The organism is Marinovum sp. 2_MG-2023, from assembly GCF_030548265.1.
In the GTDB taxonomy this organism is placed as follows: domain Bacteria; phylum Pseudomonadota; class Alphaproteobacteria; order Rhodobacterales; family Rhodobacteraceae; genus Marinovum.
This window is the reverse complement of the sequence record NZ_JAUOSD010000003.1, coordinates 1-343,081: the sequence shown is the minus strand read 5'-3', so window position 1 is coordinate 343,081 and position 343,081 is coordinate 1. Positions and strand designations below refer to the sequence as shown.

General features: G+C 59.7%; 312 protein-coding genes, 4 tRNA genes, 1 other RNA gene and 4 pseudogenes. 174 read left to right on the top strand and 147 right to left on the bottom strand.

What is annotated here, in order from left to right; translation table 11 throughout:
- The first annotated feature begins 103 nt into the window (after positions 1-103).
- The gene (locus tag Q4577_RS06240) at positions 104-997 is read left to right on the top strand and encodes a LysR family transcriptional regulator (RefSeq protein ID WP_303469705.1); all 894 of its coding nucleotides are present in this window, start codon (positions 104-106) and stop codon (positions 995-997) included.
- Positions 998-1,143: 146 nt separating this feature from the next.
- On the opposite strand, the gene Q4577_RS06235 is transcribed toward Q4577_RS06240, so the two are convergent.
- The 7 genes from Q4577_RS06235 to Q4577_RS06205 all read right to left on the bottom strand — a co-directional run bounded on the left by Q4577_RS06235 (position 1,144) and on the right by Q4577_RS06205 (position 8,240).
- Positions 1,144-1,689, bottom strand: coding sequence for a YaeQ family protein (locus Q4577_RS06235; protein WP_303469707.1), 546 nt, complete (start codon positions 1,687-1,689; stop codon positions 1,144-1,146).
- A gap of 146 nt (positions 1,690-1,835) precedes the next feature.
- Positions 1,836-3,065, bottom strand: a complete 1,230-nt coding sequence (locus tag Q4577_RS06230) for a PotD/PotF family extracellular solute-binding protein (protein WP_303469709.1) — start codon at positions 3,063-3,065, stop codon at positions 1,836-1,838.
- Between the two features lie 15 nt (positions 3,066-3,080).
- The gene (locus tag Q4577_RS06225) at positions 3,081-4,046 is read right to left on the bottom strand and encodes a GTP-binding protein (RefSeq protein ID WP_303469711.1); all 966 of its coding nucleotides are present in this window, start codon (positions 4,044-4,046) and stop codon (positions 3,081-3,083) included.
- The gene (locus tag Q4577_RS06220; protein WP_303469713.1) at positions 4,043-4,360 is read right to left on the bottom strand and encodes a hypothetical protein; all 318 of its coding nucleotides are present in this window, start codon (positions 4,358-4,360) and stop codon (positions 4,043-4,045) included. Before Q4577_RS06220 ends, Q4577_RS06225 begins: the two co-directional genes overlap by 4 nt.
- A gap of 61 nt (positions 4,361-4,421) precedes the next feature.
- The gene (locus Q4577_RS06215) at positions 4,422-5,303 is read right to left on the bottom strand and encodes a polysaccharide deacetylase (RefSeq protein WP_303469715.1); all 882 of its coding nucleotides are present in this window, start codon (positions 5,301-5,303) and stop codon (positions 4,422-4,424) included.
- Entirely contained in the window at positions 5,296-6,678 is a 1,383-nt protein-coding gene (locus Q4577_RS06210) for an amidase family protein (RefSeq protein ID WP_303469716.1), read from the bottom strand. Before Q4577_RS06210 ends, Q4577_RS06215 begins: the two co-directional genes overlap by 8 nt.
- 53 nt (positions 6,679-6,731) lie before the next feature.
- Positions 6,732-8,240, bottom strand: coding sequence for an NCS1 family transporter (locus Q4577_RS06205; RefSeq protein WP_303469717.1), 1,509 nt, complete (start codon positions 8,238-8,240; stop codon positions 6,732-6,734).
- A 185-nt stretch (positions 8,241-8,425) separates the two neighbouring features.
- On the opposite strand from Q4577_RS06205, the gene Q4577_RS06200 reads away from it, so the two are divergent.
- Positions 8,426-9,436 (top strand): GntR family transcriptional regulator, encoded by a 1,011-nt coding sequence (locus tag Q4577_RS06200; protein ID WP_303469718.1) that lies wholly within the window; start codon positions 8,426-8,428, stop codon positions 9,434-9,436.
- A gap of 93 nt (positions 9,437-9,529) precedes the next feature.
- Here Q4577_RS06200 and Q4577_RS06195 read toward each other — a convergent pair whose 3' ends face one another.
- The 3 genes from Q4577_RS06195 to Q4577_RS06185 form a co-directional block, all read right to left on the bottom strand.
- Positions 9,530-10,087 carry a GNAT family N-acetyltransferase gene (locus Q4577_RS06195; RefSeq protein WP_303469719.1) on the bottom strand — a complete coding sequence of 186 codons (558 nt, stop codon included), beginning with the start codon at positions 10,085-10,087 and terminating at the stop codon, positions 9,530-9,532.
- 148 nt (positions 10,088-10,235) lie between these two features.
- The gene (locus Q4577_RS06190; protein ID WP_303469720.1) at positions 10,236-10,877 is read right to left on the bottom strand and encodes a hypothetical protein; all 642 of its coding nucleotides are present in this window, start codon (positions 10,875-10,877) and stop codon (positions 10,236-10,238) included.
- A gap of 243 nt (positions 10,878-11,120) precedes the next feature.
- Complete coding sequence (locus Q4577_RS06185) at positions 11,121-11,780, bottom strand: GntR family transcriptional regulator (RefSeq protein WP_303469721.1); 660 nt, start codon at positions 11,778-11,780, stop codon at positions 11,121-11,123.
- A gap of 230 nt (positions 11,781-12,010) precedes the next feature.
- On the opposite strand from Q4577_RS06185, the gene speB reads away from it, so the two are divergent.
- From speB to Q4577_RS06135, 10 genes and pseudogenes are all read left to right on the top strand, one after another.
- A complete protein-coding gene (gene speB, locus Q4577_RS06180; protein ID WP_303469722.1) occupies positions 12,011-12,991 on the top strand; it encodes an agmatinase in 981 nt (326 codons plus the stop codon).
- A 4-nt stretch (positions 12,992-12,995) separates the two neighbouring features.
- Positions 12,996-14,315: an aspartate aminotransferase family protein gene (locus Q4577_RS06175; RefSeq protein WP_303469724.1), complete on the top strand. Its 1,320-nt coding sequence runs from the start codon at positions 12,996-12,998 to the stop codon at positions 14,313-14,315.
- A 34-nt stretch (positions 14,316-14,349) separates the two neighbouring features.
- Positions 14,350-15,111, top strand: coding sequence for a transporter substrate-binding domain-containing protein (locus Q4577_RS06170; protein ID WP_303469725.1), 762 nt, complete (start codon positions 14,350-14,352; stop codon positions 15,109-15,111).
- A 40-nt stretch (positions 15,112-15,151) separates the two neighbouring features.
- Complete coding sequence (locus tag Q4577_RS06165) at positions 15,152-15,832, top strand: ABC transporter permease (RefSeq protein WP_303469726.1); 681 nt, start codon at positions 15,152-15,154, stop codon at positions 15,830-15,832.
- On the top strand, positions 15,832-16,497 hold the full coding sequence (locus tag Q4577_RS06160) for an ABC transporter permease (RefSeq protein ID WP_303469727.1): 666 nt from the start codon (positions 15,832-15,834) through the stop codon (positions 16,495-16,497). Before Q4577_RS06165 ends, Q4577_RS06160 begins: the two co-directional genes overlap by 1 nt.
- A gap of 10 nt (positions 16,498-16,507) precedes the next feature.
- Positions 16,508-17,323, top strand: a complete 816-nt coding sequence (proC, locus tag Q4577_RS06155) for a pyrroline-5-carboxylate reductase (RefSeq protein ID WP_303469728.1) — start codon at positions 16,508-16,510, stop codon at positions 17,321-17,323.
- A 64-nt stretch (positions 17,324-17,387) separates the two neighbouring features.
- Complete coding sequence (locus tag Q4577_RS06150; RefSeq protein WP_303469729.1) at positions 17,388-18,119, top strand: amino acid ABC transporter ATP-binding protein; 732 nt, start codon at positions 17,388-17,390, stop codon at positions 18,117-18,119.
- Between the two features lie 434 nt (positions 18,120-18,553).
- Positions 18,554-19,588, top strand: coding sequence for an IS110 family transposase (locus tag Q4577_RS06145; RefSeq protein ID WP_303469869.1), 1,035 nt, complete (start codon positions 18,554-18,556; stop codon positions 19,586-19,588).
- 494 nt (positions 19,589-20,082) lie between these two features.
- A complete protein-coding gene (locus Q4577_RS06140) occupies positions 20,083-20,814 on the top strand; it encodes a GntR family transcriptional regulator (protein ID WP_303469730.1) in 732 nt (243 codons plus the stop codon).
- Positions 20,807-21,571 (top strand): annotated as a pseudogene (locus Q4577_RS06135) (sulfatase-like hydrolase/transferase); the annotation flags it as partial. The gene Q4577_RS06140 and the pseudogene Q4577_RS06135, both read left to right, overlap by 8 nt.
- Positions 21,572-21,655: 84 nt before the next feature.
- Here Q4577_RS06135 and Q4577_RS06130 read toward each other — a convergent pair.
- A pseudogene (locus tag Q4577_RS06130) lies at positions 21,656-21,730 on the bottom strand (hypothetical protein); the annotation flags it as partial.
- A gap of 126 nt (positions 21,731-21,856) precedes the next feature.
- On the opposite strand from Q4577_RS06130, the gene Q4577_RS06125 reads away from it, so the two are divergent.
- The gene (locus tag Q4577_RS06125; protein WP_303469732.1) at positions 21,857-22,222 is read left to right on the top strand and encodes an integrase core domain-containing protein; all 366 of its coding nucleotides are present in this window, start codon (positions 21,857-21,859) and stop codon (positions 22,220-22,222) included.
- 143 nt (positions 22,223-22,365) lie between these two features.
- Here the strand turns inward: Q4577_RS06125 and Q4577_RS06120 are convergent, their stop codons facing one another.
- The 3 genes from Q4577_RS06120 to Q4577_RS06110 all read right to left on the bottom strand — a co-directional run bounded on the left by Q4577_RS06120 (position 22,366) and on the right by Q4577_RS06110 (position 27,675).
- Positions 22,366-26,112 (bottom strand): MAC/perforin domain-containing protein, encoded by a 3,747-nt coding sequence (locus Q4577_RS06120; RefSeq protein WP_303469733.1) that lies wholly within the window; start codon positions 26,110-26,112, stop codon positions 22,366-22,368.
- A gap of 24 nt (positions 26,113-26,136) precedes the next feature.
- The gene (locus tag Q4577_RS06115) at positions 26,137-26,889 is read right to left on the bottom strand and encodes a hypothetical protein (RefSeq protein ID WP_303469734.1); all 753 of its coding nucleotides are present in this window, start codon (positions 26,887-26,889) and stop codon (positions 26,137-26,139) included.
- A gap of 87 nt (positions 26,890-26,976) precedes the next feature.
- Positions 26,977-27,675, bottom strand: coding sequence for an IS630 family transposase (locus tag Q4577_RS06110; protein WP_303469871.1), 699 nt, complete (start codon positions 27,673-27,675; stop codon positions 26,977-26,979).
- Between the two features lie 637 nt (positions 27,676-28,312).
- On the opposite strand from Q4577_RS06110, the gene Q4577_RS06105 reads away from it, so the two are divergent.
- Positions 28,313-29,497 (top strand): integrase arm-type DNA-binding domain-containing protein, encoded by a 1,185-nt coding sequence (locus Q4577_RS06105; RefSeq protein ID WP_303469735.1) that lies wholly within the window; start codon positions 28,313-28,315, stop codon positions 29,495-29,497.
- 11 nt (positions 29,498-29,508) lie between these two features.
- Here Q4577_RS06105 and Q4577_RS06100 read toward each other — a convergent pair whose 3' ends face one another.
- The 4 genes from Q4577_RS06100 to Q4577_RS06085 all read right to left on the bottom strand — a co-directional run bounded on the left by Q4577_RS06100 (position 29,509) and on the right by Q4577_RS06085 (position 36,685).
- Entirely contained in the window at positions 29,509-32,655 is a 3,147-nt protein-coding gene (locus Q4577_RS06100; RefSeq protein WP_303469736.1) for a type I restriction endonuclease subunit R, read from the bottom strand.
- A 79-nt stretch (positions 32,656-32,734) separates the two neighbouring features.
- Positions 32,735-33,799, bottom strand: a complete 1,065-nt coding sequence (locus Q4577_RS06095; protein WP_303469738.1) for a pentapeptide repeat-containing protein — start codon at positions 33,797-33,799, stop codon at positions 32,735-32,737.
- Complete coding sequence (locus Q4577_RS06090; RefSeq protein WP_303469740.1) at positions 33,796-35,130, bottom strand: restriction endonuclease subunit S; 1,335 nt, start codon at positions 35,128-35,130, stop codon at positions 33,796-33,798. The genes Q4577_RS06095 and Q4577_RS06090 overlap by 4 nt, the downstream gene beginning before the upstream one ends.
- Positions 35,123-36,685, bottom strand: coding sequence for a class I SAM-dependent DNA methyltransferase (locus tag Q4577_RS06085; RefSeq protein ID WP_303469742.1), 1,563 nt, complete (start codon positions 36,683-36,685; stop codon positions 35,123-35,125). Before Q4577_RS06085 ends, Q4577_RS06090 begins: the two co-directional genes overlap by 8 nt.
- 168 nt (positions 36,686-36,853) lie before the next feature.
- Between Q4577_RS06085 and Q4577_RS06080 the strand changes: the two genes are divergently transcribed.
- The 5 genes from Q4577_RS06080 (at position 36,854) to Q4577_RS06060 (ending at position 40,752) form a co-directional block, all read left to right on the top strand.
- Positions 36,854-38,074, top strand: a complete 1,221-nt coding sequence (locus tag Q4577_RS06080) for a hypothetical protein (protein ID WP_303469744.1) — start codon at positions 36,854-36,856, stop codon at positions 38,072-38,074.
- A complete protein-coding gene (locus Q4577_RS06075; RefSeq protein ID WP_303469745.1) occupies positions 38,071-38,889 on the top strand; it encodes a hypothetical protein in 819 nt (272 codons plus the stop codon). The genes Q4577_RS06080 and Q4577_RS06075 overlap by 4 nt, the downstream gene beginning before the upstream one ends.
- An 81-nt stretch (positions 38,890-38,970) precedes the next feature.
- The gene (locus Q4577_RS06070) at positions 38,971-39,186 is read left to right on the top strand and encodes a helix-turn-helix domain-containing protein (protein ID WP_303469746.1); all 216 of its coding nucleotides are present in this window, start codon (positions 38,971-38,973) and stop codon (positions 39,184-39,186) included.
- Positions 39,187-39,193: 7 nt separating this feature from the next.
- Complete coding sequence (locus tag Q4577_RS06065; protein WP_303469748.1) at positions 39,194-39,607, top strand: helix-turn-helix domain-containing protein; 414 nt, start codon at positions 39,194-39,196, stop codon at positions 39,605-39,607.
- 104 nt (positions 39,608-39,711) lie between these two features.
- Positions 39,712-40,752: a tyrosine-type recombinase/integrase gene (locus Q4577_RS06060; RefSeq protein ID WP_303469750.1), complete on the top strand. Its 1,041-nt coding sequence runs from the start codon at positions 39,712-39,714 to the stop codon at positions 40,750-40,752.
- Between the two features lie 109 nt (positions 40,753-40,861).
- Here the strand turns inward: Q4577_RS06060 and Q4577_RS06055 are convergent.
- The 8 genes from Q4577_RS06055 to Q4577_RS06020 all read right to left on the bottom strand — a co-directional run bounded on the left by Q4577_RS06055 (position 40,862) and on the right by Q4577_RS06020 (position 50,282).
- A tRNA-Ser gene (locus Q4577_RS06055) sits at positions 40,862-40,951 on the bottom strand.
- A 79-nt stretch (positions 40,952-41,030) separates the two neighbouring features.
- Positions 41,031-41,753 carry an alanyl-tRNA editing protein gene (locus tag Q4577_RS06050; protein WP_244686900.1) on the bottom strand — a complete coding sequence of 241 codons (723 nt, stop codon included), beginning with the start codon at positions 41,751-41,753 and terminating at the stop codon, positions 41,031-41,033.
- Entirely contained in the window at positions 41,750-44,272 is a 2,523-nt protein-coding gene (locus Q4577_RS06045; RefSeq protein ID WP_303469753.1) for a DUF3772 domain-containing protein, read from the bottom strand. Before Q4577_RS06045 ends, Q4577_RS06050 begins: the two co-directional genes overlap by 4 nt.
- Positions 44,272-45,306 (bottom strand): cysteine synthase A, encoded by a 1,035-nt coding sequence (locus Q4577_RS06040; protein WP_303469754.1) that lies wholly within the window; start codon positions 45,304-45,306, stop codon positions 44,272-44,274. The genes Q4577_RS06045 and Q4577_RS06040 overlap by 1 nt, the downstream gene beginning before the upstream one ends.
- Positions 45,307-45,362: 56 nt before the next feature.
- Positions 45,363-46,508 (bottom strand): gamma-glutamylcyclotransferase, encoded by a 1,146-nt coding sequence (locus tag Q4577_RS06035; RefSeq protein WP_303469755.1) that lies wholly within the window; start codon positions 46,506-46,508, stop codon positions 45,363-45,365.
- Between the two features lie 3 nt (positions 46,509-46,511).
- The gene (locus tag Q4577_RS06030) at positions 46,512-46,952 is read right to left on the bottom strand and encodes a TrgA family protein (protein WP_303469756.1); all 441 of its coding nucleotides are present in this window, start codon (positions 46,950-46,952) and stop codon (positions 46,512-46,514) included.
- A gap of 134 nt (positions 46,953-47,086) precedes the next feature.
- A complete protein-coding gene (locus Q4577_RS06025; RefSeq protein WP_303469758.1) occupies positions 47,087-48,493 on the bottom strand; it encodes a deoxyribodipyrimidine photo-lyase in 1,407 nt (468 codons plus the stop codon).
- Positions 48,494-48,641: 148 nt separating this feature from the next.
- Positions 48,642-50,282: a BCCT family transporter gene (locus tag Q4577_RS06020; RefSeq protein ID WP_303469760.1), complete on the bottom strand. Its 1,641-nt coding sequence runs from the start codon at positions 50,280-50,282 to the stop codon at positions 48,642-48,644.
- A gap of 449 nt (positions 50,283-50,731) precedes the next feature.
- Between Q4577_RS06020 and Q4577_RS06015 the strand changes: the two genes are divergently transcribed.
- Positions 50,732-51,343, top strand: coding sequence for a nucleotidyltransferase family protein (locus tag Q4577_RS06015; RefSeq protein WP_303469761.1), 612 nt, complete (start codon positions 50,732-50,734; stop codon positions 51,341-51,343).
- Positions 51,344-51,395: 52 nt separating this feature from the next.
- Here the strand turns inward: Q4577_RS06015 and Q4577_RS06010 are convergent, their stop codons facing one another.
- The 3 genes from Q4577_RS06010 to Q4577_RS06000 form a co-directional block, all read right to left on the bottom strand.
- Complete coding sequence (locus tag Q4577_RS06010) at positions 51,396-55,124, bottom strand: Hint domain-containing protein (protein WP_303469762.1); 3,729 nt, start codon at positions 55,122-55,124, stop codon at positions 51,396-51,398.
- A 448-nt stretch (positions 55,125-55,572) separates the two neighbouring features.
- Positions 55,573-57,552, bottom strand: a complete 1,980-nt coding sequence (locus Q4577_RS06005; RefSeq protein ID WP_303469763.1) for a Hint domain-containing protein — start codon at positions 57,550-57,552, stop codon at positions 55,573-55,575.
- A 1,172-nt stretch (positions 57,553-58,724) separates the two neighbouring features.
- Positions 58,725-58,810: transfer RNA gene (locus tag Q4577_RS06000), tRNA-Leu, on the bottom strand.
- A gap of 214 nt (positions 58,811-59,024) precedes the next feature.
- On the opposite strand from Q4577_RS06000, the gene lipB reads away from it, so the two are divergent.
- Positions 59,025-59,681: a lipoyl(octanoyl) transferase LipB gene (gene lipB, locus Q4577_RS05995; RefSeq protein ID WP_303469764.1), complete on the top strand. Its 657-nt coding sequence runs from the start codon at positions 59,025-59,027 to the stop codon at positions 59,679-59,681.
- Between the two features lie 122 nt (positions 59,682-59,803).
- On the opposite strand, the gene Q4577_RS05990 is transcribed toward lipB, so the two are convergent.
- Positions 59,804-60,373, bottom strand: a complete 570-nt coding sequence (locus Q4577_RS05990; protein WP_303469765.1) for a carboxymuconolactone decarboxylase family protein — start codon at positions 60,371-60,373, stop codon at positions 59,804-59,806.
- Positions 60,374-60,471: 98 nt separating this feature from the next.
- Here Q4577_RS05990 and Q4577_RS05985 point away from each other — a divergent pair, with 98 nt between their 5' ends.
- From Q4577_RS05985 to Q4577_RS05965, 5 genes are all read left to right on the top strand, one after another.
- The gene (locus Q4577_RS05985) at positions 60,472-61,044 is read left to right on the top strand and encodes a TetR/AcrR family transcriptional regulator (RefSeq protein WP_303469766.1); all 573 of its coding nucleotides are present in this window, start codon (positions 60,472-60,474) and stop codon (positions 61,042-61,044) included.
- 260 nt (positions 61,045-61,304) lie between these two features.
- Positions 61,305-62,975: a cytochrome c oxidase subunit 1 gene (locus Q4577_RS05980; protein WP_244686928.1), complete on the top strand. Its 1,671-nt coding sequence runs from the start codon at positions 61,305-61,307 to the stop codon at positions 62,973-62,975.
- A 195-nt stretch (positions 62,976-63,170) separates the two neighbouring features.
- On the top strand, positions 63,171-63,338 hold the full coding sequence (locus tag Q4577_RS05975; protein WP_303469768.1) for a hypothetical protein: 168 nt from the start codon (positions 63,171-63,173) through the stop codon (positions 63,336-63,338).
- A 72-nt stretch (positions 63,339-63,410) separates the two neighbouring features.
- Complete coding sequence (locus Q4577_RS05970; protein WP_244687675.1) at positions 63,411-63,902, top strand: DUF2244 domain-containing protein; 492 nt, start codon at positions 63,411-63,413, stop codon at positions 63,900-63,902.
- A 101-nt stretch (positions 63,903-64,003) separates the two neighbouring features.
- Positions 64,004-64,807: a hypothetical protein gene (locus tag Q4577_RS05965; RefSeq protein WP_303469770.1), complete on the top strand. Its 804-nt coding sequence runs from the start codon at positions 64,004-64,006 to the stop codon at positions 64,805-64,807.
- Positions 64,808-64,921: 114 nt separating this feature from the next.
- Here the strand turns inward: Q4577_RS05965 and Q4577_RS05960 are convergent, their stop codons facing one another.
- Positions 64,922-65,386 (bottom strand): GatB/YqeY domain-containing protein, encoded by a 465-nt coding sequence (locus Q4577_RS05960; RefSeq protein WP_244686934.1) that lies wholly within the window; start codon positions 65,384-65,386, stop codon positions 64,922-64,924.
- Between the two features lie 202 nt (positions 65,387-65,588).
- On the opposite strand from Q4577_RS05960, the gene carA reads away from it, so the two are divergent.
- A complete protein-coding gene (gene carA, locus Q4577_RS05955) occupies positions 65,589-66,752 on the top strand; it encodes a glutamine-hydrolyzing carbamoyl-phosphate synthase small subunit (protein ID WP_303469872.1) in 1,164 nt (387 codons plus the stop codon).
- A 108-nt stretch (positions 66,753-66,860) separates the two neighbouring features.
- On the top strand, positions 66,861-68,780 hold the full coding sequence (locus Q4577_RS05950; protein WP_303469772.1) for a glycosyltransferase: 1,920 nt from the start codon (positions 66,861-66,863) through the stop codon (positions 68,778-68,780).
- Here the strand turns inward: Q4577_RS05950 and Q4577_RS05945 are convergent.
- The gene (locus tag Q4577_RS05945; RefSeq protein WP_303469773.1) at positions 68,777-69,421 is read right to left on the bottom strand and encodes a GntR family transcriptional regulator; all 645 of its coding nucleotides are present in this window, start codon (positions 69,419-69,421) and stop codon (positions 68,777-68,779) included. The genes Q4577_RS05950 and Q4577_RS05945 overlap by 4 nt on opposite strands.
- Before the next feature lie 102 nt (positions 69,422-69,523).
- Between Q4577_RS05945 and Q4577_RS05940 the strand changes: the two genes are divergently transcribed.
- On the top strand, positions 69,524-70,168 hold the full coding sequence (locus Q4577_RS05940; RefSeq protein WP_303469774.1) for a pyrimidine 5'-nucleotidase: 645 nt from the start codon (positions 69,524-69,526) through the stop codon (positions 70,166-70,168).
- A 73-nt stretch (positions 70,169-70,241) separates the two neighbouring features.
- The gene (locus Q4577_RS05935) at positions 70,242-71,474 is read left to right on the top strand and encodes a UbiH/UbiF family hydroxylase (protein ID WP_303469776.1); all 1,233 of its coding nucleotides are present in this window, start codon (positions 70,242-70,244) and stop codon (positions 71,472-71,474) included.
- Between the two features lie 64 nt (positions 71,475-71,538).
- Here the strand turns inward: Q4577_RS05935 and ilvC are convergent, their stop codons facing one another.
- Complete coding sequence (gene ilvC, locus Q4577_RS05930; protein ID WP_244686946.1) at positions 71,539-72,561, bottom strand: ketol-acid reductoisomerase; 1,023 nt, start codon at positions 72,559-72,561, stop codon at positions 71,539-71,541.
- Positions 72,562-72,708: 147 nt separating this feature from the next.
- Between ilvC and Q4577_RS05925 the strand changes: the two genes are divergently transcribed.
- The 3 genes from Q4577_RS05925 to Q4577_RS05915 all read left to right on the top strand — a co-directional run bounded on the left by Q4577_RS05925 (position 72,709) and on the right by Q4577_RS05915 (position 74,839).
- Entirely contained in the window at positions 72,709-73,164 is a 456-nt protein-coding gene (locus Q4577_RS05925; protein WP_303469778.1) for an Lrp/AsnC family transcriptional regulator, read from the top strand.
- Positions 73,161-73,619: an Lrp/AsnC family transcriptional regulator gene (locus tag Q4577_RS05920; RefSeq protein ID WP_303469780.1), complete on the top strand. Its 459-nt coding sequence runs from the start codon at positions 73,161-73,163 to the stop codon at positions 73,617-73,619. Before Q4577_RS05925 ends, Q4577_RS05920 begins: the two co-directional genes overlap by 4 nt.
- 95 nt (positions 73,620-73,714) lie before the next feature.
- Positions 73,715-74,839: an aminotransferase class V-fold PLP-dependent enzyme gene (locus Q4577_RS05915; RefSeq protein ID WP_303469781.1), complete on the top strand. Its 1,125-nt coding sequence runs from the start codon at positions 73,715-73,717 to the stop codon at positions 74,837-74,839.
- A 406-nt stretch (positions 74,840-75,245) separates the two neighbouring features.
- Here the strand turns inward: Q4577_RS05915 and folP are convergent, their stop codons facing one another.
- The 7 genes from folP to Q4577_RS05880 form a co-directional block, all read right to left on the bottom strand.
- Positions 75,246-76,274: a dihydropteroate synthase gene (gene folP / locus Q4577_RS05910; RefSeq protein ID WP_303469782.1), complete on the bottom strand. Its 1,029-nt coding sequence runs from the start codon at positions 76,272-76,274 to the stop codon at positions 75,246-75,248.
- Positions 76,275-76,302: 28 nt separating this feature from the next.
- Complete coding sequence (locus Q4577_RS05905) at positions 76,303-77,235, bottom strand: dihydroneopterin aldolase (protein ID WP_303469783.1); 933 nt, start codon at positions 77,233-77,235, stop codon at positions 76,303-76,305.
- Positions 77,236-77,382: 147 nt separating this feature from the next.
- Positions 77,383-78,024, bottom strand: a complete 642-nt coding sequence (locus Q4577_RS05900) for a cell wall hydrolase (protein WP_303469784.1) — start codon at positions 78,022-78,024, stop codon at positions 77,383-77,385.
- Between the two features lie 175 nt (positions 78,025-78,199).
- Positions 78,200-80,704, bottom strand: a complete 2,505-nt coding sequence (locus Q4577_RS05895) for a putative PEP-binding protein (protein ID WP_303469873.1) — start codon at positions 80,702-80,704, stop codon at positions 78,200-78,202.
- A gap of 167 nt (positions 80,705-80,871) precedes the next feature.
- The gene (glyS, locus tag Q4577_RS05890; RefSeq protein ID WP_303469785.1) at positions 80,872-82,971 is read right to left on the bottom strand and encodes a glycine--tRNA ligase subunit beta; all 2,100 of its coding nucleotides are present in this window, start codon (positions 82,969-82,971) and stop codon (positions 80,872-80,874) included.
- Positions 82,971-83,498: a DUF6446 family protein gene (locus Q4577_RS05885; protein ID WP_303469786.1), complete on the bottom strand. Its 528-nt coding sequence runs from the start codon at positions 83,496-83,498 to the stop codon at positions 82,971-82,973. Before Q4577_RS05885 ends, glyS begins: the two co-directional genes overlap by 1 nt.
- Positions 83,495-84,439: a glycine--tRNA ligase subunit alpha gene (locus Q4577_RS05880; protein ID WP_303469787.1), complete on the bottom strand. Its 945-nt coding sequence runs from the start codon at positions 84,437-84,439 to the stop codon at positions 83,495-83,497. The genes Q4577_RS05885 and Q4577_RS05880 overlap by 4 nt, the downstream gene beginning before the upstream one ends.
- Positions 84,440-84,721: 282 nt before the next feature.
- On the opposite strand from Q4577_RS05880, the gene Q4577_RS05875 reads away from it, so the two are divergent.
- Complete coding sequence (locus Q4577_RS05875) at positions 84,722-86,473, top strand: trypsin-like peptidase domain-containing protein (RefSeq protein WP_303469788.1); 1,752 nt, start codon at positions 84,722-84,724, stop codon at positions 86,471-86,473.
- Positions 86,474-86,590: 117 nt separating this feature from the next.
- On the opposite strand, the gene Q4577_RS05870 is transcribed toward Q4577_RS05875, so the two are convergent.
- Both Q4577_RS05870 and Q4577_RS05865 read right to left on the bottom strand, forming a co-directional pair.
- Entirely contained in the window at positions 86,591-87,433 is an 843-nt protein-coding gene (locus Q4577_RS05870; RefSeq protein ID WP_303469789.1) for a VCBS repeat-containing protein, read from the bottom strand.
- 9 nt (positions 87,434-87,442) lie between these two features.
- Positions 87,443-87,766 (bottom strand): 2Fe-2S iron-sulfur cluster-binding protein, encoded by a 324-nt coding sequence (locus Q4577_RS05865; RefSeq protein ID WP_244686967.1) that lies wholly within the window; start codon positions 87,764-87,766, stop codon positions 87,443-87,445.
- A gap of 134 nt (positions 87,767-87,900) precedes the next feature.
- Here Q4577_RS05865 and Q4577_RS05860 point away from each other — a divergent pair, with 134 nt between their 5' ends.
- Both Q4577_RS05860 and Q4577_RS05855 read left to right on the top strand, forming a co-directional pair.
- Positions 87,901-88,323 carry an OB-fold nucleic acid binding domain-containing protein gene (locus Q4577_RS05860; RefSeq protein WP_303469790.1) on the top strand — a complete coding sequence of 141 codons (423 nt, stop codon included), beginning with the start codon at positions 87,901-87,903 and terminating at the stop codon, positions 88,321-88,323.
- 55 nt (positions 88,324-88,378) lie between these two features.
- Complete coding sequence (locus tag Q4577_RS05855; RefSeq protein WP_303469791.1) at positions 88,379-88,951, top strand: peptidoglycan-binding protein; 573 nt, start codon at positions 88,379-88,381, stop codon at positions 88,949-88,951.
- A 153-nt stretch (positions 88,952-89,104) separates the two neighbouring features.
- Here Q4577_RS05855 and Q4577_RS05850 read toward each other — a convergent pair whose 3' ends face one another.
- The 6 genes from Q4577_RS05850 to rpiA all read right to left on the bottom strand — a co-directional run bounded on the left by Q4577_RS05850 (position 89,105) and on the right by rpiA (position 95,262).
- Complete coding sequence (locus Q4577_RS05850) at positions 89,105-90,529, bottom strand: Do family serine endopeptidase (RefSeq protein WP_303469874.1); 1,425 nt, start codon at positions 90,527-90,529, stop codon at positions 89,105-89,107.
- Between the two features lie 217 nt (positions 90,530-90,746).
- Positions 90,747-90,944 (bottom strand): DUF2065 domain-containing protein, encoded by a 198-nt coding sequence (locus tag Q4577_RS05845; protein ID WP_244686974.1) that lies wholly within the window; start codon positions 90,942-90,944, stop codon positions 90,747-90,749.
- Positions 90,941-91,849, bottom strand: a complete 909-nt coding sequence (hflC, locus tag Q4577_RS05840) for a protease modulator HflC (RefSeq protein WP_244686976.1) — start codon at positions 91,847-91,849, stop codon at positions 90,941-90,943. The genes Q4577_RS05845 and hflC overlap by 4 nt, the downstream gene beginning before the upstream one ends.
- Positions 91,849-93,021 (bottom strand): FtsH protease activity modulator HflK, encoded by a 1,173-nt coding sequence (hflK, locus tag Q4577_RS05835; protein ID WP_303469793.1) that lies wholly within the window; start codon positions 93,019-93,021, stop codon positions 91,849-91,851. Before hflK ends, hflC begins: the two co-directional genes overlap by 1 nt.
- 71 nt (positions 93,022-93,092) lie before the next feature.
- The gene (gor, locus tag Q4577_RS05830; RefSeq protein ID WP_303469794.1) at positions 93,093-94,451 is read right to left on the bottom strand and encodes a glutathione-disulfide reductase; all 1,359 of its coding nucleotides are present in this window, start codon (positions 94,449-94,451) and stop codon (positions 93,093-93,095) included.
- Positions 94,452-94,461: 10 nt separating this feature from the next.
- A complete protein-coding gene (gene rpiA, locus Q4577_RS05825) occupies positions 94,462-95,262 on the bottom strand; it encodes a ribose-5-phosphate isomerase RpiA (RefSeq protein ID WP_303469796.1) in 801 nt (266 codons plus the stop codon).
- Between the two features lie 287 nt (positions 95,263-95,549).
- Here rpiA and Q4577_RS05820 point away from each other — a divergent pair, with 287 nt between their 5' ends.
- The gene (locus tag Q4577_RS05820) at positions 95,550-96,923 is read left to right on the top strand and encodes an L-serine ammonia-lyase (protein ID WP_303469798.1); all 1,374 of its coding nucleotides are present in this window, start codon (positions 95,550-95,552) and stop codon (positions 96,921-96,923) included.
- A 70-nt stretch (positions 96,924-96,993) separates the two neighbouring features.
- On the opposite strand, the gene Q4577_RS05815 is transcribed toward Q4577_RS05820, so the two are convergent.
- A complete protein-coding gene (locus tag Q4577_RS05815; protein ID WP_303469800.1) occupies positions 96,994-99,198 on the bottom strand; it encodes a hypothetical protein in 2,205 nt (734 codons plus the stop codon).
- A 138-nt stretch (positions 99,199-99,336) separates the two neighbouring features.
- Here Q4577_RS05815 and Q4577_RS05810 point away from each other — a divergent pair, with 138 nt between their 5' ends.
- A complete protein-coding gene (locus Q4577_RS05810; protein WP_303469802.1) occupies positions 99,337-100,029 on the top strand; it encodes a thiamine diphosphokinase in 693 nt (230 codons plus the stop codon).
- On the opposite strand, the gene Q4577_RS05805 is transcribed toward Q4577_RS05810, so the two are convergent.
- The 3 genes from Q4577_RS05805 to Q4577_RS05795 all read right to left on the bottom strand — a co-directional run bounded on the left by Q4577_RS05805 (position 99,980) and on the right by Q4577_RS05795 (position 102,565).
- The gene (locus Q4577_RS05805) at positions 99,980-100,912 is read right to left on the bottom strand and encodes a DMT family transporter (protein ID WP_303469803.1); all 933 of its coding nucleotides are present in this window, start codon (positions 100,910-100,912) and stop codon (positions 99,980-99,982) included. The genes Q4577_RS05810 and Q4577_RS05805 overlap by 50 nt on opposite strands.
- Before the next feature lie 95 nt (positions 100,913-101,007).
- Positions 101,008-101,265, bottom strand: coding sequence for a DUF2842 domain-containing protein (locus tag Q4577_RS05800; RefSeq protein WP_303469804.1), 258 nt, complete (start codon positions 101,263-101,265; stop codon positions 101,008-101,010).
- Positions 101,266-101,269: 4 nt separating this feature from the next.
- Positions 101,270-102,565 carry an adenylosuccinate synthase gene (locus tag Q4577_RS05795; protein ID WP_244686992.1) on the bottom strand — a complete coding sequence of 432 codons (1,296 nt, stop codon included), beginning with the start codon at positions 102,563-102,565 and terminating at the stop codon, positions 101,270-101,272.
- A gap of 289 nt (positions 102,566-102,854) precedes the next feature.
- On the opposite strand from Q4577_RS05795, the gene Q4577_RS05790 reads away from it, so the two are divergent.
- The 3 genes from Q4577_RS05790 (at position 102,855) to Q4577_RS05780 (ending at position 105,746) form a co-directional block, all read left to right on the top strand.
- Positions 102,855-103,250 (top strand): DUF6524 family protein, encoded by a 396-nt coding sequence (locus Q4577_RS05790; RefSeq protein ID WP_244686994.1) that lies wholly within the window; start codon positions 102,855-102,857, stop codon positions 103,248-103,250.
- A 254-nt stretch (positions 103,251-103,504) separates the two neighbouring features.
- On the top strand, positions 103,505-103,873 hold the full coding sequence (gene secG / locus Q4577_RS05785) for a preprotein translocase subunit SecG (RefSeq protein WP_244686996.1): 369 nt from the start codon (positions 103,505-103,507) through the stop codon (positions 103,871-103,873).
- A gap of 229 nt (positions 103,874-104,102) precedes the next feature.
- On the top strand, positions 104,103-105,746 hold the full coding sequence (locus Q4577_RS05780; RefSeq protein WP_244686998.1) for a CTP synthase: 1,644 nt from the start codon (positions 104,103-104,105) through the stop codon (positions 105,744-105,746).
- Here the strand turns inward: Q4577_RS05780 and Q4577_RS05775 are convergent, their stop codons facing one another.
- The 3 genes from Q4577_RS05775 to Q4577_RS05765 all read right to left on the bottom strand — a co-directional run bounded on the left by Q4577_RS05775 (position 105,747) and on the right by Q4577_RS05765 (position 109,182).
- Positions 105,747-106,346: a hypothetical protein gene (locus Q4577_RS05775; RefSeq protein WP_303469808.1), complete on the bottom strand. Its 600-nt coding sequence runs from the start codon at positions 106,344-106,346 to the stop codon at positions 105,747-105,749. It abuts the gene before it with no gap.
- A 288-nt stretch (positions 106,347-106,634) separates the two neighbouring features.
- Entirely contained in the window at positions 106,635-107,087 is a 453-nt protein-coding gene (locus Q4577_RS05770) for a hypothetical protein (RefSeq protein WP_244687003.1), read from the bottom strand.
- Positions 107,088-107,223: 136 nt separating this feature from the next.
- Positions 107,224-109,182: a bifunctional 2',3'-cyclic-nucleotide 2'-phosphodiesterase/3'-nucleotidase gene (locus Q4577_RS05765; RefSeq protein WP_303469810.1), complete on the bottom strand. Its 1,959-nt coding sequence runs from the start codon at positions 109,180-109,182 to the stop codon at positions 107,224-107,226.
- A 137-nt stretch (positions 109,183-109,319) separates the two neighbouring features.
- On the opposite strand from Q4577_RS05765, the gene Q4577_RS05760 reads away from it, so the two are divergent.
- From Q4577_RS05760 to Q4577_RS05715, 10 genes are all read left to right on the top strand, one after another.
- On the top strand, positions 109,320-109,895 hold the full coding sequence (locus tag Q4577_RS05760) for a DUF6151 family protein (RefSeq protein ID WP_303469812.1): 576 nt from the start codon (positions 109,320-109,322) through the stop codon (positions 109,893-109,895).
- A gap of 61 nt (positions 109,896-109,956) precedes the next feature.
- Positions 109,957-110,412, top strand: coding sequence for a TerB family tellurite resistance protein (locus Q4577_RS05755; protein WP_303469813.1), 456 nt, complete (start codon positions 109,957-109,959; stop codon positions 110,410-110,412).
- A 244-nt stretch (positions 110,413-110,656) separates the two neighbouring features.
- Positions 110,657-111,514: a DMT family transporter gene (locus tag Q4577_RS05750; protein WP_244687011.1), complete on the top strand. Its 858-nt coding sequence runs from the start codon at positions 110,657-110,659 to the stop codon at positions 111,512-111,514.
- A 145-nt stretch (positions 111,515-111,659) separates the two neighbouring features.
- Complete coding sequence (locus Q4577_RS05745; protein WP_303469815.1) at positions 111,660-112,829, top strand: OmpP1/FadL family transporter; 1,170 nt, start codon at positions 111,660-111,662, stop codon at positions 112,827-112,829.
- A gap of 120 nt (positions 112,830-112,949) precedes the next feature.
- Positions 112,950-113,813 (top strand): ATPase, encoded by an 864-nt coding sequence (locus tag Q4577_RS05740; protein WP_303469875.1) that lies wholly within the window; start codon positions 112,950-112,952, stop codon positions 113,811-113,813.
- Positions 113,814-113,860: 47 nt separating this feature from the next.
- Positions 113,861-114,799, top strand: a complete 939-nt coding sequence (gene metA, locus Q4577_RS05735) for a homoserine O-succinyltransferase (protein WP_303469816.1) — start codon at positions 113,861-113,863, stop codon at positions 114,797-114,799.
- Positions 114,753-115,769, top strand: coding sequence for an alpha/beta fold hydrolase (locus Q4577_RS05730; protein ID WP_303469817.1), 1,017 nt, complete (start codon positions 114,753-114,755; stop codon positions 115,767-115,769). The genes metA and Q4577_RS05730 overlap by 47 nt, the downstream gene beginning before the upstream one ends.
- 68 nt (positions 115,770-115,837) lie before the next feature.
- Positions 115,838-116,722, top strand: coding sequence for a polyphosphate kinase 2 (gene ppk2, locus Q4577_RS05725; protein ID WP_303469818.1), 885 nt, complete (start codon positions 115,838-115,840; stop codon positions 116,720-116,722).
- Complete coding sequence (locus tag Q4577_RS05720) at positions 116,715-117,332, top strand: TetR/AcrR family transcriptional regulator (protein WP_244687023.1); 618 nt, start codon at positions 116,715-116,717, stop codon at positions 117,330-117,332. The genes ppk2 and Q4577_RS05720 overlap by 8 nt, the downstream gene beginning before the upstream one ends.
- Before the next feature lie 9 nt (positions 117,333-117,341).
- Positions 117,342-118,196 carry a hypothetical protein gene (locus Q4577_RS05715; protein WP_303469819.1) on the top strand — a complete coding sequence of 285 codons (855 nt, stop codon included), beginning with the start codon at positions 117,342-117,344 and terminating at the stop codon, positions 118,194-118,196.
- Here Q4577_RS05715 and Q4577_RS05710 read toward each other — a convergent pair.
- The 4 genes from Q4577_RS05710 to Q4577_RS05695 form a co-directional block, all read right to left on the bottom strand.
- Positions 118,181-119,227 (bottom strand): glycosyltransferase family 2 protein, encoded by a 1,047-nt coding sequence (locus Q4577_RS05710; protein ID WP_303567602.1) that lies wholly within the window; start codon positions 119,225-119,227, stop codon positions 118,181-118,183. The two genes, Q4577_RS05715 and Q4577_RS05710, sit on opposite strands and share 16 nt — an antisense overlap.
- A 144-nt stretch (positions 119,228-119,371) precedes the next feature.
- A complete protein-coding gene (gene rpsI / locus Q4577_RS05705) occupies positions 119,372-119,857 on the bottom strand; it encodes a 30S ribosomal protein S9 (RefSeq protein ID WP_303469822.1) in 486 nt (161 codons plus the stop codon).
- A complete protein-coding gene (rplM, locus tag Q4577_RS05700) occupies positions 119,857-120,321 on the bottom strand; it encodes a 50S ribosomal protein L13 (protein ID WP_244687679.1) in 465 nt (154 codons plus the stop codon). The genes rpsI and rplM overlap by 1 nt, the downstream gene beginning before the upstream one ends.
- Before the next feature lie 160 nt (positions 120,322-120,481).
- Positions 120,482-121,879: a PLP-dependent aminotransferase family protein gene (locus tag Q4577_RS05695; protein WP_303469824.1), complete on the bottom strand. Its 1,398-nt coding sequence runs from the start codon at positions 121,877-121,879 to the stop codon at positions 120,482-120,484.
- Positions 121,880-121,974: 95 nt separating this feature from the next.
- Here Q4577_RS05695 and Q4577_RS05690 point away from each other — a divergent pair, with 95 nt between their 5' ends.
- Complete coding sequence (locus tag Q4577_RS05690; protein ID WP_244687029.1) at positions 121,975-122,205, top strand: DUF1127 domain-containing protein; 231 nt, start codon at positions 121,975-121,977, stop codon at positions 122,203-122,205.
- A gap of 163 nt (positions 122,206-122,368) precedes the next feature.
- Here Q4577_RS05690 and Q4577_RS05685 read toward each other — a convergent pair whose 3' ends face one another.
- A complete protein-coding gene (locus Q4577_RS05685; protein WP_303469826.1) occupies positions 122,369-122,791 on the bottom strand; it encodes a PaaI family thioesterase in 423 nt (140 codons plus the stop codon).
- Positions 122,792-122,847: 56 nt separating this feature from the next.
- On the opposite strand from Q4577_RS05685, the gene Q4577_RS05680 reads away from it, so the two are divergent.
- Genes Q4577_RS05680 through gluQRS form a run of 3 tightly spaced genes read left to right on the top strand, consistent with a single transcriptional unit; the run spans position 122,848 to position 125,899 of the window.
- Positions 122,848-123,633 (top strand): enoyl-CoA hydratase, encoded by a 786-nt coding sequence (locus Q4577_RS05680; protein WP_244687033.1) that lies wholly within the window; start codon positions 122,848-122,850, stop codon positions 123,631-123,633.
- Between the two features lie 41 nt (positions 123,634-123,674).
- A complete protein-coding gene (gene trmFO / locus Q4577_RS05675) occupies positions 123,675-125,030 on the top strand; it encodes a methylenetetrahydrofolate--tRNA-(uracil(54)-C(5))-methyltransferase (FADH(2)-oxidizing) TrmFO (protein ID WP_303469828.1) in 1,356 nt (451 codons plus the stop codon).
- A 26-nt stretch (positions 125,031-125,056) separates the two neighbouring features.
- Positions 125,057-125,899 (top strand): tRNA glutamyl-Q(34) synthetase GluQRS, encoded by an 843-nt coding sequence (gluQRS, locus tag Q4577_RS05670; protein WP_303469829.1) that lies wholly within the window; start codon positions 125,057-125,059, stop codon positions 125,897-125,899.
- Positions 125,900-126,016: 117 nt separating this feature from the next.
- Here gluQRS and Q4577_RS05665 read toward each other — a convergent pair.
- Positions 126,017-126,102, bottom strand: a tRNA-Leu gene (locus Q4577_RS05665).
- A gap of 101 nt (positions 126,103-126,203) precedes the next feature.
- On the opposite strand from Q4577_RS05665, the gene Q4577_RS05660 reads away from it, so the two are divergent.
- Entirely contained in the window at positions 126,204-126,782 is a 579-nt protein-coding gene (locus tag Q4577_RS05660; protein ID WP_303469831.1) for a YqaA family protein, read from the top strand.
- Positions 126,779-127,246: a disulfide bond formation protein B gene (locus Q4577_RS05655; protein WP_303469833.1), complete on the top strand. Its 468-nt coding sequence runs from the start codon at positions 126,779-126,781 to the stop codon at positions 127,244-127,246. The genes Q4577_RS05660 and Q4577_RS05655 overlap by 4 nt, the downstream gene beginning before the upstream one ends.
- Positions 127,247-127,271: 25 nt before the next feature.
- On the opposite strand, the gene Q4577_RS05650 is transcribed toward Q4577_RS05655, so the two are convergent.
- On the bottom strand, positions 127,272-127,697 hold the full coding sequence (locus Q4577_RS05650; RefSeq protein ID WP_244687045.1) for an Lrp/AsnC family transcriptional regulator: 426 nt from the start codon (positions 127,695-127,697) through the stop codon (positions 127,272-127,274).
- A 142-nt stretch (positions 127,698-127,839) separates the two neighbouring features.
- Here Q4577_RS05650 and rocF point away from each other — a divergent pair, with 142 nt between their 5' ends.
- Both rocF and Q4577_RS05640 read left to right on the top strand, forming a co-directional pair.
- Positions 127,840-128,763: an arginase gene (gene rocF, locus Q4577_RS05645; RefSeq protein WP_303469834.1), complete on the top strand. Its 924-nt coding sequence runs from the start codon at positions 127,840-127,842 to the stop codon at positions 128,761-128,763.
- A 14-nt stretch (positions 128,764-128,777) separates the two neighbouring features.
- Complete coding sequence (locus Q4577_RS05640; protein ID WP_303469876.1) at positions 128,778-129,833, top strand: ornithine cyclodeaminase; 1,056 nt, start codon at positions 128,778-128,780, stop codon at positions 129,831-129,833.
- A gap of 85 nt (positions 129,834-129,918) precedes the next feature.
- Here Q4577_RS05640 and Q4577_RS05635 read toward each other — a convergent pair whose 3' ends face one another.
- From Q4577_RS05635 to purC, 7 genes are all read right to left on the bottom strand, one after another.
- Positions 129,919-130,569 (bottom strand): aminotransferase class IV, encoded by a 651-nt coding sequence (locus Q4577_RS05635; RefSeq protein ID WP_303469835.1) that lies wholly within the window; start codon positions 130,567-130,569, stop codon positions 129,919-129,921.
- Positions 130,527-131,663 (bottom strand): aminodeoxychorismate synthase component I, encoded by a 1,137-nt coding sequence (locus Q4577_RS05630; RefSeq protein ID WP_303469837.1) that lies wholly within the window; start codon positions 131,661-131,663, stop codon positions 130,527-130,529. Before Q4577_RS05630 ends, Q4577_RS05635 begins: the two co-directional genes overlap by 43 nt.
- Before the next feature lie 66 nt (positions 131,664-131,729).
- A complete protein-coding gene (locus Q4577_RS05625; RefSeq protein WP_303469839.1) occupies positions 131,730-133,067 on the bottom strand; it encodes a sigma-54 dependent transcriptional regulator in 1,338 nt (445 codons plus the stop codon).
- Between the two features lie 25 nt (positions 133,068-133,092).
- Positions 133,093-134,877 carry an ATP-binding protein gene (locus tag Q4577_RS05620; protein WP_303469841.1) on the bottom strand — a complete coding sequence of 595 codons (1,785 nt, stop codon included), beginning with the start codon at positions 134,875-134,877 and terminating at the stop codon, positions 133,093-133,095.
- A gap of 53 nt (positions 134,878-134,930) precedes the next feature.
- The gene (gene purQ, locus Q4577_RS05615) at positions 134,931-135,605 is read right to left on the bottom strand and encodes a phosphoribosylformylglycinamidine synthase subunit PurQ (protein ID WP_303469842.1); all 675 of its coding nucleotides are present in this window, start codon (positions 135,603-135,605) and stop codon (positions 134,931-134,933) included.
- Between the two features lie 37 nt (positions 135,606-135,642).
- The gene (gene purS / locus Q4577_RS05610) at positions 135,643-135,873 is read right to left on the bottom strand and encodes a phosphoribosylformylglycinamidine synthase subunit PurS (protein WP_244687057.1); all 231 of its coding nucleotides are present in this window, start codon (positions 135,871-135,873) and stop codon (positions 135,643-135,645) included.
- 90 nt (positions 135,874-135,963) lie between these two features.
- Complete coding sequence (purC, locus tag Q4577_RS05605) at positions 135,964-136,725, bottom strand: phosphoribosylaminoimidazolesuccinocarboxamide synthase (RefSeq protein ID WP_244687060.1); 762 nt, start codon at positions 136,723-136,725, stop codon at positions 135,964-135,966.
- 231 nt (positions 136,726-136,956) lie between these two features.
- Here purC and Q4577_RS05600 point away from each other — a divergent pair, with 231 nt between their 5' ends.
- Positions 136,957-137,271, top strand: a complete 315-nt coding sequence (locus tag Q4577_RS05600) for a DUF1476 domain-containing protein (protein WP_244687062.1) — start codon at positions 136,957-136,959, stop codon at positions 137,269-137,271.
- A gap of 156 nt (positions 137,272-137,427) precedes the next feature.
- Complete coding sequence (gene bmt, locus Q4577_RS05595; RefSeq protein WP_244687065.1) at positions 137,428-138,438, top strand: betaine--homocysteine S-methyltransferase; 1,011 nt, start codon at positions 137,428-137,430, stop codon at positions 138,436-138,438.
- Positions 138,439-138,601: 163 nt separating this feature from the next.
- Here the strand turns inward: bmt and Q4577_RS05590 are convergent, their stop codons facing one another.
- A complete protein-coding gene (locus tag Q4577_RS05590; protein ID WP_303469843.1) occupies positions 138,602-139,687 on the bottom strand; it encodes a PA0069 family radical SAM protein in 1,086 nt (361 codons plus the stop codon).
- Between the two features lie 178 nt (positions 139,688-139,865).
- Between Q4577_RS05590 and Q4577_RS05585 the strand changes: the two genes are divergently transcribed.
- Together Q4577_RS05585 and Q4577_RS05580 are read left to right on the top strand one after the other, a co-directional pair.
- Positions 139,866-140,567 carry a B12-binding domain-containing protein gene (locus tag Q4577_RS05585; protein ID WP_303469844.1) on the top strand — a complete coding sequence of 234 codons (702 nt, stop codon included), beginning with the start codon at positions 139,866-139,868 and terminating at the stop codon, positions 140,565-140,567.
- 35 nt (positions 140,568-140,602) lie between these two features.
- Positions 140,603-141,280 (top strand): DUF1638 domain-containing protein, encoded by a 678-nt coding sequence (locus Q4577_RS05580; RefSeq protein WP_303469877.1) that lies wholly within the window; start codon positions 140,603-140,605, stop codon positions 141,278-141,280.
- Between the two features lie 156 nt (positions 141,281-141,436).
- Here the strand turns inward: Q4577_RS05580 and aroB are convergent, their stop codons facing one another.
- A complete protein-coding gene (gene aroB, locus Q4577_RS05575; RefSeq protein ID WP_303469845.1) occupies positions 141,437-142,558 on the bottom strand; it encodes a 3-dehydroquinate synthase in 1,122 nt (373 codons plus the stop codon).
- A complete protein-coding gene (locus Q4577_RS05570; RefSeq protein WP_303469846.1) occupies positions 142,555-143,145 on the bottom strand; it encodes a shikimate kinase in 591 nt (196 codons plus the stop codon). Before Q4577_RS05570 ends, aroB begins: the two co-directional genes overlap by 4 nt.
- 305 nt (positions 143,146-143,450) lie before the next feature.
- Between Q4577_RS05570 and Q4577_RS05565 the strand changes: the two genes are divergently transcribed.
- The 3 genes from Q4577_RS05565 to Q4577_RS05555 all read left to right on the top strand — a co-directional run bounded on the left by Q4577_RS05565 (position 143,451) and on the right by Q4577_RS05555 (position 147,490).
- On the top strand, positions 143,451-145,046 hold the full coding sequence (locus Q4577_RS05565) for a hypothetical protein (RefSeq protein WP_303469847.1): 1,596 nt from the start codon (positions 143,451-143,453) through the stop codon (positions 145,044-145,046).
- Between the two features lie 3 nt (positions 145,047-145,049).
- Complete coding sequence (locus tag Q4577_RS05560) at positions 145,050-145,973, top strand: site-specific tyrosine recombinase XerD (protein WP_244687080.1); 924 nt, start codon at positions 145,050-145,052, stop codon at positions 145,971-145,973.
- Positions 145,974-146,179: 206 nt separating this feature from the next.
- Positions 146,180-147,490, top strand: a complete 1,311-nt coding sequence (locus Q4577_RS05555) for an HlyC/CorC family transporter (protein WP_244687083.1) — start codon at positions 146,180-146,182, stop codon at positions 147,488-147,490.
- On the opposite strand, the gene Q4577_RS05550 is transcribed toward Q4577_RS05555, so the two are convergent.
- From Q4577_RS05550 to Q4577_RS05535, 4 genes are all read right to left on the bottom strand, one after another.
- Positions 147,459-147,647 carry a hypothetical protein gene (locus Q4577_RS05550; protein WP_303469848.1) on the bottom strand — a complete coding sequence of 63 codons (189 nt, stop codon included), beginning with the start codon at positions 147,645-147,647 and terminating at the stop codon, positions 147,459-147,461. The two genes, Q4577_RS05555 and Q4577_RS05550, sit on opposite strands and share 32 nt — an antisense overlap.
- A gap of 40 nt (positions 147,648-147,687) precedes the next feature.
- Positions 147,688-147,990 carry a hypothetical protein gene (locus Q4577_RS05545; RefSeq protein WP_303469850.1) on the bottom strand — a complete coding sequence of 101 codons (303 nt, stop codon included), beginning with the start codon at positions 147,988-147,990 and terminating at the stop codon, positions 147,688-147,690.
- Positions 147,991-148,208: 218 nt separating this feature from the next.
- A complete protein-coding gene (locus tag Q4577_RS05540) occupies positions 148,209-149,252 on the bottom strand; it encodes a fatty acid desaturase (RefSeq protein WP_244687087.1) in 1,044 nt (347 codons plus the stop codon).
- A 129-nt stretch (positions 149,253-149,381) separates the two neighbouring features.
- Positions 149,382-150,380, bottom strand: coding sequence for a hypothetical protein (locus tag Q4577_RS05535; protein ID WP_303469852.1), 999 nt, complete (start codon positions 150,378-150,380; stop codon positions 149,382-149,384).
- A gap of 186 nt (positions 150,381-150,566) precedes the next feature.
- Between Q4577_RS05535 and Q4577_RS05530 the strand changes: the two genes are divergently transcribed.
- From Q4577_RS05530 to Q4577_RS05490, 9 genes are all read left to right on the top strand, one after another.
- Positions 150,567-151,427 (top strand): DMT family transporter, encoded by an 861-nt coding sequence (locus Q4577_RS05530; protein ID WP_303469853.1) that lies wholly within the window; start codon positions 150,567-150,569, stop codon positions 151,425-151,427.
- A 20-nt stretch (positions 151,428-151,447) separates the two neighbouring features.
- Positions 151,448-151,797, top strand: a transfer-messenger RNA (tmRNA) gene (ssrA, locus tag Q4577_RS05525).
- A gap of 231 nt (positions 151,798-152,028) precedes the next feature.
- Positions 152,029-152,859 (top strand): chromate resistance protein ChrB domain-containing protein, encoded by an 831-nt coding sequence (locus Q4577_RS05520; protein ID WP_303469855.1) that lies wholly within the window; start codon positions 152,029-152,031, stop codon positions 152,857-152,859.
- Entirely contained in the window at positions 152,856-154,112 is a 1,257-nt protein-coding gene (gene chrA, locus Q4577_RS05515; protein WP_303469857.1) for a chromate efflux transporter, read from the top strand. The genes Q4577_RS05520 and chrA overlap by 4 nt, the downstream gene beginning before the upstream one ends.
- Before the next feature lie 74 nt (positions 154,113-154,186).
- Positions 154,187-154,663 (top strand): SspB family protein, encoded by a 477-nt coding sequence (locus Q4577_RS05510; RefSeq protein ID WP_303469859.1) that lies wholly within the window; start codon positions 154,187-154,189, stop codon positions 154,661-154,663.
- A 233-nt stretch (positions 154,664-154,896) separates the two neighbouring features.
- On the top strand, positions 154,897-155,469 hold the full coding sequence (locus Q4577_RS05505; RefSeq protein WP_303469861.1) for a class I SAM-dependent methyltransferase: 573 nt from the start codon (positions 154,897-154,899) through the stop codon (positions 155,467-155,469).
- Between the two features lie 52 nt (positions 155,470-155,521).
- A complete protein-coding gene (fumC, locus tag Q4577_RS05500) occupies positions 155,522-156,913 on the top strand; it encodes a class II fumarate hydratase (protein WP_244687097.1) in 1,392 nt (463 codons plus the stop codon).
- 6 nt (positions 156,914-156,919) lie between these two features.
- A complete protein-coding gene (locus Q4577_RS05495) occupies positions 156,920-157,228 on the top strand; it encodes a DUF4169 family protein (RefSeq protein ID WP_303567600.1) in 309 nt (102 codons plus the stop codon).
- 180 nt (positions 157,229-157,408) lie between these two features.
- A complete protein-coding gene (locus Q4577_RS05490; RefSeq protein WP_244687101.1) occupies positions 157,409-157,636 on the top strand; it encodes a ribbon-helix-helix domain-containing protein in 228 nt (75 codons plus the stop codon).
- A 60-nt stretch (positions 157,637-157,696) separates the two neighbouring features.
- On the opposite strand, the gene Q4577_RS05485 is transcribed toward Q4577_RS05490, so the two are convergent.
- The 3 genes from Q4577_RS05485 to Q4577_RS05475 all read right to left on the bottom strand — a co-directional run bounded on the left by Q4577_RS05485 (position 157,697) and on the right by Q4577_RS05475 (position 162,511).
- Positions 157,697-158,260: a class I SAM-dependent methyltransferase gene (locus Q4577_RS05485; RefSeq protein ID WP_303469864.1), complete on the bottom strand. Its 564-nt coding sequence runs from the start codon at positions 158,258-158,260 to the stop codon at positions 157,697-157,699.
- 172 nt (positions 158,261-158,432) lie between these two features.
- Positions 158,433-161,942: a transcription-repair coupling factor gene (mfd, locus tag Q4577_RS05480; RefSeq protein WP_303469866.1), complete on the bottom strand. Its 3,510-nt coding sequence runs from the start codon at positions 161,940-161,942 to the stop codon at positions 158,433-158,435.
- Between the two features lie 80 nt (positions 161,943-162,022).
- The gene (locus Q4577_RS05475; protein WP_303469878.1) at positions 162,023-162,511 is read right to left on the bottom strand and encodes a component of SufBCD complex; all 489 of its coding nucleotides are present in this window, start codon (positions 162,509-162,511) and stop codon (positions 162,023-162,025) included.
- Positions 162,512-162,699: 188 nt separating this feature from the next.
- Here Q4577_RS05475 and hemB point away from each other — a divergent pair, with 188 nt between their 5' ends.
- A complete protein-coding gene (gene hemB / locus Q4577_RS05470) occupies positions 162,700-163,695 on the top strand; it encodes a porphobilinogen synthase (protein ID WP_303469868.1) in 996 nt (331 codons plus the stop codon).
- Between the two features lie 106 nt (positions 163,696-163,801).
- Complete coding sequence (locus Q4577_RS05465) at positions 163,802-164,383, top strand: YSC84-related protein (RefSeq protein WP_244687109.1); 582 nt, start codon at positions 163,802-163,804, stop codon at positions 164,381-164,383.
- Between the two features lie 288 nt (positions 164,384-164,671).
- Here the strand turns inward: Q4577_RS05465 and Q4577_RS05460 are convergent, their stop codons facing one another.
- A complete protein-coding gene (locus Q4577_RS05460; RefSeq protein ID WP_244687110.1) occupies positions 164,672-164,941 on the bottom strand; it encodes an usg protein in 270 nt (89 codons plus the stop codon).
- A gap of 194 nt (positions 164,942-165,135) precedes the next feature.
- Between Q4577_RS05460 and gyrA the strand changes: the two genes are divergently transcribed.
- Together gyrA and Q4577_RS05450 are read left to right on the top strand one after the other, a co-directional pair.
- The gene (gene gyrA, locus Q4577_RS05455; protein ID WP_303471540.1) at positions 165,136-167,874 is read left to right on the top strand and encodes a DNA gyrase subunit A; all 2,739 of its coding nucleotides are present in this window, start codon (positions 165,136-165,138) and stop codon (positions 167,872-167,874) included.
- 102 nt (positions 167,875-167,976) lie between these two features.
- The gene (locus tag Q4577_RS05450; protein ID WP_303471542.1) at positions 167,977-168,387 is read left to right on the top strand and encodes a DoxX family protein; all 411 of its coding nucleotides are present in this window, start codon (positions 167,977-167,979) and stop codon (positions 168,385-168,387) included.
- A 57-nt stretch (positions 168,388-168,444) separates the two neighbouring features.
- Here Q4577_RS05450 and Q4577_RS05445 read toward each other — a convergent pair whose 3' ends face one another.
- On the bottom strand, positions 168,445-169,920 hold the full coding sequence (locus Q4577_RS05445; RefSeq protein WP_303471544.1) for a carboxypeptidase M32: 1,476 nt from the start codon (positions 169,918-169,920) through the stop codon (positions 168,445-168,447).
- Positions 169,917-171,065: a heme A synthase gene (ctaA, locus tag Q4577_RS05440; RefSeq protein WP_303471546.1), complete on the bottom strand. Its 1,149-nt coding sequence runs from the start codon at positions 171,063-171,065 to the stop codon at positions 169,917-169,919. Before ctaA ends, Q4577_RS05445 begins: the two co-directional genes overlap by 4 nt.
- Positions 171,066-171,293: 228 nt before the next feature.
- Between ctaA and Q4577_RS05435 the strand changes: the two genes are divergently transcribed.
- Positions 171,294-171,608, top strand: a complete 315-nt coding sequence (locus Q4577_RS05435; RefSeq protein ID WP_244687118.1) for an SH3 domain-containing protein — start codon at positions 171,294-171,296, stop codon at positions 171,606-171,608.
- 71 nt (positions 171,609-171,679) lie between these two features.
- Here the strand turns inward: Q4577_RS05435 and Q4577_RS05430 are convergent, their stop codons facing one another.
- On the bottom strand, positions 171,680-172,480 hold the full coding sequence (locus tag Q4577_RS05430) for an RNA methyltransferase (RefSeq protein WP_244687120.1): 801 nt from the start codon (positions 172,478-172,480) through the stop codon (positions 171,680-171,682).
- Positions 172,481-172,584: 104 nt separating this feature from the next.
- On the opposite strand from Q4577_RS05430, the gene Q4577_RS05425 reads away from it, so the two are divergent.
- Together Q4577_RS05425 and Q4577_RS05420 are read left to right on the top strand one after the other, a co-directional pair.
- Positions 172,585-172,929 carry a TfoX/Sxy family protein gene (locus Q4577_RS05425; RefSeq protein ID WP_303471550.1) on the top strand — a complete coding sequence of 115 codons (345 nt, stop codon included), beginning with the start codon at positions 172,585-172,587 and terminating at the stop codon, positions 172,927-172,929.
- A gap of 53 nt (positions 172,930-172,982) precedes the next feature.
- The gene (locus Q4577_RS05420) at positions 172,983-173,603 is read left to right on the top strand and encodes a thiamine phosphate synthase (RefSeq protein WP_303471552.1); all 621 of its coding nucleotides are present in this window, start codon (positions 172,983-172,985) and stop codon (positions 173,601-173,603) included.
- Here the strand turns inward: Q4577_RS05420 and Q4577_RS05415 are convergent.
- The 3 genes from Q4577_RS05415 to Q4577_RS05405 form a co-directional block, all read right to left on the bottom strand.
- The gene (locus Q4577_RS05415; RefSeq protein ID WP_303471554.1) at positions 173,600-174,445 is read right to left on the bottom strand and encodes a 1-acyl-sn-glycerol-3-phosphate acyltransferase; all 846 of its coding nucleotides are present in this window, start codon (positions 174,443-174,445) and stop codon (positions 173,600-173,602) included. The genes Q4577_RS05420 and Q4577_RS05415 overlap by 4 nt on opposite strands.
- Positions 174,442-175,257 (bottom strand): GNAT family N-acetyltransferase, encoded by an 816-nt coding sequence (locus Q4577_RS05410; RefSeq protein ID WP_303471660.1) that lies wholly within the window; start codon positions 175,255-175,257, stop codon positions 174,442-174,444. Before Q4577_RS05410 ends, Q4577_RS05415 begins: the two co-directional genes overlap by 4 nt.
- Positions 175,258-175,382: 125 nt before the next feature.
- Complete coding sequence (locus tag Q4577_RS05405) at positions 175,383-175,565, bottom strand: DUF3553 domain-containing protein (protein WP_303471558.1); 183 nt, start codon at positions 175,563-175,565, stop codon at positions 175,383-175,385.
- Between the two features lie 24 nt (positions 175,566-175,589).
- On the opposite strand from Q4577_RS05405, the gene Q4577_RS05400 reads away from it, so the two are divergent.
- Complete coding sequence (locus tag Q4577_RS05400) at positions 175,590-176,213, top strand: histidine phosphotransferase family protein (protein WP_244687130.1); 624 nt, start codon at positions 175,590-175,592, stop codon at positions 176,211-176,213.
- A gap of 80 nt (positions 176,214-176,293) precedes the next feature.
- Here Q4577_RS05400 and Q4577_RS05395 read toward each other — a convergent pair whose 3' ends face one another.
- The 3 genes from Q4577_RS05395 to obgE all read right to left on the bottom strand — a co-directional run bounded on the left by Q4577_RS05395 (position 176,294) and on the right by obgE (position 179,829).
- Complete coding sequence (locus Q4577_RS05395) at positions 176,294-177,559, bottom strand: glutamate-5-semialdehyde dehydrogenase (RefSeq protein WP_303471562.1); 1,266 nt, start codon at positions 177,557-177,559, stop codon at positions 176,294-176,296.
- A gap of 141 nt (positions 177,560-177,700) precedes the next feature.
- Positions 177,701-178,804, bottom strand: a complete 1,104-nt coding sequence (gene proB, locus Q4577_RS05390) for a glutamate 5-kinase (RefSeq protein WP_303471565.1) — start codon at positions 178,802-178,804, stop codon at positions 177,701-177,703.
- Complete coding sequence (obgE, locus tag Q4577_RS05385; RefSeq protein ID WP_244687134.1) at positions 178,792-179,829, bottom strand: GTPase ObgE; 1,038 nt, start codon at positions 179,827-179,829, stop codon at positions 178,792-178,794. Before obgE ends, proB begins: the two co-directional genes overlap by 13 nt.
- A gap of 209 nt (positions 179,830-180,038) precedes the next feature.
- Here obgE and Q4577_RS05380 point away from each other — a divergent pair, with 209 nt between their 5' ends.
- Both Q4577_RS05380 and Q4577_RS05375 read left to right on the top strand, forming a co-directional pair.
- On the top strand, positions 180,039-180,614 hold the full coding sequence (locus tag Q4577_RS05380; protein WP_303471567.1) for a TetR/AcrR family transcriptional regulator: 576 nt from the start codon (positions 180,039-180,041) through the stop codon (positions 180,612-180,614).
- 16 nt (positions 180,615-180,630) lie between these two features.
- Complete coding sequence (locus Q4577_RS05375; RefSeq protein WP_303471569.1) at positions 180,631-181,488, top strand: SDR family oxidoreductase; 858 nt, start codon at positions 180,631-180,633, stop codon at positions 181,486-181,488.
- A gap of 71 nt (positions 181,489-181,559) precedes the next feature.
- Here the strand turns inward: Q4577_RS05375 and Q4577_RS05370 are convergent, their stop codons facing one another.
- The 4 genes from Q4577_RS05370 to Q4577_RS05355 form a co-directional block, all read right to left on the bottom strand.
- The gene (locus Q4577_RS05370) at positions 181,560-182,102 is read right to left on the bottom strand and encodes a GNAT family N-acetyltransferase (protein WP_244687142.1); all 543 of its coding nucleotides are present in this window, start codon (positions 182,100-182,102) and stop codon (positions 181,560-181,562) included.
- Between the two features lie 323 nt (positions 182,103-182,425).
- The gene (gene rpmA / locus Q4577_RS05365; protein WP_303471572.1) at positions 182,426-182,695 is read right to left on the bottom strand and encodes a 50S ribosomal protein L27; all 270 of its coding nucleotides are present in this window, start codon (positions 182,693-182,695) and stop codon (positions 182,426-182,428) included.
- A gap of 13 nt (positions 182,696-182,708) precedes the next feature.
- Entirely contained in the window at positions 182,709-183,365 is a 657-nt protein-coding gene (locus Q4577_RS05360) for a 50S ribosomal protein L21 (protein WP_303471575.1), read from the bottom strand.
- Positions 183,366-183,562: 197 nt separating this feature from the next.
- Positions 183,563-184,396, bottom strand: a complete 834-nt coding sequence (locus tag Q4577_RS05355) for a hypothetical protein (protein ID WP_303471577.1) — start codon at positions 184,394-184,396, stop codon at positions 183,563-183,565.
- Between the two features lie 211 nt (positions 184,397-184,607).
- Here Q4577_RS05355 and Q4577_RS05350 point away from each other — a divergent pair.
- The 3 genes from Q4577_RS05350 (at position 184,608) to Q4577_RS05340 (ending at position 186,980) form a co-directional block, all read left to right on the top strand.
- Positions 184,608-184,697, top strand: a tRNA-Ser gene (locus Q4577_RS05350).
- Positions 184,698-185,178: 481 nt separating this feature from the next.
- Positions 185,179-186,360 (top strand): amidohydrolase, encoded by a 1,182-nt coding sequence (locus Q4577_RS05345; RefSeq protein WP_303471579.1) that lies wholly within the window; start codon positions 185,179-185,181, stop codon positions 186,358-186,360.
- Positions 186,361-186,743: 383 nt separating this feature from the next.
- On the top strand, positions 186,744-186,980 hold the full coding sequence (locus Q4577_RS05340) for a hypothetical protein (RefSeq protein ID WP_303471581.1): 237 nt from the start codon (positions 186,744-186,746) through the stop codon (positions 186,978-186,980).
- A 198-nt stretch (positions 186,981-187,178) separates the two neighbouring features.
- On the opposite strand, the gene lon is transcribed toward Q4577_RS05340, so the two are convergent.
- A complete protein-coding gene (gene lon / locus Q4577_RS05335; RefSeq protein ID WP_303471582.1) occupies positions 187,179-189,599 on the bottom strand; it encodes an endopeptidase La in 2,421 nt (806 codons plus the stop codon).
- Positions 189,600-189,874: 275 nt separating this feature from the next.
- Entirely contained in the window at positions 189,875-191,002 is a 1,128-nt protein-coding gene (gene tgt / locus Q4577_RS05330; protein WP_303471584.1) for a tRNA guanosine(34) transglycosylase Tgt, read from the bottom strand.
- 119 nt (positions 191,003-191,121) lie between these two features.
- Here tgt and rimK point away from each other — a divergent pair, with 119 nt between their 5' ends.
- From rimK to Q4577_RS05300, 6 genes are all read left to right on the top strand, one after another.
- Positions 191,122-192,507 (top strand): 30S ribosomal protein S6--L-glutamate ligase, encoded by a 1,386-nt coding sequence (rimK, locus tag Q4577_RS05325; protein WP_303471585.1) that lies wholly within the window; start codon positions 191,122-191,124, stop codon positions 192,505-192,507.
- 128 nt (positions 192,508-192,635) lie between these two features.
- Positions 192,636-193,496 carry an SPFH domain-containing protein gene (locus tag Q4577_RS05320; RefSeq protein WP_303471663.1) on the top strand — a complete coding sequence of 287 codons (861 nt, stop codon included), beginning with the start codon at positions 192,636-192,638 and terminating at the stop codon, positions 193,494-193,496.
- Between the two features lie 2 nt (positions 193,497-193,498).
- On the top strand, positions 193,499-193,774 hold the full coding sequence (locus Q4577_RS05315; RefSeq protein WP_303471586.1) for an NfeD family protein: 276 nt from the start codon (positions 193,499-193,501) through the stop codon (positions 193,772-193,774).
- On the top strand, positions 193,771-194,124 hold the full coding sequence (locus Q4577_RS05310) for a DUF6404 family protein (protein ID WP_303471588.1): 354 nt from the start codon (positions 193,771-193,773) through the stop codon (positions 194,122-194,124). Before Q4577_RS05315 ends, Q4577_RS05310 begins: the two co-directional genes overlap by 4 nt.
- 124 nt (positions 194,125-194,248) lie before the next feature.
- Complete coding sequence (locus Q4577_RS05305) at positions 194,249-194,611, top strand: SUF system Fe-S cluster assembly protein (protein WP_303471592.1); 363 nt, start codon at positions 194,249-194,251, stop codon at positions 194,609-194,611.
- 20 nt (positions 194,612-194,631) lie between these two features.
- Entirely contained in the window at positions 194,632-195,027 is a 396-nt protein-coding gene (locus Q4577_RS05300; protein WP_244687183.1) for an iron-sulfur cluster assembly accessory protein, read from the top strand.
- A gap of 159 nt (positions 195,028-195,186) precedes the next feature.
- Here the strand turns inward: Q4577_RS05300 and Q4577_RS05295 are convergent, their stop codons facing one another.
- From Q4577_RS05295 to Q4577_RS05280, 4 genes are all read right to left on the bottom strand, one after another.
- Positions 195,187-195,699: a GNAT family N-acetyltransferase gene (locus Q4577_RS05295; protein WP_303471596.1), complete on the bottom strand. Its 513-nt coding sequence runs from the start codon at positions 195,697-195,699 to the stop codon at positions 195,187-195,189.
- 131 nt (positions 195,700-195,830) lie between these two features.
- Entirely contained in the window at positions 195,831-197,207 is a 1,377-nt protein-coding gene (locus Q4577_RS05290) for a TRAP transporter large permease (RefSeq protein WP_303471598.1), read from the bottom strand.
- 4 nt (positions 197,208-197,211) lie between these two features.
- The gene (locus Q4577_RS05285; RefSeq protein WP_244687190.1) at positions 197,212-197,901 is read right to left on the bottom strand and encodes a TRAP transporter small permease; all 690 of its coding nucleotides are present in this window, start codon (positions 197,899-197,901) and stop codon (positions 197,212-197,214) included.
- A gap of 163 nt (positions 197,902-198,064) precedes the next feature.
- Positions 198,065-199,072, bottom strand: a complete 1,008-nt coding sequence (locus Q4577_RS05280) for a DctP family TRAP transporter solute-binding subunit (protein WP_244687192.1) — start codon at positions 199,070-199,072, stop codon at positions 198,065-198,067.
- Between the two features lie 266 nt (positions 199,073-199,338).
- Here Q4577_RS05280 and Q4577_RS05275 point away from each other — a divergent pair, with 266 nt between their 5' ends.
- A complete protein-coding gene (locus Q4577_RS05275; RefSeq protein WP_303471602.1) occupies positions 199,339-199,962 on the top strand; it encodes an HD family hydrolase in 624 nt (207 codons plus the stop codon).
- Here the strand turns inward: Q4577_RS05275 and Q4577_RS05270 are convergent.
- Together Q4577_RS05270 and Q4577_RS05265 are read right to left on the bottom strand one after the other, a co-directional pair.
- Positions 199,937-201,163, bottom strand: coding sequence for a sigma-54 dependent transcriptional regulator (locus Q4577_RS05270; protein WP_303471605.1), 1,227 nt, complete (start codon positions 201,161-201,163; stop codon positions 199,937-199,939). The two genes, Q4577_RS05275 and Q4577_RS05270, sit on opposite strands and share 26 nt — an antisense overlap.
- Positions 201,160-202,923, bottom strand: coding sequence for an ATP-binding protein (locus Q4577_RS05265; protein WP_303471607.1), 1,764 nt, complete (start codon positions 202,921-202,923; stop codon positions 201,160-201,162). Before Q4577_RS05265 ends, Q4577_RS05270 begins: the two co-directional genes overlap by 4 nt.
- A 403-nt stretch (positions 202,924-203,326) precedes the next feature.
- Between Q4577_RS05265 and Q4577_RS05260 the strand changes: the two genes are divergently transcribed.
- From Q4577_RS05260 to Q4577_RS05230, 7 genes are read left to right on the top strand one after another with little or no spacing between them, the layout of a single operon-like run.
- On the top strand, positions 203,327-205,705 hold the full coding sequence (locus Q4577_RS05260) for a glycogen/starch/alpha-glucan phosphorylase (RefSeq protein ID WP_303471610.1): 2,379 nt from the start codon (positions 203,327-203,329) through the stop codon (positions 205,703-205,705).
- Positions 205,702-207,912 (top strand): 1,4-alpha-glucan branching protein GlgB, encoded by a 2,211-nt coding sequence (glgB, locus tag Q4577_RS05255; RefSeq protein ID WP_303471612.1) that lies wholly within the window; start codon positions 205,702-205,704, stop codon positions 207,910-207,912. The genes Q4577_RS05260 and glgB overlap by 4 nt, the downstream gene beginning before the upstream one ends.
- A gap of 32 nt (positions 207,913-207,944) precedes the next feature.
- On the top strand, positions 207,945-209,204 hold the full coding sequence (gene glgC, locus Q4577_RS05250; RefSeq protein ID WP_303471615.1) for a glucose-1-phosphate adenylyltransferase: 1,260 nt from the start codon (positions 207,945-207,947) through the stop codon (positions 209,202-209,204).
- Position 209,205: 1 nt separating this feature from the next.
- Positions 209,206-210,645, top strand: a complete 1,440-nt coding sequence (gene glgA, locus Q4577_RS05245; RefSeq protein ID WP_303471617.1) for a glycogen synthase GlgA — start codon at positions 209,206-209,208, stop codon at positions 210,643-210,645.
- Entirely contained in the window at positions 210,642-212,750 is a 2,109-nt protein-coding gene (gene glgX, locus Q4577_RS05240; protein ID WP_303471620.1) for a glycogen debranching protein GlgX, read from the top strand. The genes glgA and glgX overlap by 4 nt, the downstream gene beginning before the upstream one ends.
- Entirely contained in the window at positions 212,747-214,789 is a 2,043-nt protein-coding gene (locus tag Q4577_RS05235) for a 4-alpha-glucanotransferase (RefSeq protein WP_303471623.1), read from the top strand. Before glgX ends, Q4577_RS05235 begins: the two co-directional genes overlap by 4 nt.
- Entirely contained in the window at positions 214,755-216,386 is a 1,632-nt protein-coding gene (locus Q4577_RS05230; RefSeq protein WP_303471626.1) for an alpha-D-glucose phosphate-specific phosphoglucomutase, read from the top strand. The genes Q4577_RS05235 and Q4577_RS05230 overlap by 35 nt, the downstream gene beginning before the upstream one ends.
- A 5-nt stretch (positions 216,387-216,391) precedes the next feature.
- Here the strand turns inward: Q4577_RS05230 and Q4577_RS05225 are convergent, their stop codons facing one another.
- Entirely contained in the window at positions 216,392-217,417 is a 1,026-nt protein-coding gene (locus Q4577_RS05225) for a LacI family DNA-binding transcriptional regulator (protein ID WP_303471628.1), read from the bottom strand.
- A 218-nt stretch (positions 217,418-217,635) separates the two neighbouring features.
- Between Q4577_RS05225 and Q4577_RS05220 the strand changes: the two genes are divergently transcribed.
- The 4 genes and pseudogenes from Q4577_RS05220 to Q4577_RS05205 all read left to right on the top strand — a co-directional run.
- Positions 217,636-218,871: an ABC transporter substrate-binding protein gene (locus Q4577_RS05220; protein ID WP_303471630.1), complete on the top strand. Its 1,236-nt coding sequence runs from the start codon at positions 217,636-217,638 to the stop codon at positions 218,869-218,871.
- A gap of 81 nt (positions 218,872-218,952) precedes the next feature.
- Positions 218,953-219,843, top strand: coding sequence for a carbohydrate ABC transporter permease (locus Q4577_RS05215; RefSeq protein WP_244687218.1), 891 nt, complete (start codon positions 218,953-218,955; stop codon positions 219,841-219,843).
- Positions 219,836-220,768, top strand: a complete 933-nt coding sequence (locus Q4577_RS05210) for a carbohydrate ABC transporter permease (RefSeq protein ID WP_303471633.1) — start codon at positions 219,836-219,838, stop codon at positions 220,766-220,768. Before Q4577_RS05215 ends, Q4577_RS05210 begins: the two co-directional genes overlap by 8 nt.
- 12 nt (positions 220,769-220,780) lie before the next feature.
- Positions 220,781-221,830, top strand: a pseudogene (locus tag Q4577_RS05205) (ABC transporter ATP-binding protein); the annotation flags it as partial.
- On the opposite strand, the pseudogene Q4577_RS23725 reads toward Q4577_RS05205, so the two are convergent.
- Positions 221,817-221,861: pseudogene (locus Q4577_RS23725) on the bottom strand (hypothetical protein); the annotation flags it as partial. The pseudogenes Q4577_RS05205 and Q4577_RS23725 sit on opposite strands and share 14 nt — an antisense overlap.
- 49 nt (positions 221,862-221,910) lie before the next feature.
- Here Q4577_RS23725 and Q4577_RS05200 point away from each other — a divergent pair.
- The 7 genes from Q4577_RS05200 to Q4577_RS05170 are packed head-to-tail and all read left to right on the top strand — an operon-like array spanning position 221,911 to position 229,472.
- A complete protein-coding gene (locus Q4577_RS05200; RefSeq protein WP_303471637.1) occupies positions 221,911-222,660 on the top strand; it encodes a sugar phosphate isomerase/epimerase in 750 nt (249 codons plus the stop codon).
- A gap of 9 nt (positions 222,661-222,669) precedes the next feature.
- A complete protein-coding gene (locus Q4577_RS05195; protein ID WP_303471640.1) occupies positions 222,670-223,791 on the top strand; it encodes a Gfo/Idh/MocA family protein in 1,122 nt (373 codons plus the stop codon).
- Between the two features lie 10 nt (positions 223,792-223,801).
- The gene (mgrA, locus tag Q4577_RS05190) at positions 223,802-224,848 is read left to right on the top strand and encodes an L-glyceraldehyde 3-phosphate reductase (RefSeq protein WP_244687230.1); all 1,047 of its coding nucleotides are present in this window, start codon (positions 223,802-223,804) and stop codon (positions 224,846-224,848) included.
- Positions 224,845-226,440: a glycoside hydrolase family 43 protein gene (locus Q4577_RS05185; protein ID WP_303471643.1), complete on the top strand. Its 1,596-nt coding sequence runs from the start codon at positions 224,845-224,847 to the stop codon at positions 226,438-226,440. Before mgrA ends, Q4577_RS05185 begins: the two co-directional genes overlap by 4 nt.
- Complete coding sequence (locus Q4577_RS05180) at positions 226,440-227,270, top strand: hypothetical protein (RefSeq protein WP_303471645.1); 831 nt, start codon at positions 226,440-226,442, stop codon at positions 227,268-227,270. The genes Q4577_RS05185 and Q4577_RS05180 overlap by 1 nt, the downstream gene beginning before the upstream one ends.
- 13 nt (positions 227,271-227,283) lie before the next feature.
- Entirely contained in the window at positions 227,284-228,345 is a 1,062-nt protein-coding gene (locus Q4577_RS05175) for a sugar phosphate isomerase/epimerase (protein ID WP_303471647.1), read from the top strand.
- On the top strand, positions 228,342-229,472 hold the full coding sequence (locus Q4577_RS05170; RefSeq protein WP_303471649.1) for a Gfo/Idh/MocA family protein: 1,131 nt from the start codon (positions 228,342-228,344) through the stop codon (positions 229,470-229,472). Before Q4577_RS05175 ends, Q4577_RS05170 begins: the two co-directional genes overlap by 4 nt.
- Positions 229,473-229,597: 125 nt before the next feature.
- Here Q4577_RS05170 and Q4577_RS05165 read toward each other — a convergent pair whose 3' ends face one another.
- Positions 229,598-229,981: a nuclear transport factor 2 family protein gene (locus Q4577_RS05165; protein WP_303471651.1), complete on the bottom strand. Its 384-nt coding sequence runs from the start codon at positions 229,979-229,981 to the stop codon at positions 229,598-229,600.
- Positions 229,982-230,262: 281 nt separating this feature from the next.
- Between Q4577_RS05165 and Q4577_RS05160 the strand changes: the two genes are divergently transcribed.
- From Q4577_RS05160 to Q4577_RS05130, 7 genes are all read left to right on the top strand, one after another.
- Positions 230,263-231,168: a 2-dehydro-3-deoxygalactonokinase gene (locus Q4577_RS05160; protein WP_303471653.1), complete on the top strand. Its 906-nt coding sequence runs from the start codon at positions 230,263-230,265 to the stop codon at positions 231,166-231,168.
- A complete protein-coding gene (locus Q4577_RS05155) occupies positions 231,165-231,770 on the top strand; it encodes a 2-dehydro-3-deoxy-6-phosphogalactonate aldolase (RefSeq protein WP_244687246.1) in 606 nt (201 codons plus the stop codon). The genes Q4577_RS05160 and Q4577_RS05155 overlap by 4 nt, the downstream gene beginning before the upstream one ends.
- Positions 231,767-232,780, top strand: a complete 1,014-nt coding sequence (locus tag Q4577_RS05150; protein ID WP_303471656.1) for an aldose epimerase family protein — start codon at positions 231,767-231,769, stop codon at positions 232,778-232,780. Before Q4577_RS05155 ends, Q4577_RS05150 begins: the two co-directional genes overlap by 4 nt.
- A gap of 444 nt (positions 232,781-233,224) precedes the next feature.
- Positions 233,225-234,130: a sugar kinase gene (locus Q4577_RS05145; protein WP_303469879.1), complete on the top strand. Its 906-nt coding sequence runs from the start codon at positions 233,225-233,227 to the stop codon at positions 234,128-234,130.
- Between the two features lie 187 nt (positions 234,131-234,317).
- Positions 234,318-234,761 carry a type II 3-dehydroquinate dehydratase gene (aroQ, locus tag Q4577_RS05140; RefSeq protein ID WP_303469881.1) on the top strand — a complete coding sequence of 148 codons (444 nt, stop codon included), beginning with the start codon at positions 234,318-234,320 and terminating at the stop codon, positions 234,759-234,761.
- Between the two features lie 59 nt (positions 234,762-234,820).
- On the top strand, positions 234,821-235,585 hold the full coding sequence (locus Q4577_RS05135; protein ID WP_303469882.1) for an HpcH/HpaI aldolase/citrate lyase family protein: 765 nt from the start codon (positions 234,821-234,823) through the stop codon (positions 235,583-235,585).
- Between the two features lie 135 nt (positions 235,586-235,720).
- On the top strand, positions 235,721-236,650 hold the full coding sequence (locus tag Q4577_RS05130; protein ID WP_303469883.1) for a ketopantoate reductase family protein: 930 nt from the start codon (positions 235,721-235,723) through the stop codon (positions 236,648-236,650).
- 12 nt (positions 236,651-236,662) lie between these two features.
- Here the strand turns inward: Q4577_RS05130 and iolB are convergent, their stop codons facing one another.
- Genes iolB through iolG form a run of 6 tightly spaced genes read right to left on the bottom strand, consistent with a single transcriptional unit; the run spans position 236,663 to position 244,433 of the window.
- On the bottom strand, positions 236,663-237,469 hold the full coding sequence (gene iolB / locus Q4577_RS05125) for a 5-deoxy-glucuronate isomerase (protein WP_244687255.1): 807 nt from the start codon (positions 237,467-237,469) through the stop codon (positions 236,663-236,665).
- A 19-nt stretch (positions 237,470-237,488) separates the two neighbouring features.
- Positions 237,489-238,655, bottom strand: coding sequence for a phytanoyl-CoA dioxygenase family protein (locus tag Q4577_RS05120; RefSeq protein WP_303469884.1), 1,167 nt, complete (start codon positions 238,653-238,655; stop codon positions 237,489-237,491).
- Positions 238,656-238,682: 27 nt separating this feature from the next.
- Positions 238,683-239,594: a myo-inosose-2 dehydratase gene (gene iolE / locus Q4577_RS05115; protein ID WP_303469886.1), complete on the bottom strand. Its 912-nt coding sequence runs from the start codon at positions 239,592-239,594 to the stop codon at positions 238,683-238,685.
- A gap of 3 nt (positions 239,595-239,597) precedes the next feature.
- Positions 239,598-241,499 carry a 3D-(3,5/4)-trihydroxycyclohexane-1,2-dione acylhydrolase (decyclizing) gene (iolD, locus tag Q4577_RS05110; RefSeq protein WP_303469887.1) on the bottom strand — a complete coding sequence of 634 codons (1,902 nt, stop codon included), beginning with the start codon at positions 241,497-241,499 and terminating at the stop codon, positions 239,598-239,600.
- 22 nt (positions 241,500-241,521) lie between these two features.
- Entirely contained in the window at positions 241,522-243,426 is a 1,905-nt protein-coding gene (iolC, locus tag Q4577_RS05105) for a 5-dehydro-2-deoxygluconokinase (protein WP_303469889.1), read from the bottom strand.
- Positions 243,423-244,433: an inositol 2-dehydrogenase gene (gene iolG / locus Q4577_RS05100; protein WP_303469891.1), complete on the bottom strand. Its 1,011-nt coding sequence runs from the start codon at positions 244,431-244,433 to the stop codon at positions 243,423-243,425. Before iolG ends, iolC begins: the two co-directional genes overlap by 4 nt.
- 125 nt (positions 244,434-244,558) lie before the next feature.
- Between iolG and Q4577_RS05095 the strand changes: the two genes are divergently transcribed.
- A complete protein-coding gene (locus Q4577_RS05095) occupies positions 244,559-245,623 on the top strand; it encodes a LacI family DNA-binding transcriptional regulator (RefSeq protein ID WP_244687268.1) in 1,065 nt (354 codons plus the stop codon).
- A gap of 6 nt (positions 245,624-245,629) precedes the next feature.
- Here the strand turns inward: Q4577_RS05095 and Q4577_RS05090 are convergent, their stop codons facing one another.
- Positions 245,630-246,601 carry an NAD(P)-dependent alcohol dehydrogenase gene (locus tag Q4577_RS05090; RefSeq protein ID WP_303469894.1) on the bottom strand — a complete coding sequence of 324 codons (972 nt, stop codon included), beginning with the start codon at positions 246,599-246,601 and terminating at the stop codon, positions 245,630-245,632.
- Positions 246,602-246,689: 88 nt separating this feature from the next.
- Between Q4577_RS05090 and Q4577_RS05085 the strand changes: the two genes are divergently transcribed.
- The 3 genes from Q4577_RS05085 (at position 246,690) to Q4577_RS05075 (ending at position 249,734) form a co-directional block, all read left to right on the top strand.
- Positions 246,690-247,622 carry a LysR family transcriptional regulator gene (locus Q4577_RS05085; protein WP_244687274.1) on the top strand — a complete coding sequence of 311 codons (933 nt, stop codon included), beginning with the start codon at positions 246,690-246,692 and terminating at the stop codon, positions 247,620-247,622.
- Positions 247,623-247,634: 12 nt separating this feature from the next.
- Entirely contained in the window at positions 247,635-248,327 is a 693-nt protein-coding gene (locus Q4577_RS05080; RefSeq protein WP_303469896.1) for a DUF1045 domain-containing protein, read from the top strand.
- A 144-nt stretch (positions 248,328-248,471) separates the two neighbouring features.
- Entirely contained in the window at positions 248,472-249,734 is a 1,263-nt protein-coding gene (locus tag Q4577_RS05075) for an amidohydrolase family protein (RefSeq protein ID WP_303469898.1), read from the top strand.
- On the opposite strand, the gene Q4577_RS05070 is transcribed toward Q4577_RS05075, so the two are convergent.
- Entirely contained in the window at positions 249,724-250,242 is a 519-nt protein-coding gene (locus tag Q4577_RS05070) for a hypothetical protein (protein WP_303469900.1), read from the bottom strand. The genes Q4577_RS05075 and Q4577_RS05070 overlap by 11 nt on opposite strands.
- Positions 250,243-250,421: 179 nt before the next feature.
- Between Q4577_RS05070 and Q4577_RS05065 the strand changes: the two genes are divergently transcribed.
- The 3 genes from Q4577_RS05065 to Q4577_RS05055 all read left to right on the top strand — a co-directional run bounded on the left by Q4577_RS05065 (position 250,422) and on the right by Q4577_RS05055 (position 253,573).
- Entirely contained in the window at positions 250,422-251,420 is a 999-nt protein-coding gene (locus Q4577_RS05065) for a hypothetical protein (protein WP_244687282.1), read from the top strand.
- 73 nt (positions 251,421-251,493) lie between these two features.
- Positions 251,494-252,129: a ParA family protein gene (locus Q4577_RS05060; RefSeq protein ID WP_303469903.1), complete on the top strand. Its 636-nt coding sequence runs from the start codon at positions 251,494-251,496 to the stop codon at positions 252,127-252,129.
- A gap of 151 nt (positions 252,130-252,280) precedes the next feature.
- Positions 252,281-253,573, top strand: coding sequence for an O-acetylhomoserine aminocarboxypropyltransferase/cysteine synthase family protein (locus Q4577_RS05055; protein WP_303469904.1), 1,293 nt, complete (start codon positions 252,281-252,283; stop codon positions 253,571-253,573).
- A gap of 74 nt (positions 253,574-253,647) precedes the next feature.
- On the opposite strand, the gene Q4577_RS05050 is transcribed toward Q4577_RS05055, so the two are convergent.
- Positions 253,648-254,370, bottom strand: a complete 723-nt coding sequence (locus tag Q4577_RS05050; protein ID WP_303469905.1) for an SIMPL domain-containing protein — start codon at positions 254,368-254,370, stop codon at positions 253,648-253,650.
- 184 nt (positions 254,371-254,554) lie between these two features.
- Between Q4577_RS05050 and Q4577_RS05045 the strand changes: the two genes are divergently transcribed.
- A complete protein-coding gene (locus Q4577_RS05045; protein ID WP_303469906.1) occupies positions 254,555-257,731 on the top strand; it encodes a hypothetical protein in 3,177 nt (1,058 codons plus the stop codon).
- Positions 257,732-257,875: 144 nt separating this feature from the next.
- Complete coding sequence (locus tag Q4577_RS05040; RefSeq protein WP_303469908.1) at positions 257,876-259,903, top strand: protein-disulfide reductase DsbD; 2,028 nt, start codon at positions 257,876-257,878, stop codon at positions 259,901-259,903.
- A gap of 130 nt (positions 259,904-260,033) precedes the next feature.
- Here the strand turns inward: Q4577_RS05040 and ccmI are convergent, their stop codons facing one another.
- The 5 genes from ccmI to bhcR form a co-directional block, all read right to left on the bottom strand.
- Complete coding sequence (gene ccmI, locus Q4577_RS05035; protein ID WP_303469909.1) at positions 260,034-261,182, bottom strand: c-type cytochrome biogenesis protein CcmI; 1,149 nt, start codon at positions 261,180-261,182, stop codon at positions 260,034-260,036.
- 3 nt (positions 261,183-261,185) lie between these two features.
- Positions 261,186-261,668: a cytochrome c-type biogenesis protein gene (locus tag Q4577_RS05030; RefSeq protein WP_303470048.1), complete on the bottom strand. Its 483-nt coding sequence runs from the start codon at positions 261,666-261,668 to the stop codon at positions 261,186-261,188.
- Positions 261,662-262,222: a DsbE family thiol:disulfide interchange protein gene (locus tag Q4577_RS05025; RefSeq protein ID WP_303469910.1), complete on the bottom strand. Its 561-nt coding sequence runs from the start codon at positions 262,220-262,222 to the stop codon at positions 261,662-261,664. The genes Q4577_RS05030 and Q4577_RS05025 overlap by 7 nt, the downstream gene beginning before the upstream one ends.
- Positions 262,223-262,227: 5 nt before the next feature.
- Entirely contained in the window at positions 262,228-264,219 is a 1,992-nt protein-coding gene (locus Q4577_RS05020; RefSeq protein ID WP_303469911.1) for a heme lyase CcmF/NrfE family subunit, read from the bottom strand.
- Between the two features lie 129 nt (positions 264,220-264,348).
- A complete protein-coding gene (bhcR, locus tag Q4577_RS05015) occupies positions 264,349-265,179 on the bottom strand; it encodes an HTH-type transcriptional regulator BhcR (RefSeq protein ID WP_303469912.1) in 831 nt (276 codons plus the stop codon).
- A 166-nt stretch (positions 265,180-265,345) separates the two neighbouring features.
- On the opposite strand from bhcR, the gene bhcA reads away from it, so the two are divergent.
- From bhcA to Q4577_RS04990, 5 genes are all read left to right on the top strand, one after another.
- Positions 265,346-266,536, top strand: a complete 1,191-nt coding sequence (gene bhcA / locus Q4577_RS05010) for an L-aspartate--glyoxylate aminotransferase BhcA (protein WP_303469913.1) — start codon at positions 265,346-265,348, stop codon at positions 266,534-266,536.
- Positions 266,536-267,504, top strand: coding sequence for a beta-hydroxyaspartate dehydratase BhcB (bhcB, locus tag Q4577_RS05005; protein ID WP_303469914.1), 969 nt, complete (start codon positions 266,536-266,538; stop codon positions 267,502-267,504). The genes bhcA and bhcB overlap by 1 nt, the downstream gene beginning before the upstream one ends.
- Positions 267,505-267,529: 25 nt before the next feature.
- The gene (bhcC, locus tag Q4577_RS05000; protein WP_303469915.1) at positions 267,530-268,693 is read left to right on the top strand and encodes a 3-hydroxy-D-aspartate aldolase BhcC; all 1,164 of its coding nucleotides are present in this window, start codon (positions 267,530-267,532) and stop codon (positions 268,691-268,693) included.
- A gap of 88 nt (positions 268,694-268,781) precedes the next feature.
- Positions 268,782-269,777 (top strand): iminosuccinate reductase BhcD, encoded by a 996-nt coding sequence (gene bhcD / locus Q4577_RS04995; protein WP_303469917.1) that lies wholly within the window; start codon positions 268,782-268,784, stop codon positions 269,775-269,777.
- 81 nt (positions 269,778-269,858) lie between these two features.
- Positions 269,859-270,833, top strand: a complete 975-nt coding sequence (locus Q4577_RS04990; protein WP_303469918.1) for a type I glyceraldehyde-3-phosphate dehydrogenase — start codon at positions 269,859-269,861, stop codon at positions 270,831-270,833.
- A 185-nt stretch (positions 270,834-271,018) separates the two neighbouring features.
- Here Q4577_RS04990 and Q4577_RS04985 read toward each other — a convergent pair whose 3' ends face one another.
- The 3 genes from Q4577_RS04985 to puuE are packed head-to-tail and all read right to left on the bottom strand — an operon-like array spanning position 271,019 to position 274,393.
- Positions 271,019-272,434, bottom strand: coding sequence for a uracil-xanthine permease family protein (locus tag Q4577_RS04985; protein ID WP_303469919.1), 1,416 nt, complete (start codon positions 272,432-272,434; stop codon positions 271,019-271,021).
- 58 nt (positions 272,435-272,492) lie between these two features.
- Positions 272,493-272,981, bottom strand: coding sequence for an ureidoglycolate lyase (locus tag Q4577_RS04980; protein WP_303469920.1), 489 nt, complete (start codon positions 272,979-272,981; stop codon positions 272,493-272,495).
- A complete protein-coding gene (gene puuE, locus Q4577_RS04975) occupies positions 272,978-274,393 on the bottom strand; it encodes an allantoinase PuuE (protein WP_303469922.1) in 1,416 nt (471 codons plus the stop codon). Before puuE ends, Q4577_RS04980 begins: the two co-directional genes overlap by 4 nt.
- Before the next feature lie 177 nt (positions 274,394-274,570).
- Here puuE and uraH point away from each other — a divergent pair, with 177 nt between their 5' ends.
- Positions 274,571-274,927: a hydroxyisourate hydrolase gene (gene uraH, locus Q4577_RS04970; protein ID WP_303469924.1), complete on the top strand. Its 357-nt coding sequence runs from the start codon at positions 274,571-274,573 to the stop codon at positions 274,925-274,927.
- 247 nt (positions 274,928-275,174) lie between these two features.
- On the opposite strand, the gene Q4577_RS04965 is transcribed toward uraH, so the two are convergent.
- Positions 275,175-276,098, bottom strand: a complete 924-nt coding sequence (locus Q4577_RS04965; protein WP_303469926.1) for a LysR family transcriptional regulator — start codon at positions 276,096-276,098, stop codon at positions 275,175-275,177.
- A gap of 112 nt (positions 276,099-276,210) precedes the next feature.
- Here Q4577_RS04965 and Q4577_RS04960 point away from each other — a divergent pair, with 112 nt between their 5' ends.
- The gene (locus Q4577_RS04960) at positions 276,211-277,443 is read left to right on the top strand and encodes a urate hydroxylase PuuD (protein WP_303469928.1); all 1,233 of its coding nucleotides are present in this window, start codon (positions 276,211-276,213) and stop codon (positions 277,441-277,443) included.
- Positions 277,444-277,612: 169 nt separating this feature from the next.
- Here Q4577_RS04960 and Q4577_RS04955 read toward each other — a convergent pair whose 3' ends face one another.
- From Q4577_RS04955 to Q4577_RS04940, 4 genes are read right to left on the bottom strand one after another with little or no spacing between them, the layout of a single operon-like run.
- A complete protein-coding gene (locus tag Q4577_RS04955) occupies positions 277,613-278,398 on the bottom strand; it encodes a xanthine dehydrogenase family protein subunit M (protein ID WP_244687322.1) in 786 nt (261 codons plus the stop codon).
- Between the two features lie 14 nt (positions 278,399-278,412).
- Positions 278,413-280,791: a xanthine dehydrogenase family protein molybdopterin-binding subunit gene (locus tag Q4577_RS04950; protein WP_244687324.1), complete on the bottom strand. Its 2,379-nt coding sequence runs from the start codon at positions 280,789-280,791 to the stop codon at positions 278,413-278,415.
- 54 nt (positions 280,792-280,845) lie between these two features.
- Positions 280,846-281,331: a (2Fe-2S)-binding protein gene (locus Q4577_RS04945; RefSeq protein ID WP_244687326.1), complete on the bottom strand. Its 486-nt coding sequence runs from the start codon at positions 281,329-281,331 to the stop codon at positions 280,846-280,848.
- Positions 281,332-281,375: 44 nt separating this feature from the next.
- Positions 281,376-281,921 (bottom strand): CoxG family protein, encoded by a 546-nt coding sequence (locus tag Q4577_RS04940; protein WP_303469931.1) that lies wholly within the window; start codon positions 281,919-281,921, stop codon positions 281,376-281,378.
- Between the two features lie 323 nt (positions 281,922-282,244).
- Here Q4577_RS04940 and Q4577_RS04935 point away from each other — a divergent pair, with 323 nt between their 5' ends.
- The 5 genes from Q4577_RS04935 (at position 282,245) to Q4577_RS04915 (ending at position 288,599) form a co-directional block, all read left to right on the top strand.
- A complete protein-coding gene (locus Q4577_RS04935) occupies positions 282,245-282,943 on the top strand; it encodes a response regulator transcription factor (protein WP_244687330.1) in 699 nt (232 codons plus the stop codon).
- Positions 282,944-282,990: 47 nt separating this feature from the next.
- The gene (locus Q4577_RS04930) at positions 282,991-284,205 is read left to right on the top strand and encodes an FIST N-terminal domain-containing protein (RefSeq protein WP_303469932.1); all 1,215 of its coding nucleotides are present in this window, start codon (positions 282,991-282,993) and stop codon (positions 284,203-284,205) included.
- On the top strand, positions 284,202-286,451 hold the full coding sequence (locus tag Q4577_RS04925; RefSeq protein WP_303469934.1) for a PAS-domain containing protein: 2,250 nt from the start codon (positions 284,202-284,204) through the stop codon (positions 286,449-286,451). The genes Q4577_RS04930 and Q4577_RS04925 overlap by 4 nt, the downstream gene beginning before the upstream one ends.
- 188 nt (positions 286,452-286,639) lie before the next feature.
- The gene (locus tag Q4577_RS04920) at positions 286,640-287,599 is read left to right on the top strand and encodes an XdhC family protein (protein WP_303469935.1); all 960 of its coding nucleotides are present in this window, start codon (positions 286,640-286,642) and stop codon (positions 287,597-287,599) included.
- A gap of 10 nt (positions 287,600-287,609) precedes the next feature.
- Positions 287,610-288,599, top strand: coding sequence for a molybdopterin-binding protein (locus Q4577_RS04915; protein WP_303469936.1), 990 nt, complete (start codon positions 287,610-287,612; stop codon positions 288,597-288,599).
- Between the two features lie 100 nt (positions 288,600-288,699).
- Here Q4577_RS04915 and Q4577_RS04910 read toward each other — a convergent pair whose 3' ends face one another.
- Positions 288,700-289,782, bottom strand: coding sequence for a hypothetical protein (locus tag Q4577_RS04910; RefSeq protein ID WP_303469937.1), 1,083 nt, complete (start codon positions 289,780-289,782; stop codon positions 288,700-288,702).
- Positions 289,783-289,987: 205 nt separating this feature from the next.
- Between Q4577_RS04910 and infC the strand changes: the two genes are divergently transcribed.
- Together infC and Q4577_RS04900 are read left to right on the top strand one after the other, a co-directional pair.
- Positions 289,988-290,536 carry a translation initiation factor IF-3 gene (infC, locus tag Q4577_RS04905; RefSeq protein WP_368397594.1) on the top strand — a complete coding sequence of 183 codons (549 nt, stop codon included), beginning with the start codon at positions 289,988-289,990 and terminating at the stop codon, positions 290,534-290,536.
- Between the two features lie 269 nt (positions 290,537-290,805).
- Positions 290,806-291,687 carry an AEC family transporter gene (locus Q4577_RS04900; RefSeq protein ID WP_303469940.1) on the top strand — a complete coding sequence of 294 codons (882 nt, stop codon included), beginning with the start codon at positions 290,806-290,808 and terminating at the stop codon, positions 291,685-291,687.
- Between the two features lie 96 nt (positions 291,688-291,783).
- Here Q4577_RS04900 and Q4577_RS04895 read toward each other — a convergent pair whose 3' ends face one another.
- The 6 genes from Q4577_RS04895 to cysG form a co-directional block, all read right to left on the bottom strand.
- A complete protein-coding gene (locus tag Q4577_RS04895) occupies positions 291,784-292,632 on the bottom strand; it encodes a ferredoxin--NADP reductase (protein ID WP_244687346.1) in 849 nt (282 codons plus the stop codon).
- Positions 292,633-292,739: 107 nt separating this feature from the next.
- Positions 292,740-293,138, bottom strand: coding sequence for a DUF934 domain-containing protein (locus tag Q4577_RS04890; RefSeq protein ID WP_244687348.1), 399 nt, complete (start codon positions 293,136-293,138; stop codon positions 292,740-292,742).
- Complete coding sequence (locus tag Q4577_RS04885) at positions 293,135-293,881, bottom strand: phosphoadenylyl-sulfate reductase (RefSeq protein ID WP_303469941.1); 747 nt, start codon at positions 293,879-293,881, stop codon at positions 293,135-293,137. The genes Q4577_RS04890 and Q4577_RS04885 overlap by 4 nt, the downstream gene beginning before the upstream one ends.
- A gap of 47 nt (positions 293,882-293,928) precedes the next feature.
- Positions 293,929-295,593 carry a nitrite/sulfite reductase gene (locus Q4577_RS04880; RefSeq protein ID WP_244687352.1) on the bottom strand — a complete coding sequence of 555 codons (1,665 nt, stop codon included), beginning with the start codon at positions 295,591-295,593 and terminating at the stop codon, positions 293,929-293,931.
- 84 nt (positions 295,594-295,677) lie between these two features.
- Positions 295,678-295,977, bottom strand: coding sequence for a DUF2849 domain-containing protein (locus Q4577_RS04875; RefSeq protein WP_244687354.1), 300 nt, complete (start codon positions 295,975-295,977; stop codon positions 295,678-295,680).
- Positions 295,977-297,407: a siroheme synthase CysG gene (gene cysG, locus Q4577_RS04870; RefSeq protein WP_303470050.1), complete on the bottom strand. Its 1,431-nt coding sequence runs from the start codon at positions 297,405-297,407 to the stop codon at positions 295,977-295,979. Before cysG ends, Q4577_RS04875 begins: the two co-directional genes overlap by 1 nt.
- 140 nt (positions 297,408-297,547) lie before the next feature.
- Between cysG and Q4577_RS04865 the strand changes: the two genes are divergently transcribed.
- A complete protein-coding gene (locus Q4577_RS04865) occupies positions 297,548-298,006 on the top strand; it encodes an Lrp/AsnC family transcriptional regulator (protein WP_244687356.1) in 459 nt (152 codons plus the stop codon).
- 25 nt (positions 298,007-298,031) lie between these two features.
- Here Q4577_RS04865 and Q4577_RS04860 read toward each other — a convergent pair whose 3' ends face one another.
- Positions 298,032-299,288 (bottom strand): VWA domain-containing protein, encoded by a 1,257-nt coding sequence (locus Q4577_RS04860; RefSeq protein ID WP_303469943.1) that lies wholly within the window; start codon positions 299,286-299,288, stop codon positions 298,032-298,034.
- Positions 299,289-299,363: 75 nt separating this feature from the next.
- Entirely contained in the window at positions 299,364-300,275 is a 912-nt protein-coding gene (locus tag Q4577_RS04855; protein WP_303469945.1) for a MoxR family ATPase, read from the bottom strand.
- Positions 300,276-300,519: 244 nt separating this feature from the next.
- On the opposite strand from Q4577_RS04855, the gene Q4577_RS04850 reads away from it, so the two are divergent.
- From Q4577_RS04850 to Q4577_RS04740, 23 genes are all read left to right on the top strand, one after another.
- The gene (locus Q4577_RS04850) at positions 300,520-301,563 is read left to right on the top strand and encodes a glycosyltransferase family 2 protein (protein WP_303469947.1); all 1,044 of its coding nucleotides are present in this window, start codon (positions 300,520-300,522) and stop codon (positions 301,561-301,563) included.
- Positions 301,560-302,207, top strand: a complete 648-nt coding sequence (locus Q4577_RS04845) for a hypothetical protein (protein ID WP_303469948.1) — start codon at positions 301,560-301,562, stop codon at positions 302,205-302,207. Before Q4577_RS04850 ends, Q4577_RS04845 begins: the two co-directional genes overlap by 4 nt.
- A complete protein-coding gene (locus Q4577_RS04840) occupies positions 302,204-304,564 on the top strand; it encodes a glycosyltransferase family 2 protein (RefSeq protein WP_303469949.1) in 2,361 nt (786 codons plus the stop codon). Before Q4577_RS04845 ends, Q4577_RS04840 begins: the two co-directional genes overlap by 4 nt.
- A gap of 14 nt (positions 304,565-304,578) precedes the next feature.
- A complete protein-coding gene (locus tag Q4577_RS04835; RefSeq protein WP_303469950.1) occupies positions 304,579-305,622 on the top strand; it encodes a glycosyltransferase family 2 protein in 1,044 nt (347 codons plus the stop codon).
- Positions 305,623-305,784: 162 nt separating this feature from the next.
- Positions 305,785-306,720, top strand: a complete 936-nt coding sequence (locus Q4577_RS04830; RefSeq protein WP_303469951.1) for a phosphoadenosine phosphosulfate reductase — start codon at positions 305,785-305,787, stop codon at positions 306,718-306,720.
- A 61-nt stretch (positions 306,721-306,781) separates the two neighbouring features.
- Complete coding sequence (gene pyrC, locus Q4577_RS04825) at positions 306,782-307,819, top strand: dihydroorotase (protein ID WP_303469952.1); 1,038 nt, start codon at positions 306,782-306,784, stop codon at positions 307,817-307,819.
- A gap of 75 nt (positions 307,820-307,894) precedes the next feature.
- On the top strand, positions 307,895-308,572 hold the full coding sequence (locus Q4577_RS04820; protein ID WP_303469954.1) for an orotate phosphoribosyltransferase: 678 nt from the start codon (positions 307,895-307,897) through the stop codon (positions 308,570-308,572).
- Between the two features lie 222 nt (positions 308,573-308,794).
- Positions 308,795-310,282 carry a replicative DNA helicase gene (locus Q4577_RS04815; protein ID WP_244687377.1) on the top strand — a complete coding sequence of 496 codons (1,488 nt, stop codon included), beginning with the start codon at positions 308,795-308,797 and terminating at the stop codon, positions 310,280-310,282.
- Between the two features lie 175 nt (positions 310,283-310,457).
- The gene (gene alr / locus Q4577_RS04810; protein WP_303469957.1) at positions 310,458-311,498 is read left to right on the top strand and encodes an alanine racemase; all 1,041 of its coding nucleotides are present in this window, start codon (positions 310,458-310,460) and stop codon (positions 311,496-311,498) included.
- Entirely contained in the window at positions 311,495-312,280 is a 786-nt protein-coding gene (locus Q4577_RS04805) for an ABC transporter permease (RefSeq protein WP_303469958.1), read from the top strand. The genes alr and Q4577_RS04805 overlap by 4 nt, the downstream gene beginning before the upstream one ends.
- Positions 312,277-313,023 carry an ABC transporter ATP-binding protein gene (locus tag Q4577_RS04800; RefSeq protein WP_303469959.1) on the top strand — a complete coding sequence of 249 codons (747 nt, stop codon included), beginning with the start codon at positions 312,277-312,279 and terminating at the stop codon, positions 313,021-313,023. The genes Q4577_RS04805 and Q4577_RS04800 overlap by 4 nt, the downstream gene beginning before the upstream one ends.
- On the top strand, positions 313,020-313,415 hold the full coding sequence (locus Q4577_RS04795; protein ID WP_303469960.1) for a hypothetical protein: 396 nt from the start codon (positions 313,020-313,022) through the stop codon (positions 313,413-313,415). Before Q4577_RS04800 ends, Q4577_RS04795 begins: the two co-directional genes overlap by 4 nt.
- Before the next feature lie 36 nt (positions 313,416-313,451).
- Positions 313,452-313,910, top strand: coding sequence for a paraquat-inducible protein A (locus Q4577_RS04790; RefSeq protein WP_244687386.1), 459 nt, complete (start codon positions 313,452-313,454; stop codon positions 313,908-313,910).
- 84 nt (positions 313,911-313,994) lie between these two features.
- Positions 313,995-314,789, top strand: a complete 795-nt coding sequence (locus Q4577_RS04785) for a DNA repair protein (protein WP_303469961.1) — start codon at positions 313,995-313,997, stop codon at positions 314,787-314,789.
- Positions 314,790-314,861: 72 nt separating this feature from the next.
- Complete coding sequence (gene radA / locus Q4577_RS04780) at positions 314,862-316,226, top strand: DNA repair protein RadA (protein ID WP_303469962.1); 1,365 nt, start codon at positions 314,862-314,864, stop codon at positions 316,224-316,226.
- A gap of 30 nt (positions 316,227-316,256) precedes the next feature.
- Positions 316,257-316,820, top strand: coding sequence for a CvpA family protein (locus Q4577_RS04775; protein WP_244687393.1), 564 nt, complete (start codon positions 316,257-316,259; stop codon positions 316,818-316,820).
- Between the two features lie 466 nt (positions 316,821-317,286).
- Entirely contained in the window at positions 317,287-318,744 is a 1,458-nt protein-coding gene (gene purF / locus Q4577_RS04770; RefSeq protein WP_244687685.1) for an amidophosphoribosyltransferase, read from the top strand.
- Between the two features lie 248 nt (positions 318,745-318,992).
- Positions 318,993-319,256: a hypothetical protein gene (locus tag Q4577_RS04765; protein WP_244687396.1), complete on the top strand. Its 264-nt coding sequence runs from the start codon at positions 318,993-318,995 to the stop codon at positions 319,254-319,256.
- Between the two features lie 147 nt (positions 319,257-319,403).
- Positions 319,404-320,051, top strand: a complete 648-nt coding sequence (locus Q4577_RS04760) for an SDR family oxidoreductase (protein WP_303469963.1) — start codon at positions 319,404-319,406, stop codon at positions 320,049-320,051.
- A 133-nt stretch (positions 320,052-320,184) separates the two neighbouring features.
- A complete protein-coding gene (gene surE, locus Q4577_RS04755; RefSeq protein WP_303469964.1) occupies positions 320,185-320,970 on the top strand; it encodes a 5'/3'-nucleotidase SurE in 786 nt (261 codons plus the stop codon).
- Positions 320,967-321,611 carry a protein-L-isoaspartate(D-aspartate) O-methyltransferase gene (locus Q4577_RS04750; RefSeq protein ID WP_303469965.1) on the top strand — a complete coding sequence of 215 codons (645 nt, stop codon included), beginning with the start codon at positions 320,967-320,969 and terminating at the stop codon, positions 321,609-321,611. Before surE ends, Q4577_RS04750 begins: the two co-directional genes overlap by 4 nt.
- Before the next feature lie 63 nt (positions 321,612-321,674).
- Complete coding sequence (locus Q4577_RS04745) at positions 321,675-322,838, top strand: LysM peptidoglycan-binding domain-containing protein (protein WP_303469967.1); 1,164 nt, start codon at positions 321,675-321,677, stop codon at positions 322,836-322,838.
- Between the two features lie 44 nt (positions 322,839-322,882).
- The gene (locus tag Q4577_RS04740; protein ID WP_303469968.1) at positions 322,883-323,416 is read left to right on the top strand and encodes a redoxin domain-containing protein; all 534 of its coding nucleotides are present in this window, start codon (positions 322,883-322,885) and stop codon (positions 323,414-323,416) included.
- A gap of 40 nt (positions 323,417-323,456) precedes the next feature.
- Here the strand turns inward: Q4577_RS04740 and Q4577_RS04735 are convergent, their stop codons facing one another.
- Genes Q4577_RS04735 through tatA form a run of 4 tightly spaced genes read right to left on the bottom strand, consistent with a single transcriptional unit; the run spans position 323,457 to position 325,974 of the window.
- Positions 323,457-324,299, bottom strand: coding sequence for an ATP-binding protein (locus Q4577_RS04735; RefSeq protein WP_303469969.1), 843 nt, complete (start codon positions 324,297-324,299; stop codon positions 323,457-323,459).
- Entirely contained in the window at positions 324,299-325,222 is a 924-nt protein-coding gene (gene tatC / locus Q4577_RS04730; RefSeq protein ID WP_303469970.1) for a twin-arginine translocase subunit TatC, read from the bottom strand. The genes Q4577_RS04735 and tatC overlap by 1 nt, the downstream gene beginning before the upstream one ends.
- Positions 325,222-325,746, bottom strand: coding sequence for a Sec-independent protein translocase protein TatB (gene tatB / locus Q4577_RS04725; RefSeq protein ID WP_303469972.1), 525 nt, complete (start codon positions 325,744-325,746; stop codon positions 325,222-325,224). Before tatB ends, tatC begins: the two co-directional genes overlap by 1 nt.
- Positions 325,747-325,752: 6 nt before the next feature.
- Positions 325,753-325,974, bottom strand: coding sequence for a twin-arginine translocase TatA/TatE family subunit (gene tatA / locus Q4577_RS04720; RefSeq protein ID WP_244687415.1), 222 nt, complete (start codon positions 325,972-325,974; stop codon positions 325,753-325,755).
- 199 nt (positions 325,975-326,173) lie between these two features.
- On the opposite strand from tatA, the gene Q4577_RS04715 reads away from it, so the two are divergent.
- Entirely contained in the window at positions 326,174-326,833 is a 660-nt protein-coding gene (locus Q4577_RS04715; RefSeq protein WP_244687417.1) for a YafY family protein, read from the top strand.
- A 9-nt stretch (positions 326,834-326,842) separates the two neighbouring features.
- Here the strand turns inward: Q4577_RS04715 and Q4577_RS04710 are convergent, their stop codons facing one another.
- The 4 genes from Q4577_RS04710 to Q4577_RS04695 form a co-directional block, all read right to left on the bottom strand.
- Positions 326,843-327,934 carry an ABC transporter ATP-binding protein gene (locus Q4577_RS04710; protein ID WP_303469974.1) on the bottom strand — a complete coding sequence of 364 codons (1,092 nt, stop codon included), beginning with the start codon at positions 327,932-327,934 and terminating at the stop codon, positions 326,843-326,845.
- Positions 327,935-328,012: 78 nt separating this feature from the next.
- Positions 328,013-329,383: a sodium:proline symporter gene (locus Q4577_RS04705; protein ID WP_303469976.1), complete on the bottom strand. Its 1,371-nt coding sequence runs from the start codon at positions 329,381-329,383 to the stop codon at positions 328,013-328,015.
- A gap of 101 nt (positions 329,384-329,484) precedes the next feature.
- The gene (locus tag Q4577_RS04700; protein WP_303469978.1) at positions 329,485-330,606 is read right to left on the bottom strand and encodes a hypothetical protein; all 1,122 of its coding nucleotides are present in this window, start codon (positions 330,604-330,606) and stop codon (positions 329,485-329,487) included.
- A 10-nt stretch (positions 330,607-330,616) separates the two neighbouring features.
- On the bottom strand, positions 330,617-331,396 hold the full coding sequence (locus Q4577_RS04695; RefSeq protein ID WP_303469979.1) for an SDR family oxidoreductase: 780 nt from the start codon (positions 331,394-331,396) through the stop codon (positions 330,617-330,619).
- 185 nt (positions 331,397-331,581) lie between these two features.
- On the opposite strand from Q4577_RS04695, the gene Q4577_RS04690 reads away from it, so the two are divergent.
- The 6 genes from Q4577_RS04690 (at position 331,582) to Q4577_RS04665 (ending at position 339,158) form a co-directional block, all read left to right on the top strand.
- Positions 331,582-332,586 carry a Hint domain-containing protein gene (locus Q4577_RS04690; RefSeq protein WP_303469980.1) on the top strand — a complete coding sequence of 335 codons (1,005 nt, stop codon included), beginning with the start codon at positions 331,582-331,584 and terminating at the stop codon, positions 332,584-332,586.
- A gap of 84 nt (positions 332,587-332,670) precedes the next feature.
- Positions 332,671-334,278 carry a peptide chain release factor 3 gene (locus Q4577_RS04685; RefSeq protein ID WP_303469982.1) on the top strand — a complete coding sequence of 536 codons (1,608 nt, stop codon included), beginning with the start codon at positions 332,671-332,673 and terminating at the stop codon, positions 334,276-334,278.
- Positions 334,279-334,281: 3 nt separating this feature from the next.
- Positions 334,282-334,713: a hypothetical protein gene (locus Q4577_RS04680; protein ID WP_303469983.1), complete on the top strand. Its 432-nt coding sequence runs from the start codon at positions 334,282-334,284 to the stop codon at positions 334,711-334,713.
- A 44-nt stretch (positions 334,714-334,757) separates the two neighbouring features.
- Complete coding sequence (locus tag Q4577_RS04675; RefSeq protein WP_303469984.1) at positions 334,758-336,545, top strand: glycosyltransferase family 2 protein; 1,788 nt, start codon at positions 334,758-334,760, stop codon at positions 336,543-336,545.
- Positions 336,542-337,495: a glycosyltransferase family 2 protein gene (locus Q4577_RS04670; RefSeq protein ID WP_303469986.1), complete on the top strand. Its 954-nt coding sequence runs from the start codon at positions 336,542-336,544 to the stop codon at positions 337,493-337,495. Before Q4577_RS04675 ends, Q4577_RS04670 begins: the two co-directional genes overlap by 4 nt.
- Before the next feature lie 187 nt (positions 337,496-337,682).
- On the top strand, positions 337,683-339,158 hold the full coding sequence (locus tag Q4577_RS04665; RefSeq protein WP_303469987.1) for a DEAD/DEAH box helicase: 1,476 nt from the start codon (positions 337,683-337,685) through the stop codon (positions 339,156-339,158).
- A 114-nt stretch (positions 339,159-339,272) separates the two neighbouring features.
- Here Q4577_RS04665 and Q4577_RS04660 read toward each other — a convergent pair whose 3' ends face one another.
- The 4 genes from Q4577_RS04660 to Q4577_RS04645 form a co-directional block, all read right to left on the bottom strand.
- Positions 339,273-339,698: an OsmC family protein gene (locus tag Q4577_RS04660; RefSeq protein ID WP_244687437.1), complete on the bottom strand. Its 426-nt coding sequence runs from the start codon at positions 339,696-339,698 to the stop codon at positions 339,273-339,275.
- Positions 339,699-339,814: 116 nt separating this feature from the next.
- Positions 339,815-341,482 (bottom strand): ribonuclease J, encoded by a 1,668-nt coding sequence (locus Q4577_RS04655; protein ID WP_303469988.1) that lies wholly within the window; start codon positions 341,480-341,482, stop codon positions 339,815-339,817.
- Complete coding sequence (locus Q4577_RS04650; protein ID WP_244687442.1) at positions 341,472-342,260, bottom strand: type III pantothenate kinase; 789 nt, start codon at positions 342,258-342,260, stop codon at positions 341,472-341,474. Before Q4577_RS04650 ends, Q4577_RS04655 begins: the two co-directional genes overlap by 11 nt.
- Positions 342,261-342,273: 13 nt before the next feature.
- Complete coding sequence (locus tag Q4577_RS04645) at positions 342,274-343,011, bottom strand: biotin--[acetyl-CoA-carboxylase] ligase (protein ID WP_303469989.1); 738 nt, start codon at positions 343,009-343,011, stop codon at positions 342,274-342,276.
- Between the last annotated feature and the right edge of the window lie 70 nt (positions 343,012-343,081).

The following is a 343,081-nucleotide window of genomic DNA, read 5'->3' as shown; positions in this document are numbered from 1 at the left end:
CCCAAAGGGCAAGTGGCATCGGGTTTCTCCAATAAATTTGATGTCGACGCCGTATATGCCTGCCGTTATCTATTGCGGGAACGGACAAGTTTGGAATGGATCATTGCAGAAACTGCACGAATTGCTGCGCATGGGGGATTTGGCTGCCTTTGTCGGGATCGTCGATGATGGCGGCTTTGCTGAATCCGCGCGGCGGCGTGGCGTGTCGGCCTCGACGCTCAGCCGGTCGGTCACGCGGCTGGAAGAACAGTTGAAAGTCACATTGCTCCGCCGCACCACGCGATCCATCGAAATCACCCCCGAAGGCGCCGCCGTTCTGGCCGAGGCACGCGAAATTCTGGACCGCAGTGAAGCCCTGCAGGAAATCGCAACCAGCGGACAGGCCCCCGCCGGCCCACTGCGGGTGAACGCGCCGGTGCCGTTTGTCCTGCATGTGCTGGCCCCGCGCCTGGCCGAGTTTCGCGCGACATACCCGGGTATTCAGCTGTCGATTGATATGACGGATACGCTGGTCGATCTGATCGGCAGTCATGCGGATGTGGCCATTCGCTTTGGTCGGTTGCCGGACAGCGAAATGCTGCACCGCCCATTGGGGCAGACGGTCTGGAAATTGGTGGCGACCCCGGAATATCTTGATCGCCATGGCTGGCCAGAGCGGCCTGCCGACCTTGGGCGGCTGGAACAAGTCCGCTTTGCCATGCCGGACCATATCAATGCGCTGCGCTTTGCCGGTCACCCCGACCCGGTGGCCGTTCCCACCGCGTTAACCGCGAGCAATGGCGAAGCGGTGCGGCAAATGGTTTTGGGCGGGCTGGGCATCGCACGGTTTTCCGACTTCATGATCGCCGAAGACATGCGCGCCGGCCGTCTGGTGGAACTTCTGCCCGGTCAATTGGAAGCCGAGCCGCTGGAAATCTCTGCGCTCTACCTCACCCGCGTGTCGGGGCTGCGCCGGCTTGGGGTGTTTCTGGATTGGCTGGCAACGTTGATGGATTGACGGGCTGCGCCTTGCGGCACGCGCATTTGGTTCATGTCACGGGCCATGAAATCATCAACGGTAAAGCGCATCGAAAGCGACACCATCAGAGAAAGCGGGCCGGTCGTGACAGACGCAAACCCCTCTATAGCGGCGGGTGGCCGGACCTATGCCGCGCCCTTCCAAACCACCGGATTTACGTACACGATGCCATCGCCGACGCTGACCATCACGTCACCATCCTGAATATTGACCTGAAGCTGCATCGTGCGGCTTGCCAGATTGGCCAATGCGGCGGTGTCGGCCTCGGGGAGGTTGATCACCTGAAGATTGTCAAACCGGGTGGTGCTGTTTTTGATCTTGTCCCACCAGACATCCGCCGTCCGACCGCCATAGGGATAGACAACCACCCTGCCCGCCTTGCCACAGGATTGGCGCATCACCTTTTCGCTGGGCAGCCCCAGTGCCACCCAAACATCAAGCTCGCCGCTCAGGCTTTTTTGCCAGATGTCCGGCTCGTCATCGGTCGACAGCCCCTTGGTCATTTCCAGATGCTCATGAGCATTCAGCGCAAAGGCCACAAGGCGCACCATCAACCGTTCATCGGTTTCCGACGGATGTTTGGCCACGGTAAGCTTGTGGGTTTCGTAATAATGCCGATCCATGTCAGAGACCGAGAGTTCGACTTTGTAAATGGTAGCTTTTTGCGCCATGATTTGTCCCAAATCTCCAAGGATTGGGATGCCTACTCTGTCCGGGGGGCTTTTAAAAGCCGATTGGATGCCGGCATGACCGCGCCGCGCAATTGACCGTTGTGGCACCGACCCGCAACAGCGCGCCAGAAGCATCGAATAACGCCTTAAATCAAGGCCTTTGAGGTGATCACCTCCCAGAGCCGGACAAGGAAATTATGCTCTTCCATCACCGAATTCCAGATCACGATTTGTCTTTGCCGCGTCTCACAGCTTCCGCCTTCGCGCAGGTCGCCGGGATGATATACAACGTTGCCAAAGGCATCGCAAATGTCGGCGGCGGCGGGTTTGCCGTCATACCAGAAATCCCACTCAACCGGTGACAAATGCGCACGCGCCGCACCGGGGGCCGCCATATAGGCGCCGTTCCGGGCCATGATCGCGCCCGCCGGACCGGACAGCCACCAGTTCAGATAGGCATAGGCCAGCTCTTCGGTGCGTGGGTCCAGACTTTGCGACAGGGCCATGCCACCGCACCAGCCACGATAACCTTCGGCCGGGGCGCACATCCGGATGGGCATGCCCCTGGCCTTTTGTGACAGATAGTTCGACCACCACATCGTCGACAGTTTTGCAGACCGGCCGGTGCTGGGGGTCGTGTCGGTCCAGAACCCGGCGAAATGACCGGACAGTTGATATTGCTTCACCAACCGGATGAAACTGCCGATTTCACTCAGGCTCAGATTTCCGGGGTTTTCACATTGAAATTCGCCGCGGGTGCGCAAGGCTAGCAAAAGATCGGGCACGCCGATGGCGGCGTCGGCCTGAATGGCGACCCGCCCGCGCCAGTCTTCGGACAGAAGATCGCCCCAACTGGTGGGGTCAGGGGCAGAGCTCTCGCCGATAATGGCAAAACTGTCGGCGTTATAGACCGTCGGCAGCATGGAAATCCGCCCGGTGTCTTCGCATCCCAGCTCGCCGCTTTCCTGCACAAACAGCCGATCCAGCGGAGAGCCGCTGAGAACGCCCCCGTTCAGATTGTCCCTGTTCAGAGTGTCCCCGTTCGGAACGTCCCTGTCTGCACCGGCGCGCAGAACCGGCCAGTTGCGCACCTGATCCCAGCAATTAATGCGGGACACATCAATCGGGCGCAGCGATCTTGCCGGCCAAATCAGATCAAGATCGTGAAACCATTGGTCGTATATGTCGAAACTGTCCGGCGCCAGCACGCCACGGCGCTGGGCCTCGATCCCGTCCAGCGCGATGAAATCAAGCCGGATTCCCAGATCTGCCTCGGCCGAGGCCAGAATTGTGTCAATCAGCGTCACGCCCGTGCCCAGCACGCGCAGCACCGGCGGGTTGATCTGCAAGGACGGCGATTTCAAGTGGTCCGGCAATGTGCGCTCTGCCCGTCAGACTGTTTTTACGTTCAAGAACGCCTCGAAAGAGGCGCGCAGCCGCGCCATGTCGAGGTCACGCGCAATGAATACGAGATGGGAGCTTTGATCGGAAGCGATTGCACTGTCAAGGTGACGCGGGTGGTGCAGCGTATGCCCGACACCGTCAATCAGGACAAAACCGGTGTCCGTTTTCAACAGGCATTTGACCCGCAGCAGATTGGCCCCATGCCGGTGGATCAGCGCAGACAGCCAGACCACGAACCTGGTCCAGTCCAATGATGTCTGAAACGTCAGGCCAAGGGTCGCGGCCCCGGTGCCATCGCGATGCGCCGACCCGGCGGCCCACGACGCGCCCGGATCAATGGTTCCGCCGCCGACAATATCCGCAAAGGTCGGGTTTTCCCGCGCATCCAGCAGCTGTGCCGCCGGGTTGATCAGCGCCAGCCGCAGCCCCAGATCCTGTAACCGGGTCTCTGGGACCAGATCGGTTTTCGACAGCAAAATCGTGCTGGCCGCCGCCACCTGGGCAACCCATTCCGGCTGTTTGGCATGCAGGGATGCACCGTTCAACGCATCGGCAACGGTCACGACATCCTGCAACACCACCTGGTTGTGCAGGACCGGATCAAACGTCAACGTCGACAGGATCTGCGAAGGATCGGCCAGCCCGGTGGTTTCGATCACGATCCGGTCGAACTGGGGGATCTCGCCGCTGCGCGCCTGTGCAATCAGGGTCAGGATGGCGTCTTTTAATTCGCCCCGGATCTGACAGCAGACACAGCCGGAATTCAGCAACACCGTGTCCGGCGCGATTGTGCCCACCAGCAAATGATCAATGCCGACCGCGCCGAATTCGTTCACCAGAACCGCCACCCGATCGGCGGTTTCATCCTGGAGCGCACGCGACAGCCAGGTTGTCTTGCCCGCGCCCAGAAACCCGGTCAGCAACGTGATTGGAACAGGGGGCCGATAGGTCATGACGCCGCGCTCCAGTCGGGGAAATTCGCCTCATCCAAAGGATCAAATCCGCAGCCGAACTCTTTTTCAAGCGCGGCCCATACCTCGGTCACGTTGCTGACGATGGCCTGCTGGCCGGTCATGCTGCGCAGGACATAGCTTTGCCCCTGCCAATCCGACAGCTGAATGCGCCTGCGGTCCAGCATCCGGTTCACCGCCGCAATTCGGTTGGCGCGATCCCGGCGTCGCTGCACCGGATCCGCCGAAGCCGCTGTGTCCAGACCGGCGGCGCTCCAGTGGTCATCCGTGCCAAAAATTCCGCATAATCCACACATTGTTGTTTTGTCCTTTGTGCGGGCATTGGTGGGGCATGATGGCCCCACCTGCCCGATTTGATTACCCCTTGCGCGGCGCGCGTGCGTTATAATCGTCGGCGATTTCGTCGAATGTGGCCCAGCGCACCCCTTCATGGCTGTTGATGTATTCGATCAACCGCTCATGCATCATCAAGACCTGCGGGCGACCGGACACGTCGGGGTGAATGGTCATGGTGAACACCGCATAATCGTTTTCGCGGTAGACATAGTCGAACTGGTCTTTCCACATCTGCTCGATGTCGCGCGGATTGACGAAACCGTGGCTGTTGGGCGATTTCTTGACGAACATCATCGGTGGCAGATCGTCGAGATACCAATTGGCCGGGATTTCGATCAGATCGGTTTCTTCGCCCCGCACCAGCGGCTTCATCCAGGCATCAGGATGCTGGGTATAGTCGATCTTGGTCCAGCTGTCGCCGACCCGCACCCGGTAGGGATGGAAATCATTATGCATCAGCGAATGGTCATATTTGATCCCACGTTCCAGCAGCAACTCGTTGGTGACATTCGAAAATTCCCACCATGGCGCGACATAGCCGGTCGGGCGCTTGCCGCTCAGGGCGGTGGCCAGTTCGATTGATTTGTCGAGAATGGCCATCTCCTGTTCGCGGGTCATCGCGATGGGATTTTCGTGGGAATAGCCGTGAATGCCGATTTCATGACCGGCCTTGGCCACAGCGGCCATTTCATCGGGGAAGGTTTCCACCGAATGCCCGGGAATGAACCACGTGGTCCGCAGATCATATTTCTCGAACAGTTTCAGAAGCCGAAGCGAGCCGACCTCGCCTGCGAACATGCCGCGCGAAATGTCGTCGGGCGAATCTTCGCCGCCATAAGATCCAAGCCATCCCGCGACGGCATCCACGTCCACGCCATAAGCGACCAGAATTTCCTTAGTCATAACTTTCTCCCTGTGAGATGAAGGTTGCATTGGTAAGTTCGGAAACGATGCGGCCGGTCTGCGCCAGCAGATGATCATCGTTGCCAGAGGCCGCCGAAAGCAGGATGGAACCCTGCACGCGGCCGCCGTTTTCGCGCAGCGGCAGCGCCAGACCGGGCCAGTCCAGAAGGCTGCCGATCATCGTGGCCCCCAGCAATCTGGAATTGAGATCCTGCGCCGCGTCGGGATTGCCCTGATAGTCAGAAAGCGCATGGCGCAGCGACGGGACCGTGGGAAAGGCAACCAGCCTTTCGCCAATCTCGGCCTGTGCGTCCCGGACCAGCTGCGCCCGTGTGCGCAGGTAGCTTGCATATTGCGCATCACTCAGAACCGGCGCCTGTTCGAGCCGCGTTCGGATCATCGGATCAATCGCAGCGGCCTGATCACTGGCCAACAGATCCGCATAATTTCGCCGCGCCTCGATCGCCACCAGTTGGCCTTGGGCAGTGGTCAGTGCGTGCAGGTCGTCAACGGATTTCAGGCGCGCCGATTTGATGACCCAGCCCGCAGCCGACAGATCCACCAGGGCCGCATCATAGGCCCGGGCAACCTCTTCGCCCCAGACAGGGCCAAGGCTGTCCGACAGTTCCCAAATCTCTGCCTTTTCCTTGCGGCCACCCCGAGGGGCAGCTGTGGTCAGAACCCCATCCGCCGCCCGCAGCACATCGAAGGAATGCGACAGCGTCCCCAGGGTATCAAGTGTCCGGGACAACGGATACACGCCGGTTTTGTCATAGCGGGCCGCACTGGGCCGAAAGCCGAAAATGCCATTCAGCGCCGCAGGCAGACGGATGGAACCCGAGGTATCCGTGCCGACCCCCAGATCCGCAAGATTGTGCGCCACCAGCACCGCCGCACCAGAGCTGGAGCCGCCGGGCACCAGAGGCACGTCAGTCGACAAAGCCGACGGCGGTGTGCCGAAATGCGGGTTGAGACCCAATCCAGAAAAGGCAAATTCCGACAGGCCTGTGCGGGCAAGGGACACCGCCCCCGCCGCCTCAATCCGGGCAACGGAGTGCGCGTCATGGCGTGCTGGCGGGGCGGATTTTCGCAAGCCAGATCCGCAGGTTGTCACCTCATCCGCCTGATCGATGATGTCTTTCCACACCACATGCACGCCGTCCAGCGGCCCCAGCGACTGGCCTTTTGTCATCCGGGTATCGACCTGTGCGGCCTGTTTCATTGCACGGTCCGGTGTGATTGCCGTGCAGGCCCCGCACCCGGTCCAGCCTTCAAGCGCCGCCAAACCCGCCGCGGCCCTGTCCGTCGCCGGACGCCAGTCCGCCCCAGCCCCTGCCCCTGCCCCGGAAATTTGCTGTTCACATGTCAATGTCATGATGTCCCCCTGTGGCGGGTGCGATGTGCACCCGCCTGGATGCGTGACCGGGATTACAGGTCTTCGCGCGCGATGGCGTCGTCGGGAATGTCAGCCGTCTTGACCCGCTGCATGCCCTTGCCGTCCGTATAGACCCAGTTCAGGTTCACCGATGTGGCAAGGTATTTTGCATCGTCCGGGTCTGTGACCTCGGCCTGTTGATGCTGCGGCATGACCCAGATTTTCATCAGCACATAGTAGACAGCCATCGCGGCCGGGAACCCCACGACATAGGCATATTGGATGAAATACAGTGCCAGCCCGCCGCCCACGGCCCAGGCGATCAAACCCGCCGGGTTCCATCCGCCAAAGTACCGGAATTGACCGTTTTCCCGATAGAGATCAGGCACATTCAACCGACGCCCCCGGATCAGGAAATAGTCGCAGACCATGATACCACCGACCGCCGACAGGACGGCACCATACATGCCAAGGTAAGTGAACAGATGGTTCAGGATCAGCCAGGGCATGGTCAGCGTTCCGATGATGCCGGCGATCACGATACCCATCGCATAGGTGATGCGCGGCGCACCGGCATTCACAAAGGTCAGCGCCGCCGGGATCAGGTTTGCGCTGGTGTTGGTGGACCATTGCGCCAGGATCACCATCGCCAGCAACACGACCAGCGTCGCACCGGTGCCTTGTTCCTGAATGACATTGACCGGGTTCCAGTCGCCCGTTGCGATAAAGGACACAGCGCCAATCAAGGCAATCCAGCTTTGCGCCACTGGCAGGGCGATGAATTGCGCGACAAAAACATTGCGGTTGCGCCGAAAGAAGCTCTTCTCGCCACCTTTGGTTTTCAGAAACCGGGTGATGTTGGGAATGTCCACCGCCAGTGCCGACCAAAAGGCCATGTTGGCCACAAACAGGGCCACAACGCTCATCTCTGCGTCGCCAGCAAAGGTCCAGATATTGTGCCCGCCCGCCGCAGCGACGTTTTCCAAGGTGAAATACATCCAGATTGAAATCGCCACGATGGCCGGGGCGGCAATGCTGGCCAGAACCTGAACCGCGCGAATGCCCATTGCGGTATTCACGACCTGGATCAGCCCGAAGACCACATACCAGAACACCCAGCTGTCAAAGCCCCCGAGGTAAGACACGATACCGTTCAGTGCCAGCGCACCAAGATAGGTTTGAATCCCAAACCACGCCGCCGCAACGATGCCCCGTGTCACCGATGGCAGATGCGTGCCGATGGTTCCAAACGGCGCCCGAAGATAGACCGCAAAACTGATGCCATGTTCGGTGCCAATGTCGGCCGTCAGGGCCATCACCAGCCCAAGGGACAGGTTGGCCAGAAAGATCGTGCCAATCACAGTCGCCAGCGGAAGCCCCGCCACACCGCCCGCACCCAATTGGAACGTGGCAATGATCACCGCCATGCCGATCCAAATCCACACATAGCCCAAACCGCCAATCGTTCGCTGGTTCAGCCAAACCGGCAAGATCGAGGCCTCTTGCAAACGTGATTTTTCCCCGACGTCCAGACCCTGCGCCGCCATTTCCGAAAGTGCCATCTTACCCCTCCTGTCAATTATTGATCTTTTGCATTCTTAAGATCATTTTTGAAAAAAGAGAAGACTTTTGTTTCCTCGCCCGCCCCCCTGGGGTACACATCACCATGGCGCTGGGCGTGCCACGCGCACCGCGTATTGGCCGCCCGCCGCGATCGAAACCCAAAGGAAGACCCTGAAATTTGTCGATGATTCCCAGATACATATCGATTTCAGAAGCGATCAGAACCGCCGTGGAAAACGGCCGTCTGGAGGTCGGTCAGGTTTTGACCGAAGACCCTTTGGCCCGGCATTTCAACACCAGCAGAACGACCATTCGCAAAGCGCTTGCCGAGCTTCACAATGCCAAGATCATCACCCGTTTCGACGGTCGCGGGTTCCTTGTCGGGACTGATTCTTCGGCGCCGCCGCGCCGTCATTCGATTGAACAGGCCTTGTTTGATTCAATGGCCAGCGGCACGGTGCCGCGCGCGGTGTCCAACCCCGACCAGATCCTGCCGGTCCTGCGCGAGGAGCTGATCCGCGCCCTGCCCTTTGGGCCATTGCAGATCAACGAAGCCAAACTGACCGAACGGTTTTCCGTCAGCCGGTCAGTCGTGCGCGACATGCTCTCGCAGCTTCGCAGTTCGGGGATCGTCGAAAAGAACGAACGGTCCAAATGGGTGTTGCCGGTTTTGACGGTTTCGGACGTGCGCAATCACTATCAATTGCGTATCCTTCTTGAACCCGTTGCCCTTGCGGAATCCGCGCCCCGTATCGCCAGACAGGACATCGAACGGGCCTTGAAGTCGGCGAAAGAGCTCAGCAGTCAAAGCACGGAACCCACCGCGGCGGCGCTGTCGGACATGGAGGGGGTTTTGCACATCTGGGCGCTGTCGGGCTGCACCAATGACCATCTCCTCAAGACGCTACAAAAATCGCGCCTCGTCCTGGCAATCAATGAAATGTTCCGCCTTTTGCTGGGCCGATCCCCGGCTGGTGGCCGGCTGATCCGGGAACATATCGCCGTGCTTGAGGCTTTGTCCCGCAACGACATCGCGGCGGCGGCGTCACTGTTGGAACTGCATCTCGTCGAGGCACGGGAACGCACCTGCAAAAGACTGCAAACGCTGTCGGTTCTGCTGCCACCAAAATTGCCGGATTATCTGGCCCAGGGCACGATCTCGATGAACCAAACCGCGTTGCTGAACGAGAAGTAGGATGTTTTGCCGTCAAAGCCCCCCGCAACGACCGGTCATATGATCGCGTTGACAGGTGGCTTTCAGGCCGCATTCACGCCGCATTCAGGCGCGTTACGCGGCCAGCGGAATTTTGAACAACAGCGTTTCCCGCGCGCCAAGTGACGGGTCCCCAACATAGGTTTTCACCAATGTGCCGCCGGCCTTTTCGATGACCCGCGCCGACGCGTGATTGTCCGAATTGGTGGTGATTTCAACGTATTTCAACCCGACGGCCCGCGCCTCGGGAAGGAAGGCCACAAGCGACGCAGTGGCCAGCCCCTCGCCCCTGCGCCAAGGCACAATTGTATAGCCGATGTGGCCCGAACAGGTGGGCGGCAGCGCCTCGGTGCCCGGTTTCCATCGCAACCCTATGTGGCCACAGAATTCATCATCCCAAATCCATCGCCGGAAACTGGGCAAGCGCGGCACCTTGGACCCATCCGGCAGTGTGATTGGGCCGGCCTTCGCCGTTGGATCATCCAGATTTGCAACAAAGGTCTCGGCGTCTTTTGCAATGCTGGCGATCTGCTCTTGCGCGGCCTCCGGGCGGACATTGTCCGGCAACCAGCCGCGGTGCAACGCCGACAGATAAGCCGGAAGATTATGGATGTCTGGCTTGAGCAGTTTCATTTGATCGGTTCCGTGACATTTGACCTTTCGGAACGGACATTCATACATGGCGCGGCATTTGGCAACAAAGGGATCTGACCGCCCCTGGGGATTGTCCGGTTCCCCAAAGACAGCCAGGCTTTTCAAGTGCCGCATTCTTGCTGGGCGGTTATCCCATGTCGAAATAATCTTCCAATACCAGCGGGATATTGGTGTCGACCATCATGTCCGGCATTTCCGATTTCAGGATCGGCTGTCGATCGGCAAAGATCAGATCATTTGACACCATATCCTGCGTGACGATGAATTCCTCGTCGACAGACCGGTCAATTTCCGACGTTTCATGGAAAATGAAACTGTCTTCGGATTCCTTTTCGTCCGGGGCGCTCAAAAGGATATGTTCCCGGCTATCAAGCTCCATCGGATCATCCGAAACACTGATGGTCGTCGTGCCATCCTTTTTGCTGCTCACAACGTCGAGCTCATAGCCAATGTAATTTTTCAATACGAGATCAACATCGGCCTTTCCATCGCCATTGGTGTCAATTTGAAGTGTAACTTCCTGTTTTGTCTTGCTTTCCACGAGGGTTACGTCACTCGAATTCAGCATAATGCCATCAATCTTGATGTCTTCGCCGTGCTGGTACCCTTTGATTGCGTCGCCAGTGTCGAGCGTGTCATCCTTGGAAATCTTGTTGTCGGTGAATTTGAAATGAAAACTGTCAACGTCCGTGGTGCCGGTCAGAACGTCCTGACCGGTTTTGGCGTCAATCTGGTTGATCAGCTTTGGCGGAATAGTTTTACCGGGCATTTGAAATCTCCTGCTTTTCTAATGTAGACGCCCAAAGCTACGGTCCCCCGCGTGCAAAAGTTTCAGTTGATGCGCATAATTTCGAATTGGGGGCGAAAATTGCCAATTGGCCTGCCACTGAACTTTCCTCCAGCCGCGATTTGAGCCCAGCTGGTGTTTACGCCAATTGGCGCGGGTTGGGCGATCGCCCACCCAAGCCGCGATCACCGCCAGTTTGCCAATCCGCCCAAGGGTCAGCAGCCGTCATTGAACCGGATCAATGACCAGATTTTCCAGAACCCGGGACTTTGTCTGTAACAGATCGGCTTTCAACTCTTCTGACGCCTCCTTGTAGGCGCCTGCTTCGACTTGGTCGACAAGGCGCAGATGGTGCGGACGCCAGTCGTCGCCCAACCCGACACTTGTCCAAAGCGGCAGCATATATCGCACAAGATGCCCGTTGAGTGTCTGCAAGATGGCGGCGGAACGTGGCCGTGCCGCGCGGCTGTAAAGCAGCTCGTGAAAGGTCCAATGCCGCTCTGCTGTTTCCAGTGGCGACCAGTCCGGGTTTTCAATGCCGAGGATGGCGCGCAGCTCCTTGAAGTCCTTTTTCGACAGGCGCGGTCCCGACAGCTCCAGCGCGCGGGGTTCCAGCATCAGGCGCAATTCCATGATTTCAAGGAAGTCCATCGGGGACAGCGGCGACACCACAACCGTCTTGGCGCCCTCCTGGGTGGCAAACCCCTCCTTGAGCAGGATCTTCACCGCATCGCGCGCCGACATGCCGCTCACGTCGTAATATTGTGCAATCTCCCTTTGCCGCAATCGCGATTCAGGGGCGAGCTCGCCCTGAATGATGCGTTGACGCAGGTCATCTGCAAGCTTCGATGATGTCAGTTTCTGTTCTATATCAAGCGGTTGCATTGCGTCCCCTCCTCGGGGTTATTTGGTTTTCTTCATGAGCAGAGGGCATGGTGTCGCTTCATCGTGGTGCTCGTGAATGTCTATGAAATTGACGCCTTGGTCAAAGAAATATTTGCCTAAAACGAAAAATACCCTTCTCAAAACATCATTTTGATATATCAAAACTACGGATAACGTCGATTAAAACTTATTTACGATTCGCCAAAAACCAGAAAACCACGAGGTTACTCATGAACTTTCGCCGTCAGATGCTCTCGCAATTTCCGGAACTTGAAGACCCCAAGTCCCACCCACGCTTCACTGGCATCCCTAGTTTCATGCGCGCGCCGTTCACCGAGAAACTCGCAGATCTCGACATTGCAATGTGCGGCGTTCCCTATGATGGCGGCGTCACCAACCGCACCGGGACACGGCTGGGCCCACGCGACGTGCGCATCCAATCCACCATGATGCGCTGCTACAATCAGGCCACTGGCGCTGCGCCATATGAAAAAGCCCGCATTGGCGATATTGGTGATGCCTGGCCGGTGATGCCGTTCGAGCTTGAGCATGCACACAAGGAAATCGAGAGTTTCTTTGCCGAGATAAAAGAGGCCGGTGCCCTTCCGCTGGCCGTCGGCGGGGATCATTCGATGACCCTTCCGATTCTGCGCGCGATGGCCAAGGATGGCCCCGTTGCACTGGTGCAGATTGACGCCCACTGTGACACGGGCGGTATGTATCAGGGGTCGGAACACCATCATGGATCGTCGTTCAGCGCCGCCGTGAATGAAGGTCTGATCGACCCCAAAAAATCGGTTCAGATCGGCATTCGCGGCGGCACGATTGTACCTGATCTTTGGAAGTTCAGCTATGATCACGGGATGCGGGTCATCACGATTGACGAGCTCTATGACATGGGCATCGTCGCGGCGATGAAAGAGGCCACCGACATTGTTGGTGACACGCCGGTCTACGTGACGTTTGACATCGACAGCCTTGATCCGGCCTTTGCCCCTGGAACGGGCACCCCGGAAATCGGCGGCATCACCAGCTACGAAGCGTTGAAGATGGTGCGGTCTTTGAAGGACCTCAACATCATTGGCGCGGACATCGTCGAAGTGTCGCCGCCTTTTGACCCTTCTGGTGGAACAGCCCTGATCGCCGCCACCGTGATGTTCGAATTGATGTGCCTGATGGCCGATTGCGTCGACCGAAACAAGGCGAGCTGAGATCTTGGGACAACAATCAAAAGCTCTGGCAGACCGTGCCGAAAAGGTGTTGGTGGATGGCGGCAACTCTGCCTCACGCGGACCGCGGGTGTTCAAACCCTATCCACCCTATATTGAGCGGGCCGAAGGCTGCCGTCTCTATGATGTCGATGGTGAAAGCTATATCGATTGGATGAACGCCTTTGGCGCTTTGTCCACGGGTCATGCCCACCCCGCGGTGGTCGATGCCGCATCGCGCGCCGTGGCAACGGGTGCCCATTACGCCGCCGCCATCCCCGAAGAGATCGAATATGCCGAGTTGATCGTCGATATGGTGTCGGTGGCCGAAAAGGTCCGTTTTGCCAATAGCGGCACCGAGGCCTGTATGGCGGCCATTCGTCTTGCGCGCGGGCATACAGGTCGCAAGAAGATCGTGAAGTTCGAGGGCCATTACCACGGCTGGGCGGATTCCCTGCTGGTGACGACAAACCCGCAGCCCGTGACAACCCTGGGGCACGAAAATTCGCCTGTTGGCATCGTTGACAGTTCGGGCATTCCGCAAGGTGCGGTTGAGGACACAATCGTTCTACCCTGGAACAACATCGCGGCCCTGGAACGTCTGTTTCGGGATCGTGGCCGCGAGATCGCCTGTGTCGCCACCGAAGGTGTGATGGCCAATATCGGTGTGATCCTTCCAAAGGACGGTTACCTGAAACGGATGCAAGAGCTGTGCCGCGAATATGGTGCGCTTTTCTACCTGGACGAAACCGTCACGGGTTTCCGTGTGGCACCCGGCGGCTGCGTTGATTTGTATGACCTTGCGCCTGACATCGTCACCTATGGCAAGGCGATCGGGCATGGCTTCCCATTGGCCGCGATTTGCGCCTCGCATGAGCTAATGGATGGGCTTGGCTGGGGCAAAGTCATGCATTTTGGAACTTTCAACGCCCATCGTGTTGGTGTTTCCGCTGGCCTTGCGGGAACACGGGCGCTGGCTGCAAACGACAATGCCGGGTTCAAGCACCTGACGGAAATCGGCCAGGCGACGGTTCAGGGGATCGCAGAGGTGATTTCCAAGCAGAACCGCCACCAGATTCTGTGCCAATCGGTGGGGTCGCTGTTCCAGTTTTACTTCACTGACGCTCCTGAAATCACAGACTTCCGCAGTTATTGCGCCCGGGTAGACAGCTCTAAATTCGCGCGGTTTGCCAATCACTTGCGTGGATTTGGCGTCTATGTCAGCCCATCGAATACTCTGCACAATTGCAGCACATTGGGCCATCAGCCCGAGGATGTCGAAACAACTGTCAGAGCTTTCGCGGAGGCGCTCAAGACCTTCGAATAACCAAACACAACCGACCCCAAACATGGAGATAGACATGAAAAAGAGAACCTTTCTGGCCGCTGTAAGCGCGGCCGCAATCGGCCTTGCAGCGGCTATGCCGGCGACCGCCGAAACCATCGTGCTGGCTGCCGATGCCGAATATCCGCCCTTCAACTACAAAAACGACGCGGGCGAGATCGTTGGCTTTGATGTCGAAATTTCGCTGGCGGCCTGCGAAGCATCCGGGCTGGACTGTGAGTTTACAGCTCAGGCATGGGATGGCCTGATCCCCGGCCTGTTGATCGGTAAATACAACGCAATCTCTGCGTCGATGTTTGCCACCGAAGAGCGTCGCCAGCAGGTCGATTTTACCAACAAACTATACCAAACGCCGTCACAGTTTCTGGTTGCGGCCGACTCGGATCTTGAAATTTCGGTTGAAGGTTTGACCGGCAAGACACTGGCTGCGCAACGCGGCTCGGTTCAGGCGGACCACATTGAAGACGTCTATGGCGATACATCCACGATCCAGCTTTATGATACGCAAGATCAGGCCAATCTCGATCTTGCGGCAGGTCGGGTAGATGCATTGCTGGGCGAAGTCATTGCTTTGACCGAGGGTTTTCTGGCGAGCGAAATGGGCAAAGGCTTTGCGTGGCGCGGCGGCGAATTGAAACTTGGCGATGGGATCGCCATCGCGATCCGCAAGGAAGATACCGATCTGCGCGACCAGCTGAATGCCGGGCTCGCGGCAATTCGTGACAGCGGTCAATACCAGGAGATCAGCGAAAGGTACTTTGGCCTCGATATCTACTAAGTCCCGGCCAGCGCCCTTCGGATAGGAACAGGAGCCTTTCATGCCCGACTATACTCTTCAACTCTTGATTGGCGCTGGCGTCACGCTGTTACTGGGGGTTTTCAGCGCCGTTGTTGCCCTGAGCCTGGCAACGGTGTTTCTGTTGCTCAGCCAGCTGAAAAACCGTGGCATCAACGGATTTATTCGCGTGTATTCGACGGTTGTTCGCGGCATTCCCGAAATCCTGGTGATCTTCCTGACATTTTTCGGGGCTGCCGTGATCCTGACAAAGCTGTTCGGGCGCTATACGGAGCTCAGCCCGTTTTTCGCCGGGGTTCTGGCGCTTGGACTGGTGTTTGCCGCCTATTCCTATGAGGTGCTGAGGGGGGCATTTGAAGCCATCCCCAAAGGCCAGTTCGAGGCGGGGCATTCGCTGGGACTTCGCGGCACTCAATCTTTCCTTCACATCATCTTTCCGCAACTCATGCAAAGGGCTTTGCCGGGACTGGGCAATCTCTGGCTCATTCTTTTGAAAGAAACCTCTCTGGTCTCTGTGATCGGGCTGGAAGAATTGATGCGCAAGTCATCGCTGGCAGCGGGCGTAAAGCACGACCCGCTCTTTTATTATTGCTATGGCGCGCTGTTCTATCTGGCGATCACGGCGTTTTCCGAAATTGCGCTGAAAGGTGTTTCCACCCGGGTGAACCGCCACATGGTTCCCGTGAACTCGGAGAAGGTCTGATGGAAGACTTTATCGCCAGACTTCCAGAGGCAATCTGCTTGACCGTGAAGCTGACAATTGTCGGCTTTGTGGCAGGACAGTTCATTGCCCTTGTACTGGGAAGTTGCCTGCATCTGACAAGGGGGGTGCTGCACAATGCATTGCGGATCTATCCGTTCATTTTTCGCGGTACGCCGCTGCTGATTCAGCTGTTTATCATCTACTACGGCGTGGCCCAGATCACCTTTGTGCGCGAAAGCTTCTTGTGGGTCATCTTCGGCAGCGCCCAAGGGGCGGCCATGCTGGCCCTAACGCTGAATGTCGGCGCCTATTCGACCATTCTGGTGTACGGAGCGCTCAAGAACCTTCCCAAAGGCCAGGTGGAGGCATCGAGCGCCCTGGGCATCAGCAGGCTGCAGACGTTGTTACGCATTGAGGTGCCGCAAGCCTACCGCCATCTGCTGCCGTCCTTGTCGAACGAAATCATCTTCACGCTCAAGGGCAGCGCTCTGGCCAGCACCATCACAATCATGGAACTGACCGGGCTCACCCGGACCTTCATCGCCAAGACCTATTCGCCGTTCGAGTATTTCCCGGTTGCCGGGCTTGTGTACCTCGCGATTGGTTTCGTGGCCTTGCAGGTGTTCCGCATCCTCGAAAAACGGCTGCGACTGCCGGGGAACTAGGAGAATACCGATGAAAACGATCCTGCTTGTCGGCGCCGGTAACATGGGGTTTTCCATGTTGCGGGGCTGGCTGCAATCGCTGGATGACACCTACCGGTTTGTTGTTGCTGATCCGATGGCTGGCCCCCGCCTGGAAAGGCTGGACGCCGGGGTGCGTGCCCGCCTCTTGACGGTGGTTGAGCTGAAGAACCTGCCAGCGGATATGCGGCCCGATGCGGTTGTGTTTGCCACGAAGCCCGATGGGGTCTGTGCCGCCATCGAAACGATCCACAGCCATCTTTTGCCGGAGACCGTTCTTGTCTCTGTCGCCGCAGGACTACAGATCGCCCAAATGCGCAAGAGCGCGCCTGGCAATCAGCCAATTGTCCGCGTGATGCCGAATATCGGCGCCTTGATCGGACAATCCGCAAGCGCGGGGATCGCGTCGGAGCAGACCAATGCGGATCAATCCGCTCTGGTTGAGGTGCTGTTCCGGGCGCTTGGCCATTTCACCTGGTTGAGATCAGAAGACGAGATGCATGTGGTGACAGCAGTTTCTGGCAGCGGACCCGCCTATTTCTTTGCCATGTGCGAGGCCATGATCGCATCAGCGATTGAAAACGGGCTGAGCCGGGACGTGGCGGAAACCCTGGTGCTTGCAACTTGTTCCGCGGCCGGCGGGCTGATCGAACAGACACCGAATGCTGCATTGCTGCGTGAGCAGGTGACCAGCCCGGGTGGGACAACCGCTGCGGGATTGGCGGCATTGGCGCGGGACGCAGCGCTGCAAACTGTGATCGCAAGCGCAATTGATGCCGCGCGAAAACGATCAATCGAGATGGCGTAAACCACCCGTCGGGCGCGTCTGGACAGATACGCGGTATATTTCGGCACAGGAAAGGATCAAAGATATGGACGCTGTAAAGCTTGAAAAAGTCAGCAAATGGTACGGTACGTTTCAAGTGTTGACGGACGTGGATCTGTCCGTGAAACAAGGCGAGAAGATCGTGATCTGCGGGCCGTCCGGGTCTGGAAAATCGACATTGATCCGCTGCATCAATCACCTCGAAAAACATCAGGAAGGCCGGATCATCGTTGATGGTTACGAGCTGACCGACAAGATGAAAGATATCGACAAGGTGCGATCAGAGGTTGGCATGTGCTTTCAGCATTTCAATCTTTTCCCGCACCTTTCCATTCTCGACAATTGCACGATTGCGCCGCGATTGGTCCGCAAAACGCCCCGCAAGGAGGCCGAAGAGATCGCCATGGAATTCCTGGAAAAGGTCAAGATCCCGGATCAGGCGCATAAGTATCCCGGACAATTGTCCGGCGGTCAGCAGCAGCGTGTGGCCATTGCCCGTTCGCTTTGCATGAAGCCCCGGATCATGTTGTTCGACGAACCGACCTCGGCGCTTGATCCGGAAATGATCAAGGAGGTGCTTGATACCATGATCGAACTGGCCAGTGACGGCATGACCATGCTGTGCGTCACCCATGAGATGGGATTTGCACGGCGGGTCGCGGACCGGGTCATCTTTATGGAGGCGGGCCAGATCGTGGAGCAGAACGATCCGAATTCATTCTTTGATGCCCCCCAACACACGCGGACCAGGGATTTTCTCCGGCAACTGCTGCATTGAGACTCTGGGCGAACCTGAGCGTGGCTCAACCTGCGCTCCCGAAATTGTGGTGACATTGGCCCTCTCATAGGAACAGGCCCGGTTTCCTGCGGATCGCAGCCGTCTGAACGCCCCGGAGCATCGGTCAGCATCGGCGCTGAGCGGACATGCGGCGGTGCAAAACGTGAACCTTGGCATTGTGGGCCGTTGTGTTGCCAATGTGTTGTCAATCTGATGACCGCACCGCTGGGCGCAGGGCGTGGCGGAGCGGTTGGGGACATCGCATTTCGCGACCGGCTGATCCACGAGTTGCGCGAAGCTGAGCCGGTATCGCGTGAAATTCCCACAGGCTAAATGCAACCTCGGCCCTGAGCATGCGTAATTGGGCTGCCCTCTGTTCTGAGGTCGAGCTCCCGATAGGATCACAGCATAGCTGTGAACAAGGGAGATAGATGATGGAATACTATGCTGGTTTAGATGTGTCGCTGCGGTCGTGTGCGGTTTGTATCGTCGATACCAAAGGGGCGGTGCTGTTGGAGCGGGAACTGCTTTGTGAGGTCAAAGAAATCGCAGAGTGCCTTGCCGTTTTTCCATATCCGATTGAACGGGTCGGCTTCGAAGCAGGCACCATGAGTCAGCATTTGTACTTCGGCCTCAAGGCAGAAGGTCTTGACGTTGTATGCATGGAAGCGCGTCAAGTGAACGCCGCGCTGTCGGCCATGCGCAACAAGACGGATAAGAACGATGCGCGTGGTATTGCGCAAATCCTGCGCACTGGCTGGTTCAGCCCAGTCCACATGAAGAGCCGTGAAGCCCATGGTGTTCGGGCATTGCTTAGTACTCGCAAAGCGCTGCTGAACAAAACGATTGATCTTGCCAATGAGGTACGGGGGCTGCTGAAGATCTTCGGGATCCGCCTGCCCAAGACTGTGAAGCATGGCAGCTTTGACGGCATCGTCAGACCTATGATCGAAATGGACGATGTTCTGGCACATGCGCTGGTGCCACTCCTTGATGCGCGGCTCGTGTTGTATCAGCACTTTCTGGAACTTGACTGGCGGGTCAAACGCGCGGCAAGCCACGATGACGTATGCATGCGCATGATGACTGTGCCGGGTGTCGGCCCTATTGCCGCTTTGACCTTCAAGGCTGCTGTCGATGATCCCGCTCGCTTCAAGCGCTCCCGCACGGTTGCCGCGCATTTTGGACTGACACCGCGACGATATCAGTCGGGTGAACACGACAATCCTGGCCGCATATCGAAGGCAGGCGACCGAGATGTCCGTGCGACGCTCTACGCAGCGGCCAATGCGCTTCTGATGCGCACGATGGCCGGGTCGCAGATCAAATCCTGGGGCATGAGGCTGATCCGCACCAAAGGCCGCCGTCGTGCTGTCGTTGCTGTCGCCCGCAAACTCGCCGTTTTGCTCCACCGGATGTGGGCAGATGGCACAGAATTCCGTCCGGCACAGGTGGAGGGCACAGCATGATCTGATACGCCAACCACCTAACCTGACGGGGTCGTCCCTCACCGGACGAGGTCTGTGCAAGAAGCCGAAAATGGCTGCTGCGCACCTTGAAGCGCGTCTCCAAGCAAGGCTCTCCACTGCCGATCCGACATATGCGTGCGGCGGTGCTATCGCGGCATCAACAAGACTGCGAAGAGAAGCGTGACCCGGATGAGCGACAATGACCCAAAACAAACAAGGAAAACGAGCTTGACCCAAACACCCAATTAGAGAAGCAGACATTCGACGCAGAGGCCTACCCCACAGTGCGGCTTTGCCGGACCGGCCGTTCGTGCATCGCGCGGCATTTTCCCAATTGCTGTCACAGTGTGACACAAGCACCCGATGTTCAAAATTTGTGCACATACCCTAAGCCCCTCACCTGCAACCCTTTTTTAATGCCCCTTTTATGGAGTGCTTCGGTCCATTGAATCAAAGGATGGACGTCCAACCTTTATTGCGGTATGTAGATTCGCATGAGCAAAATGAACCCCGACAAATCCTATGGAATCCGCAATCTCCTGATTGACCTCGTTGAAGGCGAGGCGATTGGCGAAGGCGATCAACTTCCTTCCGAAGCGACGCTGGCCGCACGGTTCGGCGTCAGCCGGAATACGATACGCGAACTCCTGGTCCAAATGGAGACCGAGGGACTCGTGCTGCGCAACCACGGCATAGGGACATTCCTGCGTCGTTCGCCGAAGCGACACGGCACCTATCAAAGTTTTCCGCAGCTCATCGCCGAGTCTGGTCGCACCCTTTCGGTCGATCTGCAGGGCCCCATGGAATGTGTACCGTCACAGGCGGTGGCCGAAGAGCTTTCCGCCTCACGCAAGGCGGCCATCCAGAAGGTCGAGAGAGTTCTGAGCGCGGATGGCACACCGGTCGTCTACGTCGTCGACTATCTGCCTGCGCGCATCCTTGAGCGCATCACGGATTGGGCCGGCTTTACCGGAGACATGGTGGCCCAGATCGGCCATGCCATTGGTGACACGCGATTTACTCAGAATGTTTCGATCAATGCCTTGAGTGCTGACGATACTCTTGCCGAGAAGCTTGCGGTCAGGGTTGGCGCGCCGATCATTCATGTGCACACACTGATGCAGACGATGACGATGGATCCCGTGGCGGTCACCGACAGCTTTCTGCGCCCCGGTGAATTGCCGCTGGAGTATCTCGGCACCATTCGGGTGACACCGAATGGCTGAAAACCTGAACATACTCGTTCTTTTCAATGACGATCACGGCCAGTGGGCCCTGCCCGCCTATGGCAACAGGGAACTTCGAACGCCGAACATCGACCATCTGGCCACAAAGGGCGTGGTCTTCGAGAATGCGTTCACGCCGATCCCGGTCTGCTCTCCGGCGCGCGCCTGTTTCTTTACCGGGCTGATGCCCTCGCAACATGGCGTGCACGATTACATCGCGGCGGCGGACAAGTATCACCAGAATGAATGGCTGGATGACCTCGAGACACTGCCCAAACTGCTTGCGGGCGCAGGGTATTCTTGCGGCTTTTCCGGAAAATGGCACCTGGGGCGCGATGAGCGGGTCCAGCCCGGTTTTGACGATTGGTTCGCCCTGTCTGGCGACTATCCGATCCAGCACAAGGGGGCCTATCGTTATTCCGACAATGGCGAAATGACCACGCTTGCAGGCTACAAGACCCACCACATTGCGGACCGAACGGTAGAGTTCCTGCGCCGCCACGATGGGGCAAAACCGTTCTTTCACTTCACCAGTTTTTACGCCACCCATTCGCCTTGGGACGGCCAGCCTGAGCGTTTGGTCGACCAGTATCGGCACTGTAGCTTTGCCGACATCCCCAGCGACGAGCGCGTGTTCGGCGGCGACATTCTGAACATCGAGAGTGGTGGCCCTGACGCCGCAACGCAACAAGAGGCGCGGGCTCAATACTATGCATCGGTCTCGGCCATCGACGAGGCTGTGGGTCGCATTCTGGATGAACTGGAAACCGGCTCCGCCCCGGTCGAGCGCGGCCACCAAGCCGGGTGCCTCGACTGTGCCGCGGGGCCCGTATATGTCCTTGAGGATGAGCCGCCGGGCGTGGTCCGGCAGCCGTGCGCGGCGAACCTCCTCAAAATAGAGGCCCGGATCCCACATCAGCGACCCGTAGGCGAATACCAAGAGGTCGCCAGCCATGTTCAGCTAGTGCTTCTGCTCGCATATCTGGTCGCCATCTTGGATTGAGCCACATGCAAAGTCTTGGGCTAGCGGCTCTCGAACACGATGCACGCGGACTTCTGCTTAGACGCCTTAAAAGAGGCCATCGCCAAACACGGTCCACCCGAGATAATAAATACCGATCAGGGCTCGCAATTCACCGGATCGGCCTGGATCACGACGCTGACCGATGCAGGCGTGCGCATCTCAATGGATGGGCGCGATCGATACCTGGACAACATCTTCATTGTACGGCTGTGGCGCAGCCTGAAACAGGAAGCCATATATGAAATCAATGTCGGCCTCCTGGCTCAGTCTGTCATCAAGAACTGGATGGCATTCTACAACACCGAACGGCCCCATTCCGCGCTTGATCGGCAAACGCCCGACGACGCATATTGGACGGGCTTGCAAGAGCGAAAAGCAGCTTGAAACCGAAACACGATACACCTTAGCGAAGCTGCAAAACCGTCCGAAAAGCTGGGACCATTTCACTCCAATAGGTGGAAAATCAATGCATCCTGCCCCCAAACCGCTAAGGCGTCGCAAAATGGGGCAGGCCCTTCTTAATCGACTTATGGCACATAAATGCGAATCTTGTATTCGACAACGCTTTCGGCAGTTACGAAACTGTCGGAAACGATGGTCGGGATGTTGCGCTCGACGGTGGCCAAGCTGAAAAGTTTTGGCGAAAAGTTGCAATCACCGGTCCAACGGCTGGACCTATCATCGTTGTTGGTAAACTCGCCTTCCAGGCAAAGCGAGCCGTCCCACACGTAATTCTCGGTCGTGAGAGGCGTGCAGTATTCTCTTACCCATCCAAAACCGGCGTCACTCTCAAAATCGAAGTTGGTGATTAGATCGGTACCTTGTGCCATAGCAAGGAACCCATCGGGCCGGAACGGGCTATCGGTACGCATGCCAAGCCCGAGCGTACCGGATACGTTGGAAATTTTCTCACCCCGGCTGTTGACAAAGCTCCCGATAAGATTGCCGCTGAAGCTGCCGCCGGTGGTTTTTGAAGTGACTTTGAGCGCTTCCATCCGCGCGCAAATTTGTCTTGGATCACGCTTGTTAAGCCCTTCCAAACCATAAGTCGTCAAATCAACTCCGGCGAATTGGCGATAATATTGTTTTATGGCATTCCGTACTACCCGGTTCTTTCTACCGATATCGGGATCGGTCGGGAAAAATACCGGCGTCAGCAGATCCGTAATTTCACGAAACTGAATTTGGATCGGCGCACGAAGCTGGTCTTTTTCGGTGATCGACTTGGCCCAGTCGTCGTAAATCTTAGATCCATTCCCGCCCACGGAAAACTTTCGATACTCCGAGTTTTCATGGCGGTTGTCACCGTTGCGGCCTTCGGTGTCTTCCTGTTTGTACGATCCGCCAAGCTGAACCTTTTTGATTGTTCCTGATACCTCGACACCAACCCCGTCGGAAACGTCGAAACCGCGCTGGAAGGTTTCTTTGTTCACTTTGGTTTCCGCAAAGAAAGTGCCGCCAAACGCCACGCTTTCAGAGAAGTGGGTGCCGTAAAGCTTGATAAAATTCAAAAGCGCTTTACCGTCGCCGAACTCTGTTGGCAGATTGTTCACCGCTTCCCTGAAGCTCGCTTCCAGCGGTTGTCGCATGTGATCATAGAGCGATTGATCGGTCCAACGCACGCTTACATCAAGCTGATCCATCCGAACGTCACAGCGTTCCATGATGTAAAGGTTTTCGGAACCAGTGGCCGCAGTGTTCTTTTCGGAATGGGATTTGCTAAGCGAGAAGGAGGCGATGCCCGGAACGCCGATGCTGCCGCTCACCGCTTTGCTGCTGAAATCATGCATGTCGGCCATTGTTTTGACCACTTTTTGCACGTTGCTGCATTCGCTGTAGGCGACCCCTGCATTGGGATGCAAAACGCCGAAAATGGACTTGGCCCGACTGTCGCCCACTCGGCCTTGGGTATCCTGGAAAATGAAGTTGAAAAGGGGCCGCTTGCTGTGCGCTCGGGGCTCTTCGGTAGAGGCGTAATTCATCGGGTCCGCATAAAGCAGGTTGAACCCACGCCCCAGCCATTCGAAGCTGGGCGGTGCCCAGGCCGTTTCCATCATCCCGTGTGTCAGACCTTCGGTGTCAGGGTCCATATCGTCGAAATGAAGCGGCAGTGATTGCCAAGAGCTGGTGCGGTTGGGCTGTTCTGTGCAATAGCCATAGCTGAATTCCATTTCGCCGTTGACAACCTGCATGCGGTAGCGCCCATACGCCGCTTGGGAAACGCCATTTGCGTCGATAACGGGCGTGTCACATGTGAAGTTGAAACCCTCTGGATACCAGGTTCCATAGCTTTCCGCGCCATGCAAACATCCTTCAAACCGCATGCCAGAGTCGCTGCCTGGCTCCAACCTATTCATCGAACCGCTGACCTGTTCGCTGTTGCCTGTTTTCACAATGGTAAGGAATTCAGATCCCTTGGCGTTTTCGGATGGGTCGTTTGGCGGTTCTTTGCGAATCCATGCGCCCAAGGCCTCGCGAGACTCGGCCTTAAGTTGCCCAATCTCGACTTCCTGATTAAGCGCCGATGTTACACGATAGCGTCCATACTCGCTGCGATGGGCGCGGGCATTTGGGCGCCGGAACACAAGCCCAAGGCCCTCGGGCGGATAAAGCGTAAAGTCCGTGCCCGCCTCAATGATGATTGGTTGCTTTGCTTCGTCAAACATCTGCCGCATCGCGCCGCTTGTGGTAAGTTGAAAAACCTTGATCGGACGGCTGGTGAAGTTGGTGATGATCAACGTACGCGGCTCTTCGCCTTTTCTTGCAGGCGGGCGGCTTGCCAGGATGGCGTCATGTGCGTTGTCTTCTGACGCGCGCACCGCAAGCACATTGTCGTCTTCGCCACTTAACACGCCCTGCCAGAAATCCTGACCCTCCCCAAGCGCGCCACCCGCAAGGCGGGCGAGCAGACGCGTGCCTTCATAGGCGTCGACGTCAATACGACCGGCATTGGGCGACAGACGGCCAAGTGGTTCGTAATTGCCAAACGCGTTGACCTGAAACAGATCCAGCGGCCGGCACGCTTCGTTAATCACAGCTGCCTTGGCTTTTTCCGGCGGTGTCAGATCAATAATCCTCGGCATCCCCCGGTTGGGGCGGATCGCCAAGTGGAGGTCTTTGGCCGTGACATCCTTCGGTTCGATATCACCCGGCCAAGTGACCGACAACTGGCCCGTCGCCCCAATTACACGCGCCGTACCGTTGGCCCTGACAGGCTTGAAATTGCTGATGGAACCCTCTTTGAAGCCAGACAACCAGATGGGTTTGTCGCTATTGTTCACACCAACCCAACCCGTCAAATCCGGCTTACTGGCTTCCAGGCCTTCAATATTTTTCAAGAAACCAAGCACTGACGTTCGCACGTCGCTGGCCAACCGTTCGACAGGAAAGGTTGGCACGCTGTTGGGATCGCTGAATGCGGCGACATCATAACTGACCAGAATGTCCTGATCGCTCCTGTCTTCGACGCGATGCGATTTGAGCAAGCGCACGCTCTCACCATTGGTTTCGACCCGCAGCTCTGCGCCCACAGCAACATCCACCGTGGCATGATGCCAGGGCTCAACAGCGGCGATACGGACAATCGAAGCGCCAAAGTGCTGTTTGATGCCTAATGTGACACCAGTCATATTGGTTACGGTAATCGGAACGGTTTTCGCGCCATGTTCGGCCAGTTCGCTCATGACGACTTTCTGGTCGCCCTCAAGCCCCACCTGGAATGTCGAGATAAGTGACCCATTTACGGCGCGGGCCATAAAAACCGTGCCGGGATAGACGTTGTAATCATGGCTGGCACCGACATCGAGCGTCGCCAGAGTTTTCACGCCATTCTCGGCGTTTGCGTCATACAGGTGAAGATTGGTTTTTGAAGAAATATCGTTTTCAAAAGTCAGCTTTACTGGGGTCAGAACACGTGGATCCGGGATTTGCATTGTCTGCGCGGCGGGTGCCTCGGCTACAGTAAAAGTCATAAACGGGCGGCGCGCTTCGCCAGCCTCAGCGCCGGGATCCACTTGTCGATAGACCATGATCTTTGTGCCTGGCGGCACATCCACCTCGCCCTCTGTCTCGGCTTCAAAAGGCTCGGCATCGGCAAGAGTTACGGCGTCCTCGCCAGGTGCAATCGCCAGGATATCCACTGTTTGTGGACCGGCATTGTCGATGGTTAAAGCAATTACATCCGCTTCGTTCAACGAGTCATCCTGAGCAAAAGAAGCGACGGCGATCAAAGAAAAAAGAGCCGCAAGCAGAATGGAGAAAATGCGAAATTTCATGACTGAATACTCACAATTTTGGCGTTAGTGTTTTTTAAGAATTTTATTCAAGTTGGCCTTGAATTCGGCCTTTACGGCTTGTTCGTGCGCTGCCTGCGATTCCGCCGCCGCCGTTTCTTCAGCTATTGCAGTTTCTTCCGCAACTGTGGCTTCCAGCTCGGCTCTCGCTTGCAGCTCCTCTTCGGGAGGCAAGTCCACATAAATCAATTCTTGCCTTTGTTCAGGCGGCAGTTTCGTGTAGATCTGCCTACCCGCATCTGGCGACAATTCGCCATATACAATCTCGCCATTTTCATAGCCCATTGGGCCGTGGTGTTCAGCGATTTCTTGGCCACGGATCGGCGCTTCGGCAGCTTCATAATGCCCGGCCCCAGGGTTCGCCGTCGTGCTGAAAGTCCCGTATTGCCCATCCTGATGAAAAGTTCCGGCAGCACCCGTACGAACGCCATCGCCAAGTGTCACGGCGTCCTCTGGTAATGGCAACAATTGATCCTGCGTCACGACATCATACGTGGATTGCTGCAACGGCAATCCAGCGCTCGAATACACAGTTTGAGGCGCGTTTGGTATCGTGCTGTATTGTTCGGTCGGCCCCGTCCCGGCATTGGTGCCGGCAGGAGCCGTCACCGGTACTTTCTTTTTCTTATTTTTTTTCTTGCCGCCAAATAACTTCATCGCGTGGGCAGGCGAGGTGACTGTTGAGATGGTCACATCAGCAGCAATCATTGCCAAAGACACAGCGCAAACTTTGAACACATATTGATGGGAAAATTGCATCGTAGGGCCTATGAATAGAGAAGAATCGCCCAACCTTAGATTGAATCGAACGCTCCCCCTAGAAAAATAATTGCTTGTCGATGTGCGCTAGTCACCCGAAATCGGATTTAGGTTCATTGTCTTTAGGCGGAGGCGTTTGTCGGATGCGAGGATTTCGTCGGCCGACTTGATCCATTTGTAGGGCTTTTGGTTGTCGTTGTGTGCCTCGATGAATGCCATGATATCTGCCTCAAGGTCGGTGACGGATCGGTGCACACCGCGTTGGATTTTCTTTCGGTTCAATTCCGCAAACCTGCGTTCAATCTGGTTCAGCCAACTTGTAGATGTCGGCGTGAAGTGGACGCACCAATGCGGACGGCGGGCAAGCCACGCCTTCACTTTTGGAGTTTTGTGCGTCGCCGTGTTGTCCAACACCAGATGCACGTCTGGACCCTCCGGCAAATTGCGATCCAGTTTCTTGAGGAAGTCCAAAAGCTCCTTTGCGCGATGACGCTTGTAGCATTTTCCGACCGCCGCTCCGGCCGCAACATCGAGCGCGGCAAAGAGCGTTGTGGTCCCGTTGCGCAGGCAGGTGTGAATGCGCCGCTCGGCGGCACCGGGGGTCGCCTGCGGGACGGGTTGCTCGCGATCCAGAGCTCGGATCTGAAATTTCTCGGCCAAACACAATACGATAGTCCGGTTGGGCGGCGGCATGTACAGGCCGACCACGTCCTGTATTTTGTCCACGAACAAAGGGTAGGTCGATAATTTGCCCGATAAGGTGGCCTTTGCGACAAAGCCTGCCATGGCCTGCGAGATGATCACGCAAAGGCCTACGTGCTGGCGGTACGCTCAAATCATGCACTGCGGTTCCTGGAGGAGTGGCCTCTGGTGCAAACCGATCCCCGGACGATGATCGCCGAGTTGCCCGCCGGGGCCTGGCGGGCGCTCAGCACCGGCGAAGGCGCAAAGGGGACACGGCTGTACCATTGGGCTCGCGTACCGCTCAAGCATCAGGCCGGACGAGGGTTCTTGCCGAACGCCTCCGACGTCGAAGTGTTCAGGTCATGGCTCCAGAAAATGCTTTATTGTCAGGGCTCTGAAAGAAATTCACCAAATGGGTGCAGTCATGAGGTTCAGAGAAAAGCCCGCCGAGAGAACGGGTTTTGCGCCGATTGCGGGCAAGGTGGTGTTCAGCCTGTTCGGCAAACCCCTTTGAAAACACGGAAAAATCCGGCCTCGGCCGGATCGGGAGAACAGTTTCTCAAGGGCAAGTGGCGGACAGTGAGTCCGTAGAATCCCGGTTTCTTCGCGTCCAAAGTCGTTCAGCCGTGATCGGTATAACATATTAATTTCAGTGATTTAAATACACGCAAGGCTGTTGATGTTCGTGCAAGTTCGCGCTAAACCATGATTAGGTGTGGGAACAGATGTGGGAACGATCATGGCTCTTAGCGCACGCAAGGCTGAAACTGCAAAGCCGGGGCGGCACGGTGATGGACGCGGGCTTTTCCTTTATGTCAAACCATCTGGCGCGCGCTCTTGGGTGTTGCGTTATCAGGTGCATGGACGACGGCGCGATCTTGGCCTTGGGCCTTACCCAGATGTGAGCCTCGCCATGGCGAGAGAGCGCGCGTCCGAAGCGCGGCGGCTCATTGCATTGGGCGAAGACCCGATTGCCAAGAAACAGCAGGCCAAACCCAAGACGTTCAGAGACGCAGCGCTTGAGTTAATCGAAAGCAAACGCTCCGGTTGGAAAAACGCCAAGCATGCCGCGCAATGGACCTCGACCCTCGAAGCCTATGTCTTCCCGAAAATTGGGCAAATGCAGGTTGCCAAGGTTAAAACCGCCGACGTGATCGGCGCGCTCTCCCCGATCTGGTCGAAAAAGCCGGAAACCGCCAACCGTGTGCGCCAGCGCATCGAAGCCGTGATCGACTATGCCACGGCGCTTGGCATCCGGGCTGGCGACAACCCAGCCCGATGGCGCGGGCATCTAGACCACCTGTTGCCTAAACCAACCAAGGTACGCGCGGTCAAACACCACCCGGCCCTGCCCCATTCTGAAATCGCTGCGTTCATGTGTGAATTGTCCGAGCGTTCTGGTGTCGCCTCTCGCGCACTTGCTTTCACTATCTTGACGGCGGCACGCTCGGGCGAGACGCGCGGTATGACGTGGGGCGAAGTCGATCCTGAAAACAGCATTTGGACTATCCCCGGTAGCAGGATGAAAGCAGGCAAGGAACACCGCGTACCATTGAGCGGAAACGCCATGGCCTTGCTGGGCACCCGAAAAGACGATGCTGCATTGGTATTCGGAAGCGAAGCCAAACCGGGCAAGCCCATCTCGGACATGAGCATGACGGCTGTGTTGCGCCGCATGGGGCGTGATGGAATCACCGTACACGGTTTCCGCTCCACCTTCCGCGATTGGGCGGGCGAAACAACCGGTTTCCCCCGTGAAGTGATTGAAGCAGCGCTGGCGCACGGGATCAAAGATAGGGCCGAGGCCGCTTACGCACGGTCTGACCTCTTTGAGAAGCGGCAGAAATTGATGGAAGCTTGGGCTATGGTTGTGACAAACGGAAACCGGGGTTCCAAAATCGTCTCATTTTCAAAACTGGCATGAAGGTAATAACTTCAACGCGCGCCGTTCCATTGCAGTAGCGTCTCAGCTTGACTCAAAACTGTATTGATTGCCACGGGAGCTAAGTCCGGTGGATAACCATATTTTTTCAATATTCGTCGAACAAGCACACGAAGTTTTGCACGGGCGCTTTCTTTTCGATGCCAATCTACGGTGACGTTTTGCTGCAATTGTTCGACAAGTACATGCGCCAGTTTTCGCAATTCCTCATTGCCCAAAACCTCGACGGCACTTTGATTCTGAGCAAGCGCATCGTAGAAGGCAAGTTCCTCCTCCCCTAAGCCAAGTTTCTCGCCACGCTCGACCGAGGTTTTCAAATCCTTAGCCATTTCGATCAGTGCTTGAATCATCTCAAGGCTCGTTATCGCGTTCGCGTGATACCTTGCGACTGCGGCTTCAAGGCGCTCCGAAAATGCTTTTGCTTCGACCACGTTGCGCTTTTGTCGGGACATAATTTCGCCCGACAGCAGTTTTCGGAGAGCTTCGAGCGCCAGATTTTTTTGTTCCATTGCCTGGACTTCGGACAAAAACTCTTCCGACAGGACCGAAATCTCCGGTGTCTTCATCCCGGCGGCGGCAAGAACATCGATGATGCTGGCGTCGGCTATGGCTTCTGAAATTAGTTGCCCGACGGCAAACTCTTTGTCTCGTTTGCTCAATCCAGACCTTGGAGCGGATTTTGCCTGTGCCGCCCGGACTGCTTGAAAAAACCCAACCTCCTGTTTGACGCCTTGAGCATAGTCGCTGGCGGCTGCCAACGAAAAAGCCTTGGACAGGTTGGCGACCAGATCGGCAAAGAAGTTTCTTTCTTCTTTTTTCGCCTTCTCTTCGCTTGAGTTGTCCGCTCGTTCTTTCTGAACTTTTAGAGTCCATTCAATCGCTGCTGCAAGTGCCTGCAATCTCTCTTGTGGCGCACCATCAATACCCGGTTGATAGTTGAAACCTGCAAAGAAATCCCGACACTTCTCAACAAGCTCTTGAAGCGCGGCAACCGCTTCTTCTTCGTCAATCCCCGTCTTTTCTCGGTCAGTGGCAGTGTAGTTCTGAAGGGCCTTCTTCAGGTTTTGCCCTATCCCAATGTAATCCACCACCAATCCGCCGGGCTTGTCCTTGAAGACCCTGTTGACCCGTGCAATCGCCTGCATAAGGCCATGGCCGCGCATTGGCTTGTCGATATACATCGTGTGCATACTGGGTGCGTCAAACCCGGTCAGCCACATATCGCGAACGATGACCAGTTTGAGCGGATCAACAGGATCGCGCGCTCTCTTTGCCAATTGATCGCGGCGCGTCTTGGTTCCGATGTGCTGCTGCCAGTCGAGCGGGTCTGAAGCAGAGCCGGTCATCACGACCTTGACCGCCCCCTCCGTGTCGTTCTCCGAATGCCAATCAGGACGCAAGGCAACTATCCTCTTGTAGAGGTCCACGCAGATCGCACGGCTCATGCAAACCACCATGCCCTTACCGGCCAAACCCTCCTGCCTGTGTTCGAAGTGTTCAACGATGTCTTGCGCAACCTTGTCGAGCCTCGGTGGCGCGCCGACCAAACGCTCAACTTTGCTCCAGCTTGCCTTGGCCCGCTCCTGTTCAGACAGGCTTTCATCGTCAAACAACGCGTCCACCGCAGCGTCAATTTCGGGCAGTTTTTCTTGCTCAAGTTCGACGCGGGCCAGGCGGCTTTCATAATAGATTGGAACGGTCGCCTTATCTTCGACCGCACGGCTGATGTCGTAGATATCAACATACTGGCCAAACACAGCAGGAGTGTTCACATCGGCGGCTTCAATTGGCGTCCCTGTGAAACCCGCGAAAGAAGCGTTCGGCAATGCCTGCCTAAGATAGTGCGCATAACCGTAGCGCCGCGCACCTGTAGACCGGTTCAACTTGGCGTCAAAGCCGTATTGGCTGCGGTGCGCCTCATCCGCAATGACGATGATGTTCTTGCGATCTGAAAGCATGGGGAAATCCTCTTCCCCGGCCATTGGCGAAAACTTCTGGAGCGTGGAAAAGATCACGCCACCCGATTTCCTGTTCAGCTTGTCGCGCAGATCGTCGCGGTCCGCGATCTGTTCCGGGGTCTGCCGGATCAGGTCTCGACATAGCGAAAACGTGCCGAATAACTGGTCGTCCAGATCGTTCCGGTCCGTCACCACCAGAATCGTCGGGTTTTGCAGTTCTGGCGCGCGAACCAGAAGCCCGGCAAAAAACGCCATCAGATAGCTTTTGCCTGAGCCTTGAGTGTGCCAGATCACCCCAACCTTGCGGTCGCCATCCTCGCCCACCGCATCTACCGCGCTGGCCAACGCTTTGCGCGCCCCGTGGAACTGGTGATACCCGGCGATGATCTTGAAAACTCCGTCGCCCTTGTCACCGAACACTGTGAAATCACGGATCAGTTGCAGGAGGTTTTCCGGCTGCATCATCCCGCGCAGCAACGTCTCCATCTCCTTCGGACCTTCAGGCGTGAAATCGTCCTGCGCACCCGTCACGGTCCGCCAGGGCATGAACCGGTCCTCTCCGGCGCTCAGAGACCCGATCCGCGCCAACAACCCGTCAGACGTCAGCAGCGCCGCATTGGTGCGAAAGAGTGAGGGGATCTGCGCCTTGTAGGTCTGAAGCTGGTTGAACGCGCTTTCAATCGTCGTGTTCTCGTTTGCGGCGTTCTTCAATTCGATCACCACCAACGGCAAGCCATTCACGAGAGCCACGACATCCGGGCGGCGGTTATGCCCGCCTTCGACCACCGTGAATTGGTTTGTCACCATCAGGTCGTTGTTCGCAGGGTTGGCGAAGTCGATCAGCCGCACCTTGTCGCCTTTGATCGAGCCATCGGGGCGGCGGTATTCCACGTCGATGCCATCGACCAGCAACCGGTGAATGCGCCGATTTTCCTCTATCAGAGAGGGTGTTTCGGTAATCTGCACCTGCTTCAACGCCGCCCGCAACGCATCGTCTGGGATTCCCGGATTGAGCCGCTTTGCCGCTTCTTGCAGCAGCCCTGGCAAGAGCGTCTCGGTGTTCGACACCCGCCGCCTGTCCGGCCCATCGGGGGCAATCGAGATCGGGTCTTCATAGCGCCAGCCCAGGTCTTGCAGGATGCCAAGGGCGACTTGTTCGACGAGGTCTTCGGTAAAGCTCATCGACTTACCTTTGGATCATAGAATAGGGCCTTAACGGCTATCCAGCTTGAGGCAGCACGTCGGAAAATCTGATTTGCACTCATTTAATCGGCTCTTTCGACTGGGCAATGACCTTCTCCTTGATTGCCTCATCGAACAAGCAGTCATCTAATCCCTTTGCGCCACGGAAATCAGCTTGCTCGATGTTGAAGGCATCTCGGAAATCTGCGTTCTTGAAACTGCAACCTTTAAAAGAAGCGTGAGCTAAATTTGTTTCGTTGAACCGACTTGTCACGACCTTCGAGCGAATGGGGCTGCCGTCTTCATCTTCGTCAATGATCTCAAACATATCGTCAGGTGCGGGTTCGTCCCAATGTATCACTGCTCCGTCAAACACACTCATTTGCAGGTCCGCCTCCCAAAAATTGCAGTTTTGGTACACGGCGGCTGGCCCAATGGGGTGTCTGTTGATTGTCGCAACTCGATCAAACTGGACGTCTCGACAGTCCAAGCGTGAAAAGTCCACTTTCTCGAAAACAGATGCTTTCGTCAAAAACTCGTCTGCCCAAAAGCCTCCGGAACGTCCCGAAAGCCTCGACCCAACGATGCTTTTGATGCCGCTACTGTAGAAATTTACGTTTCGAAGCGTGCCGCCGGTGAAGTCGAAGCTAGTTATACCCAGTCTGCTTAGACGGCGAATGGCTCCGAGTATTCTGTGTCCTGCTTCTTCGTTGTCCCACTGGCGAAAGTCTTCGATCAATTCATGCTGCCTCGACACGTCCTCGCGCCGTTGCTTCCAATTCTGGATCAGTCCGAATCCAACCAGGATCACGAGCACATCGAAGATTAGCCCCCAGTACTCGGTCCAGAGGTTTTCTGCGCCGACATCCGCACCAAAGATTTGCACGATAAGATACAAAACGAGCAGGATCAGGAGCGACCACCCGATGAGCGTTTCCTGAAAGCCCCAGTGAAACCATCTCTTGGCGACATGGATGTGACGGTTGGGAAAGCCAGTTGCACCCATTGACGCCAAACGCTCATTATGTGTTAGCTCGAAAGCAGAGGCCATCCCGAACTTGGCAGTCAAGGAATTCACGGCCTTTTTGAAATGCCCTTTTGCGGCGCTCGCAGCTTGCCTTCGTTTTCGCTTGTCGCTGATCAAAGCACCGGCTCCGCGTCTTTTAGTTGGACTTCGCCGGACATGAGATTGGGCAGGAGGAGATCGCGGAGGGCGGCGAGGGTTTGGTTTTCGGACACCGAATGCAAGATTTTGTCATGCATTGGCTGTGCCAAATCGCCAAAAACCTGCACCAGTTCCAATGGAGCCTTAGGGACCGCATATGCTCGCATGAGCTTCCAGCTTGTTCTCGGCATCTTGGTGCCCGTCGAGCTTTGATTGGTGTACGCAACAAATTCATTTGTCGACATCAGCGTTGCAACAAATGGGCGGAACTCTTTCTTTTTTCCATCTGCAACAACAATGTCGGTTGAGCAAATGCCGTCACATGGCGCGATACCGACCTTGTGGAAGTAAGGTCGGAGCTTTCCAAAGAGGACCTGGCCGGTGTGAAAGCGGGCTTTATTCGACGTAACTTTGGCAGCCGTTGCAAATTGCCCAAGTGCGATGGAACGGCGCGGCATATGCTCCAACCCAATGTAGCTCGTTTCTTGCTCAACTTCTTCCGGCTTAACTGTGTTTGAGGATGAAACCGCCCAATCATCCAGTCGCCCCATACCCCAACCCTCTGGCAATCCATCGGCTCCTAAACCCGCTGGAAACAGTGGGACGAGGGTAGCTGCTTTTTCGGGGGGGAAGGCGTGGCCCATGATGGCGGCGGGGTCGGTTGCGCCTTCCATTTGGCGGCGCGTGGGGCCGAAATCAACGAACCAATCCCGAAACAACGCCCGCGCCATCTCTTCCAACGTCTCATTCATCCGCCGGTTCAACTCGATCTTGTCGTCGAGAGCAGAGAGCGCTTCTCCAATGCTCTTCTGTTCATCAATCGGAGGAAGCAATAGTGGAAACGACTTTACGATGCCTTCATTTAAATTCGGCATGGTCGCGCCAATCGCATGAAACTTGAACCACTCGATTGATGTTCGGTCTGCAAATACGTGAGACAGAAACTCAGGCAGAACAATTCCATTGTCTTCTGCTACCCTCAACCGAATGGCACCTGTGCTGCAGATAAAACCCGTCTCGTCCTTCCTGACGAAAGCCGTGTGACCCGTTGCCTGCACACCACGTCGTGCAAACAGGATGTCATTTGCCTTAAGGGCGTGTTTCCTTAGTTCGGCGGCCTTAGAACCAGATATTTGCGGCAACACCGAGCGGTTTATTCTGCGCTCCCTTATGGCCTCAGTTGGGACAACTGGGACGCCGACTTCGACGTAATCATGAGCGTGCAGTTGTGATCCGAAAGGTCCGGTTTGCAACTCCACGATGCCCTCTTTGACAAGATCGCCGACTAGTATAGTTCCGACGTCAGACATTGATGGCGGCACCCAAACTGGTTGCTCGAATAACTTCTGTTAACCTGTCACTTTCAGAGAATTGCTGATCTAGTCGCGACGATAGTTCTGCGTACCTTTTGCCAAACGGCACCGCGTCGCCATTATCCTCAGCCGCCCCGACGTAACGCCCTGGGGTCAGTACGTGGTCGAACTTGCGGATGGTCTCCAGCCCTTCGGATTTGCAGAACCCGGCCTCGTCGGCGTAGGCGTCCCAGCCTTTCGCCTCCAGCGTCTCGGGCTTGGCGCGCCAGCGGCGGTAGGTGCCAGCGATCCTCTCGATATCCTCCTCCGAGAACTCGCGCCGCACCCGGTCCACCATGTGGCCCATGTTGCGGGCGTCGATGAACAGCACCTCTCCGCGCCGATCACGCAACCCGTTGGCGGACTTGTCCCGGCTCAAAATCCATAGGCAGACGGGAATTTGCGTGGAATAGAACAACTGCCCCGGCATGGCGACCATGCAATCGACGCGGTCTTCCTCGATCAGCCGCTTCCTGATCTCGCCCTCGCCGCTGGTTTGCGACGACATGGACCCATTGGCCAGCACCACCCCGGCATGACCGCGCGGGGCGAGATGGTGGATGATGTGCTGTATCCATGCAAAGTTGGCGTTGCCCTTGGGCGGGATGCCGTATTGCCAGCGGTCATCCTCGGTCAGCCGCTCGCCGCCCCAATCCGAGATGTTGAAGGGCGGGTTGGCGAGGATGTAGTCGGCCTTGAGGCTTGGGTGCTTGTCCTGATGAAAGCTGCCCGCGCTGTCCCAGGCGATGTCGGCGTCGATGCCGTGCACCGCAAGGTTCATCTTGGCCAGCCGCCATGTGGTATGGTTGATCTCTTGCCCATAGACGGCAAGGTTCAGCGGGTTGCCGCCGTGTTCCTCGATGAACTTCTCGGACTGAATAAACATGCCGCCCGATCCGCAGCAAGGGTCATAGACGCGGCCTTGATAGGGTTCGAGCATTTCAACCAGCGTGCGGACAACGGAACGGGGCGTGAAGAACTCTCCCCCGCGCTTGCCTTCGGCACTGGCAAAGCCCGAGATGAAGTATTCATAGACCCGACCCAGAAGATCGCGCGCCCGGTCCGTGCTGTCGTGCATCTTGATGTTCGAGAAGAGGTCCACCAGTTCGCCCAGCATGGTCTTGTCGAGCGTGGGGCGGGCGTAGTTCTTGGGCAGAACACCCTTGAGGGTTTCGTTGGTGGGTTCTGCCTCGATGGCCTCCATCGCGTCGTCGATGATCTTGCCGATGTTTTCCGAGCGGGCATTGTCCTGGATGTGCGACCAGCGGGCGGTTTCCGGAACCCAGAAGACGTTTTCGGCGAGGTATTCCTCGGGGTCTTCGGGATCTGCAAGGTCTTCTTGCGCAAGCTGATCGTGCATGGCCTGGAAGGCTTCGGAGATGTATTTGAGGAAGATCAGACCAAGCGCAACGTGTTTGTATTCCGAGGGTTCAAGCCCGCCCCGCATTTTGTCTGCGGCTTTGAAGAGATCGGCTGCAAAGTCGAGATCGGCTTTTCGAGAATCTGGTGCCACTAAATCTGTACTTTCTAAAAATCGGTATTGGCCTATTCAGTAACAGACCATTTCTCGGCTTTACAATGGGCAAAGCCGCGTCGCGGTATTGAATTTGAACACAAACAACTTGCGCGGAACAGACGCGGACCCCATATTTGGCCGAAATGAAACCATAAGGCGCAAGATATGGCATCGTTCAGCGGATTCATTCGGAAATCCCCCTCGGAAAGTCTTCGAGGTTTCCTGGAAAAAAGAGGCGTCGATTTGCCCGAGGATTTCGATTGGACAAGCGAGGGACGTGGTACTGCTTTGGTTCGGTCGATTGAAGATTTGCTGGAGGATTTGCCCGACCGGCAACAGGACACCGTGAAAGCGGAATTGGAGCTGCTGGCCAGCCTTTCAGATGACACCGGTATGACTGGCGCAACTCAGGTTTGCGCGGGGCAAGGCATTGATCTGGAGGGATTGGAAGGCGTACAAGACGTGCTCTTGATGCTGGCCACCCAGCATCCCCGCATGATCGACCGTGTGAACGTTCAAACCTCGCTTATGCGGCGGCACGGCGGTAAGCAATGGGCGCGGTTTCAATTCCCTGATGATGGAAATCCGTGGGTGCTTGACCAGCAAAACGCCCGCGAAGGGTTTCTCAAAGACACCGTGAACATTCTGGAATTGCCAGACCATCGAAAGCGAGAGGCCGATTGGTATCAGTCGATCCGCATTCATCCACTGACAGGTGACGAAACCAAACTGACCCAGGCCACGATTTACATCGAAGAACACGCCCACAGTGAATTGGCTTTTGGTGAGGAGAGCCTTGAGCGACAAACCGTTCAAAAAGTGTTGGAAGTTGGCGTTGTCTGTGATCCGAGCGAACGCATCGTCGAGATTTGCGCCAAGGGCGGCAAAAAGTTGCGCGACAAATATCTCCAGTCATTTTCCGCGAATTTTGCACCGCAGTCCACGGCACCCGTCGAAATCCCGCGTCGTGACGTTCAACTAGAGACACTTCGACAATCGCCAGTTTTCGAGATGGAACCGGCAGATGGGATCGAAAGGGTGGAGGTTTCATCTCTGTCTTTCCGGTCTTCTGATGGAGGATTTGTCCGGGTTGAAAAGAGGGCAGAAGACGAAACATTGTATCAGTTCCTCGAACGGCGGTTTGGCGCGGCTTCGCCCTTGCGTGCTGGTGGTTGGCAAATTTTGGCGGCAACTCTGCGCATCATCCTGGCAGCAAATGGAGGCAAATCATCGCGTACATTGACCGTCACGTTAAACTCGCCCAATACCACCACCCTGCCGAACAAGACTGAGACTGATCGGCAATTTGTATATGATTTGTTGGAACGCTGGCACTTGCTGGCCCCACCGCCGACCAGTGCCGATCTGTTTGAGGTAATCGAGTGAATGCGCTCTTGCTTCTGTGCGAGTTGATTGCGCAAGGCTGCAAGGGATCTGCCTCGTTTTACGGCGACAACCACGCCTTTGCTGCGCTGCTGCGCAACGGGTATCTTTGCGAATCCGGAGTTGTGGGATCGGTGGTGTGTAATGACTGCGAAGAGGCGCACGCTGCGCCGGTTGTGTGCGAGGCCGGGTGCTATGGGTATTTCTGCCCGGACCGAGGCTTCGTCCCGGTCAGGCGCGAAGATGTCCAAGCCGTCAGTCCTGATGTTCCTAAACTGATTCAAGCTTTGGCGGACAGCTTTGAATGTAAGCGCCGAAAGGCGACCGCTTTACACGGAACTACTTGGAGAATCGGAGCCATTGAGACCGATCAAGGCGACGTGATGCTGTTTTTCCACCCCTGCCTCCGCGACGAAAGCGATCTGCTCGCACTTGGCGACGCCTTGTCCCGCGAAATGAGATCGACTTGGCGATTGGTTGTGACGGCGGAAGGTTCGGCAACGGTTGATGGCACCGTCGCCGTAAGCCTAGGCGAGTTGGTCGATTTGGACTCAAAGGATGGTCGATTGCTGCCGTTGTCTGACCCGCGCACACTCGTGGGTGTGCCTCCGAGAAATCTGGGTGGCGCGCCAAATCGCTTCGGACATCTGCTGATCGCGATAATCGAAGAACGAGTGCGAAGCGGGCAAGCAATGCTGGGGCGAAATGAAGAGGCGAAAGTGGTTCTTGTTCATTTTGAGAGGAAACACCCCGACCTCAAACCGCCGTCGCTTTCGAGCGTCAAAGACTACGTCACCAAGATACGCACTGGACAGTAACTGGTCAGCAACCTCCCGTCTGTTCCTGTCCAACCGTCGTCCGGCACGGTTCGCTCATGCTCTAACACAGGAGAATGAGCCATGACGAACACCCCGGAACTGATTACCCAAGCCGCTCAAATCATCGCCGTTTCACCCAACGAAGCCGCGCGCCTTTGCAGCATCGGGCGGACCACGCTCTATGCCGCTTTATCGTCTGGCGAGTTGACCAGCGTCAAGATCGGCACGCGCCGCCTGATTACGCTGGAAGCGTTGCGCGACTGGTTGAAGCGTAACGAGACCCCGGCAGGCGAGTGAGGCGCAGATGCCCAAGCAAGCGCGTCTGAGCGGGATAAAGGCGTACCGCAGCTACACAATCGAAGAGGCGGCGGAGGTATCCGGCGTCTCTCCCCGGACAATCCGCAATTGGGCATCGGACGGACTGCGCGTCATGGATGGCGCGCGGCCCATCCTGATCAGAGGCGACGATCTGCGAGACCACATCAAGGCGAAGCGTGAAAGCAGGTCGGTCAAGACGCAGATCAACACTATCTACTGCGTTTGCTGCCGGAAAGAACGCCGGGCGGCTGGGGGAATGGCAGATTGCGAAATCAGGGACGGGCGCGCCAGGCTGATCGCCTTCTGCGAGGCTTGCGAAACAGTCCTTTCCAAGCCGGTTGCCGAGGCCAGCATCCCTGAAATCGCCCGGACCCTCGACCTCAAAATTACGCGGCTATAGCGAACATTAAGGTGGTGGACAGTGGCCCCCGTGTTTTTCCACTTCCCGACCTGTCCGGTCGGCACTCGAATTGCCCCCTGCTGAACGCCTGAAAGGAGGCCAACATGACCAAGCGACCGAATGAGAAAAACGAACGGCTCAAGCGCCGGTTCGTTGATTACCGCAAATACGCGCGTCAGCTTTCCGACAAGACACTCGACCGCGAGCTTGCCGCCCTGGAACGCTTCGATGTGTGGAACGCACGCAAGGACTTTGCCAAGTTCCACATCGAATGGGCCATGGGGTTCCGGTCTCACCTAGAGCAGGCCAAAAGTGCGAGCGGCAAACCCTTGGGCAAGTCCACCACCCGCGCCATACTGGCGACCCTGCGCGAATTCACGCTTTGGCTTTCTCAGCAAGATGGCTTTCGCAGCCGGATTAGGGCAGCGGACGCGGACTACTTCAACCTGTCGCGCCGCGATGAGGCCGAAGCGCGCGCCGCACCGACCCGCCCTGCGCCCAGTGTCAAACAGGCCAAACGGGCGCTGGAGTTGATGCCCGCAACCACACCGCGCGAGATGCGGGACAAGGCGATTTTCGCGCTGCTTTGTCTGACTGGCATTCGTGTGGGCGCATTGATCACCTTGCGGATCAAGCACGTGAATCTCGATGAGAAATCCGTCACACAGAACCCGCGAGAGGTGGCAACCAAGTTTGGCAAGCGTATCGACACCTTCTTTGCACAAGGCTTCCCCGAGGCCGAAACTGCCTTGGCTGCCTGGATGGCGTATCTCGACGAAGACGCATTCTATGGCCCGGACGACCCCTTGTTCCCGGCGACCGCTATCGTGCCGCAATCCAACACCGGTTTCTTAGCCGACGGATTCGAGCGTCGCTCCTGGAAAAGCACCGAACCCGTTCGAAAGATCGTCAACGAGGCCTTCGCCGCTGCAAATCTGGATGCCTTCGGCCCGCACGCCTTTCGCCACATGTTGGCGCGCCACGTTGCCAAGAATTGCACGTCGGTCGCAGAATTGGTCGCCGCTTCGCAAAACCTCGGTCATACCGACGTCTTGACGACACTGCGCAGCTACGGCCAGATCAGCCGCGAACGACAGCGCGCCCTGATTACAGGCGAGTCAGGTGATGATTTGTTCGAAGATTGAGTTGAATCGCAGACCCATCAAACGAGCGCCAAGTGTGGGAACGAATGTGGGAACGAAGAGGGTAACATCGTGCATCTCGAATAAAAATCAAAGACTTACCGGTGCTGCGTGGCGGACAGTGAGGGATTCGAACCCTCGAGACGGTCTCCCGCCTACACACTTTCCAGGCGTGCGCCTTCGACCACTCGGCCAACTGTCCGTGGACGGGTGTTTAGCCCCGACTGACACCGACATTCAAGTGCTAATACGGTCACTTACCCGGAATGTTCAAAGTTTTCTCATGCATCGAACAGAATATTCATCCGGCGGTTCTGGCGGCCCTTTTTTTCGATCTTGCCAAGCCGGATCGCGCCGATTTCGCCGGTGCGGGCGACATGTGTGCCGCCGCAGGGTTGCAGGTCGACCTGATCCCCGCCCTTGCCGATCCGCACCAGCCGCACGCGGCCCTGCCCGCGCGGTGGTTTGACCGACATGGTCTTGACCAACTCCGGGGTTGCGGCCAGCACTTCGTCGGTCACCCAGGTTTCAGAGACCGGCAGGTCACGTTCGATCAACAGGTGCAGCGACTCCTCGATCACGTCGCGGTCGGCTGGCGCGTCGGGCATGTTGAAATCCAACCGCCCCTTTTCCGATGTGATCGCGCCACCGGTCACCGGCAGCGGCACCACGACCGACAACAGATGCAGCGCCGTATGCACCCGCATATGCCGGTGGCGGCGTTCCCAATCCAGGTATTGCACCAGATGTGTGCCAACTTCGGGCAAGGGCTGAGGTTCAGACGGGACAAGCACCACCTCCCTGCCCGGCCCCAGCACCGTGGTGGCAATTGGCATTTCAATACCGTCCCAGACCAGAAATCCACTGTCGCCCGGTTGGCCGCCGCCGGTGGGATAAAACACCGAGGCATCCAGGATTATGCCACCTTCTGGCGTGTGGGCGATCACGCGGGCCGGTGCATCGCGCAAATAGGGGTCTTCGCGGAACAGCAAGCGGGTCGTCATCGCGTCACATCTCCATCTCCGTCACTGATCCCGTCCCCATAAGACGGCAAGTTGTCGCCCGTGTCCGGCGCCGCTTTTGGCGCAACGGGCTGTTGTACCGTCTGGGGGCTGTTCGGGGTGGTCTGGGGATTGGCGTCTGCCGCAGGTGGCGGCGTGTGCAGCACTTCGGGGTTACGCAACCAGACATCGCGTTGCGCAAAGGGAATCTCGATCCCTTCTTCGGCAAAGGCCTCGACGATCTGGTGGCGCATTTCGGTCCGCACCCCCATGCCCTGGGTGATGTCGCGCAATACCGCGCGGATCTGAAAATCCAGCGAATCCGCACCAAAGCCGATAAAATCGACCCCGGGTTCCGGGTTCATCAGCACCTGATCATGATGGCGCGCAATGTTCAGCAGGATCTTTTGGACTTTGCGGGTATCCGTGCCATAGGCCACACCAATCGGAATGATGATCCGGCCAAGCGCGCTGCCGCGGGTATAATTCGACACCTGCCCCGACACGAAATCGGCGTTGGGAATGATCACATCATAGCGGTCAAAAGTCTCTAACCGGGTGGAGCGCACGGAAATCCGCCGCACGGTGCCGTGAATGCCGCCCACCTCGATCCAGTCGCCCTCGGCAATCGGGCGTTCAATCAACAGGATGATGCCAGAGACGAAGTTGGACACGATATTCTGAAGGCCGAAACCGATCCCGACCGACAGGGCCCCGGCAACAATCGCCAGCGACGACAGATCCAGTCCGGCAGAGGTGATCGCCACCAGCGCCGCCACAAAGATCCCGACATAGCCAACACCGGACACAATGGCGTTCTGGCCGCCGGTGTCGATGCCGGTTTTCGGCAGGATAGAATTTTTAAGCGCGCCCTGCATCAGGCGGGTTGCCATATAGCCAATGACAAACACCACCAGAAGCACCAGGAAATCGGTGGGGGAAATGCGGCTGTCTCCGACGGCAAACCCCTCGCCGATACGGGTGGCCAGCTCTGTCAGATCGGCCACCCGCGCGCCCCAGATCAACGCCAGGAACGGCAGCGCCATGATGCCCAGAATAAAACCGATCAATACCGTGATCAGGCTGTCGGCCTCTTCTTCGGACTGGCCCATCAAGAACCGGTACAGATCATTGGTGAACCGTTGCAGGATCACGATCAGCCCCAGAAGCGCCAGCGTGGTCACCGCCGGAAAGAGCAATGTTTCCGCGGCGGTGCGATATCCCGTGGCCGCCAGAACCGGCGCAACAATCGACACCAGAATGGCAATGCGGCCCAGGAAACCGACCACACGGGCGCGCACCGCACGCTCGGCATTTTCGCTGTCAAAGCGGATATGATGGATCATCAACTGTCCCAAACGGAACAGGATCAGCGCAGTCAGAACAATGACCGGAAAATCAACAACCGCAAGCGTCGCAACCGAAAACCCTTCGACACCGGAAAATTGTGTGATTGCGTCGCGCGCCACCAGCAATATCGCCAGCAGGCTGGCGTAGGTGCGCGCTTCGGTGCGTTGCTGGCGCGCCATTGGCAACATTCGATCGCCGTCGTGCTGGGAAAACAGCCGCTCTGTCATCCAGCGCAGCCCAAGGATCACAATCCCCCAGACCGGCAGTTTTTCCAACAGCAACGTCAGCCGCACGCCGGGAATGCCGGTGGCAAAAATCGCCTCTGTCAGCGCATAAAGCCCGATCAACGGCAGGATGATTTGACCGGCCGACACCAGAAACGCAAAGACCGCGCCGCCCCGTTTGGATTTCCGCCGCATCCAGGAGCCGACATTGCGGGCCCAGCCGCGCCCGCGCATCAAAAGAATCAGCGCCACAAGCAGCAGCATCAACACCAAGGGCAGATTGCTGCGGATTTCGGCCTGACGCACATCCGAGCCCCAGGATTTCCGCACTTCGTTGGCGGCCCCGCGCCAGGCATCCACCAATTCGCCATAGGCGATTTGCCAGTTTTCCGGCAGAACAGGCAGCGGGCCCACCTCGAACAATTTGTCTGCCTGACGCGCCCGTATCAGACTGTCGATTTCGCCAATAATGCCGTTGGCCCGGTTATAGGCCTCTTCCGCATTCAGAATCGGCGCCCGCAATTGGGCCAATTGTTCATTCAGCGCTGCCCTGCGGCGTGCCACATCCTCAGGTTCGCTTTCGCCCTCTGCCGGTGCCGCCCCCAAGGCGGCGACCTGGGATTCGAGGGTGCGAATGCGCGATTGGTTCACATCCTGCGCGGCCAGAAACCTTGCCCGCCAGGATACGATTTCGGCACGCAGGGATTCAAACGCGCTGTCCGAGGCACGGCCGTTTTCCAGGGCGGCCTCGGCACGGCTGGCCAGGATGTTCCAGGCGTCATAATCCGGCAGGCCTTGACCATCCGGCAACGAGGTTCCGGCCTGCGACATCACATCCGGCACTTCGACCGAAAGCTCCTGTGCCGCAACCGGATGGCTGCCAAACGACATGAAAATGACTGTGACCAGCGCCAACAGGACCGCAGGCCTAAACCGGATAAAAGACATCAGACGTCCTCGAATACACCAGGGATCGAGGCCGGCGACCGGGTCAGCCAATCCGGCGTTGGCAGGCCTTTGGACTTCAGGAAGTCCGGGTTGAACAATTTGGACTGATAGCGCGTGCCATAGTCACACAGAATGGTCACGATGGTGTGGCCCGGTCCCAGCTCGCGTGCCAAACGGATCGCGCCGGCGACGTTGACGCCGGTTGATCCGCCCATGCAAAGCCCCTCGTCCTTGAGCAGGTCAAACACGATGGGCAGCGCTTCGGCATCGGGAATATTATAGCTGAAATCCGGGGTGAACCCGTCAAGATTGGCGGTGATCCGTCCCTGGCCGATCCCCTCAGTGATCGAGCCACCTTCGGATTTATGCTCTCCGGTGGTGTAGAACCGGTGTAGCGTCGCACCATCGGGATCAGCAAGGGCGATTTTCACCCCCTTGGGTTGCAAGGCCATGCCAACACCGGCCAGCGTGCCGCCGGAACCAACCGCCGCCACAAAACCATCCACCTTGCCCCCGGTCTGTTCCCAGATTTCGGGGCCGGTGGTTTCAATATGGGCTTGCCGGTTGGCAGTATTGTCGAACTGATTGGCCCAGATCACGCCTTCGTTGCTGCGACGTGCCATTTCTTCGGCCAGACGCCCGGAATAGCGCACATAGTTGTTGGGGTTGCGATACGGGGCCGCCGGCACCTGCACCAGTTCCGCCCCGGCCAGACGGATCATGTCCTTCTTTTCCTGGCTCTGGGTTTCGGGGATCACGATCACGGTCTTGAATCCCATCGACGCGCCAACCAGCGCCAGCCCGATGCCGGTATTGCCGGCCGTACCTTCGACAATTGTGCCGCCAGGTTTCAACAGCCCCTTTTGTACCGCGTCCCGGATGATGAACAGGGCGGCGCGGTCCTTGACCGATTGGCCGGGGTTCATGAATTCGGCCTTGCCCAGAATGGTGCAGCCCGTCATCTCGCTGGCTTTGTTCAGCTTGATCAGCGGGGTGTTGCCAACGGCGTCGGCCAGATCGGATGCGGTGCGCATGGGGGTGACCCTCCTTGAAAAATGTTGTGTTTGTGTAGGCCCCGTGGCCCGTGAACTCAAGTGTGCCTGACGCCGGCAGCACCGCGCAGTTCCTCACGATGGCGTGCAAGCCAAAGCAGCATCATTGCCAAAGGCCCGACATTGACCTCGCCACTGGTCACCAGATCCATCGCATGATCAAAGCTGATGACATGGCTGCGGATGTCTTCGGCTTCATGCGCCAGCCCCGCAACCCCGCCGGTGTGATCCGACAGATCACAAAGCCCCAGATAACAATGGAAAAATTCGGTGGAATAACCGGGCGAGGCATAGATCCGGCTGATCAGGCGCAGATCACCCAGCGTGAGGCCGGCCTCTTCGACCGCTTCGCGACGGGCACAATCCGCCGGGTCTTCGCCGGCATCCACCAGCCCGGCAATCGGTTCCAGCACCCAAGGGGCCGGGTCCTTGCGCCAGATCGGGCCAAAGCGCAGCTGTTCGATCACCATCACCTTGTCGGTCACCGGATCATAGGGCAGCACCTGTGCCGCATCATAAGCCACAAAGGTTTCCCGCGAGATTTCCGGGCTTTGGGCGCCATCGAATTGACGATAGCGGATGTCGAAATCCTTGATCCGGAAAAAGCCGTCATACCCGGCACGTTGCGTGCCAATTTCCACCGCAGACGCATCCGGCGCTCGGCGCAACGTGCTGGGCGCAGGCCTGCGTCCCAGACACCGGGCCCAACCGCGCGCCCGAATCCACGGGAAAAGCCGATCCATATCCCGGGCCGAGGTCACGCCGAAACGCTCCATCACTTCTTCGGCGGCTTCCAACGTCACATCGCCAAATTGGGCCACCCAATCCGGCAGATGCCAGGGCGCGCCAGCAGTCCAGCGATTGGCCGCAGGCAAGAACACCAAAGCCGACCGTTCTGCGCCATCTTCGGTGCGGATTGTCATCGGCTCCAGGCTATAGTCAAATCCGCCTTCATAATGATCGAGCCGCGCCAGATCTTCGGCGCTCAGATTCGCGACCCATTGGCCCGGGGTCAGGGCACCGTCCTGTTGCTGGATCATCGGGAACCCCTGCCCCGCCACCCAATGCACCGACCATCCCGGCAATTGCGCGGGCATCAGGTCAATCGCGGCCGCAGACCGTCCCAGGACGCGCTCCAGCAACGGCACATGACACAGGGTGCCGTAGAAAAACAAATCGGGCATGGTTTATTTCCAACGTTTCGAAGCAAGCAAGGTCAGCACGCCCGCGACAATGCCGCCAACCGCCAATGTCACCACCATATCGGTGGTAAACACCTCGGCGGCAAAGTCGACGCCGATCTGAAACACCGCGGCGACCGCTTCGACCGGGCCGCCATACCGGTGGCGCATGGCCAGACGCATCATTTCATTGGACGATTGGGTGAACAACGCCAGAAAGGTCATCACCGCCGCCCCGGTCAGACCATAGCTGACCGCCTCGGCCAGTCGCGTGGTGGCCAAACGGCCGGTGTAGAACCAGCCGGTCAAAAAGCCGATGACCATATTCAGCGGCAGAAAGATCCCGAAATCGGTGCTTTCCGGCATGACCTGCATGACCATTTTGGACACCAGATAGGCCGTGATCGACAAACATATCGCGGCGACAAGCTTGGGTATGGTTGGCATCTGCTCGCGGGCCTCCTTGGGGACTCTGGCGTTAACGTCCAGTTATCGTTGCCCGCGCTTCCGGCGCAAGGCCGCGACGGCACTTCCCCCCACACCAGATGCGAAGCGGCAACGCCATGCCGCAAAACCGACCCTCAGAACCCGCGATTTTCATAGGCCAGAAGCGCCCGTTTGCGTCCCGCATCAAGCCCAACCACAGGCGCCGGATAAAGATCACCGGGCGTGATGTTCCAGCTTCTCGGGATCGCGTCAAAATAGGCCCGCGCAGTGGCGGGCGGATTGGCCTGCCCCTCGGCAATCCAGCGGCGGACATAGGCACCTTTGGGGTCGAATTTCTTGGCCTGAGACTCTGGGTTGAACACCCGAAAATACGGCGCGGCGTCCGGCCCGGACCCCGCCACCCATTGCCAGCCCATGGCATTTGATGCCGCATCCCAGTCGGTCAGACATTCGCCAAACCAGCGTTGACCAATGCGCCAATGCACCAGCATGTGTTTGGTCAAATAGGATGCCACAACCATACGCACCCGGTTGTGCATCCGCCCGGTGACATACATTTCGCGCAGACCGGCATCGACCAGCGGCACCCCGGTGCGCGCCTGTTGCCATGCGATCACTTCAGGCAGGCTCTCATCCTCGCGCCAGGCGAAATTGTCCCATCCCGCGCGCCAATTGCTGTCCAGCATGTCCGGCCAATGCACCATCAGATGGGTGGCAAAATCGCGCCAGGCCAATTCGCGCAGAAAGGCCTCTGCGCCTTGGCTGTGCTCTTCGCGGGCGCGCAGACCGGCGTGCCAGCATTGATGTGGCGAAATCTCTCCGTAGGTCAGATATTCGGACAGACCAGAGGTTCCATCCACCGCCGGAAGGTCACGGCGCTGGTGGTACAAGGCGATACTGTCACCGGCAAATTCCGCCAACCGGTTCTGCGCGGCGGTTTCGCCGGGATGCAGATACGCGCGCACCACATCCGCGCCACGCCGCATCCGCGCGCCAAGCGCCCAATCCGCCAGATTTGCACTTTCGGGCCATGTCTCCGGCGGCGGGATCTTGCCCGGCTCTGGCAGCGGCGCGTCAACGTCGCGGGTCTTTACCGTTTTCCAATAGGGTGAAAACACCTTGTACGGCCCGCCGGTCTTGGTCTCGACGGTGGTGGGTTCAAACAAGACGGTGCCGCCAAAACTGCGGACGTCGATCCCTTTTGCGCGGAACCGGGATTTGATCTCTGTGTCGCGTTCGCGGCTCTGGGGATCGTAACAGCGCGTCCAATAGATCCGTTTGGCGTCAACCTCGGCGACCAGTTCGGCCAGAACCTGCTCGGCACGCCCGGATCGCAGGATCAACCGTTGACCGCGTGCCGCCAGTGCCTGTGCCAAATGTTCCAATGCAAGACCAAGCCGCCAGGCCGGGGCTGCGCCCAGTTGATCGACCGTTGCGTCGCGAATGAAAACCGCAACCACCGGCCCGGCAGCACAGGCCGCCGTCAGCGCGGCATGATCGCTCAGACGCAGGTCGCGCCGAAACCACAGGATCGTTGTCAATGCCGTCTCCTTTACCCAACCGGTTCAATCGAGCGGATGTAGGACAATGGCAGGCAAAGTACATGCCGACAGCAAGGCCCAAAACGAAAAAAGCGCCCGAGGGGGCAAATCGCTCCCTCGGACGCCAGATCATGCACAGGATGCAAGGTTATTTGCGTTCTGCCAACAAGCCTTTGAAGATCGCCCAGCACATCAGCAACAGGACAATGGTGAACGGCAAGCCGGTCGAAATCACCATCGCCTGAAGCGAGGCCAATCCGCCACCGATCAACAGCACGATCGCCACCGCGCCTTCGAACACACACCAGAACACCCGCTGTGGCACCGGCGCATCCACTTTGCCACCCGCCGTGATCGTGTCGATCACAAGCGAGCCACTGTCAGAGGAGGTCACGAAAAACACGATCACCAACACAATCGCAATCACCGAGGTGATGCTGGACAGGGGCAGACCGTCCAACATGGCGAACAGGGACATTGGCGGGTTATAGGCGTCGATCACCTGGGCCTTGACCGCGCTGGTGGTCGGGTCGCTCAGGACCTGATCAATTGCCGCGCCACCGAATGTCGCCATCCACAGGACACAGACCATTGACGGGATGATCAAAACGCAGATCACGAATTCCCGCACCGTGCGGCCCCGGCTGACGCGGGCAATGAACATGCCGACAAAAGGTGACCAGGAAATCCACCACGCCCAATAGAAGGTGGTCCAGCCATGCATGAACCCGGTGTCTTCGCGTCCGATCGGATTGGACAAGGCAAAGATCTCTTTGCCGTATTCCGAAATACCGCCGATGAAATCCGACAGAATACCGCCCGGCCCCGCCGCAAAGAACACGAACAACAACAACAGCGCCGCAATCACCATGTTGACTTCGGACAGCAGTTTCACGCCGCCATCCAACCCGCGCAGCACCGACACCAGTGCAATTGCGGTGATCGCGGTGATCAACAGAACCTGAACCGTGATCGACACCTCGATGCCAAACACATGGCTCAGACCGGCATTGGCCTGTTGTGCGCCAAACCCCAAAGAGGTCGCCAGACCAAACAGCGTGGCAAAAACCGCCAATGTGTCAATGACATGGCCCCACCAGCCCCAGACGCGTTCGCCCAGGATCGGGTAAAACGCCGACCGGATCGTCAGCGGCAAGCCTTTGTTATAGGTGAACAAAGCAAGGGCCAGCGCCACAACCGCATAAATCGCCCAAGGGTGCAAACCCCAGTGATAGATCGTGGCCGCCAACCCCATGCGCCGCGCCGCATCGACGTTTTCGGCAATGATGGCACCGTCTTCACCAATCGGGCTGGCCACGCCGAGCGGTTCGGAAATTGCCATGTGATAGACCGGTTCCAACACGCCAAAGAACATCAGGCCAATGCCCATGCCGGCCGCAAACAGCATCGCGAACCAGCCAATATAGGAATAATCCGGCACCGCATCTTCGCCGCCCAGCCGGACCTTGCCAATCGGCAGGACGATCAGAACAAGGCAAAACACCACAAAGAAATTGGCCGCGCCCAGAAAAAACCAGTCAAAGGTGCTGGTCAGCCAGGGGCGAAGCCAGCCAAAAACCGCGCTGGCCTGTTCGGGCAGCGCCAAGGCGTAAAATACGAATGCAACAATCGACAGCCCGGAGATCAGAAACACCGGGTTGTGAATATCCACACCCAACGGCCCGATCCGGGTCTCCAGATTGTCTTGACCGATTTCATAATCGGTCTCGATGATTTCGGAATGCCCCTCGGGATCGGGTATCCCTTGGGTATTGCTGGTGTCGGTCATTGGTGACCTCCTGTTTCCATTTTCTCTGGTCGCTTTGATCGGCGTGCTGGCGCAAATCGGCTGGCGAATGCGCCATGTTGACCGCACATTCCGGCGGTCGGGTATCCGTGTCGATGCCTGAAACCATGGCTTGGCAGACAGGCCAATTGCGGATCAACATCCGCCGTCACCCCAATTGGCACCCATATGGCCAAGCTATCGGAATTTTTCAGGCTCTCGCCAAGGGATACGGCGCTACTGGCATCAAAAGCGACATACGATAGGTCGCTTTTGTCATAGGGATGAGCCCACCGCAACACGCCAGAGCAAGTATTTTTGCGCCCCACCATTGTAATGTCCGCCCCCTGCCCGTGCGGGTGTCGCGGCCAATATTTGCCTTTCCAAAGGCCGAGGCTGACAGAGCAGACAATCCATTCTAGTCTGAGGTCAAACCGTCGAAAGGACCGCACATGCTGACCGCTCTGATCCTGCCCGCTGCCGGGCAATCCAGCCGGATGCGCGGACGGGACAAGTTGCTAGAGGATGTCGGCGGCCAGCCCTGTTTGCGCGCCATGGCGCTTCGCGGGTTGGCGGCGGGGCTTTCGGTCATTGTCACGCTGCCGGACGAAAACCACCCGCGTGCACGCGCCCTGGCCGAGGTGCCAGTGCGCCGGTTGGTGGTGCGGGATGCCGCGCGCGGCATGTCAGAGAGCCTGCGCACCGCGATGGCCGCCCTGCCCGCGGCCACCGATGCCGCGATTGTCCTGCCGCCGGATATGCCGGATATCAACCGCGACGACCTTACCGCGCTGATTGCGATGGCGGGCGAGTCGCCGGGCGCATTGGTGGTGCAGGCAAGCTGCGCCGACGGCACGCCGGGTCATCCGGTGCTGTTCCGCAGGGCGCTTTTTGGTGAATTTTCGACGCTGACGGGCGATTTGGGCGCGCGTGACATCATCGCGCGGCATGCCCAATCGCGGGTCTTGGTGCCCTTGGCCGGTCAAAAGGCCCGCACCGATCTGGATACGCCCGAAGATTGGGCGGTCTGGCGAGCAGCACAGACCGCCCAGGGCGGGGGCTGAGAGGCAGCGCTCAGCCCGTCCAGCCGAGTGTTCGGCGCGATCGCCGAAACCGTCAGCTCATCAACATGACCCGCGCCTGATGCGACTTGAGCGCGGGGCGCGCAGCCGGATAGACCGCATGCAGATCCACCTGCGCCGCAAGCTCCGGGAACAATGCCAGAAGCTCGTCGCGTTGATCACCGTCCAATGCCGCCAGAGTCATGTCGCCGGGTTGGAAGCTTTCCGACCACAGACCATCGCTGAGCACCACTTCGTGTTGATCAAACAGGATATGAATATAGGTGACCCCGTCGCGATCATCGGCCCGTGACACCCCATCCAGACAGGTCATGTGACTGGCCGCGACCAACACCTCTTCTTCGCCGAACCACATCTGCGCCGCCGCACTGTTGATCAAGACCCGGTGTTGCGGCGACACCATCATGTCCCGCATCGGCATGCCCGGCCCCAACGCATCCTGCGAGATCCGAATGGGGCGCAGCGCCGCGCGCGCGGCCAGCTGTGTCGCATTCAGACTGCGCGAGCCAACCCAACGGATCATCTGATAGCCATTGTCGCGGGTCAGAACCCGGTCCCCGACCCGAAGATGTTCCACAGGCACCTCGCCGCGCAAGGTCTTGATCACGGTTCCGGGCGTAAAGCACGGAATATATTCGACATTTTCAATATCGCGAAAGACCAGCGTTTCGCCGTCGTCCCAGGTGACAGTGCCGCGTTCGGAATCAAGTGGATCAAAGGTGATCGCCGCCGGACCGTTCACAATCAACGTGTCGTTGTCATCCCCGCCCGCGCCGCCATCCACGGTATCATTGCGCCCGGCAATGATCGTGTCGGCATCATCGCCGCCGCGAATACGGTCTGCACCCGCCCCGCCGCTCAGCCTGTCGGCGCCAGCGCCGCCGTCGATGGACATGCCGGTGCTGTCACCAGCCCCATCCAGCGTATCATCGCCCGCCCCGAGGTGCAGCGCCTCGATCTCGGTGAATTCTGCGCTGCCGGTGCCGGTGGTCACGGTGCCGGCCTCGTCCCCGGTCAGCACGACATTGGCCCCCAGCGTGTCGGTCAAGGCAAGCGTATCCTGATCGACCCCGCCAGCGCCGCCATCAATTGTATCACTGCCCTGGTCGGCGGCCAGCGTGATCAGATCCTGATCGTCGCCGCCGGACAGGCTATCGTTGCCCAGGCCACCGTCGATTGTATCGCGGCCTTCGTCACCTTGTATCGTGTCGCCGCCTGCCCCGCCGCGAAGACTATCCTCAGACTCGCCACCAGAGATGAAATCGCGGCCGGCCCCGCCCGTGATGACATCAGCCGAGTCCTGCCCCGACAATGTATCGTCGCCGCTGCCGCCGGTGATGACATCCTCGCCACTGCCGCCGAGGATACTGTCATCGCCCGCGCCGCCATCCAGCGTGTCATCGCCAAAGCTGCCTTCGATATCGTCGTTGCCCGCGCCCGCATGGACCGAGTCATTGCCGCCACCGGCCTTGATGATGTCGTCCTGCGGGCCTTCGCCGGGCAGATGACCGTCATTGTTGTCAACCTGGTCAAGATCCTCGTCGACCCAAGTGTCGGCGACAATGGTGTCGTCGGCCCCGGTGCCGGTCAGAATGCCATCCGACGGAATGCCAATGGCGTTAAGCCAGGCCGGGTTGTTGGCCACAGCAGGCGAAATGCCGACCAATGTCAGGTTTTCACCGCCGGTAAAGGTCAGCACCGCATTGCCCGACCCGTCGTCCGTGACACCCACATCCCCCAGATGCACCGGCGTTGTCCCGCCGTCCGAGGTCAGCTCTGATACATCCAGTACATCGACGCCGGTAAAGGTGCCATCGCCGTTGTCGATTGGTCCGGCAAAGCCCTGAACACTGTCGGTTCCGCTGAAATCGCCAAGGGCAATGGTGTCATTGCCACCCCCCAGAACGAGGTTTTCGATTTCGATAAAGGCGGCGGTGTCAGTGCCGTCGCTGAAACTGCCGTCTTCCGGGTTCAAACCGGTCAGATCAACCCTCAGCCCGGTGGTGGTGGCCGACAGATCCAGCGTGTCGCCGTGAATTTCGTCAAAGGCGTCACCGTCGAATGTGTCGTTGCCGAAATTGTCTTCGACAATGAAAACATCATCGTTGAATCCGCCCCAAACGTAATCGTCGCCCAGACCGCCGTGCAGCTCGTCCTCGCCATAGGAGCCGCGCACATAATCGTCGCCGTCATCGCCATACAGCGTGTCATTGCCGGTATTGCCATAAACCGTATCGTCGCCGCTGCCGCCGTGTTGCAGGTCGTCCTGATACCCGCCGTCCAGCGTATCAGACCCCGATCCGCCCAAAAGCGTATCATTGCCTTCGTCGCCATAGAGGCTGTCATTGCCGCTGCCGCCGCCGACAACGTCATTTTCAAAGCCGCCATAGACTGTATCGCTGCCCTCGCCACCGTCGATCGTGTCATTGGCGGTTCCGCCATAGATCAGATCGTTGTCTTCGCCGCCCAAAAGGCTGTCGCGGCCGTCGCCGCCTTCGATGGAATCATCGCCTGCGCCGCCATCGATGGTGTCATCGCCCGCCCCGCCCAACACGGTGTCATCGCCCAGCCCGGAAAGAACGCTGTCCGCCCCGCCCTCGGCATGTACCATGTCATCATTCGACGCATCGGAATGGTCGAAATTGTCGATCATGTCGCCTTGGGGATCGCCCACATAGCTGGTGTCGATCAGATCGGCATCTCCGGTGCCTTTGACAATGAAATCCGGCGGATTATTGGTGGTGGTGATGGTGGCAAATCCGGTGGCCGGTGTGCCCTCGTCATCGACGGTGGAATAGGTGAATGTCGAGTCACCAATGTCACCATCGGTCAGGATCGACACCGTGCCATCAGGGTTAAGCGTGATCTCTTCGCCGGTGTTCAGGGTCACGGTATCCCCGGGGTTCACCGCCTGATTGTTGATATGGGTGATCGTCAGATCGCGATCTTCCGTATTGTCATCATTGGACAGAATGTCATGCACCTGGGTGGTGTTCGGCCCCTGCGCCAGATCATCATTCACCGCAACAGATTGCGCCTGCACGGAATTGCCCATGATCAACAGGTTGGAATCATAGACTTTGTCCCCGCCGTCGCCGATACCGATGCGAATGTCGTTTTCTTCGCCCTTGTTCACCGGCGCGGTGATCGACAGCACCACGGTCGCACCGTCCATTTCGGTGTTATAGTTATCTTCGGCCTCTGGATTGTCGACATAGAGGTTGGGATTGGCGGTGGTGTTGATCGTGTCGATGGCAATCGCGGTCGCCGCGCCGTTGCCGGTATCCAATGGCATATAGGTGCCGTTGACCCAGATCCCGACCGCGTCATTCACGCTGCTGCTGACATATTCCAGATATTCCTCGGACGAGAACACAAGCTGCATGGTCAGCGTGTCACCCTCGGGAACGAACACCGCAGAGAGGAACGCGCCGTCAAATGTGCTTTGCCCCGAAACCGCATCCAGATCGGCATCGCCGTCGACGCCATCGGCCATTTTCGTGCCGGTGTTGGCGGCGGTGTTGGTGTCGGCAGAGCCGTCACTGTTGGTGATGTCGCGGGCCTTGCCTGTGGACAGGATCACACCCGTGTCAGAGGGGCTCAATTCCCCCAGGGTCGCTTTGCCGCCCGTATAGGTTCCGGACGCGGCCGCATCGCCATTATAGCTGGCTGAAACCACGCTGACCCCTTCACCGAACATGGTGTTCGCCATCGTCAGTGCATCGGCGTCTGTGCTGATATTCAGCTCACTTGCTATTGGCATTATTGTGCCCCCACAAAGTAATCCGGTTCAATGACCAGTCGGTCCCGACCCGGTAAGATCAAGTCCTGCCTTTTTGACCGTTAAATTGGCCCTAAATTTGAGGTACTAAGGGCGAATTGCGGCTATTGTTGCCGAAGGCGGCAAAAAATATTGCGCCATGTCAAAACCGCCTGGCCGGGGCGTGACCGCATCCCGAGACCAAAGTTAAAACCAACAAATTCAAAGCATTACAAGGTAATCGCACAATCCATGAGCGGATTGAGGCGCAACAGCCTGTCCTGCGGAGTGTGATGGCCAACGGCCAATTGGGCCGAATTGCGGCAAATTCGACCAGCTTTGGTCGCAAAATGAAAAAACCAGAGGCGGTTTCCCGCCTCTGGCCTTTCGCGTCCCCCGCCGACGGATCGGCAGAGGAGTGCTGCATATTCCGTGATCGAATGTCTGGCGCTTAGCGCGCCAGAAGTCTTGCTTCGTGCTTTTTCAGCGACCGGCGTGCGGCGGTGTAATCTTCCAGACCTTCGACTGTGTCCAGCTCTGGGAAGAGTTCCAGAATTTCCGAACGCTGCGCATCGCCCAGACCGTCCAGTGTCTGAATGCCGGGCTGGAAGCTTTCGGTCCAGACACCGTTCGACAGGACAACTTCGTGCTGGTCGAACATGAAGTGGATATAGGTCACACCCAAGGTGCCCACTTCGTCAACGCCAGCCAGATCGGTCAGGTGCTTGGCCGGGGCCAGAACCTCACGCTCTTCGAAGTAGAGCTGCGCCTTGTCGCTGTTCATCAGAACCCGGTGCTGCGGGCTGACCAGGATGTCCTGTTCCGGCAGGTTCGGCCCGAGGCTTCCGGCCTGGATCAGGATCGGACGCATATGCGGCGACCGTGCCAGTTGATGTCCGGTCAGCTCGGTTGTGCCAATCCAGCGGATTTCCTGCAGGCCATTGTCCCGGGTGATGATCCGGTCACCTTCGCGCAGATCCTCGATCAGACGTTCGCCGGTTGGGGTGGCGATTGTCGTCCCCGGGGTAAAGCACGGCGGTGTCGGGTCGATGATGACTTCGATATCTTCGAAGGTCGACGTGCCAAGCGATGTGCCGGTGTCATCGAAGTATTCGACAGTACCGTCTTCCTGATCCGCCGAAGTATAGGTGATCGAGATCGACCCGCCGGTCGGAACAGAGTTGGTCAGATCAAGCGTGTCCCAATCGTTGGGAAGACCGTCTGCGCCGTCGCCGGCCGGACCATCGCCACCGTCGATGCTGTCGCCAACGTCGGAACCAAAGATCGTGTCACGCCCGTCACCGCCATAGATCGTGTCGGCACCTTCGCCACCAATCAGCAGATCTTCGTCGATACCGCCATCAAGGACGTCATCGCCTTCGCCGCCGACCAATGTATCGTCGTCGTCGCCACCAAGGATCGTGTCATTGCCCGCTTCGCCATCGACGAAATCGCGGTCGTTGTCCGGCACCGGATCAGTGGCATCGGGTTCGTTGTTGAACAGCGTTGCGCTGGTCTGCGCGCTTGCGTCGATATAATCGTCGCCCGCATCGCCAAAGATTTCGTCCGAGCCGTGACCGCCAATAATGCTGTCGTCACCTTCGCCGCCGTCGACGAAATCGTCATCAATGCCGGCATTGATCGTGTCGTTGCCGGTGCCACCGTCGATGGTGTCCGCGTCGTCGCCGGTCATGATGGAATCGTTGCCGTCACCGCCAGAGACCAGATCGCGGCCATCGTCGATGTTGGGGTCCGAAGCCACGCCACCGATTGGCAGGTTGGGATCGTCGCCTACGTAATCAGAGAAGGTGTCGATTCCGGCAATGATGGTATCATCGCCTGCGCCGCCGTCGATTGTGTCGGCACCTTGGAGATCGGTGATGGAATCATTGCCCGCACCGCCATCGACGCTGTCGTCGTCGATGCCGCCTTCGATGACGTCATTTCCTTCGCCGCCGAAGATCGTGTCGCGGTCGTCGCCGGTTGTGATGGTGTCATCGCCGGCACCGCCGTCAACCAGATCGCGGTCGTTTTCCGGGTCGTCGTCGACCGGCACGGTTGGAAAGGTCACTGCGTCAATGGCAGGATCTTCGTTGTCGGTCTGAATCTCGTCGTTGCCTTCGCCACCATTAATGGTGTCGCTGCCATCGCCACTTTTCAGGGTGTCGCCACCTTCGCCGCCCTCGACCGAGTCATCGCCGTCACCGGCAAGAACGGAATCATCGCCGTCGCCGGCCTGGATGATGTCGTCTTCGGAATCTTCCGGGTCGGTCGAAAAGATATTGTCGCTGTTGTCGACCATATCGCCCTGGGGGTCGCCGGTGTAGCTGACGTCAATTGTATCGTCGCCCGTTGTGCCCTGTACGATTCCGTCCAGGCCATCCGTGTTGGGGCCACCATTTTCTTCATTGTTTTTAATGTTATCGGACACGTTAACAACGCCCCCCTTCGCATGTACTGTTAAAATCAAACGTGGTTGCCGTCACAGCAGTGTGACCCGCAACCTGGTTACCGGAACTGTTGACCTGCGCTTCTGCGCTTTGATCTTTCCGCGCCGTATACAAAAGACGTGTCACAACTGCGCCCTTCGATGGAGCAATCCCGTCGGCGCACGTCATCGGGTTGTGGACCCCGTGCATTCCCCTGTTATCGGAGAGCCCCCGGGCGCCCCGGATTTGATACAGATCAGGCATCATAGACCCCATCACCTTCCACTTTAGGACAGCTTCCCAGACGTTCAAAAAACGTTCGGGTCGCATACCGCCAATCATTGTGTCACACGTCTGACGAAAGCTGGACGGGCATGTCATCAGGCAATTCTCGCCTGTTTGCGCCAAGCAAAGCACCTACGCACTTTGTCCTGACACATCCCATCCGTCCTTCGACGCATAACGGTTCAGCGGCCGCCCCCGTGGCCAACAAATTTTTCGCCCCCCAGCGAGCAATGCAACATTATGGTCTGGCTTAACTCAAACAAAGGAGAAATTGTCTGAAAAATAGACCGTGTTCATTCGGGAAACAGTTGATAACGGTCGCGAATCTGTCGCCCACACCCGTTTTAATTGATCTCAATGGAACTGAAAGTGTCTCTTAAGGATATGAAATATATACACAATACGGGTGCACACTCTCGAAAGTATAGCTGACCGCAGATCCTGGCCTGATGGGGACACACAACCCTATAGCGTCACGTTCCTGTCGCGGAAAAAAAGACTATCGCACAATGCGCTGTTTGCGAAATGGAACCAATTGCGTGCAAGGCAGGTGATTGGGCTCAATTATGAGACGTGTGATCCGAAGGGTCCGATTCGAATTCGCTTAAAATTCGACGGGTTACAGACAGCGCTTTGCGGTTTCATCTACCGCCGCGCGCGCGCCCCACAGGACAAGCACAATGAGATTGGCCCAAGGGTTTGGTCGATGGGCTCAGCCCTGATCCATTGAAGCGAAAGCCCGTCAAATCCGAAGCGGCCCGATACATCGGGGGGCCATCCCACGCGATCCTGTCGAATCGCAACATTCAGAAAAGCAGCATTCGCCCCACACCCAAGGCCGGAAATTTGTCTGTAAAGACAACCACCTGACACAATTGTTCTGAAAAATTGGTGCGGTCGGAGAGACTCGAACTCTCACGGGTGTTACCCCACAGCGACCTCAACGCTGCGCGTCTACCATTCCGCCACGACCGCACACTTTGAATGGTTTGCGGGGTTTAGCCAATTGCCAAAGCATTGCCAAGGGCAAAGTCCTGCACCATCGCGAATTTTTCTCAACCACCCTAATTTCCGTTCACGTCGCTGCGCGGGATCGAAGCAAACGGCGTATCAGGTGCCACATGCATGCATGGCGGAATGACCGAAAATCGGGTTTTCCCCGCCCCGGTGGCGGTGTAGATCCGACAACATGGTAGACTGGATAATCTCTGACGGGCTGACCGAATACGACGACGCGGTCCAATTCATGGAAACCCGCGCCGCGGCCATTGCCGAGGGCCGTGCGCAGGAAGCGATCTGGCTGGTGGAACATCCACCGCTTTATACTGCGGGGACATCCGCAAGGATCGAGGATCTGACCGATCCAGACCGTTTTCCGGTGTATACGTCAAAACGCGGCGGGCAATATACCTATCATGGCCCCGGCCAGCGGGTGGCCTATGTTATGCTGGACGTCGGCAAACGCGGTCGCGATGTGCGCCGCTTTGTCCAGCAGCTGGAACATTGGGTGATTGCAACGCTGGATGCCTTCAACGTCAAGGGCGAGATTCGGGAAGGCCGGGTTGGCGTCTGGGTCCAGCGCAATGACAAACCGCTGACCGCAACCGGCGCTCCACAGGAAGACAAGATTGCCGCAATCGGCATTCGCCTGCGCAAATGGGTCAGCTTTCATGGGGTGTCGATCAACGTAGAGCCGAACCTGGAGCATTTCACCGGGATCGTGCCCTGTGGCATCACCGAACATGGGGTCACCAGTCTGGTGGATCTGGGGTTGCCGGTAAACATGGACGATCTGGATGTGGCCCTACGCGCCAAATTCGATGAGATCTTTGGCGAGATCGCCTGACATAAATCAGCCTGACATAAATCAACCTGACACAAACCAGCCTGACACAAAACAAAAAAGGCCCCCGCCCGAGGGCGAGAGCCAGACACTAATACGGCAAACGCCGCACCACTATCACGGGGTCATGCGACCAAAGGTTTGTCCGAACGGGTCCAGGCCAGCGGCTTGAACACATCATCAATCGGCGTTTGCGCAAGGTGGTTGGTGTAGTTCGACATTGTCTTCTGCGCGATGCCGAGAATCACGTCCAGAACCGCGCGATGGCCGAAGCCGGCATCAAAGAATGTCTGCAGCTCTTCTTCGCTGACATTCCCGCGCGAGCGCACCATTTTCAATGTAAAGGTCCGCAGCGCTTCGAGCTTTGCGGTCGGCAACGGTGTTTCATCGCGCAACGCATTCGAAATCTCGTCCGAGACCTTCATCATCTTGGCAATACCGGTGTGGGCCGGGACGCAGTAGTGGCATTCGTTCTCGACGTTGATCGCCTGCCAGACCACGGTCATCTCATCCGCGTCGAATTCGGTTTCGGTGAACAGCTTGTGCAGCACCTGATAGCCTTCATAGGCCTGCGGGCTTTCTGCCAGCACCTTGTGCAGGCCCGGCAAACGGCCAAACGCCTTTTGCGAGTTTTCCAGCAGCGGCTTGGAGGCTTCGGGGGCGGAATCGAGATCATGCGAGGGGAACTGAGCCATGGGATGTCCTTTTGGGTTGATGTTCGAGATGACATTTAGGCTTTCTTGAGCGATCACTCAAGTATATAATTGAGCGATCGTTCAAGAATTGGTGACCCATGCCCCGCAAACCCTCTTATGACCGTGATGATCTGATCAACCGCGCCCGTGATCTGTTTTGGAAACGGGGCTGGGCCGGCACATCGCTCAAGGATCTGGAGGCGGAATTGAAAATGAAGCCGGGCAGCTTCTATGCTGCATTCGGGTCAAAGGATGCGCTTTTTGCACTGGCGCTGGATCGTTATGCCGCCGACGGTCAGGATCGGCTGAAGGCATTGGCAGAGGCCAAGGGCCCTCTTGGCGCCTTGCAGGCCTTTCCGATGCAGGTATTGCAAAACACCCAGGCCGCCGCGAAGGCTTGTATGTTGTCCAAGACATTGCTGGAACTTCAGGCCCATGCGCACCCTCTTGCCGATCAGGCCGACGCACATCTGCGGCGGATGGAGGCCTCTTTTGCCGATCTCTTTCGCGCGGCACAGGCCCAGGGGCTGATCACATCCAACCAGTCGCCAGCCGCCCTCGCCCGTCGGTATCAATCCGATCTGCTGGGGTTGCGGGTGTCGGCCCAGCGCCCCGGCATAGATGCAAAAGCGATCGCACAAGAAATGTCCCAGGAACTGGCCCGTTTGTAATCGGCGCGCGATCAGAGCGGTTTTGCCAGTGAACCCAAGCGGACAGGCCCGCCCCGAAACATCCCACCCTGACAAATCGCGCCCGGCAAAATACCGCTGCATCCATTTGCCGGTTCTTGATTTTCAACCGGCTGCGACAAAAATACTTGATCTGCGTCAAACTCCCCCGTTGCCGTCACCGCCGCCACATTCTAGAACCGGATTAGATTCCAGGTGTACGCACATGCGTATGCCCCAGATTTGTCTACAGGAGGCACGACATGGCTGACGCCGCCATTCACGGCCACGAGCATGAAGATCAGCGTGGGTTCTTTACCCGCTGGTTCATGTCCACCAACCACAAGGATATCGGGATTCTCTACCTGATCACCTCGGCTTTGGCGGGTTTCATCTCGGTGGCATTTACCGTTTACATGCGACTGGAGCTTATGGAGCCGGGCGTACAATACATGTGTATGGAAGGCGCTCGCATGATCGCCTCGGATGCGACATGTACGCCCAATGGCCATCTGTGGAACGTGCTGATCACCGGTCACGGCATCCTGATGATGTTCTTTGTCGTCATTCCGGCATTGTTCGGCGGTTTCGGCAACTACTTCATGCCGCTGCAAATCGGCGCGCCGGACATGGCCTTCCCGCGGATGAACAACCTGTCCTACTGGCTGTATTTTGCCGGCACTATGCTGGCGGTCTGTTCGGTTGTTTCGCCGGGCGGCAACGGCCAATTGGGCTCTGGTGTGGGTTGGGTTCTGTATCCGCCGCTCTCCGTCAAAGAAGGCGGGTTGTCGATGGATCTGGCGATCTTTGCCGTGCACGTTTCGGGCGCAAGCTCGATCCTGGGCGCGATCAACATGATCACCACCTTCCTCAACATGCGCGCACCGGGCATGACCCTGTTCAAGGTGCCGCTGTTTTCCTGGGCGATCTTTGTCACAGCCTGGCTGATCCTTCTGTCCCTGCCGGTTCTGGCGGGCGCGATCACCATGTTGCTGACCGACCGCAACTTCGGCACGACCTTCTTTGATCCTGCTGGCGGTGGCGACCCGATCCTCTATCAACACATCCTGTGGTTCTTTGGCCACCCGGAAGTGTACATTGTGATCGTTCCCGGTTTCGGCATCATTTCCCACGTGATCTCGACCTTCTCGCGCAAGCCGGTGTTCGGCTACCTGCCGATGGTCTGGGCGATCATCGCGATTGGCGCGCTGGGTTTTGTTGTCTGGGCGCACCATATGTACACCGTTGGCATGTCGCTGACCCAGCAGAGCTACTTCATGATGGCCACCATGGTCATTGCGGTTCCGACCGGCGTGAAGATCTTTAGCTGGATCGCAACCATGTGGGGCGGATCGATCGAGTTCAAGGCACCGATGATGTTCGCCATGGGCTTCTTGTTCCTGTTCACCGTGGGCGGCGTGACCGGCATCGTTCTGTCGCAGGCTGGCGTCGACCGGGCCTATCACGACACATATTATGTCGTGGCGCACTTCCACTATGTGATGAGCTTGGGCGCGGTCTTCTCGATCTTCTCGGGGATCTATTTCTACTTCGCCAAGATGACCGGCCGTCAGTATTCCGAGCCGCTCGCGCATCTGCACTTCTGGATGTTCTTCATCGGCGCGAACCTGACGTTCTTCCCGCAACACTTCCTGGGTCGTCAGGGCATGCCGCGCCGCTACATCGACTACCCAGAGGCCTTTGCCACCTGGAACTACTGGTCGTCGGTTGGTGCGTTCATCTCCTTCGCGTCGTTCCTGTTGTTCTTCTACATTGTTGCCCATGCTCTGCTGAAAGGCGCAAAAGAGACCCGCAACAACTATTGGAACGAATATGCCGACACGCTGGAGTGGACACTGCCCACACCGCCGCCAGAGCATACTTTCGAAATCCTGCCCAAGCAGGAAGACTGGGACAAAGGTCACGCGCATTAAGCTGCTGACACCCTGTTGAAAATGACCAAGGCCCGCGAATTTCGCGGGCCTTTTCTTTTTTGCCCACGTGAGCGAACGCAACGGGCCAGAACAACTGGCCAAAACGTGAAACGTTAACAAATGTGACCCACCGCACGCCAGTGGTGGGTGGCCCATGCGATAGGTCCGCATGCATTGCAGTCCCGGACCAATCCCATGTTTCAAAAAATCGCCATTCCCGCTTTGACCGGCCTTTTGATCACCGTCGCCGCCGCGCCGGTTCTGGCCTTTACCATGCCGAACCTGCCCAACCTGACCTTTCCCACCGATACGGTAGCAGACGACACCGAGTGCACGGCCCACTGCGCCACGACGTCTGGGTAATCGCCGCCCAATTCATATTGATCGGCCCATTTTCCCATCGACGCGGCAATCGCGGATACCTATATCTTGGCCATGCCCTATTGCTGGTTAAACAATTCCGCATCTGACGAGGCCGAGTTGCGCCTCTGGCCGCATCAATCGCTGCCTGCGCGCGGCTATGCGGCGTTTCTTCTGGCAACTTTTGTTTTCGCCACCATGCCGCTCTATGGGCTGCTGGGCACAAAACTGCTTTGGGGGTTGTTGCCGTTTCTGTTGCTGGCCTTGGCCGGGGTCTGGTTCGCGCTGGACCGCAATCGTCGCAACAGCCAGATCCTGGAGGTGCTGCGCCTGACCCCGTCCGAGGTATCCTTGACCCGCCAAAATCCAAAGGGCCCGGATCAGAGCTGGTCCTGCAATCCGTTTTGGGCCAAGGCACATTTGCACACCTCGGAAGGTCCGGTGCCAAATTACGTCACCCTGAGCGGTGCGGGACGTGAAGTCGAGATCGGCACATTTCTGTCAGAAGATGAGCGGAAGGCGCTTTACCGCGATCTGCTGCGCCATCTGCCCTATCGGATGGCCTAGGCTGGATGGCCCAAATCCCCGCAACATCAAAATCCGCCCGGTTCAGGCGACGGACCTGCGCCGCGGTCCTGGGGGCGGAATGGCTTTTGCGTCATGACCGCATGCTGCAATCATCTGAACGCGCCGCGCTGAAGGCACGCCAGACGCCGCCGAAACAACCGGCACAGCAAGTTGTCTTTTTGATCCCGCTGGTGGGCCGCCATCATGTACAGGACTGGCAGGGCACCTGCACCAGATTGACCGCCACGCTGACCGCCCTCTTGCGACAGTCGAATCCGAACTGGCAGGCGGTGGTTTGTGGACAGGACCGCCCAACCTCCCTGCCCGACGATCGCCGCATCACGTTTCTGCCGTTTGATACGCCGGTCGCGGGCAATGACAAATGGCACAAGCTGGCGCAGCTAACCACCTATCTGCCGCATCTTGAGGTTGCGGCGGGCTATGCCATGACCTTTGATGCGGATGATATCGCCCATCCCGATCTGGTTAAGGAAATGCTGGGCAATCAGGCCGCCGGAGGCTACCTCGCCGAAACCGGATATGTGTGGGATCAGGGCGCGGCGACACTTGCCTTGGCCGGGCCACGCAGATGGTCAATGCCGTTGCGCAAACCATTCTGGAAACTCTGTGGGTCTTGCGCCGCCGTCCGGTTCGATCTGGCGAATGGCCCCGTCGAGATCGACTATCTGCGCGAGATGAGCCAACATGAACACCGCATGTTCCCTTACCTCGCCCAATTGGCAGGTCGGCCGCTGACACCGTTGCAATCACCCAAGGTGCTATACCTGTTAAATCACGGTGAGAATTTTGGTGCACGCCGGGGCCGTGTCAGCTTCAAGACACGCTTCGTGCAACGCTACCGCGTCACGGATGACGCGGCAGTGCGTGCAGATTTTGATGTCTGACACCGTTTGGTGTTCGGCCCGGCTTGATCTCTGACTCAGCATGACCTTGCAGTCATACCAAGTCGGAAAACCATTCATCGCGGCCCAGATCAGGCCTGATCAGGTCGCGCGCGATCAGGCCTGCGCCAAGCGGTCTTTGACCATCGGGCCGACGGCACCGAAATCCATCTGACCGGTGTAACGGGATTTCAACTCTCCCATCACCTTGCCCATGTCGCGGATCGAGGTCGCCCCGACCTCGCTCACGGCGCCGTCGATTGCTTTGGCCACTTCATCGTCGCCAAGCTTGCGCGGCAGGAATTCTTCGATCACGGTGATTTCAGACAATTCCCGCTCTGCCAGATCCAGCCGACCACCCTCTTCATAGGTGCGTGCGCTTTCCTGGCGCTGTTTGACCATTTTGCCAAGGATGGCCAAAACATCGGTCTCTTCGACCGTCTGTTCCTCGCCTTCCCCTCTCAGGGCAATTTCGCGATCCTTGATGGCAGCACTAATCAGACGCAACGTTGACAGCCGCTGAGCGGCCTTGTCACGCATGGCCTGTTTGAGCGCTGAATTGATGTCTGCGCGTAAACTCATGTTGTCCCATCCCCATGGGTTAATCGAAGTCACCACAATATGCCATGCAACGATTGCTGGCAACCGTCAGATTATTTTGATAACCCACTGTAAAGAAAAGGAAACTCTATTTGGTGTCAGAACGCCCAATGGCCTTGACCCGGCTGGCGCCAGACCTTAGGTTCCGGCAAATTTACCCGACATGATGGATGGAATCGCCGAAATGACCGTGCGCGCCGATCAAACCCCAACAGCCTGTCTCGCGCTTGCCGATGGCACGGTTTTCTATGGCACAGGTTTTGGCGCAACCGGCACCAAGGTGGCGGAATTGTGCTTCAACACCGCCATGACCGGCTATCAGGAAATCATGACAGATCCGTCTTATGCCGGCCAGGTCGTGACCTTCACCTTCCCGCATATCGGCAATACCGGCGTCAATCCCGAGGATGACGAAACCGGCGATCCAGTGGCCGAAGGTATGGTGGTCAAATGGATGCCGACCGATGCCTCGAACTGGCGCGCGGCACAGGAATTGGGCGATTGGCTGGCGGCACGCGGCCGCATCGCCATTGGTGGCATCGACACCCGTCGGCTGACCCGTGCAATCCGCCAACAGGGCGCGCCGCATGTGGCGCTGGCCCATGATCCCGATGGCAATTTCGATCTCGAAGCGCTGATCGCGCAGGCCCGCGCCTTTCAAGGGCTGGAGGGGCTTGACCTCGCGCTGGATGTGACCTGTTCGCAAAGTTATCGTTGGAATGAAATGCGATGGGCCTGGCCGGATGGCTATGCCCAACAGGAAAGCCCGAAACACAAGGTTGTCGCGCTGGATTTCGGCGCAAAGCGCAACATCCTGCGCTGCCTCGCCTCGGCGGGATGTGATGTCACGGTGCTGCCCGCCACCGCCACAGCGGCAGAGGTGCTGGCGCATCAACCGGACGGGGTGTTCCTGTCCAACGGGCCCGGGGATCCGGCGGCCACCGGCAGCTATGCGGTGCCGATGATCCAAACGCTGATCTCGGAAACCGACCTGCCGATTTTCGGGATTTGCCTTGGGCATCAGATGCTTGCTCTGGCGCTTGGTGGACGGACCATCAAGATGAACCACGGCCACCACGGCGCCAACCATCCGGTCAAGGATATGGCATCCGGCAAGGTTGAAATCACCTCGATGAACCACGGTTTTGCGGTCGACGCCGCAAGCCTGCCGGACAACGTGATGCAAACGCATGTCTCGTTGTTTGACGGATCGAACTGCGGCATTGCGCTGAAATCCGAGGGCCGCGCGGTGTATTCTGTGCAACACCACCCCGAGGCCAGCCCCGGTCCGCAGGACAGTTTCTATTTGTTCGAGCAATTTGCCGCAGCAATGGCGGCAAATAGTTAACAGATCCGGGCGACTTTACTTGGACTGTTAACCTTACCTTAAGATATTGTTAACGAAGCCTTAAGCAAAAATTTGTCATTCTGGCCCTGCGGAAAACAGGCCAGAGACATGAGTCCTTCGAAAGTGCAATTGCGCGGCCCACAAACCGCGCGCCTCAGCCCACATTACCGGCAACCGCTGGGGCAGATTCTGGTGGATACTGGGGTTTTGACCCCGGACCAGTTGCTTTTGGGTCTGGGCATCCAAGCACAATGTCACGCGCCTTTGCCACAGGTGCTTCTGGCCGAGGGTTTGGTCACTGGCGAGGATATTCTGCGGGCGCAGTCCGCACAATATGCCGCGCTTTCCCTGACCGTAACGGATACCCCGCCGAACGCCGACTGCTATGGCGCGCTGGACCCGCTGTTTTGTCTGAAACATGGCATCATGCCCTGGGATCGGCTGGGCGAAACATTGGTGGTGGCCACCTGCCACCCGGATCAATTCGAAGATTTGTTGGCATTATTGCCCGACCAAACCGGCCCGGTGGTCATGGGGATCGCGTCCGAAACCGATATTCACGCCGCAATTGCCGCCGCCCATGCCAAGACTTTGTCAAAACTGGCGGAAACCGCCCTGCCCGAAGAGGACAGCTGTCGTGGCATGCGCGTGGTCGCCGACCGCCGGGATCTGCGCCGCATGGCATTGCTTGGTATTGCCTTGGCCACTGTGGCGGCGGTCTTTCCAGCCTTGGTCTATGGTGTGGCCGCGGCCTGGGCGATCTTCACCTTGTTTTGCATCACCTACATGAAAGCCGCGGCATGTATCGCCAGATTGCGCGGCCCGTTGGTGTCCACCGCAACCGGTTCCACCAAATTGACCAAACCGCCGCCCAAAGTGTCGATGTTGGTACCACTGTTTCGAGAGAAAGACATTGCAACCCGGCTTGTCGCGCGGCTTTCGCGCCTGACCTATCCCAAATCCCGGCTCGACGTTGTTCTGCTGCTCGAGGCGGAGGACACACAAACCCAGGCCGCATTGGACAAGGCGGAATTGCCGCCCTGGATGCGCATTTTGGTTGTCCCCCCGGGCGAGTTGACGACCAAACCAAGGGCATTGAACTATGGCATTCGCTTTTGCGATGGCGAGATTCTTGGCATCTATGACGCCGAGGACAATCCAGCACCCGACCAAATTGACCTGGTCGCCGCCCATTTTGAAACCGCACCGGATGATGTTGCCTGCCTTCAGGGTATTTTGGATTTTTACAATCCGCATGCCAATTGGTTGGCCCGCTGTTTCACCATCGAATATGCCTCTTGGTTTCGGGTCATTTTACCGGGGCTGACGCGGATGCGACTTCCGATCCCATTGGGCGGCACGACCCTGTTCTGCCGCCGTCAGGTGCTTGAGGATCTGGGGGGATGGGACGCGCATAACGTGACCGAAGACGCCGATTTGGGCATTCGTCTGTCGCGACACGGTTTTCGCACACAGATGATAGATTCCGTCACGCTGGAAGAGGCGAATTGTGCCCTTTGGCCATGGGTCCGGCAAAGATCCCGCTGGCTGAAAGGGTATATGGCAACCTATCGCGTCCATATGCGTCACCCGCGGGTTTTGCTGCGCGATCTGGGGTGGCGCGGGTTCATTGGCTTTCAGGTGTTGTTCCTTGGCGCGCTCAGCCAATTCGTCATGGCGCCCGTCTTATGGTCGTTCTGGTTGGCAATTTTTGGGCTGCCGCATCCGCTGGTGACCTGGTTTGGCCCGGACATCGAAACAGGCATCAAGATTCTGTTCCTGTTGACCGAGGCTTTGGGTCTGACCATTGGCATGGCAGCCGTGGCCAGCCCGCAACATCGCCGTCTTATCCCCTGGGTGCCGACATTGATGTTCTATTTCCCCCTGGGATCAATTGCAGCCTACAAAGCATTGATAGAACTTATCAACCGACCGTTCTTCTGGGACAAGACAGACCATGGTCACAGCAATGATGAACCCGTTTTGGACCACGAGGAGGTCAAACCCGGAGCGGTCACAAACGCCTAGTCGTCGGCCATACTGTCCAGTTTCAACCGGGTCACAAAGGCCACCGAGATATGTGATTTCAACGCGTCGTTGGCGGCGGCTTCATCGCGCGCCTCGATTGCGCGGACGATGGCATCATGTTCTTCCAGCGCCTTTTCACCCCGGCCTTCGGCCGCCAGTGACGTGGTGGCCATCAGGGCCATCGAACGATGCACCAAATCCAGTTGCTGCACCAGAAACCGGTTGTGCGACGCAAGATGGATTTGTTTGTGAAACCGCCGGTTCGCGCGTGCAAGCGCCGATGGCTTGTTGACCAATGCGCGATCGTCTTCGACCATGTCGCGCAGCACCCGGGTTTCTTCGGCGGTGGCATGACGCGCCGCCAGCCGCGCCGCCAGCGCCTCCAGCTCGGCGCGCACCACATAGAGTTCGGCCAATTGGTTGTGATCCAGCGACGCCACGATAAGCGACCGCCCGTCCCGCGACAAAAGAGATTGGGTTTCAAGCCGTTGCAATGCCTCGCGAATTGGCGTTCGGCTCATCCCCAGCCGGTCGGCCAGATCGCTTTCAACCAGCCGGTCACCCGGGCGAAAGGTGCCAACGTCGATCGCCTCCAGGATCATGGTATAGGCGTCTTTTTGTATCGGCGCTTTCTGGGTCACCTGTGCGCTCCTCCGCTGGACTTCGCGGCACCATACTCAGACACCCCCGTCGCGGCAATACGGCCATTGCACCGCGCGACCACCGGGGATAGCGTGCCGCCCATGGCAAAAGCACAGTTTTCCCACGTCACCCATTGGGTCTTTGACCTTGACAACACATTGTATCCACCTGAATCGGCGCTATTTTCCCAGATAGAGCCGCGGATGACCGCCTTTGTGATGGCGGCCCTTGGCGTGGCTGAGGCCGAGGCAAATCATCTGCGCAATCACTATTGGAAAACCTATGGCACGACGCTGGCGGGATTGATGCGCGAACATGATGTCGATCCCGGCCCCTATCTGCATGATGTGCATCAAATAGATTTTTCGGTTCTGGTGCCCGACCCGACGCTGGCCGATCATATCCGCGCGCTGCCGGGACGGCGGATTGTCTATACCAACGGCACCGGGCCTTATGCGGAACAGGTGCTGTCGGCGCGCGGTTTGTCCGGGTTGTTTGATGCGGTGTATGGGGTGGAACATGCCGGGTTCCTGCCCAAACCGGAACGCGCCGCGTTTGAAACCATCTTTGCCCGCGACGGCACCGATCCCACAAAGGCCGCCATGTTCGAGGATGACCCCCGCAATCTGGCCGCGCCACATGAGATGGGAATGCGCACGGTGCATGTCGCCGGCACGCCGCATCTGGCCGATCACATCCATCATCACACCGATGATCTTAGCGGGTTTCTGTCACGCTTGACCTAGAGGCTGCCAGAACTGCTCTGTCACATGGCAATTCTGCAAGCACAGCCTATTTTCATCCCAAAGGAGGTGGCCCATGCAGCACGACATTATCATCGCCGGTGGCGGCATTGCGGGGCTGACCGCGGCTGCGGCCTTTGGCCAGGCCGGGTTTTCCGTCCTCTGTGTCGACCCAAGCCCGCCGGTGACCAGCCGCGATGCGGCCAGCGCCGATCTGCGCAGCACGGCGTTTTTGCAACCGGCGCGGGGTTTTCTGGAAACCACCGGCATTTGGCCCCGGCTTGCCCCCCATGCCACGCCACTGGACACGATGCGGATCATCGACGCAGGCGGCGCAGCCACCGATGCACCCATCAGCGATAGTCCCGCCAGCCATAATCCCATCAGCCGTGATTTTGAGGCGCGTGACATTTCCGATCTGCCTTTTGGGTGGAACCTGCCAAACTGGCTGTTGCGCCGAGAGCTGGCCGCCCGTCTGGGGGAATTGGACAAGGTCACCTTTGTCATCGGTGCCTCTGTGACCGGGTTGTTCACCCGGACCAATATGGCGCGCGTCACCCTGTCCGACGGTCAGCACCATATGGCAAAGCTGGTGATCGCCGCAGACGGGCGGAATTCCACCCTCCGCCAGGCTGCGAATATTCCGGTAAAAACCACAAGATTCGGGCAAAAGGCCCTCGCCTTTGCCGTGACCCATCCCATCCCGCATTGCAATGTCTCGACCGAGGTGCACCGCAGCGGCGGGCCGTTTACATTGGTGCCATTGCCGGATTTTGACGGCATGCCCTCATCCGCAGTTGTCTGGATGGACGAAGGTCCAAAGGCCCAGGCGCTGTTTGACATGGACACCACCGCGTTCGAGGCGGCGATGACCGAGCGGTCCACCGGGATATTTGGGCCCTTGCGCTTGGTGTCGCGCCGGTCGATCTGGCCGATTGTGGCGCAATGCGCCGGGCAATTGGCCGGGGAACGGCTGGCGCTGGTGGCCGAGGCCGCGCATGTGGTGCCCCCGATCGGCGCGCAGGGGTTGAATATGTCGCTTCAGGATCTGTCCACCTTGCTGGATCTTGCCATCGCACAGCCAGACCGGCTTGGCGATCAACAGATGCTGGATCAGTATCACCGCGCCCGGATCACCGATATTCGCGCGCGGGTCGCGGGGATCACCGCGCTCAACCGGGCGTCGATGTTGTCGGCCGCGCCGCTGCGCAAACTGCGGGCCGCCGGGATTTCGGCCTTGCATGACGTGACCCCGGTCCGCCGCGCTCTGATGCAGATCGGCCTTGGCAGCAAACGCCGACATCCCTGACCCCAAACAAAAAGCCCGGCGCAATGGCCGGGCTTTTCAGTAGCGTAACGTAATCCGAACCGGATCAGTTCTTTTCTTTGTCGACCATTTTGCCGGCCGAAATCCACGGCATCATGCCGCGCAGTTTGGCGCCGGTGGCTTCGATCGAATGCTCGTCGTTGATTTTGCGGGTCGCTTTAAACGACGGCTGGCCAACGGCATTTTCCAGCATGAAGTCACGCACGAATTTGCCGGTCTGAATGTCGGTCAGAACCTCTTTCATCCGCTTCTTGGTCTCGTCATAGGGCAGGATGCGCGGGCCGGAGACGTATTCGCCGTATTCCGCGGTGTTCGAGATCGAGTAGTTCATGTTGGCGATGCCGCCTTCGTAGATCAGGTCCACGATCAGCTTCACTTCGTGCAGGCACTCGAAATAGGCCATTTCCGGCTCGTAGCCAGCTTCGACCAGCGTCTCAAAGCCCATGCGGATCAGTTCGACCAAACCACCGCAGAGAACAGCCTGTTCGCCGAACAGGTCGGTTTCGCATTCTTCACGGAAGTTGGTTTCGATGATGCCCGAACGGCCGCCACCGATGGCCGAGCAATAGGACAGGCCGATTTCCAGCGCTTTGCCCGATGCGTCGTTGTGAACCGCCACAAGGCAAGGCACGCCGCCGCCTTTGGTGTATTCGCCGCGCACGGTGTGGCCTGGGCCTTTGGGGGCCATCATGATGACGTCAACGCCGGGCTTCGGCTCGATCAGGCCGAAGTGCACGTTCAGACCGTGGGCAAAGGCAATCGCCGAGCCTTCTTTCAGGTTGTCATGCACATATTTCTTGTAGGTTTCGGCCTGCAATTCGTCGGGCATGGTGAACATGATCACATCACACCAGGCCGCCGCTTCGGCAATACCCATAACCTTAAGGCCTTCGCCTTCGGCTTTTTTGATCGAAGGCGAGCCGTCGCGCAGGGCAACAACCACGTTCTTCGCGCCGGAATCGCGCAGGTTCAGCGCATGGGCGTGGCCCTGGCTGCCGTAGCCGAGAATTGCGACTTTCTTGTCTTTGATCAGGTTCACATCGCAATCGCGATCATAATATACGCGCATATCGGTCTTCCTTGTATTGGTCTTCACTTCGGTGTTCGTCTGGCGGGCAATCTACGGCGTCCTGTGGGTAAATGCGCGTCAAATCCGCAGAAATTTTGCAATTTCCCGATTTATCTATTCGCGTGATCCCGATATTAGATGGAAATCATGCTTGACGATACAGACCGACGCATTCTTCGCCAGATGCAGGCCGATCCGGACCTGCCCCTGTCCGCCCTGGCCGGCCGGGCCGGTGTGACCCCCGCCACCCTGTCGCGGCGGTTGGAACGCATGCGCGAGATCGGTGTATTGCTGGGCAAACGGGCGGAAATCAATTGGCCGGCCCTCGGTTATACAATTGAAGTGTCCTTGCGCATCACGCTGGACAAAACGCAATCGCGCGCCTTTGACGATTTTCTGGCGGCGGCCCGCAAGGTGCCAGAGGTGATCGAAATCCAGACCTTTCTGGGTCAGGTCGATGTGCGATTGGCGGTGATTGCCCGCGACATCCCTCACTATCAGGAAATCTACCGCGCGCGGCTGTTGACCCTGCCACATCTCGCCGATGTCGAGGCGTTGATGCATGTGTCACGCATCAAGGACAACGAGGTGTTTCCGGTTTGACCGACTTTGACACCACCGACCGCGCCATTTTGCGCGCCCTGTCGCGGGATGCCAGCCAATCGGCCGGCACCTTGGGGCGTCGTTTGGACCTGTCGCAACCCGCCACATGGCGGCGGATCAAACGATTGCGCGATGCCGGGGTGATTTCCGGCACCCGGTTGATACTGGACCGTGAAAAGCTGGGCTTTGGTGTGACGGTGTTCTTGGGGGTGAAACTGGCCACCAAGGGCCGCATCAGCCTGGAGGATTTTGAACGCGCGGTGACCGCCATCCCGGAAGTACAGACCGTGGAACATGTGCTGGGGCTTTATGATTATCGGTTGCGGGTGGTGGCGCGGGATCTGTCGGATTTTGAGCGGGTTCTGCGGCGGCGCATCATGACCCTGCCCGGTGCCGGGCATGTCGAGGCCAATGTGCTGTTGAGCGAAGAACGCTTGCCCGGCCCCTTGGGTTGATCCCCCCGCCACTGCGCCCGGTCCCGGCGCGACGGTGCTTATCGACAATGGTGATCTGTCCTTCTAACCATGGTGGGACAGATAAAGGAGGCACCATGGCCCTGCGTGACGATATTGACCCGAATGGGTATGATGAATTTTCGGTGGTCTTCACCGACCGGTCGCTCAACCATATGTCAGCGACATTCCAACAGGTGATGCGCGACATTTCGGACAACCTGAAATCGGTATATGGCGCCAGCGCTGTGGCGCTTGTCCCCGGTGGTGGCACCTTTGCGATGGAGGCCGTGGCCCGCCAGTTTGCCCAGAACGCAAATTGCCTTGTGGTGCGCAACGGCTGGTTTTCCTTCCGTTGGAGCCAGATTTTCGAGGCCGGCGGTTTCACCGGGTCCGAAACCGTGATGAAGGCGCGCCGGACCGGCAATGACGCACAATCGCCCTTTGCCCCCGCCCCGATCGAAGAGGTCACCGCGCGCATTCGCGCCGAAAAGCCCGATCTGGTGATTGCGCCACATGTGGAAACATCGTCCGGGATCATCCTGCCCGACGCCTATGTCACCGCCATGGCGGCGGCGGCGCTTGAGGTTGGCGCGCTGATGGTTCTGGATTGCATTGCCTCGGGCTGTGTCTGGGTGGATATGGCGGCGACCGGCGTCGATGTGCTTATTTCGGCACCACAAAAAGGGTGGTCCTCCACGCCCTGCGCCGGGTTGGTGATGTTGTCGGATCGCGCGATGGCGCGGATGGAGACCAGCACATCCAACAGTTTCGCGGCGGATCTCAGGAAATGGCACCAGATCATGTTGGCCTATGAAAACGGCGGCCATGCCTATCACGCGACATTGCCAACCGATGGGCTGCGCGCCTTTCGCGACACAATGCTGGAGAGCCGTGACATCGGATTTGAGCACCTGGCCGCAGCGCAATGGGACCTTGGCACCAAGGTGCGGGCCCTGCTGGCATCCCACGGCATCCCGTCCGTGGCCGCGCCGGGTTTTGAAGCCCCCGGTGTCGTGGTCAGCTATACCGCAAATCCAGAGATCCAGTCAGGGCGCGCCTTTGCCGCCGAAGGCACACAGATCGCGGCCGGTGTGCCGTTGCAATGTGACGAAGGTGACGGATTTTCCACGTTCCGGCTGGGGCTGTTCGGGTTGGACAAGCTCGCGGATGTGGATGCCACAGTGGAGCGGTTGCAAAAGACACTGAATATGGTCGTCTGAGACGACGTTGTTTGGGGCGTGGCTTGGGGCCAGGCCGGGAAAAAGGGTGTCGCCGCGCCGATGCGCACCGACAGGCTGGGGGCCAGCCCCCAGACCCCCGGGATATTTCGGGTCAGATGAAGTTGAGCCCGGTGTTCACACCACGTCCTGAACGGCGTCGACCACACGGTCGACCACCCGTTCCAACATGGTCGGACCTTCGCATTCTGCCATGATGTGGATCAGCGGTTCGGTGCTGGCCGACCCCGTACTGGACGCCCCCTCTGTGGCAGAGGTTTTTCGGCTTCTGTGGCACGGGTTCGAAAATCTGCGCCCGTTCAGAGGCCTTGCGCCCGGTGCGCAAAGCCATTTCGACGATTATCGGGCGGTATTGGTGGTGCCGCGCTCAGCAACGGTGACAGGCAACCTATGTGTCGTTCACTTTACCCTGCTCTATCGCCTGCCAAAGCCGCAATGCCTGTTTCGTTTCCGCGACATCGTGAATTCGCAGGATCTGGGCGCCCTGGGCGACCGCCGCAAGCGCCAGAGCCAGCGACCCCGGAACCCGATCATTGGGGTCTGCTGCGTGGCCCACAACCCGGATCAGCCCCTTGCGCGATCCGCCCACCAAAAGGGCAACACCAAGCCCGTGAAACAGGCTCAGCCCCTGAAGAAGGGCAAGGTTGTGAGTGGTCGATTTGCCAAATCCCAGCCCCGGATCAGCGACAATCCGATGGCGCGGGATGCCTGCTTCGATCAACATGCAGATCTGCGCATTCAGAAAATCAAAGACATCCAGCAGCACGTCGTCATACTGTGGATTATCCTGCATGTCCTGCGGGTTGCCTTGGGTGTGCATCACGCAGACCGGCACATGATATTGCCCGCAGTAAGGTGCCAGCGTTTTGTCGAACGTAAAACCCGACACGTCATTGACCAGCACCGCACCGGCGGTCAGGGCCGATTGCGCGACGGGTTGCTTGCGCGTGTCGATAGAGAGCGGCGTTTCCAGAACCTGGTTCAGCGCCTGGATCACCGGTTCAACCCGGGCGATCTCTGCCTCGACCGGGACGTCGACCGCACCGGGTCTGGTGCTTTCGCCGCCGATGTCGATGATGTCTGCGCCCTGCTCTGCCATCAGCCGGGCATGGGTGACGGCGCGGGCCGGACCATTGTGGCGCCCACCGTCGGAAAAGCTGTCGGGGGTTACGTTCAAAATACCCATCAAGCGCGGCGCATTCATGTGCAGACCGGCGACGGGGGGGCGCGGCGTCGACAGCCGTTCGATCACATGATCGGGAATCTCGGCCACGGGGACAATTCTGGCGGGATCCTGACGGTGCAGCCGTTCGGCATGGGTAAACCAGCACCAGCCCCCCGCCAATGTCACAGCATCCTCGGGTCGGTGCGGCCCACGCTGAACCAGCGGGCGGAAATATGCGTCGGTCAGAGTCATTTGTCTGTGCATGCGGGAATCTGTGCGATCACGCAAGGATGTGTTGGGTAATATCGAGGGCACGCATCGCAAGTCCGGCGGCAACCGGCAGATCCTCGCCAATGACCAGAAACTCCGCCGCCTCCAGCTGACCGGCGAACCAGGCCGCCAGCGCCACGGAATCACGGGCCTGGCTTTTGGGGCCCTCGACCGCATCCAGGACAATCTTGGACGGGGCCCAGAGGCTGATCTGGTCGTGCTTCATGCCCCAGTCGACCTCTGTCCGGGTGCCGACAACCACACAGCGTGGATCGCGCGCCGCCAGAACCCAGCCGTTTTGTTCAATCGCCAAAAGATCTATCCGCCGTTGCGCCAGCGGGTGATCGGCCACCGGGCGTGCGCCGTCCGGCAGGCCAACGCACAACAGAACCGGTGCGCCCTTTGCCGCCAGCCGGTCAATCCAGCCGGACAAATGTTCCGATGCAATCGCGGCATTCGACAGATAGACCACACGCGGATGCGGTTTTTCTTCGGCTTGCGGGGCCTGATGATCGGGATTGATGTCGCTGCGGCTGCGGACGATTTCGACGCCAAGCGCGCCGGGACCGCGATCCAGTTTCTCAATCCGGACAAAGACCCGCATCGCTTGGGGTTCCAGCAGAATGCGTTCGGCCACACGTTCGGCCAGGGTTTCCAGCAGGTTCAGCCGCTCTTCCGCCAGCTCATGTGCAATCGCCTCGGTGACACGATCATAGCTGAGGATTCGGTCGACATCGTCACAGATGCCATCGTCGGCATGGGCGACCTCGACCACGACATTGAAACACACCCGTTGGGTATGGCCCCGCTCGGATTGAAAGGCGCCGATTTCCACAGCAACGATATGGTCGCGCAGAGAAATCCGATCACGCGGCGGCATGCCTTCGGTTGCTGCCGCCCGTTCGGATGGATGGGAAAAGGCGAGATGGATTTCCTGGCTCATGTCGGGCACCCCGGTTGTCGTGTGCGCTTGGGTCTATCAGGCGCGTTGCCGCGCCAAAAGCCCCTTCGCATCACCACCCCACTTTGGCGCCGCCCGGGGCACAGCCCGACCAGCGGTCATCTTCCTGCCCGGACCGCGCCAAGCGGATCAGTTTTTCGACACACGCTGTGGCTGGCGGTAAAACCGATGCACGCCGATTGTGGTGGTATGGGCAAATTTACGCGCCCAATTCGGATTGACCGCCGTGGTGTGATAGTGGGTCGCGCCATCGGTCAAATTGCGCGGCAGGCCGGAAATCACGGCAGAGGCAATCTTGGCTACACGGGAATAGGCCGCGGGTTCGCCGATATGTTCGGCATTGCCATCACAGGTATAGGTGAACTGACAGGCGTATTTTCGGCCTGTGCCCTGTTTGATCACACCACAGACCGTATCGGGAAACCGGCTGCTTTTCACCCGGTTCATGATCACTTCGGCGACAGCCACCTGGCCTTTGATGCTTTCACCGCGGGCTTCGAAATACAACGCCTCGGCCAGACAGTTTGCCTGGGCGTTTTTCTTGGCCGATGGCAATGTCGCCAGCCATTCACGATCATAGGCGGAATTTTTGGCGGCGGGCGGCGTGGTATCGCCCAATGCCCATTTCAACGTGCCACTGGGCACGGAATTCAGTCCCTGGCGCTCCAGATTGATCAGGCGCCCCACCTCATCCAAACGCAATTCAGCAGCGGCCCCGGTCCCCAGCAGTCCGAGGATCGTGGCTGCAATAGCAGCAAATTTCAGTCGCATCTAAGTCCCTCACACACGCAAGCCCGAGCGGTCCCGGGCTTCAAGCAGTTCGGTCTGTATATAGAATTTGTCAAAAATCGCATAGCGACGCGCTGCCGCAGCGGAAATCCGCCGTTGCGGCCCTGCCACACCCCGGATGCATCGCAATATTACGCGGCCAAACCAGTGTGGTCCGCTATATTTTGTCCCGTATCGCAAGTTGCGCCGCAGCAAGCCGCGCCACCGGAACCCGGAAGGGTGAACAGGAGACATATGTAAAACCGATGTCCCGACAGATGGCAATTGATTCGGGATTGCCGCCATGTTCACCGCAAATCGACAAAACCACATCGGGGCGCGCCTTGCGCCCACGGTCGGCCCCGATCCGCAGAAGCTCGGCCACGCCATCGACGTCCATGACATGGAACGGATCTTCGGCAAAGACCCCCTGCTGGACGTATTCCGACATGAACCGCCCGGCGTCATCGCGCGACAAACCATAGGTCATCTGCGTCAGATCGTTGGTGCCGAAACTCAGGAAATCCGCATGGCCTGCGATTTCCTCGGCCCGCAGGGCGGCGCGCGGCGTTTCCACCATCACCCCAAGGCGATAGTCAAAATTCCGTCCGGTTTCATTGCGCACGGCTGCGGCCACCGCATCGACGCGGGTTTTGACAATCTCGACCTCGCGTTTGGCCGACACCAGCGGGATCATGATTTCAGGCACCACCGGCGCGCCATCGCGGCTGGCGGCGATGGTCGCCTCGAAAATTGCCCGCGCCTGCATATCATAGATTTCCGGCATGGTGATGCCCAGCCGCACCCCCCGCATTCCCAGCATCGGGTTGTATTCGCCCAAACTCTCGACCCGGCGTTCGACGTCACTGACCGGTAGGTCCAGCGCCTCGGCCAGGGCGCGCATCCCGGCCTTGTCGGTGGGCAGAAATTCATGCAGCGGCGGATCAAACAGACGGATACAGACCGGCAACCCCTGCATGATCCGAAACAACTCAATGAAATCAGCACGCTGCATCGGCAACAGCAGCTCCAGCGCGGCGCGGCGGTCCTCGGCCGAATTGGCAAAGATCATTTCCCGCATCACGATCATGCGGTCGGTTTCAAAGAACATATGCTCGGTCCGGCACAGCCCGATGCCATCGGCGCGAAAATTTCGCGCCGTGGTGGCATCCATCGGCGTGTCGGCATTGGCGCGAATGTCGATGTCACGCACCGCATCGGCCCATTCCATCAGCTTTTGAAAACTTTCATCCAGCGCCGCCTCAAGCATCGGCGGGCTGCCCTGAAGAACTTCGCCGGTGGCGCCGTCGATGGTGATCAGATCGCCCTCGGCAAAGACCCGGCCATCCAGCGCCACAAGTTTTTTCTTGCGAATGTGGAACCCCATTCTGACGGCCCCCACGACACAGGGTATCCCCATCCCGCGCCCGATCACCGCCGCATGGCTGGTCATGCCGCCGCGTTCCGTCAGCACACCGACCGCAGCCTGCATACCGCGAATATCCTCGGGCGAAGTTTCGCGGCGCACAAGAATACAGGCTTCGTCACGGGCGGCGCTGGCCTGGGCGGCTGTGGCGGTAAACACGATCCGACCGGTGGCAGCCCCCGGGCTGGCCGCGACACCCCGGCCAAGGATATCGCGATCGGCATCCGGGTCGATCTGGCGGTGCAAAAGCTCGCTCAACGCGCGCGGTTCGACCCGCAACAGCGCCTCTTCGCGGGGAATGACCTTGTCCTCGGCCAAAGCCACGGCAATCCGCACCGCCGCCCGGTTGGACCGGCGCACCCGAACCCCGTCAAGCACATGCACCCGACCGCCCTGGATCGTGAATTCAATCTGCATCTCGGCGCGCAGCTTGCGGCGCATTCGTTCGGCAATATCAACGATTTCGGCAAAAGCCTGCGGCGCAACCTCTTCCAGCGACGGACCACGTGTGTCCTGCGCCAGAAACAGGGCCTCGGCTCCGCCGGTCAACGCATCGCGCCCCTGGCTCTGGCTGAGGTATCGCCCGGTGATCTGGCGCAGGCCGGTGTGGCTGTTGACCAATTGCAACACGCCCGATCCGGTTTCCCCTTCGGCCGCCTCTGGCCGTCCGATCCCCAGCGCCATTTCCTGAACCACAAGGCCCAGACCGGCATCGGCCGGCGCGCCCTTGGCCTGACGCAAAAGACGTGCGGTTGTGCCTTCCCATGCCCGCGCCATAGAGCGCAGAACCTGACGCAATTGCACCTCGGGTTCCTGTGGGAATGGTTCCTCGGCCTCTTCCTCATAGGCGCGCAGCGCCTCGGACAGGGCCTGGGCACCTTCGACGCTGATGTCATCGAACATATCGGGGTCAAGACGGGCAACATGCACCGCATAAGCCTCGACAAAACGGGTATAAAGCGCCGCCGCGGCATTGGCGCCAAGCGTGTCGCACATTTCGACGAAACGCGCGTCATTCATGCCGATGTTCAGGATCGCACCGGGGCCGCCCCAATCGGGATCTTGCGACGAGGGTCGCACGCACAGCAACGCGCCCTCCGGGAATTCCGCAAGAATCTTGGCTATGTCCGGCGCATGTCCGCTGGCCAGCCCATGCACCGCATCAAACGACAGCGCCACCGTGCGCGGCACCGGCAAATCCATCCGCACCAACCGTTGCAGGCATTTCGCCCGCCCGCCATGAGTGTTGGCGGCCATCGGCGCCGTTGGGGTGATCGGCGTGACATTGGGGTTTTCCTGCAACAAGACGCGATCCCATCAATTCATGTTGCATCGCAGCATAAGCGCCGCAGAAAACCGCACAAGCGTTATCTGGTGTCAGACGTGCCAACAGCCAAACGCCATCGGCACGCCAAATGCGTCATCTAGCCCTCGACCCGGGTAAGATCGGCGACCGACAAACAGGATTTTCGGATTTGGGACAACAGGTTAAGCCGGTTGCGCCGCAAAAGGTCATTGTCGGCATTCACCTGAACGGCCTCAAAGAACCCATCCACCGCACCGCGCAACCCGGCAAGCGCCGACATGGCTGCTTCGAAATCCTGTGCCGCCATCGCCGTGGCGATTTTCGGCTCGGCATCGTCAAGCGCGGCAAACAGCGCTTTTTCAGCGTCTTCCTCGGCAAATTTGATGTCTGCACCAAAGGAATATTCAACCCCGTCCTTGTCTTCGGCCTGGGTCAGGATGTTGTTGGCGCGTTTGAACCCCTGAAGCAGGTTGGTGCCATCCTCGGTCTGCAAGAAGGCCTGCAACGCCGTGGCGCGTTTGACCAGCAACGCCAGATCGTCATTGCCGGGCATGGCAATACAGGCGTCGATCACATCATGGCGAATGCCCTGATCGCGCAAGAAGACCTTGAGGCGGTCGTGGAAGAAACCCCGTATATCATTGATATCGGCAAACCCCATCGAGCCATCTTCACGGGCCTTCTCTCCCAAGATGTCAGCTGCTTTCTTAGAAAATGCGTTCAACGGCAACGACAAATCGTTGTTCAAAATCAATCGGATCACGCCCAAAGCCGCCCGGCGCAGCGCAAAGGGATCCTTCGACCCAGTCGGCTTCTCGTCGATCGCCCAGAACCCGGTCAGCGTGTCCAGCTTGTCCGCCAGCGCCACGGTCACGGATACCGGATCCGACGGCACATCATCCGACGGACCAAGCGGCGAGTAATGATCGCGGCAGGCATCGGCAACAGCATCGGACAACCCGGCCTTTTGAGCGTAATACCGCCCCATGATCCCCTGCAATTCCGGGAACTCATAAACCATTTCCGACGACAGATCGGCCTTGGCCACCTTGGCGGCCGTTTCCGCCTCTGCCGGATCGGCCCCGACAACGGGCGCAATTTCGCGCGCCAGCGCGGCAATGCGGGCGATGCGTTCGGCCTGGCTGCCGAGTTTGTTGTGGAAGGTGACATTGGCCAGCGGCGCGGACATGCCTTCCAGCCCGTCTTTCGCAACGGCACGCAAGTCATTCTCCCAAAAGAATTTTGCATCCGACAGCCGCGCCGACAGAACCTTTTGGTTGCCCGCCAGAACCGTCGCGCCGGTGTCTGCGGTTTCACGGTTGGCAACGGTCACAAATTTTTCGATCCGTCCGGTCTTGGGATTGCGGACCGAGAAAAACTTCTGGTGTTCCTTCATCGAGGTTTGCAGCACCTCGGGCGGCAACCCAAGGAAGTCGTCGCCAATCGACCCCATCAACACCACCGGCCATTCGACCAGCCCCGCAACCTCGGCCAGCAAACCACGGTCTTCGACCACTTCCAGACCTTGGGCAAAGGCCATGTTGGTGGCTTCGTGCCAGATGTGATCGGCGCGTTCAACGGCGTCCAACACGACAAAAGACCGCTTCAGCTTTGCGCTGTAATCGTCGAAAGATGTGACAGAAAATGCATCCGGCGCCATAAAGCGGTGGCCCCGTGTGGTGTTGCCCGACGTGATGCCGTCAATGTCCACCGGCACCACATTTGCCCCGGCTTCATCCGTCAAAATGCACAGAATGGAATGCAACGGACGCACCCAGCGCAGGCTGCCCGCGCCCCAGCGCATGGATTTTGGCCAGGGGAAATTGCGGATCACGTCTTCCAGAACTTCGGCAATGATGTCAGCCGCTTGCCGTCCGGGTTTCGTCAATGTCGCAAAGTATACCGCGCCCTTGGGGGTGTCGCGTTCTTCCAAAGCGTCACGTGTGATACCGGCCCCGCGCAGGAAACCTTCGATCGCTTTGTCCGGCGCGCCGACCTTGGGGCCCTTGCGCTCTTCCTTGACGGTTGGGCTTTCGGCCAACACGCCCTCGACCGTCAGCGCCAGCCGCCGGGGTGTCGCGAACGCCGCCGCAGAGGCATAGGTCAAACCGGCGTCCACCAGCCCATCGGTCATGCGTTTTTTCAAGTCCTCACAGGCCTTTGCCTGCATCCGCGCCGGGATTTCCTCAGAGAACAATTCGATCAGAAGATCAGGCATCAGTTGGTTTCCTCTCTGGCCGGGCATTCTTCGCCCACCACGGTGCCGTCATAGGCCTTGTCGCCGCATTCGTTTAATTCGTGCCAGACATAGCCCCGGCCATCGTCGGTGATCGCAACCACCCGATCGACGCCATAGGCGATGTTTTTCTGGCTCAGGAACATCAGTGCCGTGCCCGCCGTGACCTCGGCGTCGATCTGTTCGGCGTCAAAACAGTCAAACCAGCCGGGCGCGACGCGTGGCGGGGTGTGTTCATAGGCTTCGAAAGTTTCGCTCAGCATCGCGAGGCTATGCGACGTGGTGAAACAGGCCCGATACCCGATGGGTGAGGACCGTTTGTCAACCGCTTGAAAATCCTCGTAAAGGATCGGTTCCGGCAGGCCGGATACCAGCGACACCAACGCCACATCGTCAACCCCGTCTGCCGACACTTCGTCATAATAGGCAAACACCTGGGTGTAATAGAGGGCCACACCGGCCAGCAACGCAATCATCACAATCGCCCCCGCAAGTATCCGACCGCTCACTCCGCAGCCTCCGGCACATATCCGCCCGCCTCGGTCAGGACAAAGGCATCGGCACAGGCCTTGGCCAGCGTGCGCACCCGACCGATATAGGCCTGGCGTTCGGTGACGGAAATCACCCCGCGCGCATCGAGCAGGTTAAAGATATGGCTGGCCTTGATGCATTGATCATAGGCGGGATGCGCCATGACGATGCGTTTGCCGGTCTTGGGGTCGGTATGATCCGCCGCCAGAATGCGGGCGCATTCGGCCTCGGCCTCTTCAAAATGGCGCAACAACACGTCTGTGTCGACGACATCGAAATTCCAGCGGGAATATTCCTGTTCGGTCTGGCGGAATACATCACCATAGGACAGCGCAATCGGGGTTTGCGGGTCGTTGTAGGGCATGTCCATCACATGATCGACGCCCAGCACATACATCGCCAGACGTTCCAGACCATAGGTCAATTCCCCCGAAACCGGCGCGCAATCATGCCCGCCAACCTGTTGGAAATAGGTGAATTGGCTGACTTCCATACCGTCGCACCAAACCTCCCATCCCAGACCCCAGGCGCCCAGTGTCGGGCTTTCCCAGTCGTCTTCGACAAAGCGGATGTCGTGCATCTCCATGTCGATGCCGATGGCCGCCAAAGAGCCGAGATACAGCTCCTGCAGATCCGGCGGCGAGGGTTTGATCAGCACCTGAAACTGGTAATAATGCTGCAAGCGGTTGGGGTTTTCGCCATAACGCCCATCGGTCGGCCGGCGCGATGGCTGAACATAGGCGGCGGCCCAGGATTTGCTGCCAAGGGCGCGCAGGGTGGTCGCCGGGTGGAACGTACCGGCCCCGACCTCCATGTCATAGGGTTGCAGCACCGCACAGCCTTGCGCCGCCCAATAGGCCTGCAGCCGCAGGATGATTTCCTGAAATGAACGCGGGGTCTGGATCGGTTCGGATGTCATATCATGGCCTTTGCACGCTTTGGGCCTGATTATGCCCATGTGCCGCGAGGGTCAATTGCACCCTTTGCCCTGCCCGGCTGTTTGACCGGGAATTTTTTGGATCACGGTTTTTTTCCGGTCCACGGCCCATCGCGCACCTTCCCGTGAAACGGCCGCACCCCGGCTAAACGACTGACGTTCCCGTGACAAATCGTGTGGCCCCCCATTTTCAACGTGCAAGCGGCGGTGCATCCGCTACACTGTTGCAACAGTAAAGACGCAGGTTCAGGACGCCCTATACCCATGATACGTATTTTTGTGACCACTTTTTTCGCGCTTGCCATGTCCATGCGCGCCGCTTTTGCGCAGGATGACATCGCCTGGATTCAGGTGGAATCTCTGCCCAGCTTGTTGCAGGCCGAGGAACGGGTGCGTGATTACGCCGAAAACCTGCCTGACGTGAACGGATTTTCTGCCGGCACCGGTTGGTATGCAATCGCCTTGGGGCCCTATCCCGAAAACGAAGCGGCCCAGCGCCTGCGCGGTTTGCGCAATGCCGGCCAGATCCCGCGGGACAGTTTCGTGGTCCGCAGCAATGCCTTTCGCCAACAATTCTGGCCGATCGGGGCAAATGCCCTGGCCCAGCCCCCCATCACCATTCCCGCAACCACCGAAACCGAGACGGATCAGGCCGCGTCGCAAAACCCGCCAGAGCCGGTTGAGGAAGTTGTCCTTGACGAAACCCCGCGTGAGGCCCGCCGCAGCGAGGCCCAGTTGACCGGAAAGGAACGCCGCGATTTGCAGATCGCCCTGCAATGGGCTGGCGTCTATCGCGCCGGGATTGATGGCTCTTTCGGGGCTGGCACCCGGCGGGCGATGGCCGATTGGCAACGGGCCAATGGCTATGAGCCGACCGGCATTCTGACCACACGCCAGCGCGCGGATCTCTTTGGGCAATACAATGCCGTGCTTGAAGGCATGGACCTGCAAATGGTGGCAGATGCCGCCGCAGGGATCGAAATGAAACTGCCGATGGGCGTTGTGGCCTTCGACGCGCATGAAGCGCCTTTTGCGCGCTACGAACCCAAGGGCGATCTTGGCGCGCGGGTTCTTTTGATCTCGCAATCCGGCGACCAGCGCCGCCTGTTTGGATTGTATGATATTCTGCAAACGCTTGAGGTTGTGCCATTGGACGGTGCGCGCGAGCGGCGCAACAACGGCTTTACCATCACCGGCAGCAATGCACGCATCACCTCTCATACCGAGGTCAGCCTGCGCAACGGCGAAATCAAGGGGTTCATGCTGATCTGGCCGGTGGGTGACGAAGAACGCCGCATTCGCGTGCTTCAGGAAATGTCCGAAAGCTTTAGCCGGATCAATGGGGTTCTGCCCGCATCGGCGGGTGTGGATGACGGCCAATCGGTTGATCTTTTGTCCGGGCTGCAAATCCGCAAACCCCGCGTGTCGCGCAGCGGTTTCTTTGTCTCTTCCACCGGCATGGTAATGACCACGCTGGAGGCGGTTCAAGGCTGTTCCCGGGTCACGCTGGACGGCGACACCGATGCCGATGTCAAAATGACAGATGCCTCTTTGGGCCTGGCGCTTTTGACGCCGAAAACCCGACTTGCCCCGATGGAAGTCGCGGAGCTGGCGGCGGTTGCGCCACGGCTGCAATCCGAAATCGCAGTGGCCGGGTTTTCTTATGAAGGGGTGCTTGGCGCGCCGTCGATGACCTTTGGCAAGATTGTGGATCTGCGCGGTCTTCAAGGTGAGGAGCCGCTGGACCGGTTTGCCCTGACCGCCCTGCCCGGCGATGCTGGCGGGCCGGTGATGGACACCACCGGCGCGGTCATCGGCATGTTGCTGCCCCGCGACGCAGGTGGCCGGCAATTGCCCGAGGAAGTTGCGTTTTCCGCTGACGCGGCTGCGCTTGAATCCGCAATGCGCCGGGCCGGGGTTTCGGCCCGTGTATCCAACAACCGCAACACCATGGCCGCAGAGGATCTGACGGCAAAGGCGCGCGGTATGGCCGTTTTGGTCAGCTGCTGGGAATAACCGTGACCACGGGATAGCATAGCGGGGCGGCATGACACAGATGGCGCCCCGCTCCTGCCCGGCTTTTGATCTGACCTAACCCGCGATCCGATGTGAACCGCGCGATCAATATCGCGCTCAGCGCAGACTGTCACAGGCCATGGCGGTCGCAAAACTCTCTCGTCCCCGGTGCGGCCCCAGAGTGCGGCGGCGCAAATCGCCCCCCGCAAGGGTGACCGCCAGAACCTCTTGCCAATTGGCATCCGCAACGATCATTTCCGGCTGGTCGCCACAGGTCCGAATGCCACCGGCAATATCGCTTTCGCCAATCCGGTGGTTGGTCACACCGGCCAGCGCCGCAATCTCGATCAGAGTGGCAGGGGCTGAACCAGATGCCGCCCCATCGCTGCGCGTCTCATATCGCCAGACCCGCAATGTGCGCGCCAAATGCGGACGGTCGACATAGGCCAGTTCCATCTGACCATCGCCGTCCAGATCCGCCGCGCCCAAAGGGGCCAACCAGCGGAACCGTGTCCCGATGAACGGGGTGGCCGCCAACCGCATGAAGCTCTCGTCCTGAATGCCCCAAACCGCCAGCCGCGCGCCCAGGGTTTGGTGGCTCTCGACCACGATCACCTCTGGATGGTCCCGCCCGTCGAGATCGACCAGACGTGGCGCAACATCTTCGAACACCATGTCCTCGGGCAAACGGGCACGGATGGACCCGCTGCCGGACCGGCAGTCGGATTTTGAACGATAGCTGATCCGCAGCGCGCCCCATTCCAGATCATCCCCCAACACGCCATGGGGATAGCGATTGGTTGGTGCCTGAAATTCCGCGCCGGTCACCGTGCCGACGCAGGGGGCCGTCTCTTCGGCCCGAAGGCCGGCCGTACTGGCCAACAGCATCGCCGAAGCCAGAAACGCACCACAGAATTCAGCCCGCCAATCTGCGATCCGAAATTGCGGCGCGTTTCGCATCTTTTGGCCTCAGATCTGCTTTTCGGGCATCTGCACGACAAGACCGTTCAACTCATCCGTGACCTTCAACTGGCAGGTCAGACGTGAACGCGCGGCGTCGGGCTGATACGCAAAGTCCAACATGTCTTCTTCCATGTCGTCCTTGGCTGGAAGCTTCTCGACCCATGCGGCATCGACATAGACGTGACAGGTCGAACAGGCACATGCGCCGCCGCAATCGGCCTCGATGCCGGGGATATTGTTGTCACGTGCGCCTTCCATCACAGTCAGACCATTGGCCACTTCGACTTCGTGCTGGGTGCCATTGTGCTCGATATAGGTGATCTTCGCCATGCCTGGTGCCTTTTCGTTTCGTCCAAATCATCGGTTGCCGTCTGTTAGCAAAGGCGAATAAGGCTTTTCCATCGCTTTTGCGACCCCCCAAGTTGCAACTTGCGGTGAGCGGTGCATGTTCTATATTTGTTCCCATGCGTATCATCACCCCCCAGCCCCGCCATTCCGGGGCATATGCCCCCTGGCCGCGCCCGCCTTCGGCGCTGGTGGCCGCCCGTCTGGATGAACCGCCAGAGGGCGCACGGGTGACCGTCGCCGGGCTTGTCATCCTGCGCCAACGTCCCGGCACCGCCAAAGGCGTGATTTTCATCACGCTGGAGGATGAAACCGGGGTGGTCAATGTCATCGTCTGGCGCAAATTGTATGAACGGTTCCGCCGCGCGGTGATTGCCGGGCGGATGTTGCGTGTCACCGGGCGGGTGCAACGCGATTCGGATGTGACCCATGTCATTGCCGAACAGGTCGAAGATATTTCCGCCATGCTCGACAGTCTTCTGGATGTCACAGATCGCGGCGAAAATTCCGCCGCCCTTCCCGGTTCGCCGGAAACCCGCTAGTCTCTGCCGCAATCGCCCCGCTCAGAGGGCACATTCCGCTGATGAGGCCGTGCAGATGACAAAGATGACCGCCGTGCTTCGGGCCTGCGCCCTGCCGCTCGGCATCGCGACCTGCCTTTTCGCCGCCGCCTGTGCCCCACCGGCACAGGATGACACCCCCACCCGATTTGCCTTTACCGCGCTGGAAACCGCGCGCATTCCCACACCGGAAGGCGCCCCCAAAGACAGCTGTTGGGCCCGCGATGTCGCGCCCGCCGTGATCGAAACCAAGACCGCCCAGGTCATGGTGCAACCGGCGATATTGAATGACGACGGGTCGCTGTTGGCCCCGGCGGTCTATGCCACCGAAACGCTACAGGATATTGTCACCCCGCGCCGGGAATATGTGTTTGAAACGCTCTGCGCCAAGGACATCACCCCGGAATTCATCGCCTCGCTTCAGCGCGCCTTGCAGGTGCGCAGCCGCTACAACGGCGAGATCAGCGGTGAAATCAATCCAGAGACAGAGGCCGCGCTGCGGCTGTTCCAACAGGATCAAGAGGTCGAGACCTCGCTCCTGACCATTGAAACCGCGCGTGCGCTTGGCTTGGTCGCGGTGGAACGCGACATGGGTCAGAGCCGCGGTTAACGCGGCGCATTGTCGGCACCGATCACCCCGCAAACCAATCCGTAGCAAGATGCGATCAGGGCGGCGTCAAACCGGCCCTGACATATCCGGGGAAGCAAAACGGGGCGCCCGTTCACCCGGCGCCCCGTTCAAAATCTTCAAGAGAGTTCAGATCTAGTCGTCAAGTCCCAGTGCCACGAACCGCGGATCACCGGCGCGACGCACCAGAAGCAACAGCGACTTGCGACCGGCCTCCTGGGCCGCTTCGATCTGAGTTTCCAGATCGGCAATCGCCGCAACCTTCTGTTGACCGGCTTCGGTGATCACATCCCCCGCACGCAGACCTTTTTCATAGGCCTCGGTCATTTCGTCCACATCGGTCACCACCAGACCCTCAGCGCTGGCAGGCAGTTCCAGCTGCTCGCGCAACTCATCGCTCATCGGTGCGATGGTCAGGCCCAGAATGTCGGCCTCAAGGCTCTCGGACGGTGCGTCTTCGTCCATGGGTTGCGATGCCGGCACTGCGGTGCCTTCGGCGGTTTCACGACGGGCCAGGGTGACTTTCAATGTCTGGGTTTTGCCCTCGCGGTTGACCAGCACACGCACGGTCTTGCCCACGGTGGTGTTGCCAACCTGACGCACCAGCGCACGGGTATCGGCAACCTTGATGCCGTCGAATTCGACGATCACATCACCGGCCTTCATACCTGCGTCCAATGCCGGACCTTCCGGAACATCGGTGACAAGCGCACCGGCGGTGGTCGCAAGGCCCATGGCCTCGGCCACATCATCGGTCACGTCCTGAATGCGTACGCCCAACCAACCCCGGCGGGTTTCGCCAAATTCCTTGAGCTGATCAACAACCTTGGTCACCACATTCGACGCCATCGAAAAGCCGATGCCGATCGAGCCGCCGGTGGGCGACAGAATGGCCGTGTTCACGCCAATCACCTGACCGTCCATGTTGAACAACGGCCCGCCAGAGTTGCCGCGGTTGATGGCGGCGTCGGTCTGGATGTAATCGTCATAGGTGCCCGAAAGCGCCCGGTTGCGCGCCGATACGATACCAGCGGACACCGAGAAACCCTGGCCCAATGGATTGCCCATCGCCATGACCCAATCACCGACCCGCGCGACATCGCTATCGCCAAAGCTGACAAACGGCAGCGGCTGATCGGCCACGACCTTCAACAGGGCGATATCGGTCTTGGGATCGGTGCCAATCACGGTGGCGGGCAATTCGCCGCCTTCAAAAAACTCGATCAGGATTTCATCCGCGCCTTCGATCACGTGGTTGTTGGTCACAACAAATCCGTCTTCGGAAATCACGAACCCCGAACCCAGCGCAGAGGACCGGCGCGGGCGGTCACCGCCGTTGCGATCCTGGAACTCGCGGAAGAAATCCTCGAACGGCGAACCTTCGGGCACGACACCGCGCGGGCCGGTGCGTCCGGCCACGGTGGTGGTGGTCGTGATGTTGACCACGGCCGGGCTGATGCGTTGGGCCAGATCAGCAAAGCTTTCGGGCGCACCGCGGGCTGCCGCGCTCAACGCCTGGGCCAGGACGAACATCACCGAAATGCCCAGCATCCACATCATGCGCAAACGCAACGGGTGCTCCTGTTGATGTGTTCGCGATACTGCTGTCGAATGGGGTTTCAAATCCGAACTCCTCCTGTTTTGTCCGACATGGAATGCCGACTGCCTGAAGTTACTTTCTCTAATTTAGGTACTGAATTGCAACAGGCAAAGGAACTCTCGGCTGATCAATGACATGTGATTGGAATGTGAACCTGCGCGACAGCGGCGCCCGCGTTTACGCGCCCAGTGTCTTGGCAATCCACACCAGACACAGACCAAAGGCCAGGGCCGCCAGCCCCAACATGCGCCGCTGCGCGTCAGGCAGGCTGCGCAGGGCAATCAACAATTGCTCAATAAGCGAAGGGGCCAGTGCGTACACCAGCCCCTCAACAATCAGCACCAGCCCAAGGGCCAGAAAAGCTGTTTCAATCATTGCGCAGCGTTCGCAGCATCATCCGCCTGTTTGCCGGTATCCGATTTCAAATAGTTGAAGAAATCACTGTCCGGCGACAGAACCATGGTGGAATTGTTGCCCTGCAACGCGCGTTGATAGGCGGTCAGCGAACGATAGAATTCAAAGAATTCAGGATCGGCACCAAAGGCTTCGGCATAGATGCCGTTACGTTTGGCATCGGATTCACCGCGAATGATCTCAGCCTGACGGGCGGCATCCGACGTCAGTTCGACCACGGTCCGATCGGCCTGGGCGCGCACACGCTGAGCCGCTTCGTTACCACGGGCGCGTTCGTCTGTCGCTTCGCGTTCGCGCTCTGCCCGCATCCGCTCAAACGTTGCATCCAGGTTTTCGGTCGGCAGGTCGGTGCGTTTCAGACGCACGTCGATCAGCTCCAGCCCCAGTTCCGCCGCGTCGCCCAGGGCGCCGTTGCGAATCCGCAGCATAAGCGCTGCACGATCCGAGCTGAGGATGTCATTGGACGACACCGAACCAAGGATTTCACGGGTTTGCGACCGCAAAATCGAATCGAGCCGCCGCCCCGCAACCTCAATCGCCAGATCACCACCGGCACCGGTCGCTTCACGGAACCGGTTCACATCGGCAATCCGGTAACGCGCAAAGGCATCAACCACCAGACGGCGGTCATCCAGCGGCGTGACCTCAAGCGGGTCAACATCACGGCTGAGAATACGGTCGTCGTAATGCACGACTTCCTGAATGAGCGGGATCTTGAAGCTGAGCCCCGGCTCCTCCTTGACGGAGACAACCCGGCCAAATTGCAGCACCAGCGCCTTTTCACGTTCGTCCACGATAAACACAGCCGACAGCAACACAGCGGCGGCAATCACAATAACCGGAAGAAGATATGTGGTTTTCTTCATCAGTTTGACCCTCCGGTGGTGGTGTTTCGGCGCAGCTCATTCAGCGGAAGATAGGGAACAACCCCCTGCCCGCCACTGCTGTCTTCATCCAGAATGATCTTGTCCACGCGGCCAAGCACCTCTTCCATGGTTTCCAGATAGAGTCTGCGGCGTGTGACCTCAGGCGCTTTCTGGTATTCGGTCAGAACGGCAGAGAAACGGCTGGCTTCACCTTCGGCTTCGTTCACCACGCGGGCGCGATAACCTTCGGCTTCTTCCAACAATTGCGCCGCTTCACCGCGGGCCTCGGCAAGGACCCGGTTGGCATAGGCGTCAGCGACGTTTTGCAGGCTGGCGCGCTCTTGCTCGGCGGCCTGAACGTCACGGAAGGCCGCAATCACCGATGCCGGCGGATCGGCCTTGTCAAAGTTGACCCGCACGATGTTGACGCCACTGTCATAGCTATCAAGCGTCAGCTGGATCAGATCCTGAAGCCGCGAGGCAATGACGCCCCGGTCACGGTTGAGGATCGGCGCAAGATCGGATTGAGCGATAATTTCACGCATGGCGGATTCGGACACCGCCCGAATTGTCTGCTGTGGTTCGCGCAGGTTGAACAGATATTGCGCCGCATCATTGATGTTCCAGACCACCTGGAAATCAATATCAACGATGTTTTCATCGCCTGTCAGCATCAATCCGGCGTCGCCGCCACGGCCACCCACACCAATGTCTTCGGTCTGTTCGCGGGTCACCTGAATGACCTCTGCGGTAACAAACGGCCAAGGTGCAAAGTTCAGACCGGGACCACCCGTGCTGGAATATTCGCCAAAGAACAATTCGACCGCTTGTTCCTCTGGTTTGACGGTATAGAAGCTGGCCATCCCCCAAAGAACAAGCGCGCCGATCACGCCAAGACCGATGGTGCCCCGCGTCAGCATCGGGCCGGTGCCACGACCGCCCCCACCGCCGCCGCCATTGGGACGGCCGGAATTTCCACCGCGCCCGCCCATCAGAACACGAAGCTGTTCCTGGCCCTTTTTCATCAACTCATCAATTTCGGGGATCTGCGGATTGTCGTCGCCAGGGCGTTTTCCACCGCCACCATTGCCGTTATTGCCGCCCGAACCGCGATTTCCGCCGCCCGAACCGCCCGATCCGCCGCCCCATGGGCCGCCAGAATTGCCTGCCATTTCCGTTCATCCTTCCGGTTGGCTACGTTTTTGATAGTCTGCCTAGTAAGCTGTGTGGCAGACCGATTTATTCAACCCCTGCGCACCGGTGTGCGCATGGTTACGATTTCTTCTGACATGGTGGGATGCACGGCAACAACCCGGTCAAAATCTTCTTTTGTCGCCCCCATCTTCACCGCGATCCCGGCAAGCTGAATCATCTCGCCGGCCTGCGGGGCCACGATATGACAGCCCAGAACCTTGCGGCTGGATTGCGACACCACCAGTTTCATCATCACCCGATTGCTGTTGCCCGCAAAGGCCGACTGCATCGGTTTGAACGAGGTGCAATAGACCTCGATCGGCTCTTGGTCGCGGGCGGCCTCTTCGCTCAGCCCGACAGTGCCCAGCTCGGGTTGGGTAAAGACCGCCGACGGCACAAGATCATGATCAACCGGCGTCGGGTTGCCTTTGAACACCGTTTCGACAAAGGCCATGCCTTCGCGGATGGCAACAGGCGTCAGGTTGATCCGGTTGGTCACATCGCCAATGGCATAGACCGACGGCACGGCCGTCTGGCTATAGGCGTCAACCTCGATCGCGCCGGACCGATCCAGCGAAATCCCCAGATCCTCAAGACCCAAATTGGCAGAGTTCGGGGCGCGACCGGTGGCAAACATCACCTGATCAAACACATGTTCGCTGCCGTTGGTCGCCTTCACCCAGATGCCGTCCTCGACCTTCTTCATCTCAAGCACATTGGTGCCAAGATGCAGATCAACACCGCTCTGGATCATTTCTTCCGACACCAGCCCGCGGGCCTCGTCATCGAACCCGCGCAGGACCTGCGCACCGCGATAGAATTGCGTGGTCTTGGCCCCAAGGCCATTCATGATACAGGCAAATTCGCAGGCGATAAAGCCGCCACCCACAATCAAAATGCTCTTTGGCAGCTCGTCGAGGTGGAAAATTTCGTTCGACGTGATGGCCAGTTCAGCGCCCGGAATATCGGGCCGCGCCGGCCAGCCGCCAGTCGCCACAAGGATATGTTTTGCGGTTTTCGTTTCGCCGGTCGACAAGGCAACCGTATGGGCATCGACCAAGGTCGCGCGGGCGTCAAATGTCTCGACACCATTGTTTTTCAGGATGTTGCGATACACCCCTTCAAGGCGGTCAAGTTCCGCCACCATCTTGCCCTGAAACACCGACCAGTCAAAGCCGCCGGCCATCATGGTCCAGCCGTATTCCTGTGCCTCTTTCGCCATCTCGCCATAGCCCGAGGCAAAAACCATCAGCTTTTTCGGCACACAGCCGCGCTGAACACAGGTGCCGCCATAGCGATCTTCTTCGGCCAACGCGACCTTTGCCCCGGTTTCCCCCGCGGCAACCCGCGCAGCGCGCACCCCACCAGAACCGCCGCCGATGACGAACAAATCGTAGTCAAAAGTCATGTACCGAACCTTAATTGTCTTTCGGATCGCCGAGATCGGCGAATATGTTGTCGTTTTCGACAAAGTCCAGTTTTTCGGTCTCGACAGTGCCAGAGTTGATGTCGCGCAATTCGATGCGCCCGTCACCGTAGCCAACGATGACTGTGTCGCAGATATCCACGAACAGCCCGTTTTCAACCACACCGGGGACCTGGTTCAACACCATGGCCAATTGGCGCGGGTCGCCAATGCGGCCCAGATGCAGGTCAAGGATGTGATTGCCCTCATCCGTCACATAGGGCGCATCGCCGGTCATCCGCAAGCTTGAGCTTCGCCCCATAACATCCAATGTTATCAGCATTTCTTCGATCAGTGCCTGGGATGTTGGCCAACCAAACGGGATCACCTCAACCGGCAGCGGAAACGCCCCGAGATGTTCGACCCGCTTGGCCGCATCGGCCACAACGATCATCTGATCCGAGGCCGTGGCCACGATTTTTTCTTGCAGCAGCGCACCGCCGCCGCCCTTTATCAGGTTGAAATCAGCGTCAAATTCATCCGCCCCGTCAATGGTGACATCCAGCCAACGGGCCTCGTCCAGGCTGACAACCTTGATCCCGACCTCACGCGCCAATTCCGCTGTCCGGGTCGACGTCGGCACGCCACGGAACCGCAGGCCCTCTTGCTGCACCCGCTCACCCAGGCAACGCACCAACCAGGCCGCAGTTGACCCGGTGCCCAAACCCACACGCATTCCATCTTCGACAAAGTCAGCTGCGCGCTTTGCCGCGACGAACTTGGCCTTGTCTATCGGTGATAATTCTTTGGACATTGACAGTGACTCCCTCAAGCTATGCAGGGTTATATGAAATCACATCCGGGGTTGCGAGTGCGATTTACCGCAAAGATTGCCATCTACACCGTGATTTCATCGCAGGGCAGTGTCATTTCGGGCACGTCAGGTCGTTTTCCAGCCTTTTTTGCGGTCAAAGGCCGGGTATTCCTGAACAATCGCCCGGTGCCGGGCCGTGAATCACCGCATGATCTAATCGGCGCTACAGACCGTGCCGCAGACCATGTTAAAGAAACCCAAAGACCATTGCCCAAGGGATGCCCAAGATGTTTCTATCCGTGTTCGAGATGTTCAAAATCGGCATTGGCCCCTCGTCCTCGCACACCATGGGGCCGATGGTGGCGGCGGCGCGCTTTCTTGAACTGATGCGCGCATCCCCGTTTGAGTTCAAGGGATTGCAGGCCACTCTTCACGGCTCACTTGCCTTTACCGGCGTGGGCCACGCCACGGACCGCGCAACGATCCTTGGGCTGGCCGGGTTCACGCCGGAAACCTATGACGCCGACCGCGCCAAGACAGAGTTGGCGCGGATCGCAGCGGAAAAAACCATCTGTCCCGCAGAACTTGGGGTCTTGGCCTTTGATCCCAAGGCGGATCTGGTGTTCGATTTCGGGCCAAACCTGCCCGGGCATTCCAATGGCATGGTGCTGCGTGCCACCGATGCCCAGGGCGATGTCACGCTGTCGGAAACATATTATTCCATTGGCGGTGGCTTTGTGATGACGGCGGCCGAATTGGCCGAAGGTCGCGACAAAGACGAAGGCGCGCCGGTGCCATATCCGTTCAAGACAGCAGCGGAAATGATTGAAATGGCGAAGATTTCCGACAAATCCATTGCCGAGATGAAACGCGCGAACGAGATTTCGCGCGGCGGTCGTGACAGCCTGAAACAGGGATTGGACAAAATCTGGCAGGTGATGAACGATTGCATTGACCGGGGCCTGGCAAACGAAGGTGTTCTGCCCGGAGGGTTGAATGTCCGCCGTCGCGCCCGGAAAATCCATGATGCCCTGATCGCGGAACGCGGCATGAACCAGAGCGCGCCGCACACGATCAACGACTGGATGTCGACCTATGCCATGGCGGTGAACGAGGAAAACGCCGCTGGAAATCAGGTCGTGACCGCGCCAACCAACGGCGCTGCGGGGGTTGTGCCGGCGGTGATCCGCTATTGGCTTGATCATGTGCCGGGGGCCAGCCGCGCGGGCGTCGAAGACTTTCTTTTGACCGCATCGGCGATTGGTGGGCTGGTGAAATTCAACGCCTCTATTTCCGGTGCCGAGGCCGGGTGCCAGGCCGAGGTCGGCTCTGCCGCCGCCATGGCCGCAGCGGGGCTGTGTGCCGTGATGAACGGAACGCCGGAACAAATTGAAAATGCAGCGGAAATCGCACTAGAGCATCATCTTGGCATGACCTGTGATCCGGTCAAGGGATTGGTGCAGGTGCCCTGTATCGAACGCAATGGGCTGGGCGCGATCAAGGCGGTTTCGGCGGCGTCATTGGCGCTGCGCGGCGACGGCCAACATCTGGTGCCGCTGGATGCAGTGATCGAAACCATGCGTCAGACCGGCGCAGACATGCATGAAAAATACAAGGAAACGTCGCTGGGCGGATTGGCAGTGAATGTGCCGAACTGCTGACAGCAAAAGGCCGGGGCAAACCGCCCCGGCCGTTTGTCTGGTCGTCGTTTACAAGTTGTTCGTCTGACGCTTAGCCGACGGCGCGTTTGTTCGGACGGAACCCGATGCTTTCGGATGCGGTGAACCGACCGCCCTGCACCTTTTCGATCTTGCCCTCACGCAGAAGCTGGCCAAATCCACGCAACCGGTCTTCACGGCTGCTGTCGCTGCCTTCGACCTGGCGCACCTTGGTCATCAGCTGCGGACGCGAGAATTCATCGCGACCTTCCACAAAGGACATATAGGCCGCAGCGGCCTCCAGCAAATCGGGCAAGCCGGTGGCACCGGCAGCTTCGGCAAATGCGGCAAAGCCATCCGTCGCATCGGTCGTTTCGTCGACTGCGGGCGCTGCTTGATGTGGGCGCGGCGATTCGTCGGCCCGCGCTGCAGTCTTTTGCTTGGCGTCGACCAGATCCACACGTTGCTCCGCGACCAGTTTCAACGGCGCGGCGCGTGGGCGATCATGGTCTTCGTCGCCTGCGGTGCGGCGCGGGCGCACGGCCTGGGCCAGATCATTGCGATAGGCGTCGCGCGGATCAGATTCCGCTTTGACATCGCCGCTGCGATCGGCCCGTGTGGCGGCCACAGCCGCGCGCAGATGGGCAATTGCATTGCGGCGCGATTGGCCTTCGGGTTCCCGCAATTGTTCGTTGGTCGCAGCCATCAGTCGCGACACATCGCCCTCGTCCTCGGCGAAATTATCGCGCCGCTCCCGTCGTGCCATGGCACGCACGGCGCGGGTTGTATCCTCGACAGCGGCTGCAATGTCGGCGGCGGTGTCGTCGGACAGCGCCTGATCTTCGGCTTCTGTCTCAACTTCCGCTGAAAGCTGATCGGCAACCGCCGCTTTGACATCGTCCTGCGCGGGTGTTGCCGCTGTCTGCAATTCCGCTTCGACCTTGGCCAGCTCGGCGACCAAATCGGCCTCGTCTTCTGGTGTCAGGCTGGTTTCCACCGGTGGTTTCGGCTTGGCCGTGTCTTTGAGCGCGCGGCGCACCTTGACCACACGCACCGGGCGACGCGGCGCAATGCGCTGCGGGCGGGCGGGCTCTGGTGCGGTGTCTGGTGCAGTGTCTTCGACCACCGGTGCCACGAATGGAGCGGGGGTTTCGACCTCGGGCGTTGCTGTGTCTTCCGGCGTGTCGATCTGGGGGGCGGCAAGGACAGGTTCTACGGCGCTGACACTTTCGGCGACGTCCAGATCGTTGTCTTCCAACAGATCGTCTTCGTCGTCATCTTCGTCGATGTCGCCACCGTCAAAGCGGCCTTCGAACACCTGTTTTTGCGGCTTTGTGTCAGCTGCGGCGTCTTCGGCGGCAACGTCGTCCACTGCAACTTCGTCGAGCACATCTGCATCCACCGCGACCGTATCAGTCACAGCCAGATCGTCGTCCCCCTCGCCGGAGCTCAGCGTCGACATGATGTTGTCGAGCGTTGGATCGGGCTGCACATCAACCGTTTCCACTGGCGCGGTTTCACGCGGCTCCTGCGCCATGCGTGGAGCCACAACCGCGCGAATACGGGCGAGTTTTTCGGCCATAGAATCGGAAACCGCCGGGATCACCGGATCGGGGGTGGGTTCCGACATATCTTCGACCAGGTCTTCCGCCACATCCCGGTCGATAGTGTCACTCAGCCCCAGGGCGGCGGCAGTCAGTTCGGCGTCGTGATCCACTGTTTCGGGCTGATCAACCTGCGGCATGGTATCAACCACCGCGTCTTCGACAACGGCATCTGCGGCTGTATCGTCCTGCTCGGCAACAAGGTCCTGAACCATTGTTTCAGCCACATCCGCCGCAACGTCCAGCGTGTCAGCCGCGGGATCGGCAGTTTCGCTGACCTCTGGTTCCTCAGCGACCGGCGCCTGCTCCTCTGGGCTCTGAACCTCTGGCGTCTGCACCTCTGGAGCCTGCGCCACGGGCGCAACTTCTGTCGGGGGCACGGAATCGGCCACCGGGGCGCTTGGTTGGTCAACCGCCGCCAGCGAAGGCCGCAATACAATGCCATCGTCGGACACCCGGGCCTCGACCCGGCGGGAAATCTCTCGTTCGGCAATCCGCGCCAACATCTCGGCATCTGGTGTCGGGGGTTCAGCACCAAAATATCGATCATCTGACGCGAGATCGCGAAAATACTCCGCAATCGCCTTCATCGTTTCGAATGAGTCGTCAAAGCCCTCCAATGTACATGAAAATGTACCATAGGAGACGGTCAGGATCTTGTTCGTCTGTACCATCGGTTACTCGCCTTCCAAATACCAGCAAAGCCATGTTTAACATGATGGTCACGCCCAAAGCGGCCTGAATCTATGCCGAAGACCGTATCATTTCGTGACCTGATTGTGACCACTTTCCCAAAATGAAGCTAAAATGCCATGATTGACCCTATTGTTTCAGCCTCGGAACCAATCCTGCTGGCGGGTGGCGGTGACATTGATCAGGCGGATGTGACCCTGGCACGAACCTGGGCCAAACGGGCGGTTGCCGCCGATGGCGGGGCGACGGCGTTGTTGCAACTGGGGATTACCCCCGAAGCGGTGATCGGCGATTTTGATTCCCTCAGCGATGCAACAAAGGCCGCCCTGCCCGCCGACAGTTTGCATCACATTGCCGAACAGGACAGCACCGATTTCGACAAATGCCTGCGCAATATTTCCGCGCCACTGATATTGGGTCTGGGGTTCATGGGCGCGCGGGTCGATCATCAATTGTCGGTCTTCAACCGGTTGGCGGCGCGCCCGAACATACAGTGCATCCTGATCGGCCGCGAAGATGTGGTGTTTCACGCACCGCCACAGCTGACACTGTCACTGGACATCGGCACAAGGGTGTCGCTGTTCCCGATGACCGCCGTGACCGGTGCATCAACCGGGCTGCGCTGGCCCATCGACGGGTTGGAATTCGCCCCCGCCTTTCGGGCCGGCACCTCGAACGAGGCGGATGCCCAGACCGTTACATTGTCGATGGACGCCCCCGGCATGCTGGTGATCCTGCCGCGCAACTGTCTGAATGCGGCTGTCAGGGCTGTTCTGGCGGCATCGACCGCGCCATGGAACGCTCGTGCATGACAATGTAAAGACCGGCGGCCATGGTGACACAGATCCCAATCGCCGCCAAACCATTGGGCAGATCGGAAAAGATGACCCAGCCCACAAGCGTTGCGACCGGAATTTCCAGATATTGCATCGGCGCCAGCGTCGCAGATGGCGCAAAGCGCAAGGACCATGTCATCAACAAATGCGCCGCCGTACCGGTCAGACCAATGGCCGCCAACAGATATAATTCACGCGGCAACAACACCACATAGTGCAGCATCGGATCGTCACTGCCGCCAATCATCAGCGACAATGGCACCAACACGATAGAGGCCATGACACCATTCACCGCCTGAAGTGACACCGGATCCGTTTCGCGGGCAATCTGACGTGTGACCAGCATGAAGGCAGAGAAAATAACCGCCACCAACAACGGGATCAGCGCAGGCCAGCCCACATCGACAAAGGTCGGCTGCACCACCAACATCGTACCCACGAACCCCACAGCACAGGCCCAGGCACGGCGTGGTCCAATGTGTTCATGCAACACAAAACGCCCCAGCAACAGCATCAGAAAGGGCATGACATAGGCGATGGCGATCGCTTCGGCGATGGGCAGATACCGCAGTGACACAAACACCGCCGCAATCCCCGCGATATGCAAAAACGCCCGCAGCCAGGCAAGCCAGAACACCCGCCGCGTCATATGCCAGCTGCGCCCGGTCACAGCCACCAGAACGGCCAGCAGCACAGCCTGAATCAGAAACCGGATCGTCAGGATTTCCAGCAGCGGAACAGTTTCGCCCAGCAATTTGACAATTGCATCGCCCAATGGGGCAAGAATACAGAATCCCAACATCAACAAGATGCCAAGAAACGGTCTGTCATCAGAATATGGGCGCGAAATTGAAGCCATATTGAAAACTAGACCGGCCAGGCGATCACCGGCAATCTACTTTGGCGCAAAAATGCGCGCCGCGTCACACGTATTACGTGTGACCCTACGTCAAATCACACGCCAGATCCGTCATCCATCCCGTCATCCGCATCGGGGTCGGCCTGGCCGACCCCCCGGAAAATGAATTTGAACGGCAGCGCCCAGACAATCCCAAGCCCGACATAAATCAGCAACTCGACAAGAATCGAGGGCCGGTTCATCAGCCCGACAAGGCTGATCGCCACCACCACATAGATCGGCAACCCGACCAACAGGATGATCAACGACCAGCGCCGCCGCGCCTTATAGCTCAATCCGGGTTTTGCCGACATCAGATCAATCCGCAAACGGGTCGGTGACAAGGATCGTGTCATCGCGCTCTGGCGAGGTCGACAACAGCGCCACCGGGCATTCGATCAATTCTTCGATCCGACGGACATATTTCACCGCATTGCCCGGCAGATCATTCCAGCTGCGCGCGCCTTCGGTGCTTTCGTGCCAACCCGGCACCTCTTCATACACCGGTTTGCAACGCGCCTGTTGATCGGCCGCTGTCGGAAGATAATCCAGCGTCTGTCCGTCCAACTCATAGCCGGTGCAGATCTTCAACGTGTCAAACCCGTCCAGCACATCCAGTTTGGTCAAGGAAATGCCATTGACGCCCGAGGTAGCACAGGTCTGGCGCACCAAAGCGGCGTCAAACCAGCCACAGCGGCGCTTGCGCCCGGTGGTGGTGCCAAATTCATGCCCGCGTTCGCCAAGACGCTGACCATCCGCATCGTCCAGCTCCGTCGGGAACGGGCCCTCGCCCACGCGTGTGGTATAGGCTTTGACGATGCCCAGCACATAATCAATCGCACCGGGGCCAATCCCGACCCCTGTGGCCGCCTGCCCGGCAATCACATTGGACGAGGTGACAAAGGGATAGGTGCCGAAATCAATGTCCAGCAACGCGCCTTGCGCCCCTTCAAACAGAATGCGTTTGCCCGCCTTGCGCTTGTCATTCATCACCTTCCAGACCGGCGCAGCATAGGCCAGAATCCGGGGGGCAATTTCCTTAAGCTCGGCGACCAAAGCGTCGCGGTCAATCGCTTCGACCCCCAGCCCCTTGCGCAGCGGATCATGGTGTTGCAAGGCGCGGTCGACCCGGGCCTCCAGCGTGGCGGGATCCGCCAGATCGGCCACCCGAACGGCGCGCCGGCCAACTTTGTCTTCGTAACACGGCCCAATGCCGCGCCCGGTGGTGCCGATCTTGGTGCCCTTGCTGGCCGCTTCTTCGCGGGCACGGTCCAATTCACCGTGATACGGCAGGATCAAAGGGGTGTTTTCGGCAATCATCAACGTCTCCGGCGTGATATCCACACCCTGCGCGCGAATTGTCTCGATCTCTTTCAACAGATGCCAGGGATCAAGCACCACACCGTTGCCAATCACCGACAGCTTGCCACCGCGCACCACGCCGGATGGCAGCGCATGCAGCTTGTAGACCTTGCCATCAATCACAAGGGTATGGCCCGCGTTATGGCCACCTTGAAAGCGCGCGATGACATCAGCCCGTTCGCTGAGCCAATCCACGATCTTGCCTTTTCCTTCGTCGCCCCATTGTGCGCCGACCACGACAACATTGGCCATATCTCACCCTTTCCTCTCGTGATCCCGGATCCTGTCCGGATGTCAAACCCGCGCCGATATAGCCGCTGCGCCCCGGCTGTGAAACCACCAAATTGTCACAAAGCCAAAACCATGGAACAAGAGCACAGCCCAAAGCACGAACAGCCCGTTATATGCCGCACCACGGCGCGCACTGCGGGCACGCTTTTCGCCCGTGGGCCAAGACAGGAATGCCAGACTGGACAGCGGCGCGGGATGCGCTAAACCTCAACCTGTTCAAAATCAGCCTGTTTCAAATTTAGGGGCCATCATGGGTTTTCTTGTCCGCTGGGTTTTCGCCTTTGTTCTGGTGGCTGCCACCTTCAACCCGACAAAATACAATTTCATCGGTTGGGCAACACAGAACTATGCCACGCAACTGCCAATGGTCTTGTTGCTCGGGCTTCTGCTGGTGGTGGGCTATATCATCTATCTGCGCGCGACCCTGCGTTCGATCGGGGCCTTTGGCATGTTCCTTGTGGCGGCAATTGTCGCGGCGCTGCTCTGGGTGCTTTACGATTACGGCGTGCTGACACTGGGCAATCGCAACCTCAACACATGGCTTGGCATCCTGGCGCTCTCGGTGGTGCTTGGAATTGGCCTGAGCTGGTCCATCGTGCGCCGCAAGCTTTCGGGTCAGGCAGATGTCGATGATGTCGACGCCTGAATCAGCCAAAGCAACCGCATCGACGTCCGCCTGCCACGGCCAAAGTATTTTGCAACAGAACGGGGCAAATCGCCCCTCTGTCTTCATCTGACCAAAAATATCCCGGGGGTGAGGCCAAAGGCCGAGGGGGCTGGCCCCCTTTTTCCCTTTGGTCGATGCATTTGCACACCGGTGTCATCCTTGCGGCGCGTGACGGGTTGCACCCCCTGCCCTTTGCGCCTACATACCCCCGCAACATCACCCCGCGAGGCTCCATGCAAAACGTCGTTCTCATTATCCACCTGCTTTTGGCGCTGGCCCTGATCGGCGTCGTGCTGATGCAACGTTCTGAAGGCGGCGGTCTTGGCATGGGCGGCGGCGGCGGTGGGGCCGTCTCTGGCCGATCCGCAGCCACGGCGCTGGGAAAAATCACCTGGGTTCTGGCCGCAGCCTTCATTGTGACCTCGATCACATTGACCATCATTGCCGCGCAGAATTCCGCAGGATCTTCGGTCATCGACCGGCTGACACCAGGCAGCACAGAAGAGGCCGACACGCCCTCGACCCCGTCCTTGCCGGGTGGCGAAGATTTGCTGCCCCCGGGCGCAGATGAAAACGCGCCCTTGGTGCCGCGAGCGGAATAACCGCCGGATCGAATCTGGTCTAAACCACGCCTGCCACAGCCTATGTGGCGGCAAATCTACAACAATTTGAGATACCACAACCAACCGCAACAGGATATTGCGGTTGGCTTGTCAAATGCGTCCGAATCCTATAAGGGTGAAATCCCGTGATACTGCGGTTTTTCGACGGATTCGTCGGCCTATCGCCGGACCGCAAAACCAATGATGTTCACGGGAGTTTCCAGGGCCAATGGCACGCTTTATCTTTATCACCGGCGGTGTTGTGTCTTCGCTTGGCAAGGGTTTGGCCTCGGCCGCATTGGGCGCGCTGTTGCAAGCACGCGGCTTTTCGGTCCGCCTGCGCAAGCTTGACCCCTATTTGAACGTCGATCCCGGCACCATGTCACCGTTTGAACATGGCGAGGTCTTTGTGACCGATGACGGCGCGGAAACCGACCTCGACCTCGGGCACTATGAGCGATTCACCGGTGTTGCCGCGCGCATGACGGATTCTGTGTCCTCGGGGCGGATCTATTCCAACGTTCTGGAAAATGAACGCCGGGGCGATTACCTTGGAAAAACCATTCAGGTGATCCCGCATGTCACCAATGAAATCAAAGACTTCATCTCGATTGGCGAAGATGAGGTCGATTTCATGCTGTGCGAGATTGGCGGCACCGTCGGCGACATCGAGGGTCTGCCGTTCTTTGAGGCCATTCGCCAGTTCAGTCAGGACAAGCCGCGCGGCCAGTGTATCTTCATGCATCTGACGCTGCTGCCGTGGATGAAAGCGGCGGGTGAGTTGAAAACCAAACCGACCCAGCACTCAGTCAAGGAATTGCGCAGCATCGGCATTGCGCCCGACATCCTTGTCTGCCGCTCCGAAGGTCCGATCCCAAAGAAGGAACGCGACAAGCTGGCGCTGTTCTGTAACGTCCGCCCCGACAGCGTGATCGCGGCCCAGGATATGGCGACGATCTATGACGCGCCGCTGGCCTATCACCGCGAGGGGCTGGACCAGGCGGTTCTGGATGCGTTTCAGATTTCCCCTGCCCCCAAACCCGATCTGAGCAAGTGGGAAGACGTCAGCGACCGAATCCATAACGCCGAAGGCGAAGTGCGGGTGGCGATTGTCGGCAAATACATTCAGCTGGAAGACGCCTATAAATCCATCGCCGAGGCGCTGACCCATGGCGGCATGGCCAATCGGGTACGGGTCAAGGTCGAATGGGTCGATGCCGAGATTTTCGAAGATGAAGATCCCGCCATTCATCTGGAAGGCTATCACGCCATCCTTGTGCCCGGCGGCTTTGGCGAACGCGGCACCGAGGGCAAGATCAAGGCGGCGCAATTCGCCCGTGAGCACAAGGTGCCCTATCTCGGCATCTGTCTTGGCATGCAGATGGCGGTGATCGAAGCCGCGCGCAATGTGGCCGGCGTGTCCGGCGCCGGGTCCGAGGAATTTGACCACGAGGCCGGCAAGAAACGCTTCGAGCCGGTGGTCTATCACCTGAAAGAATGGGTGCAGGGCAACGCCAAGGTCTCTCGGTCGACCGATGACGACAAGGGCGGCACCATGCGTCTGGGCGCCTATGACGCGACGCTGAAAGACGGCTCCAAGGTGGCCAGCATCTATGGCGGCACCGCAATCGACGAACGCCACCGCCACCGCTATGAGGTGGATATCAAGTACAAGGACAAGCTTGAAGAACACGGGCTGGTGTTTTCCGGCATGTCCCCGGATGGCAAGCTGCCAGAGATCGTGGAATGGCAGGATCACCCATGGTTCATCGGCGTACAGTTCCACCCGGAATTGAAGTCTAAGCCGTTCGAGCCGCATCCACTGTTCAAGGATTTTGTGCGGGCGGCGAAGGATGTGTCGCGGTTGGTTTGATCAGGGAACGAACTTAGCCCTTGGATCCTTGTCCAACACAGACCGCAACCGAATTGAAGCCTTCTCTCCGAGCTTTCTTTGCACGCCATGATGTTGTCTGAAGATATCCACTTGGAGGATCACTGCATATAGCGCTTCGTGAAACCTAATCGGTCCGGTCTCCTGACGATCTTGGCTACTTGTTACAGCGTCTTTCAAAAAAGGAGGAACTACGTTTATTAGGTCGGCAACGTGTTTTCTAGAAACCAAAAAATCCAATTTGTGCGCCGCTCTATTTCTTAATCTGTTGATCACCTTGATGGCGGGCAACATTTCTGTCGGCAACAATCCTAACGCGGCGCATAGGTTTACCCTTTGGGCGAAGGGAAGTCTGCTTACGTCCATTTCATCTGGTTGAGGAAGTGCTTCCGACAAAAGCTCTGAGACAACATGCTCGAAAAACAAATGAGCTACGAGTAGCTGTTGCCATCTTTCGCCTTGTGACAGGCGCTTTAGGAAAGCGTCGATGTCGAAACTAAATTTTTCTAGGTTCACGCGAATTTCGGCGTCCGATGTGGCCAAAAGTTTCAAGTCATCGTCGCTTAGTGCATTCTCTGTCATATTGCGAAATCCATCCGCGGTCACAGGTCGCTAGTTAGCGACGAACATATCTTTTCATTTGTCTACTCTATGGGTCGCCAGCCCGGAATCAAGCCGAAGGCGCCGGGCCAGCGGCGGCCCGCCCCCCGGGCTGCCGCTTTGGCGACGCAAGCGCATCGCTTTGAGGTCTTCCGGATTTGATGAGATAAAGCGCCCCGAATAACCGGGGTTGCGGCATCCCGCGGGCCGCCGCTGGCCCGGCTTGTTCTGCGGGGTTGAGACGTGGGAACAGTGGGTTGGAACCCCACTCTACCCCGCGAAGCTGGCGAGGGTGCAGATCCAACCGTCGCTGCCTTCGACGCAATGTCGCTTGGCCACGCGCACAGCCATCAGGAACAGGAATCCAGCAAAGGCGCATCCGTGGGTCATCAGCACCATCGCAGCTTTGCCGTTGTGTGAGGTGCGCGACAATGCGCCGTTCAAATCCTGGAAATCCTTGTTGTGCTTGCGAAACTCGGTGCTCATGGTCACCGCAATTTCATAATGGTCCCGCAATGCGGTGGCGTTGATCAAGGTAAATCCGGCAATTGCCACCACGATCATCACGGCAAACACAGCACCGATGTCACCCTGATAGAAATGCAGGAAGCCAAACAGCGGAATGTAGGAGGTGATGAACATGCCCCAGATAAAATCTATTTTTTGCCAGATCATCACATAGACCCGCAGGTATTCCATCAATTCCTTTTGCTTATTGTTCATCCGAAAATCCGTGTCATTGAAATAGCTTATGACCGGTCAGACTGGCGAAAACCATAAAACAAGACAACCCCGAAGCGCGAAGCTCCGGGGTTGCAAGATGCTTAAGGGATGAGAGCCCGTACAATGATCAAATAGATCAGAGCGCGATGCGGAATTGAGAAAATCCGCTGTCCGACATCCCGACCTCTTCCAGCGACACACCGGGCACGCCATCGGCATATTGTGCACCCGCCGGGCCGGTTTCAAAGATCACAGTAGTGCCCGCCATCGGCGCAAAGGACCAGTTGCCATCGGCACGTGGGCTGATGGTGCCTTTTTCCACAATATAGCGCACGATCACATCGCGGTTGGTGTCGGGGCCTTCAAACACGGTGGTTTCCGGCGTGGCACCGGGGAACGATCCGCCGCCACCGGCGCGATAGTTGTTGGTGGCAATGATAAATTCCTGCGCCGGATCAATCGGCGCCCCGGCATACATCAGGTTGACGATACGGCTTGCGCCTTCGTTTTCCATTTCCCCTTTGGGGCCATAACGCGACGGTTGCGACAGGTCGATCTGATAGGTCACGCCGTCGATCACGTCGAAATTATAGCTTGGGAAGGCATCATTCAGCAAAGGCGCGTCTTCGGCGCCGGGTGTGATCTGGTTGAACATACCGGCAGAGCGTTCCAGCCAATCCTTGACCTCGGCCCCGGTGACGCGCACCGCGCGCACGGTGTTGGGATAGAGGTAGAGGTCGGAGACGTTCTTGATCGCCACATCGCCGACGGCGACATCGGTGTAATACTCTGGCCCACCCCGGCCACCGGCCTTGAACGGCGCAGCAGCGGACAGGATTGCCAGACCTTCGTGTTCGGTGCCGACCATCATCTGGGTGATGTACCATTCCTGTGCGTTTGACACGACCTGCACCGAGGGGTCATCCGCCACCAGCGCGAAATAGCTGTGCAGCGGGGCGTCGGTCTTGCCCACCGCGCGGCGGACATAGGCCAGGGTTTCGTCGTGTTCCTGCTGCACAGAGGCCAGAACCGCCGGGGCGCTTTCGACCAGTGCATTCACCTTGCGGTCGGCATCGCGTTCGTAAATCGGACGCGCCTCGGATGTATGCGACAACACGCGCCAGCCTGCGCCGTCGCGTTCGATCATCAGGTCGATCAGCCCCATATGCGATCCCCAGAACCCGCCCATGACGGCAGGTTTGCCCATGATTGTGCCGGTTCCGACATCCAAACCGCTAAAGTCGGCATAGTTCGACGAGGGGAAAACCAGATGGCTGTGCCCGGTCAGGATTGCATCAATGCCATCAACAGCCGCCAGCGGGATCGCCGCGTTTTCCATGCCATCGGCATGGTCCGCCGCCCCAATGCCGGAATGGCAGAGCGCGACAACAATATCGCAGCCTTCTTCGATCATCTGCGGCACATAGGCCTTGGCGGTATCAACGATGTCACGCGCCTGTACGTTGCCCTCCAGGTGGCGACGATCCCAGCCCATGATCTGCGGCGGCACAAAGCCGATCAGACCAACCCGGATGGCATGATCCTCGCCCGCGCCGTCGGTGACGGTATGATCCAGGATCACATAAGGCGGCAAAAGCGTCTCGTCTTCGCGCGGCGAGGCCCCCAGTTTCTTGGCAACATTGGCGCAGACCACCGGGAAATTCGCCCCCGCCAGCGATTTTTCCAGAAAGCTCAGACCATAGTTGAATTCGTGGTTGCCCAATGTCGATGCGTCAAAGCCCAGCGTGTTCATCGCCGCAATGACCGGGTGCATGTCGCCCGCTTTCATGCCGCGCTCATAGGCGATGTAATCGCCCATCGGGTTGCCCTGAAGGAAATCGCCATTGTCGATCAACAGCGCATTTGTCGCCTCGGCGCGGATGTCATTGATCAGCGCAGCGGTGCGGGCCAGCCCGACGGTGTCGGTCGGACGGTCGCCGTAATAGTCATAGGGAAACACATGCACATGCAGGTCAGTGGTTTCCATGATCCGCAGGTGCGCCTGATTTGTGGCGGCGCGCAGCGAAAACGGATGCAGCGCGATCATGCCGGCGGTGCCAGCCAGAAAACCGCGGCGGGACAAGGATATAGACATAAGGAATCTCCCAATATTTTGGATATGACGGGCAAGTGACCGGATGATGTTACACCCGTATGCCGATTCCACGAAAGAAGCATGACAGGCCCAGACATCGTCTTGCCGCTGCTACGGCTTCCCGCTAGCCTTGTCCAATGAACAGTGTTTTTTCCTGCACCTGTGGCGCCACCGAATGGCATGTCACCGCGCCCCGCACCGGCACCCGGTTAATGTGTTATTGCGCGGATTGCCAAACCTTCGCGCGCCATCTGGGGGCTGATATTCTTGGTCCTGCGGGCGGCTCTGATCTGTTGCAGATCAGCCCGGCGCAGGTCAGCTTTGTGCGTGGGGCGGAAAATCTGGCGTTGCTGAAACTCTCGCCCAAGGGGCTGAGCCGCTGGCACACCAGTTGTTGCAACACCCCGGTGTGCAACACGCTGAAATCGGCAAAACTTCCGTTTGTGTCGTTGTTCTGTGCATCGCACCAAGGCGAGGACCGCGAATTGGGTCGTGTTGTCGCCCATGCCAACACGGTTTTCGGGCATGGCCCCCACAAACCGGCCAAGGATCGCGGTTTGGGGCGGTTGGTGATCAGCTTTTCCAAAAGGATACTTGGCGACCGAATGTCCGGCCAATGGAAGGCCACCCCGTTCTTTGCCCCGCCCGATTGGTCGCCGGTGGCCGCCCCGCATGTCATAACCAAGGAAGAGCGCAACCGGGCCAGACCGTAATGTCGCCGCCGCCGCCCACGCCCACGCCCACGCCCACGCCGATCACACAGGGAAATCCGCTATGCCAACACTCTTTGACCGCTTGACGCGGCTGTTCAGCGGCGGTGAAGCCCCCGATCAGCCCCTGCCCGAACTTGATGCCGCCCACGCGCTTGGCGCGCTTTTGGTGCGGGTGGCCAAGGCCGATCATGTCTATCTGTTCGAAGAGCTGGAGCAGATTGACCGCATCCTTGCACATCGAAACGGGTTGAAACCTGTCGCAGCCGCCAAGATGCGCGCCGAATGCGAACGGCTGGAATCCGAAGTGCCCGACACACCAGAGTTTGTGGCCAAATTGCGCGATCATGTCGATTATCAGGACCGTCGGCTTATCGCCGAGGCGCTATGGGCGGTGGTGATTGCCGATGGCATTCGCGAGGAACATGAAGTCGCGCTGGTCGAACTGGTCGAGGAAATGTTGGGCGTGACCGAAGCCCATAGCGCCGAGGCGCGTGCGGCGGCGGAAGTTCAGACCTGAAAAACCACGGCTGACCTGCACCCCGGCCCAACCTTCAACCCGGTCTGATCGGCGGCGAAACGCCCGACGCGGTTCCCCCCGGCCCCCATCCAATGGGGGCCGATAAACCGCAGCTGGCTTTGTCATCTGCCACTTTTTTGCGCAGCCCGCTATTTCCAAAGACGCCGCGATATGATCACTTGCGCCGCAAGATCATTTGCCTTGTTCCACCAATGGCCTCTTTACAGTTTGAAACGGTTTTCCCATGAATGATACGGTCCGTGCAGCGCTCTGGATGATTGGCGCAATCGTCAGTTTCACGTCGATGGCCATTGCCGGACGCGCGGTCAGCCTTGATCTCGATACCTTTGAAATCATGCTGTTTCGCAGCCTGATCGGCGTCGCGATTGTGATCACCGTCGCCACCGCCGCAGGCACGATCAATCAGGTCAACCGCCGCAATCTGGGACTGCATCTGGTGCGTAACATCAGCCATTTCGCGGGTCAGAACCTTTGGTTTTACTCCATCACTGTGCTGCCGCTGGCCCAGGTATTTGCGTTGGAATTCACGTCACCCTTCTGGGTGATCCTGCTTGCGCCGCTGATCCTTGGTGAACGGCTGACCCGGATCGGGGTGTTTTCAACCATCATCGGGTTTATCGGCATCCTGGTCGTGACCCGGCCCAGCCCCGAAACGCTTCAATTTGGTCAGCTGACGGCGGCATTGGCGGCGATCGGTTTTGCCGGATCTGCGGTGTTCACCCGCCGCCTGACCCGCACCGCAAGCATCACCTGCATTCTGTTCTGGCTGGCGGTGATGCAATCCGGGCTGGGATTGGCCTTTGCCGGCTATGATGGCGACATTTCCCTGCCGACCCTGGCGAACCTGCCGTGGATCTGTCTGATCGCCCTGGCGGGGTTGGTCGCGCACTTCTGCCTGACAACCGCGCTGAGGCTTGCTCCCGCTTCGGTTGTAATGCCAATCGACTTTGCCCGACTTCCCGTGATCGCGGTGGTTGGTGTGCTGCTTTACGCCGAACCGCTGGACCCCTTTGTTTTGTTGGGCGCTGTGATCATCTTTGCCGGGAATTACCTGAACATCCGCGCCAACACCCGTGGTTGATTGTCATTGAGCTAACGGTGCAATCAATAGTTTGTCATAAAAAAGTAACGTAGCGGCACAACCCAAGGGTTTACGCTGGGTCAATAATTGACCGGTAAACCATCCTGCCAGTAGCGTGGTTTCTGGGAAGAGACAGGAAAATTCAATGAAATATGTAGCCAGTGCCGCGTCAGCGGTGTGCCTTGTTGCAGGTATCGCTCAGGCGGGAGGAATCGAACGTGACCGCCCGGCCGAGTCGATCCTGTTCGAAGAAGGCAATTATGTACAATTCTCGTTCAAACAAACCAACCCCAACGTCGAAGGCGATTATCCGGCGTTCCTTGGTGGTGGTGGCACCGGCGACATGGCCGGCAAAAGCACCAACATCGGTTTTGGCCTTAAAATCCAGCTGAGCGACCAGCTTGATTTTGCGGTCCTGATGTCACAGCCATATGGGGCCAATGCCGCCTATGGCGAAGGATTTTACGAAGGTCTGACCGCGAAATGGCGCAGCACGGCCATCGACACGCTGGTGAAATACGACTTTTCGGATCGCTTTGCCGTCTATGGCGGGGCCAGCTTGCTGACCTCTTCGGCGGATATTGTGGTGCCGGTCACACTGGCCAATATCGCGTCTGACCCGGATGGCCCGGCGGCCCTGGGTGGCGGACCCCTGCCCGGCAGCATCATCAGCGATTACACCGCATCCAGTTCGACGGAAACCGATGTCGGCTTTGTCGTTGGCGCGGCCTATCAGATCCCGGAATACGCATTGCGCGTGGCACTGACCTATCGCTCTGAAATCGAACATGAATTTGACGCCGATGAAAGCTATACCAAGCTGTCATTGCCATCGACGGTTTCGGCGGTTTCGACCACGACCAAGGCACCAATCACCATGCCCCAGTCGATCACCCTTGATTTTCAATCCGGCGTCGCCCCCAAGACCCTGGTCTTTGGCTCGATCCGCTGGACCGAATGGTCGAAATGGTCGGTCGCGCCGGGGGCCTATATGGCGGAAACCGGCAGCGAAATCACCAGCTTTGACAATGACGTCTTCACCTATCAACTGGGTGTTGGTCGTCAGGTGACCGACGATCTGTCGCTGTTTGCCCGCGTCGGATATGAAGAGAAAAAAGGCGGCGTTGCCAGCCGGTTGTCCCCCACTGACGGCTATACTTCTGTCGGAATCGGCGGCAGCTATCGCCTCGGCACGGCCAAGATCACCGCCGGCATCGAACATGCCTGGTTGGGCGACGCAGACACCGGATCTCCCACGGTTTTCACCGACAACACAGCAACCGGTTTCGGCATCACGATCGGCTTTGCCTTTTGATGTGACCACGAAGGTCATCACCGGCCCCGGCGCAATCCTGCGGCGGGGCTTTTGCATGTGTCACGTTCGTGTTAACCGATCACAATTCGGGCAAAAAACACAAGGCCACATACGATGACCATGCTCTATGAGAGTGCCGCGGACTGGCGCAACGCGGACCAGAAACGCGTGTTGTTCTTTGGCATGTCCGGCCTGGGGAAAACGCATGTTTCCAACACCTTGCGGGATGCAGGCAGTTGGTTCCATTACTCGATAGATTACCGCATCGGCACGCGTTATATGGGCGAATATATCGCCGACAATGCCAAGGCCCACGCGATGCAGGTGCCATTCCTGCGCGATCTGTTGATGTCGGATTCGATTTTTATCGGCTCCAACATCTCGTTTTCGAACCTCGCGCCAGTATCCACCTATCTGGGCAAACCGGGCGACCCGACGCGCGGCGGCATGGAAATGACCGAATACACCCGCCGTCAGGAACAATTCCGTCAGGCCGAAATCAGCGCCCTTTTGGACACCGGTTATTTCATCGAACGGGCGCAGGCGCTTTATGGGTACCGCGATTTCATCTGCGACACCGGCGGGTCGATCTGTGAATGGGTCAATCCCGAAGACCCCAATGATACGATATTGAAAACCCTGTCATCCCAGACGCTTATGATCTGGATCAAAGGGTCCGATGCCCATACCCAGGAATTGATTCGCCGGTTCAACCGCGCGCCCAAACCCATGGCCTATCAGCCCCAATTCCTGGCCCGCTGCTGGGCGGATTATCTGGCTGAAAAATCCTGCCCCGAGGCCGCGGTCGATCCCGATGATTTCATCCGCTGGACCTATGGCCGCGCCCTGGCCCACCGTCAGCCGCTCTATCAGGCGATGGCGCGCAATTGGGGCGTCACCGTCACAGCCGAGGAAATCGCCGCCGTGACCGACCAGGCAAGCTTTGACAATTTGGTCGCACAAGCCATTGATCGACGCGGGTAAACCGCCTAGCTATTGGCCTCCCACACCCTGAAAAGAGTTCCAATCCGATGCCCATCAAGATGCCTGACGACCTGCCTGCCTTTGACGTGCTTTCGCGCGAGGGCGTGATGGTCATGTCGGAAGGTCAGGCCGCGCATCAGGATATTCGCCCGCTGCGCATCGCGCTGTTGAACCTGATGCCCAAGAAGATCGCAACCGAAACGCAATTTGCCCGGTTGATTGGGGCCTCGCCGCTGCAGATCGAACTGTCGCTCATCCGGATGAGCGAACATGAATCCAAAACCACCAGCGCCGAGCATATGGAAAATTTCTATCGCCCCTTCCGCGAGGTTCGGGACGAGAAATTCGATGGTCTGATCATCACCGGTGCCCCGATCGAACATCTGCCGTTCGAGGATGTGACCTATTGGGATGAATTGTGCGAGGTTTTTGACTGGACACAGACCCATGTCCATTCCACCTTTGGCGTGTGCTGGGGCGGTATGGCGATGATCAATTATTTCCACGGGGTGCAGAAACATCTGCTGGATGCAAAGGCATTTGGCTGTTTTCGTCATGCCAATCTGGAGCCTGCATCACCCTATCTTCGCGGCTTTTCCGATGATTGCGTCATCCCCGTCAGCCGCTGGACAGAGATGAAGCAACCGGAAATCGACAATGCCGATGGGTTGCGCACCTTGCTGGGCAGCGATCAGGTTGGCCCCTGTCTGGTCGAAGATCGCGCCCACCGCGCGCTTTATATCTTCAACCATTTTGAATATGACAGCGCGTCTTTGAAAGACGAATATGACCGCGATGTCGCTGGCGGCACGCCGATCAATGTGCCCGTCAATTATTACCCGGATGATGACGCCTCAAAGAAGCCGCAGAACCGGTGGCGCAGTCACGCGCATTTGCTCTACGGCAATTGGATCAGCGAGATCTATCTGACAACCCCGTATGACCTTGCCGAAATCGGTAGCAAATCCACGGACCTTCGGCGCTGACATGATCCCGCATTTGCCCCTTGCCTTGCTGTGTGTTGCCGCGTTGGCGGGGGGGAATTTTCTGATCGACCGCCGGGCCGATTTTGTCGAGGCCCGGGCAGAAGCGGAATTCGGTCCAACCGGCCGCATTCTGGATGTCGATGGCATAAGCGTGCATGCGCTGGTGCGGGGCGAAGGCCCGGATCTGGTGATGCTGCATGGGGCATCGGGCAATCTGCGCGACTTTACCTTTGGGTTGATCGAACCGCTCAGCCGGGATTTTCGGGTGATTGCGCTGGACCGGCCCGGATTGGGCTGGACCGAACGGCTGCACAGCCATGGTGAAACCCCACAGGAACAGGCGCGGTTGCTGCAAAGGGCCGCCGACAAACTGGGCGTCAAAAACCCGGTTGTGCTTGGCCATTCCTTTGGCGGGGCGGTGGCGCTGGCCTGGGCCCTGGAACGCCCAGAGGAGACCCGTGCGCTGGTTCTTCTTGGGGCGGTGTCGAACCCCTGGCCCGGTGGGATCGACACGCTTTACCACGTTAATGCCTCTTGGCTGGGGGGGCGTTTGGTGGTGCCACTGATCACCGCCTTTGCGCCAAAGTCGCGGATTTCCAGCGCGTTGGAGGGTATTTTTGCTCCGCAACAGGTGCCGCCGGGATATGGCGCCCGGATTGGTGCGGGGCTGACGCTGCGCCGTGACAGCCTGCGCGCCAATGCCAGCCAAATCGCCACCCTGCGGCCCGCCGTGGTGGAAATGTCGGCGCAATACCCCAGCCTGACCATGCCAGCGGAAATCCTGCATGGCGAAGACGACACCATTGTGCCGCTTGCTGTGCACTCTGAACCGCTCAGCCGTCAGTTGCCCAACGCCAACCTGATCCGCATGCCCGGCGTCGGCCATATGCCGCATCACGCCGATCCCGACCTTGTGATCGACGCCGTGCATCGCGCCGCCAATAACGCCGGGTTTCGTGAACCCCATTAACATTGCAACACCGCGCCCAAAGGTCCATATTTACTGAAAAATATGCGAGGCCCCCTTTGGCAAAGACTATGGCACGACCGTTCGACGGCGCAATCAGCACCTATTTCGAAAAAGACGCCCCGAAAAAGATTCGCGACGCGATCAAACGCGCGGAAAAAGGCGACATTCTGGCCGAGGGCTTTCCCTATGGCGAACGGATGCCGCGCAAGGCCTATGAAAAAGCGATGTCGGCGTTACAGATCGAATTGGTCAAGCTGCAAGCCTGGGCCAAGGACAGCGGCGCACGGGTTACCGTGGTGTTCGAAGGCCGCGATGCATCCGGCAAGGGCGGCACAATCAAACGGTTCCGGGAAAACCTGAACCCACGTGTGGCGCGCGTCGTGGCCCTGGGCAAACCAACGGACAAGGAAGCCACGCAATGGTATTTCCAACGCTATATCCAGCATCTGCCGGCGGCAGGTGAAATCGTTCTGTTTGATCGGTCGTGGTACAATCGCGGCGTGGTGGAAAAGGTGTTTGACTTTTGCACCGATGACCAACGCGAACATTTTTTCAACCAAGTGCCTGATTTCGAAAAAATGCTGGTGGATGAAGGCATTATCCTGGTCAAGCTTTGGCTGAATGTCGGGCGCGGCGAACAGTTGCGCCGGTTTCTGGCCCGCGAAAACGACCGGTTGAAGCATTGGAAGCTGAGCTGGATTGATGTCGAGGGGTTGAACCGTTGGGACGCATATACCGCCGCCATCGGCGAAACGCTGGACCGCAGCCATACCGATGTGGCCCCCTGGACCGTGGTGCGCAGTGACGACAAACGACGGGCGCGGATCAACGCCATTCGCAGTGTTCTGGCGGGCATCGACTATGCCAACAAAGACGTCGACGCATTGGGCGAGATTGACCGCCTGATTGCCGGCGGACCGGATCTGTGGCGCGCCAACGCAACCAATGTCTAAACGTGGCTATCATCACGGCAATCTGCGTCAGGCTTTGATTGATGCCGCTCTGCGGCTGATCGAGGATCGCGGCCCAACCGGTTTCACCCTGTCCGAGGCCGCGAAACAGGCGGGTGTGACCCCGGCTGCCGTTTATCGCCATTTTGAAGGGCGCGAAGACCTGATCGCGGAATGTGCCCTTCAGGGGTATGAGATCTTTGCCGATGTGATGGATTTCGCCTATTCCGGCGGAAAACCCAGTGCGCTGGCCGCGTTTGAGGCCACGGGGCGGGCCTATCTGGCCTTTGCGCGCAAGCATCCCGGCCATTATATCGCGATGTTTGAAAGCGGTGTCTCGGTCAATCGCACACCGGATCTGGCCGCAGCATCGTCGCGGGCACGCGATGTGTTGGAAAAGGCGGCGCTGGGGTTGTCCGAACATATCCCGGCGGACAAACGCCCGCCTGCGGCCATGTTTTCCGCCCATATCTGGGCGCTCAGCCACGGCGTAGTCGAGCTTTTCGCCCGCGGATCACCCGGCACGCGCAGCCCCTATCCCCCCGAAGATCTGCTGGAAACCGGCATTGGCATTTACCTGCGGGGTCTTGGCCTGATCCCGCCTGATACCTAAGGGCATACCATGGGCGACAAGACATTTTTTCTGGGGCTCGGCGGGCAGAAATGCGGATCAAGCTGGATACAGGCCTATCTGAATCGTCAACCAGGCGCGGATTTTGGCCGCCTGGGCGAATATCAGGTCTGGGAGAGCGACCTTGGCTCGGTCTTTGCCCGCTACCGCGTCGCGGACCCATCAAAGCTGGAGATCCTGCGCGCAGAGACCAAACGCCGCTTGGGGCTGGCGGAACCTGCCGCCTATCTTCGCTGGCGCCTGCAACAGGACCGGCGCCAGTATTTCTCCTATTTCGCCAAACTGCTGAACCAGCCTGACATCACCATGACCGGTGACATCACCCCCAGCTATGCCGCCCTGCCCGCGCCGCTGCTGGCCAAGATCAAAACCGGATTTGACGCCGCCGGGATCACGGTCAAACCGATCTTTTCCATGCGCGACCCGGTCGACCGCATTCGATCACATCTGCGGATGGAAATGGAACGCGGCCGGGTGCCGACACAGGACAACAACGACACGGCCCTGCGGGATTTCTATGCCACGAACGAGGCCGCAGCCCGCACCCGATATGATATGACACTGGCGGCACTGGATACTGAATTTTCCCGCGAAAACATGCATATATGCCTGTTTGAGGATCTGTTCACACCAACCGGCATCACCGCCCTGGCGCGGTTCGCCGAAGTCCCGGTCGAGGCAGAGGCCGGCGCGCAAAAGGTCAATGCACGCGCCAAGGGATCAGGTGTGCCAGAGGATCTGACCGCCGAAATCGCCCGCCATTATGCGCCGGTCTACCATGCGGTGGCCGCCCGCCTGCCGCAGATCGCGACGCTTTGGCCCTCGGCACGTTATGTGTTGGGATAGGTCATCAAACCGCAGTCCATGAACTGCTGAACATCTTGAAATTTCACCGAATTCTCGTCGAGGAAACGGCCCTGTTCCGCCTGCATCTTGTCCAGAAGCTCGGCGTAATAGCGATATTTCGCCGCCCCGTTGGCATGGGCTCCCCAGGATTGCGCCCGCGCGATCTTGTCGGCGAATTGGGCGGTAAAGACAAAATGCGCGATGGTCAGCAGGACCGTGTCACTCGGCGGTAAATTCGCGGCATGTGACCCGGTCAGGCGACTTGTATCACTGCGGCATACCAGCGGCGTTTTGTGGCGCGGGGATTTCTGGAACTGCTGGGCCTTCTTGGCACGCGACGACATGTAGAGCCGCTGCAAGCCCTTGCGCGCGACCTTGGGCGCCACCCCGAACTGTCCAAACAGCCGCGCCGTTTTGGATTTCCCCTGCAACTGCGGCATCTGTCCCGGGATCAACTGCACCAGGCGTTCTGATTGAAAATAACCGTAGGCCTGCAACAATCCCTGGAAACTGTGCGGCATGTCGCCGGTCAACCCGCTGACATCTGCGGGAAAAAACTCGACCACAGATGCAATGGCCGATGTCGCCCCCTGCTGGCGCAAACGATCGACCACATCCGCAACAGATGTCACACCGGGCGGCAGAAACATGAACTCATCCGCATCGACATAAGCGACAAAGGCGTTGTCAAAAAACATATGCGGCAAGGCTATTTTGAAATAGCTGCCGGCGCGTTCGACATGCAATTCGCCGTCCGGGTCGCGATACCGCACCTCGTCGCCAAAAGTCAGCCGCGACTGCATCACAACGCAATCGGGTTGGGCCGACAAATATTCAAACGTGCCATCGTCCGAGGCATCGTCGAAAATCAGAAACTGTTCAAAGCCGATGGATCGGTAATGGCTTAGAAACGCAGGCAGGAACGCCATTTCGTTTTTCATGGTGGAAAACAACGTCAGGCGGGTCTTGTCGACCTTGCCCTGCACCACCTTGGCCAATTGGCCGGCATCTTCGATCCGATATTCCGTCATGGCAAAGAAGTCCGTCTTTGTCGCCCGCACGTCAAGCCCTTGCGGACATTCCTTGCGAAGCGGCCCAAAAGGGCCAATGAGCCCCGCGCCAAATGAAAAGGCCGCCCAAGAGAGCGGCCTTTTGCAAAGATTGGTGTGAAACGCTTAACGCTTCGAGAACTGGAAGCTCCGGCGCGCTTTGCGCTTACCGTATTTTTTCCGTTCCACAACGCGCGAGTCGCGGGTCAGGAAGCCTGCGGCTTTCAATGCGCCACGCAAGGAGGGATCATAAAGCTGCAGCGCTTTGGAAATACCATGCTTGACCGCACCGGCCTGACCGGACAAACCGCCGCCCTTGACGGTGGCCATCACGTCGAACTGGTCTTCGACACCAGCAACGGTGAACGGCTGACGCAGAATCATTTGCAGCACGGGACGGGCGAAATACGCTTTCATTTCGCGACCGTTGACCGAAACCTTGCCGGAACCCGGCTTGATCCAGACGCGGGCAACCGCATCTTTACGCTTGCCAGTGGCATAGGACCGGCCCAATTCATCACGAACAGGCTCACGCGGGGCTTCGATCTCGACCACGGTCTCAACGCCGGCAACGGCGTTCAGGTCTTCGAGAGTGTTGATTTGGTCAGCCATTATTTCGCCACCCGGGTGTTTTTCGAGTTCATGTTTTTCACATCCAGCACTTCGGGGCTTTGCGCCTCATGCGGGTGATCGGTGCCGGCATAGACGCGCAGGTTGGTCATCTGAACGCGGCTCAGACGGTTGCCCGGCAGCATGCGCTTGACCGCGAGGGTCACGACGCGCTCGGGGTACTTGCCCTCGAGGATCTGCTGCTTGGTGCGCTGCTTGATGCCGCCCGGATGGCCGGTGTGCCAGTAATGGTTTTCTTCGCGCTTCTTGCCGGTCAACTGGATCTTGTCAGCATTGATGACGATGACATTGTCACCGCAATCCATGTGGGGCGTGAACGAAGGCTTGTGCTTGCCGCGCAGGCGGGTGGCGATGATCGAAGCGAGACGGCCAAGAACCACGCCTTCGGCGTCGATCACGATCCATTTCTTTTCGATATCTGCCGGAGTCGCAGAGAAGGTTTTCATATCGGGTGTACCCTTAGGTCTTGAGTGCGGGCGCGCACAGGTCACGCCACCAAATTCGATGGCCGGGTTATAAAGGTTGCAAATGCGCAGTCAAGTCGGGTTAAGTCGAAATATTCCCTTGTTTACAATGCCTTGCAAAATAGGTATCTATTTACCCCACTTAAACGCCGATATTCTCTGGTGGATCGTCCAGCAATCGCCGCAACCGGTCCATTGCGGCCTCAAACGATTGAATTGTGATCTGGGCATTGACCGCGATGCGCACCGCATGTGGGACACGCGCATCGCGCAGGGCAAAATCTTCGGCGCTGCGAATTCGAAGCCCCTCGGCCTCGGCCGCCTGGCAAAATGCCGCCGCCCGCCACCCCGTCGGCAGACGCAGCCAGAAGAACGGGATGTTCTCATGCCATGTCAGATCATACCGCCCCAGCGCATTGACCGCCGCACGCACATAGCGCGCCACCTCTGCCTGAACCGCCGTGGCGGCATCCCGCGTGGCAGGATCGCTCAGCAGGATTTCCACCATTTCCGCCAATGGCCGTGACAGACCGAAAAATCCGTTTTCCGCCGCACGCCGCAGCGCATTTCCCCGCGATTTGGGCGCGACGGCAAAGCCGATGCGCAATGCCGGCGTCAAGGATTTCGAGATCGAAGCCACATAGAAGCTCTGGGATGGCAGCAACACACGATAGCTGGGCGAACTGGCCTCGCTCAGCCGGTAACATTCGTCTTCAAGGATATCAAAACCACAGCGTTCAGCCACCGCTGCAATCTCTTTTCGGCGCGCCAACGGCGTGTGCAACACTGTCGGGCTTTGCACCTCTGGCGAGGTACAAAGCAATTGCGCCGAATGCATTTGTGCAAGCCGCTCAAGCTCTTGCGGGATCAGCCCATGCGCGTCCATCGGCACCGGCACCACATCGGCGCGCAGCAATTCCGCCGCGCGGCGAAAGCCGGGATAACACAGCTCTTCGACCAGAATGACCGGCCGCCGCCCGCGCAAGACACATTGCATCACCAGCGAAATGCCGTTCTGACCGCCATGGGTGAGGACCACATCATTGGCATGGATCTGCCCCAGATGGCCAGCGTTCACCCAATTTGCCGCCGCCTGTCGCGCCGGTTCATAGGGTTTGGCCGCCGGATAGTTCAGAAAATCAACCTCGGCGCTCTCTGCCACCTGTCGCAATGCGCGCCGAATTAGCCCCACCTGCCCGACATCCGGCAGGCTGGGACTGGTCAAAGACACGGTATCCGAGTCTCGGGTGGCATATTGTATCAAGAGCGGCGGAATATTGTTTGCATCCGGCGTTGGCGCAGCCACAAATGTACCCCGCCCGACCTCTGCGGTCAAAAGCCCCTCATCGGTCAGGACCGAATAGGCCCGCGCCACCGTACCGGGCGTGATCTGCAAGGCCCAGGCCATCTCGCGCACCGGTGGGAGCTTGCCGCCGACGGGCAACCTGCCGTCTGCAACTTTCTGCCGGATTGCTGCGGCCACGGCCCGATACTTTGGCCCCTCAAACTGCGATACATCATCAACCGAAATTGTACCCATCACAATAATTCCATAGACCAAAATCCCGCCGTATTGTATCCCATAATTACGGCAAATAGCCGCATTGTGTCAATACAATTGGAAAGGACCCTCTCATGGCACACCACAACGCATCCTCCGCCCATGGACTCGGCTATCTTGATGGCCGCACCCTGACGCCGTTTACCACGGTGGCGCTGAAGATCGTCGTGGCGATCGCAAAATGGGAGGCCAACCGCCGAAGCCGCAACCATTTGAAACAACTCAGTGATCATCTTCTCGATGACATTGGCGTCACGCGCGACATGGCCGCGAAAGAGGTCGTTCGCCCGTTCTGGCGGGGTTAAGATCCCTGACCCTGTCAGACCTCTTCCTTGGCCCGGGCTATCCCGGGCCCTTTTTCAGTTTGCACTTCCCTGTTGTCAGGACGGTTCCCATCTACGCACCTGTCGCAGCCCCCATCCCGGACATGATCCGGGATCTCATGGCCTGACACACCTGCCCCCCAGATCAGCCCCGGGGCGGGATCGAATAGGTCAGATTGGCCCGCGCCACCGGCGCGCCCGCGCCTTCGGAAAACAACAGACAGTCGACCACGCTTAAACTGCGCCCCAGCTTCAACACCCGGAATTCGCCCAGCACATCCACCCCCGCCACGGGTTTGCGCATGAAATCAATCGAACAATTGGTGGTCACCGCCAGCGCCTGCGGCCCGATCCGCGCCATGGTCGCAACATAGGCCCCGACATCCGCCAGCGAAAACATTGCCGGCCCCGACACCGTGCCACCGGGGCGCAAATGCTGGTCCGACACATGTAGCCGCATCACCAAAAGATCCGGATCCATCCGGTCGATGGAAAACATGCCCCGCACCTGGGGAAACACCTCATCCAGAAAACTGGCCATCTCTTTGGCATCCATTTTGAGCGTCATGCTTTCCTCCGTACAATCCCCCGACTAAGCTGACCTGCAAATGGCAGGAGGGCAATATGGCGATTTTGGAACGGATCAACAGCGGCGCGGTGGCATATCTGACGATGAACGCGCCGGAACGGTTGAATGCGCTCAGCGATGAAATGCTGGCGGCGCTTCAGGCGCAGATTGATGCGCTGGCAGTGGATCAAACCATTCGGGTTGTGGTGATTTCTGGCACAGGCAAGGCATTCTGCGCCGGTCACGATCTGAAACAGATGACAGCGGGCCGGGCAAATCCCGACGGCGGTCGCGCCTATTTCGCCGATTTGTTCAACCGCTGTGCCAGCGTGATGACCGGGCTGACCCGCCTGCCCCAGCCGGTCATCGCCCAGGTGCATGGCATTGCCACCGCTGCCGGCTGTCAATTGGTCGCCAGTTGCGACATGGCCGTCGCCGCCGAAGGCACCCGGTTTGGCGTCAATGGCGTCAACATCGGGCTGTTTTGTTCCACGCCCATGGTCGCGCTGACCCGCAACATTCCCCGCAAAAAAGCGTTTGAGATGTTGACCACCGGCCAGTTCATCGAAGCCGACCAGGCCGAAAACCTTGGCCTGATCAACCGCGTGGTGCCCGCGGGCGCATTGGCGGCGGAAACCGCAGCACTGGCGGAACAGGTCGCCGCAAAACTGGCAACTGCGGTGCGAATCGGCAAAGAGACATTCTATGCCCAGGCCGAAATGGAACTGGACGCCGCCTATGCCCATGCGGGCCAGGTGATGGTGGACAATATGCTGGACAAGGACACTGCCGAGGGCATCAGCGCCTTTTTGGAAAAACGCGCGCCGGGCTGGTCACAATAGCCCCCTTTGACATGCGCTGAAAACGGCGTATGTGGGCGGCCATGACACAAGAATTACATATCGTCGGCGGCGGCATGGCCGGATCCGAAGCGGCCTGGCAGGCGGCAAAACTGGGTGTGAACGTGGTGATCCACGAAATGCGTCCCAAGGTCGAAACCTTTGCCCATCGCACCGGCAATCTGGCGGAAATGGTCTGTTCCAATTCCTTCCGCTCGGATGATGACGAACAAAACGCCGTCGGGCTGCTGCATTGGGAAATGCGTGCTGCGGATGGCATCATCATGGCCACCGCTGACAAACATCGCCTGCCCGCCGGTGGCGCGCTGGCGGTTGACCGCGATCCCTTTGCCGAGGATGTGACCGCCGCGCTGACCGCCCTGCCCAATGTGCGGGTGGATTACGGCGAGATCACCGAATTGCCGCGCGATGGCCAGTGGATCATTGCCACCGGCCCGCTGACATCCGGCACCCTTGGCGAAGCCATCCGGGCCGAGACCGGCGCAGACGCATTGGCGTTTTTCGACGCCATCGCGCCAATTGTCTATGCCGACAGCATCGACATGACCAAGGCCTGGATGCAGTCACGCTATGACAAGGGCGAGACCGAGGAAGAGCAAAAAGCCTATCTCAACTGCCCGATGGACAAAGAGCAATACGAGGCGTTCATCGACGCCCTTCTGGCCGCCGACAAGACCGAGTTTCACGAAGGCGAAACCGCCGGATATTTCGACGGCTGCCTCCCGATCGAGGTGATGGCCGAACGCGGGCGCGAAACGCTGCGCTTTGGTCCGATGAAGCCCGTAGGCCTGACCAACCCGCATCAACCCGATGTCAAAGCCTATGCCGTGGTGCAGCTGCGCCGCGATAACGCCTTGGGCACGCTCTATAATATTGTCGGTTTCCAGACCAAGATGAAATACGGCGCACAAAAAGAAGTGCTGCGCATGATCCCCGGTCTGGAAGACGCCAGTTTCGCCCGTCTTGGCGGTATCCACCGCAACACATTCATCAATTCCCCGACCTTGCTCGACAGCCAGATGCGGCTGAAATCGCAGCCAAATATCCGATTTGCCGGTCAGATCACCGGGGTCGAAGGCTATGTCGAAAGCGCCGCTATGGGGCTTCTGGCGGGCCGGATGGCGGCGGCGGACATCCTCGGGCATCCTTTGCCGGATGTGCCACAGGACAGCGCCATGGGCGCCCTGATCCACCACATCACCGGCGGGGCCGAAGCCAAGACATTTCAGCCGATGAACGTCAATTTTGGCCTGTTTCGCCCGGTTGATGGGCTCAAAGGTGGACGGCGCGGACGCAAGGACCGTTACAAGGCCTATACCGACCGCGCCAAAGAAGCCTGGCAGGAATGGTTGGGTGCCTCCCGCTCAGATGCGGCCTGAAAAAAGCGGCATAAGGCGCTGAAATCATGACGTTTCGAACCAGATTTGCGCCTTCGCCCACCGGCCCCTTGCATCTGGGCCATGCCTTCTCTGCGCGTACCGCGTTTGACATGGCCCGGGCGCAGGGGGGCGTGTTTCACCTCAGGATCGACGACATCGACCAAAGCCGCGCGCGTCCGGAATGGGAGGCACAGATCATTGACGATCTGCATTGGCTTGGGCTGCATTGGCCGGATCCGGTCTGGCGTCAATCCGAGCGCAGCCAACAGTATCGCGACGCATTGCAAACGCTTTGGGATCGTGGGCTGCTCTATCCCTGTACCTGCACCCGGCGCGACATTCAGGCCGCTGCAAACGCCCCGCAGGAAGGCGCGCCCATCCACGGACCTGACGGGATTGTCTATCCCGGCACCTGTCGTGGCGCGCGCCGCACCGGCGATATGCCGCAGGACACCGCGCTCAGGCTTGACATCAAGATGGTCGTGCAAGGCATGGAAAATAAACACTTTCATGAAACTCTACACCACCCCGGACAGCACCGGATCGAAGCGGCGGATATGATCGACACAGTTGGTGATGTCGTGCTGAGCCGCCGGGACATGGCCGCGAGTTATCACCTCGCCATTGTGGTCGACGACGCAGAGCAAAAGATCACCGATGTCGTGCGTGGCGCAGACCTGTTTGAGGCGACGCGCATTCATGTGGTGCTGCAACACCTGCTTGGCCTGCCCACGCCGATGTATCACCATCACCGGCTGATCCGCGATGAGGCGGGCAAACGGCTGGCCAAACGCGATGATGCCCGCGCCATTGCCACCTATCGCGCCGAAGGCCGGACACCGCAGGATATTCGCCGGATGTGTGAATAACGGACAGGGCTAAATGCCCACCGCGGACCATCTGCGGGATGACACAGCACCAAAAACGGAAAAACCGCCGATCCTGGGATCGGCGGTTTTCTCTTACACAGGACAAGCCTGTGATAGTGGTACCCAAGGCCGGACTCGAACCGGCACGCCCGTTAAGGCGGGGGATTTTGAATCCCCTGCGTCTACCATTCCGCCACTTGGGCACGGAAGTTGTCTTTATCCTGTGATTCCAAGTTCGTCCAGAGGGGAATTGCTGATTTTATCCCTTCTTGACCCCGACCCGGTGCCATGCTCTGACGCCATCATGATGCGCCACCTGTATACCCGCACCCTGGCCCTGGCTGAGCACCCACATGCGTTGTGGTTTCTGGCCCTTGTTTCCTTTGTGGAAAGCTCGGTTTTTCCGATCCCGCCGGATGTGCTGATGATTCCGATGATTGTCGCCCGACCGTCGCGGGCCTGGTTGATTGCGCTGGTGGCGCTGGTGTCATCGGTGCTGGGCGGATTGCTGGGCTATGCGATTGGCGCGTTCTTTTACGACAGTCTCGGCCAGCCGATTCTGGCCGCCCTGGGCAAGGGCGATGCGATTGCCGAATTCAACACCCGGTTCAATGACTTTGGCTTCTGGGCGGTGCTGGTCGCCGGGATCACGCCCTTTCCCTATAAGGTGATCACGATCATGTCGGGCTGGACCGGGATGCCGTTGATGACCTTCCTGATCACCTCCATAATCGCGCGGGGGATTCGGTTCTTTCTGGTGGCGGGGCTGCTGTATTACTTTGGCGCGCCGATCCGGGATTTCATCGAACGTCGGCTGGGGCTGGCGTTGACCCTGTTCATGGCCGTGTTGATCGGCGGATTTCTTGTGGTGAAGTTTCCATGACCCGAAAAATGTACATCTCTCTGGCCACCTTGGGGTCTGTCGCATTGCTTGGCGGGGCCTTTGTGTTTCAGGCCTTGGGCTGGGCGCCCTGTGCCATGTGCCTGTGGCAGCGCTGGCCGCATGCGGCGGCGATCCTGATCGGGGCATTGGCATTTCTGTTTCCGGGGCGTGTATTGCCCGTATTCGGCGCACTGGCGGCGGCCGCGACGGCGGGGATCGCAATTTACCACAGCGGGGTCGAACGCAAATATTGGCTGGGCCCGTCCAGCTGCACCGGAAACGGTAATGCGCTGGGTGATCTGAGCGGTGGCGATCTTTTGCCCGGTGGCAGTGATGTGCCGGCACTGGTGATGTGTGACGCGTTTGATCCCTTTTTGTTTGGGCTGACCATGGCCAATTGGAATGCGATCTTTTCGATCCTGTTGGTGCTGGTCTGGCTGCGCGCGGCGCGCGCAACAAGCTGACAGAGCAACCTGCGCGCCCCTTGCCCTAGCCGGATTTTCGAGTGGCCAGCAACAGACTGGTTTCAGAATTCGCGACACCATCCAACCGCCGGATATGGGCCAGAACCTTGTCCAATTCTTCCAGCGTGGCGGCACCGATCTCGGCGATGATATCCCAACGTCCGTTGGTGGAATGCAGCGCGCGCACCTCTGGCATGCCGTGTAGCTGGCGGGTGATGCGGTCGGTGCCCCGCCCCTCGATCCCGATCATCATCAGACCGCGCACCGGATCGCGCGCGGTATCGCCGCGCAGCACTACGGTAAAGCCGACGATATCCCCCCGGATTTGCAAACGTTCGATCCGCGACCGCACCGTCGTGCGCGAAAGCCCCAGTTGCGCCGCCAGATCCGACAGCGAGGCACGCGCATTGTGGCGCAAGGCGGCAATCAGTTTTTGATCTGTGTCGTCCATTTCGGAGCTTTCTGCTTTCGTTTTGATAAATGACTGCGCGATACGGCCACTTTGACCGCTGCAATGCAACCGTTTTTTCCGCAATACTGTCGGCAACCCGCGACACAGCCCTTGAACAAGGCCCCGTAACAAGGATTGCAAGATGAAGCCCAAAACCTGCCTTTTGATTGGTGCGCCGATGGACAGCGGCGCGCGACGTGATGGTTGCCTGATGGGGCCGGATGCCTTTCGCACCGCCGGGCTGGCACGCGCGCTGCGTGATCTGGGCCTGAAGGTGATTGATGATGGCAACCTCAGCCCGGCCAGCCACCCCGAGGACACCGGCGAAACCCGCCTGCACAAACCTCAGGAAACCATTGCCTGGACCTATCGGCTGATGCGCGAAGCGGAACAGGCGATGACGCGCGGGCTGCCGATATTTCTGGGTGGCGATCACGCGATTTCACTGGGCACGGTGCCCGGCGTTGCGGCCCATGCCGCCGCCAAGGGCCGCCCGCAGTTTGTTCTGTGGCTGGATGCCCATAGCGATTTTCACACCGCCGACACCACAACCTCTGGCAATCTGCACGGCACGTCGCTGGCCTATGCCACCGGTCGATCCGGCTTTGCCGGTTTTCCGAAGGTGACAACGCCGGTGCCCGAAGAAAACATCTGTATCATCGGGCTGCGTTCCGTTGATCCGGCAGAACGGGCGATGTTGCAGGACAGCGACGTGCTTTATCACGACATGCGCTCGATTGATGAAAACGGCATTGGCCTGCCGCTGACCGCCTTTCTCGACCGGGTGGCCGCCGCCGGTGGCGCATTGCATGTCTCGCTGGATGTCGACTTCCTCGACCCGGCGGTGGCCCCTGCGGTGGGCACCACCGTACCCGGCGGCGTCACCATCCGCGAGGCGCATCTGGTGATGGAGCTGATCTGTGACAGTGGGCTCATGACCTCGATGGATATGGTCGAATTGAACCCCTTTCTTGATGAACGCGGCCGCACTGCGCAGGTGATGGTCGATCTTGCGGCATCAGCCCTTGGCCGCCGTGTCTTTGACCGCCCGACGCGGGCCTATTGATGAGTGGTGAAATGATGAAATCCAACGCGCTGCAGCCCTCGGGCAAGGCCCTCGTGCCGTTTGTCTCGGTCGACAACATGATGCGGCTGATCCACCATATCGGGGTGGAACCGATGCTGACGGCACTGGCGGGCTACGTCGAAGACGATTTCCGCCGCTGGGAGCTTTTTGACAAGACCCCGCGCGTGGCGTCGCATTCCGATGTCGGGGTGATCGAGTTGATGCCGACCTCGGATGGCGAGGCCTATGGCTTCAAATACGTCAATGGCCACCCAAAGAATACCAAGGAGGGTCTGCAAACCGTGACCGCCTTTGGGCTTCTGGCGGATGTCTATACCGGCTATCCGGTGCTGCTGACCGAGATGACCATCCTGACCGCGATGCGCACGGCGGCGACATCGGCGATGGCGGCGAAATACCTCGCGCCGAAGGGCGCGACAACCATGGCGATGATCGGCAATGGTGCGCAGGCGGAATTTCAGACCCTGGCGATGAAGGCCATCGTCGGCATCGACAGCGTGCGGCTGTTCGACATCGATTCCAAGGCAACCGAGAAAGTCGCGCGCAATCTGGCGTCCTCTGGTCTGACCGTCGTGGCCTGTGCCAGCGCGGAAGAGGCCATCGAAGGCGCGCAGATCCTGACCACCTGTACTGCCGACAAACAGAACGCCACCATCCTGACTGACAACATGGTCGGCAGCGGCGTGCATATCAACGCCATTGGCGGTGACTGCCCGGGCAAGACGGAATTGCACCGCGATATTGTCGCCCGCGCCGATATGTTCGTGGAATATCCGCCCCAGACCCGGATCGAGGGCGAGTTGCAGCAGATGCCGGACGACCACCCCTTTACCGAATTGTGGCAAGTGATCACCGGAACGGCACAGGGCCGCCGCGACGCGCGTCAGGTCACGCTGTTTGATTCGGTCGGTTTCGCGATCGAGGATTTCAGCGCCCTGCGGTTCATCCGCGACCAGATCAGGGACACGGATTACTACATGGATCTCGATCTGTTGGCCGATCCGGACGATCCGCGCGATCTGTTCGGGATGCTGATGCGGTCGGCCTAGGGATTTGGACGGGGTGCCAGATGGGGGCGCTGCCCCCGCCCGGCTGTGCCGGACTCCCCCGGGATATTTTTGAACAGAAGAAGGTTCAGACCGTCCAGGGGGCCAGTTCGGCGACCTCGATCACCCCGCGCAGCGCGTTGCAGAGCCGGATACGGGGGGCCGCCCGCAGATCCGCTTCGGTGATGGCAGCAACGCGCATTTCACCACGTGCCAAAAGCTCGGCGCGCATCACGCCGGGCAAAACGCCATCGGACAGCGGCGGGGTGATCCAACCACCGTCGCGGGCGATCATCAGATTGGTGATCGTCCCCTCGCAGGCAAATCCCCGGTCGTTCAGGAAAACCGCCTCGTCGATGCCTTTGGGCAATGCGGCGCGGGTTTGGTTATAAAGCTGGCGTTGTGTGGATTTCACCCGCAGCCAGGCATTGTCGCTGTTCAATCGCGCCGGGGCAATTGCCACCCGCCAGCGGTCTGCGGGTGCAGGCACGGGATGCGATGTCAGCTCCAGCCGCCCTGCCCGGTCGGAGGTCAGCCGCAGGCGCTGCGGCGCGTCCCCGACCACACCGGCCAGTGTCGCATCAAACCCGGCAGGATCAAAACCAAACCCCAACCGCCGCGTCGACAGGCAGAGCCGGTCGCGGTGCCGCCGTGCAAGGGCGACGCCGGTTCCGGGCCGCCACAGCATGGTTTCGATCAGGCGGGTTCCGTCAGGGATGTCGCGAAACGGCTTTTCCACAGAGCCTCCTCATATTCCGATGCGGCGGTGCTGTCCCAGACAAGGCCGCCGCCAACGTTCAGCACCGCTTCGCCATGTTCGACCAGAAGCGTGCGGATCGCCACATTGAATTCCGCCCGCCCGTCCGGCGCGGCCCAACCGATGGTGCCGCAATAGACCTCGCGTGGGGTGTCTTCGAGGCTTCGGATGATCTCCATCGCCCGGATCTTGGGCGCGCCGGTGATCGACCCACAGGGAAACAAGGCCCGCAGGATCTCTGGCAATCCGATGCCCGGACGCAATTCCGCTTCGATCTGGCTGACCATCTGATGGAGGGTGGCGTAGGTTTCGATCTTGAACAATTCCGGCACTTTGACTGTGCCGGGCCGCGCCAGCCGCGACAGGTCATTGCGCAAGAGATCGACAATCATCAGATTTTCGGCCAGGTTCTTTTCATCCCGCGCCAGCCCATCGCGATAGATGGCATCGGTTTCGGCACAAAGCCCGCGTGGGGCGGTGCCCTTCATCGGGCGGGTGGCGATGCGTCCCGAGGCATCACAGCGAAAGAACAATTCTGGCGAGCGCGACAGGACGGCGGGCAGACCGTCAATTTCAAGCAGCGCACCGTAAGACACGGGCTGGCGGTGGGCCAACAGGGCATAAAGCGCCCCGGCGCTGCCGGTCACCCTTGCCCGCATCGGCATCGTCAGATTGGCCTGATAGATATCGCCAGCCGCGATAAAATCATGCACCCGGTCAAAGGCCGTTCGATAGCGCGCCAGATCCCAGTTCGGGTGGAACACCCCCAGATCCGCGCCACCGCCACTGTGCAGGTCCGGCGCGGGCGTTGGCCCGTCAAAGCAGCCAAACATCAGCAACGGCATCCGGCGGTTTTCCGGCATCAGCGCCGCCAACCGGGGCTCTAGCGCATAGCCCAGTTCGTAACTTGCAAATCCTGCCAGCCAGCGCCCGGCGGCCTGTGCCGCCGTCATGGCCGCCAATGCGGCCGGCACGTCACTTGCCGTATGCGCGACAATCACCTCTGAAGGCCGGTCGAACACCACCGAACCTTTGGCCGTCTCATGCTTGGGGCCAGTATCAAACCGAATGCGCATTGCGCTTGCTGTTGGCAGAAACCGCACCGAGGCTCAAGCCGTCATGACCCCCGGTGCGATGCTTTGTCAGCCAAGGTAATCCGACCGCGAAAGCCCGTATTTGGCCATTTTCTCGTTCAAGGTGCGGCGCGGCAGGCAGAGTTCATCCATCACCGAAGCGATAGAGCCTTTGTGGCGGCGCATGGTGTTGTCGATCAACATGCGTTCAAACGCCTCGACATATTCCTTCAACGGCTTGCCCTCGGTGGTCATCACCGGTTGCATTTCCTCATGATCATTCATCAAGAGCGAGGCAATGGTGCCCGACCCGCGCCGCGATTGCAGCACCGCCCGTTCGGCCACATTGATCAGCTGGCGCACGTTGCCCGGCCAGGGGGCCTGTAGCAATTGCGCGGCCTCTTGTGCCGAAACTTCGGGCGTTTCGCAGCCATATTCATCGGCAAATTGTTCACTCAGCCGGGTGAACAGCGTCAGAATATCCTCGCCGCGCTGGCGCAGCGGTGGCACCGTGATGCGCAGGGCAGCAAGACGATAAAACAGGTTGGGCTTCAACACATCTTCGGTGGTCTTGTCCTGTTCCTGCATGTTGGAAATAGCAACAAACCGGGTTTCGGCCGGCGTGCCCTGTTCATTGATAAAGCTCAGCAATCTGGCTTGGTTCGCCTCGCTCAGCGCCTCGACATCCTCCAGCACCAATGTGCCGCCACGCGCCTCTTCGACGGCAGGAAGACGGGCCTCGTCCGGTTGCACCGGGCCGAACAACCGCCGCGCCAGCGCCTCTTCTTCGAGGGCGGCACAGCTGACCAGCACGAATTTCTTGCCCGCACGGCTGCCCACCGCATGCAGGGCATGTGCGACCAGGGTCTTGCCGGTGCCGGTTTCGCCGTCGATCAGGACATGCCCATCGGCCTGCCCCAGATCCAGAATATCCTCGCGCAGACGTTCCATCACCGGGCTGGCACCGATCAGCTTTTTCATCAGCTGGCCGCCGTCCGACAATTCACGCCGCAACAGCCGGTTGTCCAACGTCAGCCGGCGCATGTTGACCGCCTTTTTGGCCAGCTGGCTCATCTTGTCCGGGTTGAATGGTTTTTCCAGAAAATCAAACGCCCCCAGGCGCATGGCCTCGACCGCCATGGGCACATCCCCGTGGCCGGTGATCATGATGACCGGCAACGCGCTGTCGGTGCCCATCAGCCGTTTCAGGAATTGCATCCCGTCCATGCCGGGCATGCGAATATCGGTGATCACAATCCCGGGATAATCCGGCGTCAGTGATTTCAGCGCGTCTTCGGCGCTGGCAAATGTTTCTGTGTCATACCCTGACAGGGCCAACCATTGACCTATGGATTGGCGCATGTCCTGTTCGTCATCGACGATGGCGATTTTCATCAACTTGGCCATGATGCCCTCACAATTTCAAAAAATTTCACTCTGCGGCTTCTGCGTCTGCAGTGTCATTTAGGATCGGCAACTGCATTTCAAATACGGCGCCGACTTCTTCGCCGTTTCGGGCGGTTAACCGCCCACCCAGGTCACTGACAATCCCGGAAGAGATCGCAAGCCCAAGGCCCACCCCCTCGCCCGGTTGTTTTGTGGTATAGAACGGTTCGAACAGCGCATCGAGATCGTCAATCCCGTGGCCGTTGTCGCGTACGGTCAGGGTCGCGGTTTCCCCCCCCGAAAGGATCACCTCAAGCTGTGGATCACGCATGCCCTTGGTGGCATCCAACGCATTGCGCAACAGGTTCACCATGACCTGTTCCACCCGCACCCGATCCGCCATCACCCGCACGGGCTGTGGCGGCAGGACACGGGTCAAATCCACATGCCGCTGCTTCAACTGCGGCTCCATCATCGCAAGTGCCGAGGCAAGGCTGTCGCCCATATCAACCGGGCTGAGCACCTCGCCGCCCTTGCGGGCATAGCTTTTCAATTGCCGGGTGATCGCGCCCATCCGGTCGAGAAGATCATCGACGCGGGCAAAAGACGAAAGCGCCTCGTCCGGGCGATTGCGGTTGATCAACAGGCGCGCACCGGCAAGATAGGTTTTCATCGCCGCCAGCGGCTGGTTCAGCTCATGGCTGACAGCGGCGGACATTTCCCCCAGCGCCGCCAGTTTCGAACTTTGCGCCAGGGTCTGTTCCGCCACCGCCAGGGTTTTCTGCACCCGTTCGCGTTCGGCGATCTCACGCTGAAGCCGCAGGTTCAATTTGCGCAGCTCCACCGATTCCCGTTGAAACAATGCCATACGCAGCGCGGTTTTCCGGCTGAGGAAATAGAAGGTCAGCGCCAGCAACATGGCAAAGCCCATGATTTCCATCGCCAGCACGGTGTTCACCTTTTCGCGCACCGATGTGTAGGGCGTGAACGACGCGATCCGCCAGCCACGGAACGGTATCCGCCCCTCCATCCGCAATACGGCCTCGCCCTTTAGATAGGCATCCGCCGGCACCGCGGTCCAATCCGATGTCGCGCGGATCGCCCGTTCAATGGCGCTGTCCGCCGGTTCACGTTGCAGCGCCACCTGTTCCGACAGACCACGCCAGCGCGGCTCTGTGGCCAGCACAATGATGCCTTCGCTGTCGGAAATCAGGATCGCATCGGAAATTCCTGCCCAGGCGCGTTCGAATTTCTGCAAGTCGACCTCAACAACAATCACCCCGACCAGGCCGCCGTTGCTTTCAATCCGGCGGGAATACACAAACCTGAATCCCCCCGCCTCGCGCTGGATCGAGGAAAACACCGTCGCATTGGATCGCAACGCGCTGACGAAATAGGCCTCTTGCCGGTGGGTCGAGCCCAGAATGTTGCGGTCGGTGGCCGCCACTGCGCGGCCATCCCCATCGAGAAGCACCAGAGACGCGGCGCCGATCTCATCCACGAATGAAATAAGCCGTTGGGTAGACTGGGAATAATCCGCCGAATTCAACGCACCGATCAGGGCCGGGTCACGCGCCAGAAGCTGGGGCACAATCGAATTGCGCCGCAGTTCGGACAGCACATTGCCGGAATAAAGCGCCAGGCGCAGCTCTGCCCGGTTGCGGGTGGTTTCGGTGAAACGGTCGGTCAGCAGCCGATTGGTGAACCAGACGGTGGTCACCGCCAGCAACAACAACACCACAAGCGCCAGCCGCACCCGCCACGACAGCGGCCCGCTGCGGCGTAACAGCCCCTCGCGGGGGCCCAACAACTTGCGTGATTTGCGTTTCATGCGCCAGAGTCTACGCCGCAGACGCGGCGCGCTCAAGCGGCAGTGATGTGATCTCAGGCGGTTACTTGCCCAAGTGCGGCGGTCAACGCATCAAACATCGCCTTGCCGTCGGAATTGCCATGGGCCGGTTCTGCGGCGCGCTCAGGATGGGGCATCATGCCCAGCACCCGGCGGTTTTCCGACAGGACACCGGCGATATCACGTGCCGAGCCATTGGGATTGTCGCCATAGCGAAACGCAACCCGATCGTCGCCTTCAAGCGCATCCAGGGTGGCCGCATCCGCATAATAATTGCCATCATGGTGGGCGATGGGAATCTGAATTTCCGCACCTTTTTCATAGCCTTGGGTGAATACGCTATCCTCGGTCGCAACCACCAGCGGCACAGTGCGACAGATGTATTTCAACCCGGCATTGCGCAGCAAGGCGCCCGGCAACAACCCGGTTTCGGTCAGAACCTGAAACCCGTTGCATACCCCGATGACATAGCCACCGGCCTCGGCATGGGTCTTCAGCTCACGGCAAATCGGCGAATTTGCGGCAATCGCCCCACAGCGCAGATAATCGCCATAGGAAAACCCGCCCGGCACCCCGACAATATCCACACCTTCCGGCAGGCTATGATCCTTGTGCCAGACCATCGAGACATCGAACCCGGCCCGTTCGAACCCGACAGCCATGTCGCGATCACAATTCGACCCCGGAAAGACCAGTACGGCAGCTTTCATGACGACATTCCTTATCCGCAAACCCCGCAGGGTGGGCTTAGCCCAATTCGATCCGATAGCTTTCGATCACGGTATTCGCCAAAAGTTTTTCACACATCTCGGCGACCTGGGCTTCTGTGGTGCCGTCGGCCAGATCAAGGTCAATCACCTTGCCCTGACGCACGCCATTCACCCCATCAAACCCAAGCGCCCCAAGCGCATGGCGCACCGCTTCGCCCTGGGGGTCCAGCACACCATTCTTCAGCATCACATGCACACGCGCTTTCATCCGCACCGTTCCTCTGTCACATCCCGCAGCCAGGCTGGCGGGCTTCTTCTCTTGTCAAATACGCAATTCCACCCGAAGACACGGGCGCAATCAGTTGATAAGTTTCGGTTTTTCCATCGGCGTCGCATTGCGGGGCATGACGCCCAAACGTGTTGCGACCTCGGTATAGGCATCGGTCAACGATCCCAGATCCTGACGGAACACATCCTTGTCTAGCTTCTTGCCGGATTCGATGTCCCACAAACGACAGCTGTCGGGGCTGATTTCATCCGCGACGATAAGACGCTGGAAATCACCGTCAAAAATCCGGCCGATCTCGATCTTGAAATCCACCAGACGAATGCCGACACCATACATCAAACCCGACAGGTAATCGTTCACCCGCAACGCAAGGCTGAGGATGTCATCCATATCTTGTGGGCTGGCCCAGCCAAAGGCGGCGATATGTTCTTCGGTGACCAGCGGATCGCCCAGATCATCATCCTTGTAGCAATATTCGACGATCGGCCGCGGCAGGCGCGTGCCTTCTTCGATGCCCAACCGTTTTGACAACGATCCAGCCGCATAATTGCGCACGATGATTTCCAGCGGCACAATTTCACAGGCTTTCACCAGTTGTTCCCGCATATTCAAACGCTTGAGAAAATGCGTCGGCACGCCAACCTCGTTCAGGCCGGTCATGAAAAACTCGCTCAGGCGGTTGTTCAACACGCCCTTGCCGTCAATCACGTCTTTTTTCTGCGCATTGAAAGCGGTGGCGTCATCTTTGAAATACTGCACGATGGTGCCAGGTTCCGGGCCTTCATAAAGGATCTTGGCCTTGCCTTCGTAAATCTTCTTGCGACGCGCCATTTCGCGAACTCTCCTGCAATGCGCGGATTGGGCCGAGTCCCGCCGCGCGTGGGCTCTCTTACGCCATGCTCTGGATTGTCGCAAGGCAACCCGGTGACCTGGGGCCGTTCCAGGCCCGCGCGAGCAGACCGATGTAACTGTATACTCTGTCGCAGGTGCCGCGTTCCCCTTGCGAAGTGACGCGCGCAACGGCATATCTTGGGCAACCCTATTGTCACCAGAGGACGGACCATGACCACATTCGACGATCGCGAAAGCGCTTTCGAAAACAAATTCGCCCATGACGAAGAAATGAACTTCCGCGCCGAAGCGCGCCGCAACAAGCTGGTTGGTCTTTGGGCCGCTGGTCTTCTGGGCAAATCCGGCGATGAGGCCGACGCCTATGCCAAGGAAGTCGTGAAATCGGATTTTGAAGAAGCCGGCATCGAAGATGTGGTGCGCAAGTTGACCGCAGATCTGGGCGACAAAGCCACCGACGCCGAAATCCGCGCCAAAATGGTGGAAATGCTGGTCGAAGCCAAAGGCCAGATCCTCAGCGGTCTCTGATTTCGCCGCAAATCGGTTTTACAACGGCCCCGGATTCCAGGGGCCGTTTTTTGTTTGACCGCTGCGATCCTCATAATCATCTTGAAAATTATGTATTTGCGTCATGTGAGCCGCTGTGGCATCCGCGCAATCATGCCTGACAGGAAAGATCACCCCATGACCAATGCCCTAAGCACCCTTTTGCAAAGCCGCGACTGGCTTTTGACCGATGGCGCCACCGGCACCACCCTGTTCAACATGGGGCTGACGGCGGGCGACGCGCCCGAATTGTGGAATGTGGACGAACCCGACAAGATTCGCGCGCTTTATCGCGGTGCGGTCGAGGCCGGTTCGGATATTTTCCTGACAAATTCCTTTGGCGGCAATGCTTCGCGGTTGAAGCTGCACAATGCTCAGGACCGCGTTCTTGAACTGAACCGCATCGCCGCCGAACTGGGGCGTGAAGTGGCCGATGCCGCCGGACGCCCGGTTGTGGTGGCCGGGTCGGTTGGGCCGACCGGTGACATCATGGAACCTGTCGGCACCCTGTCCCATGCGGACGCGGTGGAAATGTTCCACGAACAGGCCGAGGGACTGAAAGCCGGGGGCGCAGATGTGCTCTGGGTCGAGACGATTTCCGCCCCCGAAGAATACCGCGCCGCGGCCGAGGCCTTTGCCCTGGCGGACATGCCATGGTGTGGCACCATGAGTTTCGACACCGCTGGCCGCACCATGATGGGTGTGACAGCCGCCGATATGGTGCAAATGGTACAGAGCCTGCCCAATCGCCCGCTGGCCTTTGGCGCCAATTGTGGCACCGGCGCTTCGGATCTTCTGCGCACAACCCTCAGCTTTGCAGCCCAAGCCCCGGAAGTCCCAGTGATCGCCAAGGGCAACGCCGGCATCCCGAAATATGTCGACGGTCACATCCATTACGATGGCACGCCGGAATTGATGGCAGAATATGCGATCATGGCGCGTGACGCCGGTGCAACGATCATTGGGGGCTGTTGTGGCACCCTGCCCGAACACCTGCGCGCCATGCGCGAGGCGCTGGAAACCCGCCCGCGTGGCGACAAACGCCCAACGCTAGAGCAAATCGTCGCTGCAACCGGTGGGTTTTCGTCGGACAGTGACGGCTCTGGCGAAGACAAGGCCCCGGCCCGAAAACGCCGCCGTCGCGGCTGATCCCAAGGCGCAAGCCTTCCTTAACCAAGATTGGGGTATTCCCGTGGCATGTCTTCCGTGCCTGATCACATCCGTCCCGACGATTGGCTCTGCGCCTTGCCCGCCTTGTGCGCTGCCTTTCGCGCGGCGGCGCAGGGTGGCGTGCTGCGTCGTCAAAGCCGCGTCAGAACAGGTCCAATTGATCCCCCGGTTGCGCGGGCACCTTGAACAGATCACATCGCAACCCGGACACCCGGCGATCCAGCCCAAGCGCCCGCGCCTTGCGCCGGAACCGCGCGGCGATGATTTCGGCATAATGCCCTTCGCCCCGCATCCGATGGCCCCATCGGGCGTCATAATCCTTGCCGCCGTGCATTTCCCGCAGCCGCGCCATGACGCGCGCGGCGCGATCCGGGTAATGTTCGGCCAACCAGGCCTGCCACAACGGCGACACCTCCTGCGGCAAGCGCAACATGATCCAGCTTGCGGCATCGGCCCCCGCCGCCGCGCCTGCGTCCAGAATCCTCTCCATCTCGGGGTCGGTCAAGGCCGGCACCACGGGCGACACCATCAACCGCACGGGAATTCCGGCCTCTGTCAATCGACGGATGGTTGCCATCCGGCGGCTGGGGGCTGGCACGCGCGGCTCCATCTTGCGGGCCAGATCCCGGTCCAACGTGGTCACGGAAATCCCGACCCGCGCCAATCCCTGTGCCGCCATCGGCGCCAGAATATCAATGTCACGTTCCACCAACGTGCCCTTGGTGACAATCGCCACCGGATGACGGAACGCCGCAAGCACCTCAAGACAGGCGCGCATGATGCCACGGTCACGCTCCAGCGGTTGATAGGGATCGGTATTGGTGCCGATGGCAATCGGGGCGACGCGGTATTTGCGCGCCCGCAACTCACGCGCCAGAACCTCGGGGGCATTGGGCCGGGCCACCAATCGGGTTTCGAAATCCAAACCCGGCGACAGCCCAAGGTAGGCGTGACTGGGCCTGGCAAAACAATAGATACAGCCATGCTCGCAGCCGCGATAGGGATTGATCGAACGATCAAACGGCAAATCGGGCGAGCGGTTATAGGTGATCAGACTGCGCGCAACCTCCTCTCGGACCTCGGTGCGCACCAACGGCAGATCTTCCTCGATCTCCCAGCCATCATGCGCCGCAACCCGGGCATGACGCTCGTATCGACCGGTTTCATTGCGGGTCGCCCCCCGTCCCGGCCTTTGTCGCAAGGTGATATCAGGCGGCAATTCATCCATGCCGACATCCTAGAACAGAACACGAACATTTGCAATTCCGACCATCCAGATTCGCAGATCCAACCGGCACAGGTCGGTTGCGTTCGCGCCAATGTCGCAATCCGGCAATCAAAGCCCGCGCATTTTGGCGAATGCTGGTCACAACCGGGTCGCCAGACCCAAAAAAGGGAACTTCGCTATGTCTGACGAAGACGACGACATCATCCTTTCCGAACTGAACGACGACGACCTTGTGCAGCAGATGCACGATGATCTCTACGATGGTCTGCGTGAAGAAATCGAAGAATCTGTCAACATCCTGCTGGAGCGCGGCTGGCAACCCTATGACGTGTTGACCACCGCGCTGGTTGGCGGGATGACGATTGTGGGCCAGGATTTCCGCGACGGCATCCTGTTTGTTCCCGAGGTGCTGCTGGCGGCCAACGCGATGAAGGGCGGCATGGCGATCCTGAAACCGCTTTTGGCGGAAACCGGCGCGCCGCGCATGGGCAAGATGGTGATCGGCACGGTCAAGGGCGACATCCACGACATCGGCAAGAACCTGGTTTCCATGATGATGGAAGGTGCCGGATTCGAAGTGGTCGATCTGGGCATCAACAACCCGGTGGAAAACTATCTGGACACCGCCAAGGCAGAGGGCGCAGACATCGTCGGCATGTCGGCGCTTTTGACCACCACGATGCCCTATATGAAGGTTGTGATCGACACGATGGTCGAAACCGGCATTCGCGATGATTACATCGTGCTGGTCGGTGGCGCCCCGCTGAACGAAGAATTCGGGCGGGCCATCGGCGCGGATGCCTATTGCCGCGACGCTGCGGTGGCGGTCGAAACCGCCAAATCCTTTGTGGCACGCAAACACAACCAACTGGCGGGGTAGATCCTGCCATGACCACGGCCTCGCCCCCGATGGATATGGGCCTGACGGATGTGGGCCCTAAGGATGCCGGGCTGACGGATGCTGGCCTGACGGATGCGGGGCTGACAAATTCGGCCCTCGCCCCCGCGGGCAAGGGCCGCATCCTGTTGATTGCCTGCGGGGCTTTGGCGCGTGAAATTCTGGCGCTGAAGTCCGCCAACGGCTGGGACCACCTTGACCTGACCTGTCTGCCCGCCAAATTGCACAACACACCGGATCAGATCACGGATGCGGTGCGGGCGGCGGTGGCGCGTCACCGCGACGCCTATGACCGGCTGTTTGTGGTCTATGCCGATTGCGGCACCGGTGGCCGGCTGGCCGCGGCCTGTGACGACATGGGCGTCGAAATGGTGCCCGGCCCGCATTGCTATAGTTTCTTCGAAGGCAATCAGACGTTTGCCGCCCGCGAGGAATTCACGGCCTTCTACCTGACCGATTTTCTGGTGCGTCAGTTTGATGCCTTTGTCTGGCAACCGCTCGGGCTGAATCGTCACCCCGAGCTGCGCGAGATGTATTTTGGCAATTATGAAAAGCTGGTCTATCAGGCACAGACCGATGATCCCGCTCTGACGGAGAAAGCCCAAGCCTGTGCTGATCGGCTGGGTCTGGCTTTTGAGCGCCGTTTTACCGGCTACGGCGATTTAACCGCGATCCTCGACCGCTTTGCCAAGTAACCCCGCAAGAAACGCCAGGTTCACGGCCTGTGGTAACTATCGGATTTGCGTATTTTAAAAAGAGAAGAAAGCAGATGGATCGCGCCCTGCACGGGCTTCTTCTCTTCTTAAATACGCCTGCTCCCACGTTGCCCGACGCACAGGCATTTGCGATGGTTATTGTGCCAAGCCATCGCGAAGAACGTCAAGAACCACCGCGCTCGGCACCTCTGCGGTTACAAATGCCGCGCCAATGCCGCGCGCCAGAATGAAGCGCAATTGGCCGTCGACGACTTTCTTGTCCTGTCCCATCAGGTCCAAGAGCGCCTCTGCCCCCGGCAGATCGCCGGAAATATCCGCCAGATCGCATTTCATGCCCATGGTTTTCAAATGCGCGCGCACACGGCTGGGGTCTTCTTGCGAGCACAGGCCGAGCCGTGCGGACAGCTCAAACGCCAGCGCGCAGCCCACAGCCACGCCTTCGCCATGCAGCAACCGGTCGGAATAACCGGTCGCGGCCTCCAAGGCATGACAGAAGGTATGCCCAAGGTTCAGCAATGCGCGGTCGCCCTGTTCGGTTTCGTCGCGCACCACGATCTCGGCCTTCATCTCACAGGAGCGGCGCACCGCGTGAATGCGGGCTGCGGCGTCGCCTGCGGCCATCTTGGGGCCATTGACCTCTAGCCATTCAAAGAAGGCCAGATCGCCCAGCATGCCGTATTTGATCACCTCGCCATAACCGGCAAGGAAATCGCGCGGCGTCAGCGTGTTCAGCACATCGGTATCCGCCAGTACCAGAGACGGCTGATGAAACGCACCGATCAGGTTCTTGCCCTGCGGGGCATTGATCCCGGTTTTGCCGCCAACCGAGCTGTCGACCTGGGCCAGAAGCGAGGTCGGGATCTGTACGAACCGCACCCCGCGGCGCAGAACCGAGGCTGCAAATCCCGCCAGATCGCCGATCACCCCGCCGCCAAGCGCCACGACCACGTCACGGCGTTCGATCTTTTGCTCCAGCAGCCATTCGACCGCGCGCGAAAACTGGGGCCAGGCCTTTGTCGCTTCGCCCGGAGGCAGGGCCAGGGCCACCATCTCAATACCTTCGGATGCCAATCCGGCCCGCAGGCCGTCCAGATGCGCCGCCGCGACGTTTTCATCCGTGATCACCGCAACACGGGGCCGCGCCAGGAACGGCGCAATTTCAGCACCAGCGCGGGCCAAAAGACCGCCCCCGATGCGAATGTCATAAGCCCGATCGCCCAGCGGGACGTGCACGGTTTCACCAAAAGTCTGGGTCATTCCTGTCTCTCCAACACATCGGGGCGCAGTTCCAGCTGGTCCAGCACCCGCGCCGCAGTTTGATCGATTGTAAAAGTCTTCTCGGCCTTCACCTTGATGTCGGCCTTGGCGTATTCCGGCACCCGCAGCTCATAAAGATGTTTCAGCGTTGCATAGGGATCTGCGGTGCGCAGCAGTGGCCGGGTGTCTTTGTGCCCGACGCGATGCCACAGAACATCCAGATCGGCATCCAGCCAGACGGCCACGCCCTTGGCCGAAATCATGTCCCGGTTGGTCCCCGAAAGAAAGGCCCCGCCGCCGGTCGACAGCACACAGCGTTGCGTGCCCAGAAGCCGGCCGATCACCTGGGTTTCCTTCTGGCGGAAAAACGCCTCGCCATCGCGAGAGAAGATCTCGGCAATCGACATATTTGCCGCTTCGACAATCTCTGCGTCCGAATCCAGAAACGGCACGCCCAGACGATGCGCAAGCGCCCGTCCCACCGCCGTCTTTCCGGCGCCCATCATTCCGACCATCACAATGGTCTTATTCACCTGCCAGCGCATATTCTCGTCGTTTTCGGGCTGAAAAACGCCAACCCTATTCAAAATGTTGTTTCCTGGACGTGAATGACGTGAACTTGGGCAAAAGGCCAGATATAAGAAACAAAAAACCACCCCGCAAAGCGGGTTCCTTCACACCCACCGGACCGGGCGGTGACGTCGCGGTGCCGCGTTGGGCAAAGACATTGGCAAAGGCAGAGGCAGTCACGCGATGGGGCGATTGATCAAATATCTCTTTTATCTGGCAATTTTGGCCGGAATTGGCCTTGTGGGCTATGCATATATCGGGCCGTTTTTCGGGGCCGATTTTTCACCCCCGGCACAAGAGATTCGCAGGCCGGTGGAACTCGATGCGGGTTAAACAGGCCTGGTGCGGGGCGATGATGCTGGCGATGGCCGCAACGCCATCGGCCGCACAGGACCCTTTGTCGGCAATTGACTGGCTTGATCGGCAATCTCTTGCCGACGATGATCTGGCGCTCGCGCCAAATGCCGCGCGCCCGTCAAATGCGGCGCGCCCCCCCGGTGCTGGCCCGTCGACGAAACCCGCCATCGCCGAGCCGCCGGTGACCAGAGACGCCCGCCGACCAGAGATCACCGTCAGGCCGCTGGATGAGGCGACCAGCGACGCTGTCGGGCTTTTGCCATCCCATGTGACCGGATTTCCGCAATCCCTGTGGCAGGGCAGCGATGCCGCCCGCTTGTCGGATCTGATGATTGCGCAGAATGTCGATGGTCAGCCGGCCATGCAATCGCTGCTGTTTGCACTTTTGTTGGCCGAGGCCCTGCCGCCCGCCCAATCCGAAGGCCGTTTCCTGATGGCGCGGGTCGACCGGTTGATCGCGCTGGGGGCCGTGGCCCAGGCGGCGGAACTGTTGTCGCAGGCCCATGCCGATGAAGACCGCGACCTATATGCCCGGGTGCTGGATCTGGCGCTGCTGTCCGGCCCCGGCGTTTCGGCCTGTGAAAAGCTGGTTGAAGATCCCGGAATGGCGCCGGATCTGGACACGCGGGTCTATTGTCTTGCGCAGGGGGGGCAATGGGATCTGGCTTTGACCACATTGGAAACCGGGCGCGCCCTGGGCGACATCACGGCGGCGCGGTATTCCCTTTTGCTGGCTTTTCTCGACCCGGAGCTGGCCTCTGGCCTGCCGGCCCTGCCCCCGTCCCAGCGGCTGACGCCCTTGGAATACCGCCTGCATGAGGCAATTGGCGAGCCTGTGCCAACCCAAAGACTTCCCCGCGCCTTTGCCACGGATGATCTGACCGGGGACAGCGGTTGGAAGGCCCAGATCGAGGCCGGTGAACGTCTGGTGCGCGCCGGGGCGCTGGCGGAACAGCGGCTGTTTGCATTTTATACCCTTGGGCGGGCCTCGGCCTCTGGCGGGGTTTGGGACCGGGTTCAGGCAGTACAGAGCTTTGAGACCGCACTACAGGCCGGCGATGTGCGGGCGACGGCCACGACGCTTCTGGCGGTCTGGCCAATGATGGTGGACAACGGGCTGGCCACCGCATTTGCCAAGACATATGCCCGGCAATTGGCAGATCTGCCGCTCACCGGCAGTGCCATGGCGGTCTATCAACAGGTCGCCTTGCTGTCGCCGGACTATGAATTGCTGTCCCGCTTGATGTCGCCGCTCGGGCTACACCAGAAATTTGCCGTGGCCTTGGCCCAGGGCCGCCCGCAAGAGGCCAGTGCCCCGACATCGCGCGCCCGTGCCATTGCCGATGGTTTCACCACACCGCCGCCGGCCTCGCTGGTCGCGCTGTTGGACCAGGACAAACTGGGCGAAGTCATTTTGCGCGCCATGTCTTTGGCCTATCAGGGCTATCTTGGCGATGAGACCTCGTTGACCGAAGCGCTGGCCACCCTGCGGCATGTCGGATTGCAAGACACCGCCCGGCGCATGGCATTGCAGGCGCTGTTACTGTCGGCTGAGGGCTGATCCATGGATCACGCACATATTTCAGCCTTTCTTGAGGCTCAGGCCGCCGAATTGGGCGCGGCCAACAACACGCTGCTGGCCTATGGCCGGGATTTGCGGGATCTGGCGGATTGGATGGCGGCGCGGGATCTTTCGTTTGAGACGGCATCACGCGGCGATATCGAAGCCTATTTGGTGCATTGCGAGGCCCAGGGTCTGGCGCGGTCGACGCGGGCGCGCAGGCTCTCGGCGGTCAAGCAGATCTATCGCTTTGCCTTTGAGGAAGGCTGGCGCATGGACAATCCAGCGATCCAGATCGCCGGTCCCGGCAAGGAAAAGCGCCTGCCCAAGACCCTGAGCATTGACGATGTCGAGGCGCTGCTGCAAGCGGCGGCCGCCCATGGCCGGACCGAAGCGGACCGCGCGCGGCACGCCTGTTTGATGCAGGTGCTTTACGCGACCGGATTGCGGGTGACAGAGCTGGTGTCGCTGCCGGTGGCCGCGGTGCGCGGTGATCCGCGGTTGATTCTGGTCCGCGGCAAGGGCGGCAAGGAACGCATGGTGCCGCTGTCCCCGCCTGCGCGTGATACCCTGGTGACCTGGCTGGCGATCCGCGACGCCGACGAAGATGCCGCACGCCAAAAGGGCAAGCCCGCATCGCCGTTTCTGTTTCCGTCGCGCGGCAAGGCCGGGCATCTGACCCGACATTGGTTTTTCAATCTGATCAAGACCTTGGCGGTCGCAGCGAAACTCGATCCCGCTGATGTCACGCCACACACCCTGCGCCATGCCTTTGCCACGCATCTGTTGCAAAACGGCGCCGATCTGCGTGCGATCCAGACGCTTCTGGGCCATGCCGATGTCGCCACAACCGAAATCTATACCCATGTGCTGGAAGAACGGTTGCGGGAATTGGTGCTGGAACATCACCCGCTGGCAAAAGACTGACAGCCGCTGCACATGCCCCCCTTGCTTGACGACAGATCGGCCGCCACCAGCACCGTTCAAATCACTGTTAAAATCACCGTTCAAACCACCGTTCAAATCACTGGCCACAACAATCCCCAACAGATCGGCAGGCTTTGCGCTGCCTTCCCTTGATCACTGGCGGTTCCACCCCCATAACCTGACCAGATCAACTGAAAGACAGGACCATGGAACCCACAACCGCGTCGATGGACGCCGCCCTTTGGATCACCGCCGCCGCTATCCTTTTGCTTCTGGTGTTATCCGGCTTCTTTTCCGGATCGGAAACAGCGCTGACCGCCGCCTCACGCGGGAAATTGCGCGCCCAGGCGGACAAGGGCAATCTTGGGGCGACACGTGCGCTGGAAATCACCGAAGACAACGAACGGCTGATCGGGTCGGTCCTGTTGGGCAACAACCTGGTCAATATTCTGGCCACCTCGCTTGCGACGGCGTTGTTCACCCGGTTGTTTGGCGAAAGTGGCGTGGCGCTTGCGACGCTGATCATGACCTTGCTGGTGTTGATTTTCGCCGAGGTGCTGCCCAAGACCTATGCCATCACCAACGCCGAAAGCGCCGCTGGCGCGGTGTCACGGCCCATTCAGATCGTGGTAAAGGTGTTTTCGCCGATGGTCAGCGCGGTGCGGGTGCTGGTGCGCGCCCTGCTCAGCCTGTTTGGCGTTCAGACCGATCCCGACAGTCATATCCTTGCGGTGCGCGAAGAAATCGCCGGGGCGCTGAACCTTGGCCATTCCGAAGGCGTGGTGGAAAAGGAAGACCGCGACCGTATTCTGGGCGCGCTGGATCTGGCGGAGCGCACGGTCGAGGAAATCATGTTGCACCGCTCCGGCATCGAGATGATCGACGCCGATACCCCGCCGCGCGACATCCTGACCCAATGTCTTCAGAGCCGTCACACGCGGTTGCCGATCTACAAGGACGACCCCGAAAACATCATCGGCGTGATCCATGCCAAGGATCTGTTGCGCGCGATGTACAAATTGGTCGACAACACCGGCGCACCGGCGGATGTGATCAACGGCTTTGACATCACGTCGATCGCCATGAAACCCTATTTCGTGCCGGACACCACGTCACTGGATGACCAAATGCGTCAGTTCCTGCGGCGGCGCACCCATTTCGCGTTGGTGGTGGATGAATACGGCTCGCTCGAAGGTCTGATCACGCTTGAGGACATTCTGGAAGAGATCGTTGGTGAAATCACCGATGAATTCGACCCCGACGCCGAACATTCGGTGCTGGGCGGCGATGACGGCCATTTTCATGTCGATGGCGCGATGACCATCCGGGATCTGAACCGCGCCACCGATTGGAACCTGCCGGACGACACCGCCAACACCGTGGCCGGTCTGGTGATCCATGAGGCCCAGATCATTCCCGCCGTCGGCCAGGTGTTTTCCTTCCACGGGTTCCGGTTCGAGGTCACAGAACGCAAGGACAACCGCATCACCCGGTTGAAAATTCGCCCCCTGTCGTGAGCGTGATCTGATCCGACATTGCGCTGGTCGTGACCTGAAACTGACAGGATATGGCGGCGGTTTGCGACAATGCGCCCTGCGGCCCATGGTCCGGCCAGACTCCACGACGTTGCCCCCTGTGCTGGTTGATCAATTTCAAACCGATCAACAGTTTCATACCATTTCCGGCAGAAAGGTTTCCGATACCCGATCAATATTCAAACGCCATCACAGCCACAGGTGTATTCGAGCGTCATAACGACCAAGACTGGTTCAAGATCGAACTGGACGCGAATGGCAGATATTTTGTCGATCTCGAAGGTGCCTAGACGGAAAAAGGGACAATCGTTGATCCCAAACGCCAAGGGCTTTTGGGTGCTTCCGGGAACCCGTTGCGCCAGGGATTTGACGACGACAGCCGCCAGGGCTGGAACTGCCGCGCCGTCCTGAATGTCCAAACTGCGGGCACCTATTCTATCAATGCCAAGTCGCGTTTTTCCTCCGCTGTTGACGAACCCCATGCCATTTCCCTGTCGCAGATCACGGATGATTTCTCACGGATGATTTCGGGGACTCGCCCGATGACCCACATGCGACAGGGAAAAAAACAAAAAATCGGCGATGCCTGGGCGGCTCGCCGATTTTGTTTTGGCTGAGGGAATCTATCTGGAAAAACAGGGCCTGCCACCTGCGACGCTGCCAACAGGTCAGGCAGCGCAGCAGGACTTGCCGTGATGGATCAGGCTGCGTTCTTGACCAGCGGTCTGGCCTGGGCAAAGGACAGCAGGCGTTTGCTGTCTTCGTCCCACAGATGCAGCCGCGCATTGGCCAGGCTTTCGCGGATCGTCATGCGGTTGCCGGTCGCCAATTCGATGTGATCGCGCAGCACCGCTGGCAGGCGATAGAACGGAATTCGGGAATACAGGTGATGCACGTGGTGGATGCCGATATTGGCGGTCAGCCATTGCAGCACCGGCGGCATCACGTAATGCGAACTGCCGTGCAGGGCGGCCTCGTGCAATTGCCAGTCTTCCTCGGCCTCCCAATGGGTGGTTTCGAATTGATGCTGCACGTAAAACAACCAAACACCGGCGGTTGCCGCCAAAAGTGTCGAGGGCAGGAAGATCAACAGGATCGCCATCAGCCCGCCGAAATACCAAATCACCCCCAAAGCGCCAAGGATCGCCGCATTGGTGCACATCGCCGACACCCAATATTGCAGATGCCCGGTCAGCCCCAGCGGCAGACGGTTTTGCAGGAAAAACAGATAGCCCGGCCCAAGACCAAACAGCACCACAGGATGCCGGTAAAGCCGGTACAACAGGCGATTCATCGGCGACAGGGCGCGATATTCCGCCACTGTCAGCGTATGCACATCGCCCATGCCGCGACGCCCAAGGTTGCCGGACGAGCTGTGATGCATGGAATGCGAACGCCGCCAGACATCATAAGGCGTCAAGGTCAGCACACCAATCACCCGCCCCAGCCAATCGCTGAGCGAGCGGTTCTTGAAAAACGCGCCATGGCCGCAATCATGTTGGATCGCAAACAACCGCAGCAAAAACGCGGCATTCACCACCGAAATCGCCAAGGTCAGCCAATAGCTGACCCCCAGCGACCACCAGGCCAAGGTCCACAAGACAACAAAGGGTCCGACGGTCACCCCCAGTTCGAACCAACTGCGCGCGGCGCTGGGTTCACGATAGTCCGAAAGGATTTTGATCCAGTCACGCGCGGCGCGGTCCACTGGATCTTGCGGGTGTGTTACGGATTTTTCAAACATATGCCTGTTTTCATTGTTGGCCGACTTCATAGACGATAAGTGCGCGCGTGCAAATCCAACTTCTGTGTCTATTGCATGTTCCGTAACAAACCCGCGCCGTTTCACGCCAAAACGCGTGTTTTTTGGCGATTATGACTTGAGGAACCAAGTGATTGCGTTGCTGTATCCTGCGGCTTGCAACAGCGCGATCTTGGAATCCCAGGCGGCGGGACAGACCACGAGAATCGCTGCATTGCCGCGGTCCTTTCGCGCAGCCTCGGCCCTTGCCAGAAGCGCCGCGGCAGAATGGCCGTCGTCGACAAGGGTCGCAGGGTCATCCAGATCAATGTGGTGGAAATCGTCGATGATCCCGATGCGCCCGGCGTCATGGGCCGGTGGCAGATGCAGCGGCGTGGCGGGTTGCGATATGGCGTAGCCTTCGAAAATGCCTTCTGCTTCGGCGACAAACATATCCCGGTCGGGCAAGGTCATGCTGCGCGCCATCCAGGACCCGAACCGCGCATCTGCCTCTGGATGTGGTTTCCAGAAAAGCGGGTTCAGCGCCTCAAGGATCAGTCGGTGTTCGGCGCTGGACGCAACAATCGCGGCCAGATCCGCCTCGCCCGCCTTGCGAATCTCCGCATCGCTGTCGGCGGACACCAGATCCGTTTTGGAAAAGTAGTTTGTCACCGGCTGATAGTCACTGGCGGCAATCACGGCCTCCCAAGCGCCGCCAACAACGGATGTCGTCAACAGGATCTTGGCGCCGGCGGCCCTCAGATCAACCTCTGCGGCCGCTAGCAAGGCCTGATCAGTGCCCGCGGGCGCATTTGCCGCGACACAGCTGTCTTCCATGATCAATCCCGGCGCGCCGTGTTCCCCGGCATAGATCGGCGGCACCGGCAACAGGATCGAATGTGCCACGCCCACCACATCCCGGCCATCAACCGCCAACAGCCACTGCTGGCGAAATGGCGGATTGGTGTTATCCATCGCCGCCTGCAATGTGCTGCGGATTTTGGTTTCGGCCTCTGCGTCCACAACCCAGAACTCCGGGTTTTGCGCGCTGCGCGCTGCGGCGTCCAGCATCATCAGGCCCACAATCTGGTCCAGATCTTCAACTGTAGCGGTGCGTATTTCGATCGACATCAGCGGTCCTCGCCCCTGTAAGTTTCGGTCTGGGGCCACCCTATGGCGACACCTGACAAGTGTCGAGACAACCAGAACGCGCACGCCTGCGACCGGCTTGGATCAGCCGAACGCGATTGACCTCTGGTCGCTGACACCCTAGGGTTGAAACCCAGATATCCCCCCGAAAATCCGCCAAAGGTTCAGATGTCCCAACACCGTGGTCCCCTGTTGATGATTGCCGCGATGGCGCTGTTTGCGCTGGAGGACATGTTCCTGAAGGCCGCCATGGTGCAGGTCTCGGTCGGATTCGCCCTGATGGTGTTTGGCGCCGGCGGCATGGTCGTGTTTCTGGTCTGGGCGGCGCTGCGGGGCGAGCGGCTCTGGCATCCTGCGATCTTTACGCCGCCGCTGATGTTGCGATCCGTGTCCGAGGTTGCGGGACGGGTGTTTTACACGGTGGCCATCGCATTCGCCCCGCTGTCGCTGGTGTCGGCGATCCTGCAGGCGACGCCGTTGGTGGTTGCCATCGGGGCGGTGGTGTTTTTTGGCGAAACCGTGGGCTGGCGGCGATGGCTGGCGATCTGCATCGGCTTTGTTGGCGTGTTGATGATCCTGCGCCCCGGCACCGACGCGTTCGAGGTCACATCGGTCCTTGCCGTGCTTGGCATGTTGGGATTTGCCGGGCGCGATCTGGCAACCCGCGCCAGCCCGCCCTCGATGTCCAACGTCCAGATCGGGGTCTACGGCTTTTTGATGCTGGTGATTGCAGGCGGGCTTTTGACCGCGTTTCAGGGTGTCGGGCCCCTGCCCGACCTGCACGGCACAGCCGCCTTGCTGGCCGCGATTTTGATCGGGGTTCTCGCCTATACCTGTCTGACGGGGTCGATGCGGATCGGCACCGTGTCGATCACCGTTCCGTTTCGCTACACCCGGCTGATTTTTGCCATGATCCTGGGCATAACGGTGTTTGGCGAGCGGCCCGATCTGATGACATGGTGCGGCGCTGCGGTGATTGTCCTCAGCGGGCTTTACACCCTGTTCCGCAGCGAAAAGGCCGCCGCCTAGGCCGTCTTTTCACAACATCGCCCCTTAACATCCCCGCCGATTGGCCCTATATTGCTCTTTGTCCTTCGGGACTATGAACATAAACGCGCTCGTAATAAGCGGTTCGGACCCGGGGGCGGTACCCGGCGTCTCCACCAAACATCCCTCATTTGGGGACCATGGGGACGAAACAGGATCGACGAACGTCTAAAGGAGTTAGCTTTGTTTCGGTGAGTTACCACCGTTATCGGTACACTTAAGCTAGTTGCAAATGACAACAAAGCTCCGATGGCGATGGCTGCGTAAGCGGTCCTAACTATCGAAATCTAAGTCCTCTGGCTTTGCAGCCTTTGGCGGGGTTCGCAGGTACCTGGCAACAGAAACCTGCACTACCTCCCCCCCCGTCCGATACCCCCGATACACAACCAGCGCGGACATCACTGCGACTGCGGACGGCGCGATATTGAATCTTCGCGACCGGCGCCACTGGTTTGACAACCGCTGCGCCATGGGGAAGTTTGGCGGCATGGGGCGAATCGCGACTGCCCCGTGAGGCTTCGGCCCAAAGTCGCATCCAACGCCAAGTGACCCGTAATTCAGCGCCACGCGGAAGGGATGTGCCATGCCTGCGCCCAATGAAATTACCGTACCACAGTTGAACCGACTGATCGGAACCCCCGATTGCCCGGATATTGTGGATATCTCGATTGACCCGGACTTTGCTGCCGATCCTTACATGATCCCCGGCTCGTATCGCTTTTCGCATACCGACGCGGCCGGTCTGGTGGCGCGGCTGCGTGGCAAACGCGCGGTCATCATCTGCCAGCGGGGGATCAAGCTTAGCCAGGGCATGACCGCATGGTTGCGCGCCGAAGGGATCAGCGCCGAATACCTGTCCGGTGGCATGTATGGCTGGCGCGATGCGGCGGACACCCTGCGCATTCCCGCCGCCGTGATGCCACCGCCCGTCGATGGCGCAAGCCTCTGGGTCACGCGCCACCGGCCCAAGATCGACCGCATCGCCTGTCCCTGGTTGATCCGCCGGTTTGTGGATCGCAATGCGCGGTTCCTGTTTGTCTCTCCGGCAGAGGTCATGGGCGTTGCCGAACGATTTGGAGCCACGCCATTTGATGTCACGGATGTGTTCTGGTCGCATCGCGACGCGCAATGCACCTTTGACACCATGCTGGAGGAGTTTCAGCTGAAATCCCAGCCGCTGATGCGTATGGCCCGCGTGATCCGTGCCGCAGATACCGATCGCCATGACCTCGATCCGGTTGCTGCGGGCCTTTTGGCCATGTCGGTGGGCCTGTCCCGCCAATACCGCGATGATCAGGCGCAGCTGAATGCCGGCTTGGTGCTTTATGATGCCTTGTACCGCTGGGCGCGGGACGGCTTTGGCGAAACCCACGACTGGCCGGACCCCAGCGCAGGCGGAGCGAACAAGACATGAGCATTTCGAATTCTGCATTGTTGCATGCCTTTGGCCGGATTGGCCTGCTGTCCTTTGGCGGGCCGGCGGCACAGATTGCCGTCATGCACCGCGAATTGGTCGACGACCGCAAGTGGCTGACCGAAGAGCAATTCCTGCGTGCGCTCAGCTTTTGCATGATGTTGCCGGGGCCCGAAGCCATGCAATTGGCGACCTATGCCGGGTGGCGGTTGCGCGGCACCTTTGGCGGGGTTCTGGCGGGGCTGTTGTTTGTGCTGCCGGGGGCCTTTGTGATTGCGGCACTGGCGGCGATCTATATCCGTTTTGGCGATGTCGGGCTGGTGCAGACCCTGTTTGTCGGGATCAAGGCGGCGGTGATCGTGATCGTCGCGCAGGCCCTGTGGCGTTTGTCGAAAAAGGCGCTGAAGGACGGGGTTGCGATCCTGCTGGCGGGGGCCGCTTTTGTCGGGTTGTTCCTGTTTCAGCTGCCTTTCCCGCTGATCGTCGGTCTTGCCGCGCTGTTCGGGGCCACGCGCGCCAATTCCGCGCCGACCCCGGAAATTCCGGCCCGTGCCGGGCGCGCGCCGCTGTTGGCTGTGCCGATTTGGGGGGCGCTTTGGCTGATACCGCTGATTGTCCTTTGGGCGCTGAACCAGGACTTTCTGCTGAACCTGTCGCTGTTCTTTGGCAAACTGGCGCTCGTCACCTTTGGCGGTGCTTACGCCGTGCTGGCCTATATGACGCAAGAGGTGGTTCAGGCCCAGGGCTGGATCACCACACCGGAAATGATCGACGCGCTGGGGCTGGCGGAAACCACGCCGGGGCCGCTGATTCTGGTGACGCAATTTGTCGGCCATCTGGCAGGTTTTCACGAATCCGGCTGGGGAGGAATGATCCTGGCCGGGTTTCTGGCGCTCTGGATGACCTTTACCCCGTGCTTTCTGTGGATCTTTGCCGGGGCCCCCTATCTGGAACAGATCACCACCCGCCCGCGTATCGGCGCCGCCCTGACGGCGGTGACGGCGGCCGTTGTCGGGGTGATCGCCAACCTGTCGATCTGGTTTGCCCTGAACGTCTGGTTCGCGCAAGCGACCACATGGGACATCGGCCCGGTCCATCTGTTGGTGCCGGACTGGCACAGCCTGTCCCCCGCCGCCGTTATCCTGACCGGTCTGGCCGCGATTTGCATCTTTTGGGGGCGGCTTGCGGTACCGCTAACGTTATTGATATGCGCTTTTGCGGCCTGGGGGCTGACTTTGGTTACCGGAATGTGAAATCCTTGCGCGTCACCCTCTTTTGTTTCGACCCGAATCTTCTATGATTGGGTGCAATGTGACGGGGAAAATTCATGTCTCGCAGTATCGACTACGGCAATCTTATGCATCATGCCATGCGCGGATTAATCCGCCGGGTGCTGGAAGACGTTTCTAAAAACGGACTTCCCGGTGAGCATCATTTTTTCATAACTTTTGACACCACCCAGCCCAATGTTGAAATGGCGGCCTGGCTGTCGGAACGCTATCCGGCTGATATGACCGTGGTGGTGCAACATTGGTATGAAAATCTGGACGTTGGCGAAGACGGGTTTTCGATCACCCTGAATTTCGGCGATGCGCCGGAACCGCTGTACATCCCCTATGACGCGATCAAGACCTTTGTCGATCCGTCGGTGGAATTTGGCCTGCGCTTCGAATCTCAGGATGATGAGGACGCGCCATTGGCCGCCCTGCCGGAAGAAGAAGACGACAGCGACCCCAAGGCCGACACCCCAGCGGCCGCAAAAGATGCCGAAGTGGTCAGCCTGGACAGTTTCCGCAAATCGTGACCCCGGCGACGACAGGCCAAAATTCGGGCAAAGATTTGGGCCAAAGTTCGGGCCAGAAGACGGGCTGAGAGACAGTCTGAAAAACAGGCCGGGATCTGTATTTCTATGGATCCCGCGTGGCCAGGTAACGGCCAGTCGCATATCCCGTGAAGCTTTGGTGACATCGGCCTGTTGGTCGTTGATTGGTGCTCTGCAGGTTGTATCGGTTCTTCAGGTTGTATGGAGAGACCTGAATGACCCGAAATTCAAACACCAGCGACATCGGACTTTTCCTTGGTGAAATGTTGCGGCGTCCCGCAGAGGTTGTGGCGATTGCCCCGTCGTCTGCGCTATATGCCCGTAAAATGACCGAAGGCGTCGAAGAGGCCAAAGGCCCGATCGTCGAAATCGGCCCCGGCACAGGCAGTTTCACCCGCGCGATCCTGGACCGCGGAATCGCGCCGGATCGGCTGACCCTTCTGGAGATGAACCCGCGGTTCTGCGAAACCCTGCGGGCCAAGTTTCCCGGCGTGACAGTGTTGAACCGCACCGCGCAGGAAATCGAAGACATCGGACTGAGCGGGATTGGCGCCGTGATTTCCGGCGTTCCTGTGCTGGCACGCCCCACGATCCAGCGCGAAGTTGTCGGTCGTGCCTTTCGTGTCATGCGCCCCGATGGCTTCTTTAACCAACTGACCTATAGTCCGAAATCGCCGATTTCCCCGGACATGTTGATGGAACTTGGGCTCAGCGCCGAAAAACGCGCGACGGTTTGGGCCAATCTCCCGCCGGGGCGGGTGTTTGTATTCCGTCGTATACATCATTGATCTTGTCGGCGGTTGCGGTATTGAAGGGGCAAACCGCCAAGGAGTGACCCGAATGACCGCAACTCGCACAGAAACCGACAGCTTCGGCCCGCTGGACGTCCCCGCAGACAAATACTGGGGCGCACAAACCCAGCGGTCGATCATCAACTTCCCCATCGGTTGGGAAAAACAGCCCATCGCGATTGTACGCGCCTTGGGCTGTATCAAAAAAGCCTGCGCCATGGCCAACAAGGACCGTGGCGCATTGGACGCCCGTCTGGCCGATGCCATCATTCAGGCGGCCGGCGAAGTCTATGACGGCAAGTTCGACGACAATTTCCCGCTGGTGGTCTGGCAGACCGGATCGGGCACCCAGTCGAACATGAATTCCAACGAGGTGATCGGCAACCGCGCGATTGAAATCCTCGGCGGCGAAATGGGCACCAAGGATCCGGTGCACCCGAACGACCATTGCAACATGGGTCAATCGTCGAACGACACCTTCCCCACCGCCATGCATATCGCCACCGCGATGACCGCTCATGATGTGCTGATCCCCGGTTTGGAAAAGCTGCACGCCGCGATGCAGAAGAAGGTCGAGGAATTCGACGGCATCATCAAGATTGGCCGCACCCACACCCAGGATGCGACACCGCTGACGCTGAGCCAGGAATTTGGCGGCTATACCCATCAGATCGCGATGGGCATCCAGCGGGTCAAGGACGCGCTTGGCCGGATCTACGAGCTGGCACAGGGTGGTACCGCTGTTGGCACCGGGTTGAACACGCCGGTGGGCTGGGGCGAAACCGTCGCCGCCAATATGGCCGAAATCACCGGCCTGCCCTTTGTCACCGCCCCGAACAAGTTCGAGGCGCTGGCCGCACATGACGCAATGGTCGAAATGTCCGGCGCGCTGAAAACCGTGGCGGCATCTTTGTTCAAGATCGCCAACGACATCCGCCTGCTGGGCTCTGGTCCCCGCTGCGGATTGGGCGAATTGATCCTGCCGGAAAACGAACCCGGCTCGTCGATCATGCCGGGCAAGGTCAACCCGACCCAATGCGAGGCACTGACACAGGTCTGTGCCCATGTCTTTGGCAATGACGCGGCGGTCGGCTTTGCCGGGTCGCAAGGCCATTTCGAGCTGAACGTCTACAAGCCCATGATGGCCTATAACGTGTTGCAGAGCATGCAGCTTCTGGGCGACGCGGCCAGCGCATTCACCGACAATCTGGTGGTTGGCCTTGAGGCCGACAAAGACCGGATTGAAAAGCTGATGCGGGAATCTCTGATGCTGGTCACCGCGCTGGCGCCGGAAATCGGCTATGACAACGCAACCAAGGTCGCCAAGACCGCGCACAAGAACAAAACCACGCTGAAAGAAGAGGCAATTGCCCTTGGTTTTGTCGACGAAGAAACCTTCGAACGTGTGGTCCGCCCGGAAAACATGGTTGGCCCGAAATAAGCGCTTTTGATCGCCACGCTCGGCACGGGTCCGCCTGTGCCGAGCAACACAATTGACGCCACGGGCGCGATTGCTAGGATTTTTGCCAAAGGAGACCCCATGGCGGCAAAAATCATCAATCTGCGGCAAGCCCGCAAACAAAAATCCCGCAGCAACGACATGGCGCAAGCCTCTGAAAATGCAGTTAAATTTGGCATGTCCAAGGCGCAGAAACACCACGATGATCTGCAAATCAGGCTTCAGGAAAAGCACCTTGATCACGCGAAGCGGGAGATGCCACCATCAAGTGATGACGATGACATCAAATCGCCTTAAGGTTTTGTAAGTCTTTCACGAGTTCTGTGTATACCGACACAAAGGACGATAAAGACCGCAGGCCAGCCGCGCGACTCCACGGGGATTTCGGAACGCCTGGCCGTGCTTTTGATGTCCTTGTACCGGTGCAACACGGTGCAGACTGAACGCCAAACCACTTTGATGGGGAATACGCCCGGCATGAACGGAAGACCCAAGAAACGCTCTCTGACCCTGCGGGGGCATCGCACGTCGGTGTCGCTTGAGGATGACTTCTGGCACGCATTGCGCGAGATCGCGCTGGAAAAAGGGCGGCCAATCAACGCTTTGGCGGCTGACATTGACGAGGAACGCGGCACAGACTGTGGTCTTGCTTCGGCGATCCGGCTTTATGTTCTGCGCTATTACCGCAAGGCTGACGCGGCCTGAAACGGCTGCGACGCCTGCGGCGGTGACGGCGCTATAGGTCCAGGAAACCGACGAAACGGATCAGTCGGTTTCTTTTTGCGCCAGGGCCCAGGCACAGACCGGAAACAGATCGTCATTTTCCAGGTCGTCATGGTCTTTTTCGTAAACCGGCGGCCATTTTCCAACCAGATTGCGCATTCCGGCGGCCCGATTGCCCCATTGATCGGACACAACGTTTTCTTCGGGAAAACCGGCTTCGATCAACAGGTTTTTCAACCCCCGCGCCGACCAGCGGGAACAATCCACCGGCGCGCCGTGGTAGGGCACGAAAAACGGCACCGCGACCCAGAAATATCCGCCGGGGCGCAGCATCTCGCGCACATGGCCAATCGCGCCATAAGGCCGGTCCAGATGTTCCCAGACCTGATTGGCCAGCACAATATCACAAGAGATGACCCCCGCATCGTCACTCAGCGGGCCCGCACAGATGTCATGAGTGGGATAGTATAGCGATTGGTATTTCCGAAAGCCGAAATTCTTGCCCCAGACACCGGAAATTTCTACGGCTTCAAGTTTCTCCGGCTCCAACGTCCGAATAAGCATCCGGCTTTTTTTCTGCATGAACACCCGGTTGAGACTTGCCACCTGAACACCCTCTTGTCGCTATTGCACTTATTTATCCTTCTGCTAGCCAATGCAGCCGGCGCAAATATGTCATCACATGGCCAATAGCGGCAATTCACGTCAAATTTGCCGCAAATCCCCGGATCTGTGTTCAATGCGCATCAGGCAAACCGGTGCACGGCGGCCAAACGGCCTATTTGTTTGCCCGGGCTTTGGCGCGTTTCTTTTCCGCCACCAGCTTTTCTGCCAGATCGCGGGCAATGGCAAAGGCACCTTTGATCTTGTCCGTATCGCTGTTCCAATCGCGGCGCACCACGATCTTGTTGTCTTTGACCTTGGCCAACCCGCGCTGGTCCTTGATGAATTCCACCAAACCCTGGGGCGAGCCATATTTGTCATTGTGGAACTGTAGCGTCGCGCCCTTGGGGCCTGCGTCCAGTTTGGCAATCCCGGCCCGTTTGCACATCGCCTTGATCCGCACAACCAAAAGCAAGGTATTGACCTCTTTCGGCAATTTCCCGAACCGGTCGATCAGCTCGGCGGCGAAACCTTCCAGCTCGACCTTGGTTGTCAGCGACGACAGGCGCCGATAAAGCCCCAACCGCACATCCAGATCCGGGACATAGTCATTGGGGATCAACACCGGCACGCCCAGATTGATCTGTGGCGCCCATTGATCGTCGCTGTCGTTCAGCCCCTCCATCTCGCCGGAACGAATCTTGGCAATCGCCTCTTCCAGCATGGATTGATACAGCTCATATCCGACATCGCGCATTTGGCCCGATTGTTCCTCGCCCAGAAGATTGCCGGCACCGCGAATATCCAGATCCTGCGAGGCCAGCGTAAATCCCGCGCCGAGTGTATCGAGCGAGCCCAGCACCCGCAGACGTTTTTCGGCGGTATCGGTCAATTTGGCGCGCGGTTTGGTGGTCAGATAGGCATAGGCGCGGGTTTTCGACCGCCCCACCCGGCCACGAATTTGATAGAGCTGCGCCAGACCAAACATGTCGGACCGATGCACAATCATCGTGTTGGCGGTCGGAATATCCAGACCGGATTCCACAATGGTGGTTGCCAACAACACGTCATATTTGCCGTCGTAAAACGCGTTCATCTTGTCATCAAGCTCGCCCGCGGCCATCTGGCCATGGCCGACGACATAAGACACCTCTGGCACCTGATTTTTCAGGAAATCCTCGATTTCCGGCAGGTCCTTCAAGCGCGGCACGACATAGAAACTTTGCCCGCCGCGATAATGTTCGCGCAACAGCGCCTCGCGGATCGTGACCGCATCAAATTCGCTGACATAGGTGCGGATCGCCAGCCGATCGACCGGCGGCGTTCCAATGATCGACAGATCCCGCACCCCCGACAGCGACAATTGCAGGGTACGCGGAATCGGTGTCGCGGTCAGCGTCAGCACATGAATGTCGGTGCGCAGCTGTTTCAGCCGTTCCTTGTGGCTCACGCCGAAATGCTGTTCCTCGTCGATGATCAGCAGGCCAAGGTTTTGAAAACGTATGGATTTGGCAAGCAAGGCATGGGTGCCAATCACGATATCGGCTGTGCCTTTGGAAATCCCCTCGCGGGTCAGCGCGGCATCGCGGCTCGACACAAAGCGCGACAGGGGGCGCACATTGACCGGAAAGCCGCGAAACCGCTCGGCAAAGCTTTGATAATGTTGCCGCGCCAGCAGCGTGGTCGGGGCAATCACCGCCACCTGCATGCCCGACATCGCCGCGACAAAGGCCGCGCGCATTGCGACCTCGGTCTTGCCAAACCCAACGTCACCGCAGATCAACCGATCCATCGGCTGGCCGGAATGCATGTCGTCCATCACATCGCCAATGGCGCGCAGCTGATCGTCGGTTTCTTCATATGGGAACCGGGCGCTGAAATCCTCATAGGAGCCATGCGGCGGATCCATCACCGGGGCCTTGCGCAGCGCGCGTTCGGCAGCCACGCGGATCAACCGCTCCGCCATCTCGCGAATGCGTTCTTTCAGTTTGGCTTTCTTGGCCTGCCAGGCACCGCCGCCCAGCTTGTCCAGCAACCCCGCCTCGTGGCCGTATTTCGACAGCAGCTCGATATTTTCGACCGGCAGATAAAGCTTGGAATTCTCGGCATATTCCAGCGCCAGACATTCATGCGCGGCCCCGGCGGCGGTGATCACCTCCAGCCCGTGATAGCGGCCAATGCCGTGATCGACATGCACCACCATGTCACCGGGGCTGAGCGATTGGGTCTCGGTCAGGAAATTTTCGGCCCGGCGCTTTTTCTTGGCCGAGCGGATCAACCGATCGCCCAGGACATCCTGTTCGGAAATCACCGTGATGCTGCACTGTGGGCCGCCCGCGTCGCCGCCTGCGGTCAGCGGCCCCTCGAACCCGTGCTCCAAGGCCCAGACCGCCAGATGCAGCCCGCGTTTGCCAATGCCCCGCGCGTCGCGGATATGGACGGTTTCGGCAAGCCCCTCGTCCTCGATCAAGCCCGAGAGCCGCTCGCGCGCACCTTCGGAATAAGAGGCGATCACCACCGGGCCGGCCTGCATCTTTGCTTTAACGTGATCCGCCAAAGCCCCGAAAAGGCTTATATTTTCCTGCTGTCGCTCGGGGGCGAAATTGCGTCCAATCCGCCCGCCCGCGTCGCGCACGCCCGGACCAGAGGCCTGGGCCAACGGATGCAGCTGCAAGATCCGTCGCGCCCCCAAAGCCGCCTGCCAGGCCGCATCATCCAGATACAGCGTGTCCGGCGGCGCAGGTTTGTAAACGCTGTCCATGCGCGATTTATTTGCCATGGCCAGACGGCGGGTTTCATATTGATCTTCGATCATCTCCCATCGGCTGAGCCGCACCGGGGTTGATTGATCATCCAGGCTCACCGTCGCCTTGGGCAGGTAATCGAACAGGGTTTCCAACCGGTCATGGAACAGGCCCAGCCAATGCTCGGCCCCCTGATGTTTGCGCCCGGCGCTGACGGCCTCATACAGTGGATCATCACTGCCGGCCGCCCCGAATTCGATGCGATAGTTTTGCCGGAAACGGGTGATCGCGGCCTCGTCCAGAATGACCTCGGACACCGGTGCCAGCTCGACCAGCTCCATTTTCTCGGTCGTGCGCTGGGTCGCGGGATCAAAGCCGCGCGCCCCGTCCAGCACATCGCCGAACAGATCCAGCCGCACAGGCCCGCCTTCGCCCGGTGGGAAAATGTCGATAATCCCGCCCCGCACGGCGTAATCGCCGGGCTCCATCACGGTCGGGGCCTGTACAAACCCCATCCGCACCAGAAAACCACGTAGGGCGGCCTCGTCGATCCGGCTGCCGACGCGGGCCGAAAACGCCGCTTCGCGCAACACGTCACGTGCCGGGATTTTCTGGGTCGCAGCGGACAAGGTGGTCAACAACACAAACCGATCCGGCATGCCATGCACCAACCCCGCCAGCGTCGCCATGCGCGCGGCAGAAATATCGGCATTGGGCGACACCCGGTCATAAGGCAGACAATCCCAGGCGGGAAAGGTCATCACCGGCATATCCGGCGCAAAGAACGCCAGCGCCGCCTGCATCGCCGCCAGACGTTTGTCATCGCGGGCAATGTGCAACACCGGGCCGCCGCTTTTCGCGACTTCCTCAAGGATCAGGCGGGCATCAAAGCCCTCGGGCGCGCCGCCAACAACCAGCGGTCTGGAAATGGGATCTGACATGGAGAGCTAAGTGCGTCAGCCGACCGCAGAGGTCAACCGCGAAGACCGGCCCAAAACCCGCCCAAGACCCACCAGGCCGCTTAACCCAGCACCTGAAGCGAGAAATTCTGATACATGCCCCACATCGCGGTGACAAAGATCGACGCCACACCAATCAGCTGTACCCAGAACCGATGCCGGATCAGCCGCCGTTGCAATGGCTCGCCCGAGAGATGGTCATCGACAATCCGGCGCGCGGTGCCAAGGCTGAGCAACCCCACCAGACACATCGGGAAAACCAACAGAAAAACCGCCTGGGCAAATTCGACCCGGTAATAAAACCCCAGCACCAGCAACCCACTGAGAAGAAAACAGGCCAGCCCCAAAAGCCACAGCCCGGCGACCTGAGAAATATACAACAACCGCTTGGTATGGATACGCACCAGATCTTCCAGATCGACCTGGGCCTGATGGCCGTGTTTGCGGGCATGGGCAACCATGTCAAACGGCACGCCCAAGACCCAATGGCTTGCCGTGGACCACATCACCGCCAAAGCAATCCAGAACCAGAGGTTCGAGAAACTGCGCATGTCGATATGCTCAAACAAGACAAGTTGCAGATCTGACACCGGGTACTCCTGATAAACGCGCGTGGCATCCTTAGCCCAAGCGGAACCGCTTGCCCAGAGGTTGCGCATCGTGACCTGCAGGCATGCTTCGGGGCTGGACTTGGGGCAACAGGATTGGCAGAAAACGCCGACCCATGCAGGAGTGTCCCATGACAATCGCCCCCTATCCCGCCGCCCGGTTTCGCCGCAATCGCAAAAGCGCCGCCATTCGCGACCTTGTCCGGGAAAACACACTGAGCCCCGCAGATTTCATCTGGCCGGTGTTTGTGCGCGACGGCGAAGGCATCGAAGAGCCAGTGTCGTCGATGCCCGGCGTTGTGCGCCGTTCCGTCGACCGGATTGGCGACGCGGCGCGCGAAGCCTTTGACCTTGGCATTCCCGCGATCTGCCTGTTCCCATACACGGACCCCAGCCTGAAAACCGAAGATTGTGCCGAGGCCTGGAACCCGCAAAACCTGTCAAACCGGGCCACCCGTGCGATCAAATCCGCAGTGCCAGAGATGGCGGTGATGACCGATGTGGCGCTGGACCCCTATAATATCAACGGCCACGATGGTTTTGTTGTTGAAGGCGAAATCGTCAATGACGCCACGGTCGAGGCGCTGGTGAAACAGGCGCTGAGCCAGGCCGAGGCCGGCGCCGATATCATTGGACCCTCAGACATGATGGATGGCCGCATTGGCGCGCTGCGCCAGGCCCTGGAACAGGGCGGTCATAGCAATGTGTCGCTTCTCAGCTACTCGGCGAAATACGCCAGCGCATTCTATGGCCCGTTCCGCGACGCCGTCGGCGCCTCTGGCGCGTTGAAAGGCGACAAAAGCACCTACCAAATGGATCCCGCCAATACCAACGAGGCGCTGCGCCTGGTGGAACGCGACCTGCGGGAAGGCGCAGACATGGTGATGATCAAACCCGGCCTGCCCTATCTGGACATCTGCCACCGGGTCAAAGATCGTTTCGGCGCCCCGACGTTTGCCTATCAGGTGTCCGGCGAATACGCGATGATCCAGGCCGCGGCGCTCAATGGCTGGATCGATGGCGACAAGGTGATGCTGGAAAGTCTGATGGCCTTCAAACGCGCGGGATGTGACGGGGTGCTGACCTATTTCGCGCCACAAGCGGCACGGATGCTGAACGGGCAATAAACCGCTAGGACCGGGGTTTGGCAGGTGACAGCACCCAAGCGCTGGTCTAAACTGCGCGCGACCGGCGACAAGACCGGCGATCAGAGGTTTTCGAGCAGAGGTAGACATGACCCAACTCTCCCGTCGTTCAAACGTCCGGACCGGACGCCGCGCATTCGTCTTGTCAGGACTGGGCGCATTGACCCTTGCCGCCTGTGGCAATGGTGTCGGCTCCCGTGGACCGGCAACAATTGACGCCCGCGTCGACAGCACCTTGGCACAGCTCTATTCCGAATTCCCCGCCACCCGACAAGTGGCGGCGAAATCAGCGGCAATGATGGTGATGCCGCTGGTCACCGAAGCCGGCCTTGGGCTGGGTGGCGGATATGGCCGCGGCGCTTTGCGCATCAACGGCGCCACGGTCGATTATTATGCCTTGACCAAACTGTCGACCGGTTTGCAGATCGGGGCCCAGCAATATGCGCATGTGCTGTTCTTCATGACCGATCAAGCGCTTGAGAATTTCCGCCGTTCACCTGGCTTCGCAGCTGGGGCCGGTGTGGAATACGCCATCCCCGATGGCGGTGGTGATCTGAGCGCCGAAACAACAACCTCACTTGCCCCGATCATTGCGGTGGTCTTCGGCCAGGCGGGCCTGCGCGTGGGGGCAACGCTGGAAGGCGTGAAATACACCAGAATCATCCCCTGATCCTGAGCCGCGCATGGGGGCTCTGCCCCCGTCCTTTCAGGACTCCCCCGGGATATTTTCAAACAGAAGAAGGACCAGAGCGGGTCCAGCCCCCGGCGGTCTTCAACTCACCGGGGGCCTTCTCCTGTTACGGCCATCGGCGTCCCCGCCTGTACCGCGATAATAGCATATGGCGATTAACCTTAATGGTCCGTTACTTCTTCTGTTCAGAAATATCCCGGGGGTGAATTGGCCAAAGGCCAAGAGGGGGCTGGCCCCCTCCCGCGCGGCGGCGAAGCCGACGCAACATCAATGATAGGTGAACTCACCCACCACATTTTGCCATTCACCCGGCCCTATCATCTTGCGGTGGGTGAAGCTCACCGAATGCAATGGGCCCTCGATCTCGTCCTGCCAAAATTCAATGAACTTGAACAGACGCGGGTGGTCAGGCGCCGTATCATAATCCTGCCAGACATAGCTGTTCAGCACATGGACGTAGTCCGGCATCCGGTAAAAGAATTCTGCGGTGGTCAGACCGTACCCGCGCAACATCATTTCGGTCTCGCTCATCTGCATGATTTGCCTCCTTCTTTTGTTACCTGTCGGGAATCATGCCAAGAATTCGTCAACTTTCAATAAAAACAACATGTTATCAATCTGTTGGCGTGGCTGCCAAAACGGGTCAAACCAGCGATTGCACCCCATATCCTGTCTCTGATATAGTCTGCGCTAACAATATATAGAAACCGACAAAAAGCGGTGAAGTACACGTGAGCGACACGCCCCAAACTCCTGAGAACGAAGAAGAAAACCCGAAGCAACCGGGGTATGATGGCCCGACGGTTTCGATCACTGACGAGATGCGGTCGTCCTATCTGGACTATGCGATGTCGGTCATTGTCAGCCGGGCGATCCCGGACCTGCGCGATGGGTTAAAACCTGTGCATCGGCGCATTCTTTATGCAATGCACGAAACCAACAACGCGCATGACAAGCCCTATCGCAAATCGGCGCGTCCGGTTGGCGATGTGATGGGTAAGTATCACCCGCATGGCGACAGTGCGATTTACGATGCCTTGGTGCGTATGGCGCAGGACTTTTCGATGTCGCTGCCGCTGTTGGACGGTCAGGGCAACTTTGGGTCGATGGATGGCGATAATGCCGCGGCCATGCGCTATACCGAAGTGCGGATGGACAAACCTTCGGCTTATCTCTTGTCGGACATCGACAAGGAAACCGTCGATTTTCAGGACAACTACGATGGCAAGGACAAGGAACCCACTGTCCTCCCTGCCCGTTTCCCCAACATGTTGGTCAATGGTGCGGGCGGTATTGCCGTCGGCATGGCGACCAATATCCCGCCGCATAATCTGGGTGAGGTGATTGATGCCTGCATGGCGCTGATCAGTGACCCCGATCTGACGTCGGAACAATTGATCGACTATGTGCCCGCCCCGGATTTCCCCACCGGCGGCATGATCCTTGGCCGTTCCGGCGCGCGCAAAGCCTATCTTGAGGGGCGCGGCAGCGTGATCATTCGCGCCAAGACCCGCGTCGAAGAGATCCGCAAGGATCGCTACGCCATTGTTGTCGACGAGATCCCCTATCAGGTGAACAAGGCGTCGATGATCGAAAAGATCGCCGAAGCCGCGCGTGAAAAGCGCATCGAAGGCATTGCGCATGTTCAGGACGAGAGTGACCGCAATGGGGTGCGTGTGGTTGTCGAGCTGAAACGCGATGCCACGCCCGAGGTGGTGCTGAACCAGCTGTTCCGCTTTACCCCGATGCAGACCTATTTCGGCTGCAACATGCTGGCCTTGAACGGGGGTCGGCCGGAACAGCTGACCTTGCGTGCCTTCCTGACCTCGTTCCTTGATTTCCGCGAGGATGTGGTCGCCCGTCGCACCGCATATCTTCTGCGCAAGGCGCGCGAACGCAGTCATATCCTTTGTGGTTTGGCCGTCGCCGTCACCAATGTGGATGAGGTTGTTGCCACCATTCGTGCCTCGGCCGATGCGGCAGAGGCCCGCACCAAGTTGATGGAACGGCGTTGGCCTGCGGCAGAGATTGCCGGATATATCCGGTTGATTGACGATCCGACCCATACGATGAACGACGATGGCACCTATAACCTCTCTGAGGCGCAGGCCCGCGCAATCCTGGAGCTGCGCCTGCAACGCCTGACCCAGATCGGGGTCAAGGAAGTCACGGACGAGTTGGAAGAACTGGCCGGCAAGATCAAGGATTACCTTGATATCCTGTCCTCGCGCGAGCGGATCATGACCATCATCTCGGATGAGTTGACCGAGGTGCGCGAGCTGTTTGCCGTACCCCGCCGCACCGAGATCGCCGATTGGTCCGGTGATATGGAAGACGAAGACCTGATCGAGCGTGAGGATATGGTCGTGACGGTCACCCAGACCGGCTATATCAAACGCACCCCGCTGGCCGATTTCCGTTCTCAGCGACGCGGGGGCAAGGGGCTTTCGGGGATGTCGACCAAGGATGACGATGTGGTCACCACATTGTTTGTCGCCAACACCCACACCCAATTGCTTTTCTTCACCACCGACGGCATGGCGTACAAGCTCAAGACCTGGCGTTTGCCGCTGGGCGGACGCACGGCCAAGGGCAAGGCGATTGTGAACATCCTGCCGATCCCGACCGGGGTGTCGATTGCCGCCATCATGCCGGTGGATCGCGATGAAAAGGAATGGGACGACCTGCAAATCGTCTTTGCCACCGACAAGGGCACGGTGCGCCGCAACCGGCTTTCGGATTTCACCAACGTCAAGGCCAACGGCAAGATCGCGATGAAGTTCGAGGATGAGAATGCCGGCATGTCGCTGATCAATGCCCGCATCTGTTCCGAGGATGACGATGTGATGTTGGTGACCAATGCGGGCCGGGCCATCCGGTTCCCGACAACCGATGTGCGGGTGTTCAACAGCCGCAATTCGGTCGGCGTGCGTGGGGTCAAACTTTCGGACAGTGACAAGGTTGTGTCGATGTCGGTGATCCGACATTTCGAGGCTTCGTCGCAAGAGCGTGTGGCTTACCTCAAACAACGACGTCTGATGGCCGGGATCACCGAAGACGAGGCCTCGGATGATGAGGAAGAAGCGGTCGAAGCTGGCCAGCTGTCCACCGAACGCTATGCGGAAATGTCTGCGGCCGAGGATCTGATCCTGACGATTTCGGCGGCGGGTGCGGGCAAGATCTCATCCTCGCATGACTACCCTGTGCGCGGGCGCGGCGGGATGGGCGTGACCGCCTGGACCAAGGGCCTGCCATCTGGGCCGATCATTGCCTGTTTCCCGGTGGATATGGACGACCAGATCATGTTGGCCACATCGCGCGGCCAGTCGATCCGCGTGCCGGTCGAGGGGATTTCCTTCCGGTCGCGCAGCGCGGGCGGCGTCCGGGTGTTCAACACCGGCAAAGGCGAAGAAGTGGTCAGCGTGGCCTGGATCGCCGAATCCGACGAGGATGACGACCAAGAAGAATGATCTGTGCATTCGTGCGCAGTAACTGTTAAAATTACCTGAATTCCTTTCCGTTGTGCACAATGCCATATCGGCGTCAGACATGCACAACGGAAGGACATTCCAATGAACTCCACGACACAAAACCTTGGGCTGCTTGTGGCCCGTATCTTGCTGGCCACGATGTTTATTCTGGCCGGTGTTGGCAAACTTGGCGATGTCGCCGGTTTTGCGGGCTATATGGCATCGGGCGGCGTGCCGGCGATTTTGGCCTGGCCGGTGATCCTGCTGGAAATCCTTGGCGGTATCGCGCTGCTGGTCGGGTTCCAGACACGTTTGGCCGCACTTGCGCTGGGTGGCTTCAGCATCGCCGCGGGTGTGCTTTACCACTTTGTCCCCGCAGATCAGATGCAGATGACAATTTTCCTGAAAAACCTGGCTTTGGGCGGCGGTTATCTGGCGCTGGCGCTGGCCGGTGCAGGCCAATGGTCGGTTGACGCTGTGATTGGCGGCAAATCCACGGCGGCCACAGCCTGAGCCCCGCGCACGACAATCAAGGAATGGGCCGCCGGAATATCGGCGGCCCTATTCGTTTTAAAGAGCGTAAAGATCAGCGAATTTCGCCTGAAGATAGCCCAGCAACGGTGCCTCGGACGGGGTGAACCCGCAGGCGCGTTCGACCACATCACGCGGCGCATAAAGCCCGCCATGACATTGCAGATTGTCGCGCAGCCATCCCGTAGCCTGTGTCAGATCACCCGCCGCCAGTTGATCGTCCAATCCCGGCAGCGCCTTGCGCAGCCCCTGATGCAGACAGCCGGCATAGACATTGCCAAGCGCATAGGTCGGGAAATAGCCCAAAAGGCCCGCCGCCCAATGCACATCCTGCAACACGCCATTTGACGGCTTGTCGACCTCATAACCGAAATCGGCGGCAAAACGCGCGTTCCAGGCATCCTGCAAATCCGCAACCTCAAGCTTGCCATGGGCCAGATCGCGTTCCAGATCAAAGCGCAGCATGATGTGCAGATTATATTGCACCTCGTCGGATTCGGTGCGGATATAGCCGCGATGCACACGGTTCACAGCCGCATAAAACGCATTTTCATCTTTGACGCCCAGATCCCCAAACGCATCGCGCATCTGACCATAGAGCCACTGACAAAAGGCGCGCGACCGGCCCAGCTGGTTTTCGTAGATCCGGCTCTGGCTCTCATGTACGCCCAGCGACACGCCAGCGCCCAGCGGCGTCAGCGCATAATCGGCGTCGATGGCCTGTTCGTAACAGGCATGGCCGACCTCGTGGATGGTAGAGTAAATGCAGTTGAACGGATCATCGGCCGCCGTGCGGGTGGTGATGCGCACATCCGATCCGCTGCCGGAACTGAAGGGATGCACCGCCTTGTCGATGCGCCCGCGGTCGAAATCATAGCCAAAAACCTCGGCGACGCGGCGGCTCAGCACCATTTGCGCGGCTTCGTCAAAATCGCCCGACACCTCTGGCGCGGGCGGACAATCCAGAACCGAGGCTCGAAGCGCCACCAAACCGGGGCGCAAATCGTTGAACATCCCGGCAATCTGATCGCCAGTTGCGCCCGGCTCATACCCCTGCATCAGCGCGTCATAAACATCCCCGCCATCGGCAATATGCGCGCCCTCTTCGCGGCGCAGCGCGACAACCTCGGCCAGCACCGGGGCAAAGGCCGAAAAATCTTCGGCTTCGCGCGCCGCGGCCCATTTACCAAAGGCAACCGAGGTGACGCGCGCCAGACGTGACGCCAGTTTGGCCGGTACTTTCGAGGCCCGTTCATGGTTCTTGCGGATATGGCGCATCTGCGCCTGCCCCACGGCATCCAATCCGGCATCGTCGATCTCGGCCAGCCATGCGCCCAGCTCTGGTGCGGTGCGGCGCGCATGCAGCACCTCTTCCAATGCGCCAATCTCTTCGCCACGTTGATCGGCGGCGCCGCGCGGCATCATGGTTTCCTGATCCCAGCCCAGCCGCCCGGCCACCTGCCCCAAAGCTTCGGTTTGGCGCTGAAACGCCATCAGATCGTCATAGGCGCTCATCTTATGCTTCCTTGGATTCTGTCAGATGTGGGATAACCGGCCGCAAACCGCGCCCGCAGGATCAACACCCAAAGCAGGACAGCGCCCAGCTGGTGCGTGATGGCGATATGCAATTGCGCAGAGTAGAGCACCGTGACAATGCCCAGAACCACCTGCAGGGTCATCACCGCCAGAACGGCGTTAAAGGCAAACCGGGTCTGGCCATTCGGCGATTTGCGCGACCGCCGCCAGACCACAATGCCAAAGATGAACAACAGATAGCCGGCCATGCGATGCATGAATTGCACCAGCCCGTCATTTTCAAAGAAATTGCGCCAGACCGGGGTGATGTCGAACGGGAACGGCGGGAAGAATCCACCCGCCATCAGCGGCCAATCGGTGTAGTTGCGCCCGGCATCTATCCCGGCGACCAGCGCCCCGATCAGGATCTGCAACATGGCGAAATGCATCAACCCGGTGCCCATCGAAAACAGCTTTGCCTCGCGGTGGCGGCGGCTTTGCATCAAGGCGCGTTCTTCGCGGCCAAGGTGAAAGATATACCACGCCAGCACGCCCAGAATCACAAAGGCCAGCCCCAGATGCGTGGCCAAACGATAGCTGGCCACATCCAGCATCGTGCCTTCCAGACCAGAGGACACCATCCACCAGCCAACAGCGCCCTGCAGACCGCCCAAAACGCCGGGGATCACCAACCGACCGGTCCATCCCGGCGGGATTTTCCGCAAGACCAAAAAACCGAAGAACCCGATCGCCCAGACCAGACCGATGAAACGGCCCAACTGGCGATGGCCCCATTCCCACCAATAGATCGTCTTGAACTCTTCCAGCGTCATACCGCTGTTTTGCAGCTCGTACTCCGGGATGGTTTTGTATTTCTCGAACTCAGAGTCCCAGGCGGCCTCGGACATTGGCGGCATCGCCCCGGTCACCGGTTTCCATTCCGTGATCGACAGCCCGCTGTCGGTCAGCCGGGTCAGCCCCCCCACAAAGATCATGGCAACCACCAGCACGAACAGCAGCATCAGCCAAATCCGCACCGCCCCCCGTGCCCCGCGTTTGCCGCTGTCGATCATGCCGGTCGCCCGCGGCGCAGTGGCGGGTTTCTCTGCCCCCACCTCTTCGAACAATTTGCGTTTTTGTGCCATTCAGGTCTCCGTTTGGCCGGATCTTGCGTCGGCCAGATCCTCTTTTGGCGGACACTAGGCCGGTGCGCGACCGGCTTCAACCACCTGCCCTCGTGCTGGTCCAGGGTCTGGAATTCCATGGTCAGGTATTCATGACTTAGCGTAATGCCGCGCTTGGGCTAGATTGAGTGCATAGAAATTAACCTACCGCCAACCAAGTTTGATCACATTCACAAAAAGGACCTAGCCATGAAAAATCTTCTTCTCGCCGCCCTGCTCGTTGCTGGAACCAGTGTTGCTGCCACAACCGCCTCTGCCACTTCATACTGGGTCGAACATGGCATCACATTGAATGCACGCTCCGGCCCCGGCACATATTACGATGTCATCGGCAAAGTACATTCCTGCACCCGGATCCATGTCGTCGGATACCACAAAGGCTGGGCCAAAGTGTCCTGGAAAGGTCATTACTACTGGGTGTCGGCGAAATACCTGCAAAAGCATGAATGCCACCACAACACATACAAGCCGAAGAAAAAGAAATATTATGGCGGCGGCTACTAAGCCCCGATCCGAAAGCCCCGGTCAATTACCGGCCCGGGGCTTCGGAGAGCCAAAGCGGGCTGACCTTCGGGTCAGTCCGTTTTCTTTTGTTCATCCGATGTGTCGCGGCCCATTTCCCCGCTGCCGCGTTCCTTCCACCGCACCATCTGGCGCATGACGCCGTGCAACATCTGCACATCCGCCCGCGTCAGACGCATGCGGCTCCACAGGTTGCGCAGGTTGATTTTCATGCCCTCTGCCTTGGCCTCGGGAAAGAAGAAGCCGGCGGTGTCCAGGCGATCTTCGTAATGTTGGGCCAGTTTTTCGATTTCGATCGTGCTGGCCCAGTCCGTTTTCGCCATTTCCATGCTTTCATGGGTGACATCCGTGCTGGCACGCCGCCATTCATAGGCGGTCAGAAGAACGCATTGCGCCAGGTTGAGCGAGGCGAACTCTGGATTGACCGGCACCGAGATGATCGCATTGGCCAGCGCGATATCGTCGTTTTCCAACCCAGCGCGTTCCGGCCCGAACAACACCGCCACTTTTTCACCGGCGGCAATCTTTTCCGCCGCCATCTGCATCGCGCGTTCCGGGCTGACCACGGGTTTGGTCAGGCCACGCTGGCGCGCGGTGGTGGCAAAGACAAAGGTGCAATCGCCCACGGCCTCGGCTGTGGTGGGAAAGTGTCCGGCATCATCCAACAGCCGACCGGCCCCGGATGCCATGGCAATCGCGCGCGAATTCGGCCAACCGTCGCGCGGCGCAACAACCCGCATCCGGTCCAATCCGAAATTCCACATCGCGCGGGCGGCCCCGCCGATATTTTCGCCCATTTGCGGGCGGACAAGGACAATGGCGGGCTGCGGGTGATATGTCTGGCGTTCATTCATGCCCGCCAAATACGCAACACCGCCAAAAAGAGCAATTCCCCCGCTTCATCTTGCTGGGTAAACTATGGGCAAAGCCAAGATCTTTTGCGACAACGAGGTGCGCCATGGCCTATGATCCCGGTTTCGAGACCCTGATGAACGAAGACCTTGGCGCGGCTTTGGGCCCACGCATTGCGGAATTGTCGGAACGGAAGATGTTTGGCGGCCTCTGCGTGATGCTGAATGGCAATATGCTGTGCGGCGTTCACAAACGCGGGCTTATGTACCGGGTTGGCAAGGGCGGTGCAGATGCGGCATTGGCGCTGGAGGGTGCCCAGCCCATGGCCTTTACCGGGCGACCAATGGGCGGGATGATCGAGCTTTATGAAGATGACATCGACCGCGACGACACCCGGATGGGATTGTTGCGGCTGGCATTGGATTTTGTCGATGCGCTGCCTGCGAAGTAGCCATTGCCGAGAATCCCCGCTATAGGACAACAATCAAGAATTTGGAGCCCGCAATGGCCGAGATCGAGCATCCGCAAATCTACCTCGTCACCCCGCCGTCATTTGAATTGTCCAGCTATGGCAGTACATTGGAGTCGGTTCTTGATGCGGTCCCCGTCGCCTGTCTGCGGTTGGCACTGGCCAGCCATGATGAAGATGAAATCGCACGCGCGGCGGATCTGTGCCGTGACATCACCCATGCCCGCGATATTGCACTGGTGATTTCCAACCATGTGCTGCTGGCGGAACGGCTGGGGCTGGACGGTGTGCATCTGGATGACACCCACAGCGTGCGCGCCGCCCGCAAGACATTGGGCGAAGAGGCAATTGTCGGCCTGCATGCCGGCGTATCGCGCCATGACGGCATGAACGGCGGCGAGGCCGGGGCGGATTATATCTGTTTCGGGCCGGTTGGCGAAAATGCCCTGGGCGATGGTGCCGTGGTCGAGCGTGAGCTGTTTGACTGGTGGTCCAAGGTGATCGAATTGCCCGTGGTCGCAGAGGGCGGATTGGACGAACAGTCTATTCGCGAACTTGCGCCAATGACCGATTTCTTTGCGCTTGGCGACGAAATCTGGTCCGATCGTGATCCTGTGGCGCGGATCAAGACATTGTATGGCGTGATGACCGCCTAAGATTTGGCGACGGGTCGGGCCTGTTCCAGGGCCCGGCGCACGGTCTGTTCCAGATCCAAGGCAAGCGATTTTCGGTTGGAAAAATCATCCACCCGGACCGGATCGTGAAAAATCACTTCGGCCCAACCGTGTTTCCGGGTGGCGAGCATCGCCAGAAGATGGCTGCCAAAATCCATATCCCCCCACCAGCCGTAGAATCGCGGGTCGCCCCCGGCCGGCGCGTGATACACCAGCGTGATCGGCTGGATATGCATTTCATGGCACAGGGCTTCATCGAAAAACGCGGCAAACAACGTCGGTTTGAACGGCAGAACCCGGCAGGAATCGGTGGATGTGCCTTCGGGAAAGAACAACAGATGATGCCCGCTAAGCAGGCGGCTGCGAAACAGATCCTGTTGCACCTTGGCCTCGCGCCGCGCGCGGGCAATGAACAATGTGCCGGTGGCCCGTGCCAGAAACCCGATCCCCGGCCATTTCGCCACCTCGGACTTGGCCACGAAATAGAGGTCGCGGGCGGAATTCAGCATAAAGACATCCAGCCAGGCCACGTGATTGGCGACAAATGCACCGCGCCGCCGCATCGGGCGACCGCGCACAACCCGACCGATACCAATCAACCAGATCGTTGCCCGGCAAACCATCACGGTGACATGCGGCGACAGTGGGCGCCGCGCGCCATAAAGCGGCCATTCCACCAGCCGGATCATCATCAGGACAACAACCCCGATGCCGATCACCGCCGCCATCGGCACGCCACGCCGGGCCACGCGCCACCAGTCAGCCAGCCCGCGCGGCCGGTAGATCGGGGGCGGTGGGACATCGCTGACCCAGGTGGTGGTCATTTCAACCCGTCCAACCCACCGAGGTTTCGCAGGTTTGCCGTATCGCTGGTGTCATCAGGTGCCGCCGCATAAAGCTTCTTTTGGCGGGCGTTCATCCGGGCGGTATCCATCACCAGACAGACGTCGGTGGTATTGAACGCGTGGTCGATCCAGGCGCCTTCGCCGACACAACCACCAAGACGCAGATAGGCCTTGATCAGCGACGGCGTCTGGACAATCGCCTCGCGCCGATCAACCTGCTCCGGCGGCAAAAGATCCATGCGTTGGTAATGGGCTGACCGCGCACGCACGCGCAAGTTTTCCGGTGCAAGATGGTTGTGATAGAGCGACGACAGCGGTTGCGCCAAAGGAGCGGCATCGGTGCCGTGAAAGCTGGCGACGCCAAACAGAACCTCGATGCTGTGTTCCTGCACGTAGCGCCCCAGCGCCTGCCACAGCAAAAACATCCCCGGCCCGCCGCGATAGTCGCGATGCAGACAGGACCGGCCCAATTCCATCAACCGCCGCCCCGACGACAACAATGCCGAGAGGTCATATTCCTCGTCCGAGTAAAACTGCCCCAGCGCGCGGGCCTGATCATCGCGCAGCACGCGATAGACCCCCACAACGGGATCATCCGCGCGGTTTTTGTCGATCAACAGCAGGTGGTCGAAATAGGGATCGAACCGGTCGATTTCCAACCCGGCGTCATGATCAACCATATCACCGCCACCGCCGAGCTCCTGCACGAACACGCGATAGCGCAGTGCCTGAGCCGCACGAACCTCGGCCTGGGATTGTGCCAGACGGACAGAAAAATCGGGTGTCGTCATCTTCGTTCCGCTTTCCTTCACCTCGCAGGGGTCATAGGCGCTGAGGCGATCAATGACAACGGTTTCGGGCCCCGTGATCGGCAATGTGCCTCTCTTAAAGATACATTAACCATTGGCCGACTAGATTAACCGTCAAACACCTGATCAAGGGCAATGCGACTGCCCTCGATGACAACCTTGCCTGCCTCACGGAAGTTGACAGTGATCTTCCCTGCTATATTCGATTGTACCTGGCCAATTCCCCATTCCGGCCGATCCGGGTGCCGGACCAAATTTCCCGGTTCCAGTAGAGCATTCAAATCATTCATTATCGCCACCTCAGGAGATCCTTTATGACATCCTATACGGCAAAGCTCGCCTCGCTGATAGCCTCGCGCATTTGTCATGATCTGATCAGCCCGGTGGGCGCGATTTCAAACGGATTGGAATTGATGACGCTGGGCGGGATCAGCCGTGACGGGCCGGAATTGCGTCTGGTTTCCGAAAGCTGTGACAACGCCAGCGCCCGTATTCGGTTCTTCCGCATCGCCTTTGGCGCGGCCAGCGACAACGCCCTGGTGTCCCGCAAGGAGGTCGCAGCGGTGTTGCAGGCCCTGGGTAAGGCCGGGCGCGTGGTCTACGAATGGGTGCCCGGTGGCGACCTGCCCCGGCGCGAGGTCCAGCTCGCACTGCTGGCGCTGCAATGTGTGGAAAACGCCCTGCCCCGTGGCGGCGTCATCCGGGTGGAATATCATCCCGGTCAATGGGTCATCACCGGCCTGTCCGAACGCGTCGCGCCGGACCCCGCCCATTGGGGACAATTGGAATTCCTTGCGAATTCCGCAAATCCCCAAGCCGAGGAACCGGTCCTCGACCCGAACCATGTTCAATTTATTCTGTTGCCCATTCTGGCCCGCGATCAGGGCCGCACACCAGAAATGGCACAAGGCAACGGCGTGATCACACTGACCGTGTGATCCAGCGCCTTTGTGACTTATCGCTTGGGTGCGGCGGCGGGATCAGGCCCCGAATTCAGGCCCCGATTCCAGCCCCCTATTCAGGCCCGCGTTGTGCCATCCCCAACAACCAGATATTTGAAGCTGGTCAATTGCTCCGCCCCAACCGGGCCACGGGCATGCATCTTGCCAGTTGCGATGCCGATTTCCGCGCCCATGCCAAATTCGCCGCCATCGGCAAATTGGGTCGACGCGTTGCGCATCAAAATTGCACTGTCGATACGTTCGAAAAACCGGTCGGCGGCGGTATCGTCTCTGGTGATGATACAATCCGTGTGGTTGGAGCTGAATTGTCTGATATGTGCAATTGCATCATCCAGATCGGCCACAACACGGGTTGAAATGATCGAATCGAGATATTCCCGCCCCCAATCATCGGCATCAGCCGCAATGGTTCCGTCGATCTTTTGCAGGGTTTCGTCGGCCCGCACCTCGACCCCGGCATCCAGCAAGGCGCGGATCACACCCTGGCCGATGGTGTCGACAATATCGCGATGGATCAACAGACATTCCGCCGCGCCGCAGATGCCGGTGCGCCGGGTTTTGGCGTTCAGCACCACCTCCAAGGCCGTGACCGGATCGGCCTCTTTGTCGATATAGATGTGCACGATGCCTTCGAGATGGGCGAAAACCGGCACACGGGCCTCACGCTGGACCAATCCAACCAGGCCCTTGCCACCGCGCGGCACAATGACATCAATGAAATCCACCATCGACAGCATGGCGCTGACCGCCGCACGATCCCGGGTCGGCACCAGCTGGATCGCATCTGCGGGCAGATTGGCAGATTTCAAACCTTCGACCATCGCGGCATGGATCGCCTGACTGGAATGAAAGCTTTCGGATCCGCCGCGCAGGATCACGGCATTGCCCGCTTTCAAGCAAAGCGCCCCGGCATCCGCCGTCACATTCGGCCGGCTTTCATAGATCACCCCGACCACACCCAACGGTGTGCGCACCCGGCGAATGTTCAACCCTGTGGGCTGATCCCATTCCGCCAGGACCGCGCCCACCGGATCGGGTTGCTCGGCCACCGCGCGCAGCCCGTCAACAATGCTACGCACCCGGTTTTCGTCCAGCTTCAGCCGGTCCAGCATTGCCGGGCTCAGCCCCTTGTCGCGGCCAAATTCCATGTCCTTGGCATTGGCGGCGATGATCGCCGCGCGGCTGGACCAGACCGCATCCGCGGCCCCGATCAGGGCGGCGTGTTTGCGTTCGGCGCTGGCAGAGGCCAGTTCGGCACTGGCAGTTTTGGCGCGGGCGCCGATGTCAGCCATAAGCGCGGGGATATCTGCAAGGTCTTTCATAAGCGGTGTGCCTTTTGGTGGGCGTTGCGTCAGAGAGTTTCATGCCTCCGGCGGGGATATTTATAGTCAGATGAACGGCGGGACTAAACCGTCAAATCAACGTGAGAAGTGACTATAGCGCCAAGTCATCGTGCAGAATGACTATAGCGCCATATCATCACGATGGATCAGGACCGCGCGCCCCGGATAGCCAAGCAAAGCCTCGATTTCGTCCGAACGGTGGCCTTTGATGCTTCGGGTTTCGGCGGCGGTATATCTGGACAGGCCCTGCCCCAGTTTGTGCCCCGCCGGATCAAGGATCGCCACAGGATCGCCACGGCCATGGGTGCCACTCACGGCGCGGACCCCGGCGGGCAGCAGGCTTTTGCCGTCGATCAACGCCCGCACGGCCCCCGCATCGAGGGTGACCTCGCCGCGCGGTTTCATCGCAGAAATCCAGCGTTTGCGCGCCGCTTGCGGATCAATATGGGCCGAAAACCAGGTGGCATTTGCGCCGTTTTCCAAAGCCAGAAGCGGGCGCAGTTTTTCGCCATGGGTGATGGCCATGGCACAGCCCGCTGCCGTCGCGGTTTTGGCAGCCATCAATTTGGTTTTCATCCCGCCCTTGGACAGGCCCGATCCGGCATCGCCAGCCATGGCTTCGATTGAGGGCGTGATGTCGTCGATCACGTCGTAACGGGTTGCGGTTGGGTCCACCGCCGGGTTGGCGGAATAAAATCCGTCGACATCCGACAACAAGACCAGCACATCCGCCCCCACCGTCGCGGCGACCTGCGCCGCCATGCGATCATTGTCACCATAGCGAATTTCGTCGGTGGCCACCGTATCGTTTTCATTGACGATCGGCACCGCCCCAAGCGAGATCAGCGTTTCCAAAGTGGCGCGGGAATTGAGATATCGCCGCCGGTCGGTGGAATCCTCCAAGGTGACAAGCACCTGCGCCGTGATGAGATCATGCGGCGCAAGCGCCTCTTCATAGGCGCGGGCCAGCCGGATCTGGCCCACGGCGGCGGCAGCCTGGCTCTGCTCCAGCGGCAGCTCCGTCAAACCAAGCCCCAAAGCCCCCCGCCCCAAGGCGATAGAGCCGGAGGATACCAGAATCACATCGGCATGTTGTTTCAGCCAGGCCACATCTTCGGCCAGCGCATGCAGCCAGTCCTGGCGCAGGGCACCGGTCGTGCGATCCACCAAAAGCGCCGAGCCAATCTTGATGACGATGCGGCGCGCTTTGCCTAGGGACGCCACGTCTCGGGCTCCTCTTCTGCGATCTTGTGGCGCAGACGGTCCTCGGTAATCTCGGCACGTACTGCGCGCAGCACCTCTTGCAGACCTTCGCGCGACACACCGGACATGGCAAAGACCGGCCCGCCAACAGCGGCCTCCAGCGTTGCCTTGGCCTCGGCACGTTCCTCGTCGTCCAGCGCGTCAATCTTGTTCAGCGCGGTCACACGCGGCTTGTCCGCCAGATGGCCGCCATAGGCCTCCAACTCGCCGATAATTGTCTGATAATCTTCGGCAATTGTTTCGGACGTGCCATCCACCAGATGCAGCAGAACCGCGCAGCGTTCGACATGGCCCAGAAAGCGGTCGCCAATGCCGCGCCCCTCGTGCGCGCCGGCGATCAGGCCGGGAATGTCGGCAACCACGAATTCTGCGCCATCGACACCGACAACGCCAAGGTTCGGGTGCAAGGTGGTGAACGGGTAATCTGCGATCTTGGGGCGTGCATTGGACGTCGCAGCCAGGAAGGTCGATTTGCCGGCATTGGGCAGACCCAGCAGCCCGGCGTCGGCGATCAGTTTCAGCCGCAGCCAGATGGTGCGCTCTACCCCCTCCTGGCCGGAATTTGCCCGGCGCGGGGCCTGATTGGTGGCGGATTTGAAATGCAGGTTGCCAAAACCGCCATTGCCGCCCTTGGCGAGGACAATCTGCTGCCCCACTTCCATCAGCTCGGCGATCTGGGTTTCTTCGTCTTCGTCCAGAACCTCGGTCCCGACGGGCACGCGCAGAATGATGTCATCGCCATCCTTGCCGGTGCGCTGCTTGCCCATGCCGGGCTGGCCGTTCTTGGCAAAGAAGTGCTGTTGATAGCGGAAATCAATCAGCGTGTTCAGACCATCCACCGCTTCGATGATGACCGAACCGCCCTTGCCGCCGTCGCCGCCGTCCGGGCCACCATATTCGATATACTTCTCGCGCCGGAACGAGACCGCACCGCCACCGCCGCCGCCGGAGCGGATGTATACTTTGGCGAGATCGAGAAATTTCATGGCATGGCCCCGTTGATGTCTGGCATTGGCGATAGAGAAAATGTCGGCAAGCCTCAAGCCTTGCTGCACATTGCGGGCCTGTCAGCCCCTGTTTCGCACGTTTCCGTGATCTTGGCACCGCGCCAATTGATAATGAATATTCATTATCATACTTCACCTCCGTGGCGCACAAGCCCACAGATGCTACATTTGCAGCCAGAGGGCCCCCGATGCCACGCACCACCAAAGACCAAACAAGACGAAAGCTGCGCGATGCCGTGGTTTCAGAAGCGGTCGAAATGGGGTTTCCGCAAGCCTCTATTGCGGGCGTGGTGCGCCGGGCCCGGGTTTCGGCCGGAACCATCTATGTGCACTTCGAAAACAAGGACTACATGCTGCGCAAGGTGTATATGGAGGTCAAATCCGACTTCCATGCCCGGCTGATCGCGGCACATGTTGCCCCGGACAGCGCGGCCATGATCCGGCAGATGTGGTTTGCCATGTTCGATTTCGTCACCGAAAAACCCGAACAATTCCTGTTTCTCGACTATGGCAGCGCGGCCAAGATCCTGACGCCGGAGCAACAGCAGATCGTCGATGGCTATGCCGCCGATATTGCGGAACTGATGCGGCGTGGGGTCAACGACGGCACTTTGGCCCCGGTGGAAACCGGCATTCTTTCGCTTCTGCTCACCGCGCCGGCCATGCAATTGGCCCGCCAATCGGTGATTTCGGGCCGGCCCGTGCCACAGGACATCCTTGAGACCACATTCGAACGTGTCTGGCGTTCGATCAAATCCAACTGACATCATAGGACCTACCATGACCAAAGTCATTCTGATCACCGGCACCTCGACCGGGTTGGGGATCGCAATTGCGGTTCAGGCCGCCAAGGCCGGCCACATCGTATATGCCACCATGCGCAATCTGGACCGCAAAGACACCCTGCTTGAAGCGGCACAAGCGGCCGGCGTCACCCTCAACCTGCTTCAATTGGATGTAGAAGACACCGACACCGTGACCGCCGCCGTGGATCAGGTGATTGCCGAACAGGGCCGGATTGATACGCTGATCAACAATGCCGGCCTTGGGTTTGCTCGCAATGTCGAACAGGCCAGCGAAGCCGACATTCAGCGTATTCTTGATATCAACTTTATGGGTGTGGTCCGCACAACCAAGGCCGTGATGCCACATATGCGCAAGGCGCGCGCCGGCCATGTGATCAATATCTCATCCGTTGGCGGATTGGTTGGCCAGCCGTTCAACGAGATCTATTGCGGTGCAAAATTCGCGGTAGAGGGCTTTACCGAGTCGTTGGCATGTTATGTCACCCCGGCGTTCGGCATTCACTTTACCGCGGTCGAACCCGGTGGGATCGCGTCGGAATTTGCCAATAACGTGTTGAAACAAATCTCGGAAACCGGCGGGATGCTGGATGATGAATACCTGCCCATTCTGCAAAGATATGTCGCAGGCGCGCAAAGCCGCGCTGGTGGCGACGGGGCCTATCAGACAGCGGATGACGTGGCAGAGGTGGTCATGGATGTGATGAACAGCGCCCAGCCGCCGGTCCGAATCCGCACATCGGATTGGGCCAATGATCTTACGCAGTTGAAAACCGGTCTGGACCCGGACGGCCGCAAGCTTCGCGACCTTGTTTATGACCGTTTTCTGGGCTGATACCGGATTTTCGGGCTGACATCAAACAGGGCGGCGCCGTGTGTGCCGCCCCTTTTCATGCCGTCTACGCCCTAACGCAGCTTGCGCAAATAGGTCCAGGTCGGCACCTGGCCACCGCGGGCGACGGAATAGCTTTCGGCATCGCCGATATAGGCGAACCCGCAATTGATCAGCACCCGCGCCGAGGCCGGATTGTCCTGAAACACGCTGGCGAACATGGTGTCATTGTCGAGCGGATTTGCCTCGACCAGGGCGCGCACCGCATCCGATGCCAACCCGGTATTCCAGAACGCCGGCGCAACCCAATAGCCCACTTCGGATTGGTTGCGGTCCATCCGGTCGAGCGAGATCAGCCCCATCACTTCGGGGCCATCCAGACGCACGCCATCCATTGCCCAAACAACCTCGTCCGGGTCGGACACCATCGCGCGGGTGACAAAGGATTCCGTGACGCCGGGCGGCAAAGGATGCGGAATAGAGGTCGTCATCCGTGCCACACGTTCGTCCGCGGCATGCATTTCAATCAGCCCCATGTCAGAGCGCCGCAATGGGCGAAGATCCACGCGTTCGGTTTCGATCACCGGCTGTGTGACGATGTGATCCTGGGCTGTCATCGGCTCCTCCTCAAATTCCTTGGTACTTTTGAAAACTGGCAAAATCTACGGTTTTGCTTTCAAACACCAACAGCGACCGACCTCTCCCAAGTCGTTGCTGTCAGGGCACAAAAGATCAGATCAAAACCGCGTTGGGAATAGTATGTGCATGGGTCAATTCAATCAGGGAACACCTGCCGTTCAGATGGCCATGATGTGCCAACCATGCAAGGGACTGCGGCCTTTGTTCGACTGATTGATCGAGCATTTGGAACAATCCCAAAACGCAAAAGGGGACCGGCATCGCCGATCCCCCAAATTTGCGTCGCAAACCTTAGATCGGTTTATTCCGCGGCCTCCGCCATCGGCAGGACCGAAATAAACGTGCGGCCTTTGAAACCTTTGCGGAAGGTCACCTGGCCTTCGGCCGTGGCATAGATTGTGTGATCTTTGCCTTCGCCCACACCTTCACCCGGCCACCATTTGTTGCCGCGCTGACGCGCGATGATGTTGCCCGGAATGGCGTGTTGGCCACCATAGAGTTTCACGCCAAGACGGCGTCCGGCAGAATCGCGACCGTTGCGGGAGGAACCGCCTGCTTTTTTATGTGCCATGGGTCTCTACTCCTTATTTGCCAGCGAGGGCTTTGGCCTGGTCGATCCAGCCTTCACGCTCGATACGGCCTTTGAACGACAGTTTTTCGCCGAATTCTTCGACTTCTGCGTCGGTCCAGGCGGCGATTTGCGCGAAGGATGTGACACCCGCTTCGTGCAGTTTCTTCTCCAGCGCCGGGCCAACACCCGAAAGCTCTTTCAGATCGTCGGCACCCGCGGCGGCGGCAGGAGCAGCAGCGGTTTCAGCCTTTGCAGCAGCCTTCGGTGCAGCCGCTTTTTTCGGCTCTGTTGCCGCAACTGCGACAGCAGCAACCGAACCGGAACCGATCGCAGCTTTGACGCCGGATGCATCCGCGCCTTCGGCCAGAATGTCGGTGATGCGGATCAATGTCAGCTTCTGACGGTGACCCTTGGTGCGCTTCGAGCTGTGCTTACGACGGCGCTTGACGAAGTGGATGACCTTGTCACCCTTGATCTGGTCGATCACTTCGGCCTGCACGGCGGCACCAGCCACCAGCGGCGAGCCTACGACGGTGGAATCACCGCCCAGCATCAGCACATCGTTGAATTGAACTTTTTCGCCGGCATCAGCAGCCAGTCTCTCGACGCGAAGGGTATCGCCCGAAGAAACTTTATATTGCTTGCCGCCCGTTTTGAGGACTGCGAACATCCTGGTCTTCCTTTGTTACCGCGTTCTGTGGCCCCGGTGTCCCGGCGTTTGTGGCAGGTGCCGAAACTCCTGCCGCCGCAAACAGCGCGTTCATTTACGAACGTCATTGAATCAAAACCCGGCGAGAGACCCGCCGGGATTGGGGGCTGATACGGTGATCCGGTGCCTGAGTCAACCAGCAGCACAGGGCTTTCGCCCTATAATTCCTGTGCGGTCATTTGGTGGGCCAGCGCCAGTCCCAGAGCATAGGAAATTTCGGTATACATCTGGTCAAACCCGGCAAACAGCGCCCGGTTCAGCGCCTTGCCTGCGTCACTGGCAGAGATGGCCACATAGTCGCCCAGAGCCGCGTCATCCAACGGCTGGTAGGCCATCATCATATAGGCAAACAGCCATTCGCGGGTGTCAGCCCGGCTTTCTGCTTCGCTTTCCCAGACCACGCCCAGGATTTCCTCTTCGCTCATCTCAAAAGCGCCGCCATCCACCAGCCCGGCGTAGAATTCGTAGCTGGAATTCATCGCGCCCACCACATTGGCGTCAATCAGGTCATTGTTGTCGATGAATTGGTCGATCATGGCCAGACGCGGGTCGTCGTCCTGATCGCTGCGGTCACGATAGGCGGCGCGCGCCGCATCCTCGACATCGGGGTCGGTCATCGCATCGCGGGCCGAAACCTCCAGCCGGACAATTTCCGCGCCTGCGGTGCTGGCAAAAAATGCCGTCACTTCGCCCAGCTCCCGGCCTTCCTGTTCCCAGGCCGCCGCGAACCCGTCGCGCACCACATCCTCCATACGGGTGGTGTCATAGATTTGCGCAACCATTCGCGACCAGCTGGCCCCGGCCCCACCGGGCAACATCTCTTCGGCCAGCTCATTGCCATAATCCATGCCCTCACGGCGCATGACCGCAACGGTTTCCTGCAAACCCAGCATATCCAAAAGGTTGTCCGTGGCGCGCAATGGTTCCGCGTGGGCCACAGGGGCAATCGCGATCAGAGCGGCGGTTGCCAGGGAGGCGCAATAATGCAGCATGTCTGATGAGGCTCCGATCAAAGCTGTTTTCCTACATCTAGCCCCTGCCCCATTGTTTTCCAAGCGCGGCCTGCACAATCCGCAGCGGACCGGCGATTTTCCGATGTATGGCGCCCGACAAAAAGCCACTTTGAAAAATCCATCAAAAAATCCACCTTTGCCGCTTGCACCCCGCGAAAAGAGAGATTAAACGGCCCCACCAGACCCCCGCGGAGAGGTGCCGGAGTGGTCGAACGGGGCGGTCTCGAAAACCGTTGAGCCTTCACGGGTTCCCAGGGTTCGAATCCCTGTCTCTCCGCCATTAGGCATTGATGTCACTGTGCAAAGTGACGAATTCGTCACCCCCATCCCACATTGGGAAAATGCTTGGACGTGGCTCATTGTGCCAATCGCATAAGGTCATTCTCGGCTGTTTTCGCCGAAACCTTTGATTTCTGGATGCGGACATGTGGCCAGGCTTGGCTTGCCATAGCTCTCCGGAATGACGGGCGAACCTGCCTGCCCCACTTTCATCGACAGGGAAATAACCCGCGACCGCCTTGGGTGTACCTGTTGGGCTGATGGCATGCCGCCAAAAGAGCGAAACAAGGCTTTTGACAAAAATTGGTCGCCGGTCGTGCGGGAGGCCGAGAGGGAATTGGTGGCTCAGGGCGCGGATATGGCGGTCGGACACGTTCCGGTCGAGAGTGTTTGAAATCTTCCCCCAAGCCGTTCTAATGTTCGCCGGACGATTGGTCGTTTGATAACGACAACAAGACGCAAATTCGAAGGCGCAGAGAAACATGCTGACAAACCGTGATCTGGTTGAACTGACGAACTTTCGTCGCGCGCTTCACCGCCGCCCCGAAATTTCCGGCGAAGAGACCGAAACCGCAAAGACCATTGTCGAGGCGTTGAAGCCGATGTCGCCTACGCGGATTGTGACCGGGTTGGGGGGACATGGTGTGGCAGCGGTCTTTGACAGTGGTCAGGACGGCCCGACGGTTCTGTTTCGCGCAGAGCTTGATGCCCTGCCGATCGAAGAGCGTAACGGCGCGATTGACTGGCCTTCGGAAATCCCCGGCAAGAGCCATGTCTGCGGCCATGATGGCCATATGACAATGCTGCTTGCCCTGGGGCGGATGATCTCACGCAAGCCGGTTGCCAAAGGGCGCGTGATATTGATGTTTCAACCTGCGGAAGAAGATGGAAGCGGTGCCAAGGCTGTTGTCGCTGATCCCTCTTTCGCAGAGCTTGCACCAGATTGGGCCTTTGCCATTCATAACGAACCCGGCGCCCCATTCGGATTTGTCGCGACCCGCATTGGGCTGATGAATTGCGCCTCCTTGGGGCTGAAAATCATGCTGCGCGGCAAAACTGCCCACGCAGCCGACCCACAGGACGGTGTCTCGCCTGCGCAGGCTGTCGCCAAGCTCATCCCGGCACTTGACGCATTGGGTCACGGCGAAGGTGGACCACGCAACGACGATTTTCGTCTGGTCACGATCACCCACGCCAATATTGGCGAACCTTCGTTTGGCATTGCCCCCGGTGAGGCCGAGGTTTTTGCCACGCTACGCACAGCGGCGGATGCAAGCATCGAAAACCTTGAAATCGCAGCCCGCGACCTTGCCACGACTGTGGCAAAGGAATTCGGGCTGGGCGTCAGCTTTGAGATCCACGATCATTTCGCGGCCTCTGTAAATGACGCAGAGGCCTATGCCGTCGCGGTCAGGGCCATGGAGGCAATCGGTGTCCCGCATGGCGAAGAAAGCGTGCCAATGCGGGCATCCGAGGACTTTGGAGTTTTTGGATGGAACGCAAAAGCCGCGATGCTGTGTCTGGGACCGGGCGAAGATCATGCGGCCCTGCACAACCCGGATTACGATTTCCCCGATGATTTGATCCCAATCGGAAGTGCAATCTTTGAACGCATCGCGCGCGATTTATTGGGTGGCACGGATCAAAGCTCGACTTCGGTCTAGGGCCTGGCCTCTTGGCCAGCAAATGACGGGTGCTGCTTGCGATGGCTGAGGGGAACACCTTTGGGCATCGGACATGGCGGGTCGCGATGCGCCCCGCTTTTTCGCGATGACAATGAACTCTTCTGCATAGATTTGTGTCCCGGCAAAGGCCGCGGTCGCCGCCAAATCGCGCGCAGTTTTTTATCTGTTGTTGTGGGCGTGGGCGGCTTTTGAAACAGAAAAGTTGCAAAAATTGCTGAAACATGGTAGTTTTACGCAATGAAAAGTACCCCGTGGCGCCATCAGGGAAATTCTCAGTCGCTCATGCCGTCCTGTTGACCCGCGATTTTCGGGGGCTTCGTGACAGGCGGCTCTATTTGAGTTGAAACAGGGGGACCAAAACCATGAAACGCCTTTTTCTCGCTTCGATTTTAAGTGGCTGTCTGGCCACGACATCCGTGGCCGCGCCAGAGAAAACTAGGATGAGCGCCAAGGATGTTGAACAGCAAATGATCATCTCGACCCAGGACGGTGCATCCTCCAGCAGCCCGATGGTGACATTGCTGTTTATGACGGTGGTGATCATTGCGGTTGCCGCATCGTCGGGTGGAGGTGGCGGCGGCCATTATTATGGCCACTAGGCCAAGATTTTAGCCCAGTTCAGATTTAACTCGGTTCAAGTTTTGCCCAGTCCAGATCTTACCCAGTCCAGATCTTAACCAGCCCAGATTTTACCCAGTCCAGATTTTACCCAGTCCAAATGCAACCCAGACCAAATGCAAAGGGCCGCTCGGTATGAGCGGCCCTTTCAATGTCGACAGATCTGTCATGTCACCGGATCAATGTGCGATCGGGCTGGCGGCGTCGTCACCTCTGGCCAGACGCCGCTGGGCTGCGGCCTCTTCTGCTGCGTCAGCAGCGGCCTCGTCCCATTCAATCGGCTCTGGCTTGTGGATCAACGCCTGTTCCAGGACCTCTGACACATGGGTGACGGGGATGATTTTCATGCCCGATGTGACATTTTCCGGGATCTCCGCCAGATCTTTTTCGTTCTCCTTCGGGATGAACACAGTCTTGATCCCACCGCGCAGTGCCGCAAGAAGCTTTTCTTTCAGCCCGCCAATTGGCATCGCATTGCCGCGCAGGGAAACCTCGCCGGTCATGGCGATATCCTTGCGCACCGGAATCCCCGTCAGCACCGACACGATCGAGGTCACCATCGCCAGACCGGCCGATGGCCCATCCTTGGGCGTGGCCCCATCCGGCACGTGCACGTGGATATCCAACCGGTCGAATTTCGGCGGCTTCACCCCGATTTGCGGCGAAATCGACCGCACATAGCTGGCGGCGGCGTCGATGGATTCCTTCATCACATCGCCCAGCTTGCCGGTGGTTTTCATCCGACCCTTACCCGGCAGGCGCAGCGCCTCGATGTGCAACAGATCACCACCAACCGAGGTATAGGCCAAGCCAGTCACAACACCGACCTGATGCTCATCCTCGGCCAGACCGTAGCGATGTTTGCGCACGCCCAGGAAATCCGAGAGATTGTCAGACGACACCACAACCTTTTCGGCGCGCCCTTTGACGATCTGGGTCACTGCCTTGCGGGCGGTTTTCGCGATCTCACGCTCAAGGTTCCGCACACCGGCCTCACGCGTGTAATACCGCACCATGTCGCTCAGCGCGCCATCCGTCAGTTCGAATTCACCCTTCTTCAGGCCATGATTCTTGACCTGTTTCTGGATGAGATGGCGTTTGGCGATCTCGGTTTTTTCATCCTCGGTGTAGCCCGCCAGAGGAATGATTTCCATCCGGTCCAACAGCGGCCCCGGCATGTTGTAGCTGTTCGATGTGGTCAGGAACATCACGTTCGAGAGGTCATATTCCACCTCAAGATAGTGATCGACAAAGGTGCCATTCTGTTCCGGGTCCAACACCTCCAGCATGGCGGATGCGGGATCGCCACGGAAATCCTGGCCCATCTTGTCGATTTCATCGAGCAGGATCAGCGGATTGGTGGTCTTGGCCTTTTTCAACGCCTGAATGATCTTGCCCGGCATCGAACCGATATAGGTCCGGCGGTGACCGCGAATTTCGGATTCATCGCGCACGCCACCCAGCGAGATACGAATAAATTCGCGCCCCGTCGCCTTGGCAACCGATTTCCCAAGCGAGGTTTTACCAACACCCGGAGGGCCGACAAGGCACATGATCGGGCCTTTCAGCTTCTTCGAACGTTGCTGCACCGCAAGATATTCAACGATGCGTTCCTTAACCTTATCAAGGCCATAGTGGTCATCATCCAGAATATTCTGGGCCTTGCCGAGATCCTTTTTGACGCGGGATTTCACGCCCCACGGGATCGACAACATCCAGTCGAGATAGTTGCGCACCACTGTTGCCTCTGCCGACATGGGCGACATGTTTTTCAGCTTTTTCAGCTCGGCATCGGCCTTTTCACGGGCCTCTTTTGACAGTTTGGTTGCGCCAACCTTTTCTTCCAGCTCGGCGATTTCATTGGCGCCATCTTCGCCATCGCCCAGCTCCTTCTGAATGGCCTTCATCTGCTCATTCAGATAATATTCGCGCTGGGTGCGCTCCATCTGGGATTTGACGCGGGTCTTGATCTTTTTCTCGACCTGAAGCACGGACATTTCGCCCTGCATCAACCCATATACCTTCTCCAGCCGTTCAGACACGGACAGAGTTTCCAGCAGATCCTGCTTTTGCTCAACTTCGATGCCCAGATGTCCGGCCACAAGATCGGCCAATTTGGCTGGCTCTTCGGTTTCGGAAACCGCGACAAGCGCCTCTTCGGGGATGTTTTTCTTGACCTTGGAATAGCGTTCGAATTCCGCGCCCACGGTGCGCAACAGCGCCTCGATCGAGGCCTGATCGCCGGGCATTTCGGTCAGATACTCACAACGCGCTTCGAAAAAGTCATCGTTTTCAAGGTATTCCGTGATCCGCACCCGGGCCACACCTTCGACCAGAACCTTGACCGTGCCATCGGGCAGCTTCAACAGTTGCAGCACATTGGCCAGCACGCCGGCCTTGTAGATGCCATCCGATGCCGGATCATCGACACCGGGGTCGATCTGGCTCGACAGCAGGATCTGCTTGTCGTCCGCCATCACCTCTTCCAATGCGCGCACCGATTTTTCACGGCCCACGAACAGCGGCACAATCATGTGGGGGAACACCACGATATCGCGCAGCGGCAGGACGGGATAGCTTGAGTTAAGAGGCTCTTGCATGCTCTTTCCTTATTATTGGCAAACCGGAATGGCCCCACAATGCGGCAGCGCTCACCGGTTCCTGTCTGGCTTTTGTAGGTAGGGCTAGGCCCACGCGCATTCAAGTATGCGCCCCCTTGGTTATCGTTGCGGGTCAGAATGCCCGCTGCCGCGGGGCGTCGCAAGCAGGTATCGGACCATGTGATTGATTTCCGGTTACCATCCCCCGGATTGTCGGCCCAATGCTGTATTTAACGCCGATCGCCCCGGGCCCGGCAGGGCCGTTTTCACAGTTTTCACAGTGGCTCGATATCGCCCTGTGCCCGCTTCGCGTGAAACTCTGCCTCGAACTGGGCAAAGACACCTGCACCGATTGCGGTCCGCATCCCTGCCATGAGTTCCTGATAATAATGCAGGTTGTGCCATGTCAGCAGCATGGAAGAGATGATCTCCTGGCTGCGGAACACGTGATGCAGATAGGCACGGGAATAATTGCGGCAGGCGGGGCAGCTGCAATCTTCGTCCAAGGGGCGCGGGTCGTTCTGGTGGCGGGCGTTTTTGATGTTCAACACACCGTGACGGGTGAACACCTGACCGGTGCGCCCCGAACGGGACGGCAACACGCAATCCATCATGTCGATGCCGCGCGCCACTGCGCCGACGATGTCATCGGGTTTGCCAACCCCCATCAGATAGCGGGGCCGATCCGTTGGCAGCTGTTCCGGCGCATAATCAAGGCACCCAAACATCGCCTCCTGCCCCTCGCCCACGGCCAAGCCGCCGACAGCATAGCCGTCAAACCCGATCTCGCGCAGCGCCTCGGCGGATTGCGCCCGCAGGTCCTGTTCCAAACCGCCCTGCTGAATACCAAACAACATATGGCCGGGGCGGTCGCCAAAGGCCTCTTTGGAGCGCGCGGCCCATCGCATCGACAATTCCATACTGGCGGCAATCCGGTCCCGATCAGCAGGCAGCGCCGGGCATTCGTCGAAACACATCACAATGTCAGAGCCAAGCAACCGTTGAATTTCCATCGACCGCTCGGGCGACAACATATGCTTTGAGCCGTCAATGTGGGATTTGAACGCCACGCCCTCTTCGGTCAGCTTGCGCAGACTGGCCAGGCTCATCACCTGAAATCCGCCGCTGTCGGTCAGAATGGGCCGTTGCCAGTTCATGAAATCATGCAGGCCGCCCAATTGGTCAATCCGTTCCGCTGTCGGTCGCAACATCAGATGATATGTATTGCCCAACAGGATATCCGCCCCGGTGGCGCGCACGTTTTCCGGCAGCATCGCCTTGACCGTGGCGGCGGTGCCGACGGGCATGAAGGCCGGCGTGCGGATTTCGCCGCGCGGGGTGTCGATTGTGCCACTGCGGGCGCGGCCATCACTGGCATGAAGCGTAAAAGAAGTTTGGGTCATAAGTTCGATTTGCCCGCTTTGGCCGCAATTGTCGAGCCTTTGCCGAACAGCCCGCGCCACGGTCCTTGATCCGTCACCCGGCGCTTGCTAGGGCTGCACCCAGACACGGGAGCGTTCACATGACCGAAGAGATCAAACTGGGCTGGGAAGAATGGGTTTCTCTGCCCGATCTGGGCCTGCCCGCATTACGTGCCAAGGTAGATACCGGCGCGCGCACATCGGCGCTGCATGCCTATGATATCGAACGCTTTGGCCCCGCATCCAAACCCAAGGTGCGCTTTGCCGTGCATCCGATTCCGGGGCGCGACGACCTGTCGATCCCCTGTTCCGCCGAAATCGTTGACCGGCGCGAGGTGATCTCGTCCAACGGTGATTCAGAATCGCGCTATGTGATCCGCACCGACATTACCGTCGGCCAGAAAACCTGGCCGATCGAGGTCACCCTGACCGACCGGCGCGGCATGTCGAACCATATGTTGCTGGGCCGTCAGGCGCTGGCGGAAAATGTCGCAGTGGTGCCAAGCGAAAAGTTCCAGCAACCAGAGCTGAGCTTTGACGTCTATCATTCGACCCGCGTGCGCAAAATGGCGCCGAATCGCGCGCTGCGCATCGCGGTGCTGAGCCGCGAGGCCAATTATTCCACCGCCCGTCTGGTCGCCGAGGGCGAAGAACGCGGTCACGTGGTTGAGGTTATCGACACAACCCGTTGTTATATGGCGATTAATGCGCTTTCCCCGGATGTCTATTACGATGGCAAGCGCCTGCCCCGGTATGACGCGATCATTCCCCGGATCGGCGCGTCCGTCACCAGCTATGGCACCGCCGTGGTGCGGCAGTTCGAAACCATCGGTACCTATTGCGTCAATGGCTCGACCGGGATCACCCAAAGCCGGGACAAGCTCTGTGCGCATCAGCTTATGGCACGCCACAAGATCGGCATGCCAAACACCGCCTTTGCGGCCTCGCCCAAGGACACCGACAGTCTGATCGGGTTGGTCGGCACAGCGCCGTTGATTGTGAAATTGCTGGAAAGCACCCAGGGCAAAGGCGTGGTTCTGGCCGAAACCAAGAAAGCGGCGCAATCGGTGATTGATGCCTTTCGCGGGTTGAAAGCCAACTTTCTGGTGCAGGATTTCGTCAAGGAAGCGGCTGGCGAAGACATCCGTTGTCTTGTGGTCGGTGGCAAGGTCGTGGCGGCCATGAAACGCACCGGGGCCGAGGGCGATTTCCGCTCCAACCTGCATCGCGGCGGCAGTGCGCAAATGGTGCGGATTTCCAAAGAAGAACGCGAGTCGGCGGTCAAGGCCGCGCGGGTGTTCGGGCTGAAACTGGCGGGCGTCGATCTGTTGCGCGCCGAAGCCGGACCAAAGGTGCTGGAGGTCAACTCCTCGCCAGGTCTGGAAGGCATCGAAAAAGCCAGCGGCAAGAACATCGCAGGCCTGCTTTATGATCACATCGAGGCCCATGTGCGGCCCCAGCCCGTGCGACGGCGCAAGACCGACTAAGATCATGCGTTGGGTAAGGTGCTGCGCCCAACATATTGAAATTGCAGCATGGCACGCCCATTTCCCTAGGGGTTTTTCTTGTTACGAGGATTTGTGTCTTGGATATTGAACAGTTGATTTTTGGCTTGATGCAGGAAAACATCGTCACCCTTCTGGCGGCTGTTTTCCTGATCATTGTGGTTCTGAAAGGGGTCAAGATCGTCCCCCAATCGGAAAAATTCGTGGTCGAACGCTTTGGCCGCCTGCATGCGGTGCTTGGCCCCGGGATCAATTTCATCGTTCCGTTTCTGGACAAGCTGGCGCATCGGATTTCGATTCTGGAACGACAATTGCCAACGATGAGCCAGGACGCCATCACCACGGACAACGTGTTGGTTCAGGTCGATACCTCGGTGTTTTATCGCATCACCGAACCGGAAAAGACCGTGTATCGCATCCGAGATGTCGATGCCGCCATTGCCACCACCGTGGCCGGGATTGTGCGATCTGAAATCGGCAAGATGGAACTGGACGAGGTGCAATCCAACCGGTCGATGCTGACAGCCACGATCAAGGAACAGGTGCGCGCCGTGGTCGATGACTGGGGGATCGAGGTGACCCGCGCCGAACTTCTGGATGTGAACCTTGATGCCGCCACCCGCGAAGCGATGTTGCAACAGCTGAACGCCGAACGCGCCCGCCGCGCCAATGTGACAGAGGCCGAGGGCAAGAAGCGCGCGGTAGAACTGGCCGCCGATGCCGAGCTGTATTCAGCCGAACAAATCGCCAAGGCCCGCCGCATTCAGGCCGATGCCGAAGCCTATGCCACCGGCGTCGTCGCCAAGGCAATTGCGGAAAACGGGCTTGAGGCCGCACAATACCAGGTGGCGCTGAAACAGGTGGAGTCGCTGAACAAACTGGGCCAGGGCGCAGGAAATCAGACAATTGTCGTGCCAGCTCAGGCGCTTGAGGCATTTGGCGATGCCTTCAAGATGTTGAAAGGGCGCTGATCATGGCGGATTTCGCAACCATCTGGTGGGTCTGGCTGGCGGCCGCGCTTTTGCTGGCCATCCTTGAAATTCTGGTGCCCGCCTTTTTGTTCCTTGGCTTCGCCATTGGTGCGGCGCTGGTCGGTTTGGCCATGCTGGGGCCCTTGGCGCTGTTGTCCCCGGCGATGATCCTGCTCATCTTTGCCGGCTTGTCGCTGGTGGCCTGGCTGATGCTGCGCAAGATCTTTGCCCTGCCCCATGGACAGGCCAAAAGATTTGACCGGGACATCAACGAGTGACGACAGAATATGAACGTCGGTGGACGGCAGCACAGGCCGAGATGACCTCTGCCGGTGTGTGGCAATCAAACGCGACGCCGCCCGTCATTTTGCTTTTGCGCCGCCTTGGGCTGCGCCCCCGGCCACCCTATTACATCGGGTTTTGGCAACTGGCCCTCGTGTATGGTGCGTTTTTCAGTGTCTTCTGGGGGCTGTTGATGTGGTTCCTCGACTGGTCGGCGCGGGGCATGTCGGTGCCTGCGGCGCTGTTGTCCAGCCTTGTGGCAGGCACGTTGTTTGGTCTGATACTGTCCACCCTGACCCATCGCAGCCGCAAACGCCACGGATTGCGCAATTGGAATGATCTCTGATTGCCCGTTTTGTGGCACCCGATCGTCGCCCAAGCTATGACCACAAGACAATTCGCCCCTGCTCTGGACCCGGGGCGCAGCAATCCCTATATGTTTGCTAAGAAATGACACGAGGCACCCGAAGATGAATGACGCCACCGCGCCGATGGAAGGCGCGCCGCTGATCAAGCCGTCCAGCACCGAACATACGCTGTATGACAGCGTGGTTGAGGCTTGCCGTACGGTCTATGACCCTGAAATCCCCGTGAATATCTATGATCTGGGGTTGGTCTACACGATTGAGATCAGCGACGAGAACAAGGTGAACATCATCATGACCCTGACCGCGCCGGGATGTCCGGTGGCCGGTGAGATGCCCGGATGGCTGATTGATGCGGTCGGCCCGGTGGACGGGGTTCAGGATGTGGATGTGGAAATGACCTGGGATCCGCCCTGGGGCATGGACATGATGAGCGATGAGGCCCGGTTGGAACTGGGATTCATGTAGATCTGTAGAAAGAGGCAAAAATGTTTGGCATTCCCGGCAAACAAGCCGTCACCATGACCCCCGCCGCGATCCGCCAGATCGTGAAGCTGATGGATAAAAAGGGCCACGCGGGCCTGCGCATCGGCGTCAAGAAAGGCGGCTGTGCGGGCATGGAATACACGATGGACTACGTCGATGACGTTGGCGATCATGATGAGGTCGTGGAACAGGACGGCGCGCGGGTGATGATTGCGCCGATGGCGCAGATGTTCCTGTTTGGCACGGAAATCGACTATTCGGTCGAGCTGCTGGAAAGCGGGTTCAAGTTCAACAACCCCAATGTGTCCGACGCCTGTGGCTGTGGTGAATCGATCAAGTTCAAGGACGTCGAGGAGCTGAGCGAAGCCTTTCCCGACGGTGTGCCGAAGCTGAACTAGTCTCGGTCATTTGATCGACAACCAATCACAAGAGGCGGTGTCCAATCGGATGCCGCCTTTTTCGTGGTCCGTTTGTTTTGCGTCCGGTGTGGTTCAAGACCAAAGCGTCATGTCGACAGTATGCCGTTCGGCCCGGCCGTGGATGAAACCGGTTGCCACCTATACGCTGGGCAGCTCCATCACCATCTCATGCCAGCTGACCCCGCCATGATCAGAGAGAGAGGGCTTTGTATAGCGAAAGCCCAACTTTTCATACAAGGCCAGGTGATGCTCTTTGCACATCAGGTGAATGGTTTGCTTGTCAGCTTCGATCATGCGGGCCACAAATTCGGACATCAGACGCCGGGACAATCCGCGCCCCTGACAGGCCGGATCAACAACCACCGACATGATCACCACATTGGGCGCGGCAGGATCATGTCCGACAAGCTCTTTTAGATCTTCGTCAGACATTTCAACGTCATAGGCGCACCCGCTGTTGATGAAGCCAGCAATTTTGCCTTCGATTTCGAGGATCAGAAACCCCAAAGGATACGCGGTAATCCGTTGCTGGATTTTCTCAAACGTGGCCGACTCTTCGCCGTCATAGGCCGATGTCTCGATCTCATAGCAGCGCGGTGCATCCAGTGGCACGGCGTTGCGAAAGACCCAAGCCTCTGTGGTGTTCGCCAATCTGAAAATCCTCCCATTGCGCGGGGATCGCGCGGCCCGATCCGGCACCAGACCCGGCCAGCCACACCCCCAAAAGAAAAAGGCGGCCCCCATAGTGAGCGCCGCCTTCCTCCTCTTTAAACGATCACTCGTTACTTGACCACGATCTCTGGTCCCATGAACATCGTCGGCAGCCATGTGGACAGGATCGGGATGTAGGTCACCATGATCAGGAACACGAACAGCACAGCCAGGAACGGCAGCGACGCCCGCACAACCCGCATCATCGGCATGCCGGCAACGCCCGAGGTCACGAAAAGGTTCAGACCAACCGGCGGGGTGATCATGCCGATTTCCATATTGACCACCATGATGATGCCCAGATGGATTGGGTCGATGCCCAGCTCGATGGCAATCGGGAACACCAGCGGCGCGACGATCACGATCAGGCCCGAGGGTTCCATGAACTGACCACCGATCAGCAGGATCACGTTGACGATCACCAGGAACATCACCGCACCGAAACCGGCCGCCAGCATCGAGGATGCGATCTGTTGCGGGATCTGCTCATCGGTCAGAACGTGCTTCAGGATCAGCGCGTTGGCGATGATGAACATCAACGTCACCGTCAGCTTGCCAGCCTCGAACAGGGTGTCGCGGGTATCCTTGTGAAAGAACGCGGTCACCAATGCGATGGGCTTCTGCATCAGCGTCAGGTTGCGTTCACCATCCGGTTTGGAAAGCGGCCCCATGTCACGATAGACAAATGTCGCGATAAAGAAGGCATAGACCGCCGCAACCGCCGCCGCTTCGGTCGGGGTGAAGATCCCGCCATAGATGCCGCCAAGGATGATGACGATCAGGAACAGACCCCAACCGGCCTCGGAACCGGACCGGAACACCTCGCCCCAGCCTTTCCATTCGCCCTTTGGCAGACCCTTGACGCGGGCAATCGCATAGATCGTCAGCATCAGCATGGTGCCCGCCATCAGACCCGGAATAACCCCGGCCAGGAACATCCGCCCCACCGACACATCGGTAGCAGAGGCATAGACCACCATCACGATGGACGGCGGGATCAGAATGCCCAGCGTACCGGCATTGGCGATGACACCGGCGGCAAAGTCCTTGGTATAGCCAACTTCGCGCATGCCGGCGATGACGATGGAACCAATGGCGACTACGGTTGCAGGCGAAGAGCCTGAAAGCGCAGCAAACAACATGCAGGCAAAGACACCCGCAATGGCCAGACCGCCATGGAAGTGGCCAACAAGGGCGATGGAAAACCGGATGATCCGTTTCGCCACGCCTCCGGTCGACATGAAGGACGACGCCAGCACAAAGAACGGGATCGCCAGAAGCGTGTAATGCCCGGCCATCGCCTGAAAAAACGTCTGGGCGATCGAGGCCAGCGACGTGTCACTGAGCACCAGCAAGAAAAAGATCGACGACATGCCCAGCGACACCGCAATCGGCACGCCGATCAGCATCAGGCCGATGACCATGGTAAAGAGGAATACGACTTCCATCCGACTACTCCCCGGAATTCATGTGGCGGACGTCATCCACCGCATCTTCGGCTTCGTGACTGACAATAAGGCTCTCGGCGGTGCCATTGACCAGCCGCACGGTGGCCTGAATGAACCGGAACAACAGCAGCGCCGCACCAAAGGGCAACATCGCATAGGGGATCAGACGCGGGATCTTCTCATATGCTTCGCCTTCGTTCAGCCAGGGTTCCAGAAACTGCAACCAGGACGGCAAAGGAATGTCGTTGACCTCATACCAGGCGCGATAGGACGAGCTGCGCATCTCTTCGAAACCGGTCGGAAACCAGCGCCCGGTTGTCTGGGGCAAATTGGCGAAATTGGCCCAGTAATCCCAGGCCCCCTTCAGCAACAAAAAGGCGTAAATGATACAGACCGCCGCCGCGACCAGCGCGAGCACCTTGCGCACCGGTTTGTCGAACAGGTTGATGACCGCATCAACCCCCAGATGGGCCGTGACCTTGACCGCATAGCTCACGCCAAACAGCACGAGCCAGGCAAACAGGAAGGCCGTCGCCTCAAGCCCCCAGATCAGGCCGGTGTTAAAGCCATAGCGCAAGACCACATTGATGAATGTGATCAGGGTCATGGCCCCAAGGATCAGCGCAATGAATGTTTCTTCAAGCTCATGAACCAAGCGGCCCAGGATGCCCGTGGGTTCGTAATGGGCTGCCATCGCCCGTCCCCTTTTTTGTGGAATTGACGGAGCCTGGCCCAATCCGGCCTTGGCATCCTGAAAGTCACGCGCCGGGCCTTGCAACAAGCCCCGGCTGTGGTTTCTCTATCCGTGCGCGGTGTTTCCGGCCCACAAAACGCAGGCCAGAAACACCATTGCCGGATCAGTTCATCATGTTGATTTCTTGTGCGGCGTCGATGTTTTCCTGGCCGACATCTTCGCGGAACTGTTCCCAAACGGGCTTCATCGCATCGACCCAGGCCTGACGCTGATCGCCATCCAGTTCGCGCACGACACCACCGGCGTCCAGAATGGCCTGTTTGGCCTCGCCGTTCACCTTGGTCGATTCCGCATTCCGGGTCTCTGTGACTTCCATCATGATGGTGGCAAGCTGGTCACGGGTATCGTCCGGCAGGCTTTCCCAGAAATCGGTCGAGGTCACGACCAGATAGTCAAGCACACCGTGGTTGGTTTCGGTGGTGCCGTCCTGAACCTCGAAGAACTTCTGGCCATAGATGTTGGACCAGGTGTTTTCCTGCCCGTCGACAACGCCCTGTTGCAACGCGCCGTAAACTTCCGAAAATGCCATCGGCTGGGGCGAAGCGCCCATCGCCTGCATCTGGGCGACCAGCACGTCAGAGCTTTGCACCCGGAATTTCAGACCTTCGGCATCGGTCGGCAGGATCAGCGGCTTGTTGGCCGACATCTGCTTCATGCCATTGTGCCAGAATGCGAGGCCCAGAAGACCACGGCGCATCATGGATTCTTTCATCGCCTGACCAGTTTCCGAGTTCTGGAATGTGTCGACGGCGGCGATGTCCTTGAACATGAACGGCAGGTCGAAAATGCGGAATTGCTTGGTGAACCGTTCAAATTTCGACAGCGAAGGGGCCGCCATCTGAACGTCGCCTTGCAGCATCGCCTCAAGAACCTGATCGTCATTGTAAAGCGTCGAGTTCGGGAAAACCTCCATGCAGGCTTTGCCGTTCATCTCGTCATTGACGCGCTGTTCCAGCAGCGAGGCTGCAATGCCCTTTGGGTGTTTGTCGGTGTTGGTCACATGGGCGAATTTGATCACGATTTCGCCGTCGTCACAGGCCGCCATGGCACCGGTGGTTGCGGTCACGGTCAGCGCCATTGCGGTGGCGGCGGTGGTCAGGAATGTTTTCATCAATCTCTCCTCCCGAGAATAATTGTCCGGTTCTTTGCGAACGGCACGTTGCCAATAGACATCCGGTGGCCGCACCGCTCAAGACTTTGTGAAAAGCGTGATGAGAGGCGATTAATGCATTGAGAAATATATATTAAATTTCGACCCCCATGACCCGCACAAACCAGATGTGCGAAAATTCGCACAGGGTTAGCGGCAAACAGTGCGAAAATCCGCACATCTCGGGGCGCGTGGCGAATCCTTTGCATCTGCGGCAGGGTGACCAGATGGATGATCATTCAAACCCGGAACACAGGGCAGAAGCAGACCGTTTTGATCGGGTGCTGGCCTTCCTGCGACGCGCCGCCCGCCTCAAGGATACCTTGCGCTCCGGGCGGCGCACCGGTGACGGGGCGCTGGAAAGCGTCGCGGCCCATAGCTGGTCCCTGTGTCTTTTGGCGCTGCTGCTTGAGGACGATATGGACCGGGTCGATATGCTTCAGCTTTTGCGGCTTTGCATTCTGCATGACCTTGGCGAAGCGATTTCGGGCGATGTCCCGGCCATCGACCAAGACCCTGCGGTAGACAAATCCGCCCGCGAACGTGACGATCTTTTGACCCTGTCAGACGGGCTGCCGGAGGACATCAAGCATCGCATTCTGAAACTGTGGGCGGAATACGACGCCGGCGAAACCACCGAAGCGCAATGGGCCAAGGGGTTGGACAAAATCGAAACGATGCTTCAGCACGTCACCGGGCGACAGGATGCGGATTTCGATTACCTCTGGAACCTTGGGTATGGTGTGAAATGGACCGAACGCACCCCGTTGCTGAAAACGCTCCGGGCCAAGGTGGATGTGATGACGCGGGCCAAAGCCGCCAATTTCAACGGCGAAAATCCTCGGGCTTGATGCCATAGCGGGTCAGCTTGTCATAGAAGGTTTTGCGCGGCAGTTTCAGCTGTTTCGCGGCCTCTGACGCACGGCCGTTCTGGCGGCCCAATGCGGCAACCAAAAGCGAGCGTTCGACCTGGGCCATCTGTTCCGCCAGACCAAGATCGGCATTACGCGCCACCTCTTCCGGCATGCCAAGCACAAACCGCATTGCCGCCGACATCAGGGACCGGGCATTGCCGGGCCAGTTCTGTGCCATCAGGGCGGCGGCATGATCATGGCTGATTTCAGGCACAGGAATTCCGGCCTGTTCCGCCGCTTGTTCGACGTAGTGGCGGAACATCACCGGAATGTCTTCGGGACGTTCCGACAGGGCGGGAATGCGCACCGGATGCACGTTCAGACGGTAAAACAGATCGGAATCGATCCGGCCTTCGGCCAGGGCCCTGTCCAATCCGCCCACCGCCCCGGCGATAAACCGCACCTCGCGTTGGCTGTCCAGAAGATCAAGCAGGACAAGCTGGCTGTCGGCGGGCATATCGGCAATGCCATCCAGAAACAGCGCGCCCCCCTTGGCCATGCCAAAGGCGGTGACCAGATCGTCGGGCGTCATGATCCGCGCGGCCCGCTTTTCAAACGGCCCCTTGGCGCGGGGCGAGCAGAGATGGATCACCTCGGCAACCTTGGAGATGCCCGACCCCTGCGGTCCGGTCACCAGCGCCTCTGCCGTGGAATGCGCCACCTGCCGCACCTGGGCGCGCAGGGCCTCTGACCGTTCGGATGCGCCGAACAACAGCCGCGCGGCGGCGTCCCCGGCCTCTAACTGGTTTTTGAACCGGCGATTTTCCAACACCATGGTGCGCATCGAAATCGCCCGCTCCAGCACTTTGAGCAATTCCTCGGTCTGGCAAGGTTTTTCGAGAAAGGCAAAGGCCCCGGCCCCCAGCGCACGTACCGCCATGGGCACATCACCCTCGCCGGTCAACAGGATCACCGGCAGCTCTGCATCGACCTCTTGTGCGAAATCAAGCAGGTGAAACCCGTCCCGCCCCGGCATGCGGATGTCAGACAGGATGACACCGGGAAAATCCGCACGGATGTGATCCTTGGCGACGACAAACGACGCCGCTGGCACCGCAGAAAACCCCGCTAGGTCCAGCGATTGGCACAGCGCGTCACGCAACCCGGCATCATCATCGACCAACAAAACCTGTTTCATGCCGCTTCGCCCCCTGCCCCCGCATCTGTTTCGCGCCACCGCTCCAGCTCGACGGTGAACACCGCACCACCGCCAGGCGCATTGGCGCCGCGGATCGTGCCGCCGAAGCTTTGCACCAACCCATAAGAGATCGACAGCCCAAGCCCCATGCCATCCGGGCCGCCAACCTGTTTTGTCGAATAAAACGGATCGAACATCCGATCGGGATCTGCGATGCCGGGGCCGCTGTCGGCCATTGTCACGCGTGGGCGGTCGCCATCGGTCAGGGTGATGGTCAGATTGCGGGTCTCGCTCCGCTCCATCGCGTCAACGGCATTGGACACGAGGTTGAGGAACACCTGCCCCAATCGCACCTCGCCGCCCCAGACCCAGATCGGCACCGCCGGACGCTGCCAGTGCAGGGTCACATTGCCATGATGCAATCGGGTTTCCGCCAGTTCGACCGCGCTGTCGATCACCGCCACGATGTCGACCCGGCCCATCGGCTCGCTTTCATTGCGGGCAAAGGCACGCAGGTTCTTGATGATACGCGCCATGCGCCGGGCCATGGCGGCAATCCGGCCAAGGTTGTCGCGGGCGGTTTCCGGCCGGTCCCGATCCAGAAAGGCCTGGGCGTTTTCGGCATATTGCTGGATGGCCATCAACGGCTGGTTCAGCTCATGACTGATGCCGGCGGACATCTGGCCCAGTGCCGACAATTTACCCGCCTGCACCAGATCCGCCTGGGCGCGTTTCAGGGCGGCCTCGGCCTCTTCGCGTTCGCGCACCTCATGGCGCAGGGCAGTATTGGTATCCGAAAGCTCGCGGGTGCGGCTGGCGACCCGCGATTCCAGCCGCCGATTGGCCAGCGCCAGCGCGCGCCGCCGTGCGCCCGCCAGAAACAGCAAGGCGCCAAAGGTCGCCAACAGCGCCGCCACCGCCGCCGATTGCCAAAGCGCCAGCCGCAGTGCCGGGCCCGTGTCGATCAACGCCTCGGCGCGCAAATCAATCAACGGCAGGTCCTGCGTCAGATGCAGCGCGCGACGCGGCACATAGGGCGACCAATCCACCTGCCAGATATTATGCCCGCCCAAACGCCGCGCGCCAGGGGCCTTGCCCCCCGGGGCCGACGGCCCGATATCGCCTGCCCGTCGTTGCCACAACAGCACCTCGGACCGGTTGGATATGAACACCAGCCCGTCACGGTCCAGAAAATAGATCGTCGGGCGATCGCCGCGCCAGTTTTCCTCCAGCCGGTCAATATCCACCCCCAATACCAAGGCCCCGCGCACCACGCCATCGGCGGCAAAGGTCGGTGTGGCAAAGAACCAGCTGCGCACGCCATAGACGGTACTGACCACATGGTCCGAGCCCAAAGCCCCCTGCAGGGCGCGCTTGAAATAGCGGCTTTCGGTCAGGTTTTCCGGCACATCCTCGGTCGAGGACGCCAGCACCGCGCCCGTCGCATCGACATAAATCATCGTCAGCGCCGCGGTTTTGTCGGCCACATCCAACAGCAGCGCCTCGGCGCGGGCACGGTCACCGCCGTCATGCAGCGCCGCCAGAACCGGATGGGTCGCGGTCAGCACCGCGACCTCGGCATTATGTTGCAATTGCGCAGTCAGCCGGTCCGCAGCCAACGACAAATCCGCCTCGCCCCGGCGTGCCAATTGGTCCAGCCCCTGGCGGAATCCGGTCTGCCAAACGGCGGCGCTGACCACGACAATCACCACAACATACAACACCGCAAGAGCGCGTGGGGAAGAGAACCTGGCTTTCATCCCGCCAGCTTAGCGCCAGCCGCCGCGCAAAGGAATGCCGGTCGGCACCTTTGTCGGCAATGTCGCACGGTGCTGTCGGTAATGTCAGAAGTTGCCCCACCTGGCACCCATTGCATGTGACGGCAAAGAGCACACGCAGCCCGATCACCCCATCCAATCACCCCATGCTCCGGCGGGCACCAAAAAAGATACCCACCGCGCCCTGCCCTGATCCGGCTGGCACGGCGACGGCGGATCACGCCCCTTGCGCCAACTCGGCGCATTATGCATTCTTTTTCGACGGAGGGCCCCACTACGGTACTACTTTGCAGGTGCGGCATTTTAGATGGTTCGAATGAAGTTGGTGGATTTTCCCCAAGTTTAGCGCTAACAGTCCTTAAAACCAATGCTGTGAGCAGGTAATATGAAAAACGAGATTCTCCACCACATCAATTATTCTTTGGGCAAGGATGCGGCCCATTCGTCGGTTTATGATTGGCGTATCGCGCTGTCATTGGCGCTGCGGGATCGCATGGTCGATCATTGGGTGCGCAGCACGCGCGAAACCTATGAAACCGGCGCGAAGCGGGTCTATTACCTGTCGCTGGAATTCCTGATGGGCCGTCTGGTCGAAGACATGGCCGCCAATCTGGGGCTGGACAAGGAAGCGCGCAGCGCGATCGAGGAACTGGGTCAGGACTATGATGTCATTGTGCATGACGAACCTGACGCGGCGCTGGGAAATGGCGGGCTGGGCCGGTTGGCCGCCTGTTTCATGGATTCCCTCGCGACCCTTGGCATCCCTGCCTATGGCTATGGCATCCGCTACGAACATGGCCTGTTTGAACAGAAGTTTTCTGACGGCAAACAGGTAGAGACCGCCGAAACCTGGCTGTCACAGCGACATGCCTGGGAATTCGAACGCCCCGAAGTGCGGCACAAAATCCGGTTTGGCGGCCACGTGGATCACCACGAGGGCAAGGCCATCTGGCATGCGTCGGAAAGCGTCTTTGCCACCGCCTATGATACGCCGGTCATTGGCTGGAAGGGCACTTGGGGCAACACGCTGCGGCTTTGGGCGGCCAAGGCTGCAGGGGCCTTTGACCTCGAAAGCTTCAACCGTGGTGATTACCTTGCCGCCGGCCGGTCCGAGGCGCTGGCGCGCACGATTTCGCGCGTGTTGTACCCCGATGACACCACCGATGCGGGCAAGCAGCTGCGGCTGAAACAGGAATATTTCTTCACCGCCGCCTCGCTGATGGATTTGATCCGCCGGTTCCTGACCGACCATGACGACATCACCGCCCTGCCCGATCACGTGGCGATCCAGCTGAACGACACCCACCCCGCCATTGCCGGTCCCGAACTGGTGCGCATTCTGGTGGATGATCACGGGCTGGAGATGGACAAAGCCATCGAACTGGCGCGCAGATGCCTCAGCTATACCAACCACACGCTGTTGCCCGAAGCGCTGGAAAAATGGCACGAGGGACTGATGGCCTATGTGCTGCCCCGGCATCTGGAAATCATCCGCGCCATCGACAACAACCATCAGGCCCACCACCCCGGCAGCCCGCGCATCATCAATCATGACCATGTGCATATGGGCGAATTGGCCTTCATCATGGCGCATAAGGTCAATGGTGTGTCGGCGCTGCACAGCGAATTGGTCAAGGAAACCGTGTTTGCCGATCTGCACAAGATCCACCCGACACGGATCATCAACCAGACCAACGGTATCACGCCGCGCCGCTGGCTTTATACCAGCAATGCGCCGCTCAGCGATCTGATCACGCGTGAGATCGGCAGCGATTGGGTCGCCGATCTGGAGCAGTTGCAAAAGCTGAATGCCAAGGCCGAGGACACCGCATTCCTTGCCGATTTCCGTGCGGCCAAACGCGTCAACAAGGTCAAACTTGCCAAGTGGATCGCCGAAACCTGTGGTGTTCAGGTCGACCCGGACGCAATGTTCGATGTGCAGATCAAGCGCATCCATGAATACAAACGCCAGTTGATGAACATTCTGGAAACCATCGCGTTGTGGAATGACATCCGGGACAATCCCGGTGGCGATTGGACCCCGCGCGTCAAGATCTTTGGCGGCAAGGCAGCACCCGGCTATCACGTGGCCAAGCAGATCATCCATCTGATCAACGATGTGGCCGCCCGGATCAACAATGACCCGGTGACCAAGGATCTGCTGAAGGTGGTCTATCCATCGAACTACAATGTCACCATGGCGGAAATGCTGATCCCGGCGTCGGATCTGTCGGAACAGATCTCGACCGCGGGCAAGGAGGCATCGGGCACCGGCAACATGAAATTCGCCCTGAACGGTGCGCTGACCATCGGCACGCTGGACGGCGCGAATGTGGAAATCCGCGAACATGTCGGGGCAGAGAACTTCTTCTTGTTCGGTCTGACCACCGCCGAAGTCCAGGAGCGGCGCAGCCATCCCGGCTTTGCCCGCAATGCGATCGAGGCCAGCCCGCGTCTTGGGCGTGTTCTGGGCCAGATCGTTGACGGTGTGTTTTCGCCGGACGAAGCCTCGCGATACCATGAATTGGTCGGCAATCTTTACGACCACGACTATTTCCTCGTGACCTGCGATTTCGACAGTTACTTTGACACGCAACGCGATGTCGACCAAGCTTATCGCAATCAGGTCAATTGGTCCTCCATGGCGCTTCGCAATACGGCCAGCATGGGCTGGTTCTCCTCCGACCGTACGATCCGTGGTTACGCGCGCGACATTTGGCACGCGGGCCCGGCAGGCACCGACAATCTGGAGAAAAGTGGATGACAACAGCCCCCCTGATACACCCGGACGAGGCCGCCAGCCTGGCCAATGGCGCGCATGGCAATCCATTTGCCGTGCTGGGTTTGCACGCGTTTGACGGCAACCTTGTGATCCGCGCCTTTCGGCCAGAGGCCGACAGTGTCGAGGTTCTGGACGCCAAGACCGGCAAGAAGATTGTCGATCTCGAACCGGCTGAAGGGGGGGATGGTGTATTTTGTGCAATCGTGCCGCGTCGCAAGACGCGGTTCGACTATCAGCTTCGCATGACACGTGGCGGCGTGATCTGGGAAGAGGTCGATGCCTATGCGCTTGGCCCGGTGATGGGCGAAATTGACGAATATCTGTTGGGCGAAGGCACCCACGGCCATCTGTGGCGTGCCCTGGGCGCGCATGTCATGACCCACGAAGATGTGCCCGGCACGCATTTCGCGGTCTGGGCACCAAATGCGAAACGCGTTTCCGTTGTCGGGGATTTCAACGGCTGGGATGGGCGGCGCCATGTGATGCGGCGGCGTGGGGCCACGGGCGTTTGCGAAATCTTTCTGCCCGGTATCGGCGATGGCGCGTCTTATAAATATGAAATTCAGGATGCCGGCGGCAACCTGATCCCGCTCAAGGCCGATCCGGTTGGATTCGGCGCAGAGCTGCCACCCCGCACCGCATCCGTGGTGCGCGACCTGACCGGCTATGACTGGCAGGACGCCAAATGGCTGAAAACCCGTGGCGGCGAACATCGCATCGACCGGCCGATTTCGGTCTACGAGGTCCATCTGGAAAGCTGGCGGCGCGTCCCCGAGGATGAAAACCGGTCGCTGACCTATCGTGAAATGGCCGACCAGCTGGTGGATTATGTCGTCGATATGGGCTTCACCCATGTCGAGACCACACCGATCAGCGAGTATCCCTTTGGCGGCTCCTGGGGCTATCAGCCGGTGGGTCTTTTTGCGCCGACATCGCGGTTCGGCACGCCGGACGATTTCCGCTATTTTGTCGATGCCTGCCATCAGGCGGGACTGGGCGTGATCATCGACTGGGTGCCCGGGCACTTCCCGACCGACAGCCATGGGCTGGGTCAGTTTGACGGCACGGCGCTGTATGAACATGCCGACCCGAAAGAGGGTTATCACCCGGACTGGAACACGTTGGTTTACAACTATGGCCGGTCCGAGGTCGCCAATTACCTGATTGCCAACGCGAAATTCTGGGTTCAGGAATTTCACATCGACGGGCTGCGCGTCGATGCGGTGGCGTCGATGCTCTATCGTGACTATTCCCGCAAAGAGGGCGAATGGGTGCCCAATATCCACGGCGGGCGCGAGAACCTGGAAGCGATCAGTTTCATGCAGCGCATGAACGAAGCCGTCTATGCCGACCAACCCGACATCATGACCATTGCCGAGGAATCCACCGCCTTTCCCGGTGTCAGCGCGCCGACCGACAGCGGCGGCCTGGGGTTCGGGTTCAAATGGAACATGGGCTGGATGAACGACACCCTGAGCTACATGGCCGAAGACCCGGTGAACCGGAAATATCACCACGACAAGATGACCTTTGGCCTGCATTACGCCTTTAGCGAAAACTTTGTCCTGCCGATCAGCCATGACGAGGTCGTGCATGGCAAAGGGTCGATGCTGCGCAAGATGCCGGGTGACGATTGGCAGCGGTTTGCCAATCTGCGGGCCTATTACGGCTTCATGTGGGGACACCCGGGCAAGAAGCTGTTGTTCATGGGGTGTGAATTTGCCCAGCACGAGGAATGGAACAATGAATCCAGCCTCGATTGGCATTTGCTGGAATATGGACCGCACAAGGGCATGCAATCGCTGGTGCGCGATCTGAACGCGCTGTACCGCGCCACGCCAGCGCTGCATGAATTGGACAGCAAACCCGAAGGGTTCCGCTGGATCGACGGCGGCAATGCCGAGGATTCGATCTTTGCCTGGCTGCGTCTGGGCAAGGACGGCAGCGATCCGGTGCTGGTGGTGTCGAATTTCACGCCGGTGACACGCAGCGGATACCGGATTGGCGTGCCGAACGCGGGCGTCTGGCAGGAAATGCTGAACTCCGATGCGGACAGCTATGGCGGCAGCAATCAAATCAATGCCGGCGACCTGTCGACAGATCCGCAAGGCGCGCATGGATGTGAGCAATCGCTGAACCTGACCATTCCGCCGCTGGCGACCATGTTCCTGAAATTAAAAACGGCCTGAGCCGCGATATTTTGTTCCAAGGGGGGGACCCGATGACAGAACCGAGACATATTCTTGCACAACAGACCATGGCCTATGTGCTGGCCGGGGGGCGCGGCAGTCGGTTGAAAGAAATGACTGATATCCGGGCGAAACCGGCGGTCTATTTCGGCGGCAAGACACGGATTATCGACTTTGCCCTGTCCAATGCGGTGAATTCCGGCATGCGCCGGATCGGGGTGGCGACGCAATACAAGGCCCACAGCCTGATCCGCCACCTGCAACGCGGCTGGAGCTTTTTTCGCGCCGAGCGCAACGAAAGCCTGGATATTCTGCCGGCCTCGCAACAGATCAACGAAGACAATTGGTACAAGGGCACGGCCGATGCCGTGACCCAGAACATCTCGGTTCTGCGCGGCTATGCCCCGAAATATATCCTCGTTCTGGCGGGCGACCATATCTACAAACAAGACTATTCCTTCATGGTCGAACAGCATGTGAAATCCGGCGCCAAGGTCACGGTCGGCTGTATCGAAGTGCCGCGCGAAGAGGCCAAGGCCTTTGGCGTGATGGACGTGGATGAGACCGACAAGATCCTGGAATTCGTCGAAAAACCCGCCGATCCCCCCGCAATGCCCGGCGACGAGAGCCGCTCACTGGCCAGCATGGGGATCTATGTGTTCGAAGCAGATTATCTGTACGACCTGTTGGAAAAAGACGCACAGAACCCGGACTCGACCAATGATTTTGGCCATGACATCATCCCCGGCATCGTCGCCGAGGGCGGGGCCTATGCCCATCCCTTTGGCCGCTCTTGCGTGCAATCCGGGCTGGAGGACAAACCCTATTGGCGCGATGTCGGCACGATTGACGCCTATTGGCAGGCCAATATCGACCTGACCGATTTCAAACCGGAACTGGATATCTATGCCAGCGAATGGCCGATCTGGACCTATTCCGAATTGGTGCCGCCCGCAAAATTCATCCACAACGAAGAAGGCCGCCGCGGTCAGGCGGTGTCGTCGATGGTGGCGGGCGGATGCATCATTTCCGGTTCGTCGCTTTACCGCTGTTTGATGTTCACCGGCGTGCGCACCCATTCCTATTCCCAGCTCGAGGGCGTTGTTGCCCTGCCTTATTGCGAGGTCGGTCGGCGCGCACATCTGAAAAATGTCATCATTGACCGCGGGGTGAAAATTCCCGAGGGGCTGATCGTGGGCGAAGATGCGGCGTTGGACGCCAAACGATTCCGCCGCTCCGAAGGGGGTGTTTGCCTGATCACCCAGGACATGATCGACGCATTGGATAGCTGACATGAATGTGCTGATGGTCACCTCGGAATGCGCGCCGTTCATCAAGACCGGCGGGCTGGCGGATGTGGCGGGCGCCCTGCCCGGCGCATTGAAACCGCTGGGCATTGAATGCCGCACCATGTTGCCGGCCTATCCGGCGCTGATGCCGTATCTGGCCAAAGGCACCGAGGTCGCCACATTTGGCGACCTCCCCGGTGGGGCCGGTCGATTGGTCCAGGTCGAGGCTGAAGGCATCACCCTTCTGCTGCTGGACGCACCACAATTGTTCGACCGCCCCGGCGGCCCCTATGCCGACCCAACCGGCCAGGACTGGAACGACAATCACCGCCGCTTTGCCTCGCTTGCGCAGGCGGCGGCGCGGATCTGTTTTGATGGTTTGGCCGATTGGAAACCTGACATCCTGCATGCACATGACTGGCAGGCGGGTCTCGCCCCGGTCTATCTGAAACAACCGGGCGTGCCGGTGCCGAAATCCATCATGACCATCCACAACATCGCCTTTCAGGGGCGGGTTGCGCCGTTTGAGGGCCAGGAGCTGGGCCTGCGCTGGGATTGGTTCACCCCCGATGGCATGGAATTTCATGGCGATCTGTCGTTTTTGAAATCCGGGTTGGTTTACGCCGACCGCATCACCACGGTCAGCCCGACCTATGCCCGTGAAATCCTGACGCCAGAGTTCGGCATGGGGCTGGAGGGCGTGTTGCAGGCCCGGTCCGGCGCGCTGTCCGGGATCCTGAACGGGATCGACACCGACGTCTGGAACCCGAACACCGACAGCGCATTGCCCCGGACCTATGATGGCCGTTCGATCACGCGCAAGGCGGAAAACCGCGCCGCGATTTGCGCCCGGCTGGGGCTGGACGTCGATCATGACGGCCCGCTGTTCTGTGTCATCAGCCGATTGACCGAACAAAAGGGGCTGGATGCCCTGGCCGAGGCGTTGCCGCATCTGGTGGCGGGCGGCGGTCAACTGGCCTTGCTTGGCTCTGGTGCGCCGGATCTGGAAAAAGCCTATCTTGATGCGGCCAAGGCCTTTCCGGGCAAGGTTGGCGTGCATATCGGATACGACGAAGGGTTTTCGCACCTGCTTCAAGGTGGCAGCGATGCGATCCTGATCCCGTCGCGATTTGAACCCTGTGGCCTGACCCAGCTTTATGGGCTGCGATATGGCACTGTACCGGTTGTCGCGCGCACCGGCGGGCTGGCCGATACGGTGATTGACGCCAATGTCGCCGCCCTGCGCGCCGGGGCCGCCACCGGATTTCAATTCGATGATGTCACACGTTTGGGCGTGACGGATGTTCTGGACCGGGTGTTCCGGGCATATGCCAATGACACCGACTGGAAATCATTGCAAAAGGCCGCCATGAAACAGGCGGTGGGCTGGGATATCTCGGCTCAGGCCTATGCTGATATGTACAAAGAGGTTCTTGCTGAATGACCACAAACACGCCGATCACGGCAGAGATCCGGTCGGGGCGCCCGCATAAACTGGGGGCGCATTTCGACGGCGAAGGCACCAATTTCGCAGTGTTTTCGGAAAATGCCGCACGCGTGACCCTGTGTCTGTTTTCCCCGGATGGAAAACGCGAAGAATTCCGACTTGATCTGCCAGAGCGGACCGGTGCGGTCTGGCATGGTTATGTGCCCGGCGTGCGCCCCGGCGCGCTTTATGGCTATCGTGTGGATGGGCAATTCGCCCCCGAACGCGGCCATCGCTTCAATTCCAACAAGCTGCTGCTTGATCCCTATACCCGTGAAATCGCCGGGCAATTCACCAACCACGCCGCGACCTATGGCTATGACCCAGAGGCCGCCAATGGCGATCTGCATTTCTCGACCGAGGACAGCGCGCCACATGTGCCGAAATCGGTGGTGTCGGACCCGAATGATTTCCCGCTGGATGCCCGCACATTGTCGCAAGGTCACGACGGCGGCCTGATCTATGAGGCCCATGTCAAAGGCGCCACCAAGCGACACCCCGGCGTGCCCGAAGACCTGCGTGGCACCTATGACGGATTTGCCTCTGATGCGATGCTGGATCATCTGACCCGGCTGGGTGTGGATGCGGTGGAAATCCTGCCGGTGCAGGCGTTGAAATCCGAACCGATGCTGGGCGCGAAATCGCTGACCAATTACTGGGGGTACAATACCATCGGCTTCTTTGCGCCGGAGCCGCGTTATTTCGGCCCGGCGGGTGTGCGCGGCTTTCGCGCCATGGTCGAACGCTTTCATGCTGCCGGGATCGAGGTGATCCTGGATGTGGTCTACAACCACTCGGCGGAAGGCGATCATATGGGCCAAACCCTGAGCTTTCGGGGCCTCGACAATGCGGCCTATTACCGGCTTCTGGATGGACAGCCACGGTATTACGTGAATGACACCGGCTGCGGCAATACATTGAATGCCGGCCATCCGTTTGTCTTGCGCATGATCATGGACAGTTTGCGGTTCTGGGTCCAGGCGATGGGCATCGACGGTTTCCGCTTTGATCTGGCCACCACATTGTGTCGCGGGCGGCATGGGTTTGACTTTGGCGGCCCGTTCCTGACCACCCTGCGGCAGGATCCGGTGCTTTCGGCGATCAAGATGATTGCCGAACCCTGGGACATTGGTCCCGGCGGCTATCAACTCGGTCAATTTCCACCACTCTTTGCGGAATGGAACGACCGGTATCGCGACACGGTGCGGCGGTTCTGGCGCGGGGATGGCCATAGTGCGCAGGATCTGGGGTCGGCGCTTCTTGGCTCAGCGGATCAATTTGACCGCCGTGGGCGGCGCGCCTGGGCCTCGGTGAATTTCGCTGCGGCGCATGACGGGTTCACCCTGGCGGACAGCACCGCCTATGTTGAACGCCACAACGAGGCCAATGGCGAACACAACCACGATGGCCACCACAGCAACTACAGCGACAATTTCGGCGTCGAGGGCGAGACCAGCGATCCGATCATCCTTGCCGGGCGCAAACGGCGTGCGCGCAACGTGCTGGCCACGGTCCTGCTCTCGCAGGGTACGCCGATGATTTTGGCCGGTGACGAAGGCGGCCACAGCCAGAACGGCAACAACAATGCCTATTGCCAGGACAATGACACCACCTGGATCGACTGGGACAAGCTGGACCCTTACCAGATCGAATTCACCGCCGCGCTGTCGAAATTCCGCAAGGATCACATGACCTTGCGCCAGCATTCATTCCTGCATGGCGCGGTCCGCAGCGAAGGCGGCGGGCGCGATGTCGAATGGCGGGCCTTTGATGGTTCGGCGCTGAACTGGCGCGATCCGGGCCTGTCCAGCCTTGGTCTTGTCCTGCGGGGCTGCGCCGAGGATACGGCTGGCAATGCCTCGCGTGATACGGTTCTTCTGGCCTTCAACCGCGAAAACCGGACCGATGTGCTTGTCCTGCCTGATCCCGGCGACGGTCATTGGGTGCGCGAGATCGACACCTCTCAGGCGGCGCAATCCGCTGTGGTCATGCCGGTGCGCCGCACCCGTGTTGCGGCGCAATCGGTGGCCGCCTTTGTTCTGCGCGAAGGGGCGCCCGAATGAATTCAGACGACGCGCTGCGCCAGCTTGCCCAGACAAGTGGCGTTCATCTTGAGTTTCATGACCTGTCCGGCCAGCGCCAGGAAACGCCACCGCCCACCCTGCGGGCGCTGTTGGCGGCGCTTGGGGTCGAGGCGGAAAATGACGCGGCGGTCACCGCGGCGCTGGCGGCCCTGCAAGCCGAACAGAATGATCGCCATGTGCCAGAGGAAATGATCCTCCCCGCAGGCGAGGCGGTATCGCTTCCGATTGCTGGCGCCTGTGACTGGTCCTTGCTGGACGAGGACGATCAGGAATTGCACAGCGGCCATGCCACCACCGCGCTGGCCCTGCCGGCACTGCGTGTGGGGTATTATGCCCTGCATCTCTCTGGCCCGGATTGGCGTGAAGACAGTTTTCTTTTGGCCCGGCCCAAACATGCACCGAAACTGGCCAATGCCACCGGGTTTGACCGCAGCTGGGGCGTGACCGCCGCGCTCTATGGTCTGCGATCTGACCGCAATGGCGGTTTGGGCAATTATGACGATCTGGCCACCACCGCCCGCGCCCTTGCCCATCACGGGGCGCAATTCCTTGGGGTCAATCCGCTGCATGCGCTCGGCTGGGCCTCGCAAGAGGTGATAAGCCCCTATTCCCCCACCCATCGCGGCTTTTTCAATACCGATCATATTGTGGTGGATGGCCTTGGCCCCTGCCCCGATGATGCGCTGATCGACTATGGCGCGTTCCGCCAGCAGCAGCGCCCGAAGCTGGAGGCGGAGTTTGCCGCCATGGCCCCATCGGCCGCGTTCACCGCGTTTTGCCGCCAAGGCGGGCCCGCGCTGGAGGCTTTCGCCTGTTACGAGGCGATCAGCGAAACATATGGCGGTGACAGCGCGCGCTGGCCTGAAGAACTGCAAGCGCCCGGACCGGCCGCGGTCAAAGCCGCCGGCCGCCGTGCCGATTTTCATCGTTGGCTGCAATGGCGGGCGGAAACCGGGATCGACGCCGCCCAAATCGCAAGCCGCGACGCGGGCATGTCGATGGGGCTATACCTTGATCTGGCGGTTGGCGCACGTCCCGGCGGTGCCGAGGCCTGGATGCATGGCGATACAATCGCGCGTGGCGTGTCGATCGGGGCGCCGCCCGATCAGCTTAGCCCCGAAGGGCAATCCTGGGCGCTGGTCGCCCATGCGCCCGGGCGTCTGGCCACGGCACGCTATGCGCCGATGCGCGCCATGCTGCGCAAGTTGATGCGCAAATGCGGGCTGATCCGGATTGATCATGCGCTGGGCCTGATGCGCAGCTATTGGTTGCCGGATGACGGCAGCCCCGGCGCCTATATTACCCAGCCGTTTGACTCGCTTCTGGCCGTTATCGCCATCGAAGCGCATCTGGCAAATTGCGTCGTTGTGGGCGAGGATCTGGGTCTTGTCCCGGCCGGGTTCCGCGAAAAGATGAATGCCTCTGGTCTCTATTCCTATGCGGTCTGGCAGTATGAGACCTATGACGATGGCTGGCTGCGCGATCCCGGCGATCTGCGGCCCTATGCGCTGGCGTGTTTTTCTACCCATGACACCCCGACACTCAGCGGGTTCTGGCATGGCACAGATATTTCCCTGTGGGAGCAGATGGGCTGGATCGGCGGCGAAACCGTTGGCCACCGCCACGGCACCCGCGCCCACCAACGCGAAAGCCTGCGCCGCCACTGCGGCATTGCCCATGATGCCGGCCCGGCGGATGTGGCCGATGCCATCCATGGCACGCTGTCCCGGTCCCCCGCCGCCATGAGCGCAGTGCAGCTTGACGATATCCTTGGGGTTACGGATGCGCCAAACCTGCCGGGGACGGTGGATGAACATCCAAACTGGCGTCGCCGTACACCAATGGATGTCGCTGATTTCAAAAGCTCTTCCGAATTTGAGCGCATTGGCGTAACCATGCGCGCGGGCGACCGTCAGCCCGCAGTTTCAACATCCGATCAATTGCCAAATCAGCCTCAAATTTCCCCAGACAAAGGACCGTCACATGTCCCGCACAACCCACGCCTGCACAGCCTTTGAGGGCCAGAAGCCCGGCACATCCGGCCTGCGCAAGAAAACCCGCGTGTTCATGCAGCCCAATTATCTGGAATGCTTTGTTCAGGCGATTTTCAACGCCATCGGCGGCGCATCCGGCAAGACATTTGTTGTGGGCGGTGATGGTCGGTATTTCAACGCCGAGGCCATTCAGACCATCCTGCGCATGGCCGCTGCCAATGGTGCCGCACGGGCGATTGTTGGCCAAAACGGACTGTTGTCGACCCCGGCTGCGTCACATCTGATCCGCAAACGGGGCACCGACGGCGGGCTTATCCTGTCGGCCAGCCACAACCCCGGCGGCATCGACGAAGATTTTGGGCTGAAATTCAATATCTCGAACGGTGGTCCTGCCCCGGAAAAAGTCACCGCAGCGATGTTCGAAGAAACCAAGACAATGTCAGAGTATCACACGCTGGATACAGCCGACATCGACCTTGGGTCCATCGGCGAGACCACAGTCGGCGATATGGCGGTCGAGATTGTCGATCCGGTGACGGATTACGCCGCGCTGATGGGCGAACTCTTTGATTTCGACGCGATCCGCGCGCTGTTTGCCGGTGGTTTCACCCTGAAATTCGACGCGATGCATGCGGTCACCGGACCCTATGCAACCGCAATCCTCGAAGACACATTGGGCGCGCCCAAGGGATCGGTGATCAATGCGGTCCCGCAGGTGGATTTCGGCAAGGGCCACCCAGACCCCAACCCGATCTGGGCCAAGCCGCTGGTCGATCTGGTGATGTCCGACGCGGGCCCCGATTTTGCCGCCGCATCCGATGGCGACGGCGACCGCAACATGATCCTGGGGCGCGGCATCTATGTGACGCCCTCGGACAGCCTTGCGGTATTGGCCGCCAATGCCCATCTGGCGCCGGGTTATGCCCGTGGTCTGGCCGGGGTCGCGCGGTCGATGCCGACATCGCAGGCCTGTGACCGGGTGGCGGAAAAGCTGGGGATCGAATGTTTTGAGACCCCGACAGGCTGGAAATTCTTTGGCAACCTGCTGGACGCGGGCCGCGCGACGCTGTGTGGCGAGGAAAGTGCCGGCACCGGGTCGGACCATGTGCGCGAAAAAGACGGGCTTTGGGCCGTACTGCTTTGGCTGAACGTGCTGGCGGCGCGCAAGGTTTCGGTGGCCGACATCCTGATGGATCACTGGCAGACTTATGGCCGTAACTATTATTCCCGCCACGATTATGAAGCGGTGGATTCCGACAAGGCCAACGGCCTGATGGCCGATCTTGAGGCGAAATTGGCTGATTTGCCGGGAACCGCGCTGAATGGTTTGACCATCTCTGCCGCCGATCAATTCGCCTACCACGATCCGGTTGACGGCTCTGTCAGCAAAAATCAGGGCATTCGCATCCTGTTCGAAGGTGGCAGTCGCGGTGTGATCCGCCTATCCGGCACCGGCACCGAAGGCGCGACAATCCGGGTTTATCTGGAACGGTACATGCCCACCGATGGCGATCTGGAAATCGAAACGCAAGCCGCGCTCAAGGTTATTGCCGATGCCATTGGCGAAGTCAGCGAATTGCAGGCCCGCACCGGACGCGACGCGCCCGATGTCATGACCTGAGGCGGCTAGCGCGGCGGCACTGACGTGCTGGCGCGCACCACCAATTCAACATCGACAAGCTCCGGCGAGACATCGCCGGAGCTTTCTGATTTTTCCAGCCGCTTCAATAAGTTTCCCGCCGCTCTTGATCCTATCTCACGTCTGTGTTGACGGATCGTTGTCAGCGCAGGCACATAAAACTCCGACATTTGAATATCGTCGAAACCGACCACCGATATGTCATTTGGCACCGACAGCCCGCCGCTGGTGAGTCCGGCGATCATGCCAAAGGCCACCATATCGGACGCGCAAAAAACGGCCGTGGGACGGTTGTTCATGGATAGGATGCTTTCCGCAGCGCGATGACCTGAATGCAACGAGAAATCGCCACGGATCACCCATTCATCCCGCACCGCCAATCCAAGCTCCTCGCGCTCGACCATCATGCCTTGGCGGCGCATGCGCGTCAGCATGTTGCCCTTGGGTCCGGTCACATGTGCAATATCCCGGTGGCCAAGGTCATAAAGGTGCCGCACCGCCAGACGCGCGCCCTTCTCATTGTCGCTGCGCACCGAAGGATAAGGCGCGCCCTGCACCCATTCACAGGCAAAAACGATCCTGTCCTCGACACCCTCCCGTGCGAAAAGCGCAAGATCGCTTTTGGTCAGGTTGCCATCAAGTGAGATCATGCCGTCAATCCGGCTGTCGCGGAAATAATCCACCAAAACCTTTTCACGGCCTTCTTCGTCCCAGGTATCCGCGATCAGAACCGAGTAATCTGTCCCCGAAAAACCCGCGCTGATCCCGGCAAGGATTTGCGAGAAGAACGGGTTTCCCAGATTGGGCACCAATACCAAAACCGCCCCCGCCCGCTGTTTTCGCAGATTCTGCGCCGCGCGATTGACCCGGTAGCCCGTCGTGCGGACCGCCTCAAACACGGCCTTGCGGGTGGTTTCCGTCACCAGGTCCGGATTGGACAAAGCTCGGCTGACCGTGGCGGTGGATACCCCCGCCGCCTCCGCTACATCCTGAATTCTGGCCGCTTTGTTCATTTGCTCCTGACCGCCGTTTGATGTGCCCTTATGCAACGGGTTGACACGAATCTCTCTGCGTCCAATGGTACATGTAATCGTTTACAAACGTCCAGAAATACGATTACCTGTGAATGTAAACGATTTCAAAGCCAAAAGATTCGCGACAACAGCGACCTTTGGCGGAGCGACCGGGTTGCGACCAGCGGCCCACAGGGTGGAATATCTGGGAGGATAAAATGAAATCTATTCGTACTGTATTAACGGCGACAACTGCGCTTTGCGCCGCCGGGTCGGTCTATGCTGCTGACCTGGAAGTGACCCATTGGTGGACCTCGGGTGGCGAGGCCGCGGCGGTTGCGGAATTCGCCCGTGAATTCGAAGCACAGACCGACAACACATGGGTCGACGGCGCAATTGCCGGCGGTGGCGGCACCGCGCGCCCGGTCATGGTCAGCCGGATCATTGGTGGCGATCCCATGGGCGCTTTTCAGTTCAACCACGGCCGTCAGGCCGAAGAATTGATCGAGGCCGGACTGCTGCGCGACATGACCCATGTGGCCGAAGCCGAAGGGTGGAAGGACATCGTCAACCCGCCGTCGCTGTTGGACGCCTGTACCGTGGACGGCAAAATCTATTGCGCGCCGGTCAATATCCATTCGTGGCAATGGCTGTGGCTCTCGAATGCGGCGTTTGAAAAAACCAATCAGGCGGTTCCGACCAATTGGGATGAATTTGTGGCGGCCGCCCCTGCCCTGCGCGAGGCCGGTATCACACCGATGGCACTTGGCGGCCAACCCTGGCAGAGCTCTGGCGCATTCAACGTTTTGATGGCGACGCTGGCGGGGCCGGATGTGCTGCAACAGATCTACGGCGATGGCGACGCGGAAATGGCCGCGGGTGACAAGATGACCCGCGTGTTCCAGGCCGCATCCGACATGCGCGAAATGGTGCAGGGATCGAATGTTCAGGATTGGAACCAGGCGACCAACCTTGTGATCACCGATCAGGCCGGCGGCCAGATCATGGGCGATTGGGCACAGGGTGAATTTGCCGTCGCAGGCGAAGTTGCGGGCACCGATTACACCTGTCTGCCCGGATTGGGCGTGATCGAGGTGATTTCGACCGGCGGCGATGCGTTTTATTTCCCGGAAACCGGCGATGCCGAAACCGAGGCCGCCCAGGATGCGCTGGCCGCAACCCTGCTGAAGCCCAATACTCAGGTGGCATTCAACCTGAAAAAAGGCTCGCTGCCTGTGCGTTCGGATGTCGATCTTGAGACCGCAAATGATTGTATGAAAAAGGGTCTCGAAATCCTTGGCTCTGGTGCGATCATGCCCGACGTGAACATGCTGAACACCGAAGACACCAACAATCAGCTGAACGACCTGTTTGTGCAATTCTTTCAGGATCCGTCGATCAGCGCCGATGACGCCCAGGCGCGTTTCGTCGATATCGTCGCCAGCAAAGACTAAGCCCCGCTAGGCTTTGGGCCGGATCGCGCGCGTCGCGGTCCGGTCTGTTTTCCGTATTTTCCCATGTGCGAGGCATGTCTTATGGCTGCGACCCGCCCAATCCGGTTGTTCCGGAACATCTCCGCCAAGATCGCTGCGATCCCGATGATCCTCACCGCCATGGTGGTATTCGTCGGCGGTACGGCCTGGACGGTGACCTATTCTTTTACCTCGTCGAAACTGTTGCCAAAGGCAAAATTCGTCGGTCTCGACCAATATGAACGGCTGTGGAACACGCCACGGTGGCTTGTCTCGCTTGAAAACCTGTTGATCTATGGCATCTGCATGATGGTGCTGAGCCTTGTTCTGGGGTTTGTTCTGGCGGCCTTGCTGGATCAGAAGATCCGGTTCGAAAACACCTTTCGCACCATTCTTCTCTATCCTTTTGCGCTGTCGTTCATCGTGACCGGGTTGGTATGGCAATGGTTGCTGAACCCGGATTTCGGCATCCAGAGCGTCATCCACCGCATGGGTTGGACCAGTTTCAATTTCGACCCGCTCTACAATGCGGATATCGTGATCTTCGGCGTGTTGATTGCCGGTCTCTGGCAGGGCACCGGATTGGTGATGTGCCTGATGCTGGCCGGATTGCGTGGCATTGATCAGGACATCTGGAAGGCCGCCCGCGTTGATGGCATCCCGTCCTGGAAAACCTATATTTTCATCGTCATTCCGATGATGCGCCCGGTGTTCATCACCACATTGGTGATCATCGCCAGCGGCATCGTGCGGCTTTACGATCTGATCGTGGCACAGACCGGCGGCGGCCCCGGCATCGCATCGGATGTGCCCGCCAAATACGTCTATGATTACATGTTTCAGGGCCAGAACCTGGGCCAGGGTTTTGCCGCGTCAACCATGATGCTGCTGGCGGTTCTGGTGGTGGTGATCCCCTGGGCCTATCTCGAATTCGGAGGCAAGAAACATGTCTGATACTGCCCTGTTGTCATCTGCGCCGCCGGTATCGGGTGATGCCATGACCGGCCCGCGCGGCCCGAAACCCCGCCGCCGCTTTTCGCGCCGCAACATTTTCATCTATGGCACGCTGATCGTCGTGGCGCTGTATTATCTGCTGCCGCTCTATGTGATGATTGTGACCTCGTTGAAGGGCATGCCGGAAATCCGGCTTGGCAATATCTTTGCCCCACCGGTCGAGATCACCTTTGAACCCTGGGTCAAGGCCTGGGCCGAGGCCTGTACCGGGTTGAACTGTGACGGGCTGTCGCGCGGGTTCTGGAACTCGGTGCGGATCACCGTGCCGTCGGTTCTGGCCTCGATCGCGATTGCATCGGTAAACGGCTATGCTCTGGCCAATTGGCGGTTCAAAGGGGCGGATGCGTTTTTCACCATCCTGATCTTTGGCGCCTTCATTCCCTATCAGGTGATGCTCTATCCCATCGTGATCCTGTTGCGGGAAATGGGACTTTATGGCTCGCTCACCGGGTTGGTCATGGTGCATTCGATCTTTGGCATGCCGATCCTGACGCTGTTGTTCCGCAACTACTTTACCTCGTTGCCGGAAGAATTGTTCAAGGCCGCGCGCGTCGACGGTGCCGGGTTCTGGCAGATCTATTTCCAGATCATGCTGCCGATGTCGCTGCCGATCTTTGTCGTCGCAATGATCCTGCAAGTCACTGGAATCTGGAATGATTTCCTGTTTGGCGTGGTCTATACCAAGCCGGATCTTTACCCGATGACCGTCCAGTTGAACAATATCGTCAACTCGGTTCAGGGGGTCAAGGAATACAACGTCAACATGGCGGCAACCCTGCTGACCGGGCTTGTGCCGCTGGTCATCTACTTCGTTTCCGGAAAACTCTTCGTGCGCGGCATTGCGGCCGGCGCGGTCAAAGGCTGAGGTCAGACACTCATGGAACCCAATATCTCGATCCGGAACCTCGATCTCAGCTTTGGCGCGGTCGAAGTTCTGAAAAACCTGAATCTCGACATCGGCAAAGGTGAATTTCTGGTTCTGCTTGGCTCGTCCGGCTGTGGCAAATCCACCTTGCTGAACTGCATTGCCGGTCTTCTGGATGTGACCGACGGCCAGATCCATATTCAGGGCCGCAATGTCACCTGGGAAGAACCCTCGAAACGCGGCATTGGCATGGTGTTTCAATCCTATGCGCTTTATCCGCAGATGACGGTTGAGGGCAATCTGAGCTTTGGTTTGAAAAACGCCGGCATGGCCAAGACCGAGGTCGCCGAACGTGTGGCCCGCGCCGCCAAGATCCTGCAAATCGAGCCGCTGTTGAAACGCAAACCCGGCGCTTTGTCCGGGGGCCAGCGTCAGCGGGTCGCCATTGGCCGGGCGCTGGTGCGCGATGTCGATGTATTTCTGTTCGATGAACCGCTGTCGAACCTGGATGCCAAGCTGCGCACCGATCTCAGAGCCGAAATCAAGGAATTGCACCAGACACTGGCCAACACGATGATCTATGTCACCCATGACCAGATCGAAGCGATGACCCTGGCCGATCGAATTGCCATCATGCGGGGTGGTTTGATCCTGCAACTGGCCAGCCCGAACGAAATCTACAACCGCCCGGCCAATAAATACGTCGCCGATTTCATCGGCTCGCCCGCGATGAATTTCTTCCAGGGTACGGTGTCGACCGGTGAGGTGCCGGTGTTTTCCTGCCCGACCGGGGATTTCCCGCTGACCAGTTATGAATTCACCGCAGCAGGCTACAAGGCCGGCCCCGCATGGTTTGGCATTCGCCCCGAACATATCGCCACCGGCGACGATGTGGCCGACAAGGAAATCCAACTGGCGTCGACCGTCATGCTGGTGGAACCGCTGGGCTCTGACACCCATGCCCGGGTGCGGGTTGGTGATCAGGTGCTTTGGGTGCGGCTGGACGGTCAGGCCGACATTGCGGCGGGCGACACGCTCAACATCGGTTTCAGCGCCGCCCGTGCCAACCTCTTTGACAAAAACACCGAGGACCGGATCTGACCGGCCCTCCCCGAACACATCAGACATACAGGATCAAAGACATGGATACGTCGTTCCAACTTTACTCAGCCCGCGAGTATACCTCGTGGAAAGACACTTTCGAACTGCTGGCCGGTCTGGGCTATACTCAGGTCGAGGGCTTTGGTGGCAACTACGCCGATCCCGGTGAGACCAAGGCCTTGCTTGAGGCCAACGGCCTGACCATGCCCTCGGGGCATTTCTTTCCGATCGGCAATTTCGAAGATGCTTTCGTCACCACAATCGCAACCGCCAAAGTACTGGGAATGCAGAAACTATACTGCCCCGCACCAGAGGATGATTTGCGCAATGGCGCCGATGCCGCGGCATGGATCGCGCTGGCGCAGCGGTTGGAAGTGGCGGCAAAACGGGTTCAGGACGCTGGCCTGCGCTTTGGCTGGCACAACCACCATTGGGAATTCATGGCGCTGCCCACCGGTGAAATTCCGATGTCGCTGATCCTTGAACATGCGCCCAGCATTGAATGGGAAATGGATGTGGCCTGGGTTGTGCGCGGCGGGTCGGACCCGATGGTCTGGATCGAAAACCACAAGGACCGGATCACCGCAGCCCACGTCAAGGATATCGCGCCAGAGGGCGAATGTACGGACGAAGACGGCTGGGCGGATGTGGGCCATGGCACGCTGGATTGGGCCGGATTGATGGCCGCGCTGCGCGGCGCGGGGGTCGATCTTTTTGTGATGGAGCATGACAAACCTTCCGATGTGAAGCGTTTTGCCACCCGGTCCATCGAAACCTTCCGCAATTTGTAAGAGACTGACATGAGCAAGAAACTTGGTATCGGCATCCTTGGATGTGGTAATATTTCCGCCGCCTACATGCGGCTTGGGCCGCTGTTCAATGGCATCGAGGTCCGGGCCTGCGCCGATCTGAACCCCGAGGCCGCCAAGGCCCGGGCAGAGGAATTCGGCCTGCGTGCAGACAGTATCGACGACCTTCTGGCCGCCAATGACATCGACATCATCGTCAACCTGACCGTGCCGAATGCGCATTTCGAGGTTTCGAAACGTATTCTGGAGGCGGGCAAAAACGTCTATTCAGAAAAACCTTTTGTGCTGTCGGTCGAAGAAGGTCAGGCGCTCAAGACATTGGCGGAGGCCAAGGGGCTGCGCGTCGGCTCTGCGCCCGATACATTCCTTGGTGGCACACATCAGCTGGCCCGCCATCTGGTCGACACGGGCGCGGTGGGCAAGATCACGTCCGGCACCTGTTTCGTGCAAAGTCCGGGCATGGAGATGTGGCATCCCAATCCCGATTTCTTCTTTCAGCCCGGCGGCGGCCCGATCCTGGATCTTGGTCCCTACTACATCTCGAACCTGGTGCAGATGCTGGGACCGGTGGCGCGGGTCACGGCGCTGTCGTGCAGCGCATCAGAGTATCGCACCATCACGTCAGAGCCGCGCAATGGCGAAAAGATCAAGGTCGAAACCCCGACCACAATCCACGCCGTCATGCAATTTGCCAGCGGCGCACAGGTGACCTATGTCGCCAGTTGGGATGTCTGGCAACATGGCCATTCCAATATGGAACTTTATGGCCAAAGCGGCACATTGCATGTGCCCGACCCGAACTTTTTCGGCGGCGAGCTGCGGATGACCGAAAAATCCAGCTTTGTGACTGTCTCGGAAAACTGGCCGCACCCCTTCTCGGTTGCCAATGACAATGGCCGCGCCAATTACCGCTGCGCCGGTCTGGCGGACATGGCAATGGGCATCATCGAGGGGCGTGCCCACCGCTGTAGTCTGGAATTTTCTCTGCATGTGGTGGACGTTATGACCGCAATCCTGCACTCAGGAGAAACGAAAACCACAATCGAGCTCGGCACCACCTGTGACCGCCCCGAGGCCCTGGGCCCCGACGCGGCGAAGGCGCTGCTGGCATAGGAGAATACATATGGTCTGGACCGCGTCCGACACACGATACGACAATATGCAATACCGCCGGTGCGGGAAATCGGGGCTGAAACTGCCGGCGATTTCCCTGGGGCTGTGGCACAATTTCGGCGACGACACCCCGCATGAAACCAAACAGGCGATCACCCGCACCGCGTTTGATCATGGCATCACCCATTTCGATCTGGCCAACAACTATGGCCCGAAACCGGGATCGGCGGAATTGGCTTTTGGCCAATTGCTGCGCGAAGATTTCGCCGCCCACCGCGATGAGATGATCATTTCCTCCAAGGCGGGCTATCTGATGTGGCCCGGCCCCTATGGCGAATTCGGCAGCCGGAAATATCTGATTTCCTCTTGCGATCAGTCGCTGAAACGCATGGGGCTGGATTACGTCGATATCTTCTATTCGCACCGGTTCGATCCCGAAACGCCGCTGGAAGAAACCATGATGGCGCTGGACCACATCGTGCGGTCGGGGCGTGCGCTTTATGCCGGGATCTCGTCCTATAACGCCCAGCGCACCCGCGAAGCGGCGGCAATTCTAAAGGAACTTGGCACGCCCTGTCTGATCCATCAGCCGAGCTATTCGATGCTGAACCGCTGGGTCGAAGAAGATGGCCTGCTGGATGCGTTGGACGAAACCGGCATCGGTTCCATCGTGTTTTCGCCGCTGGCGCAGGGCATGTTGACCAATAAATACCTCAAAGGTGTGCCCGAAGGCAGCCGCGCCACCCAGGGCAAAAGCCTGTTGGACGGTTTCCTGAACGAAGAGGCATTGGAAAACGTGCGTGCGCTGAACGCCATTGCCGAGGAACGCGGCCAGACGCTGGCACAGATGGCCCTGGCCTGGGTCCTGCGCGGTGGTCGGGTGACCACGGCATTGATCGGCGCGTCCAAGCCGCAACAGGTGATTGATTGCGTCGGCGCGGTCGACAACCTCGACTTTACCGAGGACGAGCTGGCCCGCATCGACCAGCACGCCAAAGACGCCAACATCAACCTGTGGGCGGCTTCGGCAGAGCGCGAAGGCCCCAAACGCCCATGATCCATAATCCGATCCTGCCCGGCTTTAATCCCGACCCGTCGATTTGCCGGGCGGGTGACGATTATTACATTGCCACTTCGACATTCGAATGGTTTCCCGGTGTCCAGATCCATCATTCCCGTGATCTGGTGAACTGGGATCTGGCGGTGCGGCCCCTGAGCCGCGCCAGCCAGCTGGACATGCGCGGCAACCCCGACAGCTGCGGCATCTGGGCGCCGTGCCTCTCATATGCCGATAGGCAGTTCTGGCTGTTTTACACCGATGTGAAACGCTACGATGGCAACTTCAAGGATGCGCATAACTACATCGTCACCGCGCCCGATATCGAAGGCCCATGGAGCGATCCGATCTATGTGTCGTCACATGGGTTTGACCCGTCGCTGTTTCACGACACAGACGGGCGCAAATATATTCTGGTGCTGCAATGGAACCATGCGTCCAATTCCATTGGCGGCGCGCCGCGTACCGCCGCGTTTGACGGTATCCTGCTTCAGGAATGGCATCCCGACCATGGGCTGACAGGACCAATCAAGAAGATCTTTGCCGGGTCCGATCTTGGCCTGACCGAAGGGCCGCATTTGTACAAACGCGATGGCTGGTACTATCTGACGGTGGCCGAGGGCGGCACCGGCTATGATCACGCCGTCACCATGGCGCGCAGCCGTGACATTTGGGGACCATATGAGGTCCACCCCAACACCCATCTGATCACCACCAAGGATGCCCCGGATTGGCCACTGCAACGGGCCGGCCATGGCCAGATCGTGGAAACCCCGGATGGCGAGACCTATCACACCCTGCTGTGTTCCCGCCCCCTGCCCGGTCGGTTTTCGCCAATGGGCCGGGAAACCGCGATCCAGAAATGCGACTGGCGCGACGATGGCTGGCTCTATCTGGCGGATGGCGATGTGCTGCCGCAGGTGGATGTCGCATCGCCGGTTGACGTTGCACCGCGCGCGGACAGCGCGACACGACACGTATTCGACAGCGCGACATTGCCGCCGGAGTTCCAATGGCTGCGCACCCCGGAACCAGAGCGGATTTTCACCCTGACCGGCGATGCACTGCGGCTGACGGGGCGCGAAAGCGTCGGCAGCTGGTTTGAACAGGCGCTGGTGGCGCGGCGACAGGAACATTTCACCTATCGCGCGGAAACCACCCTGACCAATTTCGATCCTGTGACCTACCAGGAGGCTGCCGGCCTCACGACCTATTACAACCGGTTCAAGTTCCACTTTGCCAGTCTGACCTGTCACCGCGATCTGGGCCGGGCGCTGGTGCTGATGTCCTGTCCCGGCAATTTCCCCGAGGGGCGGATGGAATTTCCCGGCACGCCGGTGGCGGTTGATCCCGGTCCGGTGCATCTGGCGGTCTCGGTTGATCATGCAACGCAGCAATTTTTCTGGCGCCAGAGCGGCGATTGGCAAAAACTGGGGCCAGAGCTGGACGCATCGGTCATTTCCGACGAAGGCGGGCGCGGCGCGCATGGCTCGTTCACCGGGGCCTTTGTCGGCATGTTGGCGTTTGACATCACCGGTCAGGGCAAAACCGCCGATTTCACCCGTTTCGATTATGTGCCGGAGGGATGTTGATGTTTGCCAGCGTCGAAATCTATGACCTTGCCAGCGGCACAACCACGGTGGTGCTGGACACCGACCGCCATGTCGAAGCCCCGAACTGGACACCGGATGGCACCGCGTTGATCGTCAATGCGGCGGGGCAATTGTTCCGCCTGCCACTGGCCGATCCGCAATTGCACATCATCGACACCGGCAAACATCAAAAGCTGAACAATGATCACGGGGTGTCGCCGGATGGCCAGACCTTGGCCATCAGCGACAAGACAGACACAACCGGATCCTGCATCTACACGTTGCCCGCATCCGGCGGCGCCCCCAAACGCATCACCGCCAAGACCCCCAGCTGGTGGCACGGCTGGTCACCGGACGGTGCGCGCCACACCTATACCTGTGTGCGCGAAGACCACTTTGGCATTGCTACCTGTGCCGTGGATGGCAGCGACGAACAGGTTCTGATCACCAGCCCGCACCATTATGACGGGCCGGATTACACCCCGGATGGCAATTGGATCTGGTTCAATTCCGACCGCAGCGGCGACATGGCGCTGTGGCGGATGCGCCCGGATGGCAGCGACGCGGAACAGATGACGACAGACGACACTGTCGACTGGTTTCCCCATCCTTCACCGGATGGCGCACATGTCTGCTATCTCGCTTATCCGCCCGGCACCGAAGGCCACCCCTTTGGCTGTGACGTCGAATTGCGCCTGATGCCCGCCGCCGGTGGCGCGCCCAGAACCTTGCTGAAATTCTTTGGCGGTCAGGGCACGATCAACGTGCCGAACTGGTCCCCGGACAGCCGCCAATTCGCCTTTGTACGTTACACCAAAAACCCCCAATGATCGGAGAAATGACATGCCCGGATTGATCAAAGGTCCTGCCCTGTTTCTGGCCCAGTTTGCCGGGGACGAAGCCCCGTTCAACAGCCTTGAAAACATCACCGAATGGGCCGCTGGCCTTGGCTACAAGGGTGTGCAGATCCCGACCTTTGACGCCCGATTGTTTGATCTAGACAAGGCTTTCGAAAGCGACGCCTATTGCGACGAGGTCAAGGGCATCTGCGCCGATGCCGGTGTCGAAATCACCGAGCTTTCGACCCATTTGCAGGGCCAGCTTGTCGCCGTGCATCCGGCCTATGACGAAGCCTTTGACGCCTTTGCGCCGCCTTCGGTGCATAAAAACCCCAAGGCGCGTCAGGCCTGGGCCGTGGATCAGATGAAAAAGACCGCCGTGGTCGCCCGCAAGCTGGGGCTGGATACCACGGTCAGCTTTACCGGTTCGCTGGCCTTCCCCTATCTCTACCCCTGGCCGCAGCGCCCCGCCGGATTGATCGAGGAGGCTTTTGGCGAATTGGCCCGCCGCTGGACGCCGATCTTTGACGCTTACGAGGATCAGGGCGTTGATATCGGGTTCGAAATCCACCCCGGCGAAGATGTCTTTGACGGCGTCACATTCGAAATGTTTCTGGAGGCCGCGAACAACCACCCGCGCTGCCAGATCAACTATGACCCCAGCCACTTTCTGTTGCAGCAGATGGATTACCTGTCCTTCATCGACATCTATCACGAACGGATCTGCGCCTTTCACGTCAAGGACGCAGAGTTCAATCCCGATGGGCGTCAGGGGGTCTATTCCGGCTATCAGGGGTGGTTGGGGCGTGCGGGCCGTTTCCGCAGCCTTGGCGATGGCCAGGTTGATTTTGGCGGGATCTTCTCCAAAATGGCGCAACATGGCTATGACAGCTGGGCCGTGCTGGAATGGGAATGCTGCCTGAAATCACCGGAACAGGGCGCCGCCGAAGGTGCGCCGTTCATCGCCAAACACATCATCGAAGTCACCGACAAGGCATTTGACGATTTTGCCGGTGGTGAAACCGACCGCGCACAATTGCGCCGTATGTTGGGAGTAGAAGAATGAAAAAGCTTCGTCTGGGAATGGTCGGTGGCGGCCAGGGGGCCTTTATCGGCGGCGTGCATCGCATTGCATCGCGGATTGACGGTCAATGGGATCTGGTGGCTGGCGCGCTTAGCTCCGACGCCGATCGCGCCCATGCGTCTGCGGCGGAAATCGGCATCGCGTCGGACCGCAGCTATGCAGATTACAACGAAATGGCAGCGGCGGAATCCGCGCGCGAGGACGGTATTGACGCCGTGGCCATCGTCACGCCCAACCATCTGCATGCCGGCCCTGCCATCGCGTTCCTGCGTGCCGGGATTCATGTAATCTGTGACAAACCGCTGAGCTTTTCGGTCGAGGATGGCGAAGCCGTCGCTGCCGCCGTGGCCGAGACCGGCAAACAGTTCATTTTGACCCACAATTACACCGGTTATCCGTTGGTGCGGCAAGCGCGCGAAATGGTCCAGCGTGGCGATCTGGGCGACATTCGCGTGATCAATGTCGAATATGTTCAGGATTGGCTGGCGGAAGAGGTCCACAACAAACAGGCGGATTGGCGCGCCGATCCCGCCCGCAATGGCGCTGGCGGCGGCATTGCCGATATCGGCACCCATGCCTTTAACCTTGCCAATTACATCAGCGGGCTAGAGGTCAAATCCCTGTCTGCGGACCTTGTGGCATTTGTCCCCGGCCGTCAGATTGACGACAATGCGCATGTGATGCTGCGCTATGAGGGGGGCGCCAAGGGAATGCTTTGGGCGTCGCAGGTGGCTGTGGGCAACGAAAACGCGCTGCGGCTGCGCATCCATGGCTCCAAGGGCGGCATCGAATGGGCGCAGGAAAACCCCAATACCATGACCTTTACCCGCTTTGGCGAACCGAAACAGATCATGACCCGCGCCGGTTCAGGCGCCACAGCGGCAGGTCAGCGAAATGTGCGTGTGCCGCCCGGCCATCCCGAAGGCTATCTCGAAGGGTTTGCCACGATCTATACCGAAGCCGCCAGCCTGATACGCGCCGCCCAGTCCGGGACAGCGGCCCCCAAAGAGGTTCATACCCCCAACATCGCCGACGGGGTGAAAGGCATGCGTTTCATTGCCGCCTGCGTCGCGTCATCGGCCAATGATGCGGCCTGGACCGCGCTGTAAGGAACCAGGACAAGCGGGCGATTGCAGAACGTGATCGCCCGCTTGCCAATACGTCTGTACGTTTTGCCCTTCAGACCGGTGAAACTGCACGCCTTTCAGCACACGCATTTCAGTACATGCCCTCTTCAGAACATGCCGTTATCATGTGCGCTGGTCTTCGGCAGTTCCTGAAGCACATCCCAGTGTTCCACCACCTTGCCGTTTTCATCCAACCGGAAAATATCAATTCCGGCGTATTCCAATCCCTCTGGCCAGATCTGATGGCAATGCAGGATCACATGGTCGCCCTCGGCAAAGGCGTGCTTCACCTCAACCCGTTTGCCGGGGTATTCTGCGGCCATACGTTCGAAATATGCGATGAAGCCTGCGGCGCCATTGGCGACATGCGGATTGTGTTGAATGTACTCTGCCCCGGCATAGGTTTCGATGGCCTCACGCGGACGGCAATCGTTGAACATCATTTCATAGAACGCGATGACATTGGCCTTGTTGGTGGCAAGATCGGGCATGGATGCGGCTTTCGTATTGCGCCGTGTCGGCGGGGGGCTTCTGTGGGTTGGCACAAATAGGGCTTGGTCGCCTCCCCATTGTCAACGCGCACGCCGCGAACGATCCCCCAAAAGCCACCGCAAAAGCGACGACACACTCTGCGACAAATTGCTTTGTGCGCCCTTGCCACCACCGGGGATCTGTCCGACAAACGCCGCCGAAGATTGGACAGGCGAACGCGAAAACCGGGATACTAGAACGCCAGGTTTTCAGGTCATATTAGGCAAAGGGGAATTACCAATTGACAGACATAGCTAGCTGGATCGCGGTCGATTGGGGCACCTCGAATATGCGTGCCTGGGTGATCGGGCCGGACGACACTGTGATCGCAACACCGACCTCTGATCAGGGGATGGGTGTCCTGACCCGCGAAGGATTTGAACCGGCGCTGCTGGATCTGGTCGGCTCTTACCTGCCGCAATCCGGCAAGGTGCCGGTCATTGCCTGCGGCATGGTCGGCGCGCGTCAGGGCTGGATCGAAGCGCCCTATGTGGCGACCCCCTGCACCGCCCCCGGCCTGGCCGAAGCGGCGCGCCCGGAGGTCAGCGATCCCCGTCTTGATGTGCGTATCCTGCCGGGTGTGAAACAGATGGACCCGCCGGATGTGATGCGCGGCGAAGAGACCCAGATCGCCGGTTTCCTGGCGGACAACCCGGATTTCGACGGTGTTCTGTGCCTGCCCGGCACCCATACCAAATGGGTGCATGTCAGCGCGCGCGAGATGGTCAGTTTCCGCACCTTCATGACCGGCGAACTTTTTGCCCTGTTGTCGCGCCATTCCGTGCTGCGCTTCTCGGTCGGCGGTGACGGCTGGGACGATGCGGCGTTTCGTGACGGCGTGAACGACGCATTGTCGTCGCCGCAAAACCTGACCACCTGGTTGTTCTCGTTGCGGGCTGGCACATTGGTCAATGATACCCCCGCAGACGTCTCGCGGGCGCGCCTGTCCGGCATGTTGCTGGGATTGGAACTGGCGGGTTCACGCGCCTATTGGCTGGGCCGCGACATCGCGATTGTCGGCGACCCGAAACTGACCGCGCTGTATCGCGCGGCACTGGACATGGCGGGCGCCCCTGCCCGCGAATTGGTGGGCGACGATATCGCGCTTGCCGGATTGAAAGCCGCATTTAAGGAGTCTGACACATGAGCCGCGAAATCATCGCCATTCTACGGGGTGTCACCCCGGACGAAGTTCTCGACATTGGCCGCGCATTGGTTGACGCGGGCATCGACCGCATCGAAGTGCCGCTGAATTCACCCGATCCGATCACTTCAATCGGGATTCTGGCCAAAGAGCTGGCCGGTCAGGCCACCGTGGGTGCCGGCACCGTTCTGAAACCGGAACAGGTGGATCAAATCCATGGCGTCGGCGGCACATTGGTGGTCTCGCCCGATTGCAACCCGGATGTGATCGACCGGACCAAGGCGCTTGGCATGTTGTCCTATCCCGGCGTGATCAGCCCGACGGAATGTTTCACCGCTCTGCGCCATGGCGCGGATGGATTGAAATTCTTCCCGGCCTTTCTGGTGCAACCTGCGGGTCTGGCGGCCATTTCGGCCGTGCTGCCCACAGGGACCAAAACCTATGCCGTTGGCGGTGCCGGACCTGACAGTTTCGCAGAGTGGTTTGCGGCGGGTGTCACCGGCTTCGGCATCGGCTCTGGCGTGTACAAGCCAGGGTTCACCGCATCCGATGTGCGCGCAAAAGCAGAGGAAATCGTCGCGGCCTATGACGCGACCAAAGGATGACCAACGCCGCGCATTTCGCCAATATGCCGGATGGCACCCCCGTCGCGCAGATCACTCTGCGCGGCGGCGGGCTGACGGCCCGGGTCTTGACCCATGGCGCGCGAATTCAGGATCTGCGGCTGGACGGGGTCGCCCATCCGCTGGTTCTGGGCAGTTCGGATTTTGCCCCCTATCTGGATGACATGCTCTATTTCGGTGCCATCGTCGGCCGGTTTGCCAATCGGATCGCCGGCGGGGCCTTTGTGATCGACGGCACGCCCCATCAGGTGGATCGCAATTTCCTTGGCAAACATTGCCTGCATGGCGGCAGTGACGGCACCGCATCGCGGGTGTGGGAGGTGGCTGCGCTCAAGGAAGATGCAGTTGAATTGCGTCTGGATCTGGCTGATGGCGAGATGGGATTTCCCGGCGCAATGCAGGTGATGGCGACAATCGCCCTGCCCGGTGATGGTGTCCTAGCGATGGATATCCGCGCGACGAGTGATGCCGCGACGCCCTGTTCCTTTGCCCATCATGGCTATTTCAATCTGGATGGCAGCGCCGATATCGCGGACCATCTGTTGCAGGTCGCGGCAGAGACCTATCTGCCGGTCGACGCCGAAATGATCCCGCTGGGCGCGCCCGATGCACTGGCCGGAACCGCGTTTGATTTCCGCGCTGCACGGGCGCTTGGCCACAGCCAGGTTGACCATAATTTCTGTCTGGCCACGGCCCGGCGCACCTGTCACCCGGTTGCCAATTTGACCGGCGCGACATCCGGCGTGAAAATGCGGGTGGAAACCACCGAACCGGGATTGCAGGTCTATGGCGCGGCGACCTTTCCCGCCGCAGGTCTGAGCGGGTTTGACGGGCGGCGCTATGGCCCGCACGCCGGGTTGGCATTGGAAACCCAAAGCTGGCCCGATGCGCCAAACCGGCCCACCTATCCCGACACGATCCTGCGCCCGGGTGAGAGCTATCACCATCAGGTGCGGTATGTCTTTGACCGGTCAGAGACCGCCAGCGCCTAGCGGTCCGCTATGCATTTTGGGTCTGCCCCCGCGGCAGGCCCAGCCAACCGGCAAGGCGCGCGGCCAATTCTGACCGCTGTTGTTACGCCCAGTTTGTTCCCCCCCCTAGTTTATCCCCCCTGTTTACCCCTCCTGTTCATCCCCCTATCGGCCCGTCCGCCGACATGTCGGCATTCCAAATTTCGGGGCGATGGTCGGGTGCTGGTGGGGCGCGGGTATTGTACCCCCCGCTTCATTTCTTGTATGGGGCTTTGGTATGACCAAATTGGACAGCCTGTGACCCACCCCCTTGCCACGATCCACCCCCCTGATCGGGGGCTGCACGCATGATCAATGCGGCCACGATGGCATTTCGGGCAAGGTCAGCCGCTGCCACCACACTGGCGCCGACACCCGCCCAATTGATCCAATACGCCCCATGACCCCCACTTTCGGAGACCAAAGATGCCTGCCCAACCGCTGAAGATTGCCTGTATTGGCGAAGTGATGATTGAACTTGTCGCCGAAGGCGTCGACCGCGCGGAGATCAATGTCGCAGGTGACAGCTATAACACCGCCGTCTATCTGGCGCGGATGTTGCCCGAGGCCGAGGTCTCATTTGTCACGGCTTTGGGCACGGATCGGTTCTCGGATCGCATTATCGACCATATGCAGGCGCATGGCGTTGGCACCGGCCTGATCGAACGGCGCGACGACAAATCGCCGGGTCTCTATGCGATTGAAACCGATGCCAGCGGCGAACGCAGCTTTACCTATTGGCGCTCGGACAGCGCGGCGCGCACGCTCTTTACCGAACCATGTGTGGTCGGGCTGGATCGGCTGGCGGCGATGGATGTGATCCTTGTGACCGGAATTTCCATGGCGATCCTGCCGCCGGACAGCCGGGCGCGGTTGATCTCGGCGCTCGATGATCTGCGCACAAAGGGCGTGCGGCTGGTCTATGACAGCAACTACCGCCCCGCCCTGTGGGACAGTCAGGACACCGCGCGCCAGATCAACCGGGACATGTGGCATCGAACCGATATTGCCCTGCCGTCGGTGGATGATGAAATGGCAATTTTCGGCGATGCCACACCAGAGGCGGTGCTGACACGGTTGCGCAGCTATGGTTGTGAGGATGGCGCATTAAAACGCGGTGCCGAAGGACCGGCCAGCCTTGATCCCTCTGTCATCCCGCCACGGTTTGAACCCGCGACCTCCGTTGTCGACACCACCGCCGCAGGCGACAGTTTCAATGCCGGTTTTCTGGCCGCTCGCCTGTCTGGGGGCGATCTGATCCGGTCCATGCAATCCGGTCATGATCTGGCGAGCAAGGTCATTGGCGCAAAAGGGGCGATTGTTGCCACCTGAGGCCGGGGGCCGGCGGGGACCATGCCGCCATCGTTCGAAAAATCGGATTGCCGCTTGCCCAACCCCGCCTGCCCCTGCCAAATAGCGCCATACGCTGGTCGATGGACCAAACTGCATTCCGCCCCGTCTTTGGTCTGCGCCCCGTGCGCCCCAAAGACGCCCCCAAACTTTGACAACAGGCAGTCACGTGAAAACGATTTATCTTCTCAACGGCCCCAACCTGAACCTTCTGGGCAAACGCCAGCCACAGATTTATGGCCATGAAACGCTGGACGACGTGTTGAAACTTTGCACCTCTGCCTGTGCCGAAGGCTTTGACGTGCAATTGTTCCAATCCAATCACGAAGGTCAGATCATCGACTGGATTCATCAGGCCCGCGAAACCACCGCCGGCATCGTGATCAATCCCGGCGCTTTCACCCATACGTCGGTGGCGATCCTGGATGCGTTGAACACCTATGATCCGCCGGTGATCGAAGTGCATATCAGCCAGGTCCATAAACGCGAGTCGTTCCGCCATCATTCCTATGTCTCGCTGCGCGCCGACGCGGTGATCGCCGGATTGGGCACCGAAGGCTATGCCGCTGCGGTGCGCCGTGTCTGTCAGCTGGATTTCAGCCCGGCCACATAAGCCCACCGCCCGACTACCGCCAAAGTCCCGCCCATCAAACGACGCAGAGGAGAGCGCCAATGAATTTGCCCAAAAATGCCTTCAAGGCCGCATTGAAAGAAGGGCGACGCCAGATCGGGATCTGGAACACAATTCCCAACAACGGGGTTGTCGAATTGCTTGCAGGATGCGGCTATGACTGGATCCTGATCGACACCGAACATTCGGCCATGGGGCCAGAGGACACAGTGTCCCTGATGCAGGCGGCGTCGGCCTATCCGGTCACGACAATCGTGCGCCCCGGCTGGAACAACCCGGTCGAAATCAAGAAGCTGCTGGATTGCGGCGCGCAAAGCCTGTTGATCCCATATGTTCAGAACGCAGAAGAGGCACGCGCCGCCGTGGCCGCTGTGCGCTATCCGCCCGAAGGCATTCGCGGCGTGGCCGGCGCCACCCGTGCCACCCGTTATGGCGCGGTCAAAGACTATGCCAAACACGCGCATGAGGAAATTTGCCTGTTGGTACAATGCGAAACCCAAGAGGCGCTGGAACAGATCGAAGCCATTGCAGCGGTCGAAGGTGTTGACGGTATCTTCATCGGGCCGGCCGATCTCGCCGCCTCCATGGGGTATCTGGGCGAGCCGTCCCACCCAGAGGTCAAGGCCGCCATCCTGGATGCGACACGCCGGATCAAGGCCGCGGGCCTGCCCCCCGGAATCCTGTCCTTGGATCAACCATTGTTGCGAGAGGCCGCCGAAGCCGGCAGCCAGTTCATTGCGGTGGATGTGGACGGTATTACACTGCGCCAGGGTGCAGCGGCACGTGCCGCAGAATGGGCGTCTTAGGGTCAAGACCCGCAACATCTTGACCAGCGCACCTGCGCTGGTCGAGCTTGGATCTATGGGGCGCCAACGACAGCCCCCTTTCCTTGCCATCGACAAACCGCAATACTTTCATTGGTCCGGCAAGGAGGATGAAAGATGAAAATTGCAGTGATGGGCGCAGGCGCGCTGGGGGGATATTTCGGCGGGCGATTGGCGCAGGCCGGGCATGACGTCACCCTGATTGCACGCGGGGCGCATCTGGCGGCGCTGCGCGACAATGGATTGATCATCAACAGCCCCAAGGGCGATGCGCATCTGAAAGACATCCGCGCGACCGCGACACCCGGCGACGTCGGTCAGGTCGATGTGATCCTGTTCATGGTCAAGAACATCGACGTGGAAACCGCCGCAACCGCGATCAAGCCGATGATCGCGGCCGACACCATGGTGGTCACCTGCCAGAACGGCATCACCGCATGGGAGCGGCTGGCGGCCATTATCGGCAAGCAACATGTCGTGCCCGGCGTCGCCCGCATTCCCGGTGCGATCACCGCGCCGGGGGTCATCACCCATTCCGCCCCGCTGGATATGCTGACCTTTGGCGAACCCGAGGGCGGCACGACGCGCCGGTGTGAGGATCTGCGTGATGCACTGGCCGAGGCCGGGACCTCGCCTGTGCTGCATGACAATATTCTGACCGATCTCTGGATGAAATTTTGCAGCCAATCCACCCTGGCCTCGATGACCACGTTAACCCGGCTGGACATTGGCCCCTTGCGCAACAATCCGGCCTCCTGGGCGCTGTTTCAGGCCGCCGTGCAAGAGGCCTTTGACGTGGCCAAGGCCGTGCGCCCGGACATGCCGGATGGGGCGCTCGACACCATGCGGGGGTTTGTGGCGCAATTGCCGGACACGATGCATGCCTCGATGCTGGACGACCTGCGCAACGGCAAACCGCTGGAACATGAATATCTGAGCGGCGATCTGGTGCGATTGGGCGAAAAGCACGGCGTGCCAACCCCGATACATTCGGTGCTTTACGCCGCCCTTCGCCCCATCGCAGATCCGCTTTTGCCCAAGGGCTAGACCGCCCGGACCTTATGCGTCGCGGTCCATGATCCATTGCACCGCCGGATCGGCCTGAAACCGCCATTTGCGCAACGGGCCGGCCATGACGTTGAGGTAATACATCTCAAACCCATAAGGCGCGCCGCAGGGGTGATGCCCGCGCGGCACCAGCACCACGTCACCGTCCTTGACCGCCATCGTCTCGTCCAGGGTGCCATCCTCGGTATAGACCCGCTGGATGCCAAAGCCGTTCGCCGGGTTCAGCCGGTGATAATAGGTCTCTTCGAGATAGGTGATATCGGGATAATCGTCGACGTCATGGCGGTGGCTGGGATAGGACGACCAATTGCCATCGGGTGTGAAGACCTCGGTCACCAAAAGGCTGTCACAGTAATCTTCGCCTTCCATCGCGATATTGTTGATGTGGCGGGTATTGTTGCCCTTGCCCCGCTGGGTCAGGGTGATGCCGTCCGGGCCAATCCGGCGCGCTGCATGCCCGCCCTTGCCCGGCGCGGCACAGACCGCCACGGTGCAATCGGTTTCGGCCACCAATGACCACTCCTGATCATTCGGCACATAGAGACAATGCGGCGGGGTTTTCTCAAACACATTCATCCGCTCGCCCAGCACACCCCAATCCTGCCCCGCAGCGGTGATCGCGGCCTTGCCTTCGACCATGACAAGGATCACCTCGGTGTCGCCCGTCGCCTCTGCCGCGGTTTCGCCCGCGCGCAAATGATAGAGCGCGAAGCCGACATAGCGCCAACCGGCATTTGCCGGGGTGATGTCATGTACCTTGCCGTGGGTGCCAAAGGGTTTGCGCAGAAGTTCGGGCATGTCGTATCCTCTTTTGGTTTCAGGCGCGCCGACGCGCCGCATGTCTATCCAGTGCCGCGTTGAAATCCGCAGGCCCTGTCCCATCGGCAAGGGCGCGGGCAAAAAGCGCCGCCATGGTTTCCGGTGCCAGCCCGCCGGTTGGCGGATCACTGTCGAGATTGGTGGGAAAGGAATAGCCCTCGGCCGCAGCCGCAATCGCCGCCGCGCTTTCCACGTCGCTTAACGCCCCTGTCGCGCGCAAATTCTGAACCACCGGATAAAGCGCGCGGCACATGCCGTCGCGGTCGATCACCTCCATCGCGCGACCAAAGGGCGACGAGATCTGCAACAGATTGGCCATGCGGTGAATATCCGTGCTGCGGTTTTCGCCGGCCCCGTGGAACAATGCCGGGTTGAAGAACAGCGCATCCCCCTTTGCCAGCGGCAGTTGCACATAATGTTGTTCAAAGAATTCGCTGAAGGCCGGTTGGCGATAAGCCAGATACCCGGGGCGGTACAATTGCGAGAACGGCAGCAATTTCGTCGGCCCGCTGTCCACCGGCATGTCGCAATGTGCCACGGCCCCCTGCAACGTCAGAACCGGGGAAAGATCATGCATATGGGCGGGATATTGCAGGGCCACATCCCCGGTCTGGAACCCGAGGTGATAGTCGCGATGCGCCGTTTGTGCGCCGCCGCCGGGGCGGACCAGATTGACCTGCGCCGACATCTGGTATCCGGCACCCAACCAGGCCTCGCAGACCGCCGCAATTGCATCATTGCCAAAGTAGCGGGCAAAGACCTCTGGTGCGGCCTGACACAGCTTTTGCAGCGAATTCCAGATCCGGTCATTCGCGCCCTTGGCGGCAAAATGATCGGATTTGCCACCGCTTGCGGCCCGTTCGTCGGCAATGATTGCCTCATAGACCTTGGTCGCGGCATCAATTGGCGCGCTGTCCGCATAGGCCCCGCGCAAGACAAGCACACCGGACAGCGCCCCCAATACATGTGCCCATTCGCCCTTTAGCGCCATCCGCCCCTCGGGATCGCCCAGCGCCGCGCCCAAAGCGGCCATGTCGTAGATCGGAACATTTGACACAATATCGGCGACCTGCGGCACATCTTCCGGCGGCAACACCCGGCCCGTCAGCTGCGCAAAATCGTCGATGTTACAGTCGCCTGCGTCGAAATAGACCCTGTGTTTCATGCGATACCTCCCAATATCTGCAGATCCTCAGCCCCGCCCGGCGATCTCCAACCCGGCCTTGGCGCAGGTCGCAACAATCGTGTCATACCCCAGTTTGGAATAAACTTTCGGGTTGGCCTTGGCCGGGTCTTGTTCGGCCTCGACCACAATCCAGCCATCGTAATCCATCGCCGCCAGCCGGTTGGCCACGGATTGAAAATCAATAACGCCTTCAGGGTCGCCCGGCACGGTGAACGCCCCGGCGATCACCCCATCCAGAAAGCTTTTGTTACCGGCGCGGATCGCGCGGACCACGGGATCGCGCACATCCTTGAAATGCACATGTTTCACCCGGTCACCCCATCTGTCGAGCGTGCCGAGGACATCCGCACCGCCAAAATGCAAATGCCCGGTGTCGTACAGCAATGTGACCTCGGGCGATGCCCCCTGCATCAGCGCATCAATGTCGTCCTGATCTTCGATCATGCTGCCCATATGGTGGTGATAGGCTAGGACCATGCCCTGATCCGCCATCCATTTCGCCACTTCGCTGAGCTTCGCGCCATAGGCCATGACCTCGTCCCGGCCGAGCTTGGGGCGGTTGTTCACCGGGGTGGCGATGTCGCCCTGTACCGTATTCGAACATTCCGCATAGACCAGACAGGGCGAATCCAGCGCCACGAACTGAGCAACCTGCGCCTTGATCGCCGCGATCTCCTCCTCCACGGAATTGACCATCAGATTGCCGCTGCACCAACCGCCGCAAAGCGCAATGTCATTGGCCTCCAGATAGCTGCGCAGACCGTCGGTGTCCTGCGGCATCCGTCGGCCCCGTTCAACACCGGTATAGCCGATTTCGCGCGACTCGCGCAGCGCCTGTTCCATGGTGAAATCAGCGGTCAGATCCGGCAAATCATCGTTCTGCCAGGCAATGGGGGAAATCCCGATTTTGATGCTCATCGCTTAATCCGCCCGTTGGGTTTTCTTCTGAATGTCGAAGCTGGCACGCGCCGCATTGACCGCGTCGCGTTCAGATACTTCCGGCACGCCGACCTCCCACCAGGTGCCGCCATGTTCGGTGCTGGGATAGGGGTCGGTGTCGATCACGATCACATAGGGCCCTTTCACCGCATGACGTTTGGCCAATGCGCTTTCCAGCTCGTCAATCGAGCCGACCTTGACCGATGTGGCCCCCATCGACGCCGCATGGGCGGCAAAGTCGATGGCAGAGGGTTGCGCCTGAATCGTGTGTTGCAGAAGATTGTTGAACTCTGCCCCGCCTGTGCCCATTTGCAGCCGGTTGATACAGCCAAATCCGCGGTTGTCGGTGATCACAACGGTAAAGCTGATCCCCATCATCGCGGCGGTGGCCATTTCCGAATTCGCCATCATATAGGTGCCGTCCCCGGTAAAGCAGACCACATCGCGTTCGGGCTGGGCCATTTTGATGCCCATGGCGCCGGCAATCTCGTAGCCCATGCAGCTAAAGCCGTATTCCATGTGATAAGACCCGGGTTTTCCCGATTTCCACAATTTGTGCAGCTCACCCGGCATGGTGCCGGCGGCGCACATTACGACGGTTTCATCGGTGGCGGCGCGTTGCACCGCGCCCACGACCTGCATATCCGTGGCCAGCGCGTTCGGGTTGTTGTGTGCCCCGACCGCTTCGTTGCTTGAGGGGGTATCTGGCGCGGCGGTCAGCGGGTCGACCAAGGCAAACCAATCCTCTTTCAGCCCGTCGATGCGGCCCGGCGATTTGTACCCCGCCAGCTGCGCCCCCAATTCCACAAGGCCGACACGCGCATCGGACTGAAGCGGCGCGGCCCCGTGTTTCATCGCATCATAGGCCGCAACGTTGAGTGAGATCAGCCTGCGGTGCGGGTTGGCGAACAAGCCCCAGGACCCGGTGGTGAAATCCTGAAACCTTGTGCCAACGCCAATGACGACATCCGCCTCGGCGCAGACGGTATTGGCCGCTGTGCCCCCCGTGACACCAATCGGGCCAAGGTTCAGCTGATGATCCCATGGCAGGGCGGATTTCCCGGCCTGCGTTTCGACCACCGGGATATGATGCGTGGTGGCAAAGTCTGCCAGCGCCTCGGTGGCATCGGAATAATGTACACCCCCGCCCGCGACGATCACCGGGCGGCGCGCGGCGCGAATGATCTCTGCAACCTCGGCCAATTCATGCGCATCCGGGCGCATCCGGCGTTGCCGCCAGATCTTGGGCGCAAAGAAGCTTTCGGGATAATCGAATGCCTCGGCCTGAACATCCTGACAAAAGGCCAGCGTGACAGGCCCGCATTCTGCCGGGTCGGTCATGGTGCGAAAGGCGCGCGGCAATGCTGTGAGCAAATGCTCGGGTCTGGTGATGCGGTCGAAATAACGGCTGACCGGTTTGAAGGTGTCGTTGACCGTGACAGTGCCGTCGCCCCAATCCTCGATCTGTTGCAAGACCGGATCGGGGCCGCGATTGGCAAAGACATCGCCGGGGATAAGCAGCACGGGAATACGGTTCACATGCGCCAATGCGGCCGCCGTCACCATATTGGCCGCGCCCGGACCAATAGAGGAGGTGACCGCCATCGCCTTTTTGCGCCCGCTCTGCTTGGCATAGGCAATCGCCGCATGGGCCATTGTCTGTTCATTGTGGCCGCGCCATGTGGGAAAGCGGTCTTTGGCACCTTGCAGCGCCTCACCGATGCCCGCCACATTGCCATGGCCGAAAATTGCCCAGCAGCCCTCGATGAAACGTTCGGGTTTTTGCCCTACCGCTTCGCTGCTTGAGGGCGCAGCTTCAGTCATCTGCGCCTCGATATAGCGCACCATCGCCTGCGCGGCGGTCAGTCTGATTGTTCCGGTCATGTCATGTCCTCCCCTGCCCGCGTCAGCTGCGCGCGCTTTTCTTGGCGTTGTCCCAATGGTCACAGAGCCGCGCGAAATTACCCGCCATGGTGTCGATGGCATCGGCATCGCTAAGCGCGCCTTTCATCCATTTTACGGCGCTTTCGGCAAAGATCGTCCGCCCGACGGCAAACCCTTTGACCAGCGGATATTGCGCCGCGATCCGGAAACTGGCCGCCAGTTTGCCTTCGCTTTCGCCAAGCCCCAGAATCACGATCCCCCGCGTGTTGGCGTCGTTTTTCACAATAGTATCACAGGTGATGGTCCAGGCCTCCGGCGTCAGCATCGGCTCCAGCTTCCACCAATCGGGATAGATCCCAAGGTCATAGAACCGCTGGATCACCCGCGCGGTTGTGTCGTCTTCTACGGGGCCGCATTTCGACGGGATCACCTCGAGCAGAAACTCCAGATCATTGCGGCGACAGGCATGGAACAGGCGCAGCACGGTTTGTTCGTGGCTGGCCCACATCGCGTCATCATCGTCGGGATGGGCAAAGCACAGGACCTTGACCACCTGATCGCGCGGCCATTCAACCAGCCCGCCAAAATCCGGCCCGATTTCCGGTTCCAGAACAAGCGGACGCGACCCCGGCCATTCAACCGGACGCCCGACCCAAAGCCCGGTTCCGGCGGTTTGATAGAGCGCATCCCGCCCCAGACGACCATCGCAAAGCAGACCATAGCCCGGCTGATCGCCCGCCACCTTTTGGGTGGCCGCAAGACAGAGCTGCTTGAACTGGCCGATCTTTTCCTTGGTCGCGCCGTCCAGATCCTCCAGCTGCATGCGGTGATCATAGGCAAAGATGCGGATATTGGACCAATCGGCCTTGCGGTTGGTGGCCCAATGCACCTGCTCCAGCTCGGCATCATGACGCAATGCCGGATTATTAATACCGCGATCAAAGAAGAACTGCATCTCCTCCCAACTGGGATAGGCCGGGGTGCAGCCATGGCGCGACACCGCAAAGGCGCCACAGGCATTGGCGTATTTCAGCGCAGTGGGCCAGTTTTCACCGTCCAGCCACCCCTTGAGCAGACCGGACATGAAACCATCGCCGGCCCCCAGCACATTGAACACCTCGATCGGAAAACCGGGGCCGGCCTCGCCATCATCGAGATTGTCGGGAATATCACCGGTAAAGGCCACCGCCCCCGCCGCGCCACGTTTGCACACCAGCGTCGCGCCCGAAACCGCACGCACCGCCCGCAACGCGGCAATGGTATCGGTGGTGCCGCCCGCAATGTGGAATTCTTCCTCGGTCCCGACGATCAGGTCAAACAGATGCAATGTCGATTGCAGCTTGGCGGTGACGGCGGCGCTTTCGACAAAGCGGCTCTCGCCATCGCCATGGCCCGCCACACCCCAAAGGTTCGGGCGGTAATCAATATCCAACGCGGTCTGCATCCCCGCATCGCGGGCGATGTTCAGCGCCTTGAGCGTCGCGGCCTCGACCTGAGGGTTGCTGAGATGCGTGCCGGTCGACACAACGGCGCGCGCCTCGCGGATGAAATCCGGGTCGATGTCAGCCTCGGTCAGGCCCATGTCGGCACAGTTTTCGCGGTAGAAGATCAGCGGGAATTGTTCCTGATCGCGGATGCCCAACAGCACCAGCGCGGTCAGCCGCTCCGGGTCGGTTTTCACGCCCCGTACATCGACGCCTTCGCGCACCAGCTCTTCGCGGATGAAGCGCCCCATATGTTCGTCACCCACCCCGGTGATCAGCGCCGACTTCAGGCCCAACCGCGCCGTGCCAGCCGCGATATTGGTGGGCGAGCCGCCGATGTATTTGTCAAACGACCGCATGTCCTCCAGCCGCCCGCCAATCTGGGCACCGTACAGGTCGACCGACGACCGCCCAATGGTGATCAGGTCCAGCGCCTTGGTCATTGCGCCGCTCCCAGTATTTCGGCCAAAGCCACCGGAGCGCCAATTGCCCTGGATTTGGTTGCGGCCTCGGCCATGGCCAGCGCGGCAACCCCGTCCGCCAGATCGACCGGCAGCGCGCCGCCGCCTGTCACCGCCGTCACAAAGGCATCCCATTCCGCCACATAGGCCGGCATGTAGCGTTCCAGAAAGAAATAGGTGGGTTTGGCCCCGGTTACGCCCGCCGTGGTCGATTTCACCACGGTGTTTTCCAGCATGTTCTGCGCCTGTAGCAAACCGTCCGAGCCCAACAATTCAACCCGCTGATCATAGCCATAGACCGCACGCCGCGAATTCTTGATCACCGCGATGCGCCCATCACCATAGGTCAGGGTGACAACGGCCGTATCGACATCCCCCGCCGCACCAATCGCCGGATCGACAACTGATGTGCCAACCGCGCTGATGGTGACCGGCGCATCGCCCATCAGGAAATTCGCCATGTCGAAATCATGGATCATCATGTCGCGGAACAGCCCGCCGGACACCTTGATATAGCTGACCGGCGGCGGCGCCGGATCGAAAGAGGTGATCGACAACAGCTCGGCCTTGCCGATCTCGCCCGCGTCCAATGCGGTTTTCAACGCGCCAAAGTTGGGATCGAACCGCCGGTTGAACCCGATCATCACCGGCATGCCGCTGTCCCTGGTGGCCGCCAGACAGGCCTGCGCACGCGCCAGCGAAAGATCGACCGGCTTTTCGCACAACACCGCCTTGCCCGCCGCAGTGGCCGCTTCGATCAGGTCGGAATGGGTGTCGGTCGAGGTGGCGATCAAAACGGCGTCAATCGCAGGATCTGCTATGATCTCCTCGGAACTGCGCGCATCACAGTTAAATTCAGCCGCCAGCCTGTCGGCGTTTTCCGTGAAAACATCCGACACCGCAACAAGCGTGCTGCCGCCATGCGCCGTAATGGCGCGCGCATGCACATTGCCAATCCGCCCCGCCCCCAAAAGACCGACTTTCAACATCCTGCTCTCCCTGCGAATCTGACGTGACTGGCGGCAAGATGGCAAACCCTGCACGCGCGTGCAAGGTTAAGTTGCACGCGCGTGCAGAATGTGGTTACCTATGCCCGCAACCCAAGGAACGCAGCGTGCCGCACAAATCTGATCCCCCAACAAGTGACGCCGCCGCCCGGGTGCCAAACAGACGTGTGAACCCCAATGGACCGGTGACGGCCGATGATGTCGCCGAGATCGCAGGCGTGTCGCGCTGGACCGTGACCCGCGCCTTCAAGATGAATGCATCCGTGTCGGAAAAGACCCGTGCCAAGGTGATGAAGGCGGCCGAGCAACTGGGATATGTGCCCGATCTTCTGGCCTCGTCCCTGGCGTCGGAACGGTCCAACCTGGTGGCGGTTCTGGTGGATGATTTCAACAATCCGCACAAGCTGGTGATGCTGGAACGGCTGACCGCAGTGATGCGCCGGGCCGGGATCGACACGCTTCTGGTCAATACGCTTGGCACCGAAGACGCGCCCACCGCGCTGCTGAATGCCAGCCAGCGGCGGGTCGATGCGGCGGTGCTGATCGGGGTGAATTTTGATGACACGATCCTGCACACCGCGCTTGGCGCGCGCCGGGTCAAGAAACTGATCCTGTTTGCCCGCGCTTCGGGCAATGCCGATACCATTTCGATCTGTGTTGATGATGTGGTCGCGATGCGCAGCATCACCGATTACGTGATTTCACGCGGCTATCGGCGGCCCTTGTTTCTGGCCGGGCCCAACACCGGATCGGCGCATGTGTTCCGCAAGGAAACCTTTGTCGCGCTGTGGCAGGAACGTTTTGGTACAGCGCCCGAAGTGGCCGATGTCGGGTCTTATGATCCGACACGCGCCTATCAGGTTGTGACCGAGACCCTGCGATCGCGGCCACGCCCGACCCTGCCGGATGTGATTGTCGCCGAAAACGACGCGATGGCGATTGGCGCAATGGATGCGGTGCGCCATGAATTGGGCCTGTCGGTGCCGGGGGACATTGCGATCACCGGCTTTGACGATGTGCCCTTGGCGGGCACGCCAATCTATGACCTGACCACCTATCGCCAGCCCATGACCGAAATGGCCGAGGCGCTGGTCCAGGTGGTGCAGAACCAGCGCGGCGATCTGGCGCTTCAGGCCTTTACCGGCCAGCTCATCCCGCGGTCCAGCGCCTGAGCCCCATCACGCCACCATATCCACAAGCACCGCGCCCTTGCGATGCCGCCCCTCTACATGCGCATGGGCGGCGCGAATATCGCTAAGCGCAAAGCGACGGTCGACCACCGGGCGCAACTGCCCGTCCGTGACCCAGCGGCCCAGGACCGCAAGATCCGCTTTGGTATCGCCGCTGACCCCGATGCGCACCCGCCGCCCGCCGAACAGCGCACTGACAAGCGCCTGGCGGATTTCACGCAGGCCAAAGTTCAACGGCACAAAGACGCCCTTGGCTGTCAGCAGATGTTTGATTTGGCCAAAACTGACCACGCCCACGGTATCAATCACACTGTCAAACCGTGTCGCCAAAGCGCCCAGATCCTGTTGACGGTAATCGACAAATTCCACCGCCCCCAGATCGCGCACCAATGCTTCGTTCCCGCCAGAGGCAACGCCGGTCACCTCTGCCCCCATGATCCGGGCGATCTGCACCGCATAGGCCCCCACACCGCCCGAAGCGCCGATGATCAGCACCTTTTGCCCCGGCTTGACCCGGGCATAATCGCGCAGGAACACCAGCGCCGACACTCCACCAAACGGCAGGGCCGCCGCATCGCGCAGCTCCAGCCCCTTTGGCACAGGCAGGACCGCGCCATCGGCACGCACCACCAGATATTCCGCATGGGCGCCGGACATGACAAACCCGAACACCGCCTGACCTTCTCCGAAATCGCTCACGCCCTCGCCCAGCGCCACAACATGGCCGGCAAATTCGCTGCCCAGCACCGGCTGGCGCGGGCGGCGCAGCCCAAACATCAACCGCCCCGGCACCGCCAGAACACCGGGAAAGGCCGCCGCGCGCAGCCGCCAATCCGCGGTTGTCACGCTGCCATGGGCCACTTTCACCAAAATTTCACCCGGGCCGGGCGCGGGGCGCGGGCGATCCGCGATGCTGACCACATTGCTGTCACCGTATTCAAAATACACTGCCGCTTTCATCGCCGGCCTCCTGTTTCAAACCTTCTGATTGCGGCAAAGATAGCCCTGTGTCGGCATCATAGGAATTGACCAATCCAGCAGGGCTGGTATGCGGTTTCGCATGGATTGGCGCAGCATCAAATTCGATTGGAACCGCGCGCGGGCGTTCCTTGTCACCGCCGAGGAAGGGTCGCTTTCGGCTGCGGCCCGCGCCCTTGGCATGGCTCAGCCGACATTGGGGCGGCAGGTCAACGCGCTGGAAGACGAGCTTGGCGTCGCGCTGTTCGAACGCACCGGGCGCGGATTGGAGCTGACGCCCTCGGGGTTGGAATTGATCGACCACGTGCGCGCGATGGGCGACGCCGCGACCCAGGTGTCGCTGGCGGCCTCTGGCCAAAGTCAGGTGATCGCCGGTCAGGTCACCATCACCGCATCCGAGATCTATGCCGCCTATCTTCTGCCGCCGGTGATTGCCGAATTGCGCGACACCGCGCCGGGTCTGGACATTGAAATTTCCGCAACCAATGCCGTGACCGATCTGCGCCGCCGCGAGGCGGATGTCGCCATTCGCAACACCGAACCGGAAGATCCGGTTCTGATCGGGAAACGGATCGCCAATGACACCGGTTGGTTTTATGCCTCCGACGCCTATCTGGCACGGCGCGGCACACCACAGGGTCTTGACGATCTGGCCGGGCATGATTTCGTGGCAATGGATACGGCGGATCAGATGATTGCGGCCTTTGCCGGCTTTGACATCCACCTGACGCGCGAGATGCTGACCATTCGCAGCGACAACCATCTGGTGCATTGGCAATTGGCGACCCAGGGCGTGGCGATTGGCATTGCGCCGGATTTCCTTGGCCAATCGACACCGGGGATGGAGCGGCTTCTGCCGGGCTTTGGCCCGATCACCTATCCGGTGTGGCTGGTGGCCCACCGCGAAGTGCAATCATCCCGCCGCATTCGATTGGTCTGGGACACACTGGAACGGCATTTGCGGGCGCGTCTGGCGTCCGGAGACGAATTTGACCAAACCTGACAGGAGCATTTGATGTTTGCCCGCTATGCGCTCTACTTCACCCCGACCGGTCCCCTGGCCGAGGTTTTGGCCGACTGGTTGGGCTGGGATCCCATCACCGGCACCGCGCGCAGCCACCCGGATCTGGCGAACCTGCCGCGCCCGGTGGCAGAGCTGACCGAACGTCCGCGCAAATACGGCGCGCATGCCACGCTCAAACCGCCGTTTCATTTGGCCACCGGTCCAGATGCCCAAGACGCCGAGGCGCTGGAAGCCGCAGTCGCGGCCTTCGCGGCCACCCGGGCGCCTGTTGCCCTCGACGGGTTGGCGATCACCCGCATTGGCAGCTTTCTGGCGCTGACCCCCGTGGGCGACACCGCCGCCCTGTCAGATCTGGCCGCAGATTGCGTGCGCCACTTTGACGACTTTCGCGCGCCGCCCAATGCCGACGAACTGGCCCGCCGTCGGCAAACCCGGCTCAGCCCGACCCAGGAAAGCAATCTGGCCGCCTGGGGATACCCCTATGTGATGGATGATTTCCGCTTTCATATCACGTTGACCGGCCCCCTGCGGCGGGATGAGATCGACGCAACTACAGCGGCCCTGACCACGCATCTAACCCCACATTTGACCGCGCCGTTTCAGATTGACGCGCTGTCGCTGCTTGGTGGTGACCGCGAAACAGGGCGGTTTCACATGATCCGGCGTGCGCAATTGACAGGATAAAAGGTCAACGCCGCGCCGCAGCACATAGATTCCGCGTGAAGTCCATGGAAATTAACCTAAATTCACGCAATTTCCGACAATCTGTCACCTTGCCGAAACAATGCGCTCCTAGCTTCGGGTCTACCAGGAACCGCGAGCAGGTCCATGTCCGTTCTTTCTTTTCCCGTGCGTCTTACCGGCGCCCGTATCTTACATGACTCAGGGTTGGAAGATCATGCCCTGACCATTGCCGATGGACACATCAGCAATGGCCCCGCGCGTGAGATCGACATGACCGGGTATGATATTCTGCCGGGGATTGTCGACCTTCACGCCCGCGCGCCGGTGTCCAACAGCCTGCCCAATCTGCCAGAGGTCGAACGTGACCTTCTGTCCCGGGGCATCACCACCGGGTGGCTGGCACAGGACTGGGGCTGGCAAGGCGGGGCCAAAAGCCCGGATTTCGCCGAGGCCCTGCTGTTGGGGATGGCATCTTATCAGGCGCGCATGACCTGTGATCTTCGCATCATGTTGCGCAGTGACATCCATATGATGGACAGCGAACACCGGTTCCTGACGCTGCTGCGCCAGTATGACATTAATGCTGTGCTGTTTGTCGATCACGTCAACACCCCGGCCCTGCCGTCGGACGATGAATTGCGCCGCATTGCCGAAGGTCTGCGCGCCCGTGGCGATGAGGTGCATCGCCACCTGTGCAATCTGGCGCATGCCTTTGACGTGCTGAACGTCCGCTCCGGCAGCTACGGCGACCGCGACGGCCAGAGCCGCGAGCGGCTGGCGATGATGGGTGCCAAAATTTGTGCCGCGCCAGAGGCGGTAGGCGCGGCGGCGGTGGCACGGGCCTGGGGCGATCCGGTGCTGATGCCGGCGCGCGGCGTGATGAGCGGCCCGGACCAGCCGGGCGCGCCAGTGGCACGTGACATGATCACCGGCGGCATGTGTGATGCGTTGATTTCAGACGGCGCCCCCGAGGCGATGCACCGCGCCGCGCTGCATCTGTGGGACACCGGCACCCTGCCTTTGGCCGGGGCCTGGTCCCTGATTTCCGCCCGCCCGGCCCAGACCATGGGATTGCAGGATCGCGGGGTTCTTGTACCTGGGGCGCGGGCCGATCTGGTGGTGCTGCACCGAGCCAGCCGCCGCATCGCCGCCACCATGGCGCAGGGCCGCTGGGTCTGGCGCGCGCCCGACATTGCGCCATCCTGCATCGCCCCGTCCTGTATTGCCCCGTCCTGCATTGCCCCGTCCTGCATTGCCCCCACCAACATTGCGCCGCCAAATCGCGACGTCTGGTTTGGGGCGGTCCCGAACCTGCGCCGCGCCGTTGACCCGATCGGCCCTGTTGCTGTCACACCGGCACCGGACGACACCCCCGCACCCGGCGAAACACAGCCAATTACGGAATAAGCACGCCGTTGCGCGCCACCACAATCGTATCGCGGGCGAGGTCGTCATAGGTGATGTGAATGCGGATCTTGTCCACAGTTTGCAGACCAAAGGACACATACGGCAGACCATCCGCCGGCAACAACGCGTTCGGCGCGCCGGTATCCTCATGGCAATCGGGCAGCGCAAACGCCTCAACCGGGCCATCGTTGATCGCATATTCCAGACCAATCAACCCGCAACGCCAGCTGAGCAGATGGGTAAAATACACCAGATCGCGCCCCTCATATTCGCGCACCGCAACCCAATTGGCCTTGGTCGCGTTCAGGATCGGGCGCACCTCTGTTGCGGTGGTAAAGCGCCCGGTGGGTTCCTGCGGTTCGGCCACAGGTTCCGGGGCCGTGATCGCGGCGCTTTCGGCCGGGTCCACCCGGTTTCCGCCATCCGCGTCACCCCCCGGAGTGTCACCCGCCCCCGGACCGGAACCGCCATTGGCCAGCAGCGCAATCAAGACCAGAATGAAATGCATGTCTTTTCCCCCGAATTATTGAATCCAATATGGCATTGCGACCCATTCGACAGGAATGCAGACTGCACAGGTCAGACTCGGCACCAACCTGTGACCAAGCGCCTTTAGACCCGCGCCATTCCCGCCTATAGTCGACAACAAAAGACCCAAAAGCAACCAGGGGCAGCCAGGCAATGACAATGCAACCTATCGCAGATACGCCGTTCAACATCGTAATCGTCGGCCAATCCGGCCGTCTGCAATATGAGGCGCTGTTGTTCGCGGCCTCGTTTCGCTACTACAACCGCGGCTTTCGCGGGCGGCTTTTCCTCGCCGAACCGCAACCCGGTCCGCTCTGGCCCAACAACCCCCGCATCAAGAACGAAGACCTTCGCAACCTGTTGGTCGAATTTGGTGTCGAATTCCTGCCGTTCGAAAACCGGCATTTCGGCCATGACTACCCCTATGGCAACAAGATCGAGGCCCTTGCCGCCCTGCCCGAGGGTGAGCCGTTTGTGTTTTTTGACACCGACACCCTGATCACCGGCGATCTGCGCGAGGTGCCGTTCGACTTTGACCGCCCCACCGCATCCATGCGTCGCGAAGGCACCTGGCCGAAAATCGAACTCTACGGCCCCGGCTATTCGGCGATCTGGAAATCGCTTTATGACCGCTTTGGTCTGGATTTCCAAAGCTCGCTCGACCTGGGGCAACCGGATGAATATTGGCAACGCTATCTCTATTTCAACGCCGGTTTCTTCTTTTACAAATGCCCAAAATTGTTTGGCGAGCGGTTTCTGGAATATGCGCTGACCATCCGCGACGATCCCCCGGCGGAACTGGTGTGCCAGACCATGGATCCCTGGCTGGATCAGGTGGCGCTGCCGCTGGTCATTCATTCCTTTGGCGGCGGGCGCGACACCCTTCCGGCGGGAATGCTGGATGGCAGCCATTCGTGTCATTATCGTTTTCTGCCAATGCTTTACGCCCGCGAGGGTCAACATGTTCTTGACACGATCGACATTATCACCGGACCGCATAAGGTCAAAAAACGGCTGAAGGAATATGAACCCGCCCTGCGAATGATCTATCAGGGGCGCGGCCAAAAGGTGCGCGATCTGTTTGATCAGAATGATCTGCCCAAACGGGAACAGGCAATCCGCAACAAGATCCGGCGCGAAGGTTTCTGGATGCGCTAGGGCAATTTTCGGGTTGAACAAGTATATACATTAAATATACAGAGCCCACTTTGGAAACCAAGGAGCTGTAAGGTTGAAAACCATTCTCGTCGTGAACCCAAAAGGCGGCACAGGCAAAACGATCACCTCGATCACCCTGGCAGGCGCGCTGGCCAATCTGGGGCGGCGGGTGGCATTGGCGGATGCAGATGTTCAAAAGTCGTCGTTTAACTGGCTGAAACGGCGCAACCTGGGCAATCCGCCAATCAAACGACGCGACTGGACCAATGCGCGCGAACTTGGCACTGCGCCGAAAACCGCCGAATACCTTATTGTTGATGCCCCCGGCAGCATTGATCCGGCAGACGCCGCTGATCTGGTCAAGATGGCGGATTTGATCCTTGTGCCCCTGACCGCGTCATGGATTGACGAAGATGCGACCAAGCGGTTCCTGAAATCCCTGCGTGACGTCAAACGCATCCGCAAGGGCAAGGCACGAATCGAGGTGATCGCCAACCGATTGCGCAGCTTCTCGCGCAGCCGCCGCGACCTCATGCGGTTTTGCGACTCGATGGAGCAACCGCCGCTGGCCTGTATTTCCGACCGCACGATCTATGGTGATTTGGCGCGTCAGGGCCTGTCGGTCTTTGACCGGACCCAGAAACCGTTTCGTGTAATGCAGGACCAGTGGAAACCGGTGCTGGATGTCATCCTCGCCAAAGCATCCTGATCGGCGCGCTCGCGAAATTGGCGGCAATCCGGGCGGGTAAAGGGTGAACTGCATATTTTAGCAGCGGAAAAACATCAGATAGCTGATTCCAGGGCTGGAAAATGGTGCCGCCTCTGCATACCCTCCGGCAAAATTCCCGAAGGAGGATCCCATGACCGACGCCCCGCAATACGGCTTTGACACGCTGCAAATCCACGCCGGTGCCCGCCCCGACCCCGCCACCGGCGCACGTCAGATACCGATTTACCAGACAACGGCCTATGTGTTCCGCGATGCGGAACATGCGGCGGCGCTGTTTAACCTTCAGGAAGTCGGATATATCTATTCCCGCCTGACCAACCCGACCGTGGCCGCCCTTCAGGAACGTCTTGCCACGCTCGAAGGTGGTGTGGGTGCCGTTTGCTGTTCGTCGGGGCACGCGGCCCAGATCATGGCGCTGTTCCCGCTGATGGGGCCCGGTTTGAATGTGGTGGTGTCGACCCGGCTTTATGGCGGTTCGATCACCCAGTTCAGCCAGACAATCAAACGCTTTGGCTGGTCGGCGAAATTTGTCGATTTCGACGATATGGATGCGGTTGCAGCAGCGATTGATGACAACACCCGCGCGGTGTTCTGTGAATCCGTGGCCAACCCCGGCGGCTATATCACCGACATTGCAGCGGCGGCCAAAGTGGCCGATGCGGCGGGCATTCCGCTGATCGTCGACAACACATCGGCCACGCCCTATCTGTGCAAGCCGATCGACCATGGCGCGACGCTTGTCGTGCATTCGATGACCAAATATCTGACCGGCAACGGCACTGTGACCGGCGGCGTGGTCGTGGATTCAGGCAAATTCGACTGGTCCGCATCCGACAAATTCCCGTCGCTCAGCGCACCGGAACCGGCCTATCACGGGCTGACCTTTGCGGAAACCTTTGGCCCGCTGGCCTTCACCTTCCACGGCATTGCCATCGGGTTGCGCGATCTGGGCATGACGCTCAATCCACAGGCGGCGCATTACACGCTGATGGGCATTGAAACGCTGTCGTTGCGGATGGAACGCCATGTGCAAAACGCGGAAAAGATCGCCGCATGGCTGGAAGGCCACGACGCGGTTGCCGCTGTGACCTATGCCGGTCTGCCGACGTCGCCCTATGCCGAGCGAAAAGCGCGGCTTTGCCCCAAAGGCGCCGGCGGTCTGTTCACCATTGCGTTGAAGGATGGCTATGACGCCTGTGTCAAATTCGTGGATTCGCTGGAAATTTTCAGCCATGTCGCCAATCTTGGGGACACCCGCAGCCTGGTGATCCATTCCGCATCGACCACCCACCGCCAGCTGACAGCGGAACAGCAAACCGCCGCAGGGGCCGGGCCCGATGTGGTGCGTCTGTCCATCGGGATCGAAGATGCCGCAGATCTGATCGCCGACCTTGACCAGGCATTGGCCAAAGCCTCCGCCTGAACAATGCACATTTCGTGAGTGCGAAAACGGTCCCGCCCTTTCAGGCGGGGCCGTATTTAGTTTTCAGAACCAGATTAGTTTTCAAGACCATAAACGATGGTGATCTGGGCGTTGAAATTCAGCTCTCCCGCCGCAACCGGCATGCCGTCCCCAACCATCATCGCCTCGGCCCGGGCAAAGACCGGCCCCGGGGCGGATCCTGTGCCGGGCTCGAAAATCTCACTTATGTCGCCCAGCGTCACACCGGCAGCATCGGCGTATAATTGCGCCCGTGCACGGGCGTCCGCCACCGCAAGACGGCGGGCCTCATCCAAGACCGGACCGGGATCGCGCAGCCCAAAGGAAATGCCGGAAAACCGGTTTGACCCGCTGTCCAGCATCACCGCAAGCACATCCCCCAACCGGGCCATATCCGACACCCGAATGGTCAGATCGTTCTGGGCAACAAAGCCATCAATCACCGGTGTTTCCGGCGGGGTGGACCGGCTGCGGTCGCGCCAGACCGGGTCAAGCCGCAGCGAACTTGTCTGAACATCCCGCGGGGCGATGCCCATCTCGGTCAGGGCGGCAAAAAGCTTCTGAATGTCTTCGTTGACCTGCGCCATTGCATCACGTGCTTCACGCGCCTCATGTGCCACGCCAAGATGCACCGTCGCCATGTCCGGCACCGCCGTGGCGCGCCCCTCGCCGGTCACTGTGACATGGGGTGCACGATCATCGGCCCATGCCGCCCCCGACAGCCCCAGGGGAATCATCAAGGTGATGACAAAAGCCCTTACACTCAAATGTCTCAACATCAGCACTGCCTTTATGTTATGAAAGCCATATTCGCGACAAAGATGCGCGTGACCAGGAAGGCGCACAACCTCTGGTTCGTAACATTATGGTGTCGCGGCTTTTTCTCGGCAGGAAGCTGCTGTAAAATGGGTGGAAGACGGGTCAGACTTGCGTGACCCATGAAGGAGTGCGAAAGCCGGAGAGATGAAACCAGATTTTGCTCTGTTGCTTTCCTTTGACGGGATTGCTCTGTTGCGGCGCGCCTCGGCTGATGGCGCGGCCGGCGATGGCTGGCGTCAATTGGGTGTTGTTTCGCCCGAATTGCCGGATTTGTCTGAAACCCTGATCGCCCTGCGCGAACGCGTGACCAAGGGCGATTGCGAAGTCAAATTGATCCTGCCGACCGAGCAGGTGAAGTTTCTGGACATTGCCGCACCTGCGCCGGGGATTTCCAATCCAGAGGCCGTCGAAGCCGCGCTTGATGGCGCGACGCCCTATGCCATTGACGATTTGGTCTATGATTTCCACCGCGACGGCGACCATATCCATGTGGCGGCGGTGGCGCGGGAAACACTTGACGAGGCAGAGCAATTTGCCATCCTGCATGGTTTCCTGCCCCTTGGCTTTGTCTCCGACGTGGCAAAAGACGCCGGTTTCCAGCGCGAGCCGTTTTTTGGTCCGACGCAAAAGGCGCTGACCACCCTGACCCCCGGCATGACGGTCCAGGGGGATGATACCCCGGTTGCCATTCTGGACGATCTGGCGGAACCGGTCCCGCCGGTGCAGGAAACCCCGGTACAGGAAAAACCTGCGCCAGAAACACCCCGGGCAAAGCCCGAGGCCAGTGCGCCCAAGTCAGACACACCTTCGCCGCCAAAAGCCAAAGCCGCGCCCGCCGCACCAAAAGAGCGCCCGACAGAGGAGCGCCCGTCAGAGGAACGCCCGGTAAAGGCAAAGCCGGACGCCAAGACACCCGCGCCCGCGCCGCAGCCCGCAACGCCACAGCCCGCAACGCCGAAACCCGCCAGCGCACCAACCGCAAAGACCCCGCCGCAACCACAGGGTCAGGCCGCAGGCAAGACACCCGCAGCACCGAAACCTGATGCCGCGCGGAACACCGACACATCGCCCAAGACACCCGAAGTCAAAGCAGCCCCCCCGGCGCTCAAGCCCGAGGCAGACGTCCCGCCTCTGCCATCATTCAAGAAGAAACAACGCCCCGGCCCAGTGGAAGACGCAGGCAACCGCAAAGATCCGCCTGCTGTGCCGGTTGCCAATCCCAATGCCCCACCCCCGCCCGCCCCAAAGGTGCCGCCAAGCGTCTCTGCCATGCCGCCGGAACCCGCAACGCCGGGATTCAGCAGCATTCGGGCCAACCGCGACGCACCAGCGCCACGCGCCAGCAAAAATCTGACAGCGCGGCCCGAAAACCTGCGCGGTCCGACATCCGACACGCCGGTATCGCCCCCTAAACCCCGCGACGTGGCGGATGAGATCGCGGCAAGCGCACGGGCGTCGTTTACGATGCGCCCGAAACCCAAAGCCGACAACGACGGGGACAACGACAGCGACAACATCAGCGACCAGATCGCCGCGACGGCACCAACCGCCACCGCCCCGACCGCAGAGCCCACACCATCCACCGCCAGCGGGATAATTGCCCGCGCCTCTGCCGGGATTGGCAAAAACATCGGCTTTGCCAGCCGCCGCACCGGCGCGGCGCAAAGCCCGGGCAAACCTGGCAAACCCGCCAAACCAAGCCGCAAAGCGCGACTGTCCAAGGTCAAGCCCGGCGACGCGAAAGCAGCAGAAACCGCCGCAGCCGCCGCCGCGCTGGACGAAGGCGACCGGATGACGGTTTTTGGCGCGCGCGGCCAGCAAAAAATCGGCGGCAAACCCCGGTTCCTTGGCCTGATGCTGACAGCCGCCCTGATCCTGGCCCTACTCGCGGTCAGTGCCTGGGCCTCGCTGTTTCTGGACGATGGTCTCGCCTCCTTGTTCCGGCGCAATGTCGAAGGCCCGGCAGTGGCCTCCGCCACCGCGCCCGCCGTGCGCGACAGCGCGCTTGACACCACCGACCCCAACAGCGCCGCCGCACCGCCCGAAGCGATCCCGCCAACCGCGCTTGCCCTGCCGGACCTGCCCCGCGAAATTGACCCCGAAGACCCGACTGACATCAACATTGCCTCGCTGAGTGAAGGCCTGCCAAGCCTCAGCCGCGATCTTGTCGAAGAGCAGGTTGATGGCCTCTCGGTGCCCTTCGAATCCGAGGCCCTGACACCGGAACAAGCCGAGGCCCGCTATGCGGCGACCGGCATCTGGCAACGCGCGCCCATGCCGCCCAACGAGCCAGAGCAGGCCTTGGTTGGCGAACTTTACGTGGCCTCCATCGACCCCGATGTGGCGGTCGGCGACGCCATTGCCATCCCAACCCAGCGCGAGGCCGACACCGATCAGATCCCGCCAACGCAAATCAATCCCTATCCGGCGGATTCCGGATTTACCTTTGACGACAATGGTTTGATCCAACCGACCGCGCAGGGGGTCTTGCATCCCGCCGGGTTTACCCTGGTGCTTGGGCCGCCGCCGTTAAAAGCCCCGTTGCGACCGGGGGTGGAATCCGTGACGCCCGCGGCCCTGCCCGCACCAGAAGCGGGCCAAGACCCGCAATCCTCCGATCCAGCATCTGACGACGAAAACGCCGCCCTTGCGGCTGCGATTGCCGCCGCCTCGGCTGCGGTGCCGGTGCCCGCGCCCATTCCAGGCGCCACTCCGGCCCCCGACACATCCGCGCCAACAACCGCAGCTGATCCCAGCCTTGCCGGGCTGCGCCCACGGCCACGCCCCGGTGATCTGATCGAACAGAATGAACGCGCCAATCTGGGCGGTATCAGCCTTGAGGAACTGCGCCAGAAACGTCCGAAACTGCGTCCGGCGCAAGACCCGGCCAAAACCGAGGCCGAAAAAGACATCGAAGCCAGCGAACTGGCGGTGGCAAGCTCTCTCAAACCCAACCGCCGACCGACCAACATGGCGACCCTTGTCGACCGCGCGGCCCAGAACGCCGCAAATTCGGTGGTGGCCGCCGCCGCCCCAGCCGCCGTTGCCCCGCGCACCGTGACGCCGCGTATCCCGTCGAAAACCACCGTCGCCACCGCCGCAACGCAAAAGAACGCGATCAATCTGCGCAACGTCAACCTGATCGGCGTCTACGGCAAACCGTCAAGCCGCCGGGCGTTGATCCGCCTGTCCAATGGTCGCTACCAAAAGGTCAAGGTCGGCGACCGGATTGACGGTGGTCGCGTCTCTGCCATTGATGAAGATCGGTTGAACTACGTCAAAAGCGGGCGCAACGTGGTGTTGCGCATGCCGCGCGGCTGACGGGCCTGCCCCCCGCGGCTCAGCGTCGCACAGGACACAGAACACAGCCCCCTCGCGCCAATGTGACGGCCTGCCCCTCTCGACCTGACCCGGTGAAAAGCGCATACAGAGCACACCCCGGCACCCCGTCGGGAAGGAGCCCAAATGCAGCTTTTGCGCCTTTTGATCTCTGTGCTTTTGCTTGCCCTGCCGGTGACGGCATGGGCCGCACAATCCGACCTCTACGAGGCCCCGGCCCTGACCGCACAGTTGATCACCGCCGAACAGGGCGTCGCCCCGGATGCCGGGACGCTGTCCGCCGGTCTGGTTGTGAAAATGCAAGACGGGTGGAAGACCTATTGGCGCTCACCCGGCGAGGTCGGCCTGCCACCGGAACTTGACTGGGATCAGGCGCAAAATCTGGCCACAGCTGAATTGCAATTCCCGGCTCCGACGCGTTTTACCGCATTTGATATCGAAAACTTTGGCTACGGCGATCAGGTCGTTTTCCCCATTCGCATCACGCTGGATCACCCCGGGGCCCCCGCCACCTTGACCCCCCGCGTGCGGTTGCTGGTCTGCAAAGAGATCTGCATTCCCGAAGATTTCACCCTGACCCTGACCCTGCCAAACGACACCGGGATTGACCCCGAGGCCGCTGAAACGATTGCCGCAGCCCTGAGCAAAGTCCCGGCAGAGGGCGCAGCCACCAACATGTCCCTCGAAGCGGCTCATCTGTCGCAGACCCATCTGACAGTGGCCCTGCACCGTGATCTCGGCTTTCGCACGCCGGATGTCTTTCCGGAATTGGAAGGCGCGGTTTTCGGCAAACCCATTGTCCGTCTCGATGCCGACCAAACCCGGCTCTGGGCGGAAATCCCACTGCTTTATGCGACGGACCCAAATGCCGAGCTGACCCTGACCGTGACCGACGGTCGCTTTGCCGGGACGCTGCCCGCCCCCCTGACCGACACGCTGCCTGCCGCCCCCCAGGCCGGGCGGGGTCTCTGGGCCATGGCGTTGATCGCGGTGCTGGGCGGTCTGATCCTGAATGTCATGCCCTGCGTCTTGCCGGTTCTGTCGCTGAAACTGGCGGCCGCGATTGGCAAATCCGATCTTCCCCCGGCACAGATCCGGGCCGGTTTTCTCTGGGCGGCGTTTGGCGTGCTGACCTTTTTCTGGGCTCTGGCGGCGGCGACCTGGGGTTTGCAATCCATGGGCCATGCCGTCGGCTGGGGTCTGCAATTCCAAAGCCCGGTGTTCCTGACATTGATGATTGTCATTCTGGTGCTGTTTTCCGCCAAACTGTTTGGCGCGTTCACCCTGAGCCTGCCTTCGGGGCTGCAAACCCATTTGGCCAGTGTCGGGGGCCATGGCCACTTGGGCGATTTCGCCACCGGTGCCTTTGCTGCGGTGCTGGCAACCCCCTGTTCCGCGCCGTTTCTCGGCACTGCCGTGGCTTTTGCCATGGCGGGCGGCGGGTTGGATATTGCGGTGATCTTCACCGCGCTTGGAATCGGTCTGGCCCTGCCTTACCTCGCGGTCGCGGCAATGCCCGGCTGTGTGGCTGTCCTGCCCAAACCGGGGCGCTGGATGCTGGTGGTCAAGGCCGTGATGGCGGGATTGCTGGCCCTGACGGCGGCCTGGCTGTTCCTGGTGCTGGCCAATGTCGCCGGTCTGGCCAATGCGGCCATCACCGCGCTGTTGGTGGCAATGATCCTGGCAATTCTGATCCTGCCCATCCGCCTGCCCCGGCGGCCCGTTTGGGTCGCGGCCCTGGCCGTGATCGCCGTTGGCCTGCCTGCCCTGCGCCCCGCCGCGCCGCAATCCGACACCCCAACCGCAGCCAACTGGGCGCCCTTCGACACCACCGACATCCGTGACCATATCGCAAATGGCAAGATCGTCTTTGTCGACGTGACTGCGGATTGGTGCCTGACCTGCAAAGCCAACAAATCACTGGTCCTGGAACGTGGCGAGGTCGCCACCCTGCTGACCTCTGGCGACATCATCGCCATGCAGGCCGACTGGACCCGCCCTGACCCGGCGATTTCCGAATATCTGGCTGAGTTCAACCGCTACGGCATCCCGTTCAACGCGGTCTACGGCCCCGCCGCGCCGACCGGGATCGCCCTGCCGGAACTCCTCAGCGCCAAGGCGATATTCCAAGCCATCGAAAAAGCCGGCGGTTGACGTCTTTTGTCATTCGCCTGACCTGTCTTTCTCCTGACCAGTCTTTCGCTTGACCGGTCTTTCTCCTGGATCAAATATCCCGGGGAGTGTGAGGGGCTGGCCCCTCATTCCCGCCCTGACAACTATCGCTTCAGCCGCCGTTTGCCGCCAAACCCTGCGCCACGATCGCATGGCGGGGATCCTCCGCCGCCAGGGTCGACAACAGACCCTCTGCGGCGCGATACGCCTCCAGCGCCTTGTCAGATTGCCCCAGCACGCCATAGGCCCGCCCCAACTGTAGCCAGCCGTCAAGATCTTCCGGCGTCTCCTGCAAGCGCTCTGCCAAACCGGCCACCATCGATTGGATGAAATCCGCCCGATCATCGGCTGTCATCTCTGCCGCAGCGGCCACGTCGTCGGCGCTTGGGCCCCGTACTGTCACAAAGTCAGACATTGCCACCGCCGCGTCTCCGGTGGTGGCGCTGATGCGGTTGATCTCGCGGATGAAATATTCCATCCAGGGCTGCGCGGTTTCCTCCTGGGACAACCGCAACACCAACAGCGCACGCGCCTCGGTCACCTGACCGTCCTGTTCCAGCCATTGCGCCTTATAGAAAATCGCCGCCGGGTTCAGCACATCCATGTCCAGCGCGCGGTCAATCGCTGCCGCCGCCGATTGCGTCACAATGCCATCAGCCGCCGCAATCAAGGCTTCGGCGTATTGCGTCACATGGCCTGCACGGGTGTCAGGGCGATCCAGGATTTCCGCCAGCGCCGCAACCGCGTCCTGATACCGGCCCATCTGCATATAGGTCTGGGCCAAAAGCTCCCAGCCCTCGATCGGCCCGCCACTTTCATCGGCTTGAAGGCGGGCTTTCAAACGTTCTGTAAGCTCGACAATCTTTTGATCCTCACCCCGTTCCGCCGCACGGTCGGCAAACGGCTGGCTGGAAATGCCGGGCGCGCCTGTCGCCAGATAAACACCGCCCGCCAACAACGGCACCATGACGGCCATCACAAAAAGCGCCGCCGTGCCGCCGGTTCTGATCTTGCCACCATCGCCACCCTGACGTTCCACCGCCAACATGCGCCGTTTGATTTCCAGTGCTGCGGCCTCGGCCTCCTGCGGGGAAATCACACCGCGCGCACGTTCCGCATCGACCTCTTTCAACTGGTCGACAAAGATGGCCAAGGCCCCTTCGCGGTGCCCGACCTGCGCCGTGCCACGCCGCCACAGCGGCAAAAGGATGATCAAACCGGCCAAAATCGCCATCAGCCCGGCGGGTATCCAGAAATTCATGCCTCAGGTGTCTTTCTTGTCCATCTCGGCGTCAAAACGCGCCATCAATTCACCGACTTTTGCCTCGTCCTCGGGGCTAAGTCCCTCGGGGGCCGTGCCCGCCTTGCGGCGTCGCAACGCCGACGCCGCAGCCACGCCCCCCAACCCCAAAAGCGCAAACGGCGCCAGCCACAATGCATAGGTCGTGGGTTTGAACGGCGGCTTGAACAACACGTAATCGCCGTAGCGATCCACAAGATATTGCACCACCTCGGCATCGCTATCCCCCGCGACCAACCGCTCGCGGATCAGGATGCGCAGATCGCGCGCCACCCCGGCGTTCGAACTGTCAATCGGTTCGTTCTGACAGACGACACAGCGGATATCGCGGGAAATGTCGCGCGCGCGCGCCTCCAATGCCGGATCGTCAAGGATCTCGTCCGGCTCCACCGCCGCTGCGACACTGGCCAATGCGATCAGACAGACGGCAAGAACCTGTCTCACGATCCCGCACCCGCCGCGCGCGCAGCAGCAAGGGCGTCGCGCAATTCATCCTGCGCCTGTGCGCTGGCAATCGGCCCGACGTAACGCCAGACCACCGTGCCTTCGGCATTCACAAGGAAGCTTTCAGGAACCCCGGAAATTCCCCATTCGATCCCGGCGCGCCCGGACAGATCCGACCCGATCCGTTGATAGGGATTTCCCAACTCGTTCAGCCAATCGCGGGCAGCCTCGGGCTTGTCCTTGTAGTTTATACCGAAAAGCGGAAAGCCCTCACTCGCGGCCAGCCGCGTCAGCACCTTGTGCTCGGCCCGGCAAGGCACACACCAGGAGGCAAAGACATTGACCAGCACGGGCTCGCCCGCCGCAGCCAGATCCGCGGTTTTCAAGCCCGGCACATCCACACCATCGACGGCCTCCAGCTCAAAGGCCGGCGCCGGATGGGATACCAGGGCAGACGGGATGGCATTGGGATCGCGATCCGGGTTCAACCCCCAAAGAAAGAAACCGCCAATCACAATCACCACCGCAACCGGCAGCATCACCAGAACACGTTGCATCTTTTTCACTCCGCAGGTTGCGCCATTTCAGGCATTTTGGCGCGACGTGGCGCGCCGACCCTCAGACGTCGATCGCTTAACGACAAAGCCCCGCCCAGCACCAGCATGAAAGAGCCAAGCCAGATGAAATTCACCAGCGGCTCATAGATCACCCGAAGCGTCCAGACATCGCCGGCAGTCTCGGCCGCAGGTTCGGAAATCGCGGCGTAAAGATCACCGGCGAGGGTGTGGCGAATGGAACTTTCGGTGGTGGTCGATTGCGCCACCGGATAGATCCGCCGTTCGGGATAGAGATTCTGCACAAAGGCCCCGGCACGATTGACCACCAGCGTCGCGCGAAAGGCGGTGTAATTCGGCCCCGGCACGCTTTCGACCTTGGCAAAGCGAATGTCAAACCCGGCAATCTGCACCTCGGTGCCCGGTTCGGCAAAGGTCACAATCTCTTCTTTCCAGGCCGAAGATCCGACAAAGCCAAAGATACAAACCGCCAACCCCAGATGCGCCATGGTCATGCCATGGCTGGCACGCGGCAGGTTGCGGGCCCGGCGCAGGCTCTCGGAGAATGGTGCGCGAAACAATTTGATCCGCGCGCCCCAATCCTGAAGCGTGGCCAGAAACAGCCAGATCCCAAGCCCAAAAGCCAAAACCGCCAGCACCGGCCCCTTGGTCACCAGATACCACAGCACCAGCGCGGCCACCGCCGCCACGGCCGCCACCATCCAGAGCCGCTGGGAAATTCCCCGCAGATCGGCCCGTTTCCACGTCAGGAACGGCCCGAAGCCCATGACCAACAGCAAGGGCATCATGATCGGCACAAAAGAGGCGTTGAAAAACGGCGGCCCGACCGAGATCTTGTCGCCGGTCACGGCCTCAAGAAACAGCGGATACAGCGTGCCAAACAGCACCGTGCCGCAGGCCGTCGCCAACAACAGGTTGTTGATCAGCAAGCCCCCCTCGCGGCTGACCGGGGCGAACAATCCGCCACCCTCCATCGACGGTGCCCGCGCCGCGAACAAGGTCAAGGAACCACCAATCGACACGCCCAGAAGCGCCAGGATGTAAATCCCCCGCTCCGGGTCGACCGCAAAGGCATGCACCGAGGTCAAGAGACCAGAGCGCACGATGAACGTCCCCAGCAGTGACAGCGAAAATGTCAGGATCGCCAACAGGATGGTCCAGCTTTTGAACGCACCGCGTTTTTCGGTCACGATGGCGGAATGCAACAGCGCCGTGCCCAACAGCCAGGGCATGAAGGCGACGTTTTCCACCGGGTCCCAAAACCACCAGCCGCCCCAGCCCAGCTCGTAATAGGCCCACCAGGATCCAAGTGCGAGACCGGCGGTCAACGACACCCAGGCCGCCAATGTCCAGGGCCGCACCCAACGCGCCCAGGCCGCATCAACCCGGCCCTCGATCAGCGCCGCAACGGCAAAGGAAAACACAATCGAAAACCCGACATAGCCGATATACAACAGCGGCGGATGCATCGCCAAACCGACGTCTTGCAACAACGGGTTCAGGTCATTGCCATCCACCGGCGGCGGCGAAATCCGCAGAAACGGATTGGATGTGAACAACATGAAGCTGAGGAAACCCAGCGAAATCCACGCCTGCACCGCCAATGTCCGCGCCCGCAGCGCATGGGGAATGTTCGACCCGAACATCGCCACCCCCGCCCCGAACAATGTCAGGATCAGCGTCCAGAGCAACAATGAGCCCTCATGCGACCCCCAGGTCGCGGCGACCTTGAACAACATCGGTTTCAGTGAATTGGAATTCTCGGCCACATTCACCACGGTGAAATCACTGACCACAAAGGCCCACATCAGCGCGCCAAAGGCCACCCCGACAAACAGAAGCTGCCCCAGCGCCGTCGATTGCGCGCTGCGCATCCACACCAGATTGCCGCGTGCCGCGCCAATCATGGGCACGACGGATTGCACCAGGGCGATGGCCATTGCCAATGCCAATGCAAATTGTCCAAGTTCCGGGATCATGCGGCCTCCAATGGGTCACCATATCATAGACCAGAGTCCTAGCGCCTCGCACATGAAGTTTTAAGTCACCTTTTCGCCATGTCGCCCCGCATTTCGCCGCACCCCCCGGATTTTGGGGGCGTCACCGGCTCACTTGCTGGTTTGAAACGGCGCGCCGCCTGTGGCCTCTGACAGGGCCAGCGCGGCTTCGGCCACCTTGTGACCAATCTCTGCAATCCGCTCCAGCGGCAGGCGCACGCTGGGGCCGGACACCGAAATGCCTGCGACGGCCTCGCCGTGAATATCAAATACCGGCGCCGCAATACAGCGCATGCCAAGGGCCTTTTCCTCGGCATCCACCGCATATCCCCGCTGCGCCGACAGGGTCAGATCGGCGCGCAGCGCCGCCGCCTCGACCAGGGTATGCTCGGTAAACACCTCGCGCCGGGTACGCTCCAGATAGGCCGTGAGCCGGTCATCGGACCAGCGCGACAGCAACGCCTTGCCAATCCCCGACGCATGCAGCGGCGACAATGTCCCCGGGGGAAAGAAAGCACGAATGGTCTCATGAGTCTCTACCTGGCTGAGAAACATGACCTGATCCCCGCGCGCGATACCAAGATTTGCCGTCTCTCCGGTGTCCTCCATCAAGGTGCGCATGATGGGACGGGCACGTTCAGCAAGCGAGGTCCGCCGCAAAAACGCCGCCCCCGCCAAAAAGGCCCCCGCACCCACCGCCCAGCTTTGCGCCGCATCGTCGAATTCGGCAAATCCCCGGCCTTGCAAGGTCACCAACACCCGGTACAGCGTGGCAGGCGATTGATCCAACTCCTCGGCCAGAACGCTGAGCGTGATCCCCTGATGCTGGCCCAAGGCGACCAAAACCTCCAACGCCCGGTCCAGGGATTTGATGGTGTTCTGTTCGGTCTTGTCCTGCCAACCACGCGGGCGGCCGCGTTTTCTCGGGGTTTCTTCGGCCATTCTTCTTCTCTTTTGAAATACGCATTCAGCATATGAAAAATAGCAATGCATTGGCAATATTAAATAATTACTGCAAATTGGAATTTTGAAAAATGATTTCAAAAAAATTGAGCTCTCGCGACCCCCAACGTAACCTCCAACCAAACCCGATGAGGAGGAAAGACAGATGAGCTTCCAGAACCCCGTTTTCATTCCCGGCCCGACCAATATGCCGGAACATCTGCGCCGCGCCTGTGACATGCCGACACTCGATCACCGGTCGGCGCTGTTTGGCGACATCCTGCACCCGGCCCGTGCCGCCGTGCGTCAGATCCTGAAATCGCAAAAGGCCGAGGTGTTCATCTTCCCCTCCACCGGCACTGGCGGTTGGGAAACCGCGCTGACCAACACGCTCAGCCCCGGTGACAAGATCCTTGCCGCGCGCAATGGCATGTTCTCGCATCGTTGGATCGACATGTGCCAGCGTTACGGGCTGGAGGTGCAGATCGTTGACACCCCATGGGGCGAAGGCATTCCGACGGACAAGTTCGAGGCCGCGCTGACCGCCGACAAAAGCCATGAAATCAAGGCCGTTCTGGCGACCCATAATGAGACCGCGACCGGTGTGCGCTCTGACATCGCGGGCGTCCGCGCCGCACTTGATGCGGCGTCTCACCCCGCGCTCTTGCTTGTCGATGGTGTGTCCTCCATCGCGTCGATGGATTTCCGCTTTGACGATTGGGGCGTCGATATCGCCGTCACCGGCTCGCAAAAGGGGTTCATGCTGCCGCCCGGCCTGGCCATCACCGGCTTTTCACCCAAGGCGCTGGCGGCGGTCGAAGGCGCAAGATTGCCCCGGACCTTCTTTGACATCCGCGACATGGGCAAGACCAATGCAGGCGGCGGTTTTCCCTATACGCCGCCGGTCGGGCTGCTGAACGGGTTGAATGAATCCTGCAAGATGCTGCTCGATGAAGGTTTGGAAAACGTCTTTGCCCGCCATAACCGCATTGCCGAAGGCGTGCGCCGCGCGGTGTCTGCCTGGGGGCTGGAGCTTTGCGCCGCTTCGCCGGATCTCTATTCCGACAGCGTCAGCGCAATTCGCACGCCCGACGGGTTCAACGCCACCGACATTGTCACTCATGCCGCTGATACCTATGGCGTCGCCTTTGGCACCGGTCTGGGCGAGGTCGCAGGCAAGGTGTTCCGCATTGGCCATCTCGGCTCGCTCACCGATGTCATGGCGCTGTCCGGTATTGCGACGGCGGAAATGTGCATGGCGGATCTGGGTCTGAACATCGACCTTGGCTCTGGCGTTGCGGCAGCACAGGATTACTACCGCAGCCACCGCGCCGCAGCGGCGCAAAAGGCCGCGTGATGAAGGATACGACAATGTATATCCCGACCTACGACGACATGTTGGCGGCGCATGAAAGGATTGCGCCGCATATCCACCGCACGCCGGTTCTGACCTCGACCTATCTGAACGAGCTGACCGGCGCCGAGCTGTTCTTTAAATGCGAAAACTTTCAAAAGGCCGGCGCCTTCAAGGTGCGCGGCGCGTCCAATGCGGTATTCGGCCTGTCCGAGGATGAAGCGGCCAAAGGCGTGGCCACCCATTCCTCGGGCAATCATGCGCTGTCGCTGTCCTATGCTGCCGGTCGTCGCGGCATTCCCTGCCACGTGGTCATGCCCCGCACCGCGCCCGAGGCCAAAAAGGCCGCCGTTCGCGGCTATGGCGGCATCATCACGGAATGTGAGCCATCGACTTCGTCGCGCGAAGCGGTCTTTGCCGAGGTTCAGGCCAAAACCGGTGCGAATTTCGTCCACCCCTATAATGACCCCCGCGTCATTGCAGGTCAGGGCACATGTTCACGCGAATTGATCGACCAGACCGGATACCTTGATATGGTGGTGGCCCCCATTGGCGGGGGTGGCATGATTTCGGGCACCTGTCTGACCCTGTCGACGCTGGCGCCCGACACCGCCATCATCGCCGCAGAACCGGAACAGGCCGATGATGCCTATCGCAGCTTTCACGCCGGGCATATCATCGCCGACGACGCGCCCGATACGGTGGCGGATGGGCTGAAAGTACCACTGAAGGATCTGACATGGCATTTCGTGTCCAATCACGTCAGCGACATCCTGACCGCCAGCGAACAAGAGATCATTGATGCGATGCGCCTGATCTGGCAGCGGATGAAAATCGTGATGGAACCGTCCAGCGCCGTGCCGCTGGCCACCATCCTGAAAAACCGAGACCGGTTTACCGGCAAACGCATCGGTGTGATTGTCACCGGCGGCAACGTCGATTTGAACAAACTGCCATGGATTACCGGCTGATCGCCGCCGCAAAAGGAGCAAGGACATGAGAGACATGGACCAACTCGACCAATTCGAAGTCGGCTTTGACATCCCCGCCAAACCCGGCATGGACGCCGCCGACATCCAGACCCCGGCGCTGGTGCTGGATCTGGATGCGCTGGAACGCAACATCAAGAAGATGGGCGATTACGCAACCGCCCACGGCATGCGCCACCGGGTGCATGGCAAGATGCATAAATCGGTGGACGTCGCCAAATTGCAGGAAACCCTGGGCGGCGCGGTTGGCGTCTGTTGTCAAAAGGTGTCCGAGGCCGAGGTCTTTGCCCGTGGCGGCATCAAGGATGTTCTGGTGTCCAACCAGGTGCGCGACCCGGCCAAGATCGACCGTCTGGCGCGCCTGCCGAAACTGGGGGCCCGCACGATTGTCTGTGTGGATGACCTCGCCAATGTATCAGAGCTTTCGGCAGCGGCGCAAAAGCATGGCACCGAGATCGAATGCCTTGTCGAGATCGACTGTGGTGCGGGCCGCTGCGGCGTGACCACCACGCCGGCCGTGGTCGAGATTGCCAAGGCCATCGACGCCGCCGCGGGGCTGACATTCACCGGCATTCAGGCCTATCAGGGCGCGATGCAGCACCTCGACAGCTATGAAGCACGCGAGGAAAAGCTGAACATCGCCATCGCACAGGTCAAGGATGCGGTTGAAGGGCTGAAGGCCGCGGGCATCGCCTGCGATCTGGTCTCGGGCGGCGGCACGGGATCGTATTATTTCGAAAGCAATTCCGGCGTTTACAACGAGTTGCAATGCGGTTCTTACGCCTTCATGGATGCCGATTACGGTCGTATCCTCGACAAGGACGGCAAGCGCATCGACCAGGGCGAATGGGAAAACGCGTTTTTCATCCTGACCCAGGTGATGAGTCACGCCAAGGCCGACAAGGCGATCTGTGACGCCGGTCTGAAAGCGCAATCGGTGGACAGCGGATTGCCGGTGATCTGTGGCCGCACGGATGTGGAATACGTCAAATGTTCCGATGAACACGGCGTCATTGCGGACCCCAAGGGCGCGCTGACGGTCGGTGAAAAGCTGAAACTGGTGCCCGGCCACTGCGACCCGACCGCCAATGTGCACGATTGGTACGTCGGTGTGCGCAACGGCAAGGTTGAATGCGTCTGGCCGGTCTCGGCCCGCGGCCGCGCCTACTGACACACCCGCTCATCAAGCCCTTCCGGGCATTCTTCGCGAAGAGTGCCCGACACCGGGCCGATGAGCGCCCCGATTACAGGATACTCAGATGAGCCTCGACATGACCAAGACAACCACCCTCACCATCGTCCCCGAAGCCGAGATTGCCGGTCTGATCACGCCCGAAGCCGCCTTTACCGCCGTCGAACAGGTCTTTGCCGCCATGGCGCGCGATGACGCCTATAATTTCCCCGTGGTGCGCGAAGCGATTGGCCACGAAGATGCGCTTTATGGTTTCAAGGGCGGGTTTGACCGTGCCGGCATGGCGCTGGGGCTGAAGGCCGGTGGCTATTGGCCCAACAACCTCGCCACCCATGGCATCATCAACCACCAGTCGACGGTCTTTCTGTTCGATCCCGACACCGGCAAGCCGACCGCCATGGTCGGTGGCAACCTGCTGACTGCGCTGCGCACCGCCGCCGCATCCTCGGTCTCGATTGCGCATCTGGCGCGCCGCGACGCCCGCGTCATCGGCATGATCGGCGCCGGCCATCAGGCGACATTCCAACTGCGCACGGCACTGAAGCATCGCAATTTCGAGAAGGTCATCGGCTGGAACCTGCACCCGGAAATGCTGCCCAATCTGGAAAAAGTCGCGCAAGAGGCCGGTCTGCCGTTCGAAGCGGTGGAACTGGACGGGCTGCGCGCGGCGGATGTGATCATCTCGATCACCTCCAGCTTTGCCGCCATCGCCAATGAGACCCATATCGCGCCCGGCACCCATATCGCCTGCATGGGCACCGACACCAAAGGCAAACAAGAGGTTGCCCCGGAACTGCTGCAACGCGCCACGGTGTTTACCGATGAAATCGCCCAGTCGATCAGCATCGGCGAGGCACAACATGCAATTGCGGCCGGTCTGATTGCCGAAAGCGACATCACCCAAATCGGTGCGGTGATCAATGGCACCCATCCCGGGCGCACATCGGACGAGGAAATCACCCTGTTCGATGGCACCGGCGTCGGGCTTCAGGATCTGGCAGTGGCGCAGGCTGCGGTCAAACTGGCACTGGACCACGGCGTGGCGCAGCAAATCGAAATTTGATCGAATTCTGCTGCCACCTCTGGCAAAACCGCGCGCTCCTGTTCTAAGTCTCGTTGCACAGCACCAAAGGAGCGCGCGACCATGACTCTCCGCATTTTCATCAACGGATTTGGCCGGATTGGCCGCACAATTACGCGTATCATCCTGACCGAACATGCCGATATCGACATTGTCGGGATCAATGACATCGCCCCGCTGGACAGCTGCGCCTATCTCTTTGGCTATGACAGCGTCTTTGGCCCCTTCCCCGGCGGCGTGACCGGGCGTGATGGCGCATTGCATGCCGCGGGCCGCAAAATTGCCATGACCCATGCCGAGGATATTTCGGCGCTGGATCTTGCCGGCGTCGACATCGTTCTGGAATGCACCGGCAAAGCCCAAACCCAAATGATCGCAGAGCGCGGCTTGATCGCAGGGGCGGAGCGCATCCTGATTTCAGGGCCATCCCCCGCCGCAGAAGACACCATCGTCCTCGGCGCCAATCACGATATCCTCGCCGATCAGAAAATCCTGTCCAATGCCTCTTGCACCACCAATGCCCTCGCCCCGCTGCTGCGGCTGCTGGACGAGGCCGCCGGCGTTCAATCCGGCCATATGACCACCGTGCATTGCTATACCGGATCCCAGCCGACGGTGGATGCACCGCGTGGCGATCTGGTGCGCTCGCGCGCGGCGGCGCTGTCGATGGTGCCGACCACAACCTCGGCCGGCCGGTTGATTGGCACTGTCCTGCCGCATCTGGCGGGCCGGATCGAAGCCCGCGCCATTCGCGTGCCCACGGCCAGTGTCTCTGCCATCGACCTGACCGTTCAAACCCGCGATCCAATCACGGCCGAGACATTGAACGGCATGATCCAATCCGCGGATCCGACGTTGTTCGGCTATACCGATCTGCCGCTGGTTTCGACCGATCTGCGCGGCAGACCGGAAAGCCTGATCGTGGCGGGGCGCGAAACTTCCGTCTCGCTCGGTGGTGTGCTGCGCATTTTTGGGTGGTACGACAACGAATGGGGCTTTTCCGCCCGTATGATCGACATGGCGCGCCGGATGCGCTGATCCAACGGTCGGATTTTGCGTATTTAGAAAGAGAAGAAGCTCGCTCGGCCTCGGCTTCTTCTCTTTTCAAATACGCCCGCCGGAGGCGAAAATCTCTTCTCGGTCTCTCAACAAAAAACCCGGGCACGCAGAAGCGCACCCGGGGTCAATGTCGGGTGCGCTTTTACTGCGCACCCTCATCTGGTTCATTCACCCGGGATGGAGCCCTTTCCACCACCGGACAGACCACCCGACACCTCTTCGGTGGATTCATCCGCCAGTTCCTCTGGCAGAACGAGGTTCAGAACAATCGCAATCAATGCCGCGGGCAGGATGCCCGATGTCGCCAGAATTTTGAGCGTCCCCGGCAAATGCTGCAAAGCGCCCGGTTCAAGCTGCAAGCCAAGGCCCAGCGACAGGGCAATCGCAAAGATGACCATGTTGCGCCGGTTCCAATGCACATCGGACAACATGGAAATACCCGCAGAAACCACCATGCCGAACATCACGATCACACCGCCGCCCAGCACCTCGATCGGTACGGTCGAGATGATGGCGCCGATTTTTGGCACCAGTCCACAGACGATCAAGAAGATGCCGCCAATGGTCACCACATGGCGGCTCATCACGCCGGTCATCGCGATCAGGCCGACGTTTTGCGAAAACGATGTGTTGGGCAGCGCGCCAAACAGACCGGAAACCGCCGTTCCCAAACCATCAGCAAAGGTTGCGCCCTGGATCTCTTCGTCCGTGGCTTCGCGTCCGGCGCCGCCTTTGGTGATGCCGGACACGTCGCCCACTGTTTCCACTGCGGAAACAAAGGACATCAGGCAAAAGCCGACAATCGCCGCCACCGAGAATTCAAGCCCGAAATGCAGCGGGTTTGGCAGCGCAAAGCTGGCGGCATTGCCGACATTGCCAAAGCTCACCATCCCGAACACCCAGGCCACGACATAGCCCGCAATCAAACCCAACAGCACGGCAGAGATCGAAATCATGCCCCGGGCAAAGAACTTGAGGCCCAGAGTGACCAGGATCACCACCGAGGCGACAAACCAGTTCAGCGCCGACCCGTATTCCGGTGTGCCGATGGCCGGCACGCCCCCGGCCGCATATTGAATGCCCACCTTGACCAGTGCCAGACCGATCATTGTCACCACCAATCCGGTGACCAGCGGCGGCAGCGCAAAGCGGATCTTGCCAATAAACAGACCCAAAACAGCATGAAACAAACCACCGACCAGGATACCGCCCATCAGCACAGCAACCGCATCCACACCTTTGCCCGCGACCAGCGGAATCATGACCGGCAGAAAGGCAAAGGATGTGCCCTGTACAATCGGCAGTTTCGCCCCGACAGGGCCAAAACCGATGGTCTGGATCAGCGTCGCCAATCCGGCAAAGAACATCGACATCTGAATCATGTAGATCATTTGCGGAAAATCAGGCGAGTTCGAGCCAAAGCCGAACCCCGCCGCGCCGCAAACGATAATTGCCGGCGTCACGTTCGACACGAACATCGCCAACACATGTTGGATGCCCAGCGGCACCGCTTTGGCCAGCGGCGGTGTGTAATTGGGATCGCGCAGCTGCGCTGCGGTCCCGATAGATGAATCAGCCATGAACTTCTCCCCATATAGCTGTCGGATGGGCCGTTTCTCCTCCTGACGGCCCGGATATTCAGCCCGCCACCACCTGGTATGGGGTGTCGAACCAATGCTCTTCCAGATTCTCGCCAGCGCCGATGCGATCCACTACGGCAAACGTCCCCGATCCTGCGATCGGTGTCAGGACTCCGTGCCATGTGTTGCGATGAAAGTTGATTGCCTGACCGGGTTCCGTGCGAAAGGCACGCGGATTATCTGGGCAACCGCCCAGATCTTTGGCGACAATGACAAGAAATGCGTGTTCTGACATCGGAATGAAAGCTTGGGATCCCAGCGGGTGCCGCTCCATCATGTCCAGTTCAAGCGGCAGTTGGCGCAGCTCGGCCTGAAAAAGGCTGAGGCCCGCCGTCCCGTCCGAAAAATCCAGTTGCGCGCGGTCATGAAAGCGCCCGCAGAGCCCTTGATTGATCAGCTTGTCCGGCGCGCCAGAACAATCCAGCACATCGCCATAGGGCGCGAATTCCGCCGCACCCAAAGGTTCGATCATGATCCGTTTGGTCATGGCAACAGGTCCAGCAGACGGAATTCGGCAATGCGTTCAACCTGGCGGCAGGCCTCGACAAATTCGGTGGTGCGGTCATTGCCGATCCGGCGCTCAAAGGCCGCCATGATCGACGCCTTGTCGTGATCGCGCACCGCGATAATGAAGGGGAACCCGTGTTTGGCGACGTAATCGTCATTCAACTTGGTAAAACGTTCCCGTTCCTGATCGGTCAGCATATCAAGCCCCGCACCGGCCTGTTCCGAGGTGCTTTCAGCGGTCAACCGTCCCGCCGCGGCGAGTTTGCCAGCCAGATCGGGGTGCGCGGTCAAGACGCCAAGGCGGAGATCTTCGTCAGCGCTGCGGAAAATACGACACAGGGCGTTGTGAACACCGCGCGCCGTATCATGGGCTGGGCCAAGCTCCAGATCAAAAGCGCCCTCGGCGATCCAGGGCGAATGTTCGAACACGCCACCAAATGTCGTGACGAAATCCGCACGCGCCATTGCACTGGGCCGGTTCCAGCGCTTGTGCGGATGGGTTTCGATCCAATGCGCCGCGATCTCGGCCCGTGTCGGGCACCAGACATCATCAAAGCCCTGAATATAATCAATAAACCGCTTCAGCGCCGCAATTTTCCCCGGACGCCCCACCAGCCGACAATGCAACCCGATCGACATCATCTTTGGCGCACCGGCCTGCCCTTCGGCATAAAGCGTATCAAAGGCGTCTTTCAGATAGCTGCCAAAATCTTCGCCCGTGACCCAGCCCGGCGCGGTGGCGAACCGCATATCGTTCGCTTCCAGCGTATAGGGAATGATCAATTGATCGCGGTCGCCATATTCGCGCCAATACGGCAAATCATCGTCATAAGTGTCGGAAATATAGTCGAATTGCCCGGTTTCCGCCGCCAGCCGCACGGTGTTTTCACTGCAACGCCCGGTGTACCAGCCGCGCGGGGCCTCGCCCACGACCTCGGTATGCAGGCGGATCGCTTCGGCAATCGCTGCGCGCTCCTCTGCTTCGGGCATGTCCTTGTGCTCAACCCATTTGAGCCCGTGACTGGCGATCTCCCATCCGGCGGACTTCATCGCGGCCACCTGTTCCGGTGACCGTGCCAGCGCCGACGCCACGCCATAAATGGTCACCGGGATCGCCGCGCCGGTGAACAGGCGATGCAAACGCCAGAACCCGGCACGTGCGCCGTATTCGTAAATCGATTCCATGTTCCAGTGGCGCTGGCCCGGCCACATGGCGGCACCGGGAATGTCCGACAGAAAAGCCTCCGACGCGGCATCCCCGTGCAGGACGTTGTTTTCGCCGCCTTCTTCGTAGTTCAATACAAATTGTACAGCCACTTTGGCATTTCCGGGCCATTGAGCCTCGGGGGCGCGGGGGCCATAACCAATCATGTCGCGGGGGTATCTATTCACATCTGCCTCCAGAGTTTAGATAACGATAATTCAGAACAATCCCGAAGATTACCAAATAGTTTTTGAAGCACTGTTCAGAACTCGGGGTTTTCCTTTGGCCGAGGTAACGGGCACAAGAAAGAAACGGGCGCAAGGTTGCACAGTCCGGGCTTGGCCCAGCACAGACAGGAGTTTCACATGACCGGCTATCTGACCACCCATATCCTTGACACGGCACGCGGTTGTCCTGCCGAAGGCATAAAGATTGCGCTTTACCGGGTGTCGGGCAATTCCCACAAGAAAATTGCCGAGACCGTGACCAACGCCGATGGCCGCACCGACGCCCCGATTCTACCGGCGGACAAATTCAAGACCGGCACTTATGAATTGGTGTTCTTTGCCGGGGATTACCTGCGCAACAGCGGTCAGGTCACCGAGGAGATCTTGTTCCTTGATCAGATCCCGCTGCGCTTTGGCATGGACGACGCGGCGGCGCATTACCATGTGCCATTGCTGCTGTCGCCGTTTGGCTATTCGACCTATCGCGGCAGCTGATCCGCTGCTGCGCCTTGGGGTCGATGTCGCGGCTTGGGGCCTTAGGTTGCCGCAAGCGGATGGGTCGGACAGATCGAGGCCGCGCCCCTAAAACACAGGGTAGATGGGGGGCCAGCCCCCCAAACCACAGGTAAGATGGGGGGCCAGCCCCCCAAACCACAGGTAGGATGGGGGGCCAGCCCCCCAAACCCCCCGGGATATTTCTGGTCAGATGAAAGGCAAAAGCGCGCGCCCCCGCTTTGCGGCGCTAAATGGCGGCGCTTTCCGTTTGTCGAACCGAGGCGGCCAGACGGTCGACCATGAATTCGATGAAAAGCCGCGTCTTGGGGTCCTGATGGCGGCGATGGGTGAATAGAAACGCCATTTGAATATCTTCCGGTGGGTTGGCCTGTGCCACCGGCACCAGAGCCCCGGATCTGAGGTGGTCGGCGACTTCGAACACCGGTTTCAGGACCACGCCCTGCCCGGTCAGCGCCCAATCGGTCAGAACATCGCCATCATCCGATTCGAACCGCCCGCCGACACGAAAGCGCTGGACCCCGTTGTCAGTCTGCAAGCGCCATTGAAATTCGGGCGCACCGGGATAACGCAGGTTCAGGCAATTGTGCCTGTCCTTGACCAATGCCTCGCCGCTTTCCGGCATTCCGCGCGCGGCAATATAGCTTGGCGCGGCGCAGATCACCCGTTTGCAATCCGCCACCTTGCGAATCCGCAGCGTCGAATCCTCGGGCTGACCAAGGAAGAACGCCACATCCAGACCCTCGGCTGTAAGATCGACATTGCGGTCGGTCAGCCGCAGGCGAATGTCGATCAACGGATAGGCCGCAGCAAATTCCGGCACCACCGGGGCAATCAACCGCCGCCCGACGCCCAAGGGCGCTGCGATATGCAACACACCTTTGGGGTTTTCAGTGATCGAGCTGACCTGGGCCTCGGCATGGTCGACGGCCTCAAGCACGGAAATCGCACCACCATAAAACGCCCGCCCCTGTTCGGTTGGGGTCAGGGACCGGGTGGTGCGCTGGAACAGCCGCACGTTCAGATGTTGCTCAAGTTGTGAAATCCGCGCCGATGTCACTGCCGGAGAAATACGCAAATCGCGCCCTGCCGCCGACATAGAGCCAAGATCATAGACACGGACAAAGGTACGGATATTGTCGAAATAGGACATTGTTCGGCTTTTTTTGATGCAGGTGTGTTTTTCTCTGCAATACACGAACAACCAAGCATCCGCTAGTCTGGCAAAAAACGGGTCTGGCAATAAGACAGGAGTTCACCCCAAAATGTTCGAAGCTGCAATTCTCTGGGACTGGCTGGCCTTTGCGGTGCGCTGGTTGCATGTGATCACCGCCATCGCCTGGATCGGATCGTCGTTCTATTTCATCGCTCTGGATCTTGGGCTGCGCAAGGCGCCGGATCTGCCTGCGGGCGCGCATGGCGAAGAATGGCAGGTCCACGGCGGCGGCTTTTATCATATCCGCAAATATCTGGTGGCGCCTTCGGAAATGCCTGACCATCTGACCTGGTTCAAATGGGAAAGCTACGCGACCTGGCTGTCCGGTGCGGCGATGCTGATGATTGTGTATTGGGTCGGCGGCGAATTGTATCTGATCGACAGCGCCAAGGCCGATCTGGCCCTGTGGCAGGGCATCGCGATTTCCGCCCTCAGCCTGACAATCGGCTGGATTTGTTACGATTTCCTGTGCAAATCCAAACTGGGTGAGACACCGACGCTCTTGATGGTGTTGCTGTTCGTGATCCTGGTGATCATGTCCTGGGGCTATACCCAGGTCTTTACCGGCCGGGCCGCGCTTTTGCACATGGGGGCCTTCACCGCCACCATCATGACCGCCAATGTGTTCTTCATCATCATGCCGAACCAGCGCATTGTCGTCGACGATCTGCAAAATGGCCGCACGCCGGACCCGAAATACGGCAAGATCGCCAAGCTGCGGTCGACCCATAACAACTATCTCACCTTGCCGGTGATCTTTCTGATGTTGTCGAACCACTATCCGCTGGCGTTCGCGACGGAATACAACTGGCTGATCACCTGTCTGGTGTTCCTGATGGGCGTGACGATCCGGCATTATTTCAATTCGGTCCACGCCCGAAAAGGCGAGCCGACCTGGACCTGGGCGGTCACGCTTGTCCTGTTCATCCTCTGCGCCTGGCTTTCGACCGCGCCCTCCTGGGGCAGCTACGAAGAGGCCGATGCCCGCGCGCTGACACCCTATGAACAGAAATTCGCATCCGCCGCACATTTCGAAGACGCCCAGAACATCGTGATTGGCCGCTGCTCCATGTGCCATGCCCGTGAACCGGTCTGGGACGGTATTCGCTGGGCCCCCAAAGGCGTGTTTCTGGAAACCGCCGGCGATGTGGCCCAAAATGCCCGCGCGATCTATCTGCACGCCGGGGTCAGCCACGCCATGCCGCCCGCCAATATCACCGAAATCGAAGCCGAGGAACGCCGCATGCTGGTTGCCTGGTACACAAGCGCCAAGGCCTACTAAGTCCCTTTCTTCTGTTCAAAAATATCCCGGGGGGTTTGGGGGGCTGGCCCCCCATCTGCCCTGCGGTTTGGGGGGCTGGCCCCCGGGCTGACATCTCAAAGCCAAACCGACATAGCAAAAAGGGCGGCCTATCAAAGCCGCCCTTTCCTGTTTTCTTGGCAAAAAACACTCAACCTGCGGCGGCAACCGCCCGTTTGGTCATCACCGCCACCAGATGCGCGCGATAAGCGCCGGTGCCGTGCAAATCGCCGATCATTCCGTCACCCGACAGCGACAGACCGGCCAATGCATCCGCCGAAAAATCTGCCGACAATGCGGCTTCGGCCTCGGTCCAGCGGAACACCCCTTCTTCGGACGCACCGGTCACTGCGACCCGCACGCCATCGGCGAATTTGGCGACAAACACGCCGACCAATGCGAAACGCGAGGCAGGTTGCTCGAACTTCACATAGGCGGCTTTTTCCGGGATCGGGAAGGTCACCGCAGTCACGATCTCGCCCTCGTCCAGCGCGGTGGTGAACATGCCCTGGAAATAATCGTCCGCCGCAATCTCGCGCGCGTTGGTCACGATAGTTGCACCAGACCCCAAGGCCGCCGCCGGATAACAGGCGGATGGATCGTTGTTGGCCAAAGATCCGCCAATGGTGCCACGATTGCGCACCGCCGGGTCGCCGATACCACCGGCCAGCGCCGCCAGCGCCGGATAGGCCCCGGCCCCCGCCGCCACTGCGCCATGGGTGCTGCCACCGCCAATCGTCAGGCTGTCGCCCGCTTGCGAAATCCCCTTCATCTCGGAAATCCCGGACAGGCTGACCAATTTCGACGGCATGGCCAACCGCTGTTTCAGCGTCGGGATCAGCGTCTGACCGCCGCCCAGCGCCTGTGCGTCTTCATCCGCCAATGCGGCCACGGCGTCAGCCACGGATGTTGGCCGTTCGATGTCAAAGCTATACATATCCTAGCCCTCCCTTAGCTGGCTTGGTTGATTGCGGCCCACACACGGGCGGGCGTCGCAGGCATATCAATGTGATCCACTTTATGCCCGCCAGACTGCAGCGCGTCGAGGATGGCGTTGATCACGGTCGGCGGCGATCCGATCGCCCCGGCCTCGCCACAGCCCTTCACACCCAATGGATTGTGGGTACAAGGCGTCTGGCAGGAATGGTCGACGCTGTAGCTGTCCATATGCGGCAGATCATCGGCGCGCGGCATGGTGTAATCCATGTAAGACGCCGACAGAAGCTGACCGTTGTCGTCATAGACACAGTTTTCCAGCAAGGCCTGGCCGATCCCCTGGGCGATGCCGCCATGCACCTGACCTTCGACGATCATCGGATTGATGACATTGCCGAAATCATCCGCCGAAACGAATTTTTCGATCTTCACATGGCCGGTCTCCGGGTCCACCTCAACCTCGCAGGCATAGGCGCCCGCCGGATAGGTGAAGTTCGACGGATCGTAAAACGCGGTTTCCTCCAAACCCGGTTCGATATCCTCCAGCGGATAGTTATGCGGCACATAGGCGGCCAGACAGACATCCCCCCAAGCCACCGATTTATCCGTGCCGGACACCGTGAACTGACCGTCCTTCAATTCGATATCGGCCTCAGAGGCCTCCATCAAATGGGCGGCGATCTTCTTGGTCTTGTTGATGATCTTCTCGGTCGCCCGCACCATGGCCGACCCGCCCACCGCGATGGAGCGCGAGCCATAGGTGCCCATACCCATCGGCGTATTGGCGGTGTCGCCATGCACGATTTCGACCTGTTCTTCCGGGATGCCGATCATTTCGGAAATCACCTGGGGAAAGGCGGTTTCATGCCCCTGCCCGTGGCTGTGCGATCCGGTCATCACCACCAATCCGCCGGTGGCGTTGACCCGCACTGTGGCGCTTTCATACAGGCCGGCACGTGCCCCCAATTGCCCGACAAGGTTCGACGGCGCGATGCCACAGGCCTCGATAAAGCAATTGATGCCCAGACCGCGCAGCTTGCCCTTGGCTTCGGATGCAGACCGGCGCGCGGCAAAGCCGTCGCGGTCGATCAATTCCAGCATCTTGTCCATGGTGGCATGATAGTCGCCCGTGTCATAGACCACGGCAACTGGCGTCTGATACGGGAATTCCGTGATGAAGTTCTGACGGCGCAGTTCGACCGGATCAGCGCCGACCTCCCGCGCCGCTTTGTCGATCACCCGTTCAAGCTGATAGGTCGCCTCGGGGCGCCCAGCGCCACGATAGGCATCCACGGGCACGGTGTTCGTGAACACCGCCTTGACGTTGGTATAGACCAGCGGCGTCTTGTAGTTCCCGGCCAAAAGCGTGCCATGCAGCCATGTCGGCACCGAGGGCGCAAAGGTCGACAGATAGGCCCCCATGTTGGCATAGGTCAGACAGCGCAGGGCGGTGAAATTATTGTCTGCATCCAGCCCCAATTCGATCTTGGTCACATGGTCGCGCCCGTGACAGTCGGACATGAATGCCTCGGACCGGGAAGAGGTCCATTTGACCGCACGGTTGATCGCCTTGGCGGCAAAGGTACAAAATGCCTCTTCCGCGTAGTGAAAGATCTTGGTGCCAAAGCCGCCGCCGACATCCGGTGCCACGACGCGCAGCTTGTGCTCGGGAATGCCAAGCACAAATGCCCCCATCAAGAGCCGGATCACATGCGGGTTTTGCGATGTGGTATAGAGCGTTGAATCGCCGGTGCCGCGGGCGTAATCGCCCACCGCCACGCGCGGCTCCATCGGGTTGGCCACCAGACGGTTGTTGACCAGTTCCAATGTCGTCACATGCGCGGAATTGGCAATCGCGGCGTCCACGGCGGCCTTGTTTTCCTCGACAAAGCCCCAATCGTAACACAGGTTGTCCGACAGGTCGTCATGCACCAGCGTTGCGCCATCGGCCAGCGCGGCCTTCATGTCGACCACTGCGGGCAGCTCTTCGATATCGACTTCGATCGCCTCGGCCGCATTTCGCGCCTGTTCCAGCGTATCGGCAACAATCGCGGCAATCGGGTCGCCGACATGGCGCACCTTGCCCTGGGCCAGAACCGGGTGGGCCGGTTCCTTCATGGGTTGGCCGTGTTTGTCGGTCACTTCCCACCCACAGGGCAGACCGCCGACACCTTCGAAATCGGCGCCGGTGAAAATCCGCACCACGCCGGGCATTGCGGCGGCGGCGGCGGTATCGAGGTTGGTGATCCGTCCATGCGCCACATCAGAGCGCAGGAAATGGACATAGGCCTGTCCGTGAATATTGATGTCGTCGGTGTAATTCCCGACACCTGTCAAAAAGCGCACGTCCTCGCGGCGCTTGGTGCTGGCTCCGATGCCATGATCTTTCGGCATTTCAATTCCTCCCTTGGGGTCGGTGCGCGTTCACTGCGCACTGCGACTGTCAAATCACTCGGCGGCGACGGCTGGCACATCCTGGCCAGAGGCGGCCATGATCGCGCGAACGATGTTGTGATACCCGGTGCAGCGGCAAATATTGCCTTCCAGATAGTCACGCACCTCGGCCTCGGTCGGTTTGGGGTTGTCCTTCAGCAATGCCGCCGCAGACATCACCATGCCCGGCGTACAGAACCCGCATTGCAGCCCGTGATAATCCTGAAACGCCTGCTGGATGGTGTTCAACGTGCCATCCGCGGCGGCCTGGCCTTCGATGGTTGCCACATCGGCGCCATCCGCCTCGGCGGCGAACATGGTACAGCTTTTCACCGCTTCGCCATTCACATGCACCACACAGGCCCCGCATTGGCTGGTGTCACAGCCGACATGCGTGCCGGTCATGCGCAGATCCTCGCGCAGAAATTCGACGAGCAACCGATTGCCCGCCACATCGCCGCTTACGGATTTTCCGTTCACGGTCATGGTTACCTTGGTCATGAAATCCCTCCCTGGGTGTCGTCTGATTGTGGGTCTGGCGCCGGTCAGCTGACCAGACGTTTGATCCAACCTTTTTTGGCTTCGCCCGCCGTTTCGCCCGCCGCATCACCTGTCGCTTCGGGTGCATCTGCTGCGCTGTCTTCCGCCGGCGGGCCTTCGACCGCCTGCTGGAAATTGGCAAAGAACTGATCGGCCATCTTCTTGGCGAAACCGTCGATGATGCGGCTGCCAAGCTGGGCCAGCTTGCCGCCGACCTTGGCCTCGACCTCGTAATGCAAGGTGGTGCCGGTTTCGGTGGGTTCCAGCCGCACTTCGGCACCGCCCTTGGCAAAACCGGCAGCGCCGCCCTTGCCCTCTCCGGTCATGGTCAGGCTCTGCGGTGCCACCATCTCAGACAGGGTGACCGCGCCCTTGAAGGTGGCTTTGACCGGGCCGACCTTTTGCACAACCGTGGCTTGAAACCCCTCTTCTGGCGTGCCGGACATTTCCTGACATCCGGGCACACATTGTTTCAAAACCTCTGGATCAAGCAGCGCGGCCCAAACGGTTTCGGGCGGCGCGGCGATTTCGCGGGAATCGGTGAGTTGCATGAATATTTGCCTCCTTGGGTCAGAGCCTAGGCGGAACTGTCACAGCCCGGCTATTGTACCAAAGTCCAGACTGACTGTCGCGGCCCGGGTTTTCCAGCCCTGTTCCGGTTCTGTGACCGCTTTCTTGCGATTTGGCCCGGAAAACCCGGCCCGATATGCGACCATAGGCGTAGTGCCTTGTGCCGTCTCGACGCGTAATATGATCCGCAAGCGATATCCTGTAACCTGGCGCGCACCGCAGACGCACAACCCCGAACCAACGGCCAGAACCAACGACCCGAACCGACAGCCCGAACCAATCCTCCCCAACCACAGGCGCACAGATGACAATCGACCACCTCGCCCCGCTTGACGGACCTGCCAGCGCCCTGGTGATTGACGATCACCCGCTGTTTTGTGACGCGCTGGTGTTGACGCTGCGGGCGATTTGCACCGGGGTGCAGGTCGACACCGCCGCCAATCTTGCCGCCGCTCTGGCACAGATCGACGCCGGTCAGCGGCCGGACGTGGTGTTGCTGGATCTGAACCTGCCGGATGTCAACGGATTGGACGGCTTGATCCGGCTGCAAACCGCGCTGGGCCGCGAGGTGCCAATCGTGGTGGTGTCTTCGATGGCCGACAACCGGATGATTTCCAAGGCGCTGGCCGCCGGGGCCGCCGGTTTTGTCCCCAAGCACAGCCAGAAGGCGGCCTTTCACGATGCGCTGTCCACCATTCAGGCCGGGGGCATCTATACCCCGGACAATTTCCTGCCCGACAGCCCCGAGGGCACCTCGCAGGTTGAGGCCGTCGAACGGCTGACGACGCTGACCAACCAGCAAACCCGCATTCTTCAGCTGATCTGCGAAGGCAAGTTGAACAAGCAGATTGCTTTTGATCTGACAATCGCGGAAACCACGGTCAAGGCACATGTCACTGCGATCATGCGCAAACTGGGGGTGCAAAGCCGGACCCAGGCGGTATTGGTCGCCCAGGAGGCGCGGTTTTCGGGCATCTTGTCAGAGGGTCGTGAACGGGCGTAAACTTGGCCCTGTCGCGACAGACCCACCAGAGGCGGAAGACGGAATTCTTGGACGGTCCCAATCGCATATCGACCGCCCAGGGCGAAGACGCGAAACGCGAGGGCGAAGACGCGAAACGCCTGCGGTGCACGCAGGTGTCGATACATGATCCTGACCCGATTGGCGCGATTGTCTCTGGCCTTGGCGCGGGATCATCTGCGGCCGTCACGTTTGAATTGGTTTTGTTGTTCATCAGCAGCGACGCCGATTTCGACGCTCTGGTCACTGCGGCCCATCGCCGACTGACGGCCCGCCATATCGTCGCCTGCACCACTGCGGGCGAGATTGGCGAGAAAGGTTATGAAGACGACCAGATCGTGGCAATGGCGCTGATGCCAGAGAGCTTTCGCGCCTCCTGTTACCTGGTGGAACGGCTGGACCAGATCGCACCACAGGACGAGATCGACCACCTGATCCGCTGCCGCGTGGCCCTGGCGGATGCGGCGCCGGATCATGCGGCAGAATTCGCCTTTCTGACCATTGACGGCATGTCGCGGCGCGAAGATGCGGTGACCGCCGCGCTGTCCACGGGATTGGGTGGCATGCCCCTGTTTGGTGGATCCGCCGGGGACGGCCAGCGGTTCGGGCGAACCTTTGTCGCCCTGGACGGGCAGATCCATGAAAACGCCGCAGTCGTGACCCTAGTGCGCAGCCGCTGCCCGATCCGGGTGTTCAGCCTCGATCATCTGACCCCGACCGACACCAAGATGGTGGTCACAGAGGCCGATCCGCAAAATCGGATCGTGCGCCAGATCAATGCCGAACCGGCCGCCCGCGAATACGCCCGCATCGTCGGCAAAATGCCGGATCAGCTGGATCAATTCACCTTCGCCGCACATCCGGTTGTGGTGCAACTGGGCAGCCGCCACCATGTGCGCGCGATCCAGCGGGTCAATGAACATGGCGAGTTGGTGTTCTTCTCTGCCATCGACGAGGGCATGGTACTGACGCTTGCGGACAGCGGCGAAATGGCGGCGCATCTGGACAGTGAACTGGCACGTTTGTCGCGTCATGGCGCGCCGGAAATGATCCTTGGCTGTGATTGTCTGCTGCGCCGGATCGAGGCCGAACAGCATCAGATCGGCCCGGCGGTCTCTGAGGTGCTGCGCCGTCACAATGTGCGCGGCTTTGCCACCTATGGCGAACAGGTGGGCGCGCTGCATGTCAATCACACCATGACCGGCGTGGCGTTCTATCCCCCCGACAGCGACATGCCCAAATGACACTGGTCAATCCCAACGACAGCCTGGAACGGCAGAACGAAAAGCTGTTGCGCATCACCCAATCGCTGATGCGGCGGGTGGAACAGCAACAGGACCCCTCTGGTCTGGCCTATGCCCAATTCGAGCGCGCCGCATTGCTGGAGGATCAGGTGCGCGCCCGCACAAGGGATCTGGAACATGCGCTGGCGTTGTTGCATGATTCCAACCTGCGGCTGGAACAGGCCAACGCTGATACCGAAGCCGCCCGCGCCAACCTCGCCGATGCGATCGAAGCGGTGAACGAAGGTTTCGCCCTGTTTGACCAGCACGACCGGTTGGTGCTGAGCAACAGCCGGTTTTCCATCGACATGCGCGATATCTCTGGCCAGCTGCAACCCGGCCTGCCGTTTGACAGCTATGTCGATATCGTCAGCCGATCCGCCTTTCTTGCGCTGCCCGATGGGGAAACCCCCGCAGGCTGGGCCGCGATGCGCAAGTCGCTGCACAAGGGGCGCAATGCCATGTTCAATGTGCGCCTGAAACAGGGGCTCTGGCTTCAGGTATCGGAACGGCGCACGGCCAATCTGGGCACTGTTGTACTGCAAACCGATGTGACCGATCTGATCCGGTTGGAACGCCAGGAACGGGAACGTCTACAGGACAAACAGGCACGGCTGATCTCGGCGACGTTGGACCATTTGAACCAAGGCGTCTGTATCTTTGATGGCGAGGCGCGGCTTCTGGGCTGGAACGTGCGGGTGGCGGAATTGCTGAACCTGCCGCTGAGCCGGATGCAGATGGGTGCGCGGTTTGCGGCGCTGATTGACCGTATGCCCAGCGATTTCACCCTGTCCCAGGGCATGTCCCGCAAGCGGTTGTTGACCTGGGCCGCCCATCCCACCCGCCACGGTGCCCTGCGGTTCGAGGCCCGTCAGGGCGCGGCGCGCACGCTGGATGCCTTTGCCCAGGGTTTGCCCGACAGCGGATTTGTGATTTCCTTCACCGATGTGACCGCCGAACGCAATGCCGCCCGCGCATTGCAGGACATGAATGAACGGCTAGAGGTGCGGGTCGCCGAACGCACCACCGAACTGGCTACGGCACTGGCCACAGCCGAACGCGCCAATGCGTCGAAATCGCGGTTTGTCGCCGCCGCCAGCCATGACCTCTTGCAACCGCTGTCCGCGGCAAAACTGTTTATCAGCTCGCTCCAGGGTGCGGGCATGTCACCCCAGGACAACGAGGCGCTGGACAAGGCGACCATGGCGTTGGGATCGGCCGAAAACATCATTGACGCGCTGTTGGATATTTCCCGGCTGGACAGCGGGCTGGCGGAATTTGACATGCGCACCGTCAGCCTGACACCGATCTTTACGGCGCTGCGCACGCAGGTCGAACCATTGGCGGCGCAAAAGGGGCTGGCGCTGCGGGTGGTGGACAGCAACCTTCAGGTGGAAACCGATCCATCCTATCTGCGCCGCATCCTGCAAAACCTGTTGGGCAATGCGGCGCGCTACACCGAAACCGGCAAGATCCTGATGGGGGTGCGGCGCTGTGGACCATTGGCCCGGATCGAGGTCTGGGATACCGGCCCCGGCATCGCCGAAGAACATCGCGACGAGATTTTTCGCGAATTTGCCCGCGTGCATGCCCCGGCCTCTGCCTCCGAAGGATTGGGGCTGGGGCTGGCGATTGTCGATCGCGCCTGTGCCGGGCTGGGCCACCAATTGGACCTGCGGTCGGAACCCGGGCGCGGCACGGTGTTTTCGGTCACGCTGGCGCTGGCGGACCCCATTGCCGATCCGTCCGACACCACCCGCCGCCCTGCCCCGCGCCAAGCACCCGCCAAGGGCCGGATGGTGTTTCTGGTGGAAAATGACGCCAATATGCGCCGCGCTCTGACCATGGCGCTGGAAAGCGGCGGTGCCGATGTAATCGACGTTGCCGGTGCAACCGAAGCGCTGGATCTGCTGGACGAGCTGGATCTGATCCCCGATGCGCTTTTGCTGGACGAGGCTCTTGGCCCCGGTCTGCGCGGCACGGAATTGTTTGACGCCATCACCGCGCGTTACGGGCCGATCCCCGCCTGTATCCTGTCGGCGGAACGCTCTGCGGATCTGGCACAGCGTTGCCGGGATCTGGGCCTGCCGCTGCTGCACAAACCGATCGACACCGCGGAACTGGACCGGTTTCTGGCCACCACCGGCCCCGGCAGAACGGCACGCCAGAACGGCAAGCCGAGGGTGTTTCAGGCCAAAGAGGGCTGAGCCGCCTTTGGCCAAAACCAATTGCCCAAATCAATTGACGGCAACGGCGCAAGGATCGCCGGTCACCCCGATCCGGCCATCCCCCCATCCCGAGCATAACCCGGCCAAAGGCCTGCGACCATGGTCGCACTGCGCGGTTGCAGACAGCGGCGCAATTGCTGATAGACTGCGCGCAAGGAGGATTTCCCATGCAAGGCATTCCGGAAATTGCGCTCGACTGGCATCGTCAGGGGCATGGCGTGGCACTGGCCACGGTGGTCGAAACCTGGGGCAGCGCGCCACGCCGCACGGGGGCACAGCTGGTGATCCGCGCCGATGCCGCGATGGAGGGCTCGGTCTCGGGCGGCTGTGTCGAAGGCGCGGTTGTGGTCGAAGCGCTGGAGGCGCTGGAAGACGGCGCACCGCGGCTGTTGGAATATGGTGTTTCCGATGGCGATGCCTTTTCCGTTGGGCTGGCCTGCGGCGGCACAATCCGGGTTCTGGTCGAACCTGTCGGCGGCGCCCTGCCCGTGGCCATGCTGGAAGATCTGGTCACGGCCCGCGCCGCGCGCCGGCCCGTTGCCTATGTGATCAATCCCAGCGAGGGCAGCCGCCGGTTGGCCTTCGACGGGTTTGACAGCCGGTTTCGCATGGACCGTTCGGGTTTTGAGGACGACGGCGAAACCTTTGTCGCCATTCACAATCCCCCGCTGCGCCTGATCGTTGTCGGGGCGGTTCACATTGCCCAGCATCTGGTGCCGATGGCACGTGATATTGGCTATGATCCGGTGGTGATCGACCCGCGCGACAGCTTTGCCGCGCCGGCACGTTTCCCCGACACGCGCCTTTTGTCCGATTGGCCCGACGAAGCGGTGGCCGATCTTGGGCTTGATGGGCGCACGGCGCTTTGCCTTTTGACCCATGATCCGAAATTGGATGATCCCGCGCTCGCAGCCGCCTTGCGGTCGGGCGTGTTTTATATCGGTGCGCTGGGATCGAAACGCACCCATGCCAAACGATTGGACCGGATGGCCGAAGCCGGGTTCACGCCGCAGGAGTGCGCCCGCATTCACGGCCCGATCGGGCTTGATATCGGCGCAGCCAGCCCGGCGGAAATCGCGGTGTCGATCCTTGCGGAAATGACCCGCGTGCTGCGGCAAGGCGCATGAAGGTGATCCGATGAGGTTTGGGCCCCTGCCGGTTGCCGATGCGCTTGGCGCGGTTCTGGCGCATTCGCTGCAACTCAACGGGCGAAAGCTGCGCAAGGGCGTGACGCTGACGGCGCAGCATATTGCCGATCTGACAGCCGCCGGCGAACATGAGGTGATCGTTGCGCGCCTTGATGCCGGCGACATTCACGAAAACGAAGCGGCGGCGCAATTGGCCGGCGCGCTGGTGCCGGATCCGGCCGCCGCCGGATTGCGCCTGACCAAGGCCTTTACCGGCCGGGTGAATCTGATCGCCGAAGGGCCGGGCGTGGCGATGCTGGACGTCGACCGGCTTGTGGCCTTGAACCGGATCAACCCGATGATCACCCTGGCCACGGTGCCCAATTTCCAACAGATGTCGCCCGGCGGCATGGTCGGCACCGTCAAGATCATCGCCTATGCCGTGCCGGAAAATGATTTGAGGGCCGCCATGGACCGGGCCCGATCCGCCATCCGATTGGCGCGCCCGGTTGTTCAAACTGCAAGCCTGATTGTAAGCGAAATCCCCGGCGGGGCCGGCGAAAAAGGCGTTCCGGCGATTGCCGCGCGGCTGGCGGCGCTGAATGTCACGCTGGAACAGGTCGTACCGGTCCCGCACAAGACCCAGACCATTGCCGAGGCATTGCGCCGTGTGAACAGCGATCTGGTATTGATTTTGACGGGGTCTGCCACCTCTGACCCGGCGGATGTGGCGCCCGAAGCCCTGCGGCAGGCAGGCGGTCGGGTGATCCGCTTTGGCATGCCGGTCGATCCCGGCAATCTGTTGTTTCTGGGGGACATGGCCGGGCGCCCGGTGATCGGCCTGCCGGGCTGTGCCCGCTCTCCGGCATTGAACGGTGCGGATTGGGTCTTGTCCCGCGTGGCATGTGGCATCGCGATTGACCATGACGATATTGCGGCCATGGGGGTTGGTGGCCTGCTCAAGGAAATACCGACCCGCCCGCAACCCCGGGGTGGCTGACCGCCCCCACCTCGCGCGAAAATCCCCCGGAAACGAAAACACGCCCGATACCAACCAAGGCATCGGGCGTGCATGACGTGTCATGAAGGACAGCAGGGATTTACATGCCGATGGCTTCTTTGACCCGGTCCAACGCTGCTTTCAACAGGTCAGGATTGTCGCGCGCTTGCTCCAGCGCGAGTTTCAGCGGCGCCTTGGCAATTGCATTCAGGTCGCTGTTGTCGATCATTTCGACAACCTTGTCGTAGTCAAAGCCATCCACGGTCAGATAATCCGCCGCTGAGGTTGTTTCCTCTGCCACGGCATCGGCGGCGTCGGTTGTCGCCTCCGTTGTCGCTTCTGAGGCGGCTTCTTCTGCGGCTTCGGTCGCTTCGGTCACGGTCTCTTCCACCGCGTCAGCTGCGCCTTCGGCGGCTTCTGCTGTGTCTTCGACCGCTTCAGCGGCAGCTTCTTCTGTGGCTTCGACAGCGTCTTCGACTGTTTCAGCGGCAGTCTCTTCGGCGGCCTCGGCGGTGTTTTCCACGGTTTCTGCCGCTTCGGTTGCGGCGTCTTCTGCGGCTTCGGTGGTCTTTTCAGCCGCCTCTGCCATATCGGCCGCGGCCTCTTGTGCGTCTTCTGCAACCGCATCAGCGGCTTCCGCCGCTTCTTCGGTGACCGCGGCGGCGTCTTCTGTCACAGCTTCTGCGGCTGCGGCAGCGTCGTCCTGTGCCTCTTCAACGACTTCTTCGACGGCGTCTTCTACAGCGGCTTCAGCATCTTCAACGGCAGTTTCGGTCGCATCGTCTGCGGTGCCGGTCACCTCTTCGATGGCTTCGTCAACGGCGTCTTCGACCTGATTCACCAGATCTTCGACAACGGTCTCGGCCTCTTCGGCTGCGGCTTCGGCTTCTTCGACAACCGCTTCGGCTGCGTCATCTGCCGCTTCGGTCGCTTCTTCTACTGTTTCCTCGGCCTCTTCCATGACCTCTTCGACCGCCTCTTCAACGGCGTCGGCAATGCTTTCGGCCTCGGCAGCTTCACCTGCGGCCTCGGATGCGTCTTCGACAGCCTCCGGCGCGGTCACGTCATCCCCGGTTTCCGCAACCGGCGCTTCTGACATTTGCTGGTTGGAATACACGTAATAGCCGCCACCGATAGCCGCAGCAGCCACAACAGCCACAACAACCCAGATGTTATTTTTCATCTTTTGATAACCCTCAGAATTGGTTTCAGGGGGCAGGCGGACACCCGCCACATCCCTATGTAACAGACCTGCGCTGCAAGTGCAGCATGTGCAAGGGGAAAAGCTGGCGTGACGGCGCATTTCAGCCGATTCAACGCTTGAAACTATGGGTATGTCCCACTACCTTGCACATTCAGATTTCCGGAACAAACAAAGGATCAAACCCATAGCCCGCAGACCCCACAACGCGCCGCCGACCCGTGAAACCGGCCCCCGCGTGAACGAACGTATCCGCGCCACTGAAATCCGCCTGATTGGCGCAGAAGGCGAAAACGTCGGCGTTGTAACGCCCGCCCGCGCAATGGAAATGGCCGCCGATGTCGGCCTTGACCTGGTTGAGATTTCGCCGAACGCCACGCCGCCCGTCTGCAAGATCATGGATTTTGGCAAGTTCAAGTACGAACAGCAAAAACGCGAATCCGAGGCGCGCAAGAAGCAAAAGATCATCGAAGTCAAAGAGGTGAAGTTCCGTCCGAACACCGACACCCATGACTACGAAGTGAAAATGCGCAACGTGTACAAATTCCTGGAGAATGGCGACAAGGTCAAAGTGACCCTGCGGTTCCGTGGCCGCGAGATGGCCCACCAGAATCTGGGACGTGAATTGCTGGAACGTGTTGCCGAGGACACCAAGGAATTGGGCAAGATCGAGAATATGCCCAAAATGGAAGGCCGTCAGATGATCATGATGATCGGTCCTCTTCCGCAGAAATAAACATGCGGCTTTGCCCGTTTTGGGTATTTGCCATCGTGCATTTGAAAACGCCGGGGATTTTCCCCGGCGTTTTTCTTTTGCGGGCCCCCGTGCTTATACCGGCCCTATTCCGGCCCCTGCCCCCTGGGGCATGTGGCTTTGGCGTGACCGGCCAATGCAAGGCCAGATTGATATGGTTTGATATGGCGCTTTAATCTCGGATTTTCGCATTTTAAGATGCCGGCAATTGCATGCCGATACTCGGCGCTCTTTGGATTGGGACGTCGATTTTGGAAATTGCCTTTAAAGTTATGGAAATTGTCACGCCGGTCTTTGCCCTTGCGGCAATCGGCTTTGTCTGGGTCAAACTGGGGTTTGAATACCGGGTGCAGTTTGTCACCCGTCTGGCCATGTCACTGGCCATTCCCTGCCTGATTTTCGTGTCGCTGATGCAGACCAAGATCGACCCGGGCGCATTGGGCGCGCTGACCCTGGCCAGCCTTCTGGCCTATGTTCTGGTGATCCTGGTGATGACCGCCGTGGTCAGAATCGGCAAACTGGACAGCCGAACCTTCCTGGCACCGCTGATCTTCAGCAACACCGGCAACCTTGGGTTGCCGCTGGCGTTTTTCGCCTTTGGCGAGGTGGGGCTGGGCTATGGCGTGGTGGTCTTTGCAGTCTCTGCGATCATTCAGTTCACCTATGGCATCTGGCTGGTGTCGGGGGGCGGATCGCTGGTCAAGGTCATTCAGGAACCGCTGGTCTCGGCCACATTGCTGGGTGGGTTGTTCATGTCGATGGGCTGGGAAACGCCATCCGTCGTGACCAACACCCTGTCCCTGATCGGCCAAATGGCGATTCCGATGATGTTGATCACGCTGGGCGTGGCGGTGGCGCGGCTGCACATCGGGGCCTTTTCAAAACCGCTTTTCCTGGCGGTGGCAAAGGTCACGATCTGTGTGGTCTGTGCGGTTGCGGCCGGGATCTGGTTCGGGCTGGCGCCTGTGGCGCTTGGGGTGTTGATCCTGCAATTGGCAACGCCGGTGGCGGTGACATCCTACATGCTGGCCGAAAAATATGGCGCCGACAGCGACAGCGTGGCCGGGTTGGTGGTCGTGTCGACCTTGATGTCGGTTCTGACCTTGCCGGTGATCCTGGCCTTTGTGCTCTGACCAAAGAAAGACCCGCGCCGGTCATCACCAGCGCGGGCAAAATCCACGAACGGATATGTCAAATTCCACCAGCGGAATTTTGATGCGGTAACCCGATCAGTCGAGGAAAGCCTTTTCCACAACGTAATGCTGCGGGTTCGAATTGGCCCCTTCGACCAGGCCATAATCTTCGAACATTTCCTTGAGTTCCAGATTGAACGCCAGGTTGCCACAGATCATCGCCCGGTCACTCTCCGGGTTCAGCGGCGGCACGCCGAGGTCTTCAAACGCCTCGCCCGAGCGCATCAGATCGGTGATCCGGCCCATTTTGGCGCTCTCTTCGCGGGTGGTGGTCGGGTAATATTTGATCTTCTTCCAGAAGCCTTCGCCGATCACTTCGTTCAGCAATTCGTCTTCTTTCAGACCTTCGATCAGCTCACGGCCATAGGTCAGCTCGCCCGCCTCACGGCAGGTATGGGTGATGACGATTTCATCATAATCTTCATAGGTTTGCGGCTCGCGCAGGAGCGAGGCAAAGGGCGCAAAACCGGTGCCGGTGGCAAAGAACCACAGCCGTTTGCCGGGCAGAAGCGCGTCATGCACCAGCGTGCCCACGGGCTTGGGGCGCAGGATGATCTCGTCCCCGACCTGGATATGTTGCAAACGCGAGGTCAGCGGACCGTCCTGCACCTTGATCGAATAGAATTCCAGCTCTTCATCCCAGGACGGCGAGGCAATCGAATAGGCCCGCAGCAGCGGTTTCTGCTTGCCGGTTTCGGGGTGCGGTTCGCCCATCAGGCCAATCATCACGAATTCGCCCGAGCGGAACCGCATGGATGCGGGCCGGGTCACACGGAAGGAAAACAACCGGTCGGTCCAATGTTTGACTTGGGTCACCTTTTGGGCGTCCGGCAGGGTGGGCACTTTGATGGCTTTGGCTTCGGTCACGTTGGTCAACTCTGTCATATGTCCATTGTCGACGTTTCTAGCCGACACCTCGTCTTAAACTTTGATTTGGATCACGGAAAGGGACGTGCTGTCGCGGCACGCCCCCCTGCCCGATTTTCGCGGTCTCAGGCGCGGGCGCGCAGCCGCGACTGATAGTCATTGGCCTTCCAATCGGCGCGGAACACCCATTGATCTTCGGGTTGGCGTGCCGCCAGATCGGCCGAGATTTCGACCTCGTCAAACCCCGAACGGCGTGCCATGGCGTATTGATCCGCCAACACATGGCCCTTGGCGCGCAACCGGCCTTCGAACCCATTGAGCCGCAAAAGGCGCGCAAGGGTAAAGCCGCGACCATCGGCAAAGCTGGGGAAATCCACCCGGATCATCCGCAATTCCGGCAACTGGTCTGCGATATCGTCGATATTGGCATCCGATGCCAGATCCAAGACATCCGCGCCATCCGGTCCGGCATTCCAGTCGTCCTGGCCAAATCCGGTGTCCCGCACGATTACATTTTCACTCATGCTGCTTGTCCTTTCCGCACCATTTTGCCGTTCACAAAATGGATGCCACATTCCTCTTTATCTGCGCCGCGCCAGCGTCCGGCACGCGGGTCTTCGCCCGGTGCCACCTTGGATGTGCAGGGCGCACAGCCAATGCTGGGATAGCCCTGTGCCACCAGCGGATGGCGGGGCAATCTGTTTTCATCCATATAGGCCGCCACATCACCCGGCGCCCAATGGGCCAGCGGATTGACCTTGATCCGACCGGTGCCATCTTCGATTTCGAAAAATTCCATCTTGGCACGGGTGCCCGATTGGAACCGTTTGCGCCCGGTGATCCAGCCGTCAAAACCGCTGAGCGCACCTTCCAGCACCTCGGTCTTGCGCAGATCACAGCAGGCGTCGGTGTCGCTGAGGTGCAGCGCGCCATAGGGATCGCGTTTGGCGATCTCTGCCTGATCGGCGCGAATGATCTGGACATTGCGCAGCCCAAGCCGTTCGGCAACCTCTGCCTGATAGACAAGGGTTTCGGCAAACAGCATTTGCGTGTCGATGAACAACACCGGCGTGTTGCGATCCACCACGGCAATCAAATGCAGCAGCGCAACCGATTCCGCGCCGAAACTGGACACCATCGCGATGCGCCCGAATTCCGAACGCGTCAGCGCCGCCTCAAGCACCGAGGTCGCGCCATGATGGCGGTACTCGGCATTCAGCGCGTCAATGGTTGTGCGCAGGTCCGTTATGTCGGTGACTTTGGTCACGAGATCCGCCTTTGCGTATTTTCAAAGAGAAGAAGTTTCCGACCGTCTCAGGCCGCTTTCTCACGCGCTTCGGGGTACAGGATGGCCTTGAACGGTGCCGCGCCCAGACGGCGATAAGCCTGCAAGAATGTCTCATCCGCAGTGGCGCGCAGATCAAGATATCCCAGCACCAGCCGTTCGATCGCCGGAACGATGTCATCTGCCGAAAAGCCCGGACCGGCACGTTCGCCGATGCTTGCCGTTTCGGTGCCATCGCCGCCAAGGGTGATCTGATAATTCTCCACCCCCGCCCGGTCGAGCCCGAGAATGCCAATGTGACCCACATGATGGTGACCACAGGCGTTGATGCAGCCCGAGATCTTGATCTTCAGATCACCCACTTCATGCTCCAGCTTCAACTCTTCGAAACGGGTGGCAATTTCCTGGGCAATCGGGATCGACCGCGCGGTGGCCAGCGCGCAATAATCCATGCCGGGGCAAGCAATGATGTCGCTGGCAAGACCGATATTGGCGGTGCCAAGACCGGCGGCTTTCAAGGCCTGGAAAAGCTGCGGCAGCGCATCCTTGGCGACATGCGGCAGCACCACGTTCTGTTCGTGGCTGATGCGCAATTCGTCATAGGCAAATTCCTGCGCCAGATCCGCCATCAGGCGCATCTGGTCGGCCGACGCATCACCCGGCGTGGCGCCATGCGCCTTGAGCGAGATCGACACAATGGCATGATCGGCGCGGCGGTGGGTGGCGATATTGGTATCCACCCACGACCGGAACACCGGATCATTGGTATAGGCGGCCTCGAACGCGCCGGTGTCGGCGTCACGGAATTGCGGCGGCGCGAACTGCGCCTCCAGATCGGCAAGCATCGCCTGATCGACACCGCCGAACTGATCGCGCAGCACGGCAAACCGCGCTTCGACCAGCTCCTGGATTTTCTCCAACCCGTTTTCGTGCACGGTGATCTTGATCCGCGCCTTGTATTTGTTGTCGCGACGTCCCAGCAGGTTGTAGACGCTGACAATGGCCTCAAGATAGGGCAGCAGGTCGGCCTTGGGCAGGAAGTCACGCACCACTTTGCCGATCATCGGCGTGCGGCCAAGACCGCCGCCGACGATGACCTCGAACCCCGGATTGCCGTCGCGTTCGATCATGCGCAGACCGATGTCATGCGCCTTGACCACCGCGCGGTCATTGGGCGATCCGGTGACCGCGATCTTGAACTTGCGCGGCAGGAACTGGAATTCCGGGTGGTCGGTGGACCACTGGCGGATCAGCTCGGCCACGGGGCGCGGGTCTTCGATCTCATCCGCGGCGGCGCCGGCAAAATGGTCGGCGGTCACGTTGCGGATGGTGTTGCCGGATGTCTGGATCGCGTGCAGGTTCACCTCTGCCAGCGCGTCCAGCATATCGGGAATATCGTTCAGTTTCGGCCAGTTGTACTGGATGTTCTGGCGAGTGGTGAAGTGGCCATAACCCTTGTCCCACTTCTCTGCCAGCAGCGCGAGCTGCCGCATCTGGGCCGAATTCAACGTGCCATAAGGGATCGCAACCCGCAGCATATAGGCGTGCAATTGCAGATAGACGCCGTTCATCAGGCGGAGCGGCTTGAATTCATCCTCGGTCAGCGAGCCGTCAATGCGACGCTCAACCTGAGCGCGGAATTGGCGGTTGCGCTCGGCGAGGAAGGCGGTGTCGAATTCGTTGTAGCGGTACATGTTGTATCCCTTGCTTTCGGCTGGGCAATCAGGTGGGCGCCAAATTTCATCCCTGAAATTTGCAAAATCCCTTGCAGGATTGGGTCAGCTCTCTGCCTGTTTGCCGTGGAAGTAATTTGAAGGTCCGGTGCGGCGGAAATCTTCGCGGAAATGTGTCGGGGCGGCAGTGCCACCGGCCAGCTTCACGTCGGCCAGATAGGCCCCGACGATCTCGCTCTGGCGCGCGCTGGCGTCCAGCAGGCGCAGTTCGGCATGGGCTTCGTCGGTCAGCACCTCGGCCTCTTCCAATGCGCGCGACCAGCGATCATCTTCGGTCAGATAGATCACGTCGCCTTCGATCAGGGCGTTGGCGGTCACGACTTTGGGGGTGAATTCACGGGGCATCAGGCAAGCTCCTGCGTCAGATGTGTTTCTTGTTGGGCGCGGTCCAAATCGGCCTGTTCCTGCTGAAGCAACGCCGCTTCGCGTGGGGCAAGACCATAGAAGGTAAGCGCCGGTCCATTCACCGCAGCAGCGGCAAGGTCGGTCGGAAGATCGGCAAGGCTGGTTTCCAGAATACGCTGATCCGCGCGCGAGGCGTTTTCCACGATGGTCACCGGCGTCGCCGGATCAGCACCATGCATCAACAGACGCCCCTGAATGAAGCGGGCGGATTTCTTGCCCATATAGATCGCGGCCACTTCGCCCGCACGGGCCAGGGCGCGCCAGTCGTGATCGGCATAGCCGCGGGTGTCATGCCCGGTCAGGAAACGCACCGAAGAATTGCGGCCACGTTTGGTCAGGCTTTGACCAATCGACGCCACAGCGGCCGAAGCCGAGGTGATGCCGGGCACGATATTCCACGAGATGCCGGCCTCTTCGGCTGCATCAATCTCTTCATCGAGGCGGCCAAAGACCGTGCTGTCGCCGGATTTCAACCGCACGACCTGGCTCCCTTGGCGGGCATGTTCCACGATCAGGTCATTGATATCGCCCTGCGCCATCGACGGCCCGAACCCTTCTTTGCCGGCATCGACCAGCACGGCCTCGCGGCGGGCCAGTTCCAGGATCTCCGGGCTGATCAGCCGGTCGTGGATCACCACGTCCGCTTCGTCCAGCGCGCGCCGGGCCTTGAGCGTCAGCAATTCCGGATCACCGGGACCAGCCCCCACAAAGGCCACATGGCCCTTGCGCGTCTGGCGTGTCAGGTGGTCACGCAACAGATGGTCGAGTGCGGTTTCGGTTGCGGCCTCGCCACCCTCGTCAAAGGCACGCGGCCCAGCGCCGAAATAATAATCAGCCCAGAAGTCACGCCGCACCCGCCCCATGGGCAGAATGTCGGCAACCTTGCGGAAGGCTTTGCCAATCCGGGCCAAAGCGCCAAGACGCACGGGCAAGCGGGCCTCCAGATCGGCCTTGATCGCACGGGCCAGCACCGGGGCGGCGCCTTCGGTGCCGATGGCCACGGTCACCGGGTCACGATCCACAATGGCGGGAGTGATGAACTGGCTGTCGTGCAGGTTGTCGACGATATTGGCCAGCGCGCCTTCGGCGGTCGCAATCGCGGCGGTGCGCGCATCTTCGGCCTGATCTTCATCAGCCGCATAGAACAGACGCGCGCCCGCCACGTCACCCGCCGCCAGAGCGCGGCGCACCCACACGAGGCGGCCCTCTTCTGCCCAGGCGGCAATTTCCGGCGCAGCATCGGCAGCATAAACCACCAACGCGGCTTCGGTCTTCATCAACAGGCGCAATTTCGCAAGCGCCGCATCGCCACCACCGGACAGGACAACCCGTTGTCCGGCGAGGTTCACGAAGATCGGAAAATGTTGCATCGGTCGCTCCAGTTTGGCTTGGGTCATATATAGGAAATTTTCCCGATTTCGCGCTAGGTGCTTGCGCCAATAAGGATGTCCGTTCTAAAAACGACGCAAGCAGGAACGTATGTTTCACATTTCAGGGAAAGGCCGAATGCATGGCACGGATTGACGACACGGACCGGAAAATCCTCAAAGCCCTGCAGGAAGATGCCAGCCGGTCGCTGGACGAAATCGCCAAGGCTGTCGGGTCATCCAAGACCCCGGTCTGGAACCGTATTCGCAAATTGCGCGAGGCCGGGATCATCGGAAATCAGACCGTGCAGCTTGATGCCGAGAAGCTGGGATTTGAGGCTTGTTTCTTTGTCCTGATCCGCACCTCGGAACATGATGCCAGCTGGCAGGCGGCGTTTCTAAAGGCCTTGCAAGAGCGCCCGGAGGTGCAGGAGGCGCATCGGCTTGCGGGGGATATCGACTATATCCTCAAGGTGCGGGTCACCAATGCACGCGCCTATGACACCTTTTATCAGGCGCTGATATCAGAGGTGAAGGTCCACAATGTAACGGCGCTTTTGTCGATGGAGGAAATCAAGTCGACAACGGCGCTGGCGTTATAGGCACCAAAGGCCGCCATCACGTCCATCACCGCATTTCGGCCAGCAACCGCGCCTTTTCGCCAGGATCATGCGGGCGGGAAATCGCATCGGCCAGCGCCTCCAGGCTTTCGATGCTGTGCCCGGCGCGGAACGTATCGACATGTGGCAACATGGTGCGAATGCCCTGGGCCTTGGCGGCAAACCCGTCCCAGCGCAGCAACGGATTGATCCATATCAGGTGGCGTGAGGACAGATGCAGGCGTTCCATCGCCTTGTCCAGCGTCGCAAGATCCCCCCGGTCGAGCCCATCGGTGATCAACAGCGTCACCGCCCCCTGCCCCATGACACGGCGCGACCAATCGCGGTTGAAATCCTGCAGGCATTGACCGATCCGCGTGCCGCCCTCCCAATCCTGGGCCTGAGCGCCCGCAGCAGCAAGGGCGGCATCCACATCGCGGGTCGCCAACAGGCGGGTGATATTGGTCAGCCGGGTGCCAAAGGTAAAGGCATGGACACGGGCCCAGCCCGCGCCCTTTTCATTGGCCACCGCATGCAGGAAATGCAGGATGGTGCGGGAATAGGTGCTCATCGAGCCGGAAATATCGCAAATCACCACCAGATTGGGCCAGCGAATGCGCGGCTTTTTCAGCGCGATGTCGGTAATCTGCCCGCCCTGACGCATGGCATCGCGCAGCGTCTTGCGGGTATCATAGGCGTGGCCGACGTGGCTGGCACGGCTGCGGCGCGACTTGATTGGTGGCACAGGCAAAGAGAGCCGGGCCAGCATCCGTTTCGCACGGGCCATTTCCGCAGTGCTCATTTGTTCGAAATCGAGCTGGCGCAGCTTTTCGGTGGCGGACATGGTCAACGTGGCGTCAATTTCGATTTGCTGGTCCTCATCGGACCCATGGTCCTCTTCGGGATTGGGCAGATCGGCGCCGTCCAAAAGCGCCTCGGCGGCGCGTTTTTCCGCAGCTTTGGCGCTGCGTTCTTCCTGCACACCCCGCATGGAGGGCAGAAGCAGCGACATCATGTGTTCCATAAACTGTGGGTCGCGCCAATAAAGCCGGAAAACCTGAGCAAAGACCGCGCGTTGTTCCGGTTTGTTGACGAAACAGGCGTGCAGCGTCCAGTAGAAATCGCGCCGATCGGTGAACCCGGTGGCGGCGACCGCGCGAATGGCCTCGATCACCCGGCCCGGGCCAATGGGCAGACCGGCCTTGCGCAGGGCGCGGGCGAAATGGGTGATATTATCCGTCAGGCGCGGGGTGTCTGGCAGATCAAGCGGCGCATATTCAGGCATATGTTGATTTCGGGGGCGCTGCCCCCGGACCCCCGGGATATTTAGGAACAGAAGAAGGGCGGGCCCCGGAACACATCAGGCCGGTTCTACGGCGGCTTTGACTTCATCCAGAATGCGTTTGGCCTCGGAGCCTTGCAGACGGGCGATATCGTCCTGGTATTTCAGCAATGCGCCGAGCGTGTCGGAGATGACCTGGGGCGACAGCGCGATCACATCCAACGCCAAAAGGCATTTGGCCCAGTCGATGGTTTCCGCCACGCCGGGGCGTTTGAACAGATCTTCGGTGCGCAGCCGTTGCACAAAGGCGACGACCTCACGGCTGAGGGTCGCGGCCGCTTCGGGGACGCGGGCGTGCAGGATATCCATCTCGCGGTCGAAATCGGGGTAATCCACCCAGTGGTAGAGACAGCGGCGTTTCAGCGCGTCATGCACTTCGCGGGTGCGGTTCGAGGTCAGAATGACGATTGGGGGCTCTGGCGCCTTGATCGTGCCCATTTCCGGGATTGTGACCTGAAAATCGCTCAACGCTTCGAGCAGAAAGGCCTCGAACGGTTCATCGGTGCGGTCCAACTCGTCGATCAACAACACCGGCGCGCCGCTGGCATCCGGGCGCATGGCGTCCAACAGCGGGCGTTCGATCAGATAGTCTGGGCCGAACAATTCGGTTTTCAGCAGGTCACGGTCGGCCTGGCCCGCGGCCTCGGCGGTTCGGATTGCCACCATCTGGGCCGGGAAGTTCCATTCATAGACCGCCGAGGAGGCATCCAGACCTTCGTAACATTGCAGGCGGATCAATCGGCGGCCCAGACCGGCGGCAATCGCCTTGGCGATTTCGGTCTTGCCGGTGCCGGGCTCGCCCTCAAGAAAAAGCGGTTTGCCCAGTTTCAGCGCCAGAAAGGCCACAGTGGCCAAGGCCCGGCCGCAGACATAATTCTGGCGGGCCAGCATCGTCTGAACGCTGTCGATATTTGCGGGCGTCTCGGCCATGGGGATCCTCCTGATTGCGTCGAAAGCTACAGGGCAAAACCACAAGGTCAAGGCGACCAAGGTCGCGGACCCCAAGGCGAGCACAGTCGCAGAGCCATGCCCGGTGGCGGCGCAATTGACGCAAGCCCGGCAAAATGCGAGTCTTTCGAAAAAAGTAACAAAGAGGCGGCAGTATCGCGCAGGACAATCGCGATCACGGGGCTAAAATGACAAGGGCAAACGATACGGGTGGAGGCCATGCCGCATGCGCATAACCGCTGTGACATGTGTAAAGAACGAGGGCCCGTTCCTGCTGGAATGGATTGCCTACAATCGGGTGATCGGCGTGAGCGACCATCTGTTTTATTCCAATGATTGTACGGATGCGACCGACCGGCTGCTGGATCTATTGACGGATCACGGCATTGTCCGCCATTTGCCCAACCCGGCCGAGGGGCGCAATTATCAGATGGAGGCGCTGAAAGACGCGCGTCGTCAGGATATTGTGCGCGCGGCGGATTGGCTTTGGGTGGCGGATGTGGATGAGTTTTTGAACATTCATGTCGGCGATCACAGCATTCCGGCGTTGATTGCCGCCTGTGGCGATCCGCAGGCGATTTCCGTCACCTTTCAATTCATGGCCAATGACGGCGTTGACGCATTTGTTGATGCGCCGGTGATTGGGCAATTCACCCGGGGCCACAATCCCGATTTGTGGTGCGCGGAAACCGCGATCGAAGTCAAGACGCTGATCCGGCGCGATTTTCCGCTGCAATATTACGGCGCCCATCGCCCGTTTTTCAAAACGGACCGGCCGCGCGCGTCCTATCCGGTTTGGAAGGATGGCGCCGGGCGCGCGGTGCCCGAGGCCTTTTTGATCGCTGCAAACAAGCGGCGGATCCGGAAATTTCCCGCTGCCGGGGCGCGGGGATTTGCGAGTTTGAACCATTATGCCCTGCGCTCGCTTGACAGCTATCTGGTCAAGAACGACCGTGGTGATGTGAACCGCGAAAACCGCGATTTCGACGATACATATTGGCGGGAACGCAATGATGACGCCTGGGAGGATCGCTCAATCCTGCGGATGCTGCCCAAGGTTCAGGCAGAGATTGCCGCGTTGAAGGCATTGCCGGGCGTTGCCACGATGCATGACACTGCTGTGCAGCTGCATCAGGCACGGCGCGACAGGCTTTTGACTGAGCCCGAGTACCGCGAAATGCAGGCGCAATTGCGGGCATTGCCCGTCCTGCCGCCGGGCGAAGGCGATCTGCGCCGCGCCATTGGCGACAGCCCGGTGTTGCCCCTATGAGCCGGTTGCGTGTCATCAACCTTGGCCTGCCGAAATCCGGCACGACCACGCTGGCGCGGGCCCTGCGCAAGGCGGGGCTGCATGTGGCGGACCACCGCATTCGCCCGCGCCAAACCGACAACACCGACCTGCATGGTCGGTTTGTCGGTCAGATGATGTATGATGGCTATTTCCTGCAGGGGGATCCGCTGACCGGGCTGGACGAATTCGACGCCTTTGCCGAGGTCAACGCCCTGCGCGGGGAAAAGTCGATCTGGCCACAGTTTGATTTCGGCTTGATTGACGCGATCCGCCGCCACCATCCAGGTGCGCGGTTCCTGGCCTCCTGGCGCGCGCCGGCGGACATTTCCCACAGCATGTTGCGCTGGTCGAACCTGGGCACCGAACGCATTCCCGCAGCCGACATTCCCGGTCTGCCGGCGGGCTATGGCGTGACCACCCAGGAACGTGTGACATGGATCACCGGGCATTATGCGGCGCTCGACCGGTTTTTCGCCGGCGCTTCGGACTTCCTGCTGTATGATGTGGCCAACCCCGACGCGGCGGCACAGATCGGCGCGTTCCTTGGCCGGGAATTGCCGTGGTGGGGCCGAACCAACGTCAACCCGGTGAAACACCCACCAGTCGAGGATTTGCACCCATGAAGATCAGCCTGCATATCGGGCCGGACCTCTGGGCCAGCAGCCGCATTCAACAGGTGTTGAATGACAAGCGGCGGCAATTGCAGGGGCGTGGCGTGTTGTTTGCGCGCTCTCCCGGGGCGAAAAACCACACCCGGTTGTTCATGGCGGCCAGCGATCCTGACCGGGTGGATGCGCTGCGGTTCAATCGCGGGTACGGCGCGCCGGACCAACAGGCCGCGCTGCGCAAAGAGGTCGCATTGGCCCTGCAAAAAGAGGTGTCGGCGCAGTCGGTCGAACATCTGATCCTGTCGGCGCATCAATTTGGCACCTCGCTTTTGCGACAATCCGAGGTGGAGCGGCTGCGCGCCATGTTGGCGCCGATCTCGGATCAGATTTCGGTGATTGCCCATGTGGAATGCCCCGCACGGATGCTTTTGCGCCATTATGCGGCACAGATCGGCGATGGGCGCTTGCGCCCGCTGGCGCTTGAATTGCAACATGCCGCGCGCCCCGATTGGTGGGCCTCGGCGCTGACCACCGCGCCCGAAAGCACCCCCGAGGCCGGGATTTTCCCGGAGACCCAGATCGCGCCGCCCTGGCTGGATTATCAAGGGTTGCGCGCCCATTGGGAGCGGGTGTTTGGCGCAGGCAGTTTTGAGTTTCGCCCATTGGACCTTGCGGCCTTTGCCGGCGCCGGGGTCGTTGATGAAATCCGCGCCTGCTTTGACATTGATGACCAGATTGGCAAAGCCGAGACCATCCCGCAGCCGCAGGCGCCCGCCGCCGAATGGCTGGCGCGGGCGCGGCAGTTCAACGATGTTCTGACCCGGCTTTTGGCCCGCAAGGATCATGTGGTGCCGCGACAATTGTGGAAGAAACTTCTGGGGGAATTGCGTGTGCCCGGCGCGCCAAGCGCGGTGCACGAACCGGGATCCTTGGCCGCCATTTCCCAACGGTTTGCCGATGATCTACAGCTTCTGGCCAGGGACCGGGCCGACCTTGCCGCGGTATTTGCGCCTGATCCGCCCCTGCCCCCCTGGCAAGAGGTCGCAACCAGCCGCGGGTATCGGGCCACTCAGTATCTGTTGACTGCGATGCCGCGCATCGAACGTGCCACGACCGAGGCGCGCGCAGCGACGTCCAAGTCCGCCAACGGCAATACTCCCGGTCACATTCCGGGCCACATTCCGGGCCTGTCGGAACAGGCCGCCCGGATCATGCCCGATCTGGCCAAAGAGAAATTCATTCACCTTCAGGGCAGCCCCTTTGCGCCGCACAACCGTCTGGGGCGCAGTGACGAAGGCCTTGCCGCCGCTGCTTATACCCCGGTGCCGCCACGTGTTTTGCCCCCCGGCAGCAGTGGCAATGTCATTGTCGGATGCATGAAAAACGAAGGGCCCTATATTCTGGAATGGGTTGCCTATCACCGGGCCATCGGCGTCGACAACTTCTTGATCTACACCAACGATTGTACCGACGGGACCGACGAAATCCTGACCCGGCTTCAGGATCTGGGCATCCTGCAACACCGCAAGAACAACGATTGGTCCGGGAAATCACCGCAGCAATCTGCGCTGAACCAATCCCTGAAGGAACCGGTGATCGAAAACGCGGATTGGATCATCCATATTGACGTGGATGAGTTCATCAATGTCCGCTGCGGCAATGGTACATTGCAGGATTTTCTGGACCGGGTGCCGGATGCCACCAATATCGCGATGACCTGGCGGATGTTTGGCCATGACGGTGTGGCCCGTCTGGACGATCGGTTTGTCATCGACCAATTCGAAAGCTGCGCCCCGAAATATTGCCCGAAACCCCATACCGCCTGGGGGTTCAAAACCATGGTGCGCAATATCGGAGCCTATCAAAAACTGTCCTGCCACCGCCCGAACAAGTTGATACCAGAGAAGGCCGAGGGCGTGCATTGGGTCAATGGCTCGGGTCAACCGATGGGGGACGAGGTAAAGAAAAACGGCTGGCGCAATTCGAAACGCACCATCGGCTATGATCTTTTGCAGCTGAACCATTATGCGCTGCGCTCGGCAGAAAGCTATCTGATCAAACGGCAACGGGGTCGCGCGCTGCATGTGGATCGCTCTATCGGGCTGAACTACTGGATTCGCATGGATTGGAATGATGCCCGCGACATTACGATCAAACGCAATGTGCCGCGTCTTCGGGCCGAATACGACCGGCTGTTGGCGGATCCCGTCCTGGGCCAACAGCATCGGGCGGCGCTGGACTGGCATTTGGCCAAGGCCGCAGAGCTTCATGCCAACCCGGAATTCGAAGACCTGTATCAGCAGGCGATCAAGCTGAAGCTGAATGAGGTCGAGCGCGCGGCTTATGCGCTGGCCCTGGACATGGAAACCTGATGCCGGGGGGGCATATGCGCGCCACAGCCGTTCTTTGTATTCGCGATGAGGCCGCCTTCCTGCTCGATTGGTTGGCACATCACCGCGCGGTTGGATTTGACCATGTGGTGATCTGTTCCAATGGGTGTTCGGATGGCACCGACACCATGGCCGACCGTCTGGCCGAAATTGGCGGCGTCACCCACATCCGAAACAACGGCCCCTATGACAAAGGCGGTATTCAGTTCGCCGGTTTGAAATTGGCGGGCAAGACCAAAGCCGTGCGGCAGGCCGATTGGCTCATGGCGCTGGACATTGACGAATATGTCAACATTCACGTCGGCGACCACCGGCTGGACGATCTGATCACCGCCCTGCCCGCGGCCAGCGCCATCACCCTGACCTGGCGGCTGTTCGGCAATGCCGGCGAAGTGGCCTATCGCGACACACCGGTGACCGAAATGTTCACCCGCGCCGCGCCGGAAATCATGCAATGGCCCTGGCGCGCCCAGATGTTCAAGACGTTGTTCCGCAACGATGGCTGTTTTCGACAATTGGGCGTGCATCGGCCGCGTGGTCTCCGCGAGGATCGGGCCGAGGATGTGCATTGGTATGACGGTGCGGGGCGGACACTTGACCTCAACACGCATGAAAAGCGGGTGTTTTCGCCCTTGGGGCAATCCCATTACGACTTGGCGCAGCTTAACCATTACGCGCTTGGCGCGATGGAAAGCTATGTGTTGAAATCGGCGCGCGGCCGTGCGGTGCACGCCAAACAGGATCTGGGCCTGGATTACTGGGCCGAACGCAATTTCAATACGGACATCGACACCAGCATCGCCGCAGTGTCGCCCGAGGTGGCACAAGAACGCGCCGCCCTGGCCGCTGACCCGGTCCTGGCAAAACTGCATCACGATGCGGTGGCATGGCGCAAACAGCGATTTCTGGAGCTGGTCGAAGCCGAACCCATGCGCGCCCTGTTTGGCCGTTTGTTGATGACCCCGTCCTCGACCCCCCTGGGCAAAGAGACTGCCGCCGCACTGATCGCCCATGCCCGGCGCGGTCTCGCCCGGCGCTGATCCCGGTTTGCGGCCCCCGGCGCAGCGCCTCTATCCAGGGTCATAATGTTGAAATCGTCAGCAAATCGCCTTTATTCTTCGGTCAACCTTCCAAATTTCGCCTAATTTCCCGGTTAACTTTGAAAAAAGCGCTATGTATCAGTGCGACCCGAGGATACCGAAATGCAGGACACAGTCACCACGCTCGACACGCCCATGACCAATTTGCCAAAGGCAAAATGGTTTTCCGCGCTGAAACACGTCACCCGCGAAGAAGGGTTCTATGCCCCGCTTGGGCCAAAACACGCCGCCGGTTTTGTCGAAGAAGGCGACACCCTGCTTGTCACCTTCGAAAGCTGCCAGGGTATTCAGGCCCTGTCCAAAAGCGCGCAACCCCTAGGATGGGATATGGTGCGCAGCAATGGCTGGTCACACCTCGGGGTGATCTGTGATGGCGAAACATGGTTCCGCGCCAAAGAGGTCTATACCTTTTTTGATGAGCTGACCGACGATGGATTCTTTGACGAATTCGATCAGGTGATCTTTTACGGCGCCGGACCTTGCGGCTATGCGGCGGCGGCGTTTTCGGTCGCGTCACCGGGGGCGACTGTGCTGTCGATCCAACCCCAGGCCACCTTGAACCCGCGCCTGACCGGCTGGGATGATCGGTTTGCCGATCTGCGGGCGCTGGATTTCACCAGCCGCTATGGATACGCCCCCGAAATGTGTCAGGCCGCGGACAAGGTGTTTGTCATCTATGACCCGCGCGAAGATCTGGACGCCATGCATGCCGCGCTGTTTCATGGTCCGCAAACCACCCTGCTGCCGGTGCCGAACATCGGCGACACCATCCAAAGCGACTTGTTGGAAATGGCGGTGCTGGACCGGCTGTTGACCCTGGTCGGAACCGGGGATTTGACCCCACAGTCATTTTATCAGCTGATGCGGGCGCGGCGCGACCATCCGCCCTATCTGCGCAACCTGCTGTCCGCACTGGATCGCAATGGCCGTGACAAGCTGGCGGAACAATTGTGCCGCTTTGTTGTTGGCCGCCAATCCGCCCCGCGTTTCCGCCGCCGATTGGAAGAATTGCAAGCAGGTCGCAAAAAAGCCGGTTAAGACAGGCGCGACAGCGGCCTGCCCTCTGGTCGCGGCGCACGCGCTGTTGTAAGCGAGGGCCATGACCCAGACCCTCACCATCCGCCGCCCCGACGATTGGCACCTGCACCTGCGCGATGGCGCAATGCTGCGTGCCGTCCTGCCCGAAACCAGCCGCCACTTCGCGCGGGCCATTGTCATGCCCAATCTGGTGCCGCCGGTGGTCACCGCCAAAGATGCAATCGCCTATCGGGATCGCATCCTTGCCGCCCTGCCAAAGGGCGCGGACTTCACCCCGCTGATGACCCTCTATCTGACCGAAGCGACCGATCCCGACGATCTGGCCGCCGCCCATGCCAGCGGGCTGATCACCTCGGTCAAGCTGTACCCCGCGGGCGCCACCACCAATTCCGCCAGCGGCGTCGCCAATTTCGACAAGGTCCGCCCGGTGCTGGAGCGTATGGCCGAGATCGGCTGCCCACTCTGCGTCCATGGCGAAGTGGTTGATGCCGACATCGACATCTTTGACCGCGAGGCGGTGTTCATCGACCGCGTGCTGGACCCGATCCGCCGCGCCACGCCCGGCCTGCGGGTGGTAATGGAACATATCACCACCGCGAACGGCGTCGATTATGTCAAGGCGCATGATCGCGACCTCGGCGCGACAATCACCACGCATCACCTGATCATCAACCGCAACCATATCCTGGTCGGTGGCATCAAACCGCATTACTACTGCCTGCCCGTCGCCAAACGCGAGGAACACCGCCTTGCCCTGCGCGCCGCCGCCACATCGGGCGATTCCCGCTTTTTCCTGGGCACGGACAGCGCACCACATATCGACCCGCTCAAGGAAAACGCCTGCGGCTGCGCCGGCTGTTTCACCGCCACCAACACCATGTCCCTGCTGGCCCATGTCTTCGAAGAAGACGGTGCCCTCGACAAGCTCGAGGCCTTTGCCTCGCGCAACGGGCCTGCGTTTTATGGCTTACCGGTGAACGAGGCCACCTTGACCCTGACCAAAGGCGCGCCCGTGACATTTCCCGAAAAAATCGCCTGCGAAGATGGCCCTGTGACCGTCTTCGACCCCGGTTTCCCGGTGCATTGGCAGGTGAGCTAGGCTTTCATCTGGCCAAAAATATCCCCGCCGGAGGCATGAAACTCTTTTCGAACAGCGCCCGCATAAGGACATCCCATGATCCCCTCGACCTATCCCGCCAAAGATGAAATCGCCCGTTTGACCGCCCGGATGCTGCTCGAAATCGGTGCGGTGAATTTCAACACGGAAACCCCCTATACCCTGGCCTCCGGCCTGCCCTCGCCCAGCTATATCGACTGTCGCAAGCTGATTTCCTTTCCGCGTATTCGCGCAACCCTGATGGATTTCATGGCGGTGACCGTGATGCGCGACGCAGGCTTCGAAGCTTTTGACAATATTGCCGGCGGCGAAACCGCGGGCATTCCCTTTGCGGCGCTGATGGCGGAACGGCTGGCGCTGCCGATGACCTATGTGCGCAAGAAACCCAAAGGTTATGGCCGGAATGCCCGCATCGAGGGCGTGATGGGCGAAGGCGATCGTGTGCTTCTGGTCGAAGATCTGACCACCGATGGCGGCTCCAAGCTCAGCTTTGTTGACGCCATCCGCGAAACCGGCGCGACCTGTGGCCATACGGCGGTGATCTTCTATTACGACATCTTCCCCGAGACCCGCAAAACCCTTGGCGATCATGGCGTGCAATTGCACCATCTTTGCACATGGTGGGATGTCCTGACCGAGGCCCGGGCCCAGGCCAATTTCAGCCCCGAAACCCTGGCTGAGGTGGAGACCTTCCTCAACGATCCCCGTAAGTGGCAGGAAGCAAACAAGAAATAAATCCACCTGTGGATAGCTGGGGACAAGTCGAAAACGAATCCCGCCATCAAACAACATTTGGCATATGATCTACCATCGGCTACCATATCGGCCAAAGCAACCCCTCGCGGCGCACGGGCTGGCCTTTTATCCCTGCGGAATATCCACAGGGTTATCCAGATGGATCGGGCCCTCTGGTTTGGCTAAAACGGACGCTCAGCGGGACAAACCAAGAGCAGAGCAATGAACGAGATCGCGGCGATCAATCCTACAGGCGTGGAAATTCAGGCCGAAGACACCATGCCGCATTCCATCGAGGCGGAACAGCAGCTTCTGGGTGCTATCCTGACCAACAATGACATCTATGACCGGGTTGCCTCGATCATCCGGCCGCAGCATTTCTATGACCCGGTTCATGCCCGGATCTATGAAATCGCCGCCGCGCGGATTGCCAAGAACAACCTCGCCTCTCCGGTGACGCTCAAGGCATTCATGGAGGACGACGAAGGTCTTCAGGAACTTGGCGGCGCGGCCTATCTGGTGCGGCTGGCCGGTGCGGCGGTCAGCGCCTTTGCGGTGCGTGACTATGCCCAGATGATCTATGATCTGGCGGTGCGCCGTGATCTGATTGGACTGGGGCGCGACATTGCGGCCAAGGCGGCGCGGGTCGACGTCAGCAACGAACCCCGCGAACAAATTGTCGAAGCCGAACAACAGCTCTACAAACTGGCCGAACAGGGCCAGACAGACAGCGGTTTTCAATCCTTTCTCAAGGCGGTCACCGATGCGGTCAACGTGGCCAATGCCGCCTATCAGCGTGAGGGTGGGTTGGCCGGCGTGTCGACCGGGCTGGTGGATATGGACAAGAAACTGGGCGGGCTGCACCCGTCTGACCTTTTGATCCTTGCCGGTCGCCCGTCGATGGGCAAAACCTCGCTCGCGACCAACATCGCGTTCAATGTCGCCAAGGCATACAAACGCGGCACCAAACCGGATGGCAGCGAAGGCGCGATTGACGGCGGCGTGGTGGGCTTCTTCTCGCTCGAGATGTCGGCGGAGCAGCTTGCCGGTCGTATCCTTGCCGAAGCATCCGAAGTGTCGTCGCACAAGATCCGTCAGGGTGACATGGACGAGGTCGAGTTCCGTCGCTTTGTCGAAGCGGCCAAGGCGCTGGAGGCCTGCCCGCTTTATATCGACGACACCGCCGCCATTCCGATTGCGCAATTGGCGGCCCGCGCAAGGCGGCTGAAACGTACGCACGGGCTTGATCTTTTGATCGTCGACTATCTTCAGCTGGTGCGCGGCACCGCCGAAAACCGGGTGCAGGAGATTGGCGAAATCTCGATGGGTCTCAAGGCCATTGCCAAGGAATTGAACATCCCGGTGATCGCCCTGTCCCAGCTGTCGCGTCAGGTGGAAAACCGCGATGATAAACGGCCACAGCTTTCGGATCTGCGGGAATCGGGCACCATCGAACAGGATGCCGACGTGGTGATGTTCGTGTTCCGCGAGGAATATTACAAAGAGCGTGAAAAGCCCGGCGATCACGAGCTCGACAAGATCGCCGAATGGCAAGAGGCGATGTCGCGCCTGCATGCCAAGGCCGAGGTGATCATCGGCAAGCAACGTCACGGGCCGATCGGCACGGTCGAGCTGAGCTTTGAGGCGCAATTCACCCGATTTGGCAATCTGGCCAAGTCCTGGCAACAGGACGACGGCGTCAGTTTCTAGCGATAATCGAGCCGGAGGCAGGCAATGGCGCGGGGCGGCAGGGCAAGTCCGCTTCGCGCCAGACAGCGGCAAATCGGGGCCGGGCCCCGAATGGAACACGCGGGGTTTCGCGGATGTCACCAACCGCGACCAATTCCCCCTTGACCTCTGCCAGCGTCAGTATGACTAAGCGCATATGGCACAGGCGAAACTGACAATTGATTTGGAAGCGTTGCGCAGCAACTGGCGCAACCTGAATGCACTGTCTGCGGGCGAAACGGCTGCGGTGGTCAAGGCCGATGGCTATGGGTTGGGCGTGTCGCGTGTGGCGCGTGCCCTGGCCCGCGAAGGCGCGCGGCGGTTTTTTGTGGCCCTGGCAGAAGAAGGCGCCGCCCTGCGTGAAGCGCTGGGACCGGGGCCGGAAATCTATGTCTTTTCCGGCCATATGCCGGGGGACACCGATATGGTGCATGATCTCGCCCTGACGCCGATGATCAACAATATCGACCAGATGCTGCGCCATGTAGAGGCCCTGCCCGGCGCGCCATTTGGCATCCAGCTCGACACCGGAATGAACCGTCTCGGCATGGAACCCGCCGAATGGGCCGCGCTGCGCGACATTGCACTGGCCCAGAACCCGGTGCTGGTGATGAGCCATCTGGCCTGTTCCGACACCCCGGATCATCCGATGAATGCACAGCAATTGCAGACCTTTCGCGACATGACCGACGGCATCGAGGTGCCAAGATCCCTGGCCGCAACCGGCGGTATCCTGTTGGGGCCCGACTATCATTTCGACCTGACCCGTCCCGGCATCGGGCTTTATGGTGGGTTGCCATTTGTCGACGCCGCGCCGGTGGTCAATCTGGACATTCCGGTTATTCAGGTCCGCGAAGTGGCCGCTGGGGAAAGCGTCGGCTATGGCAACGCGTTTATCGCCGAACGCGACAGCCGGATTGCCACGATATCCGCAGGCTACGCCGACGGGCTCCGCCGGGCGATTGCCCCGCGTGCCAGCCTTTATGCCGACGACATCCGCTGTCCGGTGGTCGGTCGGGTTTCGATGGACCTGATCGGTGTGGATGTGACGGACCTCCGTCACGTGCCCGACACGCTGGAACTTCTGGGTCGCCATCAATCCATTGATACGGTCGCCGATTGGGACAAAACGATCGGCTACGAGGTTCTGACCGCATTGCGCGGTGGGCGTTTATCACGGGTGTATCGCGGCGAATGACGCTGATTTTTTCCCCTCTCGCGGCGCTGGGGCGCAATGTGTTGTCGATCCTTGCAACGGTCGGCCAAATGGCGATCTTTGCCTTTCATGCGGTGACACATGTGTTTCGCCCGCCGTGGTATTGGCGCGAATTTGGTCAGGCTCTGATCCAGATCGGCTGGCTGTCCCTGCCGGTGGTGGGCATGACGGCGCTGTTCACGGGCGGCGCGCTGGCGCTTCAGATCTATTCCGGCGGCGCAAGATTTCAGGCCGAATTCGCCGTGCCCTCCATTGTTGCCATCGGCATGGTGCGCGAATTGGGCCCGGTTCTGGGCGGTTTGATGGTGGCGGCGCGGGTCGCCTCGTCCATTGCCGCCGAAATCGGCACCATGAAAGTCACCGAACAGATCGACGCGCTGGTCACATTGTCCACCCATCCGATGAAATATCTGACCGTGCCACGGGTGCTGGCCGCAACGTTGGCGGTGCCGCTTCTTGTGGCTGTGGGCGACAGTATCGGCATTTTCGGCGGTTATCTGGTTGGGGTCACGCGGCTGGATTTCAATGCAGCGGTCTATCTGAAGAACACGGTCGACTTTCTTGAACTTTGGGACGTGACCTCTGGTCTGATCAAGGGCGCTGTGTTCGGCTTTATCGTCGCGCTTTGCGGCTGTTACTTCGGCATGCATTCCGGGCGCGGTGCCCAGGGTGTGGGCCGCGCGACCAAGGGCGCGGTTGTGGCGTCATCGGTGATGATATTTGCTGCAAATTACATTCTGACAGAGGTGTTTTTCGCGGCATGATCCGGCTGACAGATGTGCATAAATCCTTTGGCCGCAAACAGGTTCTGCGCGGCGTGACCCTGCATGTGCCCAAAGGCCAGTCGATGGTGATCATCGGCGGATCGGGCACCGGGAAATCCGTGACAATCAAATCGGTTCTGGGGCTGGTGGAACCGGACAAAGGCCAGATCGAGGTCGACGGCCAGGATGTACATCAGGGCGACCGCGATGCGTTTTTGGCCCGCTTCGGCATGTTGTTTCAGGGTGGCGCGCTGTTTGACAGCCTGCCGGTCTGGCAGAACGTGGCCTTTCGTCTGTTGCGCGGCGCATTGAAACGCCCCAAGGCCGAGGCGCGCGATATTGCGATTGAAAAGCTGCGCCGTGTCGGGCTGAAACCTGATGTGGCGGATCTGTTTCCATCGGAATTGTCGGGCGGCATGCAGAAACGTGTCGGGCTGGCGCGTGCGATTGCGGCGGACCCCGAAATCATCTTTTTTGACGAGCCGACCACCGGGCTTGATCCGATCATGGCCGGGGTGATCAACGAATTGATCCGCGAGATCGTGACCGAAATGGGCGCGACCACCATGACAATCACCCATGACATGACATCGGTGCGCACCATCGCCGACCGGGTGGCGATGCTGCACGACGGGGTGATCCAATGGGAAGGCCCAATTGGCGAAATGGACGCCGCATCAGACCCTTACCTGCAACAATTCATTCATGGCCGCGCCGAAGGCCCGATTGAAGCGGTCAGATGAGCGGCTTCCTACAGCCCTCGCCCGCGGTGCTGGCGCTGCTGGGGCTGCAAAGCGGTTTGTATTTGCCGATCCTGTTCATGCTGGCCGTGTGCCGTGTCTGGGCCGGTCCCGCAAACGCACGCATTCTGGCGGGGCTGTCGGCGGTGATCGCCCTGCTTGGGATCGCGGCGCATTTTGGGCCGGCGGTGCTGAACCTCTATACCGGGCCGTTGCCGCAATATGCCTCCCTGGTGACCAAGTATCACGGCGGTATGGCCCTGCCGCTGGCGGCGTCGCTGCCCTTGCTGGTGTCGGCCTTTTTGCCGGGGCGGGCATGGAAATGGCTGGACCTGGCACATATGTGTCTGATCGCGGCGCTGGTCGGGCTTTGGGGCTGGACGCGGTATTTCTGATGCCATTCCGGCACGTCCCGCCGATCGGAGAGCGACATGCGCTGGCTTAACCTGTCCCTATTGATCCTGTTCCCGATTGCGTGGTTTGCGCCATTGATGCAGGCGGGGTTATTGCCGCTTTTTGGTCTGGAACAGATCAGCGTGATCACAGGGTTGCAGGCGCTTTGGTCCAGTGATGTGATCCTGGCGCTGGTGGTGACGGTTTTTGCGCTGTTTGCGCCCTATGTGAAAACCATTGGCCTGGCATTGGTGCATTTCGGATTGGCGGATCGCCGCCTGTTGCCCGCTTTGGCGGTGCTGGGCAAACTTGCCATGGCCGATATTTTCCTGATCGCGCTTTATATCACGGTGGTCAAGGGAATCGGGGTCGGCCGTATAGAGACACAATGGGGTCTTTATCTGTTTACTGTCTGCATTCTGGCATCAATTGCCTGCGCAATCTTCACGAAACGTGACGATCCGACACAAATCTCACGTCAAATCGGAAAAGATTAAAGTCTGATTAAATTCCCCTAGGTCAGAACAGCGGCACTGGGCATAATTTATTGGCTGTTTTCAAACATCCGTCTGGGGGATTGCATGCGCCAATTGAGTGTTGCCTGGCGGTTTGCCGCCATGGTGTTTCAAGTTCTGTATTCGACCCTCTTTACCATTCTTGGGGTTGGGCTGCTGGCCTATTGTCTGGCCTGTGCCCTTGGCTGGGCCGAATGGTTGGTCTTTCCGCTGAAATTCGGTGCCGCCCCAACGATCGAGGCCGGCTGGATGGTGCAAACCGCCATGGCGGTGCTGATTTTCGGCTTGGCGGTCTTTTTGCCGGCCAACCGCCGTATTCTGGCGCTCGAAACATCGCACCGGCGGTTTTCGGTGAATATGAAGGATATTGCCCGCGCCTATGATGCCGTGCATCGCGCCGACCGCGATGGCGCCTTCAAATTGGCGTCGGAATTTGATGCCGTGCGCGAACGTATTGCCTATTTGCGCCACCACCCCGACCTGTCATCGCTAGAGCCGGATGTGTTGGAAGTGGCCGCGCAAATGGGGGTAATCAGCCGCGATATGGCGGCAACCTATTCCACCGAAAAGGTCGATCGCGCCCGCGCATTTCTAACCCAGCGCCAACAAGAGATTGATTTGTTTCAGGAACGGCTGGAAGAGGCCAAGATCATCGCCAATGACATTCACAATTGGTCGATGCGTGTCGAGCTGGAGGAAGATGTGGCGCGGTCCGAAATCCGCCGTCTGCGCGACATGCTGGACGATGCATTGCCGGAAATGAACGCCGCCGAGCATAAGGCAACACCAATGGACGCTTCGAAAAAGTCGCCCGTGCGCCCGCCGCAATTCGGGCTGCCCTATCCGCAAGCCGCCGAATAAACTGCGCCCTGACCGCCCGACAGCCGGTTTCCCCGCTTGGCAAAAGGCGGACAATCAGGCAGAGCTTGGGCCATGGCGAAAACCAAGAATTTTTCCTGCGCGGCCTGCGGCAATGTCACGACCAAATGGTCCGGCAGATGCGAGGCATGCGGCGAATGGAACACGATTTCCGAAGATGCCGGTATTTCCACGGGGCCAGCGGGCAAATCGCTGGGCCAGTCGCGCGGTCGCGCGGTGGTGCTGTCGGATCTGGCCAGCGACGAAGCGCCGCCGCCGCGCACCCATTCCGGCATGGACGAGCTGGATCGCGTACTGGGCGGCGGGCTGGTGCCTGCCAGCGCGATCCTTGTCGGCGGCGACCCCGGCATTGGCAAATCCACGCTATTGTTGCAGGCCGCCGCGCGGTTTGCCGATAGCGGTCTGAAAACCGTCTATATTTCCGGCGAAGAGGCCAGCGCACAGGTGCGGATGCGCGCCCGGCGTCTGGGGCTGACCCAGGCCAATGTGCAATTGGGGGCCGAAACCAATCTGCGCGATATCCTGACAACGCTGGAACAGGAAAAGCCGCAACTGGCGATTATCGATTCGATTCAAACCATGTGGGCCGACAATGTCGGCAGCGCCCCCGGCAGCGTGTCACAAGTGCGCGCCGCCGCGCATGAGCTTACCAGCTTTGCCAAACGCAAGGGCATGTCGGTCATACTGGTGGGCCATGTCACCAAGGATGGCCAGATCGCCGGCCCCCGCGTGGTCGAACATATGGTCGATACCGTACTCTATTTCGAAGGCGAGCGCGGCCACCAGTTCCGCATTCTGCGCGCGGTCAAAAACCGGTTCGGACCGGCGGAAGAAATCGGCGTATTTGAAATGACCGGTGCGGGCCTTCAGGAGGTCACCAACCCCTCGGCGCTGTTCCTGTCGGAACGTGGCACGCCGGCGCCAGGATCGGTGGTGTTTTCCGGCATCGAAGGCACACGGCCCGTGCTGGTCGAAATGCAGGCGCTGGTTGCGCCCACCCCCCATGCCCAGGCGCGCCGCAGTGTTGTCGGCTGGGACGGATCGCGCCTTGCGATGATTCTCGCGGTGCTCGAAGCGCGCTGTGGAATCCCCTTTGCCGGGCTCGATGTGTACCTGAACGTGGCTGGCGGGATGAAAGTCACCGAACCCGCGGCCGATCTGGCGGTCGCAGCCGCCCTTCTTTCCGCGCGTGAAGATGCGGCATTGCCGCCGGAAACTGTTGTTTTTGGGGAAATAAGCCTGTCTGGCGCGCTTCGCCCGGTAGGGCAGAGCGAAAACAGGTTGAAAGAAGCGGCTAAACTTGGTTTTACGTCCGCGATCGTGCCAGAAGGCGGCAAGATGTCGGGGAGTGCCGGGCTGACGCTGAACCGGATGTCCGATCTGACCGCTTTTGTCGGCGAAACATTCGGTGCCGGATAGGCATCCACCTAGGGCAGTAAAGGGCAGGACATGGACGGTTTTACACTGGTAGACGGGATTGTCGGCATCGTCATCGTGTTGTCTGCCTTGTTGGCGTATTCACGCGGGCTCGTCCGCGAAGCGATGGCCATTGCCGGATGGGTCGCCGCCGCGATCCTGGCCTTCATATTTGCCCCGCAGGTTGATCCCCTGGTCAAGGAAATCCCGGTCATTGGCGACTTTATCCGCGACAGCTGTGAATTGAGCATGATCACTGCCTTTGCCACGGTTTTTGCTGCCGCGTTGGTGATTGTGTCGCTGTTCACGCCGCTGTTTTCGTCCATTGTACAGCGCTCGGCGCTTGGCGGGCTGGATCAGGGGCTTGGGTTCCTGTTCGGCGTCGCACGTGGCATCCTTTTGGTGGCCATCGCGTTCTTTGTCTATGACACCGTGATCACCAGCCAGGACATCGCCATGATCGACGACAGCCGCTCTGCTGCGGTCTTTGGCCGGATGACAACCTCCATCGAAGAGCAGAACCCGGAGCAGGCTTTGGGTTGGGTCACGGCGCAATACGAGCAACTGGTTGGCAGCTGCGACGCGCCGACAGAATAAGCCGACACACCAGAGGCCGGCCGCCGGTTTCAGAACCTCAAAGGCCGGTCCCCCTGACAAGACGATGTGATTGACCGATTCGAGCGCATGCCGCAGCAAGATGCGGCGTGCCTCCTTCGCCACTGCCCCCATACTGATGCATCACATGGCGAAGGCGCTTTTGCCGAAAGACGCCCGCACCGCGCGACATTCGCAAGAGTTGCACTTTGCGGCAAAGCCCCCCTGCGCTGCGCCCCACCCTGCCCGCACGCCACACAGCCCGGATGTCAAATATCGGCGGCATCTTCGCTGCGGGCACAGCTCCGCAATCTAAGGCTTAAATCCCCTCCGAAACGCCCCCTTAAAATTGCAACCATGCTGCAATGCAAAAAGATATGTCATAGATCCGTGACATACCCGGCACAAAGGACTAAGTAGGGCATCAATTCTTCCACGGAATCGGAGCTGCCCCTTGGCTGATGCCTTGATGCCCCCTGCTCATCCTTTTGATGATGATAAACTGCGCGAGGAATGCGGCGTTTTTGGAGTTGTCGGTGTAACCGACGCCGCCAATTTCGTCGCGCTTGGCCTGCATGCCCTGCAACACCGTGGACAGGAGGCGGGCGGAATCGTGTCCCACCACCCCGACCACGGTTTCAACTCGGCCCGCCGGTTCGGCTATGTGCGCGACAATTTCACCAAACAATCGCTGATGGAGACCCTGCCGGGGTCACTGGCGATTGGCCATGTGCGCTATTCGACGTCGGGATCGAAAGGTCAGACCGCGATCCGCGATGTTCAGCCATTCTTTGGCGAATTCTCAATGGGCGGCGCGGCGATTGCCCATAATGGCAATATCACCAACGCTGACGCGCTGAAGCGCGAGCTGATCGAACGTGGTTCGATTTTCCAAAGCTCGTCTGACAGCGAATGCATCATTCATCTGATGGCGCGGTCGTTGCAACGCCGGGTGCCGGAACGGATGCAGGATGCGCTGCGGCGGGTCGAAGGCGCGTTTTCGATTGTCGCCATGACCCGGACAAAACTGATAGGCGTGCGCGATCCATTGGGTGTGCGCCCGCTGGTGCTGGGCAAGATTGCCGATGGCGGCTATGCACTCAGCTCGGAAACCTGCGCGCTGGACATCATTGGTGCCGAATTGGTCCGCGAGGTCGAGCCGGGCGAAATGGTTGTCATCGAAGATGGCGAGGTCACATCGCACCGCCCCTTCGCCCAAGCCAAATCGCGCTTCTGCGTCTTTGAGCATGTGTATTTCTCGCGCCCTGATTCGATCCTCGGCGGGCGGTCGGTCTATGAAACCCGCCGCCAGATCGGTGTTGAACTGGCACGCGAAGCCCCGGTTGAGGCTGATCTCGTCTGCCCGGTCCCCGACAGCGGCACGCCGGCGGCCATCGGGTTCGCCCACGAATCCGGCATTCCCTTTGGCATGGGCATCATCCGCAACCAGTATATGGGCCGGACCTTTATTGAACCGACCGAACAGATCCGAAACATGGGGGTTCGGCTGAAGCTGAACGTCAACCGCGCGCTGATCAAAGGCAAACGGGTCATTCTGGTGGACGATTCGGTGGTGCGCGGCACCACATCGCGCAAGATCCGCGAAATGATTCTGGATGCCGGTGCGGCCGAGGTGCATTTCCGCATCGCCTCGCCGCCGACAGCCTGGCCCTGTTTTTACGGCGTGGATACGCCGCAACGGGAAAAGCTGCTGGCCGCCACCATGAGCGAAGAAGAAATGCGCGACCATCTGTCGGTCGATAGCCTGAAGTTCATCTCGCTCGACGGGTTGTATCGTGCCGTCGGCGAAGCCAAAGGCCGCAAAAACAGCAGCCCGCAATATTGCGATGCGTGTTTCTCGGGTGAATACCCGGTGACCCCGGCCGATATGATCGAAAAGGGCTTTGAAATGAAGGCTGCTGAATAGGCAGACCTTCACAACTCCTCGGCGGACGACGATGACCGCCGACCGCCGTGGCCGATCCCCCCCACTCCCCTGTGACCGAGCGCCGCATTCGGCTGCAATCTGCCGTTACCCCGGCAAAGACAGCACCTTTTTGCCGAGATTTCGCGCCCCTCTTACGTCCCAGCGTAGATGTCAGTACATGCCGCGCTGCAGCATCGCCGTTGGCCACCAAGGCCAAGCGATAGCCGAGACATCCGGGGAACCGCCAAATGGCACAAACAATCGACATCACACCAGAAACCGAAGCCGCCGCAACCCAACAGGGCGCTTTGCCCCTGCGCGAGACCGTGCTCCTGGGCACGATAACCACCCCCAAGGGCCCCAAAGCGATTCTGCGCAACGGCTTTGGCGGCGTGGATACTGTGGCGGTGGGCGCCCGGATCAATGGCGGCGAAGTCACCGCAATCCGCGATGGCGAGATGTTCCTGTCCCGCAATGGCCGCGGGTTGAAACTGACCATTCCCGGATCGTGACCCCGGCGGGCCGCGGCCTGGCTCTGGCCGCCGCCCACCGCTGCGGCCACACACCCCGGCGCTTCTTCTCTTTCAAAATACGCAAATCCGCGCTTGCTACCGGCACCTTGGCTTGACCTTGGCGCAGAACCGCAGCAAACCGCAGTCATGACAGAAAAAACCGTCCTTATCACTGGTGCCTCGCGTGGGCTTGGCGCCGCACTGGCCGAAGCATTGGCCCCGACCCATCATGTGATCGCCGTGGCCCGCACCACCGGCGGGCTCGAGGATCTGGACGACCGGATTCAGGCCGCCGGTCATAGCGCAACCTTGGCGCCGATGGACATCACCACAGAGGCCGCGATGGCCCAGCTCTGCCGATCCATTCATGATCGCTGGGGCAAGCTGGATCTGTGGTGTCACACAGCCATCCATGCCGCGCCGCTGACCCCGGCCAATCACCTGGACATGAAAGACTGGCAAAAAAGCATCGAGGTCAATGTGACCGCCATGGGCCGGTTGATCCCCTTTATCGCGCCGCTTTTGGGCACCGATGGCCAGGCCGTGTTTTTTGACGATCCCCGCGCCGGGCAGAAATTCTTTGCCTCCTATGGCGCGACCAAGGCAGCCCAGATTGCATTGGCGCGCAGCTGGAAGGCGGAAACCACCCAGATCGGCCCCAAGGTTCACATCGTCGAACCGGCACAGATGGCCAGCGGCACCCGCGCCCGGTTTTTCCCCGGACAGGACCGCGACGACCTGGCCAACCCGCATGACGAAGCGGCCAAGGTGCTGGCCCTGTTGGCACTGCGCTAAGAATTTCGGCAAGGCGGGCGATCAGTGGTTCCGCCCTGCCACGACCCGCCGCAATCCCGTTGCAATTCCCCGGGCGTCGCTTGCCCCTGCGCGCCTGCTCCACTAAGCAGAGCCTAGGCATTCAGGGGACATCATGCGCATTCTCATCACCAATGACGACGGCATCAATGCGCCGGGGCTGAAGGTTCTGCACGAGATCGCCACAGAGCTTGCCGGCCCCGATGGCGAGGTCTGGACCGTGGCACCGGCGTTTGAACAATCCGGTGTGGCGCATTGCATTTCCTATTCCCGCCCCTTCATGGTCAGCCAGATGAGCGAGCGCCGTTTCGCCGCCGAGGGCAGCCCGGCCGATTGTGTGCTAGTCGGCCTGCATGACGTGATGTGCGACGGCCCGCCGGACCTTGTGTTGTCGGGGGTGAACCGGGGCAATAATTCGGCGGAAAACGCGCTGTATTCCGGCACGCTGGGCGGCGCGATGGAGGCCGCATTGCAAGGTCTGACCGCCATGGCATTGTCGCAATATTATGGCCCCGGAAATCGCGATCTCGCCGACCCGTTTGAGGCCGCCCGCCAGCATGGTGCCGAAACGCTGCGGCGGATACTGGATGCCGATCTGGAAAATAACGCCAGCTACAAGCTGTTCTATAACATCAACTTTCCGGCGATCCCGGCGGCGGAGGTCAAGGGGCTCCGCGTGGCCCACCAAGGGCGGCGCCATAATACCGTCTTTAGCTGCGAGGCACAGACATCACCCACCGGACGCCGATTTCAGTGGATACGGGGCGGCGATCAACGTGCGGCCGCCGACGCCGACAGCGACGCCGAGGTCAATCTTGCCGGCTACACCTCGGTCACGCCGATGCGCGCCGATCTGACGGCCCCGGATGCGCTGGCGGCGCTGAAAGGCGCATTGGCATGAGCGCGGACGCGGAACGAAAGATGCAGTTTCTATATGCGCTGCGCTCCAAGGGCGTGACCGACAAACGCGTCCTGACCGCGATGGAACGCATTGACCGCGCGGATTTCATCCAAGGCATATTTTCCGATCGCGCCTACGAGGACATGCCACTGCCCATCGCCTGTGGCCAGACCATCAGCCAGCCATCGGTTGTGGCCTTGATGACCCAGGCATTGGACATCCAACCACGTGACACCGTGCTGGAGGTTGGCACCGGCTCGGGCTATCAGGCCGCGATCCTCAGCCATCTGGCGCGGCGGGTTTACACCGTTGACCGTCACAAACGGCTGGTCCAGGGCGCGCGTGCCATTTTCGACCGGCTGGACCTGGCCAATGTCACGGCGTTTACCGCTGACGGCTCTTTCGGGTTGCCGGATCAGGCGCCGTTTGATCGCATCATTGTCACCGCCGCCGCCGAAGACCCCCCCGGCCCCCTGCTGGCGCAGCTGCGTATTGGCGGGGTGATGGTGGTGCCCGTCGGGCAATCTGATGCTGTGCAACACCTGATTCGTGTGCGCCGCACCGAAGACGGGCTGCATTATGATGAATTGCGCGCCGTTCGCTTTGTGCCACTGGTCGAAGGGCTTGGGCGCGACACATGATATGTGTATAAAACAGGTAATCTGACTATCCGGGGCAACCGGAAGAATTTTGAGGATCTCGAGATGTGGTTTACTCCGCCCCGGTTTCACCTGTTTGTGGCAGGTTCTGCGCTGGCATTTATCGCTGCCTGCGAACAATTGCCGAATGATTTCGACCTGCGCGGCAAGATTGGCGACAGCCGGTTTGACACCTCCGAAGCGGCACGCAATGCAACGGCAAATCGGCCAAGCCCCGACAGTCGTGGCATAATTTCCTATCCCAACTACCAGGTTGCGGTGGCACAGCGCGGCGACACGCTGGGCGGGCTGGCCACACGGATCGGGATGAATGTCGCTGATCTGGCCCGGTTCAACGGCATGAAACCGGACGACACCCTGCGCGCCGGTGAAATCATTGCACTGCCGTACAAGGTCGATGAACCTGCCGGGGGCACGATCCAACCGGCCGGTCAGGTCGATATAACCGAGGTGGCCGGACGCGCCATTGACTCGGCTGAGGCCACGCCGGTGCAAACAAGCGAACTTCCGCCGGTGCAGACGCAGACCGGCACCGAACCCGTCCGCCACAAGGTAGAGCGCGGCGAAACCGCCTTTACCATTGCCCGGCTTTATAATGTGTCGGTGCGGGCCTTGGCCGATTGGAACGGGCTGGACCGCGAATTCAATGTCCGCGAAGGCCAGCACCTGTTGATTCCCACCGCCAGCCTGGCCCGCACGGATGATATTGGCACGGCACCGGGCCAGGGGTCTCCGACCCCGACCCCGCCAAGCGCCTCGCAGCCATTGCCGGATGAGACCCCGGTCGCCGCGGCAACGCCGGTGGCTGCACCGACCTCTCCCAATCTGGGCAAGGAACAGACACAGGCCTCCAAATCGACCGCACGCATGTTGATGCCGGTCACCGGGTCGGTGATCCGTGAATATGCCAAGGGCCGCAACGATGGCATCGACATTGCCGCCACCGCAGGCGCGCCGGTCAAGGCCGCCGAGGTCGGCACAGTTGCCGCCATTACCGCCAATGCCGATCAGGTGCCGATTGTCGTGGTGAAACACGCCAACAACGTCCTGACCGTCTATGCCAATGTGTCGGATATCGCGGTCAAAAAGGACCAAACCGTCAGCCGGGGCCAGACCCTTGGCAAAGTGGCCGCCGGTGATCCCGCATATGTGCATTTCGAAGTGCGCGAAGGGTTTGAAAGCGTCGACCCCTTGCCCTACGTTCGCTAGCACCGCGCCGATGGCGCATCCCTAATCCTTCGAGGTCACTCTAAATGCCCACACCCAAACCCGTTGCCGGTCAAATCCTGTCGCAAATGTCGTTTCCCCGCCTGGGCGGTGGTGACATCACTGTCGGCGGCTCAGGCGACAGCACCACTGGCGAAAACTGGACCCTGCTGGTGGTCTATCGCGGCAAACATTGCCCGCGGTGCAAGAAATACCTGAACATCCTCAACGAGATGCGCCAGAGCTGGTATGACGCCGGATTTGACATCGCTGTTGTCTCGGCCGATCCCAAGGCAAAGGCCGAAGCCGATCAAGCGGAATTCGGCTGGCAGTTCGACCTTGGCTATGACCTGAGCCGGGACCAGATGGATGCTTTGGGCGTTTACGTGACCCAACCGCTGTCCGATGCGGAAACCGACACGCCTTTTGCCGAACCTGGGGTCTTTGTCCTGCGGCCAGATGGCAGCCTGCTGCTGATCTCGATCTCGAACGGACCATCGGCGCGCCCGGATCTGGCGGAACTTCTAGACGGTATGGTATTCACCAAGAAAACCGATCGCCCCCCGCGCGGCACTTTGTAATCGCGCGACAGACTGTCATTACGACACCCGTCGGGGTGGTTCAGCCGATCTGAACACCCCGGCGCCCGGCCAGATCCGTGAAATATTGCCATGCAACCCGGCCAGAGCGGCTGCCCCTTGTGGCCTGCCATTCGACGGCTTCGGCGCGCAGGGTTTCATCATCAATCAGCAGACCATATTGATCACAATACCCGCGGATCATCGCCAGATAGTCATCCTGCGTACAGGGATGAAAGCCCAGCCATAGCCCGAAGCGGTCAGAGAGAGACACTTTCTCCTCGGTCGCCTCAGACGGGCTGATCGCGCTGGCACGTTCGTTTTCAATCATGTCACGCGGCATCAGATGGCGACGGTTGGACGTGGCATAAAACACCACATTGTCCGGTCGCCCCTCGATCCCGCCATCCAGCACCGCTTTCAGCGACTTGTAATGCTGGTCATCATGGCTGAACGACAGATCATCACAGAACAGCACAAACCGCTCTTTGCGGTCACGCAGCAGGCCCAGCAAACGGCCCACCGATGGCAGGTCCTCGCGCTGCAATTCAACGATCTTGAGCGCCGTGCCCTGGCGCAGAACCTCGGCATGGACCGCCTTGACCAGAGATGATTTGCCCATGCCGCGCGCGCCCCAAAGCAGGGCATTGTTGGCGGGCAGACCACGGGCGAATTGCAATGTATTGGCCAGCAGCGTGTCCCGCGACCGGTCCACACCGATCAGCAAATCAATACCAACCCGCGACACATTTTCCACCGGTTGAAGCCGATCCGGCTCGACATGCCAGAGAAAGGCGTCAGCCCCGGAGAAATCCGGGGCCTCCTGTGGGGCCGGGCTCATCCGTTCCAGAGCCTCGGCAATCCGTTTCAACATCTTGTTCGCCATCAGCTTTTGTCCACTTTGCCGGGATCTTCTTCGTCGCTGTCCGTGAATTCGGATTTCAGCGGATCTTCGTCCAGATCGTCGCCGTCTTCACCGTCTTCAAACCAGAGCCCCTCTTCGCGCAGCTTGGCCTCGCGCTTTTTCTCGACCCGACGGACGAGGAAGATCGAAATTTCGTACAATCCATAGACCACGACGAACAGGATCACCTGGGTGATCACATCCGGCGGGGTGACCAATGCGGCCAGCACCAGAATGGCAACCACCGCGTATTTGCGCACCGCGCCCAGACCTTCGGCGCTGACCAGACCGGCCTTGCCCATCAGGGTCAGCAGCACCGGCAATTGGAAACACAGGCCAAAGGCGACAATGAATTTGATCGTCAGGTTCAGATATTCCTGGGCCGAGCCTTGGAAGACCACCGACAGGCCCTGGTTCACTTCTTCGCCGACAACCGCCTCGCCCTCGGCACCGAATTGCTGGAACCCAAGGAAGAAGTCATAGGCCAGCGGCGTGACCACAAAGAACGCAAACGACGCCCCAAGCAGGAACATGAAGGGCGACGCCACCAGAAACGGCAGGAAGGCGCCTTTTTCCTGTTTATAAAGTCCCGGCGCAACAAAGCGCCACAACTGGTTGGCAATAAACGGAAACGACAGGATGAAACCGCCGAGGAACGACACCTTGATCGCAACAAAGAAACCTTCCTGCGGCGAGATGAAGATCAGGTCACAATCCTGCCCGCGTTCGCTCAGCACCTTGCACAGCGGATCGGTGAGAAAGTTGAAAATCGGCGTGGCGACGGTGAAACAGATCACCATGCCAATCAGGAAATAGACGACGCAGCGGATCAGCCGCGTGCGCAATTCCGCCAGATGTTCGATCAGCGGAGCAGAGCTGTCTTCGATGTCGTCCGTATGGCTCATCAGGCGTCTTTCGTGTCTTTGGCGGGCGGGGTGCCCGTCACATCATCGGCGGGCGGGGTGCTGACTGCGGCCTCTGCGATTTCCGCCGCCTTCAGGGCCTCATCGGCCTCGCGACGTTTGCGTTCGGCGGCGGCACGGGCGGTGCTCGCCTGAATTTTGCGGATCTTTTCGGCACGTTCTGCGGCGTCATCGGCATTGCCATTGCCATTGCCCAGATTGGTGGCGTCCTTCAGCCCGTCTTTCACATCGCCAAGCGGGTCGGCGATATGGCGGGTGGCGTCCTTGACGCCGTCCATCGCGGACTTCACCGGATTGGTGGCGGTGCGAATGGTCTTTTGGATATCTGCGACGCCTGCCTCATCCGCGGCGTCGTTCATGGCCCGGCTGAATTCCCGCGCCATACCTTTGGCCTTGCCGACAAATTGCCCGACCTTGCGGAACAACATCGGCAAATCCTTGGGGCCGACAACAATCAGCGCCACAACTCCGATGACCAGAAGCTCGGTCCAGCCAAGATCAAACATGATCTATCAGACCTTGTCTTTTTCGTCTTCCGGGGTCACGTCCTTGGCCGTGTCGCCGGTCATATCGTCCAGCTTCTCTTCTTCGGTGCTGTCCTTGACGCCCTTTTTGAAGGCGGTGATGCCCTTGCCCACTTCGCCCATCAGCGAAGAAATTTTGCCGCGTCCAAAAAGGACCAGCACGACAACGGCAATCAGCAGAAGGCCGGGAAGGCCGATATTGTTCAGCATGTTTTGTCTCCAGATCTCGGCCCCACAGCGGCGGGGCAGGCAAGTTACATTCCGTCATAAAGCCTTGCCCGCCCTGCGAAAAGCGACAAAACACCTGATATTGCTGAATTCGCCGTGCAATCCGGGCCGCATTTTGACAGTATTCTGTCAGTTGTCGGAATATTGTCAGTAATGGGCAATTCACAAAGGCGAATCAGCTATGAAACGGGCGGACCGGCTCTATCGTTTGATGGAGCGTTTGAAAGACGGATCGTTGCATCGCGCCGAAGATCTGGCGCAGGATCTGGGGGTGTCGATCCGCACGATCTATCGCGACATGGACACATTGATCGACAGCGGCGTGCCGGTGATCGGCGAGCGCGGCCTGGGATATTCCGCGCTGGCCGCCATCACCCTGCCACCGATCAATCTGACCGATGCAGAGCTTGAGGCCCTGCATCTTGGGCTTGCGGTTGTCGGGCAATCCGATGTGCCGGAAATGGTCGAAGCCGCCCGCGCCCTTGCGGCCAAGATCGACGCGCTCTTGCCAGAGGATCACGCAGCGCCCGCGCAATTCGCCTTTGCCGCCTATCCATTCGAAGATGCAGCGCGCGGCTTTCGCCATATGCCCGCCTTTCGCGCCGCCGTGCGGGCCCGGCAAAAACTGCGAATCACGTTGGATGAGGGCAGCAATCATTTGCTGCGCCCGCTTGAACTGCGCTACTGGGGCCGGATCTGGGCTTGTGTCGGTTGGAGCGAAACACAGGATGATTTCATCAGCTTCCGCATTGATCAGATCGAAACCCTGACCGCCGTCCCCGGTCTGTTTGTGGATGAACCCGGAAAACGCCTCGGCGACTATCGCCTGCGCCAACAATAGGGCCGGACTTTACCCCAGTTTGGGGAAGACAAAACACCGGTCACGCCGGATCGTCAGCCAAAGCGGCGTGTCGATTTTTGGCAGGAAAACATTCGGCACCGTCGCCCGCAGGGTCGATCCGTCATGATCCATCCGGAATTCGACCAGGCTTTCCTTGCCCATGAACCGCGCCCGCGCCACCGTGCCCCGCGCGGCAATACCGCGTTCGGCGGTGGGCAAAGGCCCCTGCCCGGCGCGATCAAAATCAATCCCCACATGCTGGGGGCGGAACACGATTTCCACCTCGGCCCCATCCGGCAGCCCGGGGGCCAGGAATTGCCCAAAGGGTGTGTCGGCCAGCGCGCCCTGAACCGTGCTATTGATCACATTCACATCGCTGAAGAACGCCACAGCGGCTTTGTCCGCCGGCGAGCGATAGATATTATAGGGCGCGCCCTGTTGCACGATTTTGCCGTCACGCATCAGAGCGATTTCATCGGCCATCCGCATGGCCTCTTCCGGTTCATGGGTGACCAGAAGCACGGCGGTGTCTTCTTCTTTCAACACGGCCAGTGTTTCGTCCCGGATGCCATCGCGCAGCCGATTGTCGAGCCCGGAAAACGGCTCGTCCATCAGCATGATCTTGGGCTGCGGCGCCAAGGCACGGGCCAGCGCGACGCGCTGTTGCTCGCCGCCGGACAATTCATGGGGATAGGCGTCAATGAAGCGCGCCATGCCAACCTTTTGCAGCATCTCTTCGGCCCGGGCCCGCGCCGCCGCGCCTTTGGCGCGCAGACCAAAGGCCACATTGCGCCCCACACTCAGGTGCGGAAACAGCGCGAAATCCTGAAACATCAACCCGATCGAGCGCCGCTCAGGCGGGAGGCGGAAAACCGTGTCACAGATCAACTTGCCATCGACAAAAATTTCGCCCGCGTCCTGCATATCAACCCCGGCGATCATCCGCAGGGTTGTGGATTTGCCGCACCCGGACGGGCCAAGCAGGCAGGTCACCTGCCCCGGTTGAATCTGCAATGACACGTCATCCACCACCCGGCGACCATCGAAATCGCGGATAAGATTGCGGATTTCCAACCTGGGGGGGGCGGTGACGGGGGGCAATTCGGCCTCTTGCAGTTTTCCCGATCAAAACAATCGGAATGTGGGGCAGATAGCAACCCCCGTCCCGGGCCGCAAGGTTCAGATCCTGCGACGCATGCCCGCAAGGCAGGCCGCGAACCCCACCGCCAGCACCGCGACACAGATCACCAGCAGTTGTTCGTATTTATGCCCCTCCGGCAGCAACGCCGCCGCCCAACCGCTTGCCCGCAGCAGGTACACCAGCGCGCCACTGACCGCAGCGGCAAGGCTGACAGCATATGCCCAGGGCGCAATCGCACGGCGCATCAGCAAGCCAACCAGCAGAACCGGGGTCAGAAACATGCTGGCCGTGCCGCTGACCGCCACCGCGTCGAACAGCGTCTGATTGCCCCAGAAGGTCAGCAAGAGCCCCAGCCCCATGAACACCACCATCGCGACCCGACCGCCCGCCATGCTGCGCGGCGCAAGGCGCAGTTCCTCAACCACAAGCCGTGCCGCGCTGGACAAGGCAGAATCCAGCGTGCTGAGGGCGCTGATCAGCAGCGACAGGATCAGCGCACCAAAGAGCCACGGCGGGAACATCACCGCCCAGGTTCCGATCAACTCGCCCTCGTATTTGGCCCCATCCAGCGAGGCCTGAATGCCGAACAATCCGAAGGCAAAAATGCAAAGCGCCGAAATCCAGAAGGCGTGCAGAAAACTGGCCCGGGTGGTGGCGCGGTCCGCCAGAAACCCGCGATCCATCATCACCGGGTCATGTGCGGGGTAGGAAAACACCTGCAGAAAGGCCACCAGCAGCAGGATTTTGCCGTTGTATCCGCCAGCGGTGCCCGGCGCGGTCAGCACGGCCATCGGGTCAAATCCCGGCATCAGGATCAGGGCAAGAAATGCCGCGCCAAACACCGCCAGAAAGACCAGCATCTGCAACACATCGGTGCGCAGCGCGGCGCTCAGCCCGCCCCAGGCGCTATAGGCAAGACCGATCAGCGCCAAGGCCACCATTGCTATGGGGCCGCCGCCGGGCACCTCGGGCAGCAACGCGCCGAATATCAGGCCGACGACCAGCAGATTTGCAAAGACCTCGGACAATAGCCGCAGCGCCACCACGGCGTTGTATCCCAGGCTCCCCACCGAACCGAACTGATGCGCCAACCAATCCTGCACCGATCCTTGCCCCGCCCCGCGCAGCCGATCCACGATCAACCCGCCGGTCAGGAATGAACCGTAATAGGCGGTATAGGCCAGCACCCCCCAAATTCCGTAAAAATAACCGAGGATGGCAGCATTCATCAGCGACCGGGCAAAAATCCAGGTGGTCACCTGGCTGAGGACCAGGACCCAAAGCCCCGGGGCCCGACCTGTGGCATCGGCGCCGCCAAAGAAGCCTTCGACGCTTGCGCGGCGGGGCGCAACGGCGAGACAGCCAAGCGCAATCAGGCCAAAAAGGCCGGTAAGGACAAGTGGTTGCATTGTATAACTCCGAGTGATCCACCGCCCATAGCAGCCCATTCGGTCTGGCCAAAGTCACGATGGCCTCACTTACGTGAACGTGAAGCGCCGCGAGCTTGCTGTCAGCCCAACAGGGTAAAGTCGGCCTCGGCCAGCACCCTGCCATTGACCTGAATGCCAATGCGTTGGACGCCGGGGAAAAGCCGAAATGTGGTCGCATCCCATTTCAGCTTGTGGATCTTGGAGAGTGTCAATGGCGTGCCCGGTGTCACCTTGGCCTGTTTCAGCTTGAACACCTTGGGTGCCGATTTGCCATCGGATTTGCGAAACCAGATCACGTAGTCCACCAGAACCGGCAGCGGCTCTGCCGCAGAGAGCGTCACCGAAAAGCCCAGGGGATCGCCCTTGGAAATCCTTGGTGTGGTCAGCTTCAGCTTGGTCTCGATCGTTACATCGCTGCGGTATCCAAGATGCCCCAGCGCGCCGACATGCCCCTGTTTGATCAGGGTGCGCAGCCCATGGCGGGTCATCCAGTCCAGCTCGCGGGGGGTCTGATGGCCCCGGCGCTGCCAGTCGGCCAACAGATCCACCACAGGATCAGGCGCAATTTTCGCAATGTCGTTCAGATGGTTGGCCACCGACCGCGTCACATATCGCGTTGGATCGGCATGCAACCGGTCCAACAGATCCATTGGCACCAGTGGATCCAGCGTAATGGCCTTGGCCCAGGGTAGTTTCGGCCGGGTGCCTTCGCTGACCAACCGGCGCACATGATAATTCTCGTCCCCGGCCCAAAGATGCAGGCGGGCCAGCGTCTCTTCCGGCCACCGGTTCAGGAAAGGTCGGATATAGAATTCCATCGAAAAGCGTTTGGTCGCGACATGCAGAAGATCAAGCGCCCGGTCGCGATGATACTCCAGCCCGTGACGCACCGCAAGAATGCCCGGCACCGCATGGATAAACCGGCCAAAGTCATCGTCGCGCAAATCCGGGTCCAGCTCCGGCGGCATCGCGGCCTCCAGCTGATCCGCCATGGTCGGAAAGTCCGGTGCAAGCTGTGCTTCGATCCCGTCGGCGATCGCCTCCAGCCGTTGCATCAACTCCAGATCAGGCAGCTGCGGCAGCACCCGATCCAGAAACATCTGGCGATCAAACCCCGGCAGCCCGGCGGAATACTCCCCGGCCAAATGGCCAAGGGAGTCTGGATTGAACAAATGATCGCGCAGCGAGAATGCCTCGGTCATCGGGCCGTCCTTATAGGGTGGTGTTCACGCCGCCACCGTCCAGAAGCACGTTCTGGCCGACGATGAACCCGGCATATTGCGAACAGAGAAACGCACAGGTCGCGCCGAATTCCTCGGGCGTGCCATAACGTCCGACCGGAATGGATTCGCAGCGCTGTGCCTTGGCCTGATCCGGGGTGATGCCCTGTTGTTTGGACACACCTTCGTCGAGGGATTTGGCGCGGTCCGTGGCATGGATGCCGGGCAGGATATTGTTGATGGTGACGCCACTGCCAGCCACCTGCCGCGACGTGCCCGCAACAAAACCGGTCAACCCCGCGCGGGCGGAATTCGACAGGCCCAGCACCGGAATCGGGGCCTTGACCGACTGTGAGGTGATGTTGACCACCCGGCCCCAGCCGCGTTCCATCATGGCCGGCACCAAGGCCTGGATCATCGCAATCGGGCTGAGCATATTGCCATCCAGCGCCTTGATGAAATCGTCGCGATCCCAATCCTGCCACATGCCGGGAGGCGGGCCGCCCGCATTGTTGACCAGAATGTCAACATCCCCGGCCGCCGCCAGAACCTTGGCCCGGCCTTCTTCTGTGGTGATGTCAGCGGCCACCGCTGTGACCTCGACGCCATGGGCGGCACGAATGGCGGCTGCGGTCTCTTCCAGCGCCTCTGCCCCACGGGCATTGATGACAAGGTTCACCCCTGCCTCGGCCAAAGCCATGGCACATCCACGGCCAAGCCCCTTGGACGCGGCACATACAACTGCTTTCTTGCCGGCAATTCCCAAATCCATGACATCTCTCCTTGTTTTACACGACGGCTGTTCTGACGTATTCTGGCCCCGGGACGCCATGGGCGGCGAACGGACCCGCCGGGAAATTGCCCGACCCTGATCGCAGTGGTGCCACATTACGCCCGGATAGTAAGCCCTGCCCGAGAAGTTTTTTATCCGCCTCGGCGGTCAGTTGGAGTAAATGCATGGCACGCGGTTTGACCCAGACCCTGATGGTGTTTCAGGCGGAAGATCTGAAAGTTGTCGATGGGGCGAACCTTGGCGATGTGCTGCATCACGCCGAAGAGCTTCAGCATGACGACGTCTATCACCTGGGCGATTCGGCGACACAACAGAAACTTCTGGTGCAACAAACCGGCAAGCGTGAGTTGCAATTGGCCGATCCTTCCGGCCTTGGGACGCCGGGACATATGATGCACATAGATTGCTGCATCACCTTCATGGGCAATGACGGCGACACCGTTGATCTGATCGTGCTGGTCGAGGTGGATGAGCTTGGGCTGATTGCCGCGATTTACGGCCTGCCCCTGGGTCCGCTGTATTCCAAGACCGATTACCGTGTCATCGGCATCGATTCCGACGTGCCGGAACGGCGATTTGCCGAGGTGGCCTGTGTGTCCTTTACCCGTGGTACCATGATCACCATGGCCAGCGGGGCGCAAAAAGCGGTTGAGGATCTTGCAACCGGCGATCTGGTGCTGACCCGTGACGCAGGGCCACAGCCGCTGCGTTGGGTCGGGCATTCCACCCTGCGTGCCACCGGCGAAGGTGCCCCCATCCGCATCCGGGCCGGCACATTGCACAATGCCGAAGATTTGCTGGTCAGCCCCGATCACCGGCTGTTTGTCTATCAACGGCGCGATCATCTGGGCGCAGGGCGCTCAGAGGTCATGGTCAAAGCCCGTCATCTGATCAATGGCGACACGGTCTGCCGGGTCGAAGGCGGGTTCGTCGATTATTTCCAACTTCTGTTTGATGATCACCAGATTGTTTACGCCGAAGGCATTGCCGCCGAAACCTTGCTGGTCGATCCGCGCACCCGCGCGGCGCTGCCCGACGTTCTGGAGGCCGAGCTGGAACAGGGGTTGCCGCAACATGACAATCGGTTGCGCGCCGATTTCGAGTTGAGCGAAACCATCGCCCGCACCCCAAATGCCGTCGACCTTTTGCGCCGCGCCTCTTCGCGGTAAAACCCGGCTCTTCCGGCCCTGACAGGCCGTCTTCGCCACGTCGCGCCGCTTGCCAAGCATCGCCTGTCTGCCTATACGCGCGACATGCTGGACGCTTCATCAAACCGCCCCCAATTGCCGCCGGAAATCGCCCGGCGACGGACCTTTGCCATCATCTCGCACCCGGATGCGGGCAAGACGACGCTGACCGAGAAATTTCTTCTCTATGGTGGCGCGATTCAGATGGCGGGACAGGTGCGCGCCAAAGGCGAGGCACGTCGCACGCGATCGGACTTCATGCAGATGGAAAAAGATCGCGGCATTTCGGTCTCGGCCTCGGCAATGTCGTTTGATTACAAAACCTTCCGCTTCAATCTTGTCGATACTCCCGGCCACTCGGATTTTTCGGAAGATACCTATCGCACGCTCACGGCGGTGGACGCGGCCGTGATGGTGATCGACGGGGCGAAGGGCGTGGAAAGCCAGACGCAAAAACTGTTTGAAGTCTGTCGGTTACGTGACCTTCCTATTTTGACGTTCTGTAACAAGATGGACCGCGAAAGCCGCGATACGTTTGAGATCATCGACGAAATTCAGGAAAATCTGGCGATTGACGTCACCCCGGCCAGCTGGCCGATCGGTTTGGGCCGTGATTTTGTCGGCTGTTATGATCTGATCAACGACCGGTTGGAATTGATGGATCGGGCCGACCGCAACAAGGTCGCAGAATCCATTGAAATCAAGGGGCTGGAAGACCCGCTTCTTGCGGAACACGTCCCTGCCGAATTGCTTGAGACGTTTTTGGAAGAAGTCGAAATGGCGCGCGAATTGCTGCCAAAGCTGGACCCACAAGCGGTGCTTGAGGGGCATATGACCCCGATCTGGTTCGGGTCTGCCATCAACTCTTTCGGTGTGAAGGAATTGATGGAGGGCATCGGCCAATACGGGCCTGAACCCCAGCCGCAGCGCGCCAATCCGCGGGAAATTTCCCCTGAAGAAACAAACGTTTCCGGCTTTGTCTTCAAAGTGCAGGCGAACATGGACCCCAAGCACCGCGACCGGGTGGCCTTTGTCCGCATGGCGTCGGGGCATTTCAAACGCGGCATGAAACTGACCCATGTGCGCACCAAGAAACCGATGGCGATTGCCAATCCGGTGTTGTTTCTGGCGTCTGACCGGGAACTGGCCGAAGAGGCCTGGGCCGGTGACATCATCGGTATTCCCAACCACGGCCAGTTGCGCATCGGCGATACCCTGACCGAGGGCGAGGCGCTGCGCGTGTCCGGCATCCCGTCTTTTGCGCCCGAATTGCTTCAAGGGGTGCGCGCGGGCGATCCGATGAAGGCGAAACATCTGGAAAAGGCATTGATGCAATTCGCCGAAGAAGGCGCGGCCAAGGTCTTTAAACCCTCCATCGGGTCCGGTTTCATCGTCGGCGTTGTCGGCGCCTTGCAGTTCGAGGTGCTCGCCAGCCGGATCGAGATGGAATACGGATTGCCCGTCCGCTTCGAGCAATCGCAGTTCACCTCTGCCCGGTGGGTCACCGGCCCCGCCGCCGCGCTGGACAAGTTCACCAACGCCAACAAGCAACATATCGCCCATGACAACGATGGGGATATTGTATATTTGACCCGATTGCAGTGGGATATCGACAGGATCGAACGGGATTACCCGGACGTGAAATTGAGTGCCACCAAGGAAATGATGGTCTGACCCATGCGCCGAATTTTGCCAATTGCCCTGACCTGCGCCATGCCGTTTGCGGCTTGGGCCAATGATCCGGATGCCGCATGGCAATTGTTGAATACCGCAGAGTTCAAGGAAATCATTACCGGCGACAGTTGGCGGGTGGAAAAGACCATTCCCGATCCGCTGCGCGAGGCGGCCAAGGATTTTGAAATCACCGGGTTTTTCGTCCCGGTGATTGCCCAGGGCGAGATCCGTGAATTCCTTTTGGTCGAAGACCCGGCGGATTGCCCGTTTTGCGGCAATGGCGGCTATGGCCCGGTGCTTGAGGTCATGGCGAAACGCGCATTGCCCGATTTGACGGAATTCGCGGAAATTACCCTGCGCGGTCAACTGGAATTTAACGAATCCCCGGAAACACTACAGTTGTTCCGGCTAAGCGACGCCGTACTTGTGGAATGACCCATCTCATTGCCAGCGCCCGGTAAATCCGGCAAGGTTGCTTTATGAATGATGCGCCGAAATCCGACACCAAGCCGACCTATCCGGGCGGAATTGACGGCATGTTGGAACAGATGGAGGGGCGGCGCGAACCGCTGACATTCTCGCGGGGGGAATTCCTGCCGCCGTTGGACGTGGATTTCGCGCCCTGGATTGCATCGTTGATTCCCGCCCCCGCCGCCGATCCGGTGCGCGATGGTCCGGTGCATTCCTCTAACCGGCGCAAGACCCTGGAACTCCGCGAGGAGCTGGCTGGCAAAAGTGAATTCTGCGCCTTGCACGGGCTGCTGATTGCCCATCTGCGCAAACGCGATCAGCCGCCGCAAACAGCCGCGCTGTTCCACCGCATGTGGGCCGAGGAACCCGATCATCTGTTGACCCATCTGGACCAGCGCTGGCTGGTCTCTGCCCTGACGACATTTGGCGACCATGGCGCCACCGAGGTTCAGCGCCGTATCGGCCAGGCAATGACCGTGCTGTTTGGCACGATGAAACTCTATGAGAGTGAACGACGCTACTCCGGTTATCCGGCGACCCGCCCCTTTCCTCTCAAGGGTAAAGACCGCGGGCCGCTGCCGATGGAAATGGATGGTTTCCACCTGACGGCCGGTGGGCTGGATGTGAACATGCTGGGCCGGTTGTGGCTGGATGCGGGCGAAGACGACGTTCTGCGCCCGCTGGCGCGACATATTTTGAACCTGTTGGTGCATGATCCGCGCACGGTTTTTCGCCGGTTCCGCACCATGCGCAAACGCAAGGAACGGCGCGACACGGCCAAAACGGCCGAAAAAGACACCCCAAAAGAGCGAAAGGTCACCGCCCCGGTGCCACATGTCCCGCCGCGACGCGGGCCTATGCCAACCTGGGGCGTGGTCTGTACCACCAATGCCGCTGCGGATGATATCCTGCGGTTTGTGGCGCATTACCTTGCGCTTGGTGCCGCCGGGATCGAGATCTATCTCGACGCCGCCGACGACCCCCTGCCCGATCTGTTGACCGCCCATCCACAGGTCCGGATCACCCGTTGCGATCCGGCTTATTGGCAAGCGGTCGACAAACCCCGCCCCGAGGCGCATCAACTGCGCCAGGCCCATAATGCCACCCGCGCCTATCGCGCCTGTGCCCATGACTGGCTGGCGCATGTGGATGTCGATGAATTTCTGATTGCCGAGGGCGACGTCGCGCGCAGTTTGCGGTTTGTCACCGACGCCAGCGCCCAGGCCCGGATACGTCCGGTGGAGCTTTTGCCGCCAACCGATGGCCTGCCACGACATTTCAAGAACACCCACCGTCAGGCCGGGCAAAAACGCAGCGTGCTGTCAGTGATCTACCCAAATTATGGCGCCTATCTGACCGGTGGTTTCATCAGCCATACCAGCGGCAAGGTATTTGCCCGCACCCGGATTCCAGATGCCCGATTGGGCATTCACGGTCTGCGTCTGAACGGGGCCGCTGTCGGCAATGAAGCCGAGCTGCCCAAGATGAAGCTGGCACATTTCCACACCTCCGGCTTCGACCATTTTCGGGACCGGGTGGTGTTTCGTCTGAACAAAGGTTCGTATCGCAAGCCAGAAGATGACAATGCGATGCGTCTGGGCGATGTGCTTGATTTCATATTGGAAACCGAAGGCGAGGATGGTTTGCGCCACTTCTTTGACGAGGTTTGCGCCGATCACCCGACCCTTCGCAACCAGCTTGCGGCGCATGGGATGTTGTTCACCCATCCACTGGATCTGGACGCACAAGTCAGGGACATCTTTGCCCCCGACACTGTTGCCACGGGCGTCGCATGACCACCTGGGGCATTGTGTCGACGATCAAGGCTCCGGCCCGCGACATCCTGAATTTTGCGGCCTACCATCTCGATCGTGGGGCGCATCGGCTATACCTGTATCTCGACGCGCCGGAACAGATGGTCTTTGACCAGCTCAAGGCGCATCCCAAGATCAAGGTTGTCGCCTGCGACGACACCTGGTGGGCCAAACGCAAGGGGCGGCCCGACAAACATCAATCCCGGCAATTCGTGAATGCCCGCCACGCCTATAACCGCCGGGTCGAGGTCGATTGGCTGGCCCATATTGATGTCGATGAATTCCTGTGGCCCGCCACGCCGTTGGATCAGCAATTGACGGCCCTGCCCGACGATTGCCTTTGCGCGCGCGTGCGCCCGATAGAGGCCCTGGCCCCCGCCCCGTCCGACAGCGGACCGTTAACCACCTTCAAGGCCTTTCACCTTGATCCCAATGACCGTCGCCGCGCGGCAGAACACGTTTTTCCGACCTTTGGCCAGTATCTCTCTGGCGGTTTCCTCAGCCATGTCGCGGGCAAATTGTTCTATCGCACCGGGATTGCCGGGCTGCAGGTCAAAATTCACAATCTGACCGTCAACGACGTGCAAAACCCCGGCGAACGGCCACTGGCAGAGACCGAACTCTGTCATATGCATGCCCAAAGCTGGGAGGATTGGCAGCGCAGTTATCGCTATCGCATGACCAAGGGCTCTTATCGCGCGGAATTGAAACCCCAGGTCAATCGCGGTTCCGGTGGGCTGTCGCTGCATCAATTGTTCGCCATGATAGAATCAGAGCACGGCGAAGCAGGTTTGCGCGCCTTTCACGACGAAGTCTGCGTCGCCCACCCCGCCACCTGTGCCCGATTACAGGCCGAGGGGCTGTTGCGGCGCCACGACCTGGCGCTGGACGCGGCCAGAGCGCGACATTTTTCCAACACCCCGGACCAATGACGCCGCGATTCCGCGGAAAAACCGGTCAAATACGTCGGATTCACTATGCTGCACTGCAGCATGATTGACCGCGCGCCTTTTGCACGCTAGATAGCGCGCGGGGATGATGACCGCGACAATGCGGGGCCATACGGGCCGTTCCCACATCTGGTACGGGCCAAGTTGAGTCCGTAAACTTCGGACGCATATGACAAAATTTTCTGACCTGGATCTCAATCCAAAAGTCCTCAAAGCCGTTGAAGAAGCTGGCTATGAAACCCCGACGCCGATTCAGGCGGGGGCCATTCCAGCGGCATTGCAGGGCCGCGATGTTTTGGGCATTGCCCAGACCGGCACCGGCAAAACCGCCAGCTTCACCCTGCCAATGATCACCCTTTTGGCGCGTGGCCGTGCGCGGGCGCGGATGCCCCGGTCGCTTGTGCTCTGCCCGACACGGGAATTGGCGGCACAGGTTGCGGAAAACTTTGACACCTATGCCAAACACGTGAAACTGACAAAGGCGCTGTTGATCGGCGGTGTTAGCTTCAAGGAACAAGATATTCTGATCGACAAAGGCGTCGACGTTCTGATCGCGACACCCGGGCGTCTGCTGGATCATTTCGAACGCGGTAAACTGCTTTTGACCGGGGTTCAGATCATGGTCGTCGACGAAGCCGACCGGATGCTGGATATGGGGTTCATTCCCGATATCGAACGCATCTTCTCGCTGACGCCGTTCACCCGCCAGACCCTGTTCTTTTCGGCCACGATGGCCAAGGAAATCGAACGAATCACCGACACCTTCCTGTCCGCGCCCGAGCGGATCGAAGTCGCCCGTCAGGCCACCGCCTCGGAGACGATTGAACAGGGCGTCGTAATGTTCAAAGGGTCGCGCCGCGACCGCGAAGCCAGCGAAAAGCGCACGGTTCTTCGGTCCCTGATCGAAGCGGAAGGCGACAAATGCACCAATGCGATCGTCTTCTGCAACCGGAAGACCGATGTCGATATCTGTGCCAAATCGTTGAAGAAATACGGCTTTGACGCTGCGCCGATCCATGGCGACCTGGATCAATCGCAGCGCACCAAGACGCTGGATGGGTTCCGCAACGGCGAGCTGCGCATTCTGGTGGCGTCTGATGTGGCCGCGCGTGGGCTTGACGTGCCATCGGTCAGCCATGTGTTCAACTTCGACGTGCCCAGCCATGCCGAGGATTATGTGCACCGTATTGGCCGCACCGGACGCGCCGGGCGCGACGGCAAGGCGATGATGATCTGCACGCCCCGCGACGAGAAAAACTTTGATGCGATTGAGCGGTTGATCCAAAAGGAAATTCCGCGGGTGGAAAATCCGGTCAAGGCACCTGCCAAAGCCGCGGCCAAGACCGCCGCCAGCTCCCCAGCCAAGGCAGAGAGCACGGCCAAACGGGCCAGCACCGCCAAGCCCAAAGCAGCACCCGAGGCAGAGCAACAGCCCGCCCCCCGCAACGATGCGCCCAAGGCGGACACCCACCGCGCCGAAACCACCCCCACCACACAGCGCCCGGAAAAGACATCCTCGCGCAGCAGTGGCCGGGACCGCAATCGCGGCTCGCGCGGGTCTGGCAATGACAACAAAGTGGTTGGTCTGGGCGATCACCTGCCGCAATTCATCGCGCTGAGCTTCGACGAACGCCGCGCGATCTGATCCAAAGCTTTATCTTATCCGAGTGGATTTGATGCGAAATGAAATGGGTGCCGCTGGCACCCATTTCCGTTTTTGGTCCGTTTCTGGATTCCACTGCCGGTTTCCGTTTCCGGCTCACACCAATTTGGCGTCCAGCGTAATGTCCGCGTTCAGCAGCTTGGAAATCGGGCAGCCTTCTTTGGCGCCATTGGCCGCTTTCTGAAAATCTGCGTCACTGGCGCCGGGGATCTTTGCCTCCAACACCAAATGCACCTTGGTCACGGCAAATCCGCCGTCAACCTGATCCAAGGTGACCGTTGCCGTTGTGGCCAAGCTGTCAGCCACCAGATCGAAATCCGCCAGCACCATCGACAGCGCCATGGAATAGCAGCTGGCATGTGCCGCCCCAATCAGCTCTTCCGGGTTGGTGCCGCCCTCGCCCTCAAACCGTTTGGCAAAGGTATAGGGCTCGTCCGAGAGCACACCGGATTGCGTTGACACCACACCGGTGCCGTCTTTCAGCCCGCCTTTCCAGACCGCTGAACCAGATTTATTGATCATCTTGTTGCATCTCCTATGGGTCATAGGGTCGGCCAGCATGACCGCCCCCCTGCAACCATAGGGCGCTCTGCGCAAGTTGCATCCTTGCGCAGAAATTTATTTCGCGATCCGCCCCGTCAGCTCAGCCGGCTGACAATCACGGTCACTTCCGGCTTTTTGCCGATCTCGTTCATCGTCGAATTGCGGGTGATCCGGCGCATGTCCTCGTCCAGCTTGTCATCGTCGGTCAGGGTCTTGTCCCCCGCCCGGCCAAGATACTGGCTCAGATCTTCTTCCAGAATGTCGACCAATGGCACGTCGCTGCGCCCCACTTCCGGCAGGCCCATGACCTCGCACCAGGGGTTGCCCAGCGGTTCGTCATCATCGTCCAGAATCACGGTCACGATCACATGGCCATTCAGCGACATGCGAATCCGGTCACGGATGATGCCATCCATTGCGCCGATCTGAATCGCGCCGTCCAGGTACACCCGGCCTGTTTCAATGAAATCAACCACCTCCGGGCGATTTCCCGACAGGTTCAACATCGTGCCATTGATCGCCAAAGCGGCGGCACGGCCCTTTTGCTGGCTCAGCTTCACATGTTCGCGCAGGTGGCGGTGTTCGCCATGCATCGGGATCACCATCTGCGGCTGCACCAGATCCTGCATCCGCTCTAGGTCGGGGCGGTTGGCATGGCCCGACACGTGGTAATGGCCGTTCGAATCGTCGACCACATCCACGCCTTTTTCACTCAGCTGGTTGATGATGCGGATCACACCCTTTTCGTTGCCCGGAATGGTCTTGGACGAAAACAGGAACAGATCGCCCTCTTTCAGCTCGATGCCATTGTATTTGCCGCGCGCAAGTTGCGCACTGGCGGCACGCCGTTCGCCCTGCGATCCGGTCACCAACAGCATCAGGTTCTCGCGCGGAATGCTCTTGGCATCCTCCGGCGGCACCACCTTGGGAAAATCACTCAGCACACCGGTTTCAATCGCAGCTTCGATCATCCGCCGCATGGCCCGGCCCAAAAGGACAATCGACCGCCCGGCCCGCTCGCCAGCTTCAGCCAAAGTCTTGACCCGCGCCACATTCGACGCAAATGTCGTTGCACAGACCAACCCCGATGCGCCAGCGACCAGAGCTTCGATCTCTGGTCCAACGGTGATTTCGGACCGCCCGGCATGGCGCGAAAACACATTTGTGCTGTCACAGATCAAGGCTTTGACGCCGTCTTTGGACACGTCAGCCCAAAGTTCAGGATCAAATGGTTCACCCACGATCGGCGTTTCGTCCAGTTTGAAATCCCCGGTATGCACCAAACGGCCCTGTGGCGTGTCGATCACCAGGGCGGAACTTTCCGGGATGGAATGCGAAATCGGCAGGAACCCAACGGTAAACGGCCCGGCTGTGATGGTTTCCGGCCAGGCGCTGGCGGTGGTCACGACGGTCTCTGGCAATCCCTTTTCATCCAGCTTGCGCCGCGCCAAATTGGCGGTAAAGGCACGAGCATAGACCGGCGCGCCCAGACGTTCCCAGAACTGATGGATCGCACCGATATGGTCTTCGTGGCCATGGGTGATGAAAATCGCGTCAAGCCGATCCCGGCGTTCGATCAGCCAGGTCATGTCGGGAAAGATCAGATCCACCCCGGGCGACCCATCCATGTCGGGGAAGGTCACGCCAAGATCAACAAGGATCAAACGCTCCTGCCCCGGCTTGCCGTAACCATAGACATAGGCGTTCATGCCGATTTCGCCCGCCCCACCGAGGGGCAGGTAAATGATGCGTTCACTGCTCATGGATATTCCCGTTTTCCTTGTTATAGGCATGGATGACGGTCAGCCCATGCATCGTCAGATCATCTTCGATGGTGTCAAATAGCATCTGCCCCTGCGCAAACAAGGGCGCAAGCCCCCCAGTGCCAATGATCCGCATAGGTCGGGCATATTCGCCGCGAATCCGGTCACAAATCCCGTTGACCAGCCCGACATACCCCCAAAACACCCCGGATTGAATGCAATTGACCGTATTTGTCCCAATCACTTTTTCCGGCTGGCTGATATCGACATGCGGTAGCGCCGCCGCCCCCATATGCAGCGCCTCAAGGCTGAGGTTCACCCCCGGCGCAATCACCCCGCCGACATAGGCGCCATCATGCGCCACCACATCAAAGGTCGTCGCAGTCCCGAAATCCACCACGATCAGATCGCCACCATGGCGATCAAAGGCACCTGCGGTATTGACCAACCGATCCGGGCCCACGGCGGTGCCGGCATCGACACGCGCATCATGTGGCAGCAAACACTCTGGCTTGCCCACCACCAGCGGCCGGCAGTTAAAAAACCGATCGGTGAAAACCCGCAAATTGAACAGAACGCGCGGCACCGTGGTGGAAATGATCACCTCGGTGATCTCTGCCTTGATGCCGTAATGGGTCACCAGTGTCGAATACCAGGTAAAATAGGCATCCGCCGTGCGCGCATGATGGGTCGAGGTCCGCAGAGTGCACAGAAATTCCGTGCCATCCCAAATCGAAAACACCGTATTGGTATTGCCGCAATCAATGCACAACAGCATGGGCTATCCCCTCTTAGAAAAAGACATCCGCCGCCGGAATCGCCACACGCGACCGGGCGGTTTGCAGCACCAGATTGCCAGAGCCATCGACATCCACAAAGGTGCCTGTGGTCTCGGACTGGCCGGTACGCGCGGTGATGACCTCACCCAGCCGCGCCGCCCGCGCCAACCAGGCCTCACGGATCGGCGCAAAACCAAAGGTCGTAAAACTGGCCTCATACCGGGCAAACGCCGCGGCAAGCTGTGTAAGATAGTCTTCTGGGCTGACTTCCGCCCCAGTTTCGGACAACAGCGACACCGGCCGCAGGGCGCGGGCTTCGACTTCGCTGGCGGATGGCGCATGCACAAGATTGATGCCGATGCCGATGGCCAAGGCCCCGCCGGGCAATCCTTCCAACAGGATGCCGGCCACCTTGCCGCCATTCAGCAACACGTCATTTGGCCATTTCAAGGCAAAAACCTCGGCCCGCCCAGTGACCGCAACAAAGGCATCATGAACCGCCAGTGCCGTCACAAAGGACCGCAAAGCTGCCTGCATCGGTGCGCCCGCAGCGGGAAGAACCAGGCTCGCGGCGAAATTGCCGGTCTGATCGGCCCAGGGGCGCCCGCGCCGCCCCTTGCCTGCGGTTTGGCGTAGCCCCAAAATCCATTCTGGCCCCGCCAGACCGGCGGTCGCGACCCGCGCAGCTTCGGCATTGGTGCTGTCGATCTCCGGCAGGATCCGCCGGGCGTATCCCTCAGGCCAGCTCATGCCCGGCCCTTCTTCTCTTTGAAAATACGCATTGTGTCGAAACGGCACCGGGCCGCGCGGGGGTCAATCC

What these genes read in the sequence shown, in the direction of transcription:
- Q4577_RS06235 (WP_303469707.1), bottom strand. Translation starts at nt 1,689, where the DNA reads ATGGCGCAAAAAGCTACCATTTACAAAGTCGAACTCTCGGTCTCTGAC.
- Q4577_RS06225 (WP_303469711.1), bottom strand. Translation starts at nt 4,046, where the DNA reads ATGACCTATCGGCCCCCTGTTCCAATCACGTTGCTGACCGGGTTTCTG.
- Q4577_RS06220 (WP_303469713.1), bottom strand. Translation starts at nt 4,360, where the DNA reads ATGTGTGGATTATGCGGAATTTTTGGCACGGATGACCACTGGAGCGCC.
- Q4577_RS06215 (WP_303469715.1), bottom strand. Translation starts at nt 5,303, where the DNA reads ATGACTAAGGAAATTCTGGTCGCTTATGGCGTGGACGTGGATGCCGTC.
- Q4577_RS06210 (WP_303469716.1), bottom strand. Translation starts at nt 6,678, where the DNA reads ATGACATTGACATGTGAACAGCAAATTTCCGGGGCAGGGGCAGGGGCT.
- Q4577_RS06205 (WP_303469717.1), bottom strand. Translation starts at nt 8,240, where the DNA reads ATGGCACTTTCGGAAATGGCGGCGCAGGGTCTGGACGTCGGGGAAAAA.
- Q4577_RS06200 (WP_303469718.1), top strand. Translation starts at nt 8,426, where the DNA reads ATGATTCCCAGATACATATCGATTTCAGAAGCGATCAGAACCGCCGTG.
- Q4577_RS06195 (WP_303469719.1), bottom strand. Translation starts at nt 10,087, where the DNA reads ATGAAACTGCTCAAGCCAGACATCCATAATCTTCCGGCTTATCTGTCG.
- Q4577_RS06190 (WP_303469720.1), bottom strand. Translation starts at nt 10,877, where the DNA reads ATGCCCGGTAAAACTATTCCGCCAAAGCTGATCAACCAGATTGACGCC.
- Q4577_RS06185 (WP_303469721.1), bottom strand. Translation starts at nt 11,780, where the DNA reads ATGCAACCGCTTGATATAGAACAGAAACTGACATCATCGAAGCTTGCA.
- speB (WP_303469722.1), top strand. Translation starts at nt 12,011, where the DNA reads ATGAACTTTCGCCGTCAGATGCTCTCGCAATTTCCGGAACTTGAAGAC.
- Q4577_RS06170 (WP_303469725.1), top strand. Translation starts at nt 14,350, where the DNA reads ATGAAAAAGAGAACCTTTCTGGCCGCTGTAAGCGCGGCCGCAATCGGC.
- Q4577_RS06165 (WP_303469726.1), top strand. Translation starts at nt 15,152, where the DNA reads ATGCCCGACTATACTCTTCAACTCTTGATTGGCGCTGGCGTCACGCTG.
- Q4577_RS06160 (WP_303469727.1), top strand. Translation starts at nt 15,832, where the DNA reads ATGGAAGACTTTATCGCCAGACTTCCAGAGGCAATCTGCTTGACCGTG.
- proC (WP_303469728.1), top strand. Translation starts at nt 16,508, where the DNA reads ATGAAAACGATCCTGCTTGTCGGCGCCGGTAACATGGGGTTTTCCATG.
- Q4577_RS06150 (WP_303469729.1), top strand. Translation starts at nt 17,388, where the DNA reads ATGGACGCTGTAAAGCTTGAAAAAGTCAGCAAATGGTACGGTACGTTT.
- Q4577_RS06145 (WP_303469869.1), top strand. Translation starts at nt 18,554, where the DNA reads ATGGAATACTATGCTGGTTTAGATGTGTCGCTGCGGTCGTGTGCGGTT.
- Q4577_RS06140 (WP_303469730.1), top strand. Translation starts at nt 20,083, where the DNA reads ATGAGCAAAATGAACCCCGACAAATCCTATGGAATCCGCAATCTCCTG.
- Q4577_RS06125 (WP_303469732.1), top strand. Translation starts at nt 21,857, where the DNA reads ATGCACGCGGACTTCTGCTTAGACGCCTTAAAAGAGGCCATCGCCAAA.
- Q4577_RS06120 (WP_303469733.1), bottom strand. Translation starts at nt 26,112, where the DNA reads ATGAAATTTCGCATTTTCTCCATTCTGCTTGCGGCTCTTTTTTCTTTG.
- Q4577_RS06115 (WP_303469734.1), bottom strand. Translation starts at nt 26,889, where the DNA reads ATGCAATTTTCCCATCAATATGTGTTCAAAGTTTGCGCTGTGTCTTTG.
- Q4577_RS06110 (WP_303469871.1), bottom strand. Translation starts at nt 27,675, where the DNA reads ATGGCAGGCTTTGTCGCAAAGGCCACCTTATCGGGCAAATTATCGACC.
- Q4577_RS06105 (WP_303469735.1), top strand. Translation starts at nt 28,313, where the DNA reads ATGGCTCTTAGCGCACGCAAGGCTGAAACTGCAAAGCCGGGGCGGCAC.
- Q4577_RS06100 (WP_303469736.1), bottom strand. Translation starts at nt 32,655, where the DNA reads ATGAGCTTTACCGAAGACCTCGTCGAACAAGTCGCCCTTGGCATCCTG.
- Q4577_RS06090 (WP_303469740.1), bottom strand. Translation starts at nt 35,130, where the DNA reads ATGTCTGACGTCGGAACTATACTAGTCGGCGATCTTGTCAAAGAGGGC.
- Q4577_RS06080 (WP_303469744.1), top strand. Translation starts at nt 36,854, where the DNA reads ATGGCATCGTTCAGCGGATTCATTCGGAAATCCCCCTCGGAAAGTCTT.
- Q4577_RS06070 (WP_303469746.1), top strand. Translation starts at nt 38,971, where the DNA reads ATGACGAACACCCCGGAACTGATTACCCAAGCCGCTCAAATCATCGCC.
- Q4577_RS06065 (WP_303469748.1), top strand. Translation starts at nt 39,194, where the DNA reads ATGCCCAAGCAAGCGCGTCTGAGCGGGATAAAGGCGTACCGCAGCTAC.
- Q4577_RS06060 (WP_303469750.1), top strand. Translation starts at nt 39,712, where the DNA reads ATGACCAAGCGACCGAATGAGAAAAACGAACGGCTCAAGCGCCGGTTC.
- Q4577_RS06050 (WP_244686900.1), bottom strand. Translation starts at nt 41,753, where the DNA reads ATGACGACCCGCTTGCTGTTCCGCGAAGACCCCTATTTGCGCGATGCA.
- Q4577_RS06045 (WP_303469753.1), bottom strand. Translation starts at nt 44,272, where the DNA reads ATGTCTTTTATCCGGTTTAGGCCTGCGGTCCTGTTGGCGCTGGTCACA.
- Q4577_RS06040 (WP_303469754.1), bottom strand. Translation starts at nt 45,306, where the DNA reads ATGCGCACCGCATCCGATCTGGCCGACGCCGTTGGCAACACCCCGCTG.
- Q4577_RS06035 (WP_303469755.1), bottom strand. Translation starts at nt 46,508, where the DNA reads ATGCCCGATTTGTTTTTCTACGGCACCCTGTGTCATGTGCCGTTGCTG.
- Q4577_RS06030 (WP_303469756.1), bottom strand. Translation starts at nt 46,952, where the DNA reads ATGCCAACCATACCCAAGCTTGTCGCCGCGATATGTTTGTCGATCACG.
- Q4577_RS06020 (WP_303469760.1), bottom strand. Translation starts at nt 50,282, where the DNA reads ATGACCGACACCAGCAATACCCAAGGGATACCCGATCCCGAGGGGCAT.
- Q4577_RS06015 (WP_303469761.1), top strand. Translation starts at nt 50,732, where the DNA reads ATGCTGACCGCTCTGATCCTGCCCGCTGCCGGGCAATCCAGCCGGATG.
- Q4577_RS06010 (WP_303469762.1), bottom strand. Translation starts at nt 55,124, where the DNA reads ATGCCAATAGCAAGTGAGCTGAATATCAGCACAGACGCCGATGCACTG.
- lipB (WP_303469764.1), top strand. Translation starts at nt 59,025, where the DNA reads ATGGTAGACTGGATAATCTCTGACGGGCTGACCGAATACGACGACGCG.
- Q4577_RS05990 (WP_303469765.1), bottom strand. Translation starts at nt 60,373, where the DNA reads ATGGCTCAGTTCCCCTCGCATGATCTCGATTCCGCCCCCGAAGCCTCC.
- Q4577_RS05985 (WP_303469766.1), top strand. Translation starts at nt 60,472, where the DNA reads ATGCCCCGCAAACCCTCTTATGACCGTGATGATCTGATCAACCGCGCC.
- Q4577_RS05980 (WP_244686928.1), top strand. Translation starts at nt 61,305, where the DNA reads ATGGCTGACGCCGCCATTCACGGCCACGAGCATGAAGATCAGCGTGGG.
- Q4577_RS05975 (WP_303469768.1), top strand. Translation starts at nt 63,171, where the DNA reads ATGTTTCAAAAAATCGCCATTCCCGCTTTGACCGGCCTTTTGATCACC.
- Q4577_RS05970 (WP_244687675.1), top strand. Translation starts at nt 63,411, where the DNA reads ATGCCCTATTGCTGGTTAAACAATTCCGCATCTGACGAGGCCGAGTTG.
- Q4577_RS05965 (WP_303469770.1), top strand. Translation starts at nt 64,004, where the DNA reads ATGCTGCAATCATCTGAACGCGCCGCGCTGAAGGCACGCCAGACGCCG.
- Q4577_RS05960 (WP_244686934.1), bottom strand. Translation starts at nt 65,386, where the DNA reads ATGAGTTTACGCGCAGACATCAATTCAGCGCTCAAACAGGCCATGCGT.
- carA (WP_303469872.1), top strand. Translation starts at nt 65,589, where the DNA reads ATGACCGTGCGCGCCGATCAAACCCCAACAGCCTGTCTCGCGCTTGCC.
- Q4577_RS05950 (WP_303469772.1), top strand. Translation starts at nt 66,861, where the DNA reads ATGAGTCCTTCGAAAGTGCAATTGCGCGGCCCACAAACCGCGCGCCTC.
- Q4577_RS05940 (WP_303469774.1), top strand. Translation starts at nt 69,524, where the DNA reads ATGGCAAAAGCACAGTTTTCCCACGTCACCCATTGGGTCTTTGACCTT.
- Q4577_RS05935 (WP_303469776.1), top strand. Translation starts at nt 70,242, where the DNA reads ATGCAGCACGACATTATCATCGCCGGTGGCGGCATTGCGGGGCTGACC.
- ilvC (WP_244686946.1), bottom strand. Translation starts at nt 72,561, where the DNA reads ATGCGCGTATATTATGATCGCGATTGCGATGTGAACCTGATCAAAGAC.
- Q4577_RS05925 (WP_303469778.1), top strand. Translation starts at nt 72,709, where the DNA reads ATGCTTGACGATACAGACCGACGCATTCTTCGCCAGATGCAGGCCGAT.
- Q4577_RS05915 (WP_303469781.1), top strand. Translation starts at nt 73,715, where the DNA reads ATGGCCCTGCGTGACGATATTGACCCGAATGGGTATGATGAATTTTCG.
- folP (WP_303469782.1), bottom strand. Translation starts at nt 76,274, where the DNA reads ATGACTCTGACCGACGCATATTTCCGCCCGCTGGTTCAGCGTGGGCCG.
- Q4577_RS05905 (WP_303469783.1), bottom strand. Translation starts at nt 77,235, where the DNA reads ATGAGCCAGGAAATCCATCTCGCCTTTTCCCATCCATCCGAACGGGCG.
- Q4577_RS05900 (WP_303469784.1), bottom strand. Translation starts at nt 78,024, where the DNA reads ATGCGACTGAAATTTGCTGCTATTGCAGCCACGATCCTCGGACTGCTG.
- Q4577_RS05895 (WP_303469873.1), bottom strand. Translation starts at nt 80,704, where the DNA reads ATGGCCGCCAACACTCATGGCGGGCGGGCGAAATGCCTGCAACGGTTG.
- glyS (WP_303469785.1), bottom strand. Translation starts at nt 82,971, where the DNA reads ATGCCTGATCTTCTGATCGAATTGTTCTCTGAGGAAATCCCGGCGCGG.
- Q4577_RS05880 (WP_303469787.1), bottom strand. Translation starts at nt 84,439, where the DNA reads ATGACATCCGAACCGATCCAGACCCCGCGTTCATTTCAGGAAATCATC.
- Q4577_RS05875 (WP_303469788.1), top strand. Translation starts at nt 84,722, where the DNA reads ATGATACGTATTTTTGTGACCACTTTTTTCGCGCTTGCCATGTCCATG.
- Q4577_RS05870 (WP_303469789.1), bottom strand. Translation starts at nt 87,433, where the DNA reads ATGCGAAACGCGCCGCAATTTCGGATCGCAGATTGGCGGGCTGAATTC.
- Q4577_RS05865 (WP_244686967.1), bottom strand. Translation starts at nt 87,766, where the DNA reads ATGGCGAAGATCACCTATATCGAGCACAATGGCACCCAGCACGAAGTC.
- Q4577_RS05860 (WP_303469790.1), top strand. Translation starts at nt 87,901, where the DNA reads ATGCGTATCATCACCCCCCAGCCCCGCCATTCCGGGGCATATGCCCCC.
- Q4577_RS05855 (WP_303469791.1), top strand. Translation starts at nt 88,379, where the DNA reads ATGACAAAGATGACCGCCGTGCTTCGGGCCTGCGCCCTGCCGCTCGGC.
- Q4577_RS05850 (WP_303469874.1), bottom strand. Translation starts at nt 90,529, where the DNA reads ATGATGTGGATGCTGGGCATTTCGGTGATGTTCGTCCTGGCCCAGGCG.
- Q4577_RS05845 (WP_244686974.1), bottom strand. Translation starts at nt 90,944, where the DNA reads ATGATTGAAACAGCTTTTCTGGCCCTTGGGCTGGTGCTGATTGTTGAG.
- hflC (WP_244686976.1), bottom strand. Translation starts at nt 91,849, where the DNA reads ATGAAGAAAACCACATATCTTCTTCCGGTTATTGTGATTGCCGCCGCT.
- hflK (WP_303469793.1), bottom strand. Translation starts at nt 93,021, where the DNA reads ATGGCAGGCAATTCTGGCGGCCCATGGGGCGGCGGATCGGGCGGTTCG.
- gor (WP_303469794.1), bottom strand. Translation starts at nt 94,451, where the DNA reads ATGACTTTTGACTACGATTTGTTCGTCATCGGCGGCGGTTCTGGTGGG.
- rpiA (WP_303469796.1), bottom strand. Translation starts at nt 95,262, where the DNA reads ATGTCCAAAGAATTATCACCGATAGACAAGGCCAAGTTCGTCGCGGCA.
- Q4577_RS05820 (WP_303469798.1), top strand. Translation starts at nt 95,550, where the DNA reads ATGTTTCTATCCGTGTTCGAGATGTTCAAAATCGGCATTGGCCCCTCG.
- Q4577_RS05815 (WP_303469800.1), bottom strand. Translation starts at nt 99,198, where the DNA reads ATGGTACAGACGAACAAGATCCTGACCGTCTCCTATGGTACATTTTCA.
- Q4577_RS05810 (WP_303469802.1), top strand. Translation starts at nt 99,337, where the DNA reads ATGATTGACCCTATTGTTTCAGCCTCGGAACCAATCCTGCTGGCGGGT.
- Q4577_RS05805 (WP_303469803.1), bottom strand. Translation starts at nt 100,912, where the DNA reads ATGGCTTCAATTTCGCGCCCATATTCTGATGACAGACCGTTTCTTGGC.
- Q4577_RS05800 (WP_303469804.1), bottom strand. Translation starts at nt 101,265, where the DNA reads ATGTCGGCAAAACCCGGATTGAGCTATAAGGCGCGGCGGCGCTGGTCG.
- Q4577_RS05795 (WP_244686992.1), bottom strand. Translation starts at nt 102,565, where the DNA reads ATGGCCAATGTTGTCGTGGTCGGCGCACAATGGGGCGACGAAGGAAAA.
- Q4577_RS05790 (WP_244686994.1), top strand. Translation starts at nt 102,855, where the DNA reads ATGGGTTTTCTTGTCCGCTGGGTTTTCGCCTTTGTTCTGGTGGCTGCC.
- secG (WP_244686996.1), top strand. Translation starts at nt 103,505, where the DNA reads ATGCAAAACGTCGTTCTCATTATCCACCTGCTTTTGGCGCTGGCCCTG.
- Q4577_RS05780 (WP_244686998.1), top strand. Translation starts at nt 104,103, where the DNA reads ATGGCACGCTTTATCTTTATCACCGGCGGTGTTGTGTCTTCGCTTGGC.
- Q4577_RS05775 (WP_303469808.1), bottom strand. Translation starts at nt 106,346, where the DNA reads ATGACAGAGAATGCACTAAGCGACGATGACTTGAAACTTTTGGCCACA.
- Q4577_RS05770 (WP_244687003.1), bottom strand. Translation starts at nt 107,087, where the DNA reads ATGAACAATAAGCAAAAGGAATTGATGGAATACCTGCGGGTCTATGTG.
- Q4577_RS05765 (WP_303469810.1), bottom strand. Translation starts at nt 109,182, where the DNA reads ATGTCTATATCCTTGTCCCGCCGCGGTTTTCTGGCTGGCACCGCCGGC.
- Q4577_RS05760 (WP_303469812.1), top strand. Translation starts at nt 109,320, where the DNA reads ATGAACAGTGTTTTTTCCTGCACCTGTGGCGCCACCGAATGGCATGTC.
- Q4577_RS05755 (WP_303469813.1), top strand. Translation starts at nt 109,957, where the DNA reads ATGCCAACACTCTTTGACCGCTTGACGCGGCTGTTCAGCGGCGGTGAA.
- Q4577_RS05750 (WP_244687011.1), top strand. Translation starts at nt 110,657, where the DNA reads ATGAATGATACGGTCCGTGCAGCGCTCTGGATGATTGGCGCAATCGTC.
- Q4577_RS05745 (WP_303469815.1), top strand. Translation starts at nt 111,660, where the DNA reads ATGAAATATGTAGCCAGTGCCGCGTCAGCGGTGTGCCTTGTTGCAGGT.
- Q4577_RS05740 (WP_303469875.1), top strand. Translation starts at nt 112,950, where the DNA reads ATGCTCTATGAGAGTGCCGCGGACTGGCGCAACGCGGACCAGAAACGC.
- metA (WP_303469816.1), top strand. Translation starts at nt 113,861, where the DNA reads ATGCCCATCAAGATGCCTGACGACCTGCCTGCCTTTGACGTGCTTTCG.
- Q4577_RS05730 (WP_303469817.1), top strand. Translation starts at nt 114,753, where the DNA reads ATGACCTTGCCGAAATCGGTAGCAAATCCACGGACCTTCGGCGCTGAC.
- ppk2 (WP_303469818.1), top strand. Translation starts at nt 115,838, where the DNA reads ATGGCACGACCGTTCGACGGCGCAATCAGCACCTATTTCGAAAAAGAC.
- Q4577_RS05720 (WP_244687023.1), top strand. Translation starts at nt 116,715, where the DNA reads ATGTCTAAACGTGGCTATCATCACGGCAATCTGCGTCAGGCTTTGATT.
- Q4577_RS05715 (WP_303469819.1), top strand. Translation starts at nt 117,342, where the DNA reads ATGGGCGACAAGACATTTTTTCTGGGGCTCGGCGGGCAGAAATGCGGA.
- Q4577_RS05710 (WP_303567602.1), bottom strand. Translation starts at nt 119,227, where the DNA reads ATGACGGAATATCGGATCGAAGATGCCGGCCAATTGGCCAAGGTGGTG.
- rpsI (WP_303469822.1), bottom strand. Translation starts at nt 119,857, where the DNA reads ATGGCTGACCAAATCAACACTCTCGAAGACCTGAACGCCGTTGCCGGC.
- rplM (WP_244687679.1), bottom strand. Translation starts at nt 120,321, where the DNA reads ATGAAAACCTTCTCTGCGACTCCGGCAGATATCGAAAAGAAATGGATC.
- Q4577_RS05695 (WP_303469824.1), bottom strand. Translation starts at nt 121,879, where the DNA reads ATGGGTACAATTTCGGTTGATGATGTATCGCAGTTTGAGGGGCCAAAG.
- Q4577_RS05690 (WP_244687029.1), top strand. Translation starts at nt 121,975, where the DNA reads ATGGCACACCACAACGCATCCTCCGCCCATGGACTCGGCTATCTTGAT.
- Q4577_RS05685 (WP_303469826.1), bottom strand. Translation starts at nt 122,791, where the DNA reads ATGACGCTCAAAATGGATGCCAAAGAGATGGCCAGTTTTCTGGATGAG.
- Q4577_RS05680 (WP_244687033.1), top strand. Translation starts at nt 122,848, where the DNA reads ATGGCGATTTTGGAACGGATCAACAGCGGCGCGGTGGCATATCTGACG.
- trmFO (WP_303469828.1), top strand. Translation starts at nt 123,675, where the DNA reads ATGACACAAGAATTACATATCGTCGGCGGCGGCATGGCCGGATCCGAA.
- gluQRS (WP_303469829.1), top strand. Translation starts at nt 125,057, where the DNA reads ATGACGTTTCGAACCAGATTTGCGCCTTCGCCCACCGGCCCCTTGCAT.
- Q4577_RS05660 (WP_303469831.1), top strand. Translation starts at nt 126,204, where the DNA reads ATGATGCGCCACCTGTATACCCGCACCCTGGCCCTGGCTGAGCACCCA.
- Q4577_RS05655 (WP_303469833.1), top strand. Translation starts at nt 126,779, where the DNA reads ATGACCCGAAAAATGTACATCTCTCTGGCCACCTTGGGGTCTGTCGCA.
- Q4577_RS05650 (WP_244687045.1), bottom strand. Translation starts at nt 127,697, where the DNA reads ATGGACGACACAGATCAAAAACTGATTGCCGCCTTGCGCCACAATGCG.
- rocF (WP_303469834.1), top strand. Translation starts at nt 127,840, where the DNA reads ATGAAGCCCAAAACCTGCCTTTTGATTGGTGCGCCGATGGACAGCGGC.
- Q4577_RS05640 (WP_303469876.1), top strand. Translation starts at nt 128,778, where the DNA reads ATGAAATCCAACGCGCTGCAGCCCTCGGGCAAGGCCCTCGTGCCGTTT.
- Q4577_RS05630 (WP_303469837.1), bottom strand. Translation starts at nt 131,663, where the DNA reads ATGCGCATTCGGTTTGATACTGGCCCCAAGCATGAGACGGCCAAAGGT.
- Q4577_RS05625 (WP_303469839.1), bottom strand. Translation starts at nt 133,067, where the DNA reads ATGGCCAAGTTGATGAAAATCGCCATCGTCGATGACGAACAGGACATG.
- Q4577_RS05620 (WP_303469841.1), bottom strand. Translation starts at nt 134,877, where the DNA reads ATGAAACGCAAATCACGCAAGTTGTTGGGCCCCCGCGAGGGGCTGTTA.
- purQ (WP_303469842.1), bottom strand. Translation starts at nt 135,605, where the DNA reads ATGAAAGCTGCCGTACTGGTCTTTCCGGGGTCGAATTGTGATCGCGAC.
- purS (WP_244687057.1), bottom strand. Translation starts at nt 135,873, where the DNA reads ATGAAAGCGCGTGTGCATGTGATGCTGAAGAATGGTGTGCTGGACCCC.
- purC (WP_244687060.1), bottom strand. Translation starts at nt 136,725, where the DNA reads ATGGCGCGTCGCAAGAAGATTTACGAAGGCAAGGCCAAGATCCTTTAT.
- Q4577_RS05600 (WP_244687062.1), top strand. Translation starts at nt 136,957, where the DNA reads ATGACCACATTCGACGATCGCGAAAGCGCTTTCGAAAACAAATTCGCC.
- bmt (WP_244687065.1), top strand. Translation starts at nt 137,428, where the DNA reads ATGACCAATGCCCTAAGCACCCTTTTGCAAAGCCGCGACTGGCTTTTG.
- Q4577_RS05590 (WP_303469843.1), bottom strand. Translation starts at nt 139,687, where the DNA reads ATGGATGAATTGCCGCCTGATATCACCTTGCGACAAAGGCCGGGACGG.
- Q4577_RS05585 (WP_303469844.1), top strand. Translation starts at nt 139,866, where the DNA reads ATGTCTGACGAAGACGACGACATCATCCTTTCCGAACTGAACGACGAC.
- Q4577_RS05580 (WP_303469877.1), top strand. Translation starts at nt 140,603, where the DNA reads ATGGGCCTGACGGATGTGGGCCCTAAGGATGCCGGGCTGACGGATGCT.
- aroB (WP_303469845.1), bottom strand. Translation starts at nt 142,558, where the DNA reads ATGACCCAGACTTTTGGTGAAACCGTGCACGTCCCGCTGGGCGATCGG.
- Q4577_RS05565 (WP_303469847.1), top strand. Translation starts at nt 143,451, where the DNA reads ATGCGGGTTAAACAGGCCTGGTGCGGGGCGATGATGCTGGCGATGGCC.
- Q4577_RS05560 (WP_244687080.1), top strand. Translation starts at nt 145,050, where the DNA reads ATGGATCACGCACATATTTCAGCCTTTCTTGAGGCTCAGGCCGCCGAA.
- Q4577_RS05555 (WP_244687083.1), top strand. Translation starts at nt 146,180, where the DNA reads ATGGAACCCACAACCGCGTCGATGGACGCCGCCCTTTGGATCACCGCC.
- Q4577_RS05550 (WP_303469848.1), bottom strand. Translation starts at nt 147,647, where the DNA reads ATGAAACTGTTGATCGGTTTGAAATTGATCAACCAGCACAGGGGGCAA.
- Q4577_RS05545 (WP_303469850.1), bottom strand. Translation starts at nt 147,990, where the DNA reads ATGGGGTTCGTCAACAGCGGAGGAAAAACGCGACTTGGCATTGATAGA.
- Q4577_RS05540 (WP_244687087.1), bottom strand. Translation starts at nt 149,252, where the DNA reads ATGTTTGAAAAATCCGTAACACACCCGCAAGATCCAGTGGACCGCGCC.
- Q4577_RS05535 (WP_303469852.1), bottom strand. Translation starts at nt 150,380, where the DNA reads ATGTCGATCGAAATACGCACCGCTACAGTTGAAGATCTGGACCAGATT.
- Q4577_RS05530 (WP_303469853.1), top strand. Translation starts at nt 150,567, where the DNA reads ATGTCCCAACACCGTGGTCCCCTGTTGATGATTGCCGCGATGGCGCTG.
- Q4577_RS05520 (WP_303469855.1), top strand. Translation starts at nt 152,029, where the DNA reads ATGCCTGCGCCCAATGAAATTACCGTACCACAGTTGAACCGACTGATC.
- chrA (WP_303469857.1), top strand. Translation starts at nt 152,856, where the DNA reads ATGAGCATTTCGAATTCTGCATTGTTGCATGCCTTTGGCCGGATTGGC.
- Q4577_RS05510 (WP_303469859.1), top strand. Translation starts at nt 154,187, where the DNA reads ATGTCTCGCAGTATCGACTACGGCAATCTTATGCATCATGCCATGCGC.
- Q4577_RS05505 (WP_303469861.1), top strand. Translation starts at nt 154,897, where the DNA reads ATGACCCGAAATTCAAACACCAGCGACATCGGACTTTTCCTTGGTGAA.
- fumC (WP_244687097.1), top strand. Translation starts at nt 155,522, where the DNA reads ATGACCGCAACTCGCACAGAAACCGACAGCTTCGGCCCGCTGGACGTC.
- Q4577_RS05490 (WP_244687101.1), top strand. Translation starts at nt 157,409, where the DNA reads ATGAACGGAAGACCCAAGAAACGCTCTCTGACCCTGCGGGGGCATCGC.
- mfd (WP_303469866.1), bottom strand. Translation starts at nt 161,942, where the DNA reads ATGTCAGATCCCATTTCCAGACCGCTGGTTGTTGGCGGCGCGCCCGAG.
- Q4577_RS05475 (WP_303469878.1), bottom strand. Translation starts at nt 162,511, where the DNA reads ATGCGCAGTTTCTCGAACCTCTGGTTCTGGATTGCTTTGGCGGTGATG.
- hemB (WP_303469868.1), top strand. Translation starts at nt 162,700, where the DNA reads ATGACAATCGCCCCCTATCCCGCCGCCCGGTTTCGCCGCAATCGCAAA.
- Q4577_RS05465 (WP_244687109.1), top strand. Translation starts at nt 163,802, where the DNA reads ATGACCCAACTCTCCCGTCGTTCAAACGTCCGGACCGGACGCCGCGCA.
- Q4577_RS05460 (WP_244687110.1), bottom strand. Translation starts at nt 164,941, where the DNA reads ATGCAGATGAGCGAGACCGAAATGATGTTGCGCGGGTACGGTCTGACC.
- Q4577_RS05450 (WP_303471542.1), top strand. Translation starts at nt 167,977, where the DNA reads ATGAACTCCACGACACAAAACCTTGGGCTGCTTGTGGCCCGTATCTTG.
- Q4577_RS05445 (WP_303471544.1), bottom strand. Translation starts at nt 169,920, where the DNA reads ATGAGCGCCTATGACGATCTGATGGCGTTTCAGCGCCAAACCGAAGCT.
- ctaA (WP_303471546.1), bottom strand. Translation starts at nt 171,065, where the DNA reads ATGGCACAAAAACGCAAATTGTTCGAAGAGGTGGGGGCAGAGAAACCC.
- Q4577_RS05435 (WP_244687118.1), top strand. Translation starts at nt 171,294, where the DNA reads ATGAAAAATCTTCTTCTCGCCGCCCTGCTCGTTGCTGGAACCAGTGTT.
- Q4577_RS05430 (WP_244687120.1), bottom strand. Translation starts at nt 172,480, where the DNA reads ATGAATGAACGCCAGACATATCACCCGCAGCCCGCCATTGTCCTTGTC.
- Q4577_RS05425 (WP_303471550.1), top strand. Translation starts at nt 172,585, where the DNA reads ATGGCCTATGATCCCGGTTTCGAGACCCTGATGAACGAAGACCTTGGC.
- Q4577_RS05420 (WP_303471552.1), top strand. Translation starts at nt 172,983, where the DNA reads ATGGCCGAGATCGAGCATCCGCAAATCTACCTCGTCACCCCGCCGTCA.
- Q4577_RS05415 (WP_303471554.1), bottom strand. Translation starts at nt 174,445, where the DNA reads ATGACCACCACCTGGGTCAGCGATGTCCCACCGCCCCCGATCTACCGG.
- Q4577_RS05410 (WP_303471660.1), bottom strand. Translation starts at nt 175,257, where the DNA reads ATGACGACACCCGATTTTTCTGTCCGTCTGGCACAATCCCAGGCCGAG.
- Q4577_RS05405 (WP_303471558.1), bottom strand. Translation starts at nt 175,565, where the DNA reads ATGAATGATTTGAATGCTCTACTGGAACCGGGAAATTTGGTCCGGCAC.
- Q4577_RS05400 (WP_244687130.1), top strand. Translation starts at nt 175,590, where the DNA reads ATGACATCCTATACGGCAAAGCTCGCCTCGCTGATAGCCTCGCGCATT.
- Q4577_RS05395 (WP_303471562.1), bottom strand. Translation starts at nt 177,559, where the DNA reads ATGAAAGACCTTGCAGATATCCCCGCGCTTATGGCTGACATCGGCGCC.
- obgE (WP_244687134.1), bottom strand. Translation starts at nt 179,829, where the DNA reads ATGAAATTTCTCGATCTCGCCAAAGTATACATCCGCTCCGGCGGCGGC.
- Q4577_RS05380 (WP_303471567.1), top strand. Translation starts at nt 180,039, where the DNA reads ATGCCACGCACCACCAAAGACCAAACAAGACGAAAGCTGCGCGATGCC.
- Q4577_RS05375 (WP_303471569.1), top strand. Translation starts at nt 180,631, where the DNA reads ATGACCAAAGTCATTCTGATCACCGGCACCTCGACCGGGTTGGGGATC.
- Q4577_RS05370 (WP_244687142.1), bottom strand. Translation starts at nt 182,102, where the DNA reads ATGACAGCCCAGGATCACATCGTCACACAGCCGGTGATCGAAACCGAA.
- rpmA (WP_303471572.1), bottom strand. Translation starts at nt 182,695, where the DNA reads ATGGCACATAAAAAAGCAGGCGGTTCCTCCCGCAACGGTCGCGATTCT.
- Q4577_RS05360 (WP_303471575.1), bottom strand. Translation starts at nt 183,365, where the DNA reads ATGTTCGCAGTCCTCAAAACGGGCGGCAAGCAATATAAAGTTTCTTCG.
- Q4577_RS05355 (WP_303471577.1), bottom strand. Translation starts at nt 184,396, where the DNA reads ATGCTGCATTATTGCGCCTCCCTGGCAACCGCCGCTCTGATCGCGATT.
- Q4577_RS05345 (WP_303471579.1), top strand. Translation starts at nt 185,179, where the DNA reads ATGCTGACAAACCGTGATCTGGTTGAACTGACGAACTTTCGTCGCGCG.
- Q4577_RS05340 (WP_303471581.1), top strand. Translation starts at nt 186,744, where the DNA reads ATGAAACGCCTTTTTCTCGCTTCGATTTTAAGTGGCTGTCTGGCCACG.
- lon (WP_303471582.1), bottom strand. Translation starts at nt 189,599, where the DNA reads ATGCAAGAGCCTCTTAACTCAAGCTATCCCGTCCTGCCGCTGCGCGAT.
- tgt (WP_303471584.1), bottom strand. Translation starts at nt 191,002, where the DNA reads ATGACCCAAACTTCTTTTACGCTTCATGCCAGTGATGGCCGCGCCCGC.
- rimK (WP_303471585.1), top strand. Translation starts at nt 191,122, where the DNA reads ATGACCGAAGAGATCAAACTGGGCTGGGAAGAATGGGTTTCTCTGCCC.
- Q4577_RS05320 (WP_303471663.1), top strand. Translation starts at nt 192,636, where the DNA reads ATGCAGGAAAACATCGTCACCCTTCTGGCGGCTGTTTTCCTGATCATT.
- Q4577_RS05315 (WP_303471586.1), top strand. Translation starts at nt 193,499, where the DNA reads ATGGCGGATTTCGCAACCATCTGGTGGGTCTGGCTGGCGGCCGCGCTT.
- Q4577_RS05305 (WP_303471592.1), top strand. Translation starts at nt 194,249, where the DNA reads ATGAATGACGCCACCGCGCCGATGGAAGGCGCGCCGCTGATCAAGCCG.
- Q4577_RS05300 (WP_244687183.1), top strand. Translation starts at nt 194,632, where the DNA reads ATGTTTGGCATTCCCGGCAAACAAGCCGTCACCATGACCCCCGCCGCG.
- Q4577_RS05290 (WP_303471598.1), bottom strand. Translation starts at nt 197,207, where the DNA reads ATGGAAGTCGTATTCCTCTTTACCATGGTCATCGGCCTGATGCTGATC.
- Q4577_RS05285 (WP_244687190.1), bottom strand. Translation starts at nt 197,901, where the DNA reads ATGGCAGCCCATTACGAACCCACGGGCATCCTGGGCCGCTTGGTTCAT.
- Q4577_RS05280 (WP_244687192.1), bottom strand. Translation starts at nt 199,072, where the DNA reads ATGAAAACATTCCTGACCACCGCCGCCACCGCAATGGCGCTGACCGTG.
- Q4577_RS05275 (WP_303471602.1), top strand. Translation starts at nt 199,339, where the DNA reads ATGGATGATCATTCAAACCCGGAACACAGGGCAGAAGCAGACCGTTTT.
- Q4577_RS05270 (WP_303471605.1), bottom strand. Translation starts at nt 201,163, where the DNA reads ATGAAACAGGTTTTGTTGGTCGATGATGATGCCGGGTTGCGTGACGCG.
- Q4577_RS05265 (WP_303471607.1), bottom strand. Translation starts at nt 202,923, where the DNA reads ATGAAAGCCAGGTTCTCTTCCCCACGCGCTCTTGCGGTGTTGTATGTT.
- Q4577_RS05260 (WP_303471610.1), top strand. Translation starts at nt 203,327, where the DNA reads ATGAAAAACGAGATTCTCCACCACATCAATTATTCTTTGGGCAAGGAT.
- glgB (WP_303471612.1), top strand. Translation starts at nt 205,702, where the DNA reads ATGACAACAGCCCCCCTGATACACCCGGACGAGGCCGCCAGCCTGGCC.
- glgC (WP_303471615.1), top strand. Translation starts at nt 207,945, where the DNA reads ATGACAGAACCGAGACATATTCTTGCACAACAGACCATGGCCTATGTG.
- glgA (WP_303471617.1), top strand. Translation starts at nt 209,206, where the DNA reads ATGAATGTGCTGATGGTCACCTCGGAATGCGCGCCGTTCATCAAGACC.
- glgX (WP_303471620.1), top strand. Translation starts at nt 210,642, where the DNA reads ATGACCACAAACACGCCGATCACGGCAGAGATCCGGTCGGGGCGCCCG.
- Q4577_RS05235 (WP_303471623.1), top strand. Translation starts at nt 212,747, where the DNA reads ATGAATTCAGACGACGCGCTGCGCCAGCTTGCCCAGACAAGTGGCGTT.
- Q4577_RS05230 (WP_303471626.1), top strand. Translation starts at nt 214,755, where the DNA reads ATGTCCCGCACAACCCACGCCTGCACAGCCTTTGAGGGCCAGAAGCCC.
- Q4577_RS05225 (WP_303471628.1), bottom strand. Translation starts at nt 217,417, where the DNA reads ATGAACAAAGCGGCCAGAATTCAGGATGTAGCGGAGGCGGCGGGGGTA.
- Q4577_RS05220 (WP_303471630.1), top strand. Translation starts at nt 217,636, where the DNA reads ATGAAATCTATTCGTACTGTATTAACGGCGACAACTGCGCTTTGCGCC.
- Q4577_RS05215 (WP_244687218.1), top strand. Translation starts at nt 218,953, where the DNA reads ATGGCTGCGACCCGCCCAATCCGGTTGTTCCGGAACATCTCCGCCAAG.
- Q4577_RS05210 (WP_303471633.1), top strand. Translation starts at nt 219,836, where the DNA reads ATGTCTGATACTGCCCTGTTGTCATCTGCGCCGCCGGTATCGGGTGAT.
- Q4577_RS05200 (WP_303471637.1), top strand. Translation starts at nt 221,911, where the DNA reads ATGGATACGTCGTTCCAACTTTACTCAGCCCGCGAGTATACCTCGTGG.
- Q4577_RS05195 (WP_303471640.1), top strand. Translation starts at nt 222,670, where the DNA reads ATGAGCAAGAAACTTGGTATCGGCATCCTTGGATGTGGTAATATTTCC.
- mgrA (WP_244687230.1), top strand. Translation starts at nt 223,802, where the DNA reads ATGGTCTGGACCGCGTCCGACACACGATACGACAATATGCAATACCGC.
- Q4577_RS05185 (WP_303471643.1), top strand. Translation starts at nt 224,845, where the DNA reads ATGATCCATAATCCGATCCTGCCCGGCTTTAATCCCGACCCGTCGATT.
- Q4577_RS05180 (WP_303471645.1), top strand. Translation starts at nt 226,440, where the DNA reads ATGTTTGCCAGCGTCGAAATCTATGACCTTGCCAGCGGCACAACCACG.
- Q4577_RS05175 (WP_303471647.1), top strand. Translation starts at nt 227,284, where the DNA reads ATGCCCGGATTGATCAAAGGTCCTGCCCTGTTTCTGGCCCAGTTTGCC.
- Q4577_RS05170 (WP_303471649.1), top strand. Translation starts at nt 228,342, where the DNA reads ATGAAAAAGCTTCGTCTGGGAATGGTCGGTGGCGGCCAGGGGGCCTTT.
- Q4577_RS05165 (WP_303471651.1), bottom strand. Translation starts at nt 229,981, where the DNA reads ATGCCCGATCTTGCCACCAACAAGGCCAATGTCATCGCGTTCTATGAA.
- Q4577_RS05155 (WP_244687246.1), top strand. Translation starts at nt 231,165, where the DNA reads ATGAGCCGCGAAATCATCGCCATTCTACGGGGTGTCACCCCGGACGAA.
- Q4577_RS05150 (WP_303471656.1), top strand. Translation starts at nt 231,767, where the DNA reads ATGACCAACGCCGCGCATTTCGCCAATATGCCGGATGGCACCCCCGTC.
- Q4577_RS05145 (WP_303469879.1), top strand. Translation starts at nt 233,225, where the DNA reads ATGCCTGCCCAACCGCTGAAGATTGCCTGTATTGGCGAAGTGATGATT.
- Q4577_RS05135 (WP_303469882.1), top strand. Translation starts at nt 234,821, where the DNA reads ATGAATTTGCCCAAAAATGCCTTCAAGGCCGCATTGAAAGAAGGGCGA.
- Q4577_RS05130 (WP_303469883.1), top strand. Translation starts at nt 235,721, where the DNA reads ATGAAAATTGCAGTGATGGGCGCAGGCGCGCTGGGGGGATATTTCGGC.
- iolB (WP_244687255.1), bottom strand. Translation starts at nt 237,469, where the DNA reads ATGCCCGAACTTCTGCGCAAACCCTTTGGCACCCACGGCAAGGTACAT.
- Q4577_RS05120 (WP_303469884.1), bottom strand. Translation starts at nt 238,655, where the DNA reads ATGAAACACAGGGTCTATTTCGACGCAGGCGACTGTAACATCGACGAT.
- iolE (WP_303469886.1), bottom strand. Translation starts at nt 239,594, where the DNA reads ATGAGCATCAAAATCGGGATTTCCCCCATTGCCTGGCAGAACGATGAT.
- iolD (WP_303469887.1), bottom strand. Translation starts at nt 241,499, where the DNA reads ATGACCGGAACAATCAGACTGACCGCCGCGCAGGCGATGGTGCGCTAT.
- iolC (WP_303469889.1), bottom strand. Translation starts at nt 243,426, where the DNA reads ATGACCAAGGCGCTGGACCTGATCACCATTGGGCGGTCGTCGGTCGAC.
- iolG (WP_303469891.1), bottom strand. Translation starts at nt 244,433, where the DNA reads ATGTTGAAAGTCGGTCTTTTGGGGGCGGGGCGGATTGGCAATGTGCAT.
- Q4577_RS05090 (WP_303469894.1), bottom strand. Translation starts at nt 246,601, where the DNA reads ATGAAAGCGGCAGTGTATTTTGAATACGGTGACAGCAATGTGGTCAGC.
- Q4577_RS05085 (WP_244687274.1), top strand. Translation starts at nt 246,690, where the DNA reads ATGCGGTTTCGCATGGATTGGCGCAGCATCAAATTCGATTGGAACCGC.
- Q4577_RS05080 (WP_303469896.1), top strand. Translation starts at nt 247,635, where the DNA reads ATGTTTGCCCGCTATGCGCTCTACTTCACCCCGACCGGTCCCCTGGCC.
- Q4577_RS05075 (WP_303469898.1), top strand. Translation starts at nt 248,472, where the DNA reads ATGTCCGTTCTTTCTTTTCCCGTGCGTCTTACCGGCGCCCGTATCTTA.
- Q4577_RS05070 (WP_303469900.1), bottom strand. Translation starts at nt 250,242, where the DNA reads ATGCATTTCATTCTGGTCTTGATTGCGCTGCTGGCCAATGGCGGTTCC.
- Q4577_RS05065 (WP_244687282.1), top strand. Translation starts at nt 250,422, where the DNA reads ATGCAACCTATCGCAGATACGCCGTTCAACATCGTAATCGTCGGCCAA.
- Q4577_RS05055 (WP_303469904.1), top strand. Translation starts at nt 252,281, where the DNA reads ATGACCGACGCCCCGCAATACGGCTTTGACACGCTGCAAATCCACGCC.
- Q4577_RS05050 (WP_303469905.1), bottom strand. Translation starts at nt 254,370, where the DNA reads ATGTTGAGACATTTGAGTGTAAGGGCTTTTGTCATCACCTTGATGATT.
- Q4577_RS05045 (WP_303469906.1), top strand. Translation starts at nt 254,555, where the DNA reads ATGAAACCAGATTTTGCTCTGTTGCTTTCCTTTGACGGGATTGCTCTG.
- Q4577_RS05040 (WP_303469908.1), top strand. Translation starts at nt 257,876, where the DNA reads ATGCAGCTTTTGCGCCTTTTGATCTCTGTGCTTTTGCTTGCCCTGCCG.
- ccmI (WP_303469909.1), bottom strand. Translation starts at nt 261,182, where the DNA reads ATGAATTTCTGGATACCCGCCGGGCTGATGGCGATTTTGGCCGGTTTG.
- Q4577_RS05025 (WP_303469910.1), bottom strand. Translation starts at nt 262,222, where the DNA reads ATGCAACGTGTTCTGGTGATGCTGCCGGTTGCGGTGGTGATTGTGATT.
- Q4577_RS05020 (WP_303469911.1), bottom strand. Translation starts at nt 264,219, where the DNA reads ATGATCCCGGAACTTGGACAATTTGCATTGGCATTGGCAATGGCCATC.
- bhcR (WP_303469912.1), bottom strand. Translation starts at nt 265,179, where the DNA reads ATGGCCGAAGAAACCCCGAGAAAACGCGGCCGCCCGCGTGGTTGGCAG.
- bhcA (WP_303469913.1), top strand. Translation starts at nt 265,346, where the DNA reads ATGAGCTTCCAGAACCCCGTTTTCATTCCCGGCCCGACCAATATGCCG.
- bhcB (WP_303469914.1), top strand. Translation starts at nt 266,536, where the DNA reads ATGAAGGATACGACAATGTATATCCCGACCTACGACGACATGTTGGCG.
- bhcC (WP_303469915.1), top strand. Translation starts at nt 267,530, where the DNA reads ATGAGAGACATGGACCAACTCGACCAATTCGAAGTCGGCTTTGACATC.
- bhcD (WP_303469917.1), top strand. Translation starts at nt 268,782, where the DNA reads ATGAGCCTCGACATGACCAAGACAACCACCCTCACCATCGTCCCCGAA.
- Q4577_RS04990 (WP_303469918.1), top strand. Translation starts at nt 269,859, where the DNA reads ATGACTCTCCGCATTTTCATCAACGGATTTGGCCGGATTGGCCGCACA.
- Q4577_RS04985 (WP_303469919.1), bottom strand. Translation starts at nt 272,434, where the DNA reads ATGGCTGATTCATCTATCGGGACCGCAGCGCAGCTGCGCGATCCCAAT.
- Q4577_RS04980 (WP_303469920.1), bottom strand. Translation starts at nt 272,981, where the DNA reads ATGACCAAACGGATCATGATCGAACCTTTGGGTGCGGCGGAATTCGCG.
- uraH (WP_303469924.1), top strand. Translation starts at nt 274,571, where the DNA reads ATGACCGGCTATCTGACCACCCATATCCTTGACACGGCACGCGGTTGT.
- Q4577_RS04965 (WP_303469926.1), bottom strand. Translation starts at nt 276,098, where the DNA reads ATGTCCTATTTCGACAATATCCGTACCTTTGTCCGTGTCTATGATCTT.
- Q4577_RS04960 (WP_303469928.1), top strand. Translation starts at nt 276,211, where the DNA reads ATGTTCGAAGCTGCAATTCTCTGGGACTGGCTGGCCTTTGCGGTGCGC.
- Q4577_RS04955 (WP_244687322.1), bottom strand. Translation starts at nt 278,398, where the DNA reads ATGTATAGCTTTGACATCGAACGGCCAACATCCGTGGCTGACGCCGTG.
- Q4577_RS04950 (WP_244687324.1), bottom strand. Translation starts at nt 280,791, where the DNA reads ATGCCGAAAGATCATGGCATCGGAGCCAGCACCAAGCGCCGCGAGGAC.
- Q4577_RS04945 (WP_244687326.1), bottom strand. Translation starts at nt 281,331, where the DNA reads ATGACCAAGGTAACCATGACCGTGAACGGAAAATCCGTAAGCGGCGAT.
- Q4577_RS04940 (WP_303469931.1), bottom strand. Translation starts at nt 281,921, where the DNA reads ATGCAACTCACCGATTCCCGCGAAATCGCCGCGCCGCCCGAAACCGTT.
- Q4577_RS04935 (WP_244687330.1), top strand. Translation starts at nt 282,245, where the DNA reads ATGACAATCGACCACCTCGCCCCGCTTGACGGACCTGCCAGCGCCCTG.
- Q4577_RS04925 (WP_303469934.1), top strand. Translation starts at nt 284,202, where the DNA reads ATGACACTGGTCAATCCCAACGACAGCCTGGAACGGCAGAACGAAAAG.
- Q4577_RS04920 (WP_303469935.1), top strand. Translation starts at nt 286,640, where the DNA reads ATGCAAGGCATTCCGGAAATTGCGCTCGACTGGCATCGTCAGGGGCAT.
- Q4577_RS04915 (WP_303469936.1), top strand. Translation starts at nt 287,610, where the DNA reads ATGAGGTTTGGGCCCCTGCCGGTTGCCGATGCGCTTGGCGCGGTTCTG.
- Q4577_RS04910 (WP_303469937.1), bottom strand. Translation starts at nt 289,782, where the DNA reads ATGAAAAATAACATCTGGGTTGTTGTGGCTGTTGTGGCTGCTGCGGCT.
- Q4577_RS04895 (WP_244687346.1), bottom strand. Translation starts at nt 292,632, where the DNA reads ATGACAGAGTTGACCAACGTGACCGAAGCCAAAGCCATCAAAGTGCCC.
- Q4577_RS04890 (WP_244687348.1), bottom strand. Translation starts at nt 293,138, where the DNA reads ATGAGTGAAAATGTAATCGTGCGGGACACCGGATTTGGCCAGGACGAC.
- Q4577_RS04880 (WP_244687352.1), bottom strand. Translation starts at nt 295,593, where the DNA reads ATGTACCGCTACAACGAATTCGACACCGCCTTCCTCGCCGAGCGCAAC.
- Q4577_RS04875 (WP_244687354.1), bottom strand. Translation starts at nt 295,977, where the DNA reads ATGCCCCGTGAATTCACCCCCAAAGTCGTGACCGCCAACGCCCTGATC.
- cysG (WP_303470050.1), bottom strand. Translation starts at nt 297,407, where the DNA reads ATGCAACATTTTCCGATCTTCGTGAACCTCGCCGGACAACGGGTTGTC.
- Q4577_RS04865 (WP_244687356.1), top strand. Translation starts at nt 297,548, where the DNA reads ATGGCACGGATTGACGACACGGACCGGAAAATCCTCAAAGCCCTGCAG.
- Q4577_RS04860 (WP_303469943.1), bottom strand. Translation starts at nt 299,288, where the DNA reads ATGCCTGAATATGCGCCGCTTGATCTGCCAGACACCCCGCGCCTGACG.
- Q4577_RS04855 (WP_303469945.1), bottom strand. Translation starts at nt 300,275, where the DNA reads ATGGCCGAGACGCCCGCAAATATCGACAGCGTTCAGACGATGCTGGCC.
- Q4577_RS04850 (WP_303469947.1), top strand. Translation starts at nt 300,520, where the DNA reads ATGCGCATAACCGCTGTGACATGTGTAAAGAACGAGGGCCCGTTCCTG.
- Q4577_RS04845 (WP_303469948.1), top strand. Translation starts at nt 301,560, where the DNA reads ATGAGCCGGTTGCGTGTCATCAACCTTGGCCTGCCGAAATCCGGCACG.
- Q4577_RS04840 (WP_303469949.1), top strand. Translation starts at nt 302,204, where the DNA reads ATGAAGATCAGCCTGCATATCGGGCCGGACCTCTGGGCCAGCAGCCGC.
- Q4577_RS04835 (WP_303469950.1), top strand. Translation starts at nt 304,579, where the DNA reads ATGCGCGCCACAGCCGTTCTTTGTATTCGCGATGAGGCCGCCTTCCTG.
- Q4577_RS04830 (WP_303469951.1), top strand. Translation starts at nt 305,785, where the DNA reads ATGCAGGACACAGTCACCACGCTCGACACGCCCATGACCAATTTGCCA.
- pyrC (WP_303469952.1), top strand. Translation starts at nt 306,782, where the DNA reads ATGACCCAGACCCTCACCATCCGCCGCCCCGACGATTGGCACCTGCAC.
- Q4577_RS04820 (WP_303469954.1), top strand. Translation starts at nt 307,895, where the DNA reads ATGATCCCCTCGACCTATCCCGCCAAAGATGAAATCGCCCGTTTGACC.
- Q4577_RS04815 (WP_244687377.1), top strand. Translation starts at nt 308,795, where the DNA reads ATGAACGAGATCGCGGCGATCAATCCTACAGGCGTGGAAATTCAGGCC.
- alr (WP_303469957.1), top strand. Translation starts at nt 310,458, where the DNA reads ATGGCACAGGCGAAACTGACAATTGATTTGGAAGCGTTGCGCAGCAAC.
- Q4577_RS04805 (WP_303469958.1), top strand. Translation starts at nt 311,495, where the DNA reads ATGACGCTGATTTTTTCCCCTCTCGCGGCGCTGGGGCGCAATGTGTTG.
- Q4577_RS04800 (WP_303469959.1), top strand. Translation starts at nt 312,277, where the DNA reads ATGATCCGGCTGACAGATGTGCATAAATCCTTTGGCCGCAAACAGGTT.
- Q4577_RS04795 (WP_303469960.1), top strand. Translation starts at nt 313,020, where the DNA reads ATGAGCGGCTTCCTACAGCCCTCGCCCGCGGTGCTGGCGCTGCTGGGG.
- Q4577_RS04790 (WP_244687386.1), top strand. Translation starts at nt 313,452, where the DNA reads ATGCGCTGGCTTAACCTGTCCCTATTGATCCTGTTCCCGATTGCGTGG.
- Q4577_RS04785 (WP_303469961.1), top strand. Translation starts at nt 313,995, where the DNA reads ATGCGCCAATTGAGTGTTGCCTGGCGGTTTGCCGCCATGGTGTTTCAA.
- radA (WP_303469962.1), top strand. Translation starts at nt 314,862, where the DNA reads ATGGCGAAAACCAAGAATTTTTCCTGCGCGGCCTGCGGCAATGTCACG.
- Q4577_RS04775 (WP_244687393.1), top strand. Translation starts at nt 316,257, where the DNA reads ATGGACGGTTTTACACTGGTAGACGGGATTGTCGGCATCGTCATCGTG.
- purF (WP_244687685.1), top strand. Translation starts at nt 317,287, where the DNA reads ATGCCCCCTGCTCATCCTTTTGATGATGATAAACTGCGCGAGGAATGC.
- Q4577_RS04765 (WP_244687396.1), top strand. Translation starts at nt 318,993, where the DNA reads ATGGCACAAACAATCGACATCACACCAGAAACCGAAGCCGCCGCAACC.
- Q4577_RS04760 (WP_303469963.1), top strand. Translation starts at nt 319,404, where the DNA reads ATGACAGAAAAAACCGTCCTTATCACTGGTGCCTCGCGTGGGCTTGGC.
- surE (WP_303469964.1), top strand. Translation starts at nt 320,185, where the DNA reads ATGCGCATTCTCATCACCAATGACGACGGCATCAATGCGCCGGGGCTG.
- Q4577_RS04750 (WP_303469965.1), top strand. Translation starts at nt 320,967, where the DNA reads ATGAGCGCGGACGCGGAACGAAAGATGCAGTTTCTATATGCGCTGCGC.
- Q4577_RS04745 (WP_303469967.1), top strand. Translation starts at nt 321,675, where the DNA reads ATGTGGTTTACTCCGCCCCGGTTTCACCTGTTTGTGGCAGGTTCTGCG.
- Q4577_RS04740 (WP_303469968.1), top strand. Translation starts at nt 322,883, where the DNA reads ATGCCCACACCCAAACCCGTTGCCGGTCAAATCCTGTCGCAAATGTCG.
- Q4577_RS04735 (WP_303469969.1), bottom strand. Translation starts at nt 324,299, where the DNA reads ATGGCGAACAAGATGTTGAAACGGATTGCCGAGGCTCTGGAACGGATG.
- tatC (WP_303469970.1), bottom strand. Translation starts at nt 325,222, where the DNA reads ATGAGCCATACGGACGACATCGAAGACAGCTCTGCTCCGCTGATCGAA.
- tatB (WP_303469972.1), bottom strand. Translation starts at nt 325,746, where the DNA reads ATGTTTGATCTTGGCTGGACCGAGCTTCTGGTCATCGGAGTTGTGGCG.
- tatA (WP_244687415.1), bottom strand. Translation starts at nt 325,974, where the DNA reads ATGCTGAACAATATCGGCCTTCCCGGCCTTCTGCTGATTGCCGTTGTC.
- Q4577_RS04715 (WP_244687417.1), top strand. Translation starts at nt 326,174, where the DNA reads ATGAAACGGGCGGACCGGCTCTATCGTTTGATGGAGCGTTTGAAAGAC.
- Q4577_RS04705 (WP_303469976.1), bottom strand. Translation starts at nt 329,383, where the DNA reads ATGCAACCACTTGTCCTTACCGGCCTTTTTGGCCTGATTGCGCTTGGC.
- Q4577_RS04700 (WP_303469978.1), bottom strand. Translation starts at nt 330,606, where the DNA reads ATGACCGAGGCATTCTCGCTGCGCGATCATTTGTTCAATCCAGACTCC.
- Q4577_RS04695 (WP_303469979.1), bottom strand. Translation starts at nt 331,396, where the DNA reads ATGGATTTGGGAATTGCCGGCAAGAAAGCAGTTGTATGTGCCGCGTCC.
- Q4577_RS04690 (WP_303469980.1), top strand. Translation starts at nt 331,582, where the DNA reads ATGGCACGCGGTTTGACCCAGACCCTGATGGTGTTTCAGGCGGAAGAT.
- Q4577_RS04685 (WP_303469982.1), top strand. Translation starts at nt 332,671, where the DNA reads ATGCTGGACGCTTCATCAAACCGCCCCCAATTGCCGCCGGAAATCGCC.
- Q4577_RS04680 (WP_303469983.1), top strand. Translation starts at nt 334,282, where the DNA reads ATGCGCCGAATTTTGCCAATTGCCCTGACCTGCGCCATGCCGTTTGCG.
- Q4577_RS04675 (WP_303469984.1), top strand. Translation starts at nt 334,758, where the DNA reads ATGAATGATGCGCCGAAATCCGACACCAAGCCGACCTATCCGGGCGGA.
- Q4577_RS04670 (WP_303469986.1), top strand. Translation starts at nt 336,542, where the DNA reads ATGACCACCTGGGGCATTGTGTCGACGATCAAGGCTCCGGCCCGCGAC.
- Q4577_RS04665 (WP_303469987.1), top strand. Translation starts at nt 337,683, where the DNA reads ATGACAAAATTTTCTGACCTGGATCTCAATCCAAAAGTCCTCAAAGCC.
- Q4577_RS04660 (WP_244687437.1), bottom strand. Translation starts at nt 339,698, where the DNA reads ATGATCAATAAATCTGGTTCAGCGGTCTGGAAAGGCGGGCTGAAAGAC.
- Q4577_RS04655 (WP_303469988.1), bottom strand. Translation starts at nt 341,482, where the DNA reads ATGAGCAGTGAACGCATCATTTACCTGCCCCTCGGTGGGGCGGGCGAA.
- Q4577_RS04650 (WP_244687442.1), bottom strand. Translation starts at nt 342,260, where the DNA reads ATGCTGTTGTGCATTGATTGCGGCAATACCAATACGGTGTTTTCGATT.
- Q4577_RS04645 (WP_303469989.1), bottom strand. Translation starts at nt 343,011, where the DNA reads ATGAGCTGGCCTGAGGGATACGCCCGGCGGATCCTGCCGGAGATCGAC.